A 447,479-nucleotide genomic window follows, 5' to 3' on the forward strand; every position below is an offset into this window, starting at 1 on the left:
CGGCATCATGGCCCACATCGACGCGGGCAAGACGACGACGACCGAGCGGATCCTGTACTACACCGGCAAGAACCATAAGATCGGCGAAGTGCATGATGGCGCAGCCACCATGGACTGGATGGACCAGGAGCAGGAGCGGGGGATCACGATCACCTCGGCTGCGACCACGGCCTTCTGGCAGGGCAAGCGCCTGAACATCATCGACACCCCCGGCCACGTGGACTTCACCATCGAGGTCGAGCGTTCGCTGCGCGTCCTCGACGGTGCCGTGACGGTGCTGGACGGCAACGCCGGCGTGGAGCCGCAGACGGAAACCGTCTGGCGCCAGGCTGACAAGTACAAGGTTCCGCGGATCGTGTTCGTCAACAAGATGGACAAGATCGGTGCCGACTTCGACGCCTCGGTGCAGTCGATCCGCGATCGTCTGGGTGCCAAGGCCGTGCCGATCCAGTTCCCGATCGGCTCGGAAAACACCCTGTCGGGTCTGGTCGATCTGGTCACCATGACGTCGGTCGTCTGGGACAACGACGCCCTGGGCGCCAACTTCACCGTCGGCGAGATCCCGGCCGACCTGATGGACAAGGCCGTCGAGGCTCGCCAGTACCTGATCGACAACGCCGTCGAGCTCGATGACGAGGCGATGGAAGCCTATCTCGAAGGCACCGAGCCCTCGACCGAGGTGCTCAAGAAGTGCATCCGCAAGGCGGTGCTGACCGGGGCCTTCTATCCGATCCTGTGCGGTTCGGCCTTCAAGAACAAGGGCGTGCAGACCCTGCTCGACGCCGTCGTCGACTATCTGCCGTCGCCCATGGACATCCCGCCGACCCCGGGCATCGACTTCAAGACCGAGGAGCCCGTCGTGCGGAAGGCCTCGGATGACGAGCCCCTGTCGATCCTGGCGTTCAAGATCATGGACGATCCCTTCGTCGGCTCGCTGACCTTCTGCCGCCTGTATTCGGGCAAGATGGAAACCGGGCAGTCCCTGCTGAACTCCTCGCGCGACAAGCGCGAGCGGGTGGGCCGGATGCTGCAGATGCACTCGAACAACCGCGAGGACGTCAAGGAAGCCTACGCCGGCGACATCGTCGCCCTGGCCGGCCTGAAGGAAACCCGCACGGGCGACACCCTGTGCGATCCGCTGAAGTCGCCGGTCATCCTCGAGAAGATGGAATTCCCTGCCCCCGTGATCGAGATCTCGGTCGAGCCCAAGTCCAAGGCCGACCAGGAAAAGCTGGGCGTCGCCCTGGCCAAGCTGGCGTCGGAGGATCCGTCCTTCACCGTCTCGACCGACCACGAGTCCGGCCAGACCATCCTGAAGGGGATGGGCGAGCTGCACCTCGACATCAAGATCGACATCCTGAAGCGCACCTACAAGGTCGAGGCCAACATCGGCGCGCCGCAGGTCGCCTATCGTGAATCGCTGGGCCGCAAGGTCGACATCGACTACACGCACAAGAAGCAGACCGGTGGTACGGGCCAGTTCGCCCGCGTCATGATCACCTTCGAACCCGGTGAGCCGGGCTCGGGCTTCGTGTTCGAGAACTCGATCGTCGGCGGTGCCGTGCCCAAGGAATACATCCCGGGCGTCGAAAAGGGTCTGAATTCCATCAAGGACTCGGGCCTGCTGGCCGGCTTCCCGCTGATCGACTTCAAGGCGACCCTGACGGACGGCAAGTTCCACGACGTCGACTCCAGCGTGCTGGCCTTCGAAATCGCGGCCCGCGCCGCCTTCCGCGAACTGAAGGAAAAGGGCGCGCCCAAGCTGCTCGAGCCGATCATGGCGGTCGAGGTCGTGACCCCCGAGGATTACCTCGGTTCGGTCATCGGCGACCTGAACGGCCGTCGCGGCATGATCCAGGGTCAGGACATGCGCGGCAACGCCACCGTCGTGAACGCCTTCGTGCCGCTGGCCAACATGTTCGGCTATGTGAACACCCTTCGCGGGATGTCGCAGGGCCGCGCCGCCTTCACCATGCAGTACGACCACTACGAGCCGGTGCCGCAACACGTCGCCGACGAAGTGATCAAGAAGTATTCCGCCTAACTAACCCCTGAAATTTTGGATTAAGCCCCCTGTTCAGGGGACGGAGAGAAGAGAATGGCCAAGGAAAAGTTCGAACGTAACAAGCCGCATTGCAACATCGGCACGATCGGTCACGTGGACCACGGCAAGACGACGCTGACGGCGGCGATCACGATGACGCTGGCCAAGGCCGGTGGGGCCAAGGCGATGGCCTATGCCGACATCGACGCGGCGCCGGAAGAGAAGGCGCGCGGCATCACGATCAACACGGCGCACGTGGAATATGAGACGGCCAACCGTCACTATGCCCACGTCGACTGCCCGGGCCACGCCGACTATGTGAAGAACATGATCACCGGTGCCGCCCAGATGGACGGCGCGATCCTGGTGGTGTCGGCGGCCGACGGTCCGATGCCCCAGACCCGCGAGCACATCCTGCTGGCCCGTCAGGTCGGCGTGCCGGCCCTGGTGGTGTTCATGAACAAGGTCGACCTGGTCGACGACAAGGAGCTTCTGGAGCTCGTCGAGATGGAAGTGCGCGAGCTGCTTTCGTCCTATCAGTTCCCGGGCGACGACATTCCGATCACCATGGGCTCGGCCAAGGCCGCGACCGACGGCGTGAACCCGGAGATCGGCGAGCAGCAGGTTCTGGCGCTGATGGAAACCGTCGACGCCTACATCCCGCAGCCGGAGCGTCCGGTCGACCTGCCGTTCCTGATGCCGGTGGAAGACGTGTTCTCGATCTCGGGCCGCGGCACCGTGGTCACGGGTCGCGTCGAGCGCGGCATCGTCAAGGTCGGTGAGGAAGTCGAGATCGTCGGCATCCGTCCGGTCCAGAAGACGACCTGCACGGGCGTGGAAATGTTCAGGAAGCTGCTGGACCAGGGTCAGGCGGGCGACAACGTCGGCGTACTGCTGCGCGGCACCAAGCGCGAGGACGTCGAGCGCGGTCAGGTCCTGTGCAAGCCGGGCTCGATCACCCCGCACACCAAGTTCCTGGCCGAGGCCTATATCCTGACCAAGGAAGAGGGTGGCCGTCACACGCCGTTCTTCACCAACTACCGCCCGCAGTTCTACTTCCGCACGACCGACGTGACCGGCATCGTGCAGCTGAAGGAAGGCGTGGAGATGATCATGCCCGGCGACAATGCCGAGCTGAACGTCGAACTGATCACCCCGATCGCGATGGAAGAGAAGCTCCGCTTCGCCATCCGCGAAGGCGGCCGCACGGTGGGCGCCGGCGTGGTGGCCAAGATCATCGCCTGAGGTGATGGCGCGCTGACGCGAGCGACGCCGTCGCTCGCTGCCTGAGCGCGGATTGAGTTGGAAGAGGCCTCCCGGTGCGAACCGGGTGGCCTTTTTCTTGTGGTGCAACACGCCTCGTGCGGTCCGGTGGCCTGCGGGGCCGGGCTCGGGATAGAAGGCCGGATGCTGTCCCGTCTCTGCATCCTGATGCTCCTGGCCCTGTCGGCCTGTGCGACCCACCCCGGCGCGGTGGATCATGTGCGGTTTGCGCGGGACAGGACCTTCGTGACGGCGGTGACCGACGCGGGCGTCCTCCGGGGCGTGGAAGGGGCGGGCGTGCGCGCCTTTCTGGGCGTGCCCTATGCCGCGCCGCCGACCGGCGACCTGCGCTGGCGAAGCCCGGAACCGGTCGAGGCCTGGAGCGGCGTGCATGACGCGACGCGCATCGGCTCCGACTGCACCCAGGCACTGGGACGCGAGGCCATCCTGGGGGGTGGCGGCGGGCTGGTGGTCGGGTCCGAGGACTGTCTGTTCGTCAATGTCTATCGACCGGCAGGGGAGGCCGCACGCCCCAAGCCCGTCATGGTCTATCTGCACGGTGGAGCCTTCACGATCGGAGCGGGGGCGAACTACGACCCCGGGCGGCTGGCAGTCGAACAGGACCGGGTCGTGGTCACGGTCAACTTCCGGCTGGGCGCGCTGGGGTGGCTGGCGCTGCCGGATTTCGCGGCCGAGGGGGAGGGCGTCGGCGGCAACTGGGGGCTGATGGACCAGCAGGCGGCGCTGCGCTGGGTGCAGGCCAATATCGCGGCCTTCGGGGGCGATCCGGCGGATGTCACCCTGTTCGCGGAAAGCTCGGGGGCCTGGAGCGCCTGCTATCTGATGACCTCGCCGGGGTCGACGGGGCTGTACAGCCGCGTGATCCTGCAGAGCGGGCCGTGTCTGGAGCCGTCGTCGCTGAACGCGGCGGCGGATCAGGCCGAGCCGGGTCTGCGGTTCGCCGCCCGTCTGGGATGCGAGGGGGCCGAGGTGGCCGCGTGCCTGAGGCGGACACCGGCGTGGCGGATCGCGCGGGGAGCCTCGACGCGGTCGGGCATCAACGGGCCAAAATCGTGGGGACCGGTCTATGGCGACGCCCTGGTGCCGCTCAGCCCGCCGCAGGCCTTTGCCAAGGGGGCCTTTACCCGGGTGCCGGTGATCGTAGGGTCGAACACCGACGAGGGGCGTCTGTTCGCCGGAGAAGTGCGCGACAGGGATCGCTACGAGAAGGAGACGCACTGGCTGTACGGGGATGCGGGCTCACGGGTGCTGGAGCGATATCCGGTCGGGGCCGAGGGGCCGGCCGCGGCCATCGCCTGGAGCTTCAGCGACAGCCGGTTCTCGTGTCCGGCAGACGCCCTGCGCCGGCTGCTGGCGCGCCACGTGCCGGTCTATGGCTATGAGTTCGCGGACCGGGATGTGCCCTTCATCCTGCCCGACTGGATCACCGGTCTGGACATGGGGGCCTTTCATGCGAGCGAGCTGGCCTATGTGTTCGGTACCTCGTGGATCTTCACCGACACGAAGCGCTGGACCGCCGGACAGAGGGCCTTGTCCGGGCGAATGATGGCCCTCTGGGCCGGGTTCGGCCACGACGCGGACTTCGAGGCCCGCTGGCCCCGGGTTTCTGAGGGTGGGGGACCGGTCGTGGTGTTCGACCCGGCGGGGGACCGTGTGGACGCCACCTTCCATGACCGCCACCAGTGCGATTTCTGGGGCGGGACGGCTCTGGGACCGGTCGAGCCGGGGGGATAATCGAGGCATCGCTCCCGCCGGTCCATGCGCGTTTACCGTTCCGCACAACCGGCGGCGGGTGCACGCTTGCCCGGAACCGGAAACGGGTGTGTAGGTTCGGATCCTGACGTTAGGATTTTGGTAACTTTCATGCGACGCGCCCTGCATATCGGCCTTTTCATCGGCACCCTGATCGGGGTGTCCGCCTGCGCGACGGTCAATGACGGGCATGGCCCGCAGCGGGGGGCCTATGGTTCTGTGGACGCCGGTCGGACCGGCTGATCACGGCCTGCAAGGAAATCGTGGCGAAAGCGGCCACATTCGTCTAACGATAGGAGGCGGACGCCGACTGTCGCGCCGCGCCGGTCCCACTCCCCCCTAGATGTTACTCATCGCCATCGTCGTCGTTCTGCTCCTCGTGGTGCTCAACGGCCTGTTCGCCGCGACCGAGATGGCGGTCGTTTCGTCCCGGAAATCCAAGCTGCAAAGCCGCGCCGAGCGCGGTGACCGGGGGGCCAGGGCGGCCCTGAAGCTTTCGGAAGACCCCACCCATTTTCTGTCGGCGGTCCAGGTCGGCATCACCCTGATCGGGATTCTGGCCGGTGCCTATGGTCAGGCGGCCATCGCGGGCGAGCTGACCCATATCCTCGAGACCGCTTTCCCGGCCACGGGCCACTATGCCGAGATCGTCTCCACGGCTCTGGTCGTGGTCGGCATCACCTATGTGTCGCTGATCGTCGGCGAACTGGTGCCCAAGCGGCTGGCGTTGATCTTTCCCGAATCGATCGCGGCCAAGATGGCGGCCCCGATCTCGACCGTGGCGATCGTGCTGCATCCCTTCGTGGTGCTGTTGACGGCCTCGACCTCGGCCATCCTGAAGATCATGGGCGTCAAGGATCGCGACGGGTCCGACGTCACCCAGGAAGAGGTCGAGACCATGATCGCCGAGGGCACGGCCTCGGGTCTGATCGAGCCCGAAGAACAGACGATGATCGAGGAAATCCTGCGGCTGGGCGACCGTCCGATCCGGGTCGCCATGACGCCGCGCCACGAAGTCTTCTGGGTCGCCCTGAACGATTCGGAAGCGGTTCTGCGCGAGGAGGTCCGGACCTGCCCCTATTCGCGGATCGTGGTGGCCAGGGAGAACGACGTCGATAACCCGCTGGGCGTCGTCCACAAGAAGGACCTGCTGGACAGCCTCCTCGACAACGGCGAGTTCAATGTCGAAAAACACGTCCAGACGCCGGCCTTCATCCCGCAGTCGACGTCGGTGCTGAAGGCGCTGGAGATCCTGAAGGCATCGAAGGTCCACATGGCCTTCCTGGTCGACGAGTTCGGTGCCTTCGAGGGCGTGGTGACGGCGACCGACCTGCTCGAAATGATCGCCGGCGACTTCGACGAAGGTCATGACGACAAGGAGGCCCTGATCCGCCAGCGAGAGGACGGCACCTGGCTGGTCGATGGCCAGACCGACCTGGACGAGCTGGCCGACGAACTGGGTGAGGACTTCGGCGAGGCGGACGGTTTCCACACCATCGCCGGCCTGGTTCTGCACCAGCTGTCGCGCGTGCCGGATGAAGGTGAAATCCTGCAACTGGGCCGGTTCGAGGTCGAGGTTATCGACATGGACGACCGACGCATCGACAAGCTGCTGTTCAGGCAACTCGTGAACAAGCAGGACGAGGCCGACGCAGTCGCGGCGCACCTGGATCATTGATGTGTTTGAGCGGATAGTCAGTTGGCTTAAACCGACGATGCCTGAAGAAGCTTATCCTAAATCAGTGTGGGGTGGGCTCGTTCGACACTATCGAGGCCAACTGGAAGAACTCGCTTCTTGGTCGAGAGATAACCTAGGCAAGTCGCTTCCTAAAATGACTCGAGGTTCGGAAGCTGAAGCGTGGACTGCAGCATCCTATGGGACCGTTCAGCTTTACGTTAAGCTATTGCCGGCAGATTTCCCGAGCTGGCTAAGTGATTTTGAGGGCCGTAAGGACGACGTCAGCTTGTCTCTATCGCTAGTCTATCCGATCTTTTCGGCGTTTTCAGAGGGGTTGGTCGAAGAGCGAAGGGTCAATCCGGATGCGTTCGATGAAAATCTCAAATCAACTTTGCTGAGCGCCCTAACAGGCTCTTGGCCGCTATTCACTCCCGGTCAGCATGTTGAACTTGCACAGCATGCAAGCCGCCACTTTTCTGATGCAGCACAATACGAAGATGGGCGCAAGTTTCTGAATGAAATCAAAATTGCGGCGACGCTTTGGACTGCGGCGGCTGCCGAAAACAACCAAACTGCGATGGGAGCCACCGAAACATACTTGGCTCAGCGCTTCCTCGATCTGAGAGGGATGCTGAAGGCGTGATCCGGCCTTGAAATGGCACGCCGTGTCAGGCATAGCCCCCGGTCTGGCGAACGGGCGCGTCGCGGGGATCTCCCCACGGCGCGTCTGACTTGTCTAGGAGTTTAGCTCAGCTGGTAGAGCACCGGTCTCCAAAACCGGGGGTCGTGGGTTCGAATCCCCCAACTCCTGCCATTTCCCCCCTGTCGTCGCAGCCTGGGCTTCCCCATCTGCGGGGGCCGGACCAAAGTTCGAAACGAGACCCGTAAGACGATCATGGCCAAGCCACAGTTTCCCGGCCGTCGGACCGGCAATCCCGCTGCCCGTGCCAAGCCGCAGATGGCAACGGCCGCTGCGGCCTCGACCGTCACAGTGGACGCGCCCGCGCCAAAGAAGCGGACCTCGCCCGGCCAGTTTATCAGCCAGGTCCAGGCCGAGGCGCGCAAGATCGTGTGGCCCAGCCGCAAGGAAACCTGGATCACCTCGGTCATGGTTTTCATGATGGTCGCGATCGCGGTCGTCTTCTTCTGGGCGGTGGACACGGGTCTGGGCTTTGCCTCGACCTGGGTTCTGGCCATCGGACAATAAGAAAAAAAGGAAGACGCGCCCCATGACGGATGCAGCGCCCGAAGCGAAAGCCGCCTCGAACCCCCGCCACAAGTGGTATATCGTCCACGCCTATTCGAACTTCGAAAAGAAGGTCGCCCAGCATATCCGCGACCAGGCCAAGCAGCGCGATCTGGAGGAATGCTTCTCCGAGATTCTGGTGCCGACCGAAGACGTCGTCGAGATCCGCCGGGGCCGCAAGGTCAACTCGGAACGCAAATTCTTCCCCGGCTATGTCCTGGTGAAGATGGAACTGACCGACGACGCCTACCACCTGGTCAAGGACACGCCCAAGGTCACAGGGTTCCTCGGAGCCGCTGGCGGCACCAAGCCGCTGCCGGTCAGCGAGCGCGAAGTTCAGGCCATCATCGGTGCGGTCGAGGAAGGCGTCGAGCGTCCCAAGCCCACGATCCGCTTCGACATCGGCGAGACCGTCAAGGTCATCGACGGTCCCTTTGCCAGCTTCGACGGCCAGGTGGAGAGCGTCGACGAGGACGCCGCCCGCCTGCGCGTCGCCGTGTCCATCTTCGGCCGTCCGACGCCGGTCGATCTGGAATACAGCCAGGTCGAGAAGAACGCGGCCTGAGAGCTCGTCTCCTCCCCATCGCCCTTCGGCGATGGGGAGGGGGACCGCCCGCCGCTTTGCGGGTGGTGGAGGGGCTCTTGAAGCCCCGCTGACGTTGCTTGTTTCAAGAACCCCTCCGTCACGACGCTGAAGAAGCGTCGCGCCACCTCCCCATCGCCGAAGGCGACGGGGAGGAGACGGGCGCATTGCTTCGGCCTCGCCATCCTGCTACACGCGCGCCTCCCGTGGCTCCGGCCCCGGGATAAATCCGTGGGAGGCCGCCATGCCGCACCACGGCTCACCGGCCCTGATTGAGTTCAGGGTCATTCACAGGAGAGACCAATGGCCAAGAAGATTCTGGGCTATATCAAGCTGCAGGTGCCGGCCGGTTCGGCCACGCCTTCGCCGCCCATCGGGCCTGCACTGGGCCAACGCGGTGTGAACATCATGGGCTTCGTCAAGGAGTTCAACGCGCGTACCGAGAAGGAAGTGAAGGGCACGCCCCTGCCGACCGTGATCACGGTCTATCAGGACAAGAGCTTCACCTTCGTCACCAAGACCCCGCCGGCCACCCACTACATCAAGCAGGCCGTCGGCATCACCTCGGGCGCCAAGCTGACGGGCCGCGAGACGGTCGGTTCGATCACCCGCACCCAGCTGCGCGAGATCGCCGAGAAGAAGATGAAGGACCTGAACGCCAACGATCTGGATGCCGCCGCGCGCATCATCGAAGGTTCCGCCAAGGCCATCGGCCTGAACATCGTGGAGCGCTAAGTCATGGCCAAGCAAACCAAGCGCATCAAGGCGTTCACTGCCGACACCCAGGCCCTGATGACCGTCTCCGACGCCATCGCGGCCGTGAAGGCCCACGCCACCGCCAAGTTCGACGAGTCGATCGAGATCGCCGTCAACCTGGGCGTCGATCCGCGTCACGCCGACCAACAGGTCCGGGGCGTCGTGAACCTGCCGTCCGGCACGGGCCGTGATGTCCGCGTCGCCGTCTTCGCCAAGGACGCCAAGGCCGCCGAGGCCCTGGCCGCGGGTGCCGACGTCGTGGGTGCCGAGGATCTGTACGAGAAGATCAACGGCGGCTTCATGGACTTCGACCGCGTCATCGCGTCCCCGGACATGATGGCCCTGGTCGGTCGCCTCGGTAAGGTGCTGGGTCCGCGCGGCCTGATGCCGAACCCCAAGGTCGGCACCGTGACCCCGAACGTGGCCCAGGCCGTCAAGGACGCCAAGGGCGGCGCGGTTGAGTTCCGCGTCGAGAAGGCCGGTATCGCCCACGGCGGCATCGGTAAGGCCTCCTTCACCCAGGAAGCCCTGGAAGCCAACGTCCGCGCCTATGTCGACGCCCTGCAAAAGGCCCGTCCGACCGGCGCCAAGGGCACCTATGTCAAGCGCATCAGCCTGTCGTCCACGATGGGCCCCGGCGTGAAGATCGATCCGGCCTCCGTCACGGCCTGATCCCGGCGCGGCCGGACACGAAATGAGGGCGGCGGCCGCAGGGTCGCCGCCCTTTTTCTTGCCTCGCGACCCTCATCGGTGATTGGATGAGTGATCCAACCGGGGGATGGGGCATGAGACATCGACTGGCAAAGCTGTGCGCCCTTCTGGCGCTTCTGGCGGGCGTCGCGATGTCGCCGACCATGACACGTGCCCAGGACCGTGATCTCGACCAGATTACTGGACCCAATGCCCAGGAGCGCCTCGACCTCGCACGCAGACTGGTCGACACCATGCAGGTCGATCAGATGACGGTGATGATGCAGGAAATGATCGCCGAGCAGACCGCATCGCAAGGCTCCAAGGGCGACGGGGTGATCGATCCCCAGACCTACAATCGGGCCATCGCCGGCGCGACCACGCGCGCCATCGATCGGCTGTTCACGGCGATGGCACCCATCTATGCCGACATCTACAGCGTGGAAGAATTGAGAGGGATTGTTGCCTTCTACGAGAGCGATATCGGCCAGGCCGCGTTGAACGGAATGTACGAGGCTGCGCCGAGGATGGCGGCCTTGGCCGCCGACCTGATGCCGGCGATGGCGCGGGAGATCGCGGCCGACATGTGTGCGGAACTGAAGTGCTCTCCCGACGAACTGCGCGAAGCCAAGACGGCGGCCGAAGGGGCGTTGCTAGAAGACTGATCGTCCCTTGCATTTCCGCCGTCTCCCTGTATAGAGCGCGCTCTTCCGTTGAGACCCCGGTCCCGACGGTCCTGTCCGAGAACTTCGGGGTCTGGGGGTCACCCGGGCCATAAATGCTGGAGAGCCCTCCAGCGCCGTGGGGAGATGGGGACGCAAACGACGCACGGTCGGCCCGGTATCCGGGACGGATCCACGTCAGAGCCTCCTTCGGACATCGCTACCCGGCCTGAACGCTTCGCGACGACGCGCGGCGCTTTGGCCAATCTCGGCGTCGGGAATAAGCCCGGCGGCGAAACTCAAGACTGGAGACCGCAATGGATCGCGCACAAAAAGCCGAGTCGATCGAGTCGCTGAAAGGCGTCTTCGCCGAGGCCGGCAGCGTGGTCGTGGCCCACAACCTGGGCCTGACCGTTGCGGAAATGGAAGACCTGCGGGGCCGTCTGCGCACCGCCGGCGGAGCGTTCAAGGTGGTCAAGAACCGCCTGGCGCTGAAGGCGCTCGAAGCGGCTGAAGGCAGCGAGTATCACGGCCTGTTCAAGGGTCCCGTGGGCATCGCATACGCCGAGAACCCCGCGACGGCCGCCAAGGTCTCGACCGAGTTCGCCAAGGGCAATGACCGTTTCGTCATCGTCGGTGGCTTCATGGGCGATACCGTCGTCGATCTGAAGGGTGTGGAGAGCCTCTCCAAACTGCCGACGCTCGACGAGATCCGCGCTTCGCTGCTCGGCCTGCTCAACGCGCCCGCGACCAGGATCGCCGGTGTCGTCCAGGCCCCGGCTGCCCAACTGGCCCGGGTGTTCAACGCCTATGCCACCAAGGAAGCCGCATAAGCGACCTGACTTCCATCTCTGCAATCCCTCTCTAACCAACCCAATCCTCCGAAGGAAAACTGACCATGGCCGACCTGTCCAAGATCGTCGACGACCTGTCCTCGCTGACCGTCCTCGAAGCCGCCGAACTGTCCAAGCTGCTGGAAGAAAAGTGGGGCGTCAGCGCCGCTGCTCCGGTCGCGATGGCGATGCCCGCCGGTGGCGGTGCCGCTGCTCCGGCTGAAGCCGCCGAAGAGCAGACCGAATTCACCGTCGTGCTCGTCTCGGGCGGCGACAAGAAGATCAACGTCATCAAGGAAGTCCGTGGCGTGCGGTCGGACCTGGGCCTGAAGGAAGCCAAGGACCTGGTCGAAGGCGCTCCGCAGAACGTCGTCGAGAACGTTTCCAAGCAGAACGCCGACGAGATCGCCAAGAAGCTGACGGAAGCCGGCGCGACCGTTCAGATCAAGTAAGCGAAAAGCGGCTGCGGCCTTTTGGTCGCGGATCGCTTTTTGAGGGGCCCGGCGGGAAACCGCCGGGCCCTTTTGCGTTCAGTCCCCACAACGGCAAAGCCTGCCGCGATCCCCCGTCTGAACGGAGCCTCCGCCATGAACATCCTGATGGTCCTGACCTCGCACGATCAACTGGGCGATACCGGCAAGAAGACCGGCTTCTGGCTCGAGGAGTTCGCGGCACCCTATTATGTGCTGAAGGATGCGGGTGCCGAGATCACCCTGGCCTCGCCCAGGGGCGGGCAGCCGCCGCTGGACCCCAAGAGCGACGAGCCGGACGCCCAGACGGAGGCTACGAAGCGGTTCAAGGCCGACGAGGCCGCCGGGGTGCAACTGGCCAGCACGCACAGATTATCCGAAGTGAAGGCAGCGGATTTTGATGCGGTCTTCTATCCGGGCGGGCATGGACCCCTGTGGGACCTGGCCGAGGACGCGGGCTCCATCGCCCTGATCGAGGCCTTCGCCAAGGCCGACAAACCGGTGGCCGCCGTCTGTCACGCACCGGGCGTTCTTCGCCACGTGAAGGGTGCGGATGGAGACTATCTGGTCAAGGGAAGGAAAGTCGCCGGCTTCACCAATGGCGAGGAAGAGGCGGTGGGCCTGACGGACGTCGTGCCCTTCCTGGTCGAGGACATGCTGAAGGCCAACGGCGGACTCTATGAGAAGGGCGCGGACTTCCAGCCCTTCGTGGTGACCGACGGCAAGCTGATCACCGGCCAGAACCCCGCGTCGTCCGAAGAGGCTGCGAAGGCTCTGCTGGAGCTGCTGAAAGTCTAGCGTCGGCGCGGGGCGAGGATGTCGGCGAGGCGGTCCGGCGTGCCCTCGATCCGCTCCAGACGAGGGTAGCGAAGCCCTTCGGTCCAGTTGAGGTCGAGGGTGCGGATGCGGGTGCCGCTCTTCAGCGTCAGGCGGATGGGAGCGGTTCCGCCCCTGGCCGCGGTGACGGCGTCGCGAAGCACCTCGGGCGAGGCGGCCTTGTCGCCGACGGCGATGAGGTCCCAGCCCGCGCCGATGCCGGCTTCGTAGATCGGTCCTCCCCAGAGGATGCCGCCGATCCGGTTGTTCGGCCCCTGCAGGCTGAAGCCCAGAGAGTACTGGAAGTCCGTGCCCCAGCCGGGATTCATCGCCTTCTCTTCGGCCGAGGGGGTGTCGACGTAGATCAGGCGGTAGCCCGCCCGTTCGATGCCATCCAGCGGGGCTGTGGCGTCGGGGCCGGTGGCGTCCAGCCGGGTCCGCAGGAAGGTCGCCCAGTCGTATTCGGTGACGCCGTTCAGCGCCGCGACGACGTCAGCGAAGGTGTAGCCGTTCGGCACCCAGACGCCGTCGGAGCCTTCGACGCCCGAACCGAACATGGCCCTGGCGAAATCGTCGAGCGACTTGCGGCCGTTCGTCATTTCCCGGATCAGGGTGTCAGCATCCAGCCAGATCAGGGCCGCCTCGTCGTAGTAGTCGCCAGTGCCCCGCATCCACGACCCCCACTGGCCGGGGATCCGGTAACCCAGCAGGTTGTGATTGTTGGTGTCCTGCAGATTGCGCCACGCCCGGCCCGGCTGGTTCTGATAGAAGGCCGCGCGGTTGGCCAGGAGGATACGGGTCTGGTCGAGGGTGTGCAGGCCGCTGCGGGCCGACAGCACATCGCCCCAGTATTCGGTCTGTCCCTCATAGACCCAAAGCAGGCTGTTCTCGGTCGGGACGTTGTAGTTGGCGGTCAGCTCGTCGGCGGGGCGCCGGAACTTGCCGTTCCAGGAGTGTGTGAACTCGTGCGGCAGCAGGGCGCGGTTGCCGACCGACTTGCCCCAGTTGGTGAAATAGTCGGGCGCAGCGGTGTTTTCCGACGAGCGGTGATGCTCCAGCCCGATACCGCCCAGCTGGTCGGTCAGGGCGAGCAGGAACTCGTAGTGGTCGTAATGGCGGGCACCGAACAGGTGGTCGGTCTGGGCCACCAGGTTCTTGTAGAAGCCCAGTTGTTCGGCCGTCGGGGCGATGTTGCCGGGTTCGTCCGAGACGATGTTCAGATGGACGGCCTCACCCGTCGGGTCGATGTCGATGCGGCGATAGTTGGCCCCGGCGAACATGGGGCTGTCGACCAGGGTGTAGAGGTCGACAGGCTCGAACCGGGCGACGTCGTTCTCGTGGCTGACGGTCGTGAGCGCCGTGCCGTAGTTCCAGCCGGCGGGCAGCTTGACCGACGCCTCGACCGTGATGCCGGTCGAGACATAGCCTGCCGGATAGAGGATGGCCTTTTCCCACTCCAGATTGACGATCGAGGGAGTCGTGACGACGCGCCAGTTCGCATTGTCGGACTGGGTCAGCCACTGGAGATTGACCTCGATTTCGGACGCGCCTGCGGGCACGTCGAGGTGGAAAGCGTAGGGGTCCACGGCATCCCGCCGCCACTCGATCCGCTGTCCGTTGGCGGTGATGACGACTCCGGCGAGCAACTGGATCGGGCCGGAGTCAGCGTGGTTGCCCGGCAGATATTTCGGATACAGCAGCGTCAGGGGACCGGGACTGACCGGGATGATCTCGCGTGCAGAAATGACCCGGTGGTCCAGGTCGGTGATGTCGGCTTCGTAGCGGATCGTGCCCGGATAGGGGGTCCGGGTCGGGGCGGGGATGGCCGGACTGTCGGGGAAGCCGCCGATGTCCGGAGCCGTCGGGCCGGACCCGGTACCAATGCTCTGGGCCATCGCCGGGGTCGCTGCGACCAGGAGGGCGGCGGCGCAGGCGTGGGCGAGCAGGCGGGACATGGGCGGGATCCGGGAGGGGACTTACAAGGGAGGAGAGATCACGACGACGGCGGAGGGAGGTCAAGGGTCATGGTCCTGGCGCAGCCCTTCTCCCCGATTCCTTCCCACGAAGGGGGAAATGCTGCCTCACCCCACGTATCGCCGCGGAACACGGGTCGTGACGGAGGTCAGAAGCTCGTAGCTGATCGTCTTCGCGGCTGCGGCCGCGTCGTCGAGCAGCCTGTTCGGGCCGAACAGTTCGACCTCATCCCCGATCGCCACGTCGAGGCCCGTGACGTCCACCGCGATGACGTCCATCGAGACGCGGCCCAGAAGGGGGCGAAGCGTGCCCGCGACCTGGACCTGGCCGTCCGGGCACTGGCTGCGCAGTATGCCATCGGCATAGCCGGCTCCGCAGGTGGCGATGCGGCGGGGCGTAGGGGCGACGAAGCCCCGCGAGTAGCCGATGCTTTCGCCCGCGGGAACGTCTCGGACCTGAAGGATCCGGGCGGTCAGGGTGGCGACGGCCCTGATCCGGTCATCCGGACGACCTTCCGGCCCGCCGCCGTAGAGGCAGATTCCGGGGCGGACCGCGTCGAAGGCGTAGTCGGGTCCGAGGAAACAGCCACCGGAGTTGGCGAAGGACCTCAGCGTGCCGGGATAGCGGGTGGCGGCGGCGGCGAAGGCATCGCGCTGTCGCCGGTTCATCGCCTGGGCCGGTTCGTCGGCGCAGGCGAGATGGCTCATGACCAGAGACAGGCCGTCGAACGGTTCGGGCGCATCCTCGACGCGGAATCCGAGGCGGTTAATCCCCGTGTCGATCTGCAGACCACAGGCCCCGCCGCCAGCCATGCGCCAGGTCGCCAGCTGCTCGCCGTGGTTGAGAACGGGGCGAAGGTCGGCGGCCCTGAGCACCGGGGCCGCGTCGCCGACGCAGCCGTCCAGCACATAGATGGTCGGCCCCGACCCCACGGCGGCGCGCAGGGCGATCCCCTCGGCCAGACGGGCGACGAAGAAGGTCCTGGCTCCCTCGGCCATCAGCCGGGTCGCGACCGGGACAGCACCCAGGCCATAGGAGTCGGCCTTGACCACCGGGTGAACGGGCGCGCCGGAGATGGCTTCCAGAGCATGGAAGTTGTGCGCCAGGGCGTCCAGATCGACGGTGAGGGTCGCAGTGGCTGTCATCATCGCCTTATGCCGCAAGATCGTTGCGCGGGAAGCCGAAAAGCGAGGGTTATCGCGTTCTGGCGGCTGTCCTTGACTTGATGGACCGGGTGAACGACCTGTGCGCCTCGCTTTCAAGGTCGCCTGTCACATGTCCGTCAAGGTTCGTTTCGCCCCGTCTCCCACCGGCAAGCTGCACGTCGGCAACGTCCGCACTGCGCTGGTCAACTGGATGTTCGCGAAAGGGCAGGGCGGGTCGTTCGTGCTGCGGATCGACGACACCGACCTGGCCAGGTCGACGGCCGAGTTCGAGCAGGGGATCGAGGACGATCTGACCTGGCTGGGGCTGGTCTGGGACGAGCGATACAATCAGTCCAGACGCTTCGACCGCTATCACGATGCGGCCGCGCGGCTGAAGGCGGCAGGTCGGCTATATCCGGCGTGGGATACGCCAGAGGAGCTGGATCGCCGCCGCAAGGTGCAGCTGTCGCGTGGCCTGCCGCCGATCTACGATCGCGCGGCCCTGGCGCTGAGCGATGAAGAGAAGGCCGCGTTCGAGGCCGAGGGGAGGAAGCCCCACTGGCGCTTCAAACTGGATGGCCGCCGCGTCGCCTGGGAGGACCTGTCGCGCGGTCATGCCGAGGTGGACACGACCTCGATGTCCGATCCGGTCCTGATCCGCGAGGACGGGCTTTATCTGTACACCCTGCCGTCGGTCGTCGACGACATCGACATGGGCATCACCCACGTCATCCGGGGCGAGGACCACACGACCAACACCGGCGCGCAGATCGAGATCTTCGAGGCGCTGATCGCAGCCGGGCTCGGCACGACGGTGCCGACCTTCGCGCACATGCCGTTGCTGGTCGGGGCGGATGGGGCGGCGCTGTCCAAGCGTCTGGGGTCACTGTCGGTGTCCGAGATGCGCGAGCAGGGCTATGAGCCCATCGCCATCACCAGCCACCTGGGCCGGATCGGCACGTCGGACCCGCTGGAGGTGGCCGACAGCATCGAGGCCCTGGGGCAGGGCTTCAGTTTCGACAAGATGGGCCGGTCGCCGGCACGCTACGATACCGAGGACCTGGATCGGCTGAACGCCCAGGCGCTGCATGCCATGCCCTATGCCGCGGCGAAGGACCGGCTGGCGGCACTCGACTGCGATCTGGGAGAGGTATTCTGGCACACGGTGCGGGCGAACCTGAACCGGTTCGACGACGTCGCGGATCTGGCCAGGATCGTGCGGGGGCCGGTGACGCCGGTGATCGAGGACCCGGCCTTCGCGGCGGCAGCACTGGCGGTCCTGCCGGAGACGATCGATGCGGGCGCGTGGTCGGTCTGGACCAATGCGGTCAAGGAGACCACCGGGGCCAAGGGCAAGACGCTGTTCATGCCGCTGCGGTTGATCCTTACCGGACAGGTGCATGGGCCGGACATGGCGACGATGGTTCCGCTGATTGGACGTGAGCGGATCGAAAAGCGGCTGAGAGGCGACGTGGCATAGCCGTCGCCTCCCCATTCTCCGCGAGAACAGGGAGGCGACGGATCGATCAGGCGTTGGCGGCGGCGATGTTGCAGGCGGCGAGTTCGTCGCTGCTCAGGGTCGTGCCCTTGTAGGTGAAGCTGGCCAGGGCGACGCCGACACGGGCGACGACGCGACGGCAGGCGCGGCTGGCGGGCTGGGACTGACCACCCGTGCCGACGCAGACATTCTCGGCATTGCAGCGCCAGTTGACGCCGTCGATCAGGAGCGGTGCCTGAGGCGTGAAAGCGACGTTCTGCAGCGTGAAGCTGCTGGAGGTGCCGGGAAGGGCCTGGGTGGCCGTGGCGGGGGCGAGCAGGAGGGCGGCGGCGAGGAGGACAGCGCGCATTGGGAGGCTCCGATGTTGGACCGGGCCGGATCGGCCCTGGGTGTCAGCGTCTCGACTAGTGCGTCTTTTTTAAAAACTGTCAACCTGCGTTTTCTAAACAGATGGACACGGCAGGCCGGCACGGCGTTGACTTAGCAATGATCACTTATCGCTGATCATGTTGCAAGGGCGCTGTGTTCGGGTCAGCCGTCATCTGGTCGATCGCCTGCTCCACCGTATCGGCGATGGTCCAGGCCTGAAGGAAGGTGTCCGGCGTGAAGCCGGAGGCGACGCTATGGCGCATCAGGTCGAAGAAGGTGTCCCAGAAGCCGTCGATATTGAGGAAGATCACGGGCTTTCCGTGCAGGTCCAGCCGCTTCCAGCTCAGCAGTTCGACGACCTCTTCAAGGGTGCCGATCCCACCCGGCGCGACGACGAAGGCGTCGGACTGGTCGTACATAATCTGCTTGCGCTCATGCATGGAGGTGACGACGAGGGTCTCGACCTCGTCGAACAGGCGTTCGCGGCTGCGCAGGAAGCCCGGCATGACGCCCAGGACACGGCCGCCCGCCTCATGGGCCGCGCGCGCCGAGGCCCCCATCAGGCCGACACCCCCACCGCCATAGACCAGCCGCCACCCCGCGTGGGCCGTGGCCCGGCCGAAATCAGCGGCGGCCTGCGTGTATTTGGGATCGGCGGCGTCGGACGAGCCACAGAACAGGCAGACGGACAGACCGTCGAAGGGGGCGATACGTGGCTCCAGAAGACTCATGGGTTCTCTACGGCAAGGTGAGGCGAGACAGCGCGCCAGCGGACGGGCTATCGGGATGACTGTCCTATAGTCGTGGCGAGCCCGATGAAACGCCCCTTTGCAATCCAGCTGATGTTCGGCGTCGCGCTGATCGTGACCGGGTGCGGGGCACCGGCGGAAAAACAGGCCGGACCCCAGGCGGCGACCGATGGCTGGGTCGCCGGGCCGCAGGTGGACCAGGTCTCCCGGGCGGCCGGCATCATTCGGGTCAGCGGCACGGCCGCCCCTTTCGGACGCGTGGTTCTGACCGGACCCGATGGCGTGGCCTATGCCGCGGGGGCGGACGAGACGGGACATTTCGATATCCGGCTGCCGGCTCCGAGGACGGATGCCCTTCTGGCCGTGGAGGCCCAGGTGGGTCAGATCGCCTACCCCGCGCCGGGCCGGCTGCTGGTCTCTGCCGACCCGGGCGGCCCGGTCGCCCTTCTTGGCATCGGAGCGCCGACACGACGTCTGGACGGGACAGGTGCGCTGGATGCCGTCGATGCCGACGGGCGGGCGGGTTTCCTGTCTGGGCGGGCCACGGCGAACACGGATGTGACGATCGTCCGCAACGGGGTCAGCCTGACCGCGGCGAGCGATCCGCAGGGACGCTGGACTCTGGCGATCGGCGGTGACGTGGGCGCACCGATCCAGATCGGTGATCGGGCCTTCGTCCCGCCGGCCATGACGGAGGCAACGAGCGGAAGTCTGGTGCGGGCCGGGCAGGGATGGAGGATTGGCTGGATCAGCCCCGACGGAGCGCGCCAGGTCACCTGGCTTCCCGACCGGTCTCAATAAGCCAGGGCCTGGTAAGGCCGAGTGGCTCCGCGGGTAGGATTCGAACCTACGACCAGCCGATTAACAGTCGGCTGCTCTACCACTGAGCTACCGCGGAACAGAGGCTCGGGAGGCGGGCCTATAGCAGCGGCCGCATCGGCGGTGCAACGGGAAATGTCGGCCATGCGGATCGAGACCATCGAAGACCCCGAGGATGTTCGCGTCGCACCCTATCGCGACATCCGCGAGCGCGACCTGACGGGCAGGGAGGGTCTGTTCATCGCGGAGGGAGAGGTGGTTCTTCGCAGCCTGCTGTCGGCGGCGTCCCTGTGTCGACCGCGATCGGTGCTGATCGCCGCCAACCGGGTAGAGGCGCTGGCCTCGCTGTTGGGACACTTGCCACCTGAGGTGCCGATCTTCGTCGCAGGCCAGGCCATTCTGGACACGGTGGCGGGATTTCCCCTGCACCGGGGCATACTGGCACTGGGCGAGAAGCCGCAGATCGCGACCGTCGAGAGCATTCTCGGTCGTCTGGAGGGCGATGCCCTGGTCCTGGCCGCGTCCGGGATCGGCAATCACGACAACATCGGCGGGCTGTATCGCAACGCGGCCGCCTTCGGCGCAGCAGCCGTGCTGACGGACGAGCGATGCGGCGACCCCTTCTATCGGAAGTCGATCCGGGTGTCGGTCGGGGCGGTGCTGCGGGTGCCCGGTGCCGCCGCGCCCTCGCTGGCAGCCCTGATCGACGCGCTGGAGGCGGCCCGGTTCGAGGTCATCGCCCTGTCGCCGTCCGCAACGGAGCCGTTGAACGCGCTGAAGCGCGGTGGTCGCCGGGCCCTGCTTCTGGGATCCGAAGGGCCCGGGCTCCCCGACTGGGCCATGGCGCGCACGCGGACGGTCGGCATCCCAATGGCGGGCGGATTTGATTCGCTGAACGTGGCGGTGACCAGTGCGCTCGGGCTCTATCAACTCACCCAGCCGCAAGCGTGACAGTCACCAAAAATTCAACACATTAACGGTTCGCCCAGCTTGATGAGCTACGAAATCTGTGGCGCCCTGTCGGCGTGGGGAGGCGAAGAGATGGCAGGCATTCTGGGCTTCATGAGCCGCAATCTGCGCATCGCGCTTGCGGCGGCGATCGTCGCGGGTTGCGTCGGTGCCGCAGGCGCGATCGGCTGGATTACTGCACCGCTGTAGTCCACGGGTCCCAGAAGGATCGCGATGGAGGCCTGACCGGGAATCGAACCCGGGTGCAAGGATTTGCAGTCCTCTGCGTCACCACTCCGCCATCAGGCCATAGGACCGCCAGAGAGGCCCCCAGATCGCGAGGGGCGGTTGCTAACAGATCGGTCCGGGCGCTGCAATGATTGTCGGCCGCAATGATTGTCGGGCGTGGCGCGCGGACCTATAAGCGCGCGAGATTCCGGCGGTGCCGGGCCAGGGGACGTATCGGACAATGGATTTCACCGCCGCACGCAAGGTCATGGTCGATTCCCAGGTGCGGGTGAATGACGTCACCGACCGGGGATTACAGGCGGCACTGCTGACCGTGCCACGCGAACGCTTCTGCGCGGCCGGGCGCGCCTTTGCCGCCTATGGCGAGGTTGAGGTCGAGATCGCGGGCGACCGCCGCCTGATGCAGGCGCGCGAGGTGGCCAAGCTGCTGCAGGCGCTGGACGCGCGGGCGGGCGAGACCGCTCTGGCCATCGCCGCACCCTATGCCGCCGCCGTCCTGGCCGAACTGGGCCTGAGGGTCACGGCCCAGGAAGCCGATCCAGCGGTCGCCGACGTGGTTTCGGCTGCGCTGGAGGAGGCCGGCGTTGAACTGCATGTCGCGTCCCTGACCACGCCGACGGGCAAGGACTGGGATCTGATCGTCAGCGAGGGTGCCGTCGCCACGCGCCCGACCGCATGGCTGGAGCGGTTGCGTGTCGGTGGTCGTCTGGCCGTGGTGGAACGTGCCGGGCCGAATGGTCGCGCGGTGCTGTATGTGCGGGGTCGCGAGGGCTATTCCCGACGCGAACTGTTCGATGCGGCACCGCCCGTTCTGAGCGAAATGACGCCCGCGCCGTCCTTCGCCCTGTGATCGTCGCCTTTTCACGGTCAGGGTCTGGCGGTCGGGTGAAAAAAACTTAACTGGCGTCAGGGACGGGACGCCCTCACTACCCCGTTCCAGAAGGCTATCGGCACCGTTCGCGGAGCTCATCAGGATATGACCATGTTCAAACGCTCGCGCGCGCTCGCCACCGTCGCCCGGATATCCTTGGTCACCGCCGTCGCGGTCGGCCTGGCGGGTCCGTCCTTTGCCGAGACGCTGCAGGAGGCGATCGCGCTGGCCTACCGCACCAACCCCACGCTGCAACAGCAACGGGCCAACCAGCGGGCCCTGGACGAAGTCGTGCCCCAGGCGCGCGCCGGCTTGCGCCCCGAGGTCAGCGTCAGTGGATCGGCCAGCTATAGCCGGACCGATGGACCCGGATCGCAGGGTTTTGGTGTGGTCCGAAGCGACAGCGGCGCTGCCAGTATCGACCTGTCCCAGACGCTTTATTCCGGCGGTCGCATCGTTCACGGCATCGATGCCGCCACCGCCAACGTCCTGAGCGGTCGCGAATCACTGCGCGCGATCGAGCAGCAGGTGCTGGCCTCGGTGATCCAGGCCTATGTCGACGTTCAGCGCGACGTCGAGATTCTGCGCATCCGCGAGGCCAATGTCGCCGTCCTGCGTCGCCAGCTGGACGAATCGAACGCCCGCTTTGAGGTCGGCGAGATTACCCGTACCGACGTGTCCCAGTCCGAGGCCCGTCTGGCCCAGTCAGAGGCCGATCTGGCCGGGGCACAGGCCCAGTTGTCGGTGTCGCGTGCAGCCTATGCCGCCGTGGTCGGTCAGGCCCCCGCCAATCTGGAAGAGCCGCCTGTCCTGCCGGGCGTTCCCAACGACTTCGACGTCGCCCTGGACATCGGTCTGGCCGAGAACCCGGGCATCACCGCTGCTCAGTACGACCTGCAGGCGGCCGAGGCACGTCATGCCCAGGCGAAGTCTGCCTTCCTGCCCACCGCGAGGGCCACGGCCTCCTACGGCGGCTCTGGCGACCTGACCGACTTCGATCTGGCGGATCGCACCAGCTTCCAGGCAGGCGCCTCGATCTCGGTGCCGTTGTTCACCGGGGGCCTGAACAGGTCCAGGGAGATCCAGGCCCTTGAACAGGCCAATGCCGCCCAGATCGAGATCGAGCGCCAGCGCCGGACGGTGCTGCAGAACGTCTCCAGCGCCTATGCCCAGGTCATCTCGACCGGATCGCAGCTGACGGCGGGTCAGGCGGGCGTGCGCGCCGCGACCGTTGCGGCCGAGGGCGTCCGTCAGGAGCAGCAGGTCGGTCTGCGCACCACTCTGGACGTGCTGAACGGGGAGCTGGAACTGCGCAACGCCGAGATCAACCTGGCCAGCGCGCGTCGCAACCAGTATGTCGCCCAGGCCCAATTGCTGGCGGCCATGGGTCGGCTGGGGGCTCGCGAGCTGGACCCCACGATCGAGCTCTATGATCCCGCGACGAACGGTGACCGCGTCAGCCTTCGCGGGGCGCTGCCGTGGGATGCTCTGATCGAGACGCTGGACCGGATCGCCGGGCCGACCGCCACGCCTGCGGTCGATACCGAGGATGCGCCCATCGACACCCAGTTGAAGTCCGAGATCGTCCAGACCGCCCCGACGGGGGCCAATTAACGCAACAGGCGAAAAAGGCCCGTTGATTCCCAAGGGCGTAGATGCGACGAAATGCTATGGGTCGGGTGCGCATCCGGCCTCGACGATTTCCCTCATCGCCTGCGTAGGTTCTTCCAAGGCCAGACCATGACCGACACGACCGCCCAAGAACCGACGATGGAAGAAATCCTCGCGTCGATTCGCCGAATCATTTCGGAAGACGACGCCCCGGCGGCCGAGGCCGAGCCGGCAGCGGAAGCCGAACCCGTCGCGGCCTTCGTGGACCCGGCCCCGGTGACGATCGAGCCGGAACCGGCCCCGGAGGACGAGGAAATCCTCGACCTGACCGATCGCTATGAAACACCCGTCGCCCAGTCGATCGGTGATCTGGACATCGGTATCGGCGACGCCGAGCCGGAACCCTTTCCGACCCCCTTCCAAGCGGAGCCCGAGCTCGTGCATCCCGAACCTGCGCCCAGCCCCTCTTCCGAGGATCACGATGCTCTGGTCGGCGAAACGGCTGCGGCGAGTGCCGCCTCAGCCTTCGCGGGGCTCAGCGCAGCCTTCCGCCAGCCCGAGCCGATCCCGACCGGCGGCACCGGCCCGACCATCGACGACCTGGCCCGAGCCCTGCTGCGGCCGATGCTGAAGGAATGGCTGGACGCCAATCTGCCCGGAATCGTCGAGGAGGCGGTCAAGAAGGAAGTCGAACGGATCGCCCGCTCCGCCTAGCCCTCGGCGTCACCTGCCACTAAGACCACCAGGGGCGGCTCCGACGGGGCCGCCCCTTTCCGTTTCCGGACCTTTGCCATGCTCGAGAAGACATTCGATCCCGCGGCGGCCGAGCCGCGCCTGTATGCCCGCTGGGAGGCGTCCGGTGCCTTCGCGCCACGCACCGACGGTGCCGCCGAGGCCTATTCGATCGTCATCCCGCCGCCGAACGTGACCGGGTCGCTGCACATCGGCCATGCGCTGAACAACACCCTGCAGGACATCCTGGCCCGCTATCACCGGATGCGTGGCAAGGCGGTGCTGTGGCTGCCGGGCACCGACCACGCGGGCATCGCCACCCAGATGGTGGTCGAGCGCCAGCTGGCCGCGACGGGCAACGTCGGCCGCCGCGACATGGGCCGCGAGGCCTTCGTGCAGAAGGTCTGGGACTGGAAGGCCGAGAGCGGCGGCACGATCGTCCAGCAGCTCCGTCGGCTCGGGGCCTCCTGCGACTGGAGCCGAGAGCGGTTCACCCTGGACGAAGGGCTGAACGCGGCGGTGCGCAAGGTCTTCGTCCAGCTGCATCAGCAGGGGCTGATCTATCGCGACAAGCGGCTGGTGAACTGGGACCCGCAGTTCCAGACGGCGATCAGCGACCTCGAGGTCGAACAGCGCGAGGTCGAGGGGGCCTATTGGCATTTCGCCTATCCGCTGGCCGACGGCGTGACCTACGAACATCCGATCGCGTTCGACGAGGCGGGCCACGCGACCGAATGGGAAACGCGTGACTTCATCGTCGTGGCGACGACCCGGCCGGAGACGATGCTGGGCGATACCGGTGTGGCGGTGCATCCGGACGACGCCCGCTATGCCGGTCTGGTCGGCCAGTTCGTGACCCTGCCGATCGTGGGGCGACGCATCCCGATCGTGGCCGACGACTATGCCGACCCGACCAAGGGGTCGGGCGCAGTGAAGATCACCCCGGCGCACGATTTCAATGACTTCGGGGTGGGAAAGCGGGCGGGTCTTGAGGCTTTGAACGTTCTGGACGCCTTCGCGCGGATCACGACGGCGGACACGCCGGACATCCCTGCCGAATTCGACGGCCTCGACCGCTTCGCCGCGCGCAAGGCCATCGTCGCCCGCGCCGAGGACGAGGGCTGGTTGCGCGAGATCGAGAAGACCCGTCACGTCGTGCCGCACGGCGACCGCTCCGGCGTCGTCATCGAGCCCTGGCTGACGGACCAGTGGTACGTCGACGCCCACACCCTGGCCCAGCCCGCGCTGAAGGCGGTGGAGCAGGGCGACACGGTGTTCGAGCCGAAGTCGTACGAGAAGATTTACTTCGAATGGCTGCGCAACATCGAGCCCTGGTGCATCAGCCGTCAGTTGTGGTGGGGGCACCGCATCCCGGCATGGTATGACGACGACGGAAACATCTACGTTGCCGAGACCGAGGCCGACGCCATCGCGCAATCCGGCGGCAAGGCTCTGACGCAGGACGAGGACGTCCTCGACACCTGGTTCTCCTCGGCGCTGTGGCCGTTCTCGACCATGGGCTGGCCCGAGGACACCGACGATCTGAAGCGGTTCTATCCGACCAGCGACCTCGTCACGGCGGCGGACATCATCTTCTTCTGGGTCGCCCGGATGATGATGATGGGGCTGCATTTCATGGACGAGGTGCCCTTCAGGCGCGTCATCATCAATGGCCTCGTCCGGGACGAGAAGGGCCAGAAGATGAGCAAGTCCAAGGGGAATGTGATCGATCCCCTGGTCATCATCGACGAGCTGGGGGCGGACCCGCTGCGCTTCACCATGGCCATCCTGTCGGGCACGCGTGACATCAAGCTGAGCCGCCAGCGCATCGAGGGCTATCGCAATTTCGGCACCAAGCTGTGGAACGCCGCCCGCTTCAGCCAGATGAACGAGGCCCGCCGCGTCGAGGGCTTCGATCCCGCCACGGTCGACCAGACCATCAACCGCTGGGTCCGGGGCGAGCTGACAAAGACCGAACGACAGGTCTCCGAAGCCATCGAGGGCGGGCGTTTCGACGATGCAGCGTCGGCGCTGTATCGCTTCGTCTGGAACGTCTTCTGCGACTGGTATCTGGAGCTGGCCAAGCCGGTGTTCCAGGGATCGGACGAGGCGGCCAGGGCCGAGACCCGCGCCATGACCGCCTGGGCCCTCGACCAGACGCTGAAGCTGCTCCATCCCGTCATACCCTTCATCACCGAGGAGCTGTGGGCCGAACTGGGCAAGGAGGGCGCAGGCCGGGCGGAGCCCATGCTGATCGGTGCCGAGTGGCCCGTGCTGCCGGATACCTTCATCGATGCCGGTGCCGAGGCCGAGATCGGCTGGCTGGTCGATCTGGTCACCGACGTTCGGGCGCTCCGGGCCGAGATGAACGTGCCGCCGGGAGCCAAGCCGCCGCTGACTTTCGTCGCGCCCCATGCGGCGACGGCAGAGCGGGCGACCCGGCACCGCGACCTGATCCTGACGCTGGCCAGGGTTTCGGAGGCGACGATGGCCGAGGCGGCGCCTGCGGGGGCGGTGACCTTCGTCTCGGGAGGCACGGCCGCGGCCCTGTCGCTGGCCGGGATCATCGATCTGGGGGCCGAACGCGCGCGCCTGACCAAAGAGGTCGCGGCCTTCCACAGCGACATCGGTCATGTGATGAAGAAGCTGGGCAATCCGAACTTCGTCGAACGTGCGGCTCCGGCCGTGATCGACGAACAGCGGGCCAAGCTGGCGGAGGCCGAAGCCGGCAAGGCGCGGCTGGAAGCCGCTCTGGCGCGGCTGGAAAGCCTCTAGCCGCGCATTGCGGGCATGGTCGGGCTGATCGATTGGGCGTTGATCAGCATGCGGCGGCCCGTCGTCGGGACGATCAGGACCACGGTGGCCAGGATGCCGAGGGCAAACAGGACAGTCAGGATTCGCATGTTTCTAGCTCCTGTAGCGGCGTCGAGCGAGGCTTCGCCCGACACCGCCCCGGGGGTTACGGATGAGGATCAGGCCGCCTTGCGGGGCATAAAGGCGTTGGCCTGGAAGGCCGCATCGACCGGGGTTTCGGCGATGTGGTTGATGTAGTTCGAGATAGTCTTCAGCCCGACGCCCAGCACGACTTCGAGCACATTGCCGGCGGTGTAGCCCGCGGCTATCAGACGGTTGACGACGGCGTCCGAGACCCAGCCGCGCTCGCGCACCACACGGGTCGCGAAATCGCGCAGGGCTTCCAGCCTGGCATCGGCGATCGGCCCGCCGCTGCGCACGGCATGGATCACGGTCTGGTCCAGATGCTGGCCCTGGGTGACCGTCGTATGGGCGGCGACGCAGTAGTGACAGTCCTTCTCGACCGAGGCGGCGATCAGGACGATCTCGCGTTCCAGGGCGGTTAGATCGGACTTCTGATAGGCACCGGCCAAGGACAGATAGCCCTCGATCACGGCCGGGCTCTCGGCGAACTCGCCGACGAGATTGGGCACGAGGCCAAAGGCGGCCTTGGCCGCGCTGATGAAGGGACGCGAGCCTTCGGGGGCGGTGTCCAGGGTGTGGATCGGGAACTGGGTCATTTTGGTCTCCGGTGATTGGCGGACGCGGGCTGCGTCGTCGAACGCGAACGTGCGCCCGCCCCCTTCCGCGCAGTAGCCACAGAAATTGGCTTTGACTTATGCGTTTTGCACATGAAAACAGGCGCAATGGACCGCCTTTCCGCCCTCCGCCTGTTCGTCCGCACGGTAGAGACCGGCAGCTTCTCGCGGGCCGGACGCGACGCGGGCCTTTCGCAGTCCGCCACCAGCCGGGCGATCGCGGCGCTGGAAGTCGATCTCGGCGCACGGCTTCTGCTCCGCACCACACGTCGGCTGTCGGTCACCGAGCCGGGACAGCGGGTCTATGAGCAGGCACTTCGGATGCTCGACGAAGATGCGGCCCTGATGGAGGCGGCAGCGGGCGCGGACCGGGAACCCGTCGGGCGGCTGAGAGTGTCGACCTCGGTCGCCTTTGCAACAGACGAGGTCGCACCGCACGTCGGCGGCTTCCTGGGTGCCTTCCCGCGCGTGCGTCTGGATCTGGCGGCCACCGATGCGCGTGTCGATGCAGTGGCCGAGGGGGTAGACCTGATCCTGCGCCTTGGCTCGCTGGGCGACAGCGGCATGACCGGGCGGCGGCTGGGAGCCTATCAGCGATGGCTGGTCGCCTCGCCGGGGGTGGCGAAGGCGCTGGACGGGAGGGCCTCGATAGAGGACCAGCTGAGGGGCCGTTGCATCGTCTATTCGGGATCGATGCTGGGGATGCGGTGGCGGCTGGATGGCCCGGGCGATCCGGTGGTGTTCGAGGCGTCGGGACCTGTGACGGCCGGTGCGGGGGCCGTCGTGCATGGCCTCGCGGTGTCCGGGGTGGGCGTGGCGCTGCTGCCGTCCTTTGCCGTCCGCGCCGATCTGGCTGGCGGACGACTGGTTCGGGTCGCGCCCGAATGGTCCGGCCCCTCGATCGACCTGTCGGCGCTGTGGAGTCATCGGGCGCTGCCGCGCAAGGCGCGCGTATTCCTCGACTATCTGTCGCCGCTTCTGACCCTGGATGACCGCTGATGCGTCTCGATCAACTGCTGGTTTCCAAAGGACTGGTCGACAGCCGGGCGCGGGCCAAGGTGGCGATCCAGGCCGGGGGCGTGACGGTGGACGGCGTGGTGGTGACCAACGCCTCGCGCGCGTTCGAGGACGATGCCGTGGTCACGGTGACGGAAGCCCATGACTGGGTCGGGCGCGGGGCGTTGAAGCTGGATCATGCGCTGACCCTCTGGCCGGTCGCGGTCGAGGGACGCGTGGTGCTGGACGTCGGGGCCTCGACCGGGGGGTTCACCGAGGTCTGCCTGAAGCGCGGGGCGGCCCGGGTGTTTGCCGTCGATGTGGGGTTCGGGCAGCTGCACGACCGGATCGAAGCCGATCCTCGCGTCGTCAGCCTGGAGCGGACCGACGCCCGAGCGCTGGACCGGACCCTGATTCCTGATGCACCCGGCCTGATCGTCTGCGACGCCAGTTTTATCGGCCTGGCCAAGGTGCTGCCGGTGGCGCTGGACCTCGCCGAGGCGGGGGCGGACCTGATCGCCCTGGTCAAGCCCCAGTTCGAGGGGGCCGGGCCGTCCGCCGTGGGCAAGAAGGGGATCGTCAAGGACCCGGAGGCCCACCTTGCGGCAGTCAAGGGCGTGTCGGCCTGGCTGGCCAGCGTCGGCTGGACGGTTCAGGCAACCACTGACAGCCCGATCACCGGCGGCGATGGCAATGTCGAATTCCTGATCTGGGCGAAAAAGTCGTAGCGATAACCGATGATCAACCAGCGGCATGCCGCTGGTTGAGGGCAGCGACACCCTTCAGGTGGATGAAAACCGCCGATGGATGGCTCCATCGGCGGCTCCCGTCACGGCATCGGTCGACAGGGGGGCTGAAAACTGACCGACGCCGCGATCTTTGTGACCGTTACCGGGGCACCCAGCCGCGGCGGGGATCGTAGATGTAGTAGCCGTCGGCGCTGACCTGGTAGCCGTTGTCATAGCGACGATCGTCCCGACGGCTGTCATGGCGACGCGAGTCGTTGCGGCGGTCGTCGTAACGGCCGTAGGACCGGGCGCGGTCGTCGTAGCGGTCCCGCTCATTGTAGTAGGTCGCGGGCGGGGCGTAGGCGGACCCCTGATAGGCGCTCGCCTGACAGTTGCTGTTCGAGGCGCGGCCGACCTGGGATCCGATGATCGCTCCCAGCACGCCGCCGATGATCGAGCCCTCGGTCCGATTGCCACGGGCCGCGATCTGCGAGCCGGCCACGGCACCGACGCCGGCCCCGATCAGGGCCCCCGCGCCCGTCCGACCCTCGCCCAGGGTCTGGCAGCGATCGCGGTAGCCGGTGTTGCCGTAGCCCGGGTTGTAGCCATAGGGCTGGCTGTAGCCCTGGTTCTGGTAGCCATTGCCGTAGCCATAGGACTGGGCCGAGGCGGCGGCGGGCATCAGGGTGACGGCCCCGAGAACGGCGGCGACGGCGGCGACTGAACTCTTCATCGAAACGGACATCGGGAAGATCCCCTGTGTTGGGAGACGCGGGGTGCGGCTCCGATCTGATGCTCCGGTTCTAGTGGATCCAATCTGAACGCGTTTTGAGCGGGTCATTCATCTTCGTTCAGGTTTCGCGATGCGCGTCAGGCCGTCTAGAAGCCCGACGATGAGCACGACCTTGAGGATCGCCCGTGTGGCCGGGCAGGGGGACGGCGTGGCCGAAACGCCGGGCGGTCCGGTGTTCGTGCCCCTGACCCTGCCGGGCGAGAGGGTGCGGGGCGAGGTCCGGGACGGGCGGATGGACGGGGCGACGGTGGTCGAGGCCAGTCCGGACCGGATCCCGCCGGTCTCGTCGCACTATGGCGATTGCGGCGGATGTTCCCTGCAGCACTGGGCCAGCGGGCCCTATCTGGACTGGAAGCGGGATCAGGTGATCGCGGCCCTGTCGCGCGAGCGGATCGAGACCGGGGTCGAGGCGACGGTGGCGGTGCCGGCGGGCACAAGGCGGCGGCTGGCCCTGCATGCCCGTCGGCTGGAGGATGGGCGGGTCGTCCTGGGGTTCAAGGCGCGCAAGTCCTGGCGGCTGGTGGAGGTGACGGCCTGTCCGGTGGCCGATCCCCGGCTGGTGGCCGCGTTTCCGGTGCTGGCCCGGGTGGCGGCGGCCTTTCTGGAGCATCCGAAGTCGGCCCCGACCCTGCATGTGACCTGGACGCTGGACGGGCTGGACGTTGACGTGACGGGGGTCGAGCGGCGATCCGGCGGACTGTCGGCCGACCGGCAGATGCAGGCCATCCGGGCGGCGGGTGAGGGCGATCTGGCACGGTTGAGCCTGGCGGGTGAGACCCTGGTCATGGCGCGCCAGCCGAGAGTGGTCTTCGGGCCGGCGACCGTGCCCCTGCCGGCCGGTGGCTTCCTGCAGGCCGTGCCGGAGGCGGAGGTGGCGATGACGTCGCGGGCCGTGGCGGCGGTCAAGGGGGCCAGGATGGTGGCCGACCTGTTCTGTGGTGCGGGAACCTTCACCTTTCCGCTGGCGACGGTCGCGCGTGTGATCGCGGCGGACGCCTCGGCGGGCGGCATAGCGGCGCTGAAGGCCGGTATCGGCTCGGCGAAGGGCATGAAGCCCATAGAGGCGCAGGCACGGGACCTGTTCCGGCGACCGCTGACGCCGTTCGACCTGAAGGGCTGCGAGGCCATCGTGTTCGATCCTCCGCGCGCGGGGGCGATCGAGCAGACGGCCCAGATCGCGGGCACGAAGGCGGCGGTCGTGGTGGGCGTGTCGTGCAACCCCCAGACCTTCGCCCGGGATGCGCGGACCCTGATCGACGCCGGATTCCGGCTGGAGACGGTGACGCCGGTGGACCAGTTCCTGTGGTCCAGCCATGTCGAGCTGGTCGGCGTGTTCCGGCGATAGGGACGAACGAAAAACACCGTCCCACCCGTCCGACCCGTCCGACCTGTTCGGGTCATGCGAACAGCTCCATCTGCGGTCTCGCGTCGGCGGGCACCCGGAATTTCGTGACGTCCAGGTCGTGGCGCGGGCCGTCGAGGCCGTAGCGCTTGACGGCGGCCTTGAACCGGGCGGCGATCAGCTCGGCGACGGGGCCGGTCCCTTTCATCCGCTGGGACCAGTCGGCGTCGTAATCCCTGCCGCCGCGCGTCTGGCGGATCAGGGACATGACCCGGGCGGCACGCTCGGGGCGGGCGTTGGCCAGCCATTCGCGGAACAGGTCCTTGATCTCGAGCGGCAGGCGCAGGGTGACATACATGGCCGTGGTCGCCCCGGCCTTGGCGGCGGCTTCCAGCACGGCCTCCAGTTCATGATCGTTCAGGCCGGGAATGACCGGCGCGAAGCCGACCCCGACCGGCACGCCCGCCTCGGCCAGGCGGCTTATGGCCTCGAGCCGCCTGGCGGGCGTCGAGGCGCGGGGTTCCATGGCACGGGCGAGGCCCCGGTCCAGGGTCGTGATCGACACGAAGGCGCTGGCCAGACGGTCGCGGCCCATCGGCCCAAGGATGTCCACATCGCGGGTGATCAGGTTCGATTTGGTGATGATGGAGAAGGGCTGACTGAATCGCCGGCAGACCTGAAGGATCGACCGGGTCGACTTCAGCTCTCGTTCCACCGGCTGATACGGGTCGGTGTTGCCGCCTATGTGGATGCGCCTGCAGACGTATCGCGGCGCAAGGAGCTCGCGTTCCAGAAGACCCGCGGCCTCGGGCTTGAAGAAGATCCGGCTCTCGAAATCCAGGCCCGGGGATAGGCCCATCCAGGCATGGGATGGACGGGCGTAGCAGTAGATGCAGCCATGTTCGCAGCCTTTGTAGGGGTTGATCGAGCGGTCGAAACCGACATCCGGACTTGTGTTTTTCGCGATGATGGTCCGCGCGTGCTCGGGTGTGAGGGTCGTGCGGATCAGGGTCGGGACCTCATCCTCCGGCGTCCAGCCGTCGTCGAAGGCCTCGGTCGTCGTGGCCTCATAGCGCCCGCTGGCGTTGGTGCGGGCACCGCGTCCTTTCGTCGGGAGGGGGCGGGGGGACATGAGATGAGGATAGGCATGAAGGCAGAACAAAACAAGAACAAAGATGGCGCAGATATTCCCTCTCCCGCCGGGAGAGGGATCAGGCCTTCGTGGTCGTCTTCTTCGCCGGTGCCTTTTTGGCCGCAGGTTTTTTCGTCGCAGCCGGTTTCTTCGCCGCAGCGGCTTTCGGCGCAGCCTTCTTCGCCGGTGCCTTCTTGCCTTTCGGCGCGACCAGGGCGCGGGCGGCCAGGAGGGGCACGGCGATCTCCATCGTCATGTCCTCGGGCGCGGTGCCCTTGGGCAGGGTGGCGTTGATCTTGCCCGACTTCACATAGGGTCCGAACCGGCCGGACATGACGTGGACCGGCTCATCCGTTTCCGGGTGGGCCCCCAGATCCTTCAGCGGGGCCACGGCGGCACCACGACCCTTGAACCCGCCGGCCCGCTTCTCGGCCAGAAGGACCACGGCGCGGTTCAGTCCGATGTCGAAAACCTCATCGATATCCGCGACATTGGCGTAGGTTCCGGCATGGAGGATGAAGGGTCCGTAGCGGCCCAGACCGGCGGTGATCGGCTTGCCGTCCTCGGGGTGATCGCCGACGGCGCGGGGCAGGGCCAGCAGGCGCACGGCCTGTTCGAGCGTCAGGGTCGCAGGCGACCAGCCCTTGGGCAGTGAGGAGCGTCTGGGCTTATCCTCGCCGGGATTGGCGGTTTCGACATAGGGGCCAAAGCGGCCGATCTTCAGCGATACGGGCAGGCCGGTCGCTTCGTCGATGCCCAGATCGCGGTCGCCGCCGGCCTCGTCGCCCGCAGTCTGGCCCGCGCCGAAGCCGCGCGTGTAGCGGCATTCGGGATAGTTGGAGCAGCCGATGAAGGACGACTTCATCTTGAAGCTGGCCTTCAGATGCAGATGACCGGTCTTGCACAGCGGGCACAGGCGTGCGTCGGAGCCGTCGCCCTTGTCCGGGAACAGGAAGGGGCCGATCGCGGTGTCGAGCTCGTCGATGACGCCCTGGCGTTCCAGAACGGCGGCAGTTGCGGGCTTCAGCCTGGACCAGAATTCGCGCAGCAGCGTCTTCCAGTCCATGTCGCCGGCGGAGACCTCGTCCAGCTGATTTTCCAGGGCGGCGGTGAAGTCGTATTCCACCCAGCGGCCGAAGAACTGTTCCAGGAAGGCGGTGACCAGGCGGCCATTGTCCTCGGGGATGAACCGGTTCTTGTCCATGCGGACGTAGCCACGGTCGCGCAGCGTGGTCAGGATGGAGGCATAGGTCGAGGGACGGCCGATGCCGAGCTCTTCCAGCTTCTTGACCAGGGTGGCCTCGGAGTAGCGGGGCGGCGGCTCGGTGAAGTGCTGGTCGGTGCGGATCGCCTCGACCCTGGCCCTGGCACCTTCCTTGAGCGCGGGCAGGCGAGCGGTGTCGTCGTCCTCTTCGGACTCCGTGCCCTTCTGTTTCTCGTCGCGGCCTTCCTCATAGACCGCGAGGAAGCCGTCGAAGGTGACGACCTGACCCGTGGCGCGCAGGCCGGTCAGGCCGTCCGATGTCTCGACGTCGACCGTGGTGCGATCGAGGCGCGCGGCCTCCATCTGGGAGGCCACCATCCGCTTCCAGATCAGCTCATACAGGCGCTGGAGGTCGGATTCGAGGCGCAGCGAGTCGGGCCGGCGGGCGATGTTGGTCGGCCGGATCGCCTCATGCGCTTCCTGGGCATTCTTGGCTTTCGTCTTGTAATAGCGGGCTTCGGCCGGGACGAAGGCGGGCCCGAAGGTCTCGCCGATCACGTCGCGGGCCTGGGCGATGCCCTCGGGCGTCGTCTGGACGCCGTCGGTCCGCATATAGGTGATCAGACCCCCGGTCTCGTCGACTCCCTCATACAGTTTCTGGGCCGCCCGCATCGTGCGCTGGGCGTCGAAGCCGAGCTTTCGCGACGCTTCCTGCTGCAGGGTGGAGGTGGTGAAGGGCGGCGAGGGGAAGCGGCGGACGGGCTTCTTCTCGATCGACCGGATGGTGAAGTCGCCGGACTGAATGGCGGCCTTCGCCGCCTGGGCGGTCGCCTCGTCCTTGATGTCGAGGCGCTGGATCCGCTTGCCGGCGTGCTTGACCAGACGGGTGGTGAAGGGCGGGCTGTCGGCGGCCAGATCGGCTTCGATCGACCAGTATTCCTGGGGTCGGAAGCGCTCGATCTCCAGCTCGCGGTCGACCACGATGCGGAGCGCCACGGACTGCACCCGACCCGCCGACCGGGCACCCGGCAGCTTCCGCCACAGCACGGGCGACAGGGTGAAGCCGACCAGATAGTCGAGGGCGCGGCGGGCGAGGTAGGCCTCGACCAGTTCCATGTCGATCTGGCGCGGATTGGCCATGGCCTCCAGCACGGCCGACTTTGTGATGGCGTTGAAGGTGACCCGCTCGACGGCCGTGTCCTTCAGTGCCTTCTTCTTGTTCAGGACCTCCAGCACGTGCCAGCTGATGGCCTCGCCCTCGCGGTCGGGGTCGGTGGCCAGGATGACGCGATCGGCGCGCTTTGCGGCGGCGGCAATCTCGGACATGCGGGTCGAGGCGCGGGCGTCGACCTCCCACTCCATGGCGAAATCCTCGTCCGGCTTGACCGAGCCGTCCTTCGACGGAAGGTCACGGATGTGGCCGTAGGAGGCGAGCACCTCGAAGCCCGGGCCGAGGTATTTGTTGATGGTCTTGGCCTTGGCGGGGCTCTCGACGATGACGAGATTCATTGCGGCTCAGTCTGGGAGGAGGGGGGCAGAACGTGGTTGGGTGCGGCCCCCGTGTCAATCAGTGCTGTTCCGCACTGCGATATTGCCGTCACCGTGGGTCATGCCTCGCGGTCGAATTCGGGGCATATTCGGGATTAGGTCGAGGCGGACCCGCCGGGCAGAAGGGTGGCACGGCCTGCAAGGCTGAGCTCCAGCAAGGCGGCGGCGACGCTGCCGATGGGGGCACCCAGGGCGCGGGCGATCTCGTCACGCGGCGTCGGCGTGGGCGAGAGCAGGGCGGCGACGCGATCAAGGAAGGCGGGATCGAGGTCGTCGGCGTCGTCGGGGAACGGGTTGTCGGCCGGGGGCTCGCCCAGTGTCCGCAGGGTCTCGAAGGCGCGGCGGACGTCGTCGATGCCCTCGCACAGGATGGCCCCCTGGCGCAGCAGTTCGTTCGGGCCTTTCGAGCGCGGATCCAGCGGCGAGCCGGGGACGGCGAAGACGTCGCGGCCCTGTTCTGCCGCCAACCGTGCGGTGATCAGCGAGCCGGAGCGCAGCTCTGCCTCCACCACGATCACACCGCGCGACAGGCCGGAGATGATGCGGTTGCGGCGGGGAAAGTCGCGGGCCTGGGCGCGGGCCCCCATCGGGCTTTCGGACACGATGCAGCCCTGTTCGACGATCTGGCCATAGAGGCTGGCGTTCTCGGCCGGATAGACGTCATCGACGCCACCGCCGAGAACCGCGACCGTGCCGGTCGGCAGGGACCCTGAATGGGCGGCGGCGTCGATGCCGCGGGCGAGGCCGGAGACGACGACGAAGCCCGCCTCGCCCAGCTGCTGCCCGAGGCCGCGCGCGATGCGCTGGCCACCGGCGGAGGCGATCCGGGCCCCGACTATGGCGACGGCCTCCTTCGAGAGCAGGGCCTCCTCTCCGCGGGTCCAGAGCAGCGGCGGCGGTGGGTCGATCGCGGCCAGCATGGCAGGGAAGTCAGGATCGCCGAGGACCAGCAGTCTGGCTCCGGCCTGGTCACCGGCGGCGAGTTCGGCCTCGATGCGGGTCGAATCGGGCAGGGTATAGCCGTGACCGCCGCCCTTTCGGACGAGGTCGGGCAGGGCGTCCAGCGCGCGCACGGCGGTGCCGAAGCGGTCCAGCAGTTGGCGGAAAGAGACGGGGCCGACCCGGTCGGCGCGGGCGAGGCGCAGGCGGGCGAAACGCTCGGCCTCGGGCAGGCTCACGCCTTCTTCGCGGCCCCGATCCGCGGCTCCGCGCCCTTCAGCAGGCGGCCGATGTTCTCGTGGTGGCGGATGTAGATCAGGACAGCGGTTGCGATGGCCAGGACGAAGATCGGCTGTGTCGCGGGCAGGCCGAGGTCGGGGAGAGGCAGCAGGGCATAGAGCGGCGCGGCGGCGGCTGCCACGAGCGCGGCGAGCGATGAATAGCGCAGCAGGAAGGCCACGATCAGCCAGGTCGCCCCCGCCATCAGCCCCAGGGGCCAGCAGGCGGCGATCATCAGGCCGAAGAAGGTGGCGACGCCCTTGCCACCCTTGAAACCCAGCCAGACGGGGAACAGGTGACCCAGGAAGGCCGCGCCGCCTGCGATGGCTCCGGCGGCGTCTGATTGCAGGACATGGCGGGCCAGAAGCAGGGCGACGGCGCCCTTTCCGGCATCCAGCAGCAGGGTGGCCAGGGCCAGGTCCTTGCGACCGGTGCGCAGGACGTTGGTCGCGCCGATGTTGCCCGACCCGATGTTGCGCACATCACCGGTCCCGGCCGCGCGGGTGATGAGGACGCCGAAGGGGATGGAGCCCAGCAGATAGCCGCCCACGGCGACGAGGCCGAGCGTGAAGAGCGCTGGGCCGACCAGATCCTGCAACCGATTCACTCCCGCCAGACGTGCGTGGCGACAATGCGTCGGCGGCGGGTCCGGAGCAAGGGTGGAAGGGGTTATCGGCGATCCGATCGGGGCGTATGAGGGCCGAAATCCTTCGCTGCTTCCGGTGTTGCCATGATCCGTCTTTCGCTTGCGACCGTCCTGATGGCTTCGACTGTCGCCGGGTGTGCGGGCGCGCCGCCGGTTGCACCCGCCTCAGCCCCACGACTCGCGGCCTATTTCGACTGCGTGCGCGAGCGTGGCGGTATCGCAATCTCGGCGCACCGGGCCCAGTCGGGCGAGGACCAGCCGGAGAACTCCATCCAGGCCATCGAAGCGACCGGGCGTGCCATTCCGGGTGCGATCCTGGAGATGGACGCGGCCCTGACCCGGGACGGGATGCTGGTGATGATGCACGACGACAGTCTGGACCGGACGACGACGGGGCGCGGGCGGGTCGCGGACAATACCCTGGCCCAGGTGAAGGCCGCGCGGCTGAGGGCACCGGACGGCACGCTGACCGATGCCGCCCCGCCGACGCTGGAGGAGGCGCTGGCGGCGGCCGGGCGGGTCGGCGCCATCGCCTCGATCGACCTGAAGCCGTCCAGCGAGGCGGCGACCCTCATCCTGGCGCGTCAGGTCGTGGATCAGGTGCGGCGCTCGGGGGCGCAGGCGCGGGTGATCCTGATCACCTATACGGCCGAAAGCGCGCGGGCTGTGGCGGCCCTGGCCCCCGAGATGATGATCTCGGCCGGGATGGACGATGTCTCCGGGCTCGACGGTCTGAAAGCGGCGCAGATCCTGGCCTGGACAGGGGCCGGCGAGCCCAGGCCTGCCTTGTGGCGGGCGGTCGGCGAGCGGGGCGTGGAGGCGCAGTTCGGAACCCTGGGAGCACCGGGGCGGCGGCTGGACGACGCCTATGCGGCAGATGGGGATGTGTCGGAGTATCGGACACTGTTCGAACACGGCGTGACCGTGATCGCGACGGATGAGCCTCTGGCGGTGAAGGGCGTGCTGGGTGCGGAACTGGCGGCGGCGGGGCGCTGTCCGCGGTAGTCAGGCCGAATAGACCGTCCGCCCGCCGACGACCGTCATCTCGACGCGGCCCTGAAGGCGGCGGCCGTCGAAGGGGGAGTTCTTCGACTTGGATCGCAGCGCTGCCGAGTCCACGACGACCGGCGCACCGGGATCGAACAGGATCAGGTCCGCAGGGGCTCCGGGCGTGATCGTGCCGGCGTCGAGGCCCAGCAGGGTCGCGGGGCCGTGGGTCAGGGGGCGCAGCACGTCGAGCAGGTCGAGACCTTCCTCGTGATGCAGGCCGAGGGCGGCGGGCAGCAGGGTCTCCAGACCGACGGCACCCGGCGCAGCCTCCGCGAAGGGGCGGCGCTTGTCCTCGGCGGGGGCGGGGGTGTGGGCCGAGGTGATCGCCTCGATCAGACCGTCGCGGACGGCCTCGATCAGGGCGCGGCGGTCGCTCTCGGGACGCAGCGGCGGGTCCAGCCGGAAGAAGGTCCGGTAGTCGCCGATGTCGATCTCGTTGAAACACAGGTGGTTGATCGAAACGCTGGCCGCGACCTCCAGTCCCCGCCCCCGGGCGCGGGCCAGGACCTCGAGCGCCGCCTCGGTCGAGATCTGGTCGACCAGGAAGCGGGCCCCGGTCTGTTCGACAAGGGCGAGATCGCGTTCCAGCTGGATTCGTTCGGCAATGGCGGGCGCGCCGGACAGACCGAGTCGTGTGGCCAGTTCGCCCGAGGTGGCCACGGCACCCTCCGACAGCCAGGGGTCGGCGGGGCGGCAGGCGATCAGGGCGTTGAAGGCCGAGGCATAGCCCATGATCCGCGACAGCACGCGGCTGTCGGCGATGACGTGGTCGCCGTCGGTGAAATAGAGTGCGCCTGCCTCGTGCATCAGGCCGATCTCGGCCATCCGCTTTCCGTCGCGGGCCTTGGTGGCGGCCCCGGCGACCCGGACGTTGACCAGATTCAGGGCCGCGCCCCGACGCTGGATGAAGTCTACCATGGCCGGATCGTCGACGGCGGGGTCGGTGTCCGGCTGGATGACGATGGTGGTCACGCCCCCGGCGGTCGCCGACAGGCTGGCAGACTTCAGCGTCTCCTTGGGCTCGGCCCCCGGCTCGCCGGTCCGGACGCGGATGTCGATCAGGCCGGGCGACAGGCACAGGCCCCTGGCGTCGACGACGCGACCGGCGGTGAGCGTGGCGGGGCCGCGCTCGACACCGGTGATGACGCCGTCCTCGATCAGGACCGCGCCGGGACCGTCATAGTCGGAGGCGGGATCCAGCAGGCGGGCGTTGACGATCGCGAGGCGGGTCATGCCGCACCCTCCAGCCGGGCCGAAAGGGAGGCGAGGACGGCCATTCGGGCGGCGACGCCCATTTCGACCTGGTCCTGGATCAGGGAGACGGTGAGGTCGTCGGCGACGTCGGAATCGATCTCGACGCCCCGGTTCATCGGCCCGGGATGCATGACCTTCGCGCCCGGATTGGCCCAGGCGAGTTTTTCGCGGTCCAGACCCCAGAAGCGGAAATATTCGCGGGTCGAGGGCACCAGCGCCCCGTCCATCCGCTCAAGCTGCAGGCGCAGCATCATCACGACATCGCAGCCCTTCAGGCCCTCGCGCATGTCGTGGAAGACCTCGCAGCCCCAGCGGTCGGCGTCGCCGGGGACGAGCGTCGGCGGGCCGATCAGACGGACGCGGGCCCCCATCATCGACAGCAGGGCGACGTTGGAGCGCGCGACCCGGCTGTGAGCGATGTCGCCGCAGATGGCCACTGTCAGGCCACCGACATCGCCGAACGCGCGGCGCAGGCTGAGCAGGTCCAGCAGGGCCTGGGTGGGATGCTCGTGTCGGCCGTCACCGGCGTTGACGACCGCGCAGCCGACCTTTTGCGACAACAGGGCGGCGGCACCGGAGGCCGAATGGCGCACGACCAGAATGTCGGGGCGCATGGCGTTCAGGGTGACGGCGGTGTCGATGAGGGTCTCGCCCTTCTTCACCGAGGAGGCCTGGACCGGCATGGTAACGACGTCCGCCCCCAGCCGCTTGGCCGCGATCTCGAACGAGGAACTCGTCCGGGTCGAATTCTCGAAGAACAGGTTCAGAACCGTGCGGCCGCGCAGCAGGTCCCGCCCCTTGGTCGATTCGCGGTTCAGATCGACGAAGACGTCGGCAAGATCGAGCAGGGCAAGCGTGAACGGCGGATTGAGGTCGCCCGCGGCCAGGAAATGGGGTTTCGGAAACGGGACCAGCCGGTCGGCGATCAGGTCGGCGGCGACAGCGGTATGGGTCATCAAAGCCCGGCTATAGACGGGTCTCACGCCAGATGGAACAGGGCGAGCGCCAGGGGAATGCCAAGCGCGCTGCAGACCGTGGTCAGGGCGACGATCCCGGCCATCAGGGGCGCATCGCCGCCCATCTGGCGCGCCAGCAGATAGGCGGCCGCCGCGCCAGGTGCCGCGCCGCACAACAGGGCGGTCGCCTGGGCCAGTTCGTCGCCGCCGTAGAGCACACACAGGCCCCACATCAGCGGGGGCATGACCAGCAGCTTCACCGCGGTGACGCCCACGACGGTCCATTTGCGTCGCGCCACCTCGGCGAAGCTCAGGCCCGCGCCCGCGACGATCAGGCCCAGTGGCAGGGCGGCGCCACCCAGCAGCTTCAGGGTGTCGGAAAAGCCCGGGATGGGCGGGACGTGGAGAAAGTTCAGTGCCAGTCCCGTCAGGCAGGCGACCAGGATCGGATTGGCCAACATGGCCTTCATCAAGGCCAGGGGCGACACACCACGCTGGTCTGTGCCCCAGCGGGCGAGGACGGCGACGCAGGCGATGTTGGTCACCGGGATGATGCAGGCAATCATGACGGCGGCCAGGGCGAGGCCTTCGGCGCCGTAGGCGGACTGGATGACAGGCAGGAACACGAAGCTGTTCCAGCGAATGGTGCCCTGAAACACGCTGGTGAAGGCCGGACCGTCGATCTTCAGCAGCGGCCTGGCCAGCAGGGTTAGTGCGCCGACGATGAGGACAGCCGTGACAGCCGATCCGCCCGCCGCGCCCGCGCTGCTGCCCGACAGGTCTGCGTCCCAGATCGCCGGGATCAGGAAGCCGGGGTAGAGCAGGTTGATCGACAGCTTCTCGATCGGTCGCCAGGTGGCGTCGGGCAGGAAATCGGATTTTCGCAGGCCGTATCCGATGGCGATCAGGATGAAGACCGGGACGACCCCCGCGAACAGGGCCAGCATCAGCCGTTCCTGACCCGGTCCAGCGCGCCCTGGAGGATCCAGGCAGCGGCGGTGCGGTCGACGACGCCCGCGCGGCGTTTGCGGGACAGGTCCAGTTCCCCGATCAGGAACCGCTCGACGGCCGAGGTGGACAGGCGCTCGTCCCAGAAGGCCACATTGACGGGCCGGAACCGCTCCAGATTGCGGGCGAAGGCGCGGCAGGACTGTGCGCGGGGCCCCTCGGTGCCGTCCATGTTGACCGGCAGGCCGATGATGAGGGCCGAGACCTTCCTGTGGTCCATCAGCTTGAACAGGGCCTGGGCCTCGGCCGTGAATCTGGACTTGCGGATCAGCTCCAGCGGGCTGGCGATCATGCGCGAGGTATCGGACGTGGCCACGCCGATGGTCGTCTCGCCCAGATCCAGCCCCATCCAGGCGGTGTCGGGCGGGCAGGCGGCGGCGAGGTCTGTGAGGTTCAGGACGGGCACAGCCGGGGCGGTAGGCGTTGCCATTCCTGCTGTCAAAGGCGAGGGTGACCTTAACCACAACGGAGGGCTATCCATGTCGCGTCACCTGGTTCTGGCCGCTGCTCTCGCGAGCGTGATGGCCGCCACGGCCTGCAATGCACAGCCAGAGGTCAGGGTCACCACGACGACCGAAGTGGCCGCCGCCCCGCAGGCCACTCCGCTGACCGCAGCGGGCGCGCCCACGACCCTGTCAGCGGAGGCCGGGGACGAAGGCCTGATGTCCGCCGCCAGCGTCGTGCGGGTCGACTGGGTGGCCGAGGACGGGGCCAAGATGTTCGGCACCGCCGGCGGTGATCCGGCGATGAACGGCCTGTACAGCTACATCGCCTTCTTCGGCAGTCCCGCAGATGGATGGGCCGTGTTCAAGCTGGGCGATTTTCTGGATTACACCGTCCTGTCGTCCTCGGCAGGGCGGGTCGACCTTGACCTGCACGAGAGCACCCTGAACGAGGCGACTTCCGAGATCGGCAGCCGCCACCGCAAGGTGATCGTGTCCTGGACCGTACCGGCCGAGGGCGAGACCCCGACGGCGATCACGGTGACGCCCGCGTCCTGACGGGCGGCAACTTGTGCGGGGCGGTCCTTGTGCGTCGGGGGGCGGGCGGCTAATCCCGCCCGCTAAACCTCTCGACTGGAGGGCCGCATGGCCATCGACGCCGCGACGGTGAGGAAGGTCGCCCACCTCGCCCGCATCAAGACCCCCGACGACCGGCTGGAGCCCCTGGCCGGCGAACTGAATGCGATCATGGCGTGGATCGACCAGCTGAACGAGGTCGATGTGGCGGGCGTTGAGCCCATGACATCGAACGTCGCCCAGCCGCTGAGGCTGCGTGACGACGTCATCACCGACGGTGCGCGGGTCGAGGCGGTGCTGTCGAATGCGCCGAAGTCTGCCGACGGCTTCTACGTCGTGCCCAAGGTGGTCGAATAGATGTCGGACCTGACCAAGCTCACCCTGAAGGCCGCGGTCGACGGGCTGAAGGCCAAGGCCTTTTCGTCCGAGGAGATCACGCGCGCTTTCGTCTCGAACATCGAGGCCGCCAACCCGACCCTGAACGCCTATGTCCAGGTGACGGCCGACAAGGCGATGGCCATGGCCAAAGCCTCCGACGCGCGGATCGCCTCGGGCAACGCCGGCGCGCTGGAAGGCGCACCGCTGGGGATCAAGGACCTGTTCTGCACCGAAGGCGTGCAGACGACGGCCGGGTCCCACATGCTGCGCGGCTTCGTGCCGCCCTATGAATCGACCGTCACCGCCAACCTGTGGCGCGACGGTGCGGTGATGCTGGGCAAGCTGAACATGGACGAGTTCGCCATGGGCTCTTCCAACGAGACCAGTGCATTCGGTCCCGTGGTGAATCCATGGAAATCAAAGGCCTCGAATGCGGATCTGACGCCGGGCGGCAGTTCGGGTGGATCGGCGTCGGCGGTGGCGGCGGACCTGTGTCTGGCCGCGACGGCGTCGGACACCGGCGGATCGATCCGCCAGCCGGCTGCTTTCACCGGCACGGTCGGGATAAAGCCGACCTATGGCCGTGCCAGCCGGTTCGGCATGGTCGCCTTCGCCTCGTCGCTCGACCAGGCCGGACCGATCACGAAGACGGTCGAGGACGCGGCCCTGATGCTGCGGTCCATGTGCTCTTTCGACGTGAAGGATTCCACCAGCCTTGATGTGTCGACGCCGGACTGGACCCAGGCGGCTGGCCAGTCGGTCAGGGGCCTGCGCATCGGGGTGCCGCGCGAATATGTCGTCGACGGCATGCCGGCCGAAATCCAGGCGTTGTGGGATCAGGGCGTGGCCTGGCTGAAGGACGCGGGCTGCGAGATCGTGGACATCAGCCTGCCGCACACGAAATACGCCCTGCCGACCTATTATATCGTGGCTCCCGCCGAGGCGTCGTCGAACCTGGCGCGCTATGACGGGATGCGGTTCGGGCACAGGGCCGGGAAGGCGACGTCGCTGACCGACCTGTACGAGACCAGCCGGGCCGAAGGGTTCGGAGCCGAGGTCAAGCGGCGGCTGGTGATCGGGGCCTATGTGCTGTCGGCCGGATTCTACGACGCCTACTATGTCCGGGCGCTGAAGGTGCGACGCCGGATCGCCGAGGACTTCGACAAGGTCTGGGGCCAGGTGGACGCCATCCTGACACCATCCACCCCGTCGGCCGCCTTCGCCATCGGCGACAAACAGATCGACCCGGTGACCATGTATCTGAATGACGTGTTCACCGTGACGGCCAACCTGGCAGGTCTGCCGGGGATTTCCGTGCCGGCCGGTCTGGATTCCAACGGCTTGCCGCTGGGCCTTCAGGTGATCGGCAAGGCGCTGGACGAGGCGACGGTGTTCCGGGTCGGGGCCGCGCTGGAGCAGGCGGCCGGCGGCGTGGGTCGCGCGGACAAGTGGTGGTGATCTGACACCGCATTGACGCCTCCGTCATCGAGGCGTCTGATCCCTCGATGGCCGAGCGGTTCAGCGACGAGCACGGGACACGGATCAAGCGGGTGCTGGACGACGGCACCGGGCCCGCCCTGTCGGCGGTAGCCGCGTCATGGCGGCGCTCGGCGACCGTGTATGGACTGGCTCCCGAGGACGGTGGGTCAGTCGTCACCCTGACCGAACAGCAGTTGACCGAGGCGCGTCAGGCGATGGAGCCGATGACCCGCGCCGCCCAGGGCGTGCTGGACCGGCTGTTCCTGGCGGTCGGCGACACGGGGTGCTGCGTGCTGCTGACCAATGCCGAAGGCGTGCCGGTCGAGCGGCGCGGTGCGGCGGCCGACGACGAGACGTTTCAACGGTGGGGCCTGTGGCCCGGCGCGGTCTGGTCGGAGGCCGTAGAGGGCACGAACGGGATCGGCACGGCACTGGCCGAGCACCGGCCGGTCACCATTCACCGGGACCAGCATTTCCACACGCGCAACACGGGTCTGAGCTGCACCAGCCATCCGATCCATGACCATCTGGGGCGGCTGGCGGGCCTGCTGGACGTCTCGACGGCGCGCGATGACGCGACCGAGGGTGTGATGCGGCTGGTGGCGGCGGCCGTCGCGGATGCGGCGCGGGCGATCGAGTCGCAGGCCTTTCGCCAGGCCTTTTCCGACGCCCGGATCGTGCTGGCAGGCGAGGCGGAGCGGAACACGGTGGCGCTGCTGGCCGTCGATCGGCACGACCTTGTGGTCGGTGCGACCCGCGCGGCGCGGCTGGCCCTGTCGATCACCGACGAACGGATCGCAGGGAACCTGGCAGCGTCCGAAGTCCTGTCGATTGGCTCGGTCGAGACCGATCTGATCGAGGCGGAACGCGGTGCGGTGCTCAGGGCACTGGCGCTGAACGGCGGCAATGTCTCGGCGGCGGCGCGGGCCCTGGGCGTCAGCCGGGCGACCCTGCACCGCAAGCTGAACCGGCTGGGGCTGGATCACGCCCACTGAAGACTGTCGCAGTCCTGCGACAGGTTTGCGCCGCACCATGCGATCGGCGTCTGGCCGCGCCCGTGATCCGGGCGGAAGGTCCTTGCCAAGGACGCCGATAATCAGCGCCGCCGGAAACGAAAAGGAGCCCATCATGACCAAGCCCGAATTCATTCGCGCCGTGACGCCCAGGTTCAAACCCCGCTACGAAAACTTCATCGGCGGAGCCTGGGTCGCGCCCGCGGCTGGCCGGTATTTCGAGAACACCTCGCCAGTCAATGGCCGGGTGTTGTGCGAGGTCGCGCGTTCGGACGCCACGGATGTCGAACTGGCACTGGATGCCGCTCACGCCGCCAAGGCTGCCTGGGGCCGGACATCCGTCACCGAGCGCTCGATCATGCTGAACCGCATCGCCGACCGGATGGAGGCCAATCTTCAGGCTATCGCCGAGGCCGAGACCTGGGAGAACGGCAAGCCGGTGCGCGAGACCCTTGCGGCCGACATCCCCCTGGCCATCGACCATTTCCGCTATTTCGCCGGCTGTATCCGCGCCCAGGAGGGCGGTATCTCGCAGCTCGACAACGACACGGTGGCCTATCATTTCCATGAGCCCCTGGGTGTCGTCGGTCAGATCATTCCGTGGAATTTCCCGATCCTCATGGCGGCGTGGAAGCTGGCCCCGGCCCTGGCCGCCGGCAACTGCATCGTGATGAAGCCTGCCGAACAGACGCCGGCATCGATCCTGTACGTCATCGAACTGATCCAGGACCTGATCCCGCCCGGCGTCCTGAACATCGTGTCGGGCACCGGCAAGGAGGTCGGCGAGCCGCTGGCCACCAATCCGCGCATCGCCAAGATCGCCTTCACCGGCTCCACGGCCGTGGGCCAGAAGATCATGGAATATGCAACCCAGAACATCATCCCCGTGACCCTTGAGCTGGGCGGCAAGTCACCGAACATCTTCTTCAAGGATGTGATGGACCACGATGACGCCTTCCTGGACAAGGCTCTGGAAGGGTTCGCTATGTTTGCCCTGAACCAGGGCGAGGTCTGCACCTGCCCCAGTCGCGCGCTCATCCATGAGGACATCTATGAGGCCTTCATGGAGAAGGCGATCAGGCGGGTCGAGGCCATCGTGGCAGGTGATCCCCTGGACCCCGCGACCATGGTCGGTGCCCAGGCATCCGATGCCCAGCTGAGGAAGATTCTCGGCTATCTGGATATCGGCCGCGCGGAAGGCGCCGAGGTGCTAACCGGTGGCGACCAGCCGGAACTGTCGGGCGACCTGGCCGGCGGATATTACGTCAAGCCGACCATCTTCAAGGGCACCAATGACATGCGGGTCTTCCAGGAGGAGATTTTCGGCCCGGTTCTGTCGGTGACCACCTTCCGGACCTTCGAAGAAGCCATCGAGATCGCCAACGACACCCAGTACGGCCTGGGTGCGGGCGTCTGGACCCGAGACATGAACACCGCCTATCGCGCCGGCCGCGGGATCGAGGCGGGCCGCGTCTGGACCAACTGCTATCACCACTACCCGGCCCACGCCGCATTCGGCGGCTACAAGAAATCGGGTATCGGCCGCGAGAACCACCGGATGATGCTGGACCACTATCAGCAGACCAAGAACATGCTGGTCAGCTACAGCCCCGACAAGCTGGGCTTCTTCTGACGGCCGGCGAGGGGGAGACGCACGCTGCGGCTCCCCCGCACTGTCCCGTGCGCGATCTGATCAGGTCGCGGGCAGGGCTTTCAGATCGGCGTCGATGGCGTCGATGATCGCCTGGGTAACGGCACCGCCGGACAGGGGCGCGACCTGTTCGAGCGTCATGTCCTGAAACTGGGGCAGGGCGGGATGCTGGGACACGCCGGGCAGGTGCTTTTCAAGCACCTCAGCTGTGGCCGGATTCGCCAGCAGGTCCTTGATCGAGGAGTGGATGGTCGGGAGGGCAGCGTGGTCCGCGTGCGCGGCGTGGTCGGCCTGCGGTGCGGCCGGCGCGGTCTGGGCCGAGGCGGTGGTGGCAGCGGCGACGAGCGCGGCGGTGGCAAGGATGGCTTTCAGCATCTGAGAGGGTCCTGGTTGGAGATCGGACGAAGAATGACCCGGAAATCGTGACGCACTCAAGACAGGAACTTTCGCATCCGTCACCGTGGCGCTAATCAGGACGGATGACCGACACGATCGACAAGACAAACCTGATCCAGGGCCGCACCGGCCTTTGGGAAATCGTCATGGGGCTGGAGATCCACGCCCAGGTGGCGTCGAAGGCCAAGCTGTTCTCCGGCGCGGCCGTCGGCTTCGGCGCTGGGCCGAACGAGCAGGTGTCGCTGATAGACGCGGGCTTTCCCGGCATGCTGCCGACCCTCAACGGCCACTGCGTCGAACAGGCGGTGAAGACCGGGCTGGGCCTGAAGGCCGTGATCAACAAACGCAGCCAGTTCGACCGCAAGAACTATTTCTATCCCGATCTGCCGCAGGGCTATCAGATCAGCCAGCTGTATTTCCCGATCGTCGGCGAAGGCGTCGTCGAGGTGGAGGCCGAGGACGGGTCGTTCTTCAACGTCGGCATCGAGCGGCTGCATCTGGAGCAGGACGCCGGAAAGCTGATCCACGATCTGTCGCCGACGGAGAGCTATGTCGATCTGAACCGGGCGGGCACGGCCCTGATGGAGATCGTCTCGCGCCCGGACATCCGGTCGCCGGAGGAGGCCGTCGCCTACGTCAAGAAGATCCGGACCATCCTGATCTATCTGGGGACCTGCGACGGTGACATGGAGAAGGGCAACCTGCGGGCCGATGTGAACGTGTCCGTTTGCCGCGCTGGAAACTATGAGAAATTCAAGGAAACCGGCGACTTCAGCCACCTCGGCACGCGCTGCGAGATCAAGAATGTGAACTCGTTCCGGTTCATTTCCCAGGCCATCAACTATGAGGCCCGGCGTCAGATCGAAATCCTGGAAGACGGTGGCAAGATCGTTCAGGAGACCCGGCTTTACGATCCGACCGCCGGCGAGACACGGTCGATGCGATCGAAGGAAGAAGCGAATGATTACCGGTACTTTCCCGATCCTGATCTGTTGCCGCTTGAACTGGAACAGGCCTGGATCGACGAGATCCGCGCGAACCTGCCTGAGCTCCCGGACGACAAGCGTCGGCGGCTGATGGCGGACTATGGGCTGTCTCAATACGACGCCGTGGTTCTGATCTCCGAGCAGGCCAAGGCGGACTATTTCGAGGAGGCCGCCAAGGGTCGGGACGCCAAGCTGGTGGCGAACTGGGTGACCAACGAGCTGTCGGCGCGGCTGGCGGCGGACGGCAAGGATTTCTCGCAGAGCCCCCTGCCTGCCGCCCATGTCGGCGAGCTGGTAGCCTTGATCGAGGAGGGGGTCATCTCCTCCAAAATCGCCAAGGAGGTGTTCGACCATGTCTGGTCCGGCGAGGGCTCGCCCCGTCAGGTGGTCGAGGCGAGAGGCCTGGTTCAGGTCAATGACACCGGCGCGATCGAAAAGGCCGTCGACGAAATCATCGCCGCCAACCCGGACAAGGCCGCTGCGGTCGCCGACAAGCCCCAGGCCATCGGCTGGTTCGTCGGTCAGGTCATGAAGGCCACCGGCGGCAAGGCCAACCCGGCCAGTGTGAACGACATCCTGAAGGCCAGATTGGGTTTGTAGACGGCTTCTCGTCGATCAGAACAGGCTGCCCTGATCGATGGAGCCCGGGCGAGGCTTGATCGACGATCGGGGAGCGGCCGCAGCGCCATCGATGGTCGCCGCACGCGATCCGTCGGCGAAGTTCAGGGTGACGGCCTGACCCGGCACGAGGGCTGCGGCGGAGGCGATCATCTGGCCGGTCTCGTCGTCGATCCGGGCAAAGCCGGGCTTGGGACGACGGGGATCGAGACTCGCCAGGGCGCGGGCGAGGGCGGCGAGGCGGTCGGAGGCGCGCTCGATTGTCTGGTGCGGAAGGCGATCAAGGCGGGCGGTCGCGGTCGTCAGCCGGGTCGTGCGTTGTTCGAGGCGATGCTGGAGAGGGGTCGGCGTCAGACGGCCGCCGACCTGCAGCAGGCGGCGCTCATGCCTTGCCGCATTGGAGCCCAGGCCCGCCAGGAGGCGGCTTACCAGCCCATCCAGCCGCGCTGAGCGCTGTTCGACGGCGCGGTCCAGCAGGCGGGACGAGAAGCGGCCCTCGACGCCGGCCAGCCGACGATGGTGCAGCTCGACATTGCGTCCGAGGCCCGATTCGAGCCGGCTGGCGGCATAGTCGAGGCGCTGCTGGGCCACAGCGACCAGGTCCTCCGGCCGGGCGGGCAGGCCCCGGGCGACGGCGCGCAGGCGGACGCGGCGATCCTCCAGCAGGCGAGCGCCCGCGCGGTCGAGGCGGCGCTCCAGGTCGGTGACGGCGGCCCGCAGGTCGGCCACGACCGGGGTTGCGATCTCGGCCGCGCCGGTCGGCGTGGGGGCGCGACGGTCGGAGACGAAGTCGATCAGGGTGGTGTCGGTCTCGTGGCCCACGGCGGAGATGATCGGGATGGTCGCGGCCGCCACCGTGCGGGCCAGACCTTCGTCGTTGAAGCACCACAGGTCCTCGACCGAGCCGCCACCCCGGGCGACGATCAGCAGGTCCGGGCGGGGGATCGGCCCGTCCGGGCGCATGGCGTCGAAGCCCCGGATGGCGGCCCCGACCTGTCCGCTGGCGGCGTCGCCCTGGACCACCACCGGCCAGACGATCACATGGCAGGGCCACCGCTCGGCGATACGGTGCAGGATGTCGCGAATGACCGCCCCGGTGGGGCTGGTGATGACGCCGATGGTGCGGGGGTATAGTGGAATGGGTCGCTTGCGACCGGTCTCGAACAGGCCCTCGCCACTGAGCTTGACCTTCAGTCGCTCCAACTGGGCCAGCAGGGCACCCGCCCCGGCCGCCTCCATGGATTCGATCACGATCTGGTAGCTGGACCGGGCGGGATAGGAGGTGATCTTGCCGGTGACGATGACCTCCAGCCCGGTTTCCGGCTGGACGCCCAGGCCGCGGGTGGAGCCCTTCCAGACGACGCCGTCGATGGCGGACTTGTCGTCCTTCAGCGTCAGATAGATATGACCCGAGGCATGGCGGTTGACCTTGGAGATCTCGCCCCGCAGCCGGACGTGGCCGAACCGGTCCTCGAGCGTGCGCTTCAGGGCGAACGACAGCTCCGAGATCGACAGGGGGGGATTGTTGTCCCGCGCGGGGGCAGGCGTGGCCTCGGCGGGCCCGGCGAAGACGTAGTCGTCGGTCATGGGGGCAGTCTATGGCGCGTTGGCGTGTGCGCAAACCATCGCATTGGGATTATACGTCTCTGTCATGAGCGATGAACGCATGCCTCCCCGCGAGACCGACGACCCGCGCGAGCGCGATCTGGCCCGGCGCAGCGGCAATCCGTCGGTGTCGATCTGGCTGATCCTGATGGCGATCGTGCTGCTGGGCGCGGTCGTCTATGTGGCGTCCGCGATCCTCTGACGACCCACTGCCCTTGACCGCCCGGCGCGGCGCGGCCATTGCGCGGGCATGGATATCCTGCTCGTCGGATCGGGGGGGCGTGAGCACGCCCTGGCCTGGAAAATCAGCCAGTCGCCACTGGTCGACACGCTTTACTGCGCGCCCGGCAATCCCGGCATGGCCAGGGTCGCGACCTGTCTGTCGGACTACAAGGCCGGCGACGCCGAGGGGCTGACGCGGCTGGCGCGCGAGCTCAAGGTCGGGCTGGTGGTCGTGGGACCCGAGGTGGCGCTGGAGGCCGGGCTGGCCGACCGGCTGAACGCGGCGGGCATACCCTGTTTCGGGCCGACGGCCCGGGCGGCGCAGCTCGAGACGTCCAAGGCCTTTTCCAAGGCCTTCATGGCGCGGCACGATATCCCGACGGCCCACTACGGCGTCTATGACCGGGTCAAGGACGCCAAGGCCGCGCTGAAGGTGTTCAAACCGCCCTATGTGATCAAGGCCGACGGCCTGGCGGCGGGCAAGGGTGTTGCGATCAGCCCGGATCAGCACGACGGCGAGGCCGAGATCGAGCGGATGCTGGGCGGACGCTTTGGCGCCGCCGGCGCGCGCGTCGTGATCGAGGAGTTCATGGCGGGGGAGGAAGGCTCGCTGTTCGCCTTGTGCGACGGCCAGCGCGCGGTCCTGTTCGGCGGAGCCCAGGACCACAAGCGGGCCTTCGATGGCGATCTGGGGCCGAATACGGGGGGCATGGGGGCCTATTCGCCCGCGCCGGTGTTCGACGAGGCGCTGGTGACGACGGCGAACCAGCGGATCGTTCAGCCGACGCTGAAGGCCATGGCGCAGGAGGGGACGCCTTATCGCGGGGTGCTCTATGCCGGGCTGATGTCCACGGACGAGGGGCCCCGGGTGGTGGAGTTCAACGCCCGCTTCGGCGACCCTGAATGCCAGGTCCTGATGATGCGGATGGCTGGGGACATCGTGCCCTATCTGCTGGCGTGCGCGCTGGGGGATGTGTCGCGGCTTCCGGACCCGGCGTTCACGCCCGGAACCGTGATCTGCGTAGTGATGGCGGCCAGGGGCTATCCCGACAGTCCGATCGAGGGCTCGATCATCCGGGGAGCCGAGCAGGATTTCGGCCCGCATGTGCAGGTTTTTCATGCCGGGACGCAGCGCGACGCGGACGGCAGGCTGATTGCCGTAGGTGGGCGGGTGCTGAACATCTGCGCCGAGGGCGAGGACATCGTCGAGGCGCGCGAGCGGGCCTATCAGGCGGTCCGGATGATCGACTGGCCGGGCGGCTTCAACCGGACCGACATCGGCTGGCGGGCGCTGGAGCGCAACTAGGCGTCAGGCGGCGGCGTACAGCAGCCGGCCCTCGCCCATCCGCTCGCGCAGCATCGGCAGGTCGGTGTGGGCGGTGGAGAAGCAGCCGTAGCTGCGGCCCAGCTTGCCCTCGCGGGCCAGGAATTCGGGGTCCGCATAGTCCGCGCCATGGACGATGATGGCGCGGTCGCGGGCCAGGTTGTTAGTGTATTCGAGGCCGTCCAGCAGGACGTTGGGTCCCTGCTGCGATCCCCAGCCAGCGCCGGCGGTGGCGAAGGCTCCGACCGAGGACATGTAGCTCTCGGGCTCGTTGGAGAAGGTTCGGGCATAGCCGGAATGGTCCGGGTCGGAGCCGCGGCCGTGGCAGGTGCGGAAGGCGGTGACGCGACCCGCGATCAGGTCGACCTCATAGAGGCGTTCCTCGCCGGAGAATTTCTGGAAATCGACCAGGTACATCCGGTCGCGCAGCGGAATGCGCGGATGATGGACGTCCAGGGCGGCCATGGCCCTGGCCATCAGGGCGGGTCGAACCAGGCGCTGGGGGTCGAGCGGCGGCGGGGTGATCTGCGGGATCGGGGCCAGGGGACGGGGTGCCGGAGCCTGGGCCAGGACGATCGGCGTGACGGCGGCCGGTGCTGAAGCGCAACCGGCAAGCATCGCCGACCCGCCCAGAATCATACCTCGTCTCGATAGCCGCATGCGACGCCCTCGTAGCGGTTGTCCGAAGTCACGACTTGTTTCACAAATCTGGTCCCGCATTCAAGCGCGACCTTGGCTCTTTCCCCGACCCGGGTATGGTCGAGACCACACAAGAGGGAAGAGATCGATGAAGTTCGCACTCGTGGCCGCGATGGCCGTCATGGCCGTCGCAGGGTCTTCGCAGGCGCAGCAGAGCCCCGCCTCACAGGCTTTGCCCGCGGCGGGCGAAACCACGTTCGTTCAGGCTGGGCGGCTGCTGGCGGACCCCGAGAGCGGCATTGTGCTGCGCGATAAAACTCTCGTGATCGTCGGCAATCGGGTCACCGAAATCCGCGACGGCTTCGTCGGCGAGGGTCATGTGGTCGACCTGCGCGACTCGTTCGTGCTGCCCGGCCTGATCGACAGCCATGTGCACCTGACGTCGCAGCAGAGCCCGTCGGGGCGTCTGGATGCCGTGACGCGCGATTCCGCAGACAGCGCGATTATCGGGGCAGGGTTTGCTCGGCGCACGCTGATGGCCGGGTTCACCACCGTGGCCGATCTGGGCGGCAACAACGATGCCGTTTTCGCGCTGCGCGACGGAATCCGGCGAGGGGACGTGGTGGGCCCGCGCGTGATCGCGGCGGGTTCAGCCGTATCCATCCATGGCGGGCATGGAGATGTGAACGGCTATACCGACGCCGTCATGCACCTGCTGTCGCCCGAGAGCGTCTGTTCCGGTGCCGATGACTGCATGCGGGCGGTGCGGCTGCAGGTCCGGGCCGGGGCCGACATCATCAAGATCACCGCAACCGGGGGCGTGCTGTCCAATACCGCTGCCGGTCTGGCCCAGCAGTTCACCGATGCCGAACTGGCCGCCATCGTCGAGGTGGCGCACCGGATGGGTCGTCAGGTGACCGCTCACGCCCACGGGGTCGATGGCATCAACGCCTTCCTCGAGGCCGGCGGGGATTCGATCGAACACGGCACCTATCTCGACGATGAATCGATCCGGCTGTTCCGATCGCATCACGCCTATCTGGTGCCGACGCTGTTGGCAGGCGACTTCGTGGCACGGGTCGCCTCGGGGCCGGACAATTTCTTCACCCCGGCCCAGACCGCCAAGGCGCTGGAGGTCGGGCCGAAGATGGTCGACATGGCCCGACGGGCGCATGATGGCGGGGTCATGATCGCGTTCGGAACCGATACCGGGGTTTCGGCGCATGGCGACAATGCCCAGGAGTTCGCGCTGCTGGTGCGGGCGGGTCTGTCGCCGCTGGAAGCGATCCAGGCGGCGACCAATGTCGCGGCGGCCCACCTGCAGATTTCGGGCGAGGCGGGTCGGATCGCGGTCGGGATGCCGGCCGACATCGTGGCGGTCGAGGGCGATCCGCTGACCGACGTCACCACGCTGGAGCACATGGCCTTCGTGATGAAGGGTGGCGTCGTCTATCGCGAGGAGTGAGCCAGCAGGGTCCTGAGTCCCGCCTCGTCCTCGAACCGGGCGGCGACCGGCCATGAGGTGACGCGGGTCCGCCAGTCGGGCGGCAGGCGGACCCAGTCCTTCTCGGTTGTGATCAGACCGGCGTCGAACACGGCGGCGCGATCCGCGAGGAAGGCGAGGTCCCCGGGCCGGTAGGCGGCGTGGTCCGGGAAGGGCACGAAGTCGGACAGGTCGGCCCGCGCCGCCTTCAGGGCGCGCTCGACCTTCCACGGCTTGGCGATCCCCGCAAACCCGACCAGCGGACCGGACGGCGGGGCCTGGGCGGGTTCCAGACGAGCGATGAAGGTCGGCAGGGTACCGAAGGTCGCCAGCAGTTCGGGATCGGCCGGCGGGGCGTCGGCCGGCAGCAGAACGACGACGGCGTCGGCCCGGGCCAGACCGGCCGCCATAGGTTCCCGCATGGGTCCCGAAGGAAACACCGACCCGTCGCCGAAGGGCCATTCGCCCTCGCGCGTTTCGCCGTCCACGACGATCAGGCTGAGCGTCTTGTGCAGGGACGGGTTCTGGTGAGCGTCGTCGAGGACCAGCGCCCGAGCCCCCTCCGACACGGCGGCCCGTGCGCCGGCGACGCGGTCGCGGGCAATCCAGACCGGTGCCCCGGCCGAAAGCATCAGCGGTTCGTCGCCGACGTCGGCTGCGGTGTGAACGACGGGATCGACCCGGACCGGGCCGTCCAGACGGCCGCCATAACCCCGAGACAGGGCCTGGGCCTCGATACCTGCGCTGCGGAGCAGGCGAAGGACCTCGCGCGCGACCGGGGTCTTGCCCGATCCGCCGACGGTCAGATTGCCGATGGAGATGACGGGGATGCCGACGTCCACGGGGGTGGCACGGGCGATCCGGCGTGCGGTGGCGGCGGTCCAGATCCAGGAGACGGGTTTAAGCAGGATGCGGGCGACGCGGCCATGGCGGCCGTGCCGTTCATACCACCAGCGCGGCGTGGACAGTTTCATTGGCGCACCGGGGGGAGCAGGGGCTGCAGGGCCTCCCACAGCCGGTCCAGACCGGCTCCCGCCTCCGCAGCGGCGCGGCGGCCCCGGTCTCCCATGGCGCGTGCCGCGTTGGGGTCGCCCAGCAGAGGCAACACCATGCCCGGCAGATCGCCCGGTGTGGCGACCACAGTCAGGCCGCCGGCCGCGGTCAGATCCGCGGTCACGGCCTGCCAGTTCGAGGCGTCGGGGCCGGTGACGGCGGGCTTGCCCAGCCGGGCGGGCTCCAGCGGATTGTGTCCGCCCCAGGGCTCGCGACCGAGGACCGGGCCGAATGAGCCGCCCATGACGACCACATCGGCCAGACGCAGGAACAGGCCGAGTTCGCCCAGGGTGTCGGCGACATAGAGGTCGGTCTCGCCATTCGGTACGGCACCCCGCGACCGCAGGGCGAAGCAGTAGCCGTCGCGTGTGAGGGTGGCGGCGATCTCGGGCCCGCGTGCGGGGTGGCGCGGGACGATGATGAGGCACAGGCGTTCGGCGAGGCGATCGAGGGCCCGGACGATGGCGATTTCCTCTCCCTCATGGGTCGAGGCGGCGACGATCACCGGCCGATCCCCGATGGCGGCGCTGAGGGCGTTGAAGGCAGCCGCATCGTGCGGGAGCGGCCCGCCGGAGAGTTTCAGGTTCACCTGACCGTCGATGCGCGCACCCAGGGTTTTCAGGCGATCTGCCGAGGTCTCGTCCTGGGGCATGACCAGGGCAAAGGCCTTCAGCAGTTCTCGCGCCGACCCGGGGATGCGGCCCCAGCCTTGGGCGGTCTTTTCGGTGATCCGCGCGCTGACGAGCGCCAGCGGAATCCTCCGCGCGCCTGCGCCGAGGATCAGGTTGGGCCACAGTTCGCTCTCGACGAAGACGCCCAGGGAGGGTCTCCAGTGGTCGAGAAAGGCGGCGACGGCATCGGGACCATCGACGGGGGCGAACTGGTGGATGACGCCGGGCGGCAGACGCCGTGCCAGCAGGTCGGCGGAGGTCACCGTGCCGGACGTGACGAGCACCGTCAGCTCCGGGCGGCTCTCCACGAACCGATCGACCAGGGGCAGCAGGGACAGGGTTTCGCCCACGCTGACGCCATGCAGCCAGACCAGATCGCCTTCGGGCCGGGCGAGGCGGGAGACGCCGAGGCGTTCGTCGACCCGGACGGCGTCCTCCTTGCCCTGCTTGACGCGGGCGTCGAGCAGGCGCGGCGCCAGGGGCTCCAGCAGGCGTGTCAGCAGGCGATAGGCGGCGAGCGGCAGGGTCACAGCCGCTCCAGCCCCGTCATCGCATCGGCGCGGGCCTCCACCGCCGTCAGGCGCGCTGTCCACGGGCCGGTCACGTCGGAGAGGGCCGCTCCAGGGGGGAAACGGGCGATGTCATAGACGATGGCACCCCGGCCGAAGGGCAGGGGCAGAAGGGCGCGGTCCCAGCTGTTCAGGCGGACGGCCGGATTGCAGCTCATGCCGATGAAGAGGACCGGCGCGCCCGACATCCTGGCCATAAGGGGCAGGCCCTCGGCCATCACCCGCACCGGGCCGCGCGGGCCGTCGGGCGTGACGGCGAGCGCCCCGATCCTGAGCTGTTTCAGTCCGTCGCGAAGGGCCTGGGATCCGCCCTTCGCCGCATCGGCCTTGTCCTTGTTGGCAGATGAACCGCGCACGGCGGGAAACCCCTGCAGCGCCACGGCCCTGGCAATGAACTGGCCGTCAGGGCTGAGGGAAATCAGGGCCTTGGCAGGCTGTGCCTTGTCGAGCGGCCAGCAGGACGGCGAAAGGCCGATGCGCGAATGCCAGAAGGTGCAGAGCACGCCGCCGCCTGCGGCCCAGACGCCCTCGGCGTGCTCGCGGCCCTCGTATGACCAGCGGATCGTGGCGAAACAGAATCGCATCCAGGCGGCCAGGACGGACGACAGGATGATCTGGATGATCGGATTGCGAAGGGGCCGCACGTCACGCGACCGTAGCGACGGCGGGCGTGCCGTCCAGCGACTGTTGACGCGCCAGGCGGCTGTAGAGACCGCCTTTCCTGACAAGCGCAGCATGGGTGCCGCTCTCGACGATGCGGCCGGCCTCGAGCACCAGAATGCGGTCGGCCCGCTGCACGGTGGACAGGCGGTGGGCGATCATCAGGGTCGAGCGGCCGGTCATCAGCCGCTCCAGAGCCGCCTGGACCAGGGCCTCGCTTTCGGTGTCGAGGGCCGAGGTGGCTTCGTCGAGCAGCAGGATGGGTGAGTCCTTGAGGAAGGCGCGGGCGATGGCGATTCGCTGACGCTGGCCGCCCGACAGGCGCATACCGGCCTCGCCGGCACGGGTCTGGTAGCCTTCCGGCAGGGCGGTGATGAAGTCATGGGCGGCCGCGGATCGGGCGGCCTCGGCGATCTGCTCGGCCGTCGCGCCGGGTCGGGCGTAGGCGATGTTGGCGGCGATCGTGTCGTCGAACAGGAATGGCTCCTGGGTCACCAGGGCGATGCGGGCGCGCAGGTCCGTCAGGCTGAGGTCGCGCAGATCGACCCCGTTGACGGTAATTGACCCGCCGGTGACGTCGTAGAAACGCGGAAGGAGGCTGAGCAGGGTCGACTTGCCGCCACCGGATGGGCCTACCAGGGCGACCGTCTCGCCCGGCGCGACCGTCAGGGCCACATCCGAGATCGTGGGGGCCGCGGCCGAATAGGCGAAGGAGACCTGGTCGAACACGATGGTGGCCGCGCCTTCGGGCAGAAGGACGGGCGATGCGGCCTGACGGATCTCCGGCTCGATATCCAGCGAGGCGAACAGGCGACGCGCAGCGGTCAGGCCCTCGATCATCACGGTCTGCAGGTTCACCACCTGACGCAAGGACTGGCCCGCCAGCATCAGCAGGCCGATGAAGGCGGCGAAGGCCCCGACGCTCATCTCGCCGTCGCGCGACTTCCAGCCGGCATAGACCATGACGGTGGCGACGATGATCATGGCCACAAGGTTGCTGAAAGGCCCGGCGAAGGCGCGGCTGTCGGCGCTCTTGATGACGTGCTTCTGGCGGCGGGCAACGACGTCACCGACGCGGGCCTGTTCGGCGGCTTCGCGGTTCTCCAGCTTGATCAGACGAACCCCGTCGAGGTTTTCCATCAGGGCGGTCGAGAGGCTTTCGGTCTCCTTCATCGCACCGACCGTGGCCTTGCGCGTGCGTTTGGAGAACCGTCGCAGCACGAAGCTGATCAAGGGGACGCCCAGCAACACGACCAGGGTCAGCTGCCAGTCGATGAAGGCCATGCCGACGATCACGGCCAGCAATGTCACCGCGTTCTGGGTGTAGTTGACGACGCCCGAGGTGAAGGCCTCGCGAACCAGATTGGCGTCGAACAGGACGGACGACACGAAACTGCCGGTATGCTGGCTGCGCAGGCGGGCCAGGTCGGCGCGGATCATGGCCCCGAATAGCCGGACCTGGATATCGCCGACGATGCCGTGACCCAGCCGGTTCACCAGGGCGGCCTGGCCCAGCGAAGCGAGCGTCCAGAGGAAGGCAACCGCGACGATCGCGGCGGGGATCCAGATCAGGGTCTGGCCGGGCGGAACGGGAAACAGGCCCCACAGCCTGATGGGCGCATCCGGATCGACGAACAGCCCGTTGATGGCCGGCTCCAGCAGCTTCAGCGTCAGAGCATTCAGGCCGCCCGCCGCGACGGCGCACAGGATCGAGGTGAACAGCGCCACCTTGTGATGCGAGAGATAGTCGCGCCAGATCCGCGCCAGCAAAGGGCGCAGAGGGGCCTTCTCATCGGATACGGGCGAACTCATCGGCCCGAGGTCGGACGGCCGGGGTCGCAAGTCAAGCGTTCGGTCGTCGGGACGGGATGACGGGAAGCGATCCATCGCCTATTTCACAGCCATGGCGCGATTTGATGTCTCGACCCCGGACGGGCTGGCGGCCGCGCGACGGGACTTCTTCTGGAACGATCACGCCTTCCTGCGGCTGGCGTTTTCGAACGCCCACTGGATCGGGCCGGATCTGGTCCGCACCAACCAGCCGTCGCCGCGCCAGCTGGAAGGCTGGGCCCGGCAGGGGATCAGGACGGTCATCAATCTGCGCGGGGAGCGAGACGAAGGCTATTACTGGCTGGAGAAGGAGGCGTGCGATCGGCTGGGTCTGACCCTGATCGATGCGCCGCTCGATTCGCGCGATCCACCGTCGAAGGATCGGGTACGCCGGGCCCGGGATCTGTTCGCGTCGATCGAATATCCTGCCCTGATCCACTGCAAGTCCGGCGCGGACCGGGCCGGGCTGATGGCGGTCTTCTACCGGCATTTCAGGCTGGGGGAGCCGATCTCGGTCGCACGGCAGGAGCTGTCGAAACGGTTTCTGCACAGCCGGGAGGGGTTGACCGGCGTGCTGGACTATTTCGTCGAGACCTACATCGACGAGGTGGAGCCTACCGGCGTGGGTTTCCTGGAGTGGGTCGAATCGGACGCCTATGATCCCCGTGCGATGCGCACACGGTTCCGGGCGTCGTGGTGGGGGACCCTGCTGACCGAGCGGCTGCTGAAGCGGGAGTAGGCTTCAGCCCCAGGGGCCGGTCGGGGGCTTGTCGGAGGGGGGTGGCTGGATGCCGCGTTCGGCATCGTGGCGTGCCTTTCTCGCCGCTTCCCACGCCTTGAACCAGCGGGCATAGCCCCGCTCGCGGCCCAGCGCGGCGATCCACAGCACCAGCGTGGCCAGCAGCGCGACGAGGCTGGCGATCTGTTCGACCCCCAGAGTTGTCCCGAACAGTGTCACGAGTGCACCCCGGACGTTCGGGTCGGCCCGGGCACCAAAGGCTCCGGCGGGGGCGAATGGGCAAAGGGGTCGCCGGTCCTGACCGCGTGCGCGGGTCTCATCGGAACGTTCCACCCCGTTCGGAGATCGACCGGGGCCGGCGTCGCACCGGGGGCGCGTCGGGTGGCGAAGGCGCCGATGGCGACGCCGACGGCCAGAAGGCCGAGAACGATAAGGATCGGGATCATCGTGATGATAAGCATCGGTATCATCGTGTCGCTCCTTTGGTCGAAGAGGCCATTCGCCGAATATGAAGAGGGTTCAGCCGCCGGTCGTTTCACCGCGCGGATCGATCATCCGGTGGGCGTGCAGGATGAAGAAGCGCATGTGGGCATTGTCCACCGTGGCCTGGGCCCGGGCCTTCCAGGCAGCCTTGGCCTCGGCATAGTTGGGGAAGGCCCCGACGAACTCGACCTTGGACAGATCGCGGAACACGGGGGCGTCCAGGTGGCGAAGCTCTCCGCCGATGACGAGGTGGAGCAACTGGGGGTCGGCTGAGTTGGGCGCGTCGGTCATGGATGGCTTTCCGGGGGAGCGGCGGATCAGGTGGCCAGCGGGATAGGCCCTGTGCGGCGCAGGATCAACGGGTGGAGCGCCGGAGCCGAGCAGACCAGGCTGGCCTGACGCGGGTCCGGCTGGTTGAACCGCCAGGGTCGGCCATGATGATCGCTGACCTTCGCGCCGGACTCGGCCGCGATCAGGGCCCCGGCACAGACGTCCCAGTCCCATTTGGGCGTCAGGGCGATGGCGGCGTCGAAGGCCCCCGACGCGACCAGGGCCATCCGATAGGCCAGGGCGTTGCGCTTCTCGTAGCGCATCGGCGGCCAGGGTTCGGGCCAGTGCGGTCCCTCCATCAGGCGGGCGTCGGCCAGGACGGCGGCGTCATCGAGGGTATCGACGTCGGAGGCCATGATGGTGCGGCCGTTGAGCGTCGCCCCGCGGCCCAGGGTCGCCTCGAAGGTCTCGTTCAGGGCCGGCACATGGATGACGGCGGCGATCGGCGCGCCGTCCTCGACGATGGCGATGGGGACGCACCACCAGGGCTGTTTCTTCATGAAGGCGACGGTGCCGTCGATGGGATCGACGACGAAGAGGCGGGATTTTGACAGACGGTCGGACGTGTCGGGCGTCTCTTCCGACAACCAGCCATAATCGGGGCGGGCCGCCAGCAGGTCGGCCTTCAACATGGCATCGACGGCGAGGTCTGCGCTGGTGACCGGGGAGCCGCCGACCTTGCGATCGATGCGGAGACCCCGATCGCGCTCGGCCTCGGCCAGGGCTCCGGCACGCCGGGCCGCCGCGCGGATCAGGTCAAGGTCGGAGTCGAGGCCGGTCATTTGCCCGCGATGGCGACGGCGTCGATCAGCAGGGACGGACTGTTGAAGCTGGACCGGAACTCCAGATCCGAGCCGGGGACCATGCGGGCCCACAGGTCGATCAGGTTGCCCGCGACGGTGATCTCGCTGACCGGCCAGGCGATCTCGCCGTTCTCGAACCACAGGCCCGACACGCCCGCGGACCAGTCGCCGGTGTTGGCGTTCAGCGACGGGCCAAACATCGAGGTGATGATCAGGCCCGTGCCCGCGCTCTTCATCAGCCCGTCGCGATCGAGGTCGCCGGGCGTCAGGTGGACGTTGTGCGTCGAGACGCCGGGCGGACCCGCCAGCCCGCGCGAGGCATGACCGGTGCTTTCGAGGCCCAGCTGAGCGGCGGCCGAGGCGTTCAGCAGCCAGGTTGTCAGAACCCCGTCGTCGACCAGATTGCGGGCCTTTACCGGCGATCCCTCGTCGTCGAACGGTGCCGAACCCAGGCCGCGAAGTCGCAAGGGATCCTCCACGAGGCTGACGCCGCGCGGCAGAACCGGCTGGCCCAGCCGGTCCTTCAGGAAAGAGGTGCCACGCGCGATCGACGGGCCGGAAATCGCGCCCAGCAGAGGGGACAGGACCTGCCCGGCCACACGGCGGTCGAAGATCACCGGGGCCGTGATCGAGGCGATCTTGCGGGGTGAGAGGCGCTCAACGGCCTTGCGCCCGGCCTCGGTGCCGATGTTGGCGGCGGCAGGCAGGTCGGACAGCCAGCGGGTGGAGCGGCTTTCTCCGCCGCGCTCCATGGCCCCGTCCTTCTCGGCGATGACGCCGGCCCCGAGGGCGAATCCCGTCGCGGCATAGGCTCCGTCGAAGCCCTCCGACGTGACCAGCCGCCAACGGCTGGAGGAGGTCGAGGCATGACCGCCTTCCGAACGCGCAACGCCCGGGACAGCGAGGGCCGCCGCCTCGGTCTCGGCCGCCACCTGTTCCAGTTCGGCGGCGGAGCGCCCGGACGGATCGTGCAGCTGAAGATCAGCGAAGGGGTCGCGCGCCAGCCGGTCGGCGGGGACCAGACCGGCATAGGGGTCTTCGGGAGCCAGGCGGGCCATGGCTACGGCGCGCTCGATCAGCCGGGCCTGGGTGCCGGGCGACAGGTCGGAGGCGGACACCGAGGCCTGGCGACGGCCGACGAAGACGCGCAGGCCCAGGTCGCGGCTTTCCTCGCGTTCGACGTCTTCCAGCGCGCCGTTGCGGACGCCCACCGAAAGGGAGGCCCGCTCAGCCGTGACCGCTTCGGCGGCGTCGGCACCGGCCCGCAGGGCGGCGGCCACCAGGTCGTGGAGAAGGTCGGGGGACGTCAGATTGTCAGGCATGGCCCGATATGGCGGACCCGTGCGCCAGCCGCAACGGCTCTAGCCGTGAGGGCTGCCGACGAAGGCATGGACGACCAGCATCGATCCCGCACCCAGCAGGGCCAGCAGGGTCAGGCTCATACCGACGACGCGCCCGATCGTTGGCTTTCTGTTGCTGAGGCTGAAGGCGTGGATCAGACGCCCCAGAAAGAGCATGCCACCGATCACATGGACGGCCAGGCCGGGGATGCCGAGCAGCGTCAGGGCCACCATGGCTCCTATACCCGCCGGAATGTATTCGGACGCATTGCCGAACACCCTTGCGGCCAGCGCCACTTCCGCACTGCCGCCGTCGCCCAGCAACACGCGGTTGGCGCGACGGCTCATGATGACCCTCGCGGCCAGGAAGACCATCAGCAGCACCATCAGGCCGCTCCACAGCGCGGTGGCCTGGGCGGCGGTCATCTCGGTCAGCAAGGTCATGGATCAGTTCTCGCGCGCCACCGGATAGAGGCGGTAGCGGTCATCATAGAACGGGGTTCGTTCATAGAACCAGCCCAGCCGTGCCTCGGCATTGGACGCAAAGGCGGGATCGGCGGCCAGCTTCGCCTCGAACTCGGCCTTCAGGGCAGGGTCGGCGGCCATCATGGCCTCGGCCAGCGGCGCGATGGCATAGCCCTCGATGTATTCGACGCGGCTGAGAACCTCCGGGAACATGCCCCAGGCGAGGAAGCTCTCGGACGACTGCGGCTCCAGCAGCAGCACGGCGATGTCTCCCAGGGGTTGATCCGTCGGGACGCGCACCGAGCCGGGGGCGAAGGTCCAGTCGCGGGCGACCGGGGTGACCCCGGTGACGCTGGCCTGGACGTGGCCTTCGTTCGGACGCGGGGCGAGCGTCGGGTCGTTCAGGCGCAGCATCTCGACAGAAACGGTGCGCGCGGCCTCCAGCGTCTCCATCGTCAGGCCGTGGAGGCGCAGGCGCTCGATCAGATCGGTCCGATAGGCGGGCACCCAGTAGGCCGTCGGTCGGTGCAGGCTCAGCGACGGGCGCGAGCCGTAGTAGGGGAGCTGCCATTCCACCGGGTCCGGGCGGCCCAGCCAGCGGACCTCCTGTCGGCCCGAGGCGGGGCTGGCGTAGGTCTCGTAAAGCACGCCCTTGAAGGTGCGGGTCTGATGCGGGATCGGGTCAGGCTCGAAGTTGGCGGGGATCTCGGTGGGGCGCAGGGCCCGGTCGGCCATGATGGCCGAGCGAAGTGGGGTGACCTGGTCGGCCAGCAGACGCAGCGACGCCTCCATGAAGACATAGGTGCCGAGGACACGCTGCTCGTAGGGCTTCAGGCTGTGGTTCTCGATCAGGACGGTCGGTACGTGGGCGGCCGAGCCCCAACCATTGGAGAACCGTTCGCCCAGTCCGCCATCGTTCAGGCCGGCCTTCGGGTCCTGGTCGTCGATGCCGAACACCAGCGGCCCCGGAATGTGGCCCTCGGCTTCCAGTGCGTCATTGATCGCCGGCTTGAAGACATCGTCGAGCCAGGCGGACGAGGCGGGCGAGCGGCTGTAGCTGTCGAACTCGCCATTGAAGCCATAGGTGACGTCGTACTGGTAATCCAAGCCGTCGGTGACGTGGATGTCGAGGTAGAGGTCGGGGTTCAACCTGTTGATGAAGGTCCGCAAGGCCCACATCTCGGGCTGGTCCAGCTTCATGAAGTCGCGGTTCAGGTTCTGGTTGGTGCCGGTGTTGCGCCAGCCCTGGATGCGCGGACCGCGCTGGTTCGGGCGCGAGTAGGCGGAGGCGCGTTCGTGGCCGTCCACCGACAGGATCGGGATCAGGACCAGGTTGGCATGATCGATCAGCTCGCCTTTATCGCCGAAGGCGATGTCGCGGAGCAGCATCATGCCCGCGTCCTTGCCGTCGATTTCGCCCGGGTGGATGCCGGCCTGGGCCAGCAGGACCGGCTTGGCGGGATCGAGGGTCGCACCGTCGCGCGAGGCGATGACGGCATAGATCGGGCGGCCCTCGGGAGATGTGCCGAACTGGACGATACGGATCAGGTCCGAAGCGGCGTCCAGCCGATCGAACCAGGCGCGGGTCGCCGCATAGTCGGGGCTGAAGTCGTGGGCCGGGTCACGTTCGAAATCGGTGATCCAGGGGTTGGTGGCGTCCGCCAGCAAGGCGCGACTGGCTCCGTTCCATTCGAGGGCCGGGGGAAGGAAAGGCTGGTCCCAGGGCGCGGTGTTTTCGACAGACTGGGACATCACGGGACTCGGGCACAGGGCCGCCAGAATGGCGGCGAAAAGCAGGGATCGCATGAGGATCGTCCTCGCGCGAATGACCGAAGACAGCAAGGGTCAACCTGCGGCAGCAGGCGGGGTGCCTTCGGGCATCGTCATCAGGGACGGTGCGAGAACGGACGTCACAGCGATCGCCAGATAGAGGCCGATGTGGAGCGCGGTCAGGATGACGAACAGGCGCGGCTTTTTGGCCAGAGCTGCCGGCAGGATCAGCAGGACATAGAGAAGGAGGTTGAAGCCATAGCCAAACGCCAGCACGGCACCGTCCGGCGAGGCGAGCACGAAGGGCAGAGCGAGGCAAAGAGACAGGGTATTGGCCACGGTGGTCAGCAACAGCACCGTGCGCTTGTTGGACCAGAAGTGGTCGTCCAGCGACTGCCCTTCGGTCGCCGCATAGGGAAACACCAGGGATGCGGCCACGAAATAGACCAGGGCGACGATCAGCCCCATGACCAGCAGACCGTAGCTGAACGGAGCGTCCCTCAAGACCGTCCATGCGAAGTCCCAGAAGCTGGCGATATCCAGACCGACAAAGGTCGCCAGCAACGGCGTGAGATAGCCGATCCGCATGGTCATGCGGTTCTGGATCGCCAGTGCCAGACCGGTGGCGATGGCGGCGACCGACAGGCCCAGCAGCAGGCCGTAGAAGCTGAAGAAGAATTCGAACGCGCTCATTTTCTTCCCCGGCGTAGATTGAGGTCGGACATTATTTCCAGATCGGCGCGCCGTCACCCGGCAAACCGAGGCGGTCCCACATGGCCGAGACGCGGTCGACGACCTCGCGGTCCATGCGGATCTCCTCGCCCCATTCGCGCTTCGTCTCGGGCGGCCATTTGTCGGTGGCGTCGAGGCCGATCTTGGAGCCGAGCCCACTCTCCGGACTGGCGAAGTCGAGGTAGTCGATCGGGGTGTTCTCGATCAGGGTGATGTCGCGGGCCGGATCCATCTTGGTGGCCATGGCCCACATGACCTGTTTCCAGTCGCGGGCGTCGATGTCGTCGTCCACGACGATGACCCATTTGGTGTACATGAACTGGCGCAGGTAGCTCCAGACGCCCAGCATCACCCGCTTGGCGTGGCCCGGATAGGCCTTTTTCATCGACACGACGGCGATCCGGTAGCTGCACCCCTCCGGCGGGAGCCAGAAGTCCGTGATCTCCGGGAACTGGGCGCGCAGCAGCGGGATAAAGACCTCGTTCAGCGCCTCGCCCAGCACGCTGGGCTCGTCGGGCGGGCGACCGGTGAAGGTGGTCAGATAGACGGGGTCGCGGCGCATGGTGATGGCGCTGACCTGAAACACCGGGAAGGTCTCGACCGAGTTGTAGTAGCCGGTGTGGTCGCCGTAGGGCCCCTCGGGCGCGTGCTCGTCCAGCAGGACATGGCCCTCCAGCACGATCTCGGCCTGGGCGGGGACCATCAAGGGCACGGTCTTGCAGGCCACCAGCTCGGCCTTGGCACCGCGCATCAGGCCGGCGAACTGGTACTCAGACAGGGTGTCGGGCACCGGGGTGACGGCGGCCAGGATGGTGCCGGGATCGGCCCCCAGGACGACGGCGCAGGGGAGGGGGCCGGTCTTCTTCTTTTTGTGGCGGGCGTAGTGCTGGGCCCCGCCGCGGTGGGCCAGCCAGCGCATGATCGCCCTGTCCTTGCCGAGCACCTGCATGCGGTAAATGCCGAGGTTGAAGTCGTCCTCGCGGTCGTCCGACGGACCTTTCGTCACGACCAGACCCCAGGTGATCAGGGGCGCGGGCTCGCCGGGCCAGCAGGTCTGGATGGGCAGCTTGCCGAGGTCGATCTGGTCGCCTTTCAGGACGATCTCCTGAACCGGGGCGGACTTCACGACCCTGGGCCGCATGGCCAGAACGGACTGGGCCAAAGGCAGCATGTCCATGGCGTCGGACAGGCCGCGGGGCGGGGTCGGGTTCTTGAGGAAGGCCACCAACTCGCCGACCTCGCGCAATTCGGCGGCCGTAGTGCGGGATTTCCTGTCCAGCGTCACGCCCATGGCGACGCGTTTGACCGTGCCGAACAGATTGGCCAGCGCCGGGATCGGGCTGATCGAACCGTCGGGCATGACGGGCTTTTCGAACAGGACGGCGGGGCCGCCGTTCCGCAGCAGTCGGGTCTGGATCTCGGTCATCTCCAGCACGGTGGACACGGGCTCCCGGACCCGAACCAATTCGCCCGAAGCCTCCAGCTGGGCCATGAAGTCGCGCAGGGATTTATAGGCCATGGTGCGGATTAGGACGGCGCGCGCTAACTGTCACCCTCGGCCGTTGAGGCGAGACCGCGATCAAGCGCCGCAACGGTCAGGCGGGGGCGGTCCACTCAGTAGGCGCGGCTGTCCGACACCAGGGCCCACACAGGCAGGCGCAGGTGGCGGGTGGCGGCTGCCAGCTGCACGGACGTCAGATGGGCGCGCCCGGCCTCGACCCGGCGTTCCTCTTCCGGGGTGATCTTCAGGGCGGCGGCGACGGTGTCGACATCCATGCCCCGCTCTTCCCGCCAGCGTTTCAGGCGGGCACCGATCGCTGCGTCGTGTGGATCGATACCGGGAAATCCGAGAACAGAGCCCATGGTCGCTTCCTGAATGCGGCCATTCGGCCTGCTTTTCAGGTCAGACCTTATCCCACTGGAAGTCCTTGTCGAGCCAGTCGCCCAGCCGCCCGTCGGCGCGATTCAGCGCATGGATGCGGGCCATGTCGTCATCGGACAGCTCGAAATCCCAGATGTCGAAATTTTCGGCCGCGCGTTCCGGCTTCAGGGTGCGGGGAATGGCGATGACGCCCTGCTGGATCAGCCAGCGAAGCGTGACCTGACCGGCGGTCTTGTCGTGGGCCCGGGCGATTTCGCCGATGACCGTATCGTCGGCGATCTTGCCCTGGGCGAGCGGCGACCAGGCCGTGATCGAGGACCCCAGTTCGGCCGCCGTGACGCGGAGCGTCTTCAGCGACAGATAGGGGTGGTATTCAACCTGGTTGGTGACCAGGGGGGCATTCGACAGATGCCGGGCCTCGCGGAACTGGCCGGACGGGAAGTTGGACAGGCCGATGGCGCGGGTCAGGCCCTGATCCTTCGCCTCATTCAGGGCCCCGATGGTCTCGGCGAAGGTCGGCTTCGCCTTGGGCCAGTGAAGCAATAGCAGATCGGGCGTGAATCCGAGGTTCCGGGCCGATTCCTCGGCCTGGCGCAGCAGGGCGTCCCGCTCGAAATGGGCGGTCCAGATCTTGGTCGTCAGCCAGATGTCTTGCCGGGCCACGCCGGAATCGCGAATGCCGTCCCCGACGGCGGCCTCATTCTTGTAGATCCAGGCCGTATCGATGTGGCGATAGCCGATGCGGAGGGCTTCGGCGACCATGCGGCGGGCGTCTGCGGGCTCCAGCTGCCAGGTGCCGAAGCCGAGTTGCGGGATTGTCAGGCCATCGACGGTCAGGGACAGCTGGGGGTTCGACATGGGACGCTCCGGCGACAAATCGTGAAGGCCCGATATGGGGCGAGGGACACGATTCGCCAGTCAGGACTGCGTCAACCAGTCGTAGATTTCGTTCCACAGGGGCTCCATGCCGCGGCGGAACGCGCCCTCGTGGCCGATGCGGGGGACGCCCTGCCCGGCAGGCGTGCGCACGATCAGATCGGACGGGGCATGGGGATAGACCTTCAGCATGTCGGCCCCCGTCACGGGGTTGGCGATCGGGTCGTCGGTGAAGATCCATGACCGGATCGGGGCCGTGACCTCGGCGAAATGGTTGGGCTGCAACTCGCCCGACAGGCGCGTGGCGAAATAGTCCGGATCATGGCACCAGCGACGCCAGGGGATGAAGACGCCGCGCGGCAGGTCGGCGCCGCGCCACAGCTTCCCGCCCTTGATATAGCCGTGCCGGGCGAGGCTGAGGGGGCCGTAGATCCACCAGAAGAACAGCTCGGTCGGATTGTAGTGGACCGGATGCTTGCGCCAGTAGCCCGAGCCCACGGCGACAAAGGCATGGCGGGCGATCCTGGCATGGTTCGGCATGAAGCCGGCGAAATGGCCGCCGACGCTGTGGCCGACATGGACCACGGGTAGCCCCGGTGCGGCCGCGATCAGGGCGTCAAGCGCGGCGGGCATGTCGAGACGCCCCCAATCCTCATAGGTCATCTGCATGGCGGCGAGATCGTCGGGTCGGGAGGCCCCCATGCCCCGCATGTCATGGGTCAGGACGATGGCACCCCGGCCGGCGAGGTGGCGGGCGAACCGCTCGTAGAAGCCTTTTGGAAACCCTGTGCCGGAGGTCACCAGCACCGCATGGGTCGGTGCCGCGCCCGCGAACAGCCTCGCCGGCAGACGGTAGCCGTCTCTGGCGACCGCAATGACGTCTTGCACGCTGAGCTCCGACACGGCCGCCTCCGGGGTCCGTCCTTTATGGAAACGAAGCTTGCATGGTGACGTCGCGGAAGGTCAAGAGGCCTGGGCATAGGCGCGGGAGACCCGCTTCGGCACGACCTTCAGCCACCGCTTCTCCAGCGTCTTGCGCAGCCAGACGGGATCGACGGTCGCCAGTCGGGCGAGGACGACCGGATAGCCGCGATAGTGGTCGGTGATGTGGAAGGTCTCAGGCTCGGCCTCCATCAACAGGTCGCGATGGTCGAGGCTGTCGACATACACGACCACGCTGTCGTCCTCGGCCCGCAGGCGCGTGAAGAACTTTCCGGCCGCCTTCCAGGACGGCATGCCGTAGGACGTTCCGCTTTGGGTTTCCGGGAAGGTCAGGATCATGGCGTGGAGTTCGGACGGGGTCATGCCGTCAGCCTAGACGCAGTCGGCGTACGACGAAATATATGCCGCGCCGGCGACGGCCCGGTTGCCTCGCGGGCGAGGCTCGCCTAGGTCCGGAAAGTGAGCCTTGAACCCCTGTCCGAAGAAGCGGTCCGCCAGGCGGACGTGTCCGCGTATCGCCGCGCGCTCGGCGCGTTCGCGACCGGCGTCTGCGTCGTGACGGCCGACAGCGAGGCGGGACCGCTGGGGATCACGATCAACTCGTTCACCTCCGTCTCGCTGACACCGCGGCTGGTGCTGTGGTGCCTCGACGAGAAGTCGGAGCGGTGGGCGCCGTTCTCGGCCGCCGAGGCCTTTTCCATCCATGTACTGGATGCCCGGTCGCAGGCCCTGTCGAATCGTTTCGCCCGGGGCGTCGGCCTGCTGTCCGACGGTGAGTTCCTGAGGGTCGGAAACGCTCCGCCGCGCCTGTCGGGGGCCGTCGCGCGGTTCGACTGCCGGACCTATCAGCGGGTGCAGATGGGCGACCACATGACCATCGTCGGCGAAGTCGAAGGCTTCGAGGCCAGCGACGGCCCGACCCTGACCTATTTCCGGGGACGGTACGGCACGACGGGGGACGCATGAAGATCGGTTTTGTCGGCCTGGGCGTCATGGGCGGCCCGATGGCGCGTCATCTGGTGGCGGCCGGCCACGATGTGGCGGGATACAACCGCTCGACCGACAAGGCGCTGGCATGGGCCAGGGCGCACGGCGGGCGGTTCGCCCCGACCGTGGCCGAGGCCGCCGAAGGGGCCGCGCTGCTGATCCTGTGCGTCGGCAAGGACGATGATGTGCGTCAGGTCGTGACCGAGGCGGTCGCGGTCCTGCCCCGGGGCGCGGTGGTCGTGGATCACACCACGACCTCGGCGAAGATCGCGCGCGAGATGGCGGCGCTGTGCGATGCGCACGGTCTGGCCTTCATCGATGCGCCTGTGTCCGGCGGTCAGGCGGGCGCTGAGAACGGCCAGCTGAGCGTCATGGCGGGCGGAGACGCGGCGGCGCTGGAGACGGCGCGCCCGGCGGTCATGGCCTATTCGAAAGCCATCCAGCACATGGGTCCGTCGGGGTCCGGCCAGCTGACCAAGATGGTCAACCAGATCGCCATCGCGGGCGTGGTCCAGGGTCTGGCCGAGGCGGTGCATTTCGCCCAGGTCGCGGGGCTGGACACCGACGCGGCCTATGACGCCATCTCCAGGGGCGCGGCCCAGTCGTGGCAGATGGACAATCGCTGGAAGACGGCGGCCAGGGGCGAGTTCGCGTTCGGCTTCGCCGTCGACTGGATGCGAAAGGACCTGGGGCTGGTGCTGGACGAAGCGCGTGACAACGGCGCGCGGCTGTCGCTGACGGCGCTGGTCGATCAGTTCTACGCAGAGGTCCAGGCCATGGGCGGGAACCGATGGGATACTTCGAGCCTGAAGGCTCGGCTCAAATCCTGAGGGTCAGCCCTGGCCGACCGGCCAGCCTACGGCTCTGAGTTCGGCTACCTTTGAGCGGGCGACCGGCGCCTCCAGTCCGTTGGCAAGCTTCAGGCGCAGGTTCCGACCGTCCTGAACGACGCCCTGTACGGCCTGTCGCGCCACCCACCATGAGCGATGGACCTGCATGCCCTCGATACCCTCGACCTGTGCGATGGCGGTACGCAGGGGGGTCAGCACGAGAAAGGAGCCTTCGGGAGTATGGAGGCGGACGTAGTGGTCCTCCATCTGCAGACACAGAAGGTTTCGTCCCAGCCGGGCGGGCAGCCGGTCCAGAATGCGCGCTTCGGCCGTGCCAGTGGTCGCCTTCGGCGATTCAAGCGACGTCCTTCGGGCATGCGCTGCGACGTAGATTGCCAGGAAAATCGATTCGATCAGGAGGGTCTGCCCGTACCATTCATCCGGACGGACCGCCTCGCGGATGCCCGGCCAGAGGCCTGTGGCCATGACGCGGGCGAACAGGCCGAGCGGACCCGTGATCACCATGGCTACGACAGGAACCCAGACCCATGCGGGGACCCGTCGCTGCCGGGCCAGGGGCCAGACGAGGCGCACACTCGCGCCGATGACTACGCCGCTGACAAGACACAACGTCGTCCAGTAGCCGATGCGTATGGGCAGGGTGTCGTTGAAAAAGCTTCCGAACGGTCCGACCGCGCCGAGGATCGCTCCGACCACGGTCCAGGCCGCGAGGTCGATCGCCCAGGCGCGCGATGTGTTGATAGGACGGATCGTCGCAACGTTCATGGCAAGACTATAGCGACGGCGGCCACAAGCGGAACCGTTCGCCGTGCCGCGAACCCATTCGCCCATTCGCGAAACCGGGCTGGCGGCCGGCACGGAGCGGCGGGCAGGAGAGGTCATCCAACCCGGAGACATTCATGCAAATCCCCGCGCCGCTCGTGCGATTCCTGTGCAACCTGGCCGCCTTCGCCGTGATCGGAGTGCTGCCTGTGGCGGCGCGCGCGCAGGACGATGCGCCCGACGAGATCATTCATTTCGTTGGTCCGGGCGGCGAGATGATCGAGGGCGGCGTCTGGCTGCCGACGAACGTCGCCGACGGCTCGCCTCACCCGCTTGTCGTCATCTCGCACGGCAACAGTGGTTGGTATCGGGGCCATTCGGATACAGCCCAGTCTCTGACCGAGGCCGGCTTCGTCGTCGCAGCCCTGACTCATCCCGGCGACAGTTTCCGCGACCAGAGCCGCGGGCTTCGACTGACCGGACGCGCGCCGCAACTCAGCGCGCTGATCGATTACATGACCGAGACCTGGACCGGTCGGGTGGAAGTCGACAAAGAGCGGATCGGTGCCTTCGGGTTTTCAGCGGGGGGGTTCACGGTAACATCGATCATCGGCGGGGTATCAGACGCTGGGGCGATTGCGGCGCATTGCGTAGCTCAGCCGGAGGTGTTCGCCTGTCGGCTGGTCGCGATGTACGGAGGCCTTGACCGGGCGAACTGGCACCCCGAAACGCATGATCCGCGCGTCAAGGCGGCCGTCATCGCCGCGCCGGCGTTCGGCCTTTCGTTCACCGACGCGAGCCTGGCCTCGGTCACCGTGCCCGTGCAGCTGTGGCAAGCCGCCGACGATCAGATCCTGCCGTCGCCTTACAATGTGGAGCCAGTGCGCGACCGGATCGGCGGGACGGTCGAGTATCACCGCGTCGAGAATGCCGGTCACTATGACTTTCTGACGCCGTGCTCGCAGGAGATGAGGGTGGCCATGCCCCAACTGTGTACGTCGGCGCCCGGCTTTGATCGCGCGGCGTTCAAGGTCACGTTCAACGCAGAGGTCGTGCGCTTCTTCACTGAGGCCTTGGGCGAGCCCTAGGGCATTGCCCGTGAGGCCTTGAGGATCACGATCTTCGGGTCCAGCATCTGGCCGCGCAGGAACCCTTCGCCCTCGGTCGGCGAGGTCGGCGACGTCAGGATGGTGCGCACCACGTCCATGCCCTCGACCACCCGGCCGAACACGGCGAAGCCATCGGGATCGACCGAGAAGGGTCGGCCTGCGTCGTAGGACGGCGTGGGGCCGACGGAGATGAAGAAATCGCCGGTTGCCGTGCCCGGCGCGTAGCGGGCCATGGATACTGCGCCGTCGATGTGGCTGAGGCCCGTGACGGTCGTCGGCTCGTGGGTGATGGGCGGCAGGACGCGGTCGGGGTCATTGTTCACCCCGCCCTGGACCAGACCGGCCCCGGGTGCCGCCTGCATCGCGCGGTAGAAGGTGGTGCCGTCCAGGCGGTGCTCGTCCACATAGCGCAGGAAGTTGGCGGCGGTGATTGGTGCCTTGACGACCTCGACCTCGATGACGATGCGGCCCGCCGAGGTCTCCATCTGCACGCGGGGCAGGGGAGTCGAAGCGTCCTGTGCGATGGCGAGGGCCGGCCAGAGGAGGGCGGTGACGAGGGCGAGAAAGGCGCGACGAACCATCATCCCAGCAGACGCGCAGCCTTGGGTGCGAAATAGCTGAGTACTCCGGCGCAGCCCGCGCGTTTGAAGCCGTGCAGGGTCTCCAGGATGGCGCGGTCCTCGTCCAGCCAGCCGTTGGCGATGGAGGCCTGCATCATCGCGTACTCACCGCTGACCTGATAGGCGAAGGTCGGCAGTCTGAAGGTCTCGGAGACCGCACGGACGATGTCGAGATAGGGCATGCCCGGCTTGACCATGACCATGTCGGCCCCCTCGGCGACGTCCATGGCGACCTCTTTCAGCGCCTCGTCGGCGTTGGCGTAATCCATTTGATAGGTCTTCTTGTCGCCGCTGAGCTGCTTTGCGGAACCGACCGCATCGCGATACGGGCCGTAGAAGGCCGAGGCGAATTTGGCCGCATAGGACAGGATCAGGGTGTCGTGGAAGCCGTTGGCCTCCAGCGCCTCGCGGATGGCCTGGACCCGACCGTCCATCATGTCGGAGGGGGCTACGACGTCGGCCCCGGCATGGGCATGGATGAAGGCCTGTTCTGCGAGACGCTCCAGCGTCGTGTCGTTGACAATCCGGCCGTCCTCCAGCACCCCGTCGTGGCCGTGGTCGGTGTAGCAGTCCAGCGCCACGTCGGTCATGACGCCCACCTCCGGGGCCGCGTCCTTGATGGCGCGGATGCAGTCGGGCACCAGGCCGTCCGGGTCGGTGGCGCGGGTGCCGACGCTGTCCTTCAGCGACGGATCGACGTTGGGAAACAGGGCGACCATGGGAATGCCCAGATCGCGGGCCTCGACAGCGGCGGCGGCCGCGGCCTTCGGCGACAGGCGGAAGACGCCGGGCATGGAGGCGACGGGGATGCGATCCTCGGCACCGTCGTGGATGATCAGGGGCCAGACCAGATCGGACGGCGTCAGGGTCGTCTCGGCGACCAGACGGCGGATCCAGGGCTGGCTGCGCAGGCGACGCGGGCGGGCGAGTGGATAGGGGGCGGGCGCGAAGGGCAGGGTCATGTCTCCCCTTAGCGTCCTTCTCCCGAGGGGAGAAGGTGGTGGCCCCGGTCCGATCCTTGATCGGCGGCAGGACAGGCTCAGAGGACGGATGAGGGGTCATGCCCTGACCGGCCGCGACTGTAACCCCTCACCCTTTCGCGCCAGAACGAGCCCTGCGGGCCCGTGCGCTCAAGCCCTCTCCCGCCGGGAGAGGGAAGCGGGTAAAGCGAGCAAAACGACCCTCCGGGAGACCCCATGGATTTCGCCCTCACCGACGACCAGCGCGCCATCCAGGATGCGGCGCGGGCCTTTGCCGAGGCCGAGCTGGCCCCGCACTCGGCCGAGTGGGACGAAACCAAACATTTTCCGGTCGACGTCATGCGCCGGGCGGCCCAGACGGGGTTTGCCGCCATCTACACGGGCGAGGAACACGGCGGCATGGCGCTGGGCCGGGTCGAGGCGGCGGTGATCTTTGAGGAACTGTCGCGCGGCGATGTGTCGACGGCGGCCTTCATCTCGATCCACAATATGGCGACCTGGATGATCGACCGGTTCGGGGCGGATGATCTGCGCAGCCGCTATGTGCCGCGTCTGGCGACGATGGCGCTGATCGCTTCCTACTGCCTGACCGAGCCCGGCTCGGGGTCGGACGCGGCGGCGATGCGGACCTCGGCGACGCGCGACGGCGATGACTGGGTGCTGAACGGCTCCAAGGCCTTCATCTCGGGGGCGGGGACGTCCGATCTCTATGTGGTGATGGCGCGGACGGGCGAGCCGGGGCCGAAGGGTATCTCGGCCTTCGTGGTCGAGAAGGGCACGCCGGGGCTCAGCTTTGGCGCGCAGGAAAAGAAGATGGGCTGGAACAGCCAGCCCACCGCCATCGTCCAGTTCGACGACTGCCGCGTACCGGTCGCCAACATGCTGGGCCAGGAAGGCGACGGCTTCCGCTATGCGATGATGGGGCTGGACGGCGGACGGCTGAACATCGCGGCCTGCTCGATCGGTGGGGCGCGGCTGGCCCTGGAGAAGGCCCAGGCCTACGTCGCCAGCCGCAAGCAGTTCGGCAAGGCGCTGGCGGAGTTCCAGAACACCCAGTTCAAGCTGGCCGACATGGCGACCGCTCTGGAGGCCGCGCGACTGATGGTGCTGCGCGGGGCCTGGGCGCTGGACACCCGGCACCCGGAAGCGACCAAGTGGTGCGCCATGGCCAAGCGGATGGCCACCGACGCCTGTTTCGACATCGCCGACGAGGCGCTGCAGCTGCACGGCGGCTATGGCTATCTGAAGGACTATCCGCTGGAGCGGATCGTCCGCGACCTGCGGGTGCACCGCATCCTGGAGGGGACGAACGAGATCATGCGGGTGATCACGGCGCGGGAAATGATGCGGCAATGAGCGCTGCTCTGTTCGCCGCGCTGGCGCTGCTTGCCAGCCCCCAGTCCGTTGACGAGCCTCAGTGGATTTCCGGCCTCATCCTGGATCGGGACCCCGTCGCTGCTTTTCTGAGTTGGGACTTCTCGTCTGTGATTCTGCGCGCAAGTTGCCGCGAAGAAACGAGCGTGATCACCTACTATGGCGGTGGTCTCGTGCGGGATGACACCGCGAAGACGGCCCTGATCGTCGATGGGGTGTCATTCGAAATGCGACACATCGGCCCGGCGGAGTATGAGATTGATGAGGTTGGTCTTGCGGCTCTTGGAGGCGGAGAATGGATCGAACTGGATGCTCCAAACGAGATGGGGGAGCCGTGGCATTTGGGGAGAGCGAGCGCCCTGAAGTCACTGGTGGCTAGCTGCAGGAACCATGCTCAATGACCGAACCCATCAAATCGATCCTGATCGTCGGCGGCGGCACGGCCGGCTGGATGGCGGCGGCGGCGATCAAGCGGTCCGTGGGGCCGAACGCGGAGGTGCGGCTGGTCGAGAGCGCGGACATCGGCGTCGTCGGCGTCGGCGAGGCGACCGTGCCGACGATCAAGGACTTCAACGCCCTGATCGACCTCGATGAGGCCGAGTTCATGCGCGAGACCCGGGCGACGCTGAAGCTGGGGATTGAATTCAATGGTTGGGGCCGGAAGGACAGCGCCTATTTCCACCCGTTCGGCACCTATGGCGGCGGATCGACGCTGGGGGACTTTCCGGGGTCCTATTTCGCCATGCGCGAACAGGGCAGGGCGCTGAGTCTGGAGGCCTATTCGATCTGCGCCCATGCGGCGCGACGGGGCAGGGTCGGGGCGCGGTCGCCGGATCCCCGGTCGCCGCTGAGCGGGCTGCACACCGCCTATCATTTCGACTCGGTCCTGTATGGCCAGTATCTGAGGAAGGTCTGCGCCCGACGGGACATCGAGCGGATCGAGGGCGAGATCGTCGAGGTCGTCCAGCGGCCCGAGGACGGCTTCGTCGATCATGTGGTGCTGAAGGACGGCCGGACGCTGAAGGCCGACCTGTTCATCGACTGCACCGGTTTCCGCGGACTGCTGATCGAGGGCGCGCTGAAGGCCGGGTATGAGGACTGGTCCCACTGGCTGCCCATGAACCGGGCCTGGGCGGTGCCGTGCGCGAAGGTGCGTGCGGTCGATCCCTATACCTCGTCCACGGCGCGCGATGCAGGCTGGCAGTGGCGCATCGCCCTGCAGCACCGGACCGGCAACGGCCATGTCTATTGCAGCGACTATGTCGACGACGATTCGGCGCGCGAGACCCTGCTGGCCAATCTGGACGGAGAGGCGCTGGCCGAGCCACGGCCGCTACGGTTCGTCACCGGGCGGCGCAAGACGCTGTGGGACAAGAACGTCGTGGCGCTGGGCCTGTCGTCGGGCTTCATCGAGCCGCTGGAGTCCACCAGCATCCATCTGGTGCAGGTCGGGATCTTCCGCCTGTTGCAGCACTGGCCGGATCTGGCGTTCAGCCAGACGAATACGAATGCCTATAACCGCAGGCTGGTGCGCGAGATCGAGATGGTCCGGGATTTCGTGATCCTGCACTATCACGCGACCGACAGGGACGACACGCCGTTCTGGCGGTATGTGCGGGATATGCCGATCCCCGACAGCCTGGCCGAACGGGTCGAGCTGTTCCGGGACCGGGGTCTGATGTTCCAGGTCGGGGCCGACGAGTATTTCCAGCCGACATCCTGGCTCGCGGTCATGTACGGGCAGGGGATCGTGCCCCGGACTCACAACCCGCTCTATGACTACCAGAACCCGGAACAGGTCGCGGCGGGACTGGAACAGTTGCGGCGCGGCTGGGCGGCGACGGCCGAGGCCCTGCCGACGCATGAGGCTTATCTGAAGGGCCATGGGATGTGGGCGATGGACCCGGTGGCGGCATGAGCGAGGCCGAGGTCCTGACCCGTGTCGAGAACGGCGTCGGGCGTATCACCCTGAACCGGCCAAAGGCCCTGCATGCGCTGAACCTGGGCATGTGCGAGATCATGACCGCGGCGCTGCTGGACTGGCGCGACGACGATGCGGTCGGGTCTGTGCTGATCGACCATGCCGGCGAGCGCGGGTTCTGCGCCGGGGGCGACATCCGGATGATCGCCGCGAGCGGGGCGACCGATGCGGTCGAGGCGAAGGCCTTCTTTCATGCGGAGTACCGGCTGAACGACCTTCTGTTCCGCTATCCGAAGACCGTCGTTGCAGTGATGGACGGGATCGTGATGGGCGGCGGGGTCGGGATTTCGATGCCCGCCGATGTGCGGATCGCCACCGAGCGGACGACCTTCGCCATGCCGGAGACGGGCATAGGCCTGTTTCCCGATGTGGGCGGCGGCTGGTTCCTGCCGCGCCTGCCCGAGCCGGAGCTTGGGACCTGGCTGGCCCTGACGGGCGCACGGCTGAAGGGGCGCGACACGGTCGCAGCGGGGGTGGCGACGCATTTCGTCGCGCGCGACGGGATCGAGGCCCTGAAGGCGGCGCTGGTCGCGAACGGGCTGTCGGCGTTGGACGGTCTGATGACCGGCGGCGATCCGATCGTGCCGGCGCCGGGCATCCTGATCCCGCTTTTCGGACATGACACGGTCGAGGCGATCCTTGCAGCGCTGGAGGCCGACGGCGGCGACTGGCCGATGGCGCAGCGGGCGATCCTGACATCGCGGTCGCCTCAGTCGCTCAAGGTCACACTACGCCAGTTGCGGGAGGGCGCGGGGATGGCTTCGTTCGCAGACAATATGGCCATGGAGTACCGGCTGGGCGGGCGGATCGTGCGGACCCACGACTTCCAGGAAGGCGTGCGGGCTGTGATCGTCGACAAGGACAATGCGCCGCAGTGGTCGCCGGCGACCCTGGCCGAGGTGGACGACGCGGCGATCAAGGCCCTGTTCGCGCCCCTCCCGGAGGGCGAGGAATGGACGCCGCTGGCCTGATGCGGCTTGCATCCGGGTGCCGTCCCGCGCGTAAGTGGGTCAACCGCTGTTCGAGGACCCTCCCATGCTGAAGTCGACCCTGTTCGCCGTCTCCGCCCTGGCCCTGATGGCCGCGACTCCGGTCTGCGCCGGCCAGACGGCGGCCGATCCCGACGAACGGCCTTCGGCGGTCGTTCAGGACTATGCCCTGGCCATCGCCGATCCGCTGCGGCCCGCGTCCGAAGTCGCGCGCGACCCGCTGAGGAAGCCGGCCGAGATGCTGGCCTTCGCCGAAATTCAGGGCGGAGAGCGGATCGCCGACGTACGGCCGGAGGAGGGCTATTTCAGCCGTCTGTTCGCGCGGGCCGTGGGACCCGAGGGGCGGGTCTATGCCTTTGTGCCGAACCAGACCTCGGCACGCGAGAATGCCTATGGCGACACCCTGGCGGCCGACTATCCGAACGTGACGCGGATCACGGGCGCGCTGGAGGACCTGACCTTTCCCGAGCCGCTGGATGTGGTCTTCATGGGCCAGGAGTATCATGACTTCGTCATCGACCGGTTCGGCGTCGATGTGACCCGAATGAACGCGGCGGTCTTCAAGGCTCTGAAGCCCGGCGGCCTGTATGTCATCCTCGACCACGAAGCCGCGCCGGGGGCCGGGACGACGGTCGTCGGGACGCTGCACCGGATCGAGGCCTCCGCCCTGCGGGCCCAGGTCGAGGCGGCGGGCTTCGTCTTCGACGGCGAGACGGACGTGGTGCGTAACCCCGAGGACGACCACAGCCTGTCGGTCTTCGATGAGGCGATCCGGGGCCGGACCGATCAATTTGTGCTGAGGTTCAGGAAGCCGGGCTGACGGTCCTGCGGCCACGCGCTAGGCTGGTTTACGCGCCAGCCCGGCGTTCGAGGAGGTCCTGATGCGTCGTTCGCTCGCCTTTCTGCTGACCGGGGCCGTTTCGGCCACCATCCTGCTGACAACCGGGGGGATGGCACCCCTGCCGCAGGACGCCGGAGCCTATGCCTCCGTGCTGTCCGACACCGCCCGGCCCGAGGCGGACCGCGCCCGCGACGCGACCCGCAAGACGGCCGAGACCCTGGCGTTCGCAGAGGTCGAACCCGGCGAAAAGGTCGGCGACATGATCATCGGCGGCGGCTTCTTCACCCGGGTGTTCGCCAGCGCGGTCGGGGCCGGGGGCGAGGTGGTCGCGTGGCAGCCGGCTGAGTTCGTCGCGTTTCAGGCCAGCTATGGCGAGGCCCTGGCGGCGGCCGATGCCATGGACAATGTCTCGGCCATCCGCTCGCCGATCGGGGCTCCCGAGTTTCCGGCGGGGATGGACCTGATCTTCACGGCCCAGAACTATCATGACCTGCATCTGAAGCCCTTCGCGGCGGACACGGCGGCCAGGGTCAATGCGGCGGTGTTCGCGGCGCTGAAGCCGGGCGGGCTGTATGTCATCGTCGACCACGCGGCCCTGCCGGGCGCGGGGCTTGAGGCGGCGGACAGTCTGCACCGGATCGACGTGGCCGATGTGAAGCGGGAGGTCGAGGCGGCGGGCTTTGTGCTGGAGGCCGAGAGCGATGTGCTGGCCAATCCGGCCGATCCGCACACGGCCAATGTCTTCGACGCCGCGATTCGGGGTCACACCGACCAGTTCATGCTGCGGTTCAGAAAACCGGCCTGACGGTCTGGCGGGGCGCGTGACGAGGGGCTAACCCGAAAGAAAAATTGCTTTCGGGAGACACGCCATGACCACCAAAAAGGTCGCCTTCATCGGACTGGGGAACATGGGCGGCGGCATGGCCGCCAACCAGGCCAGGGCCGGTCATGCCGTCGCCGCGTTCGACCTGTCGGCGGCCGCCCTGGAGCGCGCGGGCGCGGCGGGGTGTTCGCCGGTCGCGTCGGCGGCCGATGCGGTCCGGGACGCCGATGTCGTCATCACCATGCTGCCGGCCGGCCCGCATGTGCTGAAGGTCTATTCCGAACAGATCATCGGCGTGGCCCCGGCGTCTGCCCTGCTGCTGGACTGTTCGACCATCGACGTGGACACGGCGCGCAAGGTGGCCGGACTGGCGCGGGAGGGCGGCTATGCCTTCGCCGACGCCCCGGTGTCGGGCGGGACGATGGCGGCGGATGCCGGGACCCTGGCCTTCATGGTCGGCTGCGACGAGGCGGATTTCGGGCGCATCGAGGCCGCGCTGGAGCCGATGAGCCGGGCGACCTTCCGCGCCGGAGACCACGGGGCCGGGCAGGCGGCCAAGATCTGCAACAACATGATCCTGGGCATCACCATGCTGGGGACCTGCGAGGCGATCGCCCTGGCCGAGAAGCTGGGGCTGGACCCGGTCAAGTTCTTCGACATCGCGGCCAAGTCGTCGGGACAGAGCTGGTCGGTGACGACCTACTATCCCTGGCCCGGACCGGTGCCGACCGCGCCGTCCAACCGCAACTACGACGGCGGGTTCGCCACGGCGATGATGCTGAAGGACCTGAAGCTGGCACAGGACGCGGCGGCGAAGGCGGGGGCATCGACGCCGCTGGGGGCGCAGTCGGAGGCGCTGTTCCAGCTGTTCGACCGGCTGGGATACGGCGGGCGCGACTTCTCGGGCATCCTGCAGATGCTGCGCGGCAAGCTGGACGAGTTGCCGAAGGCGTAGTTGAGAACCGTTATCGATTAAGGGCTTGCGACGATTTCGCCTTGCCCCCCGTGTGGACTTTGGAGTGTCATCGGCGCATCACCCCGGCGTTTCCGGGTCGCCAGAAAGCCGCCAGCCGTGTTCGACTACACCGCCGCATTCCAGTCCGCCGTCGATCAGGTCAGGGACGAGGGCCGCTATCGGGTCTTTGCCGATCTGAAGCGGGTGCGCGGACAGTTCCCCAAGGCCGTGCGGCGTCGCGCGGACGGGTCCGGGCAGGACTGTGTGATCTGGTGCTCCAACGACTACCTCGGCATGGGCCAGCACCCGGCCGTGCTGGAGGCCATGGCGGCCGAGCTGGACGCCGTGGGCGCCGGGGCCGGCGGCACGCGCAACATCAGTGGCACGACGCGCTCGGCGGTGGATCTGGAGGCCGAGCTGGCGTCCTGGCACCGGAAGGAAGCGGCCCTGCTGTTCACCTCGGGCTATGTGGCCAATGAGGCGACGCTGACGACGCTGCAGAAGATCCTGCCCGGTCTGATCATCTTCTCCGACAGCCTGAACCACGCCTCGATGATCGCGGGCATCCGGAACGGCGGCTGCGAGCGGCATGTCTTCCGGCACAACGACCTGGCGCATCTGGAGACCCTGCTGGCCGCGGCCCCGGCCGATGCGCCCAAGCTGGTGGCGTTCGAGAGCGTCTATTCGATGGACGGCGACATCGCCGACCTGGCGGGCACCATCGCCCTGGCCCGGAAATACGGGGCCCTGACCTATCTGGACGAGGTCCACGCGGTCGGCCTGTACGGCGCGACCGGCGCGGGCGTGGCCGAGCGGGACGGGGTGCTGGACGGCATCGACATCGTCGAATGCACCCTGGGCAAGGCCATCGGCGTGATGGGGGGCTATATCGCCGCCGATGCCGTGATCGTGGATGCGGTCCGCAGCTGGGCCTCGGGCTTCATCTTCACCACCTCCCTGCCGCCGGCGCTGACCGCAGGAGCCCTGGCCTCGGTCCGGCACCTGAAGACCCACCCCGAACTGCGCGACGCCCATCAGGAGCGGGCCGCGACCCTGAAGCGCCGCTTCGCCGAGGCCGGCATCCCGGTCATGCCGTCCGAGAGCCATATCGTGCCGGTCTTCGTCGGCGATCCGGTCCACGCCAAGATGATCTCGGACATGCTGCTGGAAGAGCACGGCATCTATGTCCAGCCGATCAACTATCCGACCGTGCCCAAGGGCACCGAGCGCCTGCGCTTCACCCCCTCGCCCAACCACGACGACGCCATGATGGACGCCCTGGTCACGGCCATGGACAGGCTGTGGACCCACTGCAACGTCGCCCGGATGCCGGTCGCAGCGTAGCCGTTTCCGATCGCGCAGGATGTGCGGTATGCTGGAGGCTATGAACGCCCATCAGCCAATCTCGGGTGCGCCGGCAGAGGAGGATGACGTCTTCCTGATGTCGAACCTGCGTCCGAAGCATACGGGCCTGCCGATGGTGGTCTGGGTCAGCAATCGTGGCAATGCGCGCCATGATGCTCGCATAAAGGTCAGCCGGACGCCTGGCGATCGGATCGACGTCGATGACCTGGCGGTCGTCGGTATTCGGCCCACACCGACCTTGATCGAGGGGCAGTTGGACAACGCCAGTCTGAAGCTCGTCCAGGCCTGGATCAGGCTGAACGAGGCGACGCTTATCGGGTACTGGAATGGCGAACTCGACACGGTCGAAATGCTGCAGGATCTCAAGCGCCTGTGACGGACGAAAATCTCGGAGAGGTCATCGTCGAGTCCAGCCGCAATGGCGTCTATCTGAAGGTCACGGCCGTTCACGTTGCCACGGGTATCGAGGCGACGGCCGTGGGACCGGCTGCCGAGCCCAAGGCGGTCGAGCGGCTGGCCATAGCCAAGCTCAGGCGTCTGATCGCCGCGTCCTGACACAAGATGTTGTGGCTAACGGCGGTCGGGACTAGATAGGGGCCCTCCCGTTCCGCCAGCCCCGGATGCCGCCCGTGACCGCTCATTTCATCCATGACGCCTGTTTCTCGCGCGGTCTGGCGCAGAGCGATCCGGATGTCTTCAACGCCATCACCGGCGAGCTGCACCGCCAGCAGGAACAGATCGAGCTGATCGCGTCCGAAAACATCGTCTCAAAGGCGGTGCTGGAGGCGCAGGGCAGCGTTCTGACCAACAAATACGCCGAGGGCTATCCGGGCCGTCGTTACTATGGCGGCTGCGAATATGTCGATGTGACCGAGGATCTGGCGCGCGCGCGGGCCAGGGAACTGTTCGGCGCGGCCTTCGCCAATGTCCAGCCGCACTCGGGGGCGCAGGCGAACCAGGCGGTGTTCTTTGCCCTGTTGCAGCCGGGCGACACCTTCCTGGGCATGGATCTGGCGGCCGGCGGGCACCTGACCCACGGCAGCCCGGCCAACCAGTCGGGCAAGTGGTTCCGGCCGGTGACCTACAAGGTGACCGAGGACACCCACCTGATCGACTATGACCACGTTGCCGAGATGGCGCTTAAGGAAAAGCCGAAGCTGATCGTGGCGGGGGCCTCGGCCTACAGCCGTCACATCGACTTCGCGCGGTTCCGCGAGATCGCCGACAGCGTGGGCGCATACCTGATGGTCGACATGGCCCACTATGCGGGTCTGGTGGCCGGCGGCGTCTATCCGAACCCGGTGCCGCACGCCCACATCGTGACGACGACGACGCACAAGACGCTGCGTGGACCGCGCGGTGGCCTGATCCTGTCCAACGACGTGGAGATCGGCAAGAAGATCAACTCGGCCGTCTTCCCCGGCCTTCAGGGCGGACCGCTGGAGCATGTGATCGCCGCCAAGGCCGTGGCCTTCGGCGAGGCGCTGAAGCCCGAGTTCAAGGCCTATGCGAAACAGGTCGTGCTGAATGCCCAGGCGCTGGCGGCCGTGCTGGTCGAGCGGGGTCTGGCGATCGTGTCGGGCGGCACCGACAGCCACCTGATGCTGGTCGATCTGCGGCCCAAGGGCGTGACGGGCAAGGCGACCGAGCTGCAGCTGGAACACGCCCTGATGACCTGCAACAAGAACGGCGTGCCGTTCGACACCGCGCCCTTCACCGTGACCTCGGGCGTGCGGCTGGGGACCCCGGCGGGAACGACGCGCGGGTTTGGCGTGGCCGAGTTCCAGCAGGTCGGTCACTGGATCGCCGACGTCGTCTCGTCGATGAACGGCGGGGACGAGGCCGATCCGGCCGTGATCGCCGAGGTTGCCGGCAAGGTGCGCGAGCTCACCGGCCGCTTCCCGATCTACGGATAGGGTTTTCGCATGAAGTGCCCGTTCTGCGGCAATATGGACAGCCAGGTGAAGGACAGCCGCCCGTCGGACGACGGCGCGGCCATCCGGCGCCGCCGGTCCTGTCCGAACTGCAACGGGCGCTTCACCACCTTCGAGCGGGTCCAGCTGCGCGAGCTGGTGATCCTGAAGCGGAACGGGCGGCGGACGCCGTTCGACCGGGACAAGCTGGAGCGATCGCTGGCGATTGCGCTGCGGAAGCGGCCGATCCAGCCTGAACAGGTCGAGCAGATGGTCTCGCGGATCGTGCGCCAGCTGGAGAGCCTGGGCGAGACCGAGATCCCGTCCAGTGTCGTGGGGGACTTCATCATGAAGGCGCTGAAGGGCGTCGATGAGGTGGCCTATGTCCGCTACGCCTCGGTCTACAAGGACTTCCGGGCGACCGGCGACTTCGCGCGGTTCCTTGGCGACGAGGGGCTGGACGACGATCAGGGACCGTCGAGGACCTGATGCGGCCCCGGATCACCTGGAAGGTCGCCACGTCGCTGGACGGGCGCATCGGCACATCGACGGGCGAAAGCCAGTGGATCACCGGCCCGCAGGCGCGCGAGCAGGGGCATCGGCTGAGGGCCGCGCATGACGCGGTCCTGGTCGGGGTGGAGACGGTTCTGGCCGACGATCCACGGCTGACGGTGCGGCTGCCGGACGGTGAAACGGGCACCGATCCGCTGCGAGTCGTGCTGGACAGCCGGCTGCGGACGCCGCCGTTCGCCCGGCTGGCCAGGGCAGGAACCCTCATCCTGACCACGCGCGAGCCTGTCGTGATCGGCGAGGCCGAAATCGTCCGGGTGGCGGGCGACGGCCAGGGACGGCCCACGGTTGATGCCGTGCTGCAGACCCTGGCGGAGCGCGGGGTGACGTCGCTGATGATCGAGGGCGGGGGCCGGGTCGCGGCCTGTTTCGTGACCGCCGGCGTGGTCGATGCCATCGAATGGTTCCGGGCCCCGATCCTGCTGGGCGGCGACGGTCGTCCGGGCGTGGCGGCCCTGGCCCTGGCACGACTGGCGCATGCGCCGCGCTATCGACGCCTTGCGGCGGAGCCCATGGGTGACGACCTGTGGGAACGTTACGAGAAGGCTTGAACCGTGTTCACAGGCATCATCACCGACATCGGCCGGGTCCGCTCGGTCGCCCCGACGGCGCGCGATCGGCGTTATGAGGTCGAGACGGCCTGGGACGTGTCCGGCATCGACCTCGGTGCCTCGATCAGCCATGCGGGCTGCTGTCTGACCGTTGTCGAAAAGGGTGAGGGCTGGTTTGCGGTCGAGGTGTCGGGCGAGACCCTGGACAAGACCACTCTCGGGCGCTGGGCCGCCGGCACACCGGTCAATCTGGAGCGGGCGACGAAGGTCGGCGACGAACTGGGCGGGCATATCGTCTCGGGCCACGTCGACGGGCTGGGGACCGTGATCGGGATCACGCCGGAGGGCGGCTCGCATCGTGTGACGATCGAGGCCCCCGCGCCGCTGCACCGGTTCATCGCGGCCAAGGGGTCGATCACCGTGGACGGCGTGTCCCTGACGGTGAACAGCGTGGACGGGCAGCGGTTCGGTGTGAACATCATCCCCCACACCTGGGAGGCGACGACGCTGGGGCGGCTGCTGGTCGGCGACCGGGTGAACCTGGAAATCGACATGCTGGCGCGATACCTCGCGCGGTGGCAGGAGACGGCATGATGCACCTGGCCGCCAGCAACCCCGACAGCCCGATCAGCCCGATCGAGGACATCCTGGAGGATGCCCGCAACGGACGGCCCTACATCCTGGTGGATGCCGAGGACCGCGAGAACGAGGGCGACGTCATCATCCCGGCCCAGTTCGCCACGCCGGACCAGATCAACTTCATGGCCCGCCACGCGCGCGGCCTGATCTGCCTGGCCATCACGGCAGAGCGGGCGAAGCAGCTGCGTCTGCCGCCGATGGCGGCCGAGAATCGCGAGAGCATGACGACCGCCTTCACCGTCTCGATCGAGGCGGCGGAAGGCGTGACGACCGGCATCAGCGCGGCCGACCGGGCGCGGACGGTGCAGGTGGCGTCCGATCCGACCAAGACCGCCGATGACATCGTATCGCCCGGCCACGTGTTTCCGCTGGTGGCGCGCGACGGCGGGGTGCTGGTCCGCACCGGCCATACCGAGGCGGCGGTGGACATCAGCCGGATGGCGGGCCTGACGCCGGCGGGCGTGATCTGCGAGATCATGAACGAAGACGGGACCATGGCGCGGCTGCCGGACCTGATCGGGTTCGCCCAGCTGCACGGACTGAAGATCGGCACCATCGCCGATCTGATCGCCTATCGCCGCCGCACCGAGCGGTTCGTCGAGCGGGTCATGGATCAGCCGTTCGAGAGCGTCCACGGCGGACCCTTCCGCCTGATGCTGTACCGGAACACGATCGAGGGTGCCGAGCATGTCGCCCTGGTCCACGGACGCATCGACCCGGACAGACCGACTTTGGTCCGGATGCACCAGGTCGATTTTGCCGCCGACCTGCTGGGTCATGTCGAGGAACGGCAAAGCTATATCCCGGATGCGTTGAAGACGATCACCCGGCATGACGGTCCCGGCGTGGTCGTGTTCCTGCGCGATCCGACACTGCAGGGTCTGGCCGAACGGCTGGCGGGCGTGGACAGGCCGACGGCCCTCGACCGGTCGTTGCGGAATTATGGCGTGGGGGCGCAGATCCTGCTGGACCTCGGTGTCAGGGACATGATCGTCATGTCCTCCACACGCCCCGAGCCTGCCGCCATCGAAGGCTATGGCCTGCGCATCGTCGGCTGGCGTGACATGGACGGAGAAGACCAATCCTGAGCGAACCCATCCGCGTCCTGATCGTCGAGGCGCGCTTTTACGACGAGCTGGCCGATGCCCTGCTGGAGGGCGCCAGGGACGCGCTGACGTCACAGGGTGTGGCGTTCGACGTCGTCACCGTGCCCGGCGCGCTGGAGATCCCGCCGGCGATTGCCCTGGCCCAGGAGGCCGGGAAATACCCGACGGCACCGCGCTATGACGGCTATGTCGCCCTGGGCTGTGTGATCCGGGGCGAGACCTATCATTTCGAGATCGTGTCTGATCAGTCGGCGGCTGGCATCATGGATCTCGGGATCAGGGGCCTGATCATCGGCAACGGCATCCTGACGGTCGAGGACGAAGCCCAGGCCTGGGCGCGCGCGCGTGCGTCCGAGGGCGACAAGGGCGGCGGGGCGGCGCGAGCGTGCGTGGATCTGATTGCCTTGAAGAAGCGATTGCGCCTAGGGCTCGGCGCATGACCGAACCCAACTCCATCCAGGCCGTGCTGGCCCAGCTGGCCGAGACCGAACGGGCCCAGGCCGAACCGCAGCTGACCAGCCGCCAGCGCCGGGCGCGCACGGTGGCGCGTCTGGCGGCGGTCCAGGCCCTGTACCAGATGGAACTGGCCGGGGAGGGGGTCGAGACCGTCATCACCGAATTCTCCAACCACCGCTTCGACGCCGACATCGAGGGCGAGCCGCTGGCCGAGGCGGACGAGGCCTATTTCGCCGACGTCGTGCGCGGCGTGATCCACAGCCAGCGCGAGATCGATTCGTCGGTCAAGGCGAGGCTGGCCTCCAACTGGCGGATGGAACGGCTGGACGCGACGCTGCGGGCCCTGCTGCGGTGCGGGGCCTGGGAACTGGCGCACAAGACCGATGTGCCGAAAGAGATCGTGATCGACGAATATGTCGAGCTGGCCAAGGCCTTCTTCGACGAGGCAGAGGCCCGGTTCGTCAATGCGGCCCTGGACGGCGTGGCCCGCGACGTGCGGCCCAGGGCCTAGGTCCATGACCGGGCTCGACGCCGCCGGCGAGTTCGAGACGATCCGCAGGCTGCTGGTTCCCCTGGCGCACCCGGACCATGCGCGCGGCCTGATGGACGATGTGGCGGTGCTGCCCTCGCGCGCCGGGTTCGATCTGGTCCTGACCAAGGACGCGATCGTGGAAGGCGTGCATTTCCTGCCCGACGATCCGCTGGATCAGGTGGCGCAGAAGCTGCTGCGGGTGAATCTGTCGGATCTGGCGGCCAAGGGGGCGGAGCCGTTCGGTTACCTGCTGGCCTGTCACTGGTCCCCGCGCTGCGGATGGCCGGAGCGGGAGGCGTTCGCGGCCGGGCTGAAGCGGGATCAGGCCGGGTTCGGCATTTTCCTGCTGGGTGGGGACACGGTCGCGACGCCGGGCCCTGCCTCGTTCTCCGTGACGATGTTGGGCTGGGTGCCCAGGGGGCAGGCCGTCGCGCGATCGGGTGCCAGGCCCGGACACGCGATCTATGTCACCGGCACGATCGGAGATGGCTGGCTGGGCCTGAAGGCGGCGCAGGGGCGGTTGTCGCTGGAGCCCGAGCGGATTGCGGACCTGGCGGAGCATTATCGCCGACCCGTGCCGCGCGTCGATTTCGGCCAGGCGGTGCGAGGGCTGCCGACGGCGGCCGTGGACATTTCGGACGGACTGATTGCTGATCTGGGGCACATCGCGGAGGCGAGCGGCGTCGGGATCATGCTCGATCTGGAGGCCACGCCGGTGTCGGCCGCCGGGCGGACATGGCTGGATGCGCGCATCGATCCCCAAGCCGCGCTGGCAGATCTGGTGACGGGCGGCGATGATTACGAGATGGCGCTGAGCGTCCATCCACTGGACGAGGCGAAACTCAAGAAGGAGGCGGATCGCCTGCATCTGCGCCTGACCCGCATCGGCGAAGTGGTCGCGGGCAGCGGGGTCGCGGTGCGCTATCTCGGGCAGCCGGTCACGATCGACCGGGCCGGCTGGACCCACGACTGAAACGGAATCCTAATCGATCTGTGCGCATTTAGGGACCATGCTTCGCAGAGACCTCTTCGCGCTCGGGACCCTGGCCATTGCGGCGACGGCTGCCGGATCGGCGGCCGCGTCCGAGGACGCACCCGCAGAAACCCCGCCACAGAACATCACCGCGGTCGGCCTGCCGATCATTGTCGACGGGCGCATTCGCAACTACGTCTTCGTCACCGTCCGACTGACCCTCGGCGCAGGTCAAACGCCCGAACAGGTGCGGGCCAAGGAACCTTACTATCGCGATGCCCTGGTCAAGGCCGCGCATGTGACGCCTTTCGTGGTGCAAAACGACTGGGCCGTTGTCGATACGGCTGCCATCAGCGCCCTGCTCATGCGGGTCGCGCCACGGATATCGGGTGCAGGGGCGATCGTCCGGGCCGAGGTAGCGTTGCAGACGCCCCGCCGCCGCACGGGCATGCGTCGGGCCTGATCGCCGACTTTCACTGAAATGGCCGGTTGCGTCGGTCCGCCGCAGTTGTAAGCTTTCGGGGCACTTCCCGAAGGGCGCGATCATGCGTCCACACTGCGCACGGGGGAACCGGAAGGCGGACAGAGGCGGAAACGCCCGCCGCGCCAAGGGCCGCGCGCCCAATGCATTAGGTATGGAAACGCCAATGACGAACTATCTGTGGCTAGTGATAGCCGCCGGCGCGCTGGGGGTCCTTTACGGGCTCGTCCAGACCGCCAGTCTGATGAAGGCCGAAACCGGCAACGACAAGATGCGAGAGATCGCGGCCGCCATTCAGGAAGGCGCCTCCGCCTATCTGAACCGGCAATACACGACCATCGCCATGGTCGGGGTGGTCATCCTGATCGCCGCCTGGCTGCTGATTGGTCAATATGCTGCCATCGGCTTCGTGATCGGGGCCGTTCTGTCCGGCCTGGCCGGGTTCGCCGGAATGTTGATCTCGGTACGGGCCAATGTGAGGACGGCGCATGCCGCGTCACAGAGCCTGTCCAAGGGTCTGGACCTGGCGTTCCGGTCCGGAGCGATCACCGGCATGTTCGTCGCCGGAGGGGCGCTGCTGGGCGTCGCAGGCTATTACGCCGTGCTGACCCAGGTTCTGGGTCTCGAGGCGACGGGGCGCGAGGTCATCGACGGTCTGGTGGCACTCGGCTTCGGTGCGTCGCTGATCTCCATCTTCGCGCGTCTGGGCGGCGGCATCTTCACCAAGGGCGCCGACGTGGGCGGCGACATGGTGGGCAAGGTCGAGGCCGGCATCCCGGAGGATGATCCCCGCAATGCCGCAACCATCGCCGACAATGTGGGCGACAACGTCGGCGACTGCGCCGGCATGGCCGCCGACCTGTTCGAAACCTATGCGGTGACGACGGTCGCCACCATGGTGCTGGCGGCCATCTTCTTCCGCGGCCAGCCCTATGTGGACGTGATGATGCTGCTGCCGCTCGCCATCTGCGGCATCTGTATCGTGACCTCGATCATCGGGTCGTTCTTCGTGCGTCTGGGCAAGAGCCAGAACATCATGGGGGCCCTGTATCAGGGCCTGATCGTGACCGGGGTGCTGTCCATCGGCGCCGTCTACTGGGTCATCAACACCCTGGTGACCGGGCCGGTCGTGACCACGGGCGGTCTGCAGATCGAGCCGATGAACCTGTTCCTGTCGGGGCTGGTCGGTCTGGCCGTGACCGCCGCGATCGTGGTGGTGACGGAGTACTACACGGGCTCGAACTTCCGGCCGGTTCGGTCGGTGGCCAATGCTTCGGTGTCGGGCCACGGCACCAATGTGATCCAGGGTCTGGCCGTCTCCCTGGAGGCGACCGCACTGCCGGCGCTGACGATCATCGTCGGCATCATCGTCAGCTTCCAGCTGGCGGGCCTGTTCGGCATCGCCATCGCCACCACGACCATGCTGGGCGTGGCGGGCATGATCGTGGCGCTGGACGCCTTCGGTCCCGTGACCGACAACGCTGGCGGCATTGCTGAAATGGCGGGTCTGCCGGCCGATGTGCGGCACGTCACCGATGCCCTGGATGCGGTGGGCAATACCACCAAGGCCGTGACCAAGGGCTATGCGATCGGATCGGCGGGCCTCGGCGCGCTGGTGCTGTTCGCGGCCTATACGTCGGACCTGCAGTATTTCGCAGCCAATCCGGCGGACTATCCGTTCTTCGCCAATATGGGTGCGGTCACCTTCGACCTGACCAACCCCTATGTCGTCGTCGGCCTGTTGTTCGGGGGGCTTCTGCCCTTCCTGTTCGGCGGGATGTCGATGATGGCGGTGGGCCGCGCGGCCGAATCGGTCGTCGAGGAGGTGCGTCGCCAGTTCCGCGAGAACCCCGGGATCATGACCTATCAGGTCAAGCCGGAGTACGGCCGGGCCGTCGACATCCTGACCAAGGCGGCGATCCGCGAGATGATCGTTCCCTCACTGCTTCCGGTGCTGTCGCCGATCGTGCTGTTCGTGGCGATCCTGTTCATATCAGACAAGGCCAATGCGTTCGCCTCTCTGGGGGCCATGCTGATGGGCGTGATCGTGACCGGCCTGTTCGTGGCCATCTCGATGACCTCGGGCGGCGGGGCCTGGGACAATGCCAAGAAGGTGATCGAGGAAGGCTTCACCGACAAGAACGGCGTCGTCCACGGCAAGGGTTCCGAGGCGCACAAGGCCGCGGTGACCGGCGACACGGTCGGCGATCCCTACAAGGACACGTCCGGCCCGGCGGTGAACCCGATGATCAAGATCACCAACATCGTGGCCCTGCTGCTGCTGGCGGTGCTGGCGAGCGGAAGCATCGGCTGATCATCGCTTCTCCTCCCCACGCCTCTGGCGCGGGGAGGAGACAAAAGGAAAAGGCCCCGGAGATCGCTCTCCGGGGCCTTTTTCCGTTTGCAGGTGAAGCGGTCAGTCCGGGCGGCGCTGGCCGGGGACGTTTTCCTCGGTGCGCGGCAGCTGGCCGCGGCCGACGTTGCCCAGAAGCTGTTCCAGAACCGTCAGCTGACGGCCGCGGGTCGGGGTCTCGCGGCGGGCCATGGCGATCTGCTGGCCGTCCTCCAGACCGAGGCTGCGAACCTCGGCGACCTTGTCGTCCGTCTCGTTGAAGGTGATGGCCGTCACCGTGCGCTGCGAGATCTGCGGGATGTTGTAGGTGTAACGCTCGGTCGTCTGGGAGATATAGTACCAGATGTTGTCTTCGAAGGTGGACACGGCCGAGGGCGAACCGAGCTGGGCGACGACGGTTTCCTTGGTGTCCTCGCCGACCTTTATGTCCGCAGGCTTGACGTCCACGACCTGAAACCCCTGCAGGCCGACGACGGGCGCACAGGCCCCGGCGAGGGCGGCGAGGGCCGAAACGACAGCCAGACGAGCGACGATTTTATGCATGGAGCGGGCGCCTGCGACGAAACAAGGTCTTTGACCTAACCGGACCCGCGTCCTAGTTCAACGGCGCGGCAGAAAAGGGGCCGCTGACCATGCTGAAGAACCTGTTCCGATCGCGCGAGCGCACCCGTCCCGGTCTGGCCCTGTATGAGGCCGCGGTCGCCCAGGCACGGCAATCCGAATTCTATCGCGACCTCGGCGTCACCGATCAGATCGATGCGCGATTCGAGCTCTATACGCTGCATGTCCTTCTGCTGGTCATGCGGCTGCGCGAGGAGCCCGCGCCGAACACCCAGACCGGGGCCGAGGCCGGTCAGGACCTGTTCGACGTCTATGTGTCGGCGCTCGACAACTCCCTGCGCGAGCTGGGCGTTCACGACGTCACCATGGCCAAGAAGATGCGCAAGCTGGGTGAGGCCCTGTACGGCCGCATGACCGCCTATGAACCGGCGATCCGCGCCGAGGACGCCGACACCCTGGCCACCGGCCTGGCCCGCAATGTCTATGAGAGCCCCGAGGCCGGGATCGCCCGGGGGCTGGCCGCCTATGCGCTGGCCGCCCGTGCGCGTCTTGCCGCGCAGCCTATGGAGACCGTGCTGACGGCTCCGCAGTGGCCGGAGATCGCAGCATGAACCCCGGGCGCATCCTGCCCTTCAGCGAGGTCGTGCGACTCAACGAGATCGGCACGGGGCTGACGCGGCACCTGGTGCCGGACGAGGCGGCACGGGCGCGGATCGTGAAGGCGCTGGACCTGGCGACGCTCTCCAGCTTTGACGCAGAGCTGAGTGTCGCGCCTTCCAGAGGCGGATGGACCCTGTCGGGGCGCGTGACGGCGGTTGCCGAGCAGGTGTGCGGCATCACGCTGGAGCCCCTGCCGGTCCGGATCGACGAACGATTCTCCATCGACCTGGTCGAAGCGCACGCTCAAGAGCCGGACGAGGTGGAGGTGGAGGTCTCGCTGGACGACGATGCGCCCGATGTCATCGAGGATGAGCGAATCGATCTGGGCCAATATGCGGTGGAACAGTTTGCCCTGGCGCTCGACCCCTTTCCCAGAAAGCCGGGCGCAGAGTTCGTGCAGCCCGAGGAACCGGCCGAAATCTCGCCTTTCGCAGTGCTGAAGGCCTTCAAGCTGCCGGACGATCCGGGAAAAAGCTGACCCTGCGTCGTCCCCGTTGCATCCCGGCGGCGTGACGGTATCCTGAACGCCACAAGATGAGCGCCGCCCTGACGCGCGCCCGGAGCGAACGAGCCCTTGCCAGCCCCCACGCTGATCTCTCTGGACGCCATGGGTGGCGACCATGGCCCACCCGTCGTCGTCGGCGGAATCCGGGATTACATCCGTCGTCACGGTGGCGAGGGTGTGCGTTTCCTGTTGCACGGTGACGAGGCCGCGATCCGGGCCGAGATGACCCGCCTCAACGTCTCGGCAGATGTTTGCGACGTGCGGCACACCGACAAGAAGGTCGCCTCGGACGAAAAGCCGGCCCAGGCCATGCGACGCGGCAAGGGCTCCAGCCTGTGGAACGCCATCGAGGCGGTGAAGACCGGTGAGGCCGGGGCCATTGTCTCTGCGGGCAATACGGGGGCGCTGATGGCGATCTCCAAGCTGATCCTGCGCATGGCGGCGGCGGGTCTGGAACGTCCCGCCATCGTCGCCAGCTGGCCGACGCTGCGCGGCGTCACGGCCGTGTTGGACGTGGGGGCCAATATCGAGAGCGATGCCGAGCAGCTGATCGAGTTCGCCATCATGGGCGAGGCCTTCCATCGCGCGGTTCATGGGGTGGACCGCCCGACGGTCGGGCTACTCAATGTCGGATCGGAAGACATCAAGGGCCATGAGGAGGTCCGCGAGGCGTCGCGTATCCTGCGCCAGGGCGGTCTGGGTCTGAACTATCACGGCTTCGTGGAGGGCGACGATATCGCCAGGGGCACGGTGGACGTGGTCGTGACCGACGGCTTCACCGGCAACATCGCCCTGAAGACCGCCGAGGGCGTGGCGCGGTTCATCTCGGCCCTGCTGAAGGAAGCGCTGACGTCCAGCCTGCAGGCCAGGGCAGGGGCCCTGATCGCCATGCCGGCGCTCAAGGCCATGGGTCGCAAGATCGACCCAAGTGCGATCAATGGCGGCCCCCTGCTGGGTTTGAACGGCATTGTGGTGAAGAGTCACGGCGGGGCCGATGCCAAGGGGTTCGGCAACGCCATCCGTATCGCGGTCGATCTGGCCCGGAGCGACTATATGACGACCGTGGGGGCCAATCTCGGTCGCCTCGGCAGCGTGCTGGACAATCTTCCCCCCGTTTCCGCCTCCCCGCGAGAAGAGACTGTATCGTGAGCGTCATCCGCAGCGCCGTGACCGGCGTCGGTTCCTATCTGCCCGACCAGATCGTCACCAATGACGAACTGTCGAAGACGGTCGACACCTCTGATGAATGGATCATCGAGCGCACCGGTATCCGCCAGCGGCACAAGGCGCGGGACGACGAGCCGACCAGCGACCTGGCGACCGAGGCCGCGCGACGCGCCCTGGCCGACGCCGGGCGGACGCCGGCCGATGTCGACATGATCATCGTGGCGACGACGACGCCCGACATGACCTTTCCCGCCACCGCGGCGATCGTGCAGCGCAAGCTGGGCGCGCCGGTCTGTATCGCGTTCGACGTCCAGGCCGTCTGTTCGGGCTTCGTCTATGCGCTGAGTGTCGCCGACGGATTCGTCGCGCGCGGCCTGTCGAAATGCGCCCTGGTCATCGGGGCGGAAGAGATGACGCGCCTGATGGACTGGACCGACCGGACGACCTGCGTCCTGTTCGGCGACGGGGCGGGAGCTATCGTGGTCGAGCCGAGGGAGGGGCAGGGGACGTCCGCCGATCAGGGGCTGCTGGGGTTCGCCCTGCGCGCCGACGGGACCAAGACCGACCTTCTGTATGTCGACGGCGGACCGTCCAGCACCGGCACGGTCGGGCATCTGCGGATGGCGGGCAATCAGGTCTTCCGTCACGCGGTCGTCAATATCGCCGAGGCCATCACGGCGGCCTGTGAAGCCTCCGGCATCACCGTGCCCGAGGTCGACTGGTTCGTGCCGCACCAGGCCAATCAGCGCATCATCAAGGGCGTCGGCGACCGGCTGGGTCTGGACGAGAACAAGGTGATCTCGACCGTGGCCCTGCATGCCAACACATCGGCCGCCTCCATCCCGTTGGCCCTGGACACGGCGATCCGGGACGGACGCATCAGGCGCGGCGATCTGGTCCTGCTGGAAGCCATGGGCGGCGGTCTGACCTGGGGGGCCTGCGCCTTTCGATTGTAGCGATCCCTGCGTGCTTTGACTTCGCGGCGTTTTCCCCCTTTATGATGCATGGGAACGATGCCGGGCTGGGCGTCGGAGTAAGGGGATCAGGCCTTGGGTGAACAGCAGACCTTGACCCGCGCGGACCTGTGTGAGGCCGTGGTCGATGAAGTCGGCCTGTCGCGGCAGGAGTGCTCGACCCTGGTCGAGCGCACGCTGGAGCTGATCGTCGAGAGCCTGGAGCAGGGCCAGACCGTCAAGCTGTCCGGATTCGGCGTGTTCCAGGTCCGCGAAAAGCGCGCCCGCATGGGTCGCAATCCGAAAACCGGCGAACCGGCCGCGATCAATCCGCGCCGCGTGATCAGCTTCCGGGCGAGCCAGATCATGAAGTCACGCGTGCACGGCGCGGTGAACGGCGGCTGATGGCCAAGAGCCCCAACGCCTTTCGATCGATCTCCGAGGCCGCCGAGGAAGTCGGCGCGCCGCAGCACGTCTTGCGGTTCTGGGAAACGAAGTTCGCCTTCGTGACGCCGGTCAAGCGGGCCGGTGGCCGGCGCTTCTATCGGCCCCAGGATGTCGTGGTGCTGAAGGCGATCCGCCGACTGCTTCACGACGAGGGCCTGACCATCAGGGGCGTGCAGCGGCTGCACAAGGACCAGGGGCTCGCCCGCCTGGCCGCCTATGGCGATCCCGATGCCGCCTTCATCATGGACGTCGAAGCCACCGCCGGCGTCGAAAGAACCGACAGCGAACCGTCCGCGATTTCGACCGATCGGAGCGATCGGCTGCGCGCTGTCCTGGCCGACCTGGAACGGGCCAGAGCCCGGCTCGACGCCGTTCTGGCGGCCTGAACACGATTGCGACTTTTAGGGTTTGCGGGGAGGCGAACCCCCCGCTATAGGACCGGCCTCTCGGAGCGTGGCGCAGCCTGGTAGCGCACTTGACTGGGGGTCAAGGGGTCGCAGGTTCGAATCCTGTCGCTCCGACCATCTTCCCTTGACCCGGTTTTCATAAGCCTGCCGCGCGCGGCATGATGGCTCACCCTCGGGCCAGCTCAGTTCAGTCCGGTTTCGACCGGCCACTCCCGAACGGGCGACCTTCCGCCCAGCTCAGCAGGGGCAGCAGGGGAATGCCCCAGGCCGTGCCGGCGATCCCGTAGAACAGCAGATGCACCAGTGGATGCTCGGGCAGGCGTGCGCCAAGGCTGACGACGGCCCAGACGTAGAAGGTCAGGAAGGCGACGATGCCGAGCGAGGCCACGGCCCTGCGGGTGCGAAGGCCCATCAGCGTGTGTTCCGGAACAGATAAAAGGCGATCAGGGCCAGAACCGACCCGCCGACCGCCCAGGCCGTCCAGACAAAATCATCCATCGTCGCCGCGTCGAAGACGCGCACGGCCAGGAACCAGCCGCAGGCCGCCCCGGTGCCGGCGACGAGCGACGCCGCGAACAGGCCACGCCGACCGGTCAGCAAGTCGGCGATCCAGGCCACGGCGAACACGCCCACCACGGCCACGACGATATCGGCATATTCCAAGGCCATCTCCTGAAGCGCACTCACCGGTCACGCCTGCGTCATCAAACCCGACTCGATCTTGCCACCGGGCGGGAGCATACCGCGCCGGTCGCCCGATGAGGCGTCACTGTATCCGTCCAATCAACAGGCGTCGAATGAAGCGTTTCGCAAGTTCCAGCCAATCCCGTCCGGTGGCCCTGTGGCTTTTTGTCTGCGCGGCCATGGTCTTCTGCATGGTGGTGATCGGGGGCATCACGCGGCTGACGGGGTCGGGCCTGTCGATCACCGAATGGAAGCCGATCATGGGAGCCCTGCCGCCCATGACCGCAGCCGACTGGTCCGAGGCGTTCGAGAAATACAAGGCCATCCCCCAGTACGCCCAGGTCAATGCGGGGATGAGCATGGCCGACTTCCAGTCCATCTTCTGGTGGGAGTGGGCACACCGGCTGTTCGGGCGGTTGATCGGGGCCGTGTTCGCCCTGCCGTTTTTCTTTTTTCTGATCTGCCGTCTGTTTCCGGAACGGTCTCTGCCCGGGCGGCTGGCCATGCCGACGCGGCTGATCTGGCGCTGTGCCCTGCTGCTGGTCATGGGCGGGATGCAGGGCGTCATCGGCTGGTGGATGGTGTCGTCCGGACTGTCGGAGCGGGTCGATGTCGCGCCGGAGCGGCTGACCACCCACCTGGGCCTGGCCCTGCTGATCTTCGTCGGACTGATCTGGACCGGACTGGAGTCCTGGAACGGAGAGGCGCACAACCGCGCGCCCAGGGGCTGGAGCCGCGGTGCGGCGATCCTGCTGGCGGCCGTCTTCATCCAGTGCCTGCTGGGTGGGCTGGTCGCGGGGGCCAAGGCGGGCTTCATCTATAACGACTGGCCGATGATGAACGGGGCGCTGCTGGCCCCGGTCGACTGGGGCAACGGGGGCTGGGCCTTCCTGCACGACCAGGCGCTGGTGCAGTTCAACCACCGGATCTGGGCCTATGGCCTGCTGATCGGCGGGACCCTCTATGCGGTCCAGGCCTGGCGCTGGAAGCTGGCCGAGGGGCTGGGCGCGTCGGCCTTCCTCGTCGGCGGCGCGCTGTGGATGCAGGCGCTGCTCGGCATCGTGACCCTGGTCAGCGTCGTGCCGCTTTGGCTGGGTGGTCTTCACCAGGCGGGGGCGGCGGTCGTGCTGGCCCTTGCCACGGCCAATCTGTGGATGGTCCGGCGGTCCCAACCGCGACTTTTCATGTCGGGACCCCGCCGATAGCTTCCCAAATGATACGGTATTTTAATACCGTTATCCGAAAGCAGCGTAAAAACAGACTGTTACGGCTTCCCGGTGCACATGGGTGCCATTGACGGCCGGCGACCCTTCCTCTACTAGCGCGCCTTCGCTCGCTTCGGCCTGTCCGTGGCGACCCCGTTTCGCCCCTGTTTCAGGAAACACCTCATGCTGAAGAGCACCACGGCTGCGTTGAAGCCGTCCGAGGTCGAGAAGAAGTGGATCCATATCGATGCCGAAGGCGTCGTGGTGGGCCGTCTCGCGACCTTCATCGCCATGCGCCTGCGTGGCAAGCACCTGCCGACCTACACCCCGCACGTGGACTCGGGTGACTATGTCGTCGTGACCAACGTCGACAAGGTGGTGTTCACCGGCAAGAAGAATACCGACAAGGTCTACTATCGCCACACCGGTCACCCGGGCGGCGTCAAGTCGACGACCCCGCAGAAGGTGCTGGGCGGCCGCTTCCCCGAGCGCGTGCTCGAAAAGGCCGTCGAGCGCATGCTGCCCAAGGAAAGCCCGCTGGCCCGCAAGCAGATGACGCACCTGCGCCTGTTCGCCGGTGCCACGCACAGCCACGAAGCGCAGCAGCCCGAGACCATCGATTTCGCCGGCCGTTCGGCCAAGAACACCCGGAGCCTCTAAGCCATGACCGACGTCACGCAAGAAGCGGCCACCGGCTTCGACGCCCTGAAGGGCCTCGCGACCACCTCTGACAACGGCTACGACAACTCGGCGCCCGTCTATGAGAAGAAGGTCGACGCCCAGGGTCGCGCCTATTCGACCGGCAAGCGCAAGAACGCCATCGCCCGCGTCTGGGTCATGCCCGGCACCGGCAAGTTCACGATCAACGGCAAGGATCAGATGCAGTATTTCGCCCGCGAAATCCTGCGCATGATGATCGCCCAGCCTCTGGTCGTCTGCGGTCGCGAGACCGAGTTCGACGTGGTCTGCACGGTCGAGGGCTCGGGCCTGTCGGGCCAGGCCGGCGCCATCCGCCACGGCCTGTCGCACGCCCTGACGCATTATGAGCCGGCGCTGCGCCCGGTCCTGAAGCCGCACGGCTTCCTGACCCGCGACAGCCGCGTCGTCGAGCGCAAGAAGTACGGCCGCGCCAAGGCCCGCAAGTCCTTCCAGTTCTCGAAGCGCTAAGTCGCGACCCGCGACTGGGATTACAAAGGCGCTTCGGGGAAACCTGGAGCGCCTTTTTCTTTTTCCCTTCCCCTCTCCCGGCGGGAGAGGGCTTGAGCCTCCAGGAGCGAAGCGATTGGTCAGGCGAAAGGGTGAGGGGTTAATGTGCCAACCGGTGAGGGCGAAACCCCTCACCCTTTCGCGCGAGAACGACGGGCGTTCGCCCGCCGTGCGCTCAAGCCCTCTCCCTCCGGGAGAGGGATCGGGGAACGACGATGGCGACCATCTTCATCGACGGCGAGGCCGGGACCACGGGGCTTGAGATCCGGCAGCGGCTGGAGGGGCGCGCCGATCTGTCGTTCATCTCCCTGACCGGCGAACGCCGCAAGGATCCCTCTGCACGGGCCGAAGCGCTGAATGCGGCGGATGCGGTGATCCTGTGCCTGCCCGACGAGGCGGCGAGGGAAGCCGTCGCCATGATCGAGAACCCGGACGTGCGGGTCATCGACGCCTCTACCGCCTTCCGCGTCGCGACGGGCTGGACCTATGGCTTTCCCGAGATGGACGCGGTCCAGAGGGGCGAGATCATCGGCTCGCGGCGGGTGTCGAACCCCGGCTGCTATCCGACCGGCTTCATCGGCCTGATGCGGCCGCTGGTGAAGGCCGGGCTGGTGCCCGTCGATTGGCGGGTCACGGTCAATGCGGTGTCGGGGTATTCCGGTGGCGGAAAATCGATGATTGCCGACTATGAACAGCGCGGGTCCGGACCGGCGTTCCGGGCCTATGGCCTGTCGCTGCACCACAAGCATGTGCCCGAGATGACCCGGCACAGCGGCCTGCAGCACGACGTGCTGTTCGCCCCGGCCGTGGGAGCCTGGCGTCAGGGCATGCTGGTCGAGGTGCCGCTGCAGCTGGCAGCCCTGCCGGAGACGCCCTCGATCGACCGGCTGCATGGGGCCCTGGTCGAGGCCTATGACGCGGCGCGCTTCGTCGAGGTGGCCGGGCTGGACGAAACGGACGCTATGACCGGCCTGGATCCCGAGGGCCTGAACGGCACCAACAGGATGCGCCTGCACGTGTTCGGCGACCGCGACGGCTCGCAGGCGCGGCTGGTGGCCCTGCTGGACAACCTGGGCAAGGGCGCGTCCGGGGCGGCGGTGCAGAACCTCAATCTGATGCTGGGACTGGACGAGGCGACGGGGCTGGTCTGATCTGTGAGGAAGGTATTGATGGAAGGTCACCTTGAAACCTCGCGCGTCTTCCCGACGTATGTGAGATCATGACCCAGACTTTCACGACCTCGCGCCGCACCCTGTTGCTCGGTGCCGCCGCCACCGGGCTTGCGGCCTGTTCCTCACCCGGAGAGGCGGATGCGTCGGAGGCGCAGTATGCGAACTCGCCGTTCCGCCGGATCACCGATGCCCAGTGGCGCGCGCGGCTGCCGGCCGCCAGCTACAATGTGCTGCGTCATGAGGCGACCGAACGGCCGGGCACCAGCCCGCTGAACGACGAGCACCGGGCTGGAACCTTCGTCTGCAGGGGCTGCGAACTGCCGCTGTTCCGGTCGCAGACCAAGTTCGATTCCGGCACCGGCTGGCCCAGCTTCTATGACTTCATTCCGGGGTCGCTGGGGTTCAAGACCGACCTGGCGATCGGCATTCCACGGACCGAATACCATTGCGCCCGCTGCCTGGGGCATCAGGGCCATGTCTTCGACGACGGCCCGCGCCCGACGGGCCAGCGCTATTGCAACAACGGCGTGGCGCTTATCTTCCAGCCGGCCTGACGCGCATGGCAGAGCGCACCGTCAGCCCGAACAGGACGGTGCAGACGATGACCAGCAGGGCGAAGTCGCGGCCCGTCAGGATCACGGGCACCGCAGCCGACAGCAGCACGAAGGCCGGGATGAAGGCCGCCCAGGGCAGGGCGCGGACCTCGCGCGACACCATGGGCTGGGGCGGGGCGACCGCGCGGCTTTCGATCAGGGTGTTGAGCACGACGTAGCAGGCCGAAAAACCGATCGCGATGACCGAATAGCGGAACAGATAGTCGGGGCGGCCGAAGGTCCCGGCGGTGAGGACGAGAAGGACCAGGGCGGTGCCGGTGGCGATGGCCAGCAGCAGATTGGGCTCGATCTTCAAGACTTGACCTTCACATAGCTGCCGGGAGCCGGCTCGATGGGCTTCAGCGGCCCCGCCTTCGGATCGCGGGCGCTGATCCACTCACCGGACCTGTCATGCAGCCAGGTGGCCCAGTGGTTCCACCAGCTGCCTGGATGCTCGACTGCGCCTGCCTGCCATTCCGCCAGAGACGGGGGCAGGGCGGCGTTGGTCCAGTGCTGGTATTTCTTCGCCGACGGCGGATTGATGACCCCGGCGATATGCCCCGACCCCGCCAGGGTCAGGGTCACCTCGGCGTTCGAGAAGGCCCGGGCCGAGCGGTAGACCGAGTTCATCGGCGCGATGTGGTCCTCGCGACTGGCCTGGAAATACAGCGGGATCTTCACCTTCGACAGGTCGACCGTGATGCCGCCGATGCGGAACTCGCCCTTCGACAGAAGGTTCTGGCCGTACATCGAGCGCAGATAGTCCATGTGCAGCTTTTTGGGCATCCGCGTCTGATCCGCGTTCCAGAACAGCAGGTCGAACGCCGCCGGCGACTTGCCCATCAGATAGTTGGATACGAAGAACGACCAGATCAGGTCGTTGGCGCGCAGGGCGTTGAAGGTCTCGGCCATGGCCGCCCCGGGCAGGACGCCGCCGGCCGCGTCCATCTGTTCCTCGACCTGGGTCAGCCAGTGTTCGTCGGTGAACAGCAGCAGATCGCCGGCCTCGGCGAAGTCGTGCTGGGCGGCAAAGAAGGTGGTCGAGCCGACTCGGGTGTCCTTCCGGGCTGCCATATGGGCCAGGGCCGCGCCCATCAGCGTGCCGCCGATGCAGTAGCCGACGGTGTTCAGCGTCCCGGACCCGGACTGCTCCAGCGCCTTTTCGACCGCGCGATAGATCCCCTTTTCCAGATAGTCGTCAAAGCCGAAGTCGGCCTTGTCGACGTCGGGATTCACCCACGAACAGACGAAGACCGTGAACCCCTGGGCCGACAGCCAGCGGATCATGGAGTTCTCCGGCTGCAGGTCCATGATGTAGAATTTGTTGATCCAGGGCGGGAAGATCAGCAGTGGGACGGCGCGCTGCTTGTCCGTGGCCGCATCGAACTGGATCAGCTCGAACAGTTCGTCGCACCAGACCACCTGGCCGGGCGCGGTGGCGACGTTCTCGCCGACCACGAACTTGCCGTAATCCGCCTGGCTGATCTTGAGCTTGCCCATGCCGCGTTCCAGATCGGCAGCGAAATTCTGCATCCCTTTGACCAGCGACTCGCCGTTTGTCTCCGCCATGGCCTTCAGCGCGGCGGGGTTGGAGGCCAGGAAGTTCGACGGGGAGAAGGCGTCGGTCAGCAGCTTTGTGAAGAACTCGGCGCGGCGTTTGGTGATCGGATCGACGTCCTCCACCGACGAGACCAGCCCGTTCATCCAGTCCGACGTGACCAGATAGGACTGGCGCATCATGTCGAACATGGGGTTCTCGGACCATGCCGGATCCTTGAATCGTTTGTCCTTCGATGGCTGGGGCGGCGCCTCGCCCGCCGCGCGCCGGGTGGTTGAGGCCCACAGGTCCATATAGCGATTGAACAGGTCGGCCTGGGCGGCGAACAGCTTGTCCGGGCGGGCGGCCAGGCTGGTCATCACCGAGTTCATCGCCGGGCCGACGTTGAACGGGTCGGGCGACAGGGCGGCCGGCCGGTCGGCCTGGCTCAGGGCAGCCTCGGCGATGGCGGACTGGGCCGTCATGGCCGCGCGGGCCAGATTCAGCGACAGGGTCTCGATCATCTGGCGCTGATCGGCGGCCATATCAGGCAGGGCGAAGGGCGATGCCGTTTGCGGGCCTGGGCCGGGAACAGGTTCCGGGATGGCTTCCAGCTCAGGCCTGGCGGTGGGTTTGGGTTTGGAGGGGCGCGGTTTGGCGGATGTCGGACGACCCGCCTTGCGTGGAGCCTTGGCGGCGGCAAGCGTCGGAGGCGGTGGGGTCGGGGTGCGGGCCATGGGGTCCTCTGTGCGCTTCCTGATCGGTCCGGGCGTGCTCCGCCCTTCCGCCTGTAATCATCATGGCATATGACCAGCCCCGACATGAACGCGCATCAGGCGAAAAAGATAGCGGGTCTGCTGCTGGCCCTGGCCGGGACGTCCGGATGCGCTGCGGCGTTCGACCCGACGACCGATGCCTCCTCGCCGGTCGCGCCGCGCGTGCAGGCGCTCGTCGATGCCAATCGCCAGTATCCGCGCTGGGCGGACTTTCCGGCAACCACGACCGATACGCCACAGCCGCTGGAGGTGGCCGCGCGCGTCAATACCTTGAAGGCCTCCGCAGGCGCGCTGGCCGGCGAGGCCTCTCGAATCGAATGGACCCTGGGCGATCCCCTGGTGTTTGCTGCCGAGACCCGGGCGCGCATCGACGACCGGCAGATCGCGCCGGCCACCGCGCAGACACAGGCCGATGTTGAGGCTTTTGCCGCCGAGCAGCGCCGCCGCGGCACCGCCCCGCCGCCGATCGATCGGGCACCCGCGCCGCGCTGATCCGCGAAATCTATCGCCCGGCCGAGAGAATCCGGGGATCATCCCTCTCAGGAGTATTTGACATGGCTGACACGGCCCCCTTCGCCTCGACCCTCGCGGCTGACGCCGCCATGGTCACCGAACTGGCGGCCATCGCCTCTTGGGCCCAGATCGGGCGCGGGGATGAAAAGCACGCCGATCAGCTGGCGGTCGACGCCATGCGCACCGCGCTCAACAGCCTGGACATCGACGGCAAGATCGTGATCGGCGAGGGCGAGCGCGACGAGGCGCCGATGCTCTATATCGGCGAGAAGGTCGGCACCGGCAAAGGTCCGGCCATCGACATCGCCCTCGATCCGCTGGAAGGCACCACCCTGACGGCCAAGGCCATGGCCAATGCCCTGACGGTCCTGTCGATGTCGGCGGGCGGTGGCATGCTGCACGCGCCCGACACCTATATGGACAAGATCGCGATCGGGCCGGGCTATGCGCCGGGCACCGTCGATCTTGACATGACGCCGGGCGACAATGTCCGCTCCCTGGCCGCGGCCAAGGGCGTGAGACCCGACCAGATCACGGTCTGCGTCATGGACCGCCCGCGCCACGACGTCCTGATCGCCGCCCTGCGCGAGGTCGGTGCCAAGGTCATGCTGATCACCGACGGCGACGTCGCGGGGGTGATCCACACGGCTGAGCCAGAGACCGGCATCGACCTGTACCTGGGATCGGGCGGCGCGCCCGAGGGCGTTCTGGCGGCCTCTGCGCTGAAGTGCGTCGGCGGGCATTTCCAGGGACGGCTGCTGTTCCGCAACGACGATGAGCGCGCGCGGGCCCAGCGCACGGGCGTCACGGATTTCGATCGCAAGTACGACCTGCATGAACTGGTCTCGAAAGACGCCGTCTTCGCTGCCACCGGCGTGACCAAGGGGGCCATGCTGGATGGGGTTCAGATGGGTGCCCACTTCGTCACGACCCACACGCTGGTGATGGATTCCTCGACCCGGACCGTGCGCCGCATCCGCACGACCCGTCCCCTCTGATGGCCGATGGACCGCCGGCCGCGTCGCTGACGCCGGGGTTCCTCGATGTCGCGCGCTCCTTGTCCGGGCGGGCCTGGAGACAGCGGCCTGCGGAGGCATCCGTCATCCGCGCCCACATGCAGGGGCTGGGTCTGGAGGAACCGCTGGCGCGCGCCCTGGCGGCTCGCGGCGTGAAGGCGGAGGAGGGGGCCGACTTTCTGGAGCCGACGCTGAAGGCCCTGTTTCCCAACCCGTCCAGCTTCATGGACATGGATATCGCGGCAGAGGCCATCGTGTCCGCGATCCAGACCGGCGAGCGCATCCATGTCTTCGCCGACTACGACGTCGACGGTGCCTCCAGCGCGGCCCTGCTGGTCCGCTGGTTCCGGGCGCTGGGCCACGATCTGCCCCTCTATGTCCCCGATCGCCTGACCGAGGGCTATGGCCCCAGTCCGATGGCGTTCGACCGGTTGAAGGCTTCCGGGGCCGATCTGGTCATCACGGTCGACTGCGGGGCCGCGGCGAACGAGGCCATCGCCCATGCCTGCGCGATCGGTCTGCGCGTGGTGGTGATCGACCACCACATGATGCGCGAGGAACCGCCGGCCTGCGTCGCCGTGGTCAATCCGAACCGTCCGGGAGACACCTCGGGACAGGGCAATCTGGCGGCGGCGGGTGTCGTCTTCGTCCTGCTGGCGGCACTGAACCGCGAGGCCCGCAAGCGGGGCCTCTTTGCGGATACGCCGGAGCCCGACATTCGCCAGTGGCTGGACCTCGCGGCGCTGGGGGCCATCTGTGACGTCACCGGCCTGACCGGGTTCAACCGCGCGCTGACGGGGCTTGGCCTGAAGGTCATGTCGAACTGGGGCAATCCCGGGCTGAGGGCCTTGCTGGTCGTTGCGGGTAGCGAGCCCGGACCGGCCAAGTCGAATCATGCCGGCTTCATCCTGGGCCCCCGGATCAACGCGGGCGGCCGGATTGGTCGGGCGGATCTGGGCGCGCGTCTGTTGTCCACCGACGATCCGGACGAGGCCCGGGCCCTGGCCGAGGAACTGGACGCCCTGAACATCGCCCGTCGCGAGGTCGAGCGCGAGGTCACCGAGACGGCGACACGCCGGGTCGAAGCCGCCGGTCATCACGCGGACGGATCGGCCGTGGTCGTCGTCTCTGGCGAAGACTGGCATCCGGGGGTGGTCGGGATCGTGGCCGGGCGGCTGCGCGAGCGGTGGCGCAAGCCCGTCGTGGTGATCGGCGTGGACGCCGTCGCAGGCGTCGGAAAGGGCTCGGGGCGATCGCAGCCGGGCATGAATCTGGGCCGCGCGATCCAGGCGGCCTGGCGCGAGGGCCTTCTGATGGCCGGCGGCGGCCATGCCATGGCGGCCGGCCTGACCGTCCGTCCCGACGGTATCGACGCCCTGCGGGGTTTTCTGAACACGGTGCTCGCCGGAGAACAGGCCGACGCCGACGCGCTGGACTGGGTCGAGGTGGATGCCTTGATCGATCCGGGTGCCGCGACGCGCGCGCTGTTCGAGGGATTCGAACGTCTGGCCCCCTTCGGCCCTGCCAACCCCGAGCCGCTGTTCGCCCTCAGCGGCGTTCAGGCCCGCGAGCCGGTACAGATGAACGGCGGCCATGTGCGATGCCGCCTCGTCGGAGCGGACGGATCGGCGGTCAAGGCGATCGCCTGGCGGTGTGCGGACCTGCCGACGGGCAAGGCCCTGCTGGCCGGGCAGGGCGGTCTGAGCGTCGTCGGTCGTCTGAAGGCGGACGACTGGAACGGGCGCAGGGGCGTTCAGCTGGAGATCGAGGACATCGCCGATCCCCGTATGGCGGTTTAGGTCGAAACGCCGCTTGCGCCCCCCGGAATCGCCCGCTATATCGCCCGCTCTCGCGCAGCGGTCCCTTCGTCTATCGGTTAGGACGTCAGGTTTTCAACCTGAAAAGAGGGGTTCGACTCCCCTAGGGACTGCCACGCGGGATTTCCCCAATAAAATCAGATAAATAACCCCCGGTTCGGGCGAGGTTTTCTACGGTTTTTTCTACGTTCTTTATGCGCTTTCGGCGCTTCTCATCTGGCGTCATGATCGGGCGCTTGCGGAAGGGCTAGAATGACCAAGCGCGACCCTAAACCTATGACTGCGGAAGAGCTTCGGATCATCGATTTGGATGACGACGTGCTTCGAGAAGAGCACTCCCATCTGTCTTTTGATGCGATGCGATTGAAGGATCGGGTATCTGGGCTGATGCTAAGACAGGTTGGGCTTTCCTGCCTTATCAGTACCGCCTTGATGGCGTGTTCGCCACCTAATCGGCTATATGAAAAGGTGCCGTTTCCGGTGTTGACCTCAATGGCTTGCACACTGGAGCCCGTCCACAATGGCGTGCTGAATCCCACATACCTTCGAGAGAGTTCGCGCGACGCACTTACCTTTGCCATCACCAACCTAAATGCCGAGGCAAAGACAGCGTCGCTTGGTGGAAACAACGGGGCAGAGACGGTCGAGTATCGTTTTGATGGCGATCAGATGCAGTTCATCGAAACAACGATGACCGGCAACTTCACATTGACGACCGTTTTTGCGCCCCCTGAAGTTGGAAAGCCGATGCCAGCGGTGCACTCACGCCACATCGAACTCTCCCCGGCAAACGTCTCAATCTCGCAATACGCGGGGGAGTGCGTGGCAGGATGAAATCCGCTCGCCTTTACCTATTTAGTCGGCGGGCAGCATGTCGCTCATTGCTTGCTGGAGCGGACCGGCCACCTGGTTAATCCGATCCTGAATGGTCTTGCGGTAAGCGAGCTGTGCATCCCAGCTATCGATTAGCGTCGCAACGCGAACGCCAACGATAGGATCAAGCCGACCGCCGAACATGGGTATCTCGCACCCCAGAGGGTCTAAATCCTCTGCAATTTGCGTCACCTGTTTAGTAACCGTGTTGATCGTCAGACGGACACGGCGACAATCCGTCATTGATTCGGCATCGAGGATGCCGTCCTGCCAGCTCTTAATCTCGTAAATGTCCTCCGACGCACTAAGAGTGTATGAGTCAGTAGATGTGGACGATGGAGCGAGGGACGGACCACTCGCATTTAGAATTTTGTCCGAACAGAAGCCTTCGGATATCTGGCAGACTATTTCTGATCTATTCAAAGGGAATGCCATGTCTGGCATAGACCATGAACCGGAAGCGTAGATGGACCCGCTGCCGCTATCATATACCGCGACGCTGAAACCCATTCCGGGCGACAAGGTGGTCAAGCGGGAGAGGAACGCCAAACGGGTCAGCTGTTCATACTCTGCGAACGTCAGCGACCCATCGGCTACAAGTCCGCTTTTTGTTTCAAACTGAACTATCGCAGCTACCGTGTCGGCATCGGTCAGCGGTTCGAACGGTGTCCGAAGATCAACTGGGTAGAACAAGTCTGCCAGGCTCCGTCGCACCATGAACCTGAACGGCTCGATGGGCAGTGTAGTGTTTTCGGCTTCCGCCAGCTGCGCAAAAGCCGCTTCCATCGGAAGCGACCTTACAGCCTCATAGTCATCTGTCTGCGCCAATGCGGGAGATGACAGAGCAAAGGTCGCCACGAAGGCCAAAACACGCATTTCTGTACTCCGAGCACGCGCCTTGCGTCGTGAAAATGGGCGCTTTTGCACATCGTTCGACCGGTCGCTGACGTCCGCAAGGCAAGAAACGTGCGTTTTTCGCTTTTCCAGCGTTCATGGAACCGTGTTAAATGGTAAACGTCCTGCATGGCCTGCAGGCGGGGGGCTGGACGTGTCTGAATTTGAGAGCCTGGAGGCGACCGATGTGGTCCGGGTCGCCGGGCGCGTAAAGTGGTTCGATCCGGGAAAGGGCTACGGTTTCATCGTGCCCGACGACCCGACGCAGACCGATCACAAGGACGTTCTCCTGCATATCTCCAGCCTGCGGGATGCCGGTATGGATCTGGCGGGTGAGGGCGCTGTGATCCATTGCGACTGCGCCCGGCGCGCCAAGGGCTGGCAGGTCGTTCAGGTTCACGAACTCGGAGCCGGCGCGCCGGAGATGGTCGCGCCCCGGCGGACGGGATACGACGGACTGAAGTCCGATTCCCGCAGCCTGTCGGCGTTTCCAACCGCAACGGGCAATCTGGAACCGGCCGTCGTAAAATGGTTCAACCGCACCAAGGGATACGGTTTCGTGGTGCGCGAAACCGATCCGGGCGATATCTTCGTTCATATCGAGACCTTGCGTCGTTGCGGGCTGGACGATCTGGTCCCCGGCGAAACGGTCGCGGTGCGCTTCGCGTCAGGGCCCAAGGGCCTGGTGGTGGCCGAAATCAAGCCGGGCGGCTGATCCCGCCCTGAAAGGGCGAATATGCTATCGAGACGTTTGCTGATCGCCGCAGGGCTGGGACTGGCGCTCCTGACGGGGGCTTGCGCCAGGGAGGCGGGGCCGGTCGACGCCGCGGGTCGCCCTCTTGAACCGTTGACCATCGTCACCGCGAGCGGCGAGCACCCGTTCCTGGTCGAGATCGCCGACGATGAGGCCGAGCGGCAGCGCGGGCTGATGTTCCGCCCGCCGCTGGAGGAGGATCGCGGCATGTTGTTCCAGTTCCCCGTCGCCGAAGAACAGGGCTTCTGGATGAAGAACACGCCCAGCTCGCTGGACATCATCTACATCGATCCGACCGGCCGCATCATCTCGATCGCGAGCCACGCCACGCCGTACTCGGAAGTGACATTGCCGTCGAACGGGGCCGCCAATGGCGTGCTGGAGTTGCGGGCGGGCCGCGCCGAGGAAATCGGGGCCGTGCCGGGTTCGACCGTCAGACATCCCTTTTTCAAGCCCTGAGGCCATCTTCCCGTTGCGGCGCAGGCCGGATGCTGGCAGACCGCTCCGCCGGAGTGTAGCGCAGCCTGGTAGCGCATCTGGTTTGGGACCAGAGGGTCGGAGGTTCGAATCCTCTCACTCCGACCACGCCCTCTTGATGGGGGCTACCGCTCGCGACGCGGTCGCTCGCTGCTTGAGCCCATTATTGGTAAGGGTGGCTATCGCTTCGCACGCGGCGCTCAGCTGGTTGAGCGACCTTTAGTGGAGATACCATCATGCTGGCTCGCATCTATCGCCCCGCCAAGACCGCAATGCAGTCGGGCAAGGCCAAGTCGAGGGACTGGCGGCTGGATTTCGAACCCGCGTCTGCGCGCACCATCGATCCGCTGATGGGCTGGACCAGTTCCTCGGACATGAACGGCCAGGTGCGCCTTTCGTTCGAGACCCGCGAGGAGGCCGTCGCCTATGCGGAGCGGCACGGCATTCCATTCCGGCTGCACGAGCCGCAGGAGCCGCCTGTCATCCTGAAGGCCTATGCCGACAATTTCGCCACCAATCGCAAACAGCCCTGGACGCATTGAAGGGGCGGCTATCGCTCCCGACACGGTCGGTCGCGACTTGAGCCGCAGTGTCGAGGGCGGCTATCCCTCCCGACACGGTCGGTCGCTACTTGAGCCGCGACAGGGTTTGCGGCTAACGCACCCTCTGCGGGCCATGGTTTGTCCCGCGCCAGGAGCACCCATAGCTCAACCGGATAGAGCACCCGCCTTCTAAGCGGGATGTTGCAGGTTCGAGTCCTGCTGGGTGCGCCATCTCCCTGAAGCCGGGCGAAGCCCGAAATCGACGGTCAGGCGCTCCGCCAGCCTTCGAGGGCGGCGTCCAGATCGGCGATCAGTTCGACCGGGTCTTCCAGCCCGATGTGCAACCGCAGCAGCGGCCCCTCCAGGCGGGGCGGCGCCGTCCTCCAGGCCATCTGCGGCGTCTCGTATGTAATCAGGCTCTCGAACCCGCCCCAGGAATAGCCGAGGCCGAAGAGGGTCAGCCGGTCGAGCAGCGCATGAGCCGCTGCCGCGTCGCCGCCGTTCATGACCACCCCGAACAGGGATGCCGCGCCGACATGGTCACGAGCCCAGATGGCGTGGTTCGGGTCACCCGCCATGGCGGGATAGAGCACACGGGACACCTCCGGCCGCGCGGCCAGCCACTTCGCAATCTCCAGCGCGGACCGGGCCTGTTCGGCATATCTCAAGGGCAGGGTTCGCAGGCCCCTGAGCGCCAGCCAGGCGTCGTCGGGCGACACGCACACGCCGATGTCCTCCACCGCTTCGGCCAAGGCGCTACAGACGTCGGGCCGGACGGCCGACACCGCGCCCAGCATCAGGTCGGAGTGACCGCCGACATATTTGGTCAGGGCCTGCACACTGACGTCCACCGCTTGCGCCAGGGGCTTGAACCCGAGCCCCGCCGCCCAGGTGTTGTCCGTCACCGTCAAAATGCCCCGCGAGCGGGCTTCGGCGGCCAGCGCAGGGACATCGATCATCTCGAAGGTCAGCGATGAAGGGGATTCGATCAGGATCAGCCGGGTACGCTCCCCGATGGACGCGGCGATTTCGGCGGCGGAGGCTTCGGCAGGATGGAACCGGGAGCTGATGCCCCGGGCGACCAGGTGACGGTTCAGGAAGCGTCGGACAGGGCCATAGACGGCATCCGTCGTCAGGATCTCGTCTCCCGGACGCGTCAGAGCCAGGAGTGGCAGGGTGACGGCCATCAGACCCGACGGTGCAAGCCAACAGTCGGACGCGCCTTCGAGGTCGGCGATCGCCCGTCGCAGCGCGGCCTGCGAGGCCGTGCCCTCGATTCCATAGAGTGGTCCCAGCGACCCGTCGCGCATGTCGCCGACGGAGTCGGACAGCAGGGTAGACGCCCGCTCTATGGGTGGATTGACCGGCCGACGGCCGCGGCCGCGTCGTGTGGCGGTCGCGATCAGTCGCGTGCGATCGGAAAGCGGTGCCACCGGCATCTCCAGGGTTGCGGAGGGATCGTCAAAGTCTTCTAAAGCAGCGGGGTGCCGCGGGCGACGGGAGTCGCGCATGTGCAATGCAGGACGAAACATGGGCCGGCGAGCCACGGGTTTTGGCATCTGGACAGCGGCGGTTGCCGCTGTGGCGCTGCTGGTCGCCTGCGGAAAGCAGGACGCCCAGGCCCCGGAAACCCCTTCGACGACCACGGTGGCCGCCCGGTCCGGAACGGGGGCCGTTGCCGAGAGCGCGACCTTGACCGCGGTGAAGCGGCGGGGGCGTCTGAATTGCGGGGTCAATCAGGGTCTCGTCGGCTTCGCCTATACCGACAATCGCGGCGAGTGGCGCGGGTTCGATGTGGACTTCTGTCGGGCTCTGGCGGCCGCGGTACTGGGGGACGCCGATGCCGTCCGTTTCGTGCCGCTGACGGCGGAAAACCGGTTCCAGGCCCTGGCGGACGGTCGGATCGACGTGCTCTGGCGCAATACGTCCTGGACGATGGAACGGGACACGACGGGCAATCTGAGCTTCGCGGGCATCAATTATTACGATGGCCAGGGTTTTCTCGTCCGGCGCGCCCTCGACCTGAGCAGCGCCACCGAACTGACCGGCGCGCGCATCTGTGTGCAGTCAGGCTCGACCAGCGCACTGAACGTGGAGGACTATTTCAGGAGCCGGGGGATCGAGTATCGCGCGGTCGTCCTGCCGACGGAAGAAGCCGCGCGTCAGGCCTATGGCCGTGAGGACTGCGACGCCTTTTCAGCCGATGTCTCGGCGCTGGCAGCGGCACGAACGACGCTGGCCGAGCCGGGCCAGCATGTGATCCTGCCCGATATCATATCGAAGGAACCGCTGGGTCCGGTCGTCCGGCGTGGCGACGAGCAGTGGACGGCGATCGTGCGGTGGACGCAGAACGCCCTGATCCTGGCCGAGGAGCTGGGCGTGACCCGGGCCAATGTCGCGGCCCAGGCCGAGGCGTCGCGTGATCCCCGGGTGCGACGCCTTCTGGGTGCCGATGGCGCGTTCGGATCGCGGATGGGTTTGACCGACGACTGGGCCAGGGACGCCATCGGCAGCGTCGGAAACTACGGAGAAGTCTTCGACAGGAACCTGGGTTCGCAATCGGCCCTCGACCTGGCGCGTGGTCTCAATGCACAATGGAACGCTCGACCGGCCGGTCTGATCTACGGCCTGCCGGTCCGCTGACATCCGATCGGCTCGCGCGCGTCGCGGTCGGCACCTCCGGGGGACGAATGAACACGACGAAAAAGGGCGGGATCGCGCTTCACTGGCTGATGCTGATCGGTTTCACGGTCGGGCTGGCGGGTGGCCTTTATGTCAATCAGGTCATCGGGCCGGAGAATTACTGGGTCCAGTTCGTGACCTCGAACATCACAGGACCGGCGGGACAGATCTTCCTTCGCCTGCTGTTCATGCTGGTGATCCCTCTGCTGTTTTCGGCCCTGGTCGTCGGCGTGGCCGAAATGGGCGATCTGAAATCGCTGGGCAGGGCGGGGATCAAGACCCTGCTGCTGACCATCGTCGTGTCGGGAATCGCGGTCCTGATCGGCATCGGCATGGTCAACTATTTCAGGCCCGGAGACGGTGTCGATCCGGCTCTGGCGCAACAGCTGCTGGCCCAGGGTGCCTCAGGCGCGGCCGCGATCGTCGAAAAGGCGCCGGAGAACATCCAGTTCGGCCAGTTCTTCCTGGACCTGATCCCGTCCAACATCTTCACGGCGGCGTCGGAGAACCAGATCCTGCCGGTGATGATCTTCGCCCTGTTCTTCGGGATCGGGCTGGTGATGGCCAAATCGCCGGCCACCGACCGGTTGCAGCAGGTGATCGAGGGTATCCTCGAGGTCACGATGAAGCTGATCAACATGGTCATCAAACTGGCCCCGATCGCCATTGCCTGTCTGATGTTCAACCTGGCGGCCCTGTTCGGCTGGGACCTGCTGGTCCGGCTGGCCGCCTATGTCGGCGTGGCCGTGGGGGCGATGGCGATCCATATGTTCGTCGTCTATCCGCTGGTCGTCTGGATCGGCGGAGGGATGAATCCGTTCAGGTTCTTCCGTGGCGTGCGCCAGCCGATGGTGGTGGCCTTCTCCACCGCCTCGTCGAACGCGGCCCTGCCGGTGTCGCTGAAGGCGGCCGAGGAAGAACTTCACCTGCCGCGCAAGATCGCGCGCTTCGTCCTGACCGTGGGGGCGACGGCCAATCAGAACGGCACGGCCCTGTTCGAGGGGGTTACCGTGCTGTTCCTGGCGCAGTTCTTCCAGATCGAGCTGTCGATCACCCAGCAGGTCGTCGTGATGCTGGTCTGTATCCTGGGCGGTGTCGGCACTGCCGGCGTTCCGGCCGGGTCCCTGCCGGTCGTGGCCATGATCCTCGTCATGGTCGGGGTGCCGGCCGAGGGCATCGGCCTGATCCTGGGCGTCGACCGGTTCCTGGACATGTGCCGCACGACGCTGAACGTCACGGGTGACCTGGTGCTGGCCACGGTCGTGTCTCGCGGCGAGAAGGACGATGTGGTGCCCAGGGGCGAGCCCTATCCCGTGGCACCTCCGGCCTGACGATCAGCCGGTGACCACCGGCGTGTCCGGCCGACCGCCCCATTCGGCCCAGGCCCCGTCATAGAGGGCGCTGTCCTCGCCGAGTTCCGCCAGGGCCAGGGTCAGGATGGCGGCCGTCACGCCGGACCCGCAGCTGGTGATGATCGGCCGGTCGAAGGTCACGCCTGCGTCTGCGAAACGGGCCCTCAGGTCGGCGGCCGGGAGCAGGCGGCCGGTGTCGTCCAGCAGCGCCTTGAAGGGCAGGTTCAGCGCGCCGGGCATGTGGCCGGAGCGCAGACCCGCGCGCGGCTCGGCGGCCTCGCCCATGAAGCGGGGCGCGGGGCGGGCGTCGACGATCTGGGCGTCACCGGTGAGGGCCGCCAGCACCGTTGCCATGTCGGCGACGGCACCGTGTCGGCCGGTCCTTTCAAACCGGGCCGGTATCGCCTGCGCAACCGGGCCGGACCCGGTCGGTCGGTCCTCCGCCCTCCAGCGGGGCAGGCCGCCATCGAGAACGCGGACGTCCCGCGCGCCCATCAGACGGAAGGTCCACCAGACCCGCGCGGCCGAGAACAGCCCGACCGTGTCGTAGACGACGATCCGGTCCGTCGCCGAAATCCCCAGATCGCCTGCCGCCCTGGCGAAGGCTGCGGCGGTGGGCAGCATATGCGGCAGGTCCGTGCTGTGGTCTGACACGGCGTCGAGGTCGAAGAAGACCGCGCCCGGGATTCGCAGTCGCTCGAACTCTGCGCGGGCGTCGCGGCCGTCCAGATGCCAGCTGGCATCGACGATCCGGAGGTCGGGCGCGCCGAGGTCGCGGGCGAGGTCGTCGGTGGAGATCAGGAACGAGGCCATGGCCGAGACTAGCACGCGCAACAACGAAGGCAGAGCCACCCTGAGGCTGGTTCTGGGCGACCAGCTGTCGGACGGCCTGTCGGCGCTGCGCGACCTCGATCCGGGCCGAGACGTGGTCCTGATGGCCGAAGTCCGGGCCGAGGCGACCTATGTCGGCCACCACAAGCAGAAGATCGCCCTGATCTTCGCCGCCATGCGCAGCTTCGCTCTGAGGCTCGAAGGGAGGGGCGTCACCATCCGCTACGTTCGTATCGGCGATCCCGGCAATACCCACAGCATCGTCGGCGAGGTGGAACGGGCGCTGGCGGATCAGCCGTTCGGTGCGGTCGTGATGACCGAATGCGGCGAGTGGCGGCTGGCGGAGGCGCTGTCGGCCTTTGCCGCGTCAAGCGCGGTGAGCACGGAAATCCGGGAGGACGATCGCTTCATCTGCACCCACGATCGCTTCCGGCGCTGGGCGTCGGGCAAGTCCCAGCTACGGATGGAGTTCTTCTACCGCGAGATGCGAAAGGCGACGGGCATCCTGCTGGACGACGGCCAGCCGGTCGGCGGGACGTGGAACTATGACGCCGAGAACCGCAAGGGACTGACCAGGGGCGTGCGCCCGCCGAAGCGACTTCGGACGCCGCCGGACGCCGTGGCGGTCGGGGCCATCGCCGATGTCGGGCGCCTGTTTCCGGAGCATTTCGGCACCACCGGGGCCTTTGGCTGGCCAACGACCGCCGAGCAGGCCGAGAGGGTCCTGGCCGACTTTCTGTCGCAGGTCCTGCCCCGGTTCGGCGACTGGCAGGATGCCATGGCGATGGGCGAGCCGTGGATGTGGCATGGACTGATATCGACCTCGATCAATCTGGGCCTGCTGGACCCGCTGGATGCCTGCCGTCGGGCCGAGGTGGAATACCGGTCGGGTCGCGCCCCGCTGAACGCGGTCGAGGGCTTCATCCGCCAGATCCTGGGATGGCGCGAGTTTGTGCGCGGGATCTACTGGCTGAAGGTGCCGGAGTATCGGCAGCGGAACTTCCTGGACGCCGACCGCGCGCTGCCATGGTTCTTCTGGTCCGGCGAGACGGACATGGCCTGCGTGGCCGACGTCGTCGCCACGACGCGGGACAATGCCTATGCCCACCATATCCAGCGACTGATGGTGACCGGGAATCTGGCCATGCTGCTGGGCGTGCACCCTGACGCCGTCGATGACTGGTATCTGAGCGTCTACGCCGACGCCTATGAATGGGTGGAGATGCCCAATACCCGCGGCATGGCGACCTTCGCCGACGGCGGGATCGTGGGGTCCAAACCTTATGCCGCGTCGGGGGCCTATATCGACCGGATGAGCGACTACTGCGGATCGTGCCGTTATGACGTGAAGGCAAAGACGGGCGAAAAGGCCTGTCCTTTCAATCGGCTGTACTGGGGTTTTCTGGAGCGTAACCGGCCCCGGCTGCGCGACAACGTCCGGCTGGCCATGCCCTATCGCACGCTCGATAATTTCGGTCCCGAGCGCCGGGCTGCCTTGCTGGAAGAGGCCGAGGCCGCACGGACGATGCTGGGTGCGGTGATCAGGCCCGGGTGAGCGCCAGCTGGATGACGTCGGTCCGGCGCGACCGGAAACCGGCCTCGCAATAGGCCAGATAGAAGCGCCACAGGCGGCGGAACCGCTCGTCGAAGCCCCCCATCTTGCGAATGTCGTCCCAGGCCGCCTGGAACTGCTGATCCCAGCGGCTCAGCGTGTCCGCATAGTCGATGCCGAAGCGGTCCACGCTGTCCCAGCTCAGCCCCGCAGCCTCGACCACCGGCTGCAGCCGCGCCTCGGACGGCAGCATGCCGCCGGGGAAGACGTATTTCTGAATGAAGTCGGTCCGGGCGTTGTATTCCTCGAACAGGTCTTCCTGGATGGTGATGATCTGCAGGCCCGCGCGGCCGCCGGGCTTCAGCACATCGTGGACCTTGTCGAAATAGGCCCCCCAGTATTCCTTGCCCACCGCCTCGAACATCTCGATGGAGGCGACCCGGTCGTAGGTGCCCGTGATGTCGCGATAGTCCATCAGCTCGATCCGGGTCCGGCCGGACAGGCCCGCCCGGAAAAGACGCTCCCGGGCCAGGTCGTGCTGTTCCTGTGAGATGGTGACGCCCGTGACGGTCGCCCCGACCTCCCGGGCCGCATACTCGGCAAATCCGCCCCAGCCGCAGCCGATCTCCAGCACGCTCATGCCCGGCTTCAGGTCCATGGCCCGGGCCAGGGCGGCGTATTTGCGGGTCTGGGCGATCTCAAGCGGCTCCGAAGGATTCAGGAACTTCGCCGACGAATAGGTCATCGAGCGGTCCAGCCATTCGGCATAGAAGGCGTTGCCCAGATCATAGTGGGCGGTGATGTTTTTCCGCGACCCGCGACGGCTGTTGCGGTTCAGCTTGTGGGCGATCCAGTTGACCGCCAGCATGACGACGTTGCCGTCGAACAGGCGACGGATGTGGTCGTAGTTGTTGGCCAGGGTCTCCAGCAGCACGGCCAGATGCGGGCTGTCCCACTCGCCGGCGATATAGCCCTCGGCATAGCCGATGTCGCCATTGGCCAGCACCCGGCCGGCGAAGCGGTAGTCCAGCACGGTCATGACGGCATGCGGCCCCGGCGTCTCGCCCTCCAGCCTGTGCACCTCGCCATTCGGCAGGGTCAGCGTCAGACGCCCATAGGTCCAGTTGGCCGACAGCAGGCGGATCAGAAGCGAGAAGACGCGCGGCGTGCGGTCGAGGGTCACCTCGGTGTGGGCAGTCTGGACAGTCATGCGCGGCAACCTGCGTTGAAGGCCGAACGCCGGTCAATCGGCTGCGGCATCTTGTCTTTCGGCCGTGACGGTCTTGAGCGCTGCGAGCGCGCGCTCGCGGGCCCTGGCGTGATCGACGATCGGCCGTGGATAGGTCGTGCCGAGACGGACGCCGCTGTCGCGGAGGATCTCCGGCGGAGCCTCCCACGGCGCATGGGCCCATCGGGCGGGCATGCGGGCCAGTTCCGGGATCCAGCGTTTGACGTAGCGAGCCTCGGCATCGAACTTCTGACCCTGGGTGACCGGATTGAAGATTCGGAAATACGGAGACGCATCGGCTCCGGATCCAGCGACCCACTGCCAATTCTGGGAATTCGACGCAAGGTCGGCATCGACCAGCGTGTCCCAGAACCAGGCCTCGCCCCTGCGCCAGTCGATCAGCAGGTCCTTGATGAGGAAGGAGGCAACGATCATGCGCACGCGATTGTGCATGACGCCGGTGGCCCAAAGCTCCCGCATCCCGGCATCGACGATGGGATAGCCGGTCAGGCCCCGGGTCCAGGCGGTGAAGCCCGCCTCGTCCTCGCGCCACGGCATGGCGTCATATTCGGGCCGGAAGGCCTTGTCGGACAGGGTCGGGAAATGGTGGAGCAGATGCGCCGAGAAATCGCGCCAGATCAGTTCGGCGATGAATTTGTCGGCCTGGTCCGGCGCGACCGCTCCGGCATCGGCCGCACCGCGGGCGGCGATCCAGGCGCGCCAGGGGCTGATCTCGCCGAAGTGCAGATGGGGCGACAGGCGGCTGGTTGCGGCCTGGGCCGGGCGGTCGCGGCCATCAGCATAGTCTTTCAGGCCTTCGGCGACGAACCGGTGCAGAGCGGCGATGCCGCCATCTTCGCCCGGCGTCCAGTCGAAGCCCCCGGACCAGTCGGGTCGGGTCGGGTGCAGGCCCCAGTCGTCCAGATCGTCGCTGGCGACGTGTGGCGTTTCGCTCAAGGCACGCGGTCCCGTCGTATGGGCCGGCGGTTCGGCCTGGGCACGCAGGGCCTTCATGAAGGGCGTGAAGACCTTGTAGGGGCCTCCCGAGCCGTTCAACAGCGATCCGGGACGGGCCAGCAGCGATCCGTTGAAGCCCCGACATTCGATGCCGTCCGCCTTCAGGCTGTGGGCGATGTCGGCGTCCCGCGACCAGGCGTCCGGCTCGAACAGCCGGTTCAGGAAAATGGCATCGGCCCCGGTCTCGTCGATCAGGTGCCGAAGCTGCGTTTCCGCGTCGCCGCGGCGCAGGACCAGGGTCGCGCCGCGCCCGGCCAGCGAGGTCGTCAGGGCCCGCAGCGACTTGTCCAGCCACCACAGCGAGGCCGCGCCCGCGGCACGAACGCCAGCGCCTTCGTCGTGGATATAGACCGGCAGGATAGGCCGACCGGTCGCATGGGCCTGGCTCAGGGCCGGATTGTCCGCCAGCCGTAGGTCGCGGCGAAACCACAGGATCACAGGGACCGAACCGTCTTGCGCCTTGGTGGTCACGCTGCGAGTCTCCGTGGTAGGTTGAAACAACAGGCGCGAACGGCCACCTGACCGCCCCATAAGGGTGCAAGGGCCAACGCACCACCCGTCAGAACGTCGCTTTCAGAAGGCCAGCTCATGAGCGCCCCCAACGCCGTCATCACCCTGTCCGGAAACGGCATCACACAGCCCGTCGTCATCGGCGGCGGCGCGCGCATCGCCTTTATCGCCGGTCCCTGCCAGCTGGAAAGCCGCCAGCATGCGCTGGAAATGGCCCACGCCCTGAAGGAGATCGGCCAGCGCCTGAACGTCGGCATCATCTACAAGACCAGCTTCGACAAGGCGAACCGCACCAGCGCCAATGCCGCGCGCGGGCTGGGCCTCGAACAGTCGTTGCCGATCTTCGACGAGATTCGTCAGGTCACCGGCCTGCCGGTCCTGACCGATGTCCACTCCGAGGACCAGGCGCGCGTGGCCGCCCAGGCGGTCGATGTGCTGCAGATCCCCGCCTTCCTCAGCCGCCAGACGGACCTGCTGCTGGCCGCCGCCGCGACGGGCAAGGCCATCAACATCAAGAAGGGTCAGTTCCTGGCCCCCTGGGACATGAAGAACGTCATCGCCAAGGTCGTCGGAGCCGGCAATCCGAATGTCATGGCCTGCGAGCGCGGGGCCAGTTTCGGCTACAACACCCTCGTCAGCGACATGCGCGCCCTTCCCGTGCTGCGCGACATCGGCTGCCCGGTCGTGTTCGACGCGACCCACTCGGTCCAGCAGCCGGGCGGGCAGGGCACATCGTCCGGTGGGCAGCGCGAATTCGTCCCGGTCCTGGCCCGCGCCGCCGTGGCGGTCGGTGTGGACGCGGTGTTCATGGAAACGCATCAGGATCCTGACCATGCGCCGTCGGATGGGCCCAACATGGTGCCGCTGGATCAGTTCGAGGCCCTGGCCGCAGAACTGCTGGCCTATGATGACCTGTCGAAAGCGCGGATGGCGAAGGCCGCCTGAATCCGATAGGTCGGGTCATGGCTGACCGCACCCTCGATCTCGGCACCCTGCAGAGCCTGCTGGACCGCGCACGCGACCAGACCGTGGCCTGCGTCGGCGACCTGATGCTGGATCGTTACGTCTATGGCGATGTCAGCCGGATCTCGCCCGAGGCACCGATCCCGGTCCTGCGGTCGCGCCGTACGGTGGCCATGCCGGGCGGGGTGGGCAATGTCGCTCGCAACGTCGCGGCCCTGGGGGGGCGGGCCCGACTGGGTGGCGTGACCGGTGCCGATGCGGCGGGCGCCGAACTGGCCCAGCTTGTCGCCACCGAAGCGCGTATCGAGGATTTCACCGTCCGTACCGAGGTCGCCGGCACCATCGTGAAGACCCGCTACGTTTCGGGTGGCCAGCAGCTGATGCGTCTGGATGAGGAAGAACCCGCGGTCGGCGCATTCGAGCGAGATGACGTCTTTTCAGGTGCTTCCGCTATTTTATTGTCAGACTATGCCAAGGGCGTGATCACGGAACGACTGATCCGGTCGGCTCTCTGGGCCGCGCAGAACGGTGGGTCCGTCGTGATCGTCGATCCCAAGGGTCGCGATTTCGCCCGCTATGGCGCGGTCGATGTCATCAAGCCGAACGCGTCCGAACTGGGCGGGGCGACCGGGATGCCGGTCGACACCGATTCGGACATCGAGGCCGCTCTGACGGCCTTGCTCGCGGCGACCACGGCCAAGGCCATCGTCGTCACACGGGCGGGAAAGGGCATGAGCCTGATGCGCCGCGGCGAAGCGGTCCGGCATTTTCCCGGCCGTGCGCGCGAGGTGTTCGACGTCTCCGGCGCGGGGGATACGGGACTGGCGGCGCTCGGGCTGGCGCTCGGCGCGGGCGCATCGTTGGAGCAGGCGGTGCAGCTGGCCATCCTGGCGTCGGGCGTCGTGGTCGGAAAGAGCGGTACGGCCGTGGTGACGCCCGCCGAACTGATCGAGGCCGAGATGAGCCAGCATGCGGGCGCGGCCCTGGCCAAGGTCACGGCGCTGGATGATCTCGCCGCCGAGGTCGACACCTGGCGCCGTCAGGGCTTGAAGGTTGGCTTCACCAACGGCTGTTTCGACATCCTGCATCGCGGACACGTCGCCTATCTGGCCCAGGCGCGGTCCTGGTGCGATCGGCTGGTGGTCGCGCTGAATACCGATGCCTCGGTGCGCAGGCTCAAGGGTGAAGGCCGTCCCGTGAACGACCTGGACAGCCGTGCTGTGGTGATCGGCGGCCTGGCCAGCGTCGACCGGGTGACGTCCTTTGACGATCCCACGCCCCTGGCCCTGATCGAACGGCTGCGCCCCGACGTTCTGATCAAGGGCGCGGACTACACCCGCGAGGGGGTGGTCGGCGGCGATCTGGTCGAAAGCTGGGGCGGTGAAGTGCGGCTGGCGGAGTTCGCAGATGGCTATTCCACCACCGGGACCATTGCAAAGATGACCGGAAGCGCGCTCGGGGAGGCCGGCTGATGCGGCGCATGATCGTGGTCACCGGCGGTGCCGGCTTCATCGGCTCCAACATCGTCTCGCGCCTGTGTGCAGAGGACCGCTGGGACGTCGTCGTCTGCGACCGGCTGGAGAGTGCCGATCTGGGCAAGTGGCGCAACATCGCCAGGTCCGCCATCGCCGATTTCTGGCAGCCGGAGGAAATCTTCCTGCAGCTCGAACGGCATGCAGAGCGGATCAGCGCGGTCGTCCATATGGGTGCCATCTCCTCGACCACCGAGACCGATGCGGACCTGATCCTGCGCACCAACTTCAGTCTTTCGCGCGATCTGTGGGACTGGTGCGCCGTCAACGAGACGCGGATGATCTATGCGTCCTCGGCCGCCACCTATGGCGACGGGGAGGCCGGATTCGAGGATGCGGATGATCTTGCATCAATCTCTCGGCTTCAGCCTCTAAATGCCTACGGTTATTCGAAGAAACTCTTCGATCAATATGCCGTCCGGCAGGCCGGGCGCGACCATGCCCCGCGCCAGTGGGCCGGTCTGAAGTTCTTCAACGTCTATGGCCCGAACGAAGGCCACAAGGGCGGAATGAAGTCGGTCATCGCCCAGATCTGGCCCAGGGTCGCGGTCGGGGAGACCGTCAGCCTGTTCCGCTCGCATCACCCCGACTATGCCGACGGCGGTCAGCTGAGAGACTTCGTCTTTGTCGACGATGTGGTCGACATCATCGACTGGCTGCTGGCGACGCCGGAGATCAGCGGCATCTTCAACGCGGGTTCGGGTCAGGCCAGATCGTTCCTCGACCTGGCCAAGGCGACCTTCGCCGCGGCCGGTCGGCAGCCCTCGGTCGCCTATATCGACATGCCCGAAGCGATCCGTGACCGGTATCAGTATTTCACCGAGGCGAAGATGGACCGGCTTCGAGCCTTGGGCTTCGGCGGGCAGTCCACGCCACTTGAAGAAGGCGTGCGCCGCTACGTGCAATCCTACCTGTCCCAACCGGATCCGTACAGGTGAGGTTGCCGGGGTTGACCGTGCGCCAGACCGCAGGATGGCTCGGTATCGGGTTGATTCTGTTGATGATCGCGGCTGTTGCCATCTGGCGCGGAGACATCCTGAAGGCGGGCCTCGACCCCAAGGTCCCTTTCCAGACCTATACGCCGCCTCAGGCACCGGATTATCGTTCTGCGAACGCCTGGGCGATGCGGGATGTGCGCGTTCCCGGTTCCGGCAATGCCGCCGTCTTCTTCCTGCATTCCACGACCTTTGATGGGGGCAGGGAGTGGAACGGTCCCATCGGCGATGCCAGGGCCGACGCCTACCTCGAGCGGGTGGTGATCCCGAACTATGCCGGGCCCTTCGCCCGGGCAGGGTCCATCAGCGTGCCGCGTTACCGGCAGGCGTCGCTCTATACGCGTCTGACCCTGCGCGACGACGCCCGCGATGCCCGGGCGTTTGCCTATGGCGACGCTCTTGCGGCCTTTGAGAGCTGGTTGGCGGCGCATCCGACCGGGCCGCTGGTCCTGGCGGGGGTGGAGCAGGGCGCGGACCTGATCGACCGCCTGCTGCAGGATCGGATCGCCCGGGATCCGGCGCTGAGCCGACGCCTGGTGGCCGTTTATCTGGTCGATGTCATCATCGCCGTTGACGATCTGCCACCGACCACACCCCCCTGCGCCAGTCCGGTCCAGATCAACTGCGTCATCGGCTGGTCGCAGGTGGACGAAACCAACGACGGGGCCGCCTGGAGACGCCTTCGGCGTGCCCTGGTATGGGATGCCAACGGTCGACTCATCGATCTGGAGGGGCGCGCGGTCCTGTGCGTGAACCCCGTGAGCGGATCGAGCGATCCCGCGCATGTTCCGGCGCGCCGGCATCGCGGGGCTGCCAATGCCACAGGGCTGGAGTGGGGCCTGAGGCCGGCTTTCATCGATCGGGCCGTGGCGACGCAATGCCGGGGCGGTCTGCTTCGGCATACGGAGCTCAGAACCGAGTCCTTCAAGGAAGTCGGCAACTGGGCGGATCGAAGGAAAGCGCGCCAATACAATCTGTTCTACGCGGATACTGAGGCGGACATCGAGCGCAGGCTGGCGGCATGGAACGCCGCCAACCTCCCCTAATCGAGACCGCTGCGGTCCGTCTTCCAATCGAACAGGGCTTCCAGCACCTGGATCGCCTGACCCCGCGGTGACGTGAGGTCGGGATCGCGCCCCAGCACCAGACGCGCGTCATCGGATGCAGCCAGCATCAGCGACCGGTGGCGGATCGGATCGGCGAACCGGTAGGCGGGAAATCCGCTCTGCCGCAGCCCCAGCGGATCGCCGCCCCCGCGGAGGCGGAAATCCTCTTCGGCGATCTCGAAGCCGTCCTCGGTCCGGCGAAGGGTTTCGAGGCGTTCGCGCGCCGTGTCTCCCAACGCGCCGTCCTGTCCCCCATACAGCAGGATGCAGGCGCTCGATTTTGCGCCGCGTCCGACCCGTCCCCGCAGCTGGTGAAGCTGGGCCAGGCCGAACCGGTCGGCGTGTTCGATGACCATGATGGTGGCATTGGGCACATCGACACCCACCTCCACCACCGTCGTGGCCACCAGGACCGGCAGGCGACCATCGGCAAAATCGGCCATCACCGCTTCGCGCTGCGCGCCCGGCATCTGCCCGTGGGCGAGCCCGACCTCGATGTTCAGAAGGCGATGGAGATCGCGCGCACGGTCCTCGGCTGCGGCCAGGTCGGTCGCTTCCGACTCCGCGACCAGCGGGCAGATCCAGTAGGCCTGGGCTCCGGACTCGACGGCGGCCTTGAGCCGCGCGGCCACCTCGCCGATGCGGGCGAGCGGCAGGACGGCCGTGGCGACCGGCGTCCGGCCGGGCGGCTTTTCGGTCAGGCGACTGACCTCCAGCTCTCCATATTGCGTCAGTTCCAGCGTGCGCGGGATCGGGGTGGCGGACATGGTCAGGAGATGGACGCCGCCGATGCGCGGATCGCCCTTGGCCTGAAGCCGGGCCCGTTCGTTGACGCCAAACCGGTGCTGTTCGTCGATGACGGCCAGCGCCAGTCGATGGAAATGGACGGCGTCCTGAAACAGCGCATGGGTGCCGATGGCGACCTTCGCCTCGCCCGAGGCGAGGGTGGCCAGCCGGTCCCGGCGTTCGACGGTCGTGTCGCGGCCGGTCAGCAGGATCGTCGACAGACCGGCGGCTTCCAGCATCGGTCCCAGCCGCTGGAAATGCTGGCGGGCCAGGATTTCGGTCGGAGCCATCAGGACGGTCTGAAAGCCTGACCCGGCTGCGTCCGCCATGGCCAGGGCCGCGACGGCGGTCTTGCCGGATCCCACATCGCCCTGCAGCAGTCGGGCCATCTGTTCGCCCGAGGCCAGGTCACGCCTGATTTCGGCGACCGCCTGCGCCTGGGCGCCGGTCAGGACGAACGGCAGAGAGGCCAGCAGGGCGGCCGATGCCGCGTTGTCATGGATCACCGGAGCCGGCGTGATCTGGCGCGCACGACGGCGACGCGCGAGCGCCAGCTGGTGGGCGAACAGCTCGTCATAGGCCAGCCGTTCGCGGGCCGGGCTGTCCGGGGACAGATCGGCCTCGCCCATCGGTGCGTGCAGCGTGTCCAGCGCGGCCTTCCAGCCCGGCCAGCGGCGTTTGGCCCGCCAGGTCGGGTCCTGCCATTCGTCGAGATCCGGCGCGACGGCCAGGGCACCCAGCACCAGTTTTCGGACGTTGCGAGACGCCAGCCCCGCCGTGGCCGCATAGACCGGCTCGACTGCGGGAATGTCCTCACCCTTGTCCAGTGGCACGATCCAGTCGGGATGAACGATCTGGACCTCGCCGTTGAAGCGCTCGACCTTGCCGGACACCAGCCGTCGCTCGCCCCGGGGCAACTGGCGGTCGATGTGCTGCGGACTGCCCCCGAACCAGATCAGATGGACGAAGCCGGTCTCGTCACTGGCACGCACCTTCAGCGGAACTCCGGGTCGCCCTGGTGCGATCATGCGATCGATCACCACATCGAAGATACCGACCTCGCCCTCGACGGCGTCGGCCGCCTGGGTTCTGCGACGGGCGACGACGCCGACGGGGGCCAGGAAAAGGACGTCACGCACCAGCGGTCCAGCCAGCTTCTGAACCATCGGCAGGGTACGAGGCCCCACGCCCTTCAGGCTGGAAACCTCTGCGAACAGGGGAAAGAGAATCTGGGGCCGCATCGGCCGCGACAATAGACGCCAAGGCTCCGCTGGCGAAACGGGCGCGACACCTCTATCTGCTGGACCGAACTGACCAATGGACCGGGCAAGGATTCTTGTGGCCGATAACGATGCGCGTGCCGAAACCGAAATGCGCCGCCAGCGGCTGGGCCGGGTCACCTTCCGGGCGTGGCGGCGCGGGTTTCGCGAGGCCGATCTGGTGCTGGGGCCGTTCATGGAGCGGGAAGGCCAGGGTCTGAGCGACGGCGATCTGGACAGTCTCGAGGCCCTGCTGGCCGAGGACAACGATCACGAGCTTTATGCCTGGATCATCGAAACCCGGCCGACGCCGGCCGAACACGACACACCGTTGATGGCCAGGCTGCGCACCTTCATGCGCGCCCATGTCGCCACAGCGGTCGCCGAGGGAGCGGGCTGATGGACGGCGCGAGCCTGGAAAAGCGGGCCGATCACGAGTTGGGCGGCGCGCCCGAGGGTCTGGATGCCCTCATCATCGCCGAGCGGCTGAAGGCGGCGGGCGGTATCGGCGTGTTCGTGGCCCGGGACCATTCGCGATCGACGGCTTTCGTGCAGGCGTTCCAGTTTTTCGCCCGGGACATAGAGGTCGTCGAGTTCCCGGCCTGGGACTGTCTGCCCTACGACCGGCTGAGCCCGACCTCCGGGGTGTCCGCCGAGCGGATGGCAGCTCTGACGGCGCTGGCACGACGCGGCGTGGACGAGCGCAAGCCGTTGCTTCTGGTCACGACCGTGGCCGCCGCCATGCAGAGGACCCCGCCGCGCGCCGTCACGACCTCGGCCGGATTCGATGCCGTTGTCGGGCGCGATCTCGATACGGCGGCGCTGGAGACCTATTTCACGACCAACGGCTATATGCGGGCCTCGACCGTGAACGAGCGGGGCGAATACGCCGTTCGGGGAGGGGTCATTGACGTCTTCCCGCCGGGTTTCGACGAGCCGGTGCGACTGGACATGTTCGGCTCCGAACTGGAGTCCATCCGGACCTTCGATCCCGAGACCCAGCGATCCACCGGCCAGCGGCGCGAAGTCGCCCTGTCGCCCGTGTCCGAGGCCCTGCTGAATGCGGACACCATCAGCCGCTTCCGCACCGGATATCTGAACCTGTTTGGCGCACCCGGAGACGATCCGCTTTACGCCGCCGTGAGCGAGGGCGCGCGGCGTCAGGGCATGGAGCACTGGCTGCCGCTGCTCTATCCGCATCTGGAGACGCTGTTCGATTATCTGCCGGATCGGGCTGCGATCTTTCTGGATCATCAGGCAGAGGCGGCGCGCTCGGAGCGCTGGGCCCTGACCCGCGATGCCTTTGAGGCGCGGCACGAGGCGTCCAGGGCCAAGGGTGGCGCGGCGAACCGGGCTCTGGCCCCGGAGCTGCTGTATCTGCCGGATGCGGACTGGAACTCGGCCCTGGCCGGCCGGCAGGTCTGTCGCCTGACGCCGTTCGACGCGGCGGCGGAAGATGCGGGCGGCCGCCTGGGGCGGACCTTCGCAGCCGAGCGAGCCCAGGACAGCGTCAATCTGTTTGAAGCCGTGGCGGCCCATGCGGCGGCGCTCAAGGCCGACGGCAGACGGGTTTTGTTCGCCTCGTGGAGCGAGGGCTCGTCGGATCGACTGGGCGTGATGCTCGCAGATCACGGGCTGGAGCCTGTCGTGGCCGTGCGCGACTGGGCCGATGTGCAGACGGCGTCGAAGGACCTCTATCTGCGCGCTATCCTGCCGGTCGAGCACGGTTTCACCACGCCCGACATCGCCGTCATTTCCGAAACCGACATCCTGGGCGACCGGCTGGCGCGGCCCAAACGCAAGCGTCGGGCGGCGAATTTCCTGGCCGAGGCCTCCGCACTGACAACTGGCGATCTGGTCGTCCACCTCGATCATGGCATCGGTCGCTATGAGGGCCTTAAAACCCTGGAGATCCAGGAGGCCCCGCACGACTGCCTCGAACTGCTCTATGCCGGTGACAGCAAACTCTACCTACCGGTTGAAAACATTGATCTACTGACCCGCTACGGGTCCGAGTCCGACGGTGTCCAGCTGGACCGGCTGGGCGGCGCGGCCTGGCAGGGCAGGAAGGCCAGGGCCAAGACGCGGCTGCGCGACATGGCGGAAGGGCTCATCGCCCTGGCGGCCAAGCGGGCCCTGCGGGTCGGGGAGGCGATCACCCCGCCGCACGGTCTGTTCGACGAATTCTGCGCGCGTTTCCCGTACGAGGAGACGGACGATCAGCTGAACGCCATCGGCGACGTGCTGGAGGATCTCGGCAAGGGTGTGCCGATGGACCGGCTGATCTGCGGCGACGTGGGCTTCGGCAAGACAGAGGTGGCGATCCGTGCCGCTTTCGTGGTGGCCATGACCGGCCAGCAGGTCGCGATCGTCTGTCCGACGACGCTTCTGGCCCGCCAGCATTTCAAGACCTTCAGCGAACGCTTTGCTGGCTGGCCGATCAAGGTCCGCCACCTGTCGCGCATGGTCACCGCGAAGGACGCGGCCGAGACGCGCAGTGGTCTGAAGGACGGCTCGTTCGAGATCGTGGTCGGCACCCATGCGGTGCTGTCCGATCAGGTCGGGTTCAAGGACCTGGGCCTGGTCATCGTCGACGAGGAGCAGCACTTCGGGGTCAAGCACAAGGAGAAGCTCAAATCCCTGCGCGCCGACGTCCACCTGCTGACCCTGACCGCGACGCCGATCCCGCGCACACTGCAGATGGCGCTTTCGGGCATCCGCGAGATGTCGATCATCGCCACACCGCCAGTCGATCGTCTGGCCGTGCGGACCTATGTCGCGCCGTGGGATCCGGTCATGGTGCGCGAGGCCCTGCTGCGCGAGAAGTACCGCGGTGGCCAGGCGTTCTATGTCTGTCCGCGCCTGGCGGACCTGCCCGACATCGAGGCGTTCCTTCGGGTCCAGGTGCCGGAGATCAAGTTCGTCGTCGGTCACGGCCAGATGTCGCCAACCCAGCTGGAAGACGTGATGAGCGCCTTCTACGACGGCAGCTATGATGTACTGGTCTCGACCACGATCGTCGAAAGCGGCATCGACATCCCGACCGCCAACACCCTGATCGTCCACCGCGCCGACATGTTTGGCCTCGCCCAGCTGCACCAGATCCGGGGACGCATCGGCCGGTCCAAGGCGCGGGCCTTTGCCTATCTGACGGTCGATCCGAAACGACCGCTGACCCTGTCGGCCGAGCGGCGGCTGCAGGTGTTGCAGTCGCTGGACAACCTGGGGGCAGGGTTCCAGCTGGCCAGCCACGACCTGGACCAGCGCGGCGGCGGCAACCTGCTGGGTGATGAACAGTCGGGCCATATCCGCGAAGTCGGGGTCGAACTGTATCAGCAGATGCTGGAAGACGCGGTCGCCGAGCTGCGCCAGAACGGCAGCGAGGGCGTGGTGGATCGCGGCTGGTCGCCCGCCATCAATGTTGGGGCCGCCGTCCTGATTCCGGAGAATTATGTCTCGGACCTCAACGTCCGTCTGAGCCTGTATCGTCGCCTGTCCGACGCCGAGAACAACGAGACACGCGAGGCTCTGGCGGCCGAACTGATCGACCGGTTCGGACCGTTGCCGGACGAAGCCAGACAGCTGCTTCGCATCGTGGGGATCAAGGCCAGTTGCAAGACGGCCTGCATCGAGCGCATCGACATCGGTCCCAAGGGCTGCGTCCTGACGCTGCGGGACAACCGCTTCCCCAATCCTGTCGGGCTGGTCGGACTGATTCAGAAGAACCACGCGACGTGGAAGATCCGGCCGGATCAGAAGATCGTGGTGAAGGGCGACTGGCCTACGTCAGAGGACCGGCTGAAGGTCGCCGAGCGGATCACGACCGACCTGGCGCGGGTCGCACGGGCCTGATCGCGGTCAGGGGGTCGGTGGATCGCCGCGCTCGCCCTCGGCCGGTTTCAGGCCGTACGGCTCGACCAGGTGCCACACATGGTCAGGGATCATCGATTTCATCCGGCGCGGCTCCTCGCGGCGCAGGTGGATCACCGTCTCGGCGGCCTTCATCTCCAGCCGGGTGCGGGCGAACTCCAGCCCCCGGGGTCCTGTGCGTGGCTGCAGCCAGCTGACGATCGGACGGACCCAGTCGGGCATGCGGCGCAGGGGCAGGCCGCCCGCCGCGCGCTCCACATTGGCGATGAAGCCGGCCACGGCGACCTTGCGTTTTCCCTTGTCGCCGGGCTCGGACAGCGCGACCTCGTCACCCAGCAGGTCCAGCAGTGCCTCGCCGCGCTCGTTGCGGACCAGCAACCACTGCTCGCCCTGACCGGCCATGTAGCCGACGGTGATGTCGGCCAGGGCATTGGTGTAGTCGACGCAGGTCCGGCAGGTAAGCGGGAAGAAATCCGGGGCCAGCTGCGAGATCGGCAGGGACAGGAAGGGGATCGTCTTCACCCGACCGTCCGTGAACCTCAGCTCCACGTGATAGTCGGCGCGGAACTCCAGATAGGTGATGGTGTCGGGGTGCTCCGACAGCAGGGCCAGGAACTCATGGAAGCGTTCGGTCGTGGTGTTGTCCGAACAGGGGGTGCCGACGACATAGAGTGTGTCGAAACCCAGCTCGGCCTCCAGCGCGCGCAGGGCATAGACCTGACAGGGGATGCCGATGACGGCGAGGCGGCGGTATCCCCGGGCGCGCGCATTTTCCAGCAGGGCCAGCAGGGGCGCATAGCCCATCCGCATGCCACGCACCTGGGCCATCGCAGCGGCCTCGGTGACCAGCACGGGCATGGGTCGCCACCGGTCGTCGGGATCAGGGGCCATGGTCAGAACCGCGTCGACCGCCTTGGTTTCGAGCAGGCGTTCGCCGATGCGGGTGGTGATGCCGGTCCACTGGGCACCGGGAGCCGGCGCCCGTAGCGATGCGCGGACCATGCGCTTCACGGGTCCGAAGAACAGTTCGTCGGGGCTGGTCGCCGGGTCGCGCGTCCGGCCGTGAACGCGCGTCTCCATGGCCGGATAGTCCGGCTTGATGAACTGGCAGGCCTTGCCGCACAGCGTCGGGTCTTCCATCCGCGACACGCCGCAGTCGGTGCACAGATTGCGAGGAACGGGCGGACGCACGGGCGGTGCCCAGACGGGCGCTGAGGGGTCGGCGGAAACAGGCAAGGCGGGCGTCCCCAAGCGCCGGCCTTGTGCGACCGGACCGCGAGGAACCCACGCCAAGGCTGGGCCGTCAAGCACGCATGCCGCCGCCCGACACAGCCCGCGCTCAAGCCGCGAACGACCGGGTCGCGAGCGTTAGCGCACCAAAAAAGGGGGGGGAGCGCGCCATCCCTTCTGCTTCAGAAGAGATGGCGCGAGTGACGGGACTCGAACCCGCGACCTCCGGCGTGACAGGCCGGCACTCTAACCAACTGAGCTACACCCGCGTTTCCCGCTGCGTCGTTTCCGGCGCGGCGAGGGGCGTCGTTTAGGCGGGGGCTCGCCGGTGTGTCAAGCGAGGATCGGGGACGAGTTCGAAACTTCCTCGTCAACCGGCGATCACCGGCCCTGCGACGGGCAAGGGTGTCTGGTAGTGCACGCCGACGCCGGGTCCCAGCGGCAGGTCCAGGGCGACCCAGGCGGCCACCATGATCAGCCCGGCCACGAGGAATGACCCCGCATAGGGCAGCATACTGGCAAGGAGGGAACCCAGTCCGAATCGGGGATCCCATCGCTGGGCAAAAGTCAGGATCAGCGGGAAATAGCTCATCAGGGGCGTGGCGATGTTGGTCACGGAATCGCCCATGCGGTAGGCGGCGGTCGTCATCTCCGGGCTGATGCCCAGCAGCATGAACATCGGGACCACGATGGGCGCCAGCGCCGACCATTTGGCCGAGGCCGAACCGATGAACAGGTCGAAGAAGCACGAGACCAGCACCACGGCGATCAGCAGGAGCGGGGTCGGCAGGGCGACGCTCTTCAGATACTCCGCGCCGCCGACCGCGAGGATCGGTCCCAGTCCGGACCAGTTGAACATGGCCACGAAGTGGGCGGCGAAGAAGGCCAGGACGATGTAGGGGGCCATCTGGGCGATGCCGTCGCGCATCATGACCACAAGATCGCGGTGGCTCCGCACCGTACCGGCGCCGACCCCGTACGCCCCGCCCGCCAGAAAGAACAGGATGGCAAAAAAGGCGACCAGGGACTGATACAGCGGGTTGAACCGCTGGTTCGGCTCGGCCTCCGCATCGACGAAGGGCGAGCCGGGCAGGACGGTGATGGCGGCCCACAGCGTGGCCATGGCCAGCAGCGCCAGACCGGCGAAGGCCAGACCGCGTTTTTCGGCCGCCGTCAGGGGGACCTTGTCGTCGAGGTTGGCCCGCCCGGGCAGGATGGGCGAGCGGCCCTTCAGGCGCGGTTCGATGACGACGTCGGTCAGGAACCAGATGATCGGTGTGAACACGATCACCATGCCGATCGAGAAGAACCAGTTGCCTGCGATGGTTACGGAATAGGCCGGATCGATCAGTCGGGCTGCGGACTCTGTGATGCCCAGGATCAGGGCATCGGAAGCTCCCGGAAACAGATTGCCCGCGAACCCGCCGGACACCGCGGCAAACCCGGCCGCGAGCCCGGCCAGCGGATGACGACCAGCCGCCGAGAAGATCACGGCCGCCAGGGGTATGACGACGACATAGGCGGCGTCCGACGCGTGATGCGATACCATGCCGGTGACCGCCACAGCCGGTGTGAGGATGAACCGGGGGGCGTTCAGCAACATGCCTCGAAAGGCGGTCGTGAACAGACCGGCGCGCTCTGCCACCGCGGCACCATAGACGACCGTCAGCACGATCCCCAGGGGCGGGAAGGCGGCCAGGGTCTTTGGCATGTCGATGAACAGCTTTGAGAGATTGTCGGTCGAGAGCAGGCTCTGCGCCTGCAGGGCATCGCCCGTCACCGGATTGACCGTCGCCCATCCCAGGCCTGCACCGACCATACTGAGCACGATCAGGGCGAGGATGAACCATAGGAACAGGAAGACGGGATCGGGCAGGCTGTTGCCGGTGCGCTCGACAAGCCCGAGAAAGCCCTTGGCGGGCGGCATGCCGTCGGGGGTTACGTCGGTCATGGGTCGCAGTCGTCCTTTCCGGCCCGAAACGCGCCGATAAAGTCAGATGCTGGCCCGTCCGCACAAGCCGGGTGCGACATTATGTGCGAACCGTTCTCAACAAGAAATCGTTTCGTCGCATGGGTTTGAACCGCCGCGATCTTGGGTCTAGAAAGCCCCGAATCCGCCGCCTCCCCCGTCGGCAGGGACATTTTCCGAATGAATGCATTCCTCCTGCAATATCTGCCCATCGTGATCTTCCTGGGGATCGCAACGGTGCTGGGCCTCGGCTTCATGGTCGCCGCCTGGGTGCTGGCTCCCTCGAACCCCGACAGCGAGAAGCTGTCGGCCTACGAATGCGGATTCAATGCCTTCGACGACGCGCGGATGAAGTTCGATGTGCGGTTCTATCTGGTGTCGATCCTGTTCATCATCTTCGACCTGGAAGTGGCCTTCCTGTTTCCTTGGGCGGTGTCGATGTTCGACCTCGCGCGGCCTGAGATGATCTTCGCCTTCTGGTCGATGATGGCCTTCCTCGGCGTGCTGACCGTCGGCTTCATCTACGAATGGAAGAAGGGCGCGCTGGAATGGCAATAGTCGCACCATCGAGCCCGTTGCCTACGGCCTATGGCCAGGGTGGCCGTTCGACCGTTGAGGGCTACGACCCCAAGATCCACGACAAGTTCTTCGAGGCGGTCAACACCGAGATCGCCGAGCAGGGCTTCCTGACCGCGTCTCTGGACGACGTCATCAACTGGGCCCGGACGGGCAGCCTGATGTGGATGACCTTCGGTCTGGCCTGCTGTGCCGTGGAGATGATCCAGGCGTCCATGCCGCGCTATGATCTGGAGCGGTTCGGCATGGCCCCGCGCGCCAGCCCACGTCAGTCGGACCTGATGATCGTCGCCGGCACCCTGACCAACAAGATGGCTCCGGCCCTGCGCAAGGTCTACGACCAGATGCCGGATCCGCGTTACGTCCTGTCGATGGGAAGCTGTGCCAACGGCGGTGGCTACTACCACTACAGCTACAGCGTCGTGCGCGGCTGCGACCGTATCGTGCCGGTCGATGTCTATGTGCCCGGCTGCCCGCCGACGGCCGAGGCCCTGATCTACGGCCTGCTGCAGCTGCAGAAGAAGATCCGTCGCACGGGGACGATCGAACGGTGAGCGCCCATGTTGTGACCGTCGCGCCGACTCCAGGCGAGCAATCCGCACCGGGCATAGTGCGCTCGAGTTTGACGGCTGTATTGACCCTGGCTCTGCCTGGCATCGTCGGCTGCAGTGCCGCCAAGCCGGAATGGACCGTTGCCGAGGGTTGGTTGTCGGCGCGATGTGAGGCGGCTTCAGAACTGCTCCTGCAGCGCGGCGACGGCAGCATCCGTACCCGGTTCGAGACGTGGCGGGGGCTGACCGACGCGTTTGCCGCGTCTACAGACGCCCGGATGGAACTCCAGCAGCGGGCGCGGGCGTCGATGGCGGGGAATGGGACGGCGGAAGCCTTCTTCGCGGCCAACTGCGGCGACGACGCAGTCGCAGATGTTCGAAGGACGCTCTAGCGATGACTGAGTTCGAACAGCCCAAGTATGCGACCGGCCACCTGGCGACTGTCGCGGCCAACACCGCCGTCCTGACGCCGCTGGGCCAGGAGATGGTGGCCGAGCTGCAGGTCGATGCGACCGTGGCCTATGGCGAGCTGACGCTGACCTGCCACCGCGACCGGATCGTGAGCGTTCTGACCGACCTGCGCGACCGTTTCGGATTCCAGCAACTGCTGGACGTTTGCGGCGTGGACTATCCCGACCGGGCCGAACGGTTCGATGTCGTCTATCATTTGCTGAGCCTGACGCGGAATGCGCGCATCCGGGTCAAGGTCACGACCGACGAGGTCCAGCCGGTGCCAAGCGTCATCTCTGTCTATCCTTCCGCCGAATGGTTCGAGCGCGAGGCGTTCGATATGTACGGTATGCTGTTCTCGGACCACCCGGACCTGCGCCGCCTGCTGACCGATTACGGGTTCCAGGGGCATCCGCTGCGCAAGGACTTCCCGATGACCGGCTATGTCGAGGTCCGCTACGACGAGCAGCAGAAGCGGGTGGTCTATGAGCCCGTCAAGCTGACGCAGGAGTTCCGCAACTTCGACTTCCTGTCCCCCTGGGAGGGTGCCGAATACCCGGCCGATGTCCTGCCGGGCGACGAGAAGGCGGCACAGGCCCGCGCGGTCGGCGCAACCGCGCCTTCGGGAGGGAAAGCCTGATGGCCGACGGACATCCCATCGCGAAAGCCTCGCCCACCCGCGCCGAACTGGACGTCGTCACCGACGACCTGGGCCACATCGCCTTCGGCGATCCGCGCACGGCCCATGCCCGCGAGATGGACGACCGCAAGTTCACCATCAACTTCGGGCCGCAACACCCCGCCGCCCACGGCGTGCTGCGTCTGGTGCTGGAGCTGGACGGGGAGGTGGTCGAGCGTGTCGATCCGCACATCGGCCTGCTGCACCGCGGCACCGAGAAGCTGATGGAGGCCCGCACCTATCTGCAGAACGTGCCCTATCTGGACCGACTCGACTACGTCGCCCCGATGAACCAGGAGCACGCCTTCTGCCTGGCCATAGAGCGACTGATGGGCATCGAGGTGCCCTATCGCGCCCAGCTGATCCGCGTCCTGTATTCGGAAATCGGCCGCATCCTGTCGCACATGCTGAACGTCACGACCCAGGCGCTGGACGTTGGCGCCCTGACGCCGCCGCTGTGGGGCTTCGAGCAGCGCGAGAAGCTGATGGTCTTCTATGAGCGGGCCTGTGGCGCGCGCCTGCACGCCAACTATTTCCGGCCCGGCGGCGTGCATCAGGACCTGCCCATGGCCCTGATCGACGACATCGGCCGCTGGTGCGCCGAGTTCCCGACGGCGCTCGCCGACATCGAGAGCCTGGTCACCGAGAACCGCATCTTCAAGCAGCGCAATGTGGACATCGGCGTGGTGTCCAAGGAACAGGCCCTGCAGTGGGGCTTCTCCGGCGTGATGCTGCGCGGCTCCGACATCGCCTGGGATCTGCGCAAGTCGCAGCCCTACGAATGCTATGCCGAGCTCGATTTCGACGTGGTCGTCGGCAAGAACGGCGACTGCTGGGACCGCTACCTCGTCCGCGTCGAGGAGATGAAGCAGTCGGTGCACATCATGGAGCAGTGCATCCACAAGCTGCGCAACTGCCCGGGCGAGCCGGTCATGGTCGAGAACAACAAGATCGTGCCCCCGACGCGCGGCGAGATGAAGCGGTCGATGGAAGCCCTGATCCATCACTTCAAGCTCTATACCGAAGGCTTCCACACCCCGGCCGGCGAGGTCTATGCCGCCGTCGAGGCCCCCAAGGGCGAGTTCGGCATCTATCTGGTCTCGGACGGCACCAACAAGCCGTACCGCGTCAAGATCAGCGCGCCGGGGTTCCGCCACCTGCAGGCCATGGACTGGATGAACCGGGGCCACATGCTGGCTGACGTGTCCGCCATCTTGGGGTCGCTGGATATCGTGTTCGGTGAGGTGGATCGGTGATGACGATTCCCTTGGACATGATCCTCGTGGCAGCTGTGGCGGCTCTTCTGACCGGCCTGTTCGTCGTCGGATTGACGCTGATGGGGCTCGATCGTTTCGGAGCGCGTCGGATGGCGGCCTACCCCGGAGGCCCGAGCGCGGCGCGGCGCGATGTCCTTATTTCAGGCAGCCCGGTCATCGTATTTGTTGCCGCGACGACACCGCTCCAGGTGCTGAATGACTATCTGCCCGATCTCATGAACGGGATGTGGCTGGGTACCGTCGGATTGATTGCCGTCGGCCTCGCAATCTGGCCGGCGGCGCAGCGAGCGCGTCGCAGGCTGGGTCCCTTGCTGGGACGAGCGGCCCGATGACCGCTTTCGCAATCGATCCCGTCTTCACGCTGTTGCAGCGGATCGCCCTCGCGGGCTTCCTGCTTACGGCTGGGCTGATCCGGTTTGGCTTTTCGCCGAAGCGCCGCGCGATCATGGGTAATCCGAAGCTCGCGCTGGCGACCGCCGGCATCGCAACACCCGTCTTCGCCGGGGTGACGATGTCCTCGCTGTCGCGCGACCACGCCAACGTCGGCAAGGCGGTGTGGAGCGCGCGCGTCAAATGCTGGATGGGTAGAGCATGAGCGTTCGTCGTCTCGCCAAGGAACAACCGGCCTCGTTCGCCTTCTCGAAGGAGACGATGAAGAAGGTCGAGTGGTGGATCGCCAAATATCCGGCGGATCGCGCACGTTCGGCCGTGATCCCGATGCTGTGGCTGGTTCAGAAGCAGGAGGGCTGGGTGTCCGAGCCCGCCATCCGCGCCATCGCCGAAAAGCTCGACATGGCCTACATCCGGGTGCTGGAGGTCGCGACCTTCTACACCATGTTCATGCTGGAGCCGGTCGGCTCGGCCGCCCTGATCCAGGTGTGCGGCACCACGCCCTGCATGCTGCGCGGCTCGGGCGAACTGATGAAGGTCTGCAAGAGCCGGATCGGCGACAAGCAGACCCTGTCGGCCGACGGCAAGTTCTACTGGGAAGAGGTCGAGTGTCTGGGGGCCTGCGTCAACGCCCCCATGGCCATGATCAACGACTACTATTTCGAGGACCTGACCGCCGCCGACCTGAACCAGATCATCGACGACTTCGCGGCGGGCAAGACGCCCAAGCCCGGCACCCGCGTCGATCGCGTGAACTCGGCGCCGGAGGGCGGGCCCCTGACCCTGACCGATCCGAAACTGTATGACGGCTCGGCGGCGAAGAAGATCAAGACGCTCCCGAACTCCGAGCCCGTGACTGCATGACTGAACCTGTCGATCCCAAGTCGGGCCAATCCCTTAAGAACACCGACGCCTTCCTCGCGATCGGGTTCGTGTTTTTCGTCCTCGGGCTGTCCGGCGACAACAACACGGCCTTTCTGGCGATCGGTCTCGCGTTCATCGCCATCGGGGTGGCTGGCCGGGTGCGTAAGCCCAAGGTCGATAAGTGATATGGGCGCTCAACCAGCAACCTGCGACTCGGGCGAGGTCAGCGCATGACCGACGTCAGGTCCGACGAGAAGGTGGCCGCCTATCGTGCGGAAATCCGTGCCGTGGGCCGCAACCAGCGGCTGGCGGGCTTCGGCCTGGTGATGCTTGGGGCCATTCTGGTCTGGGGCGCGACACGCGCGGGCGCGCTCACCGAACTTGTGCAACTGGCGGGCTATGCGGCGCTGGCGGCGGGGTGGGCCCTGATGCTGGCCGCGATCTTCCTGCGCACCCGATATCACCGCCGTCGCTTGGCCGAGCTGGACGGAGGCATACAATGAGCGCCTTGCTTCCCGCCCAAGGCGAACCGTCGCGTGATTGTCGGACGGCGCGTGCACAGTTCGTGATCTCAAGACGTTCGGGGGACCGTCGTGACATCAAAACCACCGAAGCGCGGCGTCGCCGGCCTGTTCATGGCCAATCTGATGGGCGCCAGCGCCCTGCCTTTGGGCGGGGCCTCGGCACCGCCCGCAACACCGACGCCTGCTGCGCCATCCCCTTCGCCTTCTCCCGCCGGTTCCCCCAATGCGCCTGATCAGACACCCCCAAGTTCAGGCGCCCAGCGTCCGCCTCCGCCCGACGAACGCCCTCGCGGCGATCGGCGGAGCGAACTCTCGCGCCCGCGCGGCAGCGGGAACGGCCGGGGTGGCCGGGGCAGGGGAGGCTCGCTGATGGTCGGTCTGCTGGAAGACAAGGATCGCATCTTCACCAACCTGTACGGGCTCCAGGACTGGGGTCTGGAAGGTGCGAAGAACCGCGGCTGCTGGAACGCGACCAAGGACATGCTGGACATGGGCCGCGACTGGCTCATCACCAACGTCAAGAACTCGGGCCTGCGCGGACGCGGCGGCGCCGGGTTTTCGACCGGCCTGAAGTGGTCCTTCATGCCCAAGGAGGTGAAGGACCGGCCGCACTACCTCGTGGTCAACGCCGACGAGTCCGAGCCCGGCACCTGCAAGGACCGGGAGATCATGCGCCATGATCCCCACCTGCTGATCGAAGGCTGCCTGATCGCCTCCTTCGCGATGCAGGCCCACGCCTGCTACATCTATCTGCGCGGCGAATATGTGCTGGAACGCGAGCGCATGGAGGCGGCGGTCAAGCAGGCCTATGAGGCGAAGCTGATCGGCAAGAACAACGTCCACGGCTGGGACTTCGACCTCTATATCCACCACGGTGCCGGGGCCTATATCTGCGGCGAGGAGACGGCCCTGCTGGAAAGCCTGGAGGGCAAGAAGGGCCAGCCGCGCCTGAAGCCGCCGTTCCCGGCCGGCGCGGGCCTGTACGGCTGCCCGACCACGGTGAACAACGTCGAATCCATCGCCGTCGTCGGCACGATCCTGCGTCGTGGGGCCCAGTGGTTCGCCGGTTTCGGCCGTCCGAACAACACCGGCACCAAGCTGATGAGCATCAGCGGTCACGTGAACCGGCCGTGCAATGTCGAAGAGGCCATGTCGATCCCGCTGCGTCAGCTGATCGAGGATCACTGCGGCGGGGTGCGCGGCGGCTGGGACAATCTGAAGGCCATCATTCCCGGCGGGGTCTCGGTGCCGCTGATCACGCGCGAGATGAGCGAAGTCGCCCTGATGGACTTCGACTCCCTGCGCGAGATGAAGTCGGGTCTGGGCACGGCCGCCGTGGTCGTGATGGACAACTCCACCGACCTGGTGAAGGCGATCGCCCGCATCAGCTATTTCTACAAACACGAGAGCTGCGGCCAGTGCACGCCGTGCCGTGAGGGCACCGGCTGGATGTGGCGCGTGCTGGAGCGCATGGCCGTGGGCGAGGCCGATCCGGGCGAGATCGATATGCTCTTGGAAGTCTCGACCCAGATCGAGGGCCACACCATCTGCGCGCTCGGCGACGCCGCCGCCTGGCCGGTCCAGGGGCTGATCCGCCACTTCCGCCACGAGATCGAGGACCGCATCTCGCAATACCGCACCCGCCGCGCGAACTTCGCCGGCCATGCGATCGCGGCGGAGTAGGGGATGCGGCGCGCCCTGGTCCTGATGCTGACGGCGGTGGCCCTGTCGGCCTGTGGCAAGCCTGCCGAGACGGCCGCGATCCCGACTGAAAAGGTCGCCGCGACCGCGTCGGTGTCCGACGCCGTGGCCCAGTCGCCCGCCGTGCTGACGGCCGTGGACCTGCGCCGCGTGTGCCGCGCCGGTCTGGCGGCCATCCATGGGCAGCAGCTTTCGGCCATCGAGGTGACCGGGCTGGAGGGTCAGGTCGTCGACGCCCAGTGGCGCGCGCCGGTCGATGGCGGCGTGATGAAGGCCCAGTGCCGCGCCGGCGACGGTCTGGTGGTCTGGAAGCCGCTGGATCGGCCCGACCCCGAAGCCGTCCGCTGGATGGACCAAGCCGGGGATCCCGTGGTGCGCTATGCCATTCGCGGCGAAGAGATCGAGATCACCCAGACACTGCCGGACGGCACGACGCAGCAGGCCATGATGCCTGTGCCAGCGAATGGGGAGGTGGGCTGATGGTCGACGAACCCGACAACATCGTGCTGACCCTGTTGCGTCGCATGGATACGAAGCTGGATCGCGTCCTTGACGACATTTCCGATCTCAAGGTCCGCATGACCCACGTCGAGGAGGGTCTCGCCGGTGTGAACCGTCGACTGGATCGCCTCGAAACCCGCGTGGACCGGATCGAGAAACGCCTCGATCTGGTCGATCATCCCTACGGCGGAGTCCGCGAATAATGCCCGTCGCTAAAGTCAACGGCGTCGAAGTCGAGTTCGAGCCCGGCATGACCGTGCTCCAGGTCGCCGAGCGCGCCGGGCACGAGATCCCGCGCTTCTGCTATCACGAGCGGCTGTCGATCGCCGGCAATTGCCGCATGTGCCTGGTCGAGGTGAAGCCCGGACCGCCCAAGCCGCAAGCCAGCTGCGCCCTGCCGGCGGCCGAGAACCAGGAGATCTTCACCGACACGCCGATGGTGAAGAAGGCCCGCGAAGGGGTGATGGAGTTCCTGCTCATCAACCACCCGCTGGATTGCCCGATCTGCGACCAGGGCGGCGAGTGCGACCTGCAGGACCAGGCCATGGGCTATGGCCGCGACGGCTCGCGCTATGCCGAGAACAAGCGCGCGGTCGAAGAAAAGAACATGGGTCCGACGATCAAGACCTTCATGACGCGGTGCATCCAGTGCACCCGCTGCGTGCGGTTCGTGTCGGAAGTGGCGGGCGTGCCGGACATCGGCATGATCAGCCGCGGCGAGGATGCCGAGATCACCACCTATCTGGAACAGGCCGTGGCGTCCGAGCTGTCGGGCAACGTCAACGACCTGTGCCCCGTGGGAGCCCTGACGCACCGGCCGTGGCAGTTCCACTATCGCCCGTGGGAACTGAAGAAGACCGAGACCATCGACGTCATGGACGCCCTGGGCTCCAACATCTCGGCCCAGTCCAAGGGTGCCGAGATCATGCGCATCCTGCCGCGCGTGCACGAGGGCATCAACGAGGAGTGGCTGTCGGACAAGAGCCGCTATGTCGTCGACGGCCTGCAGGCGCGCCGCTTGGACCGGCCCTATGTGCGCGAGAACGGCAAGCTGCGCGTCGCCTCGTGGGACGAGGCCCTGAACGCGGTCGCCTCGAAGCTGAAGTCAGCCCCGTCAGACCGGATCGGCGTCATCGCCGGGGATCTGCAGGACGCCGAATCGATGAAGGCGGCGCTGGACCTGTTCCGTGCGCTGGGCTCGGCCAACACCGACTGCCGTCAGGACGGATCGGCCCTGGGATATGGCCCGCGCGAAGGCTGGCTGTTCAACACGGGCCTGCAAGGACTGGAAGGGGCGGACTCGATCCTTCTGGTCGGCGTCAATCCGCGCACCGAAGGCCCCTTGCTGAACCAGCGCATCCGCAAGTCCTGGCTGGCCGGCAAGACCCGCGTCAGCGTCATCGGCGACGCCATCGACCTGACCTATGACTATGACCTGATCGGTCGCGGGACGAAGACCCTGTCGAAACTGCCGAAGGCGGCTGCCGACGCCCTGTCGAACGCCGAACGCCCCGCCATCGTGATGGGTTCGGGGGCCCTGTCGGGCCCCAACGGCCCGGCCGTGCTCAACGCCCTCGGCGCACTCGCCGGCTCGCTGGGCGTCGTCAAGGATGGCTGGAACGGCTTCAACGTGCTGCATCATGCCGCCGCCCGCGTCGGCGGGCTGGACATGAGCTTCGTCCCGGCCCCGGGCGGCCTCTCGGCCCATGAGATGGTCCAGCCGGGTGCGCTCGATGTGCTGTTCCTGCTGGGGGCGGACGAGATCGAGACCGGCCCGTCGAACGCCTTCAAGGTCTATCTGGGCAGCCACGGCGACCGTGGCGCGCACACCGCCGGCGTCATCCTGCCGGGTGCCGCCTGGACCGAAAAGTCGGGCCTTTATGTCAACACCGAGGGCCGGGTGCAGATGGCCGAACGCGCCGTCTTCCCCAAGGGCGAGGCCAAGGAAGACTGGGCCATCCTGCGCGCCCTGTCCGAGCGCGTGGGTCACACCCTGCCATACGACACCCTTGACCAGCTGCGTACCCGGCTGATGACCGATCATCCGACGTTCGGACGTATCGACTATCTGGCTCCGGCCGCGTCGTTCGACGTGGCGAGCCTGGGGACCAGGGGCGAGCTGGGCGACGTGGCGCTCACCTCGGCCGTGACCGACCCCTATCTGAACAACCCGATCGCGCGCGCCAGCGCGACCATGGCCGAGCTCAGCGCCCTGCGCATGGCTCCGGCCCTGCTGGCGGCGGAGTAGAGCATGACCGAGAACTTCTGGACCGGACCGGTCGGCTGGACCCTGATCACCGCCGGCGGCATCCTGATCGTGACGGTCGGCATCCTGCTGTCGCTGGCCTTCCTGCTGCTGGCGGATCGCAAGATCTGGGCGGCGGTGATGATGCGGAAAGGCCCCAACGTCGTGGGCCCGTTCGGCCTGCTGCAATCCTTCGCCGACTTCCTGAAGTTCGTGCTGAAGGAGATCGTCGTCCCGGCCGGGGCCGACAAGGCCGTCTTCCTGCTGGCACCGCTGATCAGCTTCGTGCTGGCCTTCGTGGCCTGGGCGGCCATTCCATTCGCGCCGGGCTGGGTCGTGTCCGACCTGAACGTCGGCATCCTCTACATCTTCGCCATCAGCTCGCTGGGCGTCTACGGCATCATCATGGGGGGCTGGGCTTCGAACTCGAAGTATCCGTTCCTGGGTTCGCTCCGGTCTGCGGCGCAGATGGTGTCTTATGAGGTGTCGATCGGCCTGATCATCATCAACGTCATCCTGCTGGCCGGGACAATGAATCTGTCGTCGATCGTGACGGCGCAGGAAGGCTGGATCTGGAACTGGTTCGCCTTCGGCGGCGGGGCCGACACCTGGCCTCTGGTGGTGGTGATGATCCCGGTGACGATGATGTTCTTCATCTCGGCCCTGGCGGAAACCAACCGCCCGCCGTTCGACCTGCCCGAGGCGGAGTCCGAACTGGTGGCCGGGTATCAGGTCGAGTATTCCTCCACGCCCTATCTGCTGTTCATGATCGGCGAATACGCCAACATCGTCTTCATGTGCGCCATGATCAGCCTGCTGTTCTTCGGCGGCTGGAACCCGGGCTTTCCGATCGACTTCACCGCCGACTGGCCGCCGTTCCTGGTCAATTTTCTGCTGTTCCTGGTCCTGGCGACCAAGATCGTCTTCTGGTTCTTCATGTTCGCCATGGTGAAGACCTTCGTGCCCCGCTACCGCTACGACCAGCTGATGCGACTGGGCTGGAAGATCTTCCTGCCGACTTCGCTGGTGGCCGTGGTCATCGTGTCGGCCTGGCGCGTCTTCATGGTCGAGGCATGATCCGGATGGCCGCCCTGTCTGTCCTTTCCCTCGGCCTGACCGGCTGCCTGCCGCCGGCCTATGAGGCCGAGCCCGCATCCGTCTATCAGTGGCAGCGGCGTCAGGAAGGCATCGAGCGGCAGGAGGCCGAACGCGTTCGCCTGTGCGCCATCATGAACACCGACACGGATCGCTATCGCCGCGACTGCCGCCGTCCCGGAGACCCCATCCGATGATTACCCGTATCGCCCAGGCCGCGAAGGGCGCGATGCTGATCGACATGGTGGGGGCCTTCGGCCTGACCCTGCGTGAGTTCTTCCGCCCCAAGCACACCATCAACTATCCGTTCGAGCGCAACCCGCAGTCGCCGCGCTTCCGGGGCGAACACGCCCTGCGCCGCTATGCCAATGGCGAGGAACGCTGCATCGCCTGCAAGCTGTGCGAGGCCATCTGCCCGGCCCAGGCGATCACCATCGAATCGGAGCCCCGCAGCGACGGCAGCCGCCGGACGACCCGCTACGACATCGACATGGTCAAATGCATCTATTGCGGCCTGTGCCAGGAGGCCTGCCCGGTGGATGCCATCGTCGAGGGCCCGAACAGCGAGTTTGCCACCGAGACGCGCGAGGAACTGCTCTATGACAAGGCGCGGCTGCTGGATAACGGCGACCGCTGGGAACGCCAGATCGCCAGGAACCTGGAACTCGACGCACCCTATCGGTGAGGATTTCCCTCTCCCGCCGGGAGAGGGACAGAATACGAATTGCTCGCTTCATTTTGAGGCGAACGCTGTCTAAGAGGTGCGGCGATTGCGCCGCACCATTTCGGAAAGGGCGAAAGCCTCCCATGCTGCAAGGCATAGCCTTCTATCTGCTCTCGACGGTGGCGGTCGTGTCCGGCCTTCTGGTCGTGACCGCGCGCAACCCCGTGCACAGCGTCCTGTGGCTGATCCTGACCTTCTTCTCGTCGGCCGGACTGTTCGTTCTGCTGGGGGCGGAGTTCTTGGCCATGCTTCTGGTCGTCGTCTACGTCGGGGCGGTGGCGGTCCTGTTTCTGTTCGTCGTCATGATGCTGGATGTCGACTTCGTGCGGCTGCGCGAGGGGTATGCGACCTATCTGCCTTTGGCGGCGATCGTGGCGGGCATACTGCTGGCCGAGATGGTCATGATCTCGATCGTGGTGGTGCAGGGCGGGGCGGCGTCGGACGCCGTGGCACCCGCCGTCGCCACCGCCGATGCCTCGAACGTCGAGACGATCGGGCGGGTGCTCTATACCGACTATATCTACTTCTTCCAGGCGGCCGGCATCGTGCTGCTGATCGCCATGATCGGGGCCATCGTCCTGACCCTGCGCAAGAAGCCGTCGGTCCGCCGTCAGGATCCGGGGGTCCAGACCAACCGCGACCGCAGGACCTCGGTCCAGATCAAGGGCGTCGTCACCGGGGCGGGCGTTACCGGCGAGGAGCTGCGCTGATGGACGTCGGTCTGCAACACTATCTGGCGGTCGCCGCCATGCTGTTCACCATCGGTGTCTTCGGCATTTTCGTGAATCGGAAGAACATCATCATCATCCTGATGTCGGTCGAGCTGATCCTGCTGGCGGTGAACATCAACTTCGTCGCCTTCTCCGCCTATCTGAACGACGTCCAGGGGCAGATCATGGCCATGTTCGTCCTGACCGTGGCCGCAGCCGAAGCCGCCGTGGGCCTGGCGATCCTGGTGACCTTCTTCCGCAACCGCGGCGACATCGCGGTTGACGACGCCAATGTGATGAAGGGCTGACCGGAGTGACTCTCGAACTGCTCGTCACGCTCGGCGTCTTCGCCCCGCTGCTCGGTGCCGCTATCGCCGGCTTCTTCGGCCGCCGCATCGGCGATATCCCGTCGCAAGCCATCGCGACCGGCCTGCTGTTCTTCTCGTGCGCCGTCGCCTGGACGGTGTTCAGCCAGTGGACCTGGGGTCATCTCGAACCGTTCACGGTCACGATCGCGCCCTTCATCAACGTCGGCGATTTCCAGTCGGCCTGGTCGATCCGCATCGATGCCCTGTCGGCGGTGATGCTGGTCGTGGTGACCAGCGTGTCCTCGCTCGTGCACCTGTATTCCTGGGGCTATATGGCCGAGGACGACAGCCGTCCGCGCTTCTTCGCCTATCTGTCCCTGTTCACCTTCGCCATGCTGGCGCTGGTGACCGCCGCCGACTTCATGCAGCTGTTCTTCGGCTGGGAAGGGGTGGGGCTGGCGTCCTATCTGCTGATCGGCTTCTGGTACAAGAAGCCCACCGCCAGCGCCGCCGCCATCAAGGCCTTCGTGGTCAACCGCGTCGGCGACTTCGGCTTCGCGCTGGGCATCATCACTGTCTTCTGGATGTTCGGGACGGTCCAGTTCGCCGAGCTGTTCCCGATGATCGCCTCGAAACAGGGGCAGGGCTGGGCGTTCCTGGGTCACACCTGGTCGGCGCTCGATCTGGCGGGCGTGCTGCTGTTCGTCGGGGCCATGGGCAAGTCGGCGCAGTTCTTCCTGCACACCTGGCTGCCCGATGCGATGGAGGGTCCGACGCCGGTGTCCGCCCTGATCCACGCCGCGACCATGGTCACGGCTGGTGTGTACATGGTCTGCCTGCTCAGCCCGATCTACGAATACGCGCCCACGGCGTCGCTGCTGATCGCCATCACCGGCGCGGTCACGGCCCTGTTCGCCGCGACGGTCGGTCTGATGCAGAACGACATCAAGCGGGTCATCGCCTATTCGACCTGTTCGCAGCTGGGCTACATGTTCTTTGCGGCGGGCGTTGGCGTCTATGAATCCGCCATGTTCCACCTGTTTACGCACGCCTTTTTCAAGGCCCTGCTGTTCCTGGGGGCCGGATCGGTGATCCACGGGATGCACCACGAGCAGGACATGCGGAAGATGGGCGGGCTGTGGAAACTGCTGCCCGTCACCTATGCGGTGATGATGATCGGCACGATCGCCATCACCGGTCTGGGCATCCCCGGGATCGGCGGTTTCGCCGGCTTCTATTCGAAGGATTCGATCCTCGAGAGCGCCTGGGCGGCGGCCACGAGCGGCCATTCGGCAGCGGGCTATTTCGCCTTCTTCGTCGGCATCTTCGCGGCGGGTCTGACCAGCTACTATTCGTGGCGGCTGATCTTCATGACCTTCCACAACAAGCCGCAGTGGACGGAAGAGGCGATCGCCGCGCATGCGCACGACCGCTCTGACGATCACGCCTCGCACGCCCGGATCGAGACCCATGCCGAGCCGATCGAGGATGGAGATCATGGCGCGCACGGGCATGACGATCATGGCCATCATGGCCCATTGAAGCCGCACGAGAGCCCGTGGGTCATGCTGGTGCCGTTGATCGTTCTGGCGATCGGCGCGGTCGCGGCCGGCTTCGTCTTCGCGCCCGACTTCATCGGTCATCACGAGACCGAGTTCTGGCGCGGCGCGATCTTCAACGGTCCTGACAACCACGTCCTGCACGAGAGCCACGAAGTTCCGCTGTGGGTGAAGTGGTCGCCGCTGGTCGTGACCCTGCTGGGGGCCGCCATCGCCGCCTTCTACTACGTCCTGCACGAGGGGATGGCGAAGCGGATGGCCGCAAGGGAGGGACCGCTGTGGACCTTCCTGTACAACAAGTGGTTCTTCGACGAGATTTACGGGTTCGTCTTCGTCAAGGGGGCGAGGGCGCTGGGCGACTTCTTCTGGAAGGTCTGCGATGTCCGGATCATCGACGGTCTGGGCCCCAACGGTGCCGCCTGGGCGTCGCTGAAATCGGCCGCGCGGCTGGCGAAACTCCAGACCGGCTACGTCTACCACTATGCGTTCGTGATGCTGCTCGGCGTGGCCGGTCTGCTCGCCTTCGCCATCTACACCTGGGGTGCCTGAGTTATGGGTGCGATCCCCAATATCCTGAGCGTGGTCACCTTCCTGCCGCTGGTCGGGGCGCTGCTGATCCTGATCGGCCGCTTTGCCGCGCCGTCGGGCCAGGATGGAATCGCCCGCTGGGTGGCGCTGGGCACCACGCTGGTGACCCTGGCCGTGACGGCGGTGCTGGTGCTTCAGTTCGACAGCGCCAACCCGGCCTATCAGTTCGTCGAGAACTACGCCTGGTTCGCCGGGGCCGGATATCACCTCGGCGTGGACGGAATCTCGATCCTGTTTGTCCTGCTGACGGCCTTCCTGATGCCGATCTGCATCCTGGCCAGCTGGAAGTCGATCGAGACCCGCGTTGTCGACTATATGATCGCCTTCCTGGTGCTGGAGACCCTGGTCATCGGGGTGTTCACCTCGCTGGACCTGTTCCTGTTCTACATCTTCTTCGAGGGCACCCTGGTGCCGATGTTCATCATCATCGGGGTCTGGGGCGGGGCGAACCGGATCTATGCCGCCTACAAATTCTTCCTCTACACCCTGCTGGGGTCCGTGCTGATGCTGCTGGCCATGCTGTGGATGGCCAACAAGGCGGGCACCACCAGCATTCCGGAGCTGAAGACCTTCGCCTTCAGCCCGCAGGCCCAGTCCGTGCTGTGGCTGGCCTTCTTCGCCTCGTTCGCGGTGAAGATGCCGATGTGGCCCGTCCACACCTGGCTGCCCGACGCCCACGTCCAGGCGCCGACGGCGGGATCCGTCATTCTGGCCGGCATCCTGCTGAAGCTCGGCGGTTACGGCTTCATCCTGTTCAATGTGCCGATGTTCCCGGATGCCTCGGTCCTGTACCGGCCCCTGGTCTTCACCCTGTCGGTGATCGCCATCGCCTACACGTCCCTGGTCGCCTTCCGTCAGACCGACATCAAGAAGCTGATCGCCTATTCCTCGGTGGCGCACATGGGCTTCGTGACCATGGGCATCTTCGCCGGCAACGCCCAGGGGATGCAGGGTGCCATCTTCCAGATGCTGAGCCACGGCCTGATCTCGGGCGCGCTCTTCCTCTGCGTCGGTGTCGTCTATGACCGGATGCATACGCGCGAGATCGCCTTCTATGGCGGCCTGACCAACCGGATGCCGTGGTACGCGGCCATCTTCCTGATGTTCACCATGGCCAACGTCGGCCTGCCGGGGACGTCGGGCTTCATCGGCGAGATGCTGACGATGACCGGCGTCTATCAGGCGTCGACCTGGGCGGCGTTCGTGGCCGCGACCGGCGTGATCCTGTCTGCAGTCTATGCCCTGACCCTGTATCGCAACGTCATGTTCGGCGAGATCACCAACCCGGCCCTGGCCACGATCAAGGATATCGACCTGCGAGAGCTGGTCATTTTCGTCCCCCTGATCGTCGGCACGATCTGGCTGGGCGTGCAGCCGGACCTCGTCCTGAACTACACCGCCGCCTCCGTCGACGCCGTCGTCAACGGCTGGCAGCTCGCGACCGGCGGGTGAGAGAATAATGCCTGACCTGTCCCAAGCCCTCTATCTGGCCGCCCCGGAGCTGACGCTCGCCATCGGTGCGCTTGTCCTGTTGCTGCTCGGCGCCTTCATCGGCGAGACGTCGGCGCGGCTGGTGTCGATCCTGTCCGTCGCCCTGCTGATCGCCGCCGCCGCCGTCGCCGCGACCGGCCCGCTCGGCACCGCCTTCAACGGGGCCTATGTCGCCGATCCGCTGGCTGTCTATGCCAAGGTCGCCATCTATCTGGCCTCGGCCGTGGCCGTCGTTCTGGGCGGCGGCTGGATGCAGCGCACCGGCATCGCCCGGTTCGAGTTCCCGATCCTGATCGTCCTGGCCGCCGTCGGCATGGGGATGATGGTGTCGTCCGGAGACCTGATTTCGCTGTATGTCGGCGTCGAGCTGCACTCGCTGGCCCTCTATGTGCTGGCCGCCTATCACCGCGACGACCTGAAGGCGTCCGAGGCCGGCCTGAAGTATTTCGTGCTCGGGGCCCTGTCCTCCGGCCTGCTGCTGTATGGCTCCAGCCTGATCTACGGCTTCTCGGGCTCGATGCATTTCGAGGACATCGCCGCCTATGCCACGGCCCACCCCGGTCCCGGCCTGATCTTCGGGCTGGTGTTCCTGATCTGCGGTCTGGCGTTCAAGGTCTCGGCCGCGCCGTTCCACATGTGGACGCCCGACGTCTATGAAGGCGCGCCGACGCCGGTCGTGGCCTTCTTCACCACGGCCCCCAAGATGGCCGCCATGGTGCTGTTCGCCCGCGCCCTGTCGGAAGGCTTCCTGCAGGCGCACGACCAGTGGGCCCAGGTGCTGATCCTGATCGCCCTCGCCAGCTTCGTGGTCGGAGCCTGGGGCGGTCTGGCGCAGAAGGACATCCAGCGCCTGCTGGCCTATTCGTCGATCGCCAATATCGGCTACGCCATTCTGGGCATCGCCGCGGGGACCGAGCAGGGGCTGCAGGCCATGGTCATGTTCATGACCCTGTACATGATCGACACCATGGGCTTCTTCGCCATCCTCCTTTCGCTGAGCCGCAACGGTCGTCCGATCCGGAAGATCGCCGATCTGGCCGGCCTGAAGAAGGACCGGCCGGTCACCGCCATGGCCATCACCGTGCTGTCGCTGTCGGTGCTGGGCATGCCACCGTTCTCGGGCTTCTGGGGCAAATACTATGTCTTCGGCGCCGCGGCTTCGGCCGGCTACTGGATGGTGGCAGCGGCGGGTCTGGTGGCCTCGGTCGTGGCGGCCTTCTACTATCTGCGCATCATCAAGCTGATGTGGTTCGACGCGGCCCCGGACGACATGGTGGCCACCGACAGGGCTCCGGTCGAGAGCCAGTGGATCGGCTGGGCCTGCGCGGCCTTCAGCTTCCCCCTGGTGACCGTCGGCCTGATCTGGCTGGAGCCCCTGACACGCATCGCTGCGACCGGGTTCGGAGCGAAGTAGGGCGGTGACGCCGCCCATTGATCTGCTGGACGAGATCGATTCCACCAACGCCGAGGCACGCCGCCGCGCCGAGGCTGGCGAAACCGTAGCCCGGTGGATCGTCGCCCGTCGACAGTCCGCCGGACGCGGGCGGCGCGGGCGCGAATGGAACAGCGACACCGGCAACCTGTTCGCCACCCTGCTGACCCTGACCCACAAGGCCCCGGCCGAGGCGGTGCAGGTGACCTTCGTCGCGGCGCTCGCCGTCGCCGACCTGCTGGATGCCTTCGCCGTGCCCGGATCGGTCAGTATCAAATGGCCCAATGACGTAATGCTCGCGGGCGACAAGGCCGCCGGCATCCTGATCGAGTCCGGTGCGCACGATTCCGGCGCGCTGTGGCTGGCCATCGGCATCGGCGTGAACCTGGCCCATGCGCCCGAGGGGACCGAACGACCCGCGACCTGTCTGGCCAGCCACCTGCGCTCCGATATCGCCTGTCCGCCGTCCATTGACGCCGCCGCGAGCGTGCTCGCCGAGGCCTTTGCCGTCTGGCAGGCGCGCTGGGAAAGCCTGGGCTTCCAGCCCATCCTCGACGCCTGGATTGCGCGCACCGGGGGGCTGGACGGCCCCTGTGTCGCCCGGCTGGGTCATGAGACGGTCGAGGGGACCGCCGATGGCGTGGCCCCGGACGGGGCCCTCCGCCTGCGCACGGCCGATGGTCAGCTGCGGCTGATCTCGGCGGGCGATGTCTTTTTTGGAGTGGCTGCCTGATGCTTCTCGCCATCGAACAGGGCAATACGAACACGCTGTTCGCGGTCCATGACGGCGAGGCCTGGATCGCTCAGTGGCGCACGGCGACCGAGGCCAGCCGCACCGCCGACGAGTATGCCGTCTGGCTGACGCAGCTGCTGGCGATGCGCCACATCGCGCTGACGTCCCTGACCGGCTGCATCATCTCCAGCGTCGTGCCCCAGTCGATCTTCAACCTGAGAAACCTCGCCCGGCGCTATCTGTCGGTCGAGCCCCTGGTCATCGGCGACAATGTCGAGCTGGGCATTCCCGTGCGGATCAGGAAACCCAGCGAGGCGGGTGCGGATCGGCTGGTCAATGCGATCGGCGCGCATCTGATCTATCGCGGCGACCTGATCGTCATCGACTCAGGCACCGCCACCACCTTCGACATCGTCGCCGCCGACGGGGCGTTCGAGGGCGGGGCGATCGCACCCGGCATCAACCTCAGCCTTCAGGCCCTGCACGAGGCGGCGGCCATGCTGCCGCGTATCGCCATCCAGAGGCCCGACACCGTGATCGGCAAGGACACCGTGTCCAATATGCAGTCCGGGGTCTTCTGGGGTTATGTCAGCCTGATCGAGGGCATGGTCGCCCGCATCAAGGCGGAGTGGGGGGCACCCATGACCGTCGTCGGCACAGGCGGCGTGGCCAGCCTGTTCGAAGGCGCGACGAATTCCATCGACCGGTTCGATCCGGACCTGACCATCCGCGGCCTGCTCGAAATCTGGCGCCGCAATACCCATCTGACGGACACATGACAAAAATCAAAGCGAACGACGAACTCGTCTACCTGCCGCTGGGCGGCTCGGGCGAGGTCGGTATGAACCTCAACTGCTATGGCTACGGCCCCGAAGACGACCGCCAGTGGATCATCGTCGACGTCGGCGTGACCTTCGGCGACCAGTCCACGCCCGGCGTCGACATCATCGTGCCCGACCCCGCCTTCCTCGAAGGCGAGACCATCCGCGGCATCCTGCTGACCCATGCGCACGAAGACCACATCGGGGCCCTGCCGTGGCTGTGGGAGCGGATGAAGGCCCCGCTCTACGCCACGCCCTTCACCGCCTTCCTGATCCGCGAGAAGCTGCGGGACCGGGGTCTGCGCGACGTCAAGATCATCGAGGTGCCCATGGGCGGCCATGTCGATCTGGGCCCGTTCTCGGTGGACTTCATCACCATGACCCACTCGATCGCCGAGCCGAACGGGCTGAAGATCGCGACCCCGCTGGGCACGGTCTTCCACACCGGCGACTGGAAGCTGGATCCCAACCCCATCATCGGCAAGCCCACCGACATCGCCGCCATCACCCGGATGGGCGACGAGGGCCTGCTGGCCATGGTCTGCGATTCGACCAACGTCTTCGTCGAGGGCGAGGCCGGGTCGGAGCTTGAGGCCCAGGACGGTCTGATCGAACTGATCGGCTCGCTGAAAACCGGCCGTATCGCCGTCGGCTGCTTCGCCTCCAACGTCGCCCGCATGGTCAGCGTCATCAAGGCGGCGGACAAGGCGGGCCGTCGCGTGGCCCTGGCCGGTCGCTCGATGCACCGGATCACGGCGGCGGCGAAACACGTCGGCCTGTTCAATGACTCCAGGGCCATCCTGTCCGAAGACGAGGCCCGTCACTGGCCGGCCGACGAGATCCTGTATCTGTGCACCGGCAGCCAGGGCGAGGACCGGGCGGCCCTGTCGCGCGTCGCCGACGGATCGCATCCCTTCATCAAACTGGGTCTGGGCGACCACTGCATCTTCTCGTCGCGGATCATTCCGGGCAACGAACTGGCTATCGCCGAGCTTCAGGATCGCCTCGCCGACCGGGGCGTGCGCCTCTATACCGAGAAGGATCATCCGGGCATCCACGTCTCGGGCCACCCGTGCCGCGACGAGATGCGGCAGATGTATGCCTGGGCCCGGCCGCGCATCTCGGTCCCGACCCACGGCATGCGCCGCCACTTGATGGAGCACGCCGCCCTGGCCCGCGATCTGGGCGTGCCCGAGACGGTCACGCCCCGGAACGGCGACCTGGTGCGACTGGCCCCCGGCGTCGCCGCCATCATCGACGAAGTGCCCAACGGTCGTCTGTATGTCGACGGCGGCATGGTGGTCACGGAGAAGGGCGAGGCCCTGCGCGAGCGTCGCCACGCCTCGACCAATGGCGTGCTGGTCGTCAGCTTCGCCATGGACAAGCGCGGCAAGATCGTCTCAGACATCGACGTGCGCGGCATCGGCCTGCCGGGCGACGAGGTCACGCCGCTGGGCGACGCTCTGGATGACCTCGCCGAACGGGTCGAACAGGCCGTCAACAGCCTGAAGGGCGAGGCGAGGCATGACGACATGGTCGTCGAACAGGCCGTCGGTCGGGTGCTGAAGAAGGCCAGCCAGCAAATCTGGGACCGCCGCCCGATCGTCGAGACGGTGATCCTGAGGCTGTGATGATCGGCAGACTGAACCATATCGGTGTCGCGACGCCCTCGATCGAGGCCAGCGTCGCCCTGTATCGCGACCTGCTGGGGGCCACACGGGCGGGCGAGCCGTTCGATCTGCCGGCCCAGGGCGTGCGCGTCTGTTTCATCGACCTGCCCAACAGCCAGATCGAGCTGATCGAGCCGCTGGGCGAAGACAGCCCGATCCACGGCTTTCTCGCGAAGAATCCGAAGGGCGGTCAGCACCACGTCTGTTTCGAGGTCGAGGATATCCTGATCGCCCGCGACGCCCTGCGAGCGAAGGGCGCGACCCTGCTCGGCACCGGCGAGCCGCGCATCGGAGCCCACGGTACGCCCATCCTGTTCCTGCATCCGAAAGACATGGGCGGCGTCCTGATCGAACTGATGGAAACCCCCGGGGAGGCCCACTGATGCCCATCGGTCCCATGACCATGTTCGCCATCTACATCGTCGTCTGGTGGGTGGTGCTGTTCGGCATCCTGCCGCTGGGCACGTCAGCCGAGACGCACGAGCCGCCGACCGACGGCAGCCAGTGGGGCGCGCCGAAGACGCCGAACCTGAAGCGCAAGTTCATCACGACCACCTGGGTCGCCCTGATCGTCTGGGCCCTGGTGATGTTCCTCGTCTACATCGGCTGGATGCCCCTGCCGGACCTCGCGCCGCCGGCTGTCTAGACCGCCTAGCTTTTGCCCCGGTGACCCGGCTAAAGCAGGGGCTTCCTGACGCCTTCGCATTCGAGACGCCCATGCGCCTGTCGCGCTTCTTCCTGCCCACGCTCAAAGAGGCGCCCAGCGACGCCCAGATCGTCTCGCACCAGCTGATGCTGAGGGCCGGGATGATCAAGCAGGAGGCGGCCGGCATCTATGCCTGGCTGCCGCTGGGCCTGCGGGTCCTGAAGCGCATCGAGCAGATCGTCCGCGAGGAGCAGGAGCGGGCAGGGGCCGTCGAGGTTCTGATGCCGACGCTGCAACTGGCCGACCTGTGGCGCGAGTCGGGCCGCTACGACGCCTATGGCCCGGAGATGCTGCGCATCACCGACCGGCACGAGCGCGAGCTGCTGTACGGCCCCACCAACGAGGAGATGATCACCGACATCTTCCGCAGCTTCGTGAAGAGCTACAAGGCGCTGCCGCTGAACCTGTTTCACATCCAGTGGAAGTTCCGCGACGAGCGCCGGCCGCGCTTCGGCGTCATGCGCGGGCGCGAGTTCCTGATGAAGGACGCCTATTCCTTCGATATCGACGAGGCGTCGGCGCGGCGGGCCTACAACCGCATGTTCGTGGCCTATCTGAACACCTTCGCGCGGATGGGGCTGAAGGCCGTGCCGATGCGCGCCGACACGGGGCCGATCGGCGGCGACCTGAGCCACGAGTTCATCGTCCTGGCCGAGACCGGCGAAAGCCAGGTCTTCTGCGACAAGGCCCTGGTCGAGATGCCGGCCCCCGGTCCCGACGTCGACTGGAACGACCTGCAGGCCATCGTGGACGGCCGCATCTCGCTGTATGCCGCCACCGAGGAAATGCACGACGCCGCCCAGTTCGAGGCTCAGACTGCACCGGCCGATCGCCTGACCGCGCGCGGCATCGAGGTCGGGCATATCTTCTATTTCGGCACCAAATACTCCGCCCCGATGAAGGCGAAGGTCGCCGGACCCGACGGACAGGACACCGAGGTCCACATGGGCTCCTATGGTGTCGGGGTCTCCCGCCTGCTGGGGGCGATCATCGAGGCCAGCCATGACGACGCCGGGATCATCTGGCCGGACGCCGTGGCCCCGTTCGACGTGGTCGTCATCAACCTGCGCGCCAACGATCCGGGCGTCTGCGAGGCCTGCGAGGCGGCCGTCGAGGCCCTGGAGGCCGCCGGCAAGTCGGTGCTGTATGACGACACCGACGAACGGCCGGGCGGCAAGTTCGCGACCGCCGACCTGATCGGCATCCCCTGGCAGCTGACGATCGGGCCCAAGGGCGTGGCCGAGGGCGTGGTCGAGCTGAAGCGCAGGGCCTCGGGCGAGAAGTCGACCCTGCCTCTGGATCAGGCGCTGGAGCACATCGGTTGACCACGACGCCGCTCGACGCGCCCGCGAAACCCGCCGGGGCCTTTTCCACCTGGGAGATCGGTCTCGCGCTGCGCTACCTGCGGGCGAGGCGCAAGGAGGGCGGGGTCGCGACCATCGCCATCATCAGCTTCGTCGGCATCATGCTGGCCGTCGCGGTCCTGATCAGTGTGATGAGCATCATGGCCGGGTTCCGGACGGAACTGCTGGGCCGGATGCTGAGCTTCAACGGGCATATGTATGTCCAGGGCCAGGTGTTGAGTGCTCCGGATCGCGACGCGGTCGTCGCGCGGCTGAAGGCCGTTCCGGGCGTACGGAGCGTCAGCCCGCTGACCGAGTCCCAGGCCCTGATCATCGCCGGCGGCCAGACGACCGGCGGCGTGGTGCGCGGTCTTCGTCCCGAGGATCTGGACACCATGCAGTATGTGTCGTCCAGCCTGTCGGCCAAGGCCAAGGCCAGCTTCGGCCAGGGTGCCTATGGCGGCGACAATGTCCTGATTGGACAGGCCCTGGCCGACCAGCTGGGTCTGCGCGTCGGGGACCCGATCCAGATCTATTCGCCGACCGGCGCGGACTCGGCGTTCGGCAATCTGGGCGGTCTGTCCAAGACCTATCGCGTCGGCGGAATGTATTCGTCGGGCACCGCCGATTACGACCGCATCTTCATCTTCATGCCGCTGGAGCAGGCCCAGCTGTTCTTCGGCAAGGAAGGCCTCTGGGACGTGATCGAAATGAAGGTCGCCGAACCGGATCGGGTCGGTGAATACATCGCGCCCGTTCGCGCCGCCGCCGGACCCGGTGCCTTCGTGATGGACTGGCGCGATCGTCTGGCCGCCTTCTGGGGCGCGTTGAAGGTCGAGCGGGCGGCCATGTCGATCATCCTCGGCCTTGTCGTCGCCATCGCGGCCATGAACATCATTTCGGGCATCGTCATGCTGGTGAAGAACAAGGGACGCGACATCGCCATCCTGCGCACCATCGGGGCCAGTCCGGCGTCGATCCTTCGCGTCTTCTTCATGGCAGGCGCGACCATCGGCGTGGCGGGAACGCTGGCGGGCCTGACCTTGGGTCTGCTGTTCTGCATGAACATTGGCGCGATCCAGCATTTCCTGGAGGCCATCACGGGCGTGCAACTGTTCAACGCCGACGTTTATATGCTCGATGCCATCCCGGCCGAAGTGGATCCCGCGGACGTGTTCTGGGTCGCGGTCTGGTCGCTGATCATGAGCTGCGTGGCCAGCTTGCCGCCGTCGTGGTCCGCCTCGCGCATCGATCCGGTCGAGGCCCTGCGTTATGAGTAGTCCTGTCCTCAGCCTGCGCGGGATCACCCGCACCTATACGACCGGGCAGGGCGACCTGACCGTGTTGAAGGGTGTCGACCTCGATGTCTTTCCGGGTGAACTGGTCGGGCTGATCGGGCCGTCGGGCTCGGGCAAGTCGTCGCTGCTGCATGCCGCCGGTCTGCTGGAACGGCCGACCTCGGGTGAGGTCCGGATCGACGGCGAGGATGTCGGCAGCCTCGACGAGCGGGCGCGCACGCGGCTGCGCCTGTCGCGGATCGGCTTCGTCTATCAGTTCCACCATCTGCTGCCGGAGTTCGACGCACGCGACAACGTGGCCCTGCCGATGCGGATCGCCGGCTATTCGGAGACGGCTGCCCGCACCCGTGCCGAGGCGGCCCTGGGGTCGCTGGGTCTGGCCGAGCGCATCCTGCACCAGCCGGCGCAGATGTCGGGCGGGGAGCAGCAGCGGGTGGCCCTTGCCCGCGCCCTGGCCAACAGCCCGCGCCTGCTGCTGGCCGACGAGCCGACCGGCAACCTCGACCCGACCACCAGCCAGACGGTGTTCGAGGCCCTGCAGAAATTGGTCAAGGAGACCGGCGTCGCCGCCCTGATCGCCACCCACAACATGGAGCTGGCCGGTCACATGGACCGTGTGTTCGCTCTGAAGGACGGTCATCTGGCAGAACGCCCTGCCGAGGGCCGGGAATACTGATCTCCATTCTCCGTGCATCCCGGCGGAGGCCGGGATCCAGTTCACGAACATGGTTGATGGATCTTAGGTCGGTTATCTCTGATTGGGGGCCGCACTCGCAATCTGGACCCCGGCCTTCGCCGGGGTGCACGGAGAGGGGGCTGCGTCACCGATCATCCTTCACCTCACGCGTTCCACGGCTTATGAACAGGCCATGACCTCCGAAGACGTTCTCGACGAATTCCGCTCCGCCGGTGCCCTGCGCGAGGGGCATTTCGTGCTGTCCTCGGGCCTGCACAGCCCGGTCTTCCTGCAGAAGAACCTCGTCTTCATGGATGCCCGCCGTTGCGAGCGGCTCTGCAAGGCCCTGGCCGAGAAGATCACCGCCACCGTCGGGCCCGTCGATGTCGCCATCTCGCCCGCCGTGGGCGGCATCATCCCGGGATATGAGACCGCGCGTCATCTGGGCGTCCCGTCGATGTATGTCGAACGCGAGGGCGGCACATTCAAACTCCGGCGCGGCTTTCACGTCGAGCCCGGCCAGAAGGTGGTCATGGTCGAGGATATCGTGACCACGGGTCTGTCGAGCCGCGAATGCATCGCCGCCATCCGCGAGGCGGGCGGGGATGTCGTGGCCGCCGCCTGCATCGTCGACCGGTCCGGCGGTCGCGCCGACGTCGGCGTGCCCCTGGTCGCCCTGGCCACGCTGGATGTGCCGGCCTATGCCGCCGACGCCCTGCCGCCCGAACTCGCAGCCCTGCCCGTCGAGGATCCGGGCAGTCGCAGGCTGTCGAAATGAGCGAACGCGTCCGCCTCGGCGTCAACATCGACCACGTCGCGACCGTCCGGAACGCGCGGGGCGGCCTCTATCCCGATCCCGTCCGCGCCGCGCGGGAGGCTCTCGAGGCCGGAGCCGACGGGATCACCGCCCATCTGCGGGAGGACCGTCGCCATATCTCGGATGCCGACATCGATCATCTGTCGGCCGTGCTGCGCGATCAGGACCGCCCGCTGAACCTCGAGATGGCCGTGACGCAGGAGATGCTGGCCATCGCCCTGCATCATCGGCCCCACGCCGTATGCCTGGTGCCCGAGAAGCGCGAGGAGCGGACGACCGAGGGTGGCCTCGACGTCGTGGGCGGCCACAACTGGATCACACCCGTGGTCGGACGTCTGAACGACGCCGGGTCACGCGTATCCCTGTTCATCGGGGCCGATCCGGCCCAGATCGAAGCGGCGTACCGGACCGGCGCGGCCGTGGTGGAGCTGCACACCGGCGCCTATTGCGACGCTGTGCGCGACGGCAGGCCGGACGATGCCGAACGCGAGCTGATCGCCCTGAAGGCGGGCGCGACCCAGGCCCGGGCGCTGGGGCTGGAGGTCCACGCCGGGCATGGCATCGACTACGAGACCGTCGCCGCGGTCGCCGCGATCCCCGAGATCATGGAACTGAACATCGGCCATTTCCTGATCGGGGAGGCGATCTTCGTCGGACTGGGTCCGGCGATCGGGCGGATGCGGGCTCTGATGGACGAGGCGCGGGCACCGGAGCCTGCCCGGTGATCATCGGCGCATGATTATCGGGGTGGGTGCAGACCTGTCGGACATCCGGCGCATCGAGGCGTCGATCGATCGTTTCGGCGACCGCTTCAAGAACCGATGCTTCACCGCGATCGAACGCGCCCGGTCGGAGCGCAAGCCCGATGCGGCCTGGAGCTATGCGAAGCGGTTCGCGGCCAAGGAGGCCTGCGCCAAGGCGCTGGGCACCGGGATGCGCCGGGACGTCTACTGGAAGGACATGGGGGTGGTGAATCTGCCCTCCGGACAGCCGACCCTGGCCCTGACCGGACCGGCGGCCGACCACCTGGCGCGGTTGACGCCGCCGGGCCACAGGGCGCACATTCATCTGACGCTGTCCGACGAACACCCCTATGCACTCGCCTTCGTGGTGATCGAAGCCTTGCCGATGGCGTAATCGATATATACGCGTGCGAAGAAGACGCCGCACCGCGCGGCCGGGGACAGGCTTTCAGACGATGAGCGAAGAGATCAAGCACGAGCCGCACGCGGACGAAGCGCACGACGCCGTGGTTCCGATGCCGAGCGATGACGCGGTTCCGACGCCGGACGTGCCGGTCGGATCGGGCGAGGAGACCGCTGCGCCTGCGGAACCCGCACCCGAAGATCACGCGTCAGAAGATCACGCACCCGAACATCACGCCGCCGAGCATCACGCCACTGAGCATCACGCGCCCGCAACGACCGAGGAGGCCTTCGCAGCGTCCGAAAGCGACGCGCCCGAGGCCCTTGAGGCGCACCACGAGGGGGCGGACGAGCCCGAGGCTCCCGCCGAACAGGAACCGGCCATCGAAGAGCCTTCCACCGCACCGGCTGCCGAAACCGACGCACCCGTCGAACCGGTCGCCGCCGAGCCCGTGACCTCGTCGTCTGCGCCCCAGCCGATCTGGAGCGACCAGGGAGACGCGCCGTTCGACGATCACAAGGAAAAGATCCCGGCTGCGGCGCGCGTTGCCGTGCGGGATGAAGACGAGGGCGGCTCGGCTGCTTCCGAAACCCTTGAAATCGTCAAGACCATCGTCGTGGCCCTGGCCATCGCCTTCGTCCTGCGGGTGCTGCTGTTCCAGCCCTTCACCATCCCCTCGGCCTCGATGGAGCCGAACCTCTATGAGGGCGACTATATCGTCGTCTCCAAATGGACCTATGGCTACTCCAGGTTCTCGTCGGGCCTGCCGGTCAACCTGCCACTGGGCGATGACCGGGTTCTGGGCCGCGCGCCGAACCGCGGCGACATCGTCGTTTTCAAATTGCCGCGCGACGACAAGACCGACTACATCAAGCGGGTGATCGGCCTGCCCGGCGACAAGATCCAGATGATCGCCAACAAACTCTACATCAACGGCACGCCGGTTCAGGATGTGACCGTGGGCGCGGCAGAGGTCGCCGACGTCTTCGGCCCGCGTCCGGTGACGGAGGTCCGCGAGACCCTGCCCAACGGCAAGACCTTCATGACCCAGGACTTCGGTCCGGGCGGCGATCTGGACGACACGGGCGTCTATGAGGTTCCGGTCGGCTACTATTTCATGATGGGCGACAACCGCGACAACTCGATCGACAGCCGCGTGCAGCAATCCGCCGGTGTGGGCCTGGTGCCGGACGAGAATCTGGTCGGCAAGGCCGAGATCATCATGTTCTCCTGGTCGCCGGGTGCCTCGCTGTGGAACCCCGTCAGCTGGTTCCAGAACATCCGGTTGAGCCGCTTCTTCAAGATCCTCGACTGATGGCGAATGCCCGCGCCGATGCGGTGGCCGCTCTGGTCGACCGCATCGGCTACGTCTTCCGCGACCCCGCCCTGCTGGAGCGGGCCCTGACCCATTCCAGCGTGGGCGAGGGGGCCGACAAGGCCGCGGGCAAGCCCGCGCGCCACAATGAACGGCTGGAATTTCTGGGCGACCGGGTGCTGGGTCTGCTGGTCGCCCAGCGCCTTCACCACGACTTTCCGGCGGCAGACGAGGGCGAACTGTCCGCGCGTTTGCACGCCCTGGTCGACAAGCACGCCTGCGGCCGGGTGGGTGAAGCCCTCGGGATCGGCGAGGCCCTTCGCCTGTCGCCCGGCGAGAGCAAGAGCGGAGGCCGCCGCAAGGAAGGCGTCGTGGCCGATGCGGTCGAAGCCCTGCTGGCAGCGGTGTTCCTCGATGGCGGCCTGGATGCGGCCCGCGCGATGTTCGACCGGGCCTGGGACCAGGAACTGTCCTCGCCCGCGCCGCGTGCCCTGAACAATCCGAAATCCGCGCTGCAGGAGTGGGCCCAGGGGCAGGGCCGGCCCCTGCCGGCCTATCGCGTGGCGTCCCAGACCGGGTCCGACCATGCCCCGACATTTACGGTCGAGGTTTCCATCGAGGGCGTCGAACCCTTGACCGCCAGGGGGCGTTCGCGTCAGGACGCGGAAAAGGCGGCCGCGACCGCATTGTTGCAACGAGAAGGCGTGATTTGACCGAACCCCAGAACCCCCGCGCGGGCTTCGCCGCCATCATCGGCGCGCCCAATGCCGGCAAGTCCACGCTGGTAAACCGGCTGACGGGGTCCAAGGTCTCCATCGTCACCCAGAAGGTCCAGACGACGCGCTTTCCCGTGCGCGGCATCGCCATGGAGGGCGAGGCCCAGATCGTTCTGGTGGATACGCCCGGCATCTTCACCCCGCGGCGTCGGCTGGACCGGGCCATGGTCGCCTCGGCCTGGGGCGGAGCCCAGGACGCCGATGTGGTCGTTCATCTGATCGACGCCGCCTCGCATATCGCGTCCGAGGGCAAGGAAGGCCAGGCCGCCGACCGCCGCTCGGCCGAAGACACCGAGACCATCATCGCCAATCTGAAGGCGACCGACACCCAGGTCATTCTGGCCCTGAACAAGATCGACGGCATGCGTCGCGACACCCTGCTGGCCCTGTCGCACGCCCTGTTCGAAACGGGCGTCTATTCCGAGGTCTATATGATCTCGGCCCTGTCCGGCGACGGGGTCGACGACCTGAAGAAGCGGCTGGCCCTGTCCATGCCCGAAGGGCACTGGCTCTATCCCGAGGACCAGTCCGCCGATGTGCCCATCCGCGTGCTGGCCGCCGAGATCACCCGCGAGAAGGTCTATCTGCGCGTCCACGAGGAACTGCCCTATTCGGCAGCGGTCGAGACCACGGCCTTCGATGAAAAGGCCGACGGCTCCGCCCGCATCGAACAGACCATCTACGTCGAGCGCGAGAGCCAGCGCCCCATCGTGCTGGGCAAGGGCGGGCAGACCCTGAAATGGATCGGCCAGAAGTCGCGCGAGGAGCTGACCGAACTGCTGGATCGGCCGGTTCATCTGTTCCTGACGGTCAAGGTCGATCCGAAATGGCAGGACAGCCGGGCGCTCTATGCCCAGTTCGGGCTGGACTTCGACGTATAGACTGCCGCTCGCGCAGAGTTGAGCGCGGGAACGCCGGTCGGGGGTGACGAATCGCGCGGAGCCGTTACCAAGCCTGATGTTCCATGTTCCGCGTACGTCGGGGGCCCATCCCCGTCTCGTTCTCAGCCTGATCGGCGCGGTTCTGCTGGTGGGCGGTGCCGCCCTGACTGCGGTCCTGACGGCACGGCCGATGCCCACGCCGTCGTCCTATCGGGCCGCTCTGCCCGAACGCCCGCCCGTCGAGGTCGTCGAGTCGCTGCCGCTGCTGGCATCCCGCCTGCGAGCCGAGGCGGATGCCGGTCGGTTCATGGGGGCTGTTCTGGTGGCGCGCGGCGACGAGGTGCTTTTCCGACAGGCCTACGGCACCGCCGACGTCGCGACAGGCGCGCCGAACCGGATCACGTCCCGGTTCCGTCTGGCGTCCGTATCCAAGCAATTCACGGCAGCGGCCCTCCTGAAACTGCAGGACGAGGGCAGGCTGTCGATCGGCGATCCGGTCTGCAAATGGATCCAGCCGTGTCCCGCCGCCTGGGCTCCGATCCGGCTGAGCCACCTCTTGTCGCACACCTCCGGCATCCCGGACCTGATGGCGCGACCCGGCTGGGGCGATCGCCGGGTCACGCCGGCGACGCTGAACGAACTGACGGAGGATTCAAAGGTATTCGACCTGTCGTTCACGCCGGGATCGAAGCTGGCCTATGACAATGCCGGGTTCAATCTGGCCGCGGCCATCGTCGAGAAGGCCAGCGGCATGGCATTTCCGGACTATCTGCGAGCCACCTTCTTCGAGCCGCTCGGCATGCAGGACACCGGGTTCGACGACGACAGCGATCTCGGCATCGTCACCGGCCATGCGACCTTCCCGGCCGGGCTGACGGCCCAGCGCCAGCCGAATGTGTCGATCGTGGCCGGGGCGGGTGCGCTGTATTCGACGCTGGACGACATGCTGGTCTGGGAGCGGGCGCTGCACGGCGGCCATGTGCTGACGCCTTTCAGCTACGCCCAGATGATCGCCGACCACGCGCCGGCGGACCAGCCGAGGGAAAGAAGCGGCTTGCCGCATCGCGCCTGGGGGTACGGACTGATGGCCAATCGCCTCGGCCAGCGGGTGACGCCGGCCTTTCAGGACTGGGAAATCTATCACACCGGAAGCTGGTCGGGCTTTCGCAATCTGGTGACCTGGCAGCCGGACACCCGGGTTGCGGTGATTGTGCTGTCGAACAACTACCACCAGCAGCCCCAGGTTCTGCTGATTTCGCAGCAAGGGATGGCCGAGGCGCTTGGGCACCCCTTCCCGACAGCCCTGGCCGATCATGAGGGCAGGGCTATCCCGCCCTCATGATCGGGAAGATCGTCCGCAGCTGCGCGTTCCTCAGCCACAGCCCGCCCCACATGAACAGACCCAGATAGACGCTGAACAGGGTGTGGCTGAACAGGGGATTGTCGACGCGAAGGTTCGTCGCCAGCGCGCCGCCCAGATAGCCCATCATCAGAACCGCACCCAACAGGGCCGTGCGCGGGATCAGGTAGAGGACCAGACACGCCAGTTCGATGATGCCCAGCAACAGCGTCTTGTCCGGCGTCCATCCGCTGGTCGTCATGGTCGCGGCCACGACCTCGGGCATGAAGAATTTCGGATAGATCGATGCCCCAAGCATGAAGAGGGCAAAGAGGCCGGTCAGCACGCGGCCGGTCCAGACCACGGGAGAGGCCTTCACGACGGAGCTCCCGGCTTCCAGCCGGCGGCGGGCGAGACGTTGACCATCCAGGGAATGCCGAACCGGTCGGTCAGGGTGCCAAAGCCGGGCGTCCAGAACATCTCCGAAAACGCCATGGCGACCGTACCGCCTTCGGATAGAGCCTCGAACACCCGGCGGGCTTCCTCGACACTGTCGGTATGGAAGGTGACATCGAAGCCGTTCTTGGGCTCGTTGATCTTCGTGGCCCAGTCCGAATGCATGTCCGAACCCATCAGGGCCTGATCGCCGACCTGCAGCCAGCAGTGCATCAGCCAGTCCTTCATGGCGGCCGGCACCTCCATCCCGGGCGGACCGTCGCCGTAGGTCATGGCAGCCGTGATCTTGCCGCCCAGAACCCGGGCGTAGAATTCGAAGGCTTCCCGGCAATTTCCGGCGAAGCTCAGGCTCGTCACGAGTTTCATTCTGGTCTCCTCTGCGTGTTGTCAGTCGGGATTGGCGGCGAGCCAGGCCTCCAGCCGGTCCATTGTCGAGGTCCAGCCATGGGTGTGGCCGGCCAGACTTCGTTCGGACTTCAGGCCCTCATGGGTGAAGTCCATCCGGGTGCGGCCGTCGGCGGTTTCGTGCAGATCGACGGTCACCAGCGTCTCTGCGGGAGGACCGTCTTCATGGCTCTCGTCCCACCTGAAGGTAAAGACCAGGCGTCGGGGCTCGTCGATCTCGCGGTAGTGTCCCCCCTGCCAGAGGTCCGCGCCGGTCTCGACGGACCGGAGGCAGGCGCGCCATTGTCCGCCCACCCGCAGGTCGTTGGTTCCCCAGACCATCGGCCATTCGACCGGACCCAGCCAGTGGACCCGCATCTCGGGCCGGGTCCAGGCGGCCCAGACCAGAGGACGCGGCGCATCGAAGACACGCGTCAGGTCGAGGCGGTGCGGCAGCAGAGCCGGCAGGTCGGGCAGGAGACTTTTGGCCAGCGACATCTCAGAGCGTCGGCAACAGGGCATTCAGCTGATCGGCGACCGTACCCCAGCCGTCGTGGAACCCCATCGCCTCATGCTGCTTCATGGTGGCCTCGTTCCAGTGGCGGGCCGTAGCGACGTAACGGGTCCGGCCGTCGGGCAAAGGCGTCAGCGCCACTTCCGCCGACATGAACGGCAGGCCTGCGGGCAACCACCCCTTCACGAAAGCATCCGTGGTGATCCATCGACGATTGGGTTCGGCCAGCAGGAACACGCCGTCGTTCGGCATGACCTCACCATTCGGACCATGCATGACGAAGGCGAACCGACCCCCGACCTCGGGCTCGATCACCGCGTCGGTGATCGTCCACGGCCTGGGGCAGAACCATTGGGCGAGGATTTCCGGCGTCATCCACGCCTTCCAGATTTTTTCGGCCGTACCGTTCAGTACGCGGTCGAGGACGAGGTGATGCTGGTGGGCGCCGGTGGCGACGCACGGATCGGCCGTCTCAGTTTCGTGGACCATGAGGATCCCCCTTCTGGATTTTCTGCAGGTAGGTTTCGAGGCGGTCGAAGCTGGAGTCCCAGTATCGACGGTAGTGGTCCAGCCATTCGGCGACGCCTTTCAGCGCCATCGGCTCCAAGCGCGCTGGTCGCCATTGCGCTTCCCGTCCGCGCGAAATCAGGCCCGCTTTTTCCAGAACCTTCAGATGCTTGGAAACGGCAGGTAAACTCATGTCAAAAGGTGCCGCGAGATCGTTCACACTGGCCTCGCCCTCGGCCAGACGCGCCAGGATGGCCCGACGGGTCGGGTCGGCGAGGGCGGCGAACCGGGCGGAGAGGAGGTCGGGTTGCATGACGGTTTTGACATTAAACTGACTGGTTAAATGTAACGGCACGACCGTGTTGTCAACCGACCCGTTAAACACGCGGCGGAACGCACCCGGCCTGATCTCGTTGGAGGCGAACCCCAATGGAGATCGTCATGCGCGCCGTCATTCTCAGCTGCACCCTCAAGGCTTCGCCGGAGCCTTCCAACACCGAAGCCCTGGCCAAAGTCGTCTCGGCCGAACTCCGGAAGGCTGGCGCAGAAGTGGAGATGATCCGCCTGGTCGATCACGATATTCGGCCCGGCGTGACCGCCGATGAGGGCAGGGGAGACGGCTGGCCCGCAATCGACGCGAGGCTGAAAGCCGCCGACATCATCGTGTTCGCGACTCCGACATGGCTGGGTCAGATGTCCAGCGTCTGCCTGCGCGCGCTGGAGCGGATGGATGCCTGGTTCGAAGAAACCGATGACAGCGGCCGACCTGTCGCCTTCGGCAAGGTCGCGGGCGTCGTGGTGACCGGGAACGAGGACGGTGCCCACAACATCGTCGCCACGGTCTGCCAGGGACTGATCGATATGGGATTCACCATCCCCGGGCAGAGCTGGACCTACTGGCACCTCGGACCAGGTCCGGGACCGGACTACTCCGAGACCGACCAGGGGCATGACTATTCCGACCGCGTGGGCCGGAATGCCGCCCGCAACCTGATCGCCGTCGCCAAGGCCATCACGCCGGAAACCTATCCGGTTCCGGAAGGCGGCGCGTAGACCTCAGCGGGCGCGCACCGACGACAGCGTCTGTTCGAAGACGCTCTCCACGCCCGGGTAGTTTTCGACTGTGCTGAAGCAGCCCGCCAGAACGATCCGACCGACCAGCAGAATGGCCACCATCCGCACCCTGAGCGATATCGGGGCCTCCGTCGCGCCTTCTGCAATGTCGAACGTGCCGAACTGAACGTAATAGCCGTCCGTGGGGCGGGTCTCGCTGGCGAGCAGGCTCACCTGCGAGGGTTGAAGGCCGATCAGGTCCGCCCAGCCCTCCGGAGTGAAAGGCGTGGCGGCCAGGGCGTTGACTTGGTCCTGGGTTGCATCATTCCACGCCGCGATCGGCCTGGTCTCGACGATACAGTTGGTGAAGCCATCGGGAGCGAAATAGGTCGTCAGGGAGGGGGTCTCGCCGTTGTCCCGGGTGGTCCAGCCAGCCGGCGGCTTCCAAGAATAGCCGGGATTGGCCTGAAACGCCGACAGACACAGGGCGCAGGCCACAATCGCAGTAAGCGCCAGGACGCGCGACATGGCCGAACTCCGTTTTCCATTCGAAAGCTAGGTCAACCCGCGCCGCTCGTCTAGCGTGGAACCCGAACGCCAAGGAGCCCGCATGTCCCTGTTTATGATCTTTCTGGCGGCCGCCGCCGTCCAGACGGTGCCGGATCCGGCGGAAGCGCAAGTCGCTGCCGTCCTCGATCAACTGAACGTCGCTTCCGCGGCCGCCGACGCAGATGCCTATTTCGCCCTCTATGCCCCTGACGCCCGTTTCGTCGGGACCGACGCGGGCGAGCACTGGACGCTGGAGGAGCTGCGCGGTTACGTCGGTCCCTATTTTGCGCGCGGCCAGGGCTGGTCCTACCCGGCCACGTCGCGGGTCATCACCGTCGCCCCGATCGAATGCCGCTGCATCGCCTGGTTCGAGGAACAGCTGACCAACGACACCTATGGCCGCACGCGGGGTTCCGGCGTCATGCGCCTGACCGACGACGGCTGGAAGATCGAGCAATACGTCCTGAGCCTGGCCGTCCCGAACGATCTGACCAGCCCCATCGCCCGCATCATCAGGACATACGAAGCGGCGAATCAGGCCCCGGCCCCCTGATGGAGTTCCACGAAGAAGCGTTCATCCTTTCGGCACGAGGGATCGAACTGGCAGCGGCGTGTTGGCGCAAGGCAGGAAGACTCAACGGCCTTGCATGAAGTCATCAAATGCGTCTTTGCGTCTAGCCGCCGCCGCTTTCAGCTGTTCAATCTCAGCTGCAGCTGTCTCCTGCTTTCTCGCCTCTTCATTAAAGGCCGCGAGGTCGCTTTCATTGCTGAAAACGAACTCTCTTCCTGACGGCTGCCACCTTTGCCTCTCTAGGATGTCAAGTTGCGCTTCCATCGACGTATAAATCGCGCTGTCCAACTCGATTATGCGGTCGAACTCGGCCATTGCGTCCCTGCGACCGCGATCAAACTGTTGCAGGTCTTCGTTGTCGCTTATCCTGTTGCGCAGCCGTGTGGAGAACTCGGCCTCTAGAGTCCGAGCCTCCGCAGCGTTTGCCTTTGCCGCCGCCTTGAGTTCGCTTAGCTCGGCCCTAGCTACGTCTATGCCGCGAAGATCCTTAAGCGCCTGAGGAGCCATCACGTCCTGTGAATCAAAGACGGCTAACGCAGTTGCGCTTCTCGCCTCGATTACCGCGATCTCTCGCAAGAACTCGCCCCGGTCTTGGGCCAGTAGTTGAAAGTCCCGGCCGGCTTGACCTCGGCTTAGTGAACCGAAACCTATCGGCAACAGAGCGGCAAGGAAGGCAACGCCCATCAAAAGCGCAAGGTGCCCTCCAACTCGATCGGGTGCCAACCTGCGTCCAGCTATCAACCATAGCACAAACCCAACGAACAACCCGATGAACAGGGCTTGGCCGACAGACGTGCCGATATCGTACGCCATAGAGCCAGAGGGCACCTGGCTGACCGACCCAAGGAAGGCCCACACCGCCGTTATGGCAACCGCAGTGATCAGCCACGGCACTATCTTTCGTTCCCGCGCTTTCCGTCGGGCCCTGGTTGCCGCCAGGCGCTCGTCAAACGAAAATTCGGTGTCGTTCTGCATCTGGAAGTTCCCCCTTGCAACTCCGGGTATCATGGGACGGGGGATGTGCAAGAGAGCGCGTTGTAGAGGCGAAGAGCTCGCGGTTAGGTGATTTATGGAGTTCCACGAAGAAGCCTTCGTCCTGTCGGCGCGGGCCCATGGCGACACGGGCGTCGTGGTCGACCTGCTGACCGAGACTCACGGACGGCATGCCGCCTATGTGGCCGGAGGGGCGTCGCGCCGTATGAAGCCCTTCCTGCAGGCTGGTGCGCGGGTCATCGCCGACTACCGGGCCCGGACGTCCGATCATCTGGGGTCGGCGCGGCTGGAACCGGTGGGGGAGGGACCGAGCGCCCTGTTCGACGATGGCCTGGCCCTGACAGGCCTCGCGGCCGCCGCGGCGGTCGCCCAGGGCGCCCTGCCGGAGCGCGAGCCGCATCCCGGGGCCTTCCTGGCGTTCGAGGCCCTGATGTCGGCCTTCCGGATCCCCTCGGTCTGGCCGGCGATCTTCGTACGGTTCGAGGCTGGGCTGCTGGAGGATCTGGGGTTTGGGCTCGATCTGTCGCGCTGTGCCGTCACCGGTTCGATGGACGATCTGATCTGGGTCAGTCCCCGGACCGGTCGGGCTGTGAGTTCAGATGCGGGGGCACCCTATGCCGGCAAGTTATTGAAACTTCCGCCCTTCATGCTGGGTGCGCAAGCTGGATTGCGGGACGGCGACGTGCGCGCGGGTCTGGATCTGACCGGGCATTTCCTGGAGCAGTTCGTCTTCCATCCCCAGAACCGGCCACTCCCGGAAGCGCGGGTCTGGATGATCGACAAGCTGGCAGAGCAGGGCCGTCTTTAGGGGCTAGACTGCACCGTCAAACCAGCCGATTCGCAGTCCATGACCCTCCACACTCCCCCGCCCGAAGGCGGCCGTATCGTCGACGAACCTATGAGTGACGCGCTTTCGCGCCGCTATCTGGCCTATGCCCTGTCGACGATCACCAACCGGGCGCTGCCCGACGTGCGTGACGGGTTCAAGCCCGTGCACCGTCGGATTCTCTACGCCATGCACCAGATGCGGCTAAACCCGCAGGCGGCGGCACGCAAATGCGCCAAGGTCGTAGGCGAGGTCATGGGCGGCTACCACCCCCACGGCGACGCCTCGATCTACGATGCCCTTGTGCGCCTGGCCCAGGACTTCGCCCAGCGCTATCCGCTGGTGGACGGGCAGGGAAACTTCGGCAACATCGACGGCGATAACGCTGCGGCCATGCGCTACACCGAGTGCAAGCTGACCCCCGCGGCCATGCTGCTGATGGACGGAATCGATCAGGATTCCGTAGACTTTCGTCCAACCTATGATGATCAGGATGAAGAACCGACGGTCCTGCCGGCCGGCTTCCCCAACCTGCTGGCCAACGGATCGTCCGGCATTGCCGTGGGCATGGCGACCTCGATCCCGCCACACAATGTCGGAGAGCTGATCGACGCCTGTCTGGTCCTTCTGGACAATCCCGAGACGACCACGGCGGAGCTGACCGGGATCGTGCCGGGGCCGGACTTCCCCACGGGCGGCGTGGCGGTCGAGGGGCAGGCCTCGATCCTCGACGCCTATGAGACGGGCCGCGGCGGCGTGCGCCTGCGCGCCCGCTGGGAGCGCGAGCCGCTGGAGCGCGGCGGCTACCAGATCGTCATCACCGAGGTGCCGTATCAGGTCCAGAAATCAAGGCTGATCGAGGCCCTGGCCGAGCTGATCGAGCAGAAGAAGGCCCCGCTGCTGGGGGACGTGCGCGACGAGTCCGCCGAGGACATCCGCATCGTGCTCGACCCCAAGAGCCGCAACATCGATGCCGACAGCCTGATGGAAAGCCTGTTCCGTCTGTCGGACCTGGAGGTCCGCTTTCCCGTCAATATGAACGTGCTGGACGCCACGGGCACGCCGCGCGTCATGGGGCTGAAGGGCTGCCTGCAGGCCTTCCTGGATCACCGGCGCGAGGTGCTGAACCGGCGCTCGGCCTGGCGGATCGAGCGGGTCGAGAAGCGGCTGCACCTTCTGGAAGGCTTGCGGATCGTCTTCCTGAACCTGGACGAGGTCATCCGCATCGTGCGCGAGGAGGAGCAGCCCAAGGCCGTCCTGATCGCCCGCTTCGGTCTGTCGGAAACCCAGGCCGACTTCATCCTCGACACCCGCCTGCGTCAGCTGGCGCGGATCGAGGAAATGACGATCGAGAATGAATACAAGGCCCTGTCCGAGGAACTGGCCTCGTTGCAGTCACTGACTTCATCGCCCGCCAAACAGTGGAAGAAGATCGGGCAGGAGCTGGCGGCGACGCGCAAGGTGATGGTGTCGCCGCGCCGCACGACCATCGCCGAGGCTGTCGACGCGTCCGCCTTCGTGCCAGCCGAGGCCTTCATCCCGCGCGAGGCGATCACCGTGATCCTGTCCGAACGCGGCTGGATCCGTGCCGTAAAGGGCAAGGTCGAGGATCCCTCCGAGCTGAAGTTCAAGGAAGGCGACGCCCTGGGCTTTCTGGTGCCGGCCTTCACGACCGACAAGCTGTTCGTCGCGGCGTCCGACGGCCGCGTCTTTACGGTGGGGGCCGACAAGCTGGCGTCCGGACGCGGCCACGGCGAGCCGCTGCGGTTGATGGTTGAGCTGGAAGAGAGCGCCGGCATCGTCGCGGTCCTCGCCCATCAGCCCGGCGCGAAGCTGCTGATCGCGTCGAAGGCCGGCTATGGCTTCATCGCGCCGGAAGACGAGTTGCTGGCCCAGAAGCGCGGCGGCAAACAGGTCCTGAACGGCGAGCTGCTGGCCGCGCTCCGGGTCAACGGCGACCACATCGTCACCATCGGCGAAAACCTGAAGACCCTGATCTTCAAGGCCGACGAGCTCCCCGAGATGGGACGGGGCAAGGGCGTGAAGCTGCAGTCGTTCAAGCAGGGCGGTCTGACGGACATCGCCCTGTTCGACGGGGCGCACGGGCCGGAATGGGTCGACGGGGGCGGGCGCCGTCGCAACTGGCCCGACTGGAAGGACTGGCTGGGCAAGCGCGCCGGGGCAGGGCGGATGGGACCGCGGGGATTGCGCAAGTTCCGCTGACACCGGCTTACCGCGATTTCACTGGCCGCACCGGTCCGATCGCGCGATAATCCGGGCCTCACAGGGACCCTGTCATGACCGCCATTATCGTCATCGTCGTCATCATCGCCGTGCTCGGCTTCGTCGTGCTGGGCGCGTACAACAAGCTGGTCGCGCTGGATCAGAAGGCCGACCAGGCGTTCGCCGACATCGATGTGCAGTTGAAGCAGCGCAACGACCTGATTCCCAATCTGGTCGAGACGGTAAAGGGCTATGCCGCCCATGAGCAGGGTACGCTGAACGCGGTGACCCAGGCCCGTGCCGCTGCCGCCGGAGCCACGACGGTCGATCAGAAGGTCAATGCCGACAACATGCTGACCGGGGCCCTGGGCAGGCTGTTCGCCGTGGCCGAGGCCTATCCGGACCTGAAGGCCAACACCAACTTCCTGGAACTGCAGCGCGAGCTGAGCGATATCGAGAACAAGCTGGCGGCCGTCCGTCGCTTCTTCAACAACGCCGTGGCCGAGTTCAACGCCGTGCGCGCCCAGTTCCCGACCGTGCTGTTCGCCGGCCTGTTCGGCTTTGGCACCGAAAAGCCCTTCTTTGCCGTCGACACCGCCGACCGGGCGGCCATGACCGCCGCGCCGCCCTCGGTGAAGTTCTAGCCTCAAATGGCCGCCGTCGGGCTGCAGACCCACATCTGGGCGAACAACACGCGTTCGACCCTGCTGCTGATCGGCTTTCCGGTCATGCTGACGCTCGTGCTTTTCGGGCTGGAGTTGGTGCTGATGGGGTTCGGCTTCCTGCCCAATTCCGGAGGGACGCTCGGCCAGGACATCGGTCTGGCCCTGTCGATGCTGGCGGGCACGATACCTTTGGCCGTCGTCGTTGCCCTGATCTGGTTCGCCATCGCCTGGTTCGGCAATCAGGCCATGATCGACGCCATGACCGGGGCCCGCAAGGTTGAGCGCCGGGATGAGCCTCAGCTGTATAACTTGCTGGAAAATCTCGCGATCTCGCGCGGTCTGCAGACGCCCACGCTCCGGATCATCGACAGCGACAGCCTCAACGCCTTCGCCTCCGGCATCCGCGAGGGCCACTACAGCGTGACGGTCACGCGCGGCCTGATCGCCGCCCTCGACCGCGACGAGATGGAGGCCGTGCTGGCCCACGAAATGACGCACGTCATCAACAAGGACGTGCGCACCATGATCATCGCCTCGATCTTCGCCGGCATCATCAGCGTTCTGTGCCAGCTGGTGTTTCGCGGGATGTTCTACGCCAGTGGCGGGCGCAGCCGGGACAACAAGAATGGCGGGCCGCTGATCCTGATCGGGTTTGCCATCGCGGCCGTCGGCTATGTCTTCGCCATCGTCATCCGCATGATGCTGTCGCGGACCCGCGAATATGTTGCTGATGCAGGGGCTGTCGAGCTGACCAGGAACCCCGACGCCATGATCTCGGCCCTGCGCAAGGTTTCGGGCCGATCGAAGCTCCAGGCCCCCGACGACGTCCAGGGCATGTTCCTGGACAACGATCGCGAAGGCTTCACCGATGCGCTGTTCGCCACCCACCCGTCGATCGAGAAGAGGATCGCCGCCCTTATCCGTTTCGCCGGCGGCCGCGACCCCGGTTCCAGGGAAGGGTCGGTCGCATCGACGGCCACCACGGCGGTTCCGGTCTCGTGATTTCTCCGCCGCTGAAGATTTCGACGCAGCGCTCACGGTCAAGCTAGGGTTTGTTAGGCATTTTCGGTCACACACGATCAACTGTGTCCACGCTCAGAAGGAGCGTTCGTGTTGCTCGAACGGATGAAACCCTATTTCCTCTCCGCCGTCCTGCTTCTGCTGGTCGTGTATCTGGGCGTTCAGGCCCTGACCGGAGAGCGCGGGCTGCTGAGCGGGTCTGCGCGCGACGCGCGTCTGGTCCAACGAAAGTCCCAGCTGGCGGCTCTGAGCGAGCAGCGCGCCGATCTCGAGGTGCGTGTTCGCTATCTGCGCACCGGCAGCCTGTCCCGGGACCTGCTGGAGGAACGCGCCAGCGCCGTGCTCGGCTTTTCCGACCCCCGCGACTATGTCGTCCATGTCGGCACGCCGCCCGTCCGGCCGGCGACCGCCACGCGCTCCTGAACTCTTGTTACAGCGGAGCCTGCGCACTTTGCCTTTGGGGAACGAAGGCTGCTACAGCCGCTTTCCGTAACGAGAAGAGGCCCCGGCGGCGCGTATCGCCCAGGGGCTCATACCCGGGAGATGCCGGATGGCGAGAGCCGCCCAGAAGACCACGGAATCCAAGGCCTCGGCCAAAATTCCCAACGCCCCGACCGCGACCAAGGACGAGCTGCTCGCCTACTATCGCGAGATGGTCCTGATCCGACGCTTCGAGGAGCGGGCCGGGCAGCTTTACGGCATGGGCCTGATCGGCGGCTTCTGCCACCTCTACATCGGCCAGGAAGCGGTGGCGGTCGGCGTTCAGGCCAACGTCAAGCAGGGCCACGACAAGATCATCACCGGATACCGCGACCACGGCCATATGCTGGCCGCCGGCATGGACCCGAAGGAGGTCATGGCCGAGCTGACCGGGCGCTCCGGCGGGTCGTCCAAGGGCAAGGGCGGGTCGATGCACATGTTCGACGTTCCGACCGGCTTCTATGGCGGTCATGGCATCGTCGGGGCGCAGGTGGCACTGGGCACGGGCCTGGCCTTTGCCGGCAGATACCGCGGCGATGATTCGGTCGCCTTCATCTATTTCGGCGACGGCGCGGCCAACCAGGGCCAGGTCTATGAGAGCTTCAACATGGCCCAGCTGTGGAAGCTGCCGGCCATCTACATCATCGAGAACAACCAGTACGCCATGGGTACGAGCATCGAGCGCTCGTCCTCGACGACCGACCTGGCGCATCGCGGGGCCAGTTTCGGCATCCCGGGCGAACTGGTCGACGGCATGGACGTGCTGGCGGTCAAGGACGCGGTCGAGCGGGCGGTCAAGCGCGCGCGGGCGGGCGAGGGGCCCTTCATCCTGGAGGTGAAGACCTATCGCTATCGCGGCCACTCGATGTCGGACCCGGCCAAATACCGCACCAAGGAAGAGGTCGACGAGGTCAAGAAGACCCGCGACCCCATCGACCACGTCAAGATGCTGCTGGACCAGGCCAAGGCCACCGAGGACGAGATCAAGGCCATCGACGCCGAGGTGAAGGCCATCGTCGCCGAGGCCGTCCAGTTCGCCCAGGAAAGCCCCGAGCCGGATCCGTCCGAGCTCTATACCGACGTCTATGTGGAGACTGCTGCGTGACCGACATCCTGATGCCGGCGCTGTCGCCCACGATGGAAGAGGGCACCCTGACCAAGTGGCACGTCAAGGCGGGCGACACGGTCAAGGCAGGCGATGTGATCGCCGAGATCGAGACCGACAAGGCGACCATGGAGGTCGAGGCCGTCGATGAAGGGGAGATCGCCGAAATCCTCGTGGCCGAGGGCTCCGAGAACGTGAAGGTCAATACGCCGATCGCCCGGATGGCGGGTGAGGACGGCGCGTCTGCCGCTCCGGCAACCCAGGCAGCCTCGGTCGCAGCGCCCGTCGCCAATCCGGACGCCGCCGAAGCGAAGTCCGGTGACCCGGAGAAGGCTCGGGCCGAGACCGGCACGCCGACACCGAAGCCGGCCCTGAAGGATCCCGAAATCCCGGCCGGCGCAAAAATGGTCAAGACGACCGTGCGCGACGCCCTGCGCGACGCCATGGCCGAGGAGATGCGCCGCGACGAGGCCGTCTTCCTGATCGGCGAGGAGGTCGCCCAGTACCAGGGGGCCTACAAGGTCTCCCGAGAGCTTCTTCAGGAGTTCGGCGACCGCCGCGTGGTCGATACCCCGATCACCGAGCACGGCTTCGCCGGTCTGGGTGTCGGTGCCGCCATGGCGGGTCTGAAGCCGATCGTCGAGTTCATGACCTTCAACTTCGCCATGCAGGCCATCGACCACATCATCAATTCGGCCGCCAAGACGCTGTACATGTCCGGCGGCCAGATCCGGGCACCCATCGTGTTCCGCGGCCCGAACGGTGCGGCGTCGCGCGTCGGTGCCCAGCACAGCCAGGATTATTCGGCCTGGTATGCCCAGGTGCCCGGCCTGAAGGTCGTCGCCCCCTATGACGCCGCCGACGCCAAGGGCCTGCTGAAATCCGCCATCCGCGACCCGAACCCCGTCGTCTTCCTCGAGCACGAGATGATGTACGGCATCGAGTTCGACGTCCCGGACATCGAGGACTGGCTGGTCCCCATCGGCAAGGCGAAGGTCCGGCGCGAAGGCACCGACGTCACCATCACGGCCCACGCCCGCATGGTCGGCTTCGCGCTTCAGGCCGCCGAACAGCTGGAGGCCGAAGGAATCTCGGTGGAGGTCATCGATCTGCGCACCCTGCGCCCGCTGGACCACGAGACCATCGTCGAGAGCGTAAAGAAGACCAGCCGCCTGGTCTCGGCCGAGGAAGGCTGGGGTCCGATGGGCGTCGGTGCCGAGGTCGTGGCCCGGGTGATCGAGCACGCGTTCGATTATCTCGATGCGCCGCCTTTGCGGGTGCACCAGGAAGACGTGCCTCTACCCTATGCGGCCAATCTGGAAATCCTGTCTCTGCCCGGCGTCGACAAGATCGTGAAGGCGGTCAAGGCGGTGATGGCATGACCGACATTCTGATGCCCGCCCTTTCGCCCACCATGGAGGAAGGCGTGCTGGCCAAATGGCACGTCAAGGTCGGCGACTCCGTCAAGGCGGGCGACGTGATCGCCGAGATCGAGACCGACAAGGCGACCATGGAGGTCGAGGCCGTCGACGAAGGCACCATCACCGACATCCTGGTGGCCGAAGGCTCCGAGGGCGTGAAGGTCAATACGCCGATCGCCCGGCTGGCGGAGGAGGGCGGTTCGGCCGCTCCGGCTCCGAAGGCCGCCCCGCCAGCAAAGATCGCCGCGCCTGAGGCCGCGCCGGCGGCGGCTCCGACCGCGCCCCCAACGGCACAACCGGCTGCGGCCGCCAAATCCGGCGACCGCGTCTTCGCTTCGCCGCTGGCACGGCGTCTCGCCCGGGACGCCGGTCTGGATCTGTCGACCCTGAAGGGCACAGGCCCGCACGGCCGCATCGTCAAGGCCGACGTGGAGGCCGCTGGCAAGGGTGGCGCGCGTCCGGCGGCATCGGCTGCGACGGCCGCCGCCTCCGCCATCGAGGCGCGCAAGGTCCAGTCTTTGGCTGACATGGGCATCCCCGACGGCAGCTACGACCTGATCCCGCTGGACGGCATGCGCAAGGCGATCGCGCGGCGCATGGTCGGCTCGATCCAGAACGTGCCGCACTTCCCCCTGTTCATCGACTGCGAGATCGACGCCCTGCTGGCCGCCCGGGCCAGAGTCAATGCGATGCTGGAAAAGTCGGGCGTGAAGGTCTCGGTCAACGACTTCGTCATCAAGGCCGCCGCCATGGCCCTGAAACTCGTGCCGGAGGCCAACGCCAGCTATTCGCCCGAGGGCATCGCGATGCATCACAATGCCGACGTGGCGATGGCGGTGGCGATCGACGGCGGCCTGATCACCCCGATCATCTTCAAAGCCGAGACCAAGTCCCTGTCGCAAATTGCTGTAGAATCGAAGGATCTGGCGAAACGCGCCCGTGACAAGAAGTTGAAACCCGAGGAGTTCCAGGGCGGCACCTTCAGCGTCTCGAACCTCGGCATGTTCGGCATCAAGGCCTTCAGCTCGATCATCAACGAACCCCAGGGCGCGATCATGAGCGTCGGTGCGGGCGAACAACGGCCTGTGGTGAAGAACGGCCAGCTGGCCGTCGCCACGGTGATGACCGTCACCCTGACCTGCGATCACCGCGTCGTGGATGGCGCAACGGGCGCACGGTTCCTTCAGGCGTTCAAACCGCTGATCGAAGACCCTGTCACCATGCTGGCCTGAGAGGGATCATGAGCACGGTCTATGACTTCGCCGCCACCGGCATCGACGGGACCGAGGTGCCGCTGGAGCGGTTTCGCGGCAAGGCGCTGTTGATCGTCAACACGGCGTCGAAATGCGGTTTCACGGGCCAGTATGCGGGACTGGAAGCCCTGCACAAACGGTTCGCGGACCAGCCGTTCGAGGTGCTGGGCTTTCCCTGCAACCAGTTCGGGGGGCAGGAGCCGGGCAAGGCGTCGGAGATCGCCTCGTTCTGCAGCGCCACCTATGACGTGAACTTCCCGCTGTTCGACAAGATCGAGGTCAATGGCCCGAACCGCCACCCGCTCTATGCTTGGCTGACCGAACAGAAGAAGGGCTTCCTGGGCAGCCGCGACATCAAGTGGAACTTCACGAAATTCCTGACCGACCGGGAGGGCAGGGTGGTCGCCCGCTATGCGCCCCAGGTCGAACCCGAGGCCATCGTGCCCGATATCGAGAAACTGATCTGACATGGCCGATACGCTTGATCTCGTCGTCATAGGCTCGGGTCCGGGGGGCTATGTCGCGGCCATCCGCGCCAGCCAGCTGGGCCTGAAGGTCGCCATCGTCGAGCGTGAGACCCTGGGCGGGATCTGTCTGAACTGGGGCTGCATCCCCACCAAGGCCCTGCTGAAGTCGGGTGAGAAGTACGAGAGCCTCGGTCACCTCAAGGACTACGGCCTGTCGGCAGACAAGGTCGGATTCGATTTCGACGCCATCATCGCCCGCTCGCGCGGCGTGGCCAAACAGCTCAATCAGGGCGTCGGCTTCCTGATGAAAAAGAACAAAATCGAGGTCATCGAGGGCACGGCCAGGCTGGAGAAGGGTGCGGCGGCCCCCAGGGTCGTCATCGCCCTCAAGGCGGGCGGTTCGCGCACGGTCGAGGCCAGGGCGGTCATGCTGGCCGTCGGCGCCCGCGCCAGGGCCATTCCCCAGATCGGTCTGGAGGCCGACGGCGACCGTATCTGGGCCTATCGGGAAGCCATGGCACCGAAGTCGATGCCCCGGTCGATCGTCGTCATTGGATCGGGCGCGATCGGAATCGAATTCGGCAGCTTCTACAGAGCCTTGGGCGCGGATGTTACGGTTGTGGAAGCGGTCGATCGGATCATGCCGGTGGAGGACGAAGAGGTCTCCCGGGCCGCCCAGAAGGCCTTCGAAAAGCGCGGCATGAAGTTCCGCACCGGCTGCAAGGTCACAAAGGTGTCCAGAGGCGGCCAGGGTGTCCAGGTCGCGATCGAGGCCGGCGGCAAGGCCGAGACCCTGGAGGCCGAGGTGTGCATCTCGGCGGTCGGCATCACCGCCAACACCGACGGCATCGGGCTGGAGGCGCTCGGCGTGAAGATGGACCGCGGCCATATCGAGATCGACGGCCACTGCCAGACCAATGTGAAGGGCCTCTACGCCATCGGCGACTGCGCCGGTGCGCCTTGGCTGGCCCACAAGGCCAGTCACGAAGGCATCCACGCCGCCGAACACATCGCCGGTTTCGCCTCGCCCAACGTCCATTCGCCCATCGCCGGCTGCACCTATGCCCAGCCCCAGGTCGCCTCGGTGGGGGTGACGGAGCAGGGCGCGCGCGAGACGAACCGTGAAGTCAGGATCGGCCGCTTCCCCTTCAGGGTGAACGGCAAGGCCATCGCCTCGGGAGAGACCGAGGGCTTCGTCAAGACGATCTTCGACGCCCGGACCGGGGCCCTGATCGGGGCCCATATGATCGGAGCCGAGGTCACCGAGATGATCCAGGGCTATGTCACCGCCATCACCATGGAAGCGACCGAGGAAGACATCCACGGCATCGTCTATCCGCACCCGACCATGTCCGAGGCCATGCATGAGGCGGCGCTGGATGCCTGGGGCCGGGTGATCCACCTCTGACTGAGGGCTTGCGTCCGGCCGGAGCAGGGCGCTCTGTGCGCAGATGAAGCGATCCCATCTCGAAGGCCACGTCATCTCTCGCGTCGGATGGCTCAGGGCGGCTGTCCTCGGCGCGAATGACGGCATCGTGTCGACGGCCAGTCTGATCATGGGCGTGGCCGCCGCGGGGTCCTCGAAATCTGCCGTGCTGGTGGCCGGCGTCGCGGGCCTGGTGGCCGGGGCCCTGTCGATGGCCGCAGGCGAATATGTCTCCGTCAGTTCCCAATCCGACACCGAAAAGGCCGATCTGGCCAAGGAAAGGGCCGAGCTGGAGGAATCGCCCGAGGCGGAAATGCGGGAGCTGAGCCAGATCTATGTCGAGCGTGGCCTGACCCCGGACCTCGCCAATCAGGTCGCCGAGCAGCTTATGCGGGTCGATCCCCTGATGGCTCACGCACGGGATGAACTCGGCATTTCGACCTTCACCACGGCCAGACCCGTCCAGGCCGCGCTGACCTCTGCCGCGACGTTTACCCTGGGGGCTGCGGCGCCCTTGCTGGCTGTCTTCATCACGCCCGTCGGGTGGGTTATGCCGGTCGTGGCCGTATCGTCCCTGGTCTTTCTGGCCTTCCTTGGCGGTCTCGGTGCCGCCGCCGGCGGGGCGGGCCTGGCCCGGCCGATCGCGCGTGTCGTCTTCTGGGGGGCGATCGCCCTGGCGGTCACAGCGGGCATCGGCCGACTGTTTGGCGTGGTGACCTGAGTCAGCGCTTCTTGCCGAGTTCTGCCGCGATGTCCTTGACCATCCGGCCAGCCTTGCGATGCGCCGCCGTGATCTGATCGCGGGTCACGCCCCAGCGCTTCATCCAGTATTCGACGGCCTGGCGCTCCGACAGGTCCAGACGGTCCTTGTCGATGAAACCGCGTTTGTCCTTCAGGCCGGCCATGAGGGCATTTCCTTTTATCGCCTAAGATATATTATGCGAAATATGTGTCTGGCTAAAGCCGGATTTCCGTGGTCCAACCATCGTATGCGATCTCGACGTTTGCTGGAACAAGCGCCGCCAGGGCGTTGTAATCCAGATCGATATGCAGATTCGTCAGCACAGCCTTGCCGACGTCTGCGGCGGCGATCCATTCCAGCGCCTGATCCACGTGGGCGTGCGTCGGATGCCGGGTCCAGCGCAAGGCGTCGACGATCCAGATGTCGGACCCGCTCACGGCGCGCAACGCGTCATCGTCGAGCGCATCGACGTCGCTCGAGTAGCTGACAGCCCCCAGCCGATAGCCGACGGACCGGATGGGCCCATGGCCCTGATCGAACGTCACGACCGGGACCGGGCCGCCCGGTCCGTCGATCCGCCAGGGCGTGCCGTGGGCTGGAATGTCCTGCGCCTCCAGAATGGCCGGATAACCCTGTTTGGTCTCGAAGATGTAGTCGAACCGGTGGGTCAGTGCCGTCCGGGTCGCCGCATCCATCCAGGCAGGCAACCGCTGGCACCGGCGCAGGGCAAACACCCGCAGATCGTCGATGCCGTGGGTCTGATCCGCGTGATCGTGCGTGATCAGTACGGCGTCCACGCGAGTCGCCCGCGCGGCCAGCATTTGCTGGCGCAGGTCCGGAGACGTGTCGATCAACAGGCATGTCTCTCCGTCCGGACCTCTCCGCCGCGCCAGCATCGAGCATCGGGAGCGCAGGTTCCTGGGCTCGGCCGGATCACACGCACCCCAGTCGCCATCGCCCCGTGGCACGCCACCGGACGAGCCGCACCCCAGGATGGTGATCTCCAGATCGCTCATGCAGGCCTCGGGATCCGATCAAACAGGGCAAAGAAGGCATCCGTCGTCCGCGCCTCGGCCTCCTGCTGCGTCCAGCCCCGGATATCCGCCAGGGCCTGGAGCACATGGCCGATATAGGCGGGCTCGTTCCGCCGTCCACGATGGGGCACCGGGGCCAGATACGGACAGTCGGTTTCGACGATGATGCGATCCGTCGGCATGGTGCGTATCACGGCGCGTACATCCTCGGCCGCCTTGAAGGTGGCGATGCCCGAGACCGAGAACCAGGCCCCTAATTCCGATGCCGTTTCCGCGAGTTCCATCCCACTGGTGTAGCAGTGCATCAGGAACCTGAAGGCCCCCTCCTCTACTTCCTCCCTCAGGATCGCGGCCATCCGGTCGTCCGCTTCGCGCGTGTGCACGACCAGCGGCAATCCCGTCTGGCGCGCGGCGGCGATATGCTGGCGGAAGACCGTCTCCTGCTGGTCACGGGGGCTGAGGTCATAGTGGAAATCCAGTCCGCACTCTCCGATTCCGACCACACGAGGTCGTCGGGCCAGGGCCACCAGATCTGCAGCGGTCATCTCCAGATGATGCCGCGCCTCGTGGGGATGCGCGCCCACCGTACACCAGATGTCGGGATGCTGCATTGCGAGGCCGTGGGTCGCCTCGAAGGTAGCGAGCGAGTCCGAAATCTCGACCATCAGTCCCACGCCCGCCGTCCGTGCGCGCGCGATGACGGCATCACGATCCTCGTCGAACTGGACCGCATGCAGGTTGACGTGGCTGTCGATCAGCATGGCGACCTTAGCGACCCGTCTGGGCCTTGACCCGCGACAGGTCGGCCAGGGCCCCCGATAGCACATCGGCGCGATCCAGATTCACGGCGGCGGTCCGGTCCGGCAGTTCGCTCAATCGGGTCCAGAGATCCGCCCAGACCGCGCCGTCGCTCCCCTCCAGCGACCGCGCTCTCACGGCAGCGGTCAGGCGATCCATCAGCGCCTCGAACCGGACCTGCCCGTCCGACTCCCGAAAGGTGTCCGACATCGCCATCTGCTCGGCCCGGTCCAGCGCGGGCTCGTCCACCCAGCGCCGGGCGAGCCGGTCGAGTGCCAGATTGGCCTCGGTCGCCAGGGACAGGGCCGCGCCGGGCGAGCCCCGCGCCATGCCGGCGATCCGCATGGCCTCGTCGCTCTCCAGATCGGTCTGGCGCGAAACCAGCGTCGCGACTGCGGCATCATTCCATGGCGCGAAAGCCAGTCGACGGCATCGCGACCGGATCGTCGCCAGCAGGCGCCCCGGCGCATGACTGATCAGAAACAGGACACCGCGTTCCGGGGGCTCTTCCAGAGTCTTAAGCAAGGCATTGGCAGCATTGGGATTCAGGTCGTCGGCCGCATCCACGATCGCGACGCGATAGGCGGCCTGTGATGGGCTTTTGGAAAAGAACTCCGGAAGGTCCCGCGCCTGATCGACGGAGATGGATTTCTTCGTCTTGCCACCTTCCGACAGACGCTCCAGCACCATCAGATCCGGATGCGACTGTGCCGACACCAGCTGGCTGACCGGATCGCCGGGCGAAGCGCCCAGCGCGCCCCGCGTCGGGTCAGGCCGCGCGCCCAGCAGACGCCGCGCTGCGCGATAGGCGAAGGTCGCCTTGCCCAGGCCCTCCGGTCCGCACAGCAACCAGGCGTGATGCAGCCGCCCCCGATCCAGCGCATCCAGAAAAGCGTTTTCGGCGTCTGCCGACGGCATCAGGTCGAAGCGATCCCGGGGCTCGACCGTCATGGCACCAGCCCCGCCACGGCCGCCAACACGCGGGCCTCCACCGCATCAATCGACCCGGTCGCATCGATCAGGCGGCACCGTTCCGGATGGGTTTCGACGATGGACTGAAAGGCCTGCCTCAGAGCCTGATGAAAGGCGATGCCCTTGGACTCGAACCGGGTGTCTCCCTGGGCCCGCGCAAGGGCGCGCTCAAGTCCGACCTCGGCCGGCAGGTCAAGGACGAGCGTCAGGTCCGGCTGGTCGCGCCCGACCACATACCGGTCGAGCGCCTCGACAAACGCCGTCTCGGCTCCCCCCGCCAATCCCTGATAGGCGCGACTGGAATCGGCGAAGCGGTCGCAGACGACCCAGTGTCCGGCCTCCAGCGCCGGCAGGATGGTCTGCTCCAGATGGTCGGAGCGTGCCGCGAACATCAGCAGCAACTCGGTGCGCGCGGACCAGCGGTCGGCGCTGCCCCGGACGACCAGCTCGCGGATCGCCTCGCCGCCGTGGGACCCCCCGGGTTCGCGGGTCCTGAGCACCTCGTGCCCCTGCGCGCGCAGACGGTCGACCAGACGGGCGACCTGGGTGGACTTTCCGGTCCCCTCCCCGCCCTCAAACGTAATGAACCGACCGCGCGACATCGACGCACAATGGCGACCTCGAGCCCCGGGGCCAAGGGCGCTTCGGCGCTATCGCGCCGATATCAACAGGGCGTCGCGAAATCCGCGCTCCACGACGGCCTGTCGCGCCTGTTCGGCGGCATTCGCGTCAGGCCAGGGCCCCAGCAGTACCCGAAACCTGGAGTTATCGGTCGCCGCCTGCACCCGGGCCGTCTCCCCCAGACGGCTGGCCGTGGCCCGCGCTTCCGGCTGGGTCGGATAGGCCGCGACCTCGATCCAGAAGCGTGCGGACGAAGCCGCGGGCCCGGGGAGCGGTTCGGGTATGGCAGCCGGCGGCCGGGGCGGCGACCCTGCGTACGAAAGCACGCCCCCCCCGCCGACCCTGGGGGCGCGACCCAGATAGCGGACTCGAACCTCGCCCACGCCGCGCTGCAGAAGATCCAGTGCCTCGGCAGCACCTCGGGACAGATCGATGATCCGGTCGTCGACGAAGGGTCCGCGATCATTGACGCGCAGGACGACGGTCCGTCCATTGGCGAGGTTGGTCACCTCGACCAGACCCGGCAGCGGCAGTGTCTTGTGGGCCGCCGTCAGGGCGTGCATGTCGAACCGCTCGCCGGTCGAGGTTGGCCGCCCGTTGAACTGGTCGCCATACCAGGACGCCATGCCGACCTCGTCGTAGTCCGGCTGTTCCGCCGGTCGATACCACCGCCCCCCGACCTGATACGGCCTCATCGTGCCCGACACGATCGGTGCGGGGTCGGCGACGACCGGAATCACGGCCCGTCGCATGCCGGCGGGCGCACCTGCGCTCACGCAGGCTGCCAGCATCGACAGCCCCGCACCGACGGCCGCGAACCCGAGAGCGCGGCGAAGTTTTGCCATCCGGATCATGGCGTCATGATCGACCGGACGATTTCCGTTTTGGTTAACGCCGGGTCGCTGCTATGGCCTTGCGTCCATAAGGACAGGTGGCCGAGTGGTTTAAGGCAGCGGTCTTGAAAACCGCCGCAGGTGAAAGCCTGCCGTGGGTTCGAATCCCACCCTGTCCGCCACCGTCTGGGTCTTTGTAATTGCTCAGATATTTCCCTCAAAACTCCTTCGGAACGGGCCCTGTTTTGTGGCCTTTTTCTCATACTCGTCCCTGATACTTCGGCCTGATTCCTGCGCTTTCCGCCCTCTTGCCCGCGGGGTGTCTCTGCGCGTCGAAGATCCGGTGGAGTTTCCCTGCTAACAGGGAATGATCAGGGAAGTTCTGGTCGTGTTCCCGAGCGGCGTTCGGCCTGCCTGCGGCGCAAACCCCCGCCCTGACTGGACCAGAGCCGCTCGGCCGGTCGGAGGCACCTGCTGCAAGCAGGGAATTTCCAGGATGCAAACAGGGAATGTTCGCGTCGGTATCGGGGTAATGTGGGGTCGGATCGGCTTCTGACCCTTAGCAGACCTTCGGACGGTCAGAATCTTGCAACGCCCCGCAGCCGGGAAACCTTCAAAACCCGAACCGAAGCGTTCTCGGGTTGATGTCGGGGCCGATGACCATCCGGTTCGGTTGAACCGCAAGTCTGGCGGGTTTGGAGACTCGGTTTAGAGCTGGATAGTCCTGCGAACGGCATCCAGGCCAGCCCCCATGTCTTCAATCTTCGGTTTCCCGGAATTTCTGACCGCCCTGGCATTACTAATGCTGGTCTATGGCGTCAGTGATCCACGCTATCGATTCAGAATCCACGCGGCACCGCTGCCGCTGCCGCAGATCACTTTCTGGTCCATACTTGTCATCGGCGGCGGCTCTCTGCTGATCGATGTCTGGTACGCCGAAGGGTGGCCCACCGTACCCGCCTTGGTCGGGCGTGCCGGGCTTCAGGCGGTTCTGGCGCTGGCCTTCCTCGGGATGACCATTCTGTGGGTTGCGACGGCCTATGTAGCTCCGCCTCGTTTCGGTTCGCGCAACGCAAAGCATTTCTATGACGCGGTCTTCTGGCGGATCATGAAAGGCGACGAGCGAGACATGGCCGTGGCGGCGGCCGAGTTGGCCGCCTCGATGAAGCAGATCGTTCGGCACTGTCCGTCAGTCCCGCACCGTGGAGAGACTCCGCCGCCGCCCACCGACGTGCAACTGCACGCTCACCGGCTTCTGCTCCTGATCGGCAATCGCCGTTTCTGCAAACAGGTGGTGCGGAGTTCACCCGAGACCGCGATCAACCTGTTTTATGAGATGTCAGACTCGGGAAAACGAAGACTGCCAGTTCGGCCGTTCGTCCAAAGCCTGATGATCGAGGCCCTCAGGCATGAAGACTCCATGCTGTACGATGAGGCCGATGAGTTCGGCTCGGATCTCGTGGGATTGGCCAAGCCCTTTAGCAGAGCCCTCTTCGGCGATTATCAGCTCGTCGAGTCGCTCCAGAGCCTTATGGCGTCCCCGACGGATCTCGGCTCGAGCAAACTCGACATGACCGCGGCTCAATACGAAGCCTATGGGTCCGCTAGCCTCATCTTCGTGGAGGCCTTCCTCAAAGACCCCGATGAGCCGGCATACTCATACGCGCTTGCCAGTGTGTTCAACACCATGAGGTGGGCGAGCATGGGGGCCTATCGCCTCAGCGACGTCATCGAGCGCCCGTGGGAGCAGGAGCCTGCACGCCGCATCCGCGTCGCCGTGCGTTTCATCGATCGAGTGATGAAACTGCTCGAAAGCGTGAAGCGCCGGCCCGTCGGCCGCGCCAGGCAAGACCACTACGGCATTCCCCGGGACATCTACGACATGGTCGGCCAGCTTATGTTCGAGATCGTCGACGAGGTCTCCGCCATCAAAGGGGATTCGGATCGCACCTGGACGCTCCATCACAACATGGTTTGGGGAGAGTTTTTCGGACTTGAGTCCGGCCCGGAATGGGATGCCGCGCGCCGCCGTCTAGTAAGGCGGCTTCACGCTCACCTGGCGGAAATGGACAAGTTCGCCAACTTCCTCTCGGCGCGGTTGCTGGGCTACAGTCTCAACGTCCTTGGCGTCGAGGATCGGGTGCGCGAGCGATCTCGTGATCTCGCCTGCTATCATCGCGCGCTGCTGAACTGGTTCGCTGCAAACTATCTCACTCTTCGCCGCGACTATCCCGACGTCGCGGAGGCGTGTCTCGTGGGAGGGATCAGCTTCGACGAGGGTAGCGGCCGGCTAATCAAGACCTACGCCAAGGGCACCAAGTCCGATCCCACGCGGCGTTATCTGGAGCTTGCGCCGGCAAGAGTCGAGCCATGGGACCAGTGGTCCTAAGGGCTCTGTCAGCCCAAACCGGTTGCCGCGGTTTTGCGAGCCGCTTGGCCATGCCGGCATGGCGCGCTCCAACAACCCGTTCCGCTACTTCGACAGCTCGCCGGAGGTGATCCGAACGGTAGTGATGATGTACGTGAAGTACCCGCTGTCGCTCCGGAACGTGGAGGACCTGCTGGCCGAGCGCGGCATCGACATCTGCTAGGAGACGGTGCGGCTCTGGTGGAACCGGTTCGGTCCGATGTTCGCAGCCGAGATCCGCAGGAAGCGCGTCCAGAGGATGCGGGCTTTCACCCACTGGAAGTGCTAACTCGACGAGGTCTACGTGACCCGAAGGGCGGCGTAGCCAAGATCAACGGCGAAATGCACTACCTCTGGCGGGCCGTGGATCAGGAGGGCGAGGTGCTGGAATCCTTTGCCAGCAAGACGCGGGACAAGGCTGCAGCCCTCACCTTCATGAAGAAGCTGATGAAGCGCCACGGCCGCGCCAGGGCCATCACGACCGACGGTCTGCGCTCCTACAAGGCCGCGATGAAGGACCTCGGCAACACCGCCAAACAGGAGGTCGGCCGCTGGGCCAACAACAGAGTCGAGAACTCCCACCTGCCCTTCCGACGACGAGAACGGGCCATGCTGAGGTTCCGGCAGATGAAGACCCTGCAGAAGTTCAGCTCCGTCCACGCCGCCTTCCACAACCACTTCAATCAGGATCGCCACCTCATCAGCCGGGAAACATACAAGGCTCAACGCTCAGCCGCCCTGGCCGAATGGAAGACGCTCGCCGCATAGGCCTCGCTTCCCCTGCCCTTGCTGCGTCCTCTGGAGACAAGTTCGCGTTGGACTGACAGCACCCAAAAGAAACGTCTGAGCCGCTTCAAGGCGGCCTTTGGAAGATAAGGTCAGCGCCGGACTGCCGGCACCGCCAACGTTTTGTTTCCTTGAAATCAATTGACCCGCTGGTGCTGGCAGCGTCCCGATGTGGCGGGAGCGATCCACGGGTGCGGCTTGATCGCACCCATGGGCCTTCAGGCCGGCACCCGCTGGAACACCCGGACGTAGTCGATCTCCATCCGCTGGGGAAAGGCCCGGTCGTCCACGCCCTCGGCTCCACCCCAGTCGCCACCGACGGCGATGTTCAGGATCATGTAGAAGGGCGCGTCGAACGGCCAGGTCGCGGGATCGCCGCGTCCGTCATTGGGAAAGCGATAGTAGCCGACATCGTCGACGCCGAAATTGATGCCTTCGGGCGTCCACAGCACCTGATAGCGGTGGAAGGCATCACAGGCATCGCGGACCCGTTTCATGCCGCCCCGCTGGGTGCCCTGGACGTGGTTGTAGCGGGTGGTGTGGACGGTGCCGTGGATCTCGCCCCGGGCATGGCCGACGTGTTCCATGATGTCGATCTCGCCACCCGCCGGCCATTCGGCATCGGCCACCGGCAGCATCCAAAGGGCGGGCCATGTGCCCCGCCCGCAGGGAACCCTGGCCTTCACCTCATAGAAGCCATAGGTCCACTCACCCTTGCCGCGTGAGATCAACCGGGCGGACGTATAGGCCTGTCCCCCGGCGTCTGCGACCTGATCAGATCCCAGCCGTTCGCGCCGCGCCTCGATGATGAGTCGGCCATTCTCGACGCGGGCATTCTCCGGGCGTTCTGCGGCATAGTACTGACGCTCGTTATTGTACCAGCCGTCACGATTGCGTGCGGTGTCGTAGGACCAGCGCGCCGGGTCAGGCAGGCCGTCGGTGTTGAACTCGTCGTTCCAGACAAGGCGGTAACCGTCCAGGCTGTCGTCCTGTGGCAAGGGGGCCGCCCCGAGACAGGTCACGGCCGCCAGTCCGACGACCGTCGTGATGAAAGAACGCATCGTGGCCTCCCTGATCATTCTGCGACGACCCGTTTCCACGCAATCCCGGTTTGACAACGTTGTCAACTGCCGACACCTTGGGACAGGAGAAGACCGCAGGGACGAGATCGATGCCAAAGAGTGTGTGTGCGCATGGCCTTGCCACGGTCGCCGTGTCGCTGACCACCCTCCTGATGGCTGCCAGTCCGGGTCTGGCGCAGACCGGGGTGCCGCCGGTTGTCGATATCCCGGCCTGGCCTGTCGCGAACAGTCCCGATGCGATGACCGATGCGGCGACTTCCGCTTTCGTCGAGGCTCTGCTGGCTCGCATGACGGTCGAGGAGAAAGTCGGTCAGGTGATACAGGCTGACATCGGCTCGATCAGTCCCGCCGATCTGGCCACCTATCCCCTGGGCTCGATCCTCGCGGGCGGCAACTCGGCACCCGGGGGGAACGAGAGGGCATCGGCCCAGGCCTGGGTCGACCTCGCCGAGGCCTTTCGGGCGGCGGCGGCGGCGCGGCCGGGGGCTCGCGTGCCGCTGATGTTCGGCATCGACGCGGTGCACGGGCACAACAATGTCGTCGGCGCGACCCTCTTTCCGCACAACATCGGCCTGGGTGCCACCCGCAATCCTGACCTGATCGAGCGGATCGGCCGGGCGACGGCGCTTGAGGTGGCAGCCACGGGGGCAGACTGGACGTTCGGCCCGACGGTGGCTGTACCGCGCGACGATCGCTGGGGGCGGACCTACGAGGGCTACGGCGAAGATCCCGAGATCGTCGCCGCCTACGCCGGTCGCATGACGCTCGGCCTGCAGGGTCCCCTGGGCGAGGGTCATCTCGGACCCGGCCATATCGCGGGCTCGGCCAAACATTATCTGGCCGACGGCGGGACGCTCAATGGCAAGGATCAAGGCGACGCGGTCATCGGCGAGAATGAACTGATTGGCATCCATTCGGCCGGCTATCCGCCCGCGATCAACGCGGGCGTTCTGACCATCATGGCCAGTTTTTCGAGCTGGAACGGGGTCAAACACACTGCAAATCGAGACCTTCTGACCCATGTGCTGCGCGGGCCACTGGGTTTCGACGGCTTCGTGGTCGGCGACTGGAACGCCCATGGCCAGATCGAGGGCTGCACCAATGAAAGCTGCGCAGCCGCCTTCAACGCCGGGATCGACATGTTCATGGCACCCGACAGCTGGAGGCCGCTGTTCGACAACACCCTGGCCCAGGTTCGGTCGGGCGAGATCGCGATGGCGCGGCTGGACGAGGCGGTCCGACGTATTCTGACGGTCAAGGTCAAGACGGGAGTGTTCGAGGCCGACCGTCCGGTGGAGGGACGCATCGAGGCGCTGGGATCACCGGAGCATCGCGCCCTGGCCCGCGAGGCTGTGCGTCAGTCGCTCGTGCTGTTGAAGAACAACGGCCCGGTCCTCCCGATCCGGCCCGGCGCGCGGGTACTGGTTGCGGGCCCTGCCGACGACATCGGACAGGCGGCGGGCGGCTGGACCATCAACTGGCAGGGCACCGGCAACACCCGCGCCGACTTCCCCAATGGAGAGTCGATCTGGGAGGGGCTGAAAGCAGCGATCGAGACCTTCGGCGGCTCGGCCGTGCTGAGCCCGACCGGAACATTCGAAACACGGCCCGACGTAGCCATCGTGGTGTTCGGCGAGGAGCCCTATGCCGAGTTCCAGGGCGATCTGTCCGACCTTGATTTTCGTCCGCGCGCGCACCTGGCCCTGCTGCGGCGGCTTCAGGCCGAGGGTATTCCCACGGTCTCGGTCTTCCTGTCAGGACGCCCGCTGTATGTGAACCCCGAGATCAACGCCTCGGACGCCTTTGTTGCCGCCTGGCTTCCGGGATCGGAGGGCGGCGGGATCGCCGACGTGCTGGTCGCCGGATCGGACGGTGCACCGCGTCATGATTTCAGGGGAAGACTGTCCTTCAGCTGGCCGCGCAGCCCCGATCAGGCCCCGCAGAACCGGGGCGGCCCCGACTATGATCCGCAGTTCGCCTACAATTTCGGCCTGACCTATGCGGCACCGATGGAAACCCCGAACCTGATCGAGGTCGAGGATGGCCAGGACGCGTCGTCGATTCGATTTCTGGCCGATGGACGGTTCGTGACGCCCTGGTCGCTCGTCGTCCGCGACGGCGGCGGCGAGGCACGGATCGCGGATGGCGCGCGGGGCGTGAGCCCCCGTGCGATCGTGACGGTCGCCCCTGTCGACGGCGAGGGCCAGGAAACGGCCCGAGTGGTGACGTTCACGGGGCCCGGCCAGGCGATCGTGACCGGCCCGGCGATCGATCTGTCCGGGCCCGACTATGCCGGCGTGGCCCTGACCTTCCGGTACCGGATCGACGCAGGCGACGCGTCGGCGCTCAGCCTCGGGCTGGGCAACGGGACTGTTTCACTGGACGGGGGCACGGGCTGGCAGGAAGCATCGGTTCCGCTGCGCTGCTTTGCGTCGGGTGAAGGCGGCCTCACCGGTGTCGACCGGGCCTGGATTCTGGGCGCGACGGCCCCCGCGACCGTGGCGGTGGAAGACATTCGGCTGGATACGGCGGCGTCGACGGCCTGTCCGGGCGCGACCGACTGAGCTCAAGCCAGAGGGGCTGTCGAACCCCGCACCTCCAGGCCGAAGGGCAGCAGATGGTCGGACGGCGTCGCCTCTCCACTCTTGCTGACGCCGATCAGCAGGGCGGCCGCCTTTGCGGCCATTTCCGAGATCGGCTGGCGGACGCTCGTCAGGCCCGGGACGCTGAGCCGGACGCCCGGCGTGTCGTCGAAGCTGACCAATGACAGGTCAGGCACACGGATGCCGAGACGCGAAGCCACGTGCAGGGTCGCCAAAGCCATTTCGTCATTGCTGGCGAGAATGGCGGTGGGGCGGTCGTCTCGCGCCAGCAGCGTGCCGGCGGCGGCAACGCCACTGTCGAAAGTGAAGTCGCCTGAGGCGATCAACGCGTCATCGACCGACAGGCCGGCCTGTATCAGTGCATCGCGATAGCCTTCCAGCCGCTGGCGACTGGCCTCGAACCGGGGGCTGCCGGCGATGAAGCCGATACGGCGATGACCGAGGTCCACAAGGTGCCGCGTCGCTTCCGCCGCCGCCGCCCGGTCGTCCATGAAGACGCCGAAACCGACGCCCTCGCCCGGCACGCCCATCCGCACGACAGGCACATTGCGGCGGGTCAGCATCTCGACCAGTGCCAGGTTCTGCGAATGGGGCGGGGTCAGGATGATGCCGTCCGGCTGCAGGGCGGACAAAATGGCCACCACCTTGCGGTCCAGCTCCGGCGATCCGGCGTCGACCAGCTCGAACAGCATTCGATAGCCATGTGCCTCGCACGTCAGCATGGCCCCGTACAGCATCTGGTCGATCCAGTCGTTACCCCGTCCGCTGCGCCAATTGTTGATCGTGTTCTCGCGATCATTGAGCGCCACCAGAAGGTAGGAGCGGCTGCCGCCCATCCGCCGCGCGGCCATGCTGGGAACATAGCCGAGGGCGTCCACGGCCTTCATCACCCGATCCTGCAGATCCCGGGTGACGTTGGGCTCGCCGTTCATCACGCGGGACACGGTCTTGACCGCGACACCGGCAGCCGCGGCTACGTGGCGGATGGTGACTTTGGACATCGAGCTTCCCGCGACCCGTCGGCTGCGCTTCGCCATGAGCGAACCGTTCGCCTTGTGTTGCACCAATCCCACCCCGATGCGCCAGCCGAAAAACTGACGTTGACAACGTTGTCAAACAATGGCGCATTGAAGGCAAGCGGAAAGAACAACGATCCGCATAGGGAGGACGATTCAAATGCGTAATCGGAAGACAGCACTGCTGTGCAGCGCGACCCTGGTGATGGCACTACCGGGTCTCGCCATGGCCCAGGTCGCGGACGCTCCCCGCGCGACAGCCCAGCAGGACGAGGATGCCGAGGCCGCCCGGCTTGAGGACGTGATCGTCACGGTCGAACGCCGCGAACAAAATCTGCAGAACTATGCCGGCACCGCCGTCGCCCTGACCGGCGACGACCTGAAGGCCGTCGGCGTCCAGGACATCTCCGACCTTGAAGGGCGCGTGCCCGGTCTGTCGGTCGCCAACAACGGCGGCAACATCGAAATCTATATCCGCGGCGTCGGCTCGTCCAACAACACCGAACTCGGCGATCCGGCGGCGGCGACGCACTATGACGGTGTCTATGTGCCGCGACCGGCCGGCATCGGCTCGGCCTTCTTTGACATCCAGCGCGTCGAGGTGAACATCGGCCCGCAGGGGACACTGCGCGGACGCAACGCCACGGCAGGCACGGTCAATATCGTGACCTGGAAGCCGGGCCTGAACATCCTGGATTCCAGCGCCGAGTTCGAACTGGGCAACTACCAGCAGCGCGTGTTCCAGGGGATGCTCAACATTCCGATCGGAGAGACGGCGGCGGTTCGCATCGCGGGCTACCATCTGGAACACGACAGCTATTACAAGGACGTAGGCCCCGCCGGGGTGGGCGTGGCCGAGGCCGAGAACAATGACGCCGGACGCATCCAGTTTCTTTGGGAACCCACCAGCCGGCTGTCGATCCTTCTGGGTGCCGATTACATTCACGAGACAGGCACGGGCTACACCGGCACAAACTACGCCAATCCGCTCGGCAACGGCATCGACCCGAACGACATCGAGGATCCCCGTCGCGTCATCGGCCGGGCTCAGACCCCGGACCTGAACACCCGCCACTGGGGCACACGGGCCAACATCCGCTACGATGGCGACCTGTTCGATATCGAATACACAGGCAGCTATCGCGACCTGGTCTATGACTACCGCGCGGTGACGCCCCTGGCACCCTTCTACCCCGGCGTGCTGCAGACGCTGACCGGCGCGGGTGGTATCGGCGAGACCCTGGACAATTTCTCGCAGTTCCAGTCGATCACCGACAGCCAGTCCAAGACCCACGAGTTGCGCTTCTACGACAACGAGGGGCCCTGGATCTGGAGCGTGGGGGCCTTCTATTTCGAGGAAGACCAATACGCTTTCCTGGGTTCGACCGGGGACCGGGGCCTGTTCTTCCAGGGTGTCGAGTTCAACATGCCGGACGTGGACACCTCGTCCTATGCCTTCTTCGGGGACACGACCTACAGTGTGACCGACCGTTTCCGGATCACCGGCGGCCTGCGCTACACCGAGGACGAGAAGAGCCGTCGGGGCGTTGCCGCGCGCTACGGCTTCGCGCTCGGCGCCGGCGACTATAACTGCTGCGGAGGCGTGCGGGTCGGCACCGAAGGCTTTGAGTTCGCCGGTCGCGGTCGCACGATCTTCAACCCCGACACCAACGGGAACGGCACGATCACGGAACAGGAGATCCTGAACTTCTATTTCAACGGTGTGAGCCGGTTCGGGGCCCGGGACAACATCGACGACATCTTCGCCAACGGCCCCGTACCGGGAGGCGCGCCGAACCGGCCTGCTTGTCTCGACACGGTTACCGGAGATTTCTGGACCTGCGCCGCAGATGGCCGGTTGACCTATGCCGTGCCCTTCGCCGGCCAGATCTTCCAGCAGATCGGCGAGAGCCAGATCGACTTCGTGGACTGGCGCCTGCGGGCCGAGTTCGACGTCACGCCCGACAATCTGTTGTATGGCCTGATTGCGACCGGCAACAAGTCGGGGGGCTTCAACGACAACATCGGCAACGCCGGTCTGGCTCCGACCTACGATGCTGAAAAGGTGACCCTGTACGAGCTGGGATCCAAGAACGAGTTCTATGTCGGCGATCTCAAGGCGCGCCTGAACGGTTCGCTGTTCTACAACGACTACAAGGACCAGGTCCTGACGTCCCTGTTGTCCGTGGCCCAGATCGTCCAGTTCCTGGGCGGTCCGCAGCAGGTGCCCGTGCCGGCGGACTCGTCGCTCGCTCTCGTCGTCTCCTATTCCTACAACGCGGCGTCCTCGCGGATTTACGGCGCACAGTTCGACGGCGGGATCGACCTTCCCTGGAACATCGGCCTCGATTTCAACCTGCTCTATCTCAAGGCCGAGGTCGTGGAGGCCGAAAAGATCCAGGACTTCCGCTTCCAGGCCGACGTGGCTCCGACCGAGGCGGTCTTCCAGTCGATCGAGGGCAAGACCCTGCCGCGCACGCCGGAATGGCAGTTCAATGTGAACCTCACCCAGGCCTTTCCGACCGAAACGATGGGGCAGTTCGACTATGTGGTGTCGGCCGGTTATCGATCGGACTTCTTCACCACCATCTTCAACGGCGAGGATTTCCAGCAGCCGAACAATCCGCGCCGTCGCCTCGACGACAAGGTGGATGGATACTGGACATTCGATGCCGGCATGGGCTGGACCCCGCCGGGGGATGGACGGCTGCGTTTCGAGGCCTACGTCAACAACCTGACCGACGAGATCCACGAGGCCGCAATCATCATCACCCAGTTCGACAACACCCGCTTCTTCACCCGGCCGCGCACCTTCGGCGCCCGCGTGCGGGTCCAGTACTGATCCATTGATCTCCTGAGCGTCCCTTGGCGGCGGCTTCCCTTCGGAAGCCGCCGTTTCTTTTTGCGGTGACAGCAGCCCTGCAATCGCTCAAGGTCAGAGCAATGCAGACGCCGCCCGCCGACCAGCACGCCGGCCCCTCGATCCCGGTCGGCCCTGGTTTCGTCGCCCTGTATATGGCGGCCCAGGTGGGTGCCTATATCGCCTTCATCCCCCTTTTGACCCTGCTTCTTCCCCTGAAGGCAGAAGCCATAAGTCCGACCGGAAGAACCCTGGCACTGAGCCATATTGCGCTCTGGGGGGCCTTGACGGCCGGTGCAGCCGGCGTGCTGGCGGGCATCATCGGCGACCTTACCCGGCACTGGCCCGGCGGACGGTCGATCTGGATGATCGCGGGGTTGGCGGGAACCGTCACCAGCTATGTCCTGATCCACGCGGCCGCCACCCATGGCGACCTGATGGCCGCAATCGTGGCCTTGCAGATCAGCCTGAACTTCATGCTCAATCCCCTGGCCGCCACCCTGCCGGAAAGGGTGCCGGGTCGGCAGAAGGGCCTGGTGGCAGGGTTCACCGGGCTGGCCTTTCCGTTGTCGAGCCTGTTTGGAGCCCTGGTGATCGGTGTGTGGCTGACCGGCGAGACCGAGCGGCTGATGGCCGTCATGCTGGTGACCGTGGTCATGGTCGTTCCGTTCATCGTGATGACGTTTCGCGCCGGGCCTCAATCGACCTCGAAACAGCGCCTGCGCCCGTCCCTTTCCGCCTTCGCCGATCGGGATTTCCTGATCGCCTTCGGATCGCGACTGCTGGTCCAGACAGCGGTGGCGCTGAACGTTCTGTACCTGCTGTTCTTTCTCGATCAGGAGACCGGATTTGATCGTGCGCTGAAGGGGATGCGGATCGAGGTGGCGATGGCCGTGCTGCTGGCCACATCCACGTCCCTGTCGGTCATCTCAGGCCTGACTGGAGGGCAGATTTCAGACAGAACCGGCCGCAGAAGACAGCTGGTATTCGCAGGTGCCTCGCTCCTGGCGGTGGGGTCCCTGCTGATGGCGCTGGTACCGCTTTGGCCGGGGCCGTGGTTCGCCCAGGCGATCCTCGGCGTCGGCGTGGGCCTGTACGGAATCACGGATACCGTTCTGGTGGCTGAAGTCCTGCCCGATCCGGCCGACGCCGGAAGAGACATGGGTCTGATGAACGTCGCGCTCACGGCAGCCCAGGTACTCGCGCCTCTATTGGGGATAGTCGCGCTGGCGCGGTTCGGCGACGACCTGCAGTCCATCTACCTCATGGCAGGCCTTCTGGCGTTCGCGGGTGGCGCGGCGGTCATGACGATCCATCGGGTCCGCTGACCAATGGACCCCAGGCGAGGCCGTGTGGTGTCAGACGGTCAGCGCCTCGTGGAGAGGCACAATCACGCCGTCTTCAAGTCGCACGAAAGCGACAGCGTTTGACCGCACGCGTCCGCGCCTTTCGACTAGTCTCGCGAGTGGAGGTGGTCTGACGAGTGCCTCGGCTTCCACCTCGGTCGGCAGACGTTCACATGCATTATGGTCCGGTCAGAAAGCCGTGGTGGCATGGAGCCGCGATCTACCAGATTTATCCCAGAAGCTTTCTCGATACGAATGGCGACGGGATCGGCGATCTGCCGGGGATCACGAAAACGCTCGACTATGTGGCCAGCCTGAAGGTGGACGGGATCTGGCTGTCTCCCTTCTTCACCTCGCCGATGCTCGACTTCGGCTACGACGTCTCCGACTATCGCGGCGTCGATCCCGTCTTCGGTTCGCTGGAGGACTTCGACGCGCTGGTGGCGCGCGCCCATAGGCTGGGTCTGAAGGTCATCATCGACCAGGTCTACTGCCATACGTCGGATCTCCATCCCTGGTTCTCGGCAAGCCGCGGATCGCCATCGGGCGAGATGTCGGACTGGTACGTCTGGGCCGACCCCCGGGACGACGGGTCGCCGCCCAACAACTGGCAGTCGGTGTTTTCCGGCCCGGCATGGACCTGGGAAAGTCGGCGAAGGCAGTACTACCTCCACCACTTTCTGAAGCAGCAGCCGACGCTCAATCTTCACAATCCCCGGGTGGTCGACGCGCTGGTCGACGTCGGAACGTTCTGGATCAAGCGCGGGGTCGACGGATTCCGTCTCGATGCGCTCAACCTGGGCATGGTCGATCGGCGGCTGCGCGACAACCCACCCGGCCCAGCGAGCTATGGGGCGTCCCGTCCGTTCGACATGCAAAGACATGTCTACAGCATGTCGCAGCCCGAAATGATCCCGCTGATCGAACGGATGGCCGGCGCGTTCCGAGCCGCGGCCGGGCGGGACTTCTTCACGGTCGCGGAGGTCGGCGGATCGGATCCTCATGCGACGATGGTCGACTACACCTCGGGCTCGAAGCGGCTCTCTTGCGCCTACAGCTTCGACTTCATTGGTGCCTCGGCGTTTGACGCGGCCCACATCCGATCCGTTGTCGAACGGTGGAGCGGTGACCCCGACGCAGGCTATCCGGGGTTCGCCTTCTCGAACCACGACTGTGCCCGGGTCGCAAGCCGATGGCGTAACCCGGCCGCGCCGAAAGGTCGGATCGAACGGCTGCTCTTGCTGTTACAGGCGTCACTGAGCGGGACGATCTTCATCTACCAGGGCGAGGAGCTGGGCCTGCCTCAGGTCGATATACCGTTCGACCGGCTGGTCGATCCCGAGTCCATCGCCAACTATCCGAACGGCAGCCAGCGCGACGGTGCCCGCACGCCGATGCCCTGGTCGGCGGCCGACCCGCACTGCAGTTTCTCGGCCGGGGAGCCATGGCTGCCTCTCGGCGACGAACACCGCAGCCTGACCGTCGCGAAACAGGACGACGACCCTGACAGTATGCTGAACCTGTTCCGCAGGGTCATGCAGTTGCGGTCCTCCAGCCCCGCCTTGCGGCGAGGATCGATCGAGTTTCTTCCCTCACCCCCGGATACGCTCCTGCTGGTCCGCCGGACTGCGGGTGGCGAAGCAGCATGGTGCGGTGTCAATTTCACCGGCCGTCCCGTTGCCATGTCCCTCCCCATCGAGATGTCGGTGCCGGCCGATGTGGTGGTCGGAGGCGTGAGATGTGAAGACGGCACGTTGCTGATTGAGCCGTTTTCCGGAGCGCTCCGGGCATCCTGATCGCAGACCTTCAGCCGGCCGGTGCCACGCGATCCCTCCGGCTCGCCCCCCAAGGCCACCCACCGTCCGGGACGGTCGGGTGACAAGAATGCGATAGGATTTCGAACGGCCGCCGCTTGCGCGTTCCACTAGGGTCTCGCCCGGAAGAGGATTCCGGACGCGAGGCCATGCCACACACCCACGCCGTGTCGCTCGTCATCAAGGAGGTCGCAGCGGCGCGTGTCGTTGGGCGACTCCATGACCGACGTCTCGCGTCCGATGTTTCATGACCGGGCCACGTCCGGACAGTGAGCCCTGGCCGCGGACCTGCAACGCCATCGTCGCGGATGGCCAGGGAGGCTTTGCGCTGTCGCACGTCCAGATGGCGCGGCCAGAAGGCCGGGAAGTCGTCGTCCGCATCATGGCCGCCGGGCTGTGCCACACGGACGTGGACGCGATCCGCACGTGGAAAGGCCCCTTCATCGTGGGACACGAAGGGGCCGGCGTGGTGGAAGCCGTCGGAGCTGCGGCCACGCGCCTGCGCGTCGGCGATCGGGTGGTCCTGAACTGGGCGATCCCATGCCGGGCTTGCGCCATGTGCGAGCGCGGTCTGATGCCCCTGTGCGAAGTCAGCTCTCCCGCCAACGGCGACGGCCGGTCCGGCAAACCCCGAGCGACAGCGGTGCGATATCGCGGAGGACCGGTCCAGAGCGCGTTCAACCTCGGCACAATGGCCGAATTTGCCATGGTGGTGGAGGACGCCTGTCAGCCCCTGTTCGACCAGGTCCCGTTCGAGGCGGGGGCGATCATGGGCTGTGCGGTGATGACGGGGTTCGGCTCGGTGATGAATGCGGCCAGGGTCCCGCCCCGCGCGTCGGTCGCGGTGCTCGGCTGCGGGGGGATCGGGCTCAACGTCATCCAGACCGCCCTGATCGCCGGCGCGGACAGGATCGTCGCCATCGACATCGCCGAGGACCGGCTCGCCCGGGCCCGCGCGTTCGGTGCCACGCACACCCTGCTCAACGATCCCGCGCAACCCGATCTGTCCCGGCTGGGCGAGCGCCTGAATGCCGTCATCCCGGGCAGGGCCGACTTCGCCTTCGAATGCACCGGCGTCCCGGCCCTGGCGTCGGCCCCCCTCGCGCTCGTCCGGCATGGCGGCACGGCCGTCCAGGTCAGCGGGGTCGAACAGACTGTGCCCTTCGATTGCACCCTGTTTGAATGGGACAAGACCTACATCAATCCGCTCTACGGGCAGTGCGACCCGGATCGCGACTTTCCGCTTCTTCAACACCACTATCTGTCCGGTGCCCTGGCGCTCGATCAGATGATCTCCCGCGCCTATCCTCTGGCCGGGCTCGGGGCCGCGATCGACGACCTCGCGGCGGGGCGCATCGCCAAGGCGGTGCTCTATCCGCATGTCGGCGAGGGCCGCGCGGCATGACCGGTTTTTCCACTCTGGAAGTTTCGGACGCCGACCTCGCACCGGAGGGCTTCAGCTTTTGCACGGTCCGCTCGCCCGCGCTGGGGCGCCGCGCCGACGTGGTGATCTACAATGCCCGGTGCCCGACGAGCGATCTTCCGGTGATCGTTTTGCTGCACGGGGTCTATGGCGGCGCATGGTCCTGGGCGTTTCAGGGCGGCGCGCACCGGATCTATCACCGGCTGCGTTCGGGGGGCGAGATCGGTGACTTCGCCCTGGTGATGCCGAGCGATGGGCTGAGCGGCGACGGATCGGGCTATCTGAACCGCACCGCCGGTCGTTTCGGCGATTGGATCGCCGACGACGTGGTCGCGCTGGCTCGCTCGCGGATTCCACACATGAGCGCCGCCTCTCCGATCTACCTCGCGGGACTGTCCATGGGCGGCTTCGGCGCGCTGCGACTGGGCGCGCTTCATCCCGCCACGTTCCGCGCGGTCAGCGCCCATTCGCCGATCTGCGATTCCGACGACTTCCGACACTTCACGACGGAAGACCTGTTCTCCGACGCGACGGAGCCGAAGATGCCGGTCTCGCTCGCCGAACTCTATGCCGGGCGGGTCGGGACGACGCCGCCGATCCGGTTCGACTGCGGCGATGCGGACGTGCTGAGGCCGAGCGTCGATCGGCTCGCCGACCAACTGACCCGGGCCGGGATCGACCATCGCTACGAGCCGCTCAGCGGCGGCCACAACTGGAACTACTGGTCGAGCGCTTTCGAGCGGACGCTGAAGTTCTTCGACGACATCGGCCGATCCGCGCCGAGGCGAGAATCGTCCATCACCGGCGGGAGGGAGATATGACGGAGGATTACGGGCGCGCCGACGAGCGCCTGAGCGTGACCGAGAAGGTCGGCTACGGTGTCGGGGATATGGCGGCGAACCTGTACCTCGGGTTCTTCGGCCTTTTCACGCTTTACTTCCTGACGGATGTCTATGGCGTGGCACCGGCGGCGGCCGCAACCATGCTGCTGCTGACAAAGATCATCGACGCCATCGCCGATCCGGCCGTCGGACTGCTCGCCGACCGGACTCGCTCGCGGTGGGGGCGCTATCGGCCCTATCTGCTGTGGGGTGCCCTGCCCTACGGCCTGACGGCCATCATGGTCTTTGCCGGTCCCGAACTGTCCGATACCGGAAAGCTCATCTACGCCTACATCGCCTTTTCGCTGGCGATGCTCGGCTACACCCTGGTCAATGTTCCCTATTCGGCGCTGCTCGCGGTGATTTCGCCCAGCGCGAGCGAGCGCACCAAGGCGACCCAGTATCGCTTCCTCTTCGCCGGCCTCGGCACGCTGGTGGTCGGGGCCACGGCAAGGCCGCTCGTCGACTGGCTCGGGGCCGGAGACGAGGCGAGAGGGTTTTTCCGGGCGTCGATCCTGTTCGGCGTCGCCGCCGTGACACTGACCTGGATCACCTTCGCGACGACCCGGGAACGGATGGCACCGCAGGAGGCACAATCCTCGCCGGTCAAGGACGACCTGCGCGCTCTTTTTTCGAACGTGTCCTGGGTGGTGCTCTCGATCGGCGGCACCCTGCTCGTCATCGGACTGGGCACGCGCCTCGGATCGCTGGCGCTCTATCTCAAGTATTTCATGACGGGCGGACCCGCCGATGCAGGCGGGCCGGTGTTCCTGTGGATGGACCGTTTCTCGGTTTTCATAACCCTCGGCGTCATCGGTCAGATCCTGGGAACGCTGTCGGCACCGGGCCTGACCCGGCGGTTCGGCAAGATCCGGCTGATGATCGGCGTGAACGCCATCCACGGCGTGCTATTGATCGCGGGCTTCTTCCTCAGCGCAGACCAGTTTGCGCCCGCGCTGGTGCTGCATGGCCTCGGGATGTTGACCTTCGGCGTCGCCCTGACGCTGATGTTCGCCATGTTCACCGACTGCGTGCAGTTCGGCGAGTGGCAAACGGGCCGCAATACCGCTGGTCTGACGGTGTCGAGTTCCCTGTTCATCCTCAAGCTGGGCAGCGGCCTCGGTGCCGCGATCCCGGGCTATGTCCTTGCTTCGACGGGCTTCGCGGCGAATGTCGAACAGAACGCCCAGGCGCTGATCGGCCTGAAGATCATCACCTGGATCGCGCCTGGTATTCTGCTTCTCGGCGCGGCCGCCTGCATGATGCTTTACAAGCTCGATCGGGCCCTGCTGCACCGGATCGAACAGGATCTTCGGAAGATGCGGCAGGCGGGCCGCGACGACGGGGCTGCCGAGCCGGTTCTGCCGGGCGACGCTTGAGGCGAGGTCCCGGACGACGCGCCTGGCTCGCCTGTCGGGTCAGCGAACGTCCTGCCGCCCCGCGCAGCCGGATATCGGGGATGATCTGGGCCTCAGGTCGCCTGTGGGCGAGCGGGCTCCAGTCTCATGCCGGAGCCACCGCATCGCCAGCGGCCCAGATGACGGGGTTGATCTCGGATGCGGCGACGTCGCCGGGCTTCACGCCCGGAATCCATTGGGCCAGATCGCCCGCCTGCATGGCATTGGACGGCTCGATCACCCTCATGTCCGCGTCCATGTAGATCATGGTCATCACCGAGCGTGGCCGGTCGCTGTGGTTCGGTCCGGCCCGGTGGAAGGTCCAGCCGGCATGGAAGCTGACGTCGCCCAGAGCGTACGGGGTCTCGTCCAGCGCAAAGCCGCGGGCCTGCATCGCCTCGGTGATCAGCCGCTCGCTTTCGTCGGAAATCCCCAGGTCGCGGCCGAAGGCCTCGCGGTGACTGCGGGCGAAGAAGGCCAGGGGGCCCATCTCGACCGGCACGGGCTGGAGCGGCACCCAGACGGTCACGCAGCGGTCCGAGGCGAAGGGCCAGTAGTACTGGTCCGCATGGGCCGGGGTGAAGCCGCCGGACGGTTCCTTGTAGAGCGACTGATCGTGATAGAGCCGCACGGCTTCGACACCCATCAACTGTGCCGCCACGCCAGCGAGACGCCGGCCGAACACGAAGCGTCGAACGGTTTCGGAGTGACGCCACAGGTTCATCACCTGCAGGAAGGCGCGGTCGTAGGTGGAGCGCTCCTCGAGCGGCGTGGTCTGGGTGTTCAGCTCCAGCGTCAGCCGCGTGATCTCCGCGCCGTAGGCTTCCAGTTCAGTGGCAGGCAGGACGTCGGCGAGGCGCAGGTACCCGGTCTCCCGGTAGGCCGCGATCTGATCGGGCGAGAGATGCAGGGGCGTGTCGAGGGTCGCGGTCATGGCGGCAGTCTAGTCCCGATGCCTTCAGCCCGGCGCCGCCCGGCGCTGCAGCCGGCCCGGCGAACGCCTGTCACCTCCTTGCGTTCAGCGTTCGGCGCGAGCGCGGAATTCCGACGGCGTTGTCCCGAACCGACGCCGGAACCGCTCGGTGAAATAGGACGGCGACTCAAAGCCGACCTCATAGCCGATAGAGGAGACCGGCGCGGCCTCTTCCAGCAGCCTGCGCGCCGCCCGGTTAAGCCGCAGGCCTTCGACATAGGCCGCGTAGCCCACACCGAACGCGGCCTGGAAACGGCGGGAGAAGTAGGCCGGCGAGAGGGCGCATCGGGTCGCCGCGCCGGTCAGGTCGGGCGCACTGCGGGGATCATCCTGTAATCGCGCCACCAGCGCCCGGAAGCGTTCGGGACCCTCGACGCCCTGAGCGGCCTCGAGCTGCGGCAGGTCCCGGATGATCCACAACACCGTCTCCAGCCCGGCCGCCGCTCCGGGCGTCGTCGCAGCGCCGTCGGCCAGCCAGTCCGACAGAGCGATCAGCGCGGTCCAGGCGGGCGCTCCGGGACGCGCGGCCACGGGTGCCGTCGGCACCGTGACGCCCCCGCGCTTCAGGGTCGGGTCGAACTGGAGCAATCTCCAGGCCTTGGCCCCGGGGGCCAGGGCGAAATCGTGATAGGCCAGCGGGGGAATGTAGACCACCATGCCGTCGGAAAGTTCGATGGGCGTTTCGCCCAGGATCAGCTGGCCTCCGATGCGCTCGAACAGGACAATCTCGGCCAGATCGTGGAAGTGGTTCAGCCGGGCGTTCGCGGGAGATTCTGGGCCCAGCGCGACCGTCTCGACCCGCAAGGCCGCCCCCGGAGCCAGCCGGACAGGTTCGCAGAGAGGGGCGCGGTCCATGACAAGATAGTTACAGCCTTGGCCCGTCGCTGCAACAGGATAGGGCCTGCGCCGACATCCACCCTGCCCTAGGATCGACAGGTAGACGGACGGAGGATGACCATGCGCTCCACCCTGGCGTTCATCATCGGCTGCATCTTCCTGGGTGTCGGCGCGCCGGTCGCGGCGCAATCGCTGACCTCCTTTGTCAATCCCTTCATAGGCACCGACGGCTCCGGCCACACCTTCCCCGGTCCGGCCAGGCCGTTCGGCATGGTGCAGCCCGGCCCTGACAATGCGGACCGGGGCTGGGACTACACCTCAGGGTACCAGTACCGCGCCCCGCGCATCCTGGGCTTTTCCCAGACCCGCGCGAGCGGCACGGGCATTCCGGAGCTGGGCGATGTCCTGCTGCAGCCGGGCCTCGAGCCGCGCGAGGACATGGCGAGCACCTACGACAAGACCACCGAAAGCGCGCGGCCCGGCTACTATGCGGTGGAGCTGGCCGACAATGGCGTGCGGGTGGAGCTGACCACCGGCGAGCGCGTGGCCCGACACCGCTACACCTTCGCGCGCCCGGGCCGCGTATGGGTGCTGGTCGATCTGCAGCACGGCCTGAACTTTATGGACCGGCAGCCCGTGCTGTCCTCCGAGGCCCGCGTGACCGGGAACGGGGTCGAGGGCGTGTCGCGACGACGCAACTGGACGACCCGCACAGTGGCCTTCGTGGTCGAGTTCGATCGTCCCGTCGCCGAGGCGCGGCGACTGGCACCCCGGGCGGGCGATCTCGCGGATCGCTATCTGCTGGGCTTCGACGTCGGCGACGACCGCACGCTTGAGGCGCGGGCGGCCCTGTCCACCACCGATGTTGCGGGTGCGCGGCGCAATCTCGAGTCCGAGCAGGATCGCTCCTTCAACCAGACGGCCGCGGAGGCCGATGCGGCCTGGGAGGCGATGTTGTCGCGCATCCGGATCGAGGCACCAGACTCCCAAAAGCGGATCTTCTACAGCGCGCTCTATCGCGCCCTGATCCACCCCAGCCTGATCACGGACGCGGACGGCCGGTGGCGGGGTCCCGACGGCGAGATTCGCCAGGCCGACGGGCCACGTTATTCGACCCTGTCGCTATGGGACACCTTCCGCGCCTCGCATCCACTGTTCACCCTGGTCGCGCCCGAGTGGGTGGACGACTTCGTCAACAGCCTGCTGGACCACGCCGACGCGGCCGGCCGCCTGCCGATGTGGACCATCTGGGGCGGAGAGACCGGCACGATGATCGGCGAGCCCGCCCTGCCGGTCATCGCCGATGCCTGGGCCAAGGGCTTTCGCGGCTTCGACCCCGATCGAGCGCTTGACGCGATGATCCGCACCCAGACCGAAGATCATCATCTGTCGGAGTGGTCGATCCTGGATCGCTATGGGTACCTGCCCTTCGACCGGGTCGAGGGCGAGGCCGTGTCGCGCACGCTGGAGGCGGGGATCGGCGACGACGCCCTGGCGCGGTTCGCCCGCGCGCGGGGCCGCGATGAGATCGCCGACCGTTTCGCCGCGCGCAGCCGGTCGTGGCGCGCCCTGATCGATCCGGAGACGCGGCTGCCCCGGGGACGCAATAGCGAGGGCCATTGGCGCACGCCGTTCGATCCCCTGAAGCCCACCTCGCCGCTCAACAACCCCGGCGACTACACCGAGGCCAACGCCTGGCAATACCTCTGGACCCCTGCCCTGTTCGACGCCGAGGGGCTGCGCGACACCCTGGGCGGCCCGGCCGCCTTCGCGGAGAAACTGGACACCTTCTTCTTCGGACTACCGCCCACCGAGGGCGCGGCCTTTCTGGGGCAGGAGGCGATGATCGGCCAGTACGCCCACGGCAATGAGCCCAGTCACCATGTCGCCTGGCTTTACGCCCTGACCGATCGGCCCGGGACCGGCCAGGCCCTGGTGCGCCACATCGCCGAGAGCTTCTATCTGGACCAGCCCGACGGGGTGATCGGCAATGACGATGCCGGTCAGATGAGCGCCTGGTACGTCTTCGCCACCCTCGGCCTTTATCCGGCCGAACCCTCCAGCGGCCGCTATGTTCTGGGCGCGCCGCTGGTCGAACAGGCCGTCATCGATGCGCCGGGCGTAGGGCCGTTGACGATCCGATGCGAGACGACCCCGGTCGCGACGCCGTACGACATCGCCCATGAAGACCTGATCGCTCGCCGCGCTCTCGCCCTGCCCTGTTCGCCACCCCCGCGCGAGGGGGCCGTTACGTCAAGCTGGCACCGCCCCTCACAGTAAAGCCCCCTCCTCCACTCTTGCGACGGCCTCCCGCCATCCTTGATGCGGACGAATTCGGAGGACCTTCGTCTACGTCCAGCTGGCCCGGGCCGCCGGGGCAATTGCGCACGGATGAGAGGATCACGAAGACGCGACATTCGACAACAGTCGGCCATCCTCCAGCGTCAGGCGACGACTGCACCTTGCGGCAATGCGTTCATCGTGGGTGCATATCAGGAAGGTCGCACCGTCCAGCCGGTTCACTTCCCGCATCAGGTCCAGCACCTGGTCAGCAGATGTTCGATCAAGGTTGCCTGTCGGTTCATCAGCGATGATCAGATCTGGTCGGTTCATCAGGGCACGGGCGATGGCGACGCGCTGCTTCTGTCCACCCGAGAGTCGGGTCGCCGGAAAATCTATGCGGTCCTCAAGCCCGACCCGCATCAGCAGATCGCGGGCGCGTTCGCGCATATCGAACGAAATGCCGCCGGCCGGGGCGGCCGCTGGAAAGGCGACATTCTCCATGGCGGTGAAATCAGGGAGAAGGTGATGAAATTGAAAGACGAAGCCCAGACGCTGGTTACGAAACCGGGCGCGCTTCGTTTCACTAAGGCTATCGACCTTTTCTCCACTGATGGTCAGGCATCCGGCGGTGGGCCGCAGCAGAAGTCCAACGATCGACAGCAGGGTCGACTTGCCCGATCCCGACTCCCCCAGCAGCGCCGCCAATTCGCCCTTGTCGAGCGTCAGGTCGATGCCCTTGAGCACCCGGGTTTCCTCGTCGCCATTGAGGAAGACCTTTTCGATCCCATGCGCCTCCAGAACCGGCTTCATTGCTGGATGGCCTCAAGCGGATCGACCTTTGAGGCAGAGCGCGCCGGCAGGATCGAGGCGATCGCCGCGCCCAGGGTGGTCAGAACCAGGGCAGCGACATAGCCACCCTGATCTGGCGCGATCGGCAGGATCGGGATGCCTTCGGCGCTGGTGATCCCCTCCAGCAACACGCACAGACCATAGCCGCTGGCGCAACCGATCAGGGCGCCGATCAAACCGATCAACAGACCCTGCAGCAGGAAGACCCACAGGATGAATCCGCCCGGCACACCGAAGGCGCGCATGATCCCGATCTCACTGCGTCGCCGATAGGCTGACAGAACCAGGGCGCTGGAGATGCCGATGATGATGGAGATCAGCGAGAACAGCTGGATCATCGTGCCCGTCCGTCTCTGGGCGACCAGGGCGTCTTCCAGATTGACGTTCTTCTCCTGCCAGGGCGTGGCGCGCAGGCCCGTTGCATCGGCCAGAAAGCGCGCCATGGCGCGCGCATCCTCGGGGTCCTGCAGCTTGATCTCGATGTTCGTCACCCCTTCCGGCAGGACGAACAGCGGACGGGCCGTCTGCAGGGAGAGAAAGGCAACGCGTTCGTCAAGACTCTGCAGGCCGGTGCGGAACACGCCCTTGACGGTCAACTGCCGCTCCACCCCCCGGTCGGTGCGCAGCAGGACCGACTGGCCGGCACCCAGCCCGAGGTCCTCGGCCATTCGCACACCGATCAACAGGCCGTCCGCCCCGAGCGCACCGTCGCCCTCGATGATTTTCGGGGTGATCTCCGAGATGGCATCGATTCCCTGTGGCTCGACCCCAATGATCGAGACCGAGGTCACCGCCTCGCTCTTCACCAGGACGGCGCTCCCGGAAATCTGGGCGCTGATGGCGGAAACCGATGGATTGGCGCGCAGCAGCTCGACGATCATCGGCCAGTTGCGGATCTGCTTGCGCTGGAAGGTAGAGACCAGGGCAACGGATTCCACCGGCAGGTCCGGCCCGGCAAGGACCCGCGCCACACGCGTCGGCGGCAGCAGGCTGATGTGGGCCCCGTTGCCCGTGACCTGCTCGGTCAGACGGACGGCGAGGCCGGCGATCAGGGCGGTGATGAAGACAAAGACCGTCACGCCCACGGCGACCCCCGCGATCAACAGCAGGGTTTGCGAGGGATTGGACAACAGGTAGCGCCGCGCGACGTAAAAGGCGAACACGGCTCAATCGCCTGAGGTCTGCGCCACGGGGCGAACGCGAGCCCCGGGGCGGGTGGTGGCGGGTGCCAGCACGACCCTGTCGCCCGCGGCCAAACCGCTTTCGACAATGGCATTGACCGAGGGCCAGCGTGCCACAGTGATGGCCCGGGCGCGGACGATGCCGTCGGCGTCCACAACATAGACCTTGGGGGCCGCGGTGGCATCGACCACGGCGCGGCGCGGCACGACAATGGCACCCGGCAGCTGGGCAACGACGATGGTCACATCGACCGAACGACCCGCTGCAAGGCCCTGGGTACCGGCTGGCGACAGCCGGACCGTGCGCCCGCCAGTGCCGGAATCGATCCGGGGCGAGACCTCTGTCACCCGGGCGGCAAAAATTTCCGGCGAGCCGGACAGGGCGGCGCGGGCCGCTTGACCGGGGCGGATGGCATCGGCGTAGGCTTCCTCGACCTCGGCACGGATCTCGACACCGGTCGCCGACCCTAACTCGAACAGGGTTTGTCCGGCCAGGACCACCTGGCCATTGTCGATCGGTCGGACCAGCACCACCCCGGCCATCGGTGCGCGGATGGTAAACTCCCGCGCACGCTCGGCCGAGGCCCGCACAGAGGCCGAGGCGGCCGTCGCATTGGCCTCTGCCGTATCGAGAGAGGCGCGCGCGGCGTCCAGCGCCGCGGTTGAGGCAAAACCCCGCGCATGCAAGGTTCGCGTTCTCTGGTAGCTCAACCTCGCCTCGGTCGCCTGGGCCCGCGCGGCAAGGGACCGCGCGACATCCGCGGCGGTCTGGGCCTGTTCTACGGTCGCAAGGATAACCGCCAACGGGTCTCCGGCCGCGACCCGGCCCCCCTCGTCGTGAAACAGACGAACCACCTGGCCCGGATTGGGCGAGGCGACCTGGATCAGCTCGGTTGGACGGGCGCGGCCGACCACCGACAGGGCCTGCTCGACTGTCTGCGGCCGGATTTGCAGAACCGCGACCTCGGCGGGTCGTCGCCAGACGATGACCCCCGCCACCACACTGATGGTCAGGGCGACTGCGGCAAGGACAAGGACGGGTCTGGAGGGGGCTTGCATGAGGATTTCTTCAGGGCGACGCCGCGAGATGCGGTGCTGCTGGTGCGGGTGTTATCGTCGGCTGGCAAATGCTCCGGCCCTTGGCCAGGCGGCGGAGTGAGACAAGGTCGGACAACGGACCGCCGGTGCCGGCGGCCCGTTCCGAACCATGATCCAGCCCGGCGGCACCCAAAGCCCGTTCAGTCCTCATCGACGTTCTCGGCCTCACCCCCTTCGCCGGCTTCCCCGTGCGCGCCGGGTGTAAAGGCCTGCGGGTCGATGCGGGTCGCGGCATAGGCGGAGCCCGCCACGACGAGAACAGCGAGGGGAACAGCCACGCGGGCCGGCGGAGCGGCATCCTGGGCATTCGGGAAATGCGTCGTCTTCTTGCGCCCGGTGATCATGGCCCCGATCAGATTGTCGCGGGTCAGGAACGACATCGCCACGACCGCGACCACGTGCAGGGCGATCATCGCGAGGAGCATGTAGGCTATGGCTTCGTGCCCATCCTCTCCGCCCGTGATCCCGGTGAAGGTCGTCGCGGCGACGAGGGCCAGAAGCACGATCACCGCGATCCCGCCCAGCGGATTGTGGCCCAGCGAGGCGTGGACACGCCCTGCGAACAGACCCCTCACATGACCCGCCATGCGCGACGGACGGATCAGGTTGACGAAGCGGGCATGCTCGCCCCCCACGAACCCCCAGAGCAGGCGGAAGACGATCAGGATGGCCGCCACCCAGCCCGCAGGGACATGCCACGGCGACAGGGCACTGCCCTCCTCGGACGACAGGAAGGCGACCGCGATCGTGGCCACGAGGAGCCAGTGGAACAGGCGGACGCCCCGGTCCCACGTCTTGATTGTCCTGATCGTCTGTGGGGTCTTGCTGGTCATGGAAACCTCCGTTTGGTGGGGTGCCGGGCGCGAAATCTGACGTCAGCCTGACATCAGCCGGGCCGCATGGAGCCCGAGCGCACGAACCGGGCGTGCCAGGACAGGGCCTCATCGAGGAGCATGGGCGTCTGGAGCCCCCAGGAGCCCTTGAGCGCCCGCGCGTAGTAGTCGGCCAGCATCGGCCGGTAATCGGGATGGGCACAGGTTTCGATCACCACCTTCGCCCGCTGCTTTGGCGAGAGGCCGCGGAGGTCGGCGAGGCCCTGCTCGGTGACGATGACCTGGACGTCCTGGTTGATGTGGTCGACGTGAGAAGCGCAGGGCACGATGGTCGAGATCGCCCCACCTTTGGCCGTCGAGGCGCTCATGAAGATCGAGATGTAGGCGTTCCGCGCGAAGTCCCCGGAGCCGCCGATCCCGTTCTGGATGCGTGAACCCATGACGTGGGTCGAGTTCACGTTGCCATAGATGTCGGCCTCGATCATGCCGTTCATGGCGATGACGCCCAGCCGCCGGATCAGCTCCGGGTGATTGCTGATCTCCTGCGAGCGCAGGATGATCCGGTTGCGATAGTCGCCCATGCGCTGATTAACGCGTTCGCTGAGGTCCGGACTGAGGCTGAGCGCGGTCGAGGACGCCATCCTCAGCTTGCCGCTGTCCAGCAGGGCCATCATCCCGTCCTGGATCACCTCCGTCCAGGCGGTCAGATCGTCGAAGGGCGCGTCGATCAGGCCCGTCAGCACGGCATTGGCTGTGTTGCCCACGCCGGACTGGATCGGCAGCAGCGAAGGCGGCAGCCGCCCCCTCTTCACCTCGTGTTCGAGGAACTCCAGCAGGTGCCCGGCGATGGCGAGGTCGTCGGCACCGGGAGTCGTGAAGCCAGCGTTGCGGTCGGGACGATCGGTCTCGACAATGGCGACGATCTTGTCGGGGTCGCAGCGGAAGCAGGGCTCGCCGATCCGGTCGCCCGGATGGATCAGCGGGATCGGCACCCGGTTCGGCGGCAGGGCCGCGCCATAGTAGATGTCGTGCATGCCCAGCAGGTCTGGGCTCTGCCAGCGGTTGACCTCCAGGATCACCTGGCGGGCCCGGTCCAGCCAGGTCTTGTTGTTGCCGACCGATGACGCCGGAATAAGTGCGCCGTCCTCGCGAATGCCGGTGACCTGGATGATCGCGGTGTCGAGCGGCCCCAGGATGCCCTGCCAGGCGGCCGGCGCGACCTGGCTGAGGTGCATGTCGAAATACTCCATCTGGCCGCGATTGATCCTGTCGCGACAGGTGGGGTCGGAGTTGTAGGGCAGCCGGAACTCGATCCCGTCCGCCTTGGCCAGGGCACCGTCCAGTTCGGGCCCGGTCGAGGCGCCGGTCCAGATACGCAGCTTGAATGGTCGGCCGGCCGCATGCTCGGCCTCGATCCGGGCGGCCAGGGCCAGGGGCACGGCGGTCGGATAGCCCGAGGCCGTAAAGCCGCTCAGCCCCACAGTCGTGTCCGGTGCGATCAGGAAGGCGGCGTCCTCTGCGGACATGACCCTGGCCCTGAGGCCCATGCTGGCAATCCGGGACCTATCCACGTCGGGACCACGTCTTCATGTCGCCCTGCCAGTAGACCCAGTCGCCGTCGAGCCCTCCCCAGAAGACTTCGTGGCGACCCAGAAACACCGCGACGTCGTCGGCGCGAATACGGGCTTCGTCGGTTTGCTCGGCCCCGCAAACCTCAATCACATGAACGATCGACGAGGCGGCCAGGATCGGCAGGGCCGCTGACACCGCGCGCTGGGCTTCGCGACAGTCCTTCCAGGCGACCAGGGCCGGTGTGCCGATCGGACCTGTCGGGCTCCGGGGCGGGACGACGAGAATGGCGCGACCGGCGGCCATCAGGACGTCCGCAGGGTCGGGCGAGCGCGTCGGCGAGCGGACCGGATCGCGGCGGCCCAGGATGGCAATATCGGCGGCCCGGAGCGCCTGCACGACCAGGTCGGAAGGGTAACCCACCTCGCCGCGCCACTCCGCATGGTCGGCATATCCGCCCACGACATCCCGGAACAGGGTCCGGGCCCGAGCGACGTCCGCCTCGGCGATGTCGCGGAACAGCCCCGGCATCTCGCCCGGCATGGCCCCGCCCGCATAGGGATCGATCAGGGGAACGTCCGGCATACTGGCGGCCAGACCGATGACATGGGTCCTGGAAAGCCCTGCGATCTCGCAGGCCAGCGCGACGCGCGCCGTCGCGTCAGGACCTTCGTCCACATAGACCAGCAGGCTTGCGAAGCGCATGTCCTCTATCCCGTTCGGATCGATCAAACCGCGTTGCAGCGATCATTGCCTTGATCCGGATCAACGATCTGAACGGAACGGCGTGGGAGGTTGGCCGCGTCAGGAGGCCGCCCATGAAACACCTTGTCGCTATCGCCATGCTTCTCGGGCTGACGGGCTGCGCGGTTCAGCCGACCGCCCCCCTTTCCCAACAAGCATGGATTGACACCTCTCTTCCCGACGTCGCCGCGCAGCAGCGTGGGGCGGCCTATGCCAGGGCGAACTGCGCCGGCTGCCATGCGGTCGGTACGACGGGCGATAGCCCGCTGCCCGCCGCCCCGCATTTCCGCGACCTTGGTCGGCGCTACCCTGTCGAGTACCTGGCCGAGGCCTTCGCCGAAGGCATCAACACGGCCCACGCAGAGATGCCCGAATTCGTCATGTCGACGGAAGAAAACTCAGATCTCGTCGCCTATCTCAAAAGCATTCAGCCTTCCGGAACTGAATGAGCCGGCCACTCCTGAGTTTCTCGCCTTGACCGCATCTCGCCCTGATTTGGGCCGGATCGATAAACCGACTCGGTGATTACCGTTTTCGGGAGCACACTGTCGCATGGTCGTTGCTCTGAAGCCTGCGCTTGCGCCGCGACCGCCACCTCAATCGGGCTGTATCGACCGACTGCAAGGCACCGACTGCCACATCTGCGGTGCGCGGGCGCTGAGCGTCTGTGGGGCCGCAGACGATCCTGACCTTCAACGCCTCGGCGATCTGGCCGAAGTCATCACGCTAAAATCCGGCGCTGTTCTGATACGCGAAGGCGAGCCCGCCCCTCACGTCTTTAACATCACGGGCGGGTCGCTCCGGGTTTACAAGCTGCTCCCGGACGGGCGCAGGCAGATCACCGGCTTCGTCTTCGCCGGAGACTTCCTCGGCCTGGCGATCGGCGAGACCTATGTCTTCTCGGCCGAGGCGATGGAGGCCTCAACCGTCTGTCGCTTCCGAAAGGGGCCGTTCCGCGTCCTGGTGGCGAACTCGCCACCGCTGGAGCATATGCTGCTTCACCGCACCTCCCACGAACTGGCGGCGGCACAGAACCAGATGTTGCTGCTGGGTCGAAAGACCGCGATCGAACGGATGGCGTCCTTTCTCCTCGACCTGCCGGGCCACGACCCCACCCGTCCAAGCGCGCCCGGCCATGTGCGGCTGCCCATGAAGCGTGGTGAGATCGCAGACTATCTGGGCCTGACGATCGAGACGGTCAGCCGTGTGCTGACCCGGATGAAGGTAAAGGGGCTGATCTCGATCCCGTCGCAGCATGAACTCATCGTCGAGCGACCGGAACGCCTGCGCCAGCACGCCTCGGGCGAGCTCTGAGCGGCCACCACAAGACCCCGACGCGGTCAGCGCCGGGGTCATCCTGTTCTGATCAGGACTGCGACAGACGGACCAGAGCGAAGGTCGCGAGCAGAGCCACGATCGCGCCGGCGACGACGCTGGTGCTGACCGGATAGGCGCGGACGGTCTCGGACATCTGGGCGCGCGTCGTCGCCGCAGAGGTTTCGGCCTCGTCGCGCAGGCGATCGGCGGCGCGGGCGATGGCCCTGGTCGCCCGGGCGATGGCGTCGCTCGCTTCGGCCCCCGTCGTCCTTGCGGCGTCCTTCAGATGGTCGGTGGCTTCGTCGGCAAATCCATGAATGTCGCGGCTCAGCGTCTTCAGGGTGGCATGGGTCATGGGGAGGCTCCTTTGGATGACGCGCCATCCAAGCCGATCTGCCCGGGGAAGTCGGTGATCTGGATCAAGGCCGGCGCACGACATGACCCCTAGAGGACGATGACGCAGTCCCTCGGGGGTGACCCATCCATGACGACGATATCGCTTGCTCCGCCATCCGACATCGCCCTGAACCTGGCCCTGTCGCTCATCTCCGCCTCGGTCGCGCCGGTGCTTATGCTGGACGGCGACCTTTCGATCCTGGCCGCCAGTCAGAGCTTTCTTGAAGCCTTCGATGTGGGTCCGGACGACGTTCCCGGAGCGCGCCTTGCCGACCTTGGCGGGGGCGAATGGAACATGCCAAGGCTCGGGTCCTTGCTTGAGGCGATTGCCCTTGGCCAGACCTCCGCGCACGCCTGCGAGATCGACCTCGGGACCGGCGAGCAGACGCGTCGATTGGTCCTGGACGTCCAGCAGCTCGACTATAAGGACGCCGACGGCGTCCGGTTGCTTGTGTCCATACAGGACGTCACCGGGGAGCGCGAGAAAGAGCGGCAGAACGAGGAACTGATCCAGGAGAGGGCCATGCTGGTCCAGGAAGTCCAGCACCGGACGGCCAACAGCCTTCAGATCATCGCCAGCGTCCTGATGCAGGGCATCAGAAAGCTCGGTTCGGACGAGAGCTGTGCCAACCTCCGCAGCTGCAGCCATCTCCGCGACGCCCACCAGCGGATCCTGTCGGTGGCTGCCGTCCAGCACCAGCTCGCCCGTTCGGAACTCGGCGATGTCGAACTGCGCGGCTATTTCACAGACCTGTGCCGCAGCATCGGTGACTCGATGATCCGCGACACCAGCCAGATCCGTTTGAACGTCACCGTGGACGACAGCGTCGCCACATCGGGCAACTCCGTCAGCCTGGGCCTGATCGTCACCGAACTGGTGATCAACGCGCTCAAGCATGCGTTTCCGAACGATCGGAACGGGCGGATCGATGTCGATTACAGCGCCGGGGGGGAAGGCTGGACACTCACGGTCCGCGACGACGGCGTTGGCATGCCACCCGACCCGACCAGCACCCGGTCTGGACTTGGAACCGGCATCATTCAGGCACTGGCCGGCCAGCTCGGCGCAGTGATCGACATGGCCGACGCACAGCCGGGCCTTCGTGTTTCCATCATCTGCAGTCTCGCCGCGGTGAGCCCGACACGATGAAGACCGACACCGCCGATCCCGCCGAAGGCCGCATCGCGATCATCGGCGCGGGCCATGTTGGCGCCACGGCGGCCTATGCCCTGATGCTCCGTGCGCTGTTCCTCGAGATCGTCCTGATCGACAGCAATCGGGCGCTGGCCGAGGCAGAGGCCGCAGACATCGCCGACGCGAACGCCCTCGCCCGTCCCTCCCGGATCTGGGCGGGCGACTATACGGAAGCGGCGAGCGCAAGCATGGCGCTTATCACCGCAGGAGGGGCGACGCATGGTGGCCAGACCCGCCTGTCGGTGGCCGCCCAAAGCGCTGCGATCGTGTCCGACTGTGTGGGGTCGCTGATGGACGCCGGTTTTCGGGGGGTCATCGTGGTATCGGCGAACCCCGTCGATCTGATGACGCGCGTTGCCTTGCACCGATCCGGTCTTCCGCCAGCTCAGGTTATAGGCACCGGCACGCTGCTGGACACCAGCCGCCTGAAGCAGAGTTTATCCGCGGCGCTGAACGTGTCGCCAGCCTCGATCGACGCCCTCGTCCTGGGCGAGCACGGGGACAGTGAGGTCGCGGTCTTCTCCGCAGTGCGCGTCGGTGGACAGACGCTCGAACAGTTCTGCGCCGGTTCCCGAGCGCTCGACCAGACCTCGATCGCGCGCCAGGTCCGGGACGCCGGCTATGACATCGTCAAGGGCAAGGGCTACACCTCCTGGGGCGTGGCGACCGCCATCGTGCGCATCTGCGAGGCCGTCGTCCGCAACGAGCGTGCCGTGCTTCCGGTCTCGACCCTGCTGTCCGGGCAGTACGGCCTGTCGGACCTTTGCCTCAGCCTGCCCTGCGTCGTCGGCGCTGGCGGGATTGAGCGGATTCTCACGCCGGACCTCGAGCCGGACGAGGCGGTCGCGCTGGCGGCCTCCGGCAAATTACTGATGACGGCCTTTGCCGCCATATCGGAAGTGGCATCAGCAACGTGAGCCAACCGGCAACCTGCACGACCGGGTCAGCCCAAACCGGTTGCCCTGTTTCGGCGGCAATCCAGCCGCCTCGTCCATGGCCCGCTCCACCAACCCTTCCGAAGTTTCGACAGCTCGTCGGAGGTGATCCGGACGGTGGAGATGATGTCGGGGAAGTAGCCGCTGTCGCTCCGGACTGTGGCGGCCCTGCCGGCCGGGCGCGGCATCGACATCGGCGGCGAGATCGTGCAGCTCGGATGCAGCCGGTTCGGCCCCATATTCGCCGCCGGGATCCCCTGGAAACGGGTCGAGCGCATGCGCGCGTTCACCCATTTGCGGGGGCACCTCGACGAGGACTGCGCGAGGATCAATGGCGAGGTGCTCTAATCCTTTGCCAGCAAGACCAGGGACAAGGCCGCCTTGCCGAGTGGAAGACGCTCGCCGCATAGGGCCCGCCTACCCTGTGCGGCCTCCGGGTTCCGGAGACCCGGTGGCGCTGAACCGACCGCACCCGGAGGACCCTTTTCGAAGGGCCGGCTTCGTCAACCTGGCCGTGCCGACTTTCCAGGGCGCACTTTGGCAGCCTATAGTCTGTCTGCAACCGGGGGGATCAAATGGCGACGACGGACTATAATGGCGGCGGACTCGATCTCGGTCGCGTCACGCAGCGGACTTTCGCATCCATCAGCCAGAATTGGCTGGTGTTTCTGGGTTCATCCCTGTTCCTCATCGGCGTGCCCAGCGCGATCAGCGCGCTGGGCCAGGGCAGTAACATCATCACGGAGCGATCGCCCCTGATCCTGACCGCGATCGTCGTCGGCGGCATTCTGACGCTCGTGGGAACCTATATCCTGCAAGGTCTGGTGGTCTTCGTCACCGTCAATGGTTTCAACGGAAAGCGGATCGGCCTGGGGCAGGCCCTGTCGGCTGGCCTTCGCTATTTCTTCCCCCTGCTCGGCCTCGGTATTCTCATGGGCCTGGGCCTCATGGTGGGCTTCATCCTGCTGGTGATCCCGGGCATCATTCTCTCGATCATGTGGATCGTCGCCGCCCCTGCCCTGGTCGCCGAAAGGCGTGGGGTGATGGAGAGCTTTCAGCGCAGTCGCGACCTGACCCGGGGGTCTCGCTGGATGATCTTCGCCATTGTCGTGGTCTATACCCTGGTGGCCTGGTTGCTCAGCATGGCCGTAGCCGGCGTAATGCTGGCCAGCTCTGGAAGCCTGACTCCGACCGCTGGCGCGACACCTTCGATCGCTGTCGTGATCGTGACGCCGATCGTCAATGTGGTCACCGCCATCCTGTCGTCGGCCGGTATCGCGGCCATCTATTACGAACTGCGGACGGTCAAGGAGGGGGTCGCGCCCGAAGCCCTGGCCTCGGTCTTTGACTGATCCCGCGACGCTCACACGTCGTGCTTGTCGCGGCGTCTGACGCCCATCAGCAGACGCTGCTCCAGCCGCCCGCGCAAAGCTGCGTAATAGGCGCTCAGAAAGTCGTAGTCGTCGTCGAAGGGGGTATGGTTCCACCCGATCCTGGCGGCGATCCGCTCGGCGACGCTGCGCATGATCCGGCGGTTCCGAACGCGAAGCACGTCGTCCAGAACGTGAAGTTCCTTTGCACCGTACGCCTCCAGCTGTGCGGCTGTGAAGGCGAACCTGGACAGGCGCTCGCCCCCCTCGTCGGCCATGTCACGGGTCAGCTTGCGGCGAGGATTGCGCACGACCCAGGTCCCGCCGACGATATCACCCAGCCGCAGCCGATCGCGATTGAACAGCGGAAACAGCGCGAATGCCGCCGCCCAGATGAAACCCAGCAGATACATCCAGCTTTCGACGCCGCCGCCCTGGGACTGTCCCACCAGCAAGGACAGGGGCAAGAAAACCTCCAGCTCGCGCATGGCGTTGCGCGCGAAGACGGATTCCGCCCGCAATCGCCCGCCGTCCCGCGACGCGACCCTGAGACCGATGATCCGCTTCCCGGGCGTTGCGGCGCGAGCAGAGAGCTCGAACGCCACGAAATAGAAGTTCCGCAGCAAGAAGAAGCCAAGCAGCCATACGATTGCGACCAGTTCGAGCCCCGCCCCGCCGCCGCCGGCCGCAGCGGCCCCAAGCCCCATCAGCACGGCCGCGACGGTGAGACCGATCAGAACCCCGACGATGATGGCCGCATCCAGCAGGAAGGCTGCTGCGCGCTGGCCTGCGTCGGCGATGTTCAGACGCAGATCGACGCCTTCCGGCGTGATGAACTCGCGCAACGTCCGATCCACCTCACCCGGAACGCCTCCGCCTGGCCTGGAAATCGACGCCTCACTGGCCATTGGAATAACTGAGCGCGGTGCCGCGGCGACGCGGGGCGTAGAAATAAGTCCCCCAGAGCACGCCGGTGGCCAGGCCGATCGCATAGCGGCTGCCGGTATCGGTGATCAGTTGGCGACCGAACCCCTCAAGCAGGCCTGCAATGAACAGCATGATCACCACGCCACCGACGACCGTTCCGGCGGCCCTGCCGGCTTCCTTGGCGGCTTCGAGCCTGTGCCGCGAGCCCGGAAACATCACCGCCCATCCGATCCTGAGACCGGCTGCTCCGGCCAGGGTGACGGCAAACAGTTCCGTGACGCCGTGGATCATCAGCCACCCCCCGACCTCGACGCCCAGTCCCCTGCTGGCGAACAGAATGAAGAAGGCCCCCAGGGTCGCGCCGTTATAGAGCATCAATAGCGCGCTCGGGATGCAGAAGGCGAACCCAAGAGCGAAGGCGAGCAACGCGATCTGCGCATTGTGGGTGAACAGGAACGTCGCGAAGACGGACAGGCCTGCCCTATCCTCGACGCCCGAAAGTGTGTCTCGCAGTGTCGCTGTAGAAGCCCCGGGATCGCGGCCACCCGCCAATTCCGCCGGCACAAAGGCGTAGAACCACTCGGCATCATGGCCGACCAGCCAGGCGGCTGCCACAGCACCCAGAATCATCATGGCCCCGGCGATCAGGGTCTCGCGCCAGAGGCTACCGACGGCCCGGGGCCAGTCGACGGAGAAAAAGCTGGCGAGCCGCCCCTGCAGTGTGGAGCGCGATCCATAGACGAAGAAGTAAGCGCGCGCGGACAAGGTCTCCAGATAGCTGATCAGCGACAGATCAAGCGATGTTTCGCGCGCCACGGACAGCGCCGACAGCGTCGATCGATAGAGGACCGGGATCACAAGGATCTCGTCATCGGACAGCTTGCCAGCACTGCCCTTTTCGACCTTGTCCATCAGCCGTTCAAGGCGTTTCCAGTCGTCCTCGCGGGCCATTCGAAACCGCTGGCTCTTGAGCATCGGCGCCGATCGAAGAGGCGTGTCGGTCACAGAAGATCCCTTCTCTTGAGATCGAGATAGGCATTGATGACCGCCGATCCGATCCGTTCGGCCGGTGCATCGACGATGTGAACCCCCATGCGCCGGAGGCGACTGACGACGACATCCCGCTCATGCAGCAGCCCCCCGGCTACGACAGCGCGGGCCACGTCCTCCGCCTCGACCGGTTCGATTTCGAGCAACGACTCGAGTTCCTCGTCTCGCAGAACGACGAACAGCACGAGGTGGCGACGGAGCAAGCGGCCAAGCGATTCCACCATCAGCTCGGCGGCCGTCGAATCCGTGAAATCCGTAAAGACGACCACCAGGGATCGTCGTCTGAGCTGCCCGGCGAGGGTCGTCAGGGCCAGGGTGTAGTTGGTCTCGTGGGACGAATAGTCGATCCGCCCTGCCACCCGTTGAAGCGCGCGAAAGGCATCCATGCCGGCAACAACCCCGGTGGAGAGCCGGGGGGCCGAATCAAAGGCGAACAGCCCTGCCCGATCTCCCGATTTCAGACACGCCCAGGACAGCAGCAGCGCAGCATTGATGGCGCGGTCGATCCGCGGCGCGCCTCCGACCGGTTCGCTCATCACCCGACCGCAATCGAGCGCCATCACGATGTGGTGGTTCCGCTCGGTACGGTACTCCTTGGCCAGAAGTGCCGAATGGCGCGCGGACTGTTTCCAGTCGATCGCCCGACGGTCCATGCCAGGCTGGAAATCCCGGAGCGCCTGGAATTCGGAGCCCTCACCATGCTCGATCTGCGTCTTGGCTCCGAACAAGGCATCGCGCGCAGATAGCCTGACCGCATCTTCGTGGACTGATTGGAGGTCGGTGGACACCGGGGCCGCCTGATCGAGATCAAAGACCTTCTGCTTCCAGACAAGCCCCATCGGGCTCGACCAGCGCACCCAGAGGCGGTGCAGGATGGCAGACCCACGCCGCTCAGGGGTGAAGGCAAACCCCAAGCGCGCGGCGCGGTCCTGCACAGGCGCGCGGGCTACAGCAGAGCTCAGGCCCAGCCGACCGTCGGCGGCGAGAGCTGCCTCCGCGCGCCCGGGGACATTTCCTTTTCCGAAACGCGCGACGAACTCGGCCTGACCCGGCCGGGCGACGGCCGGAAAAAGTGCAGGCGGAAGGTCAAGGGTGAGTCGCGACCGGGATCCGCTCAGCAGTCCGTCCAGCACCAGAAGGAGCGCAAAGCCGGCAATCCAGCAGGGCGATGCGAGCCATCCTGCCGGCGTCAGGGCACCGAAAAGCAAAGCCACGGGCAGGCCCGCCGCCATCGTCAGGATCGCTTTCCGGGTCGGGTAGATCATCGGGGTGCTGCGACCTGCTCGACGAGCGAGCTTAGCACCTGATCGACCTTGCGGCCTTCGATCTCGGCTGCAGGAGAGAGCAGCAAACGATGGCGCAGGGTCGGGACCGCCAGCACCTTCACGTCGTCGGGTATGACATAATCGCGGCCGTCGAGCGCGGCGCGAGCACGCGCGGCGACGGCGAGCATGGCACCCGCCCGGGGCGAGGCACCGGTATCCGTATCGGCTGATTCACGTGTCGCCCGAACGAGGTCCACGATGTAGCCGGTCACCTCGTCCGTCAGCCGGACGCCGGCGACCGTCGCCACCGCAGCGTCGATGGTCGCCCGGTCGGCCACCGCTGTCACGCCGAGCTCGGCAGGGTCCATCTGACCGGCCCGGGCACCATGCGCGGCGACGATGGCCCGCTCCTGATCCACCGTTGGGTATTCCAGAACATGTTTGAACAGAAAACGGTCCAACTGCGCTTCAGGCAGGGGATAGGTGCCCTGTTGCTCGATAGGGTTCTGGGTGGCGACCACAGTAAACCGATTGCTCAGTCCGTGAGAGACACCGTCGATCGTGACCTGACGCTCCTGCATGGCTTCAAGCAGGGCTGCCTGGGTCTTCGGGGGCGTCCTGTTGATCTCATCGGCCAGAAGCAGTTCGCAAAAGATCGGGCCTTGCGTGAGGGTGAAACTGGACGTCTGGAAGTTGAACAGATTGGACCCGATGATGTCGCCCGGCATCAGGTCCGGCGTGAACTGGATACGGCCATAGTCCAGTCCGACCGTGCGCGCGAAGCTCTGGGCCAGCAGAGTCTTGGCCGTTCCGGGCGGCCCTTCCAGAAGCACATGCCCACCCGCGAAAAGAGCGGTGAGCAGCAGATCGACCGCGCTGTCCTGGCCGACAACGGCGCGGGCAATCTCGGCGCGAATGCGCGCAGCGATCCTGGTCACTTCATTGACGTCCACGGGTCATCTCCTGCTTCCAGCGACGAAGGTCGCTGGCAACTTTCATCAGATCATTGGCGGTTCTGGCCCCGCGAGCCTGATCGGCCAGGGCGCTGTAGCGAGCCGATGTGCCCGAGACGTCGCCCACCCTGTCCAGGAAGGCATCCAACTCGACGTCGGACAGGGTTCGCGGCGCACCGATGGCACGCGCAACCCTGCCCCGCACAAGACGGGCGTAAGGCACCGCCATGCGGTGCTCGCGCCGGGCCAGCCTGACGAGGCCGGCGGTGTTGTCGGCCAGCGCCCTCTTGCCGAGCGCGACCGATCGCCCCGTCTCGCGCGCCGGTCCGAAGCGGATCGCGGCCTGATAGGCGGCCAGGGCCATCAGAGCAGCCAGTACGAGGGTGACGCCGAGCAACGGCGGCTCGAGCATCAGCCTCAGAAGACTGCGCGTCCGCTGGAACCCGTAGAGGGTCAGGTCGAACACGACGGGCGCATCCTCGCCGCGGAGCAGATCCAGCATCGCGATCGCGTTCTGCGCACCTGCCAGCGTTCCAATACCTTGCGTATTCAGAAAATCAGGGTCGGAAAGAACGTAGGTCCAGCTGGTGCCGCGCCTGGCCACGATCACACCGCCCGACGAATCCGTCAGCACTGGAATCCAGGCCGGCGAGGTCAGTGCTGGGCCCGACAGCGTCTGAAGCTGATCAATACTGGCCGAACGTCCGATCCGCTGCCCGTCCGGCCGTGTCAGCTGTACCGGGGTCGCGCCTTCATGCCGCGCGACCTGAAGACCGTCGCGGAAACCTTCAGGCAGGACCGCGATGACGCCATCCGGCGGCAAGGTGCCGGCCGTCGTCACCCACCCGGCGTGTCGGGGTTCAGGCAAGGTCGCCCATTTGGGCAGCACGATCAGGACGTGGCCGCTGGTCGGCCCAACCAGCGTCTTGCGACGTCGCTTGTCCCTGCCATGAGCGGCGGGACCCGTCGCAGGCGGATCCTCGGCTTCTGACCGGTCGCGAACCTGATCGGGGTTGATGCCCATCGGTGGCGTGCTGATGAACAGGCTGTCGTCAGCGTTCTTTCCCACGGGCCCACGGCTGAGCGTGACAGGGACGCCGGTGGCACCCAGCAGTTTCACGATGCCGGCATAGCCGACGGACGAGTTGGACAGCGCATGGGTCCCGCCATCATTGCCGGTCTTCAGCTCCGGCGCATAGGCTGACAGAACACCAAGCCCGGCCATGGCAACGACGGCCACGAGGGCCACCACGACCATGATGAGCGGTGAGAAGGCTGCTCCGACGGACGCCGGCTTGCGGCTCACGGGACAGCGTCCTTCTGGCGCCAGCCGCCGGGCAGGGCGAATGCCTCATAGGCATTACGGCAGGCAGCGAAATCACCGGCAAGGACGGGCACGGCCCCGAAGAGACTCCGCTCGACAAGCCGACCGATAAGGGTGAAGGCCGGACGGGCACCTTCCGGGATCGCCTCTAGCGCCGCAATCTCTCTCGTCGTCAGTGAAACCCGCAGGGCCTTGGGCCGCAGGCTCTGGATATCCTCCACGCTCCGCAAAAGCAGAAGGTGAACCGCTTCGGCATAAAGACCTCGCGATGCCAGTGCATCGGCTTGCGCAAGAAGATCGCGCGCTGCACCGACATCGGGACGCCATTCGGGCACATGGGGCGCGACCGGTGGCATGGCTCTGGCGCGCGGACCGCGCAGCTTCAGCACCTCCCGGCCGATCGCGAAAACGATAAGGCCTGCCAGCAAGATCAAACCGCCCCAGAACACGTACTGAAGCGCCGGAGCGACAGCACGCATCAGGTCCCCGACCCAGTGAAGCCAGGCCGGGACTTCAGGCGGCACGAAGCCGGTCCGTTCGAACTGTAACGAAGTGTCCCCCAACAGCCGGGCGTGTTCTTCGGCGATGTCGGGCAACGAAGGCGACGGTGGAACCCTCGTGGACTGCGGAGCCGCAAGCATCACCCGCGATCCCGGGGTTGCCAGCGGTTCCAGTCCGTCGGCTGACAAGGTTTGCACCAACATAGGCTGAACGGTATCCCCCGACACGATCCAGCAATAACGCCGCGCAGAAATCAGTCAACCAGACGTGGTTTGGCCAGACCAGAGTTTCCATCGCTCCACAGATCGGTGTTGTAGGGCCGAACTCATGAAGAAGGTTTCCCAGCTTCGTCATGACGTCTCGCACGGAGTGACAGAAGACCGGACTCTCGCCACCCCTGCCAATCACGGCTCGGATCACCTGGGGACTCTCGTTATGGCTGGATGAGAAGCGGGGGTCACGTCAGCCGGGTCGCCCGGAGACGTGTGGGCGTCGCCCCCACAGCACCGGCCGACGGCCATATCGACCGGACCTTGAATCAGCAATACTGGTCGACTGATCGGCTATCCTGGGGGCACAAATGATCGGCTCAATCCTTGCGGTTTTCCTCGGCCTCGCCGCAGGCCCTGAGCAGGCCGACGGCGCGTGGTACACGCAAGGGACGTTCGAACCCGTGCGGCGGGTCGCGATCCAGGTCCGAAATCCTCTCGACGTCGCGCGAACCAACAGCCCGGTGATCATCCAGAGATCCGATCTGGGGCCGCTTCAGGATATCCACGAGCTCCAGATGACCCTGGTGGATCCGAAGGGCGTCCCGAACGCGGAGCCGTCGGCCCGTCAACGCGCGCTTGAGGGGGCCCACGGCCAACTGGCCGAAACCAACGGCCATGCCTTTCCGTACCAGTTCGACGATCTGGACCAGGACGGGCTGTGGGACGAACTGTTCTTCATGGCCGACTTTGCTCCTGGCGAGACAAAGACCGTCTATGTCTATCTCGGAACCCAGGAACGGGGATGGGCCGCCCACCGGACCCATGCCGCGACGGGCAGCTACATGCGCCACACCGTTCCGTTCTGGGAGAGCGAGACCTTCGGCTGGAAGCTCTGGTATCCGACCGACATCGACGTCTACGCCAAGCGTACGCCGCAGTTGATGAGCCAGCGCCTGTATATGGAAAACCTCGATGGTTATGCCGTCTCTCTGATCGACCCGGGCCTGGGTTCGGACATCATGAGGGTCGCGTCGTCGTTCGGCGGCGGCGGCATCGGTCTGATCGAGGATCCGGCGCACCCCGGGGTCATCAGCCGCCCCCGCTTCGGGCCCGGCTCGGAAGGCAACTTCAACGGCGGACCGGTGTCGTCGCCGCGTTACGCCTTCACCGTCCTGGCCAATGGACCGGTCCGCAGCATGGTCCGGATCCGTACGATGAACTGGAACACGCCTCACGGCTCCTACGAGCTGGACCAGATCTATAGCAGCTATGCCGGGCAGGATTATTCGACCGCCCGGGTCGCCTTTCGCCAGATCGACCCTGTGGGCCCCGCCCCACGGTTCGTGGTCGGTATCCGCAAGCATCTGAACGAGGACACCTATGTGCAGGAGGGCGGACTGGTGATCTCCGCAGCGCCTGAGGTGATCCGCAATCCCGATGATCTTGAACAGGTTCAGCCCGACATGACGGTCGCCTACGCCGGAACGGCCCTGGTGGTGCCCGATCGGCTCTCGCCGACCTACGCCTTCGCGCCACAGGACGAAGGCAACCATGTCATGAGCATGCCGATGACCGCCGACGGCCGGTTCGATTATCTGCTGGCCGCCGGATGGAGCGAAGGCCCGAACCGGCGGACCGCAAGCGCGTTCGCCGACTACGTCCGGACCGTTGCCCGGGAATACAACGCCCCGGTCGTCCTTGTCTCGATCAACTCCGAGACGCGACCGTCGGAGACGCCATGACGAAATCGGCTTCACAAATGGTCCGCTCCGCAGACGGTCTGCGCCGATTGGCCGGAGCGATTTCAGCGTCCACCGGACAGACCCGTCGGTTCACGTCGACAAGACCTGTGTCGCCTCTAGAAGGTCGTGAACCCGGACACCATGATGTTATCATTCCGGCGATCCGGTCGTGATCCGCCGTCGACATGCTGGTTCATATAGCCGGCTTCCAGCCGGAATTTTGGGGTCATCTGCCAGCCCACGCCCGCGAAGGCGCGGTTCTGGTCGTAGCCACCGGACTGGCCCCAATCGGTGCGGTTCAGGGTGACGAAGGTCTCGTTCGACAGGACGACGCTGAAGTCTGAACTGGCAACAGGGCGGCTCCAGCGAACGAACTGACGAACCCGCCATCCGGTATCGTCAGTCCCCTCGCGGAAGCGTTGCTCGAGCCGGGTGCGCCCGGTCAAACGGCCACCGGCGAGGTCGGCGATCGGATAGGTCGCCTGCTGCCAGGCGCGGTGCTCGACCGTATCCGGACCGGGGCGACGCTGGGTGATGTGGGCATAGCCGGCCCACAGGTCCAGTCGCGGCGAGGCTCTCCAACCGACCCCGGCGCGCAGAAGGGTGGTGTCGAGGTGATCGCCCTCATCCCGGAACCGGGCGTGGGAGTCCCACCAGGCCAGCACCTTGCCGCCCTCGCGGACGGGCCCGCTGGCGAAAGCCGCTGTCCAGACCTGGTTGTCGTGCTGGGCGGCGGCGGGTGCGGCCAACGTCAGGACGACGGCGGCCGAGGCAAGGATGGCGGCAGGCTTCATGGTGGCAATACCCGGGGCGAAGGGTGATGGAGACGGCCGATCCAGGAGATCAGCCGTCTCCAGCGGCGTCAGTGCGCGCTGTAAGGCAGCGAGGAATGGTGCAGAACGATGCGCAGGGCACCGTTGGCATCACGCACCCAGCCCCAGGATTTGTTGACCGTGGTCACCTCACCCTTGTCGTTGGTCAGCATCACATTGCCCGTCGAGATGGCCGTGGAGCCATTGAGCACGATGGCGGCGTTGTCGATCGCATAGGACTGCCACCCCTTCAGCGCGAAGCCGGTATCGCTCGGGAAGTTGGCATCGCCGCCCACAAAATAGGCCAGGGCGCCCTCGCGTGTCGTGCGGAAGGTGGTCTCACCCGAGGCGAGAGTCGGCTTGAAGGCGACCGGACCCAGGCTGTAGCCATAGGCTGTGTCCAGCACCTGACCCGCAAGCCGGGCCGCGGCGGCCTGGCCGTTCGTCTTGTACTCGGTGGAGATGGCCACCAGGGCGTTGCCCCAGGCCCGCTGGGCCGCTTCGACCTCGGCGACCGTGATCGGGGCGGCGGCCGGGGCCACGCCGCCCAGGGTAGCGACCGCATAGGTGTCGGTGTGCGCCGTCGTCGCAGGCAGCTGGGCATAGGCGGGGGCGGCGAGCAGGCTGGCAAGGCCGGCGAGTGCGAGGATCTTGGGCATGGGGCGTCCTTTCATCTTGGGCCGCTGGGCGGCGATGTCTGGAAGATGCCGGGATCAGACTTTCGCCACATCGGCACATCGGCACCCCGAACGGCCTATGCCGTTCGGCATATGACGCGACAGGCAAGGTCGGCTAGAAAGCCAACCTTAGCCGGAAGATGACCGCGTGGCCGACGCAGCCTTTACAACCGATCTGCGATCCCTCTTTCGGGACTCCGAGGCGCGCGCGGCGCGGTTGAGGCTCCTGATCGGCATCAGCCGGGATCTGGCCGCGGCCGATGGCAGGGCTCTGGACCCGGCCGTGGATCGCGCGGCGCAGAGAGCCGCCCTGTTCGCCGGCTACGCCCGCGGGGTCGTTCTCGGAGCGTCCGAGGCAAGCCCCGGCGACGCCTTCGTCATCCCGCTTGAAACGCTGGCCGAACAAGGTCGTCCGGGCGTCCGCCTGGTCTTCACCGCAGCCCTGAATACGGGGGCGATCTCCACCCAGGAGGATGCGGAGACCCTGCGCCTTCTGGTCGAGATGATCGAGGCCCGCCTCACGGTCGATCTTCAGCAGCGCAGGGAGATCGAACTGAGCGGCCGGCTGGAGCGACGCGAACGCGAGCTGGAACAGGTCCTCTCGAAGGTCGTCACCGCCCAGGAGCGCGAGCGCGCCGCCATTTCGGCCGATCTTCACGATGGCGTGGCCCAGCAGGTGGCCGCCCTTCACCGCCGTCTGGAGCTTCTGCGTCTGGACCTCGACAGCCATGCGCCGGAACCCGTGATGGCGGAGCTGGACGCCCTGATCGGTGTCTCGCGCCAGTCAGTTGCGGACCTTCGGGGTGTGATCTCGGGTCTTCGCCCCACCAGTCTGGACGATCTTGGCGTGGTCGCAGCCCTGAAGGACGAGGCGCGACGCCTCGAGGCCGCGGGTCACCCGGTCGCCATCTTCGATCAACTGCACGGTCGGCTGCCGGACTGGCAGGAAACCCTGCTGTTCCGCATCGGTCAGGAGGCCATCAACAATGTGGCCAAGCATGCCCCCGGCGCGCGCGTGCGGCTTGAAATCGGGATCGATGCCGAACGAGGCGATGTGATCCTCAGCGTGGAGGATTCCGGGGGGCGGGGCCTGGGCGATGCTACGCCGGACGAGGCTCCCCGCTTCGGCCTCGAGATCATGCGCGAGAGACTGGCCGCCGTCGCGGGAACACTGGACGCCCGGCCGACGGCGAACGGCTTCCGGATCCGCGCCATCGTACCGTCGGCAAGCCGTTGAGGATGCGCATCCTGATCGCAGATGACCATGAGTTGACGCGCGCCGGCCTGCGTGCCGTGATCGAACGCGAGCCCGACATGGTCGTCGTCGCCGAGGCGGACACCGCCGAAGTCGCGGTCGAGCACACCCGGAGCGGTGACATCGACGTGGCCATTCTGGATATCCGCTTCGGCCCCGGCATGAACGGGCTGGAGGCGGCCCAACGCATCATCGAACAGGCCGCGACGCGGGTGCTGCTCCTCACCCTGCACGATACACCGGAGTATGTGCGCCGCGCCCTGGCCTCGGGTGCCACGGGATATGTGCTGAAAGACGCCGGGCGTGAGGAACTGCTGCACGCCATTCGAGCCGTCGCCAGCGGGCGGACCGCCCTGCCCGGCGACCTGCTGCGCAAGGCAATGACCCCGACGACCGGTCCCCGACCGGATGACCTGGCGCGCCTGACCCCGCGCGAGCGCGAGGTTCTCGAGTCGGTGGCACGGGGTCTGACCAACAAGGAGATCGCACGTGACCTGGGCATCGGACCCGGCACGGTGAAGTCCCACGTCGAGAAGCTTATCGCCAAACTGGGGGTGGCCGATCGCACCCAGGCTGCTGTCTTTGCCGCGAAAGCGATGCCGTGACCGGCCCGTCGCCATGGACGCAACTGACCCGGGCCTGGGCCGATCTGGGTCTCGGATCGAAAGGGTTGATCGTCGTCGCCCTGCCACTGGCGATCCTTCTGTCCAGCATCGGGGCCCTGCATCTGTCCGGTCGCGCCGAGGCTGAAGCCGAGGCGCGCGTTCGCCTGACATTCGCCATCCAGCGCGACATCCACGAAGTCCATGCCCTGCTGGCCGAGGCCGCCAGCGGCGTGCGGGGCTATCGCCTGACGGGACGTCGCGCGTTTCTGGAACCCTATATCAGGGCCGAGGCCTTGCTTCCCGAGACGCTGGAGCGCCTGGGCCGGACGACGCGCGACCCTGAGATCCGTCAGCGGCTGGCGAGGGTCGACGCCCTGGTCGTGCAGAAGCGACATGGGCTCGCCCAGCTTGCTGCCATGCCGGGCGCAGGCACGGCAGCCGGAGTCGAGGCCCCGGAGGTTGCCGAGGCACTGGTCGCAAACAAGGCAGTCCTCGACGGGTTGAGGGCCGAGATCGACGCGATGCAGCGGCGAGAGAGCCAGCTTCTGGAGCAACGCCAGGCGCGGGCCGACGCCGAGCGACGCCGGACCTGGACCCTCACGGCGTTTCTGGGCGGGATCGGACTGCTTGGCGGCCTGGCCGCGGCCCAGCTGCTGTTCACCGGCATCGTCCGGCGGGTTCGCGGGCTGGAGCGCGATGCGGAACGCCTGGAGCGCGGCGAACCGCTCAACCTTCTAGACGAGGCCGAGGACGAAATCGGACGGCTCGCCCGTCGTCTGGTTCAGGCCAGCGACCTGCTGCGCTCGCGGGAAGCCGCCTTGCGGGAGGGCGAGGAACGCTATCGCCGCGTGATCGAAGGCGTGCGCGACTACGGCATCTTCGCGCTCGATCCGGCCGGGCGAGTCGTCAGCTGGAACACGGGTGCCCAGCGCATCAAGGGCTGGACGGCTGACGAAATCCTGGGTGAGCACTTCTCCACCTTCTATCCTGCAGATGCACGCGACGAGACGCCCTCGCGTCTGCTGGACGTCGCCCGGCGAGACGGTCGGGTGGAGGATGAGGGCTGGCGCGTCCGTCGCGACGGCGGGCGGTTCTGGGCCAACGTCGTGATCACCGCCCTGCGCGATGAGAACGGAACCTTGACCGGCTTCTCCAAGGTCACCCGCGACATCACCGAGCGCCGTCGCGCCGAAGACGCCCTCGGCCATGCCCGCGCCGAGGCGGAGCGAGCCAGCCGCGCCAAGAGCGAGTTCCTGTCGCGGATGAGCCATGAGCTGCGAACCCCGCTGACCGCCATTCTGGGCTTCAACCAGTTGCTGGGGATGGATGAAGACATGCTGTCCGAGGACCAGCGCCACGCCGTGGATCAGATCGCCAAGGCAGGCGGGCACCTGCTGGCCATGATCGAGGAGGTCCTCGACATCGCCCGGATCGAGGCCGGGGGGCACGCATTGGTCGTGGAACCTCTGGACCCGGCCCCCCTGCTGGCGGATATGGCAAACCTGATCGCACCCCAGGCGCAGGCCGACCGGGTGGAGGTCAGAATCGAGGCCGGCACCGACGTCGAGATCCTGGCCGACCGGCGAGCGACCATACAGATCCTGCTCAACCTGCTTTCCAACGCGATCAAGTACGGGCCTGCCGGAGGGCGGGTGACGGTCGCGGTCGTCGCGTCATCGGATCGCGTCCGGATCGAGGTTCGCGACGAAGGTCCCGGCGTGCCGGCGGAATTGGTGGAACGACTGTTCGTCCCGTTCGATCGGCTGGACGCCGAGCGCTGGAGCGGTGCCCAGGGGTCCGGGCTCGGACTGGCCCTCTCGCGGGGCCTGGCCCAGGCGCAGGGCGGCGACATCGCCTATCGTCCGAGAGACGACCGGCAAGGGGCGGTGTTCACCCTCGAGCTGCCGGCCGCCTCACGACACGGAGACATCCCGGCATGAAGACGGTTCCCGATGACGCAGCCGTGAAGGCCGCCCGCATCATGGCCATAGACGACGAGTTGGCGAACCTGAGCCTGGTCGAGCGGGCGTTCCGGCGTGAGGGCTTCCGCGACGTCGTGACCTTCCTCGACCCGCGCGCCGCCCTTGCGGAGTTCGCGTCGCGACCGCCGGACCTTGTCTTGCTGGATCTGATGATGCCGGGCGTGGATGGATACGAATTGCTGGAAAGCTTCCGCCGCCTGACGTCGGACATGGACTACCTGCCCATCTTCGTGCTGACGGCGGACTCGACGATGAATGCGAGACTGAGGGCGCTGTCACTCGGAGCCAATGACGTCCTCCTCAAGCCCTATGACGTGGCAGAGTTGCTGATGCGGAGCTGGGTGCTGCTGGACACCAGACAGAAGTTCAGAGCCGCAAGTTCTTGATTGATCGCGTTGCGGGACGTTGCGCCAAGGCCGGCCGTCGGCGGCCGGACGGGGCTCGGAAGACGCGCACGTCGGCCTCTGCGGCAAAGCAAACACGGCATCCGACCCCGAGCGGAAACGGTCGCTGTTCCTGTCGAGCCGAAACCATAGATTTTCGGCCGAAGATAGCGCCCCCTAGCCCGCGACGTTTTCCACGTCATCGCCGAACTGAGCCCAGCCCGACTGGCAGACGGCCGGCACTGGAACCTTGTCGGTCGAGGGCGTGCCCGGGCCTTCGCAGGTCTCGGGGGCATCGGGCATATCGAAGGCCACGCCGGTCCATCCTTCGGGAGCGCCCTCCTCCTCGCAGACCCAGAGCGCTATGCCTTCGGGCAGACTGGCCACGATCCCGGCGTTCTGATCGGGCGCGCTGCGGATCAGGACGACGCGACCGGGCTTGATCCGGGAAACGCCGGCACAGGCGTCCATGTCGGCCTCACCGCCCATCATGACCGGTCGTGGGGCGACCGCGGCCGCCGTCACGGCTGACGCGGCAGAAGCGGGCTCCGCGTCGGAGGCGGTTTGGGATCCGCACGCCGACAGGGCCGCAAACGCCAGAAAGGACGCCACCGGAAACACCGACCTCATCATCGTCCTCGATCTCCTGACTGTCCTGAGTGGCTCAAGCCAAGCGACAGTAGCCTGCCCCCCGCATCTGGCAAGGGAGCCGCCCCGAGGGGGTCGCAGCCCTCGGGAAGGCTGCGAGACCCGGGCAGCCCTGCGCCAAGTCCAGGACCAGGACGCGAGGCCCCGCCCCAGACACGACACGCGGTCACAGCGCACGGGCCGTCAAGGGTCTGCGAGTCCTCAGCATATCGAACAACGAAGGCTTGGCCAATTCCGCTCGCCGGGGTCGCCGGATCAGCTTTGGTCAGGGCCTGAAGGCCTCTATGCCGTTGAAAAAGAAAGTTCAGGCGATATCGTGGTTCGGCAAACAAGAAGAGGGCTTGTCGTGAAGAAAATCAATTTGGCCTTGACGGTTGTCGCACTCACTGCGGCTCTGGCCAGTCCGTCACTCGCTGGAGATCGCGTGTCGTTTGACGAGCACACCCCCATCGATGTCGAACAGTATTGCCAGGCCAACTATGACGCCAGCGCCTCGACTGTCAGCGACGAAGATCCCTACTCCTGGTACTGCGGCGACAGCGACGCGACCCTTACGGACGACGACATGGCCGCCGCCTGCGATCAGCAGTACGGGGCCGGATGGGTGCCAGTTCTGGGCAATGAACTGGATGCCCATAGCTGGACCTGCACCTTCGAAGGCTGAGACCGGCGTCAGCGCGTCAGGCGCAATCATCCTGACGAAGGCCACCCCTCCCATCCGACGCCAGAGTGTCAAGGTTGGTGAGACTTGCCACGGCCGCGATGATCGAAGGGGGCCTTGCCTTGCCAAGGCCCGCAAGGGCCTCGCGTCCTTAGCAAACCATACGGACGATCGATTGGGGTCGTTACGACAAGAAGCATTGGCCATCGACCAACGATGACCCCAGGGGTGCCATCCGGATCGATGGCCGATGGCACTGTCGTATGAACCATCAGATTGTCGAAGCCCTCGACGACGCGGGCATGGAAGCAGCCTGCTATACGGTCGTCGGGCGAGGCTACAGGTCGCTGAAGGCCGACCCCAATACGGCGGGTGGAGCAAAGCAGCCGTCCCGGTCCGGTCAGCAAGCGGACGTTGTCGACATCGTTCGAGAGTTGGCGGCAAGGCGTGCGTTACCGGCGCGCGCCAGCAGGTCAGGCCTTGTTTCACCGGGCGTCTGATGGCGCGGGGAACGACTGATCGTGCTCTGGCGGTCCCTGAACGACATCGGCTCCACCAGATGCCGCCGCATCAGCGACCTCCGTTGACGGGGCCGGAAACCATTGGTCGCCGCCGGAGAGCAGCCCACGAAAAAGGGCGGCAGATACGAAATCGGCCGCCCCGGTCTTTTCGATTTGATGCGCCCTAGAAGCGCGCGGACAGACCGATGTAGTAGCGGCGGCCGAGCACGTCATAGGCGGACGGGTCGGTGTTGGCCGCGACGGCCGGCGCATAGACGGGCGCCAGTTCGTCGGTCAGGTTGTTGACGCCAGCGCGCAGGGCGATGGTGTCGTTGACGGCCCACGAACCGTTCAGGTCGAAGTAGTTGACCGCGTCGATGACCTGGGTGCGGTTGTTGAAGTTCAGAGCCGAACCCTGGTAGCGCCACCGAACGCCCACACCGAACGGACCCTTGGTCCAGTTCACCGACGTCAGCGACTTCCATTCCGGCAGGGTCAGGCCAAAGCTGTTCGACAGGGTGCCGGTGCGCTCCGTGAAGGTGCCGCCCGGCAGATCCTGGCGCTTCCACTCTTCCAGCTTGGTGCCGGTGACGTTGACGGCCACGCGGCCCCAGTCCGGCAGACCCAGGTCAGCCAGGGTGGCGACCCAGTCCACCTGGAAGTCGATGCCAGACGTCACGAGCGCGCCCAGGTTGGCGTTGGTCTCGAACGTGTTCGCGACCTGACCCGATGCCGGGTCGCGCCGGAACAGCTGGCAGTAGACGTTGTTGGGATCGTAGGTCGGGTTGGAAGCACCGTCGTAGTTGAAGCAGCGGCGCAGTTGCTCGGTCACCGAAACGGTGCCGACGACGTCGGCGATCTCGATGTTGTAATAGTCAACCGAGGCCGTGAAGCCCGAGAGCCAGGCGTTCTCGAAAGGCGACGAGGCCACGATACCGACAGTGAAGGAGTCAGCGGTTTCCTCGAACAGGGTCGGGTTACCACCCGACAGACCCGAAACCTGCTGGTTCGGATAGGTGTAGGTATCGATGACCGCAGTCGGAACGCCCTGCGTGAGGCAGAGCGCGCGCACCTGGGCGTTGGTGCTGGCCGCGAGGTTGGAGCCCGACGTCGAACGGTAGGCGGTGCGGATATCGCAAGGGTCAGCCGAGAAGGCCGGGGCCCCCGCCGATGTCGGCGAACCGATCGAGGGGAAGCCCAGGTTTTGCGGGCTGAACAGTTCGCCGATCGAAGGCGCGCGCACGGCGCGCTGGACGCCGCCGCGAACAGTCAGCCCGTCGAACACGACCCAGTTGGCGTCTGCCTTGTAGGATTCCACCATGCCGACCGAGTCATAGCTGGAGACGCGGTAGCCGAGGTTGGTTTCCAGGCTCTGGATCAAGGGCAGATTGGCCAGCAGCGGGATCAGGATTTCACCATAGCCCTCGAACACCTTGTCGGAACCGGAGAGCGAGTTGACGGCATTGAAGCCGGCGATGTCGTTCTGCGTCGTCAGGACCGTCGTCGTGCCGTTGAACGAAGGCAGAAGCGCCGTGGCGGAAAGCGCGGCGTCGGCCAGGAAGTCGTAGTTCTGCTCGCGGTAGGTTCCGCCCAGGGCGACCCGGACTTCACCGGCCGGCAGGTCGAACAGTCCGCCTTGCAGGTTGAGTTCGAACACGCGCTGATCGTTGACCGTCGTGTTCTTGGACTGGCGGCCGATGTAGGCGGCGCAGGCGGCGCTCAGAGCCGACTCACCGAACGGATTGAACCCGCCGGCGCAGAGCGAGGCTCCACCGTCGGCGGCGTCCAGCAGACGCTGAACGGCAGAGCGGGACACGTTGCCCGACTGGGTGGTGACGTCATCGACGCGGCCGTAGGACAGGTAGGCGTCGTAGCTCCAGTCGCGCGTGCCTTCCAGCTGGCCACGGATACCCGTCGTGATCTGATAGACGCTGACGGCTTCCGAACCCTGACGCGGCCCGAGGGCGTTGAAACGCTTGTCCAGCCGGAAGGAGGCGTTCGGGATCGGGCGGCTGTTCAGGACGGCGCGCAGTTCGGCCGAGATGAAGGGGTTGGTCGTCGGAACACGGAAGCCCGTGGCCGTGCCGGCAGCCGGGCTGGGGGCCAGGACGTTGGCGGTCGTGTACTGCGAGAACAGGAACTCGGTGTAGACCTCGGCGGCCGGGTTGATCTCGTAGTTGGCCGAGGCGAAGACGTTGTAGCGGTTCTGCGGCAGGACACCGTAGTTCAGCGGACCGGTGTTGTAGGCGAAATCGGCCTGCTGCAGCGGACCGGGGGTACGGAACCCTTCATAGTCGATGCTGCCCGGCGAGACGTAGTCGCGGGCACCCTGATACGTGAACAGTGTCCCGTTGTTGTTGAAGCCAAAGGTGTTCGAGTTCACGGCACCCGTGATGAACCCGGAGACCACCGCCGTCGTCGGCAGGTTCGTACCGTCGAAGATGGTCGAACCCAGGGGCGAGGCACCGGAGAAGCCGGAAACCGCCGAGAACGGGCGGGCGGCGTTGAAGATCGGCGAGCGGTGCGAATAGTCGAACGACAGCATGGCGTGACCACGACCGTCGGCGATGTCGCCGCCGATCGTCAGGTTCACCGCATTGGTGTCGCCGTCATTGCGGTCGGTTTCACCGTACTGGACGTCCACGCGAACGCCCTCGAAGTCGTCGTCGAGCAGGAAGTTCAGCACGCCGGCCACGGCGTCCGAGCCGTAGGTCGAGGAGGCACCGCCCGTGATCGTCTCGATCGATGAGATCAACGAGGTCGGCAGGATGTTCAGGTCGACGACCGAAGAGGCGTTCGACGCCACGATGCGGCGACCGTTGAGCAGCACCAGGGTGCGGCCGGTGCCAAGGCCGCGCAGCTGCACGTTGGCCTGACCGCCGTTGGACGGGTTGTTCGACGTCATGTTCGCCGAGGGCGTGAACTGCGGCAGGTCGTTGATCAGGGTTTCAATGTTGACCGAACCGGTCGCCTGGAAGTCCTCGGCCGTGACCGTGACGATCGGCGAGTTGGCCACATAGTCCTTGCGGGCGATACGCGAGCCGGTGACGACGATGTCATCGACCTGTTCATCGTCCTAGGCCGTCTGCGCCGAGGCGGGAGCCGCCATCAGAGCGGTCGCGGCGACGATTGCAGCGCTTGCGAACATCGAGGTGCCGAGAAGGCGGCGGCGATAGGTGGCGTCGATCAAGCAGAGTTCTCCATGAGCATTTGGTTGAGGTCGAACCATCGGCCCAACCGCTCTCATGCCCGCGACTTGCTGGCAGAGCTTTCTCGAATGTGACGGGAGTGCGTCAGTGGGTCAATGCAAATGTCTGCATTGTGATGCATTAGGGAATTCATGTCACATTCCGGGCACGCATTCGTCACTTTGCGCAGGGCCGGCGACATCCGCTAAGAGACGCCTTTTGACAGCCGGAGACCCAGCCATGCGGCCAGCCCAACTCATGTCCGCAACAGTCGCAATCTGGGCCGTCCTCCTGGGCCTGACCAGCGCCGCAGCGGCACAGGTCGCTTCGACGGCGGGACGTCCCGCCCTCCTTTCATCCCTGCTGGCATGCCGTGAGATAACCGGTGAGACGGCGCGTCTGGCCTGTTACGACGCCACCGCAGCCGCTTTCGACACCGCCGAGCGGGAAGGCGAGGTCACGGTCGTGGACCGGGCCGCAGCGCGCGACACTCGCACCCGTCTGTTCGGCCTGGATCTCGACACCGCCAATCTTTTTGGCCGCCTGCGTCAGGACGAGCCCATCAGTGCGATCGAGACCACCCTGGTCAGCGCGCGACAGGATCATCGCCGACAGTGGACATTCACCCTCGCCGACGGATCCGTCTGGCGCCAGATCGATCAGGAGCAGGTGACGGGTCGCACCGCGGCCGGTGCCTCGGTGCGTATCCGCCAGGGCGCTGTGGGCAGCTATCTGCTGAGCGTCGATGGTTCGCGCTCGGTTCGCGCCCGGCGCGAACGCTAGGCCAGACGTGGCCTTGAAGCCTCCCCCGATCGACTGGGCCAGTGCCGCCGGACGCCAGGCCGATGCGATCAGATCGCTGGAGCTTCTGGTCGCTGCGCGGCCGCAAAGCGCCGTTGCCGAGCATAACCTGGCGGCGGCATTGGGGGATGCCGGTGATGCGGCAGGCGCTTGCGATGCCGCCATGCGCGCCATGGCCAAGGGTGGCAATGCCCCGGAAACATGGCTTGTCCTGGCCCGCGCTCTTGTCGCGCTGAGCCGACTCACCGAAGCGGACGCAGCGCTGACGGAAGCCCTGCATCGTCGCCCGGGCTATGCCGACGCCTTGCGGGACCGGGTTCAACTGAGGTGGATGCAGACCGGTGATCCGAAGGGTGCGCTGGGCGAAATCGATGCCTTGCTGGCTTCATCCGCTGCCACCCCGACACTGGCGCAACTGCGCGCTTCTATCGCCCGCGAAATCATGGACCCTCTGGAGGCCTATCGCGGTCTGGAGCCGTGGCTTGAAGGGCCGCACCCGCACGGTCTCGACATCGCCGCCTCCAGTGCAGCCGCCGAGTTCGATCCACAACTGGCGCTCGACCACGCCGAGGCAGCGGTCGAGGCCGCGCCCGCTGATATCGAGGCTCGCGTTGTCCGCCTCGGCGCTCTTCTCGCGATCGGGCGCGCAGCCGAGGCCGCGAAGGGCCTGGACGATCATTTGGCCGCCCTGCCCGACGACCAGTATGCCCTGGCCCTGCGCTATGTCGCCTGGCGAGTGCTGGGTGATCCTCGGGCGCTTTCAAAAGCGGACTATGAACGGCTGGCGAGACCGTTCGACCTGACGGTTCCGACTGACCCTGACAGCGACTGGCTAAAGCGCGCCGCGACAGGCCTGCGGAAGCTGCACCCCTTCCGCGCCCAGCCATTGGGTCAGTCGATCCGGTCGGGCGTTCAGGCCGCACTGGACCCCCGGTATGCCGGCGACCCCGCCATCGACACGATCTTTGCCCGGTTGACCCCGTCGATCGAAACCTATGTTGCCGACATGGCCGGTCGGGCCGATCCGATGAGCCGCCGGGCATCGCCCAAGGGCGGGCATGAGGTGGTCGGTGCCTGGTCCGTGCGGCTCAAGGCTGGCGGCCGTCACAGCGACCATGTCCATCCGAAAGGTTGGGTGTCGTCCGCCTTCTATGTCGAAATGCCATCCCCCCTGCCCGACCAGCCACGCGCGGGCTGGCTGCGGCTGGGGGGCTGCAGGCTTGGCGTTGGCCTGGAGCTGGCACCCGAATACTGGGTCGAGGCCATGCCCGGGCGCGTCGTGCTGTTTCCGTCGTGGATGTGGCACGGTACGGAGCCGTTCCAGGGCGATGGTGAACGCTTGACGGTCGCATTCGACGTGCAGCCCGGATGAGCGAACTCATCGAGAGGCTGACGCACAGCCGGGCATGACCCCGTTCGTGGATTACGCCACAGCGACCGGAAACCATGCAGCTTTCGTCAGACAGGAACCGCCAGATCTTCAAAACCAGGCGGCCCCCGCCCTGGACCTGACGGGGGCCGGTCTCGTCCCGGGCTTTCGACCGGTCAGCGCAGGTCGAACCGATCCGCGTTCATGATCTTCGTCCAGGCCGCGACAAAGTCCGTGACGAACTTCTCGCCCGAATCCGACTGGGCATAGACCTCGGCCAGAGCCCGAAGCTGCGAGTTGGAGCCGAAGACGAGATCGACGCGGGTGGCGGTCCATTTCGGCGCACCGGTCGCCCGGTCACGGCCTTCGAACTCGGCCTCCTCGTCCGAGGTCGCGGTCCACACGGTGTCCATGTCCAGCAGGTTGACGAAGAAGTCGTTGGTCAGCTGGCCCGGACGCTTCGTGAAGACCCCGTGCTGGACACCGTCGGTGTTGATGTTCAGCGCCCGCAGACCGCCGACCAGCACCGTCATCTCCGGCGCGGTCAGGGTCAGCAGTTGCGCCCGGTCGATCATCAGCTCTTCGGCCGTCAGCGTGTATTCCGTCTTCAGATAGTTGCGGAACGCGTCGGCCGTCGGCTCCAGAACATCGAAGGACTCGATGTCGGTCTGCGCCTGGCTGGCGTCCATCCGGCCGGGCGTGAACGGCACCTCGACGTCGAAGCCGGCGTCCTGGGCGGCCTTCTGGACAGCCAGCGAACCGGCCAGCACGATCAGGTCGGCCAGGGAGATCTTCTTGCCGCCGGCCTGGGCCGCGTTGAAGGCGGTCTGGATGGCTTCCAGAGCGGACAGAACCCGGGCCAGCTGAGCCGGCTGGTTCACCGCCCAGTCCTTCTGCGGCTCCAGACGGATCCGGGCACCGTTGGCCCCTCCCCGCTTGTCCGAACCCCGGAACGTCGAGGCCGAGGCCCAGGCCGTGGCGACAAGCTCGCTGACGGACAGACCCGAGGCGAAGATACGCGCCTTCAGGTCGGCGATATCGGCCGCCTCGACCAGCGGGTGATCCACATCCGGGATCGGATCCTGCCAGATCAGGACCTCCTTGGGCACCAGAGGGCCGCGGTACCGGGCACGCGGACCCATGTCGCGGTGGGTCAGCTTGAACCATGCCCGCGCGAAGGCGTCGGCGAACTGGTCCGGATGGGCGTGGAACCGTTTCGAGATCTCCAGATAGGCAGGGTCGGTCTTGAGCGCGATATCGGTCGTGGCCATCATCGGCTTGACGCGCCGGGACGGATCGTGGGCGTCGGGAGCGAGGTCCTCGTCGGCGATGTTGACGGGCGTCCATTGCTGGGCACCGGCCGGGCTGCGGGTCAGCTCCCAGTCGTACTTGAACAGCAGGTCGAAATAGCCGTTGTCCCAACGCGTGGGATGGCTGGTCCAGGCGCCTTCGAGCCCGCTGGTGATCGTATGGGGTCCCTTGCCGCTCTCGAAGCTGTTTCGCCAGCCCAGACCCTGCTCCACGATTGCCGCACCTTCCGGCTCGACACCGACATGCTCCGGATTGCCCGCGCCGTGCGCCTTGCCGAAGGTATGGCCGCCGGCGATCAGCGCGACGGTTTCCTCGTCGTTCATGGCCATCCGGGCGAAGGTCTCGCGGATGTCGTGAGCCGAGGCAGCCGGATCGGCGCGGCCATTGGGGCCTTCCGGGTTCACATAGATCAAACCCATCTGGACAGCGGCCAGCGGCTTGTCGAGCTCGCGCTCGCCCTGGTAGCGCGCATCGCCCAGCCAGCTGTCCTCGGCCCCCCAGTAAACATCCTCGGCCGGTTCCCAGACGTCCTCGCGACCAAAGGCGAAGCCGAAGGTCTTGAAGCCCATCGTCTCCATGCCGACGTCGGCGGCCAGGATCATCAGATCGGCCCAGCTGATCCGGTTTCCGTATTTCTGCTTGATCGGCCAGATCAGGCGGCGCGCCTTGTCGAGGTTGCCGTTGTCCGGCCAGCTGTTCAGCGGAGCGAACCTCTGCGTGCCCGCCCCCGCGCCGCCGCGTCCATCGCCGGTCCGATAAGTGCCCGCGCTATGCCAGGCCATACGCACAAAGAACGGGCCATAGTGGCCGAAATCGGCCGGCCACCAGTCCTTTGAATCGGTCTGCAGCGCGCGCAGGTCCGCCTTCAGCGCCTCGACGTCCAGCTTTTCCAGTTCGTCAGCATAGCGGAAGGTCGGCGCGAACGGGCTGACCATCGAGGAATGCTGCGACAGGATTTTCAGGTTCAGCTGGTTGGGCCACCAGTCGCGGTTCGAGCGTCCGCCAAAGCTGGTGTGAAACCGCACGCCATGCCGCAGCGGGCATTTGGTGGTGGGCTCGACGATATCGCTGCCGTCCATGATCGTTCCATCCTGCCGTTTCGTGGTTGAGGATGGTGACGTTAGACCCTGGCGAACATTAGTCTAACTTGAAATATTGATGGTCAGGATAGGCTCGACCTATCAAACAAGCCGACTCTGCACCAGCGCCGCCTCGATGAAGCTGGCGAACAGCGGATGGGGCTTGAACGGCCGGCTCTTCAGCTCCGGATGGTACTGGACCCCGATGAACCACGGGTGATCAATGCGTTCGACGGTCTCGGGCAGGACGCCGTCGGGCGACAGGCCGGCGAACCGCAGGCCCCTGGCCTCGATCGCATCGCGATAGTTGATGTTGACCTCGTAACGGTGGCGGTGACGCTCGCTGATGGCCGTGGTTCCGTAGATTTCGGCGATTTTCGATCCCGGGGTCAGCGTCGAGTCATAGGCCCCCAGCCGCATGGTGCCCCCCAGGTCCCCGCCCTGCTGACGAAGCACGCGCTGGTTCCCTTGCGTCCATTCGGTCATCAGCCCGACCACAGGCTCGTCGGTCGGACCGAATTCGGTGGAGGAGGCCCGGGTCAGCCCTGCCTGGTTCCGGGCCGCCTCGATGACCGCCATCTGCATGCCGAAGCAGATGCCGAAATAGGGGATGTTGCGCTCGCGGGCGAACCGCGCCGCCTCGATCTTGCCTTCTGCGCCCCGCTCGCCGAAGCCGCCCGGCACCAGGACCGCGTGGGCGTCCTGAAGCCGCTGTTCACACAGCTCGCGGTCGCCCTCGAAGGTGTCGGCCTCGACCCAGTCGATGTTGACCTTGACGTTGTTGGCCACCCCGCCGTGATGGAGCGCCTCGATCAGGGATTTATAGGCGTCCTTCAGGACCGTGTATTTGCCGACCACGGCGACCGTGACCTCGCCGTCGGGCTGCAGCCGACGACGTGCGATCTCCTGCCACTGGGTCAGGTCGGGCTCTGGCGCGTCCTTGATGCCGAAGTGGGCGAGGACCTCGGCGTCCAGACCCTCGCGGTGATAGTCCAGCGGCACGGCATAGATGTCGGCCGAATCCATCGCCTGGATCACGCCCGTCTCGCGCACATTGCAGAACAGGCCGATCTTGCGCTTCTCCTCGGGCGGGATGGGGAACTCGCAGCGGCACAGCAGGATGTCCGGCTGGATGCCGATGGAGCGCAGTTCCTTGACCGAGTGCTGCGTCGGCTTGGTCTTCATCTCCCCGGCCGTCTTGATGAACGGCAGCAGCGTCAGGTGGACGAAGCACGACTGGCCCCGCTCCAGGTCCTGGCCCAACTGGCGGATCGCCTCGAAGAACGGCAGGCCCTCGATGTCGCCGACCGTGCCGCCGATCTCGACCAGAACGAAATCGACCTCCTCGCCCTCATCGGTGAGGGCGGGCGTCAGGCAGAAGGATTTGATCTGGTCGGTGACGTGCGGAATGACCTGTACCGTGGCCCCCAGATAGTCGCCGCGCCGTTCCTTCTCAATGATGGTCGAATAGATGCGGCCGGTGGTGATGTTGTCCGACCTGGCCGCCGATACACCGGTGAACCGCTCGTAGTGACCCAGATCGAGGTCGGTTTCGGCCCCGTCGTCGGTCACGAAGACCTCGCCGTGCTGATAGGGGCTCATCGTCCCCGGATCGACGTTCAGATAGGGATCGAGCTTGCGAAGCCGGACCTTGTAGCCGCGTGCCTGAAGCAGGGCACCCAGGGCCGCCGACGCCAGTCCCTTGCCCAGCGAGGAAACCACGCCGCCCGTGATGAAGACATATCTAGCCACGGGGCATCACCTTAGAGCCGATTCGGCTCCAGCTTCGGATCGGTTCGCGATCCATCTGTTGAAAACACATCTTCGACCCCACCGACGGCGGGTGCAGGAGGCGGGATCGGTGGGGAAGCGGCGGAGGAGCCTCCGCCGTCACCCTAGTTCGCCGGCGTCTGGGCCGGGGCCGCGGTCGGCAGACTGGCTTCCAGGTCGTCCAGCGACGGCGCGGCCGGCTGCGTCGGGGTCGTCGGATTGGTCGCAGGGGCCGTCGTCGTCGATGGACCCGTATCGAGGGCGATGGAGCCAACCGCATCGGCATCGACGACCGAACGGTTCGACCGCTCCACATTGCCCAGAATGGTCAGGCTGATCGCGCAGATCACGAAACCCGCACCCAGCCACCAGGTCGTGGTGGTCAGCAGATTGCCCGCCCCGCGCGCGGTCATGAAGCCCGACGGACCGCCGCCCATGCCCAGCGCGCCCCCTTCGGAACGCTGCAACAGAATCACGCCGGTCAGGGCCAGCGAGATCAAAATCATGACGACGAGGAGAATGGTCTGGAGCATGGTCGCTTACATGTGTGGCGGGACGGTCCGCCGATCAAGCGGCGGCGTCTATCATCCTTGCGCGTCAGCGGCAACGAGGGCGAGTTCGGCGGCATGGATTATGGCCAGGAAATCGGTTGCCTTGAGCGAGGCACCTCCTACCAGGGCACCGCCCACCTCGGCCACGGCGAGGATGTCGCGCGCATTGCCGGCGTTGACCGAGCCGCCGTACAGGATCGGCGCGATGCGACCGCCCTCGCCCAGTCTCTCGACCATCGCGGCCCGCGCGGCGGCATGGATCTCGGCGATCTGTTCCAGCGTCGGGGTCAGGCCGGTGCCGATCGCCCAGACCGGTTCGTAGGCCAGGGCCCAGTCCCTGCCTGTGAGATCGTCATGGAGCGAACCGAGGATCTGTCCGCGCACGACCGAAGCCGCTTCTCCCGCCTCACGCTGGGCCAATGTCTCACCTACGCAGATGATCGGCGTTAGCCCGGCTCTCAGAGCACCCGCTGTCTTGGCTGAAACAGCGGCATCCGTCTCCTCGAACATCTGGCGGCGTTCCGAATGGCCAACGATCACGAGGTCGCAACCCGCCTCAACGAGCAATTCCGCCGAGATCGACCCGGTGTAGGCACCCCGCGGCTCCGCATGGCAATCCTGCCCCCCCAGGGCGATGGCGGCAGGCCCTCCGATGCGGCGCATGCGGTCGATCAGCGTAGCCGGCGGGCAGATGGCGACATCGACGCGACAAGGGTCCGATTTCAAACGGGCCGCCAAGGCCTCGAATTCGGCCAGACCAGCAGACTCGCCGTTCATCTTCCAGTTGCCGACGATCATCTTCACGGATTGTTTCATCCGGCCTGTCTAGGCAGCGTCTCGCCGCCTGCCAAGCCCGGCGCTTGCGGGGGATAGCCCGCCTCCCCTATACGCCCATATCCACCTTCGCGGCGCGTCACGCCGTCCGACCGTCAGGCCCACTCGATGATTTCCCTGTTCCGTGCCTTCGCCAAATCCAAGTGGGCGGCGGGTCTGTTCGTCCTCCTGATCCTCAGCTTCATGATCGTTGGCGGCAGCCAGACCGACGTCCTGCGCAATCTTGGCCCCAAACACATCATCACGGCGGGCGATCGCTCGGTCGACGTGGCCCAGTTCCGGACGGAGTTCGAGCGGGTCCGCACCGGCATGCAGGAGCAGGCCGGACGTCCGGTTACAAATGAGGACCTCGTCAAGGAGAACGTCCACGTCCGCTATCTGGAAGGCCAGACCAATCGCCTCGGCTTCCTGAACTGGGCCCACAAGGCCGGCATCCGCGTCAGCGAGGAGCTGGTCCTGAAGCGCATCCGCGAGATTCCGGCCTTCTTCAACCAGGTCACGGGTCAGTTCGATCAGGCCCAGTACGAGCAGGCCCTGGCCGCCCAGAACGTGACGCCGGTCATGCTCGAGGACGAGTTCCGCGACACCGCCGTCAGCCAGCATTTCGGGACGGCCATCCAGGCCGGCCTGCGCACCCCGCGCATCTTCGGCGCGCTGCTGGCGGGTCAGGCCTTCCAGGTTCGTGATGGCCGCTGGTTCGAGGTGACCCAGGCCATGGCCGGCGCGTCGCCCGCCCCGACGGACGCCCAGCTGACGGCTTTCATCAACGAGAACGCAGCCCAGCTGCGTCGGCCCGAATTCCGTATCGCCACGGTGCTGCTGTTCAACGACGCCCCGGGCTTCACCCCTCCGGCCATCCCCGAGGCGCGCATCGTCGAGCGGTTCAACTTCCGCAAGGACGCCCTGTCGACCGCAGAGCGCCGGACCTTCACGACCCTGACGGTTTCGACCCGGGCCGCCGCCGACCGCATCGCGGGTGCCCTGCGCGCGGGTCAGACCCCCCAGGCCGTGGCCGAAGCCAACAACATCCAGCCCGCCGTCTATGACGCCCAGCCCCAGAGCGCCCTGCCCGATCCGGCGATCGCCACCGCCGTCTTCGCCCTGGCGGCCAATCAGGTGTCCGCCCCGATCCAGGGCCGTGTCGGCTTCACGGTCGCGAGGGTGACCGCGATCCTGCCCGGCACGCCCGCAACGCTGGAAGACGTTCGCGGAGCCATCGTGGCGGAACTACAGGAAGAGGACATGAAGGCCCGTATCTATGCCCGGGTCGAGGCCTATGAGAAGGCGCGCACCGAGGGCAAGCCCCTCGTCGCCGCTGCCGAACAGGTCGGGGCCCGGCTCGTTCAGCTTCCCCCCTTCACGCAGGATGGCCGACTGCCCGATGGCCAGCCGATGAATGCCCCTCCCCAGATTCTGCAGAGCGCCTATGCCCTGACCAGGGGCGGCGAAAGCGATGTGATCGACGCCGGCCAGGGCCAGTATTTCGTGCTGCGCCTGGACGACATCCGTCCCTCCGCCCTGCCGGCCCTGGCTGAGGTCCGTGGCCCGCTGGCCCAGCAATGGACCCTGCGCGAGAACGCCCGACGCCTGTCCACCAAGGCCGAGGAACTGGCCAAGCGTGTCCGTGACGGTCAGGACATTGCCGCCGTCGCGGCCTCGGCGGGTGCTACCCTGATCAACCGCAGCGGCGTCCAGCAGAATGCCGAAACACAAAGCGCTCTGGGCCAGGGCGTGCTCGAGGGTCTGTTCGGCCAGAGTCGTGGTCAGATTTTCACCGGCCCCGGCGCGAACAACAGCTTCGTCGTCGGCCGCGTCGACGCGGTACGTCCGGCCGATCCGGCCACGGCCTCGCGCCTGGCGGACCAGATCCGCGGCCGCATCGGCAGCGACATCGTCAGTGCCGGCGTCGAACAACTGGTGACCGCTGGCGCTGCGCGCTCCAAGGCCACGAACGATCCGGCGGCCGCGATCGAGGCCCTGGGTGTCACCGCACCGGACGCGACGCCGACCGCTCCCGTTCAATGAGCGAGACGGCCGACCGGCAGGCTCTGGTCGCGGGACTGAAGGCCGGAACGCCGCAGATCGCGGTGCGCCGGATCATCGACGACCTCGAGACACCAGTGTCCGCCTATCTGAAGGTCGGCTGGGGCCGCGCGCACGCCTTTCTACTGGAGTCGGTCGAAGGCGGTGCCCTGAATGGCCGCTATTCGATCATCACCCTGGATCCCGACGTGGTCTGGCGCTGTCGCGATGGCGTCGCCGCGATCGCGCGAGGAGCGGATATCGCCGCCAGACGCTATGCCAACCAGCCCGGCGGCGCGCTCGACAGCCTCCGTGCCCTGATCGCGGAAACGCGCTTCGACCTGCCCGACGGCCTGCCTCCCATGGCCGCGGGCCTGTTCGGTGTCTTCGGCTACGACATGGTCCGGCTGCTGGAGCCGCTGGGCGCGCCCAATCCCGATCTGCTCGATCTGCCCGACGCCGTGCTGACCCGACCGTCGGTCATCGCCGTCTTCGATTCCGTGAAGCACGAGATCATCGTCATGGCGCCGGTCTGGCCCGGGGACGACCCGGAGACAGCCGTCGATGCCGCCGAGGCCCGGCTGGACGATTTCGAGGTTCGTCTCCGGCGACCCTTGCTCGGTCGCGCAGAGGCCGCGCCCACCCCGGCCATCGACTTCGCGTCCCCGGTCGATGCCGCCGCCTATGCAGAACTGGTCGCTGCGGCCAAGGACTACATCGGCGCGGGCGATATCTTTCAGGTCGTCCTCAGCCACCGCTTCCGTGCGCCGTGGACGGGCGATCCGTTTGCCTTCTACCGCTCGCTGCGCCGCCAGAACCCGTCGCCGTATCTGTACTTTCTCACCTTCGACGACTTCCAGCTGGCGGGCTCCAGCCCCGAGATCCTCGTGCGTCTGAAGGACGGCGGGGTCACCATTCGCCCGCTCGCCGGCACCCGGCCGCGCGGTGCGACGCCGGAGGCCGACAGGGCGCTGGAGGCCGAGCTTCTGGCCGATCCGAAGGAACGGGCCGAGCACCTGATGCTGCTGGACCTGGGCCGGAACGACGTGGGTCGCGTCGCTGCGCCCGGCAGCGTCAAGGTGACCGAAAGCTTCGTCGTCGAACGGTACAGCCAGGTGATGCACATCGTCTCGAATGTCGAGGGACGTGCCCACCCGGACCTCGACGCGGTCGACACGCTTCTGGCCGCCCTGCCCGCGGGCACCCTGTCCGGCGCGCCCAAGGTTCGCGCGATGGAGATCATCGATGAGCTGGAGACGGAAAAGCGCGGCGTCGGCTATGGCGGCGGTGTGGGCTATATCTCGGCGGGCGGAGAGGCCGACATCTGCATCGTCCTGCGCACCGCCCTGTTCGCGGACGGACAGGTCTTCGTCCAGGCGGGGGCCGGTGTGGTCGCCGACAGCGATCCGGCAGCCGAATATGCGGAAACCGAGGCCAAGGCGCGCGCCCCGATGCGGGCGGCCGGGGATGCCTGGCGTTTCAAGCTGGGCGCGCCCCTGAACGACGCGGGCGGTATCTAGGTCGTCGCGCTGACCGGCACCGGCTGATCCTCGATCGCCACGCCCGGCCCCAGGATCATCACCCCGGCCAGCAGCACCGCCGCTGCCGCCGCGAGCGCTGCGGCCCCCAGGGTCGCCATGACGTTCGGCTTCGACTCGACGTCCGCCAGGGCCTGCCGCGCCTGATCGATCTGGGCCTGCATGGTCATGGACTCACCCTCCGGTTCGAGCGCCGATCTCGAACCGCAACGGTTAACGATCCGTTGCGCACATACGTCCGCTTGGCGGCGGTGAAACCAGCCTCTAGAAGCGCCGGATGATCCTCGTCGTCGATAACTACGACAGCTTTACCTACAACCTCGTCCACTACCTCGCGGAACTGGGTGCGCGGACGCATGTCGTCAGGAATGACGATCTGACCGTCGAGGACGCCTGGGCGCTGAAGCCCGAGGCGGTCCTGCTGTCGCCTGGCCCCTGTGCGCCGGATCAGGCCGGCATCTGTCTTCCGCTGATCGCCACGGCACCCGACGACATGCCGATCCTCGGCGTCTGCCTCGGCCATCAGGCGATCGGCCAGGCCTTCGGCGGCGACGTCGTGCGGGCCAAGGCCCTGATGCACGGCAAGACCTCGCCTATCACCCACGACGGTCGCGGCCTGTTCGCGGGCCTCCCCAGCCCCTTCATCGCGACCCGCTATCACAGCCTCGCCGTGGCCCGCGCGACCCTGCCGAACAGCCTCGACGTCACCGCCTGGACCGAGGACGGCGAGATCATGGGCGTCCAGCACCACGCCCGCCCGATCCACGGTGTCCAGTTCCATCCCGAATCCATCGCCACCGAACACGGCCACGCTCTTCTGGCCAACTTCCTCGATCTGGCGGGCGTCAAGCGCCTGGCCATGGTCTGAGGCGGTGTCCGAGGGATTCAAGCCGCTGCTGGCCCGGCTGGTCGACGGCCAGACGCTGTCCGAGGCGGAGGCCGGCGATTTCTTCGCCGCCTGCCTTCGCGGCGAACCGACCCCGGCCCAGGTCGCCGCCTCTGTCACCGCCCTGCGGATCCGGGGCGAGACGGTCGACGAGATCACCGCCTTCGCCCGCGCCATGCGCGCCGCCGCCAGCCCCTTCGACCAGCCTTATGACGTCATCGACACCTGCGGCACCGGGGGCGACGGTCAGCACACCTGGAACATCTCGACCGCCGCCGCCCTCGTGCTGGCCGGTGCGGGACTGAAGGTCGCCAAGCACGGCAACCGCGCGCTCAGCTCCCGCTCCGGCTCGTCCGACGTACTGTCGGCTCTGGGCGTCGACCTGACCGCCGGGCCGGAGCGCCAGAAACAGGCGCTGGACGAAGCCGGCATCTGCTTCCTTTTCGCGCCCCACTATCACGGGGCCATGCGCCACGTCGGGCCGATCCGGGCAGAGATCGGCTTTCGCACCGTGTTCAACCTGCTGGGTCCCCTGTCCAACCCGGCGCTCGCCCGGCGTCAGGTCATGGGCGTCTATGACCCGCGCCTGCTGGAACCCCTGGCCCAGGTGCTTGGGAACCTTGGGGCCACCCGCGCCTGGACCGTCCACGGTCAGGGACTGGACGAACTGACCACGACCGGCCCGACCGAGGTCGCTGAATGGAAGGACGGGACTGTCCGCCGCTTCACCGTGACGCCCGAGGACGCCGGCCTGCCCCGCGCCGACATCGCCGCCCTGCGCGGGGGCGACGCCGAGACCAATGCCGCCGCCCTGACCGCCCTTCTGGACGGCGCGACCGGGCCCTATCGCGATGTCGTCCTGCTGAACGCCGCCGCTGCCCTGGTCGTCGCGGACAGGGCGGCGGACCTGAAGAGTGGCGTGGGCCTGGCCGCCCGCGCCATCGACGACGGTGCGGCCCGTACAGCCCTGACGAGACTTGCCGCCATCACCTCCGCGCCCGAGCCGGAGCCGGCCGCATGACCGACATCCTCGAACAGATCGCCGCCTACAAGCGGGTCGAGGTCAAGGCGCGCAAGGCCGCCCGTCCGCTGGGCGAGGTCGAAGGGCTCGCCCTCGTCGCCGACATGCCGCGCGGCTTCCTCGCCGCCCTGCGCAAACGCTGGCAGGACGGTCGCCCCGCCCTGATCGCCGAGATCAAGAAGGCCAGCCCGTCCAAGGGTCTGATCCGCGCCGACTTCGATCCGCCCGCCCTGGCCCGGGCCTATGAGGACGGCGGCGCGACCTGCCTGTCCGTCCTGACCGACGAACCGAGCTTTCAGGGCCACGACGACTTCCTGATCGCCGCCCGCGCCGCGACCGCCCTGCCCTGTCTGCGGAAGGACTTTCTCGTCGATCCCTGGCAGGTGGCCGAGAGCCGGGGGCTGGGAGCCGACTGCATCCTGATCATCCTGTCGATGGTCGACGACGCCCTCGCCGCCGACCTGCTGGCCGAAGCCCGCCGGTTCGGCATGGACGCCCTGATCGAGACCCATGACGAGAGCGAGATGGCCCGCGCCGTGGGCCTGGGCGGAGACCTGATCGGCATCAACAACCGCTCGCTCCGCACCTTCGAGGTCGATCTGGGCGCCACCGCCCGCTACGCCGCCATGGCCCCGGCCAGTGCCTTGCTGGTCGCCGAGAGCGGGATCTTTACGGCGGCGGACGTCGCCGTGGTGGCGGATGCGGGAGCACGGGCGATCCTGGTCGGCGAGAGCCTGATGCGACAAGCGGACGTCGCGGCCGCCACGCTGTCGCTGCTCGAACCCGTTTCCCGTTAAGTTGACATTAGGGAGGAACACTTACAGAACATCGGCGACGGTTCACGACTTGTTCTGAAGGCGATTCTCACCATGCTGACGAAAAAGCAGCACGAACTCCTGATGTTCATCCACGAGCGGATCAAGGAGACCGGCGTCTCCCCCTCGTTCGACGAGATGAAGGAGGCGCTGGATCTGGCGTCCAAGTCCGGCATCCACCGGCTGATCACGGCGCTGGAGGAACGCGGCTTCATCCGTCGTCTTGCCCACCGCGCCCGCGCCCTGGAAGTGGTGAAACTGCCCGAACAGGCCACGACCGGCCCGGTCCGGGGCCGTGCCCCCTTCCGCCCCGACGTCATCGAGGGCGGCGGACGTCCGAGGGCGGCAGAACCCGCCAACGACACCCGGGAACTGGTTCTGGTCGGCAAGATCGCTGCCGGTGTGCCCATCGCCGCGATCCAGCAGGATCATGGCCGCTATTCGGTGCCCGAGGCCATGCTGGGCGCCGGCGAACACTACATGCTCGAGATCGAGGGCGATTCGATGATCGAGGCGGGCATCCTCAACGGCGATCTGGTAGTCATCAAACGGGTCGATACGGCCTCGTCCGGCGAGATCGTCGTCGCCCTGGTCGAGGGCGAGGAGGCGACGCTGAAGCGGCTGCGCAGGAAGGGCAATTCCATCGCCCTGGAACCCGCCAACCGCGCCTATGAGACACGCATCTTCGGCCCCGACCAGGTCGAGGTTCAGGGCAAGCTGGTCGGCCTCATCCGCCAGTATCACTAGCGCCAGGCTCGGCCGCATCCAGATCGGCCTTGTCATCCCGGAAAGGTCGGAGACCTTGTCCGGGGCGGCTCCACGGCCTGTCTCCCCGCGCATCCGCAGACCAGACCGCACGCCAGCCCTGCGGTGTCTGCCACAGCTCGACCGCCCCGCCGCGCGCGTAGTCCACGCTGTCCAGCACGAGGCGGTCGGCGCAGGCATCCGGCAAGGCCGACACCGTGGCCCGCACGCTGACGAGCGGAGCCGAGGCGCACAGGCCGGCCAGCGCCGCCGCATCCGGCGCGGCCTTGCCCCACCACAGGGCCACGGGCGCAAGACCGCTTCGGGGCGCACAGGCGTAGCGCTCGCACACCCAGCCCGCGTCGTCCCGCTCGGCCCGCGTCAGTCCGCGCCGCCGCGACCAAAGCTCGGTGGCAAAATCCCGCACGCCTGGCCGCACCACGACCGCCTGACCGTCCACGCTATAGGCCGCATTGGTCCCACCATCCCCGATCCAGACCGTCGGTGTCGGATCCCGCGGCCAGATCAGCACCGCGCAGACGAACGGCAGTCCGGCCCACCGTAGCCGCCCCTGCCACAGGCAGACGAACAGCACGCCCAGGAACGAGATCGGCAGCACATAGTCCGGCGCGCTGGCGATCGTCCGCACGGCACCCGGAAGCGCCGCGACCCGGTGGCCGACGAACAGCATCGCATCCACCCCCTTGCCGGCCACCCACAGGAACGGCCCGCCCAGCCCGACCGGTTCCAGAAGCGCACCCAGCGCCAGCGCTGGCATCATGATGAAATCTGCGATGGGAGACGTCGCCAGATTGGCGATCAGGCCAAAGACGGCGGTCCGGTTGAAATGCTGGATGGCGAACGGCCCCGTCGCCGCGCCCGCCACGAAGCTGGCGCTGACCGCGATGACCAGCCAGTGCCGTGCCGACTGGAACAGGGCGATGGGCCAGGGGACCGACAGTTCGCGCGTCCGGGGCGGCCAGGCCTCCGCCAGGGCCACCAGCGCCGCCGTTGCCGCAAACGACATCTGGAACCCGGGGGTCACGATGGCCTCGGGCTGCAGGATCAACACGACCATGGCGGCCACAGCCAACCCGTGCATGCTGATCGCCTGCCGATCCAGCAGGATGGCCGCGAAGGCGATAGAGGCCGTGATCGCCGACCGCTCCGCCGGAGCGGGTGCGCCTGACAGTACCAGATAGCTCCAGACCGCGATCAGCCCCGCGACCGCCGCCACCTTCTTGCCCGACACCCTCAGCGCCAGCCACGGCCAGCCCGCCACCCCGAACCGCACGAGGAAGAAGGCAAACCCGCCCACGATCGCCATATGCAGGCCACTGATCGACAGAATGTGCGCCAGTCCGGAATCGCGCATGGCGTCCAGATCCTCGCGCTGGATCCAGGTCTCATGCCCCGTCGTCATGGCCGCCGCGATCCCGCCCGTTCGCTCGCCGAGGCGATCGACGATCCGCCGGGCCAGAGCAAACCGCATGGCATTGACCCGCATCGCCATCCGCAGGCTCCATGGCGCCGGGGGCAGCTCGGCCGTCCGCGTCTCGCCCAGCGCGAAGGCCGTGCCGCCCAGGCGGTCGAACCAGGCCCCTCGCCCGAAGTCATAGGCCCCCGGGCTGGCGGGCGGCGGCGGCGGATTCAGGATCGCGAACAGCCGGATGGCCGAACCCGGTACCGGCGGCTCACCCCTGACCGTGGCTCTCAGACGGATCGGGGTCGCCTCGGGGAGCAGGCCCTGCACGCGGACGGGGGCGACGACCACCCGGTGCCCCCGGTCGCCCGGGCTGTCCACATCGACGACCCAGCCCTCGATCACGGTGGGCTCGGCCATGGCCGGGGCGATCGGTGCCGCGACACGGTCGCTGCGGACCTTCGCCCCCGCCAGCCCACACGCCAGACAGGCCAGCAGCATCAGCGGCAGGGTGACCCTGCGCCCGATCCCCCGCCACCGTGCACCCAGCCAGATCGCCAGCGTGGCCCCGGCCAGTCCGAGCAGCGGCCACAAAGGCGGCTCGCGCTTCAGCGCGAAATAGAGGGCCGCCCCGGCACCGAACGCCACCGGGGCCAGCAACCGCCACCGCAGCGACTGCGCCCGGACCTCATCCAAAAACCACGCGGCGATCCGCTCTCGCGGGCTGGGCTTTGCGGCGTCGGGCGGTATAAGGGCGGCCCGTCCGGACACGCCCCCCATGACCTCCTCCTCCGACCCCCGAGTCGTCACCCGTTTCGCCCCCTCGCCGACCGGCTATCTGCACATAGGCGGCGCAAGAACGGCGCTTTTCAACTACCTTTACGCGAAACGTCGTGGCGGCAAGTTTCTGGTTCGCATCGAGGACACCGACCGCGAGCGTTCGACCGAGGACGCGGTCAAGGCGATCTTCGACGGCCTCAGCTGGCTGGAACTGTTCGCCGATGAGGACCCCGTCTTCCAGTATGCCCGCGCAGCCCGACACCGCGAGGTCGTGGATGAGCTGCTGGAGCGCGGGGCCGCCTATCGCGACTTCACCTCGGCCGAGGAAACCGGACGCCTGCGTGACGAGGCCAAGGCCGCCCGTCGTGCATTCGAATCGCCCTGGCGCGACCGCGAGCCGACGGTGGACGATCTGTCCCGGCCTCACGTCGTCCGCTTCCGCCGCCCCTTGCCCGGCCGTGTGATCGTGAACGACGCCGTCCAGGGCGAGGTCAGCTGGGGCAACGAGGATCTCGACGACCTGGTCCTGCTGCGGTCGGACGGCACCCCCACATACAACCTGGCCGTCGTCGTCGACGACCACGACATGGGCGTCACCCATGTCATCCGGGGCGACGACCATCTGAACAACGCCGCGCGCCAAGCCTTGATCTATGACGCCCTGGACTGGCCGCGTCCGACCTTCGCCCATATCCCCCTGATCCATGGTCCCGATGGCGCAAAGCTGTCGAAACGCCACGGGGCCCAGGCCGTCCACGAATATGCCGGGATGGGCTATCTGCCCGAGGCCATGCGAAACTATCTGGCCCGTCTGGGCTGGGCGCACGGCGACGACGAACTGTTCGGCGACGACCAGGCCCGGGAGTGGTTCGACCTGGACGGCATCGGCAAGGCCCCGGCCCGGCTGGACTTCGACAAGCTGGCCCACGTCAATGCCCACTGGATGCGGCTGGCCGACGACGACCGGCTCGCCAAGGCCGTGCTGGACGTGCATCTGGCACGCGGTCATGCCCTGGCCGAAGAGGACGAGGCACGCCTTGTGCAGGCTATGCCCTTCGTCAAGGATCGCGCCAGAACCGTTCTGGAACTGGCCGACCAGACCGGCTTCGTCCTTGGCCGGCGACCTCTGCAGATCTTCGAAAAGGCCCTGCCCCTCCTCACGGGCGAATCGGGCGAGCGGATCGCGCGGTTGCGTGACCGGTTACGCCTGTTCGCGAGCTGGGACGTCTTCGCCCTGGAGGCCGAACTGAAGGCCTTCGCCGAAGAAGAAGCGGTGGGATTCGGCAAGATCGGCCCCGCCGTCCGGGCCGCGCTGACGGGAGACGGCGTTTCCCCCGACATCGCAAAGACCCTCGCCGCACTGGGTCGCGAAGAATCGCTCGGCCGCTTGGATGATGCGCTGCAACAGACTAGATGATCGTAGGTAACCGTCGCGGTCCGGGTCTTCCCGTCCGGTCCGAACACCATCGCAAGGGCGCCTGATGACCGAAGCCTCCAAACTCGCCGGAACGGCGACCCTGACCTACGGCGACAAGACCGTCGAATTGCCGGTTCTGTCGGGCTCTACGGGCCCGGACGTCATCGATATCCGCAAGCTGTACGGTGCGACCGATACCTTCACCTTCGATCCCGGCTTCACCTCCACGGCGGCCTGCGAAAGCGCCATCACCTATATCGACGGCGACGCCGGCATCTTGCTGCACCGCGGCTATCCGATCGGCCAGCTGGCCTCGCAATCGAACTTCATCGAGGTCTGCCACCTTCTGCTGAAGGGCGAACTGCCGACGGCTGCGGAATACGAGGCGTTCGAGAACGTCGTCACCCGCCACACCATGCTGCACGCCCAGTTCGATCGCTTCTTCGAGGGCTTCCGCCGCGACGCCCATCCGATGGCGATCATGGTCGGGGCCGTGGGTGCACTGTCGGCCTTCTATCACGACAGCCTGGACATCCATGATCCGGTCCAGCGCGACATCTCGGCCATCCGCCTGATCGCCAAGATGCCGACCATCGCGGCCCGGGCCTACAAGTACCACATCGGCCAGCCCTTCGTGTCACCGCGCAACGACCTCAGCTACGCCGAGAATTTCCTGCGTATGTGCTTTGCGGTTCCGGCCGAGGACTATGTGGTCGATCCCAAGATGGCCAGGGCCATGGACCGGATCTTCACCCTTCACGCGGACCACGAACAGAACGCCTCCACCTCGACGGTGCGCCTGGCCGGTTCGTCGGGGGCCAATCCGTTCGCCTGTATCGCCGCCGGGATCGCCTGTCTGTGGGGCCCCTCGCACGGCGGCGCCAACGAAGAGGCGCTGAACATGCTCAGGGAAATCGGCACGCCGGACAAGATTCCGGAGTTCATCGAGGGCGTGAAAGCCAAGAAATACAAACTGATGGGCTTTGGCCACCGGGTCTACAAGAACTACGACCCCCGCGCGACGGTGATGAAGGAATCGGCCGACGAAATCCTCGAACTGGTCGGCGACAAGAACGATCCCCTGTTCCAGGTGGCCAAGGAACTGGAGCGCATCGCCCTGTCCGACGAATATTTCATCGAGCGCAAACTGTTCCCGAACGTCGACTTCTATTCGGGCATCACGCTGTCGGCCATGGGCTTCCCGACCTCGATGTTCACCGTGCTGTTCGCCCTGGCCCGCACCGTCGGCTGGATCGCCCAGTGGGAAGAAATGCTGGCTGATCCGGCGCAGAAGATCGGTCGCCCGCGCCAGCTGTACACCGGCCCGACCCAGCGCGACTACGTGCCGATCCAGTCGCGCGGCTGATGCATCCCTGTCGAGGGCGGCATCGGGCCGCCGCCCTCAGCGGATCATCCACGATACCAGCAGCAGGACCAGCAGCAGCGCGCTGACCCCTTGCCAGAACCGCACTGGCTCGCGTTCCATCAGCGATAGCTCGCGTCGGCTCGGCACGGCCGCGGCGCTGCCGCTCTCCAGCACATGGATGAGCTCCTCGACGTCGGCGAACCGGTCGGCCGGCTCGACCGCCAGCGTCCGCAGGATGGCGGCCTCCAGCCAGGCCGGCATGTCGGGACGAAGCACGGTCGGTCGGGTCGGTTTCTCGAACCGCATCCGGTTGAAATCCTCGTCCTGGCCGCAGGGGTAGTCGCCGGTGAACAGCCGATACAGCGTCACCCCCAGCGCATACTGATCGCTCAGCGCATCACCCGGATAGCCCGCGAAAAGCTCGGGGGCCTTGTACCCGGCCGTACCCGGGGCCTCGGCCTCGGCAAACTCCTCGATCCGGGGCAGTCTGGCCACGCCCAGATCGATCAGCTTCAACCCGCCGTCCTTCTCCAGGATCACATTGTCCGGCTTGATGTCGCGGTGGGCGATTCCCTGCCGGTGCAAGGCTGCGACGGCCCTGGCCAGACGGATACCGACATCGATGCCTGATGGAATATCAAACGGTTCATCGGCGATCTTCGCGTGCAGCGTCGGCCCCGCATAGAGGGGCTGGGCGATGTACAGGCGGCTCTGGCGGCCGACATCGAGGGTCAGGGTCTTGCCCACGAACGGACTGTCGATCCGCCGCCCGATGAAGCTTTCGCGCAGGAAGGCTCCGCGCGCGCCGCTCTCGGATAGCAGGGCAGGCTTGGGGAACTTCAGCACGACGGGCGTGGTCGCCTCGCCGTCCCGGGCAATGAAAAGCCGGGTGTATTTGCCATCCGACAACAGCCGTTCGAGCCGAAAACCGTCGACATTGTCGCCCACGTTCGGTGGCGGGAGGATCGGCAGGCCCGCGACCTCCGCCCCGATCGCATCCTGATCCACGGCCCCGATGCGGATGATGTCGATGACGATGGCGGTGGCGTTGTCGCGCGTCTCGGCCAGCCCCGCCGCATCGACGATGGCCTGGGCGTCCGCCTCGGGCGAGGCCCGCCGTGCCAGCAGGTGCCCCAGATCCTCTCCCGAGACCACGCCGTGCACGCCATCGGTCGTCAGCAACAGCCGGTCGTGCGCCTTCAGCCCCACGGCCCGCGTATCCAGCCGCAGGTCCGGTTCAATTCCGATCGCGCGATACAGGACATGGCTCAGCCCCGGCTGGCTCAGCACATGATCCTCGGTCAGTCGGGTCAGCACACCGTCGCGGAAATGCCAGGCCCGGCTGTCGCCGACGTGCAGCGCCGTCGCCTCGCGCCCGCGCATCACCAGGGCCGTGAAGGTCGTGGCCGCCCCGGTCATGTCCGGATCCGATCGGCCCTTGGCATGGAGCCACCGGTTATAGCCGGCCAGGGCCCCCACGCCCGCTGCCGCGACGCCCTTCAGCGGGTTCTGATCGACATAGGCGTCGATGAAGGTGCGGCCCGCCAGTTCAGACGCCACGCGCCCGGCCTTCGACCCGCTCACCCCGTCGGCGACCAAGGCGACCATGCCGTGCAGCGCCTGCTCCGAAGGTGCGCCGATGTGGACGGCTCCGAAATCCTGATTGTCCTTGCGTGGTCCCAGCGCGGTCGCGAACCCCGCCGCAATCTCCAGCCTGCCGTCCTCCGCCATGCGCAATCCCCCTGCCTTGCAGCAGACTTCACTTCGCAACTTGGATGCAAGGACTTCTCGGCCTATATTGGCTCTTGCCGGGGCTTGCTCCGGATATGGCGATAAACGCGCTTGTAATAAGCGGACCGGACCCGGGTGCGATTCCCGGCGGCTCCACCATCTTCCCCGCGTTATCGGCGGAGGCTTATGGGGCCGACTAGCATCGACGGACGTGTAAAGAAGACTGCTTTCGCTCGTCCTGGCCCACCGTATCGGGCCATTTTCTAACTGCGAACGATAACTTCGCTGGAGAAGTCCGCCTCGCCGCGTAATGCGGTTCGGTTGATTTCGAATCTTAAGTCCTAGGGGTTCAGATCCCTGGGCGGGGCCTGTCGGGGAGCCTGCCAACAGAATCCCCGGCGCTTTCCGCATATGGCGTCTTCCGCCCGGCGACCGGCCCCGCTATCTGTCGCCAGACACCGAGGGGTATCCATGGCCGACGACGCGCCGCCGATTGACGAGATGCAGTACGAGAAGCTGGCGCAGGATGCCCTGCGTGGCGTGATCCGTGCCGCGCTCGAGCGCGCCGCCGGTCCCGGCGGTATCCCGGGTGCTCATCACTTCTACATTACCTTCAAGACCCGCGCGCCCGGCGTCTCGGTTCCGCCCGATGTCGTGGCGAAATATCCCGACGAGATGACCGTCGTGCTCCAGCACCAGTACTGGGACCTCGCCGTCGAGCACGACCTGTTTTCCGTCATGCTGAAGTTCGGCGGCATGCCCAAGGTCCTGACCGTGCCCTATGCGGCCGTGACCCGCTTCTACGATCCCAGCGTCCAGTTCCTGCTGCAGTTCGAGGCGCCCGAGGTCGTGGCCGAACCCGTCGCGGAACTGCCCGCTCCCAAGCGGACCGATCCGGCACCGTCGGGCGACGACGGCCCCAAGGTCGTGTCGCTGGACCAGTTCCGCAAGAAATAGGCTTTGCGCCGCCCGCGCTCTTGGTAGGCTGTCCTCTCCTCCAGTCGGGAGCGTCTCCCTGGTTCGCACGGTCGTCATCGTTCTTTTGGCATGGCTGGGTGCAGTCCCTGCTCTCGCCCAGAGCCGGTTCGACGGCTGGGCCTCCGCCGTCATCGCCGGCGACTGGCGCACCAGCGCGGGTCAGCCGATCCAGGCCTTCGACAATGCCCGTCGCGACCTGACCGCCGGGTTCCTGGCCGCCGGCTTTTCCCGAGGCGACATGGTCGACTACAGCCTGCGCCCGGATGCCTAACCGCCCATCTCGGCCGAGGCCGCCGTCACCGCCATCGCCGCGACCGCCACCCGTGCGACCCGCGGCTGCTTTCTGTATTTCAGCTCCCACGGCTCGCCACAGGGGATCAACTTCGGACCCACGGCGCGGCTCACGCCAACCGCCATGGCAAGCCTGGTCAATGAAATGTGCGGCGACCGGCCGACCGTCGTGGTCATATCCGCCTGCTTCTCCGGCGTGTTTCTCGACAGCCTGTCGGGGCCGAACCGCATGGTCATGACCGCCGCACGCCGTGACCGGTCCTCGTTCGGATGCAGCGAGGACGCCACCTATCCGTATTTCGACGGCTGTGTGATCGAAAGCCTTCCGACCGCCACCGACTTCATCGCCCTGGCCAACGCCACCCGAGCCTGCGTCAGCCAGCGCGAGGCGGCAGAAGGCCTGACGCCGGCTTCGGAGCCCCAGGTCTTCATTGGCCCCAATATGCAGCTGCTGCTGCCGACCCTGCGGTTCACCCGATCGAGTGGCTAGGCTTTGCGGGGATAGGCCCGGATCGTGATGCGCTCGCGTTCGCCCTCGCGCCTTTCGACCAGCAGCCGGGCCACCTGGGCGTCATCGTGGAACAGATATCCCTTGATGGCGTCCAGCAAGGCCTTGGCCAGGTTGTCCAGATCCATCCAGGGCGGCTCGCCGACGTGCTCCATCACGATCTCCACGACGTAGTCGCCATAGGACGGCCGCGCGCCACGCCATTCCTTCCTGAAGAACTCATAGACCAGCGGCTTGTAGTATTTGGCCTGGGTGGTCAGGCCGTCGATCATGATGACGACGGCCTCCCCCTCCTCGCGCGCCCGGACCTTGCCGGAGACGACCCAGTCTTCGCTCACGGCAGGCAGACCGCCGGCAAGGGGCTGGCCAGGGTGGCGGCATCGATAACCACGGGGGCGATCAACTGCTCCTCCCGCGCCGGACCGGCGTGGATGGCCTGAAGGATCTCCATGCCCGAGAGCACGGAACCGAACGCCGCAAAACCCTGACCGTCGGGATTGCGCCCGCCGCCGAAATCGAGCGCCGGCGCGTCCCGGATCACGATGAAGAAACTGGAGGTCGCCGTGTCAGGCCCGTCCCGCGCCATCGAGATCGTCCCCATGGAATGGCGCAGGCCCGTATCGATGGTCCGCTCCAGCGTGATGGGGCCGAGGCCGGGATCATCGCTGCCGGCCGTCGTCGCCGCCTGGATCACGTCGATGGGGTTGGGATTGTCGTTGGTTTCCGACACCACGGTCCGGAAGAAGCTGCCCCCGGCGTAGCGACCCTGCTGCACATAACGCAGGAAGTTGCAGGTCGTGATCGGCGCATGCCTGGCATCGAGGCGCAGAACCACGTCGCCCTGCGTCGTATGCAGGATGACGAGGGGCTGATCGGTCTGTGCGAATGCTGCTCCGGCTGTGGCGAGCACCATCGCCGCAAGGACGGCCGGGATTTTCCTGATCACGCTTACGGCCTCCGTCGTCCCGGCCGCTTGTCCGGTCGTTCCCCCGTGCTACACCGCCGCGCACTCTCCCGCCACGCCCTGATGAGCCGAAACCGATGACCGCCTGCCGCACCGAAACCGACACCTTCGGCCCCATCGAGGTCGCCGCCGACCGCTACTGGGGGGCCCAGGCGCAGCGCTCGCTGGGCAACTTCCGGATCGGCTGGGAGAAGCAGCCCCTGCCGATCGTGCGCGCCCTGGGCATCGTCAAGCGCGCCGCCGCGGAGACCAATATGGCGCTGGGCAAGCTCGATCCCGCCATCGGTGAGACCATCGTCGCCGCGGCCAACGAGGTCATCGAGGGCAAGCTGGACGATCATTTCCCTCTGGTCGTCTGGCAGACGGGGTCGGGCACCCAGTCCAACATGAACGCCAATGAGGTGATCAGTAACCGCGCCATCCAGATGCTGGGCGGCGAAATGGGCTCGAAAAAGCCGGTTCATCCGAACGACCACGTCAATATGAGCCAGTCGTCCAACGACACCTATCCGACGGCCATGCATGTCGCCTGCGCCGAGGAGGTGACCCACCGACTGCTGCCGGCCCTGGCCCAGCTCCGCAACGCCCTGAACGACAAGGCCGAGGCGTGGAAGGGCATCATCAAGATCGGCCGCACCCACACCCAGGATGCCACCCCCCTGACCCTGGGTCAGGAGTTCAGTGGCTACGTCCAGCAGGTGACCAAGGGCATCGAGCGGATCGAATCGACCCTGCCCGACCTGATGCAGCTGGCCCAGGGCGGCACGGCCGTCGGCACCGGCCTGAACGCGCCCATTGGTTTCGCCGAGGGCGTCGCCGAAAAGATCGCCCAGATCACCGGGCTGAACTTCACCACAGCGCCCAACAAGTTCGAGGCCCTGGCTGCCCATGACGCGATGGTCATGAGCCATGGCGCGATCAACACGGTGGCCGCCAGCCTGTTCAAGATCGCCAACGACATCCGCTTCCTGGGCTCCGGCCCCCGCTCGGGCCTGGGTGAGCTGGCCCTGCCGGAGAACGAGCCGGGGTCGTCGATCATGCCGGGCAAGGTCAATCCGACCCAGTGCGAAGCCCTGACCCAGGTCTGCGTCCAGATCTTCGGCAACAACGCCGCCATCACCTTCGCCGGATCGCAGGGCCATTTCGAGCTGAACGTCTTCAACCCGGTCATGGCCTACAACTTCCTGCAGTCCGTGCGGCTGATGGCCGATGCGGCGGTCAGCTTCACCGACAACTGCGTCGTCGGCATCGAGCCCCGCATCGACAACATCGAACGCGGCCTGAACAACTCGCTGATGCTGGTCACCGCCCTGAACGGCAAGCTGGGCTATGACGCCTGCGCCAAGATCGCCAAGACGGCCCACAAGAACGGGACGACCCTGCGCCAGGAAGCCGTCGGCGGCGGCTATCTGACCGACGCCGAGTTCGACGAGGCCGTGCGGCCCGAGAAGATGATCGCGCCGGGGTGAAGCCCCCTGCTCGCGTTTGGCCGCCTTTCGCACTATAGTATCCCTATGGTGCATCCTGTCTTGAAGAAGATCGAGATCGAACCGGAACTGCTGGAGCAGGCCGCGCGGCTGGGTCTTGATGTGACCGGCGTGGATGAAAGAAGCCTTCGCCTGTATCTGCAAAAGGTCGATCCGGCTGGAGCGGAAGCACGCGCGAAGCGGTGGGCCGAGGAGAATGCCGAAGCGATCAAGGCTCACAACGAGCGCATCGCCCGACATGGCGTCTTTGGCGAGGATTTGCGCAGCTGGTGATCCGCCAGTTCGACCTTATCGACAACCCATCGCTACGATCTCGCATCGTCGCACCATTCCTGGTGGTCGTTCAGTCGCACCTCTATGACGAAGGCCCGACGCTACTTGTCGCCCCGATGCTGCGTATGGCCTCGACGGCGGTTCTCACCAGGGTTTCGCTGGCAGTATCGCACCAGCATCAGGAATACATCCTCATGTTATCCGAACTTGGCGCAATCAACCGACCGACGGCTGCGATCGTTCGCGGCTCCCTGCTTCCCTACGAAGACGATATCCGCCGCGCACTCGATCGGTTGTTGACGGGGTTCTGAAGTGACGGCGCTGGAGCGACCCTATTGGATTGAAGCGCAGTTCCAGCGGCGCGAGGGGTGGGATGCGGCTGTATATCCGTTCAACCTGCCAGCCGTACGATCGCTGCACAGCCTGGAATTTCATCCGAACGTGACCTTTCTGGTTGGCGAGAACGGCTCCGGGAAATCCACGCTGATAGAGGCCCTGGCGGTGGCTTGGGGGTTCAACGCCGAGGGTGGGTCAAAGAACTTCAGCTTTGGCACACGCGGGTCGCACTCCCCTCTGCATGCCTTCGTCCGCCCGGTGCGCGCGCCGCTGCGACCGATCGACGGCTATTTCCTGAGAGCAGAAAGCTATTTCAACGTGGCTTCGGAAATCGAAAGGCTCGATGAAGAGCCATCTGGCGGTCCGCCGATAATCGATAGCTACGGTGGGAAATCCCTTCACGAACAGTCGCACGGCGAGAGCTTTTTCGCCCTTTTCGAGAACCGGTTCAGGGGCGATGGCCTCTATATTCTCGACGAGCCCGAGGCCGCGCTGTCGCCCAGCCGCCAGTTGTCATTCCTGGCCAGGATGCATGAGCTGGTCCTTGCCCGCTCCCAACTGATTATCGCAACCCATTCGCCGATCCTGCTGGGCTACCCGAACGCCTGGATCTACCAGGTCTCCCGGATCGGTCTCGACCGCATCGCCTACGAGGACACGGACCACTACCAGGTCACCCGCAACTTCCTGAACCGGCGTGCAATGATGCTGGAGGTGCTGCTGAAGCCGGACGACTGACCCGGGCGCGGGCCACGGCCAGTCAGGGCTTGTCCCGGATCGTCGCACCGACCGGCATGAGGGCCAGTTTGGCCAGTTCCAGGTCCTTCAGGGCGAAGGGGATGCCGATGATGGTGATGGCCTCGGCGACGGCGATAACAATGTGCGACAGGGCGATGTACCAGCCGGCGAACACGAACCAGATCACGTTCAGGCCCACACCGAGGCAGCCGACGTCCTTGCCTCCTGTCTCGCCCGCCCAGACCACTTCGCGCCCGAACGGCCAGAAGGAATAGCTGGCGATCCGCCAGGCCGAAAACGCCCAGGGCAGGCCGACCACGGTGATCGCGAGGATCGCTCCGCCCAGCAGCCACAGCAGACCGCTGATCCAGCCGCCGAAGACGAACCACAGGATATTCAGGATCAGTCGGATCAAGGGCGTCTCTCCCGCCGGCCCGCTGCCGACCCCGAATACATAGTCGAAAGGCCCCGCCGATATCAGCGGGGCCCTCGTGAATTCGTCGTAACCCGGCGGATGCCTAGTGTGTGTCGTGGTGCTTTTCGGTCCACTGGGCCCTGGCCTGATCTTTCGTCAGCGACAGGCGGACCGTGTCGTCATCGACGTCGTCGACCCAGCTGACCGGGATCATGTGATGCTTGAAGCCACCGGCGAGGTCCAGCTTGGCCAACTCGATCTGGTCGCCGAGGACGTGATCGACACGACCGACGTGGCCGCCGTCCGAACCGACGACTTCGAGGTGTTCCTTGATGCGCGTGACGTCTACCATGGGGAGGTCTCCTGGCTGGGTTGAGACACTCAAACGCCGACCCGTGCGCCAGGTTGCCGACTGCGCCGAAAGGACCCGATGGCCGAGATCGTCAACCTGAACCGCGCGCGCAAGGCGCGAAACAAGGCAGAGACGAAGTCACGGGCCGAGGTCAACCGGGTTCTCCATGGCCTCACCAGGGCCGAACGCGACGCCGCCCGTGCAGAACGCGAACGCCTGTCACGCCTGCTGGATCAGTCCCGCCTCGAGGATTAGGACGCCACCTTCGGCGCGCGGGCCAGCAGCGCCTGCCCACCCAGCACCAGCGCCAGCCCCGCCGCCGCCGACCATCCAAAATGGGCGTCCTCGAACAGCACCGACACCAGCATGGCGATCGGCGGCGTCAGGGCAGAGATGTAGCTGGCCAGGGCATAGCCCTTTGCCCTCGCCACGGCGAAATAGGTGACGAAGGCCACGACCGAACCCATGACGGCCAGATAGACCAGCGAGATCAGATAGCCGGGGCTCGGATCGATCGTGAACCGCGCGCCCGTCACCAGCCCGAAGACGACCAGCATCCCCGTCCCATAGGTCATGGCCCAGCCGGTCTGCGGCAGGATCGCGGTGCCCATCTCCTGACCCCGCCAGGAGAAATAGTTGCCGACGGCAGAGCTCAGGACCGCCAGGAAGGCGAGGCCGATCCCGATCAATGCGCGCTGGTCGAAACCGGCCCCGAGCGCTTCGCCACCCGACAGGACGGCGACACCGATGATCCCGAGTGTGGCCCCCGTCCAGGCCGCGCCTGAGGCCTTCTGGCCCACCACCAACCGGAACAGCACCAGATTCAGGAAGGCAAGGCCGGCGAACACTACAGCCACGATGGCCGAGGTGACATGCCCCTCGGCCGCATAGGTGAAGGAGTAGCTGACGGCGAAGATGAAGGCACCCTGTCCCACGGCCGCCAGATGCTGGCCTCGCGTCAGCTTCAGCGAGCGCCCGGTCACCGCACAGCCGACGATCAACACCAGCGCCGCCAGCCCGAACCGCCAGACCAGCGACGCCACCGGATCGACCGTCCCCAACTGCCAGGTGATCGCATACCAGGTCGTGCCCCAGATCACGGCACACAGGGCGACGCCAGCGATGGCCAGGGCATTGGCGGACGGACGACGCAGGGGTTCGGGCAGGCTCAAGGCAGACTCACACTCAGGGTAGAGCGCCGACCCTTGCCGGGTGACGGCGTCGCAGGCAACCGCGATCCCCGTCCGACACCCCAAGGCTGCCTTATGTCACGCCCGCAGCTTGACGACGTTGCGCACGGCTTCAGGCACCGCCGAATAAACGGTGGCCGGCCGGATCCCCAGTCGCAAGCGGGCCGCGTCCAGAGGTTCACGGAACAGGCCCTCATAGTCCAGTGCCGGAAGCCAGCGCGCCGCGCGTCCGTTCCGCCATGCCTGGAGGACCGCCCGCCGCGCCGGAATGGCCCGGTTCTCCCGCTGGATCTCGCGCGCGGCGCCATAGCCGATGAAGGCAAACCCGAGGTTCCGGGTCTGGCCATAGGAAAACGAAACCACGCAGGCTTCGCCCAGCGCATCGGTGCCGTAGCCGGTCAGGACGTGCCAGATGTCGTGGATGTCCCTGAGCCTGCGCGAATACCAGACGACCGGATGCGGCGCGTCGATGAAGGGCACCACTTCGCGCTCCACCGCGGCGAGCCCGTCGGCTGTGAAGCCGCGCGCTTCCCGGAACGCCCGATAGGTCGCACCGACCGTCCCCGGCTCGAACCGGGCCAGCCACTCGGGATCATCCAGCCTGTGCGCCAGTTCGTCACGCAGGAAGGCCTGACGACCACCCTCCATGGTGCGCAGCATCCGCGCATAGCCTCGGGCCTGCGATCGACCAGAGAGAGCCTTCATGATTTCAAAGACCTGGGCGGTGTCTTCCTTGTCCCGTATGAGCTTTCGGAACGCCCGATAGGCGGCGAACGGCTGAATGCGCTGCGGCTTCAGCGACTGGAACTCTTCGGGGTCGGCAAGCGTATCGATCGTCATCGAGGCATCCCGCTGTGAGGATCGCGAGTATAGCGCACCCTGCGACCGTCGCGAACCCTGGCCCGACGCCTCGCCACCCTCTCCACCGAACCCGGCGGATTCAAGCGGCGACCTTCAGCCTTTTGAACGCGGCGCTTGTGGCCTATCGTATCCGCGTGGAAGAGGCAGCTTTGACGGAACGCGCAGTCTGATGCTCAAGAAGCGCTCCGTCACCCTGGCCGGTCACGCCACCTCCGTGGCTCTGGAACCCGAGTTCTGGGTCATCCTCGACCGCATCGCCGCCGAACGGAATCTCAGCCACGCAGGCCTGCTGGTCTGGGTCGACCAGACACGGGGACGTCGCCCGCTCGCCTCCGCGTGCCGGCTTCTCGCGCTGGAGCACGCGGGGTCAGGATCCATCACTCGCTAAGTGCGACGATCGCGCGCAGGGTCTTCTTCTCAACCCGGAGATACCGCCGTGCCCGTCGATCGCAGCAACCTTCTTCCCCCCGCCATCTTTGGCGGGCTCATCGCCATCGGCCTGATCGGGTCCGGCATCGCCATCGGCGGCGGGGTCATAAATGCCCAGGTCGGCAACCGGCAGGTCACGGTGCGCGGCGTGGCCGAGCGTAACGTCGTGGCCGACCTGGCCGTCCTGACCATCAACTTCAGCCAGTCGGGCGACGATCTGGATGCCGTCACCGGCAAGATCGACGGCGATCTGCTCAAGGTTCAGCAGTTCCTGAAGGCCCAGGGCTATCCTGAGGACGCCCTGACCAACGGTCGCCTGTCCGTCACGGACAACAAGGCCAATGCCTATCAGCCCGCCGGCGACGTGTTGCACTATACCGCCACCAACTCGGTCACGATCCGCACCCGCGACGTGGCCCGCGTGGCCCAGACCCAGCGTTCGCTGGACCAGCTGGTGCGTCAGGACGTGCTGATCGGGTTCGCCGACCCGGTCTATGTCTACACGAAGCTGAACGAGGTCCGCCCGTCCATGATCGCCGAAGCCACGGCCTCGGCCCGCTCGGGGGCGGAGCAGTTCGCCAAGGATTCCGGCGCACCGCTCGGGCCCATCCGCCAGGCGACGCAAGGGTCGTTCGAAATCCTTGCCCGCGAGGACATCGACAACGAATCCACCTCGCTGGACAAGCGCGTCCGCGTCGTCGCCACGGTCACCTACCAGCTGAAATAAGCCTTCGGTCTCCTCCCTGTCGCGAAGCGCTGGGGAGGAGATACCGACATCAGTTCGAGGGGGCCGGGCCCGGGGTCGGCAGGGTCGGCGGCTCGACCTCCGGCAGCCTCGGCGCATCCATCGGGGGCAGGTTCACATCCACATCGATCCGGGTGTCCGCCGCGTCCTTCGCCGGGTTGTTTCCGCTCAACAGAACGACCGCGATAATCGCCACCACGACCACCAGCCCGCCGATCAGAAGGGCAATGAAGCCACCGCCCCCTCCGCCTCGCTCGGGCTGGACGTTGACCGTCGTATGGGACGACGGCTCGCCTCCGCGGTTTGAATGATCGGTCATTTTCCAGTCCCTCTCCATGCGCCGCCCTGAACCGCACAAACGACAGCGTCGCTTGCCGGTTCCTGGCCCGTCGAAGTCAGGGACTGACTTTGGCCTCTGTGCTCATTATGTTCCGGGTCACGCCGAATCCCGGGATCCCCGCATTGACTGACGCCCTGCCCGCCCCGCGCATCTCCGACCTCGCCCGCGCGCGCGGTCCCGGTGGCGTGGCACCTGAGGCACCCGACTATCTGTCAGGGCTCAACCCCGAACAGCGCGCGGCCGTCGAGGCGACCGAGGGACCGGTCCTCGTCCTCGCCGGGGCCGGCACGGGCAAGACCCGCGTCCTGACCACGCGCCTCGCCCACATCCTTGCCACTGGCCGCGCCCGTCCGTGGGAACTGCTGGTCGTCACCTTCACCAACAAGGCTGCCCGCGAGATGCGCGAGCGGATCACCCACCTGATCGGCCCGTCGGCCGAGGGGCTGCGCTGGCTCGGCACCTTCCACTCGGTCGCGGCCCAGATCCTGCGCCGCCATGCCGAACTCGTCGGTCTGAAGTCCACCTTCACCATCCTCGACACGGACGATCAGGAGCGGCTGCTGAAGCAACTGCTCGAAGCCGCCAACATCGACACCAAGCGCTGGACGCCCAAATCGCTGTCCGGCCTGATCGACCACTGGAAGAACCGCGGCTGGACGCCCGAAAAGCTGCCGTCCGGCGAGGACTTCGCCAATGGCAAGGGCCAGAGCCTGTACGCCGCCTATCAGTCGCGCCTGGCCACGCTGAACGCCTGCGATTTCGGCGATCTGCTGCTTCACAACCTCACAATTCTATCGAAACACGCGGACATCGCTGACGAATATCGGAAACGCTTCCGCTACATCCTGGTCGACGAATACCAGGACACCAATGTCGCCCAGTATCTGTGGCTGCGGCTTCTGACGTCCTCGACCGGCAACGTCTGCTGCGTCGGTGATGATGATCAGTCGATCTATGGATGGCGTGGCGCAGAAGTCGACAATATCCTCCGGTTTGAAAAAGACTTTCCCGGCGCAAAGATCGTCAAGCTGGAGCGCAACTACCGTTCGACCAGCCATATCCTGGGCGCGGCGTCCGGCCTGATTGCCGCCAACCGCGACCGTCTGGGCAAGACCCTGTGGACCGAGGACCAGACCGGCGACAAGGTCCGCGTGCGCGGCGTCTGGGACGGCGAGGCTGAAAGCCGCCTGATCGCCGACGAGATCGAGGCCGCTCGCCGCGATGGCATGAATTACAAGGATATGGCTGTCCTGGTTCGTGCATCGTTTCAGATGCGCGCTTTCGAGGAACGGTTCGTCCTCCTGGCCATCCCCTATACGGTTATCGGCGGGCCGCGGTTCTTCGAGCGCGCGGAGATCCGCGACGCCCACGCCTATCTGCGCCTGATCCAGTCCGAGGACGACGATCTGGCCTTCGAGCGCATCGTCAATGTGCCCAAGCGCGGCATCGGCGACACCAGCGTCCAGAAGATCCTGCAGATCGCCCGTCACAAAGGCGTCCCGGCCATGACCGCCGTGCGTGACCTGATCACCTCCGACGAGCTTCAGGCCCGCACCCGCACGGCCCTGTCGACCTTCGTGCGCGACCTCGACCGCTGGCGCGCCCTCGCCGCCGACACCCGCCACTGGCTGCTGACCGAGGCCGTGCTGGAGGAAAGCGGCTATACGGACATGCAGAAGGCCGACCGCGTGACCGGCCCGACCCGCCTCGACAACCTGAAGGAACTGACCCAGGCGATGCAGTCGTTCGACACGCTGGGTGCCTATCTCGAACACGTTTCGCTGGTCATGGACCTCGACCGCGGCCCGTCCTCGGACGCCGTCCAGATCATGACCCTGCATGGCGCCAAGGGACTGGAGTTCCCGCTGGTCTTCCTGCCCGGATGGGAGGAAGGCGTCTTCCCCAGCCAGCGCAGCATCGACGAGAAGGGCGAAAAGGGCCTGGAGGAGGAACGCCGCCTCGCCTACGTCGGCGTCACCCGCGCCAAGCAGGACGCCCGCATCTCCTTCGCCGCCAACCGCCTTGTCTACGGCCGCTGGACCTCGCAGCTGCCCAGCCGCTTCGTGGACGAACTGCCGATCGCCCACGTCGAGGCCGAAAGCGATACCGGCTACTACGGGGCCTCCGCCGGCATGAAGGAGGCCAAGAGCCGCTGGGATGACACCCCCTCCTTCGGGGCGGGCTACAGCTCCCCCGGCTGGCAGCGCGCGAAAGCCTTCACCGCGGCCCAGACCCCCGGTGCCCGCCCCGCCCGCAACACCGTCATCGAGGGCGAGGGCCGCCTGATCGCCACCGCCGACCCGAAATCAGGCTCCGGCTTCGTCAAGGGCCAGCGCGTCTTCCACCAGAAATTCGGCTACGGCGCGGTGACGGCAATCGAGGGCAACAAGCTGCTGATCGACTTCGAGAAGGCGGGCGAGAAGAAGGTCATCGATACGTTTGTTGAGAAGGCATGACCGGGTCCGGGCGGAAGTCCGGTCTTCCGGTCGCTTTCTTCAGGCGCGGACGTCGAGCAGCCTGAGGCTTTGCACGGCGACGTTGGCGTTGACCTTCTGCGGCTCCAGGCGAGCGCGAGGGTCCAGGTCGGCGGTCGAGTTGAACGGGCCAGACTCCGGGCGGGCCGGGTCGATGTTCTTTTTGGCATTGGATACGTCGGTGCAGTTGCGGCAGCTGTAGCCGTTGACATAGACGGGCGTTGAATAGTCGCCGTTGATCGCCATACTGAAGTCCCCCTGCGGGTCAGGTTCCTCGACCCTCGCACGATATTCGTTGCGGGCAGCTGAACGGTTACATCCGGTTCGAACGCGGGACGCGGCGATGATGCTGGAGTCACATCTGTTCGACGACGACGACTTTGTCTGGATCAACGGCGATCCCCGTGAGCCCCGGCAATCGCTCGATCCCGATGAACCGGTACGCGATCTGGACAAGGTCATGGCGGAATCGCACGAGGCACTTGATCTACAGCGGGCTGCCGAGGCTCAAGACAAGAGCTGACCCCTTAATCTCCGCTCATCCCCGCGAAAGCGGGGACCCGGTGTTTTCGGCGGTCCGACGCTTCGATCACGGTAATCAGATGCCCTGCGGCGTGCCCCATAAAAGATCCGGGTCCCCGCTTTCGCAGGGATGAGCGGGTTAGGGTTGGGGGCTGGCCCCACACGCTTCCTTAACGAGGTCTTGCCAACCTCCCTCCGTGCACCCTGCCCTCGCCACATCTGCGCCCCCCGATCCTGCCCCACCCCTGTGGGAGCGGGCGGCCGCACTGTTCGTGGTGATCATGCTCACCGGCGCCTTCGTCGGCCCCGTCTTCGCCCCGACCCAGGAGGAAACACCGATCCTGCGGCTGGTCTGGCTGCCGGTCTATGTTGTCATCATCGGGCTGTTGGCGGTGCGGGCGGACAAGGTCGTTCGCGCCTGGCCCGCCCTGCTGATGGTGCTGGGCCTGGTGCTCCACGCCTATGCGTCGAAATACTGGTCGATCGATGTGGAGACGACCTCGCGGCGCGTGCTGGCGATGGCGATGGCGTCGGTTTTTGCCGTCTATCTGGGTGCCGCCTTCCGGGGCGTGCACCTGGCGCGGCTGCTGATGTGGATGGGACTGATCCTCGGCGTCGGCAGTCTGGTCTTCGTCTTCGCCTTTCCCGCCATCGGCGTGCACCACGGCGATAACGACGGCCTGTGGCGCGGCCTGTGGTACGAAAAGAACCAGATGGGCGTCATCATGGTCGCGGGTGCCGCCGCCAGCGCTGCCTGCCTGGCCTCCGAACAGACCCGCCATCGCCTGATGCCCACCGTCGCCCTGCTGGTCACGACCCTTCTGGTCCTCGCCACCCAGTCCAAGACCTCCCTGCTATGTCTGCTGCTCGCCGTCGGCCTGATCGCCGGTCTGTGGGCCATGCGGCGGGGTGGAGCCGCGTTCTCGGTCGTGGCCATCTGGGTCGGCGTCGTACTGATCGCGACCGGCTCCTTTGTCTTCATCACCGAGCCGGCGGTGGTGCTGAAGGCGCTGGGCAAGGATCCCTCCCTGACCGGCCGGACCGACATCTGGGTCAGCCTGATGCACAAGGTCTCGGTCCATCCCTGGACGGGCTATGGCTACCAGGCCTTCTGGGGTCGCGACTCCGTGCCCGCCATGTATGTGCGCGCGGAGACCGGCTGGCCCGTGCCGTCGGCCCACAACGGCTGGATCGACCTGCTGGTCCAGCTGGGCTGGCCCGGGGCCATCACCGTCGGCATGGTGGTCGCCATCGGCTTTCTCGGCTCGGTCTTCCGCGTCACGACCGATGGGCCGAAGGAGGGCTGGTGGGCGCTGGGCTATTTCCTGGCCTTTCTGCTGCTCAGCCTGTCCGAGAGCGTTCTGCTCAGCCATGCCAACCTGCCCTGGGTGCTGATGCTGGCCATCGTCGCGCGCGCGACCTGTCTGGCCCCCGACACGGCGCGCGTGGCGCTTGCTCGGACGGCGCGCGGGGCCTACCAGCAGCGACCCCGAATCGCGACACACTCCGCCCATGCCCGCCAACGCGCCATCCCTGTTCGATGACATTCCCGAGGCCCCCAAGCCTGCGGTGCCCGTGCCCGACCCGGCTCTGACACCGCAGGCCGCCGCGCCCGTGGCCGAGCCGTCGGCTCCGCCCGCTCCCGGTTCCTACTCCGCTTCCTCGATCGAGGTGCTGGAAGGTCTGGAGCCCGTTCGCAAACGCCCCGGCATGTATATCGGCGGCACGGACGAACGGGCCCTGCACCACCTGTTCGCCGAAGTCCTCGACAACGCCATGGACGAGGCCGTGGCCCGCCATGCGAAACTGATCACCGTCGACCTCGACGCCGACGGCTTCCTGTCGGTCAAGGACGACGGGCGCGGCATTCCCGTCGATCCGCATCCGAAACATCCCGGAAAGTCGGCGCTGGAGGTGGTCATGACCGTCCTCCATTCCGGCGGCAAGTTCTCGGGGAAAGCCTATGAAACGTCAGGCGGTTTGCACGGCGTGGGCGTCAGTGTCGTCAACGCCCTCAGCGACCGTCTCGACGTCACCGTCTGGCGCGACGGTTTCGAGTGGAAACAGTCCTTCAGCCGCGGCCTGCCGCTGGGCCCGATTGAACAGGTCCAGCCGTCGAAGAAGAAAGGCACCCTGATCCGCTTCCACCCGGATGCGGAGATCTTCGGCGTCGGCGCGGCCTTCAAGCCCGCCCGCCTGTTCCGCATGGCCCGGTCCAAGGCCTATCTGTTCCGCGGCGTCGAGATCAAATGGACCTGCGCGCCCGACCGGATCACCGATGCGACTCCGGAAGCCGCGACCTTCCACTTCCCCAACGGCCTGGCCGACGCCCTCGCCGAACGCATCGGCGAGCTGGAAACCGTCACCCCGACCTTCTCCGGCCGGGTCGAGCGCAAGGGCGAGGCCGGGGCGGTGGAGTGGGCCGTGGCCTGGTCGCCGATCGGCTTCGGCGAGGCCGACGGCTTCGTCCAGTCCTACTGCAACACCGTGTCGACCCCCGACGGCGGTACGCACGAGGCCGGTTTCCGGGCCGCCCTGGTCAAGGGGTTGAAGGCCTATGGCGAACTGACCAACGAGAAGCGCGCGGTCCAGATCACGGCCGAGGACGTCATCGCCAACGCCGGGGCCATGATCTCCGTCTTTGTTCGCAATCCCGAGTTCCAGGGTCAGACCAAGGACCGGCTGTCGTCCCCGGACGCCCAGCGCCTGGTCGAGGCCCTGCTGCGAGACCCCCTGGACCACTGGCTGACCGAAAACCCCAAACAGGCCAATGTCCTGCTGGGCTTCATCATCGAGCGGGCCGAGGACCGGCTGCGCCGAAGGAAGGACAAGGAGGTCCAGCGCGCCCAGGCCACCCGCAAGCTCCGCCTCCCGGGCAAGCTGTCGGATTGCAGCCGCCAGTCCGCCAACGGCACCGAACTGTTCATCGTCGAAGGCGACTCGGCCGGCGGTTCGGCCAAACAGGCGCGCGACCGCACGACCCAGGCCATTCTGCCCCTGCGCGGCAAGATCCTGAACGTCGCCAATGCCACGGCCGACAAATTGCGAGCGAATATAGAACTTTCGGACCTGACCCTCGCTCTCGGTGTCACGACCGGGCCGCGCTTCGACATCGAACAGCTGCGCTACGAACGCATCGTCATCATGACCGACGCCGATGTGGACGGGGCGCACATCGCGGCGCTCCTGATCACCTTCTTCTACCGCTCCATGCCCGAGGTGATCCGCCAGGGCCGCCTGTTCATGGCCCTGCCCCCGCTCTATCGCCTCTCGGCCGGGCCCCTGTCGGAATATGCCCGCGATGAGGCCCACCGCGAGGAGCTGATGGCCACGGTGTTCAAGGGCAAGAAGGTCGAGCTTGGCCGGTTCAAGGGCCTCGGCGAAATGATGGCCTCCCAGCTCAAGGAGACGACCATGGACCCGAAGAAGCGCACCCTGGCCCGCGTCACCCTGCCCGCCTCCGAAGACGACATCGAGGACCTGGTCGAACGGCTGATGGGCAAGAAGGCCGACGCCCGCTTCCGCTTCATCCAGGACAACGCCCGGTTCGCGGTGGCCGATCTGGACGTTTAGGTGGCTGTCACGATCGGTTGAGGATCAGCGTCGATGGCCAGACCCGGCGGGTTCAGCCGGCGCGTCGATGCAGGCGGATAAGGCAGCCGACGGTGGGCATGATCCTCAGGCCGCAAATGGGTGCGGGCACCCTATCGCCCTGGTGCCAGTTCGTTCTGCACCCGTCGCCCCAACGGATCCCGAGCCACCCAGGTCTGGCCGACACGCGCCTCGACGACCGGCGAGCAGTAGCGCGAGATCATCATGAAGGCCGGCCGAATGCCGTTCAGGCAGACACGCTGGCCCTCGATCCGCCAGGACGCCGAAAGCCGTCGTCCATCCGAAAACTGGGCTGAGTAGGTGCCATCCCGGTTGAACCAGTGTCGCACCCAGCCGCCGTCCGGATAGCGCGACACCAGCGTGTTCTCGAACATGTCGGCGATCTCGGCGCGGGCCGTCATCGGCGTCGTCACTACGCAGGCGGCCGCGAGAGCGATGATGGTCTTCCTCATGCCTGAACCCCCTCCGAAATCCTGTCTCCGGACGAAGTCTTAACGATAGTTCACACTTTGCCAAGCGCGGCCGTTGGTCCGTGAATACTTGACTCTGGCGTAGGGGCTTCTATATCCGGCCCACGTTCGGGACAGGATCTGGCGAATCGCGCCGCCCGCTCGCCCAGAGACAGGGCGGTTCCGCGACATCCCCCGCCGCCCCATCGATCGGGCGGCTCCTGCTTTCCCACCGGCACGCCTCGTTGCCGGGCTCCGTCCAAGGATACATGACCGAATTTTCCGCTCTGGGCCTCTCGCCCACGACCCTGCAAGCCGTCATCGACACCGGCTACACCACCGCCACACCGATCCAGGCCCAGGCCATTCCCGTGGCCCTCGCCGGTCGCGACGTGCTCGGCATCGCCCAGACGGGCACTGGCAAGACGGCCGCCTTCACCCTCCCCCTCATCGAACGCCTGTCCAAGGGCCGCGCCCGGGCCCGTATGCCCCGCGCCCTGGTTCTGGCCCCGACCCGCGAGCTGGCCGACCAGGTCGCCATGTCGTTCGAGAAATACGCCAAGGGGACCAAACTCAGCTGGGTCCTGCTGATCGGTGGCGTCTCCATGGGCGACCAGGTCGCGGCGCTGAACAAGGGCGTCGATGTCCTGATCGCGACGCCGGGCCGCCTGCTGGACCTGTTCGAACGCGGCAAGATGATGCTGAACGGCGTCGAGCTGATGGTCGTCGACGAGGCCGACCGCATGCTCGATATGGGCTTCATCCCCGACATCGAGCGCATTTTCAAACTTACGCCGCCCAAGCGTCAGACCCTGTTCTTCTCGGCCACCATGCCGCCCGAGATCACCCGTCTGACCCAGGCCTTCCTGAAGGATCCGACCCGGATCGAGGCGTCGCGCCCGGCCATGACGGCCGAGACCATTACCCAGTATCTGGTGCGCATCCCCTCCAGCGACCCCAAGGCCAAGCGCGCCGCCCTGCGGGAGCTGATGGCCCGCGCCGACGTCCGCAACGGCATCGTCTTCTGCAACAGGAAGTCGGAGGTCGATGTCGTCGCCAAGTCCCTCAAGCAGCACGGCTTCGATGCGGCGCCGATTCACGGCGATCTCGACCAGTCGCTGCGAACCCGGACGCTGGCCGACTTCCGCTCCGGCGCACTGAAGATCCTGGTCGCATCCGACGTCGCCGCCCGCGGCCTGGACATCCCCGACGTCAGCCACGTCTTCAACTACGACGTCAGCCACCATGCCGACGACTACGTCCACCGCATCGGCCGGACAGGTCGTGCGGGCAAGCTGGGTCAGGCCTTCATGATCGTGACCCCGGCCGACGACAAGTCGCTGGACAAGGTGATGAAGCTTATCAAGATGAGCCCCGAGGAACTGGTCCTCGACCTCGACTGGTCGAACCTCGGCGGCGGTCCGTCCCGTCGCGGGGAACCGAAGTCCGATGCCCGCCCGGCGCGCGGCAAGGCCCGTGCGGACAGTCCGACCGAGGCCATGGCGGCGCGCAGCGATCAGCCCGTCGTCTCATCCGTCGTCCCCTCCACGCCGACAGCTCCTGACGAGGCTCCGGCCCGCCGCACCCGCAGCCGCCGGGCGAGCAAGGCCGCGACGCCTGCGCCCGTGTCGGACGCTGTCCCGGTCGCCGCATCGGTTGCGCCCGTCGCCGAACCCGCATCGGAGCCCCGCCCGTCGTCAGAGCCGCGGCTGCGTCAGGCCGATCGTCGCCCCGGCGGTCGCGCCGGCCACGACCCGGCACCCGCTCGCGAAGGGGCCGGCTTCGGTGGCGATGTCCCGGCCTTCCTGCGTCGACCGGTTACCCTCAAGGGTTGAAATCTTCGTCGGGCTTCGTGTTTTTTGCCCGGCGTTTAACCCTGCTTTACGGATCGACCGCTACAAACTGTCCAACAGACGCGTGATTCCAAAGACGCGTTGCGGGAAGTCTCGAATGTCGACACAGGTCCAGACGACGCTGCGCGGCCCTGAAGCCTTCGCCCTGGCGCGCCGTGCCTTGGACGAGATGGAAAGCGTCGGCGTCTGGCCGACCCCGCTGAACTTCGAGCTCTGGCTTCACTGGCTGGGTGAACCCGAATGTGCGCTGGGAGTGGAGATGAGCCGGGTGCTTGGAAGCGGAACCGTCTTCACCGACGCCATCGCAGAGAAGCTGGGAGCTGAATACCTGCCCCGCGGTCGCCTGTCGGAGGAAATCCGCGACGCGGGTGCCGTTTTGAATCGCGAATTGTCGACCGTCTCCGAGGCCATCGCCAAGGCCCAGAAGTCCCAGGCCGCCTATGGCGAGACACTGGCCGGCGCCTCGGCCCACCTCGAAGGGTCCGCCGAGCCGACCGCCCTGCTGGGTGTCGTCTCCAACCTGAGCAAGGCCACGACCGAGGTCCAGTTCGAGAACGCCACGCTTGAAAAGCGTCTCGAGACCTCCACCCGGGAAGTCGCCCGGCTGCGCGACCATCTGGAAGAGGTCCGCCGCGACGCCATGACCGACGCCCTGACCAGCCTGGCCAATCGCAAGGCGTTCGACGAGGAACTGCTGAAGGCCTGTGACGAGGCGGACAGGAACCATCAACCGATGACACTGGCCGTACTCGACATCGACCACTTCAAGCGGTTCAACGACACTTGGGGCCACCAGACCGGCGATCAGGTTCTGCGCTATGTCGCCAGCGTGATCGGCCGTATCTCCAGGGCCCCTCGCATAGCGGCCCGTTACGGCGGCGAAGAGTTCGCCATCATCTTCCCGTCCGAAAACGCATTCGTCGTCGAGAAGGCCCTGAACCAGATTCGCGAAGAAATCGGCACCCGCGCCCTGCGTCGCCGTTCGACCAATGATGAGCTCGGCGCCGTGACGATCTCCGCCGGCCTGGCCGAGCGCCATCCGGGCGAGACCGGCTCGTCCCTGCTCGACCGGGCCGACAAGGCGCTCTATGCCTCCAAACGCACCGGCCGGGACAAGGTCACCAACGGCGAACGTCTGGACCAGGCTGCCTGACTCGACCCGATCGACGATCGCGTTCATCCCAAGACATGCGCAGTTTCGCCTTCAACATCGCCTACTGGCTCCTTTCGATCGGCTACGGCCTTGCCGCCGCTTTCGCCGCCCTGACGCCGGGGCGCGACGCCACGGCCTTCGTCATCCGCCGCTATGTCCGCCGCATGGTGCAGGCCATGCGAATCTTCGCGGGAATCCGGATCGAGGTGCGTGGCCGCGACCGCCTGCCGACCGGAGCCTTCATCATCGCCTCCAAGCACCAGAGCTGGGGCGACGGCTTTGCCACCTATGACCAGTTCGACGACCTGGCCTTCGTCACCGGCGACCACCTCGAGAAATTTCCCTTGCTGGGCACGGTGCTGAAGAAGCTGGGGGCCATCGTCGTCAACAACTGCGGCGGCCGTGAAGCCCGTGATTCGCTGAAGCAGAGCGGGGCCACAGCCCATGCCGAGGGCCGCAGGATCCTGATCTATCCGGAAGGCAATCTGGCCAAGGTCGGCGAGAAGTTCCGCTACCGCTCGGGCGTCTGGCACATGTATCGCGACTTCGACATGCCGGTCGTCCCCCTGGCCTCGAACCTCGGCCTGTTCTGGCCGCAGGAGGCCTATGCGAAACATCCGGGCACGGCGACGCTGGAGTTCCTCGACCCGATCCCGACCGGGCTGGGCAAGGAGGAGTTCCTGGAGCGACTGGAAGCGGTCGTCGAGGCGCGGACCGCCGAACTGATCGCCGAGGCGCGCGGCGGACCGGTCATTCCGAATGTTCGCGTCCCTACCCCCGACGAGCTGGCGAAACAGGCGAAGGCGGCAGCGGCAAGTTAGGCCTTCGCTTTGGCCTTGGCTTTGCGCGGTCGCTGTGAGGCCGCCTTGCGCAGGGCCGCATCGATCGACTGCCTGGCCCATGCGACAGCCTCGTCCGGGTCGTCCATCGCGCTTTCCGGCAGCGACCAGTAGGCCATGGACATCGTCTGCCCGTCATTCGTCGGATAGGTGAACTGGCGCGACCCGGCCTTGATCAGCAGCGGCGCATTGGTCTCGTCGGCCTTCAGCCACACGACACCGTCATCGAGCAAGGCGAAGATCAGACCACCCGAATACAGGCCGGCCCCGCCGAACATGCGTTTGATCACGAGCGGATGAAGGGCCGCGAAATGTTCTCGCACCCATTCACCGAAGTCGGGGTCATAGGCCACGGTCAAGCCGCCGGGACGACAGCGCCATCATACTTCTGCGCGATGAAATCCTTGACTGCCTGGCTGCGCAGAGCCGTCGCCAGAGCCCGGATGCGCGGGTCGTTCTGGTTGTCCGGGCGGGCGACCAGATAGTTGACATAGGGGCTGTCACCGCCCTCCAGCGCCAGGGCATCGGTCTTGGGCTTCAGCCCCGCGTCCAGGGCATAGTTGGTGTTGATCACGGCCAGATCGACCTGGTCCAGCACGCGCGGCAGGGTGGCGGCCTCGATCTCGCGAAAGCGGACATTCCATGGATTGCCTGTGACGTCGCGGACGGTCTGCAGCGGATTGGTCGGATCGCGCAGGGTGATCAGCCCGGCGGACTGGAGCAGCAGCAGCGACCGGCCCGTGTTCGAGGCATCATTCGGCAGGGCCACATCCGCGCCGTCGGGCAGGTCCGCCAGTGCCCGGTGCTTGCGCGAATAGGCACCCAGGGGCTCCACGTGAACGCCCGCAATGGTGATCAGGTTCGCGCCACGCGCGGCGTTGAACTCGTCCAGATAGGGCTTCGTCTGGAAGTAGTTGGCGTCGATCCGCTTTTCGGCCAGCTGGGTATTCGGCTGAACATAGTCGTTGAAGACCTTGATCTCGATCGGAAATCCTTCAACCGCAAGGGTCGGCTTCAGAAACTCGAGGATTTCGGCATGCGGTACGGCAGTGGCGCCGACGATCAGGGGCCCGGACGTATCGGTCGCCGTTTCGGCCCCCTGTCCGCAGGCGGCAAGGGCCAGCGCCGCGGCGGTCAGGATCAGGGTACGTCTCAGCATGGGCAACTCTCGATCAGCGATGCGAGACCCTAGCGACGATGGCGTCACCGATCATCTGCAGAATTTGTACGAGCAGCAACAGCAGAACTACGGTCACCACCATGACGTCGGTCTGGAACCGCTGATAGCCGAACCGGATCGCCAGGTCGCCCAGGCCGCCCGCCCCGACCACACCCGCCATGGCCGTATAGCTGACCAGGGCGATCGCCGTGACCGTGCCTCCGGCGATGATGCCCGGCATGGCCTCCGGCAGAAGGGCGCGGGTGACGATCTGCCAGGTCGAGCCGCCCATGGCCTGGGTCGCCTCGACCACGCCCTTGTCGACCTCACGCAGCGCGGTCTCGACCAGACGCGCATAGAAGGGCGCGGCACCGACCACCAGTGGCGGGATGGCCCCGGCGACGCCCAGCGACGTCCCGACCAGGATCACCGTCACCGGCAGCATGACGATCAGCAGGATGATGAAGGGCACGGACCGCAGGATGTTGACGACCAGCGACAGCAGTCCGTTCAGCACCGGATTGGCCGCCAGCCGCCCCTTGCCGGACAGATACAGCAGCACGCCCAGCGGAATGCCGAACACGACCGTCAGGGCCATGGCGCCGAACAGCATCAGAAGGGTGTCGCGCGTCGCCCGCGCGATCTCGGGCCAGTCGATATTGGCGAAGAATTCCATCAAGGGGCCTCCACCGAGACGCCGCGCGCCGTCAGCTGGGCGACCGCTGCGTCGGCGTCGCCGCCTGTGAAGGCCACGATCATCTGGCCATAGGGTTCGCCCCGGATGCGGCTGATGCGGCCCGACAGGATCGAATAATCCACGCCCGTCGACCGCGCGACACGGCTCAGTTCCGGCTCATAGGTCGAGCCACCCCGGAACGTCAGCCTGGCCAGCCGCCCGCCCGCCGGCACGACCGAGGCGTCAAAGGTCTCGCCTCCCTCGCCTTCGGCCAGCATGGCGCGGGTGACCGGAGACTTCGGATGCAGAAAGACATCGGCCGTGGCCCCCTCCTCCACCACCCGCCCGTCCTTCAGCACCGCCACCCGATCGCAGACGCGGCGAACCACCTCCATCTGGTGGGTGATCAGGACGATGGTCAGACCCAGATCGCGGTTCAGCCCGTCCAGCAGGCCGAGGATCTCGTCGGTCGTCTCGGGATCCAGCGCGCTCGTCGCCTCGTCGCACAGCAGGACATCGGGACCGCAGGCCAGGGCCCGGGCGATGCCGACCCTCTGCTTCTGCCCGCCCGAAAGCTGCGCGGGATGCTTCTTCGCATGTTCCGACAGGCCCAGTTGCTCCAGAAGCTCCGCCGTCCGGTGATCGATCTCGGCCGCCGGACGACCTTCGAGCCGCAGCGGAAAGGCGACGTTCTCCTCAATCGTCTTCGCGTTCAGCAGGTTGAAGTGCTGGAAGATCATGCCGATTCGCCGACGCGCCGCCCGCAGGGCGGCCGGTTTCAGCGCCGTGATCTCCTGATCGCCGACGAAGACCTTGCCGGCGTCCGGGGTCTCCAGCCGGTTGATCGTGCGGATCAGCGTCGACTTGCCCGCGCCTGAGCGCCCGACCACGCCGAACACCTGCCCCCTGGCCACCGTCAGATCGACGGCGTCGAGCGCCACACGTTCGCCCGCAGCGCTTCGATAGCGCCTGGTGACCCCTTCCAGCCGGATCATTCAGTCGGTCTCGAGGGCTTTCGCGGGGATGATGGTGACGCTCTCGCCGCACCCGCAGGCGTCGGTCTGGTTCGGGTTGCGGAACACGAATTTGGACGACAGTTTCGACGTCTCATAGTCGATCTCGGACCCGATCAGGAACAGGATCGCCTTGGGGTCGATCAGGATGGTGACGCCCTTGTCCTCGACCACCTCGTCCAGCGCACCGATCTCTTCGGCATAGGCGAAGGTGTATTCCTGACCCGCGCAACCGCCGTTCTTCACCCCGACCCGCAGGGCGACATAGGCCTTTTCCGCATTGGCCATGATCTCGCGCACGCGCCCGGCCGCGGCCTCGGTCAGGGTCACGACCTTGGGGCGCGGGCGGCGGGGACGTCCCCCGGTCGAGCCGGAGGATGACGATGTTTCAAAGTCGGTCATCAGAACATGTTCAAGGCCAGCTTGGCCTCGTCGCTCATCTTGGAGGGATCCCACGGCGGTTCGAACACCAGGTTGGCGCGAGCCGATTTGATGCCCTCGACCTTCATCACCGCATCCTCGATCCAGCCCGGCATCTCGCCCGCCACCGGACAGCCGGGTGCGGTCAGGGTCATGTCGATCAGCACGTCCTTGTCGTCCGAAAGATCGACCTTGTAGATCAGGCCCAGCTCATAGACATCGACCGGGATTTCCGGATCGAACACCGTCTTCAGCGCCGCGATCAGGTCCTCGGTCAGCCTGTCCAGCTCGGCCTGCGGCAGGGCGGCCGCCTGCGGTTCCGCCCAGGTCTCGGCGAAGGTCTCGCTCTGGCTGATTGCTTGGTCTTGCATCTCGCTCACACAAAGAACTCCCGCGCCTTGATCAGCGCGTCCACGAAGGCATCCGCATCTTCCACGGTGTTATATAGGGCGAAGCTGGCCCGCGCGCTCGAACTGATGCCGAAGCGACGTGACAGAGGCTCGGCACAATGCAGCCCGGCCCGCACGGCCACGCCATAGCGGTCCAGGATCTGGGCCACGTCGTGGGCATGGGCACCCTCGACCGTAAAGGTCAGGATCGCCCCCTTGCCCGGCGCTTCGCCGATGATCCGCAGCCAGTTCAGGCCCGACAGCCGCGCGACGACATGGTCGTACAGCGCCCGCTCATGCGCCGCCACGGCCAGGCGGTCGAAGGCCATGAACCACTCCAGCGCGACCCCCAGTCCGATGACCTCGAGGATCGGTGGGGTGCCGGCCTCGAACCGGTGCGGGATGGTGGCATAGGTCACCGCATCCTCGGTCACGGTCGCGATCATCTCGCCCCCGCCCTGATACGGCGGCAGGGCCTCCAGCGCGGCCCGCTTGCCGTACAGGCCGCCGATGCCGGTCGGGCCGTACAGCTTGTGGCCGGTGAAGACGTAGAAGTCGCAGTCCAGCGCCTGGACATCCGGGCTGCAATGCACGGCCCCCTGACACCCGTCGACCAGCACCAGCGCCCCGGCCGCATGGGCCAGATCGGCGATGGCGCGGACGTCGTTCACCGTGCCCAGCACATTCGACATATGGGTCACGGCGACCAGTTTCGTCTTCGGTCCGATCAGCGCAGAAAGCCCGTCCAGGTCCAGCGACCCGTCGTCCAGCACCGGGGCCCATTTCAGCACGACCCCCAGCCGATCGCGCAGCATCGACCAGGGCACGATGTTGGCATGGTGCTCCATCTGGGTCGTGATGATCTCATCGCCGGGGTTCAGGCTCTGCGCCAGGCCCGCCGCGACCAGATTGAAGGCCTCGGTCCCGCCCTTGGTCCAGACGATCTGGTCGGGGCTTTCGGCGTTCAGAAAGCGGGCGACGATTTCCCTCGCCTGTTCGAACGCCTCGGTCGTCTCATTGGCCAGGGTGTGCAGGCCGCGGTGGACGTTGGAATAGGAACCTTCCATCGCCGCGGTCAGGGCCTCGATCACCGCGCGCGGCTTCTGCGCCGAGGCGGCCGAGTCAAGATAGACCAGCGGCTTTCCGTTCACTGTCCGCGACAGGATCGGGAACTGCGCCCGGGCGGCATAGGGGTCGAAGCGGGTCAGAGTCGCGCCGTCAGCCATGACCTCACCACCTCTCTCGCGCCCTCGTGCGCGATGCGGTCGACGACCTCGAACAGGAAGGCCTGGGTCAGAAGCGCCCGTGCCTCGTCCGCCGGGATACCGCGCTGCTGCATGTAGAACAGGGCGCTTTCGTCCAGATTGCCGACGGTGTTGCCATGCGCGCACTGCACGTCGTCGGCATAGATTTCCAACTCGGGCTTGGCGTCCACCTCGGCCCGCTCGCCCAGGATCAGGGCGTGGTGGCCCATCCGCGCATCGGTGCCGTCGGCCCCGCGCTCGACCACGATCTTGCCCTGGAACACGCCGCGCGCCGTATCGCGCACCACGCCCTTGGTCAGCTGCGAGGTGACGCCATTCGGGCCGTTGTGACGCACGACGCTGGTCAGGTCGGCATGCCGCTCACCGGACAGGGCATAGAGGCCGTCCAGGGTGATCTCCGTCCCCTCACCGCCGTGGCTCAGGTGCGTCTCTTGCCGTTGCAGCCTGGCACCCCCGGTGATGGTGGTCTGGCGATAGACCGCGCCGGGGGCCGTCTTCACCCGGGTCACGGCGACCGAAATGGCATCGGCAGGCTCGTCGACCACCACAACGCGCGTGACCTCGGCACCGGCCGGAACATCGCAATCAATCCGATAGTTGGCGACATATCCTGCGCCAGTGCCTTCATAACTTTCCAGCAGGGTCAGCCGCGCCCCCGGCTTGACCGCGATCCGGACGGAGGCGCTGTGACCCGTCCCCGTCGCGTCCGACACGAACCGCAACCGCAACGTCTGCTCGCCCGAGGCGACGAAGGCATCGGCCCCGACCGCGCGGCCATTGGCGAAGGCGATCTCCTCGCCGCCAAGCGCCGCGAACGGCCCGCCGGGCGCGATCTCGGCGCCTGGCGACGGCGACGGTGTCTCGCGCAGCACCCGGGCCAGGTCGGTGTATTTCCACGCCTCGACCCGCCGCGACGGGAAGGTCGACGGATCGCGCAGATCGACGGCGGTACTCACGCCGCCTGCGGCAGGTATTTGTCGTACCCTTCCGCCTCCAGCTGCAGCGCCAGTTCCGGTCCGCCCGAGGCCACGATCCGGCCGGCGGCCAGCACATGGACCCGGTCGGGTTTGATGTAGTCCAGCAGCCGCTGATAATGGGTGATCACCAACATGGCGCGGTCGGGCGAGCGCAGGGCATTGACCCCCTCCGACACGATCCGCAGGGCGTCGATGTCGAGGCCGGAATCGGTCTCGTCCAGGATCAGCAGCGACGGCTCCAGCAGGGCCATCTGCAGGATCTCCATCCGCTTCTTCTCGCCGCCGGAGAAGCCGACGTTCAGCGGCCGCTTCAGCATCTCGAAATCCATCTTCAGCGCCGCCGACGCCGCCTTGACCTGTTTCAGGAAGGCGGGGGCCGAGACCTCCTCCTCGCCCCGCGCCCGCTTCTGGGCGTTCAGCGCCGTGCGCACGAAGGTCAGGGCCGGAACGCCCGGGATCTCGATCGGATACTGGAACGACAGGAAGACGCCCCTCGCCGCCCGCGCCGCCGGGTCGAGGTCAAGCAGGCTCTCGCCGTTCCAGTCGACCGATCCCTCGACGGCCTCGTATCCGGGCCGTCCCGACAGGGCATAGCCCAGCGTCGACTTGCCCGCCCCGTTCGGTCCCATGATGGCGTGCACCTCGCCCGCCGGAACATCGAGCGTCAGGCCCTTGAGGATGGGCTTGTCGCCGACGGAAACGTGGAGGTTTGAGATGGAAAGCATGGGTTTCATTTTTCGGTCAGGTCGATGGCGTCGAGATCTTGGCGAGCGTCGAGGAAGGCGAGAACGAACAGGCAGTCGGGCATGATTTTGAAGACGATGATCTTGTTCCAGCGCAGCAGGCTGAGTTCACGGCATCCGGGCCAGCGCTGTGAAATACGTCCGGGTGTGGGCATCCACATGAACCGCCGCGTCGCGCCCTGAATCTCCTCGCGAGCTCGCTTGGCCGCAGCCGGATTGATCTCCAGCAGCATATCGAGAAAGCGGTCGGCAGACTGCTCGGCAGGCACTGTCCATTCGACCAGCCTCACCCGTATTTCGCCTGCCAGCGCGCAAACACTTCGTGCTGGGGTGACGTGTGGCCATTCTCCATCGCGGCCAGCCCCTTGGCGACCTGGATGTCCCAGTCCTCGTGCAGGGCAGGCATATCGGCGACATAGGTCATCAGCTCGCCGTAGGATTCCAGCGCCCGTTCAACGATCTGGCGGCCTGTCTCATCAGGGAACCGCTCCTTCAACTGCGCGAAGACCTCTTCGCTAGTGAACGTCTCACCCCGGTCGATTTGAGCCAGACTCTCCTCGATCTCGGCGACCTGCTGGGGCGTGAACGGCTCGGCGGTCATCGACTCCTGCTCGTGCAGGCTCCAGTCCGCAAAGCCGATAATGAGCTCACTCAGCGGTATGCCACGATCATCGGCCGCGCGTTGGAACCGCTCGGCGAGATCGTCTTCGACCTCAATCGTGATCTCGCGCATTTTTGGCAAAGCCGTCATGATGACCTCCTCGCGCCAGCATAGCACATCGCCAAGGCTCCCGCCCCGTTTGGCCCCATGATGGCGTGCACCTCGCCCGCCGGATCATCGAGCGTCAGCCCCTTGAGGATCCGCTTGTCGCCGACGGAGACGTGGAGGTTGGAGATGGAGAGCATCAGAAGTCCGAAGGCGTAAGAAGCAGGCGCCAAGCCCGCGGAAGTTTGGTGAAACCGATTACTGAGCGAACCCGGCCGCCGCTCTGTACCGAGACAAGCCGCCAGCGGGGACCATCGAGAAAACCGTACCAATCGCTTTCGAGGATCAGCCAAGCCCCACCCCGGCGATCTGCCACTGCCGTCGCGCTATCTCCCAACCGCGAAAGTCGGGGATGCGTTGAAATCCAGGCTCGTTCATCGTTGTCCGGTGCGCGCCACTCTGGATGAGCGAGCACGCGCGGCGCCAATCTGATCGAATCGACCAAGCCGAGGATCGCGGATCCCGGATACCAGGCTTGAGCGCCGCCCTTCCGGGATCGAGCGTTCACCCCACACTCCCTTCCAGACTGATCGCCACCAGCTTCTGCGCCTCGACGGCGAACTCCATCGGCAGTTTCTGCATCACGTCGCGAACGAAGCCGTTGACCAGCAGGGCCACCGCCTCCTCCTGGCTCAGCCCGCGCTGCTGGGCGTAGAACAGCTGGTCGTCGGACAGGCGCGTCGTCGTCGCCTCATGCTCCAGCTGGGCCGAGCCGTTGCGGGCCTCGATGTAGGGCACGGTGTGGGAGCCACAGTCGCCGCCGATCAACAGGCTGTCGCACTGGGTGAAGTTGCGCACCCCCGTCGCCTTCGGGTGGACCGAGACCAGACCGCGATAGGTCGAGTCCGACTTCCCCGCCGAGACCGCCTTGGCGATGATCCGGCTTTTCGAATTCCTGCCCAGATGGATCATCTTGGTGCCGGTGTCGGCCTGCTGATGTCCGTTGGTGATGGCGATCGAATAGAATTCGCCCGAGCTCTCCTCGCCGCGCAGGACGCAGGACGGATATTTCCAGGTCACGGCCGAACCGGTCTCGACCTGGGTCCATGACACCTTCGACCGGTCGCCCCGGCAGTCGGCCCGCTTGGTGACGAAGTTGTAGATGCCGCCCCGGCCTTCCGCGTCGCCGGGGTACCAGTTCTGGACCGTCGAATATTTGATCTCGGCGTCGTCCAGGGCGACCAGCTCGACCACGGCTGCATGCAGCTGGTTCTCATCCCGCATCGGGGCCGTGCAGCCCTCAAGGTAGCTGACGTAGCTGCCCTTGTCGGCGATGATCAGGGTGCGTTCGAACTGGCCGGTCTGGCTGGCGTTGATGCGGAAATAGGTCGACAGCTCCATCGGGCATTTCACGCCCGGCGGGATGTAGACGAACGAACCATCGGAAAAGACGGCTGAATTCAGTGCCGCAAAATAGTTGTCCGAGACCGGCACGACCGATCCCAGATATTGCCGCACCAGATCCGGATATTCCCGCAAAGCCTCGGAAATCGGCATGAAAATGACGCCGACCTTGGCCAGTTCGGCCTTGAAGGTGGTGACCACGCTGACGCTGTCGAACACGGCATCCACCGCATAGCGGGGTGCACCCTCGACACCCGCCAGCACCGCCTGTTCGCTGAGCGGAATGCCCAGTTTCTTGTAGATTTCCAGAATCTCGGGATCGACCTCGTCCAGCGACTTCGGCCCGTCCTTCTTCTTTGGCGCGGCATAGTAGAACAGCGACTGGTAATCGACCGGCTCGTATTTCACCGAGGCCCAGGTCGGCTCTTCCATCGCCAGCCAGCGCTCGTAGGCGGCCAGGCGCCATTCCAGCATCCACTCCGGCTCGCCCTTCTTCTCGCTGATGAAGCGGACGATGTCGGCGTTCAGTCCGCGCGGAGCATATTCGGTCTCGATGTCCGAGGTGAAGCCGTGCTCGTACTTCTCCAGCGCGGCAACGGCGTCGATGGTTTCCTGAACGGCGGCCATGGCTTAGGCGGTTTCCTTCACGCGGGCGGATTGACGCCCGCGATGTGCTTTATAGGCCCTGGTCCACGCCTCGGCGAAGCGTGACCAATCGTCTTGCGTCGTTCCCCATCCGCCCGAGACGCGCACGCCCCCGGTCGCCAGGTCCATCCGCCCCATGGCCACGATCGTCCGGCTGGGTTTGGTCTTGCCGGAGGAACAGGCGCTGCCGGCCGAGACCATGATGCCGTCGAGGTCCAGCACGATCAGGGCCTGCGGGCTGTCCCAGTCGGCGACCGACAGGAACAGGGTATTGGGTAGCCTCGGCGCGCCCTTGCCAATGATGGTCGCCCCCGCCGCCTCGACGGCCGCTTCCGCCGCATCGCGCCAGGCCCTGTGCGCCTCGGCCAGCGGCAGGTCGCGCGCCGCGCAATCGGCTGCGACACCGAAGCCGTGGATGCCCGGCACATTCTCGGTCCCTGCCCTCAGGCCCCGCTCCTGCCCGGCGCCGCGCACGATCGACACCGCCGACCGGCCGTCGCCCAGAACCAGGGCGCCCACACCCTGCGGCCCGCCCAGCTTGTGCGCCGACAGGGTCAGGGTGTCGGGCTTAAGCGCTCCCATGGAGACGGGGATCTTGCCCGCCGACTGGATCGCATCGACGTGCAGCCAGCCGCCCGCCTCGCGCACCAGGATCGCGGCCTCGCGGATCGGCTCGATCACGCCGCTTTCGTTATTGGCATGGTGGATCGCCACGACCGGCTTGCCCGGGCCGCGTAGCAGTTCCGACAATTTGCCGAGATCGATCACGCCCTGGCTGTCGACCGGCAGCACCTTGACCGGCTTGCCCGAGGCCATGGCCGCCTCCGCCACGCACGGATGCTCCGACGCGCAGACGATCAGTCGATCGAACCCGGCCGCCAGGGCGCTGGCGATCGCCTGGGCATTCGATTCCGTGCCGCCGGACGAGAAGATCACCGATTGCGCATCCGCCCCGACCAGATTGGCCAACCGGGCTCTTGCCGTCTCGACCCGCGCCCGAGCCCGCCGTCCGGCAGCGTGCACGGCCGACGGATTGCCGTTGTCAGCCAGGGCCTCGACCATCGCCGCCTGAACCTCGGGCCGCACCAGGGCCGAGGCGTTGTAGTCCAGATAGACGCCGGTCACGCCGCCACGCCCATGTCGGCACCGGCCGCCGCGGACCGCCGCGACCCCGTCCGGTTCATGATGACGTCTTCCAGCGATACGCTGGCCAGATAGCGATGGATCTCGTCGCCCAGATCCTCCCACAGATTGTGGGTGATGCAGCGTTCCCCGGCCATCATGCACCCGCGCGGCGAGGAATGGGCCGAACACCGGGTCGCCCGGATCGGCTCGTCGACGGCCAGCACGATTTCCGACACGACCGTCTCGCCCGCCGCCTTGGCCAGTCGATAGCCGCCGCCCGGCCCGCGCACGCTGCGCACCAGTCCGCTTTTCCTCAGTCGGGCAAACAGCTGCTCCAGATAACTCAATGAAATTTCTTGACGGGTGGCAATTTCTGCCAGGGACACGGCCCGGCCATCGACACCCTCGCCCTGGCCATTACGCGCCAGATCGGCCATCGCCATCACGGCGTATCGTCCCTTGGTCGACAGTCGCATCGTCGTCCTCAAAAATCGCGCGCATTTCCGGGGTCTTGTGCTATGACCCGCCGCTTCGCGAGGCGGCCGAACGCAGGGATGGACCTAGAATGTCCTACCCCCGTGGTCAAGTATTCCGGCGGCCCGAAATGACAGTTGAACGGATTCCAGAGCCCCATGCCTGAAGTCATCCTGCCCGGCGCCTCCGGTCGTATCGAAGGCCGCTATTCCCCCGGCAAGCGCGCCAATGCACCGATCGCCCTGATCCTGCACCCGCATCCCAAGGCGGGCGGGCATATGAACAACCCCGTCACCGTGACCCTGCACCAGCTGTTCCAGCAGCGCGGCTTCGCCACCCTCCGCTACAATTCGCGCGGCGTCGGCAAGTCACAGGGCGAGTTCGACTCTGGCATCGGCGAGCTGGCCGACGCGGCCACCGCCCTGGACTGGCTGCAGTCCAACAACCCGGCCGCCACCCAGACCTGGGTCGCCGGCTATCAGTTCGGGGCCTATATCGGCATGCAGCTGCTGATGCGCCGGCCCGAGACGGACGGCTTCATCTCGGTCTCGCCACCGTCGAACATGTACGACTTCAGCTTCCTGGCCCCCTGCCCGGCATCCGGCCTGTTTCTGCACGGCACGGCCGACACCATCGTGCCGCCGGTCGAGGTCGAGCGGGTCGTCAACAAGCTCCGCACCCAGAAGGGCATCGTCATCGATTACGAGCTGGAGGACGGCGCCAGCCACTTCTGGCAGGACCATATCGGCGCCGTCGAGCGCCGCGTGGGCCTGTATCTGGACAAGCGGCTGGAGGCCGAGCCGGCTTGAGGCGTGTCAGCCGTTCCGGCCCGGAACGGCACCGGCTTCGATCGCCTCATCGACACAGGCTTTGCGCTCGGCATCCGAGCCTTCAGGATCTGCAATCCTGAAGGATCGGACGATGGCGCGGACCTCCGCCTGTCGTGAGGCGTCGCTCTGCGCATCAGTGAGCCGACGGGCCCACCAGTCCCTGACGAACCAGGACGGCCCGGCGACCCGACCGGTCTGGCTCATGACGTCCTCGATCATGACCATGATCTGGGCATGACAGATCTCGGCCCGGACAGGCGGCGTCACGTCCGCCGTTGCGGCGAGCATGAACAGGATTGCGGCTGACATGGCGGTCTCCGTTTCAACCGTACTGCAGGAACGGCCGCCGCGCCTCGATCCAGGCCGCCTCGTCCGGTCCGGCGATCGCGTCCAGATCGCCGGGCGTCGCCTCGGCGTCATCGACCCATTCCCGCAGGCCCGACCCGCCGTTGATGACGTCGATCGGCAGCTTGCCGAAGGCATACTCATAAGGAAAATCCCGCCACAGCGCGTAGTCGGGATAAAGCAGCCGGATCGCCTTGAAGCCCAGCGCCTGGACCCGCCACGGCCGGAACGCCGCGTGGCCATAGCCCGGCCCCTCGACATGGATCTGCACCCCGGAACACAGGGTGCCGACATGTTTGTGGAAGGTCGGCTCGAACCACATGTCCCTCAGAACGCAGCCGCCCAGCCATTGCGGCGCCAGCGCCCGCATTTCGGCGATCACGGCGCGGGCATCGATGTCGGGGGCACCGAACAGCTCCAGCGGCCGGGTCGTGCCCCGGCCTTCCGACAGGGTCGCCCCCTCGACCATCACCGTGCCCGGATAGGCGCGCGCCATCGACAGGTTGGGCGCATTGGGACTGGGGTTGATCCAGGCCCTTTCCCCCAGCGGCCAGCCGAACCCGGGCCCGGCCTCGGGGTCATAGCCCTGCATCGCGATGACGCGATACTCGACGTCCAGCCTGAAGTGATCGATGAACCAGTGGCCCAGTTCGCCCAGGGTCATGCCGTGCCGCATCGGCATCGGCCCGGCCCCGACGAAACTCTCCCATCCCGGCAGCAGGGTGGTGCCCTCGACGGGTCGACCGGCCGGATTGGGCCGATCCAGCACCCAGACCGCCTTGCCGTGCTCGGCTGCCGCCTCCAGCACATAGAGCAGGGTCGTGATGAAGGTGTAGATGCGGCAACCCAGGTCCTGCAGGTCGATCAGGATGACGTCGAACGTCTCCAGCGACGCCGCCGTCGGCCGCCGGACCTCGCCGTACAGGCTGAAGACCGGAAAGCCGTGGACCGGGTCGGTCTCGTCCGGGCTCTCCATCATATTGTCCTGCAGGTCGCCCTTCATCCCGTGCTGGGGCCCGAAGGCGGCGGTCAGGTTGACCCCCGCCGCCATCAGCGCATCGACCGAATGGGTCAGGTCCGCCGTCACCGAGGCCGGATGCGCCAGCAGCGCCACCCGCCGCCCCTTCAGCGCGGCGAGCAACTCGGGCTCGGACAGAACGCGGTCGATGCCGAACTTCATGGCAGGTCCAGGATGAAGGAGTCGGGATGATGAAAGTCCGGCTTATCGGACGGATGGGCCAGTGCCCAGTAACTCATCTCGCCGTCGACGGTCTCTATCACGGCTGAAAGACCAAGCCGACGCGCACCATGCGGCAGTTCAATCCGCGCCTCGAGTGCGACCATGTCGAAGGCACCGTCGAGTCCTTCCACGGTCGCGACCTCTTCTGCCGTTCGCATCCCGGCGCGAGGACCATCAAAGCGATAGGATGCCCAACGGGTCGATGGCGAGAGGTTGTATTCGACATAGCCGTCGTCCGAAGCCACAAAGACCTCGAAACAGGTATGCCGCCACAGATCGTCGGCCCGTCCCTGCCTCGCTTCAAGGGGCCAGGCGATTCTATCGACCTCGCCCTCGACCACAAAACGCAGCCAAAGCAGCAGGCCGTCCCGCTCGACATGAACCTCAACGCCTCTCGCAGGCGCGTTGGTGGTGTCGGGATGCGGCTGCAAGATTGCCGTCGGAACCGGGGCTGTTCGCGCTTCCATAGGCCCGTGCTACACGCCACTCCCCTCCCAAGCCAAGCCTGATCCGATGACCGAGCCCGCCTTCCAGTCCGCTTTCCTGAAAACCCTCCAGGCGCGCGGCTATATCCACCAGATCACACATCCGGCCGAGCTGGATGCGGCGGCCGTCGCGGGCGTCGTCACAGGCTACATCGGCTTCGACGCCACGGCCCCCAGCCTGCACATCGGCAGCCTGATCCAGATCATGATGCTGCGTCGGCTTCAGCAGGCCGGTCACCGTCCCATCGTCATCATGGGTGGCGGCACGACCAAGGTCGGCGATCCGACCGGCAAGGACGCGTCGCGCCCCCACCTGTCCGACGAAACGATCGCCGCCAACATCGCCTCGATCCGTACCGTGTTCGAGAAATTCCTGACCTTCGGCGACGGGCCGTCCGATGCGATCATGATCGACAACGACGACTGGCTGTCGACCTATGGCTACATCCAGTTCCTGCGCGACTACGGCACCCATTTCACGGTGAACCGGATGCTGGCCTTCGACTCGGTCAAGCTGCGGCTGGAACGCGAGCAGCCGATGACCTTCCTCGAGTTCAACTACATGCTGATGCAGTCGGTGGACTTCCTGGAGCTGAACCGGCGTGTGAACTGCACCCTGCAGATGGGCGGATCGGATCAGTGGGGCAACATCGTCTCCGGGGTCGACCTGGTCCGCCGCGTAGACTGCAAGGCCGCCTTCGGCCTGACGACGCCGCTGCTCACCACGGCCTCCGGCGGCAAGATGGGCAAGACGGCCCAGGGCGCGGTCTGGCTGAACGCCGAACAGCTCAGCCCCTACGACTACTGGCAGTACTGGCGCAATACGGAGGACGGCGACGTCGGCCGCTTCATGCGCCTGTTCACCGACCTGTCGCTGGACGAAATTGCCCGCTTCGAGGCCCTGCAGGGTGCCGAGATCAACGACGCCAAGAAGGCCCTGGCCGACGCCGCGACCACGATGTTGCACGGCGCGGACGCTGCGGCCTCTGCCCGGGCCGCCGCCGAAGGCGCATTCGAGCGCGGGACCCTGTCCGCCGATCTGCCGACCATCGACCTGCCTTCGTCTGAAGTGCTCGGAGCCATGCTGGCCGCCGTCGCCACCCGTGCGGGACTGACGGCTTCCAACGGCGAGGCGCGACGTCTGGCCCAGGGTGGCGGCCTGCGACTGAATGACGAGGCGATCGCCGACGGCGCACGCCTTATCGAGGCGTCCGACGTCAACGCCGACGGCGTCATCAAACTGGCGGCAGGCAAAAAGAAGCTCCTGCTCGTCCGCCTCGTCTGAACGGAGAAGAGACATGACCGAGATCACCACGGGCTCCAAAGCCCCCGCCTTCGACATGCCCGCCGACGGCGGTGCCCGCGCCACCCTGTCCGGCCCTACGGTCCTGTATTTCTACCCCAAGGCCGACACGCCCGGCTGCACCAATGAGGCGAAGGACTTCACCGAACACGCCGACGCCTTCGCCGCCGCCGGGGTCACGGTCATCGGCGTGTCGAAGGATCCGGTAAAGAAGCTCGACCGGTTCAAGGCCAAATACGACCTCAAGGTCACCCTGGCCTCCGACGAGGAGACCGGCGTCACCGAGGCTTATGGCGTCTGGGTCGAGAAGAGCATGTACGGCAAGACCTATATGGGCATCGAGCGCGCGACCTTCCTGATCGACGCGTCAGGAACGGTCCGTCAGGTCTGGCGCAAGGTGTCGGTCAAGGGGCATGCGGACGCCGTTCTGGCCGCTGCAAAGGCGCTCTGAACGTGAAGGTATCGCCTGTATTGATGCGTATACAGTCTATCTGAAAACGCCTGACACGCGAATCTGGTTTCGAATAGATTCGTTCGCGGATCGTCAGTACGCCATCATGGTTAAGACTGCACGAACGCTATTGCGGCAGCTTGACAGTTGCAGGATAGTCCGCCCCGTACATGGGGGCGTGTTACGATGGCTGAAGAACAGGGAGTGATCAGGCACTCTTTGATCGATCGCTGGTTTCCGGAGCGGCATGTCTTTCTCCGCACCGCCGGCGAGACGCGTGGGTATGTTCTGACCAGCGGACGTCAGATGCTGCTGGCTGCGGCCGGGATCGTGGTGGCGGGCTGGACCCTGGTCGCGTCCGGCGGCTTCATCTTCGACATGGTGACCAGAAGCCGCGCTGACGACGAGGTCGTTCGGGCGCGGGCCGCTTCCGAGCGCCTCAACGCCGACCTTCAGGCGCGGCTGGAAACCGCCGTCGTCCGCATGTCGGCCACGACCGGTGGACTGGATGAGATGGCCAGCATGGTCGAGCGTCGCCACGCGGCCCTGACCCGCGTCATGACCATGTTCCATGGCGTCCAGGGGGCCGAGACGGTCCTGACACCCGCCACGCCGCCCGCGCCGGGCCAGGCCGGCCCCATCCAGCGCATCGTTGCGGTCCGCATGGACCAGGAACGCCTGATCGAACGGGCCGGAGATTTTGCCCAGACCCGTGCCGAACGCCTGCGTCTGGCCTTCCGCCTCGCAGGGCTCAACCCCGCCGTCTACGGTGCCGACGGGTCGGCCCTGGGTGGCCCGCTGATCGAGGCCGGTGATCCCAAGGCCCTGGCCACCATTCTTGACGTGGACGAGCCCTTCGCCGTGCGCATCCGGCACGCCGCCGACAACCTGACCGACATGCGCCGCCTGGCCGATGCGGCCGAGGACCTTCCCTTCGCCCGGCCGACCCAGTCGCGCACGACCTCGGGCTTCGGGGTCCGCTTCGATCCGTTCAACGGCCGGCCCGCCGTGCATCAGGGCCAGGACTTCGCCGCCCCCCTGAACACGCCGATCTACTCAACCGCTCCCGGCATCGTGTCTTTCGCCGGGGTTCGTTCAGGGTATGGAAACACCATTGAGATAGACCATGGCCACGGTTTCAAGACCCGTTTCGCCCATCTGAACTCCATGGCCGTCCAGCCCGGCCAGCGCATCGCGCTGGGCCAACGGATCGGAGCCATGGGCACGACAGGCCGCTCGACCGGCGTCCACCTGCACTATGAGGTATGGATGGATGGCCGACCCCAGAACCCCGCACGCTTCATGAGAGCCGGAGATCAACTTGTTCAATAAGCCGAAAGCCCCCGCGCCGACCACGCCCGAACGTCCATCGAGCGCCATACCCATTCCGCCGCTGCCCGACCTGCCCTCGCCCGGCATGAACCGCTCGGCCTCCTCGCCAGCGGCGTCCCCGGTCGCGTCCTCGCGTGGCCTGTCAACCCTGTCGTCGGACCTGCAGTTCGAAGGCAATGTCTCGGGAGCAGGTGACCTGCAGGTGGATGGGTCGATCAAGGGCGACGTCCGCGTCGGCCGGCTGATCGTCGGCGAGACCGGAGCCATCGAGGGCAACGTCACCGCCGATTACCTCGAGGTCCGCGGCCGCATCGTCGGCGGCGTGAACGGCAAGCAGGTCAAGCTGGTCTCGACCGCCTATGTCGACGGCGACATCACCGCCGAGCAGCTGTCGATCGATATCGGTGCCTATTTCCAGGGCCGCGTCCTGCAGAGCCGCCGCGAGGCCCCGGCAGCCGCCGGGCCCGCGCCACGCCCGGCTCCGACCGCCTTCGAGGCTCCGCCGGCCCCGGCCCCCGCGCCCGCCGAGCCCGCACCCCAGGTCATCGACCTCAAGACGGTCTAGACGGTCCAGACTTTCCCTCCCCCTCGGGGGAGGGAAATCTGTCGCCCTAATCCACCGTGGAGCCGCGGGTCTCTCCGACCCGCGCCGCCAGGGCCGCGCCCATGAAGGCGTCCAGATCGCCGTCCAGCACCCCCTGGGTGTCCGACGTCTCGACCTCGGTCCGCAGGTCCTTGACCATCTGGTAGGGCTGCAGGACGTAGCTGCGGATCTGGTGCCCCCAGCCGATATCCGTCTTGGCATCGGCCAGGGCTTGCGCCGCCGCCTCGCGCTTCTGAAGCTCCAGCTCGTACAGACGCCCGCGCAGCATCTTCCAGGCCTGTTCCCGGTTCTGATGCTGCGAGCGTCCAGCCTGGCAGGCCACGACGGTGTTGGTCGGAATGTGCGTCAACCGCACGGCCGAGTCCGTCTTGTTGATGTGCTGGCCACCGGATCCTGACGCGCGATAGGTATCGGTCCGCACATCGGCCGGGTTGATGTCGATCTCGATGGTGTCGTCCACGACCGGCGAGACCCCGACCGAAGCGAACGAGGTGTGGCGCTTGGCCGCCGCGTCGTAGGGGCTGATCCGCACCAGCCGGTGTACGCCGGATTCCGACTTCAGCCAGCCATAGGCATTGGGGCCGCTGACCAGGATGGTCGCCGATTTGATCCCGGCCTGATCGCCGTCTTCCGACGCCTCGATCTCGACCTCGTAGCCGTGCGCCCTGGCCCAGCGCGAATACATCCGCAGCAGCATTCCGGCCCAGTCGCAGGACTCGGTGCCACCCGCGCCGGAGTTCACTTCCAGATAGGCGTCGTTGCCGTCGGCCTCGCCGGACAGAAGCGCCTCCAGCTCCGCGCGAGCCGCCCGGTCCTTGATGGCCTTCAGCTGCGCCCGCGCTTCTTCCAGCGTCGCCTCGTCGCCTTCCTCGTCGGCCATGTCGGCCAGCATGATGCCGTCCTCGAGGTCGCGCTCCATGCCCTTGACGGTATTGATCTGGGCTTCCAGCTTCGAGCGCTCGCGGCTGACGGCCTGGGCTTCGTCGGGCCTGTCCCACAGCGTCGGGTCCTCGACCCGCGCGTTCAGCTCATCGAGCTTTCGGTTGGCGACATCCCAGTCAAAGACGCCTCCTGAGCAGAGCGACGCTCTGCTCGATGTCGGCCTTCATGGCCTCGACATCCGGTCTCATCGCGAACTCCTGCGAATGCAAAAAAGAAGACGGCGCGCCGGATGGCGCGCCGCTCATGGGGGTCTAGTTAGGCCGTCAGTACAGCCCGCTCAAGTCCTCGGCGGGTTCCTGTCTGGTCGGCGGTGGTGGAGAGGTCGGCTGGGCGGTCTGCCCAGACGTCACGCCGGCCGCCGCCTCGGCCTCGCGCTGGATGACGTCATTGTAGCTCTGGGGACCCTCCGGAGTGGCAGCCTCCTCGGCCTGGCGCTCGTCCTCGCGACGGCGTTCCGTGCCGGGCCGGAACGCTTCCTCGATGCCGTTGACGGTGCGGAAGATGGCCCCGCGCGGACGCACGAACGGACGGGCCGGCCGTTCCTTCAGGGCGTCCTCCATGAAGTCGATGAACACCGGCACGGCGGCCGATGCACCGGCCTCGCCGGAACCCAGCGACCGGTTGTCGTCGAAGCCGATGAAAACCCCGACCACGATATCGGTCGTGAAGCCGACGAACCATGCGGAGCGGTACTCGTTGGTCGTCCCCGTCTTGCCCCCGACCCAACGCCCCAGGCCACGGGCGCTGGCGGCCGTCCCGCGCTGGACCACGCCCTCCAGCATGGAGCTGATCTGATAGGCGGTGATGGGGTCGATGACCTGGGTGCCGCGCGGCTCCAGGAACGGCGAGGCCTGGCCCGCAAAGGCGCGCGTACAGTCCCGGCACCGCCGCTGATCGGCGCGGTAGATGGTCTCGCCGTCGCGGTCCTGGACGTATTCGATCAGATAGGGGTTCACCCGCCGGCCGCCGTTCACAAAGGCCGAATAGGCGGCCGTCAGATTGTAGGGGGTGACTTCTCCCGCACCCAGCGAGACGGACAGGTTCGGCTGCAGATTGCTGGCCACGCCCATCCGGGCCGCCAGATCGACGACCTTCTGCATGCCGATGCTGTCGGCAAGACGAACGGTCATCACATTGCGCGACAGCTCAAGCCCCCGGCGCAGGGTCGAGGGGCCGTAGTAGCGGCGGCTGTAGTTCTCGGGTGTCCAGCGGCGACCGTTCGGCCCCCCGGCAAAACTGATCGGTCCATCGACGACGATCGAGGCGGGCGTGAAATCGCCTTCCAGCGCAGCCGCATAGACGAAGGGCTTGAAGGAGGATCCCGGCTGTCTCTGGGCCTGGGTCGCGCGGTTGAAGCTGGACAGGGCATAGGAGTAACCGCCGACCATCGCCAGAACCCGCCCCGACTGGGGCTCGATCGCCACGAGCGCTCCGTTGACGGCCGGGACCTGCTTCAATGCGAACTGACCCGCCCGGGGCTCGACGAAGATCAGGTCGCCGCGCCGCAGCGGACGGCTGGCATTGGCCCAGGCCGCATCGGCCGTCAGCAGGGTGCCGGTATCGTCATCACGCGCGGTGCGGACCCGGACCGTGTTACCCGACACGCTCTCGACCGCAGCAGCTCGCCATTCGCGGCGTTCCGGCGGTGCCTGCTGGCGAAGCGCCACGGCCTGCCAGCCGGGCGCGAAATCGGTCGTGCCCCAGGCCCCACGCCAGCCATGCCGACGGTCATAATTCTCGAGGCCACGCATCAGGGCGTCGCGGGCCGCCGTCTGCAGCGACGGATCCAGCGTCGTGCGCATATAGAAGCCGCCGGCGTTCAGTTCGCGGCCGAAGTCCGGATTCGCCGCCGCCTGACGGCGCGCTTCCTCGACGAAGAAATCGGCGTCCTGATACTCGGCCCGGCGCGGGGCGGCCTGGGCGTTCAGGGGGCGGGCACGACCCTCGACCAGTTGGGCCTGGGTGATGAATCCGTTCTGGGCCATCTCGCCCAGCACCCAGTCGCGCCGGCCCTTGGCGGCGGCGGGGTGGCGTTTGGGGTGATAGTTGTTCGGCCCCTTGGGCAGGGCCGCCAGGAAGGCCGCCTCGTCCGGCGTCAGCTGTTCCAGCGACTTGCCGAAATAGTTGTAGGCGGCCGAAGCCACCCCATACGAGCGATAACCCAGGAATATCTCGTTCAGATACAGCTCGAGGATCTGCTCCTTGGACAGGGTCGTTTCCAGACGACTGGAAAGGATGGCCTCCTTCAGCTTCCGGCCGATGCTCGATTCGTTCGTCAGCAGGACGTTCTTGGCCACCTGCTGGGTGATGGTCGAGCCACCCTCCAGGCGTCGCCCGGTCGCGGCGTTCAGGACGTTCTTGAGCATGGCGCGGCCGAGGCCCGACACGTCGATGCCGCCGTGCTGGAAGAAGTTGCGGTCTTCCGCCGCCAGAAAGGCCTTCACCACCAGCGGCGGGATCTGCTCATAGGGCACATAGATGCGCCGCTCGTCCGAGAACTCGCCGATCAGTGTGCCGTCCCCGGCATAGACCCGCGTCGCGGTGGCCGGACGATAGTCCGCCAGCTCGGACGCGTCGGGCAGGTCGTGGAAGAGCCAGGCCGCATAGACGGCGACAATGAGCCCCGCCAGGGCGATCGCCCCCAACAGGGCCACACCCGCCATCACGAACCAGCGTTCGGCAACCTTCACCGCAGACTCCAACGACCCGACCGCGCGTCGCATGATCCGACGGTCGCTGACGGGTTTAGCCGGGGTCGCGGTGCTTCGCTAGAGGATGATCGTTCGAGACCGAACCGCGAAGGTTCCTGCCGGGAAATCAATCCCGCCCTAGGGCACGCCCCCCGCACTGTTCAGCGCCGCCATCTGCAAGGGCGCGGACGTCTGGCTGAAATAGCGGTCGATGCCCTCGGCGACGGCGCGAACCAGCTGCCGGCGTTCGGTCGCGTCGCCCAGGGCGCGCTCGTCATCGGGGTTGGTGATGAAGCCCATCTCCAGCAGGACGGCCGGAACATCCGGAGCCAGCAGAACGGCCAGACCCGCGTCACGATGGCTGCGGCGCAGCAACGGATGATCTGCCGCCTCAAGATGGGTCAGCAGCACACGGGCGAACTGGGCCGAGCGATTCTGGGTGGCGCGCTGGGTCATGTCGAGCAGGATGCGATCGACCGACGGATCCCGCCCGGGCAGGTGCAGGTCCTGGTGCCAGTTGTCGCCGCGCGTCACCTCGCGCACAGCCCGGCTCGCACCCTGTTCGGACAGGGTATAGACCGATGCACCACGCGTCGCCGGGTCGGCCCCCGCGTCGGCATGCAGCGAGATGAACAGGTCGGCGTCCGCCTGTCTGGCGATACGGACCCGACGATACAGGTCGACATAGACATCCGACTCACGGGTCAGCTGTACCCGGTAGCGCCCCGTCCGCAGCAGCTCGTCGCGCAGCGCCAGGGCGGCCGCCAGGGTCACGGAACTCTCGGACCGATGGGCACCGAGGGCCCCGGGATCATGTCCGCCATGTCCGGCATCGATGACCACCAGCGGACGCTCGGCGCGCATCGGGGCGCGGGTCGCGGCGGGTCGCGTCGTGGTGCCGGCGACTGCGCCCCCGGTCGATGTGATGTCGATGACGTAGCGATAGTGGGTGACGCCGTCGCCGGGCGGCAGCAGGAACCGCCGCTCGATCCGGGCTGTGCGTCCCAGGGCCAGTTGAAGCCGCGAAGCGGTGCCCGACGGGCTGACGCGCCAGTCGCGGACCAGACCCGATCCGGTTCCGTCCACGCCGCGGCCGGACCCCACGCCGGCCAGGGTCAGGACCACCCGCCCCGCCCCGCCGGATTCGATGACCTCGCCTCGCGCCGAGCGACCCAGGTCGATGACGACGCGCGTGTGATCGGCATCCCCGCCGAACCGCACACCCAGAACATCGCCCGCAGCCCCGGTCGCCATCGACCGGCTGCCGGCCAGAAGGACGGCCGCCAGCACGACGAGCGCAAGCACCGTCAGCGCCCAGTCACGGACACTCCAGTCTGAGAGTTTGAAACGCATCGACGCGCGCATTCCGACGGCGACCCACCTTGATCCAGAGGCGCAGCCTGCCAGATCGCGGTTTGAATTGGGTTAAGCACAGCCACGAAACCGGACGGCTGGACTATCGTGGCTTTTCATTCACACCCGGCATGCCTATGCTTGTATCCGTTCGCGAACGATCGCGCCGCCGCATCGACGGTCTGGCGCGGCCCCGGCGCGGCACCCCACTCCCGCCCTCGCGGATCGACCGGTTAGTCCCGGACAGATCGACGGGGCCGGGCCTACCCCCGACCTTGCGACGCTGATCCAGCGCCCACGGGTCCAGGACCGACCAGACCCCATGGGCTTTTCCGCCTGCTTCTCCCTCCGATCGACCGCCCCGACAGGGCCGGTCGCAGTCGTGTCCGGCGTTCGCCGCGACGACGGGATGATGCACGCGCCGGCCCCTTACCCCGTTCGGCGAGCCGCCCCGGCCTCTTCAGGTCCCGGCAGAGCGCGCCAGAGAGAAATCTTCAATGTCAAAGACCATGCTTATCGATGCGGCGCACGCGGAAGAAACCCGCGTCGCCATCGTGGACGGCCGCCAGGTTGAGGAATTCGACTTCGAGTCGAAGACCAAGCGCCAGCTTCGCGGCAACATCTACCTCGCCAAGGTCACCCGCGTAGAACCCAGCCTGCAGGCGGCCTTCGTGGAATACGGCGGCAATCGCCACGGCTTCCTGGCCTTCAACGAAATCCACCCCGACTACTACCAGATCCCGGCCGCCGACCGCGAAGCCATCATGGCCGAGGCGCACTCGGCCGACGACGATCATGACGACGAGAACGCCCGCGACAGCGACGACGGCGATTCCGAAGGCGGGATGGCCGAGGAGGAACGCCTGAAGCGTCGCCTGATGCGTCGCTACAAGATCCAGGACGTCATCAAGCGCCGCCAGATCCTGCTGGTCCAGGTCGTCAAGGACGAGCGTGGCGGCAAGGGCGCGGCCCTGACCACCTGGCTGTCGCTGGCCGGACGCTACTGCGTGCTGATGCCCAACACCGGCAAGGGCGGCGGCATCTCCCGCAAGATCACCCAGGCCACGGACCGGAAGCGCCTGAAGGCCGCAGCCGCCGCCCTGGACGTGCCACGCGGCATGGGTCTGATCATCCGGACCGCCGGTGCCAAACGCACCAAGGCCGAGATCAAGCGCGACTACGAATACCTGCTGCGCCTGTGGGAAACGATCCGCGAGACCACCCTCGCCTCCCACGCCCCCTCGCTGATCTACGAGGAAGAGAACCTCGTCCGCCGCGCCGTGCGCGACATGTTCGACAAGGATTTCGACGGCATCCAGGTCGAAGGCCTGGAGGGCTTCAAGGAAGCCCGCGACTTCATGCGCGTGCTGATGCCCTCCCAGGCAAAGAAGGTGCATCTCTATCAGGGATCGAGGCCCCTGTTCGCCGCCAACGGCATCGAGGAGCTGCTGACGCAGATTCACCAGCCGGTCGTGCCGCTGAAATCCGGCGGCTACCTGGTCATCAACCAGACCGAGGCGCTCGTCGCCATCGACGTCAACTCGGGGCGTGCGACCAAGGAACGCAATGTCGAGGCCACGGCCTTCAAGACCAACTGCGAAGCCGCCGTCGAGGCCGCCCGCCAGCTGCGCCTGCGCGACCTCGCCGGCCTGGTGGTCATCGACTTCATCGACATGGACGAGTCCAAGAACAACCGGACCGTCGAACGCATCCTGAAGGACGAGCTCAGCTTCGACCGGGCCCGGATCCAGATGGGCCGCATCTCCGGCTTCGGCCTGATGGAGATCAGCCGCCAGCGTCGCCGCCTCGGCGTGCTGGAAGGTGCCACCGAAGTCTGCCCGCACTGCCAGGGCGCCGGTCGGGTCCGCTCGGCCGAAAGCGCCGCCCTGATGGTGCTGCGCGCCGTCGACATCGAAGCCGGCAAGAACGGCGCGGGTTCGATCAATCTGAAGGTCTCGTCCGCCGTCGCCCTCTACATCCTGAACCACAAGCGCGACTATCTGCAGCGCATGCTGGAGCGTCGCGGCCTGGCCGTCATCATCCAGATCGACGACCGCCTCGGTCAGGGCGAGAGCGCCATCGAACGCACCGAGACCAACGAGGACTTCGTCGCCCCCGAGGCTGTCGTGTCACTGGCGGACCTCGACGACGATTTCGACGATTCCGCCTACAGCGACGACGACGACAATGACGACGACGAGGACTTCATCGTCGACGACGAAGACGATCTCGACCGCGAGGACAACGACGACGACGAACCGCGCGAACGCGCCGAGCGCCCCGAGCGGGTCGAGGGCGAGCGGGGCCGGGGTCGCGGCCGTCGCCGTCGCGGTGGACGCCGTGACGAGGAAGCGGCGCCGATCGCCGCCGATGCCGTGGTCGAAGGCGTCGCGTCCGATGATGACGATGACAGCGAGGCGGGCCGCCGCCGCCGCCGCGGACGTCGCGGTGGTCGCCGGGTCCGCGAGGACGGCGATACAGCCTCTGCCGGGTCGAGCGACTTCTTCTGGGTTCGCGGCCGCACGCCCTCTCTGGAAGACCCCTACGTCTGGTTCGACCCGTTGAACCCGCCCGCCCGTGCCGAACGGGGTGAACGTCCTGCCGCCTCATCCGCCCCGGTCCAGACCCGAGGTGACATCGAGGAACGGATTGGCGAACGGCCCGAAGGCGAGATCGCCGGCGATCGCGAAGGCGGCCGCTCGCGTCGTCGTCGCCGGGGTCGCGGTCGGGGCGGCGAGCGCGCCACGCCGCACGATCTGAAGGTCGAGGGCCGCGCCACCAGCGAGGGTATGCCCGCCGACGGGTCGATCGACGCACCGATGGCCGTCATGCTGGCTGACGACGCCTCCGAGGCCCCTGCCCCGGTCGTGACCGCGGAACCGCAACGCCGCCGCGTGCGTCGCAAGACGTCTTCGGTTGCCGAGACCACGTCGGACGCGCTCGATCAGGCCGATGCCGAAGACGCCGCGTCCCCGATGGAGCCGGAGATCGCCTTCGTTGCAGAGGCAGAGGCCCCGGAGCCGGTTGCCGGGCCCGAACCGGTCGCGGTCGAACCCGAGCCAGCCGTCCTGGTCGAGGCCGTCGAACCGCCGAAGCCCGAGGCGGATCTGTCCGACATCATCGCCAATGACCCGGCGCAGATCACCGCACCCCCGGTCAAGCCCAAGCGTGGGTGGTGGCGTCTGGGCTCGTGACGGCCTAGATTGATCATGAAGACGAGGCGGGGGCGCCGGTCGAAGGAGTTGGCCATGATCCGGTCGAACCAGTCAGTGTCCCGCCTCGTCGCGCGCATGGTCTGCGCCGCCGCCACCGCGTCCCTGCTGGCGGCGATGGCCGGTCCTGCTTCGGCCCAGTCCACGATCCGGGATACCGAGGTCGAAGGCATCATTCGCGAATGGACCGACCCGGTCTTCGTCGCGATGGGGCTGGAGCCGTCCGAGATCCAGGTTCTGCTGGTGAACGACCCGGAACTGAACGCCTTCGCCACGGGCAACCGGGTGATCGGGGTCAACACCGGTCTGATCCTGCGCACCGAGAATCCCAACCAATTGCTGGGCGTCCTGGCGCACGAAGCCGGGCATGTGAAGAACCGCCACGTCCTGCGCGAAGGCGCCCAGAGCGCGGCGACCCAGCCGTTTCTGATGACGATGGCTCTGGGCGCTCTGGCCATCGCCGCCGGACAGCCGGGTGCCGGTGCGGCCCTGCTGGGCTCGGGTCAGTTCTTCGGCACGGTCAATGCCCTGCGTTACCTGCAAGGTCAGGAAGGCGAGGCCGATATCACCGCGCAACGCGGCCTGGAAGCGGCCGGCGAGTCCGGGCGCGGGCTCGTCGAGTTCTTCGAGAATTTCCGCAGTCAGGAAGTCTTCTCAGACGCCCGCCGCTATCCCTATTTCCGCAGCCACCCCCTGTCGGGCCAGCGGATCGAAGCCCTGCGTCGCCCCGTTGAGGCGGCCGCTCACTATGGCCAGGTCGACAGCCCGGAGCGGATGGCCGAGCACGCCCTGATCCTGGCCAAGATCCACGCCTTCATGGACCCGCCGAACACAACGCTCAGGGCCTATGGTTCCAGCGACACGTCCTTCCCCGCACGGTACGCCCGCGCCATCGCCTGGTATCGCGACGGCCAGACGCAGAAGGCGCTGGACGCCACCGACGCCCTGATCGCCGAACAGCCGCAAGACCCCTATCTGTGGGAACTGAAGGGTCAGATTCTGTTCGAGGAAGGCCGGCCGGGCGAGGCGATCTCCGCCCATACGGAATCCGTGCGGCTGAAGCCGGACGCGCCCCTGCTTCGCATCAACCTGGCGCACGCGCTGATCGAGACCAACGACCCGGCCAATCTGGATGCCGCCGTCGATCAGTTGAAACGGGCGGTGGCGCGTGAGGACGACAACACCCTCGCATGGCGGCTGCTGTCACAGGCCTATGCCAGCCAGGGCAAGGAGGGCGAGGCGCGCCTGGCCTCTGCGGAATACTATTTCGCGGCAGGCATCGAGCAGGAGGCGACGCAGTTTGCCCTGCGGGCTCGCGACATGCTGCCGGCAGGATCGAACGAATGGCGACGCGCCATGGACATTGTTCTGGCGTCCGGCGCGACCATGGACGACATCAACGACCTCGACCGGCGGCAGGAACGCCGCCGGGACCGCCCGACCGTCATACCGCCTGCGGGCGCATGACCCTTCCGACCGAGCTCTTCAATGACTGACCCGACGCCGACCGATCCCGCGCCCGTGACCAGGTCCGATCCACTCGCCTGGTTCGGTTCGGGGCGTGGCGGTGCGGCCGCCCTGGCCGTGGCCGTAGTGGCGCTGGGTTTTTCGCTGGCCCCCTATGCGACAGGCGGCGATTTCGGCGCCAGGGTTCGGGCCTATCTGATGGCCAATCCCGCCGTGCTGGACGAGGTCGTTCAGGCCCGCGAACAGGCCGAGGCGAACAATACGGTCCAGAAGATCAATGCCGCCGTCGCGGCCAATCCGGCCCTGATGATGGCCGATGCGCGCGATCCATCCTTCGGCCCGGCTGACGCCAGGGTCACCGTGATCGAATTCTTCGACTTCCGCTGCCCCGGCTGCAAGGCGGTGGCCCGGGACTATGTCCGACTGATGGAGGCGCATCCCGACGTGCGGTTCGTGTTCAAGGACTGGCCCATTCTGGATCGGGGTAACGACACCACCTCCAACTATGCCGCCCGCGCGGCCCTGGCCGCCCACCAGCAGGGCAAATATCTGCAGGTCTATCAGGCCCTGATGGCCGAGAACGGCCTGACGCGCGCGGCGGTGGACCGTGTGCTGGCCGAGAACGGCGTCTCCATGGCGGCTGCCGCGACCGCCATCCGGTCGCCCGAGATGAACCGGCACCTGGCCGACATTCACACCACCGGCGCGACGCTGGGGCTGGTGGGCACCCCGACCTTCCTGATCAACGGAAAGACCACCTCCAGCATCGCCCCGGCCGAGGTCCTGGCCGCCATCGAGGCCGCCAAGGCCGCGGCCTAGGCCAGCTTCCCGGGCCAGCTTCAGGTGCATTGCCCTCGATCATGGTGGCGCGGCCCTCCAGCACCCGCACCTTGCCTCAAAGAGGGGCACAAAATCACCTGCCTGCACCATGCTTTCGGTCCATGAACCGATCCGCTCTCTCATGGCACCGCGTCGCCACCCGGCTCCTGTGACCGATCCGACGTTGATCGTGATCGCGCCGGGCCGGGTGCGCCCGGGCCTCAGGTCTCCGGCAACCGATAGGCCAGATCGTAGTGGTGGACGCCGTCGGTGATGGTCAGTCCGAAGTCGCCCGACAGCCCGACCAGCTCCCCTGTCCCCGATCCCGGCACGACGGTAATCGACAGGGTGTAGCCGTCCGCATTGACGTCGCCGCGATGGGCCAGCAGGAAGGCGCCGGTCCTGCCGTCCAGGGTTCCCACCACACGCTCGAGCGCCACATAGGTGCCGGTTGTTTCCACGCCCGGCGGCCCACCCGCCAGCATCTGGCCGTCCGAGGTGCCGGTGATCCCGCCCTCGAACGTCTTGGACAGGACGTAACGCGACAGACCGAGGCCCGCCTCGACCTGCTCCTCGTCGCCGGGTGTCATCGTCACCTCGAACGTGCCGGTCGCGTGATGCAGGCCCGCGTCCTGGGCCCGCGCCACACCGGCTCCGAATACGCCGATGCTCGCCAGAACCAGCAAGGTGATCAGCACCACATAGCCTCGAACCGTCAGAAATCGCATCCCGACCCCCGTGAACATTTCGGGAACAGAATGGGCCGGTTGGCGACGCCCGTCAATCGCGGATCGATCAGATCAGGCCGCCCAGCGGTGACGACGGGTCGGCATACATCCGTTTGGCCATGCGCCCGGCCAGATAGGCCTCGCGTCCGGCGATCACCGCATGCTTCATCGCCCGGGCCATCCCGATCGGGTCCCGTGCTCCGGCGATGGCCGTATTGGCGATGACCGCATCACAGCCCAGTTCCATGGCGATGGTCGCATCCGAGGCAGTGCCCACGCCCGCGTCGACCAGCACCGGCACTCCGGCCTGCTCGACGATCAGCCGGATGTTGACCCGGTTCTGGATGCCCAGACCCGATCCGATCGGCGAGGCCGCCGGCATGATGGCGGCAGCCCCCGCCGCCTCCAGCCGCTGGGCCATCACCACGTCGTCCGTGCAATAGACCATCACGTCGAACCCGTCCCTGACCAGCAGGTCCAGCGCCCGCAGCGTCTCGATCATGTCGGGATACAGGTGCGCCGAGTTCGACAGCACCTCCAGCTTGACCAGGTTCCAGCCCCCCGCCTCGCGCGCCAGACGCAGCGTCCGCACCGCGTCCTCGCCCGTGAAGCAACCGGCCGTATTGGGCAGGAAGGTGAACCGGTCCGGCTTCAGATAGTCGACCAGCATGGGCTGGGACGGATCGCTGAGGTTCACGCGGCGCAGCGCCACCGTGACGATGTCCGCCCCCGCCGCCTCGGCGGCGGCCGCGTTCTGGGCATAGTCGGCATATTTGCCGGTGCCGACGATCAGGCGCGACGAAAACGTGCGACCGGCGACGGTCCAGCGATCGGATGAGGCATCCGCCGGAGCGGGCGGGCTGAAGGGTGCATTCATCCCGCTCATCTAGGCGCTTTCACGTCGGATCGAAACCACGGCGTCGGTTACCTTGGCGTCGTGCTCGCCGCGTCCCGGCTTTCGATCAGCTGGGCAAGGTTGACTCCCTGGCCGATCACGCAGGTGTTGGCGTTCAGCGGGCACAGACCCAGGGTGCGTTCGATCTCGCGCAGACGGACCACTTCGGGGTTGGAGCGGATGGATTCGGCCAACAGGCGGTTGGCCTCCGCCTGCCCCCGGGCCTGGGCGATGCGTGCCTCGGCGTTGGCGCGTTCCAGATTGACGCGTTCCAGGGCCGCGCGCGTGTTCTGTTCGGCCGTCGTGCGGGACTGGATGGCCTGGATGACGCTCTCTGGATAGCGGATCGAGCCGACCCATTCCATGCGGATGATCTCGAGTCCCTGCGGCGTCCATTCCCGTTGCAGCGCCTGCATCGCCCGCTGCAGCACGATCTGTCGGCCGGGGCCGATGAGCTGGCCGGGGCAGTCGACAGCATCGGGCGTGCCGGGGGTGACCGTCGCGACCGGTGCGGCCTCTCCTGTTCCCGCAACGACAGCCGGCCCCGTGCCGATCTGCTGTGCGTTGCAGGCGACCGGCAGCTTCTCGGTCTCGCGGGCGATCGCGGCCCGCACCGAGGTCCGCAGCGGCCCGTCGATGAAGGCGTCGAACTCCTGCCGCCATGTCGCATACAGATCGGCCGCCCTGTCCTCGCGAACGCGGAACGTCAGTGCGACATCGGCCGTCATGGGAAGGCCGAGCACGTCCGAAAAGGTGATCTCCTCGTTCTCGCCCCCGTCCGAGTTCGGCTCTCGCGTGTAGCTGTAGGTGCGCTGCAGCGTCTGATAGGTGCGAATTTTCTCGCCAATGCCTTCCCAGTGGAAGCCCGGCCCCAACTCGTCGCGCTGCACGCCCGGGTTCGTCCCGAACTTGGTCGTCTTGATGCCCATGTAGCCGCTCTCAACGGTCACGCTGCAGGAAGTCACCGACAGGCTGGCGATGACCAGCAAGGTGAAGATGGCGACGATCATCCCGACCGTGCGGCCGATGGAGCCCGCACCGCGCGGCATCGACATTCGCGGCAGTCCAGCATTGGTCATCGACAGTCCTCTTCAGCGTTTCAGCGATTGAATGGCCCAAGCCCAAAGCCGCCAGGCGCACCAGGCCAGGGCAATGACTCCGGCTATGGCCACAACCGTGGCGGTGATCAGACTGGCGGCGAAGGGCGCGGCAAGAATGGAGGGAACGACGTAGCGAACGAGAAAAATGAAGGCGATGATCAGGCTGATCAGGCCCAGTGCGGTCCCAAAGGCTGTCCTGACTTCGCGATTCAAAGCACCCTCCCTGACAGGTCAGGCGGGAAGGATGGCCGGAACGCCAGAGACCTTCAACCAAAACCCGCTCAGCCGCCGCCCACGAACTGGACCAGTTCGATCCGGTCGCCCTCGGCCAGGGGCGTGTCCGCATGGAGCGAGCGGGGCACGATGGCCAGGTTTCGCTCCACGGCGACCTTGCGAACGTCGAACCCCAGCTCCTCGACGAGGGCCAGAACCGTCCGCGCGGTCACTTCACGCGTATCTCCGTTGACTTGAATGCGCAATTCGTCAGCTCCAATGACCTGAACGCCTGGATTGAAATCGCTCAACGTTCCAGCCGAACTTCTCGCGGAAAACATACCGCGTTTCGGCGCGAAGGGGCATTAGTCCGCGCTTCCCACAAAGACGGCTTCCGACCCGTTGCAGTCGTTCACGTTTCGCTTGGTAGGGACGCCTTCCAGCAATTCGACAAGTCCTCAGACATACGCTCATGCCACGTTGCAACGGGGGAGTCGTAGTTTCCGCCGAATGCCAGTTCGCCTGCCGCGTCGTCACCCCAAGCGGCGTAGCTGAAACTCAAGTGATACTGGACGCCATCAAAAACTGGAGGCGGCGGCGGCGTGGCGCGATACATGCCCGGGATTGAAATGGATGGCGGAGCCAAGGCCGCCATACTCGCAATCGTCGCAGTCAAAGGCTCGCATGTTTTAGTGTCGGCCCATGATAGTCCTGCCTGCGGATCAATGCGGCGCACAGCAAACTGCGCTCGACGGTCGCTTCCCAGTGAAGTCCAGTAAACGTAGAATGACCAATCTTCCGTCCGACCGTCAAAGGCACCGCGCACACTCAGTTCAGCGAACTGTCTGCCTCGAAGAAAACCTTCGTCTGATACTGACTGAGCGCGAGAAGAACTGGCCGAAACGACCGACAGCGCACTAAGTCCGAAAATGCTTAGCTTGAACCACATTGTCCCTCCTTCTGTCAGCGGATCAGCCAGCCTAACACACCGTCGATAGGTCCGCTTTCCACCTGTTGCAGGCATCAAGCGCGGCCGGTTCCGTAGCTTCCGTTGACTTAACGGGCGCTCGGGCCGGAAATCATTTGACCCTCTCGCGCATGTCGTTACGTCAACCCGATCCGTTCCGGCGCGTCCCCGGCTTTGACGCGGCTCGCCGTTCCGCTAAAAGGCCGCCCCACCGAGGCGGTCCAGCCGTCGCCAACCTGTCCGGAGCGAATGCCCGAAACCCCCGTCCTTTACGTTCTGAACGGCCCCAACCTCAACCTTCTGGGTGTGCGGGAGCCGCACATCTATGGACGCGAGACCCTGGCCGACGTCCAGGCCCTGTGCGAGGCGGCAGCCGAAGGCGCGACGATCGTGTTCCGGCAGACCAATCGCGAGGGCGAGCTGATCGACTGGGTCCAGGAGGCGCGCACCGAGGCGCACGCCCTGATCCTGAACCCGGCCGGTTATGGCCATACATCCATCGCCCTGCTCGATGCGCTGAAGGCCCTGACCATTCCGGTGATAGAGTGCCACCTGTCCAACCCGGCGGCGCGCGAGGAATTCCGGCACAGGACCTACGTCTCGCTGGCCGCGACCGGCGTCGTCTCGGGCTTCGGAGCCCGATCCTATGAACTGGCCGTCAAGGCCGCTCTCCGGCTGGTGGGGGAACGCAAGATCTCCGCCGGCCGTTTGAACCCAGACAAGGCATAGCTGTTATGGCGACCGAAAAACCGCTGAAGAACGAACCGTCGACCGAGATCGACGCCGCCCTGGTCCGCCAGCTGGCCGATATCCTGAATGACACCTCCCTGACGGAGATCGAGGTCGAGCGGGGCGAGCTTCGCATCCGCGTCGCGCGCGAGATCACGGCCGCGCCGGTCATGCAGTATGCCGCCGCGCCGCAACAGGCCGCACCGGCTGCCGCACCGGCCCCGGTCGCCGCACCGGCCGCAATGGCGTCGGATCCGGCGACGATCGTCGCCCGGGCCGGAGAGCAGGTGAAGTCGCCTATGGTCGGCACCGTCTATCTTCAGGCCTCGCCGGAAGCCCCGGCCTTCGTCCAGCCGGGCGACAAGGTGAAGAAGGGCCAGACCCTGCTGATCATCGAAGCGATGAAGACGATGAACCCGATCCAGGCCCCGCGCGACGGCGTCGTGGCCGACATTCTGGTCGGCGACGCCCAGCCGGTCGAATTCGGCGAACCTCTCGTCCTGCTCGAGGCCTAGGCCGTGTTCACCAAGGTCCTGATCGCCAACCGCGGCGAGATCGCGCTGCGTATCCACCGCGCATGCAAGGAGATGGGCATCTCCACCGTCGCCGTGCACTCCGAAGCCGATCGCGGCGCCATGTGGGTGCGTCTGGCCGACGAGAGCGTCTGCATCGGCCCCGCCCCGGCCGCCAAATCCTATCTGAACATCCCCTCGATCATCGCGGCGGCCGAGATCACCGGGGCCCAGGCCATCCACCCGGGCTACGGCTTCCTGTCCGAGAACGCCCGCTTCGCGGAGATTGTCCAGGCCCATGGCATGACCTTCATCGGCCCGACGCCGGAGCACATCCGCGTCATGGGCGACAAGATCACGGCCAAGCAGACGGTGCTTGCGGCGGGCATTCCCTGCGTCCCCGGCTCAGCCGGTGAGGTCGAGACGATCGAGGACGCCATCGCGGCGTCGAAGACCATCGGCTTTCCCCTGATCGTCAAAGCGGCAGCGGGCGGCGGCGGGCGCGGCATGAAGGTCGCCCTGACGCCGGAGGACCTCGTCGAGGCCGTCCAGACCGCCCAGACCGAGGCCCGGGCCGCCTTCGGCAACGGCGCGGTCTATATGGAGCGCTATCTCCAGAAGCCCCGCCATATCGAGATCCAGGTCGTCGCCGACAGCCACGGCAACGTCGTCCATCTGGGCGAGCGCGACTGTTCGCTGCAGCGCCGCCACCAGAAGGTGCTGGAAGAGGCCCCCTCGCCCGCCCTGTCGGCCGCGGAACGGATCGCCATCGGCGAGACGGTCAACAAGGCCATCGGCAAGATCGGCTATCTGGGCGTCGGCACCATCGAGTTCCTGTGGGAGGACGGGGAGTTCTTCTTCATCGAGATGAACACCCGCCTGCAGGTCGAACACCCGGTCACCGAGGCCGTCACCGGCGTCGATCTGGTGCGCGAACAGATCCGCATCGCCGCCGGTCTGCCGCTGAGCTTCACCCAGGAGGACATCCACTTCGAGGGCCACGCCATCGAGGTCCGGATCAACGCCGAGAACGCCGAGACCTTCGCCCCCTCGCCGGGCACCGTCACCGACTTCCACGCGCCCGGCGGTCTGGGCGTGCGGCTGGATAGCGCGATCTACGCCGGCTATTCGATCCCGCCCTATTACGACAGCCTGATCGGCAAGCTGATCGTCCACGGCCGCGACCGCGCCGAATGCATCGCCCGTCTGAAGCGCAGCCTGAACGAGATGGTCATCGGCGGCGTCGACACGACCATCCCGCTGTTCCAGAAACTGCTCGCCGAGCCCGACATCCTGTCGGGCGACTACGACATCCACTGGCTGGAAAACTGGGCCAGGCGGCAAAAGGCGTGATCCCCCCATCCTGTCCCCGTGGGGAAGGATAGCGACCGTGACCGACCCTGCGGCCTCTGCCTTTCCCCTGCCGGGTCTGTTCACCGCCGAGGCCCTGCTGGCGTGCTACGCCCGGGGCGTGTTCCCCATGGGCGAGGGTCGGGACGACCCGCGGGTGTTTCTGGTCGAACCCGAGCAACGCGGCGTCATCCCTCTGGACGCCTTTCACATCCCGACCCGGCTGCGCAGGACCGTTCGCGCCGAACCGTTCGTCGTCCGGGTCGACACCGCCTTCGCCGCTGTCCTGGACGCCTGCGCATCGCCATCACCGGGACGCGAGGACACCTGGATCAACGCCCCCATTCGCAGACTGTACGTCGAGCTGAACGCCCGGGGACGGGCCCACAGCATCGAGTGCTGGCGCGACGAGGTCCTGGTCGGGGGTCTCTATGGCGTGACCCTGGGGGGGGCCTTCTTTGGCGAGAGCATGTTCAGCCGCGCCACGGACGCCTCGAAAGTCGCCCTGGTGCATCTGGTCGCGCGGCTGCGCCGGGGCGGCTGGCGCTTGCTGGACGCCCAGTTCAGGACGCCCCACCTGGATCAGTTCGGCCTGATCGAGATGCCCCAGGCCGACTATCTGAAACGGCTGGCCATGGCCCTTGAATGCGGTCCCGAGACGATGGCCCTGTCGATCCCGCTGTCGGGGTCGGACGCCGTGACCTATGCCTTGCAGCCCACGATCCAGGCGTCATAGATCGGGTGTTGCAGACCGCTGATCGCCGGTGTGGACGAGAACATCCAGCCGCGGAAGATCTGTCGCGGTGCCGTCCCCGGCGAGGCGCGCGGCTGAAGGGTGATGTCCAGATAGGCGATGGCGTCCTTCACCACCTCATTGTCGGCCGAGACCTCGCAGGCGCGGGCGGTAAAGATCAGATTGTTGTTGAACCGCACCGGCGGCCCGCCGACCTCGACCTCGAACCGCATGCTCTCGGCCGTGATCTTGTCGATGGCCTCGACGATGGCGACGCGACGGCGCTGGCGCGGCGTGGGCGTATCGGCGGCGAGACGCCTGGCCTTGTCCTCCTCGCTTTCGCCCTCGCCCTTGTCCGCTTCGTCGGTGGCGGCGTCTTCCTCGTCAGAGATCTCATCGGCGGCCAGCTCGGTCGTCTCGACGGCAGGGATCGGCGGGGTAATGGCGATGGGCACGGCGGGGGCCGGATCGCCGGCCGGAGCCGCTTCCTGACCCGGATCACTGCGCAGGGCATCGCCGACAGGGTCTGCGGCCGGTCGGGCATCCTGCGGCGGGCCGTCCTGGCGGCCACCGGCCACGACGACACCGGATGTCGCCAGAACGACGGCGGCCGTGACCGCCAGAACCCGGTGCAGGGCGGTCATTCGGGCTTCCAGGCTTCGTAATCGCCCGTCGCGGCGGGGCGCACGCCCTCGGCGGCCAGCGACCCTTGCGGATGCCAGGCCAGCGGCGTGCCGGTCATATTGGGCAGGTGATCCTTCTCCCACCGGCGGCGCGGCAGCGGAGCCTCGGTCGGCGGCTCGTCGAAGGTGTAGTGCAGCCAGCCGTGCCAGTCCGGCGTCACCTTGGATGCCTCGGCATAGCCGTTATAGACGACCCAGCGCCGCTTGCGGCCGTCATAGCTGATGTGGTCGCGCGACTGGTAATAGCGGTTGCCGTTCTCGTCGGTGCCGATCAGCTCGCCACGCCTGGCGATGGTGAAGAAGGTGCCGATCGTCGCGCCGGACGTCCAACCGAAGATTCTGCCGAGCACGAGGCCTATCCAGTCCAGATTCGGATCGGCGGGAGGCCCGATCCACGACTGCGATCATAGAAACCGGTCCGGCCCGCGTCCAGCACTGACCCGAAATCCTTATTGCCAACATCTTGGGGGTAACCTTCCCCGAAACCCCCACATCTATTGCAGACAGGCCACGGCGCGCCCTAGGCTGTCGCAACGATCCTGTCCGGGCCCGCGAATGCGCTTTAACCCCCTCCTGTCCGACCTGACCGCGACCGTCGCCTGCGAAGCGCGCGAGATCGAGCGCGTCGGCCGGGTCGTGCGGGTCACGGCCCCGGCCGGCTGGAGCGACGCCCGGGTCGAGGCCTGGCTGGACTGGCACGATCGCTCGCCCGACGACTGGCCCAGGCTCGAAACCGCGCCAGGCCGGCCGGCGAGCGGCGGCACGGCGATCCTCGACGGTGCCCTTGATCGCTGGGCCAACCGCCTCGCCGCCTGGGGTCGGGCCACCGGGATCTTTGCATCGACCTCGGATGCGGACATCTTTGCCTCCGAACTGGTCGCGAGCGTCCTGCTGGGCCTGGCCGCTCCGTCGTCGGTCCTCATGGAAGGCGCGAGAACGCCGCATGCCTCCGAGGACTCCGGTGCCCCGACCCGCAATTCGAGCGTCTACGACCTCGATGACCCCATCGTGCGCAACCGTTTCGAGGGCGATACGGCCCGCCTGCGGACCGCGCGTGTCACGGCCCACGCCCTGTCGGGTGTCACCCGGACGCTGAAGGCCGTCACCCATGCCGTCCGCCGCTGCGATGGGCCAGCCTCTGTCTGCGGCGACCCGGCCGCGAATCCGGCCCTGGCCCGCGCTGCCCTGGCGGCCCGGCGCGCGGGGGCCGACGATACGGCCATTCTGGATGCCATCGCCGGACGGCTGTTCTCCGCACCGGAGCCCGAGCCGAAGGCCCCGATGCGCATCGTCTCCGTCGGCCAGCCGGACGCCCTCGTGGATGCGCCCCTGCGGGCAGCGGCAGACGCGGCCCTGGCCGACGACCTCGTGGTGGCTTTCTCCCTGCACGATGCCGAGGCCCTGGGCGACCTGTCGATCGCCCCGGGTTGCGCCCTGTCCCTGCCCGCCATTGCCGCCACCCTGCCGGATCTGGTCCCGGCGCTCGATGCCCTGGCCCGGCTCTGGACCACGGCGCTCGAGATCGAGGTCGCCTGCGGATTCGCCGCCGACGGCCGACTGGCCAGACGCCGCCATGCGGTGCGCCCGATCGTCATGACCCTGGTCGGCGGGCTGGAATGGCTGGTCGGCCAACCGGAGCGATCCAGCCCGGAGAGTGCCTTCCAGTCGGCGGCCGGCCTGCTGGCCGCATCGGTCTCCCTGGCGTCCAGCGAGCTGGTCGAGACCCTCAAGCCCGCCCCGGCCTGGACGACGGCGGCCGACGAGGTCATCGCCGCCCTGCAGGCGCGCGAGGCCCGGCTGGCAGGGCTCGAAACCGAGCTTGGCCGGGCCGCCGCCTTGCGGACAGCCCAGGCCCTCGCCGCCGCCCAGGACTCCGGCCGGCGGCACAGCCTGATAGCGACCGTGGCCGCCGACGCCGAGCGCGACCTGCGTCTCGGCGTTTCGACGCTCGGCGCGGTGGACCAGTTCCAGACCGCCGATGGCGATCTTGTCCGCAGGCTGCATCCGGCCCTTGCCCAGGCCATCGAGGCTCAGGGCGGCAATGTGGAATCGGCCGAACGCTGGGTTCTCGGCCGCCGCACCCTTGTGGACGCTCCGATCCTCGGCCACGCGGACCTGACCGCACGCGGCTTCACCGATGCCGAGCTGAAAGCCGTGGAATCGGCCCTGGCCCATGTCGAGAGACTGGAAGACGCCTTCAGCGCGTCGGTACTGGAACCCGGCTTCGTCCGCGATGTCCTGGGGATCGACGAAGACACCTTCGAACAAGGGCTCCTGCTGAGCCTTCTGGCGACGCCCGAAGAGATTTCCGTCGCGAGCGCCTATGTGTTCGGACACCGGGACCTCGCGGGCTGGCCCGAGGCACCGCCTCGACTGAGGGCGCTTCTGGCGGACACGGGTCCGACCGTCGCCGACCTGACCCGTCTGGCAGAAGCCTTCAGCGACGTCGTCGACCTGACCGCGATCGAACTGCCCAGCCGGGCCGGAATCGGTGCCGCCATGGCCACCCTGAGCCAGGCGGCATCCGAGGGCCATCGGGCCGTGCGCCTGTCCCGTCGTCAGGCATCGGGCGAACCCCTGCTTGTCCTGCCGGAACCGGAACCGCTCCGGCGCATGCCGGACCCCGCCCCCCCGCCGCCGCCCGTCACCGAGCGTGTGGTCGAACGGGTCGTCGAACGGGTCCGGACGCGTCGCAAACTGCCCGACCGCCGCAAGGGCTATATCCAGAAGGCCGCCGTGGGAGGCCACAAGGTCTATATCCACACCGGCGAATACGAGGACGGCGAGCTCGGCGAGATCTTCATCGACATGCACAAGGAAGGGGCCGCCTTCCGGAGCCTGATGAACAATTTCGCGATCGCGATCTCGATCGGCCTGCAATACGGCGTGCCGCTGGACGAGTTCGTGGACGCCTTCGTGTTCACGCGCTTCGATCCGGCGGGACGCGTCACGGGCAATGACCGGATCGGATCGGCCACCTCCATCCTTGACTACATCTTCCGCGAACTGGGCGTCAGCTATCTGAACCGGACCGAGCTGGCGAATGCCGACGCCGAGCCCCTCAATGCCGACGGGCTGGGGTCGGGCAAGGCCGACGAACTGGTTCCCGCCGCCCGCTTCATTTCCAAGGGGTTCGCCCGGGGAACGACGCCGGACAACCTCGTCGTCCTGCCGTTCGGCCGCAAGGAAGGGCCCGAGACCAACCCCTATGACATGCGCGAGGCCGAAACCTGCCCCGCCTGCGGCGACTACACCCTTCAGCAACGCGGCGGGACATGGGTCTGCGACACCTGCGGCATCGCTCCGTCGATGCAGGGGTAGGGCCGCCCGGCCTCAGCAGATTTTAAGGATGTTCGGTCAGGGTCTCGGCCGTATCCGGAGTCCGCCGCCATGAAACGCCTCGCCCTCGCCGTCACGCTCGTGGCCATCGCCACCCCGACGATCGCCCAGAATGCCGGACAGATCGCGCGCGTGCGCGGAGGATCCAGCTGTGCCGGCTGCAACCTGTTCCAGGGCGATTTCAGCGGGCTCCAGGCGCGAGGCCTGAACCTGTCGGGGTCGCGGCTGCGCCAGGCGGACCTCAGCCTGTCGGTCATGAACCGCACCCGCTTCTCCAATGCCGACCTGCGCGATGTGGAGGCCTATGGCGGCGTGTTCTCCAGCTCCAGCTTCAATGGCGCGAACCTGACCAATGCCAGCTTCGTCGGAGCCTATCTGGAGGGTGCCAGCTTCAATGGCGCGACCCTGACCGGGGCGAACTTCTCCGGTGCCCGACTGAGCCGGGCGACCGGCCTGACGCAGGGCCAGCTGAACGGGGCCTGCGGCGACGGATCGACCACCCTGCCCGGCTCGCTTCGCATTCCCGACTGCTGAAAGCCTCCATCCTTACCGCGATTTAAGTAGGGTTTGAGCACGCAACGGGGCATCTAGGCGGCGTGAAACAGTCCATGCCCCATTCTCCTCGCGTGAACGTCGCCCTCGCCGCCCTGGCCCTTTCGGCCGGACTCTGTGGCGTCGCATCGCCCGTGGCCGCCGGGTCCCAGTTCACCTCCCAGGACCGCGAAGTCGCGCGCATGGTCTCGCTGGGCGGGTCGTGCAATCGCTGTGAGCTGTCGGGGCGCAATCTGTCCGGCGCGACCTTTACCGGTGCCACCTTTATCTCGGCCACCCTGGTCGGTGCCAATCTGCGCGGTGCCGAGCTGGTCGGTTCGAACTTCTCCGCCAGCGATTTCAGCCGCGCCGATCTGCGCGGTGCCCAGATCCAGGGTTCGAACTTCTCGACGTCCAACTTTACCGACGCCGTCCTGACAGGATCGGAGGCCCAGGGGGCCAACTTCAACCGTGCCAATCTGACGAACGCCGATCTATCGGGAGCCGAGCTGATGGGGGCCAACATGAGCGGCGCCGCCCTGACGCGGGCCAATCTGTCGGGAGCCGAGCTGTTCGGCGCCACACTCGCCAATCTGTCCGCGCGCGGGGCGTCGTTCGCCGGCGCAGAGCTGAACGCGGCCAATATGGCGGGCGGAGACTTCGCCTCGGCCAACTTCAACGGGGCCGAGCTGGATGGCGCGCGATTGGCCAATGCGACGTTCCGGGGCGCATCCTTCACGGACGCCTCCCTGAGCCGGACCGACATCCGGGGGGCAGACCTGTCCGGTGCGCGCGGCCTGACGCAGGCCCAGGTGTCCGAGGCGTGCGGCGATGGCTCGACCCGGTTGCCGGCCCGGCTGACGGTCCGGAGCTGCTCCGGCCGGATGACCGTGCGTGCCCCGGCCCCGCCCCGCGCCCCGGCACCCCCGGCACCGCCCTCGCCGCGCTGAAACGGCGTCGTCGCGGACCGCGGCCCCTCCCGGGCTCGCCGCCCGCCTGTCAGATCTTGAGCGGCATCGCCGTCCGGATGTGGACGTCTTTCAACTGACGCTCGCCGGCTTCGGTCGGGGCGTTCATCAGAAGATCCTCGCCCTGCTGGTTCAGAGGGAAGGCGATGACCTCGCGGATCGCGACCTGGTTGGCCAACAGCATGACGATCCGGTCGATGCCGGGGGCCAGACCCCCGTGCGGCGGCGCGCCATAGCGGAAGGCGTTCAGCATGCCGCCGAACTGATCCTCGACCACCGAGGCATCATAGCCCGCGATTTCAAAGGCTTTCAGCATGATCTCGGCCTTGTGGTTCCGGATCGCGCCCGAGCAAAGCTCGTAGCCGTTGCAGACGATGTCGTACTGATAGGCAAGGATATCCAGCGGATCCCGGGTGTTCAGCGCTTCAAGCTCGCCCTGCGGCATGGAGAAGGGGTTGTGGCTGAAATCGACCTTCTTCTCCTCGTCCGACCATTCGAACATGGGGAAGTCGACGATCCAGCAGAATTCGAACCGGCCCTCGTCGATCAGCTTCAGCTCGGTGCCCAGGCGGGTCCTGGCCGAACCGGCGAATTTGTAGAAGACCTTGGGGTCGCCGGCGACGAAGAAGGCCGCATCGCCCTTGCCCATGCCGAGCCCGGACATCAGGGCGTCGGTCGCCTCGGCCCCCAGATTTTTGGCGATCGGTCCGCCCCAGGCGTCGTTGTCGTCGGACCAGAAGATGTAGCCCAGGCCGGGCTGGCCCTCGCCCTGGGCCCAGCTGTTCATCCGGTCGCAGAAGGCGCGCGAACCGCCGCCGGGCGCCGGGATCGCCCAGACCGCGTTCTTGGCGTCCGCGCCCAGAATCTTCGCGAACAGGCCGAACCCGCCGTCGCGGAAGTGGTCGGACACCTCGGCCATCCTGATGGGGTTGCGGGTATCCGGCTTGTCGGTGCCGTACCAGGCGATGGAGTCGCGGTAGGGGATGCGCGGGAAGGGATAGGGCGTCACCGACTTGCCGTCGGCGAACTCCTCGAACACGCCGTGCATGACGGGCTCGATCGCCGCGAAAACATCCTCTTGCGTGACGAAGCTCATCTCGACGTCGAGCTGATAGAACTCCAGCGACCGGTCCGCCCGCAGGTCCTCGTCGCGGAAACAGGGTGCGATCTGGAAATAGCGGTCGAAGCCCGAGACCATCAGCAACTGCTTGAACTGCTGCGGGGCCTGGGGCAGCGCATAGAATTTGCCGGGATGAAGGCGCGACGGCACCAGGAAGTCGCGGGCGCCTTCGGGTGACGAGGCCGTCAGGATCGGGGTCTGGTATTCGAGGAAGCCCTGATCGACCATGCGGCGACGGATCGAGGAGATGACCTTCGACCGCAGCACGATGTTTCTGTGCAGGGTCTCGCGGCGCAGATCGAGATAGCGATGCTTAAGCCGCAGCTCCTCGGGGTATTCAGGCTCTCCGAACACCGGCAGCGGCAGTTCGGCGGCCTCGGACAGGACCTCGACGCCGGTAACGCGCAGCTCGACTTCGCCGGTCGGAAGATTGGCGTTCACCACGGAGGCGTCGCGCACCACCACTTCGCCGTCCACCCGGATCACGCTCTCGGCGCGGAGGCGCTCGACCGCTTCGAAGCCCGGCGTCTCGGGGTGGAAGACCAGCTGCGTCAGGCCGTAGTGGTCGCGCAGGTCGATGAACAGCAGACCACCATGGTCGCGCTTCCTGTGCACCCAGCCCGACAGCCGCACATTCGATCCGGCGTCCGTCGACCGGAGGGCACCGCAGGTGTGGGAGCGATAGGCGTGCATATGCAAAATCGTCTGAAACGGCCCCCGGAAAGACAGGCGGCACGGCGGGAAATGGAAGCGGCGTAGGGCGCATCAACGCCCCCGAAAGTCAAGGTCGGGCCGGGTCGGGTCCCGACATCCACAGCCCTGGCCGTCTGTCCACCACATGAACCGATGCCGTATCCGGACAGTCGTCCCGATCTGCTATGCTTGCGCCATGTCGGCGCATCGACCCCTCCGCGATCAGCTCAGACTGCCCCTGATCACCGACGTGGTCGGCGCGGCGGCGGTCTTCGTGCGCTCGGCGTCAAACGCCGCTGCCATGGACGCCCTCTCTGCCTGGCCCGATGCGGCCGGCCGGGTGATGGCGCTCTGCGGCCCTGCCGGTTGCGGCAAGAGCCATCTGGCGGCGTTGTGGGCCGAACGGGTCGGTGCCATCCCCCTGAACGGTTCGGAAGCCGCCCTGACCGATCCGCTGGAGCTTGAGGGCCGCCCCGTCCTGCTCGACATCGCCCAGGACGCCGATGACGAGACCCTGTTCCACCTGATCAACCTGGCCCAGCACGACGGCGGGGCCCTGCTGATGGTCTCGCGCCCTTCCCCGCGCCACTGGACGGTCAAGGTGCCGGACCTGCGCTCCCGCCTCGACGCCGTGCGGGTCGTGGCCATGGAGGCCCCGGACGATGCGGTCATGTCCGCCATCCTGGCCGCCCGATTCGCCGAGCGCAGCATCACTCCGGCGGATGGCGTGATCGACTATCTGGTGCTGCGCATCGACCGGTCGGCGGACGCGGCGGCCGCCATTGTCGCCCGGCTGGACCACGAACATCGTCCCGTGACACGCGCCCTGGCCCGCCAGGTCCTCGACGCCAGCGCCGAACTGTTCGACGGCGGCGACGAAGGGTTGCAGCCGTAACAAACCCGCCCCACAACCGGCTCATGTCCGACTCTGCCATCGCCGACCCGACACGGGGAGAGGAAGTCCCCTCCTCCCGCGCGCCCCAGCTGAGTCTGGACACGGCGCTGATGGCCTCGCCGGAACGGTTCTTCAACCGCGAGATCAGCTGGCTGGCCTTCAACGCCCGGGTGCTGGAAGAGGCCGCTAACCCCAATCATCCGCTGCTGGAGCGGCTCCGGTTCCTGTCCATCTCGGCCAACAATCTCGACGAGTTCTTCATGACCCGCGTCGCCGGGCTGAAGGGGCAGCTGCGCGAACGGGTCCGGGTCCTGTCCGCCGACGGCCTGACGCCGGCCGAGCAACTCGAGAAGATCAACGTCGCCGCCGGCGAGCTGATGGCCGAGCAGCAGGAACGCTGGCGTCAGCTGCGGCGCGAGCTGGTCGGCGCCGGCATCGAGGTCGTCCGCCCGAACCGGATCACCAGGACCGACAAGGATCGGCTGGAGCCCGAGTTCCTGAACCAGCTGTTCGCCGTCCTGACGCCCCTGGCGATCGACCCGGCCCACCCCTTCCCGTTCCTGCCGAACCTCGGCTTCTCCCTGGCGCTGAAGCTGCGGCGCAACCGGGACAACAAGACGCTGTATGCCCTCGTGCCCGTGCCGACCCAGGTGCGCCGCTTCTGGGAGCTGACGGGCGACGGCCGCTCGGTGAAGGGGCGACGCCGGTTCGTCACCCTGGAAACCGTGCTGCTCATGTTCATCGAGCACCTGTTCCCCGGCCATGAGGTGCTGGAAAAGGGCGTGATCCGCCTGATTCGGGACAGCGATATCGAGATCGAGGAAGAGGCCGAAGATCTGGTCCTGGAGTTCGAGGAGGCGCTGAAACAACGTCGCCTGGGCTCGGTCGTCCGGGTCAAGATCGAGGCGTCCATGCCCGACGACCTGCGTGATTTCATTGTCGGCGAGCTGCAGGCCGAACCGCAGGATGTGGTCATGATCGACGGCATGCTGGGTCTGGCCCAGCTGTCGGAGTTGATCCCGTCCGGCCACCCCGACCTGAAGTTCCCCGGCTACGAACCCCGCTATCCCGAACGGGTCCGCGACCAGGGCGGCGACGTCTTCGCCGCCGTGCGTGAAAAGGACATCCTGATCCACCACCCGTTCGAGAGTTTCGACGTGGTGGTCCAGTTCCTGCGTCAGGCGGCGCGCGACCCCAACGTCATCGCCATCAAACAGACCCTGTATCGCACCTCGAAGGACAGCCCGATCGTCGCCGCCCTGATCGAGGCGGCGGAGAATGGGAAGAACGTCGTCGCCCTGGTCGAGATCAAGGCCCGCTTCGACGAGGAGGCCAATCTGCGCTGGGCCCGGGCCATGGAGCGCGCCGGGGTTCATGTCGTCTTCGGCTTCGTCGAGTACAAGACCCACGCCAAGCTCAGCGTCGTCGTGCGCCGCGAGGGGGACGGCCTGAAGACCTACTGCCACTTCGGCACCGGCAACTACCACCCGATCACGGCCAAGGTTTACACCGACCTCAGCCTGTTCAGCTCCGACCCCGTCCTTGCGCGCGATGCATCGCGCGTCTTCAACTACATCACCGGCTATGCCCAGCCCGAGGATCTGGAGGCGCTGGTCGTCTCGCCCCTCAATATGAAAACGACCCTGATCGAGCTGATCGGCAAGGAGATGGCCGCCGCCGCCAAGGGCAAGCCGGCCGCCATCTGGGTCAAGCTCAATGCGCTCGTCGACCCGGAGATCATCGACGCCCTGTATCGTGCCAGCCAATGGGGCGTCCGCATCGAACTGGTCGTGCGCGGCATCTGCTGCCTGCGCCCCGGCGTGCCGGGCCTGTCGGAGAACATCCGGGTCAAGTCGATCGTCGGCCGCTTCCTGGAACACAGCCGCATCATCTGCTTCGCCAACGGCAAGGATCTGCCGCATGACAGGGCAAAGGTCTTCATCTCGTCCGCCGACTGGATGACGCGCAACCTCGACCGGCGCGTCGAGATCATGACGCCCGTCTTCAACGCCACCGTCCACGACCAGGTCCTGGACCAGATCATGGTCGCCAATCTGAAGGACGACGCCCAGAGCTGGGTGCTGGGCGCCGACGGCCAGTACACGCGCGTCCAGCCCATCGATCCGGAGCGGCCCTTCTCGGCCCACAAGTATTTCATGACCAACCCCAGCCTGTCCGGTCGTGGCCGCAAGGTGAAGAACAAGCCGCAGGAACTTCACTACGACCGGCCATCTCAATGATGGAGGGGTTCACCGCCCCGCGCGAGGCGGCTGTCATCGACATCGGCTCCAACTCGGTCCGGATGGTGCTCTACCGTCTGGAAGGCCGGGCGATCTGGACCGTGTTCAATGAAAAGGTCCTGGCCGGCCTCGGCCGCGACCTGCCGGAGACGGGCCGGCTGTCCGAAGCCGGCGTCGAGATGGCGATGACGACGCTTCGCCGGTTCGCAGCGGTCCTGGAGGGCGTGCGCCCCGCCTACACCTTCGTCGCCGCGACCGCCGCCGTGCGCGAGGCCGAGGATGGTCCCGACTTCTGCGGCCGCGTGGCGGCCGAGACAGGGCTCCAGGTTCGCGTCCTGACCGGCGAGGAAGAGGCGCACTATTCGGCTCTCGGTGTGATGGCCGGCGACCCGCGCGCCGAAGGTCTCGCGGCCGACATGGGCGGGTCCAGCCTCGAGCTGATCCGGATTGGCGGGGGCAAGGTCGAGCCCGGCGTCACCCTGGCCCTGGGACCGTTTTCCCTCGCCGACCCCAAGGGTTTCGATGCGACCCGACTGCGCGGCACGATCGCCGAACGGCTGAAGCCCGTCAGCAAGCCGTTCAGCGCCGATGAATTGCACGCGGTCGGCGGCGGCTGGCGATCCCTGGCCCAGCTGCATATGGAAATGAGCGGCTATCCGCTGCGGATCGTCCACCAGTATGCCATGAGCGCCGAGGAAGCGCGCGGCGTCGCCCGGTTCGTGGCCCAGCAGTCCCGGGCCTCGCTCGACCGCCTGCCGGGGGTGTCCAGGCGACGGGCCGAAACCCTGCCCTACGCCGCCCTGGTGCTGGAGGGCCTGATCGACGCCCTGTCCCTGAAGCGCGTCGTCTTCTCCGCCTGGGGCCTGCGCGAAGGTCTGCTCTACGAGACGCTCGACCGCGACGAGCCATCGGCCGATCCCCTGATCGCGGGGTGCGCGGCGCTGGGTGCGCGTCAGGGTATCTCGCCCGCCCTGCCCGCCGCGCTGAATGCCTGGCTGTCGGATGTCATCGCCGCCCTGCCCGAAGCCTTCGGTCCGGAGCGCGATCCCGTGCTGGCCGCCGCGGCCTGTCGCCTGGCCGACCTCGGAGCCCGCCTGCATCCGGATCACCGGCTGGAACTGGTGTTCGACCAGGTCCTGCGCGCGCCGATCCCGGGCCAGACCCATGCGGAGCGGGTCTGGCTGGCCTGTGCCCTCAATGCCCGCTACGGCGGCAATGCCGCGACGCCAGCCCCCGAGGCGACCGATCGATTGCTGGGCGAGGAAGCCCGCGCGAGCGCACGGGCCCTGGGGCTGGCGATGCGGCTGGGGTGCGACCTGTCCGGGCGGTCGCCGCAACTGCTGGCCAATGCCTCCATCACCGTCGCCGGGGGCCAGCTGAAGCTGACGGCGTCCGACGGCTATGCCGACGTCCTGCTGGGCGAACAGACCCGCCGTCGCGCCAAGGCCTTGGCCGAGGCCATGGGTCTGAAGCTGGAGATCTGACAATCCAGTTGGCTGTTCGCCAATCGACACCTACATTGAGGGCGTTGGACAGAGGATTGTCGTGATGAACGTTCCAGAGGTGGTTCGGCTAGCGAAAGGCTATGTCGTTCAACTGTTTGAAGAGGAAAATCCCCTCAACGTTGGGCTCGAGGAAATCGAGTTTGACGACAAAAAGCAGGAGTGGGACGTAACGATCGGGTTTTCTCGTCCGTGGAACGTGAGCCGAAATGCGCTGTCTGCATTGACCGGTGAAGCTTCTCCGGCAGGCCGGTCCTACAAGATCGTCCGCATACGAGATAGCGATGGCCAGATGGTCGGTCTCAAGCAGCGCGCTTTCGCTTCGGGATGAAGTCTGATCGAGCCCTGATACTCGATGCAAATCTGGCAGTTCTGCTCATCGTCGGGCTGGTGGATTCCAGGCTCATTACGAGTCACCGCAATCTCTCCGCTTACGACGTCGACGACTTTGAGCTGGTAAAAAGCGTCGTTGCGATGAGCACCGAGCTAATCTGGTGCCCGCATCTGCTATCTGAGGTATCCAGCCTGATCCGACAAATCGGCGGGCCAGCGCGACGTCAAGTTACGGCCGGGCTTTCACAGGCAATATCAGGTGCGAAAGAAACCTGCCTCGCAAGCGAGACCGCGCTATCGCATCCAGCCTATGCAAGCCTTGGACTGACGGACGCTATTCTCCTCCTGCTCGCGCAGTCTGGAGCCACCCTGCTCACTGCCGACCTGGACCTCCATCTCGCGGCCTTGGCTGATGGCCTCAGCAGCATCAATTTCGCGGAGGTTCGAGACGAGCGGCCCGACTTCGGGATTTAGGCCGCTACTCGATCTCGACGACCTCGACGCGCGGTCCGTTCAGCACCAGGGCGATTACCCCGCGCTTGAGTTTCAGCGCATCCTCGCCGAACAGCTGACGCCGCCAGCCCTTCAGGGCATCGACATCCGCCGCATCCGACAGCGCGATCTTCTCGAGGTCCGCCACATTGGCGATCAGCTTGGAGGCGACGCCCGCATTGTCGCTCTTGGCCTTCAGCAGCACCTTCAACAACTCCACGACCGAAGGCGGCGCGGGCTGATTGTGGGCGGGGCGGTCCATCTTCGGCGCATGGGCCTCCGGGTCCAGCATGACCCGCTTCAGTTCGTCCGCCAGGTCCAGCCCCAGACGCGAACCGCCGAACCCCTTGGGCACCGAACGCAGGCGGTTGAAGGCCTCCACATCGGTCGGCACCTGGGTCGCGATCTCGTCGATGGCTTCATCCTTGAGGATGCGCCCGCGCGGCTGGTCGCGGTCCTGCGCCGCCTGCTCGCGCCAGACGGCCGTCGCCTTGAAGGCCGCCAGATATCTGGCGTTGTATTTCTTGGGCTTCAGCCGCTTCCAGGCCTTGTCAGGCGTGGTGTCGTAGAGTTCCGGATCGACCAGATCCTCCATCTCCGACGTGACCCAGTCCAGCCGCCCTTCCTTGGCCAGCCGGTCGCGGAGCTTTGGATACAGTGCCGCCAGGTGCGTCACGTCGCCGATCGCATAGGTCAGCTGCGCCTCCGACAGCGGCCGCCGCGACCAGTCGGTGAAGCGGCTGCCCTTGTCCAGATCGATGCGCAGCATCTGACGCACCAGCGAATCATAGGCCACCTGATCCCCGAACCCGGCGGCCATGGCGGCGACCTGGGTGTCGAACATCGGCCTGGGCATGGCCCCCAGCTTGACGAAGATCTCGGTGTCCTGACGCGCGGCGTGGAAGACCTTCACGATCCCGGGGTCGCGCAGGATGTCCAGAAAGGGCGTCAGATCCAGGCCCTCGGCCTGCGGATCGATGATCGCCTCATGCTCCGGCGTCGCGGCCTGGATCAGGCACAGCCTGGGCCAGTAGGTCGTCTCTCGCATGAACTCGGTGTCGACCGCGATGAACGGGGCTTTCGCGACATCGGCACAGAACTGAACCAGCGCGTCATTGGTGGTGATCGGCGTCATTGAAATGCTATAGCCCCCCGCAACGCCGTCGTGGCAAGTGCCGCGACCTTATTTTCGCACCGATTTCAGGCCTGTGAGCGATGAGCGACACTTCCGACACGCAAATCAACGGCCTGACCTATGCCGATGCCGGCGTGGACATCGACGCCGGCGACATGCTGGTCGAGCACATCAAGCCCCTGGCCCGGTCCACGCGCCGTCCCGGTGCGGAGGCCGCTCTGGGTGGGTTCGGGGCCCTGTTCGACCTGAAGGCCGCCGGCTTCGTCGATCCCCTGATCGTGGCCACGACCGACGGGGTCGGCACCAAGCTGAAGATCGCCATCGAGACCGGCCGTCATGACGGCGTCGGCATCGATCTGGTCGCCATGTGCGTCAACGACCTGCTGGCCCAGGGCGCGGAGCCGCTGGTGTTCCTGGACTATTACGCCACCGGCAAGCTGGAGATCGACGCTGCCCGCCGCGTCGTCTCGGGGATCGCCGAAGGCTGCCGTCAGGCCGGCTGCGCCCTCGTGGGCGGCGAGACGGCCGAGATGCCCGGCATGTATTCCGGCGGCGACTACGACCTTGCGGGCTTCTCGCTCGGCGCGCTGGAACGCGGCCATGCCCTGCCCCGGCTGGACCTCCAGAACACCGGTGACCTGATCATCGGCCTGGCCTCGTCGGGCCCGCACTCGAACGGCTATTCCCTGATCCGCAAGGTGGTGGAGCGTTCGGGCCTGTCATGGGGCGACGACGCCCCCTTCGCCCGGGACCGGTCCCTGGCCCAGGCCCTGATGGAGCCGACGCGCATCTATGTGAAGTCGGTGCTGCCCCTGATGAATGCCGGGCTCATCAAGGGCGCGGCCCACATCACCGGCGGCGGCCTGATCGAGAACCCTCCCCGCTGCCTGGCCGAGGGCCTGACGGCCGCATTCGACTGGGACGCCTGGCCCGTACCGCCCGTGTTCCAGTGGCTGGCCGAGGTCGGCGGCATCAGCGACCACGAGATGCGCCGCACCTTCAACTGCGGCATCGGCTTCATCCTCGTCGTCGCGCCCGAGACTGCCGAGGAGGTCCTGGCGGGTCTGCTGGAGGCCGGCGAAGCGGCGTTCGTCTGCGGTCAATTGGTCTGAGCCCCGTCACCCTCGGGCTTGTCCCGAGGGCCCATGGTGCGTCGACTGGCCTTCCGCCGTCGTCGCTCACGCGGCGGAAAGATAGATCCTCGGGACAAGCCCGAGGATGACGGAAGTTGTATGACCACCCTGCTCGAGGCCGGCGAGGTCGCGTTCGTCTCCGGACAGCTGGTCTGAGCAGCCTCCCCGATCGGGAGAGGGGCACATGGATGTCGGGCAGACGTCGCGTCGGTGACCACACCCCTGTCCAGACGCCTGAAGCTGACCCTCCCAACGTCAGTTGAGGGTGGAAATCAGCCCGGCCTCATGCAATCATAACTAGTCATTTCCCGACGCTCGAGAGGGACGCAGATGCTCAGAACTTCAGTCGGCACCCTATTCGTGCTGTTCGGCTTGTTGGCCGCCTTGTTTGGAGCCGCCTTCGTCCAAGGTCCCATGTACTATTGGGGCGATCCCTTCGAGGCTCCTGCCTTGAAGGCTTACGCTACAATCGTAGGCGCGGCCGCACTTGTGTTGGGTGCGATGATGATCGGCTCTGGGCTGCTTAAGGCGAAGCGAGCAAAACCTCGCAGTAGCTGAGAAGGGTCCCCTATGGGTCGGAATCGGTCATCGATCCAGGACCGGGCAGCGGACCTTCTCGTTTACCAGGTCCATCTCGGACCTGGAGTCGGCACGGCCCTCTGAGACCCACAATGCGCCGCCTGATCCAGCGACCGGACAGCATCGCAAACGCGTTCGTCACCGGTGCCAGCCAGATAGCGCGCGGGATCACCCCTGCGTCCGATTCTGACGTAGCGACGTGCCAGACTGAGGCCATGTGCCTGAGCGATCCGATCAATCCGAGGTCCGCGACCGTGTCGGTCGCCTTGCCGGGCGTGCCATTCACGCGACGGGAGTCCAACGGGGTGCAATTGGCGCCGATCCAGAACGACGGTAGCGATGTGAACGATTTCAATACGATCAGTGAACTTCCGCATATCAAGTCCAAACAATTGGACTCGTTGCACCCGGTTTTTTTCGAGTCCAATCCGCAGACCTCTCGCGCTCGACCCCGCCCTTTCACACCGGATCTGGGCTCTCAAACCCCCTCCCACTGACGGGAGGAAGACGTTAGGCTCCCGCCAAACTGGAGCTGTTGATGCGTCTGATTGCCCTCGCCGCCCTCCTCGCCCTTCCGGCGGTCGCCCACGCCCAGACGGCGGCGGCGCCCGAGCAGCCGCTGCTGCATGAGGTCGTCGGCCAGGTCGAGCCCGACCGCATGCGCGCCGACATCACCGCCCTGGTCGGTTTCGGCACGCGTCACACCATGTCGGACACGGTGTCGGAGACCCGCGGCATCGGGGCCGCCCGGCGCTGGACCGAACGGCAGTTCCGCGCCATGGGCGAGGCCTGCGGGGGCTGTCTGGAGATCGCCCTGCCCGCCGACACCGTCACCGGTCCGCGCGTGCCGACCCCGACCGAGGTGGTCAACGTCCTGGCCATCCAGCGCGGAACGGGAGACCCCAACCGCGTCATCGTCATCTCGGGCCACATCGACAGCCGCGTCACCGACGTTATGAACGCCACGGCCGACGCCCCCGGTGCCAATGACGACGCATCCGGCGTCGCCGCCGTGCTGGAGGCCGCCCGCGTTCTGTCGCAGCACCGGTTCGATGCCACCCTGGTCTATGCCGTCCTGTCGGGCGAGGAACAGGGCCTGCTCGGCGGCAAGATCCTGGCCGACTATGCGAAGGCGCAAGGGTGGGTGGTCGAGGCCAACCTGAACAACGACATCGTCGGCAATTCGCAGGGTCAGTCGGGCGTGCGCGACACCACCCGCGTTCGGGTCTTCTCCGAGGGCACCAAGACGGTCGAGACGGCGCTGCAGACCGACCGGCGGCGCTACAACGGCGGCGAACTGGATTCCTCGTCCCGCAACCTGGGGCGCTACGTCGACGGCATCGCCGACCGTTACCTGACCAATTTCGACGTCGAGATGGTCTATCGCACCGACCGCTTCGGGCGTGGCGGCGATCAGGTCGAGATGCTGCGCGCCGGCTTCCCGGCCGTCCGGATCACCGAGGGGGCCGAGAACTACGACCGCCAGCATCAGGACCTGCGCACCGAGAACGGCGTGGTCTATGGCGACACCATCGAGGGGGTCGACTTCGCCTATCTGGGCCAGGTGGCCCGGCTGAACATCGCCACCATGGCGGCCCTGGCCTCGGCCCCCATGGTGCCCTCGGGCGTGACGATCGAGGGCGCGGTCAAGCCGGATACGACGCTGAGCTGGACAGCCGTGCCGGGTGCCGCGGGCTATCGCGTCTGGTGGCGATCCACGACCGCACCGCAGTGGACGAACAGCCGCTGGGCCGGCGACGCGACCCGGCTGGTGCTGACCGGCGTGCCGATCGACGACTATTTCTTCGGCGTCTCGGCCGTGTCCGACGACGGCTATGAAAGCCCGGTCGTCTTCCCGGGTCCGGCCGGGGCCTTCGTCTCGGTTGGCGATCCTCCCGCTCCGGCGAACTGACCGTGGCGGCATCGACCGGCCGCGTCCGGGTGGCCATCCTCATCTCCGGCGGCGGCTCCAACATGGCGGCCCTGATCGACGCGGCGGCGCAACCCGATGCGCCCCATCAGATCGTGCTGGTCCTGTCGAATGACCCCGAGGCCGGCGGTCTGGCGATTGCCCGGTCGAGGGGCATTTCTGCCATCGCCATCGACCACCGGCCCTTCGGCAAGGATCGCGCCGCGCACGAGGCCGCGATCCAGGCCGAGCTGGAGACCGCGCAGGTCCAGGTCGTCGCCCTGGCGGGCTATATGCGGGTCCTGACCCCCTGGCTGGTCGGTCGGTGGGCCGGCCGGATGCTGAACATCCACCCCAGCCTGCTGCCGAAACACCCCGGCCTCGACACCCATGCCCGTGCGCTTGCGGCGGGCGATACCGAGGCCGGCTGCACCATCCACATCGTCACCGACGGCGTGGACGAAGGGCCAATCCTGGCCCGGAGCGCGGTGCCCATCGTGCCCGGCGACACCACCGTCAGCCTTGCCCGGCGCGTGCTGCAGGCCGAACATGCCCTCTATCCCCGCGCGCTGGCCGAATTCTGCCGGTCCGTGGATTAGAAGTTCGTAATCCGGGCGGTTTCGACGCGACAGACGGCGAAACCCGCGACAGTGTCCGATCCGCCATTGTCATCCGTCGGGACGAACCCATGCTGAAACTTCGCCTGCTTGCCTGCGCCGCCTCCGCCGCGCTGTTCGTCGCCCTGCCCGCCCTGGCCCAGACCGCACCGGTCGCGGTCGAGATCCCGTCCCAGGACCAGGCCGAGATCGGCGTCTTCGGCTTCGACCTGAACGGCATGGACACCTCGGTCTCGCCGGGGACGGACTTCAACCGCTATGCCAGTGGTACCTATCTGGCCAACACGCCGATCCCGGATGACAAGACGTCCTACGGCGTCTTCGACATGCTGTACGACCGGTCCCAGGCCAATCTGCGCGCCCTGGTGGACGAAAGCGCAGCCAACCCCACGGCCAGCCCGGACGCGCAGCGCATCGGCACCCTGTACGGCGACTTCATGGACGAGGCGAAGGTCAACCAGCTGGGGGCCACGCCGCTGCAAGCCGACCTGAACGAGGTCCGCGCCGCCGATACCCGCGAGAAGCTGGCTGCCCTGATGGGCCGCACCCAGTACGGATTCGGGGCCAGCCTGTTCGGAATCCAGACCTTCGAGGACCTGAAGGACCCCAACAAGACTTCGGCCTATGTGGTCCAGGGCGGTCTGGGGATGCCCGACCGCGACTACTATCTGGAAGACAGCTTCGCGACCCAGAAGACCGCCTATCAGGCCTATGTCGCCAGGGCGCTCGAACTGGCCGGATGGGCCGATCCCGCCGGAAACGCCGAAAAGATCGTCGCCTTCGAGACCGCCATCGCCCACGAGCACTGGACCCAGGTCGAGAACCGCCAGATCGACAAGCTCTACAACCCCACGACCGTGGCGGACCTGGCCACCGCTGCCCCCGGCTTCGACTGGGCCGGCTGGGCCGAAGGCGCGGGCGTGTCGGACATCCCCGTCCTGATCGCGGCGAACAACACCGCCTTTCCCGGCATGGCGCGCATCTTCGCCGAGACCCCGATCGAGACGCTTCAGGCGTGGGAGGCCTTCCATGTCGTCGACCAGGCCGGCCCCTATCTGTCGCAGGCCTTCGTGGACAACCGCTTCGAGTTCTATGGCAAGGTGCTGAGCGGCCAACCCGAGAACCGGCCTCGCTGGAAGCGCGGTGTCACGCTGGTGGACGGATCGCTGGGGGAATCCCTCGGCCGCGAATATGTGTCCCGCCACTTTGCCGCCGAGTCCAAGGCCCAGATGGAGGCGCTCGTGGCCAACCTGCTGGTCGCCATGCGCGGGCGCATCGAGCGTAACGACTGGATGAGCGACGCGACCAGGGAACAGGCCCTCTACAAGCTGGCCCATTTCGGCGTGAAGATCGGCTACCCCGAGCAATGGCGTAGCTATGAGGGGCTGAACCTCGTTCCCGGCGATCTGTACGGCAATGTCGAGCGGACCTCCGCCTTCGAGTGGGAATGGAACCTGGGCAAGCTGAAGCGCCCGGTCGATCCGCTGGAATGGGGTATGACGCCCCAGACGGTGAACGCCTACTACAACCCGCCCCGCAACGAGATCGTCTTCCCGGCCGCCATCCTCCAGGCCCCGTTCTTCGACCCGCGCGCCGACCCGGCCGTCAACTATGGCGGCATCGGCGCGGTGATCGGCCATGAGATCACCCATGGCTTCGACGATCAGGGCCGCAAGACCGACGGCGACGGCGTGCTCCGCGACTGGTGGACGGCAGAGGACGCCGCCCGGTTCGAGGAACGCGCCGCTGTTCTGGGGGCCCAGTACTCTGCTCTGAGTCCGGTCGAGGGCGCGAACGTCAACGGCGACCTGACCATGGGCGAGAACATCGCCGACATGGGCGGGCTGCTGCTGGCGCTGGACGCCTATCACCTGTCGCTGAACGGCCAGCCGGCGCCTGTGCTGAACGGCCTGACCGGCGACCAGCGCGTCTTCCTCGGCTGGGCACAGGTCTGGCGCGAGAATGCTCGCGAGGAGGCCCTGCGCCAGCAGGTGACGGTGGACCCTCACTCGCCCGCCGAATTCCGGGCCGGCGCGACCGTGCGCAATATCGACGCCTGGTACGAGGCCTTCGGCGTCAAGCCGGGCGACGAGCAGTATCTGGCCCCGGAGGCCCGCGCCCGCATCTGGTAGTCAAGAACGAACAGGGCCCCGGAGCGATCCGGGGCCCTTGTCGTCAGAGTGCGCTCCCGCACACCTTGGGGAGCCTTGCTCCCGGAGCACGGTGTATCGCCTGCGGTCCCCAGGGAGGTGTCAGCCTGTCGAAGGTTCGCCCCTGTCTCGCGTGGCCTTGCCGGTCCGTTCGGCCAGCCAGGTGCCTGCGGCCAGTGCGACCACCACAGCCAGGGCCAGCCACAGGGCCAGGACGCCGATCTTGAGATAGCTCAAGGCCCCCAGGGCACCGCCGCCGGACAGCGCCAGCCAGAGCGCCAGAAACGGCAGCCAGTCCCAGCGCGCTCCACCGTGCAGCGCCGTGGTGATCCTCTGCCCCATCCGCACCAGGGTTCCGGTCATATAGGTCAGACCGACGCCCACATCGCCCTGCTTCTGGAACACTGCATTCTCGACACCCATGGCCAGCACCGCGGCGACCATGCCCGGGCCCGGATGACCCAGCGTGCCGAGGGTCGCCGCCACGAACAGAAGCAGCGCCTCGGCCAGCAACACGGCAGAGCGTCGACCCTCGCCGACCCGGCGCGCGACCGTGCCGCCGATCACCACCCCGACCACGAACAGACAGATCAGGCCTGCAGCCGTCGTCGCCTCGGCCCATCGCCCGGTCGCCAGGCCCACGCCCAGCCGGGTCGAGTTGCCGCTCATGAAGGAAACGAAGAAGCCTCCCAGCGTCAGAAAGCCGACCGCGTCGACGAAACCGGCCAGAGCCGACAGCGTCGTTGCCAGCAGGACTCCCCTGTGCCCGTATTCCTTCATCTGGTCATCCGAACAGCGGCATGTGACCGGACCCTGACACGAAAACGGCCGGGTCTGCCGTGGACCCGGCCGTCGCCGCGATGGTCTCTATAGAAGGGTTCAGCCGACGATCTGGTCGTCCGTGAAGAACTGGGCGATCTCGATGCCGGCGTTCTCGACCGAGTCCGAACCGTGGACAGAGTTCTCGCCGATCGACAGGGCAAATTGCTTGCGGATCGTGCCGTCGGCGGCGTCCTTCGGGTTGGTGGCGCCCATGACTTCGCGGTACCGGGCGACAGCGTTGTCAGCTTCCAGCACCTGGACGACGACCGGCTCCGCCGTCATCTGGCCGACCAGTTCGCCATAGAAGGGGCGCTCGGCGTGGACTTCATAGAATTTTTTGGCCTGGGCCTCGGTCAGGTGCACGCGGCGCTGGGCGACGATGCGCAGGCCGGCGGCCTCGATCACGGCGTTGATCGCGCCCGTCAGGTTGCGGCGCGTGGCGTCGGGCTTGATGATCGAGAAGGTACGTTCGGTCATGGATAGACTTCTTGTTGGGAGATTGAAGGTCGCGGGCTTATAGACGCCGCCTCCCCGCCTTCCAAGCCTCGTAAGTTCTAATGCTCCAGATCACCAACCTGACGTTCAACGCCTGGGGCCGCCAGTTTCTGGACGACGCCTCGGTCAGCCTGCCGCCGGGGTCCAAGGTCGGGCTGGTCGGTCGCAATGGCATCGGCAAGTCCACCCTGTTCAAGATCATCCTGGGCGAGCTGGCCGGGAATGGAGACGAGGTCTCTCTGCCCCGCACTGCCCGCATCGGATCGGTCGATCAGGAGCACCCGGCGACCCCCGTCAGCGTGATCGAGACGATCCTGGAGGCCGACACCGAACGCCACGACCTGCTGGCCCGCCTGGAAACCGCCGAGCCCGAGGAGATGGGCGAGATCTGGACCCGCCTGATCGAGATCGACGCCGACGGAGCCCCCAGCCGCGCCGCCGAAATCCTCGCCGGTCTCGGCTTCGATCACGAGAACCAGCAGCGGCCGATGTCGGAGTTCTCCGGCGGCTGGCGCATGCGCGTCGCCCTCGCCGCCGCCCTGTTCGCCCAGCCCGACATGCTGCTGCTGGACGAGCCCACCAACTATCTCGACCTCGAAGGCGCGCTATGGCTGGAGGCGCGGCTGAAGAAATACCCCGCGACGGCCCTGATCATCTCCCACGACCGCGAGATGCTGAACGAGGTCTGCACCCACATCCTCCATCTCGCGAACCGCAAGCTGGAGATCTACACCGGCAACTACGACCAGTTCGAACAGGCCCGCGCCGAGAAGGCCCGCCTGCAGCTGTCGGCCAAGGCCAAGCAGGACGCCGAGCGCGCCCACCTCCAGGCCTTCGTCGATCGCTTCAAGGCCAAGGCCTCCAAGGCCGCCCAGGCCCAGTCGCGCATGAAACGGCTGGCGAAGATGCAGCCGGTCTCCACCACGATCGAGGAACGTGTCGCCCCGTTCACCCTGCCCTCGCCCCCCCGTCCGCTGGCCCCGCCCCTGATCCGGCTGGAACGCGCCAGTGTGGGCTATGAGGCCGGCCGTTCCATCCTGAAGAACCTCAATCTGCGCATGGACCTGGACGACCGCATCGGCCTCCTGGGCGTCAACGGGGCCGGCAAGTCGACCTTCGCCAAGATGATCGCCGGCGCCCTGAACGTCTCGGACGGCGAGCTGCACCGGGACCGCAAGATGCGGGTCGGCTGGTTCCACCAGCATCAGATCGAAGCCATGGACCCGACCGACACGCCGCTGGAGATCATCCGCCGCGCCATGCCGGACAGCCCCGAAAGCGCCCGCCGCTCGAAGCTCGCCCAGTTCGGCCTGAACTACGAAAAGCAGGAAACCACCGTCGCCAGCCTGTCCGGCGGCGAGCGCGCGCGCCTTCTGCTGAACATGGTCGCCATGGACGCGCCCCACGTGCTGATCCTCGACGAACCGACCAACCACCTGGACATCGACAGCCGCCGGGCCCTGCTGGACGCGCTCAACGACTACAATGGCGCCGTCATCCTGATCACCCACGACCGCTCGCTGATGGAGATGGTCGCAGACCGGCTGTGGCTGGCGGCCGACGGCACGGTGAAGCCGTTCGACGGCGACATGGACGACTATGCGAAGTTCGTCCTCGACCGCGCCAAACAGGCCGCCGTCAAACCCAGCCAGATCAAGGCCGAGGCCAGGGCGGACAACGAGAGCGGCCCTCAGGCAGCGAGCCCTCGCGGGGCGAGCGACAGGGCCCAAAAAGGCAAGTCCGGCCCGTCGCCCTCAACCCTGCGCCATGCCGTCAGGAAGGCCGAGGAACGCGTCACCGCACTGACCGCCGAGATCGCGCGCATCGACGACGACCTCGCCAATGCCGCCGTCTCCAACCCCAAAGCGCTGGAAGGTCTCACCCGCGCACGCGCGAAGACCCAGGCGGACCTCGACGCCGCCGAAGCCGCCTGGATGTCGGCGGAGGAAACCCTGGCCGAGGTCACCGCATGAAACCGATCGCGTTCTCGAAAGAGGAAACCGCCGACCTCATCCCGCGCCTGCAGGCCTTCCTGCGCGACGAGCTGGACGTCGAGCTTGGCGCGCTTCAGGCCTCGATGCTGCTGGACTTCATGGCCCGTGACCTTGGCCACGCCATCTACAACCGCGGCCTCTACGACGCCCAGGCCCTGATCGCGGGCAAGGTCGAGGAACTGACCGACGCCGTCTTCGCCCTCGAACAGCGCCCGCCGACCCGATAGCCAGCCGGTGCCGATATCGCTAGGCTGACACCATGAATGCGACCCCGACCCCTGCGACCCTCCACTATGGTGACGGCGAGTTCGCCGTGCTGAAACCGGGTCCCTTTGTCCTGTGCGCGGTGTCCGGGCGCACGATCCCGCTGGAGACGCTGCGGTACTGGTCCGCGGAACGACAGGAAGCCTATTACAGCCCGGCGGAGGCGCTGACCCGACTGGTCGGCGAATGATCCCCTCGCGGCGCAGCCTGATCCTGGGCGGTGGTGCATCGATCGTCGCCACGCCGGTGCTGGCGCGCCAGCAACCGTCCGATCTGCGGCTCTCGGGTCGCCTGATCCAGGGGGGCGTCATCATGGGCCGGGCCTGGCCGCGCGCCATGATTTTCGTAAATGGCGAGGCGCTGACGACGGCATCGGGCTCCGGCGTGTTCGTGGTCGGCTTCGACCGGGACGCCCCGGCCTCGGTCCGGCTGGAGGCGCGGACCCGGACGCGGTCGGCCACGCGCACCCTGACCGTCGCCGCCGGAACCTTCCCGACGTCGCGGATCAACGGCCTGCCGCCCTCGACCGTCGAGCCGACCGACCCGGCTCTTCTGGAGCGCATCCAGCAGGAAATCGCCCTGAAGACGGAAGGCTTCGCCAGCCGGACGGACACCGACGACTTTCGCTCCGGCTTCACCTGGCCATTGGACCGCTATCGCGTCACCAGCCTGTGGGGGGCGCAGCGCATCCTGAACGGAACACCCGCCCGTCCCCACTACGGCATCGATCTCGCCGCCCCGGCCGGATCGCCGATCCGTGCCCCGGCCGATGGCCTGGTCACCTTCGCCCGCCCGGGCATGCATTTCGAGGGCGGCCTGACGCTGATCGACCACGGGCAGGGCCTGATCACCGCCTATCTGCATCAATCCCGCATTGATGTGCTGCCGATCCAGCGGGTCAGGCGCGGAGACATCATCGGTGCGGTCGGCATGACCGGCCGGGCGACCGGGCCCCACCTGTGCTGGCGCATGAAATGGCGCGACCGCAACTGCGATCCCTCCCTCCTGATAGGGCAAACAGCGCCTTAACCTCGATATCCTGCGTTCTGAGGGTCAGTCGGCATGGACCCGGCATCCGTTTGGCGATAGGGGCTTGCGCCTGTTCGCAGTCGTACGATCCTCTACCTTCGATCCCATGGCCGGTCTTGAATCCCTGAACATCCTGGTGGTCGACGACAACCAGCACATGCGTGCGATCACGGCGGCCATCCTGCAGTCCGCCGGCGTCCGCAACATCCGCGAGGTTCCGGACGCGGCCATGGCTCTGGACGCCCTGCGGACGCTGGACATCGATCTGGCGATCGTGGACTTCAACATGAAACCCATGGATGGGGTCGAATTCACACGCCTGGTCCGAACCAGCGGCAATCCCTATCTGCCGATCATCATGATGACCGGCCACTCCGAAAAATCGCGTGTCTGTGAGGCGCGCGACGCCGGCGTGACCGAGTTCGTGGCCAAGCCGATCACGGCCAAGGCCATCTTCGACCGTGTCCAGGCCGTCATCATGCGCCCGCGCCCCTTCGTGAAGACCGAAACCTTTTTCGGCCCGGACCGCCGCCGCAAGAGCTCGACGGACTACGAGGGTCCGAGGCGCCGCGAGAGCGATCATGCCCTCGATGACGCCGACCTGTCGGACGCCAGCGCGGCATAGACCCGGTCCGGCCACCTGCGGTGGACCCAGAACCAGTCGACCGGATGTTCGCGAACCCGGTCCTCGATGAAGGTGGTGATGGCCTGCACACCGCGCGCGATGTCGGCCTGTCGGTCGCCGGTGGATACGACCTCGATCGGTTCGTGCGCCGTCACCCGGAACCGGACACCGGGCAGCCGTACGACCGACATCGGCTGGATCACGGTGCCGAATCTCAGCGCCAGCCGCGTCGGTCCGGGCGCGGCGTTCACCGGTTGAGCGAAGAAGCTCACCTCGGGCCCTTCCGAGAACTTCTGATCGTTCATCAGGGCGACGCTCTCGCCGCGTCCCATTCCGGCCAGCAGCTCCCGCGCGCCGTCGCCGCCCTTGGGCGCAAACAGTTTCACGCCATACCTCGCCCGTGCGGCCCGGATCTGGGCATCGACGTAAGGGTTGTTCGCCGCACGATAGGTGACCTGGACCGGCACCCCGCTGGCCACCAGAACGGCCGCCATCGTTTCGATATTGGCCATGTGGCCGGAGACGAAGACGACCGGCCTGCCGCCCAGGCGGATCGCCTCCAGCCGCTCGGCCCCCACGATGTCGATCCGGCCGGATGCCGGCGTCAGCTGATCCATCACGGCCGTCTCGGCAAAGGTGCGGCCGGTCTGTTCCCACTGATCGCGGGCCAGCCGCTCCCGCTCGGTCGCATCCATGTCGGGAAAGGCGATCCGCAGATTGCGCATGACGATCCGGTGGGTGCTGACGCGCGGCCCCAGGGTCCGCAGCAGCCATCCCCCCAGGTTCGACGCCGCCTCCAGCCCGATCAGCCGCATCAGGCCGATGAAGCCGGCGAAGGCCACCGACTCCAGACGCCAGATCAGGTCCTGCCCGAACCCGACTTTTCCAGCCTCGTTACCAGGCAACGGTGATCCCGCCGTCCACGACCAGCGTCTGACCCGTCATATAGGACGACGCCGGCGACGACAGGTAGACGGCCGCCCCCGCGATCTCGTCAGGCTGGCCGATCCGACGCAGCGGGGCGGGATCGGTCGCGACCTTCAGGATCTCGGGATTCTCCCACAGGTATTTTGCGAAGTCGGTCTGAACCAGGCCCGGGGCGATGCAGTTGACCCGCACATTCGACGGCCCCCACTCCACTGCCAGGTTCCGCACCAGCTGCATGTCGGCGGCCTTGGAGATATTGTAGGCCCCGATCAGGGCGTTGCCGCGCAGGCCCCCGATCGACGAGACCACGGTGATGGCCCCATCCTTGCGCTCCAGCATCTGCGGCGCGACCATCTGGATCAGCCAGTGGTTGGACACGACATTGTTCTGCAGGATCTTGTTGAACTGATCGTCCGAAATGCCCGCCATCGGCCCCGCATAGGGGTTGGACGCCGCGTTGCAGACCAGGATGTCGATCTGGCCCCAGGCGGCATTGGTCTCGTCCACCAGCCGCTGCAGGTCTTCCTTGGAGGCGATATTGGCCGGAATGGCGATGGCACGGCCCTCGCCGTGCTTCGCATTGATCGCGGCCGCGACCTCGTCGCACGGACCCGCCTTGCGCGAGGAGATGACGACCCTGGCCCCATGTTCGGCCAGCCGCTCGGCGATCGCCTTGCCGATCCCCTTGGACGAGCCGGTGATGATGGCGACCTTGTCGGTCAGATCGAACAATTCCATGCGTATCCCCTGATTTCGGCGCGGTTTCTTTGAACCGCACCCTAGCTGTTTGGACCTGATACCCTGATACTCGACCGATTCCATCCGGGAAGACGGACAACCCCGTTCCCATGCGCGCACTGACTAACGCTTTCCTGTTCTTCGGCTACGTCTTCATGGCGATGACGGTCGGTGCCTTCCTGTGGCGGGCGGGGCTGGGCGTCGGTGCGGGCGCCGCGGCGACGTTCGGCATGCTGGGCCTGCTGGGGGCCGCCCATGCCATCGTCACCGGCATCACCGAACGCAAGGCCCTGCGCGCAGAGATCGGCATGGTGCGTGAGGCGCACCGCCTGCTGGCCGACGCCATGGAACAGACCCAGGGCGCGCTGGGCGACCTCGCCACCGCGATCGAGGCCGGGGCCCTGACCCGCACCGAGGAACTGACCGGCGAAGTCCGCATGCTGGAAGACCTGATCCAGCAGATGAGCATCTCCATCGACCAGCGCCTGAAGGTCGCCCCCATGGTCGCGCCCGACAGCGTCGAGGCCCGCCGCCATCAGCAGTCGAACCTGCTGCTGAAGACCGTGCACGACGCGCTCAGCGAAAACCGCGTCGACCTGTATCTGCAGCCGGTCGTCACCCTGCCCCAGCGCCGCACCGTCTTCTACGAAAGCTTCACCCGCCTGCGCGATTCGAGCGATCGGGTCATGATGCCGGCGGAGTATCTGTCGATCGCCGAGGGCGAGGGCCTGGTCCCCGCCATCGACAACCTGCTGCTGTTCCGTTGCGCCCAGATCGTGCGCCGGCTGGCGCGCCAGGACCGAAAGGTGGGCGTCTTCTGCAACGTCGCCCTGTCCTCCCTGGGCGACGAGACCTTCTTTCCCCAGTTCCTGGCCTTCCTGTCCGAGAACCGCGACCTGAAGGAGGCCCTGATCTTCGAACTGGGTCAGGCCACCTTCGACGCCCGCGGCGCGGTCGAGGCCCGCAACATGGCCAAGCTGGCCGACCTTGGTTTCCGCTTCTCGATCGACAAGGTCCAGACCCTGGATCTGGACTTCAACGACCTGCAGCGGTCGGACGTGCGCTTCCTGAAGGTCGCCGCCGACCTGCTGATCGAACAGCTGCTGGACCTCGACGGCGGCACGCCCATCCCGAGCCTGCGCGACATCCAGGCCGCCGACTTCGCCCAGCTGACGCGCCGCTACGGTATCGAGGTCATCGCCGAGAAGTGCGAGAACGAGCGCCAGATCGTCGACATCCTTGAGCTCGACGTCGCCATGGGCCAGGGCCACCTGTTCGGTCAGCCCCGCGCCATCAAGGAAGACGTCCTCGCCGAGACCGACCCGCCCGCCGACTTCGTGCGGTCCACACTGATCTCGGCGGAGAAGCGGCGCCGGTTCGCCTGACTTTCGTCATCCTCCGGCAAGCCGCCTCTTTGCGGCGCAGACCGGGGGACCCAGCGGCGCGCGAGAGCGCGAACCTGTCGCGAACACCACGGCCAGCCGTTCGTACTGATCCGGAAGGCATATCCCCTCCGCTTCGCTGCTGAGCCGATGGGTTCAGGGTTTGCGCTACGCTGCGCCCGGAATGGCGAAGGAAGCAGCGGCCTACTTCAACTCCATCACCAGACAGGTCGATGTCGCCGTCGCATAGAGCTTGCCGTCCAGACCCTTCAGATCGGCTTCCGCGAACCCGGCCCGACGCCCCATCTGGACGATCCGCCCCTCGGCCTTCACCGGCACGCCCTCGGTCAAGGCGCGGTGGAAGACGGTCTTGATCTCCAGCGTCGTATAGGCCTGACCCGGCTTGAGCATCGAATGCACCGCGCAGGCGCAGGCCGAGTCCAGCAGGGTCGCCATCCAGCCGCCGTGCACCGTGCCGATGGGGTTGTAGACCGCCCGCGTCGGCGTCCCCTCGAACACCACCCGCCCCTCCTCGATCTCGACCAGGGCATAGTCGAGGGTCCTGGCGATCGGCGCCGTGTTCTCCTCGCCCTGAAAGGCCAGACGCAACTGTTCGACGCCGGACAGATGGGTGAGCGACAGGATGCTGGTCATGGCGAACGGTCCGCTGATGGAGTCCGTTCACAATAAGGACTGTCAGAGATGTGGCAAGCCACTCCTCCCCCTTGCGGGAGGATGCGTTCCTACAGCCCCGGCAGCTTGAACCCGCCACCGCGGCGCGGGGCGATCACGATCTGCGACTGCGTGCCGGTCAAGGCCTGCAGGCGGGCGTTCTCGCTCGCGGCGTCAATGGTCACGGCCCCGCCTGCGTTCACGCTCTGGGTCGGAGCCTGGGTCGAGGCATCGTCCCGACGCCAGAACAGGATCCGGTTGGCAAAGCTGGTTTCCTTGTGCGCCAGGTCGCCGAACTCGTCGTCGACGACATAGCGGGCCAGGGGATCGGCCCGGTCGGCTCCGGCGGCGCTGACCAGGGCGGTCTCGCCGGCCGATCGGGTCACGGCCTGGCGCTGACCCAGCAGAATCTGGCGAGCGGCGCTCTCGGGGGCCAGTTCCTGCGGCCGGGGCTGGCCGGGCGCCGGCGGGCGCAGGCCGTATTCCGGCGGCACCGTCAGGGGCGCGGAGGCTACGGTCAGGAACTCATCCGGCACGACCTTGGTCAGGCCGATGGACTGGCGCATCGTGCCACAGGCGGTCAGGGCGACGGCCGAGACGGCGATCAGGGACACGGTCGAAAGACGGGCGATTCTCATGGTTCGGTTCGGCTCCGGCGCGACGGACGCGCCCAGGTCACACAGTTGCAGGCACGAAAGAGCCGCTGATTACGCCTTTTCGTGGGCCACGCCAACGGTGGCCTTCCGTTCCGAGCGGATGCTGTCCAGAATCAGCAGGCACACACCGATCGTGATGGCGCTGTCGGCGATATTGAACACCCACGGGAACACGCCGGTCGCCGAAAAATCGATGAAGTCGACGACATAGCCGAACCGGACCCGGTCGATGGCATTGCCGACCGCTCCGCCGATCACCAGGCCGATCGCGGCGATCAAGGTACGACGCTGCGCCTGCAACGCCCACCAGGCCAGGCCACCCGCCACGATCAGCGAAAAGATCGACAGCGCCCACCGCGCGCCCCCGCCGCCGAACAGGCCGAAGCTGACACCGGTGTTGCGAACCATGGTGACCGAGAAAATCCCCGGCAGGACCTCGGCGAACCTGTATCCATCGGGAATCAGTGCGGGGTCCGACACGTCGGCCGATCCCAGGACCCAGGCCTTGGTCAGCTGGTCCAGCACGATGACGACGAGCGCGAAGCCATAGGCGGCCCAGGCGATGCGAGGTATCTTCATGTGCGTCCGGTTAGCAGGCGAAAGCGCCGCCGCCAAACCCTCCCTTCACGCATTTGCCGCGAACCGCTAGTCAGCGCCCATGACCCTGCCCCACGCCCTGCCCGCCCTGTCCGCCGTCGCCGCCGACTATGATGTCCTGCTGTGCGATGTCTGGGGCGTGATCCACAACGGCCGCGAAAGCTGGCCCGAGGCCTGCGAGGCCCTGACGCGGTTCAACCAGCAGGGCGGTCATGTCGTCCTGATCTCCAACTCGCCCCGACCGGCGTCCGACGTCATCGCCCAGCTGGATGGGCTGGGCGTGCCGCGCGACAGCTGGCAGGCCTTCGTCACCTCCGGCGACGCGACGCGCGTGGAGCTGGCGGCACGCGCCCCGGGCCCGGCCTGGATCATCGGACCGGAACGCGACAACACCCTGTATGAGGGCCTCGGGCTCGCACGCGCGCAAGGGGCGGCCGACGCGGCCTTCCTGTCCGTCACTGGCATGATCGACGACGAAACGGAAACGCCCGAGGACTACCGCGCCAGTCTGACGGAGGCCGTGGCGCGGGACCTGGAACTGATCTGCGCCAACCCCGACCGGATCGTCCAGCGGGGCGACAGGATCATCTACTGCGGCGGGTCGCTCGCCGATCTGTACGAATCGATCGGCGGTCGGGTGACCATGGCGGGCAAGCCCTATGGCCCGATCTACGCCCTGGCCCTGGCCGAGGCCGGGCGGCTGCTGGGTCGTCCCGTCGACCGGTCGCGCGTGCTGTGCATCGGCGACGGCGTGGTGACCGATGTGCTCGGTGCCAATCGTCAGGCGCTCGACTGCCTGTTCATCGCCCAGGGCATCCATGGCGACGCCGCCCGCGGCACAGACGATGCCCTCGACCCGGCCCGTGCCGCGGCCCTGCTGACGTCCGAAACGGCCTATGCCCGCTACGCTGCCCTGGACCTGAAATGGTAGTCCTCGCCAAACACCGAAACGCCCGCTAACACCGCCCCATGAACACCGGACCTCACGCCTCGGGCGGCTATATTCTCGAAGAGCTGTCGCCGGGCATGGTGGCGATCAAGGACGTCACGGTGACCGAGGACCGCATCCAGCAGTTCGCCGAGGCGTCAGACGACTTCAACCCGGTCCACATGGACGAGGCCTTTGCCAGCAAAACCGCCTACCGGGGCCGCATCGCCCACGGCCTGCTCAGCGCCTCGTTCGGCTCGGCCGTGGTCGGCACCATCCTGCCGGGGGCCGGCGCCATCTATCTCAGCCAGACCCTGGCGTTCCACAGGCCGGTCCGGATCGGCGACGTCGTCCGCGCCCGCATCACCGTCGCGGCCGTGGATCAGGAATCGGCCCGCGTGACCCTGCGCACCGAAGGCTATGTCGGCGAGGACTGCATCATGGAAGGCGAGGCCATCGTCCGCGTCCCCCGCCGTCGCCGACCCGCCAGGGCCTGACCGGCGCTCTCGTGCCGACCCGGATCATCAACGGCTGGCGCGACCTGCTCCCGGCGCAACGCGGGGTCGCCGCCGCGCTTGGCGCCTTCGACGGCGTGCACCGCGGCCATCAGGCCGTCATCGCCTCGGCCCGCGAGGCTTCGAAACGGCTGGACGCCCCCCTCGCCGTCGTCAGTTTCGAGCCGCACCCCCGCCGCTGGTTCCAGCCCGAGGCCGCGCCTTTCCGGCTCATGACGCCCGGCCAGATGGCCCGTGCGCTCGAACCGCTGGGGGTCGAACATCTGTATCTCTTGCCCTTCGACGCCGAGATGGCCGGCATGTCGGATACGGAATTCGCGCATCGGGTCCTCTTCGAAGGCCTCGGTCTTCGGCACGCCGCGATCGGTTTCGACTTCACCTACGGAAAGGGCCGCACCGGGTCGCCCGACGCCCTGGCCCGGGCCGGCGCCGACCTCGGGTTCAGCGTCTCGGTCACAGACCGTATCGACGACATCGGCGGGCTGAAACTGTCCTCCAGCGCCGTGCGCGAGGCCCTGCACGCCGGCGACATGGCGCGCGCCGCCGCCATCCTCGGCCGCCCGTTCGCCATCGAGGGCGAGGTCGTCCATGGCGACAAGCGCGGCCGCACCATCGGCGTCCCGACTGCCAACGTCCGCCTCGGCGACTATATGCGCCCGGCCTATGGCGTCTATGCCACCCGCACCCGCCTGCCGGACGGCCGCGTCATCGACGGGGTCGCCAACCTGGGCGTCCGGCCGATGTTCGAGATCGCAGAGCCCCTGCTGGAGGTCTGGCTGTTCGACTTCTCGGGAGACCTCTACGGCCAGACGGTAGACACCGAGCTGGTCGCCCTGCTCCGCGGTGAGATGAAGTTCGACGGGCTCGACGCCCTGAAGGCGCAGATCGACAGCGACGCAAGGATGGCCAAAATCGTCTTGAACGGAGGAGACAAAGCATGACGTTTGACCGGCCCGCCCTGCCTGCGATTTCGAGAATGATCCTGGCGGCCTTCCTCTGCACCTCCCTGTCCGGCTGCGTGACCGGCCTGGTGATGGCCGCCGCCTCCATGGACAGGGCTCAGCACGAGCGCGAGGCGCAAAGGCACAGCCAGCCCGCTCCGGGCGAGTAGGCCCGGGCGACAGCGCCGGAGGCAACAACGAGACCCAACGGCACTGATCGGGCCTCAGCCCGCCGCCTCGGCCACCTTCATCAGTTCGTCGTGCACCGAAGTCTCGCCGTCGATGATGTCATCGACCTTCCAGTTGATGCCTTCGCGCACCAGCTTCAGCCTGAGCGTCTTCGCCTCGCCCAGGTTGGTGAAGGCGACATTGGCTTCGGCCGCATTGGGCGCGGACTGGGCGACGGCGAGGGCGGTGACGGCGAAGTCTCCCTGATCCTGGCACGCGCACAACGGGTCATGGTCAAGCGTCGGCACCTCTCCGTTCGCCGCACGGAAATCGGCCCCGACCAGGGCGTTCAGCGTGCGCGAGAACAGGGGCTCCCGCCCCGGCTCGGGTGGTTCGCCCTTTGGCCCACCGGCGACGTACTGGGCATAGAGCGCCCGCACGAAGGGCTCCGGCCCTTCGCTCTGCGCGGCATAGACCGCCTCTCGGGTGCCGGTCGCCGGAACAGCATCGGACGTCGAGGCGTCGGCCGGTGTCGACGTCTCTTCCGGTGCCGAACAGGCCGCCAGGCCCAGAGCCAGTGCCGCAGCGGGAATCAGACGATGCATCACTGCCCCCTCGCGTCTTCAGCCAGCATCGCGGCCGTCGAAGCGGCGACACCCTGCTTCAACGGCGGCTCGCCGACCATCGAATGGCCCTCGCCATAGACGATATCGTCCACCTTCCAGGCCTTGCCTTCCCGCACCAGTTTCAGGGTCTCGTGGGTGATCTTCCCGTCATCGCCCATCGCGAAGGCCACGACGGCATCGGCGCTGTCGGCACCGGTCGAGGCGACGGCGAGTGACGTCACGCGCAGCCTGTCCCAGTCCTGGCAGTCGCAGATCGGATCGGCCTCCAGATAGCCGATGCCCCCGGCCTCCTCTCCATCGGCGTCCAGCAAGGCCTGGGTGCCGGCCGACCACGGGTCCTCGGGGCCTGTCGATCCGGGTGTGTCGCCATAGGCGGCGAACAGGGCCCGGACGAAGGCCTCGGCACCGGCCGTATCCGCGCCCTGACCCGACGCCGCGGCAGGGGCCGATGCCCCGGCGCTGGCGGGTTCGGCAACGCCCTGATCGCAGGCCGCCAGGGACAAGCCCAGGGCGGTCAGGGCCACCAGGGCCGATGATTGAACGCGCATGATCCACTCCTGTGGCGCGTTTCGCGCCGTTTCGCAGGGACGTTAGCCGAACGCGCCGCTTTTCCCAGCCCCCGCGCCCTGATAGGACGATGGCCCATGGACGCGCGCCGGATCATTCCGATCGAGATTAGCCGCCCGGCGTAGCGCCGACGGGGCCTGACCGCCCCCGCGCCCGCCGGGATTGCCAGCCGACCTCACCCGACGCCCCCATCAGATTGCCCGAGACCAGACGTATGGCCGACGACGCCCCCCCTACCGAATCCGCCCCCGAATCCTCCACCGGCCGCGACTATCGCGAGACCGTCTTCCTGCCCGAGACGCCCTTCCCGATGCGCGGCGGCCTGCCCCAGAAGGAACCGCTGATCCTGGAACAGTGGGGCGACCTCTATTCCACCCTGCGCACGCAGCGTCAGGCCGAAGGCGCACCCCTCTACGTCCTCCACGACGGCCCACCCTATGCCAATGGCGACATCCACATCGGCCACGCCCTGAACAAGACGCTGAAGGACTTCGTCGTCCGGTCTCGCTTCCTGCTGGGCTACGACGTCGACTTCGTGCCCGGCTGGGACTGCCACGGCCTGCCGATCGAGTGGAAGATCGAGGAACAGTACCGCGCGAAGGGCCGCCGCAAGGACGAGGTCTCCAAGGCCGAGTTCCGCGCCGCCTGCCGCGAATACGCCGCGGGCTGGATCGAGGTTCAGAAGGCCCAGTTCCTGCGCCTCGGCATCACCGGCGACTTCGCCAACCGCTACGCCACGATGGACTATGCGTCCGAGGCCGCCATCGTGAAGGAGTTCCACAAGTTCAAGAACTCCGGCCAGCTGTATCGCGGCTCCAAGCCGGTCATGTGGTCGCCGGTCGAGCGCACCGCCCTGGCCGACGCCGAGATCGAGTACCACGACCACGTCTCGCCCACGATCTGGGTCAAATTCCCGGTCATCGCCGCGACCGACGATCATCCCGACGACCTGCTGGCCTTCCGCCACCAGACCCCGGCCGTCGTCATCTGGACGACCACGCCCTGGACCATCCCGGCCAACCGCGCGATCAGCTTCGGCCCGGAGATCGCCTATGGCCTGTATGAGGTCCAGTCGATGGAGACCGGCCTCGAGTTCGAGCCCTGGGCGAAACAGGGCGACCGGCTGATCCTGGCCGACAAGCTGGCCGAGGACGTCTTCAGGGCCGCGAAGATCGCCACCTGGACCCGTCTGGACGACATCAACCCCTCCGGCCTGGTCTGTGCCCACCCTCTGGCGGAGCTGGATGACGGCTATCGCTTCAACGTGCCCCTGCTGGACGGCGACCACGTCACCGACGATGCGGGCACCGGCTTCGTCCACACCGCCCCCGGCCATGGCGCGGACGACTTCGAGGTCTGGAAGGCCCACGGCCATCATGAGGTGCCCGACACGGTCGACCCGGACGGCGCCTACTATCCGTCCGTCCCCCTGTTCGCAGGCCTCAAGGTGCTGGAGACCGAGGGCAAGAAGACCGGCAAGTTCGGCAGTGCCAACCCCGCCGTGATCGAAAAGCTGATCGAGGCCGGCACCCTCCTGGCTCGCGGTCGCCTCGAACACAGCTACCCGCACAGCTGGCGCTCCAAGGCCCCGGTGATCTTCCGCAACACCCCCCAGTGGTTCATCCGCATGGACAAGGCGCTGGACCATGCCGACGGCGCGACCCTGCGCGAGACGGCGCTCGCCGCCATCGACCAGACCGACTTCCACCCCGCCGCCGGCAAGAACCGCATCCGCAGCATGGTCGAGGGCCGCCCCGACTGGCTGATCAGCCGCCAGCGCGCCTGGGGCACGCCTCTGGCCATGTTCGTCGACAAACACACCGGCCAGCCCCTGCATGACCCCGAGGTCGATGCTCGCATCGTCGCCGCGATCGAGGAAGGCGGCGCTGACGCCTGGTACACCCGCCCCGACAGCGACTTCCTCGGCCTGCACGACCCGGCCAGTTACGAGAAGATCGAGGACATCCTCGACGTCTGGTTCGATTCAGGCTGCACCCACGCCTTTACGCTCGAGACTCGCGACCCGGCCCACGGCTACACCGGCGACCGCCCGTCGCACTGGCCCGCCAACCTGTATCTCGAAGGCTCGGACCAGCATCGCGGCTGGTTCCAGTCCAACCTGCTCGAGGGCTCCGGCACCCGCGGCCGCGCCCCCTATGACGCCGTCCTGACCCACGGCTTCACCCAGGACGAGAACGGGGAGAAGATGTCCAAGTCGCGGGGCAATACGACCGACCCCGCCGTCGTCATCAAGGAGAGCGGGGCCGACATCCTGCGCCTGTGGGTCGCCCTGGTGGACTATGCCGAGGACCAGCGGATCGGGAAGCAGATCCTCCAGACCACGGTCGACGCCTATCGCAAGCTGCGCAACACCGTCCGCTATCTGCTGGGCGCCCTGGCCGATTTCGACGAGGCCGAGCGCGTGCCTTACGCCGACATGCCGCCGCTGGAGCGGTTCATCCTGCACCGCCTGTGGGAGCTCGATCTGCAGGTCCGCGGGGCCTATGAGACCTACCGCTTCCAGGACGTGGTCCGCCCGGTGCTGGAGTTCTGCGCCGGCGACCTGTCGGCGCTCTATTTCGACATCCGCAAGGACAGCCTCTACTGCGACCGTCCCGACGCGATCCGTCGCCGCGCGGCGCGGACGGTGATGCAGGAGGTCTTCCTGCGCCTGACCGCCTGGCTCGCCCCCCTGACCCCCTTCACCATGGAAGAGGCCTGGACGACCCGCTATCCGGACGCGGGCACGAACTGCGCGCGGGTGATCCCGGAAACGCCGGCGGAATGGCGGAATCCGGACGAGGCGGCGCGGTGGGCGAAGGTGAACCGCGTGATTTCTGCGGTCAACGACGAGTTGGAACAACAGCGGCGCGACAAGATCATTGGTGGTGCACTCGACGCCTCGGTCGACGTAGACCTCGATCAGAAGAGCCTGTCCGCTTTTGAGGGTCTTGATGCTGCAGAGGTATTCCGCACGAGCATCGCGACGCTGAAACTCGGCTTTGAAGTCGACCTACCCGGTGCCGATTTTGTTGGCGTCAGAGTTTCCTTGGCGACCGACCCCAAATGCGCCCGCTCCTGGCGTCGCGTCCCCGACGTCGGCTCCGACCCTGCATACCCCGACCTCAGCGCCCGCGATGCCGATGCGGTGCGGTGGTGGGACGCCAGGCATGCGTGACGTTCACCCTCTCCCAGAGGGAGAGGGCTTGAGCGCCTGGGAGCGTAGCGATCAGACTTGCGCGAAAGGGTGAGGGGTTACGGTGCGAACCGGTGAGGGCTTAACCCCTCACCCTTTCGGCTGGCGCATCGCTGCGCTCTGCGAGCCTCAAGCCCTCTCCCTCCGGGAGAGGGATCACACCTGCCCGTATCGCATCCGGCTCAGGAACTCCGTCGCCCGCCTGACCGGCGCGTCCAGATCCATGCCCGCCTTCCACTTCTCGAAGGCCATCACGTTCTCGATCCGCGCCCGCACGAAGGCTTCCGCCCGCTCACGCCCCTCGAACCAGCGCATCGTCAGCGCCGGAATCAATATCCCCGACAGGATCGTCCGCTTCGAATAGTGGTTCCAGTCGGTCGCCGTATCGCCCGCCCAGCGCCACAGGTGGTCCGCGCTCTCCCAGGCCAGGCCCAGCCCAAGGTCGGCATGGGTCGGCAGGGCCAGGAAGCCGGCGCACTTTTTCGTCGCCTCCAGATCGGCCGCGCCCGCCTCCATCCGCGCCGAAACCGCAGCGAAGATCCTGTCGCGAATCTTCATCGCGCCGGGCTCGCCCAGCGCGTCCAGCGCCCGGGCGTCGTGCCTGCGCGACAGCAAGGCGGCCAGATCGCGCGGACCATTGGGCAGCAGCAGGTCCTGATCGCCCTGGGACAGGCCGTTTTCGGCGCAGGCCGCGCGGACCATACGGCCGCTCCAGCCGTGCGTCGGCGCCAGCCGGACGGCTGCGTCCAGCACGGCCTGTTCCATCCGGTCGCCCCAGTCACCCGGGGCCTCATTCGAGAGATGTGGCGTATCGGTCATGACCTCACTCTACTCTTGTCATCCCCGACGCGCGACAGCGCGATCGGGGACGCGACGATCTGGACAGGGTGGCAGGCTTGGTGTATCCGCACGCCTTCGCTCGCCGGGCTGTCGCCCGCGGGAACCGATTTTACTTGTCTGCCCGCCTCTCACAGGACGCGGCGGGCGGCCAAAGGAGAGTTCAACCTGGTACAGATTTTCGTTCGCGATAATAACGTCGATCAAGCCCTGAAAGCCCTCAAGAAGAAGATGCAGCGCGAAGGCAGCTTCCGGGAAATGAAGCGCCACGTGCACTACGAGAAGCCCTCGGAGAAGCGCGCCCGCCAGAAGGCCGAGGCCGTTCGCCGCGCCCGCAAACTGGCCCGCAAGCGCATGCAGCGCGAAGGCCTGCTGCCCCCTCCCAAGCCCCGCGTCCCGCGCCCGTAAGGGTTCGCGAAGACCGAGATTTCAAAGGCCGCTCGAAAGAGCGGCCTTTTTCGTTTCCTTCTCCCCTTGCGGGAGAAGGTGCCCCGAAGGGGCGGATGAGGGGTACGAAGACGCAGACGGAATGAGCCGAGCAGAGTTGCAACTGGCAAGACCGGAAGGCACCCCTCATCCGACCTCGCGGAGCCTGTCCTCCGGCCGATCGAAGATCGGACCGGGGGGCTCGGCCACCTTCTCCCGCAAGGGGAGAAGGAAACTGACCCTACCGCTCCCCGCCGCCGATGGCCGAGGCGAAGCTCTTCCAGCTCAGTTTGACGTCGGACAGGGCCCCCGCCCGGAACGCCCGCCCGGCCAGCCAGACCATCAGCAGCGCCACGGCGAACATGCCCGCCATGGTGCCGATCACCTCGATCAGCGGCGGCTCGGACGGCGCCCGTGCGCTCATCAGGAAGGGCGTGAAGAAGGGCACCCAGGACATGAAGCGGACGACGGGCGCATCGGGGTTCACCAGCGACATCTGGACGACCAGAATCGGGATCACCAGCACCATCATGATCGGCCCCATCAGGGTCTGGGCGTCGCGCGGCGTCTCGCAGAAGGCCCCGATGGCGGCGAACAGCACCGCGTACATCAGATATCCACCGACGATATAGGCCGCGAAATAGAACAGCAGCCCGTTGGCCATCAGCACCGATCCGACGTCGGCCGCCACGCCCGGGGCCGCCGTGATCAGGCCGAACGCGCCGATACCCCCCCAGACGACCATCACCGTCAGCGTCAGCAGCGCCACGCCCAGCACCTTGCCGGTCAGGATTTCGGTGGCGGAGGCCGAGGACAGCAGGACCTCCAGAATCTTGTTCGACTTCTCCTCCATCACGCTGTTCAGCAGGATCGAGGCCCCTGTGATGATCAGCGACCACAGGATGAAACACATGGCCAGGCCGATGACCCCGGGCAGCCGGTCGCGCAGGGACACCTCCCCTGCCCCCGCCGAGCGGGGTGAGAACACGCCGATCTCGGGTCTGAAGCTGTCGGTCTGATCGACCACCGCGGCGTCGATGCCGGCCGCCTCCAGCACCGCCTTGCGATTCGCATCCTTCAGGGCGTCGCGCACGAAATCCTCGACCGTGTCGTCCGATGCCCGGGCGGCCCAGACGCGGGCCCCCGGCCCATCGGCGCCGCGAGTCAGGAAGACCACGGCGTCCAGACGCTCGGGCTTTGGCGTCTCGTCGGTCAGATAGCGCCGCACGATGGCGTCGCGCGCCGCGCCCGGCGGGGCGCTCGCCAGATCGGATGGCACGGCCACGAACCTGAGTCGGGGCTGGCTGATCGACGCCAGGCCCCCCCTGGCCGCGCCCGGAGGCGCACCGGCCGAGGTCGCGGCCTTCTCGGCCGCTTCACGCGCACGTTCGCTGCGTCGCTCTGTGTCGTCGGCAAGCGCCTGACGCACCGCCTGTTCGAGACCCGAGGCGGCCTGCCCCTCCTCGATCAGCGCCACGGCCCGGACCGTCTCAGCGCCTCGCAGGAGAACAGGCAGAGCCCCGCCAAGCACCGCGAACAGCGGCAGGGCCAGAAGCGACAGCCAGAACCCGACCGTGCGGGCATAGGCCAGATATTCCCGGCGGGCGATCAGCAGAACGCGGCTCATCGAACGGTCTCCAGACTGGCGGCAGGTCGCGCGACGCTCTGATCCTGATCGGGATGATCGCCGGTCAGGTCGATGAAGGCGTCATGCAGCGTCGGCTCCTTCAACTCGAACCGACGGACGTCCAGACCCGTGACGAAGGCGGCTTTCAAGGCTTCCTGCCCATTGGCACCGGGGGCCAGGGCCGCCTTCAGCAGGCGCACGCCATCCCGTTCGGACGTCACCTCGACGCCCGTGACACCGGGCAGGCCGGCGACCGCCGCCTCGGCGATCTCGCCCTCGAGCTCCAGGAAACGACGCGAGGTCGCCCTCGCCTCGGCCACCGTGCCGTCGAACGCCTTTCGGCCCCGCGCAACCAGGACGACCTGATCGCACAGCCGCTCGGCGTGCTGCATGACATGGGTGGAGAACAGAACCGTCGCGCCATTGGCCGCCAGATCGCGGATCACCGCCTCCAGCCCCTGCTGGTTGACCGGATCCAGCCCGCTGAACGGTTCGTCCAGGATGACGAACTCCGGTCGGTGCACGACAGAGGCGATCAGCTGGACCTTCTGGGCCATACCCTTGGACAGCTCCTTCATCTTCTTGTTGCGCGACGCACCGAGCCCCTGGGCCTCCAGCATCTCCCTGGCGCGCTTGCGCCCCTCGGAATTCGGCAGCCCCTTGAGCGACCCGAAGAAGGCGATCGCATCGACGGGGGTCATCTTCTTGTAGAGGCCGCGCTCCTCCGGCAGGAAGCCGATCCGGTCGCGCACCTTGCGCCCGTCCGGCGCGCCAAGGATCGAGATGGATCCGCTCGTGGCCGACTGCAGGCCCAGGATCATGCGGAGGGTCGAGGTCTTGCCCGCGCCGTTGGGTCCCAGAAAGCCACAGATCGTGCCCTTCTGAACCTGAAAGCTCAGGTCGCGGACCGCCTGAAACTCGCCATAGCGCTTGCTGACGCCATCCAGAACCAAAGCCGCCATCTGCATCCCCGAGCCTGACCAGACCAAGGGGTAGCAAAGGCGCCTGCCACCTCAAACTGTATTCGACGTAACGATCAGGACGCAGAGGGACCGGGTGGCGGCATTTCCACGGCCACCTCGAACACCTGCCCCATCACACGGGCCGGATTGACCTGGGCCCCGGCCCTGCGGACCTCGAAATGCAGATGGGGCCCCGTGGAATAGCCCGTCGAGCCGACAAGGCCGATCCGCTCGCGCGCGCCGATCCGGTCGCCCGATGCGACGTCGATCCGGCTCAGGTGGCCGTAAAGGGTCGTCATGCCGTTGGGATGGCGCATCTCGATGAAGTTGCCGTAGCCCTCCGGATCATGGCCGATGCGAATGACCTCACCCTCGGCTGCGGCAAAGACCGTGGTGCCGGTCGGGGCCGCGATATCGATCCCCTTGTGCATTCGGGCACCCGGCTCCCCGCCCAGCCGCCGCATTCCGAAGCGGGAGTTGATGGCGAAGCCCGGCACCGGCTCGTCAAATGTCATCTCGCGCATCACCGGACCAGCGGGCGCGGCGACAGCCACCACAGGGACGGCCTCCGGGACCTCGACCTCCGTCAGGGACGGCGCGGCCGCCGGTGCCATGGCCATGGCCAGTACGGCAACGCCGATCAGCGCCACCGTCTGGCCGGAGTGGGTCAACAGGGATCGGACGGCGGTCTGCAGTCGGCGCATGAATTCGTCGGCTCGGGCGGCGCTTGTCAAAAGCGGTGGATCAGCGAGCGGTCAAAGCCCGGGGCGTACGACCAATGCTGGCGAGCCGTGGTTCTAAGGCTTCGTGAGGCGACTTTGGGGCACCGGCCGCGGCAGGACGCCGCACACCGAGCCTCGATCTAGCCCCGGCGATACAGGGCGCAGACGAGAGTGAAAAGTCTGCGCGCCGTCTCGTGATCGATGGCGATCTTGCCGTCGAGCCGCGCCTTCAGAAGCTCGGCCCCCTCGTTGTGCAGACCGCGCCGCCCCATGTCGACGGCCTCGATCTGGCTGGCCGACGAGCCGCGCAGGGCTTCGTAATAGCTGTCGCAGATCATCAGATAATCCTTCAGCACGCTCTTCAGCGGCGTCAGGGACAGGGCATAGGTGCGGGCGAAGTCGATGCCGGCGATGTCGAACACCAGCCGGTTGTCCTGAAGCGACAGCTTCAGCCCATAAGGTCCGGCATCGGCCCCCTCCGGCGCGAAGACGTTCTTTTCCACCAGATCGAAGATCGCCACCCGGCGCTCGTGTTCGATCTCGGCGGTCGCCGACGGCAGGGTCGCCTCGTCCAGATCGACGGAGGCCAGGCGCTGTTCGGTCATTCGGCGCTTCCGTCCAGATGGGTGGGCGTGACACTGGCCTGCCAGCGTTCGGACAGGTCGGCCACCACCGCGTCCAGGCATTCGACGTCGACCCTCAGATCGCCACCGCCGGCGAACATCAGGATGACCTTGCCACTGGGGGCCTCGCCCTCGATGAAATGGATGGCCAGCAACTCCAGCGGCGCGTCGGGCAGCCGTGGCAGGCCCCGGCTCTTCACCGCCTGGACATCGCCGAACTGCATGGCCGCCCGCACCCGGGTGCCGCCGCATTCCCAGCAGAACCGGCTGAGCTCGATCGTCAGACGTCGCGCGCCCTTTTCCCAGACGATGTCGGCGGGGCGCAGGATGGAGTCCTGAAGCGCAGCCGAAATGATGGCCAGGTCCTGATCGTCCTCGGCCAGCAGGCGCAGCGGCGCATTGTTCCCGCCGGCGGCCCGGATGGCCTCATCCTCCTCGGCCGTCAGGGGTTCAGTGGTCATCACCCGGTCCTTCGACGGGCGGGCCCTTCACCCGCCGGATGTCGGCCCCGCACGCCCCGAGCTTTTCCTCGAGCCGCTCGAAACCGCGATCCAGATGATAGACGCGTCCGATGCTGGTTTCACCCTCCGCGACCAGACCGGCGATGACCAGGCTGACCGAGGCCCGCAGGTCGGTCGCCATCACGGGCGCGCCCTTCAGCCGCTCGACCCCCGTCACATGGGCCTCGCCGGCATGAACCGAAATCTCGGCCCCCAGCCGCATCAGTTCCGGCGCATGCATGAACCGGTTCTCGAAGATGTTCTCGTGGATGACGCTGACCCCCTCGGCCGTCGTCATCAACGCCATGAACTGGGCCTGCAGATCGGTCGCGAAACCGGGATAGACCTCGGTCGCGACGTCCACGGCCTTCAGCCGGACGGCCGGATCCCGTTTGACGATGACGCCATCGTCGGTCGGCGTGATCTCGACCCCGGACTCGACCAGACGGTCGGTCAGGCTCTGGATCAGCCCGGCCCGCCCCTTGGTCAGACGCACCTCGCCCCCCGCCATGGCGGCGGCGCAGACATAGGACCCCATTTCGATCCGGTCGGGGATCACGGACCAGCTTCCGCCGTTCAGCGACGTCACGCCCTCGATCACCAGGGTGTCGGTATCGATGCCCTCGATCCTGGCGCCCATCATGACCAGGCAGCGGGCCAGATCGCCGATCTCGGGCTCGCGCGCGGCGCGTTTCAGGACGGTCGTCCCCTGCGCCAGGGTCGCGGCCATCAGCGTATGCTCGGTCGCGCCGACCGACACGAAGGGAAACTCGATCTCCGCCCCCCGGAGGCCGCCCGGTGCCACGGCCGACACATAGCCCTCTTCCAGATGGATGGAGGCCCCCAGACGGGTCAGGGCGTCGATGTGCAGATCGACCGGACGCGCCCCGATGGTGCAGCCGCCCGGCAACGAAACCCTGGCATGACCGGTCCGGGCCAGCAGCGGCCCCAGGACGTTGAAGCTGGCCCGCATCTGGCGCACCAGATCGTAGGGCGCGAAGGTCGACGTGATCTCGCGCGCACCGAACAGCGTTTCCTGCCCGTCGGCCCCGTCCCGCTCGGTGACTGAAATTCCGAATTGCTGCAGCAGACGGCCAAGAAATTTCGTGTCGGCCAGGCGCGGCATATTGGTCAGCAGCAGCGGCTGGTCGGTCAGGATCGACGCCGCCATCAGCTTGATGGCCGAGTTCTTGGCCCCGCTGACGGGAATCGAACCGTGGAGGGTGTTGCCCCCGTGAACCGTGATGCTGTCCATGTCGTCCTTGAGACCGCAAGGATCCAGCGTCCCGGCGAGCCGGCTATCTAGCCTGGCCCGGGCCTCTGACGAAAGAGCGGACGGTCGCTGTCGTGAAAAGTGTTCAGCTGTCCTTGCGGTCCGGGCGGGCCGTCTTCCGACGCCGCAGATTATCCCGCAAGGCCTTGGCCAGCCGGTTGGCCCGCTCGCTCCTGGCGACCTGCTCCGGCGTTCTGGCGGAGGGAGATGGAACGGAACCCGTAGCGTCAGGCGTCGTATCGGATGGCTTGGTCATCAAAACAGTCAGCACCGGGAAAACTTGCCGGGCAAGCGGAAAGAGGGCTTCCCCCCTGCCCATCCAGTGGCTATACGGCCGCTTCCTCAGATCAAGCCGCCGTAGCTCAGTGGTAGAGCGCATCCTTGGTAAGGCTGAGGTCGTGGGTTCGATTCCCCCCGGCGGCACCATCTGAACGATAAAGGCCCGGTCGACAGACCGGGCCTTTTTCATGGTTGCGCGGGGTCAGGGCGTGCGCCGGTCAGATTGCGGGTCTTGCCGTTCAGTGTCGCTTCCCGCCACCCTCACCCGCTCCTCGAAGACGGAGCCGTAAGGCGTCGGGCGAACCCCGTTGAAATCCATGGGCCGATAATCGCGGTACCCGAACCCGTCGTAGGCAAAACCGGGGTAGCCATATCCATAGCCTGGATAGCCATACCCGTAGCCGTAGCCACCGTAACCGTTCCGCGTCTGGGAGAAGCTCAGGTCCAGACGACCCTTCTCGCCGATGGGCAGGGACACGCCGACAGAGACTGCACTGAAATCACCGGTCCCGACCGCGCCGCTTACGAAGCCGTGCATCTTGCGGTCATCCGCAGGCTCTCGATCGGAGGCGAATGGCGCGTCCGGGGCTGGACGGGCCGCGATCCAGCGGTCGATCTGCTCGGCCGTGGTCAGGGACTGGATGGTCGGTGCGATCAGGGACGCATCCGGACGGGCGTCCGTCGTCGGTGCGACCGCACCCACCACCACCGAATCGGCCCCTTGCGGTGCCGTGGACACCACGCCATCCGGATCCGATGCGATCGCGAGACTGGTCAGAACGAGCAGGATCAGCATGCCATCAACTCCACCACGCGCCTCATCCTAACCCGGATTGCGGCGGAACGGTGAAGATCATGCGATCCCGTCGCCGCGCCCCAGCGGATCGGGCAAGGGGCGGCCCTCTTCCACGAACTGAAGGGCGACCGAATTGATGCAGTACCGCAGGCCTGTGGGGGGCGGTCCGTCGGGAAAGACGTGGCCCTGATGGCTGCCGCACCGGGCGCAGGTCGTCTCGGTCCGCGTCATGCCGTAAGACCGGTCCACGATCGCGGTGACATGTGCCTCGTCCACCGGTTGGGTGAAGCTGGGCCAGCCGGTACCGCTCTCGAACTTGGTCGTCGCCTTGAACAGCGGCAGGCCGCATTCGCGACAGCAAAAGACGCCGGGCCGTTTTTCACCCAGCAGGACGCCGCAGAACGGGGCCTCGGTGCCGTGGCTGAGGAGGACCCGCTTCTCCTCCGCGTTCAGATCAGCCTCCAGCGCCACGCGCTGGCTTTCGCTGGGCGGGGTCAGGTCAAAGCCGGCGGCGGAACGAAGGGCACGGGGGTCTGCGGTGTCTGTCATGGGTCGGAGATAGGCACGGCGGCATGGGCTTCCAACCCAAGTCCCGCTCCGGCATCGACGACCCCTCCCCCAGGTTCGCTGGACTCCGGGTGTGCAACGAAGTGCAATTAAACGTCTTTGAAATCAGGGTTTTGCACGCGATGGACTCGGTTTTTCGGAGTCCATCCGACGCGGATCGATCCCGCCCGTAGAAGATCAGAGAATTCCGATAACTTATTGATCTAATATAATTTTCTACCCATTCGGCGTGCGGCCACCCTCCCCGTGACAGGGAGGGTGGTTATCGCCTCAGCTTCCGAACAGGGTCGCGACCCAGGCCCGGACGGCCGCCTCGTCGGCCGGATTGCCGACATAGGCCAGGCCCTGCGCCGGAGTGAACGGCGTGTTGTTGGCGCGCTCGCGGCTGGTCCAGGCCTTGTGACCGTAGCTCAGATCGGAATAGTTGGACGGCAGGCGCGCGATGGTCGGCTCGATGAAGATGGTATCGGTCGCCGTCGTCGAGCCCGCGATGCGAACGTTCGGCAGCTTGGACAGCAGGTCCAGCGTGTCCAGGCACCCACCCGAGCAACCGGCATCGACCAGGACGACGACAGGGCCCTGAACCGGATTGGGTGCCCCCGTATCGGCCACGGCGGCCCGGCCCGGCAGGGTGAAGGTCTGTTGTCCCGCGGCGATCGCGGCATCGAAGGCCGCGACGATGGCCTGGGTCTGTTCGATCACCGGAGCGGCTTCCTGCACGAAGCGCGGATCCGCCTGCATGCGCCCCAGGGTATCGGCATACCATGTCCGGTTGCCCGGCGTGGCGCGATAGGTGATGGCCCCGGCCGCCGGCTGCCGGCTGACGGTGAACTCGGGCGTCCAGATGCGGTTGGCCAGGCCATAACCGCGCGCCGTCGACGTATAGGCCGACGCGCCGGACGCGGCACGCAGGTCCAGCACGAAGCCTTGCGGTCCCCGCAGGGCCGCGGCCTGTCCCTCGACCAGGACGTTGAAGGCATCCCACCCGGCGCTGTCGGCGAACGAATGCACATTGACCCACGGCCGCCCGTTGACGGTTTCGATGCTCAGCGGCGTCGCCGACGGCATGTAGACGGTCGCGCGGTAAGCCGCTTCCAGGTCTCCGGCCGCCAGCGGGACGGGACGAAGCTCGGTCGCGCGCGGACGACCGCGGTCGCCACGCTTGAACTCGCAGGTCGACGGGACGCCTGCGGCAAACGGATTGTTCCGGTTCCACAGCAGGTACGGCGCCGATGTGACGCGCCCGGCCTCGGTGTCCAGGTTGGCTTCCCACTTGTCGAGCTTGCCACGCGCATATTCCTCGATCGGCACGAGGTTGCAGCTGACGACGATGTCGCCCACCCGCGGCGCATTGCGGACGCCGGCCTTGACGTAGGTGACCTCATAGTGGCCGTTCCGCCATCCGGTCGTGATCCCCGGCCAGGAGATTCCGAAAAACGGCCCCAGGCTTTCGTAGGATGGCGTGATGGCGATGTTGGAATCCCGGAAGCCGGCCGCATAGTACCGCATCAGATAGGCGTGGCTGTCGCCGGAGTTCACCTGACCCAGACGGCCATTGGCATCCGCCAGGCCCGCGTCGATCCAGCCCCGGAAGCTGTCGCCCGCCGCGCCGGGAATGACGGCCGCCGGGTGGTTGTCGCGAAGGGCGTCGTGCGCTGCCTGCAGGTCGGTCCGGGCAAGGGCCCGGAAGTCCTGCGCAGACGCGGCACTCGCGCTCAAGGCAACGGCGGCCGCCGCAACGGCGGTCAGGAAACGGATCATGGGCGAACTCCAGGCCAGAAATCGTTGGTTCGGTCACGGGTTAAAGCCGATATGACTCGACCTTGCCAAGCCACTACGGCGAAGGCGTGACAGTTCGCGTCGCAGGCGACCGGCTGAAGGGGCACTAAAGACCTGCGATCGCCTCCAGCACCTCGTCCACGGCCTCTGCGGTCGTCGCCCAGGAGCATACGAAACGAACCGAGCCGTCGTCGAAGCGGTAACAGGCCCATCCCGCCGCATTGAGGGCCGCATGGGCCGTCGCAGGCATCCGCACGAACACGGCATTGGCCTCGACCGGATGCGCCAGAATGAAGGACGAGCGCGTCGCAATACCGGTGGCCAGCCGCTGGGCCATCAGATTGGCGTGGGCGGCACCGTCTTCCCACGCATGGCTCTCCAGCATCCCAAGGAAGGGCGCGGCCAGGAAGCGGCCTTTGGACGCCGTCTGCCCGGCCTGCTTCAGGCGGTTGTCCACCCGACGCGCCAGGGACCTGTCGAACATCACGATCGCCTCGGTGCACAGCCCTCCGGCCTTGGCCCCGCCGAACACCAGAACATCGACGCCCAGCCGCGCGATCCGGGTCAGGTCGAACCCGGCCGCCGCCGCATTGGCCAGCCGCGCACCGTCCAGATGGACCCCGTAACCGCGCTCCTTCACCGGTTCGATCAGGTGCCGCAGCTCTTCCTCGGTATAGACGGTGCCGTATTCGGTGGATTGGGTCAGGCTGAGCGCCGCCGGCGGCTGGCGATGTCCGACCTCGGGCTCGTCGAGCGCCGCCTCCAGCGCGCGCACGTCGATCTTGCCCGACAGGCCGGGCAGGCCGATCAGGCCGACGCCCTGCCCGAAGAATCCCGGCGCGCCTGTCTCGTCGGTGCAGACGTGGGCGGCATGGTGGGCCAGAACCGCCTCGTGCGGATAGGCCAGCATCGACAGGGCGATGGCATTGGCGGCCGTACCGGAAAAGACGAAGCGAATCTCGGCATCCGCATCCAGGCGGCGGCGGATCTGGTCGGCCGCGCGCGCCGTAATGTCGTCGGCCCCGTAGGCGCGGGCGTAGTCGGCGTTGGCCTCAATGAGGCCGCGCAGCGCGGCCGGTGCCATCCCTGCAGTGTTGTCGGAACCGAAATCGTAGCGCATCGTCGGTCAGGCCTCGTTCTGGTCGCCGTCGCGACCGCTGTCGAACCCGGCGCTGCGCGGATTCGAGCGCGCGCGCAAACCCGGCTGACCCTCGGCCGCCCCGGGCACCTGCGCACCGTTGTCGCCATAGGGCACCGCGACCTGGTGCGGGAATGGAATCTCGATGCCAGCGGCGTCCAGCGCCTCCTTCGCCGCCTGGAACACGTCCGCCCGCGTCTGCCAGTAGTCGTCGGACCGGGTCCAGGCCGTCAGCGTGACCTCGACCGAGCTGTCCAGCAGGTCCGTGACCCCGGCCCACGGCGCAGGATCGGCCAGGACCTTGTCCTGGGCTGCGGCGGCAGCCGTCAGAGCGTCCCTGGCCGTATTCAGATTGTCGCCGTAGCCGACGCTGATCTTCAGCTCCATGCGCCGGTTCTTCTGTCCGGACAGGTTCAGAATGAAGTCGCCGAAAACCTTTCCGTTCGGGGCCATGATCTTCACATTGTTGGCGTCGGCCAGCTGGGTGAAGAACAGGTCCAGCCGCTGCACCTTGCCGATGTGACCGCCGATGTTGACCAGGTCCCCCACGCGGTAGGGCCTCAGGATCAGCAGCATCACCCCCGCCGCCACATTCGACAGCGTGCCCTGCAACGCCAGACCGACCGCCAGCGATGCCGCGCCCAGCACCGCGATGATCGAGGTCGTCTGGACCCCCAGACGCTGGAGCACGGCGATGAAGCCGACCAGGAAGACGACGACGCGCACGACCTGCACGGCGAAGCTGAGCACCGTCGGATCGTGCCGGAAGCCCTTGACCCGGCCCAGCGCCTTGCGCGTCGCAGACGCCGCCCACCGCGCGGCGAAGACGGTCGCGGCGAAGATCGCCAGGGCGATGGCCAGATTGACCGCGAAGTCGCCCGCCATCTGGGTCATCCTGGCCATCATGGCCACGTCGAGCGTCGTCGCCTGCTGGCCCGCCACGATCAGGCCGTTCAAGGGGTTCCGGGTCGAAAGCATGCGGGCGGTCTAACGCCTTGGACAGGGATTGGAACCCGTCGGATCGCAAATCGACCTCTCGACGGGGACCGCGGGCGGCCTCAGACTGCTTGATTGCGGCGGAGTGCGTGCCTTTGAAGAAGTCCTCGCTCACCGTCGGTGTCGATGTGCCCTGGGTTACCAGCTGGACCGAAGAACCGATCCAGGGCGTCCGGCCTTGCGCGTCGGTCGGCGGGCGTCTGGCCCTGACGCAGCGCGAACACCCGGGTTACGGCCGCCCGGAGTATTCCAGAAACCACCTGCTGCGACAGCGCCTGACGGTCTCCCGGATGCTGTGCCCCATGTGCGGGGAGCCGACCGGTCCCGACGACCGCGTGACACAGGTCGCGCGCCGCATCCCGGCCGGTCGCCTGCGGGCCTCGGGCCGCGGTGCCGACCTGTCGCCGCGCATCGCCGACGCGCAGGTCCTGATCGATGCGGGGGCGATCGCGCCGCTGCATCGCCGCTGCTCGGACCTGTCGCTTCAGCATTGCCCGCACCTGCGCGCCGAACCGAACATCGACGTCCAGCCCTTCCCGGCCCGGTGGACCATCCTGCCCCTGCTGATCGAGGCGACCGCTCCGGCTCCTGCCGGAAACGCCCTGATGCGCAACATGACCGCACCCGCATCGGTGCCCGTCGTCACCTTTCTGCAGATTTGCGGCGTGTCCGAAGACGTTGACCGAGCCTGGCGCACGAAGCGCAAGGCCGGCTAGCCCGCTTTCGCCAGGCGCCCTCCACCACCCTCGATGGCGTCAAGCAAATCCATGACCTCCCCGATCGTCGCGGCCTCGCGCGCCGGCTTGTCCCAACGGATTCGCCCGATCCGGGGAAAGCGCATGGCGACGCCCGACTTGTGGCGGGGCGACCGGTTCAGACCCTCGAAAGCGATCTCCAGAACCAGCCCGAAATCCCGCTCGGCCCGCACCGAGCGCACAGGCCCGAAGCGGTCGATCGTGTGGTCGCGCACGAACTTGTCGAGCTGTTTCAGCTCCTCGTCGGTAAACCCGAAATAGGCCTTGCCGACGGGCGTCAGCGGACCCTCTGGCGTCCAGACCCCGAAGGTGAAGTCGGAATAGAAGCTGGAGCGTTTTCCGTGGCCGCGCTGGGCGTACATCAGGACGCAGTCGATCGCGTGCGGATCGCGCTTCCACTTGAACCACGGGCCTTTGGGGCGCCCCGCGACATAGGGGCTGTCCCAACGCTTCAGCATCAGACCTTCGGCCGCCGCCCCGACCGGCGGGTCGGCGCGCAATATGCCCAGGGCCTCCCAGCTGTCGTAATCGACGACGGGCGACAGATGCAGCCGGTCGCCGGCGTGCGCCGCCACCATGGCTTCCAGCAGCGCGCGTCGCTCTCGCAAGGAACGCGACCGCAGGTCCTCGCCATCCAGCGCCAGGGCGTCATAGGCCACGATGGCCGCAGGATAGGCGGCCATGGTTCTGGCATCGACCGTCTTCCGGTTCAGCCGCTGCTGCAGGTCCCCGAACGGCGCGACCTGTCCGTCGCGCCAGACGAGCAGCTCGCCGTCGATCGCCCCTTCAAAACTCAGACCCGCCGTGACGTCGCCGAAACTCCCTGAAATCTCGTCGCCGGTCCGGGAGTACAGCTTCATCACCCCCTGCTCGCGAACGGCCTGGACACGGATGCCATCCCATTTCCATTCGGCGGCGTAGTCGGAAGGGGAAAGCCTCGCAAAATCGACAGCCTCATCAATCGCGACCGCCAGCATGACCGGGCGAAACCGGCCGGGCGCGTCCGGACTCGGTCGCTCCGCCCTCCCCTCCAGCCAGGCAAACAAGTCCGCGTAGGGCGGCTCCAGCCCGTGCCACACCTCCTCGATCTCGGACACGTCGACGGCCTCCAGCGCGACGACCGCCTCGTCGCCTGCAGGATCCGGAGCGGCGGACACCACAGCCGGCCGCACCATGGCGGTTGCCGTCTTCGCCAGTCGTGCCGACAGCCCGACCCGCAATGCGCCCGTCACCAGCTTCAGCAGCGCCCATCGTCCCTTGGGGGCCAGGGCGTCCAGCCACCCCTCGATCAGGCCTTGAACCTCGCCGCGCTTGGCACAGGACAGGGCATCCACGATCTCACCCAGTTCGGGCTCGCGGTTGTGGCGGTGTTCAGGGTTGCCGGGCCAGATCAGGGCCACCGTTTCGGCCAGGTCGCCGACATAGTCGTAGGACCAGCGGAACAGCACCGGATCGACCCGTGCCTCGACCGCACGGCGGATCATGGCCGGCTTGGCCGCGTCGAAACTGAGCTCTCCGGTCAGGGCTGCGAGCGCCCAGCCCCTGTCGGGATCGGGCGTGACGCGCAGATAGTCCCGCAGGAGCACCAGCTTGGCATTCCGCGATCCCGTCAGCGACAGGCGATCCAGCAGTTCGGCGAAGGCGCGCATGAAGCCTCATCTAGCCACAGGCCACTCCAAACGCGAAAACGCCCCGGAAGTCTCCCCCCCGGGGCTCAGAACGCTCGCTCGGCCTCGCCGCATCGCCCCGGGGCTCATGCCCTGCGCCGAATCTGCGGGGCCCGTCTGGTCCAGGTCAGGCGGCGGCGGACTGAAGGCTTTCGGCCCCGCCCTTTATGGCGGTCCGACCGCCCCTGACCTTCTGCATCAGCTGGGCCAGGGCCGCGAAATCGATCGGCTTGTTCAGATAGGCGTCGGCGCCAGCGTCCAGCCCCGCCTCGTGGTCCTCATGCCGGGCCGAGGCAGACAGCACGGCGATGGGTGTGTCCGCATTCACGCCGGCGGACCGGATCAGGCGGGTCGCGCTCAGGCCGTCCATGACCGGCATATTCACATCCATGATGATCAGATCGAAAACCTGGCTCGTCGCCGCGTTCACGGCAATCTGGCCGTCTTCCGCCGACACTGTCGTGTGTCCCGCCGACCCGAGCCACGCCTCCAGGATCATGCGGTTGACCGGGTGATCCTCGACCACGAGGACCGACAGACTGTCACCCTCGCCCACCTCGGCGTGGATGGCCTCGGCCTCCTGCATGGGTTGCCATTCCACGACGTCGGCCTCGACCGACAGGACGAAGGTCGAACCCTGCCCAACGGTCGATTCGACGCGGATGTCCCCGCCCATGATGTTGGCCATCCGTCGGGCGATCGTCAGGCCAAGCCCGGTTCCCCCGAAACGGCGCGTCGAGGACGCATCCACCTGGGTGAAGGGCTGGAACAGACGCTGCAGGTCCTCGGGCGCGATCCCGGAGCCGCTGTCGGTGACGGAGAAGTCGAAGGCGACGCGTCTGTCGGCGACCCTGCGGGCCAGGACGTGATAGTGGATCGTGCCCGCTTCGGTGAACTTCACGGCGTTCGACAGGAGGTTCTGGATCACCTGACAGACCCGCAGCGGATCGCCCTTCACGACCGACGGCACCTCGCCATCAAAGGTGGAGACGAACTGCAGGCCCTTCGCTTCGGCCTGGGCTTCGAACGGCCCGATCACGCGGCGGTGCAGGTCCTCGATCGACACGTCGATCACCTCGAAGGTCATCTTTCCGGCCTCGATCTTGGTCATGTCGAGGATGTCGTTCAGCAGGTGAAGCAGGTTGTCGCCGGAGTTGCGGATGATCGACAGGTACTCGCGCTGCGTCGACTCCAGCCGGGTCGACTGCAGTAGCTGTGCCGCCCCGAGCACGCCGTTCATCGGCGTACGCAACTCATGCGAAATGACGCCGAGGAAGTTGGACTTGGCCTGGTTGGCAGCATCGGCCTTGTCGCGCGCGCCCTGAAGCTCTTCGATCAGATGGGCCTGATGTTCCTGGAACGCCTTGATCCGCTCCTCGCGCAGCATCGTCATGGTGACCAGCACGAACAGGCCCGCGGCCGTGAACGGCATGATGCTGAGGAACGGGACAAACTCCGGCCTGCCCCAGAGACTGCAAAGAATGATCACCGCGACCACGGAATAGGGCGACGAGATCACGATGGCCTGCTTGGGTGAACTCCGCAGTTGCGAGAACACCAGCACATAGCCGCTGATCAACAGGGCGACGGCAAGGGCTTGACCGAAGCTTGCGTCCGAGAACCAGGCCATCAGGGGTGCGGAGGCCCAGGCGGCCGTGGTCACGGTCGCGACAGCCGGGAAGATCAGACCCCATCCCGCATCGACCCGGCCCGCCATGCGGCGCTCGAAGACACCGCGGACAGAACCGGCCGCCACTGTCGCGGCAAACCACAGGACAGCCGGGACCGGGCCGACAGTGCCACACAGGCCGACCGCCCAGCTCGCGATGATGAGATAGCGCAGATACTGGGTCTGCAGGATCGCTGTCAGCGCCTGGGCGGCTTCACCGGTGCCGCTCCGTGCGCCTTCGAGGCTTTTGCCGATATCCTCGGAGCCAACCATGCGTTTCCCGATATCCCGTGAACAGTCCCTGAGATAACGCTATGCCGAACCTTCTAAGATGAGGTGAATGCAGGCTTATCGTTCAACCTCCGGCTTCATCGGGCGCAAGGGCGCGGATCGAAAGCGCGTGCACAGGACCGGCCATTTCTTCGGCCAGCAGGGCATTGACCGCACGCTGGCGTTGCACCCGGCCTTGCCCGGCAAAGGCGCTCGAGACGACGGTCAGATTGAAATGGCTTTCCCCGCCGGGCCTCGCGTCCAGACCCCCCTCATGATGATGGCCGGCGTGTCGCGCGCTGTCGTCCTCGATCTCAAGGCGTGTCGGTGCGAGCGCGTCCGTCAGTTTTCTGCGGATAATCGTCGCGATCGGGCCTTCAGACATATTCGCTTCCTTGATGGTGACCAATTCGACCCTACACTGTGACCGATGCCAGCGTCATTCGACTACAAGCCCCGCTTCAAGGACATGCGGATCAAACCGCCCAAGGCCGGAGAGGCCGAGGCGGAAGCCGATGTCCTACGTCTGAAGCCCGGCGAAAAGCCCTGCAACTGGCCTGACTGCACCAAGGCCGCGACGGCCCGCGCCCCGAAATCGCGCGAGCGGCTGAACGACTTCTACGATTTCTGCCAGCCGCACGCGGGCGAGTACAACAAGAGCTGGAACTTCTACGCCGGCATGAACGAGGCCCAGATCCGCGCGGCCAAGGAAAACGAGGCCATGACGGGCGGGCGCCCGACCTGGGAGATGAAGGCTGGCAAGAACTCCAGAGAAGCCGCAGCCTTCGCCGCCAAGATGGGCACGGCCAACACGACGGGCGCGGGCTCCTGGCGCGACAGCTATGGTCTGTTCGGCAGGAAGGGCGATCAGGCGGCCCAGCACCCGACCGAGGACCGCCGGGTCGGCAAGATCGAACGCGGGGCCTTCGCCGACCTCGACCTGGAACCCGGGGCGTCGAAGGAGAAGATCAAGGCCGCCTATCACGACCTGCTGAAGCGTTGCCACCCGGACCACAATCAGGGCGACCGCGGGGCCGAGGCCAAGCTGGTCCGCGTCATCAAGGCCTACAAGATCCTCAAGAAGGCCGGCATCGCCTAGCGTACCTCGCACGAACGCCTATCTGCACAGCTCCCCCTGTCGAAACGGAGCCTTCTGATGGACGTCCTCTACAAAGCCCACGCCACCGCTTCCGGCGGTGGCCGCGATGGTCGCTCGCACACCGACGATGGCAAGATCGACGTCGCCCTGTCCGTGCCAAAAGCCATGGGTGGCGACGACGGCCCCGGCACCAACCCCGAGCAGCTGTTCGCGACCGGCTATGCCGCCTGCTACCTCGGTGCCCTTCGTCTGGTCGCCGGCAAGGCCGGTACGCCGGTCGGTCCGGACACCAGGGTCCATTCGGGCATCGGCTTCGGCAAGAACGACCACGGCGAGGGCTTCAACATCTCCGTCGATCTGAAGGTCACCGACCACGGCCTCGACAAGGCGGTCATCGATGACCTGATCCAGAAGGCGCATCAGGTCTGCCCCTATTCCAATGCCACCCGCGGCAACGTCGACGTCGCCCTCAGCGCGGAATAACCGCATCAAGGTGGCCGCGCGCGTGTTGAGCCGCGCGCGCGGCCCCTCTACACGGAGCCTATGGCCCTTTCCGACTCTCCGCCCGACGCGACCCCCGATCCCCTGCTGACCTTCGAGCCTCACCGGCAGGTGAGTGTGCGCGAGGCTTTCGGCACCGATGCCGACATGACCGTGCCGATGTTCGACACCGTCGACAGCCATGTGCCCGAGGCGGATCCCGCCTATCGCTTCGATCCCCAGACGACGCTCGCCATCTGCGCCGGCTTCGCCCACGACCGCCGGGTGATGGTCCAGGGCTATCACGGCACCGGCAAGTCGACCCACATCGAACAGGTCGCCGCCCGGCTGAACTGGCCGCTGGTCCGTGTGAACCTCGACAGCCACGTCAGCCGCATCGACCTGGTCGGCAAGGACGCCATCGTCCTGAAGGATGGCAAGCAGATTACCGAGTTCCGCGAAGGCATGCTGCCCTGGGCCATCCAGCGCCCGATCGCCCTGGTGTTCGACGAATACGACGCCGGCCGCCCCGACGTGATGTTCGTGATCCAGCGCGTGCTGGAGGCGCAGGGCCGCCTGACCCTGCTGGACCAGAACCGCGTGATCCGCCCCAACAAGTGGTTCCGCCTGTTCGCCACCACCAACACCATCGGTCTGGGCGACACCAGTGGCCTGTATCACGGCACCCAGCAGATCAATCAGGGCCAGATGGACCGCTGGAACATCGTCACCACCCTGAACTACCTCGACCACGACGTGGAGGCCGAAATCGTCGCCGCCAAGGCCCCCGAATGGGCCACCGCCGACGGCCGCCGCGCCCTCGCCGCCATGGTCCGCGTCGCCGACATGACCCGGAACGCCTTCATGAACGGCGACATCTCCACCGTCATGTCGCCTCGCACCGTCATCACCTGGGCCCAGAACGCCACCATCTTCGGCGGGGATGTGGGGTTGGCGTTCCGGCTGACCTTCCTCAACAAGTGCGACGAGCTGGAACGGCCGACCATTGCGGAGTTCTACCAGCGCGCGTTCGGGGAAGACCTCCCCGAGGCGGCGACGCGGGTGAAGGTGGGTTAGAGCCTACCGCTTCCTGAATCGCACCGCCTCCGCCGCCAGTCCGGCCCCCCAGGCATCACGCTCCTCCCTCGGCTCCGGCACGAAGGGCGCGTCGGGCAGGCTGCCGGCCACGCCGCGCATCGCCAGGGCCAGGGGTTCGGCGAAGACTGACAGCATCCGCAGCGGCTTCCTCTTCGCATCGGTGACATCCCAGCCCTCCGCCGCGAAGGCCTCGACCTGGTCCAGCGGCGACAGGCGCTCGATGCCGTCCCAGTCGCCGGGACGGGCCGCGTCCTCGGCCGCCCCGGCGGTCAGGCCGAACACCGCCCTCAGGACTGCGTCCACTTCCGGAAACTCATCGCGGCGCGAGGGGTCGGCATGGCCGGGCTTCATCAGGGCCTTCGCTTCGAGGTCGGCGACACCGGGCAGGTCGATCAGGCGGCGAAGGGGGGTCTGGGTCATCCGCCCGATCTAGCCGGTGTAGACCCCTCCGCCAAGCAAGGGCCCTGTGATCAACGCCCCACGGTCAGATCCGTCAGGGCCGAATCCGGGCGTAGAACTGCTGGATCAGGTCCAGCCTCTCGCCGTGCGGCACGGCTCTGGCGACCGGTCCGTCGTTGGTGAACTCCAGCAACCGGTCGCCGGCGACGCCGGGCCAGTCGACCCGGTCAGGTCCGTTGGGATCCGATCGCGTGGCGAATCCGGTCCAGTAGTCCGCCATGGCCGTGGCCGCGCGTGCGTCGCGCTCTCCCAGCGGCCGACCGACGGTGTCGAGGTTGTCGAACACATAGGGCCGCTCGGAGGCATGCGTCGCCCCACCGCTGGGTTCGGGGTTGGACTCGGGCACGACGTCGAAACGGTAGAGCCAGGCGGGATGGCCCGCATCGGCGTGCAGGCGTGCCAGATGACGCGCCGGTTCGTTGAAGATGAGGTCGCTGACGACCGAGGTGTCATAGCCGCCCTGCCCGCCATAGGCCGCGACCAGGGCGCTGTACTCCTCGTCGGTCATGAGATCGTCCGCACGCCCATAGGCGCCCGCATCGGACGGGCGGATCCACCAGAACTCCGCACTGTTGGTGCCCAGGATCATGGGCACCGGGGCCTGTCGTCCGCCCGCGAAGGCCTCGACGACGTCTTCGGGCACGACACGCCCGTCGACGATCAGATTGTCGGTGTAGAAGGCGGGCGTCGGTGACAGCAGGCGTTCGGCCGGCAGGGCGCGCAGATCATCGGCTGTGGCCCCGGCCAGCTGCACCGATCGGGCAAAGGCGACGCCGAGACTCTGCGCCGACGGGTGTCCGGGGCGGTCCTCGTCCAGCAGCGCCGATCTCTGGCGGCCCAGGCCAGATTGAACGATCGCCTTGTGGAACAGGCCCCGGGCTGCGGGCGCGACCATCAGCTGCGTCACCGCGACCCCGCCCGCTGACTCGCCAAAGATCGTCACATTGCCGGGGTCGCCGCCGAACCGGGCGATATTGTCGCGCACCCACTCCAGGGCGGCGATCTGGTCCATGACGCCATAGTTTCCCGCGGGTTCGTCGGGCTGACGCTCGGCGGCCAGGGCGGGATGGTCGAAAAAGCCGAGCCGTCCCAGCCGATAGTTGATCGTCACCACCACCACGCCCCGGCGCGCCAGGTTCGTGCCGCTATACAGCGCCGCCGTACCCGACCCGTTGTTGTACCCACCGCCATGGATCCAGACCATGACCGGCAGGAGTGCCGTCATGCCCTGTGGCGTCCAGACGTTCAGCGTCAGGCAATCCTCGCTCATGGGCAGCGGCCCGACGCCCGGATCGCCGTTGGCGGGCGACTGGATACAGATGGCCCCGGGCCGGGTCGCGTCCCGGATGTCGGACCATGGCGCGGGCTTCACCGGCGGACGCCAACGAAGCGGACCCACCGGCGGCGCGGCAAAGGGCAGGTTCTGGAACGAGATAACGCCCGACTCCTCACGACCCTGGGCGCGACCCTGGGCGAGCGCGATCTCGGGGTCCGGAATGTTTGCCGGACCGGTGGTCATCAGGGCCGCCATCAGGCTTTCAAGGATCATGACGTGATCCTAGCAAGGTTGGGCGCGCCGACAATCCGGCGATGGCCGCCGGTGCCGCGATGCAGGAGTCCACGGTGATTTGGCAACACCGGACATATCAGCCTAAACACGGGCCGGATTTGTCGCGGACTGGTTTTCCGCTGATCGGGGTAGTTTGATGTCTGATGGCGTGCGCGGTCGCCGCATTCTGGTGGTCGAGGACGAAGCCCTCGTCGCCATGCTGCTGGAGACGATGCTCGAGGACATGGGTTTCGCCCCGGTCGGCCCCGTCGGCGATATCGACACCGCCCTCGAGGTCCTGCAGGACGACAGCCGCCTGGACGGTGCCCTGCTGGATGTGAACGTCGCCGGCCGGGAGGTGTTCCCGGTCGCCGAAGCCCTGAAAATGAAGGGCGTGCCGTTCGTCTTCTCCACCGGCTATGGCGAGAGTGGCCTGCCGGAAGACTGGCGCGGGCATCCCACCATCCAGAAACCCTTCACCGAAGACGCCGTGCGTGAGGCCCTGTTCAAGGCCCTGGGCGTCGCCGCCGTTTGAAGTCCTTCAGGATTTCGCGTGCCGCATTATGGCCCGGTGCCCCCGTCACGCCACCACCCGGATGGGCACCGGAGCCGCAAAGATACAATCCGGGCAACGGCATGCGGTGATCGGCATGGCCAAGGATCGGCCGGGCGCTGAACAACTGGTCCAGCGTCAGCCGCCCGTGAAAGATGTCTCCGCCCACCAGACCGAAGCGCCGTTCCAGGTCCAGAGGTGTCAGGGCCATCCGCCCCAGGACCGAGGCCTTGAACCCCGGGGCCCATTCGTCGACCGTATCGATCATCAGGTCGGCGACGGTTTCGCGGTGATCGTTCCACGACCGTCCGTCGGATAGCTGCGGAGCCACGTGTTGGCAGAACAGGCTGGCGACGTGTGCCCCTCGCGGTGCCAGGGTGGCGTCCAGCGTCGAGGGGATCAGCATTTCGATGATCGGTCGGGCCGACCAGCCGTCCAGCCGGGCCTGGGCATGCGCCCGATCCATATAGTCGAGGCCGGGTGCCAGAATGATCCCGGCCGTGTGGTGATCGCCGGGTTCGGGACGAGCGGAAAATCGCGGCAGCTCCGACAGGGCGACATTCATCCGGAATGTGCCTGAACCGGAACGGTAGCCCGCCATCCGTTCCCGAAAATCGACCGGCACGATCGCCGGATCCACAAGGCGATCGAACAACAGGCGCGGATGCAGGTTCGACACGACCGCGCGCGCCCCGACGATCTGTCCGCCCTCGGTCACCGCGCCGACCGCCCGGCCACGCATCGTCAGCACCTTCGCCACGGGGGCGTCGAGCCGGATATCGACCCCCTGTTCGATACAGGCTGCGGCCATGGCCTGGGTGATGGCTCCCATGCCTCCGATCGCATGACCCCACGCGCCCTTTACCCCGTTCACCTCGCCGAAGACGTGATGCAGCAGCACATAGGCCGAGCCCGGCGTGTAAGGGCTGGCATAGTGTCCGACCACGCTGTCGAAACCGAACAGGGCCTTGATCGGATCGCTCTCGAACCAGCCGTCCAGCCAGTCACCCGCCGATTTGGCGAACAGGTCGAGGACGTCCCGTCTGGCCGTCAGGTCCAGCCCGCCCAGCCGACGCGCCAGACGACCGGCCTTCAGCATTTCGGGCAGGGCCTCCCGCCAGCCGCCTTCCGGCAGGTTGGGCGGCGTCTCCAGAACCAGCGCGCGCAGCACCTCGGCCACCCGCTCCAGCCGAGCCTCATAGGCCGGCAAACGCTCGGCATCCCGGCTTGAGAACTTTGCCACCTCGGCCTGGGTCCGGCCTTGCCCCGCCGCCAGATGCCGTCCGTCTTCCAGAGGCAGGAAGTTCGACATCCGCCGGTCGACGATGTGAAGACCATGACGCGCCAGATTCATGTCGGCGGCGACCTTGGGATTCAGCAGACTGACGGTGTAGCTGGCGGTCGAGTTGCGAAATCCGGGATGGAATTCCTCGGTTACCGCAGCGCCGCCGACCACGCTCCGCCGCTCCAGCACTGTGACCTTCAACCCGGCCCGGGCCAGATAGAAGGCACAGACCAGCCCGTTGTGCCCACCGCCCAGTATGACGACATCCACGTCGCGCTCGCTCATATCGGCCTCCGCATCAAGGACATCATGGACGATTCCGGCACGGGTGGCTTGCAGGCACGCATGCGTTCGTCGCGCCGCAGAACGGGTCAGCTCTGGATCAGCTCGGCCTTGCGCAACGCCCGGAGATGAGCCGACCCTGTGCAGAAGCACACGGTCCGCATCTGCCGGATGATGATCTGAAAGTGGTCGATCACGGCCTCGGTCGAAACCGTCGCGGCCTGCAGGACGCCCGCCGCCTGGCCCACAAGGTCGGCGCCGAGCCGGATCGCCTTGGCCGCATCGACACCGTCGCGGATGCCGCCGGATCCGATGATGAAGCCATCAGGGCAAGCCTCGTGCGCTGCCTGAAGCGCCCGGACCGTGGGAATGCCCCAGTCGGCAAAGGCCAGGGCATGGGTCTTGTCGGCGGGATCGGTGGCCCGCTCTCCCTCGATCAAGCCCCAATTCGCTCCCCCCGCGCCCGCGATATCGATCGCCGAGACGCCCATCGCGAACAGACGCCGTGCTGTCGCCGCGGAGATGCCGGCCCCTGTCTCCTTGACCACGACCGGTGCGTCCAGTCGGAGGATCAGCGCCTCAAGGGCCGCGCCGACACCCTTCCAATCGCGATCGCCCTCGGGCTGGCAGGCCTCCTGAAGCGGATTCAGATGCACGATCAGGGCATCGGCCCCGATCATGTCGATGATGCGCCGGGCCTCATCGAGGCCGAAGCCGCGCGTCAGCTGTGCCGCACCGATATTGGCCAGGATCGGTATGTCCGGGGCACGATCCCGCAGCGACTGGGTCAGCCCCGACCCGCCGCCATCCTCCAGGGCCGCGCGCTGCGACCCGACGGCCAGAGCGATGCCCAGCGCCTGCGCCGCCTCGGCCAGATGCGCATTGATCGCCTCGGCCCGGGACGGTCCTCCCGTCATCGAACTGATCAGCAGCGGGGCGCGCAGCCGACGCCCCAGGAAGTCGGCTCCGAGATCGATTCTGGCGTGGTCCAGATTCGGCAACGCTTCGTGCACGAAACGAACCGTATCGAACCCGGCGTCGCGGGCATGACGCCCCCCGCCGGACAGGACCACGTCCAGATGCTGATCCTTGCGATCGGTGATGCTTGGTTCGGACAACAGACGCTCCGCAATCTCGTCGGCCGTCGATAGGCGCAACAGAGGTGATCTGTCACGCTGGCAGCATCGGGGTCCAGCAGGTAGAGTTCAGACCATGCTCGCCTTCTGGTTCATCGCCCTGACCGTGGCAGTCTTCCTTCTGATGGAAGGCGTCGCCTGGACCACACATCGCTATGTGATGCACGGCCCCCTGGGCTGGGCCTGGCACCGCGACCACCACGAGCCGCACGACAAGATGTTCGAGGTCAATGATCTTTACGGCGTGGTCGGCGCGATCGCCGGATGCGGCCTGTTCGTCCTGGCCTGGCTGACCGACCTGTGGTGGATTCGCGCGATCGCCCTGGGCGTCACCCTGTACGGGGTCGTCTATGCCTTCGTGCATGACGGTCTGGTGCACCAGCGCTGGCCCTTCCACTGGATGCCCAGGAACGGATACGCCCGTCGACTGGTCCAGGCGCACAAGCTGCATCATGCGGTCCAGACGCGAGACGGGGCCGTTTCCTTCGGCTTCGTCCTGGCCCCGGACCCTCACCGGCTGAAGGCCATCCTGAAAGCGCGCCGGGCCGAGCGCCTCGGCAACCCCACATCATGAGCCCGACCCGCCAGACCCTAATCGGCCTGACTCTGGCGCTGTTGATCGTCGGTGGGTGGATGACGCTGCATGTGTGGGGCGTCTTTTTCCAGAGCCTTTCGTGGCCCGCGGTGGCCTTGGCCCCGCTGCTGATCCTGGCCCAGAGCTGGCTGGGTGCCGGGATGTTCATCGTCGCCCACGATTCGATGCATGGTTCGCTGGCCCCCGGGCGACCCCGCCTGAATGCGGCGATCGGACAGCTGTGCGTGGGAGCCTATGCGGCCTTCTCATACCGCACCCTAAACCTCTGCCACCACCAGCATCACCGCACGCCCGGCAGCGCCACCGACCCGGACTTTCACGCCGAACGGCCCGAGGCCTTCGGTCCCTGGTTTGTCGCCTTCTTCACCCGCTATTTCGGCCTGCGCGAACTCCTGATCGTCAGTGCGGTAGTGGCGGTGTATCTGTTCGTCCTGAAGGCAAACGCGCTGAACATGATGCTGTTCTGGGGCCTGCCCGCGATCGTCAGCGCTCTACAGCTGTTCGTCTTCGGCACCTGGCTGCCCCACCGGCACGAGAAGTCCGGGACTGGCTTCATCGACCGCCACAATGCGCGGACCCTGCCGATGCCGTGGATCCTGTCGCTCCTGACCTGCTTCCACTTCGGCCTGCACCACGAGCACCACACCTCCCCGACGACGCCCTGGTGGCGGCTACCGTCGCTGAAGGCTCAACCCGTCAGACCCGCGTCCACAGAGCCTGTCTAGGCGGCGGGGCCTTGCCGCGATCCAGGGTCTGGGTCCAGACGGCGATCAAGGCCCCCCGACCGAACAGCCAGAGCTTCATCGCCCGCCCGACCGAAACGCGCCTTTTCCAGACGCCCGGCCCGCCACGCCGGACCTTGCGGCCGATCTCGCGATAGACACCCCGCGCCGCCGCGATCGCCATCGACGACCGGAACGGAAGGCCACGCAGACCATCGCGCGCGCTGTCGTAATAGGGCTCGGCCACCGCCAGCAGCCGCTGCGTCACCCGATGGACGGTCTCGCGATTGTGGGTGGCAGCGACGGCCTCGGCCGTGGGTTCAAGGCCCGCCTCGACCAGCCAGTCAGCGGGCAGATAGAGGCGACCGCCTTCGGCATCCTCGATCACGTCGCGCGAGATGTTGGTCAGCTGGAAGGCCAGGCCCAGATCCTGGGCGCGCCTCAGAACCTCGGGGTCCGTCACACCCATGACCCGCGCCATCATGACGCCGACCACTCCTGCCACATGCCAGCAATAGGCCATGACGTCGTCCAGGGTGACATAGTCGCGGTGTTCCACGTCCATGGCGAAGCCGTCGATCATGTCCATGGCCCAGCGCTCCGGCAGGCGGTGGCGGATGGCCACGCGCTGAAAGGCGGCGAACGTCGGGTCCGACATCGGCTCGCCGCTCATGGCCCGCCGCGTCATGTCGTAAAGGCGCGCCAGCCGACGCTTCTGCTCCTCGACGCTCAACGCCTCATGGGCAAAGCCGTGGTCCTGGCCGTCGATCTCGTCGTCACAGGCCCGGCACCAGGCATAGAGCAGCCAGGCATCCTCGCGCACCGCCGGGTCGAACAGCCGCGAGGCAGAGCGGAAACTCCTGGACCCCTTGGTGATCGAAGCCTTCGAGGCGGCGAGGACAGCGTCTGCGGTCACCGGACAGTCTGCCCCTGGTCCAGCATGAGGCCGGCCGTCGCCTTGGCCGAGCCGACCACACCTGGAATGCCCGCACCCGGATGGGTGCCGGCCCCGACGATATAGAGGTTCGGGATCACGTCATCGCGATTGTGCGGCCGGAACCAGGCACTCTGCGTCAGGATCGGCTCCAGCGAGAAGGCCGAGCCCAGGTGCGCGTCCAGATCGGTCTTGAAATCCTTGGGCGTCCAGATTCGCGTCGTCACCAGATCGCGGCGCAGGTTGGGGATGTAGCGTTCCTCCAGGTAGTCGATGATCTTCTCGCGGTATTCCGGCCCCTTCACGTCCCAGTCGATGTCTGCGGCCCCCAGATGCGGAACCGGCGACAGGACGTAGTGGCTGCTCATGCCCTCGGGGGCCATCGACGGATCGGTGGCGCAGGGGGCGTGCAGATACAGCGAGAAGTCGTCCGGGAGCGTCGGCCCCGAGAAGATTTCGGAGATCAGTTCGCGATACCGCGCACCGAAACAGATGGTGTGGTGGGCCAGCTGGGGCTGGGGCTGCGACGTGCCGAAGTGCAGCACGAACAGCGACATGGAAAACCGCTTCGACTTCAGTGACCTGGCCCTGGATTTTCCGCGCGGTGTTCGGCCCAGCAGTTTCGCATAGGTGTTCACGACGTCGGCGTTCGAGGCCACCATGTCGGCCGGAATGACCTCGCCGCTGGCCAGGGTGACGCCCGTGGCCCGATCGCCTTCGGTCTCGATCCGCTCGACGGGGCTGTTCAGGCGGAAGTCGCCCCCCAGGTCCTGAAAGAACTTCACCAGACCGTTGATCAGGGCGCTCGTTCCACCCCGGGCGAACCAGACCCCGCCGCGCCGCTCGAGCGCGTGGATCAGGCCATAGACCGAGCTGGTCTTGAAGGGATCGCCGCCCACCAGCAGGGTGTGGAAGCTGAAGGCCTGGCGCAGGTGCGGGTCCTTGATGTGCCGCGCGACCATGGTGTGGACGCTGTTCCACGCTTCAAGCCGGATCAGCTCGGGCGCGGCCTGCAGCATCGATCCGAACGACTGGAACGGGACCGCCCCCAGCTTCAGATAGCCTTCCTGATAGAGCTCTTCGGAATAGGCGTGGAACCTGTTGTATCCCTCGACGTCGTCGGGATTGAACGCCGCGATCTGGCGCTCCATGGCGACCTGGTCGTCGTTGTAGTCAAAGTGAGTGCCGTCCTCCCAGCACAGCCGGTAGAAGGGATCGACCGGCATCAGGTCGACGTAGTCGCTCAGCTGCGAGCCCGTGCCGTCGAACAGTTCCTTCAGGCAATCCGGATCCGTTATGACGGTCGGGCCGGCGTCGAAGGTGAAACCCTGCTCCTTCCAGACATAGGCACGGCCGCCCGGCTTGTCCCGCATCTCCAGCAGCGTCGTCTGGATGCCCGCCCGCTGCAGCCGGATGGCCAGGGCAATGCCGCCGAAACCGGCCCCGATCACCACCGCGCGTTTTGCCGTAAGGTCTCTCATACTGGTCTTCCTGGGCGGGTTTCACGCAGCTGTCGCAGCGCGCGATGGATGGGCACGGGTGGTTTTCCGGTCAGGATGCGCGCCTTGTCCAGCGTCGTGCTCCGTCCTGCGTAGAAGCGCCGCACCAGCGGCTCGGACAGGCCATAGAACCGGCGCATGACTCTCCAGCGATCTTTGGGCTCGGCCGCGCGGAACAGCATCCGGTCCAGCAGGCGATAGAAGGCGCGGTCCGCCCAGACCTGTTTAGAGTGATTTTCCATCAGCGTCCGCAGCCCTGCGGACGACACGTCGGCTGCATCCGCAATCAGTCGCGCCGTCGCGACGGCGTCCAGCAGGGAATAGCCTGTCGTGGGATGGAACAGCGCGGCCGCCAGACCGGCGCGTGCGACGGTCGGCTCCTCGGCCCAGAAGGCGTCTATGTCGCCGTCCAGCGCGATCGGCAGGATTCCCTCTTCCTCGTCCAGCACCGCCTCGACCGTCCAGCCCCGCGATCGGACATAGGCGTCGATCCGGTCCCGGATCACCTCGCGGTCAAGCCGGGCTCCGTCGACGTAATAGGTATCCTCGATCAGCACGGTCCGCTCATCGAAGGGAAGCAGATAGACGAACCGGTACGCGTCGCCCTGCGCGACCGTCGCGTCCATGATCGTCGGCCGGGTCAGTCCGTGCGGCTCCGTCAGCCGCACCGTTTGGCCCAGGAACAGCTGCCAGCCCAGGTCCAGATGCGGTGTGGGGGACGGCCCGCGTGCGTCGATCACCCCCCGGGCACGCAGGACAGTCTGGTCCGACAGGGTCACGCGGTCCGTCGACACGGCCACCGCTTCGCCCGCGATCAGCCGGTCGCCCAGCAGGGGGGCGACAGCCGCATGCAGCCGCTCGGACGTCATGCTGTTGTAGGGTGTCTTCATCGACCGGCTCAGGCCGGGGAAATAGATTTCGTAACCGCCGGTCCATCGATGCGGGGTCGCCGGGGCCAGCCAGGCCCGGTCCTCGGCCGAGATGTCGCCGTCGAAGAATGACCAGGTGTGTTTGCCGCCCAGACGCCCATCCCGCTCGACCACGGCCACGCGCAGATCCGGCCGGTCCATGGCCAGTCGCCAGGCGATCAGGCTGGACGCCAGCCCGCCGCCGACAAGGATCAGGTCATGGTCGGAATGGGCCATCCCCCGTCCTTAAAGCGAAACGGGCCCCGGCGCGACTGCGCCGGGGCCCGCATTTTCGTCGCGCGGACTCTATTCGCGGGGAACGACCGTCAGGGCATAGGCCCCTTCCTGTCCCGAAGTGAAGCTGCGGGCGCGGATGACATAGTCACCGTCTTCCTCGACACTCCACTCGATCTTGGCGTGGGTGTCCGACAGGCCGTCATCGTCCGAGATGACCGAGGTGAACACCCCGCTCTCATCTTCCTGACCAACATCGAGATAGGCGTCGAACGCATTGGAAACCATCGTCAGCCGCAACTTCTCGCCGGCCTTCAGCGTGACCTTGTAGGCGTCGTAGTAGCTGCCGTCCTCGGTCAGACCGTCGTCCTCGGTCAGGGTCCCCCGCGCCGTCGCACCCACCAGGATGCTGCCCGGCAGGGGCTGCGGGCCCCGGTCGATCAGCTCCAGTGAATAAAGGCCCGTCGAGTCGCTCGACAGCGGCAGGGCGCGGACGATGTAATCCCCGTCCGCCGGCAGGACGTAGTTCAGGCGCGAGTCCGTGCCTTCACCCAGACCGTCGTCGTCCTCGGCCACGGCGTAGAACTCCCCGTCCGCCGCTCCGATCTGCAGATAGGTGTCGAAATCACCTGAGCGCATGATGGCCTGCACGCGGTTTCCGGCCACGCCGGTGAACCGATAGGCGTCATAGCCCCGGTTTTCGTCGTCGGTCGCGTCGCCATCGACGATCTCGCCCTGGACGGTCGCCCCCACGGCGATCGGCGCAGGTTCAGGCAGCGGCGGGGCCTCCTCCAGCGTCAGGGTGAAAGCCCCCTCCCCCTCGTCGCTGAAGGCGCGGGCCTCCAAAGCGTAATCGCCATCCTCGTAGAAGGTGAAGGTCAGGCGGGAGTTTGTGCCCTCGCCCGCACCGTCATCATCGGAGTCGATCGAATAGCGGCCACCGGCGTCCTGGGCCCGCTCTGCGAACAGCTCCAGAAAGGTGTCGAACGAGTCGGAACTCATCGTGGCGATGAGCCTCTGACCGGTCGTGGCGTGGAACGTATAGATCTCGGCCGGAACGCCAAAATCGTTCCTGTGGCTGCCCAGGTTGCCCTCGACCGTATCGCCGAAAGCGATCGGATTGCGCGGCGCGGCCGGACCGGTCTCCTCGACCTTGAGGGTATAGGCCCCGTTGGTGGTGCCATCCAGCGGCGCGGCGCGCACGATGAAGTCGCCGGAGGCCGGTGCCGTAAAGACCAGGTAGGAGTTCAGCCCGCCCGCGCCGGAATCGTCGTTGGACGCGATTTCCTGGAAATCTCCGCGGGCCGAACCGACCCGAACGATCGCGTCGAAATCATCGCTGTTCAGGCTGATCGCATAGCGCTGACCCTCGCGAGCGCGGAAGCTGTAGGCGTCATACAGGGCGTCGTCATCGTTCACCGGATCGGTGTCCGCGATCCGGCCATCGATCTCTTCCCCGATCCGCAGTCCGGTGGGGCGCGGGGCGCGGGGCGGTGCAGCGCGTTCGTTGATCTGCAGCGTATAGTCTCCGCCTTCCAGACCGCTCAGGGTCCGGGCCCGGATCAGATAGTTGCCGGACGCGGGAGCCACGAAACGCATCCGCGAGTCGGTCCCTTCTTCGAGGCCATCATCGTCCGATGCGAACGCCTCGGTAGCGTCGCCCTCAAACGCCTCCAGATAGGCATCGAACGATGCTGCGCGCAGCGTCGCCTCGACCCGCTGGCCTTGGCGAAGCCGGACCGAATATGTGTCGTAGACGAACTGCCCCACCTCCTCGTTATCGACCGTGGTGTCTTCTGCGGTCAGCGCGCCCGTCACGGACTGACCCAGTCGCAGAGGCGTGACCTCCTGGGCCAGAGCCTGACCGGCGGTGAGCAGAGCGATGGCGCTGACAGTGATGGCGAAAGAAGAGCGGCGCATGATGTTTCCCTCGGGATAAGCCCGTGACGCACATAGACGACGATCCGCGACAACTGTAAATCGCCGCACACCGGTCGATTCCTGACGGATGAGGAGCCAATCATGGCGGACGATGCATTTCGCGCCACGATCATCGACGGGAAGGTCTTCGCCACCGGTCTTGTGGACCGCATTACGGCCGCAACCGCCGCTCTGATCACCTCGCATGGCATCAAGCCTGGCCTGGCCGTCGTGATCGTCGGCGAAGATCCGGCCAGCCAGATTTACGTCCGCAACAAGGGCGAGACCACGGCGCGCGCCGGCATGCGGTCTGACACCCACAGACTGCCCGACACGACCACCCAGGCCGAGTTGCTGGCCCTGGTTCAATCCCTGAACGAGGACCCGGGCATCCACGGAATCCTCGTGCAGCTCCCCCTGCCCTCGCAGATCGATTCGTCCGCAGTGCTGGGCGCGATCGACCCGGACAAGGACGTCGACGGGTTCCACGTCGTCAATGCCGGCCGCCTGGCCGTCGGACTGCCCGGACTGGTCCCCTGCACGCCACTGGGCTCGACCATGTTGCTGAAGGCCCGGCTTGGCGACCTCTCGGGCCTGCATGCGGTAATCGTCGGCCGCTCCAACATCGTCGGCAAACCCATGGCGCAACTTCTTCTCGCCGAGAACTGCACCGTCACCGTCGCCCACTCCCGCAGCCGCGATCTGCCCGCCCTGTGCCGGACCGCCGACATTCTGGTCGCGGCGGTCGGGCGACCGGAGATGATCCGGGGCGACTGGATCAAGCCGGGCGCGACGGTGATCGACGTGGGCATCAACCGCGTTCCCTCTGCCGATCCGGTGAAGGCCGCCGAGGGCAAGACGCGGATCGTCGGCGACGTGCTGTTTGCCGAGGCCGTCGAGGTCGCGGGTGCGATCACGCCCGTACCCGGCGGCGTCGGACCCATGACCATCGCCTGCCTGCTGGCCAACACCTACGTCGCAGCCTGCCGTGCGAACGGTAACGTCCCCTCGGCTCTGGACGCTTGAAGCAACCCGGCGATGCGCGGATAGTCGCGAGTTGAAGACAGGCGGCATGCGGCCGTCGAACGGAGGGTTTCCATGGTTCGCATCAACTCGCGCCTCGGTATGGCGTTCGCAGTCGTGCTGGCGGTTCCGGCGCTGTCGGCCTGCGGCTATAACACCATCCCGACCAAGCAGGAACGCGCCCAGGCGGCCTGGGCCGATGTGCAGAGCCAGTACCAGCGCCGCGCCGATCTGATCCCGAACCTGGTCGCCACCGTGCAGGGGGCCGCCATCCAGGAGCGCACCACCCTGACTCAGGTCACCGAGGCCCGCGCCCGCGCCACGGCCGTTCAGATTACGCCTGAAACCCTCAGCGACCCTGCGGCCTTCCAGCAGTTCCAGGCGGCTCAGGGCCAGCTGACCAGCGCCCTTTCGCGCCTGCTCGTCACGGTCGAGGCCTATCCCCAGCTCCAGGCCAACCAGGGCTTCCTGCAGCTGCAGTCGCAGCTTGAGGGCACCGAAAACCGCATCACCATCGCGCGCCGCGACTACAACGAGGCGGTCCGCGACTATAACACCAGCCTTCGTACCTTCCCGACCGTGATCTGGGCCAAGACAGTTTTCTCGGGCGAGGAGCCGATGCAACTGTTCACGGCCACAGCAGAGGCACAGTCCGCGCCGCAGGTGCAGTTCAACCTGAATGGTGCGCCGACAAGCGCGCCGGGCTCGACGCCGCCAGATCGGTGACCCTGGTTCCCTTGTCCAGCCTTGCCCGCCGTGCCGTCGCCCTTGTCGGCGCGATGGTGGTTGTCCTGTTCATGGGCACGCAGGCTTTCGCGGCCGAGCCGGACTTTCCTGCGCTCTCCGGGCGTGTGGTCGATCAGGCCCGGCTTCTGTCTTCTGAAAAGGAAGCCGAAATCACCGCCCGGCTGGCCCAACTGGAGAGTGACACAGGCGATCAGTTCGTCGTGGTCACCGTCGACAGCCTTCAGGACTACGAGATCGAGGACTATGGCTACAGGCTCGGCCGGGCCTGGGGCATCGGCAGCGCCGAAAGTGACAACGGTGTCCTGCTGATCGTCGCGCCCAACGAACGCAAGGTGCGCATCGAGGTCGGGTATGGGCTTGAACCCGTCCTGACCGATGCCCTGTCGAACCAGATCATCCAGAACGACATCCTGCCGCCTTTTCGCGAAAGCGGCTTTGAACGAGGCATCTCCGCCGGCGTCGATGCCGTGATCGCCCAGCTCCAACTGGATCCCGCTGAGGCCCAGGCCCGGGCCGTCGCCGCCGCCCCGACCGAAGCGGACGAACCGGTCTTTCCGGTCATCATCATCGCGCTGATCTTTCTGTTTCTGTTCCTGAACCTGATGCGCGGTGCCGGACGACGGGGGCGTCGCCGACGCGGCGCGGAGGGTCTGGGCGACGTGATCCTGTGGGGCGCGGCCAATGTCCTGAGCAGCTCAGCCAGCAGCCGCTCCGGCGGTTCCAGCTTCGGGGGTGGAGGCGGCTTTTCCGGCGGTGGCGGCAGTTTTGGCGGTGGCGGGGCTTCCGGCGGATGGTGATGCGGATCAACCCCGAAGAGCACGCCGCCATCGCCTCGGCGATCGCTGCGGCCGAGGCCCGGACATCGGGCGAGATTTTCTGTGTCCTGGCGCGACAGGCGTCTTCCTACCGGGACGTCAGCCTGGTCTGGGCGGCAGCGGTGGCCTTTATCCTGCCTCTGGCTTTCATCCCCCTCGGGTTCGAAGCCAGGTGGTTTCCCGGGTTCGCCATTACCTGGGAAGCCGCTCACCTTGCCGCCCGCGACGTGATGATCGGTCGGACCATCGGCGTCTATGCCGTCGTCCAGGCGGCGATCTTCATCATGGCCTATCTGTTCCTGCGTATCCCGCCGGTCACGCGCCTGGTCACGCCCGCATCCATCCGCCGCGACAGAACCCGACAGGCCGCCATGCATCAGTTCCTGGCCCACGGCCTGCATGTCACGCGCGCGAGGACGGGTGTTCTGATCTTCGCCGCCCTGTCCGACCGTCAGGTCGAGATCATCGCCGATGAAGGAATCTACAGCCGTGTCGATCCTGACGTCTGGGCCGACGCCGTCGCCGCCTTGACCGCCGGCCTGAAGGCCGGTCGCCCGGCCGAAGGTTTTGAACGCGCCATAGCATTGGCGGGGGGCGTTCTGGCGGAGCATTTCCCGCCGCGCGCCTCGAACCCGAACGAGGTTATCAACCGTCTCGTCGAAATCTGAGACCCCGCATGGCCTTGGCCCGCACAATCGACTAGCGGGTCGGCCATGCGCCTCATGACCTACAATGTGCACCGCTGTGTCGGCGTGGATCGTCGACTGGATGTCGAGCGGATCGTCGCCGTCATCGCCGAGCACGATCCCGACATCGTCTGCCTTCAGGAACTCGACGTCGGCAGGGCCCGCACAGGTGGCGTGGATCAGGCCCGGACGATCGCTGACCGCCTGGGCATGTCCGTCCGCTTCCATGCCGCGATGACGGTCGAGCAGGAGGAGTACGGCGATGCGATCCTGAGCCGCTGGCCGGAGCGCCTGATCCGGGTCGGGGCCTTGCCCACCGTCAGGGGCATCCCGGGTCTGGAACCGCGCGGCGCCCTCTGGACGCGCGTGGAGAAGCAGGACTGTCCGCCCCTGAACGTCCTGACCACCCACCTGGGGCTGGTTCCGCGCGAACAGAGGCTTCAGGCCGCTGCCCTGGTTGGCAAGGACTGGATCGGCCATGCCGACTGTCAGGGACCAACGATTCTGGCAGGAGACTTCAACGCGACCTCGATCACGCGGCCTTACCAGACCCTGACCCGCAGGCTGGCCGACTGCCAGCGTCAGATCGGCCAACGACCGACGGTCAAGACCTTCCCGTCCGGCTTTCCGGCCATCCGGATCGATCATGCCTTCGTCAGTCCGCACATCCGGGTGGGTGGTGTCCGGGCCGCGTTTTCGCCCCTGGCGCGGATGGCTTCGGATCACCTGCCCCTGGTCGTCGATTTCGAGTTTCAGGACGTCTGAGGCAGAGGCCGCTGCGACCGGTTGCGCCGCTTCCAGGGACGGAAGGCGTCTGCGGTCGAAACGGGGTCCCCCAGCTGGAATTCCGCGATGGTGCGCTGGACCATCGAGGGCTGAATCGCGCCCAGCGGCGTCATGCGCCCCGTGTCGGACTCCTGGATCGCCTTGCCGGTCGAACCCGTGACAGCCTCGGCTGCCGCGAAGGATTCCCCGCTGATGCCGATGAAGTGGCCGATGGTCTGGTGGCGATAGGCACGGATCCTCTCACGGCCTGCCGCGTCCTCCGGCGCGATGGCCACATCGCACTCCGTATCGAAGCCTAGCGAGCGGTTGTTGATGTTGGTCGAACCGATGCGCAAAAGGCGATCGTCCACGATGGTCACCTTGGCGTGGACGATGATCCGCTCGCCGCCCCGGGTATTGGGGCTGAAGGCAAGGAAACGGTTGTGGACGTCGGCCGTTTCCAGCCGAAACAGGACCTCGGCACGCGCCGTGTCCATCGTCATGCTGTCGAACCAGCTGGGGCTGCGTCCCGTGGAGACCAGCACGATCTCGGGACCGTCCGGTTCGGCCAGCCGTTCGGCCAGGGCCGCAGCGATCACAGGCGAGGTGAAATACTGGTTCTCCATATAGATCAGCTTTCTGGCCCCCCGAATGGCCGCCAGATGCAGACGTTCGTTCTCACGCACCTCGATACGACCGCCGTATGCGGGTTCGGTCCGGGCGATGCCGACCCGAACCCTCTCGAAATCGACCGGCACGCCGTCCGGCCAGGGATCGCTTCCCGCCGGTTCGGGCACTGTCCTCTCCCATGTCGCCTTGAACCAGCGTTCGCGCGCGAGGTCGCCCAGCGCCATGGCCGCAGGACCGCTCATGACGCACATGGTTTCGTGACGGGGCGGAGAGATGACGCCGGACGGCTGGCGTCGACGCGGATCGGCGTCGCGATGCGCAGTGGAATCCCAGCGATCGACCGAAATGTCCCCGCCTCCGCAGAACGCCACCTCATCGTCGATGATGACCACCTTCTGGTGATGACAGGCTCCGATCGGGCCCGGCGAATCCAGCCGGAACTCCACCATCCGCTTTCGGAACCAGGTCTGAGCCTTGTGCGGATAAAAGCCCTGCGACGCCGCGATCAGCAGCGGCGACTTCCAGATCAACAGACGCACGTCCAGTTCGGGTCGCGTCTTGACCATCATCCGCAGCCGATGCCCGATCTCGGCCTGGCGGTCTCCGGCTCTTGTTTCCGGGTCCAGACGGGTTCTCGGATCGAACTGCCACCCCAGCACCACGACCGACCGCCGGGCCTTGTCCAGGGCCGATGACAGCGCGTCGAAATAGGCCTCGTTCTCCATCAGGATCGACAGCCGGTCGGCCGTCTCGACACGCCAGCAGGTGTCGCCGGGAACCAGGACCGCCGAAGCGTCCAGGGTCGCGTCGTCGACCGCCTGCTCCATGTTGATCGACCCGCCCGCCTGACCGATCCTTCCGGATCGCCCTTTTCGTCCCATTGAGGGCTTGTATCGTCAATGGCACAGCTGCGCGTCGGTTCCACCACCGGATTGTAGGACGCTCCGAAATCAGGCATAAAGCGAGCGGACGAAGGGAGCACCCAGGTGCAGGCGCTGATCGAATTGTTGGCCGGCTTCATCGCGCTGCTCGTCACGGCAGCGCTCTCCCAGTTCGGCGTCGACATCGAGCGCCCGCAGCGCGCGTCGCCCGAGGTTCACCGCGTTCGAGACTGCGACCAGCCCGCCAAGGCCGATTTCATCTCCGCGCGTCGCGATCAGAAGTGCTGATCCGCCTCGATTGATTTCGCCTGTCGCGTGTTTCCTGAGCCCGAAACGCTTTCGCCCTCCCGGATCAGGCTCTAGGGTCGCAGATGCGCCTGGCACGGACCGCCGCGCGCCCGCCAAACGAGATTGACGCTTAATGAAGTCCCGCCAACGGCCGCCGCTTGTTCTGACCGATCCCGAGGTGAGCCCGGACGCCGAGGCCCCGCCATCGGACGACATCTCAATTCCGGACCAGGTGCCTGCCACAAGCACGCCGCCCACTCCTGAACGCCCCATGTCCGAGCGCCGGCGTCGGCGTCTTGTCGAACAACAGCAGCGGGCGGAGGTCGCCGCAGCGGAACCGGAACCCACGGCCGAGCCGGCTCCGGTCATGCCTGCCAGGCATACGATCCCGGAATCGCCTGTCGTCGCGCCCTTCTCGATCAGCGCCGATGCCCCGCCAGCGCCCTATCACCCACCGGAACCGCCTGTACCCCGCCCGCTGCCGGTCGCGCGGACCCCTCAGGCTGCCACGCCCTATCTGATTTCCGGCGCGGCTTCAGCGCTATGGCTCGGCGGCATCGCGGCCTGGGCGGCCTATGAGATCGGTGCCGGCGACATCCTGGCGGACCCCCTGCGCCTGGCGATCTACACCCTGATCGCCCTGGCCCCCGCCGGCCTGGCCGTAATGCTGGCGCATGCCGTGCGTCAGGGGAATGGTCTGGCCTTCGAGACCCGACGCGCCCGACACATGGCCGAAGCGCTCGTCGCCCCGACCGCCCTGGCGGCCCAGCAGACCGGCGATGTCCTGTCGGCCCTGCGCAACGACATCGACCAGGCCGCCCTGGCCGCCGAGCGCGCCCGTCATGACATGGCCCTGCTTCGCGAAGCGCTTTCGCTTGAGACCCACCGCCTCAATGAAGCGGCAGACACCGCCGCCCGGACCGCCCGTCGCCTGACCGAGAGCCTGGCGCGAGAGCGCAATGAGATGGTCAGCCTGGGTGGTCGGCTGGACACCCAGGCCTCCAATGTTCTTGGCGCCGTCGAGCGCCAATCCCGTCTGATCGTCGATGCCTCGGATCTGGCCCAGACCCAGCTGCGCGAAGCCGAGACGGCCTTGGCCGCCCGCGCCGCGGACCTCGCCGCCGCTGCGAACGAAGCTCAGGACGCCGCCCGACTGGCTTCCGACGACCTGGCCCGTCAGACGCTGCGCCTGGAGAATGCCGGCACCGGCGTCGCCGAGCAGATCCTGTCGGTCGAACAGGGGCTTGGCCAGCAACGGGCCGCACTGGTCACCGCCGCCTATGCCCTGCGTACCGACCAGGAGGACTTCTCGGCGCAGGTCGAGAGCCAGCGCGCCCAGCTGACCGAACAGCTGTCCGCCGCCCGCTCGGCCAGCGGCGAACTCGGCGATATCTCGACCCGTACGTCCGAAAGCCTCAAGGATCTCGTGGAGGCTGCGACCGACCAGTTCCGCGCCCTGGTGGATCTTTCGCAGCGCGAGGCCGATAGCTTCGACGCGGCGACAAAGCTGTCGCTCGACCGCTTTGAAGCGCTGGCGGCCGAAGCCCGCGATACCCTGGTCGAGGAAACGCGCCGAGCCCTCGCCGTGCTGAAGGCCACCGCCGAGGACAGCCGTATCGCTGCCGACGAGGCCGCAAATCATGCCCAGGTCCGCGCCGATCGCCTCGGCGAGGCTCTGTTCGATGCGGCGCAGAAGGCGGACCAGGCCGCCGACGCCCGGGTCGAAGGTGCCCGGCGGATCGTCGGTGAAACGGTAGGACTCGTCGACGAGGCCGGTCAGCGCGCGATCGCCAAGCTGGAGTCCACCCTGTCACGCATGAACCAGGCCCTGACAGAGGTCGATGCCGCGATCGGCGATCTCGACGACCGCGCCGCGCGCCTGCCGGAACAAGCCCGCGCCCGCGCAGAAGCCGTGCGCATCACCGTGGAAGAGGGTCTGGCCGCCCTGGCGGCCGCCTCGCGCAAGGCCGCCGAAGACACCGAGGCTCTGGACGCCGGCTTCCAGGAACGGGTACGCCGAAACTACGATATGCTGACAGAGGCCGTGCGCCTGATGGGCGTTGTCTCGGGCGAACCGCAACCGATGCGTCGCCGCGAGCCCCCGCCCACACCGCCTCCGCAGACCACGCCACAAGCTCGACCGAACCGGCCCGAGCCGGCTGTGGAGCCCGAACGGGACCGTGGAGTCGGTCTCAGGGGTCGTCTGCGTCTCGCACCCGCCAGCAGTGAACCCGCACCTCGCGCCGCGCCTCCGTCGCAAGACAGGCTGGACTGGAGCGATCTGGTCGACGACGGACCGGGTGAAGCATCGCTGGATCTCGACGCGCCAGCCATGCCGGCCGACGCTGACGCCCTCGCTGACAGGATCACGGGGGCCATCCGGCGGATGGGTGTCGATCCCAACGCCCTGCTGCCCCGGTCACGGGTGGAGGAGGCCGCAACGGCTCTGTCTGAACGCGACCCCGACCGTGCCCGCCAGATCGTCCGCCGCGTCGCGCCGGCCGCCGTGCGCAGCGTGTCGCGCCGGGTGATGAGCGATCCGGAGCTCAGGGCCGATGCCGAGCGGTATGTGCGCGGCCTTGCCGCCCGGCTGAATGACCTGGCGCGTGCAGGGGACGCCCACGACGTTCTGGCGACCCTCGCCACCGATCCGGGCCGCGCTTTCCTGCTTCTGGATGCCGCGATCGGCGATCTCGCCTGAGACGCGAAAGCGGCCGATACCGGGGGGAAGCGGGAGGAATTGGGCTTGACGATAAGCTCCGCTTGCGGACACCGTCTCGCCGCTGTCACGACCCCGTTACGCACCCAGCGGATCCCATGCTCGACACCGTCGCCGAGACCCAACCGGACCGCAGACCCGCGATCCTCGTCTGTGTTTACGAGCCCGAAGATCCGTCCTGGGCTGCGCTGGAAGACATGGCCGACGACGGCTGGCATCCGCATAGCGCGCGCGCCCTGCCGATCGGTCCGGGAGATCCTGATGTCCTCGCCGGTCTTCTGACGGGTGAACTCGAGGACCCCGATTGCCGTGGCGTGCTTCTGGTCGGCCGAACGCGTCGGACCGACGGATTTCGCATCCAGATGCGGGCTGAAAACCGGGCATTGACGGGTGGTGCCAAGCTTGTACGGACCGGCCCTGCCCTCGCACGCGCGACCGCGCCGGTGGCCGAGATGGTTCGGGCCCTCAACGACGCCGGCCTTGCGGCGGACGCGACCTCGGAATCCGAAGAGGATGCCGGCAGCTATCTGCTCTATCGAATTCTCACCGCCCTGCCCGATTCCGCAGACGCGCCGGCCGTCGGACTGCTGCGGGTTCCGGCGACGACCGATCCGCAAAACCTTCGTGCCGGCATTCGCACTGCGGCCGGTGCCATTGCCCGGCACCTGTCGCCCCTGCCCCGCACCCGGCTCAGCTGATCCGCAAGATCCGCTTCAAGCGCCACCCCGCCGCCAGTCCCACGACCGCCAGTCCGGTCATGGCCAGATAGCCCAGCGTCCCGTATCGATCGTACAGCGGCCCGGCGGCCAGCGTCGCCAGTCCGATCAGGACGCCTGCCGCCATGACCGAGTTCAGCGTCTGCGCCGCCGTATGCTGCCCCGACGGCGCGAGGCACTCGATGATCTCGACGCCCGCCAGATAGGTCGCTGCGAACGTCAGCGCATGAAGGGCCTGTAGCGGCCAAAGCGCCCAGAGCGGCGGCACGAAGGCCAGCATCGTCCACCGGACGACGGCCGCGATTCCGCCCAGCATCAGCACCGGCCAAGGCCCGATCCCCCTTGCCCGCCGCCAAGGCTCCACGATCCACATGAAGGCGATCTCGACGACGACGGACGTCGCCCAGAGCAGGCCCGTCGTCGCCTCGCCGATCCCCTGTGCTTTCCACGCAATGGCGGAAAATCCATAATAGAAAGCATGGGTCGCCTGCACCGCGCCGATCGCCACGATGGCTGTCATGAACCCGGGATCGGTCGCCAGTCCGGCAATGCCGGCATAGCGGTCGCGCTTGCGGCTGGGTCCGGCGTCGGACACCGGCTCGGGCGGCAACAGGCTGGCGGCGGTGACCGCGACCAGGGCCCCCGCGACGACGATCCACACAATCACCCAGTCGATCGACGCCCGCGCCAGGATGGCCCCCATCAACACGTTGGCGGCCACGAACGCGGCAGACCCGCATCCCCGCGGCCAGGCAAAGGCAAAACCGTGTCGGCGCGCGGCGCTCAGGTTCAGCACATCGGTCAACGGAATCATGGCGGCCATCGCGCTGGCACCGACGAACCAGAGCGGGCCTTGCACCCAAACTCCCTGCGTCAGACCCGCGCCCGCATAGGCCAGTGCGCCCGCGGCGCCCAGAAGGGCGATCGGCGTTCTGCGACGCGCGAACCCGTCAGCCCAGACCGCCAGCACCGGCCCGGTCACCAGCCGCGCCAGCATCGGAGCCGCCAGCAGCGCCCCGATCTCGGCACCCGAAAATCCCTGGGCGCGAAACCACAGCCCGGCGAACGGCAGGCTTACGCCATTGGCACCGAAGAGCAACACATACTGCAGTGCCATGCGGCGGGCGGGAATCATGCCTCGTCCGATAGCAGACGCAGACCTTTCAGTGGTCTACGGTTTCGTCATGGCATGGAATCGTCACCTCGCGGCCTTCGCTGCACTGAACGGCGCGATGGCAGTGGCGGTCGGGGCCTTCGCCGCCCACGGGGCCGGTCCCCAGATCAAGACCCTGCTGACGACAGGGGCCTCATACCAGCTCGCCCATGCTGTGCTGGGCGTGGTCTGCGCGGTCCTGGCCCCCGGGCTCAGGCTGGCGGGTGTGGCGGGCTGGCTGGCGACGACCGGTGGTCTGATTTTCTGTCTGGCGCTGGCCTTCCTGGGCTTGCTAAGCCTGCCCGCCCTGGGGGCCGTCGCGCCCATCGGGGGGGTGCTGATGATCGCGGGCTGGCTCGTCCTGGCTTTCTGCGGCCTGCGCGCCTCGCCTGCCGCCTGATCCTCCAGACCCGAAACAGCGACCCCAGTATGGCTTTTCCAGTGACCGAGATTTCCCGACGCGAGTTGTACCCCGAAATCGAGCCCTTCGCGTCCGGCTGGATGCAGACCGGCAGCGCCCACGAAATCTACTTCGAGGAATGCGGCAACCCGCAAGGCCGGCCGGTCCTGGTCCTGCACGGCGGCCCTGGCGGCGCGATCAACGCCGGCATGCGCCGGTATTTCGACCCGGCCATCTATCGCATCGTGCTGTTCGATCAGCGCGGATGCGGCAAGTCGCGGCCCAATGCCTCGCTTGAGGACAATACCACCTGGACGCTGATCGAAGATATCGAGGCCCTGCGCGAACGCTGCGGGATCGACGCCTGGACGGTCTTCGGCGGGTCCTGGGGCTCCACCCTGTCGCTGGCCTATGCGATCACCCACCCCGAGCGGGTCACAGCCCTGATCCTGCGCGGCATCTTCCTGCTGACGAAGAAGGAGCTGCACTGGTTCTATCAGGACGGCGCCTCGATGATCTTCCCGGACGCCTGGGAGCGGTTCATCGCTCCGATCCCGGAGGACGAACGTCACGACCTGATGGGAGCCTACTACAAGCGGCTGACAGGCGACGACCGCGCCGAACAGGCGCGCTGCGCCATCGCCTGGTCCAGCTGGGAAGGCGAGACCGTCAGCGTCGAGGGCCCCGCCGCCCGTCCGGACAAATTCGCCGAACCCGAGTTCGCCATCGCCTTTGCCCGGATCGAGTGCTGGTACTTCATGAACGGCGGGTTCTTCCCGGAGGAGCACTGGCTGCTGAAGAATATCGGCCGTATCCGCCATATCCCGACATGGATCGCCCAAGGCCGCTTCGACGTGGTCACACCGATCTCGGGGGCCTGGTCGCTGCATCGTGCCTTTCCTGAAGCCAGGCTCGACATCGTCCCCGATGCGGGCCACGCCTCGTCGGAACCCGGCATCATCGACAGCCTGGTCCGCGGAACGGACTGGGCAGCGACGCTCTAGAGCGTCGTCGGCTTAGTTGGAATCGAAGGATTCCCCTTTTGGTCGGATCGTGATTCAAGGTTGGGGCTGGATGGGAGGCCAGCTCCGATGCCTCGTCCCTGTTCGATGGATTTGAGAGAGCGGCTGGTGGCTGCCGTTGAGGCGGGCGAGAGCCGGCGATCTGCGGCGCGTCGGTTCGGTGTCAGCGCCTCTGCGGCGGTGAAATGGATGGCGCGGGCACGGTCCGAGGGTCGTCCCTTGCCTCGCCAGATGGGCGGCTATCGCCGCTCGGTGCTGGACCGCGAGCGGGACTGGCTTCTGGCCCGGTTGGCCGAAAAGCCGGACCTGACGATCCGGGCGCTGGTGGTTGAACTGTCGGATCGTGGCGTGAGGGCGGGCGACTGGTCGGTCTGGGCCTTCCTCAAGCGCGAGGGGCTCAGCTTCAAAAAAAACCCTGCACGCCGCCGAACAGGACCGTCCGGACGTGGCCCGAAAGCGGGCGCGGTGGAAGCGTCATCAACACCGGATTGACCCGCGTCGCCTGGTCTTCATCGACGAGACCTGGGCCAAGACCAACATGACCCGCACCCACGGCCGAGCCCGGCGTGGCGAGCGACTGGTGGCCCGGGTTCCGCATGGCCACTGGACCACACTGACCTTCATCGCCGCCCTGCGTCACGATCGGATCGAGGCCCCTATGGTGCTGGACGGCCCGATCAACGGCGATGCGTTCCGAGCCTGGGTCGAGCAGTTCCTGATCCCCACGCTCAGCCCCGGCGACGTCGTCGTGCTCGACAACCTCGGCAGTCACAAGGGCAAGGCCGTCAGGCAGGCCCTCCGAAAAGCCGGGGCCCACCTGATCTTCCTGCCGCCCTACAGCCCCGACCTCAATCCCATCGAACAGGTCTTTTCAAAGCTGAAGACCCTTCTGAAAAAGGCCGACGAGCGCACAGTCGAAGCCACATGGCGACGCATCGGCAGCCTCCTCGACCGCTTCAGCCCATCAGAATGCGCCAACTACCTTAAGCACGCCGGATATGCGTCCAACTAAACCGAACGCGCTCTAGCGGAACGAACCATGGCGCTCGCCCGCCTGGGCGAGATGACATCGCGTCGATAAATCTCCGCCTGGTCCGACGGGCCAGGGGCGCGAGGCGGCCGACTGATCAGATCAGGCCGTGGCCCTTGGGCAGTTCGGCATAGCGATGCACCCGCGTAGCCATGACAAGTCCGAAACCGATCATGACCGTCAGCATGACAGTCCCGCCATAGCTGAGCAGCGGCATGGGCACGCCCACGACAGGGGCCAGTCCCATGACCATGGCTCCGTTGATCATGACATAGAGGGCGAAGGTCGCCGTCACGCCGGCCGAGGCCATCCGACCGAAATGGCTGTGCGACAGGGAAGCGATCCGCAGGGCGATCAGGATGATGGCGATGTAGCAGAGCAGGATGGAGAAAGACCCGACGAAGCCGAACTCTTCCGACACGGCCGCGAAGATGAAGTCGGTCTGCTTCTCCGGCAGAAACTCCAGCTGGCTCTGGCTGCCGAGGCCGTACCCCTTGCCCAGCAGGCCGCCGGACCCCAGGGCGATCTTGGACTGGGTGATGTGATAACCGGTGCCCGACGGATCGCTTTCGGGCGACAGGAAGGTCAGGACCCGGTGTCGCTGATAGTCGTGCATGCCGAACATCACATAGGGCGGGACGAGAGCCACCAGGGCCGCGCCCGCAGCCGCCATGATCTTCCAGCTCAGCCCGGCCATGAACATCATCGCCGCACCGGTCAGGCCAATCAGCATGGCCGTGCCCAGGTCCGGCTGGTGCGCCACCAGGGCGAACGGCAGGCCGATGATGCCGATCGGGAAGATCAGCTTCCAGCTGAACCGCGCATCCTGTGCAGACGCCCCATGGTACCAGCGTGCCAAGGCCAGCACGACGCCGATCTTCATGATCTCGGACGGCTGGATGCGGGTGAAGCCCAGGTTCAGCCAGCGCGTGGCGCCCATCGCCGTGTAGCCCAGGCCCGGAATCTCGATCAGCATCAGCATGAACAGGGCAAGTCCGTAGACCACATAGGCCGAGCCGAACCAGATCCTCATGCTGACCATCGACAGGGCCAGCATCAGGGCCAGACAGACGCCGAAACGGATCAGGTGATTGGCGGCCCATGGCTGCCAGGAGCCCCCGGCGACCGAATACAGCATGGCTCCGCCGATCGCGGCGACGGTGCAAAGCAGGGCCGCGAAACGCCAATCGATCTCGCCCAGCTTGACCGAGAGGCGTTCGCGCTCGCCGGGGCGCGTCAGGGCCGAAGAGGTCATCGAGGCTCCGCCAGATAGGGCCGTGGACCCGTGCTGGTCGTGGGTGCGGACGGGCGCGGGGTCGCCGGAACGGCTGTGGCCGGGGCGTCCGGCTCGGGGGCCGCGCCAAAGGCCTCGTCCTCCGCCAGGGCCGCGCCCTCGGCGGCCGGCGGCAGCGGCCGTTCGATGCGGGCGCGCATCTCGGGGTCTTTCAGCAGGACTGTGCGCATGATCTCGCGGGCACGCGGGGCGGCGGCGGTCGATCCGGCCAGACCGCCGTGCTCCACAATCACCGCGATGCCATAGCGCGGGGCATCCACCGGTGCGAAGGCCACGAACAGATTGTGATCCTTCAGCGCCCAGCCCACGCTGCTGCTGGAGCGCGAGGCGACGTTGTCATAGCTGCGAACCTGGGCCGTGCCGGTCTTGCCCGCCATCTGGATGTCGCCCAGACCCAGCTGGCTCTGGCGATAGGCCCCCCCTGTGCGATCGTTCGCCACCGCGACCATGCCCTGGCGGACCACCTCCATATGCTCGCGCGGAAAAGGCAGGTCCGGTACGGCCGCACCCGAAGGCCGGTCGACGCCGCCCACGGACTTGATCAGTCGCGGCTGCAGAGCCTTCACCCCGTTGGCGATCCGCGACACCATGACGGCCAGCTGCAGGGCCGTGACATTGACGTCCCCCTGCCCGATCGCGACCGACAGCGTCTCGCCCGGATACCAGGTTCGCGAATCCGGGTTCGGATTGTTTCTGTTGTATTCCGCCTTCCACGCCCGGCTGGGGATAGACCCCGTCTTCTGGTTGCCGACCCCGATGTCGAAGGTCTGCATGAAGCCGATCTTGCGCGCCGCATCGTGGATGCCGTCCACGCCCGCGCGGTTGCACATGTGATAGAAATAGACGTCGCAGCTGTTCTTGATCGCGTCGTGCATATCCTGCGGACCATGACCGCTGCGGCTCCAGCAGCGGAAGGTCCGGTTGCCGAACCGGTATCCCCCGCCACAGTTGACCCGCTCGGCCGGATCGACACCGGCGGCCAGCAAGGCCAGCGACGTGGTCAGCTTGAACGTCGACCCGGGGTGGAAGACGCCGCCGATCGCCTTGTCAAGCAAGGGTTTGCGCTCATAATCGGACAAGGCGCGATAGGTCGCGCTGGGCACCCCGCCCACGAACAGATTGGGATCGAACGACGGCGCAGACGTCATGCACAGGATGTCTCCGTTGCGGACATCCATCACGACGCAGCCGCCGCTCTCCTCGCCAAAGACCTCCAGCGCCCGGTTCTGCACGTCGGCGTCCAGGGTCAGGACGACGTCCTTGCCGGGCACGGCGGGGCGAGATCCGCCCACGTCCTCGGCCACCACACGCCCCCGCGCATCGACCTCGACGCGCGTGCCGCCGGCCTCACCCCGCAGGTCGGCGTCCAGGGCCTTTTCGATACCCGACCGTCCGATCCGGAAACCGGGGTTGTAGAGGATCTGCGGAACCTCCTCGCCCCTGTCCTTGATCGCCTGGACGTCGCGATCCGACACCTTGGCGACATAGCCGATGACGTGGGCGAACGACCCGCCGAACGGATAGAAGCGCGCCTCGTTCATGTCGGCCATCACGCCCGGAAGCTCTGGGGCGTAGATGTTGACCTTGGCGAACTCTTCCCAGGTCAGGTCGCTCTTGACCGGGACAGGACTGAAGCGAGGGGCGGCGTTCACGTCGCGGATGATGGCACGCCGACGATCCACCGTGTCGGGTAAGAGGCGACCCAGCAGGTCCAGCGTCTGATCCAGATCCTTGGTCTCGTCGCGCACGACCAGAACGCGGAAGCTGGGCCGGTTCCCGGCGATCACCACCCCGTTGCGATCGAGGATGCGCCCGCGCGGCGGCGGCACCAGTCGAAAGTTGAACTGGTTGTTGGTGGCGAGAGTCGCATATTCCTGCGCCTGGACGACCTGCAACTGGGCCAGCCGAACCGTCAGCGCAGTGATGCCAAGCGCCGTCAGCCCGCCCACGACAAAGGTGCGCCGCAGGAAGGATCCCTGACGCTCGTTGACGTCGGAGAAGAAGATCGAAGGCTCGCTCATCGGAACCGCACGTCGCCGTCGTCGAACCGCTGGACCATCCAGTCGGCGACAGGGAAGAGCAGCAGCGTCGGGATCACCTGACCCAGCAGGGCCAGCAGGCTCGGCGCGCGCCCCGCATCCAGACTGACCACCAGATAGGCCAGCAGGAAGGCCCCCACCGTGCAGGTGGCGTACCAGACGAACAGCACCTGTGTTTCCTGACCCGCCAGCAGGTTTCGCGAGCCGAGCACGACGGCATAGATCGCGAGCAGGCACAGGGGCCACAGCCCCAGGGTGCCTCCCCAGAACATGTCGAGGAACATGCCGAGGCCAAAGAGCACGGCCGGAGCTGTCATCGACGGGCGGATCAGCGGCCAGGCAAAGGCCAGCACCATCGGCAGAACCGGCTCCGGCAGTTTCAGGCCGAACAACTCGACCGGCGTCGCAAGCAGCACGGTGGCGGCCATGGCGATCAGCGCGGGATAGATGACCCACTGCAGCGGGCCGACGACGCGAACCTGCATCGAGCGTCTCACGCCGCGCCCCCTCCTGCCGGTGCCGTGACAGGCGGGGCTGCGGTCGGCGGAGCCGGTACCGGCGTGGCGGTCGAGGGGGCCGTCGGACCGGATCGCGTCGGGGCCGCCTGTGGTCTTGAGGATCCGGGCCCGGCGGTTGCCGGGGCCCGCGCACGCCGTGCGGCCGCATCTCCGATGGCCGCGGCCTGGGTCGCGCTCGGCGCCGGCGCGGTCGCCAGTCCCGCCAGCGGAGCGGCGTTCAGGGAGTCCGGCGCGACCAGTTGGCTGAAGTCCTGGAACAGCATGATACGGACGTAATCGATCGCACCCCGATCGCTGAACAGCTTGACCCGCCAGGACCCGTCGATGCCGCGCGCTGCGACCCCGATCGGCACGCCGCGCGGAAAGCCGCCTCCGTCACCGGATGTCAGCACCCGATCGCCGGCCTGGACCGAGCCGACGCCACGCACAAACTCAAGTTTGGGATTGCCCGACCCATCGCCGGTCAACAGGGCGCGGGCGTCGGTGCGATCGATCAGCACGGGCGTGCGGCTGGCCACGTCCGTCAGCAGCAGCATCCGGCTGACCCCCCCGGTCACGCCGACGATCCGGCCCACCAGTCCCTGTTCGTTGATCACCGGGTTGCCGACCTGGATTCCCTTGGTCGACCCCGCGTCCAGCAGGCGCGCATTGACGAACGGGCCACGGGATTCCGACACCGACCGGGCAGTCGCCAGGGCGACGACCGGCTCGGTCCGCAGACCCAGCATGGCCTCGTAGCGGGCGTTCACGTTCTTCAGGGCGATGGCCTGGTCACGCCAGGGCTGGAGCTCTTTCAGTTCCTTTTTCAGTCTGCGGTTCTCGGACACCGCGAAGAAATAGCCGCCGACATAGTCAGACGCCGCCCCGGCCCAGCGCACGGGGGCGGCGAAGATGCCGTTGACCGGCCCGGCACCGGCGTCGAAGCCCGCCCGGACAGGCCCATAAGCATCCGCGTCCGCGTCATGGCGCCGATCAGCCACAATCAGCAGGATCGACGCAATAAGGGCGACCACGACCACGACCGCGGCGGTCCACACCAGCGGCACCTTGAACTGATCGAACGGTCCGTCGCGAAACGCCACGGCCTGCCTTCCCAAAAAGAGTCAGAATCGGCGGGACGCCCCCCGCCGCTGTACGCAGCCTATCGCAAAAAGCGAGCCACAATGAAACTGGCGAATTCGCTGCAATCACGGGGATTTGCAGCGAGGCTTGCGGCTGGCCCTAAAGCGCGGAGTCCAGCACGCCCTTCATCCAGCGCGGATGCTCCAGAACGCGACCGCAACCGATGGCCACGCAGGACAGCGGATCGTCGGCGACCGAAACCGGCAGGCCGGTGTGATCGCGGATCTCGGCGTCCAGACCGCGCAGCAGCGCTCCGCCGCCCGTCAGCATGATGCCCTTGTCGGCGATGTCGGCGGCCAGTTCCGGTGGCGTCGCCTCAAGCGCCACCTTGACGGCATCGATGATCTGCGAGACCGGCTCGGCCAGGGCTTCTGCGGCCTGGCGTTCGGAGATGCGAACCTCGCGGGGCACGCCCTGCATCAGGTCGCGGCCCTTGACCTCGATCGACAGGCCTTCGCCGTCGGCCGGGATGCGGGCGGTGCCGATGTCCTTCTTGATGCGCTCGGCGGTCGTCTCGCCGATCAGCAGGTTATGGTTGCGACGCATGTAGCTGATGATGCTGTCGTCCATCTTGTCGCCGCCCACGCGGACGGAACGCGAATAGACGATGCCCGACAGCGACAGCACGGCCACCTCGGTGGTGCCACCGCCGATGTCGACGACCATCGAACCCGTCGGTTCGTGGATCGGCAGGCCGGCACCGATCGCGGCGGCCATCGGCTCGTCGATCAGGCCCACGCGGCGGGCCGAGGCGTTCAGGCAGCTGTCGTTGATCGCGCGGCGCTCGACCGCCGTCGCGCCCGAGGGCACGCAGACGATGATCTTGGGGTTCACGAAGCCCTTGCGGTTATGAACCTTGCGGATGAAGTGCTTGATCATCTCCTCGGCGACTTCAAAGTCGGCGATGACCCCGTCGCGCATCGGGCGGATGGCTTCCATGTGGCCGGGCGTGCGGCCCAGCATCTGCTTGGCTTCGATACCGACGGCATGCACGATCTTGCGTCCACCGACGTTTCTGAGCGCCACGACCGAGGGCTCGTTCAGAACGATGCCCTTGCCCTTCATATAGATCAGGGTGTTGGCGGTCCCGAGGTCCATCGCAATGTCGTTGGAGATGGCGCCGAAAAGGGAGAAGCTCATGGGGGTCGGTTACCGTTCGGTTGGGGCCTTCAAGGCGCTGCAAATCATCCGGCTTCGGCGACGCCCCGTCCGATGCGTATCCCCACACGCGTCGGATTTCCTGATCGTCCTCGCCTGACCGGCTGTGCGCTCGTTTGCCCGCATGGACAGGCGATTACAAGCCCCGATGCCGCGCGAAGTCACCGCCGCGATCACGACCGGGTGACGGCTGCGCCTGGGTTTCTGCGCAAGTTTCCGAACGGTCGATCCGCAGGCCCTCCGCAGTCCGCGATTTTGGTTAATCGGGCCGGTTTTCGCGGCGCTTCACGATCTCTCGCACGGCCAGCATCAGGCCCAGCCATACCACCGCCACGCCCGCCAGAATGGCGGAGGTCCAGACGCCGTCGCCGCGAACCGCCGACATGAAGGACCCGCCGAAAAAGGCGACCAGGGCCGTCTTGGGCAGGACGCCGAGCGCGCATCCCGCCAGGAAGGCCGGAAACGAGGCCCTCGCGGCCCCGAAGGCCATGTTGACGACGATGAACGGAGCCGACGGCACATTACGGATCATGAAGCTGGCGTAGAAGGCGTTCTTGCCAACGAACCGGGCGAGACGCCCGGTCGTTCGCCCGCCCAGCTTCTCGACCGCCCGCGCAGTGGGGCCACGCCCCAACCAGTAGGTCACGCCTGCCGACACCACCGTCGCAATCCAGCTATAGGCGAACCCCGACCATGGACCGAAGGCCACGACGCTGGCGGCGATCAGGATGAACTGCGGCACGCCCAGGAAGGCCGAGACCACGAACACCACGACCACAGCCGCGAATCCGAGCGGTCCGTCGTTGAAGCCCTGCAGCCAGGCCTCCAGCCGCCCCTCGGCCTCCAGCCCCAGCGAGGCCTTGCCGACGGCGAACAAGGCGGCCACGGCTGCAAGCAGCAGCACGCTGGCCAGCAGCGCCCGCCACCGGGCGCCTTCCATGTTCAGGATGAAGTCGAGGATGCGCCGCATGGTCGCCTGCGCATACCACCGTGCCGGCCCCAAGAGCGAGCCTTGCCGTTTGATCCCGGTTTCGCAACTGCGTAAGACGAGGCACCGCTCTCCCCGGGAATCGCCGATGTCCGACCTGCAATCTGCCGCCCTCGCCCGCGTCCAGCCCTCGGCGACCCTCGCCGTCACGGCCAAGGCCCGGGAGCTGAAACGGGCCGGGCGCGACGTCATCGGCCTGGGGGCCGGGGAGCCTGATTTCGATACGCCGGACAATATCAAGGCCGCCGCCATCGCCGCCATCCAGCGCGGCGAAACGAAATACACCGACGTCGACGGTACGCCCGAGCTGAAGGCGGCGATCGTCGCCAAGTTCGCGCGGGAGAACGGCCTGACCTACACGCCGGCCCAGATCCATGTCGCCTCGGGCGGCAAGCCGGTGATCTACAACGCCCTCCTCGCCACCCTGAACGCGGGCGACGAGGTCATCGTGCCGGCCCCCTACTGGGTCAGCTATCCCGACATGGTCCTTCTGGCGGGTGGCGAGCCGGTGTTTGTCACAGGCGAGGAGTCCGACGGCTTCAAGTTGCGGCCCGAGGTTCTGGAGGCCGCGATCACGCCCCGCACCAAATGGCTGATCCTGAACAGTCCGTCCAACCCGACCGGGGCTGCCTATACCCGCGCCGAGCTGGAGGCCCTGGCCGATGTCCTGCGCCGCCATCCGCAGGTCTGGGTGCTGACCGACGACATGTATGAACACCTGACGTATGGCGAATTCGAATATACGACGATCGCCCAGATCGCGCCGGACCTCTACGACCGCACCCTGACCGTCAACGGCGTGTCCAAGGCCTATGCCATGACCGGCTGGCGCATCGGCTATGCGGGCGGCCCCAAGCCCCTGATCGACCTGATGCGCAAGGTCGCCAGCCAGACGACGTCAAACCCGTCGTCGATCAGCCAGTGGGCGGCCGTCGAGGCGCTCAACGGGACCCAGGACTTCATCGCCGAGCGTGGGGCCGCCTTCGAGAAGCGGCGCGATCTCGTCGTCTCCATGCTGAACCAGGCGACCGGCATCCGCTGCCCCAATCCGGAAGGGGCGTTCTACGTCTATCCGTCGATCGAAGGGCTGATCGGCAAGACGACCCCGGATGGCACGGTCATCAGCGACGACGAGGTCTTCACCTCGGCCCTGCTGGAAGCCGAGGGCGTGGCGGTGGTTCAGGGGGCGGCGTTCGGCCTCAGCCCCTATTTCCGGATCAGCTATGCGACATCGGAAGCGGTGCTGGAGGACGCCTGCGCCCGCATCCAACGGTTCGCAGCGAGTCTCAGATAGTCAGGGCTGCCGATCAGCTGGCCCGGCTGACGGCGAAGTCGGCGAGCTTTTCCAGCGCCGCGCGCCAATCCCCGTTCGGGAGGATCTTCAGCGCAGCCTTGGCGGCGTCGGCGTATTCGCCGGCGGTATCCAGCGTGGCCGACACCGCACCCGTACCCACGATCAGTTCGCGCGCGCGGCGGAAATCGTCATCGGTACGCTGATTGCCGTTGATGGTGCGGTCCCAGAAGGCGTCTTCCCGGCCGCGCGTGCGGGCCACAGCCAGCAGGAGCGGCATGGTCACCTTGCCTTCGCGGAAGTCGTCACCCGCGTTCTTGCCCAAGGCCTCCGACGACCCGCCGTAGTCGAGCGCGTCGTCGGCCAGCTGGAAGGCGAGACCCAGGTTGAGCCCATAGGCGCGCAGTGCCGACGTGGTCGTCTGGTCCGCGCCAACGCCGACGGCACCGGATTCGGCGGCGGCGGCGAACAGTTCGGCGGTCTTGGCCGAAATGATCCGCAGATAGGTTTCCTGATCCAGGTTCAGGTCGTGCGCCCGAGTCAGTTGCAGCACCTCGCCCTGGGCGATCACGCTGGACGCCTGGGCCAGAATGCCGAGGGCGCGAATCTGGTCGGTCTCGACCATCAGCTCGAAGGCGCGGGCGAACAGGAAGTCGCCGACCAGCACGCTGGTGGCCGATCCCCAGATCAGATGGGCCGCGACCTTGCCGCGACGGCGTTCGGACCCGTCCACGACGTCATCGTGCAGAAGGGTGGCGGTGTGAATGAACTCGACGGAGGCCGCCAGCTTCAATGCGGCCGTCAGATCGGCTTCGGGACGGCCCGCCGTGACCGAGCGGGCCGCCGCGATCGTCAGCAAGGGCCGCAGGCGTTTGCCACCCGCGGAGACGATATGCTCGGCCAGCAGCGGGATCACAGGCACGCTGGACTGCATCCGGTCCAGGATCAGGGCATCAACAGCCGCCATATCGACCTTGGCCAGCCGGGCCAGGGCCTCGGCATCGCCCCGGTCCCGGACGGGATGGGCTCGGGGCGCGGTCAAAGTGACGGCATCCAACGGAAATCTCTCTCAAACGCGGCATCGGGGAGGAGACGCCGCTTCCTTATCGCGCCCGCTTGCAGCAAACCGATCCGCCGGACAATGGTGACGCCACCATGAGGGGTCAAGCCGCGTGACCGTCGCATCTCCACCGTCCGAGGCCCAGCCGCCCGCCGAACCCACCGAGAACGCCCTGCTGGGCGGAAGGGTTCGTCTGTTGCAGGCCCGCGACGGCTATCGCGCGGGGATGGACGCCGCCCTGCTGGCCGCGGCCGTGCCGGCGAGGCCGGGCGAGCGGGTGCTGGAAGCCGGATGCGGGGTCGGTGCCGTCCTGACCCAGATCGCAGCGCGCCGGTCCGGCGTTCTGCTGACCGGGGTCGAGCGCGACGCGGCGGCGGTCGATCTGGGTGGGCGGAACGTCATCCTGAACGGCCTGCAAGACCGGATGGTCGTGAGCCACGGCGACGTCGCCGCCGGTTTCGCGGCGCTGGAACTCGCCCGGTTCGACTGGGCCGTCAGCAATCCCCCCTTCTTCGATGACGAAGCCGCCCTTCGCGCGCCCTCCCCCGCGAAACGCAGCGCCTGGATCGCCGACGACGGACTGGCGGTCTGGACGCGATTCCTGACCGACGGCACCCGCGACGGCGGCCGGATCGTGATCATCCACCGCGCTGACCGCCTGGCCGACCTGCTGGCCCTGCTGGGCGAGCGTTGCGGGTCGTTCGCCATCCAGCCGATCCAGCCGTTCGCGGACCAGCCTGCGAAGCGGGTCCTGATCCAGGCCATCCGCGGCGGCCGCGCCCCCTTGCGGCTGCTGCCCGCCCTCGTCCTGCACGACCGGTCCGGGGCCAAGCATACCGCCGAGGTGGAGGCGATTCTCCGCGGCGAAGCGGATATCGCCCTGTGACCACCTGAGGACCTGGAGTCTCCCGGACGAAAAAAGCGACTCCAACTTCTCCAGGGCGGCGGCCGTGGCCGGATGGAAGCGTGCAGCATAACCGGACGATGCGTCAGAATCGGACACGATGTACGGACCCGTTGCCAGGCCGCGCCCGGCCGCGCATCAATCACCCATGCGCCTGATCCTTTTCCTCGCCGCCCTTCTGTTCGCCCTGCCCGCACAGGCACAGGAGGCGTTGCTGCTGCGCCCCGACCGGGTCTTCGACGGCGTCGATCCCCGCCCTCATGCGGGGTGGACTGTCCTGCTGCGCGGGAACCGGATCGAGGCCGCCGGCCCGGACGTCGCGGTCCCTGCCGACGCTCGCGTCATCGACCTGCCGGGCCAGACCCTGATGCCGGGGATGATCGAGGGTCATTCGCACCTGTTCCTGCACCCGTACAACGAGACGCCGTGGGACGATCAGGTGCTGCACGAGCCGCTTGCCCTGCGGACCGCGCGGGCCGTGAATCATGCACGCGCCACCCTGATGGCCGGCTTCACCACCGTGCGCGACCTGGGCACCGAGGGCGCGGGCTATGCCGATGTCGGACTGCGCCGCGCGATCAATGAAGGCATCGTGCCGGGGCCGCGCATGCTGGTCGCCACCCGGGCGATCGTTGCCACCGGGGCCTACGGGCCAAAGGGATTCGAGCCCGGCGTCGAGGTGCCGCTGGGGGCCGAGGAGGCCGACGGCACGGACCTGGTCCGCGTGGTCCGCAGCCAGATCGGGGCCGGAGCCGACCTGATCAAACTGTATGCCGACTATCGCTGGGGTCCCGGCGAACCCAGCCGCCCGACCTTCTCGCAAGCCGAACTGACCGAGGCGGTCGAGGCCGCCCATTCCGCAGGCCGTCAGGTCGCGGTCCATGCCGGAACAGCCGAGGGCATGCGTCGCGCGATCCTCGCCGGTGCCGACACCCTCGAACACGGCGATGCAGGAACACCGGAGATTTTCCGCCTAATGGCCCGGCACGGCACGGCCCTGTGCCCCACCCTGGCGGCGACCGAATCGATCACCCGCTATCGCGGCTGGGACGGGGCCGAGCCCGCGCCGCAGAACGTCCTGACCAAGCGGGAAGCCTTCGCAGCCGCCCGCGCCGCCGGGGTCGCGATCTGCATGGGGGGTGACGTCGGGGTCTATGCCCATGGCGACAATGCACTCGAGATGGAACTCATGGTGGCCGCCGGGATGCCCGCCGCCGAGGTTCTGATCGCCGCAACCTCGGGCAATGCCGCGATCTTCGACCTGACCGATCGCGGAGCGATCCGGCCCGGTCTGCTGGCGGACCTCGTGGCCGTCGAGGGGGACCCGACCACCCGGATCGCTGCCGTTCGCAGGGTCCGGCTGGTGATCAAGGACGGTGAGATCGTCGAGCCCTGATCCTGTCCCTCCCCGCCCGGGCACGGCACGGGGGACACGGCCGGAACGCAGGATAGATCGCCCTGCCCGCCCCACCCGCTCGCTGTGCGATCTGCCCTCCCCCGAGGGGGAGGGAGAGGCTAAGAGACGTCCATGTCCCTGCGCCCCCTCTTCGTCACCCAGGTCTATGAGGCCACCCTGGCCGCCACACCGGGGTTCGAATCCTTCAACGCCGGCCTTTCCGACGCCTGCCGCATGCTGGCCATCGAGGACGGGGCCGGCCGGGCCTGGTGCAAGGCGCACGGCTATCGCGGCTATACCTCCTACGGCTCATTGAACGACCTGCCCCAGCGCCTGCCCGAGTTCGCCGAGCTGAAGAAGCATCTGGACCGCCACGCCCTGGCCTATGCCCGTGCTCTGAATTTCGACCTGGCCAGGAAGCCCCGGCTCGACACCATGTGGGTCAATATCCTGAAGCCCGGTGGGGGCCATTCCGGCCATATCCATCCGCACGCCTTCCTGTCCGGCACCGTCTATGTCGAGGTCCCCGACGGCGCCTCGGCCCTGAAGCTGGAGGATCCCCGCCTGCCGATGATGATGGCCCGCCCCGGCGTCGATCCCGATGCGCCGCAGTCCGAGCAGCCGTTCGTCTATCTGGCTCCCCGGGCCGGCACCGTGCTGATGTGGGAAAGCTGGCTGCGGCACGAGGTGCCGATGAACGCGGCCAGGTCCGACCGAATCTCCATCAGTTTCAACTATGCCTGACGCCGAACCCGCCGCACGCGCAACCTTTCCCGGCGTCTGCCTCGTCACCGGGGCCGCGTCCGGCATCGGTGCGGCGACGGCCAGACGTCTGGCCGCAGATGGCGCCTCGGCACTGGTGCTGGTCGACCGGAACGGCGAGGCGCTTCATGCCCTTGGTGACGAGCTGGAGCAGGCCTCGGGGATCGCCCTCCATCTGTGCCATCAGGACATTCTCAGCGAAGACGGCTGGGATGGCATAGAACATACCGTCAGGCACCAGTGGGGCGGACTGGACAGCGTTGTGGCCAATGCGGGTGTTTCCGACGCAGGGTCCATCGCCGAGCTTTCGCTTGAGGCCTGGCGATCGGTCCTGTCCGTGAACCTGGACGGCACGTTCCTGACGCTGCGAACGGCCCTGCGCCTCTTGCGGGATGGAGGGTCGGTGGTGGTGGTGTCCTCCGCCTCTGCCGTCAAGGCACAGCCGGGCACGGCCGCCTATGGCGCATCCAAGGCCGCCGGACTTCAACTGGCCCGCGTGGCTGCAAGGGAGGGCGCGATGCGGGGCATCCGGGTCAATGCAATCCTGCCCGGCGGGGTCGAAACGCCGATCTGGCAGAGTGTTCCGGCCTTCAGCGACCTGGTCGCGGAAACCGGATCGGAACAGGCCGCCTTCGACAGGATGGCCAGTTTCGCCACACCGCTGGGTCACTATGCCAAACCCGACGAGATCGCAGGCCAGATCGCCTTCCTGCTGTCGCCCGCCGCCCGCTCCATGACCGGTTCTGCGCTTGTCGTGGACGGGGGTTACATGCTCTGAGGCCGGTGTAACCTTCCCCGCGTCCCGCACGAACCTCCCGGTGACCGTGACCGACCGCGAAGCGCATCTTCAGTCCCTCATGCTGCGTGGCCTCGATGGCGACGCGAGCGCGTGGCGCGTGCTGCTGACCGATCTGGGCGCGCATCTGCGGCCCTTCTTCGCCCGTCGGCTGTTCGACGGGGGGGCGGATGCCGAGGACCTGGTGCAGGAAACCCTGATCGCCATCCATGCCAAGCGGACGACCTGGGACCGCAACCAGCCCTTCAGCGGATGGGCCTATGCGATCGCGCGGCACAAGCTGATCGACCATCTGCGCCGACGCGGCCGCCGCCCGACGCATCCGCTGGACGAGGCGTCGGAGCTGTTCGCCGACCATACGGTGGAGGACGGCGCGACCCGGGCCGACCTGTCGCGCTGCCTGTCCCTGCTGCCCGCCCGCCAGCGCCGCCTGATCGAGGACGTCCGCCTGAAGGGCCTGACCGTCGCCGAGGCCGCCGCCAATCACGGCTACACCCTGACCGCGGCCAAGGTCAGTATCCACCGCAGCCTGAAATCCCTGAACGCCCGCTTTGCGCCCGCGTCCCCCGACGGAGGCGACCATGAAGACTGAAGACCTGATCGACGCCCTGGCCGTCGACCTGCCGCCGTCCGGCCGCCGCGAGATCGAGCGCCGCCTGCTGCTGCGGCTGATCCCCGCCGGCCTCGCGGTGCTGGCCGGCGTCGGGCTTTGGCTCGGGTTCCGCAGCGATCTGGCCACCGCCATGATCGGCCCGACCTTCTGGGCCAAGGCGGCCTATACGGGCGGCCTGGCTTTCGCCGCCTTCTGGCTGCTGGCGCGTCTTGGCCGTCCCGGTGCGAGCGCGAAAGCGCCGCTGATGGTTCTGGCCGCCCTGCTGGCGGCCGTCGCGGCGCTCGCGATCTTCGAGCTGGTCACCATGCCGATGCCGGAACGGATGCCCGCCCTGATGGGCGACAGCGCCCGGGTCTGCGCGCCCAACATCCTGCTGCTCAGCGCCCTGGCGGCCCCGTTCGTCTTCTGGACCGCCCGCGCCTTCGCGCCGACGCGCCCCGCTCTGGCGGGGGCGGCCGCCGGGCTCCTGACGGCCGGGCTGGCCACGACCCTGTACGGACTGCACTGCCCCGAACACACGGCGCCGTTCGTCGCCGTCTGGTATTCGCTGGGCATGGGGCTGGCGACGGGCATCGGAGCCATCGCGGGACGGTTCGTGTTTCGCTGGTAGATCGCCTGATCCGCCTTCAATCCGCCGTGCCGATGGCCCAGGTCATTTGCCACCCGGCGCGCGGGTCGCTACATCGCGCCCCTACCTCCCATCCGATTTTGACGACAGGGCGCACCGCACCTCATGGCGCAGCAATACATTTTCCAGATGCAGGGTCTGACCAAGACCTTTCCCGGCGGCAAGAAGATCTTCGAGAACATCTGGCTGAGCTTCTACAACGACGCCAAGATCGGCGTCGTCGGGGTCAATGGCTCGGGCAAATCGACCCTGCTGAAGATCATGGCCGGCATCGACCCGGAGTTCAGCGGCGAGGCCAAGGCCGCCGACGGCGTCAAACGCGGCTATCTGGAACAGGAACCCCACCTGGACGAGGCCCTGAATGTCCGCGAGAACGTCGAGGCCTGGTGCGAGGAGAAGCAGTGGGTCAATCGCTTCAACGCCATCGCCATGGAGATGGCCGAAAACTACTCCGACGAACTGATGGAGGAGATGACCTCGCTCCAGGAGAAGATCGACGCCGGCGACGTCTGGGACATCGACAGCCGCATCGAGATGGCCATGGACGCCCTGCGCTGCCCGCCCGATGACTGGGCGGTGACCAACCTGTCCGGCGGCGAAAAGCGCCGCGTCGCCCTGGCGCGCCTGCTGCTGTCCAAGCCCGACATGCTGCTGCTGGACGAACCGACCAACCACCTCGACGCCGAGAGCGTCGCCTGGCTGCAGCACCACCTGGAGGCCTTCCCGGGCTGCGTCATCCTGGTGACCCACGACCGCTATTTCCTGGACCTGGTGACCAAGTGGACGCTGGAGCTCGATCGCGGAAAGGGCATTCCCTACGAGGGCAACTACTCCGGCTGGCTGGAGCAGAAGCAGAAGCGCGTCGTCCAGGAGCAATCGGAATCCGAGGCCCGTCAGCGCGCCCTGACCCGCGAACTGGAATGGGTGCGCTCCGGTGCCAAGGCCCGTCAGGCCAAGTCCAAGGCGCGTCTGGCGGCCTATGAGCGGATGGTGACCGAGCAGGAGAGCCTGCGCGGGGCCCAGACCCACGCCCACATCCAGATCCCGCCCGGACCGCGTCTGGGCAATGTCGTGCTGGAGGTCGAGGGGCTGCAGAAGTCGTATGGCGACAAGCTGCTGTTCGACAACCTGACCTTCAAGCTGCCGCCCAACGGCATCGTCGGCGTCATCGGCCCGAACGGCGCCGGCAAATCGACCATGTTCAAGCTGATCACCGGCCAGGAAACGCCGGACGGCGGGAGCATCAAGGTGGGGGAGACGGTCAAGCTGGCCTATGTCGACCAGTCGCGCGACGCGCTGGACCCGAATAAGACCATCTGGGAAGAGATCAGTGGCGGCACCGATGTGATGATGGTCGGCAAGCGCGAGATCAACACCCGCGCCTATGTCGGCAGCTTCAACTTCAAGGGCGGCGACCAGCAGAAGAAGGTCGGTCAGCTGTCGGGCGGTGAGCGCAACCGCGTCCACCTGGCCAAGACCCTGGCGACCGGCGGCAATCTGATCCTGCTCGACGAACCGACCAACGACCTGGACATCGAGACCCTTCAGAACCTGGAAGAGGCGCTGGAGGAGTTCGCCGGCTGCGCCGTGGTCATCTCCCACGACCGCTGGTTCCTCGACCGTCTGGCCACCCACATCCTGGCCTTCGAGGGCGACAGCCACGTCGAATGGTTCGAGGGCAATTTCGAAGCCTATGAAGAGGACAAGAAGCGCCGCCTCGGCACCGACGCCCTGATCCCGCATCGGATCAAGTTCCAGAAGTTCGGGCGGTAAGGCTCCGGACCTGAAAACAAAAAAGGGGACCGGGCTGCGGCCCGGTCCCCTTTTCTTTTTCGCGTCAGAACGCCGGGATCAGCCGAAGGCGCGAGCCGGTTCGATCTCGGCCACCGGGCGCGTCGCCGGGAACAGCACGGCAGGCGACACCGCGACCGCGTCCTCGTCCGGGGTGACCATCCAGCCCTTGCGGCCGAAGGCCTCGCCCACGGCGCGGCGCGAGGTGAAGACGGCGATCGGGGCGGCGAACAGCAGCGGCAGGACGATCGGGGCGAACCAGGTCGCCAGGTCGGGACGGATGAACAGGCCGGCCGCGAACATCACGCCCGTGACCATCTGCCAGCGCATGGCGGTGAAGGCATCCTTCCAGGCCAGGCCATCGGCGCTGCGTTGCTGGGCCGACCAGCCGGCGTCATGGCCGCTGACGATCTTGATGACGGCGATGGTGTTGGCAACCATCAGGATGGGGGCCAGGGCGGCCGACAGGGCGATCTCCAGCGCCATGCCCTTGAGGATCTGACGGGTGCCGCCGAAGGCCTTGCGCTCGCCGGGACGGGTCAGGACCAGAATAAAGCCCATCAGCTTGGGCCCCATCAGCATCACGCCACCCAGCAGTGAAGCCAGCATGAAGGGCGAGAACTGGGGGTTCAGGATGTAGAAGAACGACGTCCAGTCGACCGGACCCTGCAGCTGCATGGCCATGCCGACGATCAGCGAGGCCAGCCACAGCGGCGACGACAGATAGGCCATGCAGCCCATGGCCAGTTGCAAGCGGCTGATGGGGTTCAGACCCGGGGCACCGATCAGGGCCAGATGCTGCAGATTGCCCTGGCACCAGCGGTGATCACGGCGGATGAAGTCGGTCAGGGTCGGCGGCGTCTCTTCGCAGCTGCCGTCCAGAGCGGCCGTGACGTGAACGGCCCAGCCCGCGCGGCGCAGCAGGGCGGCCTCGACGACGTCGTGGCTCATGATGTGGCCACCGAAGGGCTTGCGGCCCTCAAGCTCGGGCAGGCCGGCGCAGTCGGCGAAGGCGCGGGTGCGCAGGATGGCGTTGTGGCCCCAGTAGCTGGCCTCCGAACCCGCCCACCAGGCGAGGCCGGCAGCCGCGACGCGGCCGTACAGGCGCACGCCGAACTGGGACACGCGCGCGAACAGGGTCTGGGCCTTGATGATGGTCGGGGCGGTCTGGATCAGGCCGACGCCGGGGTTGCGCTCCATGGCGTCGACCAGACGCAGCACGGTCTCGCCGGCCATGGTCGAGTCGGCATCCAGCACGATCATGAAGTCGTAGGCACCGCCGAAGGTGCGGGTCCAGTCGGCGATGTTGCCGGCCTTGCGTTCGATGTTCTCGGTCCGGCGGCGATAGTAGAGCTGGCTGCCGGCGTGAGCGCGCAGGGCCATGCAGGCTGACAGTTCGGCAATGGCGGCCTCGTCCCTTGTCGAATCGCTGAGCACGAACAGGTCGAAGGCGTCCGAAGCCCCCAGGCGGGCCAGGGAGGCATCGAGCGCGCCGAGGCGGGCCAGGGCCGCGCGGGCGTCCTCGTTGTAGAGCGGCATCAGCAAGGCCGTCCGGCGCGTCGGCAGCGGCGGATAGGGCGCGAAATCCATGTCGTCCTGCTCGCGGCCCGTCAGCATGACCACGAGGCCCGCGAAGGTGCTGCAGAACCAGCAGGCGATGGCCAGGATCAGGACGGCGAAGATGGCCAGGGCCAGGATCTCGAGCGGCTGAAACCCTTCGCGCGCGCACAAGATCACGGGCGCGATCAGGGCCAGCAGAGCCACGACGACCGTGGCCCCGAAGACGATGAACCGACGGGTCAGCAGCCCGTCCGGACGCGTCTCTAGGCGAGCGGTCACCTGACGGTCGGCGTCGTCGAACGTCTGGCGCGGCATCGCAAGCGGGGCCTGCTCAGGCAGCCAGCCGCTGACACCGGTGAAGGCCGAAAAGATCTCGACCTGGTCATCGGACTGATAGACACGTGCCGTCGAGCCTTGGCCGCTCATGGAAGCTCCCTTTCGGGTCGCAAGGCACCAACCGGACGCGGTTGTTGCGATGCAACATCGCGGGCACTTTCAATCACTCTTGCGCGATTTTCAATCACGGAATGGTGATCGCGTGATTTTTCTTGGGCGATCAGGCGTCGTCGATCGATGCGGTGTCGGAATCCAGGGCTCTGCCGAGAAGCCAGGCCGCCACGCCAACCCACCCGACCAGCACGATGGCAAAGGCCCGTTCCCAGTAGCCGACGTTGAAATCGTTGACTGTTCCGGGAAAGATCATGTGTTTGGTCATGACCGTCAGCACGACCATGGCGAGGAAGGCGGCGAGCAGGAACTGTTTGAGACGAAGGAACCCTGCTGCGTTCCGCAAGGCAAACAGCAGGAACACCGGCGCCAGCTGGATCCCCAGACCCAGGTTGATGGCCATGTGTCGCGGGTCCGGCCATGCGTACAGGCTGGAAATCACGAGGCCGATCCCCGCCAGCACGAACAGCAGACCGATCAGGACCGCCGATACGACCGAGCGGGTCAGGATCACGACGGCCAGCCCGAAGCCCCCACCCGCGAACCCCGTCATGACCCCGGCGAACAGGACCCCGGCGTTGAAGATCACCGGATAGGTCGCCGTCGCGCCGCCCAGTTCGCTGAGATACTGACGGGCATGATCGAAGTCGGCGTAGCAGGCGGCGGCGACAAGCACGGCCAGGAGCGCCACGAGCGGTGCGGCCACCCCGACGGACAGCAGCGTCCGCGCGACCTTGCGCCGGTCGATGGCCGCGAGGGTCATCACGCCTTGTCCGGTCGGACCGCAATCACGGCCGCAGCGACCGGCCGCGCAGCCGTGGATGGCTTGAGCCCCCAGATCGGGCGGATCAGCGGAATCCGGCGCACGATCTCGTAGATCGCCAGACTGCCGCCGATCGTGATGACGGTCAGAACGCCGGCCTCCAGGGGCGCGGCCCAACCCAGGGGGCCGATGAACCACAGTCCCACCACCAGGATCGTCTGGTGGGCCAGATAGCAGGTGAAGACCGCGTCGCTGAGATACCGCAACACGCGGCTGTCGCGCTGGCGCAGGTACAGGCTGCCGAACCCCAGGATGGTGCAGATCACGGCCCACTGGTCGATCGCGAAAACCAGGTTTCGCGGCACGCCCCAGAAGGCCCCTCCCCCCGGATGCGCGGTCTGCAGCATCATGACGGGCAGGGCCAGGCCGGCGATGCCCAGGCCGAGCCAGCGATATCGCTCCAGATCGCGCCACACGGACTCCTGCCGCACGACCAGAAAGCCGAACAGGAAGGCGCCCAGGGACAGGGCATGATTGTACCAGTCATGGGTCAGGGTGTTGGTCACGCCGATCAGCGGAAACACCGCCAGGCGGATGAAGACCAGATAGGCCATCGGCACGACAACCACCCGCCAGCCAGCCAAAGCCTGCGCCAGCACCGCTTCGGCCCGCGCCAGCAGCATCGGGCGCATCATCATCAGCACCACGACCCCGCTGTAGACCGCGATATAGACGATGAACCACAGATGGTTGACAGGAACGCCGTCGCCGAGGCCCGACAGGCTGAACTCGTGCCACCACCAGGCGGCGAAATTGCCGGACCAGCCGCCCTTGTCCAAGGCCTCGATCCACGACTGGATCGGCACCAGGACCAGGGTCCCGAACAAAAGGGGCGGGATCAGACGCTCGGCCCGGGCCCGGGCCACCTGTCCGGCGCTCCGGCGCGCGGTCATGAACCGAAGCGCAGCCCCCGAAACCAGAAACAACAGCGTCAGTCGCCACGGATTGGTGACCAGCACGCCCTCGCGCATCCATTCGAAGGTGTGACGGCTGTGGACGTGCCAGTCATAGGGCGCATAGGCGAGGCCGACGTGATACAGGATCAGCAGCCCGAAAGCGGACACCCGGATCCAGTCCAGATCGAGGCGACGGACGGGTGCGGCGGCAGGAGTCACTCCGCGTCTATGATCGACCGGCCCCGCCCTGTCCACGCCGCCCGGCCACGGATTGCCGCGGCGGTTTCACCGGACGACGACGCGATAGGTCTCCGTCCGGGCGGGCGGCGTCCCCTGTTCCCAGGCGCGTCGATAGGTGAAGGTCAGGGTCGCGGTGCCGGGGCGCGCTGCGAAAAAGCGCCAGTGCGTCGTGCCGCCCACGCCGACCATCCCGGGGGCGTGCGGCTCGACGATCTCCTCACCGAAGGGGGTGCCGGGCGTCAGGATGCCGCTTTCGACATCGGACACCTGCCACTGGTATCCGGTGGTGCTGTTGCTATCGAGCGCCACCGCCATCGTCTGTCCGACGCGCAACCGGGTCTCCCCGCCCTTCACCCCTTCGACATCGCCGTTCACGGGCATCGCTCCGGTCCCTCCTTCCAATCCACGGGCGGTGGCGCTGCACCCGGTCAGAAGCGCGACGGCGAGGAACGATGCGGTGATGACTTTCATGAGAGCTCCCTGGGCGGGCGAACCGCCGTCCTGATCCAGCCTAGACGCCTTGCACGGTGTTCGGCGACCCTCTTTTTCCTGACCGCCGACTGGTTCCTGAACAGCGTCAAGTCTAGAAGCACAGCCATGCCGCATCGTCCCGCCGTCCTGATCATGCAGCCCGCCCTGGGTCTGCTGACACCATTTCTGGAAACCGCCTATCGCGTGTTTCGGCTCTGGGAAGGCCCGCCGGTCGAGGCCCAGGCTGACATCCAGGCCGTCGTCGTGATCGGCGAAGCGCCGCTGGATACGGCCGTGCTGGAGCGTCTGCCGAACCTGAAGCTCATCGCCTGCTTCACGTCGGGCTATGACGGCATCGATCTGGACTGGTGCGCCGCGCGAGGCCTGCCGGTCACCCATGCGCCCGCCGTCAATCACGAGGACGTGGCCGATCATGCGCTGGGACTGATTCTGGCGGCCCGCCGAAAGATCCTCGCGGGCGACCGCACACTGAGGGACGGCAACTGGCGAATGGAAAGCCGGCTGATGACACCGTCCATGAAGGGTCAGCGGGTCGGAATTGTCGGCCTGGGCCTGATCGGCGACGCCGTCGCACGCCGGGTGCAGGTGATGGGCTGCGAGGTCGCCTGGTGGGGGCCACGCGACAAACCCTCGCCCTGGCCCCGCAACGCCAGTCTGCTGGAACTCGCGCGAAACAGCGACATACTGGTCGTCGCCTGCCGGGCTGACGAGACGAACCGGGGCCTGATCTCGGCCGAGGTGCTCAGGGCGCTTGGCCCGAACGGGCTTCTGGTCAACGTCGCACGGGGACAGATCGTGGACGAGGAGGCCCTGATCGCGGCCCTGCGGTCCGGCACCCTGGGTCAGGCGGCGCTGGACGTCTTCGAGACCGAGCCTGTCGATGCGGCGCGCTGGGCCGACGTGCCCAACACCGTCCTGACGCCGCACACGGCCGGGGCCACGACCGAGGCGGTGCAGGGCATGCTGGGCCTGTTGATGCGCAACCTGGCCGCAGCGGTAGCGGACGAACCCCTGATCACGCCGGTCGTCCCGACAGTCTGACGCCTGTTGCGGAAGGTTGATCGAACGCGCGAGGATAGAGGCCTCATCGGAGCCCGCTCTTGACCGACCAGACCGACGACATCACGCGCCAGACCGCACCGGACGCCGGATCACAACCGGATCTGACGCTGGAGTGCTTTCCCATGCGTCGCGACCCGCCGCGTCTGGTGCCCGGTCGGCCCGAACGCGACTGGATGGACGACTTCGCCGGTCGCCACCCGTATCGCTGCCTGCCGCTGACCATGGCCAACACCACCGGGTGGGAATTGCTGTGTCCGTTCGGTTTCGAGGCCGAGTGGGACGGCCGGATGGGGGCCGATTCGATCCGTTTCCGGCCGGATGCCGGTGCCGCGTTCTTCGACCATTTCGCCGCCTCGCACTTCACCGAAGGCGTGGTGACCTTCCACACCGGCTGGCTGTTCCGCACGCCGCCCGGCTGGGCATTGCGGGCCTCCGGCGTGCCCAACCGGTTCAAGCACGGGATCGGCGCGCTGGAGGGACTGACCGAGACGGACTGGCTGCCCTACCCCTTCACGATGAACTGGCGCTTCACGGCGCCGGGGATCGTGCGGTTCGAGAAGGACGAACCCTTCTGCTTCATTCAACCGGTCGAACACCGCAGGATAGAGGCCTTTCGACCCATCCGCGCCTCGATGGACGAGGACGGCGACCTGGCGCTGCAGTATCGCAAGTGGATGGAGGTCCGGACCGACTTCAACACGCGCATGGCCAACGGCGACCCGGAGACGATCAAACAGGCCTGGCAGCGGTTTTACTTCCGCGGCGAGTTCCCTGACCAGATCGCCCAGGCCCCGGCCGCGCATGTGAACAAGCGCCGCCTGTCCCCCCTGCCCGACCATCCGCCGGCGGAGCCCGCCCCTCCGGCAAAGGCCCACATCGGGTTCAGAACCTGGTCCGCCGTTCCGAAACCCCGATAACCCCGGCACAACGCCACCTTTTCGGGCTTCCAATCATATAAGGATATCCTTATATGATTTTCCCATGTCCCTGACGGCCGAACATACAATCGAAGCCCTGCGCGCTGCCGGCGAGCCGACGCGGCTGCGCATCCTGTCGTTGCTGGCGGGAGAGGAGCTGTCGGTGATGGAGCTCAGCCGGGTTCTGGACCAGAGCCAGCCCCGGGTTTCCCGCCACCTGAAACTGATGACGGACGCGGGCCTGATCGAGCGGTTTCCCGATGGCGCGAGGGTCTTCTATCGAGTCTCGCACGACGTGGACGCCCGGCGCCTGATCGATACGGTGCTGGACCTGCTGGACGATGCCGAGGGCGAGGCGGATCACGCCCGCCTGAACGCCGTCCGCGATGAACGCGCGACCGCCGCCGCCGCCTATTTCGAGACTGTGGCCCCCAGCTGGGACCGCATCCGGTCCCTGTATGTGTCCGAATCGGCGGTCGAGAATGCCATCGCCCGCGCGGCCGGGCCCGGCCCGTTCGACCGCGTCGTCGACCTGGGCACCGGGTCGGGCCGCATGCTAACCCTGCTTGGCTCCAGGGCGCGCATGTCGATCGGCCTGGATCTGAGCCAGAACATGCTCAACATCGCCCGCGCCAATGTGGTCAAGGCGGGCCTGGACAGAGTCGAACTGCGCCACGGCGACATCTTCGCCACCCGTCTGCCCGGCCAGTCCGCCGACCTCGTGCTGGTCCATCAGGTGCTGCACTATCTGGTCGATCCGGCGGCCGCCGTCGCCGAGGCCGCCCGACTGGTCAGTCCCGGTGGAAAACTTCTGATCGTTGATTTCGCCCCCCACGACCTCGAGCAACTGCGCGACGAACATCAGCATCGCCGGCTCGGATTTGCCGACGAGGAGATCGGCCGCTGGCTGGCAGACGCCGGTCTCGACGCCTCCGCCTCCATCGCCCTGCCGCCCGATACCGCAGGCCTGACCGTCACCATCTGGACCGCGACACGCCCGGCCGCAGCCAAGAGGAGCGTTGCCTGATGGCCGCCACTGCCACATCACTCGCGGACGCCCGCGCCCTGCTACTGTCGCCGCTGGGGCCGGTCGCGCGCGCCGGGAACAACGGCAATCCGGTCCGGGTTTCGTTCGAGTTCTTCCCGCCCAAGTCCGACGAAGCCGAAGCCACCCTGTGGAAGGCCGTTCGCCGTCTGGAGCCGCTGAACCCCGAATTCGTGTCCGTAACCTATGGTGCGGGCGGCTCGACGCGCGAGCGCACCCACCGCACCGTCCAGCGGATGCTGACCGAGACGACCCTGAAACCGGCCGCCCACCTGACCTGTGTCGAGGCCAGCCGCGAGGAGGTCGATCAGGTCATCCAGGACTACAGGGCCATCGGCGTCGACCACATCGTGGCCCTGCGCGGCGATCCACCCGGATCGGCGGTCAGCGGCGGGTCCGGCATCGGGGGCGTCTATCAGCCCCGCGCCGACGGCTATGCCAACGCCACCGAACTGGCCCGCGCGATCCAGCGCGTCGGCGGGTTCCAGACCTCGATCGGCGTCTATCCGGAGAAACACCCCGAAAGCCCGTCGATCGAGCACGACATCGATGTGCTGAAGGCCAAGATCGACGCGGGGGCCACGCGCGCGCTGAGCCAGTTCTTCTTCGACATCGACGCCTTCCTGCGGTTCCGGGACCGAATCCGCGCTGCGGGTGTGACCATTCCGCTGCTCCCCGGGATCATGCCCGTGTCGAACTTCGCAGGATTGCAGCGGATGAGCGCGTCATGCGGCGCGGCCATCCCGGCCTGGCTCGCAGCCCATTTCGAAGGTCTGGACGACGATCCCGAGACGCGAAAACTCCTTGCGGCCTCCGTCGCCGCCGAGACCTGCGCCCGGCTGCAGGAGGAGGGATTTTCGGACTTCCACTTCTACACCCTGAACCGCGCCGACCTGGTCTATGCGATCTGCCGCGTGCTGGGCGTTCGGGAACAGAAGGCCGCGACATGACCGCCCGCGCCGAACGCATCGCTGCCCTCCACGCCGCCGCCAAGGCACGCATCCTGGTCCTCGACGGATCATGGGGCGTGATGATCCAGCGCGCCGAACTGTCCGAACAGGATTTCCGCGGCGACCGTTTCGCCAGCCACAACGGCCAGATGAAGGGCAACAACGACATCCTGTGCATCACCCGCCCGGATGTCATCGCCGACCTGCACGACCAGTATTTCGCCGCCGGCGCGGACATCAGCGAGACCAACACCTTCTCGGCCACCGTCATCGCCCAGGACGACTATCACCTCGACGCCGATGCGGTCTGGGACATCAATCTGGAAGGCGCGAAGCTGGCCCGCGCCTCGGCCGACCGCTGGACGGGTAAGGAACCGCACAAGCCGCGTTTCGCCGCCGGCTCGATCGGGCCGCTGAACAAGATGCTGTCGATGTCGTCGGACGTGAACGATCCCGGCGCGCGGCTGGTGACTTTCGACCAGGTCTATGAGGCCTATCGCCATCAGGTGAAGGCGCTGAACGAGGGCGGGGTCGACCTTTATCTGATCGAGACCATCACCGACACGCTGAACTGCAAGGCCGCGATCAAGGCCATCAAGGACCTTGAAGACGAGGGGATGGAGCCCCTGCCCATCTGGATCAGCGGCACCATCACCGATCGGTCCGGACGCACCCTGTCGGGCCAGACCGCCGAGGCCTTCTGGAACAGCGTGCGCCACGCCAGGCCCTTCGCCGTCGGTTTCAACTGCGCCCTGGGAGCCGACCTGATGCGGCCGTTCATCGCCGAGCTGAGCCGGGTGGCCGACACCCTGGTCGCCGCCTATCCCAACGCGGGCCTGCCCAACGCCATGGGCCAGTATGATGAGGAACCGCATCAGACCGCCCATTTCATCGAGGAATGGGCGGCCTCGGGCCTGGTCAACATCGTCGGCGGCTGCTGCGGCACGACGCCGGAGCATATCCGGCACACGGCCGAGGCGGTGTCGAAACTGCCGACGCGGGAGATCCCGGAGCGGCCGGTGGCCATGCGGCTGTCGGGGCTCGAACCGTTCGAGCTGGTGGCGTGACCCCATATACCCCCACCTCGGGCCCATTGACACCCCCCATAGACCCCCTAGATTCTCCTCTGCTGCTGACAGGGAGATTTGGCATGGGCGCTCAAGCCGAAACCGCTGTAAAAGACGTCGTCGTCTGGACCAAACACGTCCATGGCGACCGCAGGGTCACCGCGCGTCTTCAGTCCCTGAAGGGCGGCGAAGACCTGGAACTCGTCGTCGATGGCGTCCGTGGCCTGTGGCGCAAGATGGCCGACGGGGTGGACGGGCGCCCTACGTCCGGCCTGCGTCCCGTCGGGCGAATGCAGACCTTCTGGAAGGAGTTGTATGCGTCACGTCGGGGGGAAACCGTTGTGATCGAACTTCCCGGCGATGAGGTCGCTGACGCGCCGCTGATCTACCCCGCCGATCCCGACCCGAAGGTTCGGGCCGAGGCCTTGCAGGCCCTGTTGACGGCGGGCGGCGGGCACTCCCGCGGCGAACGTTGGACCCGCGACGAATTGTACGACCTATGATTTCCGCCGACACCAACGTCTTCGCCTACCTGTATGACGAAGACAGTCCGCAAAAGCAGGCTGTCGCGAGAGCTACGGTGGCAGCCCTGGCGGCGAAACAGGGAATCGTTGGCCTTCAGGTCGTCGGTGAACTGAACAACGTCCTGCGCCGCAAGATGGGTAAGACACCTTCAGAGGCCGCGCAGGCCGGGCGGCGTCTGATCGGGGCATTTTCGGTCTTCCCCCCCACCCGTCAGGCCGCGGTCTGGGCCCTTGAGCAGGCAGGCGCTGCGACGCTTCAGTACTGGGACGCCCTTCTGCTGGCCTCAGCGCGTCAGGCGGGCGTGGACACGCTTCTGACCGAGGATCTGTCCGACGGGGCCGAGATCAGCGGCGTCCTCATCATCAATCCGTTCGGCGAGCAGGGTCTGAGTCCGCGAGCGAGACAGGTTCTGGAGTTCTAGTGCGCCCCACCTTCATCAACGTCGGCGAGCGGACCAATGTCACGGGCTCGGCCAAATTCAGGAAGCTGATCGTCGAGGGCGACTATCCCGCCGCCCTGACCGTCGCCCGCCAGCAGGTCGAGGCCGGTGCGTCCATCATCGACATCAACATGGACGAGGGTCTGCTGGATTCGAAGCAGGCCATGATCACCTTCCTCAATCTGATCGCGGCCGAGCCCGACATCGCCCGCGTGCCGGTGATGATCGACTCCTCCAAATGGGAGGTGATCGAGGCGGGTCTGAAATGCGTTCAGGGCAAGCCGATCGTCAATTCCATCTCGATGAAGGCGGGCGAGGCCGAGTTCCGCGAACAGGCGGTCAAATGCCTGCGCTATGGGGCCGCTGTCGTCGTCATGGCCTTCGACGAGGTGGGGCAGGCCGACACCGCCGCGCGAAAGATCGAGATCTGCACCCGCGCCTATCGCATCCTCGTGGACGAGGTCGGCTTCCCGCCCGAGGACATCATCTTCGACCCCAATATCTTCGCCGTGGCGACGGGGATCGAGGAACACGACAACTATGCCGTCGACTTCATCGAGGCGACGCGGGTCATCAAGGCCACTTTGCCTTATGCGCGGGTCTCGGGCGGGGTCTCGAACGTCTCGTTCAGCTTTCGCGGCAACGAGCCGGTGCGCCGGACGATCCACAGCGTCTTCCTGTACCACGCCATCCAGGCGGGCATGGACATGGGCATCGTCAATGCCGGCGACCTGCCCGTCTATGACACCCTGGACCCGGTCCTGCGGGAGGCCGTCGAGGATGTGATCCTGAACCGGCCGCAGCGGACCAACGTCAGCAACACCGAGCGGCTGGTCGACATCGCCCCCAACTACAAGGGCGACAAGGGGGTGGCCCGGGTCGTCGACCTGACATGGCGCGAGGCCCCGGTCGGCAAGCGGATCGAACACGCCCTGGTCAACGGCATCACCGAGTTCATTGACGCCGACACCGAGGAGGCCCGCCTGTCGTTCGACCGGCCGCTGCACGTCATCGAGGGTCCGTTGATGGACGGGATGAATGTGGTCGGCGACCTGTTCGGCTCGGGCAAGATGTTCCTGCCGCAGGTGGTCAAGTCCGCCCGCGTGATGAAACAGGCCGTGGCCTGGCTGGAACCCTTCATGGAGGCCGAAAAGGCCGGAAAACCGCGCGAGCAGGCCGGCCGCATCCTGATGGCCACGGTCAAGGGCGACGTCCACGACATCGGCAAGAACATCGTCGGCGTGGTCCTGCAGTGTAACAACTACGAGGTCATCGACCTGGGCGTCATGGTTCCGGCCGACCGGATCCTGGACGCCGCCATCGAGCACAAGGTCGACATCATCGGCCTGTCGGGCCTGATCACGCCGAGCCTGGACGAGATGGTCTTCGTCGCCCGCGAAATGCAGCGGCGCGGCTTCGACATCCCCCTGCTGATCGGCGGGGCCACGACAAGTCGGACCCATACGGCCGTGAAGATCGAGCCCGGCTATACCGCCGGATCGACCACCTATGTCGTGGACGCCAGTCGCGCCGTCGGCGTGGTCTCGGGCCTGCTCTCGAAAACCGAACGGGCGAAGAACGAGGCGGCCACGCGCGACGAATACATCCGGATCCGCGAGCAGTATGCCCGCGGCCAGGAGGTCAAGGCGCGCGCCACCCTGCCCCAGGCCCGCGAGAACCGCTTCCGGCCCGACCCGGCCGATCCCGTGCCCGGCGCGCCCTCCTTCATCGGCGTCCGCGCCTTCGACAGCTGGGACCTGCAGGACCTCGCCGATCACATCGACTGGACGCCCTTCTTCGCCAGCTGGGAACTGATCGGCCGCTATCCGCAGATCCTCGAGGACGAGATCGTCGGACAGGCCGCGACGGACCTGTTCGCCGACGCCAGGGTCATGCTGAAGCGGATCGTCGAGGAGAAGTGGTTCACGGCCCGCGGCGTCGTCGGCTTCTGGCCCGCCAATGCCATCGGCGACGACGTGGCCGTCTATGCCGATGAGACCCGCAGCAAGGAGATCGCCCGCTTCCACACCCTGCGCCAGCAGATCCGGAAGTCGAACGGAAAGCCCAATCTGGCCCTTTCGGATTTCGTGGCCGAGGCCGGGCAGGACTATATCGGAGCCTTCGCCGTCACGACCGGCCACGGCGAACTGGAAGCATCGAAGCGGTTCAAGGAGGCGGGCGACGACTATTCCGCCATCATGGCTGCGGCCCTCGCCGACCGTCTGGCCGAGGCCTTCGCCGAACGGCTGCACAAGGAAGTGAGGACCCGGCTGTGGGGCTATGCGCCGGATGAGGCGACCGGCATCGACGACCTGATCGCCGAGCAATACCAGGGCATCCGCCCTGCACCCGGCTATCCCGCCCAGCCCGATCACACGGAGAAAGCCACGCTTTTCCGATTGCTGCAGGCGGAAGCGAATGCGGGCATGGCGCTGACGGAATCCTTCGCCATGACCCCGCCCGCCTCGGTCTCGGGCCTGTATTTCGGCCATCCCGGCAGCCACTATTTCGGCGTCGGCAAGATCGATCGCGATCAGGTCGAGGACTATGCCGCGCGCAAGGGCTGGGATGTCGAGACTGCCGAACGCTGGCTGGCCCCGATCCTCAACTACGAGCCGGGTGCCGTGGAGCGCGTCGCGGCCGCTTAGCGGTCCCCTTCTCCCCTTGCGGGAAAAGGGGACCGAGCGTCAGCGAGGTCGGATGAGGGGTGACTCCCGGCCTTACTGATCGGCGTCTGCTCGCCTCATGTCATTTGCATCGCCGTACCCCTCATCCGTCAGCCTTCGGCTGCCGCCTTCTCCCGCAAGGGGAGAAGGCGTCGATTACGTCTTCGGCTGACCGGTCTCGTCCAGACCGGCGTCATCCAGCGTTTCCGGCGGGGTGGTGATGTTCTCGCGGACGCGGCGCGCGGCGTGCTCGCACCGGCCCGGCAGGCCGAAGAACAGGCCGAAGGCTTCGCTGCGCACGCGTTCGTCCGTCTGCGCCATCAAAGGCGTCCATTTCGCGGCGGCCTCGGCGGCGGCCGTTTCGGCGGCGGCACGCGTGGCAGGCGTCTGGCGCGCGGCCCCGACGCGCAGGGCTTCCCGGAAATCCGTCGCTTCCAGCCCCCCCAGCCGCATGATCTCGCGATCCAGATCGTCCGCCGTGGTCAGGGTCTGTCCGAGCGCGATGTGCCCCTCGACCAGGGCCGCGCACCAGGCCACCAGCGGATAGTCCTGCTCCGGCGCGCCACGTGGCAGCGGCGTGGCATAGGCGATGGCCTCACGGGCGTTACGGGCGGCGACCGACTCGGTTTCCGAAGCGGCCGTAACGATCGGTCCGTCCTGTGACTGGGCCAGCGCAGATTCGCCGAAGGCGGCCAGCGCGAGGGAGGCGAAAGCAGCGGTGAGGCGAAGGCGCATGAAGAGATCGTCCGATAGCTGTCTGACCCTCGCCTGAAGGCGCGGCATGGTTTCTATACGGCAGGGCTAATCTGAAGGCCCCTCCCCGAGACGTGATCCTAAAGCCAAAACGCCGGATACAGAAATGCCGGCGCTTTCGCACCGGCATTTCCAGGTCGACAGTCGTTCTGAGGTTAGAACGAGTAGCGAACGCCCAGGTAGGCGCGACGCGGTGCAACCCACTGATTGGGCTGCTGGTAGCCGAACTGGCCGCTACCGGCGCGATTGTTGACGACATTCGTCGCCGTCTGGTGGTTCATGACGTTGAAGACGTCGAGGAAGAACTCCAGCTCGCCGGCCACGTAGGGCGCATCGGCGACGTACTTAAAGCGCAGGTCCCAAGTGTAGTAGCTGGGGCCTTGCTCGCTGCCGGTGATGCCTTCGACGAGGTAGCTGTCGGTGACGCCGTTGAACACGAACGGATCCTGCATGTCCGGAATGATGCGGCCAGAGATGGCCGAACCTGGCGTGTAGAGTGCGCCGCTGTTCCAGTTGAACACGCTGGAGACTTCCAAACCGAAATCGAACTCGTAGCCGCCGTAGGCCTTGAACTGATGCGGAATGTTGCCGGCCTGCGGGCCGTAGACGTTCGGAGCGCGCGGATCGAGCGCGAGCCAGTCGCCGACGAAGTCTGCGTTTCCGTCCGAGTTCGCGTTACCTTCGGCCTTGTTATAGGTGTAGGATGCCTGACCGAACCAGTTGTCGGTCTTGAACTTCGTCACTGTCAGCTCGAAGCCGGTGTATTCGCGCTTGCCACCCGGCAGAGTGCCGATGACATAGTTGGTGCCGGGGTTCGCGTCGTAGCCGAAGTAGGAATACGGCAGGTAGAAGGCTGATCCTGGGAAGGCCGCACCGTTCACGCCGCAGGTCGCCTGCGTGCAGGTCGGATCCGAATACAGCGTCAGGTCGAAGTCTTCCATGATGTCCTTGGTCACGCGGTGCGTAACGGAAGCCGCGATGCCGATGTCGGACCCGATGGTAGTCGACCCACCGATCATGAACTCGTCCGTATAGGGCGTCTTGGTCGCGGGCGAGATCTGGGCGTCGCCCGGTCCCCGCGTCCGGAAGGTGACCCACTCGCCGCCCGCGCCATTACTGACGTAGATCTGCTCGTTGTTCACCGGACCCGTCAGAGCCCCCGCGAAGTCCGTCATGTCAGCGCGGATCGGGTCATAATAGCGACCAACGAAACCAAAGACCTTGCTGCGGCCATCACCGTTCAGGTCGTACACGACGCTCAGGCGCGGCGCGTAGGTCCAGTCGAACGAGGCGATCTTGCTGTCGTCGGATGCGAAATGCTCGGTCCGTTCGGCGCGAACGCCGGCGTTGACGGTCAGCTGATCCAGCGTCCAGGTATCCTGCAGGTACAGCGAGGTGTATTCTAGGCGCAGCGTATAGGGGCCGTCAGCCGCACGAACCGTCCGATAGACGTTGACGTTGTTGTACGGGTTGCCCGCGGTGCTGCCGAACACCAGGTTTCCGGCTTCAGTGGCCGAGACCTGACCGTCGGCGTTGGTGTCGAGGATCGACCGGGCGCGGGCGTTGCCGCTGAGCGCCGGCAGCAGGAAGGTCGAGTAATCCTGCGTGGTGATCGCGCGCGCCGTCCAGCCCGAACCGACGTAGGACGCCAAGGTCGTACCGGCATAGATCGAAGCCAGCGAGTTGTAGGTCGCGCCGCCCGGAACCGAGTCGGTCTGGAAGTTCGTGTTGTCTGCGAACGAGAAGCCGCCCTTGAACGTGTGCGAGCCGAAGCCGGTGTCAAGGTAGTACTCGAAGTTGCTGCCATACTCCTCGCGGTTGCGGGTCTCTTCCAGGTTGATTCCGCGACCGCCGAGCGAGCGTTGGATGATGTTGGACCCGAACGAGTTGCGATAGGTAACGTTGTCGCGGATGGATTGATCCACGGCCTGGTCGACGATCTGGGCTTCATGCTTGAAGTAGTAGCCGTTCAGGATCAGGTCACCCCAGGTGCGGGTGTAGTCAACCTTGTAGTTGTCGCCGCCCTGTTCGCGCGAATAGTCGCGACGGTTGATGATCGCCGACGAGTTCTGGCCGCTGATCGTGGTCGGATCGCCGAAATAGGTCAGTGTCAGACGGTCATTGTCGGTCGCCTGCCAGGTCAGCTTGGCGAAGCCGTAGTCCTGGTCGCTTTCGACGCTGCGGAGGATCTGACCGAAGGTCGGGCTGCTCGCCGTGACGTCCAGGACGTCGTCCTGCCGGTTCTTCTTCTGGTACGAACCGTAGATCCACAGGCGATCCCGGATAATCGGACCGCCCAGCGTGAAGGCGGAGTCATAGGTATCGAACCCGCCCGAGGTTATGTGTTGATCCTCGGCAACCAGATCGCTGTTCTGGAAATAGTAGTTCAGCGAACCGTGCCACTCGTTACTGCCCGACTTGGTTATGACGCGCGAGACCAGACCCGAACCACCAGCGTATTCTGCAGGTACGCCGCCGACGATGACCTGCTGTTCCTGGATGATCTCTGAGTTGAAGTTCGAGCCGAAGGTGCCGGTGACCGGGTCGGTCACATCGACGCCGTCGAGATAATAGAGGTTGTCCGTAGACGTACCGATGCCGCCACCGGCCTCGGCGTAGTTAACGCCCGAACGTGAAGACGGGTTGCCGCCGTTAGAAGGCTTCACGCCGGGTACCAGCTGCAGATAGCTTTGATAGCTACGGGCGGTAGGCAGTGCTTCCACGACGCCCAGCGTCAGCGTGGTGCTGACCTGCGCGGAGGTCACGTCGATGGCGGCCAGAGAAGTCCCCGTGACAACGATATCGTCGACGTTGGAGGCGGGTCCCGCACCGCTAACCAGGACGTAGCCAACACTGAGGTCGCGACCAGCCACGACGGCGACGTTGTCCGCGCCGAAGGCGTCATAACCGGCGGCGGTCACGTTCACAGTGTAGTTGGTGGCGGGGTCCAGACCAGCGAGGCGAACGCGGCCGTCCGCATCGGTGACGCCGGTACGGCTCACGAGGCTGTCTGGCGAGCTGACAGTGACGTTCGCGCCCGAAAGCGGCGCGCCGCCGTCACCAGACACGGTCACGCGCAGCGAACCGGTCAGCGATTGCGCCAAGGCCTCGGTCGGCGCAACGAGCGCGATCACCGGAACGGCGGTCAGCGCCAGCAAGGCGGCGCTTCCAATCATCGAGGTATTCAGCAGCCGCTGGCGGATTGTCTTGAGCTTCAAGATCGTTCTCCTAAGACGATGACCCAGCCCTCCGCCGCGCCACCTTGTTGTCATCTTGCGTCAGTTCCGGCGCAGATTACGGTATGGATAGACACCACGCTCGGGGTTACGCCACTGTAATTAAATCAACGTAATGAAGTGGCCGCAGGAGTGTCGCATTCAGGACACGTTTGTGATTCGGTTGCGACTTTCCCGCGAGGCAGGAGATTTCGATGTCATTAACCGCTCGACCGCTGTCCCCGAATATCTGGGTCGCGCCCCAGATCGCCCTCGAAGACCTGCCGTCACTCGCAGCCCAGGGCATCCGCCGGATCGTCAGCCACCGACCGGATGGGGAGGAACCCGGTCAACCCTCCGCGACGGAGATGGCAGTGGCGGCCCAGGCTGTCGGTATGGGCTTTACCCACGCCCCCGTTGTGGGAATGCCGGCAGAGGATGCTGTCGCCGTTACAGCCGGTGTTCTGCAGGATGACGCGCCGGTCCTGATGTTCTGTCGCTCCGGCACGCGGTCGACGTTCGCCTGGGCGTTGGCCATGCGGGCGCTGAATCGGTCCGATGCGCAGACGTTGCGCGAAACCGCCGCCGCAGCAGGCTACGACATCAGCCGGTTGCCGCTCTAGAGCCTGATCGGCTGAGGTGGAATCGCTTCGCGATTCCGCCGATGCCGTGAATCAGGCTCCAGAGATGAGCGAGGGCATGATTCACGCTTTCGCTGGACCCACGACGTGGGTCCACCTCAAACGATCATGCCCTAGCGGCTGACGGCCACCCGGGCGGCGTAGGGAATCGGCTCCGGATCGCCGCACGACGCAAGCACCAGTTGCGCCGCCATGAGGCACAGCATCGCCGCGACGACGGGCTGGAGCCGATTTGAGACAGTCAGTGCGATAGAACGGGCCAAGACAGGCGCTCCAGAACAGGTTTACGGTCTGTTAAGGCAAGGATCGGGCCGTCCTCCTCCGCACCATTTCGAGACCAGCGTCATGTCCGTCCCCCAGGCCATTCCCTTCGTCCGCGCCTTCGATTTCCGGTATGGCCGCGCCGATCAGGTCTCGCCCCTGATCCAGCGGGTCATCTGCAACAACCCCGGCCCGTTCACCTTCACCGGCACAGGCACCTATATCGTCGGCCATTCCAGGCCCGGATCGTCCGTCGCGGTCATCGATCCCGGCCCGCTCGATGATGCGCATCTGGACGCCCTGACAGAGGCCGTCGCGGGCCGGACGGTCAGCCATATCCTGGTGACCCACACCCACCGCGATCACTCTCCCCTCGCCCGTCCGTTCGCCGTACGCGTCGGGGCACCGATTCTGGCGGCGCGCCCGCCCGTGCAGGACACGCATGCGTCGGGCCCCCTGGACGAGGAGGAGGACGCCGCGTTTTCACCCGATACGGTCCTGACCGGAGGCGAGGCGATCGTCGGCGACGGCTGGACCCTTCGCGCCCTTTTCACGCCAGGTCATGCGTCCAACCACATGGCCTTCGCCCTGGACGACGAGAACGCCCTGTTCTGCGGCGACCACGTCATGGGCTGGTCCACCACCGTGGTCGCCCCGCCTGACGGCGACATGAGCGATTACATGCGCAGCCTGGAGCTGGTGATCGCGGCCGATTTCTCGACCCTGTGGCCCACCCACGGCGCGCCGGTGACCGAGCCCGCGCCCTTCCTCGCTGCCTATCGCCAGCATCGCCTCGATCGCGAGGCCCAGATCATGAGCCGCCTCGTGGCCGGGGATCGTACCATCGCGGCAATGGTGCCGGTTCTGTATGCCGCCGTGGACCAGCGCCTGTGGGCCGCAGCCGGCCTGTCGGTCTGGGCGCACCTGATCAAGCTGGTGAGGGACGGGCGCGTCGTCGCGGACGGCGAACCGACGCTTGCGGCGACCTATCGACCGGCCTGAAGCGCGGCGACCAGTGCGCCCGCCAGCCGACAGGTCTCGCCGCCGTCGGCGCGGTCATAGCGGGCCACGACCCGGACATCGGTCCGGCCCGGACGGATGCGGATGACCGCCTCATGCCGCAGACCGAAGAAGGTCCCGGTGCGCTCGCCCCTGATCTGGAACAGGCTGGCGTCGGTGATACGGAACCCGGCCTGTTGCATGGCCCAGCCGGCCGCGCCTTCCGCGGACTGGGTCATGGGCGCGGACACGCCGGGGCAGGCAGTGCCGGGGCCCGCGGTGCCTGCGACACGCGGCGGATCGGCGGTATCGGTCGTGACGTCCAGCGGACCGACGGCCGCCATGGCCTGGACCCGCCAGAGAAACGCGCCCGCCCCACCAACGGCGACGACCAGCGTCGCCAGGGCGATCAGGCCCAGACGCGCGAAGCTCCGGAACGCGGCCGGAAGCGCGATCAGAGCGACGACGACCGCCAGCACGCTCAGGCCTGGACCGACCTTCAAGGCCAGGAGGTCGAGCCCGATGTCCACCGGGATCAAGCCGCTGGCCACCAGCAGCACCGCGACCAGCACCACGAGGGGGCCGGCCAAAGTGGCAAGGACGGCGGCACGGACGGCCATCAGGCCGCGCACCGGACCTCGTCCGGCCATGCCTCAGACCCGCGCCGGTTCGACCGAGGTCGGCAGCCGATAATCCTTCAGCTGCTCGCGCAGGTTCTTCTTGTCGATCTTGCCGGTGGCCCCCAGCGGGATGTCGTCGACGAAGACGACATCGTCGGGCATCCACCATTTGGCGATCTTGCCGACGAGGAAATCCAGGTGCTCCTGCTTGTCCTGGGCCTCGCCGGGCTTCAGCTTGATGATCAGGACCGGCCGCTCGTCCCATTTCGGATGGGCGGCGCCGATCACGGCCGCCAGTTCGACCCTGGGATGGCCCACGGCGATGTTCTCGATCTCGATCGAGCTGATCCATTCGCCACCGGACTTGATCACGTCCTTGGCCCGGTCGGTGATCTGCATGAAGCCGTATTCGTCGATCGTCGAGACGTCGCCGGTGTCGAAGAAGCCCTCGTGGTCCAGGATGTCACCACCCTCGTCGCGGAAATAGGCGCGGGCGATGGTCGGGCCCTTGATCATCAGACGGCCGTAGGTCGTGCCGTCGTGCGGCATCTCCTGGCCGGCATAATTCTTCAGCTTCAGCTCGACGCCGAGGGGCGGGATCCCCTGTTTGATCCGCCACTTCATGCCCTCGTCGTATGGCAGGGCCTCAAGCTCGGGCGTCAGGATCGACATGGTGCCGATCGGCGAGGTCTCGGTCATGCCCCAGCCTTGCGCGACCTCGATGCCGAACTCGTCGTGGAAGGCGCGGATCAGGCTCTCCGGGACCGCCGAGCCGCCGATCAGCACCCGCTTGACCGTCGGGATCGTCAGCTTGTGCTCGCGCAGGTGGGCCAGCAGACCCTGCCAGACGGTGGGCACGGCGGCCGAGAAGGTCACGCCTTCCGATACGATCAGCTCATAGATGGAGGCACCGTCCATCCTGGCCCCCGGCATGACCAGCTTGGCCCCCGACGCCGGTCCCGCGAAGGCGATGCCCCAGGCATTGGCGTGGAACATCGGCACGACCGGCAGGATGACTTCCTTCGGCGACGGCCCCAGCACCGTGGACTGCATGCCCAGCAGGGTGTGGATGAAGTTCGACCGGTGCGAATACAGCACCCCTTTCGGGTTTCCCGTCGTCCCCGAGGTGTAGCAGAGTCCGCAGGCGGTCTGCTCGTCGAAATCGCCCCAGACGCAGTCCTGCGACACGCCCGCCAGAATGGCCTCATAGCATTCCGCCCGGGGCAGCTTCGTCGCCGGCATATGGAACGCGTCGGTCAGCACCACGACCCGCTCGACGCAGGGGCAATGCGGCAGGATCGCCTCCAGCAGCGGCACGAACGTCAGATCGACGAAGATGATCCGGTCGCCGGCGTGGTTGATGATGTAGATCAGTTGCTCGGGAAACAGGCGCGGGTTCAGCGTATGGCACACCGCTCCGATCCCCATGATGCCGTACCAGGCCTCGATGTGGTTGCCGGTGTTCCAGGCCAGGGTCGCGACCCGGTCGCCGACCTTGATGCCCCACTCCTTGAGGACGTTGGACACCTGCTTGGCCCGACCATGGATATCGCCATAGGTCGTCCGCACGACCGGCCCCTCCACCGAGCGGGTCACCACCTGGCGATGGCTGTGCCAGTTCTTCGAGTGGTCAAGGATCCGGTCGACCGTCAGCGGCCAGTCCTGCATCAATCCCAGCATCGCATTCCCTTATATGCCCCGGCTGCATGCGAGGCTTGGCTCAAGCTAGCCGAGGTGACCGTCGTTAAGCAACGTGACTCAAGGGCAGTCCGGTCCCTGCGCACGTCCGGCCATTATGGATCCTGCGGTTCCGGCGTTTTCTGCGGACCTGTCCCTTCGGGACCCCGAGGTTTTCGACACGCGGCCGGCAAGCGTTGCGACCGTCGCCCTTGCCATCTTCCTCACCGCACTCGCAGAAGGCTTCGCCACCGACCGCCGCTGATCTACTTCTTCCGCTGAGCCGTGGCGGGCGGTAAGGGCCCTCCATGAGCATTCTCATCGCGATTACCGGCGGCTCGGGCTCGGGCAAGTCGACGCTGGCCGAAACCGTCGCCTCCGTCCTGCCGCCCGGCACAGCCGTGCTGATGCGCGAGGACTCCTACTACCGCGACGCCGCCTCCCTGCCCGGCTTCGACGCAGCGACCTTCGACTTCGACGACGTCGCCGCCCGCGACCACGATCTGCTGTACGAGGACCTGTGCCGACTGAAGGCGGGCAAACCCGTCACCGCGCCGGTCTATTCCTTCATCCACCACGGACGCGAGCCTGACGGCGAGGTGATTCCGGTCGCGCCCGTCGTGATCGTGGAGGGGACCCACGTTCTGTGCACGCCGGCCGTAGCGGACCTGTTCGACATCCGCGTGTTCGTCGATACACCGTCCGACATCCGGTTCATCCGTCGGCTGCTGCGCGATCAGGCCGAGCGAGGCCGCACATCGGCTTCGGTCATCGACCAGTACCTCAGGACGGTACGCCCGGGTCACGAGCGCCTGACAGAGCCCTCGCGCACGCGGGCCGATTTCGTCATCGCCGATGCCACGGCCGCGGTCCGGCTGGACGATCCGCAGGTTATCGTGCGCCTGGCCGCCCCCCTGCTGGCGCACCCCCTGCTGGCCCCCCTCCTGGTGCCGCAGACCTGACGATGTCGTCTGACTTTCCGAAGCGCAGCCATGTGGGCTAAGGGCGACAGGATGCACTCTCACAACGTCCAGGCCAACGTCCTCGAAGCGGACGACCAGCGTCGTCAGGCGATCGTTCGCGAAGCGCGCCACCAGTTCATGGCCAACGGCTATGCGGCCACGAGGATCGAACCTGTCGCGCGGGCGGCGACTGTATCGACGGCGACCCTGTACGCCTATTTCCCCTCGAAGCAGCACCTGTTCACGGCGGTCATAGCGGACGCCTCGGCCGACTTCTCGGCCCAGATGGACCGCGTCCGCGTCACGGATGGCACGGCGCGCGACCTGCTGATCCTTTTCGCCACCGCCTATGCGGACTTCATGGGCGATCCATTCGTGCGAGCCGTTTTCCGTCTTGTGATGGCGGAGCGGCCCCGCTTCCGCGACATGGCCCAGTGCTTCTTCGACAAGGGACGCAGCGATTTCGGCCGCCCCCTCATGGCTGCCCTGTCGCGCCTGTCCGAACGCGGCGAACTCAAGATCGACAAGCCATCCTGGGCCGCCGGCCAGTTGATGGGCATGGTCGAACACCCGGTGTTCTTCATGCCTCTGGTCACCGGGGACGAGGTTCGGGCGACCCGATCCAATGCGCAGATCGCGGAAGACGCCGTGGAAACGTTCCTGGCCCGCTACGGTGCCTGAATTCAGGGTTGAAGCCGGGCGCGCGTCCAGCCCTCGCCGGCACGGGTGAATCGCAGGCGGTCGTGCAGACGAAATGGCCGGTCCCTCCAGAACTCGACGACATCCGGCACCACCCGCCATCCCGACCAGTGCCCGGGACGGGGCACGTCCCTGCCCTCGAACCGCGCCGTCTCGCGCGCGACCGCGGCTTCCAGGTCGGATCGCCCGGCCAGTGGCCGTGACTGGTCCGAAGCCCAGGCTCCGATCCGGCTTTCACGCGCCCGGCTGGCGAAATAGGCATCGGCCTCCTCGGGACTGACCGGCTCCACCGCGCCGCGCACCCGGATCTGACGCCGCAGCGACTTCCAGTGAAACAGCAGCGCTGCACGCGGCCGGTCCTGCAGCTGCAGCTGCAGACCCTTTGCGCTCTCGCGATTGGAATAGAAGGTCAGTCCCCGCGCATCGACGTCCTTGAGCAAGACCATCCGGCTGTCCGGCGCGCCGTCGGCATCCACCGTCGACAGGCCCATGGCATTGGGGTCGTTCGGCTCATGCGCCCGGGCCTGGGCCAGCCAGTCGATCATCAGCCCGATCGGTTCTGTCCGATCGAAGATCGTCTCGTCTCCGTTGGCCGCAAGGGCAGCAGCATAGTCGCGGGCATACTCCTCGCGGGACGGGCTGGGCGGGATCACGGCGCTGGTCATGAGATCGATATAGCAAGCACCGCCGGCCTCCGCACGGTTAACCCGTCCTTGACCATGCTGCGGGCCTATTCGTCGCATGATCCCGTCCGACCAGACCCTGAACGAAGCCTTCGCCGTCCTCGGGCTTCACGGCCCGACCGACCAGGCCGAGGTGGCACGCGCCTTCCGCCTGGCCGTCAAGGGGGCTCGACCCGACCTGCCCGGCGGGGATGCGGACCGTTTTCGCCGTGTCATCGCCGCCTATCGCCTGATCCAGGGGCGGGGGGGCGGGCATCCCGCTCTCGCCGCTCCGACAACGCGTCCTGCCGCCCTGCCGGTCGTCGGGCTGACACCGCTTCAGGCCATACAGGGCGGCGATACAACCGTCCGCCTCGGCATGCGATCTTTGCGGGTGCACGCGCCGGCGGGGATGCGTACCGGCGAACATCTTCGACTGAGAAATGGCGCCGACGACGGGTCTGACCTGTATCTTCCCGTCCTGATCCGTCCGGGCGATGGTCTCGCCGTCCTGGGCGACGATCTGCACATGCGCTGGGGGGCCGCACCGCGCGTGCTGGCCGACGGAGGCCGCCTCGAGATCGAGACCCACGTCGGGACACGCTCCGCCTGGCTGACCCCCGGCCTGCAAGCGCCCGTCCGCCTGCGCCTGCGCGATCTCGGCCTGCCCGCGCGCGGCTCGCACAGGACCGGACACCTGTTCGTCACCCTGTTCGCCAGCGAGGTCGCACCCTCGGCCGCCGAAGACATGCTGGCCCGCTTCACCCGGGTCTGGACGCCGGACCGTTTGGCAGCCTAATCGCGGGATCATGTCCCACAACACCTTCGGCCATCTGTTTCGCGTGACGACCTGGGGCGAAAGCCATGGGCCGGCGATCGGCTGCGTCGTTGACGGCTGTCCGCCCCGGATTCCCCTGACAGAGGCCGATCTACAGCCCTGGCTGGACAGACGAAAACCCGGTGGCAGCCGCTTCGTCACGCAGAGGAAGGAAAGCGATACCGCCCGCATCCTGTCCGGGGTTTTCGACGACGGGGACGGGCCCGTGACCACCGGCGCGCCGATCGCCATCCATATCGACAATGAGGATGCGCGGTCGAAAGACTATGGCGAGATCGCCCGCGCCTTCCGGCCCGGCCACGCCGACATGACCTATCAGGCCAAATACGGCGTGCGGGACCATCGCGGCGGCGGACGGTCCTCGGCGCGCGAGACCGCCAGCCGGGTCGCCGCCGGGGCCGTCGCCCGCCGCATACTGGGCAACGGCGTCGTCATCCGGGCCGGTATCGTCCAGCTGGGTCCGCACAGGATCGCGCCGGACGCCGTTGATTTTTCCGTCGTCCATGACAATCCGCTGTTCGCCGCCTCCGCCGGGGTCGTGCCCGCGTGGGAAGCCTGGCTGGATGGCGTGCGCAAGGCGGGCTCGTCCACCGGTGCCGTAGTCGCTCTGGAGGTCACCGGCATCCCCGCCGGCTGGGGCGCGCCGCTTTACGGCAAGCTGGACGCCGAACTGGCCGCTGCCATGATGTCGATCAACGCCGTCAAGGGCGTCGAGATCGGGGCCGGCTTCGCCTCGGCAGAACTGTCGGGAGAGGACAATGCCGACGAGATGCGGATTGGTCCGGACGGCGGCATCGTCTTCCAGTCGAACCAGGCCGGTGGCGTCCTCGGCGGCATCTCGACCGGCCAGCCCCTGACCGCCCGCATCGCCTTCAAGCCGACATCCTCGATCCTGACCCCGCGTCAGACCGTCACCCGCGATGGCACCGAGACCGACCTGCGCACGGTCGGTCGCCACGACCCCTGCGTCGCCCTGCGCGGTGTTCCGGTGGTCGAGGCCATGGCCGCCTGCGTGCTGGCCGACGCCATGTTGAGACACCGGGCGCAGGTCGGTCAGGTCACAAACCGTTCATCCTGTTCGGATTAGGAGCGGACCATGTCCCAGACTTTCAGACGCACCATAGCCCTGTCGATCGTCCTCGCGGGCGCAATGATGCTCCAGGGCTGCCTGGTGGGGGCCGTGGTCGGCACGGCGGGTGCGGTGGTCGGCGGCGCGGCCAAGGTCACGGGTGCCGTGGTCGGTGCCGGCGTGGATTCCGTAACCACCTCCGACGAGGAAACCCGCGCCCGCCGCGCGGGCGAGCAGCGCGACTACGAGCGCGAGCAACGCCGATGCGAGCAGCGCCGCGCCAACGGCCAACGCTGTTAGTCCACGTGGGCCGTCGGGATCGACATGAACCGACGCTCAAGCAACGGGCCTGACGGATCGCCTCGTAACTGCCCGAGGTCACAAGACCACGGGCACGCCAGTCAGGCGCATTCAGCCTATGGCTTGCGCAGGACCACGTACATGCCGGTTGCGAAGTAGGGCTCCAGCCCCGGGATCTTCGAGATCAGGGCAAAGGCGTCCATGATCCGCTGTTTAAGCCCGCCCTCAGTCGGATTGACGCGCACGCTTTCAACGACAAGGCCCGATCTAAGGAAGGCGCGGCGAAAGTCTTTTGGCTTCAGTGCGTTGAAACCGCATTCGATAAGGGTCGTGACGTTCTCGCCATTGGCCTTGTTGTAGGCCGCGATCACGCGCTTGCGGCCCGCAATCAGATGCAGCCAGGGCAGGCGCACCCTCGCACGCAGTTCGCCGTGGTCGCCGAATGGGCTGTGATACATCGGGGAGAAGCCGATATAGGCTCTGCCGCCCGGGCGCAGCAGGCGACGGAACGAGTGCAGCACACTATCGATATCGGCAATATGCTCGAAGGTGTTCTGCGAGACGATGACATCGAAACGCGACTCACCGGCCATCTCATTGGTTGGCGTGGAGTCGAATCTGGCGTTGGTCAGCTGGGGGAAGCGCTGGGCCAGCTTCTTTGTGCCCCACTCCACGCGCGGTTCCCAGGTATCGATACCCAGAACGCTTTTGGCACCGGCCAGGGCAATATCGGCGGTCAGGAAGCCGAGGCCGGAGCCGACCTCCATCACATCGAGTCCGGTGAAGTCCGGCTTCACGCCCAGGCGCCGCCACAGATTGCTGGTTTCTGACAGGCCGACTTCGAACGCCTCGTCGACGTCGAAGTTCTGGTGGTCTTGAAGCATGGGCTTTCCCTTTTCGGGAGCCTTGTAGGTCATGATTGCTTGCCAGATCGCTGGCAGACATCGTTTTCATCCGGTTACCCCGGGGCGGGCACCGGTCCTGTCCGTCTGAAGCAGCCCTGAGGTCACGTCCGGTCAACGAACCCCGATGTATTTGTGGGTCTGGACGCTGAGGCGCCATTTCGGATGGCGCAGGCAGTAGTCCAGGGCCGCCGCCGTATTGGCCGCCTGATCGGGTCCGTCCATCGGCTGCAGCCAGAAGCGCTCGAACTCCAGGTCCTCGAACCGGTCCGGCATTGCCAACGGCTGAGGATAGACCAGTTTCAACTCGGCCCCTGAAATCTGCACCACCGGGGCCGCAGCCTTCGGGCTGACGCAGACCCAGTCGATCCCCTCTGGCACCGGCAGGGTGCCGTTTGTCTCGACCGCAATGTCAAAGCCCCTGGCGTGAAGGGCGGCGATCAGGGGGGGGTCCAGCTGTAGCAGGGGTTCGCCCCCGGTACAGACGATCAGCTTCGGGTCGCCCGCCCGGCCGATCCACAGGGAAACGATGTGGTCGGCAAGTCGGCCTGCATCGGCGAACCGGCCGCCGCCATCGCCGTCTGTGCCGACGAAGTCGGTGTCGCAGAAGCTGCAGACGGCCGTGGCCCGGTCCTGTTCGCGCCCGCTCCACAGATTGCAGCCGGCGAAGCGCAGGAAGACCGCCGGGCGCCCCGCCTGGCCGCCCTCCCCCTGCACCGTCAGGAAGGTTTCCTTGACCGCATAGGTCATTGTCCGGCGCCCCATCCGTCCCAGCCCGCCGCCCGGAGCTCGCAGGCCGGGCAGGTGCCGCAACCGTAGCCCCAGGCGTGCCGATGGCTGCGGTCACCCCGGTAGCAGGTGTGACTGTCCTCCACGATCAGCTCGACCAGGGCGGTGCCGCCGATCTCGTCCGCCAGTGCCCAGGTCTGCGCCTTGGTCAGCCACATCAGGGGCGTCTGGACCGGCACGCGCCGGTCAAGCCCCAGCGATAGCGCCCGCTCCATCGCGTCCAGGGTTTCGCGTCGGCAATCGGGATAGCCGGAGAAGTCCGTCTCGCACATGCCGCCGACCAGCACCTCCAGCCCGCGTCGGTCCGCGAGCGCCGCTGCCGCCGTCAGGAAGATCAGGTTTCGCCCCGGCACGAAGGTCGTCGGCAGGCCGCGCGCGCCCACCTCGATCGCCCGGTCGGTCGTCATCGCCGTCTCGCCGATGGCCCCGAAGCCGGTCAGGTCCACGACGTGGTCCGGCCCCAGCCGCGCGGCCAGGTCCGGCAGAACGCCGGGCATTCCCTCGCGCACCTTCAGCCGCGCCGCCATCTCGACCGCATGACGCTGGCCATAGTCGAAACCCACGGTCTCGACCCGCCCGAACCGCTCCAGCGCCCAGGCCAGACAGGTCGCGCTGTCCTGACCGCCGGAGAACAGGACGAGGGCAGACGATGCTTTGGGTAGGGTTTCGGTCATGACGGCCCTGCGGTCGGCCGACTGGCCGCGCGCATCGAACAAAGGGATGGAAATCGGGAAGCTTGGACCCGGCCCTTACACCACCGTGCGCGCGCCCGCAAAAACCTCGCCAATCCAGGCCGGAATGCGGCGGCGCGTCACAGTTAACGATTCCGAAGAGGCTTATCCCCTAATCATCCACCGACAAGACGGAGTGACGGCCAGTATGCCGACGATTGAGGTCCTTACCGAGCGCGCCGAAGCTGTCTCGCCGACAGTCCCGGCGAGCGATATCTTCGCTCGATTCAGGAATGAGCCGGACACGCTCGTGATCCCCGTGGTCGAAAATGACCGGCCCGTCGGGCTGATCGAACGCAATGCTTTCCTGCTGAAGATCGCCAGTCCCTTCGGTCACGCGCTCTACGCCAATCGCCCCGTCTCCATGATCATGGATTCCGAGCCCGCCGTGGTCGAGGCCGGGGTCCGCATCGACGCCTTCTGCGATATCCTGCTGAAGTCCGGCCCAGGTGCCCTGATGCGCGGCTTCATCGTGACGCGGCAGGGGCGTTATCGCGGCGTCGGCACTGCCATATCGCTGATGCGGGCCGTCAACGACCAGCAGCGCACCCACAACCGCGAACTGGAGGAACAGGCCCGCGCCCTGACCGACAGCCAGACCCAGGCGCTGGCCTCCGCCCGCGCCAAGAGCCAGTTCCTGGCCATCATGAGCCACGAGCTGCGCACGCCGATGAACGGCGTTCTCGCGGTCGCCGAGCTGCTGCGCCGCCAGCCCCTGAACGATGCGGCCCACATGCACGTCCAGACCATCGTCGACTCCTCCGAGACCCTCCTGCGTATCTTGCAGGATGCGCTGGACCTGTCGCGCGCGGAGGCTGGCGAGCTTGAACTGGCCCCCGCCCCTACCCCGCTGCGCGCCCTCGTCGACGACGTCGAGCACATGTGGGCCCCGCGTGCGTCCCAGGACGGCGTGCGACTGCTGGTCGGATATGAGGGCGATACCGAACTGACGGCAGACCTCGATGGCGTCCGCGTGAAGCAGGTGTTCAACAATCTGATCAGCAACGCCCTGAAATTCGCCCGGCACGGCGTTGTCGAGGCCCGTCTCAAGGCCTGGGCCCTGGACGGCAAGGTCCATATGGAAGCGCGCATCCGGGACGACGGCCCTGGCCTCGACGCCGACCGCGTGGATGCCATCTTCGAGCCCTTCATCCATGGCTCCGGCCGGCCCGGCGCGGGACTGGGCCTGTCGATCTGCCGCCAGATCATCGACAATATGAACGGCCGGATCTGGGCCGAGAACAACCAGGGTCGGGGTGCCACCTTCGCCTTCGATATCACCGCGCCCCTGTCGGCGGCCGCGGTCGATCATCCTTCGAACGTCTCGGCCCTGTCCGACCTGGAACTGAAATCCAATCCGCACATCCTGATCGTCGACGACAATGCCACCAACCGGGTCGTCGCCCAGGCCCTGTGCGAGATGTTCGGCTGCTCGTCCGAGACGGCTGAGGACGGGATGGAGGCGCTTGAAGCCGTCCAGGCCCGCCCGTTCGATCTGATCCTGATGGACATCAAGATGCCGCGCATGGACGGCGTCCAGGCGACCCAGGCCATCCGCGCCCTGACCGGCCCGGAGCGTAACATTCCGATCGTCGCCCTGACCGCCAACGCCGATCCGGACGATGCGAAACACTATCTGTCGATCGGCATGGCCGCAGTGGTCGAGAAGCCGATCAAGCCGGAGCGCATGCGCATGGCCATGAGTGCCGCCCTGACAGCGGACGCGGCGGACGCGGCGGACGCGGCGGCCGTGCCCGGGACCAGGATTCGCGCGGCCTAGATCTGGGCCGGATGGCCGTCCCCATCCTTCCAAAGCCCATTCAGGCAAAAGCGTGAGGGCCAGCTAGTTCCGGCGACCCTGCGGCGGCTTACGCCGACGGAGAGACCTGATGCTCGTCCGTCGGGAGCAGGAAGGAAGGGTTGGACTCCAAAAAAACCGGGTGCACGGAGTCCAACTCCTGCGATCCGGCCTCGGAATGGTCTTTCAAACCACTGAAATATAAACCGCAGATATCGGGACTCCTGGTAGCCTTGGCCGTTCCGGATTGCACCCGGCCGGGATATCGGACCGGATCAATCATGACCCCGGCACGGACCTGAACGACCAGGCCGAGCCACTCGCGGGGATCAAGCCGACAGTCTGACATGCCCCTGCGTCAGAAGCGGTCGTGGCTTTCGGACCCTTGGGAGCCCTGATCCGGCCCGACCTTCCCGCCCGTCTCCTCGTCCTCGTCCTCATATCCCACCAGCCGCAGCGCCCGCGCCTTGACGCCGTTGATCTCGGCCCAGCGCAGCAGGCCCTCCTCGCGGCCGTGGGTGATCCAGAGCTCCTCAGGTCTGACCTCCTCGAAGGTCTGGATCAGTTCAGGCCAGTCGGCGTGGTCGCTGATCACGAGCGGCAGCTCCACCCCACGCTGCTTCGCCCGCGCCTTGACCAGCATCCAGCCCGAGGCGAACGCCGTCACCGGATCGGCGAAGCGCCGCGCCCAGCGGTCCTGAATGGCCGACGGCGGTGCGACGGCCACCTCCCCGCCCAGGGCTCCCGCCTTCAGCCCTGTCGCCGGCAGGATCGGGCCCAGATCGACGCCCTCGCTCTGGTACAGCCGGTTCAGTCGCTCCAGCGCACCGTGGACATAGATGGGCCGCTCCCAGCCCGCCTCTCGCAGCAGCCGGATCACCCGCTGGGCCTTGCCGAGTGCATAGGCCCCGACCAGATGGGCGCGGTCCGGGAACTGGCCCAGTGACTGGACCAGCCGCCCGACCTCCTCGGCATCCGGCGGATGGGTGAAGACCGGCAGGCCGAAGGTCGCCTCCGAGATGAAGACGTGACACGGCACGGGCTCGAACGGGGCACAGGTCGGGTCGCGACGGCGCTTGTAGTCGCCCGACACCACCATGGTCAGGCCCTGATACGTCACCACCGCCTGGGCCGAGCCCAGCACATGGCCCGCAGGGACCAGCCGGATCTCCACGCCGTTGTGGGAGGCGGCCTCTCCATACGCCACCGGCTGGCGCAGCCGGGTAAAGTCCTCGCCATAGCGCTCGGCCATGATGGCCAGGGTCTGGGCCGTCGCCAGTACCGCGCCGTGCCCGGACCGCGCATGGTCCGAATGCCCGTGGGTCACCACCGCGCGGTCCACGGGCCGGTTCGGATCGACGTAGAAATCGCCGGGTGGGCAGTACAGGCCGGCCGGTGTGGGTCGGAGCAGGTCTTCGGGTCGGATCATGGGGACGATATGGGCATGCTGCGGGGCTTGCGCGCCAGTCCGCGCCCGATAAGGACGGTCGGATGAGCGATCCGTTCCTGACCGACATCCTGCCGCAACTCGCATCGGGCGCGGCCCACACCCATGCGCTGGGGTTCCGGTACGAGGGCGTCGAGGGCGACCGTGTCCGCCTGCGCACCCCCTGGCGCGCCGATCTGGTCGGGGATCCGGAGACGGAGGTCTTCGCCGGCGGTCTGGTCACGGCCATGCTGGATCACGTCGGCGGCCTGGCCATCTGGGTGGCGCTGGGCCGGTTCGCGCCGATCGCGACGCTGGACCTGCGCATCGACTATATGCGCGCCGCCCGGCCGCGCGTGGACCTGCTGTCCGAGGCCCGTTGCTACAAGTTGACGCGCACCATCGGCTTCGTCCGCGCCTGGGCCTTCGAGGACGACCCCGCCGACCCCGTCGCCGCAGCCCAGGCCACCTATGTCATCAACGCCAGCGACGCGGGCGCGACAGGATCAAACCTGAAAGCGAAAGGCGACGCCGCATGACCGCCCTCCTCGACACGATTCCCTACGCCCGCTTTCTGGGTCTTCGGACCGAACGCGACGGCGACATCCTGACGGTCGTGATGCCCTTCGCCGACCACCTGATCGGCAATCCCATGCTGCCGGCCCTGCACGGGGGCTCCACCGCCGCCATGCTGGAACTGACCGCCATCGCCCAGGTCGCCCTGGTCTGGCCGCGCCTTCGCCTGCCCCGCCCCATCACAGTGACCACGGCCTATCTGCGGTCGGGCAAGCCGCGCGACGTCCATGCCCGCGCGCGAATTTCCCGCGCCGGGCGCCGTGTAGCGCACGTCCTGGCCGAGGCCTGGCAGGACGATCCGGCCCAGCCCATCGCCAGCCTGACGGCCCATTTCTCGCTGGACGACAACCGGGACTTGATTTCCTGAAATACTTATGGTTGCATTCTGAGGTGGCATCCGGCCACCGGGGTTTTCCACCATGAGCAGAGAAACCGTCGGCGAGTCCCTGGCGACCCGCCTTTATGCCGCCGAGTTGGCCATCGACCTGGCCCTGACGGAAGCCGCAAACCTGGCGGCCATGCTGCCGGCCGCCCGGGCTCACGCCTATCTATCTGCCGTGACGGGCCAGAAGGCGTTCGACGGCACCGCCGCCACGATCGGGGCCCTCGCCTCCGCGCGATCCCATCTGGTCGACACCCACAACACGCTCGCCGCACTGGCCCGCCGAATGGGCCTTGAGACCCTCGCCGTCGGTCCGATGGACAAGCCCGAAGACCGGCCTCCCGTCGGGGGCGAAGGCGCGGACGACCGGGTGGCCCGGAGGTCGCCGCCATTGGTTAACGAAACGCTACCGCTGGCGTCATAGATGTGTTAACACTTTGTCCATTGTCGTTTCATTGAGGGGCTACACATGGACAGAACTGAAGTCATCTCCAGCGTCGCTGGTGATCTCTACGCTACCGAAAAGGCGGTCGACGCGGCCATCACGGCGTCCACCACCCTCGTGCAATCGATGATCGGTGCCCGCACCCTTCTGAAGGTTTCGCCGGTCGCGGGTTCGGAAGCCCAGGCCAAGGCCATCGAGGCCATCGCGGCCCTGTCCTCGGCCCGCGAAGCGATCGTGGCCTGCCACGCCGAACTGCAACGCGCCCACCGCCGTCAGGGCTATGGCATCTATGCCGCTGGCCCGCTCGACAAGCCCGACGATTGGGAAACGCCGATGGGCGGGACGAAGAAAAACGAGCTGCAACGCGTCGCTTGATAAATGATCTAGCCTGACCGGCGCACATTCCTTTCAGGCTAGACTCAAACCATAGTCGCCCTCGCACCAAATCGTGCGGGGGCGATTTTATGTTGGATACTCTCTATCTGAAGCTCGCTCTGCTCCCGATGATCCTCATCGGTCTTTTCGCATTTTCAAAAGGCGATTTCCCGGAACGTTTTGGCATGGGCGTGTATATGCTCAGCTGGCTGGCCAGTGTTCTCGTCCAAGACGATGGAAATCTGTACGAGAGCTTTCAGTTGAAGATTTTTCTGATAGACCTCGGGGTTGCAGTCTTCTTTGGCTACCTCATGTGGCGCTGGGCCCGGAACTGGATA

456 protein-coding genes, 10 tRNA genes, 1 other RNA gene and 1 pseudogene (2 of these 468 running past the window's edge) are annotated in these 447,479 nt (G+C 66.7%); 278 read left to right on the forward strand and 190 right to left on the reverse strand.

Annotated elements, in window-relative coordinates; genetic code table 11:
• The 15 genes from fusA to O3139_RS07910 form a co-directional block, all read left to right on the forward strand.
• Positions 1–2,044: the 3' portion of an elongation factor G gene (gene fusA, locus O3139_RS07840; protein WP_269513374.1), read on the forward strand. It extends 38 nt beyond the left edge of the window; only the last 2,044 of its 2,082 coding nucleotides appear in the window; its start codon lies beyond the left edge, outside the window; it ends in the stop codon at positions 2,042–2,044.
• Between the two features lie 54 nt (positions 2,045–2,098).
• Positions 2,099–3,289, forward strand: a complete 1,191-nt coding sequence (gene tuf / locus O3139_RS07845; protein WP_269513375.1) for an elongation factor Tu — start codon at positions 2,099–2,101, stop codon at positions 3,287–3,289.
• 162 nt (positions 3,290–3,451) lie between these two features.
• Positions 3,452–5,062, forward strand: a complete 1,611-nt coding sequence (locus tag O3139_RS07850; protein WP_269513376.1) for a carboxylesterase/lipase family protein — start codon at positions 3,452–3,454, stop codon at positions 5,060–5,062.
• Positions 5,063–5,191: 129 nt separating this feature from the next.
• Entirely contained in the window at positions 5,192–5,323 is a 132-nt protein-coding gene (locus O3139_RS07855; protein WP_269513377.1) for a hypothetical protein, read from the forward strand.
• A 100-nt stretch (positions 5,324–5,423) separates the two neighbouring features.
• Positions 5,424–6,758, forward strand: a complete 1,335-nt coding sequence (locus O3139_RS07860) for a hemolysin family protein (protein WP_269513378.1) — start codon at positions 5,424–5,426, stop codon at positions 6,756–6,758.
• Between the two features lie 37 nt (positions 6,759–6,795).
• Entirely contained in the window at positions 6,796–7,401 is a 606-nt protein-coding gene (locus O3139_RS07865) for a hypothetical protein (RefSeq protein ID WP_269513379.1), read from the forward strand.
• Positions 7,402–7,496: 95 nt separating this feature from the next.
• Positions 7,497–7,572 (forward strand) — tRNA-Trp (locus O3139_RS07870).
• Positions 7,573–7,653: 81 nt separating this feature from the next.
• Positions 7,654–7,965, forward strand: a complete 312-nt coding sequence (secE, locus tag O3139_RS07875) for a preprotein translocase subunit SecE (RefSeq protein ID WP_269513381.1) — start codon at positions 7,654–7,656, stop codon at positions 7,963–7,965.
• 22 nt (positions 7,966–7,987) lie between these two features.
• Positions 7,988–8,569, forward strand: coding sequence for a transcription termination/antitermination protein NusG (gene nusG, locus O3139_RS07880; protein WP_269513382.1), 582 nt, complete (start codon positions 7,988–7,990; stop codon positions 8,567–8,569).
• Positions 8,570–8,890: 321 nt separating this feature from the next.
• On the forward strand, positions 8,891–9,322 hold the full coding sequence (gene rplK / locus O3139_RS07885) for a 50S ribosomal protein L11 (RefSeq protein ID WP_013269214.1): 432 nt from the start codon (positions 8,891–8,893) through the stop codon (positions 9,320–9,322).
• A gap of 3 nt (positions 9,323–9,325) precedes the next feature.
• Entirely contained in the window at positions 9,326–10,015 is a 690-nt protein-coding gene (rplA, locus tag O3139_RS07890) for a 50S ribosomal protein L1 (RefSeq protein ID WP_269513383.1), read from the forward strand.
• 170 nt (positions 10,016–10,185) lie between these two features.
• The gene (locus tag O3139_RS07895; protein WP_269513385.1) at positions 10,186–10,698 is read left to right on the forward strand and encodes a DUF2059 domain-containing protein; all 513 of its coding nucleotides are present in this window, start codon (positions 10,186–10,188) and stop codon (positions 10,696–10,698) included.
• Positions 10,699–11,012: 314 nt separating this feature from the next.
• Complete coding sequence (rplJ, locus tag O3139_RS07900) at positions 11,013–11,528, forward strand: 50S ribosomal protein L10 (protein ID WP_209320539.1); 516 nt, start codon at positions 11,013–11,015, stop codon at positions 11,526–11,528.
• Positions 11,529–11,593: 65 nt separating this feature from the next.
• The gene (rplL, locus tag O3139_RS07905; RefSeq protein ID WP_013269218.1) at positions 11,594–11,980 is read left to right on the forward strand and encodes a 50S ribosomal protein L7/L12; all 387 of its coding nucleotides are present in this window, start codon (positions 11,594–11,596) and stop codon (positions 11,978–11,980) included.
• A 135-nt stretch (positions 11,981–12,115) separates the two neighbouring features.
• Complete coding sequence (locus O3139_RS07910) at positions 12,116–12,796, forward strand: type 1 glutamine amidotransferase domain-containing protein (RefSeq protein ID WP_269513386.1); 681 nt, start codon at positions 12,116–12,118, stop codon at positions 12,794–12,796.
• Here the strand turns inward: O3139_RS07910 and O3139_RS07915 are convergent.
• A complete protein-coding gene (locus O3139_RS07915; RefSeq protein WP_269513387.1) occupies positions 12,793–14,769 on the reverse strand; it encodes a M61 family metallopeptidase in 1,977 nt (658 codons plus the stop codon). The two genes, O3139_RS07910 and O3139_RS07915, sit on opposite strands and share 4 nt — an antisense overlap.
• A gap of 126 nt (positions 14,770–14,895) precedes the next feature.
• Positions 14,896–15,933 (reverse strand): alanine racemase, encoded by a 1,038-nt coding sequence (alr, locus tag O3139_RS07920; RefSeq protein ID WP_269516440.1) that lies wholly within the window; start codon positions 15,931–15,933, stop codon positions 14,896–14,898.
• A 130-nt stretch (positions 15,934–16,063) separates the two neighbouring features.
• Here alr and gltX (O3139_RS07925) point away from each other — a divergent pair, with 130 nt between their 5' ends.
• A complete protein-coding gene (gltX, locus tag O3139_RS07925; RefSeq protein ID WP_269513388.1) occupies positions 16,064–17,413 on the forward strand; it encodes a glutamate--tRNA ligase in 1,350 nt (449 codons plus the stop codon).
• Positions 17,414–17,459: 46 nt separating this feature from the next.
• On the opposite strand, the gene O3139_RS07930 is transcribed toward gltX (O3139_RS07925), so the two are convergent.
• Positions 17,460–17,780: a CC_3452 family protein gene (locus O3139_RS07930; protein ID WP_269513390.1), complete on the reverse strand. Its 321-nt coding sequence runs from the start codon at positions 17,778–17,780 to the stop codon at positions 17,460–17,462.
• 145 nt (positions 17,781–17,925) lie between these two features.
• Positions 17,926–18,531, reverse strand: a complete 606-nt coding sequence (locus O3139_RS07935; RefSeq protein ID WP_269513391.1) for a TIGR00730 family Rossman fold protein — start codon at positions 18,529–18,531, stop codon at positions 17,926–17,928.
• 84 nt (positions 18,532–18,615) lie between these two features.
• On the opposite strand from O3139_RS07935, the gene O3139_RS07940 reads away from it, so the two are divergent.
• The gene (locus O3139_RS07940; protein WP_269513392.1) at positions 18,616–19,350 is read left to right on the forward strand and encodes a hypothetical protein; all 735 of its coding nucleotides are present in this window, start codon (positions 18,616–18,618) and stop codon (positions 19,348–19,350) included.
• A gap of 22 nt (positions 19,351–19,372) precedes the next feature.
• On the opposite strand, the gene O3139_RS07945 is transcribed toward O3139_RS07940, so the two are convergent.
• Positions 19,373–19,447, reverse strand: a tRNA-Asn gene (locus tag O3139_RS07945).
• Positions 19,448–19,512: 65 nt separating this feature from the next.
• On the opposite strand from O3139_RS07945, the gene O3139_RS07950 reads away from it, so the two are divergent.
• Entirely contained in the window at positions 19,513–20,319 is an 807-nt protein-coding gene (locus tag O3139_RS07950) for a TrmH family RNA methyltransferase (protein ID WP_269513394.1), read from the forward strand.
• 42 nt (positions 20,320–20,361) lie between these two features.
• The gene (locus tag O3139_RS07955) at positions 20,362–20,526 is read left to right on the forward strand and encodes a hypothetical protein (protein ID WP_269513395.1); all 165 of its coding nucleotides are present in this window, start codon (positions 20,362–20,364) and stop codon (positions 20,524–20,526) included.
• A 25-nt stretch (positions 20,527–20,551) separates the two neighbouring features.
• On the opposite strand, the gene O3139_RS07960 is transcribed toward O3139_RS07955, so the two are convergent.
• Positions 20,552–20,625, reverse strand: a tRNA-Cys gene (locus tag O3139_RS07960).
• A 160-nt stretch (positions 20,626–20,785) separates the two neighbouring features.
• On the opposite strand from O3139_RS07960, the gene O3139_RS07965 reads away from it, so the two are divergent.
• The 4 genes from O3139_RS07965 to O3139_RS07980 all read left to right on the forward strand — a co-directional run bounded on the left by O3139_RS07965 (position 20,786) and on the right by O3139_RS07980 (position 26,554).
• On the forward strand, positions 20,786–21,415 hold the full coding sequence (locus tag O3139_RS07965) for a protein-L-isoaspartate O-methyltransferase family protein (RefSeq protein WP_269513396.1): 630 nt from the start codon (positions 20,786–20,788) through the stop codon (positions 21,413–21,415).
• Between the two features lie 132 nt (positions 21,416–21,547).
• On the forward strand, positions 21,548–23,050 hold the full coding sequence (locus O3139_RS07970; protein ID WP_269513398.1) for a TolC family outer membrane protein: 1,503 nt from the start codon (positions 21,548–21,550) through the stop codon (positions 23,048–23,050).
• A gap of 126 nt (positions 23,051–23,176) precedes the next feature.
• Entirely contained in the window at positions 23,177–23,761 is a 585-nt protein-coding gene (locus O3139_RS07975; RefSeq protein ID WP_269513399.1) for a DUF2497 domain-containing protein, read from the forward strand.
• A 78-nt stretch (positions 23,762–23,839) separates the two neighbouring features.
• Complete coding sequence (locus O3139_RS07980) at positions 23,840–26,554, forward strand: valine--tRNA ligase (RefSeq protein ID WP_269513401.1); 2,715 nt, start codon at positions 23,840–23,842, stop codon at positions 26,552–26,554.
• Here O3139_RS07980 and O3139_RS07985 read toward each other — a convergent pair.
• Complete coding sequence (locus O3139_RS07985) at positions 26,551–26,682, reverse strand: hypothetical protein (RefSeq protein ID WP_269513403.1); 132 nt, start codon at positions 26,680–26,682, stop codon at positions 26,551–26,553. The two genes, O3139_RS07980 and O3139_RS07985, sit on opposite strands and share 4 nt — an antisense overlap.
• Positions 26,683–26,751: 69 nt before the next feature.
• Positions 26,752–27,312, reverse strand: a complete 561-nt coding sequence (locus tag O3139_RS07990) for a carboxymuconolactone decarboxylase family protein (RefSeq protein ID WP_269513404.1) — start codon at positions 27,310–27,312, stop codon at positions 26,752–26,754.
• Between the two features lie 126 nt (positions 27,313–27,438).
• Here O3139_RS07990 and O3139_RS07995 point away from each other — a divergent pair, with 126 nt between their 5' ends.
• Both O3139_RS07995 and O3139_RS08000 read left to right on the forward strand, forming a co-directional pair.
• Positions 27,439–28,329 (forward strand): LysR family transcriptional regulator, encoded by an 891-nt coding sequence (locus O3139_RS07995; RefSeq protein ID WP_269513405.1) that lies wholly within the window; start codon positions 27,439–27,441, stop codon positions 28,327–28,329.
• The gene (locus O3139_RS08000) at positions 28,329–29,054 is read left to right on the forward strand and encodes a TlyA family RNA methyltransferase (protein ID WP_269513406.1); all 726 of its coding nucleotides are present in this window, start codon (positions 28,329–28,331) and stop codon (positions 29,052–29,054) included. Before O3139_RS07995 ends, O3139_RS08000 begins: the two co-directional genes overlap by 1 nt.
• 160 nt (positions 29,055–29,214) lie before the next feature.
• Here O3139_RS08000 and O3139_RS08005 read toward each other — a convergent pair whose 3' ends face one another.
• Positions 29,215–29,787 carry a glycine zipper 2TM domain-containing protein gene (locus O3139_RS08005; RefSeq protein ID WP_269513407.1) on the reverse strand — a complete coding sequence of 191 codons (573 nt, stop codon included), beginning with the start codon at positions 29,785–29,787 and terminating at the stop codon, positions 29,215–29,217.
• Between the two features lie 160 nt (positions 29,788–29,947).
• Between O3139_RS08005 and O3139_RS08010 the strand changes: the two genes are divergently transcribed.
• Entirely contained in the window at positions 29,948–31,192 is a 1,245-nt protein-coding gene (locus O3139_RS08010) for a class I SAM-dependent RNA methyltransferase (RefSeq protein ID WP_269513408.1), read from the forward strand.
• 52 nt (positions 31,193–31,244) lie between these two features.
• Here the strand turns inward: O3139_RS08010 and O3139_RS08015 are convergent, their stop codons facing one another.
• The 4 genes from O3139_RS08015 to plsY form a co-directional block, all read right to left on the reverse strand.
• Positions 31,245–32,321, reverse strand: coding sequence for a PA0069 family radical SAM protein (locus O3139_RS08015; RefSeq protein ID WP_269513409.1), 1,077 nt, complete (start codon positions 32,319–32,321; stop codon positions 31,245–31,247).
• Between the two features lie 79 nt (positions 32,322–32,400).
• Positions 32,401–35,034 (reverse strand): type I DNA topoisomerase, encoded by a 2,634-nt coding sequence (gene topA / locus O3139_RS08020; protein WP_269513410.1) that lies wholly within the window; start codon positions 35,032–35,034, stop codon positions 32,401–32,403.
• Positions 35,035–35,168: 134 nt separating this feature from the next.
• Positions 35,169–36,251 (reverse strand): DNA-processing protein DprA, encoded by a 1,083-nt coding sequence (dprA, locus tag O3139_RS08025; protein WP_269513411.1) that lies wholly within the window; start codon positions 36,249–36,251, stop codon positions 35,169–35,171.
• Positions 36,248–36,889, reverse strand: a complete 642-nt coding sequence (gene plsY, locus O3139_RS08030) for a glycerol-3-phosphate 1-O-acyltransferase PlsY (RefSeq protein ID WP_269513413.1) — start codon at positions 36,887–36,889, stop codon at positions 36,248–36,250. The genes dprA and plsY overlap by 4 nt, the downstream gene beginning before the upstream one ends.
• Positions 36,890–37,021: 132 nt before the next feature.
• Between plsY and O3139_RS08035 the strand changes: the two genes are divergently transcribed.
• Positions 37,022–37,942, forward strand: coding sequence for a glycerophosphodiester phosphodiesterase family protein (locus tag O3139_RS08035; protein ID WP_269513414.1), 921 nt, complete (start codon positions 37,022–37,024; stop codon positions 37,940–37,942).
• Here O3139_RS08035 and pyrC read toward each other — a convergent pair whose 3' ends face one another.
• From pyrC to ruvX, 4 genes are read right to left on the reverse strand one after another with little or no spacing between them, the layout of a single operon-like run.
• Positions 37,943–39,220 carry a dihydroorotase gene (pyrC, locus tag O3139_RS08040; protein WP_269513415.1) on the reverse strand — a complete coding sequence of 426 codons (1,278 nt, stop codon included), beginning with the start codon at positions 39,218–39,220 and terminating at the stop codon, positions 37,943–37,945. It abuts the gene before it with no gap.
• The gene (locus tag O3139_RS08045) at positions 39,217–40,197 is read right to left on the reverse strand and encodes an aspartate carbamoyltransferase catalytic subunit (RefSeq protein WP_269513416.1); all 981 of its coding nucleotides are present in this window, start codon (positions 40,195–40,197) and stop codon (positions 39,217–39,219) included. The genes pyrC and O3139_RS08045 overlap by 4 nt, the downstream gene beginning before the upstream one ends.
• Positions 40,198–40,220: 23 nt before the next feature.
• Positions 40,221–41,144: an AEC family transporter gene (locus O3139_RS08050; protein ID WP_269513417.1), complete on the reverse strand. Its 924-nt coding sequence runs from the start codon at positions 41,142–41,144 to the stop codon at positions 40,221–40,223.
• Positions 41,144–41,611: a Holliday junction resolvase RuvX gene (gene ruvX / locus O3139_RS08055; RefSeq protein ID WP_269516441.1), complete on the reverse strand. Its 468-nt coding sequence runs from the start codon at positions 41,609–41,611 to the stop codon at positions 41,144–41,146. The genes O3139_RS08050 and ruvX overlap by 1 nt, the downstream gene beginning before the upstream one ends.
• A 73-nt stretch (positions 41,612–41,684) precedes the next feature.
• Here ruvX and O3139_RS08060 point away from each other — a divergent pair, with 73 nt between their 5' ends.
• The 5 genes from O3139_RS08060 to O3139_RS08080 all read left to right on the forward strand — a co-directional run bounded on the left by O3139_RS08060 (position 41,685) and on the right by O3139_RS08080 (position 46,727).
• Positions 41,685–42,206, forward strand: a complete 522-nt coding sequence (locus O3139_RS08060; protein ID WP_269513418.1) for a hypothetical protein — start codon at positions 41,685–41,687, stop codon at positions 42,204–42,206.
• A gap of 87 nt (positions 42,207–42,293) precedes the next feature.
• Positions 42,294–42,581 (forward strand): Asp-tRNA(Asn)/Glu-tRNA(Gln) amidotransferase subunit GatC, encoded by a 288-nt coding sequence (gene gatC, locus O3139_RS08065; protein WP_269513420.1) that lies wholly within the window; start codon positions 42,294–42,296, stop codon positions 42,579–42,581.
• The gene (gatA, locus tag O3139_RS08070; protein ID WP_269513421.1) at positions 42,582–44,060 is read left to right on the forward strand and encodes an Asp-tRNA(Asn)/Glu-tRNA(Gln) amidotransferase subunit GatA; all 1,479 of its coding nucleotides are present in this window, start codon (positions 42,582–42,584) and stop codon (positions 44,058–44,060) included. It begins immediately after the preceding gene.
• Between the two features lie 47 nt (positions 44,061–44,107).
• Complete coding sequence (locus tag O3139_RS08075; protein WP_269513422.1) at positions 44,108–45,076, forward strand: helix-turn-helix domain-containing protein; 969 nt, start codon at positions 44,108–44,110, stop codon at positions 45,074–45,076.
• A gap of 133 nt (positions 45,077–45,209) precedes the next feature.
• Positions 45,210–46,727, forward strand: a complete 1,518-nt coding sequence (locus O3139_RS08080) for an aldehyde dehydrogenase family protein (RefSeq protein WP_269513423.1) — start codon at positions 45,210–45,212, stop codon at positions 46,725–46,727.
• Positions 46,728–46,787: 60 nt separating this feature from the next.
• Here O3139_RS08080 and O3139_RS08085 read toward each other — a convergent pair whose 3' ends face one another.
• Complete coding sequence (locus O3139_RS08085) at positions 46,788–47,120, reverse strand: hypothetical protein (RefSeq protein ID WP_269513424.1); 333 nt, start codon at positions 47,118–47,120, stop codon at positions 46,788–46,790.
• Positions 47,121–47,224: 104 nt separating this feature from the next.
• On the opposite strand from O3139_RS08085, the gene gatB reads away from it, so the two are divergent.
• Complete coding sequence (gatB, locus tag O3139_RS08090; RefSeq protein WP_269513426.1) at positions 47,225–48,727, forward strand: Asp-tRNA(Asn)/Glu-tRNA(Gln) amidotransferase subunit GatB; 1,503 nt, start codon at positions 47,225–47,227, stop codon at positions 48,725–48,727.
• A 15-nt stretch (positions 48,728–48,742) separates the two neighbouring features.
• Here gatB and xseA read toward each other — a convergent pair whose 3' ends face one another.
• Positions 48,743–50,332 carry an exodeoxyribonuclease VII large subunit gene (gene xseA / locus O3139_RS08095; protein WP_269513427.1) on the reverse strand — a complete coding sequence of 530 codons (1,590 nt, stop codon included), beginning with the start codon at positions 50,330–50,332 and terminating at the stop codon, positions 48,743–48,745.
• Positions 50,333–50,396: 64 nt separating this feature from the next.
• Here xseA and O3139_RS08100 point away from each other — a divergent pair, with 64 nt between their 5' ends.
• Together O3139_RS08100 and purD are read left to right on the forward strand one after the other, a co-directional pair.
• A complete protein-coding gene (locus O3139_RS08100; RefSeq protein ID WP_269513428.1) occupies positions 50,397–50,552 on the forward strand; it encodes a hypothetical protein in 156 nt (51 codons plus the stop codon).
• Positions 50,553–50,600: 48 nt separating this feature from the next.
• The gene (gene purD, locus O3139_RS08105) at positions 50,601–51,878 is read left to right on the forward strand and encodes a phosphoribosylamine--glycine ligase (protein WP_269513429.1); all 1,278 of its coding nucleotides are present in this window, start codon (positions 50,601–50,603) and stop codon (positions 51,876–51,878) included.
• Between the two features lie 3 nt (positions 51,879–51,881).
• On the opposite strand, the gene O3139_RS08110 is transcribed toward purD, so the two are convergent.
• Positions 51,882–52,514 (reverse strand): murein L,D-transpeptidase catalytic domain-containing protein, encoded by a 633-nt coding sequence (locus tag O3139_RS08110; RefSeq protein ID WP_269513430.1) that lies wholly within the window; start codon positions 52,512–52,514, stop codon positions 51,882–51,884.
• Positions 52,515–52,683: 169 nt separating this feature from the next.
• On the opposite strand from O3139_RS08110, the gene O3139_RS08115 reads away from it, so the two are divergent.
• A complete protein-coding gene (locus O3139_RS08115; protein ID WP_269513431.1) occupies positions 52,684–54,000 on the forward strand; it encodes a metal-dependent hydrolase family protein in 1,317 nt (438 codons plus the stop codon).
• Here the strand turns inward: O3139_RS08115 and lpxK are convergent.
• From lpxK to O3139_RS08135, 4 genes are read right to left on the reverse strand one after another with little or no spacing between them, the layout of a single operon-like run.
• The gene (gene lpxK / locus O3139_RS08120; RefSeq protein WP_269513432.1) at positions 53,985–54,992 is read right to left on the reverse strand and encodes a tetraacyldisaccharide 4'-kinase; all 1,008 of its coding nucleotides are present in this window, start codon (positions 54,990–54,992) and stop codon (positions 53,985–53,987) included. The genes O3139_RS08115 and lpxK overlap by 16 nt on opposite strands.
• Positions 54,989–56,272, reverse strand: coding sequence for a 3-deoxy-D-manno-octulosonic acid transferase (locus tag O3139_RS08125; RefSeq protein WP_269513433.1), 1,284 nt, complete (start codon positions 56,270–56,272; stop codon positions 54,989–54,991). Before O3139_RS08125 ends, lpxK begins: the two co-directional genes overlap by 4 nt.
• Entirely contained in the window at positions 56,269–56,955 is a 687-nt protein-coding gene (locus O3139_RS08130) for a lysophospholipid acyltransferase family protein (RefSeq protein WP_269513434.1), read from the reverse strand. The genes O3139_RS08125 and O3139_RS08130 overlap by 4 nt, the downstream gene beginning before the upstream one ends.
• Before the next feature lies 1 nt (position 56,956).
• On the reverse strand, positions 56,957–58,783 hold the full coding sequence (locus tag O3139_RS08135) for an ABC transporter ATP-binding protein (RefSeq protein WP_269513435.1): 1,827 nt from the start codon (positions 58,781–58,783) through the stop codon (positions 56,957–56,959).
• Positions 58,784–58,874: 91 nt separating this feature from the next.
• Here O3139_RS08135 and O3139_RS08140 point away from each other — a divergent pair, with 91 nt between their 5' ends.
• The gene (locus tag O3139_RS08140) at positions 58,875–59,540 is read left to right on the forward strand and encodes a fused DSP-PTPase phosphatase/NAD kinase-like protein (RefSeq protein ID WP_269513436.1); all 666 of its coding nucleotides are present in this window, start codon (positions 58,875–58,877) and stop codon (positions 59,538–59,540) included.
• A gap of 3 nt (positions 59,541–59,543) precedes the next feature.
• On the opposite strand, the gene O3139_RS08145 is transcribed toward O3139_RS08140, so the two are convergent.
• The 12 genes from O3139_RS08145 to O3139_RS08200 all read right to left on the reverse strand — a co-directional run bounded on the left by O3139_RS08145 (position 59,544) and on the right by O3139_RS08200 (position 69,526).
• Positions 59,544–59,873 (reverse strand): hypothetical protein, encoded by a 330-nt coding sequence (locus O3139_RS08145; protein ID WP_269513438.1) that lies wholly within the window; start codon positions 59,871–59,873, stop codon positions 59,544–59,546.
• Positions 59,874–60,059: 186 nt separating this feature from the next.
• Positions 60,060–60,314: a DUF4170 domain-containing protein gene (locus O3139_RS08150; RefSeq protein ID WP_209320592.1), complete on the reverse strand. Its 255-nt coding sequence runs from the start codon at positions 60,312–60,314 to the stop codon at positions 60,060–60,062.
• Positions 60,315–60,340: 26 nt separating this feature from the next.
• Positions 60,341–61,135: a 3'(2'),5'-bisphosphate nucleotidase CysQ gene (locus tag O3139_RS08155; RefSeq protein WP_269513439.1), complete on the reverse strand. Its 795-nt coding sequence runs from the start codon at positions 61,133–61,135 to the stop codon at positions 60,341–60,343.
• Entirely contained in the window at positions 61,132–62,478 is a 1,347-nt protein-coding gene (locus O3139_RS08160) for a TldD/PmbA family protein (protein ID WP_269513440.1), read from the reverse strand. The genes O3139_RS08155 and O3139_RS08160 overlap by 4 nt, the downstream gene beginning before the upstream one ends.
• A 39-nt stretch (positions 62,479–62,517) precedes the next feature.
• Positions 62,518–62,940: an MAPEG family protein gene (locus O3139_RS08165; RefSeq protein ID WP_269513441.1), complete on the reverse strand. Its 423-nt coding sequence runs from the start codon at positions 62,938–62,940 to the stop codon at positions 62,518–62,520.
• Positions 62,941–62,943: 3 nt separating this feature from the next.
• Entirely contained in the window at positions 62,944–64,767 is a 1,824-nt protein-coding gene (locus tag O3139_RS08170; RefSeq protein WP_269513442.1) for a M14 family metallopeptidase, read from the reverse strand.
• A 39-nt stretch (positions 64,768–64,806) separates the two neighbouring features.
• A complete protein-coding gene (locus tag O3139_RS08175) occupies positions 64,807–65,424 on the reverse strand; it encodes a hypothetical protein (RefSeq protein ID WP_269513443.1) in 618 nt (205 codons plus the stop codon).
• Positions 65,425–65,455: 31 nt separating this feature from the next.
• On the reverse strand, positions 65,456–66,982 hold the full coding sequence (locus tag O3139_RS08180; protein WP_269513444.1) for a UbiD family decarboxylase: 1,527 nt from the start codon (positions 66,980–66,982) through the stop codon (positions 65,456–65,458).
• A gap of 95 nt (positions 66,983–67,077) precedes the next feature.
• On the reverse strand, positions 67,078–67,326 hold the full coding sequence (locus O3139_RS08185; RefSeq protein ID WP_269513445.1) for a helix-turn-helix domain-containing protein: 249 nt from the start codon (positions 67,324–67,326) through the stop codon (positions 67,078–67,080).
• 40 nt (positions 67,327–67,366) lie between these two features.
• On the reverse strand, positions 67,367–68,203 hold the full coding sequence (locus O3139_RS08190; protein ID WP_269513446.1) for an aldo/keto reductase: 837 nt from the start codon (positions 68,201–68,203) through the stop codon (positions 67,367–67,369).
• Positions 68,204–68,263: 60 nt separating this feature from the next.
• Entirely contained in the window at positions 68,264–69,109 is an 846-nt protein-coding gene (locus tag O3139_RS08195; protein WP_269513447.1) for a serine aminopeptidase domain-containing protein, read from the reverse strand.
• A gap of 75 nt (positions 69,110–69,184) precedes the next feature.
• Positions 69,185–69,526 (reverse strand): MmcQ/YjbR family DNA-binding protein, encoded by a 342-nt coding sequence (locus O3139_RS08200; protein WP_269513448.1) that lies wholly within the window; start codon positions 69,524–69,526, stop codon positions 69,185–69,187.
• Positions 69,527–69,622: 96 nt separating this feature from the next.
• On the opposite strand from O3139_RS08200, the gene O3139_RS08205 reads away from it, so the two are divergent.
• Positions 69,623–70,129 (forward strand): flavin reductase family protein, encoded by a 507-nt coding sequence (locus O3139_RS08205; protein ID WP_269513449.1) that lies wholly within the window; start codon positions 69,623–69,625, stop codon positions 70,127–70,129.
• Entirely contained in the window at positions 70,126–70,980 is an 855-nt protein-coding gene (locus O3139_RS08210; RefSeq protein WP_269513450.1) for an NAD(P)-dependent oxidoreductase, read from the forward strand. Before O3139_RS08205 ends, O3139_RS08210 begins: the two co-directional genes overlap by 4 nt.
• A 3-nt stretch (positions 70,981–70,983) precedes the next feature.
• On the opposite strand, the gene O3139_RS08215 is transcribed toward O3139_RS08210, so the two are convergent.
• Positions 70,984–71,883, reverse strand: coding sequence for a LytTR family DNA-binding domain-containing protein (locus O3139_RS08215; RefSeq protein ID WP_269513451.1), 900 nt, complete (start codon positions 71,881–71,883; stop codon positions 70,984–70,986).
• A 17-nt stretch (positions 71,884–71,900) separates the two neighbouring features.
• On the opposite strand from O3139_RS08215, the gene O3139_RS08220 reads away from it, so the two are divergent.
• Positions 71,901–72,851 carry an alpha/beta hydrolase family protein gene (locus O3139_RS08220; RefSeq protein ID WP_269513452.1) on the forward strand — a complete coding sequence of 317 codons (951 nt, stop codon included), beginning with the start codon at positions 71,901–71,903 and terminating at the stop codon, positions 72,849–72,851.
• On the opposite strand, the gene O3139_RS08225 is transcribed toward O3139_RS08220, so the two are convergent.
• A complete protein-coding gene (locus O3139_RS08225) occupies positions 72,848–73,456 on the reverse strand; it encodes a peptidylprolyl isomerase (protein ID WP_269513453.1) in 609 nt (202 codons plus the stop codon). The genes O3139_RS08220 and O3139_RS08225 overlap by 4 nt on opposite strands.
• Positions 73,453–74,454: a porphobilinogen synthase gene (hemB, locus tag O3139_RS08230; RefSeq protein WP_269513454.1), complete on the reverse strand. Its 1,002-nt coding sequence runs from the start codon at positions 74,452–74,454 to the stop codon at positions 73,453–73,455. The genes O3139_RS08225 and hemB overlap by 4 nt, the downstream gene beginning before the upstream one ends.
• Before the next feature lie 234 nt (positions 74,455–74,688).
• On the opposite strand from hemB, the gene O3139_RS08235 reads away from it, so the two are divergent.
• From O3139_RS08235 to O3139_RS08330, 20 genes are all read left to right on the forward strand, one after another.
• A complete protein-coding gene (locus tag O3139_RS08235) occupies positions 74,689–75,828 on the forward strand; it encodes an isobutyryl-CoA dehydrogenase (RefSeq protein WP_269513455.1) in 1,140 nt (379 codons plus the stop codon).
• Positions 75,825–76,247 carry a hypothetical protein gene (locus O3139_RS08240; protein WP_269513456.1) on the forward strand — a complete coding sequence of 141 codons (423 nt, stop codon included), beginning with the start codon at positions 75,825–75,827 and terminating at the stop codon, positions 76,245–76,247. The genes O3139_RS08235 and O3139_RS08240 overlap by 4 nt, the downstream gene beginning before the upstream one ends.
• Entirely contained in the window at positions 76,244–77,764 is a 1,521-nt protein-coding gene (locus O3139_RS08245; RefSeq protein WP_269513457.1) for a tryptophan halogenase family protein, read from the forward strand. Before O3139_RS08240 ends, O3139_RS08245 begins: the two co-directional genes overlap by 4 nt.
• Entirely contained in the window at positions 77,761–78,798 is a 1,038-nt protein-coding gene (locus O3139_RS08250) for an enoyl-CoA hydratase/isomerase family protein (protein ID WP_269513458.1), read from the forward strand. Before O3139_RS08245 ends, O3139_RS08250 begins: the two co-directional genes overlap by 4 nt.
• A 64-nt stretch (positions 78,799–78,862) precedes the next feature.
• A complete protein-coding gene (locus tag O3139_RS08255) occupies positions 78,863–79,636 on the forward strand; it encodes a class I SAM-dependent methyltransferase (RefSeq protein ID WP_269513459.1) in 774 nt (257 codons plus the stop codon).
• 61 nt (positions 79,637–79,697) lie between these two features.
• On the forward strand, positions 79,698–80,462 hold the full coding sequence (locus O3139_RS08260) for a class I SAM-dependent methyltransferase (RefSeq protein ID WP_269513461.1): 765 nt from the start codon (positions 79,698–79,700) through the stop codon (positions 80,460–80,462).
• Between the two features lie 64 nt (positions 80,463–80,526).
• Entirely contained in the window at positions 80,527–81,435 is a 909-nt protein-coding gene (mmsB, locus tag O3139_RS08265; RefSeq protein ID WP_269513462.1) for a 3-hydroxyisobutyrate dehydrogenase, read from the forward strand.
• A gap of 117 nt (positions 81,436–81,552) precedes the next feature.
• Positions 81,553–82,779, forward strand: coding sequence for a 5-aminolevulinate synthase (hemA, locus tag O3139_RS08270; protein ID WP_269513463.1), 1,227 nt, complete (start codon positions 81,553–81,555; stop codon positions 82,777–82,779).
• A gap of 28 nt (positions 82,780–82,807) precedes the next feature.
• Positions 82,808–83,176 carry a hypothetical protein gene (locus O3139_RS08275; protein ID WP_269513464.1) on the forward strand — a complete coding sequence of 123 codons (369 nt, stop codon included), beginning with the start codon at positions 82,808–82,810 and terminating at the stop codon, positions 83,174–83,176.
• Positions 83,173–83,355 (forward strand): DUF6898 family protein, encoded by a 183-nt coding sequence (locus O3139_RS08280; RefSeq protein ID WP_269513465.1) that lies wholly within the window; start codon positions 83,173–83,175, stop codon positions 83,353–83,355. The genes O3139_RS08275 and O3139_RS08280 overlap by 4 nt, the downstream gene beginning before the upstream one ends.
• 65 nt (positions 83,356–83,420) lie before the next feature.
• Positions 83,421–84,716, forward strand: coding sequence for a serine hydroxymethyltransferase (gene glyA / locus O3139_RS08285; RefSeq protein ID WP_269513466.1), 1,296 nt, complete (start codon positions 83,421–83,423; stop codon positions 84,714–84,716).
• Positions 84,717–84,725: 9 nt separating this feature from the next.
• On the forward strand, positions 84,726–85,202 hold the full coding sequence (gene nrdR / locus O3139_RS08290; protein ID WP_013269296.1) for a transcriptional regulator NrdR: 477 nt from the start codon (positions 84,726–84,728) through the stop codon (positions 85,200–85,202).
• Positions 85,202–85,834, forward strand: a complete 633-nt coding sequence (locus tag O3139_RS08295) for a RibD family protein (RefSeq protein ID WP_269513468.1) — start codon at positions 85,202–85,204, stop codon at positions 85,832–85,834. Before nrdR ends, O3139_RS08295 begins: the two co-directional genes overlap by 1 nt.
• Positions 85,835–85,837: 3 nt before the next feature.
• Positions 85,838–86,428, forward strand: a complete 591-nt coding sequence (locus O3139_RS08300; protein WP_269513469.1) for a riboflavin synthase — start codon at positions 85,838–85,840, stop codon at positions 86,426–86,428.
• On the forward strand, positions 86,425–87,561 hold the full coding sequence (ribB, locus tag O3139_RS08305; RefSeq protein WP_269513470.1) for a 3,4-dihydroxy-2-butanone-4-phosphate synthase: 1,137 nt from the start codon (positions 86,425–86,427) through the stop codon (positions 87,559–87,561). The genes O3139_RS08300 and ribB overlap by 4 nt, the downstream gene beginning before the upstream one ends.
• Positions 87,558–88,019: a 6,7-dimethyl-8-ribityllumazine synthase gene (ribH, locus tag O3139_RS08310; protein WP_269516442.1), complete on the forward strand. Its 462-nt coding sequence runs from the start codon at positions 87,558–87,560 to the stop codon at positions 88,017–88,019. Before ribB ends, ribH begins: the two co-directional genes overlap by 4 nt.
• Positions 88,016–88,546 carry a transcription antitermination factor NusB gene (nusB, locus tag O3139_RS08315; protein ID WP_269513472.1) on the forward strand — a complete coding sequence of 177 codons (531 nt, stop codon included), beginning with the start codon at positions 88,016–88,018 and terminating at the stop codon, positions 88,544–88,546. Before ribH ends, nusB begins: the two co-directional genes overlap by 4 nt.
• A 4-nt stretch (positions 88,547–88,550) precedes the next feature.
• Entirely contained in the window at positions 88,551–89,540 is a 990-nt protein-coding gene (gene thiL / locus O3139_RS08320) for a thiamine-phosphate kinase (protein WP_269513474.1), read from the forward strand.
• A gap of 37 nt (positions 89,541–89,577) precedes the next feature.
• Entirely contained in the window at positions 89,578–90,003 is a 426-nt protein-coding gene (locus O3139_RS08325; protein WP_269513475.1) for a hypothetical protein, read from the forward strand.
• Between the two features lie 184 nt (positions 90,004–90,187).
• Positions 90,188–92,335 carry a sodium-translocating pyrophosphatase gene (locus O3139_RS08330; RefSeq protein WP_269513476.1) on the forward strand — a complete coding sequence of 716 codons (2,148 nt, stop codon included), beginning with the start codon at positions 90,188–90,190 and terminating at the stop codon, positions 92,333–92,335.
• A gap of 102 nt (positions 92,336–92,437) precedes the next feature.
• On the opposite strand, the gene O3139_RS08335 is transcribed toward O3139_RS08330, so the two are convergent.
• Positions 92,438–92,917, reverse strand: a complete 480-nt coding sequence (locus O3139_RS08335) for an outer membrane protein assembly factor BamE (protein WP_269513477.1) — start codon at positions 92,915–92,917, stop codon at positions 92,438–92,440.
• An 89-nt stretch (positions 92,918–93,006) separates the two neighbouring features.
• Between O3139_RS08335 and O3139_RS08340 the strand changes: the two genes are divergently transcribed.
• From O3139_RS08340 to O3139_RS08370, 7 genes are all read left to right on the forward strand, one after another.
• Positions 93,007–93,546, forward strand: a complete 540-nt coding sequence (locus O3139_RS08340; RefSeq protein WP_269513478.1) for a ubiquinol-cytochrome C chaperone family protein — start codon at positions 93,007–93,009, stop codon at positions 93,544–93,546.
• Entirely contained in the window at positions 93,543–94,073 is a 531-nt protein-coding gene (locus O3139_RS08345; protein WP_269513479.1) for a YceD family protein, read from the forward strand. The genes O3139_RS08340 and O3139_RS08345 overlap by 4 nt, the downstream gene beginning before the upstream one ends.
• A 129-nt stretch (positions 94,074–94,202) precedes the next feature.
• Positions 94,203–95,249 carry a phosphate acyltransferase PlsX gene (gene plsX, locus O3139_RS08350; protein WP_269516443.1) on the forward strand — a complete coding sequence of 349 codons (1,047 nt, stop codon included), beginning with the start codon at positions 94,203–94,205 and terminating at the stop codon, positions 95,247–95,249.
• Positions 95,246–96,223 (forward strand): beta-ketoacyl-ACP synthase III, encoded by a 978-nt coding sequence (locus tag O3139_RS08355; protein WP_269513480.1) that lies wholly within the window; start codon positions 95,246–95,248, stop codon positions 96,221–96,223. The genes plsX and O3139_RS08355 overlap by 4 nt, the downstream gene beginning before the upstream one ends.
• 93 nt (positions 96,224–96,316) lie before the next feature.
• Positions 96,317–96,625 (forward strand): integration host factor subunit alpha, encoded by a 309-nt coding sequence (locus tag O3139_RS08360; RefSeq protein ID WP_269513481.1) that lies wholly within the window; start codon positions 96,317–96,319, stop codon positions 96,623–96,625.
• Positions 96,625–97,053, forward strand: a complete 429-nt coding sequence (locus O3139_RS08365; RefSeq protein ID WP_269513482.1) for a MerR family transcriptional regulator — start codon at positions 96,625–96,627, stop codon at positions 97,051–97,053. Before O3139_RS08360 ends, O3139_RS08365 begins: the two co-directional genes overlap by 1 nt.
• A gap of 61 nt (positions 97,054–97,114) precedes the next feature.
• Positions 97,115–97,191 (forward strand) — tRNA-Pro (locus O3139_RS08370).
• A gap of 70 nt (positions 97,192–97,261) precedes the next feature.
• On the opposite strand, the gene O3139_RS08375 is transcribed toward O3139_RS08370, so the two are convergent.
• Both O3139_RS08375 and O3139_RS08380 read right to left on the reverse strand, forming a co-directional pair.
• On the reverse strand, positions 97,262–97,486 hold the full coding sequence (locus O3139_RS08375; protein WP_269513483.1) for a DUF2842 domain-containing protein: 225 nt from the start codon (positions 97,484–97,486) through the stop codon (positions 97,262–97,264).
• A complete protein-coding gene (locus tag O3139_RS08380; protein ID WP_269513484.1) occupies positions 97,486–97,737 on the reverse strand; it encodes a transglycosylase in 252 nt (83 codons plus the stop codon). Before O3139_RS08380 ends, O3139_RS08375 begins: the two co-directional genes overlap by 1 nt.
• 134 nt (positions 97,738–97,871) lie before the next feature.
• On the opposite strand from O3139_RS08380, the gene O3139_RS08385 reads away from it, so the two are divergent.
• From O3139_RS08385 to msrB (O3139_RS08405), 5 genes are all read left to right on the forward strand, one after another.
• Complete coding sequence (locus tag O3139_RS08385) at positions 97,872–98,963, forward strand: COX15/CtaA family protein (protein ID WP_269513485.1); 1,092 nt, start codon at positions 97,872–97,874, stop codon at positions 98,961–98,963.
• 183 nt (positions 98,964–99,146) lie between these two features.
• Positions 99,147–99,623 (forward strand): 50S ribosomal protein L13, encoded by a 477-nt coding sequence (rplM, locus tag O3139_RS08390; protein WP_371812895.1) that lies wholly within the window; start codon positions 99,147–99,149, stop codon positions 99,621–99,623.
• A 3-nt stretch (positions 99,624–99,626) separates the two neighbouring features.
• Entirely contained in the window at positions 99,627–100,130 is a 504-nt protein-coding gene (gene rpsI / locus O3139_RS08395) for a 30S ribosomal protein S9 (RefSeq protein WP_269513486.1), read from the forward strand.
• A 254-nt stretch (positions 100,131–100,384) separates the two neighbouring features.
• On the forward strand, positions 100,385–101,320 hold the full coding sequence (gene argC / locus O3139_RS08400) for an N-acetyl-gamma-glutamyl-phosphate reductase (RefSeq protein WP_269513487.1): 936 nt from the start codon (positions 100,385–100,387) through the stop codon (positions 101,318–101,320).
• 68 nt (positions 101,321–101,388) lie between these two features.
• Entirely contained in the window at positions 101,389–101,895 is a 507-nt protein-coding gene (msrB, locus tag O3139_RS08405; RefSeq protein ID WP_269513488.1) for a peptide-methionine (R)-S-oxide reductase MsrB, read from the forward strand.
• Here msrB (O3139_RS08405) and O3139_RS08410 read toward each other — a convergent pair.
• Together O3139_RS08410 and phaC are read right to left on the reverse strand one after the other, a co-directional pair.
• On the reverse strand, positions 101,876–102,250 hold the full coding sequence (locus tag O3139_RS08410) for a hypothetical protein (protein ID WP_269513489.1): 375 nt from the start codon (positions 102,248–102,250) through the stop codon (positions 101,876–101,878). The two genes, msrB (O3139_RS08405) and O3139_RS08410, sit on opposite strands and share 20 nt — an antisense overlap.
• Complete coding sequence (phaC, locus tag O3139_RS08415) at positions 102,247–104,208, reverse strand: class I poly(R)-hydroxyalkanoic acid synthase (protein WP_269513490.1); 1,962 nt, start codon at positions 104,206–104,208, stop codon at positions 102,247–102,249. The genes O3139_RS08410 and phaC overlap by 4 nt, the downstream gene beginning before the upstream one ends.
• Positions 104,209–104,277: 69 nt before the next feature.
• Between phaC and O3139_RS08420 the strand changes: the two genes are divergently transcribed.
• The 5 genes from O3139_RS08420 (at position 104,278) to O3139_RS08440 (ending at position 108,427) form a co-directional block, all read left to right on the forward strand.
• Positions 104,278–104,739, forward strand: coding sequence for a hypothetical protein (locus tag O3139_RS08420; protein WP_269513491.1), 462 nt, complete (start codon positions 104,278–104,280; stop codon positions 104,737–104,739).
• Positions 104,740–104,801: 62 nt separating this feature from the next.
• Positions 104,802–105,758 (forward strand): class II fructose-bisphosphatase, encoded by a 957-nt coding sequence (glpX, locus tag O3139_RS08425; RefSeq protein WP_269513492.1) that lies wholly within the window; start codon positions 104,802–104,804, stop codon positions 105,756–105,758.
• Entirely contained in the window at positions 105,758–107,575 is a 1,818-nt protein-coding gene (recJ, locus tag O3139_RS08430; protein ID WP_269513493.1) for a single-stranded-DNA-specific exonuclease RecJ, read from the forward strand. Before glpX ends, recJ begins: the two co-directional genes overlap by 1 nt.
• 59 nt (positions 107,576–107,634) lie before the next feature.
• Positions 107,635–107,709, forward strand: a tRNA-Glu gene (locus tag O3139_RS08435).
• A 136-nt stretch (positions 107,710–107,845) separates the two neighbouring features.
• Complete coding sequence (locus tag O3139_RS08440) at positions 107,846–108,427, forward strand: hypothetical protein (protein WP_269513494.1); 582 nt, start codon at positions 107,846–107,848, stop codon at positions 108,425–108,427.
• Positions 108,428–108,448: 21 nt separating this feature from the next.
• Here O3139_RS08440 and O3139_RS08445 read toward each other — a convergent pair whose 3' ends face one another.
• Positions 108,449–109,342, reverse strand: coding sequence for a hypothetical protein (locus O3139_RS08445; protein ID WP_269513495.1), 894 nt, complete (start codon positions 109,340–109,342; stop codon positions 108,449–108,451).
• Between the two features lie 172 nt (positions 109,343–109,514).
• Here O3139_RS08445 and O3139_RS08450 point away from each other — a divergent pair, with 172 nt between their 5' ends.
• The 5 genes from O3139_RS08450 (at position 109,515) to O3139_RS08470 (ending at position 111,364) form a co-directional block, all read left to right on the forward strand.
• Positions 109,515–110,075 (forward strand): cold-shock protein, encoded by a 561-nt coding sequence (locus O3139_RS08450; protein WP_269513496.1) that lies wholly within the window; start codon positions 109,515–109,517, stop codon positions 110,073–110,075.
• Between the two features lie 21 nt (positions 110,076–110,096).
• On the forward strand, positions 110,097–110,573 hold the full coding sequence (locus O3139_RS08455) for a DUF192 domain-containing protein (RefSeq protein WP_269513497.1): 477 nt from the start codon (positions 110,097–110,099) through the stop codon (positions 110,571–110,573).
• Positions 110,574–110,622: 49 nt separating this feature from the next.
• Positions 110,623–110,699 (forward strand) — tRNA-Pro (locus O3139_RS08460).
• Positions 110,700–110,827: 128 nt separating this feature from the next.
• The gene (locus tag O3139_RS08465) at positions 110,828–111,133 is read left to right on the forward strand and encodes an ETC complex I subunit (RefSeq protein WP_269513498.1); all 306 of its coding nucleotides are present in this window, start codon (positions 110,828–110,830) and stop codon (positions 111,131–111,133) included.
• A gap of 154 nt (positions 111,134–111,287) precedes the next feature.
• Positions 111,288–111,364: transfer RNA gene (locus tag O3139_RS08470), tRNA-Arg, on the forward strand.
• A gap of 35 nt (positions 111,365–111,399) precedes the next feature.
• On the opposite strand, the gene metC is transcribed toward O3139_RS08470, so the two are convergent.
• Positions 111,400–112,572: a cystathionine beta-lyase gene (metC, locus tag O3139_RS08475; RefSeq protein ID WP_420022350.1), complete on the reverse strand. Its 1,173-nt coding sequence runs from the start codon at positions 112,570–112,572 to the stop codon at positions 111,400–111,402.
• A 91-nt stretch (positions 112,573–112,663) separates the two neighbouring features.
• On the opposite strand from metC, the gene O3139_RS08480 reads away from it, so the two are divergent.
• Positions 112,664–113,776: an amino acid ABC transporter substrate-binding protein gene (locus O3139_RS08480; protein ID WP_269513500.1), complete on the forward strand. Its 1,113-nt coding sequence runs from the start codon at positions 112,664–112,666 to the stop codon at positions 113,774–113,776.
• Between the two features lie 47 nt (positions 113,777–113,823).
• A complete protein-coding gene (locus tag O3139_RS08485) occupies positions 113,824–115,146 on the forward strand; it encodes a dicarboxylate/amino acid:cation symporter (protein ID WP_269513501.1) in 1,323 nt (440 codons plus the stop codon).
• Between the two features lie 3 nt (positions 115,147–115,149).
• On the opposite strand, the gene sseA is transcribed toward O3139_RS08485, so the two are convergent.
• Positions 115,150–115,980 (reverse strand): 3-mercaptopyruvate sulfurtransferase, encoded by an 831-nt coding sequence (sseA, locus tag O3139_RS08490; RefSeq protein ID WP_269513515.1) that lies wholly within the window; start codon positions 115,978–115,980, stop codon positions 115,150–115,152.
• Between sseA and O3139_RS08495 the strand changes: the two genes are divergently transcribed.
• Positions 115,979–117,553 carry a cryptochrome/photolyase family protein gene (locus tag O3139_RS08495; RefSeq protein WP_269513517.1) on the forward strand — a complete coding sequence of 525 codons (1,575 nt, stop codon included), beginning with the start codon at positions 115,979–115,981 and terminating at the stop codon, positions 117,551–117,553. The two genes, sseA and O3139_RS08495, sit on opposite strands and share 2 nt — an antisense overlap.
• Here O3139_RS08495 and O3139_RS08500 read toward each other — a convergent pair.
• Both O3139_RS08500 and O3139_RS08505 read right to left on the reverse strand, forming a co-directional pair.
• Positions 117,540–118,760 carry an SAM-dependent methyltransferase gene (locus O3139_RS08500; protein WP_269513519.1) on the reverse strand — a complete coding sequence of 407 codons (1,221 nt, stop codon included), beginning with the start codon at positions 118,758–118,760 and terminating at the stop codon, positions 117,540–117,542. The two genes, O3139_RS08495 and O3139_RS08500, sit on opposite strands and share 14 nt — an antisense overlap.
• 33 nt (positions 118,761–118,793) lie before the next feature.
• Positions 118,794–120,266 (reverse strand): cryptochrome/photolyase family protein, encoded by a 1,473-nt coding sequence (locus O3139_RS08505; RefSeq protein WP_269513521.1) that lies wholly within the window; start codon positions 120,264–120,266, stop codon positions 118,794–118,796.
• A 117-nt stretch (positions 120,267–120,383) separates the two neighbouring features.
• Between O3139_RS08505 and kdsA the strand changes: the two genes are divergently transcribed.
• The 4 genes from kdsA to O3139_RS08525 all read left to right on the forward strand — a co-directional run bounded on the left by kdsA (position 120,384) and on the right by O3139_RS08525 (position 124,841).
• Positions 120,384–121,250 carry a 3-deoxy-8-phosphooctulonate synthase gene (gene kdsA, locus O3139_RS08510; RefSeq protein WP_269513523.1) on the forward strand — a complete coding sequence of 289 codons (867 nt, stop codon included), beginning with the start codon at positions 120,384–120,386 and terminating at the stop codon, positions 121,248–121,250.
• Between the two features lie 17 nt (positions 121,251–121,267).
• Positions 121,268–122,740: a D-glycero-beta-D-manno-heptose 1-phosphate adenylyltransferase gene (gene rfaE2 / locus O3139_RS08515; protein WP_269513526.1), complete on the forward strand. Its 1,473-nt coding sequence runs from the start codon at positions 121,268–121,270 to the stop codon at positions 122,738–122,740.
• 8 nt (positions 122,741–122,748) lie between these two features.
• Positions 122,749–123,738, forward strand: a complete 990-nt coding sequence (gene rfaD, locus O3139_RS08520; protein ID WP_269516444.1) for an ADP-glyceromanno-heptose 6-epimerase — start codon at positions 122,749–122,751, stop codon at positions 123,736–123,738.
• Between the two features lie 62 nt (positions 123,739–123,800).
• A complete protein-coding gene (locus O3139_RS08525) occupies positions 123,801–124,841 on the forward strand; it encodes a DUF3089 domain-containing protein (RefSeq protein WP_269513528.1) in 1,041 nt (346 codons plus the stop codon).
• Here the strand turns inward: O3139_RS08525 and recG are convergent.
• On the reverse strand, positions 124,838–126,928 hold the full coding sequence (recG, locus tag O3139_RS08530; RefSeq protein ID WP_269513530.1) for an ATP-dependent DNA helicase RecG: 2,091 nt from the start codon (positions 126,926–126,928) through the stop codon (positions 124,838–124,840). The two genes, O3139_RS08525 and recG, sit on opposite strands and share 4 nt — an antisense overlap.
• Before the next feature lie 97 nt (positions 126,929–127,025).
• Here recG and O3139_RS08535 point away from each other — a divergent pair, with 97 nt between their 5' ends.
• Together O3139_RS08535 and mfd are read left to right on the forward strand one after the other, a co-directional pair.
• Positions 127,026–127,346, forward strand: coding sequence for a succinate dehydrogenase assembly factor 2 (locus O3139_RS08535; protein WP_269513532.1), 321 nt, complete (start codon positions 127,026–127,028; stop codon positions 127,344–127,346).
• On the forward strand, positions 127,346–130,798 hold the full coding sequence (gene mfd, locus O3139_RS08540) for a transcription-repair coupling factor (RefSeq protein WP_269513534.1): 3,453 nt from the start codon (positions 127,346–127,348) through the stop codon (positions 130,796–130,798). Before O3139_RS08535 ends, mfd begins: the two co-directional genes overlap by 1 nt.
• 6 nt (positions 130,799–130,804) lie before the next feature.
• Here mfd and O3139_RS08545 read toward each other — a convergent pair whose 3' ends face one another.
• From O3139_RS08545 to O3139_RS08555, 3 genes are all read right to left on the reverse strand, one after another.
• Positions 130,805–132,052, reverse strand: a complete 1,248-nt coding sequence (locus tag O3139_RS08545) for a Coenzyme F420 hydrogenase/dehydrogenase, beta subunit C-terminal domain (RefSeq protein ID WP_269513536.1) — start codon at positions 132,050–132,052, stop codon at positions 130,805–130,807.
• 186 nt (positions 132,053–132,238) lie between these two features.
• Positions 132,239–132,315: transfer RNA gene (locus tag O3139_RS08550), tRNA-Asp, on the reverse strand.
• A gap of 101 nt (positions 132,316–132,416) precedes the next feature.
• Entirely contained in the window at positions 132,417–133,997 is a 1,581-nt protein-coding gene (locus O3139_RS08555) for an AbgT family transporter (RefSeq protein ID WP_269513539.1), read from the reverse strand.
• Positions 133,998–134,195: 198 nt separating this feature from the next.
• Here O3139_RS08555 and O3139_RS08560 point away from each other — a divergent pair, with 198 nt between their 5' ends.
• The 37 genes from O3139_RS08560 to O3139_RS08740 all read left to right on the forward strand — a co-directional run bounded on the left by O3139_RS08560 (position 134,196) and on the right by O3139_RS08740 (position 165,204).
• A complete protein-coding gene (locus O3139_RS08560) occupies positions 134,196–134,573 on the forward strand; it encodes an NADH-quinone oxidoreductase subunit A (RefSeq protein ID WP_269513541.1) in 378 nt (125 codons plus the stop codon).
• Positions 134,543–135,145, forward strand: coding sequence for a NuoB/complex I 20 kDa subunit family protein (locus tag O3139_RS08565; RefSeq protein WP_269513543.1), 603 nt, complete (start codon positions 134,543–134,545; stop codon positions 135,143–135,145). The genes O3139_RS08560 and O3139_RS08565 overlap by 31 nt, the downstream gene beginning before the upstream one ends.
• A gap of 80 nt (positions 135,146–135,225) precedes the next feature.
• Positions 135,226–135,534, forward strand: a complete 309-nt coding sequence (locus tag O3139_RS08570; RefSeq protein ID WP_269513545.1) for a hypothetical protein — start codon at positions 135,226–135,228, stop codon at positions 135,532–135,534.
• Positions 135,535–135,626: 92 nt separating this feature from the next.
• Positions 135,627–136,232, forward strand: coding sequence for an NADH-quinone oxidoreductase subunit C (locus tag O3139_RS08575; RefSeq protein ID WP_269516445.1), 606 nt, complete (start codon positions 135,627–135,629; stop codon positions 136,230–136,232).
• Positions 136,233–136,348: 116 nt separating this feature from the next.
• Complete coding sequence (locus O3139_RS08580) at positions 136,349–137,527, forward strand: NADH-quinone oxidoreductase subunit D (protein WP_269516447.1); 1,179 nt, start codon at positions 136,349–136,351, stop codon at positions 137,525–137,527.
• On the forward strand, positions 137,527–137,880 hold the full coding sequence (locus tag O3139_RS08585; RefSeq protein ID WP_269513547.1) for a hypothetical protein: 354 nt from the start codon (positions 137,527–137,529) through the stop codon (positions 137,878–137,880). Before O3139_RS08580 ends, O3139_RS08585 begins: the two co-directional genes overlap by 1 nt.
• Positions 137,877–138,143 carry a hypothetical protein gene (locus O3139_RS08590; RefSeq protein WP_269513549.1) on the forward strand — a complete coding sequence of 89 codons (267 nt, stop codon included), beginning with the start codon at positions 137,877–137,879 and terminating at the stop codon, positions 138,141–138,143. The genes O3139_RS08585 and O3139_RS08590 overlap by 4 nt, the downstream gene beginning before the upstream one ends.
• Positions 138,140–138,802 (forward strand): NADH-quinone oxidoreductase subunit NuoE, encoded by a 663-nt coding sequence (nuoE, locus tag O3139_RS08595; RefSeq protein WP_269513551.1) that lies wholly within the window; start codon positions 138,140–138,142, stop codon positions 138,800–138,802. Before O3139_RS08590 ends, nuoE begins: the two co-directional genes overlap by 4 nt.
• Positions 138,799–138,987, forward strand: a complete 189-nt coding sequence (locus O3139_RS08600) for a hypothetical protein (RefSeq protein ID WP_269513553.1) — start codon at positions 138,799–138,801, stop codon at positions 138,985–138,987. The genes nuoE and O3139_RS08600 overlap by 4 nt, the downstream gene beginning before the upstream one ends.
• Before the next feature lie 45 nt (positions 138,988–139,032).
• Entirely contained in the window at positions 139,033–139,305 is a 273-nt protein-coding gene (locus O3139_RS08605; RefSeq protein ID WP_269513555.1) for a hypothetical protein, read from the forward strand.
• Between the two features lie 390 nt (positions 139,306–139,695).
• On the forward strand, positions 139,696–141,009 hold the full coding sequence (gene nuoF, locus O3139_RS08610) for an NADH-quinone oxidoreductase subunit NuoF (RefSeq protein ID WP_269513557.1): 1,314 nt from the start codon (positions 139,696–139,698) through the stop codon (positions 141,007–141,009).
• Positions 141,010–141,012: 3 nt separating this feature from the next.
• Complete coding sequence (locus O3139_RS08615; protein WP_269513559.1) at positions 141,013–141,507, forward strand: hypothetical protein; 495 nt, start codon at positions 141,013–141,015, stop codon at positions 141,505–141,507.
• Positions 141,507–141,731, forward strand: a complete 225-nt coding sequence (locus tag O3139_RS08620) for a hypothetical protein (RefSeq protein ID WP_269513561.1) — start codon at positions 141,507–141,509, stop codon at positions 141,729–141,731. The genes O3139_RS08615 and O3139_RS08620 overlap by 1 nt, the downstream gene beginning before the upstream one ends.
• Positions 141,731–143,776, forward strand: coding sequence for an NADH-quinone oxidoreductase subunit NuoG (gene nuoG, locus O3139_RS08625; protein ID WP_269513563.1), 2,046 nt, complete (start codon positions 141,731–141,733; stop codon positions 143,774–143,776). The genes O3139_RS08620 and nuoG overlap by 1 nt, the downstream gene beginning before the upstream one ends.
• Before the next feature lie 3 nt (positions 143,777–143,779).
• The gene (nuoH, locus tag O3139_RS08630; protein WP_269513564.1) at positions 143,780–144,850 is read left to right on the forward strand and encodes an NADH-quinone oxidoreductase subunit NuoH; all 1,071 of its coding nucleotides are present in this window, start codon (positions 143,780–143,782) and stop codon (positions 144,848–144,850) included.
• Between the two features lie 5 nt (positions 144,851–144,855).
• A complete protein-coding gene (locus O3139_RS08635; protein ID WP_269513566.1) occupies positions 144,856–145,065 on the forward strand; it encodes a hypothetical protein in 210 nt (69 codons plus the stop codon).
• Positions 145,062–145,553, forward strand: a complete 492-nt coding sequence (gene nuoI, locus O3139_RS08640; protein WP_269513568.1) for an NADH-quinone oxidoreductase subunit NuoI — start codon at positions 145,062–145,064, stop codon at positions 145,551–145,553. Before O3139_RS08635 ends, nuoI begins: the two co-directional genes overlap by 4 nt.
• Positions 145,554–145,675: 122 nt before the next feature.
• Complete coding sequence (locus O3139_RS08645; RefSeq protein WP_269513570.1) at positions 145,676–146,302, forward strand: NADH-quinone oxidoreductase subunit J; 627 nt, start codon at positions 145,676–145,678, stop codon at positions 146,300–146,302.
• Positions 146,302–146,610: an NADH-quinone oxidoreductase subunit NuoK gene (gene nuoK / locus O3139_RS08650; RefSeq protein ID WP_209320676.1), complete on the forward strand. Its 309-nt coding sequence runs from the start codon at positions 146,302–146,304 to the stop codon at positions 146,608–146,610. The genes O3139_RS08645 and nuoK overlap by 1 nt, the downstream gene beginning before the upstream one ends.
• A 5-nt stretch (positions 146,611–146,615) precedes the next feature.
• Entirely contained in the window at positions 146,616–148,718 is a 2,103-nt protein-coding gene (nuoL, locus tag O3139_RS08655; RefSeq protein WP_269513572.1) for an NADH-quinone oxidoreductase subunit L, read from the forward strand.
• A 3-nt stretch (positions 148,719–148,721) separates the two neighbouring features.
• Entirely contained in the window at positions 148,722–150,209 is a 1,488-nt protein-coding gene (locus O3139_RS08660; RefSeq protein WP_269513574.1) for an NADH-quinone oxidoreductase subunit M, read from the forward strand.
• Between the two features lie 7 nt (positions 150,210–150,216).
• Positions 150,217–151,662, forward strand: a complete 1,446-nt coding sequence (gene nuoN, locus O3139_RS08665; RefSeq protein WP_269513576.1) for an NADH-quinone oxidoreductase subunit NuoN — start codon at positions 150,217–150,219, stop codon at positions 151,660–151,662.
• Positions 151,663–151,666: 4 nt separating this feature from the next.
• A complete protein-coding gene (locus O3139_RS08670) occupies positions 151,667–152,413 on the forward strand; it encodes a biotin--[acetyl-CoA-carboxylase] ligase (protein ID WP_269513578.1) in 747 nt (248 codons plus the stop codon).
• Positions 152,410–153,192 carry a type III pantothenate kinase gene (locus O3139_RS08675; protein ID WP_269516448.1) on the forward strand — a complete coding sequence of 261 codons (783 nt, stop codon included), beginning with the start codon at positions 152,410–152,412 and terminating at the stop codon, positions 153,190–153,192. The genes O3139_RS08670 and O3139_RS08675 overlap by 4 nt, the downstream gene beginning before the upstream one ends.
• Entirely contained in the window at positions 153,189–154,865 is a 1,677-nt protein-coding gene (locus O3139_RS08680; RefSeq protein ID WP_269513580.1) for a ribonuclease J, read from the forward strand. The genes O3139_RS08675 and O3139_RS08680 overlap by 4 nt, the downstream gene beginning before the upstream one ends.
• Entirely contained in the window at positions 154,865–155,287 is a 423-nt protein-coding gene (gene mce / locus O3139_RS08685) for a methylmalonyl-CoA epimerase (RefSeq protein WP_269513582.1), read from the forward strand. The genes O3139_RS08680 and mce overlap by 1 nt, the downstream gene beginning before the upstream one ends.
• A complete protein-coding gene (locus tag O3139_RS08690; RefSeq protein ID WP_269513583.1) occupies positions 155,287–155,550 on the forward strand; it encodes a DUF1467 family protein in 264 nt (87 codons plus the stop codon). The genes mce and O3139_RS08690 overlap by 1 nt, the downstream gene beginning before the upstream one ends.
• 71 nt (positions 155,551–155,621) lie before the next feature.
• On the forward strand, positions 155,622–156,935 hold the full coding sequence (gene proS / locus O3139_RS08695; protein ID WP_269513585.1) for a proline--tRNA ligase: 1,314 nt from the start codon (positions 155,622–155,624) through the stop codon (positions 156,933–156,935).
• Positions 156,932–158,233, forward strand: a complete 1,302-nt coding sequence (locus O3139_RS08700; RefSeq protein ID WP_269513586.1) for a lipoprotein-releasing ABC transporter permease subunit — start codon at positions 156,932–156,934, stop codon at positions 158,231–158,233. Before proS ends, O3139_RS08700 begins: the two co-directional genes overlap by 4 nt.
• Positions 158,226–158,927: an ABC transporter ATP-binding protein gene (locus tag O3139_RS08705; protein ID WP_269513589.1), complete on the forward strand. Its 702-nt coding sequence runs from the start codon at positions 158,226–158,228 to the stop codon at positions 158,925–158,927. The genes O3139_RS08700 and O3139_RS08705 overlap by 8 nt, the downstream gene beginning before the upstream one ends.
• A 193-nt stretch (positions 158,928–159,120) precedes the next feature.
• Positions 159,121–159,705 carry an orotate phosphoribosyltransferase gene (gene pyrE / locus O3139_RS08710; protein ID WP_269513591.1) on the forward strand — a complete coding sequence of 195 codons (585 nt, stop codon included), beginning with the start codon at positions 159,121–159,123 and terminating at the stop codon, positions 159,703–159,705.
• Positions 159,702–160,469, forward strand: a complete 768-nt coding sequence (locus O3139_RS08715; protein ID WP_269513593.1) for a pyridoxine 5'-phosphate synthase — start codon at positions 159,702–159,704, stop codon at positions 160,467–160,469. Before pyrE ends, O3139_RS08715 begins: the two co-directional genes overlap by 4 nt.
• A 10-nt stretch (positions 160,470–160,479) precedes the next feature.
• Positions 160,480–160,881: a holo-ACP synthase gene (acpS, locus tag O3139_RS08720; RefSeq protein ID WP_269513596.1), complete on the forward strand. Its 402-nt coding sequence runs from the start codon at positions 160,480–160,482 to the stop codon at positions 160,879–160,881.
• Positions 160,882–160,942: 61 nt separating this feature from the next.
• Positions 160,943–162,205 carry a signal peptidase I gene (gene lepB, locus O3139_RS14755; RefSeq protein WP_420022308.1) on the forward strand — a complete coding sequence of 421 codons (1,263 nt, stop codon included), beginning with the start codon at positions 160,943–160,945 and terminating at the stop codon, positions 162,203–162,205.
• Complete coding sequence (gene rnc, locus O3139_RS08730; protein ID WP_269513598.1) at positions 162,205–162,918, forward strand: ribonuclease III; 714 nt, start codon at positions 162,205–162,207, stop codon at positions 162,916–162,918. Before lepB ends, rnc begins: the two co-directional genes overlap by 1 nt.
• On the forward strand, positions 162,915–163,862 hold the full coding sequence (gene era, locus O3139_RS08735) for a GTPase Era (RefSeq protein WP_269513601.1): 948 nt from the start codon (positions 162,915–162,917) through the stop codon (positions 163,860–163,862). Before rnc ends, era begins: the two co-directional genes overlap by 4 nt.
• 76 nt (positions 163,863–163,938) lie before the next feature.
• Positions 163,939–165,204 (forward strand): serine hydrolase domain-containing protein, encoded by a 1,266-nt coding sequence (locus O3139_RS08740; protein ID WP_269513603.1) that lies wholly within the window; start codon positions 163,939–163,941, stop codon positions 165,202–165,204.
• On the opposite strand, the gene O3139_RS08745 is transcribed toward O3139_RS08740, so the two are convergent.
• The 5 genes from O3139_RS08745 to O3139_RS08765 are packed head-to-tail and all read right to left on the reverse strand — an operon-like array spanning position 165,188 to position 167,375.
• Positions 165,188–165,580, reverse strand: coding sequence for a DoxX family protein (locus tag O3139_RS08745; protein ID WP_269513605.1), 393 nt, complete (start codon positions 165,578–165,580; stop codon positions 165,188–165,190). The genes O3139_RS08740 and O3139_RS08745 overlap by 17 nt on opposite strands.
• Positions 165,577–166,023, reverse strand: a complete 447-nt coding sequence (locus O3139_RS08750; protein ID WP_269513607.1) for a VOC family protein — start codon at positions 166,021–166,023, stop codon at positions 165,577–165,579. The genes O3139_RS08745 and O3139_RS08750 overlap by 4 nt, the downstream gene beginning before the upstream one ends.
• Positions 166,024–166,044: 21 nt before the next feature.
• Entirely contained in the window at positions 166,045–166,539 is a 495-nt protein-coding gene (locus O3139_RS08755) for an SRPBCC family protein (RefSeq protein WP_269513609.1), read from the reverse strand.
• Position 166,540: 1 nt separating this feature from the next.
• Positions 166,541–167,044 (reverse strand): SRPBCC family protein, encoded by a 504-nt coding sequence (locus O3139_RS08760; protein ID WP_269513612.1) that lies wholly within the window; start codon positions 167,042–167,044, stop codon positions 166,541–166,543.
• Positions 167,028–167,375, reverse strand: coding sequence for an ArsR/SmtB family transcription factor (locus tag O3139_RS08765; protein ID WP_269516450.1), 348 nt, complete (start codon positions 167,373–167,375; stop codon positions 167,028–167,030). The genes O3139_RS08760 and O3139_RS08765 overlap by 17 nt, the downstream gene beginning before the upstream one ends.
• Positions 167,376–167,503: 128 nt before the next feature.
• Here O3139_RS08765 and O3139_RS08770 point away from each other — a divergent pair, with 128 nt between their 5' ends.
• A complete protein-coding gene (locus O3139_RS08770; protein WP_269513614.1) occupies positions 167,504–168,115 on the forward strand; it encodes a flavodoxin family protein in 612 nt (203 codons plus the stop codon).
• Positions 168,116–168,118: 3 nt separating this feature from the next.
• Here O3139_RS08770 and O3139_RS08775 read toward each other — a convergent pair whose 3' ends face one another.
• A complete protein-coding gene (locus O3139_RS08775; RefSeq protein ID WP_269513616.1) occupies positions 168,119–168,643 on the reverse strand; it encodes a hypothetical protein in 525 nt (174 codons plus the stop codon).
• 82 nt (positions 168,644–168,725) lie between these two features.
• On the opposite strand from O3139_RS08775, the gene O3139_RS08780 reads away from it, so the two are divergent.
• Positions 168,726–169,217, forward strand: coding sequence for a nuclear transport factor 2 family protein (locus O3139_RS08780; RefSeq protein WP_269513619.1), 492 nt, complete (start codon positions 168,726–168,728; stop codon positions 169,215–169,217).
• An 81-nt stretch (positions 169,218–169,298) separates the two neighbouring features.
• On the opposite strand, the gene O3139_RS08785 is transcribed toward O3139_RS08780, so the two are convergent.
• Positions 169,299–170,210 carry a hypothetical protein gene (locus O3139_RS08785; protein WP_269513622.1) on the reverse strand — a complete coding sequence of 304 codons (912 nt, stop codon included), beginning with the start codon at positions 170,208–170,210 and terminating at the stop codon, positions 169,299–169,301.
• Positions 170,211–170,304: 94 nt separating this feature from the next.
• On the opposite strand from O3139_RS08785, the gene recO reads away from it, so the two are divergent.
• From recO to O3139_RS08840, 11 genes are all read left to right on the forward strand, one after another.
• Positions 170,305–171,036: a DNA repair protein RecO gene (recO, locus tag O3139_RS08790; protein WP_269513625.1), complete on the forward strand. Its 732-nt coding sequence runs from the start codon at positions 170,305–170,307 to the stop codon at positions 171,034–171,036.
• A 39-nt stretch (positions 171,037–171,075) separates the two neighbouring features.
• Positions 171,076–173,277 (forward strand): DNA topoisomerase IV subunit A, encoded by a 2,202-nt coding sequence (gene parC, locus O3139_RS08795; RefSeq protein ID WP_269513627.1) that lies wholly within the window; start codon positions 171,076–171,078, stop codon positions 173,275–173,277.
• Between the two features lie 74 nt (positions 173,278–173,351).
• Positions 173,352–173,921: a LemA family protein gene (locus O3139_RS08800; protein ID WP_269513629.1), complete on the forward strand. Its 570-nt coding sequence runs from the start codon at positions 173,352–173,354 to the stop codon at positions 173,919–173,921.
• A 6-nt stretch (positions 173,922–173,927) separates the two neighbouring features.
• Positions 173,928–174,944 carry a M48 family metallopeptidase gene (locus tag O3139_RS08805; RefSeq protein ID WP_269513631.1) on the forward strand — a complete coding sequence of 339 codons (1,017 nt, stop codon included), beginning with the start codon at positions 173,928–173,930 and terminating at the stop codon, positions 174,942–174,944.
• 123 nt (positions 174,945–175,067) lie between these two features.
• Positions 175,068–175,385, forward strand: a complete 318-nt coding sequence (locus tag O3139_RS08810; protein ID WP_269516451.1) for an FtsB family cell division protein — start codon at positions 175,068–175,070, stop codon at positions 175,383–175,385.
• Positions 175,386–175,512: 127 nt separating this feature from the next.
• Positions 175,513–176,547: a pyruvate dehydrogenase (acetyl-transferring) E1 component subunit alpha gene (gene pdhA, locus O3139_RS08815; RefSeq protein WP_269513634.1), complete on the forward strand. Its 1,035-nt coding sequence runs from the start codon at positions 175,513–175,515 to the stop codon at positions 176,545–176,547.
• Positions 176,544–177,929: a pyruvate dehydrogenase complex E1 component subunit beta gene (locus O3139_RS08820; protein ID WP_269513637.1), complete on the forward strand. Its 1,386-nt coding sequence runs from the start codon at positions 176,544–176,546 to the stop codon at positions 177,927–177,929. The genes pdhA and O3139_RS08820 overlap by 4 nt, the downstream gene beginning before the upstream one ends.
• Entirely contained in the window at positions 177,926–179,200 is a 1,275-nt protein-coding gene (locus O3139_RS08825) for a pyruvate dehydrogenase complex dihydrolipoamide acetyltransferase (RefSeq protein WP_269513641.1), read from the forward strand. The genes O3139_RS08820 and O3139_RS08825 overlap by 4 nt, the downstream gene beginning before the upstream one ends.
• Before the next feature lie 8 nt (positions 179,201–179,208).
• Positions 179,209–179,688, forward strand: a complete 480-nt coding sequence (locus O3139_RS08830; RefSeq protein ID WP_269513643.1) for a glutathione peroxidase — start codon at positions 179,209–179,211, stop codon at positions 179,686–179,688.
• Between the two features lies 1 nt (position 179,689).
• On the forward strand, positions 179,690–181,096 hold the full coding sequence (gene lpdA, locus O3139_RS08835) for a dihydrolipoyl dehydrogenase (protein ID WP_269513646.1): 1,407 nt from the start codon (positions 179,690–179,692) through the stop codon (positions 181,094–181,096).
• A gap of 43 nt (positions 181,097–181,139) precedes the next feature.
• Positions 181,140–181,835 carry a VIT1/CCC1 transporter family protein gene (locus O3139_RS08840; protein ID WP_269513648.1) on the forward strand — a complete coding sequence of 232 codons (696 nt, stop codon included), beginning with the start codon at positions 181,140–181,142 and terminating at the stop codon, positions 181,833–181,835.
• A gap of 1 nt (position 181,836) precedes the next feature.
• Here the strand turns inward: O3139_RS08840 and O3139_RS08845 are convergent, their stop codons facing one another.
• Genes O3139_RS08845 through O3139_RS08870 form a run of 6 tightly spaced genes read right to left on the reverse strand, consistent with a single transcriptional unit; the run spans position 181,837 to position 186,126 of the window.
• The gene (locus tag O3139_RS08845) at positions 181,837–182,019 is read right to left on the reverse strand and encodes a DUF3606 domain-containing protein (RefSeq protein ID WP_013269402.1); all 183 of its coding nucleotides are present in this window, start codon (positions 182,017–182,019) and stop codon (positions 181,837–181,839) included.
• A 52-nt stretch (positions 182,020–182,071) separates the two neighbouring features.
• On the reverse strand, positions 182,072–182,872 hold the full coding sequence (locus O3139_RS08850; RefSeq protein WP_269513651.1) for an MBL fold metallo-hydrolase: 801 nt from the start codon (positions 182,870–182,872) through the stop codon (positions 182,072–182,074).
• The gene (locus O3139_RS08855; protein ID WP_269513653.1) at positions 182,869–183,651 is read right to left on the reverse strand and encodes a TatD family hydrolase; all 783 of its coding nucleotides are present in this window, start codon (positions 183,649–183,651) and stop codon (positions 182,869–182,871) included. Before O3139_RS08855 ends, O3139_RS08850 begins: the two co-directional genes overlap by 4 nt.
• A 7-nt stretch (positions 183,652–183,658) precedes the next feature.
• The gene (locus O3139_RS08860) at positions 183,659–184,639 is read right to left on the reverse strand and encodes a DNA polymerase III subunit delta' (RefSeq protein WP_269513655.1); all 981 of its coding nucleotides are present in this window, start codon (positions 184,637–184,639) and stop codon (positions 183,659–183,661) included.
• Positions 184,636–185,262: a dTMP kinase gene (gene tmk, locus O3139_RS08865; protein WP_269513657.1), complete on the reverse strand. Its 627-nt coding sequence runs from the start codon at positions 185,260–185,262 to the stop codon at positions 184,636–184,638. The genes O3139_RS08860 and tmk overlap by 4 nt, the downstream gene beginning before the upstream one ends.
• Positions 185,263–185,310: 48 nt before the next feature.
• Positions 185,311–186,126 (reverse strand): septal ring lytic transglycosylase RlpA family protein, encoded by an 816-nt coding sequence (locus O3139_RS08870; RefSeq protein ID WP_269513660.1) that lies wholly within the window; start codon positions 186,124–186,126, stop codon positions 185,311–185,313.
• 80 nt (positions 186,127–186,206) lie between these two features.
• Here O3139_RS08870 and O3139_RS08875 point away from each other — a divergent pair.
• The 4 genes from O3139_RS08875 (at position 186,207) to O3139_RS08890 (ending at position 189,289) form a co-directional block, all read left to right on the forward strand.
• Positions 186,207–186,296 (forward strand) — tRNA-Ser (locus O3139_RS08875).
• A gap of 569 nt (positions 186,297–186,865) precedes the next feature.
• Positions 186,866–188,503, forward strand: a complete 1,638-nt coding sequence (locus O3139_RS08880) for a hypothetical protein (protein ID WP_269513662.1) — start codon at positions 186,866–186,868, stop codon at positions 188,501–188,503.
• 58 nt (positions 188,504–188,561) lie between these two features.
• Complete coding sequence (locus O3139_RS08885; protein WP_269513664.1) at positions 188,562–188,705, forward strand: hypothetical protein; 144 nt, start codon at positions 188,562–188,564, stop codon at positions 188,703–188,705.
• Between the two features lie 98 nt (positions 188,706–188,803).
• The gene (locus tag O3139_RS08890) at positions 188,804–189,289 is read left to right on the forward strand and encodes a DDE-type integrase/transposase/recombinase (RefSeq protein WP_269516452.1); all 486 of its coding nucleotides are present in this window, start codon (positions 188,804–188,806) and stop codon (positions 189,287–189,289) included.
• Between the two features lie 236 nt (positions 189,290–189,525).
• Here the strand turns inward: O3139_RS08890 and O3139_RS08895 are convergent, their stop codons facing one another.
• The gene (locus O3139_RS08895) at positions 189,526–190,368 is read right to left on the reverse strand and encodes a glycoside hydrolase family 16 protein (protein WP_269513666.1); all 843 of its coding nucleotides are present in this window, start codon (positions 190,366–190,368) and stop codon (positions 189,526–189,528) included.
• Between the two features lie 110 nt (positions 190,369–190,478).
• Between O3139_RS08895 and O3139_RS08900 the strand changes: the two genes are divergently transcribed.
• A complete protein-coding gene (locus tag O3139_RS08900; protein ID WP_420022309.1) occupies positions 190,479–192,953 on the forward strand; it encodes a glycoside hydrolase family 3 N-terminal domain-containing protein in 2,475 nt (824 codons plus the stop codon).
• Between the two features lie 2 nt (positions 192,954–192,955).
• On the opposite strand, the gene O3139_RS08905 is transcribed toward O3139_RS08900, so the two are convergent.
• Positions 192,956–193,993 carry a LacI family DNA-binding transcriptional regulator gene (locus tag O3139_RS08905; protein WP_269513668.1) on the reverse strand — a complete coding sequence of 346 codons (1,038 nt, stop codon included), beginning with the start codon at positions 193,991–193,993 and terminating at the stop codon, positions 192,956–192,958.
• A gap of 175 nt (positions 193,994–194,168) precedes the next feature.
• On the opposite strand from O3139_RS08905, the gene O3139_RS08910 reads away from it, so the two are divergent.
• The 6 genes from O3139_RS08910 to O3139_RS08935 all read left to right on the forward strand — a co-directional run bounded on the left by O3139_RS08910 (position 194,169) and on the right by O3139_RS08935 (position 203,711).
• Positions 194,169–196,850: a TonB-dependent receptor gene (locus O3139_RS08910; RefSeq protein WP_269513670.1), complete on the forward strand. Its 2,682-nt coding sequence runs from the start codon at positions 194,169–194,171 to the stop codon at positions 196,848–196,850.
• Positions 196,851–196,951: 101 nt separating this feature from the next.
• Positions 196,952–198,196, forward strand: coding sequence for an MFS transporter (locus tag O3139_RS08915; RefSeq protein ID WP_269513672.1), 1,245 nt, complete (start codon positions 196,952–196,954; stop codon positions 198,194–198,196).
• Between the two features lie 191 nt (positions 198,197–198,387).
• Positions 198,388–200,010: an alpha-amylase family glycosyl hydrolase gene (locus tag O3139_RS08920; RefSeq protein WP_269513674.1), complete on the forward strand. Its 1,623-nt coding sequence runs from the start codon at positions 198,388–198,390 to the stop codon at positions 200,008–200,010.
• A 265-nt stretch (positions 200,011–200,275) separates the two neighbouring features.
• Complete coding sequence (locus tag O3139_RS08925; protein WP_269513676.1) at positions 200,276–201,433, forward strand: alcohol dehydrogenase catalytic domain-containing protein; 1,158 nt, start codon at positions 200,276–200,278, stop codon at positions 201,431–201,433.
• The gene (locus O3139_RS08930) at positions 201,430–202,272 is read left to right on the forward strand and encodes an alpha/beta hydrolase (RefSeq protein ID WP_269513678.1); all 843 of its coding nucleotides are present in this window, start codon (positions 201,430–201,432) and stop codon (positions 202,270–202,272) included. Before O3139_RS08925 ends, O3139_RS08930 begins: the two co-directional genes overlap by 4 nt.
• On the forward strand, positions 202,269–203,711 hold the full coding sequence (locus O3139_RS08935) for an MFS transporter (RefSeq protein WP_269513680.1): 1,443 nt from the start codon (positions 202,269–202,271) through the stop codon (positions 203,709–203,711). Before O3139_RS08930 ends, O3139_RS08935 begins: the two co-directional genes overlap by 4 nt.
• A gap of 124 nt (positions 203,712–203,835) precedes the next feature.
• Here the strand turns inward: O3139_RS08935 and O3139_RS08940 are convergent, their stop codons facing one another.
• Both O3139_RS08940 and O3139_RS08945 read right to left on the reverse strand, forming a co-directional pair.
• Positions 203,836–204,663: a phytanoyl-CoA dioxygenase family protein gene (locus O3139_RS08940; RefSeq protein WP_269513683.1), complete on the reverse strand. Its 828-nt coding sequence runs from the start codon at positions 204,661–204,663 to the stop codon at positions 203,836–203,838.
• A gap of 84 nt (positions 204,664–204,747) precedes the next feature.
• On the reverse strand, positions 204,748–205,557 hold the full coding sequence (locus O3139_RS08945; RefSeq protein WP_269513685.1) for a helix-turn-helix transcriptional regulator: 810 nt from the start codon (positions 205,555–205,557) through the stop codon (positions 204,748–204,750).
• A gap of 102 nt (positions 205,558–205,659) precedes the next feature.
• Between O3139_RS08945 and O3139_RS08950 the strand changes: the two genes are divergently transcribed.
• Positions 205,660–207,819: a GH92 family glycosyl hydrolase gene (locus tag O3139_RS08950; RefSeq protein WP_269513687.1), complete on the forward strand. Its 2,160-nt coding sequence runs from the start codon at positions 205,660–205,662 to the stop codon at positions 207,817–207,819.
• A 120-nt stretch (positions 207,820–207,939) separates the two neighbouring features.
• On the opposite strand, the gene O3139_RS08955 is transcribed toward O3139_RS08950, so the two are convergent.
• The 6 genes from O3139_RS08955 to O3139_RS08980 all read right to left on the reverse strand — a co-directional run bounded on the left by O3139_RS08955 (position 207,940) and on the right by O3139_RS08980 (position 214,057).
• The gene (locus tag O3139_RS08955) at positions 207,940–208,632 is read right to left on the reverse strand and encodes an ABC transporter ATP-binding protein (RefSeq protein ID WP_269513689.1); all 693 of its coding nucleotides are present in this window, start codon (positions 208,630–208,632) and stop codon (positions 207,940–207,942) included.
• The gene (locus O3139_RS08960) at positions 208,629–209,834 is read right to left on the reverse strand and encodes an ABC transporter permease (RefSeq protein ID WP_269513692.1); all 1,206 of its coding nucleotides are present in this window, start codon (positions 209,832–209,834) and stop codon (positions 208,629–208,631) included. The genes O3139_RS08955 and O3139_RS08960 overlap by 4 nt, the downstream gene beginning before the upstream one ends.
• A gap of 3 nt (positions 209,835–209,837) precedes the next feature.
• The gene (locus O3139_RS08965) at positions 209,838–210,911 is read right to left on the reverse strand and encodes an efflux RND transporter periplasmic adaptor subunit (RefSeq protein ID WP_269513694.1); all 1,074 of its coding nucleotides are present in this window, start codon (positions 210,909–210,911) and stop codon (positions 209,838–209,840) included.
• Between the two features lie 179 nt (positions 210,912–211,090).
• A complete protein-coding gene (locus O3139_RS08970; protein WP_269513696.1) occupies positions 211,091–211,783 on the reverse strand; it encodes a cytochrome b/b6 domain-containing protein in 693 nt (230 codons plus the stop codon).
• Positions 211,784–211,836: 53 nt separating this feature from the next.
• On the reverse strand, positions 211,837–213,309 hold the full coding sequence (locus O3139_RS08975) for an acetyl-CoA hydrolase/transferase family protein (protein ID WP_269513698.1): 1,473 nt from the start codon (positions 213,307–213,309) through the stop codon (positions 211,837–211,839).
• Between the two features lie 37 nt (positions 213,310–213,346).
• Positions 213,347–214,057 carry a hypothetical protein gene (locus O3139_RS08980; protein WP_269513700.1) on the reverse strand — a complete coding sequence of 237 codons (711 nt, stop codon included), beginning with the start codon at positions 214,055–214,057 and terminating at the stop codon, positions 213,347–213,349.
• A 113-nt stretch (positions 214,058–214,170) separates the two neighbouring features.
• Here O3139_RS08980 and O3139_RS08985 point away from each other — a divergent pair, with 113 nt between their 5' ends.
• Together O3139_RS08985 and O3139_RS08990 are read left to right on the forward strand one after the other, a co-directional pair.
• The gene (locus tag O3139_RS08985) at positions 214,171–214,545 is read left to right on the forward strand and encodes a c-type cytochrome (protein ID WP_269513702.1); all 375 of its coding nucleotides are present in this window, start codon (positions 214,171–214,173) and stop codon (positions 214,543–214,545) included.
• Positions 214,546–214,648: 103 nt separating this feature from the next.
• The gene (locus O3139_RS08990; RefSeq protein WP_269513704.1) at positions 214,649–215,410 is read left to right on the forward strand and encodes a helix-turn-helix domain-containing protein; all 762 of its coding nucleotides are present in this window, start codon (positions 214,649–214,651) and stop codon (positions 215,408–215,410) included.
• A gap of 52 nt (positions 215,411–215,462) precedes the next feature.
• On the opposite strand, the gene O3139_RS08995 is transcribed toward O3139_RS08990, so the two are convergent.
• Positions 215,463–215,768 carry a hypothetical protein gene (locus O3139_RS08995; RefSeq protein WP_269513706.1) on the reverse strand — a complete coding sequence of 102 codons (306 nt, stop codon included), beginning with the start codon at positions 215,766–215,768 and terminating at the stop codon, positions 215,463–215,465.
• A gap of 216 nt (positions 215,769–215,984) precedes the next feature.
• Here O3139_RS08995 and O3139_RS09000 point away from each other — a divergent pair, with 216 nt between their 5' ends.
• From O3139_RS09000 to O3139_RS09015, 4 genes are all read left to right on the forward strand, one after another.
• Positions 215,985–216,959 (forward strand): sensor histidine kinase, encoded by a 975-nt coding sequence (locus tag O3139_RS09000; RefSeq protein ID WP_269513708.1) that lies wholly within the window; start codon positions 215,985–215,987, stop codon positions 216,957–216,959.
• A complete protein-coding gene (locus O3139_RS09005) occupies positions 216,956–217,921 on the forward strand; it encodes an L-lactate dehydrogenase (protein ID WP_269513710.1) in 966 nt (321 codons plus the stop codon). The genes O3139_RS09000 and O3139_RS09005 overlap by 4 nt, the downstream gene beginning before the upstream one ends.
• A 177-nt stretch (positions 217,922–218,098) precedes the next feature.
• The gene (locus tag O3139_RS09010; protein ID WP_269513712.1) at positions 218,099–218,287 is read left to right on the forward strand and encodes a hypothetical protein; all 189 of its coding nucleotides are present in this window, start codon (positions 218,099–218,101) and stop codon (positions 218,285–218,287) included.
• Between the two features lie 227 nt (positions 218,288–218,514).
• Positions 218,515–219,291: a YciC family protein gene (locus O3139_RS09015; RefSeq protein WP_269513714.1), complete on the forward strand. Its 777-nt coding sequence runs from the start codon at positions 218,515–218,517 to the stop codon at positions 219,289–219,291.
• An 11-nt stretch (positions 219,292–219,302) separates the two neighbouring features.
• Here the strand turns inward: O3139_RS09015 and O3139_RS09020 are convergent, their stop codons facing one another.
• Genes O3139_RS09020 through O3139_RS09045 form a run of 6 tightly spaced genes read right to left on the reverse strand, consistent with a single transcriptional unit; the run spans position 219,303 to position 225,424 of the window.
• The gene (locus O3139_RS09020) at positions 219,303–220,154 is read right to left on the reverse strand and encodes an RDD family protein (protein ID WP_269513717.1); all 852 of its coding nucleotides are present in this window, start codon (positions 220,152–220,154) and stop codon (positions 219,303–219,305) included.
• Positions 220,155–220,206: 52 nt separating this feature from the next.
• Positions 220,207–221,187: a stage II sporulation protein M gene (locus tag O3139_RS09025; RefSeq protein ID WP_269513718.1), complete on the reverse strand. Its 981-nt coding sequence runs from the start codon at positions 221,185–221,187 to the stop codon at positions 220,207–220,209.
• Between the two features lie 50 nt (positions 221,188–221,237).
• Entirely contained in the window at positions 221,238–222,551 is a 1,314-nt protein-coding gene (locus tag O3139_RS09030) for a DUF58 domain-containing protein (protein WP_269513719.1), read from the reverse strand.
• Positions 222,548–223,504 carry an AAA family ATPase gene (locus O3139_RS09035; protein WP_269513720.1) on the reverse strand — a complete coding sequence of 319 codons (957 nt, stop codon included), beginning with the start codon at positions 223,502–223,504 and terminating at the stop codon, positions 222,548–222,550. Before O3139_RS09035 ends, O3139_RS09030 begins: the two co-directional genes overlap by 4 nt.
• Positions 223,491–224,810 (reverse strand): hypothetical protein, encoded by a 1,320-nt coding sequence (locus O3139_RS09040; protein WP_269513722.1) that lies wholly within the window; start codon positions 224,808–224,810, stop codon positions 223,491–223,493. Before O3139_RS09040 ends, O3139_RS09035 begins: the two co-directional genes overlap by 14 nt.
• Positions 224,807–225,424: a hypothetical protein gene (locus O3139_RS09045; protein ID WP_269513723.1), complete on the reverse strand. Its 618-nt coding sequence runs from the start codon at positions 225,422–225,424 to the stop codon at positions 224,807–224,809. The genes O3139_RS09040 and O3139_RS09045 overlap by 4 nt, the downstream gene beginning before the upstream one ends.
• A 485-nt stretch (positions 225,425–225,909) precedes the next feature.
• Between O3139_RS09045 and O3139_RS09050 the strand changes: the two genes are divergently transcribed.
• The gene (locus tag O3139_RS09050) at positions 225,910–227,283 is read left to right on the forward strand and encodes a DUF4861 family protein (RefSeq protein WP_269513724.1); all 1,374 of its coding nucleotides are present in this window, start codon (positions 225,910–225,912) and stop codon (positions 227,281–227,283) included.
• 116 nt (positions 227,284–227,399) lie between these two features.
• On the opposite strand, the gene O3139_RS09055 is transcribed toward O3139_RS09050, so the two are convergent.
• Both O3139_RS09055 and O3139_RS09060 read right to left on the reverse strand, forming a co-directional pair.
• Complete coding sequence (locus O3139_RS09055) at positions 227,400–228,077, reverse strand: DUF2490 domain-containing protein (protein ID WP_269513725.1); 678 nt, start codon at positions 228,075–228,077, stop codon at positions 227,400–227,402.
• Positions 228,078–228,145: 68 nt separating this feature from the next.
• Complete coding sequence (locus O3139_RS09060; RefSeq protein ID WP_269513726.1) at positions 228,146–228,754, reverse strand: phosphoribosyl-AMP cyclohydrolase; 609 nt, start codon at positions 228,752–228,754, stop codon at positions 228,146–228,148.
• Between the two features lie 166 nt (positions 228,755–228,920).
• On the opposite strand from O3139_RS09060, the gene O3139_RS09065 reads away from it, so the two are divergent.
• The 4 genes from O3139_RS09065 to O3139_RS09080 are packed head-to-tail and all read left to right on the forward strand — an operon-like array spanning position 228,921 to position 233,000.
• Complete coding sequence (locus O3139_RS09065; protein ID WP_269513727.1) at positions 228,921–230,009, forward strand: sensor histidine kinase; 1,089 nt, start codon at positions 228,921–228,923, stop codon at positions 230,007–230,009.
• Between the two features lie 2 nt (positions 230,010–230,011).
• On the forward strand, positions 230,012–230,632 hold the full coding sequence (locus O3139_RS09070; protein ID WP_269513729.1) for a response regulator: 621 nt from the start codon (positions 230,012–230,014) through the stop codon (positions 230,630–230,632).
• Positions 230,629–232,572 carry an ATP-binding protein gene (locus O3139_RS09075; RefSeq protein WP_269513731.1) on the forward strand — a complete coding sequence of 648 codons (1,944 nt, stop codon included), beginning with the start codon at positions 230,629–230,631 and terminating at the stop codon, positions 232,570–232,572. Before O3139_RS09070 ends, O3139_RS09075 begins: the two co-directional genes overlap by 4 nt.
• Positions 232,569–233,000 carry a response regulator gene (locus O3139_RS09080; RefSeq protein ID WP_269513732.1) on the forward strand — a complete coding sequence of 144 codons (432 nt, stop codon included), beginning with the start codon at positions 232,569–232,571 and terminating at the stop codon, positions 232,998–233,000. Before O3139_RS09075 ends, O3139_RS09080 begins: the two co-directional genes overlap by 4 nt.
• 174 nt (positions 233,001–233,174) lie before the next feature.
• Here O3139_RS09080 and O3139_RS09085 read toward each other — a convergent pair whose 3' ends face one another.
• Positions 233,175–233,630 carry a hypothetical protein gene (locus O3139_RS09085; protein WP_269513734.1) on the reverse strand — a complete coding sequence of 152 codons (456 nt, stop codon included), beginning with the start codon at positions 233,628–233,630 and terminating at the stop codon, positions 233,175–233,177.
• A 439-nt stretch (positions 233,631–234,069) separates the two neighbouring features.
• On the opposite strand from O3139_RS09085, the gene O3139_RS09090 reads away from it, so the two are divergent.
• On the forward strand, positions 234,070–234,309 hold the full coding sequence (locus tag O3139_RS09090) for a hypothetical protein (protein ID WP_269513736.1): 240 nt from the start codon (positions 234,070–234,072) through the stop codon (positions 234,307–234,309).
• Positions 234,310–234,990: 681 nt separating this feature from the next.
• Here O3139_RS09090 and O3139_RS09095 read toward each other — a convergent pair.
• Positions 234,991–237,822 carry a TonB-dependent receptor domain-containing protein gene (locus O3139_RS09095; RefSeq protein WP_269513738.1) on the reverse strand — a complete coding sequence of 944 codons (2,832 nt, stop codon included), beginning with the start codon at positions 237,820–237,822 and terminating at the stop codon, positions 234,991–234,993.
• A gap of 430 nt (positions 237,823–238,252) precedes the next feature.
• Between O3139_RS09095 and O3139_RS09100 the strand changes: the two genes are divergently transcribed.
• Positions 238,253–238,777, forward strand: a complete 525-nt coding sequence (locus O3139_RS09100) for a hypothetical protein (protein WP_269513740.1) — start codon at positions 238,253–238,255, stop codon at positions 238,775–238,777.
• Positions 238,778–238,790: 13 nt separating this feature from the next.
• The gene (locus O3139_RS09105) at positions 238,791–240,167 is read left to right on the forward strand and encodes a putative 2OG-Fe(II) oxygenase (RefSeq protein ID WP_269513743.1); all 1,377 of its coding nucleotides are present in this window, start codon (positions 238,791–238,793) and stop codon (positions 240,165–240,167) included.
• Positions 240,168–240,340: 173 nt separating this feature from the next.
• Here O3139_RS09105 and katG read toward each other — a convergent pair whose 3' ends face one another.
• The 4 genes from katG to tpiA all read right to left on the reverse strand — a co-directional run bounded on the left by katG (position 240,341) and on the right by tpiA (position 245,691).
• A complete protein-coding gene (gene katG, locus O3139_RS09110; RefSeq protein WP_269513745.1) occupies positions 240,341–242,554 on the reverse strand; it encodes a catalase/peroxidase HPI in 2,214 nt (737 codons plus the stop codon).
• 102 nt (positions 242,555–242,656) lie between these two features.
• The gene (locus tag O3139_RS09115) at positions 242,657–244,306 is read right to left on the reverse strand and encodes a CTP synthase (RefSeq protein ID WP_269513747.1); all 1,650 of its coding nucleotides are present in this window, start codon (positions 244,304–244,306) and stop codon (positions 242,657–242,659) included.
• A gap of 143 nt (positions 244,307–244,449) precedes the next feature.
• Entirely contained in the window at positions 244,450–244,857 is a 408-nt protein-coding gene (gene secG, locus O3139_RS09120) for a preprotein translocase subunit SecG (protein ID WP_269513749.1), read from the reverse strand.
• A 51-nt stretch (positions 244,858–244,908) separates the two neighbouring features.
• Complete coding sequence (tpiA, locus tag O3139_RS09125) at positions 244,909–245,691, reverse strand: triose-phosphate isomerase (protein WP_269513751.1); 783 nt, start codon at positions 245,689–245,691, stop codon at positions 244,909–244,911.
• Positions 245,692–245,817: 126 nt separating this feature from the next.
• Here tpiA and O3139_RS09130 point away from each other — a divergent pair, with 126 nt between their 5' ends.
• The gene (locus O3139_RS09130; RefSeq protein ID WP_269513753.1) at positions 245,818–247,734 is read left to right on the forward strand and encodes a peptidylprolyl isomerase; all 1,917 of its coding nucleotides are present in this window, start codon (positions 245,818–245,820) and stop codon (positions 247,732–247,734) included.
• The gene (gene trpE / locus O3139_RS09135; protein ID WP_269513754.1) at positions 247,731–249,251 is read left to right on the forward strand and encodes an anthranilate synthase component I; all 1,521 of its coding nucleotides are present in this window, start codon (positions 247,731–247,733) and stop codon (positions 249,249–249,251) included. Before O3139_RS09130 ends, trpE begins: the two co-directional genes overlap by 4 nt.
• On the opposite strand, the gene O3139_RS09140 is transcribed toward trpE, so the two are convergent.
• On the reverse strand, positions 249,248–249,439 hold the full coding sequence (locus tag O3139_RS09140) for a peptidoglycan-binding protein (RefSeq protein WP_269513757.1): 192 nt from the start codon (positions 249,437–249,439) through the stop codon (positions 249,248–249,250). The genes trpE and O3139_RS09140 overlap by 4 nt on opposite strands.
• Before the next feature lie 107 nt (positions 249,440–249,546).
• Between O3139_RS09140 and O3139_RS09145 the strand changes: the two genes are divergently transcribed.
• The 4 genes from O3139_RS09145 (at position 249,547) to lexA (ending at position 252,738) form a co-directional block, all read left to right on the forward strand.
• Positions 249,547–250,137 carry an anthranilate synthase component II gene (locus O3139_RS09145; RefSeq protein WP_269513758.1) on the forward strand — a complete coding sequence of 197 codons (591 nt, stop codon included), beginning with the start codon at positions 249,547–249,549 and terminating at the stop codon, positions 250,135–250,137.
• 4 nt (positions 250,138–250,141) lie between these two features.
• Positions 250,142–251,176 (forward strand): anthranilate phosphoribosyltransferase, encoded by a 1,035-nt coding sequence (gene trpD, locus O3139_RS09150; RefSeq protein WP_269513759.1) that lies wholly within the window; start codon positions 250,142–250,144, stop codon positions 251,174–251,176.
• Positions 251,173–251,973, forward strand: coding sequence for an indole-3-glycerol phosphate synthase TrpC (gene trpC, locus O3139_RS09155; RefSeq protein ID WP_269513760.1), 801 nt, complete (start codon positions 251,173–251,175; stop codon positions 251,971–251,973). The genes trpD and trpC overlap by 4 nt, the downstream gene beginning before the upstream one ends.
• Before the next feature lie 72 nt (positions 251,974–252,045).
• Positions 252,046–252,738, forward strand: coding sequence for a transcriptional repressor LexA (gene lexA / locus O3139_RS09160; RefSeq protein ID WP_269513761.1), 693 nt, complete (start codon positions 252,046–252,048; stop codon positions 252,736–252,738).
• Here lexA and O3139_RS09165 read toward each other — a convergent pair.
• Complete coding sequence (locus tag O3139_RS09165) at positions 252,719–254,938, reverse strand: ComEC/Rec2 family competence protein (protein ID WP_269513762.1); 2,220 nt, start codon at positions 254,936–254,938, stop codon at positions 252,719–252,721. The genes lexA and O3139_RS09165 overlap by 20 nt on opposite strands.
• On the opposite strand from O3139_RS09165, the gene gltX (O3139_RS09170) reads away from it, so the two are divergent.
• Together gltX (O3139_RS09170) and gltA are read left to right on the forward strand one after the other, a co-directional pair.
• Entirely contained in the window at positions 254,937–256,355 is a 1,419-nt protein-coding gene (gene gltX, locus O3139_RS09170) for a glutamate--tRNA ligase (RefSeq protein ID WP_269513764.1), read from the forward strand. The genes O3139_RS09165 and gltX (O3139_RS09170) overlap by 2 nt on opposite strands.
• Before the next feature lie 64 nt (positions 256,356–256,419).
• A complete protein-coding gene (gene gltA / locus O3139_RS09175; RefSeq protein ID WP_269513766.1) occupies positions 256,420–257,721 on the forward strand; it encodes a citrate synthase in 1,302 nt (433 codons plus the stop codon).
• A 36-nt stretch (positions 257,722–257,757) separates the two neighbouring features.
• Here gltA and O3139_RS09180 read toward each other — a convergent pair whose 3' ends face one another.
• Positions 257,758–259,452, reverse strand: a complete 1,695-nt coding sequence (locus tag O3139_RS09180; RefSeq protein WP_269513767.1) for a bifunctional protein-serine/threonine kinase/phosphatase — start codon at positions 259,450–259,452, stop codon at positions 257,758–257,760.
• A 36-nt stretch (positions 259,453–259,488) separates the two neighbouring features.
• Between O3139_RS09180 and ssrA the strand changes: the two genes are divergently transcribed.
• The 3 genes from ssrA to O3139_RS09195 all read left to right on the forward strand — a co-directional run bounded on the left by ssrA (position 259,489) and on the right by O3139_RS09195 (position 260,701).
• Positions 259,489–259,853: a transfer-messenger RNA gene (gene ssrA, locus O3139_RS09185) on the forward strand.
• Between the two features lie 70 nt (positions 259,854–259,923).
• On the forward strand, positions 259,924–260,409 hold the full coding sequence (locus O3139_RS09190) for an SspB family protein (RefSeq protein WP_269513768.1): 486 nt from the start codon (positions 259,924–259,926) through the stop codon (positions 260,407–260,409).
• 85 nt (positions 260,410–260,494) lie between these two features.
• A complete protein-coding gene (locus tag O3139_RS09195; protein WP_269513769.1) occupies positions 260,495–260,701 on the forward strand; it encodes a hypothetical protein in 207 nt (68 codons plus the stop codon).
• Here the strand turns inward: O3139_RS09195 and O3139_RS09200 are convergent.
• Positions 260,698–260,835: a hypothetical protein gene (locus O3139_RS09200; RefSeq protein WP_269513770.1), complete on the reverse strand. Its 138-nt coding sequence runs from the start codon at positions 260,833–260,835 to the stop codon at positions 260,698–260,700. The two genes, O3139_RS09195 and O3139_RS09200, sit on opposite strands and share 4 nt — an antisense overlap.
• Here O3139_RS09200 and O3139_RS09205 point away from each other — a divergent pair.
• Positions 260,807–261,211: a C13 family peptidase gene (locus O3139_RS09205; protein ID WP_269516455.1), complete on the forward strand. Its 405-nt coding sequence runs from the start codon at positions 260,807–260,809 to the stop codon at positions 261,209–261,211. The two genes, O3139_RS09200 and O3139_RS09205, sit on opposite strands and share 29 nt — an antisense overlap.
• Here the strand turns inward: O3139_RS09205 and O3139_RS09210 are convergent.
• Entirely contained in the window at positions 261,208–261,501 is a 294-nt protein-coding gene (locus O3139_RS09210) for a RusA family crossover junction endodeoxyribonuclease (RefSeq protein WP_269516456.1), read from the reverse strand. The genes O3139_RS09205 and O3139_RS09210 overlap by 4 nt on opposite strands.
• Positions 261,502–261,563: 62 nt before the next feature.
• Positions 261,564–262,175, reverse strand: coding sequence for a peptidylprolyl isomerase (locus O3139_RS09215; RefSeq protein ID WP_269513771.1), 612 nt, complete (start codon positions 262,173–262,175; stop codon positions 261,564–261,566).
• A gap of 95 nt (positions 262,176–262,270) precedes the next feature.
• On the opposite strand from O3139_RS09215, the gene fumC reads away from it, so the two are divergent.
• From fumC to O3139_RS09235, 4 genes are read left to right on the forward strand one after another with little or no spacing between them, the layout of a single operon-like run.
• Positions 262,271–263,662, forward strand: a complete 1,392-nt coding sequence (gene fumC / locus O3139_RS09220; RefSeq protein WP_269513773.1) for a class II fumarate hydratase — start codon at positions 262,271–262,273, stop codon at positions 263,660–263,662.
• A 60-nt stretch (positions 263,663–263,722) separates the two neighbouring features.
• Positions 263,723–263,953, forward strand: coding sequence for a type II toxin-antitoxin system CcdA family antitoxin (locus tag O3139_RS09225; protein ID WP_269513774.1), 231 nt, complete (start codon positions 263,723–263,725; stop codon positions 263,951–263,953).
• Positions 263,950–264,264: a CcdB family protein gene (locus tag O3139_RS09230; RefSeq protein ID WP_269513775.1), complete on the forward strand. Its 315-nt coding sequence runs from the start codon at positions 263,950–263,952 to the stop codon at positions 264,262–264,264. Before O3139_RS09225 ends, O3139_RS09230 begins: the two co-directional genes overlap by 4 nt.
• 1 nt (position 264,265) lies before the next feature.
• Positions 264,266–265,027 (forward strand): AAA family ATPase, encoded by a 762-nt coding sequence (locus O3139_RS09235; protein WP_269513776.1) that lies wholly within the window; start codon positions 264,266–264,268, stop codon positions 265,025–265,027.
• 22 nt (positions 265,028–265,049) lie between these two features.
• On the opposite strand, the gene O3139_RS09240 is transcribed toward O3139_RS09235, so the two are convergent.
• Together O3139_RS09240 and O3139_RS09245 are read right to left on the reverse strand one after the other, a co-directional pair.
• Positions 265,050–265,442: a YccF domain-containing protein gene (locus O3139_RS09240; protein ID WP_269513777.1), complete on the reverse strand. Its 393-nt coding sequence runs from the start codon at positions 265,440–265,442 to the stop codon at positions 265,050–265,052.
• Positions 265,443–265,545: 103 nt separating this feature from the next.
• Positions 265,546–265,794, reverse strand: coding sequence for a DUF2171 domain-containing protein (locus O3139_RS09245; protein ID WP_269513778.1), 249 nt, complete (start codon positions 265,792–265,794; stop codon positions 265,546–265,548).
• Between the two features lie 78 nt (positions 265,795–265,872).
• Between O3139_RS09245 and O3139_RS09250 the strand changes: the two genes are divergently transcribed.
• Positions 265,873–266,049: a DUF4169 family protein gene (locus O3139_RS09250; RefSeq protein WP_269513779.1), complete on the forward strand. Its 177-nt coding sequence runs from the start codon at positions 265,873–265,875 to the stop codon at positions 266,047–266,049.
• Here O3139_RS09250 and O3139_RS09255 read toward each other — a convergent pair.
• Together O3139_RS09255 and O3139_RS09260 are read right to left on the reverse strand one after the other, a co-directional pair.
• Entirely contained in the window at positions 266,046–266,966 is a 921-nt protein-coding gene (locus O3139_RS09255; RefSeq protein WP_269513780.1) for a DMT family transporter, read from the reverse strand. The genes O3139_RS09250 and O3139_RS09255 overlap by 4 nt on opposite strands.
• A 96-nt stretch (positions 266,967–267,062) precedes the next feature.
• The gene (locus O3139_RS09260) at positions 267,063–267,824 is read right to left on the reverse strand and encodes a Coq4 family protein (RefSeq protein ID WP_269513781.1); all 762 of its coding nucleotides are present in this window, start codon (positions 267,822–267,824) and stop codon (positions 267,063–267,065) included.
• Positions 267,825–268,014: 190 nt separating this feature from the next.
• On the opposite strand from O3139_RS09260, the gene O3139_RS09265 reads away from it, so the two are divergent.
• Together O3139_RS09265 and O3139_RS09270 are read left to right on the forward strand one after the other, a co-directional pair.
• The gene (locus O3139_RS09265) at positions 268,015–268,233 is read left to right on the forward strand and encodes a ribbon-helix-helix domain-containing protein (RefSeq protein WP_269513782.1); all 219 of its coding nucleotides are present in this window, start codon (positions 268,015–268,017) and stop codon (positions 268,231–268,233) included.
• Positions 268,234–268,281: 48 nt separating this feature from the next.
• Positions 268,282–269,001 (forward strand): SIMPL domain-containing protein, encoded by a 720-nt coding sequence (locus O3139_RS09270; protein ID WP_269513784.1) that lies wholly within the window; start codon positions 268,282–268,284, stop codon positions 268,999–269,001.
• A gap of 49 nt (positions 269,002–269,050) precedes the next feature.
• Here the strand turns inward: O3139_RS09270 and O3139_RS09275 are convergent, their stop codons facing one another.
• The gene (locus O3139_RS09275; RefSeq protein WP_269513786.1) at positions 269,051–269,338 is read right to left on the reverse strand and encodes a hypothetical protein; all 288 of its coding nucleotides are present in this window, start codon (positions 269,336–269,338) and stop codon (positions 269,051–269,053) included.
• A 107-nt stretch (positions 269,339–269,445) separates the two neighbouring features.
• On the opposite strand from O3139_RS09275, the gene O3139_RS09280 reads away from it, so the two are divergent.
• Positions 269,446–271,815 (forward strand): ATP-dependent helicase, encoded by a 2,370-nt coding sequence (locus O3139_RS09280; protein ID WP_269516458.1) that lies wholly within the window; start codon positions 269,446–269,448, stop codon positions 271,813–271,815.
• 39 nt (positions 271,816–271,854) lie between these two features.
• Here O3139_RS09280 and O3139_RS09285 read toward each other — a convergent pair whose 3' ends face one another.
• Complete coding sequence (locus O3139_RS09285; protein ID WP_269513787.1) at positions 271,855–272,079, reverse strand: hypothetical protein; 225 nt, start codon at positions 272,077–272,079, stop codon at positions 271,855–271,857.
• A gap of 97 nt (positions 272,080–272,176) precedes the next feature.
• On the opposite strand from O3139_RS09285, the gene O3139_RS09290 reads away from it, so the two are divergent.
• From O3139_RS09290 to parE, 3 genes are all read left to right on the forward strand, one after another.
• Positions 272,177–272,356, forward strand: coding sequence for a hypothetical protein (locus O3139_RS09290; protein WP_269513788.1), 180 nt, complete (start codon positions 272,177–272,179; stop codon positions 272,354–272,356).
• Between the two features lie 196 nt (positions 272,357–272,552).
• The gene (locus O3139_RS09295; protein ID WP_269513789.1) at positions 272,553–273,899 is read left to right on the forward strand and encodes an O-antigen ligase family protein; all 1,347 of its coding nucleotides are present in this window, start codon (positions 272,553–272,555) and stop codon (positions 273,897–273,899) included.
• A complete protein-coding gene (parE, locus tag O3139_RS09300; protein ID WP_269513790.1) occupies positions 273,868–275,928 on the forward strand; it encodes a DNA topoisomerase IV subunit B in 2,061 nt (686 codons plus the stop codon). Before O3139_RS09295 ends, parE begins: the two co-directional genes overlap by 32 nt.
• A 131-nt stretch (positions 275,929–276,059) precedes the next feature.
• Here the strand turns inward: parE and O3139_RS09305 are convergent, their stop codons facing one another.
• Positions 276,060–276,419: a hypothetical protein gene (locus O3139_RS09305; RefSeq protein ID WP_269513791.1), complete on the reverse strand. Its 360-nt coding sequence runs from the start codon at positions 276,417–276,419 to the stop codon at positions 276,060–276,062.
• A gap of 266 nt (positions 276,420–276,685) precedes the next feature.
• Between O3139_RS09305 and O3139_RS09310 the strand changes: the two genes are divergently transcribed.
• From O3139_RS09310 to O3139_RS09320, 3 genes are all read left to right on the forward strand, one after another.
• Positions 276,686–278,251 (forward strand): DEAD/DEAH box helicase, encoded by a 1,566-nt coding sequence (locus tag O3139_RS09310; RefSeq protein ID WP_269513792.1) that lies wholly within the window; start codon positions 276,686–276,688, stop codon positions 278,249–278,251.
• 115 nt (positions 278,252–278,366) lie between these two features.
• Positions 278,367–279,422, forward strand: a complete 1,056-nt coding sequence (locus tag O3139_RS09315) for a GGDEF domain-containing protein (protein WP_269513793.1) — start codon at positions 278,367–278,369, stop codon at positions 279,420–279,422.
• Positions 279,423–279,457: 35 nt separating this feature from the next.
• Positions 279,458–280,243: a lysophospholipid acyltransferase family protein gene (locus O3139_RS09320; RefSeq protein ID WP_269513794.1), complete on the forward strand. Its 786-nt coding sequence runs from the start codon at positions 279,458–279,460 to the stop codon at positions 280,241–280,243.
• Here O3139_RS09320 and O3139_RS09325 read toward each other — a convergent pair.
• From O3139_RS09325 to O3139_RS09395, 15 genes and pseudogenes are all read right to left on the reverse strand, one after another.
• Complete coding sequence (locus O3139_RS09325) at positions 280,240–280,614, reverse strand: TfoX/Sxy family protein (RefSeq protein ID WP_269513795.1); 375 nt, start codon at positions 280,612–280,614, stop codon at positions 280,240–280,242. The genes O3139_RS09320 and O3139_RS09325 overlap by 4 nt on opposite strands.
• Positions 280,615–280,616: 2 nt before the next feature.
• On the reverse strand, positions 280,617–281,420 hold the full coding sequence (locus tag O3139_RS09330) for a MetQ/NlpA family ABC transporter substrate-binding protein (protein ID WP_269513796.1): 804 nt from the start codon (positions 281,418–281,420) through the stop codon (positions 280,617–280,619).
• A 13-nt stretch (positions 281,421–281,433) separates the two neighbouring features.
• Positions 281,434–282,096, reverse strand: coding sequence for a methionine ABC transporter permease (locus O3139_RS09335; RefSeq protein ID WP_269513797.1), 663 nt, complete (start codon positions 282,094–282,096; stop codon positions 281,434–281,436).
• Positions 282,096–283,091: a methionine ABC transporter ATP-binding protein gene (locus tag O3139_RS09340; RefSeq protein WP_269513798.1), complete on the reverse strand. Its 996-nt coding sequence runs from the start codon at positions 283,089–283,091 to the stop codon at positions 282,096–282,098. The genes O3139_RS09335 and O3139_RS09340 overlap by 1 nt, the downstream gene beginning before the upstream one ends.
• Complete coding sequence (locus tag O3139_RS09345; RefSeq protein WP_269513799.1) at positions 283,092–283,511, reverse strand: HesB/IscA family protein; 420 nt, start codon at positions 283,509–283,511, stop codon at positions 283,092–283,094.
• Complete coding sequence (locus tag O3139_RS09350; protein WP_269513800.1) at positions 283,511–283,900, reverse strand: SUF system Fe-S cluster assembly protein; 390 nt, start codon at positions 283,898–283,900, stop codon at positions 283,511–283,513. The genes O3139_RS09345 and O3139_RS09350 overlap by 1 nt, the downstream gene beginning before the upstream one ends.
• Positions 283,901–283,905: 5 nt before the next feature.
• Entirely contained in the window at positions 283,906–285,144 is a 1,239-nt protein-coding gene (locus O3139_RS09355; RefSeq protein ID WP_269513801.1) for an aminotransferase class V-fold PLP-dependent enzyme, read from the reverse strand.
• Positions 285,123–286,139 carry a Fe-S cluster assembly protein SufD gene (sufD, locus tag O3139_RS09360; protein WP_269513803.1) on the reverse strand — a complete coding sequence of 339 codons (1,017 nt, stop codon included), beginning with the start codon at positions 286,137–286,139 and terminating at the stop codon, positions 285,123–285,125. Before sufD ends, O3139_RS09355 begins: the two co-directional genes overlap by 22 nt.
• On the reverse strand, positions 286,136–286,885 hold the full coding sequence (gene sufC / locus O3139_RS09365; RefSeq protein ID WP_269513804.1) for a Fe-S cluster assembly ATPase SufC: 750 nt from the start codon (positions 286,883–286,885) through the stop codon (positions 286,136–286,138). The genes sufD and sufC (O3139_RS09365) overlap by 4 nt, the downstream gene beginning before the upstream one ends.
• Before the next feature lie 5 nt (positions 286,886–286,890).
• Complete coding sequence (locus O3139_RS09370; protein WP_269513806.1) at positions 286,891–287,193, reverse strand: type II toxin-antitoxin system RelE/ParE family toxin; 303 nt, start codon at positions 287,191–287,193, stop codon at positions 286,891–286,893.
• On the reverse strand, positions 287,190–287,654 hold the full coding sequence (locus O3139_RS09375) for a ribbon-helix-helix protein, CopG family (RefSeq protein ID WP_269513807.1): 465 nt from the start codon (positions 287,652–287,654) through the stop codon (positions 287,190–287,192). Before O3139_RS09375 ends, O3139_RS09370 begins: the two co-directional genes overlap by 4 nt.
• A 20-nt stretch (positions 287,655–287,674) precedes the next feature.
• A pseudogene (gene sufC / locus O3139_RS09380) lies at positions 287,675–287,809 on the reverse strand (Fe-S cluster assembly ATPase SufC); the annotation flags it as partial.
• Between the two features lie 364 nt (positions 287,810–288,173).
• A complete protein-coding gene (sufB, locus tag O3139_RS09385; protein WP_269513809.1) occupies positions 288,174–289,640 on the reverse strand; it encodes a Fe-S cluster assembly protein SufB in 1,467 nt (488 codons plus the stop codon).
• Between the two features lie 3 nt (positions 289,641–289,643).
• Positions 289,644–290,783, reverse strand: coding sequence for a cysteine desulfurase family protein (locus tag O3139_RS09390; protein WP_269513810.1), 1,140 nt, complete (start codon positions 290,781–290,783; stop codon positions 289,644–289,646).
• Positions 290,780–291,259, reverse strand: coding sequence for an Rrf2 family transcriptional regulator (locus O3139_RS09395; protein WP_269513811.1), 480 nt, complete (start codon positions 291,257–291,259; stop codon positions 290,780–290,782). Before O3139_RS09395 ends, O3139_RS09390 begins: the two co-directional genes overlap by 4 nt.
• Positions 291,260–291,415: 156 nt before the next feature.
• Here O3139_RS09395 and O3139_RS09400 point away from each other — a divergent pair, with 156 nt between their 5' ends.
• A complete protein-coding gene (locus O3139_RS09400; protein ID WP_269513812.1) occupies positions 291,416–292,066 on the forward strand; it encodes an alpha/beta hydrolase in 651 nt (216 codons plus the stop codon).
• 6 nt (positions 292,067–292,072) lie between these two features.
• On the opposite strand, the gene O3139_RS09405 is transcribed toward O3139_RS09400, so the two are convergent.
• Genes O3139_RS09405 through O3139_RS09415 form a run of 3 tightly spaced genes read right to left on the reverse strand, consistent with a single transcriptional unit; the run spans position 292,073 to position 294,103 of the window.
• Positions 292,073–292,396 carry a hypothetical protein gene (locus O3139_RS09405; protein WP_269513813.1) on the reverse strand — a complete coding sequence of 108 codons (324 nt, stop codon included), beginning with the start codon at positions 292,394–292,396 and terminating at the stop codon, positions 292,073–292,075.
• Positions 292,397–292,409: 13 nt separating this feature from the next.
• Positions 292,410–293,612 (reverse strand): DUF1343 domain-containing protein, encoded by a 1,203-nt coding sequence (locus O3139_RS09410; protein ID WP_269513815.1) that lies wholly within the window; start codon positions 293,610–293,612, stop codon positions 292,410–292,412.
• The gene (locus tag O3139_RS09415) at positions 293,609–294,103 is read right to left on the reverse strand and encodes a DOMON-like domain-containing protein (protein WP_269513816.1); all 495 of its coding nucleotides are present in this window, start codon (positions 294,101–294,103) and stop codon (positions 293,609–293,611) included. Before O3139_RS09415 ends, O3139_RS09410 begins: the two co-directional genes overlap by 4 nt.
• An 82-nt stretch (positions 294,104–294,185) precedes the next feature.
• Between O3139_RS09415 and tyrS the strand changes: the two genes are divergently transcribed.
• From tyrS to O3139_RS09435, 4 genes are all read left to right on the forward strand, one after another.
• The gene (tyrS, locus tag O3139_RS09420) at positions 294,186–295,442 is read left to right on the forward strand and encodes a tyrosine--tRNA ligase (protein ID WP_269513817.1); all 1,257 of its coding nucleotides are present in this window, start codon (positions 294,186–294,188) and stop codon (positions 295,440–295,442) included.
• A 13-nt stretch (positions 295,443–295,455) separates the two neighbouring features.
• Positions 295,456–295,911, forward strand: coding sequence for a peroxiredoxin (locus tag O3139_RS09425; RefSeq protein WP_269513818.1), 456 nt, complete (start codon positions 295,456–295,458; stop codon positions 295,909–295,911).
• Between the two features lie 186 nt (positions 295,912–296,097).
• Positions 296,098–297,243: a peptidoglycan DD-metalloendopeptidase family protein gene (locus tag O3139_RS09430; RefSeq protein WP_269513820.1), complete on the forward strand. Its 1,146-nt coding sequence runs from the start codon at positions 296,098–296,100 to the stop codon at positions 297,241–297,243.
• Complete coding sequence (locus O3139_RS09435) at positions 297,233–297,808, forward strand: bactofilin family protein (RefSeq protein ID WP_269513821.1); 576 nt, start codon at positions 297,233–297,235, stop codon at positions 297,806–297,808. The genes O3139_RS09430 and O3139_RS09435 overlap by 11 nt, the downstream gene beginning before the upstream one ends.
• A 46-nt stretch (positions 297,809–297,854) precedes the next feature.
• On the opposite strand, the gene prfB is transcribed toward O3139_RS09435, so the two are convergent.
• The 3 genes from prfB to O3139_RS09450 form a co-directional block, all read right to left on the reverse strand.
• Positions 297,855–298,977, reverse strand: a protein-coding gene (gene prfB, locus O3139_RS09440; RefSeq protein ID WP_269513823.1) for a peptide chain release factor 2 whose coding sequence is annotated in 2 segments (ribosomal slippage) — positions 297,855–298,907 and positions 298,909–298,977 — 1,122 coding nt in all. Because the reading frame shifts where the segments join, the coding sequence is not laid out codon by codon here.
• A 75-nt stretch (positions 298,978–299,052) separates the two neighbouring features.
• Positions 299,053–301,512 (reverse strand): penicillin-binding protein 1A, encoded by a 2,460-nt coding sequence (locus O3139_RS09445; RefSeq protein ID WP_420022310.1) that lies wholly within the window; start codon positions 301,510–301,512, stop codon positions 299,053–299,055.
• Between the two features lie 105 nt (positions 301,513–301,617).
• Positions 301,618–302,832 (reverse strand): N-acetylmuramoyl-L-alanine amidase family protein, encoded by a 1,215-nt coding sequence (locus tag O3139_RS09450; protein ID WP_269513824.1) that lies wholly within the window; start codon positions 302,830–302,832, stop codon positions 301,618–301,620.
• A 497-nt stretch (positions 302,833–303,329) separates the two neighbouring features.
• Between O3139_RS09450 and O3139_RS09455 the strand changes: the two genes are divergently transcribed.
• Genes O3139_RS09455 through O3139_RS09465 form a run of 3 tightly spaced genes read left to right on the forward strand, consistent with a single transcriptional unit; the run spans position 303,330 to position 308,330 of the window.
• Positions 303,330–306,026, forward strand: a complete 2,697-nt coding sequence (locus O3139_RS09455) for a ribonuclease E/G (protein ID WP_269513825.1) — start codon at positions 303,330–303,332, stop codon at positions 306,024–306,026.
• A 54-nt stretch (positions 306,027–306,080) separates the two neighbouring features.
• Positions 306,081–307,511 (forward strand): M48 family metalloprotease, encoded by a 1,431-nt coding sequence (locus O3139_RS09460; protein ID WP_269513826.1) that lies wholly within the window; start codon positions 306,081–306,083, stop codon positions 307,509–307,511.
• Positions 307,512–307,532: 21 nt separating this feature from the next.
• Complete coding sequence (locus O3139_RS09465) at positions 307,533–308,330, forward strand: thioredoxin domain-containing protein (protein WP_269513828.1); 798 nt, start codon at positions 307,533–307,535, stop codon at positions 308,328–308,330.
• A gap of 221 nt (positions 308,331–308,551) precedes the next feature.
• Here the strand turns inward: O3139_RS09465 and O3139_RS09470 are convergent, their stop codons facing one another.
• The 6 genes from O3139_RS09470 to O3139_RS09495 all read right to left on the reverse strand — a co-directional run bounded on the left by O3139_RS09470 (position 308,552) and on the right by O3139_RS09495 (position 312,215).
• Positions 308,552–309,058 carry a DUF3224 domain-containing protein gene (locus tag O3139_RS09470; RefSeq protein ID WP_269513830.1) on the reverse strand — a complete coding sequence of 169 codons (507 nt, stop codon included), beginning with the start codon at positions 309,056–309,058 and terminating at the stop codon, positions 308,552–308,554.
• Between the two features lie 67 nt (positions 309,059–309,125).
• Entirely contained in the window at positions 309,126–309,935 is an 810-nt protein-coding gene (locus tag O3139_RS09475) for a thiazole synthase (protein WP_269513831.1), read from the reverse strand.
• Positions 309,936–309,982: 47 nt separating this feature from the next.
• On the reverse strand, positions 309,983–311,032 hold the full coding sequence (locus O3139_RS09480; RefSeq protein WP_269513832.1) for an SPFH domain-containing protein: 1,050 nt from the start codon (positions 311,030–311,032) through the stop codon (positions 309,983–309,985).
• Between the two features lie 12 nt (positions 311,033–311,044).
• Positions 311,045–311,266 carry a hypothetical protein gene (locus O3139_RS09485; protein ID WP_269513833.1) on the reverse strand — a complete coding sequence of 74 codons (222 nt, stop codon included), beginning with the start codon at positions 311,264–311,266 and terminating at the stop codon, positions 311,045–311,047.
• Positions 311,267–311,334: 68 nt separating this feature from the next.
• A complete protein-coding gene (gene thiS / locus O3139_RS09490; protein ID WP_209320783.1) occupies positions 311,335–311,532 on the reverse strand; it encodes a sulfur carrier protein ThiS in 198 nt (65 codons plus the stop codon).
• A gap of 146 nt (positions 311,533–311,678) precedes the next feature.
• Positions 311,679–312,215, reverse strand: a complete 537-nt coding sequence (locus O3139_RS09495; protein ID WP_269513834.1) for a hypothetical protein — start codon at positions 312,213–312,215, stop codon at positions 311,679–311,681.
• 267 nt (positions 312,216–312,482) lie between these two features.
• Here O3139_RS09495 and O3139_RS09500 point away from each other — a divergent pair, with 267 nt between their 5' ends.
• The 4 genes from O3139_RS09500 (at position 312,483) to aat (ending at position 315,560) form a co-directional block, all read left to right on the forward strand.
• Entirely contained in the window at positions 312,483–312,962 is a 480-nt protein-coding gene (locus O3139_RS09500) for a type II 3-dehydroquinate dehydratase (RefSeq protein WP_269513835.1), read from the forward strand.
• Between the two features lie 5 nt (positions 312,963–312,967).
• Positions 312,968–313,477 (forward strand): acetyl-CoA carboxylase biotin carboxyl carrier protein, encoded by a 510-nt coding sequence (gene accB, locus O3139_RS09505; RefSeq protein WP_269513837.1) that lies wholly within the window; start codon positions 312,968–312,970, stop codon positions 313,475–313,477.
• A 3-nt stretch (positions 313,478–313,480) separates the two neighbouring features.
• A complete protein-coding gene (accC, locus tag O3139_RS09510) occupies positions 313,481–314,827 on the forward strand; it encodes an acetyl-CoA carboxylase biotin carboxylase subunit (RefSeq protein ID WP_269513839.1) in 1,347 nt (448 codons plus the stop codon).
• Between the two features lie 67 nt (positions 314,828–314,894).
• Positions 314,895–315,560, forward strand: coding sequence for a leucyl/phenylalanyl-tRNA--protein transferase (gene aat / locus O3139_RS09515; protein WP_269516460.1), 666 nt, complete (start codon positions 314,895–314,897; stop codon positions 315,558–315,560).
• Here aat and O3139_RS09520 read toward each other — a convergent pair.
• The gene (locus O3139_RS09520; protein WP_269513840.1) at positions 315,527–316,201 is read right to left on the reverse strand and encodes a DUF2155 domain-containing protein; all 675 of its coding nucleotides are present in this window, start codon (positions 316,199–316,201) and stop codon (positions 315,527–315,529) included. The genes aat and O3139_RS09520 overlap by 34 nt on opposite strands.
• Positions 316,198–316,590, reverse strand: coding sequence for an NADH:ubiquinone oxidoreductase subunit NDUFA12 (locus O3139_RS09525; RefSeq protein WP_269513841.1), 393 nt, complete (start codon positions 316,588–316,590; stop codon positions 316,198–316,200). The genes O3139_RS09520 and O3139_RS09525 overlap by 4 nt, the downstream gene beginning before the upstream one ends.
• Positions 316,591–316,795: 205 nt before the next feature.
• Here O3139_RS09525 and O3139_RS09530 point away from each other — a divergent pair, with 205 nt between their 5' ends.
• From O3139_RS09530 to O3139_RS09540, 3 genes are all read left to right on the forward strand, one after another.
• Positions 316,796–319,561 carry a TSCPD domain-containing protein gene (locus O3139_RS09530; RefSeq protein WP_269513843.1) on the forward strand — a complete coding sequence of 922 codons (2,766 nt, stop codon included), beginning with the start codon at positions 316,796–316,798 and terminating at the stop codon, positions 319,559–319,561.
• Positions 319,562–319,630: 69 nt separating this feature from the next.
• Complete coding sequence (locus O3139_RS09535) at positions 319,631–320,113, forward strand: pentapeptide repeat-containing protein (protein ID WP_269513844.1); 483 nt, start codon at positions 319,631–319,633, stop codon at positions 320,111–320,113.
• A gap of 74 nt (positions 320,114–320,187) precedes the next feature.
• A complete protein-coding gene (locus O3139_RS09540) occupies positions 320,188–321,060 on the forward strand; it encodes a pentapeptide repeat-containing protein (RefSeq protein ID WP_269513845.1) in 873 nt (290 codons plus the stop codon).
• Positions 321,061–321,109: 49 nt separating this feature from the next.
• Here the strand turns inward: O3139_RS09540 and aspS are convergent, their stop codons facing one another.
• Entirely contained in the window at positions 321,110–322,900 is a 1,791-nt protein-coding gene (gene aspS / locus O3139_RS09545) for an aspartate--tRNA ligase (protein WP_269516461.1), read from the reverse strand.
• 187 nt (positions 322,901–323,087) lie between these two features.
• Here aspS and O3139_RS09550 point away from each other — a divergent pair, with 187 nt between their 5' ends.
• From O3139_RS09550 to O3139_RS09570, 5 genes are all read left to right on the forward strand, one after another.
• The gene (locus O3139_RS09550; RefSeq protein WP_269513846.1) at positions 323,088–323,786 is read left to right on the forward strand and encodes a chromosomal replication initiator DnaA; all 699 of its coding nucleotides are present in this window, start codon (positions 323,088–323,090) and stop codon (positions 323,784–323,786) included.
• A gap of 23 nt (positions 323,787–323,809) precedes the next feature.
• Positions 323,810–326,026: an RNA degradosome polyphosphate kinase gene (locus tag O3139_RS09555; RefSeq protein WP_269513847.1), complete on the forward strand. Its 2,217-nt coding sequence runs from the start codon at positions 323,810–323,812 to the stop codon at positions 326,024–326,026.
• Positions 326,023–327,510: a Ppx/GppA phosphatase family protein gene (locus O3139_RS09560; protein ID WP_269513848.1), complete on the forward strand. Its 1,488-nt coding sequence runs from the start codon at positions 326,023–326,025 to the stop codon at positions 327,508–327,510. The genes O3139_RS09555 and O3139_RS09560 overlap by 4 nt, the downstream gene beginning before the upstream one ends.
• A gap of 64 nt (positions 327,511–327,574) precedes the next feature.
• Positions 327,575–327,859 (forward strand): hypothetical protein, encoded by a 285-nt coding sequence (locus O3139_RS09565; RefSeq protein ID WP_269513849.1) that lies wholly within the window; start codon positions 327,575–327,577, stop codon positions 327,857–327,859.
• Positions 327,856–328,335, forward strand: coding sequence for a hypothetical protein (locus tag O3139_RS09570; protein WP_269513850.1), 480 nt, complete (start codon positions 327,856–327,858; stop codon positions 328,333–328,335). The genes O3139_RS09565 and O3139_RS09570 overlap by 4 nt, the downstream gene beginning before the upstream one ends.
• 4 nt (positions 328,336–328,339) lie before the next feature.
• On the opposite strand, the gene rnd is transcribed toward O3139_RS09570, so the two are convergent.
• Entirely contained in the window at positions 328,340–329,488 is a 1,149-nt protein-coding gene (rnd, locus tag O3139_RS09575; RefSeq protein WP_269513851.1) for a ribonuclease D, read from the reverse strand.
• An 80-nt stretch (positions 329,489–329,568) separates the two neighbouring features.
• Between rnd and purM the strand changes: the two genes are divergently transcribed.
• The 5 genes from purM (at position 329,569) to O3139_RS09600 (ending at position 335,858) form a co-directional block, all read left to right on the forward strand.
• A complete protein-coding gene (gene purM, locus O3139_RS09580; RefSeq protein ID WP_269513852.1) occupies positions 329,569–330,600 on the forward strand; it encodes a phosphoribosylformylglycinamidine cyclo-ligase in 1,032 nt (343 codons plus the stop codon).
• Positions 330,601–331,292: 692 nt separating this feature from the next.
• A complete protein-coding gene (locus O3139_RS09585) occupies positions 331,293–331,697 on the forward strand; it encodes a hypothetical protein (RefSeq protein ID WP_269513853.1) in 405 nt (134 codons plus the stop codon).
• A 41-nt stretch (positions 331,698–331,738) separates the two neighbouring features.
• Positions 331,739–333,112 (forward strand): M28 family metallopeptidase, encoded by a 1,374-nt coding sequence (locus O3139_RS09590; protein WP_269513854.1) that lies wholly within the window; start codon positions 331,739–331,741, stop codon positions 333,110–333,112.
• Positions 333,113–333,114: 2 nt separating this feature from the next.
• Positions 333,115–333,708, forward strand: a complete 594-nt coding sequence (gene purN, locus O3139_RS09595; protein ID WP_269513855.1) for a phosphoribosylglycinamide formyltransferase — start codon at positions 333,115–333,117, stop codon at positions 333,706–333,708.
• 89 nt (positions 333,709–333,797) lie between these two features.
• Positions 333,798–335,858 carry a M13 family metallopeptidase gene (locus O3139_RS09600; RefSeq protein WP_269513856.1) on the forward strand — a complete coding sequence of 687 codons (2,061 nt, stop codon included), beginning with the start codon at positions 333,798–333,800 and terminating at the stop codon, positions 335,856–335,858.
• Between the two features lie 120 nt (positions 335,859–335,978).
• Here the strand turns inward: O3139_RS09600 and O3139_RS09605 are convergent, their stop codons facing one another.
• Entirely contained in the window at positions 335,979–336,656 is a 678-nt protein-coding gene (locus O3139_RS09605; RefSeq protein WP_269513857.1) for a YoaK family protein, read from the reverse strand.
• 99 nt (positions 336,657–336,755) lie between these two features.
• A complete protein-coding gene (gene ndk / locus O3139_RS09610) occupies positions 336,756–337,175 on the reverse strand; it encodes a nucleoside-diphosphate kinase (protein ID WP_269513858.1) in 420 nt (139 codons plus the stop codon).
• An 80-nt stretch (positions 337,176–337,255) separates the two neighbouring features.
• Between ndk and O3139_RS09615 the strand changes: the two genes are divergently transcribed.
• The 5 genes from O3139_RS09615 (at position 337,256) to O3139_RS09635 (ending at position 341,105) form a co-directional block, all read left to right on the forward strand.
• Positions 337,256–339,166, forward strand: a complete 1,911-nt coding sequence (locus O3139_RS09615) for an ATP-binding cassette domain-containing protein (protein WP_269513859.1) — start codon at positions 337,256–337,258, stop codon at positions 339,164–339,166.
• Positions 339,163–339,414: a DUF2164 domain-containing protein gene (locus tag O3139_RS09620; RefSeq protein WP_269513860.1), complete on the forward strand. Its 252-nt coding sequence runs from the start codon at positions 339,163–339,165 to the stop codon at positions 339,412–339,414. Before O3139_RS09615 ends, O3139_RS09620 begins: the two co-directional genes overlap by 4 nt.
• Before the next feature lie 32 nt (positions 339,415–339,446).
• Positions 339,447–339,641 (forward strand): DUF2093 domain-containing protein, encoded by a 195-nt coding sequence (locus O3139_RS09625; protein WP_269513861.1) that lies wholly within the window; start codon positions 339,447–339,449, stop codon positions 339,639–339,641.
• Entirely contained in the window at positions 339,638–340,480 is an 843-nt protein-coding gene (locus O3139_RS09630) for a M23 family metallopeptidase (RefSeq protein WP_269513862.1), read from the forward strand. The genes O3139_RS09625 and O3139_RS09630 overlap by 4 nt, the downstream gene beginning before the upstream one ends.
• Before the next feature lie 106 nt (positions 340,481–340,586).
• A complete protein-coding gene (locus O3139_RS09635; RefSeq protein WP_269516462.1) occupies positions 340,587–341,105 on the forward strand; it encodes a response regulator in 519 nt (172 codons plus the stop codon).
• On the opposite strand, the gene O3139_RS09640 is transcribed toward O3139_RS09635, so the two are convergent.
• Both O3139_RS09640 and O3139_RS09645 read right to left on the reverse strand, forming a co-directional pair.
• Positions 341,060–342,010 carry a lysophospholipid acyltransferase family protein gene (locus tag O3139_RS09640; protein WP_269513863.1) on the reverse strand — a complete coding sequence of 317 codons (951 nt, stop codon included), beginning with the start codon at positions 342,008–342,010 and terminating at the stop codon, positions 341,060–341,062. The genes O3139_RS09635 and O3139_RS09640 overlap by 46 nt on opposite strands.
• Positions 342,000–342,770, reverse strand: coding sequence for an SDR family NAD(P)-dependent oxidoreductase (locus O3139_RS09645; protein ID WP_269513864.1), 771 nt, complete (start codon positions 342,768–342,770; stop codon positions 342,000–342,002). The genes O3139_RS09640 and O3139_RS09645 overlap by 11 nt, the downstream gene beginning before the upstream one ends.
• Before the next feature lie 110 nt (positions 342,771–342,880).
• Between O3139_RS09645 and O3139_RS09650 the strand changes: the two genes are divergently transcribed.
• Complete coding sequence (locus tag O3139_RS09650; RefSeq protein WP_269513865.1) at positions 342,881–344,155, forward strand: EAL domain-containing protein; 1,275 nt, start codon at positions 342,881–342,883, stop codon at positions 344,153–344,155.
• Between the two features lie 201 nt (positions 344,156–344,356).
• Here the strand turns inward: O3139_RS09650 and O3139_RS09655 are convergent, their stop codons facing one another.
• The 3 genes from O3139_RS09655 to lspA all read right to left on the reverse strand — a co-directional run bounded on the left by O3139_RS09655 (position 344,357) and on the right by lspA (position 346,059).
• Entirely contained in the window at positions 344,357–344,806 is a 450-nt protein-coding gene (locus O3139_RS09655; RefSeq protein ID WP_269513866.1) for a PaaI family thioesterase, read from the reverse strand.
• An 89-nt stretch (positions 344,807–344,895) separates the two neighbouring features.
• Positions 344,896–345,462: a DUF3035 domain-containing protein gene (locus tag O3139_RS09660; protein ID WP_269513867.1), complete on the reverse strand. Its 567-nt coding sequence runs from the start codon at positions 345,460–345,462 to the stop codon at positions 344,896–344,898.
• A 69-nt stretch (positions 345,463–345,531) separates the two neighbouring features.
• Positions 345,532–346,059 (reverse strand): signal peptidase II, encoded by a 528-nt coding sequence (gene lspA, locus O3139_RS09665; protein ID WP_269513868.1) that lies wholly within the window; start codon positions 346,057–346,059, stop codon positions 345,532–345,534.
• A 79-nt stretch (positions 346,060–346,138) separates the two neighbouring features.
• On the opposite strand from lspA, the gene O3139_RS09670 reads away from it, so the two are divergent.
• The 4 genes from O3139_RS09670 to O3139_RS09685 are packed head-to-tail and all read left to right on the forward strand — an operon-like array spanning position 346,139 to position 348,631.
• Positions 346,139–347,008: a TIGR01459 family HAD-type hydrolase gene (locus O3139_RS09670; RefSeq protein ID WP_269513869.1), complete on the forward strand. Its 870-nt coding sequence runs from the start codon at positions 346,139–346,141 to the stop codon at positions 347,006–347,008.
• 38 nt (positions 347,009–347,046) lie between these two features.
• Positions 347,047–347,502 carry a MaoC family dehydratase gene (locus O3139_RS09675; protein ID WP_269513870.1) on the forward strand — a complete coding sequence of 152 codons (456 nt, stop codon included), beginning with the start codon at positions 347,047–347,049 and terminating at the stop codon, positions 347,500–347,502.
• 11 nt (positions 347,503–347,513) lie between these two features.
• Positions 347,514–348,461 carry a bifunctional riboflavin kinase/FAD synthetase gene (locus tag O3139_RS09680; RefSeq protein WP_269513871.1) on the forward strand — a complete coding sequence of 316 codons (948 nt, stop codon included), beginning with the start codon at positions 347,514–347,516 and terminating at the stop codon, positions 348,459–348,461.
• Positions 348,458–348,631 (forward strand): hypothetical protein, encoded by a 174-nt coding sequence (locus tag O3139_RS09685; protein WP_269513872.1) that lies wholly within the window; start codon positions 348,458–348,460, stop codon positions 348,629–348,631. Before O3139_RS09680 ends, O3139_RS09685 begins: the two co-directional genes overlap by 4 nt.
• A 54-nt stretch (positions 348,632–348,685) precedes the next feature.
• Here O3139_RS09685 and O3139_RS09690 read toward each other — a convergent pair whose 3' ends face one another.
• Positions 348,686–349,234 carry a DUF3828 domain-containing protein gene (locus O3139_RS09690; RefSeq protein ID WP_269513873.1) on the reverse strand — a complete coding sequence of 183 codons (549 nt, stop codon included), beginning with the start codon at positions 349,232–349,234 and terminating at the stop codon, positions 348,686–348,688.
• Positions 349,234–349,803, reverse strand: a complete 570-nt coding sequence (locus tag O3139_RS09695; protein WP_269513874.1) for a DUF3828 domain-containing protein — start codon at positions 349,801–349,803, stop codon at positions 349,234–349,236. The genes O3139_RS09690 and O3139_RS09695 overlap by 1 nt, the downstream gene beginning before the upstream one ends.
• A gap of 233 nt (positions 349,804–350,036) precedes the next feature.
• Here O3139_RS09695 and ileS point away from each other — a divergent pair, with 233 nt between their 5' ends.
• On the forward strand, positions 350,037–353,000 hold the full coding sequence (gene ileS, locus O3139_RS09700) for an isoleucine--tRNA ligase (protein WP_269513875.1): 2,964 nt from the start codon (positions 350,037–350,039) through the stop codon (positions 352,998–353,000).
• A gap of 174 nt (positions 353,001–353,174) precedes the next feature.
• On the opposite strand, the gene O3139_RS09705 is transcribed toward ileS, so the two are convergent.
• Positions 353,175–353,837 carry a COQ9 family protein gene (locus tag O3139_RS09705; RefSeq protein WP_269513876.1) on the reverse strand — a complete coding sequence of 221 codons (663 nt, stop codon included), beginning with the start codon at positions 353,835–353,837 and terminating at the stop codon, positions 353,175–353,177.
• Positions 353,838–354,023: 186 nt separating this feature from the next.
• Between O3139_RS09705 and rpsU the strand changes: the two genes are divergently transcribed.
• On the forward strand, positions 354,024–354,263 hold the full coding sequence (rpsU, locus tag O3139_RS09710; RefSeq protein WP_156796303.1) for a 30S ribosomal protein S21: 240 nt from the start codon (positions 354,024–354,026) through the stop codon (positions 354,261–354,263).
• Positions 354,264–354,522: 259 nt separating this feature from the next.
• On the opposite strand, the gene O3139_RS09715 is transcribed toward rpsU, so the two are convergent.
• The 6 genes from O3139_RS09715 to murA all read right to left on the reverse strand — a co-directional run bounded on the left by O3139_RS09715 (position 354,523) and on the right by murA (position 359,970).
• On the reverse strand, positions 354,523–355,908 hold the full coding sequence (locus O3139_RS09715; protein WP_269513877.1) for an ABC transporter permease: 1,386 nt from the start codon (positions 355,906–355,908) through the stop codon (positions 354,523–354,525).
• Entirely contained in the window at positions 355,905–356,870 is a 966-nt protein-coding gene (locus O3139_RS09720) for an ABC transporter ATP-binding protein (protein WP_269513878.1), read from the reverse strand. Before O3139_RS09720 ends, O3139_RS09715 begins: the two co-directional genes overlap by 4 nt.
• Positions 356,871–356,944: 74 nt before the next feature.
• Entirely contained in the window at positions 356,945–357,574 is a 630-nt protein-coding gene (locus O3139_RS09725; protein WP_269513879.1) for a M23 family metallopeptidase, read from the reverse strand.
• Between the two features lie 158 nt (positions 357,575–357,732).
• The gene (locus O3139_RS09730; protein WP_269513880.1) at positions 357,733–358,197 is read right to left on the reverse strand and encodes a UPF0262 family protein; all 465 of its coding nucleotides are present in this window, start codon (positions 358,195–358,197) and stop codon (positions 357,733–357,735) included.
• Positions 358,194–358,676, reverse strand: a complete 483-nt coding sequence (locus O3139_RS09735) for a DUF2948 family protein (RefSeq protein ID WP_269513881.1) — start codon at positions 358,674–358,676, stop codon at positions 358,194–358,196. Before O3139_RS09735 ends, O3139_RS09730 begins: the two co-directional genes overlap by 4 nt.
• Positions 358,666–359,970, reverse strand: a complete 1,305-nt coding sequence (murA, locus tag O3139_RS09740) for a UDP-N-acetylglucosamine 1-carboxyvinyltransferase (RefSeq protein ID WP_269513882.1) — start codon at positions 359,968–359,970, stop codon at positions 358,666–358,668. The genes O3139_RS09735 and murA overlap by 11 nt, the downstream gene beginning before the upstream one ends.
• Positions 359,971–360,339: 369 nt before the next feature.
• Between murA and O3139_RS09745 the strand changes: the two genes are divergently transcribed.
• Positions 360,340–360,414: transfer RNA gene (locus O3139_RS09745), tRNA-Thr, on the forward strand.
• A 55-nt stretch (positions 360,415–360,469) separates the two neighbouring features.
• Here O3139_RS09745 and O3139_RS09750 read toward each other — a convergent pair.
• The 5 genes from O3139_RS09750 to O3139_RS09770 all read right to left on the reverse strand — a co-directional run bounded on the left by O3139_RS09750 (position 360,470) and on the right by O3139_RS09770 (position 365,525).
• Positions 360,470–361,063: a hypothetical protein gene (locus tag O3139_RS09750; protein ID WP_269513883.1), complete on the reverse strand. Its 594-nt coding sequence runs from the start codon at positions 361,061–361,063 to the stop codon at positions 360,470–360,472.
• Between the two features lie 57 nt (positions 361,064–361,120).
• Positions 361,121–361,612: a peptide-methionine (R)-S-oxide reductase MsrB gene (gene msrB / locus O3139_RS09755; protein WP_269513884.1), complete on the reverse strand. Its 492-nt coding sequence runs from the start codon at positions 361,610–361,612 to the stop codon at positions 361,121–361,123.
• Positions 361,613–361,900: 288 nt separating this feature from the next.
• On the reverse strand, positions 361,901–363,391 hold the full coding sequence (locus O3139_RS09760; RefSeq protein ID WP_269513885.1) for a hypothetical protein: 1,491 nt from the start codon (positions 363,389–363,391) through the stop codon (positions 361,901–361,903).
• A 124-nt stretch (positions 363,392–363,515) separates the two neighbouring features.
• The gene (locus O3139_RS09765) at positions 363,516–364,529 is read right to left on the reverse strand and encodes a threonine aldolase family protein (RefSeq protein WP_269513886.1); all 1,014 of its coding nucleotides are present in this window, start codon (positions 364,527–364,529) and stop codon (positions 363,516–363,518) included.
• Between the two features lie 6 nt (positions 364,530–364,535).
• Entirely contained in the window at positions 364,536–365,525 is a 990-nt protein-coding gene (locus O3139_RS09770) for a mechanosensitive ion channel family protein (RefSeq protein WP_269513887.1), read from the reverse strand.
• Between the two features lie 107 nt (positions 365,526–365,632).
• Here O3139_RS09770 and O3139_RS09775 point away from each other — a divergent pair, with 107 nt between their 5' ends.
• Positions 365,633–366,259 carry a hypothetical protein gene (locus O3139_RS09775; protein WP_269513888.1) on the forward strand — a complete coding sequence of 209 codons (627 nt, stop codon included), beginning with the start codon at positions 365,633–365,635 and terminating at the stop codon, positions 366,257–366,259.
• On the opposite strand, the gene O3139_RS09780 is transcribed toward O3139_RS09775, so the two are convergent.
• The 3 genes from O3139_RS09780 to O3139_RS09790 form a co-directional block, all read right to left on the reverse strand.
• Complete coding sequence (locus tag O3139_RS09780) at positions 366,256–367,947, reverse strand: cisplatin damage response ATP-dependent DNA ligase (protein ID WP_269513889.1); 1,692 nt, start codon at positions 367,945–367,947, stop codon at positions 366,256–366,258. The two genes, O3139_RS09775 and O3139_RS09780, sit on opposite strands and share 4 nt — an antisense overlap.
• A 145-nt stretch (positions 367,948–368,092) precedes the next feature.
• Positions 368,093–369,907 carry an ATP-binding protein gene (locus O3139_RS09785; protein WP_269513890.1) on the reverse strand — a complete coding sequence of 605 codons (1,815 nt, stop codon included), beginning with the start codon at positions 369,905–369,907 and terminating at the stop codon, positions 368,093–368,095.
• Positions 369,908–369,989: 82 nt separating this feature from the next.
• A complete protein-coding gene (locus O3139_RS09790; protein ID WP_269516463.1) occupies positions 369,990–370,289 on the reverse strand; it encodes a BolA family protein in 300 nt (99 codons plus the stop codon).
• A 45-nt stretch (positions 370,290–370,334) separates the two neighbouring features.
• Here O3139_RS09790 and O3139_RS09795 point away from each other — a divergent pair, with 45 nt between their 5' ends.
• Genes O3139_RS09795 through cobS form a run of 3 tightly spaced genes read left to right on the forward strand, consistent with a single transcriptional unit; the run spans position 370,335 to position 372,560 of the window.
• A complete protein-coding gene (locus O3139_RS09795) occupies positions 370,335–371,003 on the forward strand; it encodes a J domain-containing protein (protein WP_269513891.1) in 669 nt (222 codons plus the stop codon).
• A 57-nt stretch (positions 371,004–371,060) separates the two neighbouring features.
• Positions 371,061–371,486: an organic hydroperoxide resistance protein gene (locus tag O3139_RS09800; protein WP_269513892.1), complete on the forward strand. Its 426-nt coding sequence runs from the start codon at positions 371,061–371,063 to the stop codon at positions 371,484–371,486.
• 60 nt (positions 371,487–371,546) lie between these two features.
• The gene (gene cobS, locus O3139_RS09805; protein ID WP_269513893.1) at positions 371,547–372,560 is read left to right on the forward strand and encodes a cobaltochelatase subunit CobS; all 1,014 of its coding nucleotides are present in this window, start codon (positions 371,547–371,549) and stop codon (positions 372,558–372,560) included.
• Between the two features lie 3 nt (positions 372,561–372,563).
• Here the strand turns inward: cobS and O3139_RS09810 are convergent, their stop codons facing one another.
• Complete coding sequence (locus O3139_RS09810) at positions 372,564–373,001, reverse strand: hypothetical protein (protein WP_269513894.1); 438 nt, start codon at positions 372,999–373,001, stop codon at positions 372,564–372,566.
• Between the two features lie 73 nt (positions 373,002–373,074).
• Entirely contained in the window at positions 373,075–374,589 is a 1,515-nt protein-coding gene (locus O3139_RS09815; RefSeq protein ID WP_269513895.1) for a carboxylesterase/lipase family protein, read from the reverse strand.
• Between the two features lie 157 nt (positions 374,590–374,746).
• Between O3139_RS09815 and O3139_RS09820 the strand changes: the two genes are divergently transcribed.
• Positions 374,747–375,124, forward strand: coding sequence for a response regulator (locus O3139_RS09820; protein ID WP_269513896.1), 378 nt, complete (start codon positions 374,747–374,749; stop codon positions 375,122–375,124).
• On the opposite strand, the gene O3139_RS09825 is transcribed toward O3139_RS09820, so the two are convergent.
• The gene (locus tag O3139_RS09825) at positions 375,096–376,712 is read right to left on the reverse strand and encodes a phytoene desaturase family protein (RefSeq protein ID WP_269513897.1); all 1,617 of its coding nucleotides are present in this window, start codon (positions 376,710–376,712) and stop codon (positions 375,096–375,098) included. The genes O3139_RS09820 and O3139_RS09825 overlap by 29 nt on opposite strands.
• Before the next feature lie 86 nt (positions 376,713–376,798).
• Positions 376,799–377,827, reverse strand: a complete 1,029-nt coding sequence (fni, locus tag O3139_RS09830; RefSeq protein WP_269513898.1) for a type 2 isopentenyl-diphosphate Delta-isomerase — start codon at positions 377,825–377,827, stop codon at positions 376,799–376,801.
• Between the two features lie 94 nt (positions 377,828–377,921).
• Here fni and O3139_RS09835 point away from each other — a divergent pair, with 94 nt between their 5' ends.
• Together O3139_RS09835 and O3139_RS09840 are read left to right on the forward strand one after the other, a co-directional pair.
• The gene (locus O3139_RS09835) at positions 377,922–378,419 is read left to right on the forward strand and encodes a sterol desaturase family protein (protein ID WP_269513899.1); all 498 of its coding nucleotides are present in this window, start codon (positions 377,922–377,924) and stop codon (positions 378,417–378,419) included.
• Positions 378,416–379,165 (forward strand): fatty acid desaturase, encoded by a 750-nt coding sequence (locus O3139_RS09840; protein ID WP_269513900.1) that lies wholly within the window; start codon positions 378,416–378,418, stop codon positions 379,163–379,165. The genes O3139_RS09835 and O3139_RS09840 overlap by 4 nt, the downstream gene beginning before the upstream one ends.
• Here O3139_RS09840 and O3139_RS09845 read toward each other — a convergent pair.
• From O3139_RS09845 to O3139_RS09860, 4 genes are all read right to left on the reverse strand, one after another.
• Positions 379,137–380,078, reverse strand: a complete 942-nt coding sequence (locus O3139_RS09845; RefSeq protein WP_269513901.1) for a phytoene/squalene synthase family protein — start codon at positions 380,076–380,078, stop codon at positions 379,137–379,139. The genes O3139_RS09840 and O3139_RS09845 overlap by 29 nt on opposite strands.
• Positions 380,075–381,577 (reverse strand): phytoene desaturase, encoded by a 1,503-nt coding sequence (locus O3139_RS09850; protein WP_269513902.1) that lies wholly within the window; start codon positions 381,575–381,577, stop codon positions 380,075–380,077. The genes O3139_RS09845 and O3139_RS09850 overlap by 4 nt, the downstream gene beginning before the upstream one ends.
• Entirely contained in the window at positions 381,574–382,740 is a 1,167-nt protein-coding gene (crtY, locus tag O3139_RS09855) for a lycopene beta-cyclase CrtY (protein ID WP_269513903.1), read from the reverse strand. The genes O3139_RS09850 and crtY overlap by 4 nt, the downstream gene beginning before the upstream one ends.
• A gap of 69 nt (positions 382,741–382,809) precedes the next feature.
• Entirely contained in the window at positions 382,810–384,657 is a 1,848-nt protein-coding gene (locus O3139_RS09860) for a PPC domain-containing protein (protein ID WP_269513904.1), read from the reverse strand.
• Positions 384,658–384,759: 102 nt separating this feature from the next.
• On the opposite strand from O3139_RS09860, the gene folD reads away from it, so the two are divergent.
• The 5 genes from folD to O3139_RS09885 all read left to right on the forward strand — a co-directional run bounded on the left by folD (position 384,760) and on the right by O3139_RS09885 (position 388,693).
• On the forward strand, positions 384,760–385,683 hold the full coding sequence (gene folD, locus O3139_RS09865; protein WP_269513905.1) for a bifunctional methylenetetrahydrofolate dehydrogenase/methenyltetrahydrofolate cyclohydrolase FolD: 924 nt from the start codon (positions 384,760–384,762) through the stop codon (positions 385,681–385,683).
• 72 nt (positions 385,684–385,755) lie between these two features.
• Positions 385,756–386,406, forward strand: a complete 651-nt coding sequence (locus O3139_RS09870; RefSeq protein ID WP_269513906.1) for a LemA family protein — start codon at positions 385,756–385,758, stop codon at positions 386,404–386,406.
• Between the two features lie 53 nt (positions 386,407–386,459).
• Positions 386,460–387,224, forward strand: a complete 765-nt coding sequence (locus tag O3139_RS09875; RefSeq protein WP_420022351.1) for a TPM domain-containing protein — start codon at positions 386,460–386,462, stop codon at positions 387,222–387,224.
• Complete coding sequence (locus tag O3139_RS09880) at positions 387,224–387,910, forward strand: TPM domain-containing protein (protein WP_269513908.1); 687 nt, start codon at positions 387,224–387,226, stop codon at positions 387,908–387,910. Before O3139_RS09875 ends, O3139_RS09880 begins: the two co-directional genes overlap by 1 nt.
• Before the next feature lie 45 nt (positions 387,911–387,955).
• Entirely contained in the window at positions 387,956–388,693 is a 738-nt protein-coding gene (locus O3139_RS09885) for an endonuclease/exonuclease/phosphatase family protein (RefSeq protein ID WP_269513909.1), read from the forward strand.
• On the opposite strand, the gene O3139_RS09890 is transcribed toward O3139_RS09885, so the two are convergent.
• Positions 388,681–390,150: a phospholipase D-like domain-containing protein gene (locus O3139_RS09890; RefSeq protein WP_269513910.1), complete on the reverse strand. Its 1,470-nt coding sequence runs from the start codon at positions 390,148–390,150 to the stop codon at positions 388,681–388,683. The two genes, O3139_RS09885 and O3139_RS09890, sit on opposite strands and share 13 nt — an antisense overlap.
• Positions 390,151–390,309: 159 nt before the next feature.
• Between O3139_RS09890 and O3139_RS09895 the strand changes: the two genes are divergently transcribed.
• The 3 genes from O3139_RS09895 (at position 390,310) to O3139_RS09905 (ending at position 393,909) form a co-directional block, all read left to right on the forward strand.
• A complete protein-coding gene (locus tag O3139_RS09895; RefSeq protein WP_269513911.1) occupies positions 390,310–390,492 on the forward strand; it encodes a hypothetical protein in 183 nt (60 codons plus the stop codon).
• Positions 390,493–390,763: 271 nt separating this feature from the next.
• On the forward strand, positions 390,764–393,193 hold the full coding sequence (locus tag O3139_RS09900; RefSeq protein WP_269513912.1) for a tipN: 2,430 nt from the start codon (positions 390,764–390,766) through the stop codon (positions 393,191–393,193).
• A 116-nt stretch (positions 393,194–393,309) separates the two neighbouring features.
• A complete protein-coding gene (locus O3139_RS09905) occupies positions 393,310–393,909 on the forward strand; it encodes a hypothetical protein (RefSeq protein WP_269513913.1) in 600 nt (199 codons plus the stop codon).
• Here O3139_RS09905 and O3139_RS09910 read toward each other — a convergent pair.
• Positions 393,902–395,062, reverse strand: coding sequence for an MFS transporter (locus tag O3139_RS09910; protein WP_269513914.1), 1,161 nt, complete (start codon positions 395,060–395,062; stop codon positions 393,902–393,904). The two genes, O3139_RS09905 and O3139_RS09910, sit on opposite strands and share 8 nt — an antisense overlap.
• A 31-nt stretch (positions 395,063–395,093) precedes the next feature.
• On the opposite strand from O3139_RS09910, the gene O3139_RS09915 reads away from it, so the two are divergent.
• From O3139_RS09915 to O3139_RS09925, 3 genes are all read left to right on the forward strand, one after another.
• Positions 395,094–395,480, forward strand: a complete 387-nt coding sequence (locus tag O3139_RS09915; protein WP_269513915.1) for a DUF423 domain-containing protein — start codon at positions 395,094–395,096, stop codon at positions 395,478–395,480.
• A 29-nt stretch (positions 395,481–395,509) separates the two neighbouring features.
• Positions 395,510–396,484, forward strand: a complete 975-nt coding sequence (gene pip / locus O3139_RS09920; protein ID WP_269513916.1) for a prolyl aminopeptidase — start codon at positions 395,510–395,512, stop codon at positions 396,482–396,484.
• An 87-nt stretch (positions 396,485–396,571) separates the two neighbouring features.
• Positions 396,572–397,514 (forward strand): IS630 family transposase gene (locus O3139_RS09925; RefSeq protein ID WP_420022311.1). Its coding sequence is split into 2 segments (ribosomal slippage): positions 396,572–396,907 and positions 396,909–397,514, totalling 942 coding nucleotides; the frame shifts between segments, so codons are not numbered across the junction.
• A gap of 115 nt (positions 397,515–397,629) precedes the next feature.
• Here the strand turns inward: O3139_RS09925 and rodA are convergent.
• The 6 genes from rodA to O3139_RS09955 form a co-directional block, all read right to left on the reverse strand.
• On the reverse strand, positions 397,630–398,787 hold the full coding sequence (gene rodA / locus O3139_RS09930) for a rod shape-determining protein RodA (RefSeq protein ID WP_269513918.1): 1,158 nt from the start codon (positions 398,785–398,787) through the stop codon (positions 397,630–397,632).
• Positions 398,784–400,847 carry a penicillin-binding protein 2 gene (mrdA, locus tag O3139_RS09935; protein ID WP_269513920.1) on the reverse strand — a complete coding sequence of 688 codons (2,064 nt, stop codon included), beginning with the start codon at positions 400,845–400,847 and terminating at the stop codon, positions 398,784–398,786. Before mrdA ends, rodA begins: the two co-directional genes overlap by 4 nt.
• Positions 400,844–401,350, reverse strand: coding sequence for a hypothetical protein (locus O3139_RS09940; protein ID WP_269513921.1), 507 nt, complete (start codon positions 401,348–401,350; stop codon positions 400,844–400,846). The genes mrdA and O3139_RS09940 overlap by 4 nt, the downstream gene beginning before the upstream one ends.
• Positions 401,351–401,358: 8 nt before the next feature.
• The gene (gene mreC, locus O3139_RS09945) at positions 401,359–402,465 is read right to left on the reverse strand and encodes a rod shape-determining protein MreC (protein ID WP_269513922.1); all 1,107 of its coding nucleotides are present in this window, start codon (positions 402,463–402,465) and stop codon (positions 401,359–401,361) included.
• 139 nt (positions 402,466–402,604) lie between these two features.
• Complete coding sequence (locus O3139_RS09950; RefSeq protein ID WP_013269710.1) at positions 402,605–403,645, reverse strand: rod shape-determining protein; 1,041 nt, start codon at positions 403,643–403,645, stop codon at positions 402,605–402,607.
• Positions 403,646–403,922: 277 nt separating this feature from the next.
• A complete protein-coding gene (locus tag O3139_RS09955; protein ID WP_269513924.1) occupies positions 403,923–404,633 on the reverse strand; it encodes a TVP38/TMEM64 family protein in 711 nt (236 codons plus the stop codon).
• Between the two features lie 106 nt (positions 404,634–404,739).
• Between O3139_RS09955 and O3139_RS09960 the strand changes: the two genes are divergently transcribed.
• Positions 404,740–405,945, forward strand: a complete 1,206-nt coding sequence (locus O3139_RS09960; protein ID WP_269513925.1) for a pyridoxal phosphate-dependent aminotransferase — start codon at positions 404,740–404,742, stop codon at positions 405,943–405,945.
• A 13-nt stretch (positions 405,946–405,958) separates the two neighbouring features.
• On the opposite strand, the gene O3139_RS09965 is transcribed toward O3139_RS09960, so the two are convergent.
• Complete coding sequence (locus O3139_RS09965; protein WP_420022312.1) at positions 405,959–406,999, reverse strand: polyprenyl synthetase family protein; 1,041 nt, start codon at positions 406,997–406,999, stop codon at positions 405,959–405,961.
• A gap of 115 nt (positions 407,000–407,114) precedes the next feature.
• On the opposite strand from O3139_RS09965, the gene O3139_RS09970 reads away from it, so the two are divergent.
• The 7 genes from O3139_RS09970 (at position 407,115) to ettA (ending at position 413,874) form a co-directional block, all read left to right on the forward strand.
• Entirely contained in the window at positions 407,115–407,888 is a 774-nt protein-coding gene (locus O3139_RS09970) for a tRNA1(Val) (adenine(37)-N6)-methyltransferase (protein ID WP_269513926.1), read from the forward strand.
• Positions 407,889–408,054: 166 nt separating this feature from the next.
• On the forward strand, positions 408,055–409,302 hold the full coding sequence (locus tag O3139_RS09975; RefSeq protein ID WP_269513927.1) for a metal-dependent hydrolase family protein: 1,248 nt from the start codon (positions 408,055–408,057) through the stop codon (positions 409,300–409,302).
• 132 nt (positions 409,303–409,434) lie between these two features.
• The gene (locus tag O3139_RS09980; RefSeq protein WP_269513929.1) at positions 409,435–410,046 is read left to right on the forward strand and encodes a TIGR02466 family protein; all 612 of its coding nucleotides are present in this window, start codon (positions 409,435–409,437) and stop codon (positions 410,044–410,046) included.
• Positions 410,039–410,842 (forward strand): SDR family NAD(P)-dependent oxidoreductase, encoded by an 804-nt coding sequence (locus O3139_RS09985; protein ID WP_269513931.1) that lies wholly within the window; start codon positions 410,039–410,041, stop codon positions 410,840–410,842. Before O3139_RS09980 ends, O3139_RS09985 begins: the two co-directional genes overlap by 8 nt.
• 40 nt (positions 410,843–410,882) lie before the next feature.
• Positions 410,883–411,452 (forward strand): sigma-70 family RNA polymerase sigma factor, encoded by a 570-nt coding sequence (locus O3139_RS09990; RefSeq protein WP_332108836.1) that lies wholly within the window; start codon positions 410,883–410,885, stop codon positions 411,450–411,452.
• The gene (locus tag O3139_RS09995) at positions 411,442–412,083 is read left to right on the forward strand and encodes a DUF1109 domain-containing protein (protein WP_269513933.1); all 642 of its coding nucleotides are present in this window, start codon (positions 411,442–411,444) and stop codon (positions 412,081–412,083) included. The genes O3139_RS09990 and O3139_RS09995 overlap by 11 nt, the downstream gene beginning before the upstream one ends.
• A gap of 123 nt (positions 412,084–412,206) precedes the next feature.
• A complete protein-coding gene (ettA, locus tag O3139_RS10000; protein WP_269513934.1) occupies positions 412,207–413,874 on the forward strand; it encodes an energy-dependent translational throttle protein EttA in 1,668 nt (555 codons plus the stop codon).
• A gap of 78 nt (positions 413,875–413,952) precedes the next feature.
• On the opposite strand, the gene mdoH is transcribed toward ettA, so the two are convergent.
• The 4 genes from mdoH to O3139_RS10020 form a co-directional block, all read right to left on the reverse strand.
• Positions 413,953–415,878: a glucans biosynthesis glucosyltransferase MdoH gene (mdoH, locus tag O3139_RS10005; RefSeq protein ID WP_269513936.1), complete on the reverse strand. Its 1,926-nt coding sequence runs from the start codon at positions 415,876–415,878 to the stop codon at positions 413,953–413,955.
• A 130-nt stretch (positions 415,879–416,008) separates the two neighbouring features.
• Entirely contained in the window at positions 416,009–416,662 is a 654-nt protein-coding gene (locus tag O3139_RS10010) for a DUF998 domain-containing protein (protein WP_269513938.1), read from the reverse strand.
• On the reverse strand, positions 416,662–417,837 hold the full coding sequence (locus O3139_RS10015) for an acyltransferase family protein (protein WP_269513940.1): 1,176 nt from the start codon (positions 417,835–417,837) through the stop codon (positions 416,662–416,664). The genes O3139_RS10010 and O3139_RS10015 overlap by 1 nt, the downstream gene beginning before the upstream one ends.
• A gap of 66 nt (positions 417,838–417,903) precedes the next feature.
• Positions 417,904–418,329, reverse strand: coding sequence for a protease inhibitor I42 family protein (locus O3139_RS10020; RefSeq protein WP_269513941.1), 426 nt, complete (start codon positions 418,327–418,329; stop codon positions 417,904–417,906).
• 126 nt (positions 418,330–418,455) lie between these two features.
• On the opposite strand from O3139_RS10020, the gene O3139_RS10025 reads away from it, so the two are divergent.
• From O3139_RS10025 to metH, 8 genes are all read left to right on the forward strand, one after another.
• On the forward strand, positions 418,456–419,391 hold the full coding sequence (locus O3139_RS10025) for a 2-hydroxyacid dehydrogenase (RefSeq protein ID WP_269513942.1): 936 nt from the start codon (positions 418,456–418,458) through the stop codon (positions 419,389–419,391).
• Between the two features lie 122 nt (positions 419,392–419,513).
• Complete coding sequence (locus O3139_RS10030; RefSeq protein WP_269516466.1) at positions 419,514–420,329, forward strand: DUF6065 family protein; 816 nt, start codon at positions 419,514–419,516, stop codon at positions 420,327–420,329.
• Positions 420,330–420,393: 64 nt separating this feature from the next.
• A complete protein-coding gene (locus O3139_RS10035) occupies positions 420,394–421,356 on the forward strand; it encodes an ArsR/SmtB family transcription factor (protein WP_269513943.1) in 963 nt (320 codons plus the stop codon).
• Positions 421,356–422,324 carry a methylenetetrahydrofolate reductase [NAD(P)H] gene (gene metF / locus O3139_RS10040; RefSeq protein WP_269513944.1) on the forward strand — a complete coding sequence of 323 codons (969 nt, stop codon included), beginning with the start codon at positions 421,356–421,358 and terminating at the stop codon, positions 422,322–422,324. The genes O3139_RS10035 and metF overlap by 1 nt, the downstream gene beginning before the upstream one ends.
• A complete protein-coding gene (locus O3139_RS10045; protein WP_269513945.1) occupies positions 422,321–423,391 on the forward strand; it encodes a homocysteine S-methyltransferase family protein in 1,071 nt (356 codons plus the stop codon). Before metF ends, O3139_RS10045 begins: the two co-directional genes overlap by 4 nt.
• 83 nt (positions 423,392–423,474) lie before the next feature.
• Entirely contained in the window at positions 423,475–423,894 is a 420-nt protein-coding gene (locus O3139_RS10050) for a hypothetical protein (protein ID WP_269513946.1), read from the forward strand.
• Positions 423,891–424,337 (forward strand): PIN domain-containing protein, encoded by a 447-nt coding sequence (locus O3139_RS10055; protein ID WP_269513947.1) that lies wholly within the window; start codon positions 423,891–423,893, stop codon positions 424,335–424,337. Before O3139_RS10050 ends, O3139_RS10055 begins: the two co-directional genes overlap by 4 nt.
• Positions 424,337–427,003, forward strand: coding sequence for a methionine synthase (gene metH / locus O3139_RS10060; RefSeq protein ID WP_269513948.1), 2,667 nt, complete (start codon positions 424,337–424,339; stop codon positions 427,001–427,003). Before O3139_RS10055 ends, metH begins: the two co-directional genes overlap by 1 nt.
• A 174-nt stretch (positions 427,004–427,177) precedes the next feature.
• Here the strand turns inward: metH and O3139_RS10065 are convergent, their stop codons facing one another.
• Both O3139_RS10065 and O3139_RS10070 read right to left on the reverse strand, forming a co-directional pair.
• Complete coding sequence (locus O3139_RS10065) at positions 427,178–427,756, reverse strand: hypothetical protein (RefSeq protein ID WP_269513949.1); 579 nt, start codon at positions 427,754–427,756, stop codon at positions 427,178–427,180.
• Between the two features lie 173 nt (positions 427,757–427,929).
• Positions 427,930–430,992: a TonB-dependent receptor gene (locus O3139_RS10070; protein WP_269513950.1), complete on the reverse strand. Its 3,063-nt coding sequence runs from the start codon at positions 430,990–430,992 to the stop codon at positions 427,930–427,932.
• Between the two features lie 212 nt (positions 430,993–431,204).
• Here O3139_RS10070 and O3139_RS10075 point away from each other — a divergent pair, with 212 nt between their 5' ends.
• The gene (locus O3139_RS10075; protein ID WP_269513951.1) at positions 431,205–431,612 is read left to right on the forward strand and encodes a TIGR01244 family sulfur transferase; all 408 of its coding nucleotides are present in this window, start codon (positions 431,205–431,207) and stop codon (positions 431,610–431,612) included.
• A gap of 131 nt (positions 431,613–431,743) precedes the next feature.
• Here O3139_RS10075 and O3139_RS10080 read toward each other — a convergent pair whose 3' ends face one another.
• Positions 431,744–431,893, reverse strand: coding sequence for a hypothetical protein (locus O3139_RS10080; protein ID WP_269513952.1), 150 nt, complete (start codon positions 431,891–431,893; stop codon positions 431,744–431,746).
• A gap of 82 nt (positions 431,894–431,975) precedes the next feature.
• On the opposite strand from O3139_RS10080, the gene O3139_RS10085 reads away from it, so the two are divergent.
• Entirely contained in the window at positions 431,976–432,893 is a 918-nt protein-coding gene (locus tag O3139_RS10085; RefSeq protein WP_269513953.1) for an MBL fold metallo-hydrolase, read from the forward strand.
• Here O3139_RS10085 and O3139_RS10090 read toward each other — a convergent pair.
• Both O3139_RS10090 and O3139_RS10095 read right to left on the reverse strand, forming a co-directional pair.
• The gene (locus O3139_RS10090; protein WP_269513954.1) at positions 432,878–433,540 is read right to left on the reverse strand and encodes a DUF1499 domain-containing protein; all 663 of its coding nucleotides are present in this window, start codon (positions 433,538–433,540) and stop codon (positions 432,878–432,880) included. The two genes, O3139_RS10085 and O3139_RS10090, sit on opposite strands and share 16 nt — an antisense overlap.
• Positions 433,541–433,543: 3 nt before the next feature.
• Positions 433,544–435,190, reverse strand: a complete 1,647-nt coding sequence (locus O3139_RS10095; RefSeq protein WP_269513955.1) for a long-chain-fatty-acid--CoA ligase — start codon at positions 435,188–435,190, stop codon at positions 433,544–433,546.
• A 305-nt stretch (positions 435,191–435,495) separates the two neighbouring features.
• On the opposite strand from O3139_RS10095, the gene udk reads away from it, so the two are divergent.
• Both udk and O3139_RS10105 read left to right on the forward strand, forming a co-directional pair.
• The gene (gene udk, locus O3139_RS10100) at positions 435,496–436,149 is read left to right on the forward strand and encodes a uridine kinase (protein ID WP_269513956.1); all 654 of its coding nucleotides are present in this window, start codon (positions 435,496–435,498) and stop codon (positions 436,147–436,149) included.
• A 51-nt stretch (positions 436,150–436,200) separates the two neighbouring features.
• On the forward strand, positions 436,201–436,830 hold the full coding sequence (locus tag O3139_RS10105) for a TetR/AcrR family transcriptional regulator (RefSeq protein WP_269513957.1): 630 nt from the start codon (positions 436,201–436,203) through the stop codon (positions 436,828–436,830).
• 2 nt (positions 436,831–436,832) lie between these two features.
• On the opposite strand, the gene pdxH is transcribed toward O3139_RS10105, so the two are convergent.
• On the reverse strand, positions 436,833–437,513 hold the full coding sequence (gene pdxH / locus O3139_RS10110; RefSeq protein WP_269513958.1) for a pyridoxamine 5'-phosphate oxidase: 681 nt from the start codon (positions 437,511–437,513) through the stop codon (positions 436,833–436,835).
• Between the two features lie 76 nt (positions 437,514–437,589).
• Between pdxH and O3139_RS10115 the strand changes: the two genes are divergently transcribed.
• Genes O3139_RS10115 through O3139_RS10125 form a run of 3 tightly spaced genes read left to right on the forward strand, consistent with a single transcriptional unit; the run spans position 437,590 to position 439,717 of the window.
• Entirely contained in the window at positions 437,590–438,309 is a 720-nt protein-coding gene (locus O3139_RS10115; protein ID WP_269513959.1) for a DnaJ C-terminal domain-containing protein, read from the forward strand.
• 10 nt (positions 438,310–438,319) lie between these two features.
• Positions 438,320–439,435 carry a chorismate synthase gene (gene aroC / locus O3139_RS10120; RefSeq protein ID WP_269513960.1) on the forward strand — a complete coding sequence of 372 codons (1,116 nt, stop codon included), beginning with the start codon at positions 438,320–438,322 and terminating at the stop codon, positions 439,433–439,435.
• A gap of 9 nt (positions 439,436–439,444) precedes the next feature.
• Positions 439,445–439,717 carry a hypothetical protein gene (locus O3139_RS10125; protein WP_269513961.1) on the forward strand — a complete coding sequence of 91 codons (273 nt, stop codon included), beginning with the start codon at positions 439,445–439,447 and terminating at the stop codon, positions 439,715–439,717.
• Positions 439,718–439,833: 116 nt separating this feature from the next.
• Here O3139_RS10125 and O3139_RS10130 read toward each other — a convergent pair whose 3' ends face one another.
• The 3 genes from O3139_RS10130 to queC form a co-directional block, all read right to left on the reverse strand.
• Entirely contained in the window at positions 439,834–440,634 is an 801-nt protein-coding gene (locus O3139_RS10130; RefSeq protein WP_269513962.1) for a class I SAM-dependent methyltransferase, read from the reverse strand.
• Between the two features lie 99 nt (positions 440,635–440,733).
• The gene (gene queE / locus O3139_RS10135; RefSeq protein ID WP_269513963.1) at positions 440,734–441,369 is read right to left on the reverse strand and encodes a 7-carboxy-7-deazaguanine synthase; all 636 of its coding nucleotides are present in this window, start codon (positions 441,367–441,369) and stop codon (positions 440,734–440,736) included.
• A complete protein-coding gene (gene queC, locus O3139_RS10140; RefSeq protein ID WP_269513964.1) occupies positions 441,366–442,082 on the reverse strand; it encodes a 7-cyano-7-deazaguanine synthase QueC in 717 nt (238 codons plus the stop codon). Before queC ends, queE begins: the two co-directional genes overlap by 4 nt.
• Before the next feature lie 307 nt (positions 442,083–442,389).
• Here queC and O3139_RS10145 point away from each other — a divergent pair, with 307 nt between their 5' ends.
• Positions 442,390–443,919 (forward strand): response regulator, encoded by a 1,530-nt coding sequence (locus O3139_RS10145; protein ID WP_332108837.1) that lies wholly within the window; start codon positions 442,390–442,392, stop codon positions 443,917–443,919.
• 376 nt (positions 443,920–444,295) lie between these two features.
• On the opposite strand, the gene O3139_RS10150 is transcribed toward O3139_RS10145, so the two are convergent.
• Positions 444,296–445,366 (reverse strand): ligase-associated DNA damage response exonuclease, encoded by a 1,071-nt coding sequence (locus O3139_RS10150; protein WP_269513966.1) that lies wholly within the window; start codon positions 445,364–445,366, stop codon positions 444,296–444,298.
• Between the two features lie 62 nt (positions 445,367–445,428).
• On the opposite strand from O3139_RS10150, the gene O3139_RS10155 reads away from it, so the two are divergent.
• The 5 genes from O3139_RS10155 to O3139_RS10175 form a co-directional block, all read left to right on the forward strand.
• A complete protein-coding gene (locus O3139_RS10155) occupies positions 445,429–445,902 on the forward strand; it encodes a PaaI family thioesterase (RefSeq protein WP_269513967.1) in 474 nt (157 codons plus the stop codon).
• On the forward strand, positions 445,899–446,306 hold the full coding sequence (locus tag O3139_RS10160) for a PaaI family thioesterase (protein ID WP_269513968.1): 408 nt from the start codon (positions 445,899–445,901) through the stop codon (positions 446,304–446,306). The genes O3139_RS10155 and O3139_RS10160 overlap by 4 nt, the downstream gene beginning before the upstream one ends.
• A gap of 52 nt (positions 446,307–446,358) precedes the next feature.
• The gene (locus O3139_RS10165) at positions 446,359–446,745 is read left to right on the forward strand and encodes a hypothetical protein (RefSeq protein WP_269513969.1); all 387 of its coding nucleotides are present in this window, start codon (positions 446,359–446,361) and stop codon (positions 446,743–446,745) included.
• 45 nt (positions 446,746–446,790) lie between these two features.
• Positions 446,791–447,141 (forward strand): hypothetical protein, encoded by a 351-nt coding sequence (locus O3139_RS10170; protein WP_269513970.1) that lies wholly within the window; start codon positions 446,791–446,793, stop codon positions 447,139–447,141.
• Positions 447,142–447,230: 89 nt separating this feature from the next.
• Positions 447,231–447,479 carry the 5' portion of a hypothetical protein gene (locus O3139_RS10175; RefSeq protein ID WP_269513971.1) on the forward strand. The gene runs 183 nt beyond the window's last position, so 249 of the gene's 432 nt are visible here — the first part of the coding sequence; its start codon is at positions 447,231–447,233; its stop codon lies beyond the right edge, outside the window.

Source organism: Brevundimonas subvibrioides (assembly GCF_027271155.1).
Classification (GTDB): Bacteria; Pseudomonadota; Alphaproteobacteria; order Caulobacterales; family Caulobacteraceae; genus Brevundimonas; species Brevundimonas subvibrioides_D.

What these genes read in the sequence shown, in the direction of transcription:
- tuf (WP_269513375.1), top strand. Translation starts at nt 2,099, where the DNA reads ATGGCCAAGGAAAAGTTCGAACGTAACAAGCCGCATTGCAACATCGGC.
- O3139_RS07850 (WP_269513376.1), top strand. Translation starts at nt 3,452, where the DNA reads ATGCTGTCCCGTCTCTGCATCCTGATGCTCCTGGCCCTGTCGGCCTGT.
- O3139_RS07855 (WP_269513377.1), top strand. Translation starts at nt 5,192, where the DNA reads ATGCGACGCGCCCTGCATATCGGCCTTTTCATCGGCACCCTGATCGGG.
- O3139_RS07860 (WP_269513378.1), top strand. Translation starts at nt 5,424, where the DNA reads ATGTTACTCATCGCCATCGTCGTCGTTCTGCTCCTCGTGGTGCTCAAC.
- O3139_RS07865 (WP_269513379.1), top strand. Translation starts at nt 6,796, where the DNA reads ATGCCTGAAGAAGCTTATCCTAAATCAGTGTGGGGTGGGCTCGTTCGA.
- secE (WP_269513381.1), top strand. Translation starts at nt 7,654, where the DNA reads ATGGCCAAGCCACAGTTTCCCGGCCGTCGGACCGGCAATCCCGCTGCC.
- nusG (WP_269513382.1), top strand. Translation starts at nt 7,988, where the DNA reads ATGACGGATGCAGCGCCCGAAGCGAAAGCCGCCTCGAACCCCCGCCAC.
- rplK (WP_013269214.1), top strand. Translation starts at nt 8,891, where the DNA reads ATGGCCAAGAAGATTCTGGGCTATATCAAGCTGCAGGTGCCGGCCGGT.
- rplA (WP_269513383.1), top strand. Translation starts at nt 9,326, where the DNA reads ATGGCCAAGCAAACCAAGCGCATCAAGGCGTTCACTGCCGACACCCAG.
- O3139_RS07895 (WP_269513385.1), top strand. Translation starts at nt 10,186, where the DNA reads ATGTCGCCGACCATGACACGTGCCCAGGACCGTGATCTCGACCAGATT.
- rplJ (WP_209320539.1), top strand. Translation starts at nt 11,013, where the DNA reads ATGGATCGCGCACAAAAAGCCGAGTCGATCGAGTCGCTGAAAGGCGTC.
- rplL (WP_013269218.1), top strand. Translation starts at nt 11,594, where the DNA reads ATGGCCGACCTGTCCAAGATCGTCGACGACCTGTCCTCGCTGACCGTC.
- O3139_RS07910 (WP_269513386.1), top strand. Translation starts at nt 12,116, where the DNA reads ATGAACATCCTGATGGTCCTGACCTCGCACGATCAACTGGGCGATACC.
- O3139_RS07915 (WP_269513387.1), bottom strand. Translation starts at nt 14,769, where the DNA reads ATGTCCCGCCTGCTCGCCCACGCCTGCGCCGCCGCCCTCCTGGTCGCA.
- alr (WP_269516440.1), bottom strand. Translation starts at nt 15,933, where the DNA reads ATGACAGCCACTGCGACCCTCACCGTCGATCTGGACGCCCTGGCGCAC.
- gltX (WP_269513388.1), top strand. Translation starts at nt 16,064, where the DNA reads ATGTCCGTCAAGGTTCGTTTCGCCCCGTCTCCCACCGGCAAGCTGCAC.
- O3139_RS07930 (WP_269513390.1), bottom strand. Translation starts at nt 17,780, where the DNA reads ATGCGCGCTGTCCTCCTCGCCGCCGCCCTCCTGCTCGCCCCCGCCACG.
- O3139_RS07935 (WP_269513391.1), bottom strand. Translation starts at nt 18,531, where the DNA reads ATGAGTCTTCTGGAGCCACGTATCGCCCCCTTCGACGGTCTGTCCGTC.
- O3139_RS07940 (WP_269513392.1), top strand. Translation starts at nt 18,616, where the DNA reads ATGAAACGCCCCTTTGCAATCCAGCTGATGTTCGGCGTCGCGCTGATC.
- O3139_RS07950 (WP_269513394.1), top strand. Translation starts at nt 19,513, where the DNA reads ATGCGGATCGAGACCATCGAAGACCCCGAGGATGTTCGCGTCGCACCC.
- O3139_RS07955 (WP_269513395.1), top strand. Translation starts at nt 20,362, where the DNA reads ATGAGCTACGAAATCTGTGGCGCCCTGTCGGCGTGGGGAGGCGAAGAG.
- O3139_RS07965 (WP_269513396.1), top strand. Translation starts at nt 20,786, where the DNA reads ATGGATTTCACCGCCGCACGCAAGGTCATGGTCGATTCCCAGGTGCGG.
- O3139_RS07970 (WP_269513398.1), top strand. Translation starts at nt 21,548, where the DNA reads ATGTTCAAACGCTCGCGCGCGCTCGCCACCGTCGCCCGGATATCCTTG.
- O3139_RS07975 (WP_269513399.1), top strand. Translation starts at nt 23,177, where the DNA reads ATGACCGACACGACCGCCCAAGAACCGACGATGGAAGAAATCCTCGCG.
- O3139_RS07980 (WP_269513401.1), top strand. Translation starts at nt 23,840, where the DNA reads ATGCTCGAGAAGACATTCGATCCCGCGGCGGCCGAGCCGCGCCTGTAT.
- O3139_RS07985 (WP_269513403.1), bottom strand. Translation starts at nt 26,682, where the DNA reads ATGCGAATCCTGACTGTCCTGTTTGCCCTCGGCATCCTGGCCACCGTG.
- O3139_RS07990 (WP_269513404.1), bottom strand. Translation starts at nt 27,312, where the DNA reads ATGACCCAGTTCCCGATCCACACCCTGGACACCGCCCCCGAAGGCTCG.
- O3139_RS07995 (WP_269513405.1), top strand. Translation starts at nt 27,439, where the DNA reads ATGGACCGCCTTTCCGCCCTCCGCCTGTTCGTCCGCACGGTAGAGACC.
- O3139_RS08000 (WP_269513406.1), top strand. Translation starts at nt 28,329, where the DNA reads ATGCGTCTCGATCAACTGCTGGTTTCCAAAGGACTGGTCGACAGCCGG.
- O3139_RS08005 (WP_269513407.1), bottom strand. Translation starts at nt 29,787, where the DNA reads ATGAAGAGTTCAGTCGCCGCCGTCGCCGCCGTTCTCGGGGCCGTCACC.
- O3139_RS08010 (WP_269513408.1), top strand. Translation starts at nt 29,948, where the DNA reads ATGAGCACGACCTTGAGGATCGCCCGTGTGGCCGGGCAGGGGGACGGC.
- O3139_RS08015 (WP_269513409.1), bottom strand. Translation starts at nt 32,321, where the DNA reads ATGTCCCCCCGCCCCCTCCCGACGAAAGGACGCGGTGCCCGCACCAAC.
- topA (WP_269513410.1), bottom strand. Translation starts at nt 35,034, where the DNA reads ATGAATCTCGTCATCGTCGAGAGCCCCGCCAAGGCCAAGACCATCAAC.
- O3139_RS08035 (WP_269513414.1), top strand. Translation starts at nt 37,022, where the DNA reads ATGATCCGTCTTTCGCTTGCGACCGTCCTGATGGCTTCGACTGTCGCC.
- pyrC (WP_269513415.1), bottom strand. Translation starts at nt 39,220, where the DNA reads ATGACCCGCCTCGCGATCGTCAACGCCCGCCTGCTGGATCCCGCCTCC.
- O3139_RS08045 (WP_269513416.1), bottom strand. Translation starts at nt 40,197, where the DNA reads ATGACCCATACCGCTGTCGCCGCCGACCTGATCGCCGACCGGCTGGTC.
- O3139_RS08050 (WP_269513417.1), bottom strand. Translation starts at nt 41,144, where the DNA reads ATGCTGGCCCTGTTCGCGGGGGTCGTCCCGGTCTTCATCCTGATCGCC.
- O3139_RS08060 (WP_269513418.1), top strand. Translation starts at nt 41,685, where the DNA reads ATGTCGCGTCACCTGGTTCTGGCCGCTGCTCTCGCGAGCGTGATGGCC.
- gatC (WP_269513420.1), top strand. Translation starts at nt 42,294, where the DNA reads ATGGCCATCGACGCCGCGACGGTGAGGAAGGTCGCCCACCTCGCCCGC.
- gatA (WP_269513421.1), top strand. Translation starts at nt 42,582, where the DNA reads ATGTCGGACCTGACCAAGCTCACCCTGAAGGCCGCGGTCGACGGGCTG.
- O3139_RS08075 (WP_269513422.1), top strand. Translation starts at nt 44,108, where the DNA reads ATGGCCGAGCGGTTCAGCGACGAGCACGGGACACGGATCAAGCGGGTG.
- O3139_RS08080 (WP_269513423.1), top strand. Translation starts at nt 45,210, where the DNA reads ATGACCAAGCCCGAATTCATTCGCGCCGTGACGCCCAGGTTCAAACCC.
- O3139_RS08085 (WP_269513424.1), bottom strand. Translation starts at nt 47,120, where the DNA reads ATGCTGAAAGCCATCCTTGCCACCGCCGCGCTCGTCGCCGCTGCCACC.
- gatB (WP_269513426.1), top strand. Translation starts at nt 47,225, where the DNA reads ATGACCGACACGATCGACAAGACAAACCTGATCCAGGGCCGCACCGGC.
- xseA (WP_269513427.1), bottom strand. Translation starts at nt 50,332, where the DNA reads ATGACCGACGACTACGTCTTCGCCGGGCCCGCCGAGGCCACGCCTGCC.
- O3139_RS08100 (WP_269513428.1), top strand. Translation starts at nt 50,397, where the DNA reads ATGAGCGATGAACGCATGCCTCCCCGCGAGACCGACGACCCGCGCGAG.
- purD (WP_269513429.1), top strand. Translation starts at nt 50,601, where the DNA reads ATGGATATCCTGCTCGTCGGATCGGGGGGGCGTGAGCACGCCCTGGCC.
- O3139_RS08110 (WP_269513430.1), bottom strand. Translation starts at nt 52,514, where the DNA reads ATGCTTGCCGGTTGCGCTTCAGCACCGGCCGCCGTCACGCCGATCGTC.
- O3139_RS08115 (WP_269513431.1), top strand. Translation starts at nt 52,684, where the DNA reads ATGAAGTTCGCACTCGTGGCCGCGATGGCCGTCATGGCCGTCGCAGGG.
- lpxK (WP_269513432.1), bottom strand. Translation starts at nt 54,992, where the DNA reads ATGAAACTGTCCACGCCGCGCTGGTGGTATGAACGGCACGGCCGCCAT.
- O3139_RS08135 (WP_269513435.1), bottom strand. Translation starts at nt 58,783, where the DNA reads ATGAGTTCGCCCGTATCCGATGAGAAGGCCCCTCTGCGCCCTTTGCTG.
- O3139_RS08140 (WP_269513436.1), top strand. Translation starts at nt 58,875, where the DNA reads ATGGCGCGATTTGATGTCTCGACCCCGGACGGGCTGGCGGCCGCGCGA.
- O3139_RS08150 (WP_209320592.1), bottom strand. Translation starts at nt 60,314, where the DNA reads ATGACCGACGCGCCCAACTCAGCCGACCCCCAGTTGCTCCACCTCGTC.
- O3139_RS08155 (WP_269513439.1), bottom strand. Translation starts at nt 61,135, where the DNA reads ATGACCGGCCTCGACTCCGACCTTGACCTGATCCGCGCGGCGGCCCGG.
- O3139_RS08160 (WP_269513440.1), bottom strand. Translation starts at nt 62,478, where the DNA reads ATGCCTGACAATCTGACGTCCCCCGACCTTCTCCACGACCTGGTGGCC.
- O3139_RS08165 (WP_269513441.1), bottom strand. Translation starts at nt 62,940, where the DNA reads ATGACCTTGCTGACCGAGATGACCGCCGCCCAGGCCACCGCGCTGTGG.
- O3139_RS08170 (WP_269513442.1), bottom strand. Translation starts at nt 64,767, where the DNA reads ATGCGATCCCTGCTTTTCGCCGCCATTCTGGCGGCCCTGTGCCCGAGT.
- O3139_RS08175 (WP_269513443.1), bottom strand. Translation starts at nt 65,424, where the DNA reads ATGAGCGCGTTCGAATTCTTCTTCAGCTTCTACGGCCTGCTGCTGGGC.
- O3139_RS08180 (WP_269513444.1), bottom strand. Translation starts at nt 66,982, where the DNA reads ATGGCCTATAAATCCCTGCGCGACTTCATGGCCCAGCTGGAGGCTTCG.
- O3139_RS08185 (WP_269513445.1), bottom strand. Translation starts at nt 67,326, where the DNA reads ATGGGCTCTGTTCTCGGATTTCCCGGTATCGATCCACACGACGCAGCG.
- O3139_RS08190 (WP_269513446.1), bottom strand. Translation starts at nt 68,203, where the DNA reads ATGTCGAACCCCCAGCTGTCCCTGACCGTCGATGGCCTGACAATCCCG.
- O3139_RS08200 (WP_269513448.1), bottom strand. Translation starts at nt 69,526, where the DNA reads ATGACCCCGTCCGAACTCCACGCCATGATCCTGACCTTCCCGGAAACC.
- O3139_RS08210 (WP_269513450.1), top strand. Translation starts at nt 70,126, where the DNA reads ATGAAGATCGGTTTTGTCGGCCTGGGCGTCATGGGCGGCCCGATGGCG.
- O3139_RS08215 (WP_269513451.1), bottom strand. Translation starts at nt 71,883, where the DNA reads ATGACCTCTCCTGCCCGCCGCTCCGTGCCGGCCGCCAGCCCGGTTTCG.
- O3139_RS08220 (WP_269513452.1), top strand. Translation starts at nt 71,901, where the DNA reads ATGCAAATCCCCGCGCCGCTCGTGCGATTCCTGTGCAACCTGGCCGCC.
- O3139_RS08225 (WP_269513453.1), bottom strand. Translation starts at nt 73,456, where the DNA reads ATGATGGTTCGTCGCGCCTTTCTCGCCCTCGTCACCGCCCTCCTCTGG.
- hemB (WP_269513454.1), bottom strand. Translation starts at nt 74,454, where the DNA reads ATGACCCTGCCCTTCGCGCCCGCCCCCTATCCACTCGCCCGCCCGCGT.
- O3139_RS08235 (WP_269513455.1), top strand. Translation starts at nt 74,689, where the DNA reads ATGGATTTCGCCCTCACCGACGACCAGCGCGCCATCCAGGATGCGGCG.
- O3139_RS08240 (WP_269513456.1), top strand. Translation starts at nt 75,825, where the DNA reads ATGAGCGCTGCTCTGTTCGCCGCGCTGGCGCTGCTTGCCAGCCCCCAG.
- O3139_RS08245 (WP_269513457.1), top strand. Translation starts at nt 76,244, where the DNA reads ATGACCGAACCCATCAAATCGATCCTGATCGTCGGCGGCGGCACGGCC.
- O3139_RS08250 (WP_269513458.1), top strand. Translation starts at nt 77,761, where the DNA reads ATGAGCGAGGCCGAGGTCCTGACCCGTGTCGAGAACGGCGTCGGGCGT.
- O3139_RS08255 (WP_269513459.1), top strand. Translation starts at nt 78,863, where the DNA reads ATGCTGAAGTCGACCCTGTTCGCCGTCTCCGCCCTGGCCCTGATGGCC.
- O3139_RS08260 (WP_269513461.1), top strand. Translation starts at nt 79,698, where the DNA reads ATGCGTCGTTCGCTCGCCTTTCTGCTGACCGGGGCCGTTTCGGCCACC.
- mmsB (WP_269513462.1), top strand. Translation starts at nt 80,527, where the DNA reads ATGACCACCAAAAAGGTCGCCTTCATCGGACTGGGGAACATGGGCGGC.
- O3139_RS08275 (WP_269513464.1), top strand. Translation starts at nt 82,808, where the DNA reads ATGCTGGAGGCTATGAACGCCCATCAGCCAATCTCGGGTGCGCCGGCA.
- glyA (WP_269513466.1), top strand. Translation starts at nt 83,421, where the DNA reads ATGCCGCCCGTGACCGCTCATTTCATCCATGACGCCTGTTTCTCGCGC.
- nrdR (WP_013269296.1), top strand. Translation starts at nt 84,726, where the DNA reads ATGAAGTGCCCGTTCTGCGGCAATATGGACAGCCAGGTGAAGGACAGC.
- O3139_RS08295 (WP_269513468.1), top strand. Translation starts at nt 85,202, where the DNA reads ATGCGGCCCCGGATCACCTGGAAGGTCGCCACGTCGCTGGACGGGCGC.
- ribB (WP_269513470.1), top strand. Translation starts at nt 86,425, where the DNA reads ATGATGCACCTGGCCGCCAGCAACCCCGACAGCCCGATCAGCCCGATC.
- nusB (WP_269513472.1), top strand. Translation starts at nt 88,016, where the DNA reads ATGACCGAACCCAACTCCATCCAGGCCGTGCTGGCCCAGCTGGCCGAG.
- thiL (WP_269513474.1), top strand. Translation starts at nt 88,551, where the DNA reads ATGACCGGGCTCGACGCCGCCGGCGAGTTCGAGACGATCCGCAGGCTG.
- O3139_RS08325 (WP_269513475.1), top strand. Translation starts at nt 89,578, where the DNA reads ATGCTTCGCAGAGACCTCTTCGCGCTCGGGACCCTGGCCATTGCGGCG.
- O3139_RS08330 (WP_269513476.1), top strand. Translation starts at nt 90,188, where the DNA reads ATGACGAACTATCTGTGGCTAGTGATAGCCGCCGGCGCGCTGGGGGTC.
- O3139_RS08335 (WP_269513477.1), bottom strand. Translation starts at nt 92,917, where the DNA reads ATGCATAAAATCGTCGCTCGTCTGGCTGTCGTTTCGGCCCTCGCCGCC.
- O3139_RS08340 (WP_269513478.1), top strand. Translation starts at nt 93,007, where the DNA reads ATGCTGAAGAACCTGTTCCGATCGCGCGAGCGCACCCGTCCCGGTCTG.
- O3139_RS08345 (WP_269513479.1), top strand. Translation starts at nt 93,543, where the DNA reads ATGAACCCCGGGCGCATCCTGCCCTTCAGCGAGGTCGTGCGACTCAAC.
- plsX (WP_269516443.1), top strand. Translation starts at nt 94,203, where the DNA reads ATGGGTGGCGACCATGGCCCACCCGTCGTCGTCGGCGGAATCCGGGAT.
- O3139_RS08365 (WP_269513482.1), top strand. Translation starts at nt 96,625, where the DNA reads ATGGCCAAGAGCCCCAACGCCTTTCGATCGATCTCCGAGGCCGCCGAG.
- O3139_RS08375 (WP_269513483.1), bottom strand. Translation starts at nt 97,486, where the DNA reads ATGGGCCTTCGCACCCGCAGGGCCGTGGCCTCGCTCGGCATCGTCGCC.
- O3139_RS08385 (WP_269513485.1), top strand. Translation starts at nt 97,872, where the DNA reads ATGAAGCGTTTCGCAAGTTCCAGCCAATCCCGTCCGGTGGCCCTGTGG.
- rplM (WP_371812895.1), top strand. Translation starts at nt 99,147, where the DNA reads ATGCTGAAGAGCACCACGGCTGCGTTGAAGCCGTCCGAGGTCGAGAAG.
- rpsI (WP_269513486.1), top strand. Translation starts at nt 99,627, where the DNA reads ATGACCGACGTCACGCAAGAAGCGGCCACCGGCTTCGACGCCCTGAAG.
- argC (WP_269513487.1), top strand. Translation starts at nt 100,385, where the DNA reads ATGGCGACCATCTTCATCGACGGCGAGGCCGGGACCACGGGGCTTGAG.
- msrB (WP_269513488.1), top strand. Translation starts at nt 101,389, where the DNA reads ATGACCCAGACTTTCACGACCTCGCGCCGCACCCTGTTGCTCGGTGCC.
- phaC (WP_269513490.1), bottom strand. Translation starts at nt 104,208, where the DNA reads ATGGCCCGCACCCCGACCCCACCGCCTCCGACGCTTGCCGCCGCCAAG.
- O3139_RS08420 (WP_269513491.1), top strand. Translation starts at nt 104,278, where the DNA reads ATGACCAGCCCCGACATGAACGCGCATCAGGCGAAAAAGATAGCGGGT.
- glpX (WP_269513492.1), top strand. Translation starts at nt 104,802, where the DNA reads ATGGCTGACACGGCCCCCTTCGCCTCGACCCTCGCGGCTGACGCCGCC.
- recJ (WP_269513493.1), top strand. Translation starts at nt 105,758, where the DNA reads ATGGCCGATGGACCGCCGGCCGCGTCGCTGACGCCGGGGTTCCTCGAT.
- O3139_RS08440 (WP_269513494.1), top strand. Translation starts at nt 107,846, where the DNA reads ATGACCAAGCGCGACCCTAAACCTATGACTGCGGAAGAGCTTCGGATC.
- O3139_RS08445 (WP_269513495.1), bottom strand. Translation starts at nt 109,342, where the DNA reads ATGCGTGTTTTGGCCTTCGTGGCGACCTTTGCTCTGTCATCTCCCGCA.
- O3139_RS08455 (WP_269513497.1), top strand. Translation starts at nt 110,097, where the DNA reads ATGCTATCGAGACGTTTGCTGATCGCCGCAGGGCTGGGACTGGCGCTC.
- O3139_RS08465 (WP_269513498.1), top strand. Translation starts at nt 110,828, where the DNA reads ATGCTGGCTCGCATCTATCGCCCCGCCAAGACCGCAATGCAGTCGGGC.
- metC (WP_420022350.1), bottom strand. Translation starts at nt 112,572, where the DNA reads ATGCCGGTGGCACCGCTTTCCGATCGCACGCGACTGATCGCGACCGCC.
- O3139_RS08480 (WP_269513500.1), top strand. Translation starts at nt 112,664, where the DNA reads ATGGGCCGGCGAGCCACGGGTTTTGGCATCTGGACAGCGGCGGTTGCC.
- O3139_RS08485 (WP_269513501.1), top strand. Translation starts at nt 113,824, where the DNA reads ATGAACACGACGAAAAAGGGCGGGATCGCGCTTCACTGGCTGATGCTG.
- O3139_RS08495 (WP_269513517.1), top strand. Translation starts at nt 115,979, where the DNA reads ATGGCCGAGACTAGCACGCGCAACAACGAAGGCAGAGCCACCCTGAGG.
- sseA (WP_269513515.1), bottom strand. Translation starts at nt 115,980, where the DNA reads ATGGCCTCGTTCCTGATCTCCACCGACGACCTCGCCCGCGACCTCGGC.
- O3139_RS08500 (WP_269513519.1), bottom strand. Translation starts at nt 118,760, where the DNA reads ATGACTGTCCAGACTGCCCACACCGAGGTGACCCTCGACCGCACGCCG.
- kdsA (WP_269513523.1), top strand. Translation starts at nt 120,384, where the DNA reads ATGAGCGCCCCCAACGCCGTCATCACCCTGTCCGGAAACGGCATCACA.
- rfaE2 (WP_269513526.1), top strand. Translation starts at nt 121,268, where the DNA reads ATGGCTGACCGCACCCTCGATCTCGGCACCCTGCAGAGCCTGCTGGAC.
- rfaD (WP_269516444.1), top strand. Translation starts at nt 122,749, where the DNA reads ATGATCGTGGTCACCGGCGGTGCCGGCTTCATCGGCTCCAACATCGTC.
- O3139_RS08525 (WP_269513528.1), top strand. Translation starts at nt 123,801, where the DNA reads ATGATCGCGGCTGTTGCCATCTGGCGCGGAGACATCCTGAAGGCGGGC.
- recG (WP_269513530.1), bottom strand. Translation starts at nt 126,928, where the DNA reads ATGCGGCCCCAGATTCTCTTTCCCCTGTTCGCAGAGGTTTCCAGCCTG.
- mfd (WP_269513534.1), top strand. Translation starts at nt 127,346, where the DNA reads ATGGACGGCGCGAGCCTGGAAAAGCGGGCCGATCACGAGTTGGGCGGC.
- O3139_RS08555 (WP_269513539.1), bottom strand. Translation starts at nt 133,997, where the DNA reads ATGACCGACGTAACCCCCGACGGCATGCCGCCCGCCAAGGGCTTTCTC.
- O3139_RS08560 (WP_269513541.1), top strand. Translation starts at nt 134,196, where the DNA reads ATGAATGCATTCCTCCTGCAATATCTGCCCATCGTGATCTTCCTGGGG.
- O3139_RS08565 (WP_269513543.1), top strand. Translation starts at nt 134,543, where the DNA reads ATGGAAGAAGGGCGCGCTGGAATGGCAATAGTCGCACCATCGAGCCCG.
- O3139_RS08575 (WP_269516445.1), top strand. Translation starts at nt 135,627, where the DNA reads ATGGTGGCCGAGCTGCAGGTCGATGCGACCGTGGCCTATGGCGAGCTG.
- O3139_RS08580 (WP_269516447.1), top strand. Translation starts at nt 136,349, where the DNA reads ATGGACGACCGCAAGTTCACCATCAACTTCGGGCCGCAACACCCCGCC.
- O3139_RS08585 (WP_269513547.1), top strand. Translation starts at nt 137,527, where the DNA reads ATGACGATTCCCTTGGACATGATCCTCGTGGCAGCTGTGGCGGCTCTT.
- O3139_RS08590 (WP_269513549.1), top strand. Translation starts at nt 137,877, where the DNA reads ATGACCGCTTTCGCAATCGATCCCGTCTTCACGCTGTTGCAGCGGATC.
- nuoE (WP_269513551.1), top strand. Translation starts at nt 138,140, where the DNA reads ATGAGCGTTCGTCGTCTCGCCAAGGAACAACCGGCCTCGTTCGCCTTC.
- O3139_RS08600 (WP_269513553.1), top strand. Translation starts at nt 138,799, where the DNA reads ATGACTGAACCTGTCGATCCCAAGTCGGGCCAATCCCTTAAGAACACC.
- O3139_RS08605 (WP_269513555.1), top strand. Translation starts at nt 139,033, where the DNA reads ATGACCGACGTCAGGTCCGACGAGAAGGTGGCCGCCTATCGTGCGGAA.
- nuoF (WP_269513557.1), top strand. Translation starts at nt 139,696, where the DNA reads ATGGTCGGTCTGCTGGAAGACAAGGATCGCATCTTCACCAACCTGTAC.
- O3139_RS08615 (WP_269513559.1), top strand. Translation starts at nt 141,013, where the DNA reads ATGCGGCGCGCCCTGGTCCTGATGCTGACGGCGGTGGCCCTGTCGGCC.
- O3139_RS08620 (WP_269513561.1), top strand. Translation starts at nt 141,507, where the DNA reads ATGGTCGACGAACCCGACAACATCGTGCTGACCCTGTTGCGTCGCATG.
- nuoG (WP_269513563.1), top strand. Translation starts at nt 141,731, where the DNA reads ATGCCCGTCGCTAAAGTCAACGGCGTCGAAGTCGAGTTCGAGCCCGGC.
- nuoH (WP_269513564.1), top strand. Translation starts at nt 143,780, where the DNA reads ATGACCGAGAACTTCTGGACCGGACCGGTCGGCTGGACCCTGATCACC.
- O3139_RS08635 (WP_269513566.1), top strand. Translation starts at nt 144,856, where the DNA reads ATGGCCGCCCTGTCTGTCCTTTCCCTCGGCCTGACCGGCTGCCTGCCG.
- nuoI (WP_269513568.1), top strand. Translation starts at nt 145,062, where the DNA reads ATGATTACCCGTATCGCCCAGGCCGCGAAGGGCGCGATGCTGATCGAC.
- O3139_RS08645 (WP_269513570.1), top strand. Translation starts at nt 145,676, where the DNA reads ATGCTGCAAGGCATAGCCTTCTATCTGCTCTCGACGGTGGCGGTCGTG.
- nuoK (WP_209320676.1), top strand. Translation starts at nt 146,302, where the DNA reads ATGGACGTCGGTCTGCAACACTATCTGGCGGTCGCCGCCATGCTGTTC.
- O3139_RS08660 (WP_269513574.1), top strand. Translation starts at nt 148,722, where the DNA reads ATGGGTGCGATCCCCAATATCCTGAGCGTGGTCACCTTCCTGCCGCTG.
- nuoN (WP_269513576.1), top strand. Translation starts at nt 150,217, where the DNA reads ATGCCTGACCTGTCCCAAGCCCTCTATCTGGCCGCCCCGGAGCTGACG.
- O3139_RS08680 (WP_269513580.1), top strand. Translation starts at nt 153,189, where the DNA reads ATGACAAAAATCAAAGCGAACGACGAACTCGTCTACCTGCCGCTGGGC.
- mce (WP_269513582.1), top strand. Translation starts at nt 154,865, where the DNA reads ATGATCGGCAGACTGAACCATATCGGTGTCGCGACGCCCTCGATCGAG.
- O3139_RS08690 (WP_269513583.1), top strand. Translation starts at nt 155,287, where the DNA reads ATGCCCATCGGTCCCATGACCATGTTCGCCATCTACATCGTCGTCTGG.
- proS (WP_269513585.1), top strand. Translation starts at nt 155,622, where the DNA reads ATGCGCCTGTCGCGCTTCTTCCTGCCCACGCTCAAAGAGGCGCCCAGC.
- O3139_RS08705 (WP_269513589.1), top strand. Translation starts at nt 158,226, where the DNA reads ATGAGTAGTCCTGTCCTCAGCCTGCGCGGGATCACCCGCACCTATACG.
- pyrE (WP_269513591.1), top strand. Translation starts at nt 159,121, where the DNA reads ATGACCTCCGAAGACGTTCTCGACGAATTCCGCTCCGCCGGTGCCCTG.
- O3139_RS08715 (WP_269513593.1), top strand. Translation starts at nt 159,702, where the DNA reads ATGAGCGAACGCGTCCGCCTCGGCGTCAACATCGACCACGTCGCGACC.
- acpS (WP_269513596.1), top strand. Translation starts at nt 160,480, where the DNA reads ATGATTATCGGGGTGGGTGCAGACCTGTCGGACATCCGGCGCATCGAG.
- lepB (WP_420022308.1), top strand. Translation starts at nt 160,943, where the DNA reads ATGAGCGAAGAGATCAAGCACGAGCCGCACGCGGACGAAGCGCACGAC.
- rnc (WP_269513598.1), top strand. Translation starts at nt 162,205, where the DNA reads ATGGCGAATGCCCGCGCCGATGCGGTGGCCGCTCTGGTCGACCGCATC.
- O3139_RS08740 (WP_269513603.1), top strand. Translation starts at nt 163,939, where the DNA reads ATGTTCCATGTTCCGCGTACGTCGGGGGCCCATCCCCGTCTCGTTCTC.
- O3139_RS08750 (WP_269513607.1), bottom strand. Translation starts at nt 166,023, where the DNA reads ATGAAACTCGTGACGAGCCTGAGCTTCGCCGGAAATTGCCGGGAAGCC.
- O3139_RS08755 (WP_269513609.1), bottom strand. Translation starts at nt 166,539, where the DNA reads ATGTCGCTGGCCAAAAGTCTCCTGCCCGACCTGCCGGCTCTGCTGCCG.
- O3139_RS08760 (WP_269513612.1), bottom strand. Translation starts at nt 167,044, where the DNA reads ATGGTCCACGAAACTGAGACGGCCGATCCGTGCGTCGCCACCGGCGCC.
- O3139_RS08765 (WP_269516450.1), bottom strand. Translation starts at nt 167,375, where the DNA reads ATGCAACCCGACCTCCTCTCCGCCCGGTTCGCCGCCCTCGCCGACCCG.
- O3139_RS08770 (WP_269513614.1), top strand. Translation starts at nt 167,504, where the DNA reads ATGCGCGCCGTCATTCTCAGCTGCACCCTCAAGGCTTCGCCGGAGCCT.
- O3139_RS08775 (WP_269513616.1), bottom strand. Translation starts at nt 168,643, where the DNA reads ATGTCGCGCGTCCTGGCGCTTACTGCGATTGTGGCCTGCGCCCTGTGT.
- O3139_RS08780 (WP_269513619.1), top strand. Translation starts at nt 168,726, where the DNA reads ATGTCCCTGTTTATGATCTTTCTGGCGGCCGCCGCCGTCCAGACGGTG.
- O3139_RS08785 (WP_269513622.1), bottom strand. Translation starts at nt 170,210, where the DNA reads ATGCAGAACGACACCGAATTTTCGTTTGACGAGCGCCTGGCGGCAACC.
- recO (WP_269513625.1), top strand. Translation starts at nt 170,305, where the DNA reads ATGGAGTTCCACGAAGAAGCCTTCGTCCTGTCGGCGCGGGCCCATGGC.
- parC (WP_269513627.1), top strand. Translation starts at nt 171,076, where the DNA reads ATGACCCTCCACACTCCCCCGCCCGAAGGCGGCCGTATCGTCGACGAA.
- O3139_RS08800 (WP_269513629.1), top strand. Translation starts at nt 173,352, where the DNA reads ATGACCGCCATTATCGTCATCGTCGTCATCATCGCCGTGCTCGGCTTC.
- O3139_RS08805 (WP_269513631.1), top strand. Translation starts at nt 173,928, where the DNA reads ATGGCCGCCGTCGGGCTGCAGACCCACATCTGGGCGAACAACACGCGT.
- O3139_RS08810 (WP_269516451.1), top strand. Translation starts at nt 175,068, where the DNA reads ATGAAACCCTATTTCCTCTCCGCCGTCCTGCTTCTGCTGGTCGTGTAT.
- pdhA (WP_269513634.1), top strand. Translation starts at nt 175,513, where the DNA reads ATGGCGAGAGCCGCCCAGAAGACCACGGAATCCAAGGCCTCGGCCAAA.
- O3139_RS08825 (WP_269513641.1), top strand. Translation starts at nt 177,926, where the DNA reads ATGACCGACATTCTGATGCCCGCCCTTTCGCCCACCATGGAGGAAGGC.
- O3139_RS08830 (WP_269513643.1), top strand. Translation starts at nt 179,209, where the DNA reads ATGAGCACGGTCTATGACTTCGCCGCCACCGGCATCGACGGGACCGAG.
- lpdA (WP_269513646.1), top strand. Translation starts at nt 179,690, where the DNA reads ATGGCCGATACGCTTGATCTCGTCGTCATAGGCTCGGGTCCGGGGGGC.
- O3139_RS08840 (WP_269513648.1), top strand. Translation starts at nt 181,140, where the DNA reads ATGAAGCGATCCCATCTCGAAGGCCACGTCATCTCTCGCGTCGGATGG.
- O3139_RS08845 (WP_013269402.1), bottom strand. Translation starts at nt 182,019, where the DNA reads ATGGCCGGCCTGAAGGACAAACGCGGTTTCATCGACAAGGACCGTCTG.
- O3139_RS08850 (WP_269513651.1), bottom strand. Translation starts at nt 182,872, where the DNA reads ATGAGCGATCTGGAGATCACCATCCTGGGGTGCGGCTCGTCCGGTGGC.
- O3139_RS08855 (WP_269513653.1), bottom strand. Translation starts at nt 183,651, where the DNA reads ATGCTGATCGACAGCCACGTCAACCTGCATGCGGTCCAGTTCGACGAG.
- O3139_RS08860 (WP_269513655.1), bottom strand. Translation starts at nt 184,639, where the DNA reads ATGACGGTCGAGCCCCGGGATCGCTTCGACCTGATGCCGTCGGCAGAC.
- tmk (WP_269513657.1), bottom strand. Translation starts at nt 185,262, where the DNA reads ATGTCGCGCGGTCGGTTCATTACGTTTGAGGGCGGGGAGGGGACCGGA.
- O3139_RS08870 (WP_269513660.1), bottom strand. Translation starts at nt 186,126, where the DNA reads ATGGCAAAACTTCGCCGCGCTCTCGGGTTCGCGGCCGTCGGTGCGGGG.
- O3139_RS08880 (WP_269513662.1), top strand. Translation starts at nt 186,866, where the DNA reads ATGTCTTCAATCTTCGGTTTCCCGGAATTTCTGACCGCCCTGGCATTA.
- O3139_RS08885 (WP_269513664.1), top strand. Translation starts at nt 188,562, where the DNA reads ATGGCGCGCTCCAACAACCCGTTCCGCTACTTCGACAGCTCGCCGGAG.
- O3139_RS08895 (WP_269513666.1), bottom strand. Translation starts at nt 190,368, where the DNA reads ATGCGTTCTTTCATCACGACGGTCGTCGGACTGGCGGCCGTGACCTGT.
- O3139_RS08900 (WP_420022309.1), top strand. Translation starts at nt 190,479, where the DNA reads ATGCCAAAGAGTGTGTGTGCGCATGGCCTTGCCACGGTCGCCGTGTCG.
- O3139_RS08905 (WP_269513668.1), bottom strand. Translation starts at nt 193,993, where the DNA reads ATGTCCAAAGTCACCATCCGCCACGTAGCCGCGGCTGCCGGTGTCGCG.
- O3139_RS08910 (WP_269513670.1), top strand. Translation starts at nt 194,169, where the DNA reads ATGCGTAATCGGAAGACAGCACTGCTGTGCAGCGCGACCCTGGTGATG.
- O3139_RS08915 (WP_269513672.1), top strand. Translation starts at nt 196,952, where the DNA reads ATGCAGACGCCGCCCGCCGACCAGCACGCCGGCCCCTCGATCCCGGTC.
- O3139_RS08920 (WP_269513674.1), top strand. Translation starts at nt 198,388, where the DNA reads ATGCATTATGGTCCGGTCAGAAAGCCGTGGTGGCATGGAGCCGCGATC.
- O3139_RS08925 (WP_269513676.1), top strand. Translation starts at nt 200,276, where the DNA reads ATGACCGGGCCACGTCCGGACAGTGAGCCCTGGCCGCGGACCTGCAAC.
- O3139_RS08930 (WP_269513678.1), top strand. Translation starts at nt 201,430, where the DNA reads ATGACCGGTTTTTCCACTCTGGAAGTTTCGGACGCCGACCTCGCACCG.
- O3139_RS08935 (WP_269513680.1), top strand. Translation starts at nt 202,269, where the DNA reads ATGACGGAGGATTACGGGCGCGCCGACGAGCGCCTGAGCGTGACCGAG.
- O3139_RS08940 (WP_269513683.1), bottom strand. Translation starts at nt 204,663, where the DNA reads ATGACCGCGACCCTCGACACGCCCCTGCATCTCTCGCCCGATCAGATC.
- O3139_RS08945 (WP_269513685.1), bottom strand. Translation starts at nt 205,557, where the DNA reads ATGGACCGCGCCCCTCTCTGCGAACCTGTCCGGCTGGCTCCGGGGGCG.
- O3139_RS08950 (WP_269513687.1), top strand. Translation starts at nt 205,660, where the DNA reads ATGCGCTCCACCCTGGCGTTCATCATCGGCTGCATCTTCCTGGGTGTC.
- O3139_RS08955 (WP_269513689.1), bottom strand. Translation starts at nt 208,632, where the DNA reads ATGAAGCCGGTTCTGGAGGCGCATGGGATCGAAAAGGTCTTCCTCAAT.
- O3139_RS08965 (WP_269513694.1), bottom strand. Translation starts at nt 210,911, where the DNA reads ATGCAAGCCCCCTCCAGACCCGTCCTTGTCCTTGCCGCAGTCGCCCTG.
- O3139_RS08970 (WP_269513696.1), bottom strand. Translation starts at nt 211,783, where the DNA reads ATGACCAGCAAGACCCCACAGACGATCAGGACAATCAAGACGTGGGAC.
- O3139_RS08975 (WP_269513698.1), bottom strand. Translation starts at nt 213,309, where the DNA reads ATGTCCGCAGAGGACGCCGCCTTCCTGATCGCACCGGACACGACTGTG.
- O3139_RS08980 (WP_269513700.1), bottom strand. Translation starts at nt 214,057, where the DNA reads ATGCGCTTCGCAAGCCTGCTGGTCTATGTGGACGAAGGTCCTGACGCG.
- O3139_RS08985 (WP_269513702.1), top strand. Translation starts at nt 214,171, where the DNA reads ATGAAACACCTTGTCGCTATCGCCATGCTTCTCGGGCTGACGGGCTGC.
- O3139_RS08990 (WP_269513704.1), top strand. Translation starts at nt 214,649, where the DNA reads ATGGTCGTTGCTCTGAAGCCTGCGCTTGCGCCGCGACCGCCACCTCAA.
- O3139_RS08995 (WP_269513706.1), bottom strand. Translation starts at nt 215,768, where the DNA reads ATGACCCATGCCACCCTGAAGACGCTGAGCCGCGACATTCATGGATTT.
- O3139_RS09000 (WP_269513708.1), top strand. Translation starts at nt 215,985, where the DNA reads ATGCTGGACGGCGACCTTTCGATCCTGGCCGCCAGTCAGAGCTTTCTT.
- O3139_RS09005 (WP_269513710.1), top strand. Translation starts at nt 216,956, where the DNA reads ATGAAGACCGACACCGCCGATCCCGCCGAAGGCCGCATCGCGATCATC.
- O3139_RS09015 (WP_269513714.1), top strand. Translation starts at nt 218,515, where the DNA reads ATGGCGACGACGGACTATAATGGCGGCGGACTCGATCTCGGTCGCGTC.
- O3139_RS09025 (WP_269513718.1), bottom strand. Translation starts at nt 221,187, where the DNA reads ATGGCCCGCGAGGACGACTGGAAACGCCTTGAACGGCTGATGGACAAG.
- O3139_RS09030 (WP_269513719.1), bottom strand. Translation starts at nt 222,551, where the DNA reads ATGATCTACCCGACCCGGAAAGCGATCCTGACGATGGCGGCGGGCCTG.
- O3139_RS09050 (WP_269513724.1), top strand. Translation starts at nt 225,910, where the DNA reads ATGATCGGCTCAATCCTTGCGGTTTTCCTCGGCCTCGCCGCAGGCCCT.
- O3139_RS09055 (WP_269513725.1), bottom strand. Translation starts at nt 228,077, where the DNA reads ATGAAGCCTGCCGCCATCCTTGCCTCGGCCGCCGTCGTCCTGACGTTG.
- O3139_RS09060 (WP_269513726.1), bottom strand. Translation starts at nt 228,754, where the DNA reads ATGCCCAAGATCCTCGCACTCGCCGGCCTTGCCAGCCTGCTCGCCGCC.
- O3139_RS09070 (WP_269513729.1), top strand. Translation starts at nt 230,012, where the DNA reads ATGCGCATCCTGATCGCAGATGACCATGAGTTGACGCGCGCCGGCCTG.
- O3139_RS09080 (WP_269513732.1), top strand. Translation starts at nt 232,569, where the DNA reads ATGAAGACGGTTCCCGATGACGCAGCCGTGAAGGCCGCCCGCATCATG.
- O3139_RS09085 (WP_269513734.1), bottom strand. Translation starts at nt 233,630, where the DNA reads ATGATGAGGTCGGTGTTTCCGGTGGCGTCCTTTCTGGCGTTTGCGGCC.
- O3139_RS09100 (WP_269513740.1), top strand. Translation starts at nt 238,253, where the DNA reads ATGTCCGCAACAGTCGCAATCTGGGCCGTCCTCCTGGGCCTGACCAGC.
- katG (WP_269513745.1), bottom strand. Translation starts at nt 242,554, where the DNA reads ATGGACGGCAGCGATATCGTCGAGCCCACCACCAAATGCCCGCTGCGG.
- secG (WP_269513749.1), bottom strand. Translation starts at nt 244,857, where the DNA reads ATGCTCCAGACCATTCTCCTCGTCGTCATGATTTTGATCTCGCTGGCC.
- tpiA (WP_269513751.1), bottom strand. Translation starts at nt 245,691, where the DNA reads ATGAAACAATCCGTGAAGATGATCGTCGGCAACTGGAAGATGAACGGC.
- O3139_RS09130 (WP_269513753.1), top strand. Translation starts at nt 245,818, where the DNA reads ATGATTTCCCTGTTCCGTGCCTTCGCCAAATCCAAGTGGGCGGCGGGT.
- trpE (WP_269513754.1), top strand. Translation starts at nt 247,731, where the DNA reads ATGAGCGAGACGGCCGACCGGCAGGCTCTGGTCGCGGGACTGAAGGCC.
- O3139_RS09140 (WP_269513757.1), bottom strand. Translation starts at nt 249,439, where the DNA reads ATGACCATGCAGGCCCAGATCGATCAGGCGCGGCAGGCCCTGGCGGAC.
- O3139_RS09145 (WP_269513758.1), top strand. Translation starts at nt 249,547, where the DNA reads ATGATCCTCGTCGTCGATAACTACGACAGCTTTACCTACAACCTCGTC.
- trpC (WP_269513760.1), top strand. Translation starts at nt 251,173, where the DNA reads ATGACCGACATCCTCGAACAGATCGCCGCCTACAAGCGGGTCGAGGTC.
- lexA (WP_269513761.1), top strand. Translation starts at nt 252,046, where the DNA reads ATGCTGACGAAAAAGCAGCACGAACTCCTGATGTTCATCCACGAGCGG.
- gltX (WP_269513764.1), top strand. Translation starts at nt 254,937, where the DNA reads ATGACCTCCTCCTCCGACCCCCGAGTCGTCACCCGTTTCGCCCCCTCG.
- O3139_RS09165 (WP_269513762.1), bottom strand. Translation starts at nt 254,938, where the DNA reads ATGGGGGGCGTGTCCGGACGGGCCGCCCTTATACCGCCCGACGCCGCA.
- gltA (WP_269513766.1), top strand. Translation starts at nt 256,420, where the DNA reads ATGACCGAAGCCTCCAAACTCGCCGGAACGGCGACCCTGACCTACGGC.
- O3139_RS09180 (WP_269513767.1), bottom strand. Translation starts at nt 259,452, where the DNA reads ATGGCGGAGGACGGCAGGCTGGAGATTGCGGCGGGGTTCGCGACCGCG.
- O3139_RS09190 (WP_269513768.1), top strand. Translation starts at nt 259,924, where the DNA reads ATGGCCGACGACGCGCCGCCGATTGACGAGATGCAGTACGAGAAGCTG.
- O3139_RS09210 (WP_269516456.1), bottom strand. Translation starts at nt 261,501, where the DNA reads ATGATCGACGGCCTGACCACCCAGGCCAAATACTACAAGCCGCTGGTC.
- fumC (WP_269513773.1), top strand. Translation starts at nt 262,271, where the DNA reads ATGACCGCCTGCCGCACCGAAACCGACACCTTCGGCCCCATCGAGGTC.
- O3139_RS09245 (WP_269513778.1), bottom strand. Translation starts at nt 265,794, where the DNA reads ATGGTAGACGTCACGCGCATCAAGGAACACCTCGAAGTCGTCGGTTCG.
- O3139_RS09250 (WP_269513779.1), top strand. Translation starts at nt 265,873, where the DNA reads ATGGCCGAGATCGTCAACCTGAACCGCGCGCGCAAGGCGCGAAACAAG.
- O3139_RS09260 (WP_269513781.1), bottom strand. Translation starts at nt 267,824, where the DNA reads ATGACGATCGATACGCTTGCCGACCCCGAAGAGTTCCAGTCGCTGAAG.
- O3139_RS09265 (WP_269513782.1), top strand. Translation starts at nt 268,015, where the DNA reads ATGCTCAAGAAGCGCTCCGTCACCCTGGCCGGTCACGCCACCTCCGTG.
- O3139_RS09275 (WP_269513786.1), bottom strand. Translation starts at nt 269,338, where the DNA reads ATGACCGATCATTCAAACCGCGGAGGCGAGCCGTCGTCCCATACGACG.
- O3139_RS09280 (WP_269516458.1), top strand. Translation starts at nt 269,446, where the DNA reads ATGTTCCGGGTCACGCCGAATCCCGGGATCCCCGCATTGACTGACGCC.
- O3139_RS09285 (WP_269513787.1), bottom strand. Translation starts at nt 272,079, where the DNA reads ATGGCGATCAACGGCGACTATTCAACGCCCGTCTATGTCAACGGCTAC.
- O3139_RS09290 (WP_269513788.1), top strand. Translation starts at nt 272,177, where the DNA reads ATGATGCTGGAGTCACATCTGTTCGACGACGACGACTTTGTCTGGATC.
- parE (WP_269513790.1), top strand. Translation starts at nt 273,868, where the DNA reads ATGCCCGCCAACGCGCCATCCCTGTTCGATGACATTCCCGAGGCCCCC.
- O3139_RS09305 (WP_269513791.1), bottom strand. Translation starts at nt 276,419, where the DNA reads ATGAGGAAGACCATCATCGCTCTCGCGGCCGCCTGCGTAGTGACGACG.
- O3139_RS09310 (WP_269513792.1), top strand. Translation starts at nt 276,686, where the DNA reads ATGACCGAATTTTCCGCTCTGGGCCTCTCGCCCACGACCCTGCAAGCC.
- O3139_RS09315 (WP_269513793.1), top strand. Translation starts at nt 278,367, where the DNA reads ATGTCGACACAGGTCCAGACGACGCTGCGCGGCCCTGAAGCCTTCGCC.
- O3139_RS09320 (WP_269513794.1), top strand. Translation starts at nt 279,458, where the DNA reads ATGCGCAGTTTCGCCTTCAACATCGCCTACTGGCTCCTTTCGATCGGC.
- O3139_RS09330 (WP_269513796.1), bottom strand. Translation starts at nt 281,420, where the DNA reads ATGCTGAGACGTACCCTGATCCTGACCGCCGCGGCGCTGGCCCTTGCC.
- O3139_RS09335 (WP_269513797.1), bottom strand. Translation starts at nt 282,096, where the DNA reads ATGGAATTCTTCGCCAATATCGACTGGCCCGAGATCGCGCGGGCGACG.
- O3139_RS09340 (WP_269513798.1), bottom strand. Translation starts at nt 283,091, where the DNA reads ATGATCCGGCTGGAAGGGGTCACCAGGCGCTATCGAAGCGCTGCGGGC.
- O3139_RS09345 (WP_269513799.1), bottom strand. Translation starts at nt 283,511, where the DNA reads ATGACCGACTTTGAAACATCGTCATCCTCCGGCTCGACCGGGGGACGT.
- O3139_RS09350 (WP_269513800.1), bottom strand. Translation starts at nt 283,900, where the DNA reads ATGCAAGACCAAGCAATCAGCCAGAGCGAGACCTTCGCCGAGACCTGG.
- O3139_RS09355 (WP_269513801.1), bottom strand. Translation starts at nt 285,144, where the DNA reads ATGGCTGACGGCGCGACTCTGACCCGCTTCGACCCCTATGCCGCCCGG.
- sufC (WP_269513804.1), bottom strand. Translation starts at nt 286,885, where the DNA reads ATGCTTTCCATCTCAAACCTCCACGTTTCCGTCGGCGACAAGCCCATC.
- O3139_RS09375 (WP_269513807.1), bottom strand. Translation starts at nt 287,654, where the DNA reads ATGACGGCTTTGCCAAAAATGCGCGAGATCACGATTGAGGTCGAAGAC.
- sufB (WP_269513809.1), bottom strand. Translation starts at nt 289,640, where the DNA reads ATGGCCGCCGTTCAGGAAACCATCGACGCCGTTGCCGCGCTGGAGAAG.
- O3139_RS09395 (WP_269513811.1), bottom strand. Translation starts at nt 291,259, where the DNA reads ATGCGACTGTCGACCAAGGGACGATACGCCGTGATGGCGATGGCCGAT.
- O3139_RS09400 (WP_269513812.1), top strand. Translation starts at nt 291,416, where the DNA reads ATGCCTGAAGTCATCCTGCCCGGCGCCTCCGGTCGTATCGAAGGCCGC.
- O3139_RS09405 (WP_269513813.1), bottom strand. Translation starts at nt 292,396, where the DNA reads ATGTCAGCCGCAATCCTGTTCATGCTCGCCGCAACGGCGGACGTGACG.
- O3139_RS09410 (WP_269513815.1), bottom strand. Translation starts at nt 293,612, where the DNA reads ATGAAGTTCGGCATCGACCGCGTTCTGTCCGAGCCCGAGTTGCTCGCC.
- tyrS (WP_269513817.1), top strand. Translation starts at nt 294,186, where the DNA reads ATGACCGAGCCCGCCTTCCAGTCCGCTTTCCTGAAAACCCTCCAGGCG.
- O3139_RS09425 (WP_269513818.1), top strand. Translation starts at nt 295,456, where the DNA reads ATGACCGAGATCACCACGGGCTCCAAAGCCCCCGCCTTCGACATGCCC.
- O3139_RS09430 (WP_269513820.1), top strand. Translation starts at nt 296,098, where the DNA reads ATGGCTGAAGAACAGGGAGTGATCAGGCACTCTTTGATCGATCGCTGG.
- O3139_RS09445 (WP_420022310.1), bottom strand. Translation starts at nt 301,512, where the DNA reads ATGCGACGCGCGGTCGGGTCGTTGGAGTCTGCGGTGAAGGTTGCCGAA.
- O3139_RS09450 (WP_269513824.1), bottom strand. Translation starts at nt 302,832, where the DNA reads ATGCGTTTCAAACTCTCAGACTGGAGTGTCCGTGACTGGGCGCTGACG.
- O3139_RS09455 (WP_269513825.1), top strand. Translation starts at nt 303,330, where the DNA reads ATGTCAAAGACCATGCTTATCGATGCGGCGCACGCGGAAGAAACCCGC.
- O3139_RS09460 (WP_269513826.1), top strand. Translation starts at nt 306,081, where the DNA reads ATGATCCGGTCGAACCAGTCAGTGTCCCGCCTCGTCGCGCGCATGGTC.
- O3139_RS09465 (WP_269513828.1), top strand. Translation starts at nt 307,533, where the DNA reads ATGACTGACCCGACGCCGACCGATCCCGCGCCCGTGACCAGGTCCGAT.
- O3139_RS09470 (WP_269513830.1), bottom strand. Translation starts at nt 309,058, where the DNA reads ATGCGATTTCTGACGGTTCGAGGCTATGTGGTGCTGATCACCTTGCTG.
- O3139_RS09475 (WP_269513831.1), bottom strand. Translation starts at nt 309,935, where the DNA reads ATGAATGCACCCTTCAGCCCGCCCGCTCCGGCGGATGCCTCATCCGAT.
- O3139_RS09480 (WP_269513832.1), bottom strand. Translation starts at nt 311,032, where the DNA reads ATGACCAATGCTGGACTGCCGCGAATGTCGATGCCGCGCGGTGCGGGC.
- O3139_RS09495 (WP_269513834.1), bottom strand. Translation starts at nt 312,215, where the DNA reads ATGTGGTTCAAGCTAAGCATTTTCGGACTTAGTGCGCTGTCGGTCGTT.
- O3139_RS09500 (WP_269513835.1), top strand. Translation starts at nt 312,483, where the DNA reads ATGCCCGAAACCCCCGTCCTTTACGTTCTGAACGGCCCCAACCTCAAC.
- accB (WP_269513837.1), top strand. Translation starts at nt 312,968, where the DNA reads ATGGCGACCGAAAAACCGCTGAAGAACGAACCGTCGACCGAGATCGAC.
- O3139_RS09520 (WP_269513840.1), bottom strand. Translation starts at nt 316,201, where the DNA reads ATGACCGCCCTGCACCGGGTTCTGGCGGTCACGGCCGCCGTCGTTCTG.
- O3139_RS09530 (WP_269513843.1), top strand. Translation starts at nt 316,796, where the DNA reads ATGCGCTTTAACCCCCTCCTGTCCGACCTGACCGCGACCGTCGCCTGC.
- O3139_RS09535 (WP_269513844.1), top strand. Translation starts at nt 319,631, where the DNA reads ATGAAACGCCTCGCCCTCGCCGTCACGCTCGTGGCCATCGCCACCCCG.
- O3139_RS09540 (WP_269513845.1), top strand. Translation starts at nt 320,188, where the DNA reads ATGCCCCATTCTCCTCGCGTGAACGTCGCCCTCGCCGCCCTGGCCCTT.
- O3139_RS09550 (WP_269513846.1), top strand. Translation starts at nt 323,088, where the DNA reads ATGTCGGCGCATCGACCCCTCCGCGATCAGCTCAGACTGCCCCTGATC.
- O3139_RS09555 (WP_269513847.1), top strand. Translation starts at nt 323,810, where the DNA reads ATGTCCGACTCTGCCATCGCCGACCCGACACGGGGAGAGGAAGTCCCC.
- O3139_RS09560 (WP_269513848.1), top strand. Translation starts at nt 326,023, where the DNA reads ATGATGGAGGGGTTCACCGCCCCGCGCGAGGCGGCTGTCATCGACATC.
- O3139_RS09565 (WP_269513849.1), top strand. Translation starts at nt 327,575, where the DNA reads ATGAACGTTCCAGAGGTGGTTCGGCTAGCGAAAGGCTATGTCGTTCAA.
- O3139_RS09570 (WP_269513850.1), top strand. Translation starts at nt 327,856, where the DNA reads ATGAAGTCTGATCGAGCCCTGATACTCGATGCAAATCTGGCAGTTCTG.
- rnd (WP_269513851.1), bottom strand. Translation starts at nt 329,488, where the DNA reads ATGACGCCGATCACCACCAATGACGCGCTGGTTCAGTTCTGTGCCGAT.
- purM (WP_269513852.1), top strand. Translation starts at nt 329,569, where the DNA reads ATGAGCGACACTTCCGACACGCAAATCAACGGCCTGACCTATGCCGAT.
- O3139_RS09585 (WP_269513853.1), top strand. Translation starts at nt 331,293, where the DNA reads ATGCGCCGCCTGATCCAGCGACCGGACAGCATCGCAAACGCGTTCGTC.
- O3139_RS09590 (WP_269513854.1), top strand. Translation starts at nt 331,739, where the DNA reads ATGCGTCTGATTGCCCTCGCCGCCCTCCTCGCCCTTCCGGCGGTCGCC.
- O3139_RS09600 (WP_269513856.1), top strand. Translation starts at nt 333,798, where the DNA reads ATGCTGAAACTTCGCCTGCTTGCCTGCGCCGCCTCCGCCGCGCTGTTC.
- O3139_RS09605 (WP_269513857.1), bottom strand. Translation starts at nt 336,656, where the DNA reads ATGAAGGAATACGGGCACAGGGGAGTCCTGCTGGCAACGACGCTGTCG.
- ndk (WP_269513858.1), bottom strand. Translation starts at nt 337,175, where the DNA reads ATGACCGAACGTACCTTCTCGATCATCAAGCCCGACGCCACGCGCCGC.
- O3139_RS09615 (WP_269513859.1), top strand. Translation starts at nt 337,256, where the DNA reads ATGCTCCAGATCACCAACCTGACGTTCAACGCCTGGGGCCGCCAGTTT.
- O3139_RS09620 (WP_269513860.1), top strand. Translation starts at nt 339,163, where the DNA reads ATGAAACCGATCGCGTTCTCGAAAGAGGAAACCGCCGACCTCATCCCG.
- O3139_RS09625 (WP_269513861.1), top strand. Translation starts at nt 339,447, where the DNA reads ATGAATGCGACCCCGACCCCTGCGACCCTCCACTATGGTGACGGCGAG.
- O3139_RS09630 (WP_269513862.1), top strand. Translation starts at nt 339,638, where the DNA reads ATGATCCCCTCGCGGCGCAGCCTGATCCTGGGCGGTGGTGCATCGATC.
- O3139_RS09635 (WP_269516462.1), top strand. Translation starts at nt 340,587, where the DNA reads ATGGCCGGTCTTGAATCCCTGAACATCCTGGTGGTCGACGACAACCAG.
- O3139_RS09645 (WP_269513864.1), bottom strand. Translation starts at nt 342,770, where the DNA reads ATGGAATTGTTCGATCTGACCGACAAGGTCGCCATCATCACCGGCTCG.
- O3139_RS09650 (WP_269513865.1), top strand. Translation starts at nt 342,881, where the DNA reads ATGCGCGCACTGACTAACGCTTTCCTGTTCTTCGGCTACGTCTTCATG.
- O3139_RS09655 (WP_269513866.1), bottom strand. Translation starts at nt 344,806, where the DNA reads ATGACCAGCATCCTGTCGCTCACCCATCTGTCCGGCGTCGAACAGTTG.
- O3139_RS09660 (WP_269513867.1), bottom strand. Translation starts at nt 345,462, where the DNA reads ATGAGAATCGCCCGTCTTTCGACCGTGTCCCTGATCGCCGTCTCGGCC.
- lspA (WP_269513868.1), bottom strand. Translation starts at nt 346,059, where the DNA reads ATGAAGATACCTCGCATCGCCTGGGCCGCCTATGGCTTCGCGCTCGTC.
- O3139_RS09670 (WP_269513869.1), top strand. Translation starts at nt 346,139, where the DNA reads ATGACCCTGCCCCACGCCCTGCCCGCCCTGTCCGCCGTCGCCGCCGAC.
- O3139_RS09675 (WP_269513870.1), top strand. Translation starts at nt 347,047, where the DNA reads ATGAACACCGGACCTCACGCCTCGGGCGGCTATATTCTCGAAGAGCTG.
- O3139_RS09685 (WP_269513872.1), top strand. Translation starts at nt 348,458, where the DNA reads ATGACGTTTGACCGGCCCGCCCTGCCTGCGATTTCGAGAATGATCCTG.
- O3139_RS09690 (WP_269513873.1), bottom strand. Translation starts at nt 349,234, where the DNA reads ATGCATCGTCTGATTCCCGCTGCGGCACTGGCTCTGGGCCTGGCGGCC.
- O3139_RS09695 (WP_269513874.1), bottom strand. Translation starts at nt 349,803, where the DNA reads ATGCGCGTTCAATCATCGGCCCTGGTGGCCCTGACCGCCCTGGGCTTG.
- ileS (WP_269513875.1), top strand. Translation starts at nt 350,037, where the DNA reads ATGGCCGACGACGCCCCCCCTACCGAATCCGCCCCCGAATCCTCCACC.
- O3139_RS09705 (WP_269513876.1), bottom strand. Translation starts at nt 353,837, where the DNA reads ATGACCGATACGCCACATCTCTCGAATGAGGCCCCGGGTGACTGGGGC.
- O3139_RS09715 (WP_269513877.1), bottom strand. Translation starts at nt 355,908, where the DNA reads ATGAGCCGCGTTCTGCTGATCGCCCGCCGGGAATATCTGGCCTATGCC.
- O3139_RS09720 (WP_269513878.1), bottom strand. Translation starts at nt 356,870, where the DNA reads ATGGCGGCTTTGGTTCTGGATGGCGTCAGCAAGCGCTATGGCGAGTTT.
- O3139_RS09725 (WP_269513879.1), bottom strand. Translation starts at nt 357,574, where the DNA reads ATGCGCCGACTGCAGACCGCCGTCCGATCCCTGTTGACCCACTCCGGC.
- O3139_RS09730 (WP_269513880.1), bottom strand. Translation starts at nt 358,197, where the DNA reads ATGACCGAACAGCGCCTGGCCTCCGTCGATCTGGACGAGGCGACCCTG.
- O3139_RS09735 (WP_269513881.1), bottom strand. Translation starts at nt 358,676, where the DNA reads ATGACCACTGAACCCCTGACGGCCGAGGAGGATGAGGCCATCCGGGCC.
- murA (WP_269513882.1), bottom strand. Translation starts at nt 359,970, where the DNA reads ATGGACAGCATCACGGTTCACGGGGGCAACACCCTCCACGGTTCGATT.
- O3139_RS09750 (WP_269513883.1), bottom strand. Translation starts at nt 361,063, where the DNA reads ATGCTGATCCTGCTCGTTCTGACCAGTCTCGCGATCGCATCGGATCCG.
- msrB (WP_269513884.1), bottom strand. Translation starts at nt 361,612, where the DNA reads ATGACAGACACCGCAGACCCCCGTGCCCTTCGTTCCGCCGCCGGCTTT.
- O3139_RS09760 (WP_269513885.1), bottom strand. Translation starts at nt 363,391, where the DNA reads ATGATCCGTTTCCTGACCGCCGTTGCGGCGGCCGCCGTTGCCTTGAGC.
- O3139_RS09765 (WP_269513886.1), bottom strand. Translation starts at nt 364,529, where the DNA reads ATGCGCTACGATTTCGGTTCCGACAACACTGCAGGGATGGCACCGGCC.
- O3139_RS09770 (WP_269513887.1), bottom strand. Translation starts at nt 365,525, where the DNA reads ATGCTTTCGACCCGGAACCCCTTGAACGGCCTGATCGTGGCGGGCCAG.
- O3139_RS09780 (WP_269513889.1), bottom strand. Translation starts at nt 367,947, where the DNA reads ATGCGCGCCTTCGCCGAACTGCTGGATCGCCTGTCGCTGACGGGATCG.
- O3139_RS09785 (WP_269513890.1), bottom strand. Translation starts at nt 369,907, where the DNA reads ATGGTTGGCTCCGAGGATATCGGCAAAAGCCTCGAAGGCGCACGGAGC.
- O3139_RS09790 (WP_269516463.1), bottom strand. Translation starts at nt 370,289, where the DNA reads ATGTCTGAAGGCCCGATCGCGACGATTATCCGCAGAAAACTGACGGAC.
- O3139_RS09795 (WP_269513891.1), top strand. Translation starts at nt 370,335, where the DNA reads ATGCCAGCGTCATTCGACTACAAGCCCCGCTTCAAGGACATGCGGATC.
- O3139_RS09800 (WP_269513892.1), top strand. Translation starts at nt 371,061, where the DNA reads ATGGACGTCCTCTACAAAGCCCACGCCACCGCTTCCGGCGGTGGCCGC.
- cobS (WP_269513893.1), top strand. Translation starts at nt 371,547, where the DNA reads ATGGCCCTTTCCGACTCTCCGCCCGACGCGACCCCCGATCCCCTGCTG.
- O3139_RS09810 (WP_269513894.1), bottom strand. Translation starts at nt 373,001, where the DNA reads ATGACCCAGACCCCCCTTCGCCGCCTGATCGACCTGCCCGGTGTCGCC.
- O3139_RS09815 (WP_269513895.1), bottom strand. Translation starts at nt 374,589, where the DNA reads ATGATCCTTGAAAGCCTGATGGCGGCCCTGATGACCACCGGTCCGGCA.
- O3139_RS09820 (WP_269513896.1), top strand. Translation starts at nt 374,747, where the DNA reads ATGTCTGATGGCGTGCGCGGTCGCCGCATTCTGGTGGTCGAGGACGAA.
- O3139_RS09825 (WP_269513897.1), bottom strand. Translation starts at nt 376,712, where the DNA reads ATGAGCGAGCGCGACGTGGATGTCGTCATACTGGGCGGTGGGCACAAC.
- O3139_RS09835 (WP_269513899.1), top strand. Translation starts at nt 377,922, where the DNA reads ATGCTCGCCTTCTGGTTCATCGCCCTGACCGTGGCAGTCTTCCTTCTG.
- O3139_RS09840 (WP_269513900.1), top strand. Translation starts at nt 378,416, where the DNA reads ATGAGCCCGACCCGCCAGACCCTAATCGGCCTGACTCTGGCGCTGTTG.
- O3139_RS09850 (WP_269513902.1), bottom strand. Translation starts at nt 381,577, where the DNA reads ATGAGAGACCTTACGGCAAAACGCGCGGTGGTGATCGGGGCCGGTTTC.
- crtY (WP_269513903.1), bottom strand. Translation starts at nt 382,740, where the DNA reads ATGGCCCATTCCGACCATGACCTGATCCTTGTCGGCGGCGGGCTGGCG.
- O3139_RS09860 (WP_269513904.1), bottom strand. Translation starts at nt 384,657, where the DNA reads ATGCGCCGCTCTTCTTTCGCCATCACTGTCAGCGCCATCGCTCTGCTC.
- folD (WP_269513905.1), top strand. Translation starts at nt 384,760, where the DNA reads ATGGCGGACGATGCATTTCGCGCCACGATCATCGACGGGAAGGTCTTC.
- O3139_RS09870 (WP_269513906.1), top strand. Translation starts at nt 385,756, where the DNA reads ATGGTTCGCATCAACTCGCGCCTCGGTATGGCGTTCGCAGTCGTGCTG.
- O3139_RS09875 (WP_420022351.1), top strand. Translation starts at nt 386,460, where the DNA reads ATGGTGGTTGTCCTGTTCATGGGCACGCAGGCTTTCGCGGCCGAGCCG.
- O3139_RS09880 (WP_269513908.1), top strand. Translation starts at nt 387,224, where the DNA reads ATGCGGATCAACCCCGAAGAGCACGCCGCCATCGCCTCGGCGATCGCT.
- O3139_RS09885 (WP_269513909.1), top strand. Translation starts at nt 387,956, where the DNA reads ATGCGCCTCATGACCTACAATGTGCACCGCTGTGTCGGCGTGGATCGT.
- O3139_RS09890 (WP_269513910.1), bottom strand. Translation starts at nt 390,150, where the DNA reads ATGGAGCAGGCGGTCGACGACGCGACCCTGGACGCTTCGGCGGTCCTG.
- O3139_RS09900 (WP_269513912.1), top strand. Translation starts at nt 390,764, where the DNA reads ATGTCCGAGCGCCGGCGTCGGCGTCTTGTCGAACAACAGCAGCGGGCG.
- O3139_RS09905 (WP_269513913.1), top strand. Translation starts at nt 393,310, where the DNA reads ATGCTCGACACCGTCGCCGAGACCCAACCGGACCGCAGACCCGCGATC.
- O3139_RS09910 (WP_269513914.1), bottom strand. Translation starts at nt 395,062, where the DNA reads ATGATTCCCGCCCGCCGCATGGCACTGCAGTATGTGTTGCTCTTCGGT.
- pip (WP_269513916.1), top strand. Translation starts at nt 395,510, where the DNA reads ATGGCTTTTCCAGTGACCGAGATTTCCCGACGCGAGTTGTACCCCGAA.
- rodA (WP_269513918.1), bottom strand. Translation starts at nt 398,787, where the DNA reads ATGACCTCTTCGGCCCTGACGCGCCCCGGCGAGCGCGAACGCCTCTCG.
- mrdA (WP_269513920.1), bottom strand. Translation starts at nt 400,847, where the DNA reads ATGAGCGAGCCTTCGATCTTCTTCTCCGACGTCAACGAGCGTCAGGGA.
- O3139_RS09940 (WP_269513921.1), bottom strand. Translation starts at nt 401,350, where the DNA reads ATGCAGGTTCGCGTCGTCGGCCCGCTGCAGTGGGTCATCTATCCCGCG.
- O3139_RS09950 (WP_013269710.1), bottom strand. Translation starts at nt 403,645, where the DNA reads ATGAGCTTCTCCCTTTTCGGCGCCATCTCCAACGACATTGCGATGGAC.
- O3139_RS09955 (WP_269513924.1), bottom strand. Translation starts at nt 404,633, where the DNA reads ATGCGGCGCATCCTCGACTTCATCCTGAACATGGAAGGCGCCCGGTGG.
- O3139_RS09960 (WP_269513925.1), top strand. Translation starts at nt 404,740, where the DNA reads ATGTCCGACCTGCAATCTGCCGCCCTCGCCCGCGTCCAGCCCTCGGCG.
- O3139_RS09975 (WP_269513927.1), top strand. Translation starts at nt 408,055, where the DNA reads ATGCGCCTGATCCTTTTCCTCGCCGCCCTTCTGTTCGCCCTGCCCGCA.
- O3139_RS09980 (WP_269513929.1), top strand. Translation starts at nt 409,435, where the DNA reads ATGTCCCTGCGCCCCCTCTTCGTCACCCAGGTCTATGAGGCCACCCTG.
- O3139_RS09985 (WP_269513931.1), top strand. Translation starts at nt 410,039, where the DNA reads ATGCCTGACGCCGAACCCGCCGCACGCGCAACCTTTCCCGGCGTCTGC.
- O3139_RS09995 (WP_269513933.1), top strand. Translation starts at nt 411,442, where the DNA reads ATGAAGACTGAAGACCTGATCGACGCCCTGGCCGTCGACCTGCCGCCG.
- ettA (WP_269513934.1), top strand. Translation starts at nt 412,207, where the DNA reads ATGGCGCAGCAATACATTTTCCAGATGCAGGGTCTGACCAAGACCTTT.
- mdoH (WP_269513936.1), bottom strand. Translation starts at nt 415,878, where the DNA reads ATGAGCGGCCAAGGCTCGACGGCACGTGTCTATCAGTCCGATGACCAG.
- O3139_RS10010 (WP_269513938.1), bottom strand. Translation starts at nt 416,662, where the DNA reads ATGACCCTCGCGGCCATCGACCGGCGCAAGGTCGCGCGGACGCTGCTG.
- O3139_RS10020 (WP_269513941.1), bottom strand. Translation starts at nt 418,329, where the DNA reads ATGAAAGTCATCACCGCATCGTTCCTCGCCGTCGCGCTTCTGACCGGG.
- O3139_RS10025 (WP_269513942.1), top strand. Translation starts at nt 418,456, where the DNA reads ATGCCGCATCGTCCCGCCGTCCTGATCATGCAGCCCGCCCTGGGTCTG.
- O3139_RS10035 (WP_269513943.1), top strand. Translation starts at nt 420,394, where the DNA reads ATGTCCCTGACGGCCGAACATACAATCGAAGCCCTGCGCGCTGCCGGC.
- metF (WP_269513944.1), top strand. Translation starts at nt 421,356, where the DNA reads ATGGCCGCCACTGCCACATCACTCGCGGACGCCCGCGCCCTGCTACTG.
- O3139_RS10045 (WP_269513945.1), top strand. Translation starts at nt 422,321, where the DNA reads ATGACCGCCCGCGCCGAACGCATCGCTGCCCTCCACGCCGCCGCCAAG.
- O3139_RS10050 (WP_269513946.1), top strand. Translation starts at nt 423,475, where the DNA reads ATGGGCGCTCAAGCCGAAACCGCTGTAAAAGACGTCGTCGTCTGGACC.
- O3139_RS10055 (WP_269513947.1), top strand. Translation starts at nt 423,891, where the DNA reads ATGATTTCCGCCGACACCAACGTCTTCGCCTACCTGTATGACGAAGAC.
- O3139_RS10065 (WP_269513949.1), bottom strand. Translation starts at nt 427,756, where the DNA reads ATGCGCCTTCGCCTCACCGCTGCTTTCGCCTCCCTCGCGCTGGCCGCC.
- O3139_RS10075 (WP_269513951.1), top strand. Translation starts at nt 431,205, where the DNA reads ATGTCATTAACCGCTCGACCGCTGTCCCCGAATATCTGGGTCGCGCCC.
- O3139_RS10085 (WP_269513953.1), top strand. Translation starts at nt 431,976, where the DNA reads ATGTCCGTCCCCCAGGCCATTCCCTTCGTCCGCGCCTTCGATTTCCGG.
- O3139_RS10090 (WP_269513954.1), bottom strand. Translation starts at nt 433,540, where the DNA reads ATGGCCGGACGAGGTCCGGTGCGCGGCCTGATGGCCGTCCGTGCCGCC.
- O3139_RS10095 (WP_269513955.1), bottom strand. Translation starts at nt 435,190, where the DNA reads ATGCTGGGATTGATGCAGGACTGGCCGCTGACGGTCGACCGGATCCTT.
- udk (WP_269513956.1), top strand. Translation starts at nt 435,496, where the DNA reads ATGAGCATTCTCATCGCGATTACCGGCGGCTCGGGCTCGGGCAAGTCG.
- O3139_RS10105 (WP_269513957.1), top strand. Translation starts at nt 436,201, where the DNA reads ATGCACTCTCACAACGTCCAGGCCAACGTCCTCGAAGCGGACGACCAG.
- pdxH (WP_269513958.1), bottom strand. Translation starts at nt 437,513, where the DNA reads ATGACCAGCGCCGTGATCCCGCCCAGCCCGTCCCGCGAGGAGTATGCC.
- O3139_RS10115 (WP_269513959.1), top strand. Translation starts at nt 437,590, where the DNA reads ATGATCCCGTCCGACCAGACCCTGAACGAAGCCTTCGCCGTCCTCGGG.
- aroC (WP_269513960.1), top strand. Translation starts at nt 438,320, where the DNA reads ATGTCCCACAACACCTTCGGCCATCTGTTTCGCGTGACGACCTGGGGC.
- O3139_RS10125 (WP_269513961.1), top strand. Translation starts at nt 439,445, where the DNA reads ATGTCCCAGACTTTCAGACGCACCATAGCCCTGTCGATCGTCCTCGCG.
- O3139_RS10130 (WP_269513962.1), bottom strand. Translation starts at nt 440,634, where the DNA reads ATGACCTACAAGGCTCCCGAAAAGGGAAAGCCCATGCTTCAAGACCAC.
- queE (WP_269513963.1), bottom strand. Translation starts at nt 441,369, where the DNA reads ATGACCTATGCGGTCAAGGAAACCTTCCTGACGGTGCAGGGGGAGGGC.
- queC (WP_269513964.1), bottom strand. Translation starts at nt 442,082, where the DNA reads ATGACCGAAACCCTACCCAAAGCATCGTCTGCCCTCGTCCTGTTCTCC.
- O3139_RS10150 (WP_269513966.1), bottom strand. Translation starts at nt 445,366, where the DNA reads ATGATCCGACCCGAAGACCTGCTCCGACCCACACCGGCCGGCCTGTAC.
- O3139_RS10155 (WP_269513967.1), top strand. Translation starts at nt 445,429, where the DNA reads ATGAGCGATCCGTTCCTGACCGACATCCTGCCGCAACTCGCATCGGGC.
- O3139_RS10160 (WP_269513968.1), top strand. Translation starts at nt 445,899, where the DNA reads ATGACCGCCCTCCTCGACACGATTCCCTACGCCCGCTTTCTGGGTCTT.
- O3139_RS10165 (WP_269513969.1), top strand. Translation starts at nt 446,359, where the DNA reads ATGAGCAGAGAAACCGTCGGCGAGTCCCTGGCGACCCGCCTTTATGCC.
- O3139_RS10170 (WP_269513970.1), top strand. Translation starts at nt 446,791, where the DNA reads ATGGACAGAACTGAAGTCATCTCCAGCGTCGCTGGTGATCTCTACGCT.